We start from the raw sequence: 409744 nt of genomic DNA, 5'->3' as shown, positions 1-409744 counted from the left end.
TCTTCTTGGCCTTCATGATGTTCGGCAGCGACGCATAGCGTGGCTCGTTCAGGCGCAGGTCGGTGGTGACGATGGCTGGCAGGTTCAGCGATACGGTCTGCAGGCCGCCATCGATTTCACGGGTGACATTCAGGTTGTCGCCGGCGACTTCCACCTTGGAGGCGAAGGTGCCCTGGGCGTAGCCGGTCAGCGCAGCCAGCATCTGGCCGGTCTGGTTGTTGTCGCTGTCGATGGCCTGCTTGCCAAGGATGACCAGCTGAGGCTGCTCCTTGTCGACAACGGCTTTCAGCGCCTTGGCCACCGCCAGGGAGTTCAGCTCGTCAGCGGCTTCTACCAGGATGGCACGGTCGGCACCCAGGGCCAGGGCGGTACGCAGTTGCTCCTGGGCAAAGGTCGGGCCGACGGAAACGACAACGATCTCGGTCGCAACGCCTTTTTCCTTCAGGCGTACGGCCTCTTCCACGGCGATTTCGCAGAAGGGGTTCATGGACATCTTGACGTTAGTAAGGTCGACGCCGGAGTTGTCCGCCTTGACGCGAACCTTGACGTTGTAGTCGACCACTCGTTTGACGCTTACCAGTATCCTCATAAGCTCTCCAGTCATTGATATTGCGAACGCGGGGCAGCGGGTGTCTGACAATGACGGTAACGTAGGGAATGTGCGGGTGGATCGTCCGTTTCAACTAGTTGATCGGCGATTGTGCGCCAGTGCTCAGGTTTCAGGCATACGCAGAAAGGCGCGAAGGGGCGGCCAGGTGTTGATAGGTCCGCCAGAGCAGCACGATCGGTATGACGATGGTAAGGCTGACCAGCAGCAGGGCGTAGCGCAGCGACTCGTCCACCAGCACTGGCATCAGTACATCGCTCAGTAGCCCGGTTGCCAACGGGCCGATCCCGACTCCGCACAAGGTCGAGATAATGGTCTGCAGGGCGACGGCAGTCGCCCTGCGGTGGGCGGGCACCAACTGGGTCAACAACGAGAAGCAGGGGCCGACCCACCATACCGAGAAAAAGCTGCCCAGCGCACACCAGAGCATCGCGCTGGGTACCGGAACTGCACCCGCATGCAGCAGGATGTCACGTGGCCAAAGCAGGTAGATGATCAATGCGCAATTGCCGAGCACATGGCCGATGAGCGGAATGCCGATTTGCCAATGCTGGCTCCTGATCACCAGGCGGTCGGTCAGCCATCCACTGAACAACGCCCCTAGCCCGGCAAAGGTGCCGCCTACCAAGCCGGCCAGAAGGCCCGCGTAGTGCAAGGGCAGGTCATGCGATCGCACCAGGAAGCTGGCATTCCACATGGCAAAGGCATAGGCGCTGAAGGTGGTAATGCCGCAAGCCAGCACCAGGCAACGGTAGGCAGGCTGTGCCATGAGTGCCCGCGCACTGCCCAGCAGGCTTTGTATGGGCGGTGCGCCCTGGCTGGCGTGGCTATGGGGGAGGTCGAAGCGACCCCGTACCGGGTCGCGCATCACAAAGGCAAACACCGCGCTGATCAGCAGGGAAGGCAGGGCGACAGCAAAAAAAGCGCTGCGCCAGCCATATTGGTCGACCACCCAGGCGCCGGCACTAAGGGCAACGATGGTCGAAAACGTCGGCGCGGCGGTGTAGCAACTGATGGCAAAAGAACGCCGGTGCGGTGGGTAGATATCGGCAATGATCGACATCGAGGTCGAGGTGCTTGGTGACTCGAAGACTGCTACCGCCATGCGTGCGATCACCAGCATCGCAAAGCTGGTGGACAGGCCGCAGGCCACCGTTGCCAGCGCCCACAACGAGCAGGTAATGGCCAGCAGGCGTGTGCGTGACAGGCGATCGGCCAGGCGCCCGGCTGGCAGGCCCAGCAGCACATAGACGGCAGCGAAGGCCAGGCCCGAAACCAGGCCCATGGCGGTGTCGCTGGCACCGAACTCTTGTTTGAGCGGTTCGATCATCACGGCAATGATCTGCCGCCCGACAAAGTTGTCGGCGTACATCATCGCGAGCACAAACAGCAGACCATGGCTGCGCCAGCCGATGGGTTGAGGGTGCGTACTGCTCATGGATGACTCCCGGTCAAACCGCAGAGATGGGCAATGGCCCAAGCTGTGCCTGGGCCCCGTGAAGCGGTCAGGCGCTGGCTTGGCGTTGCTTGGCCAGGGTCATCGCGGTGTCTTCGATCATGTCTTCCTGGCCGCCGACCATGCCGCGCCGGCCCATTTCGACAAGAATTTCCCGCGCCGGGACGCCGTACTTTTTTTCAGCGCGCTTGGCAAACAGCAGGAACGAGCCGTAGACACCCGCATAGCCCATGGTCAGGGCATCGCGATCGCTGCGGATCGGGAAGTCCATGATCGGCACCACCAGGTCCTCGGCAACGTCCTGGATACCAAACACACTCACGCCAGTTTCAATGCCCATGCGGTCGCAGACGGCCACCAGCACTTCCATGGGGGTATTGCCAGCACCCGCGCCCAAGCCTGCGCACGCGGCATCGATACGGGTGGCGCCAGCGGCAATGGCCGCGATCGAGTTGGATACGCCCATCGACAGGTTGTGATGGCCATGGAAGCCGATTTCAGTCTCGGGCTTGAGCGCTGCACGCAGCGCCGCGACCCGCGCGCTGACGTCGTGGGGCAGCAGGTAGCCGGCCGAGTCGGTGATGTAGATGCAATTGGCCCCGTAGCTCTCCATCAGCTTGCCCTGGGTGGCCAGGCCTTGCGGGCTGTTCATATGGGCCATCATCAGGAACCCGACGCTGTCCATGCCCAGCTTGCGGGCCGCGCCAAGGTGCTGTTCGGACACGTCTGCTTCCGTGCAGTGAGTGGCGACGCGAATCGTGCTGACGCCCAGTTCGTAGGCCATCTGCAGGTGATCGACCGTGCCGATGCCCGGTAGCAGCAGTGCGGAGACCTTGGCGTTTTTCATCAGCGGGATGACCGCCGACAAATACGCCTCGTCGCTGTGCGCCGGAAAACCATAGTTCAACGAACTGCCACCCAGGCCATCGCCATGGGTCACCTCGATCAACGGCACACCGGCGGCGTCGAGGCCACAGGCAATGTCTTTCATTTGCTGCAGGGTGATCTGGTGGCGTTTGGGGTGCATGCCGTCACGCAGGCACATGTCGTGGACGGTGATGGATTTGCCGTGAAGGTCCATGGTGCGCTCCTTAGGCGATGGCAGGTTGTGGGCTGCTGGCACGCAGGGTCAGCTCGCCTTTGAGCATCGCTTCGGCAAACATCTCGGCGGTGCGCGCGGCGGCGGCGGTCATGATGTCGAGGTTGCCGGCATATTTGGGCAGATAGTCGCCCAGGCCTTCGACTTCCATGAAAATCGACACCCGGTTACCGTCGAACACCGGGCCGTTGACCAGCTTGTAGCCGGGCACATAGCGCTGGACTTGCTTGATCATGTCGGCAATCGCGGCGGTGATGGCTGCCTGGTCAGGCTCGGTTTCGGTCAGGCAGTGCACGGTGTCACGCATGATCAGCGGCGGCTCGGCGGGGTTGACGATAATGATTGCCTTGCCCTTTTTTGCGCCGCCAACCTGTTCCACGGCCGCAGCGGTGGTACGGGTGAATTCATCGATGTTCTTGCGTGTGCCTGGGCCGACCGATTTCGAGGCCGCCGTGGCAATGATCTCGGCATAGGCCACCGGCTGCACGCTGGACACCGCGGCCACCAGCGGGATGGTCGCCTGGCCGCCACAGGTCACCATGTTGACGTTCATCGCGCCCAGGCCTAGGTTGTGCTTGAGATTGACCGGTGGCACGCAGTAGGGGCCGATGGCTGCTGGCGTCAGGTCGATCATCAGCACACCCAAGGCATTGAGCTTGCGGCTGTTTTCGGCATGCACATACGCGGAGGTAGCATCGAAGGCGATCTGGATGCCGTCTTCCATTACATGCGGTAGCAGGCCGTCGACGCCCTCGCTGGTGGTCTTCAGGCCCAGCGCGGCGGCGCGGGCCAGGCCTTCGGAGGTGGCGTCGATACCCACCATCCAGACGGGCTCCAGTACTTCACTGCGCTTGAGCTTGTACAGCAGGTCGGTACCGATGTTGCCGGGCCCGATGAGGGCGCATTTTATCTTTTTACTCATGGCATTGTTCTCGATCAGAAGAAGGAACGGCCGCAGGCTCAGGGCACGAAGTTCAGGTGCATCTCGCCCATGCCGCTCAGCGACAGGCTGACGAAGTCACCCGGTGCGACCGGTACCAGTGGCGCAAGGGCACCGGACAGAATGATTTCGCCCTTGCGAAACGGGATGCCCAGTCGGCCCAGGGTGTTGGCCAGCCAGGCCACGGCGGCGCAGGGGTGGCCTTGCACCGCCGAGCCCAGGCCGCTGCCCACCGGCAGGCCGTTTTTGAACAGGTGCAACTGGACCTCGGCCAGGTCCAGTTCACGCGGATCGACGCGCTGCTGGCCCAGGGCGAAAACACCGCATGAAGCGTTGTCGGCAACGGTGTCCTGAATGCGGATCTGCCAGTTCTCGATACGCGAGTCGACAATTTCGAAGCACGGCATAACCCACTCGCTGGCCGCCAGCACATCGTTGGCGGTGATATCGGTACCTTGCAGGTCTTCGCCCAGTACAAAGGCAATCTCGCCTTCGGCCCGTGGCTGCACAAGATGGTGGGCAGCAAAGCTGATGTCGCTGCCATCGGCAACCTGCATACGGTCGGTTAGAAAACCAAAATCGGGCTGATGCACATCGAGCATTTCTTGCACGGCGCGGCTGGTCACCCCGATTTTCTTGCCGATCACTTGCTCGCCCACCGCTTCGCGACGCGCCAGAAATCGCCGGGAGATCTGGTAGGCGTCGTCAAGGCTGATGGCCGGGTAACGTTGGGTCAGCGGGGGCAGGCTCTGGCGTGCGTTCAGGGCATGGAACAGCTCGTCGCCCAGTGTTTCAATCAGTTGCGCATCCATAGGGAGGTCGCTCTGTGGCAAGTGGATAACAGGCCGGGCCAGCTGCAGGCACGCCCGGCAAAAAGGCCTCAACCCGGCCAGACACTGGAATCGGCGCCGCCATCGACATCGATGATCTTGCCGGTGACCCAGGCCGAGGCGGGGCTTGCCAGGTAAAGGGCCGCGGCGGCGATGTCCTCTGGTTGCCCCAGGCATTTGAGCGGGGTGTTGCTTTCCATCGTTTTGCGCATGGCATCGGGCATGACCCCGGCCAGGGCGTCGGTCAGGATTGGCCCTGGCGCCACCGCATTGACCCGGATCTGCGGCGCAAACTCTTGTGCCAGCAGGCGCGTCAGGTGAGTCAGGGCAGCCTTGGCGGTGCCATAGGCGCTGAAATGGCGCTGGGCATAACGGGCGGCGACCGAGGTAATGTTGATGATGTTGCCGCCCCCGGCGTCGCGCATCAGGGGTACGCAGAGCTGTGAAAGGGCATAGGCGGCGCTGACGTTGAAGCTCAACACCTGCTCGAAGTCTTGCGGGCTCATCTTCAGCGGGTCATTGGGGCCGCCGCCCCCGGCATTGTTGACCAGATGGGTGATGCGCCCCAGCTGTTCGGCGGCGTTGGCGACCAAGGCGCAGCGCTGTTCGCTGTCGGTGACATCGCAGCTCAGGGCCAGGGCGCGCCGCCCTCGGCTGCGTACCTCTTCGGCGACGGCCTCGACATCTGCCAGCGAACGGGCGCTGCAGACTACATCAGCGCCAGCATCGGCGTAGGCCAAGGCAATGGCGCGACCGATGCCGCGGCCGCTGCCGGTGACAATGGCGACACTGCCAGTGAGGTTGAAGCGTTGCAGAATGCTCATGGCTGTCCTTATTGTTCTAATGGTTCAGGGAAGACACAGTGCTTAGCGCGGCGCCCACAGGTCCGGCAAGCCCGGGTCGGAGGTGGCGATCAGGCGCTTGAGCAACACCTTGAGTGCCTGGCTATCACCGGCGCCAAGACGGGCAGCGATATCCTCCTCGACGGCTTTGGCCAGGGCCACCTCCTGCAGCGAAGCCTCCCGCCCGTCGGCTGTGAGCACATAGCGGACCTGCTCATTATCAAGCTCACGGGCGACCAGGTTCTGGCGTTCCAGGAAGCGCATGCTGGTGGCGCTGACCACATGGCCGGTGTAGCCGACGAAGGCGTTGATCTCGTCCAGGGTCAGGTTGTCCCGAATGCACAGGGTGGAGAGAATGAAGAACGCGTGTTCATCGAGCTGCTGGTTCTTCAGCAGGCGGCGCAGTGCAAACAGCATCTGGTAGTGCGAGCGCCCGAGCAGGTAGCCGAGCAAGTCTTCGGTGTAACTGCACTCGGGCGGTGGCGGGGTAGTTGCCAGGCGCAGTTCGTTGCGCGGCTTGCGCATCGCCAGAGCGTACTGGCCACTCTGGAAGGCCAGGGGCGCGCGGTCGCTATGGTCGAAAGCGAGCACTTCGCCGACGAAGATGACATGGTCGCCGCCTTCATACTGGAAGGCTGTGCGGCATTGGAAGCGCGCCGTACAGTCTTGCAGCAGCGGTGCCTCGCTGATACCTGTGTCGAGCTGGATTTCGGAGAACTTGTCTTCACCCTGGCGGGCAAAGCGGCCGGACAGCGTTTCCTGCTCCGTCGACAAAACGTGCACGTTCCAGTGGCGACCACCGCTGAACACCGGCAGACTGCGGGCATTCTTGGACAGACTCCAGAGCACCAGAGGTGGGTTGAGCGAGACCGAGTTGAAGCTGTTGGCCGTGATGCCAACGGGCGAGCCGTCTTCGGCCTTGGTAGTGATGATGGTCACTCCCGTGGTAAAGGTGCCGAGCGCGGCGCGAAACGCTTGAGGGTCGAAACAGGCGGGCGTTGCCATGATGGGCCTCATGGAATGAGTGTGCGTGCTGGCAGTATTCCCAGCGTCACGGGGCTTTGCATCGTCTCAACGGACTAACGTTTTTGGCTCGATCGTCCACTTGGACGAGGCGGTCTCCGGGGTCTGGGGCTAGTTTGCGGGGCAGGGCGTCGTGCAACGACGGCCATGGTGGGCACAGAGGCGACATGCTGGCCCTTGTTCAGTTGAGGAGGCACCAATGAGTTGTGCAAATTCTTCCGTCGACATGCTGTCGGCCTTGCTGCGTGAACAAAAGGCTGCGTTCAACGCTCAAGGGGCTGTCACTGCCGTGGCCCGCCGCGCGCGGATCCAGCGGGTGATCGACATGCTGGTGGCGCACCACGAAGCGCTGGCCGAGGCGATGGATGCGGACTTTGGCGGCCGGCCCCAGGGTTTTTCGTTGATGAATGATGTGCTGGGTTCGCTCGGGTCCCTCAAGCACGCGCGCGACCACCTCGAAGGATGGATGCAGGATGAGCCGCGGCCCGTCTTCAGCCCTTACGATCAGCTGGGCGCCGAGGCCTGGGTGATGTATCAGCCCAAGGGTACGGTGGGCATTCTGGGCACCTGGAACGCCCCCCTGTATACCTTGCTCAGCCCCCTGGGTTCGGCGTTGGTGGCGGGTAACCGGGCGATCCTCAAGCCTTCGGAGGTGGTGCCACGCACTGCTGCGCTGGTGGCGAAGCTGTTTGCCGAGGCGTTCGATCCGCTCGAAGTGGCTGTGGTCACCGGTGGCGCGGACCTGGCCCAGGCCTTCACCGCACAGCCGTTCGACCACCTGGTGTTTACCGGCAGTACCGCGGTGGCCAGGTCCGTGATGCGTAACGCGGCCGAACACCTGGTGCCGTTGACGCTGGAACTGGGCGGAAAGTCGCCGGTCATCGTCGCCCGCAGCGCCGACCTGGGCACCGCAGCGTTTCGTATTGCGCTTTCCAAGACCACCAACAGTGGCCAGGTCTGCATCAACCCGGACCTGGTCTACGTGCCACGCGAGCAGCTGGAAACCTTTCTTGAGGCCTTTGCCAGCGCTTACCGCCAGTTCATCCCTGAGGTGAGCGACAACCCGGACGTGGTCGCGGTGGTCAATGCCCAACACCTGTCCCGTGTTGAAAACCTGGTTCAGCAGGCGCTTCAAGCCGGTGCCCGGGTAGTGAGCCTGCCCTACGCGCAAGCGGCTGATGAGCAAAACCGCCGCCGACCGCTGCAACTGGTGATCGACCCGCCGCAAGGCAGCCTGATTCTGCATGAAGAAATCTTCGGCCCGGCAATGGTGGTTCTGCCTTTTGATGAGGTTGATCAGGTCATCGCTCAGATCAACGCCCGCCCGCGGCCTTTGGCCCTTTACTACTTTGGCAGCGACGCCAAGGAGCAGCGCCAGGTGCTGGAGCACACATTGTCCGGCGGTGTCACCCTCAACGATGTGATGATGCATGCCGCCTTGCATGATGCCCCGTTCGGTGGGGTTGGCGGGTCAGGCATGGGCCACTACCACGGTCGCGAAGGCTTTATCGAGTTCAGCCACCTGCGCACAGTACTCAAGGCGCCCGAGCATGATCCGCGCGGTGAATGGGGCCTGCTACCGCCTTACAGCGAACACTTCCTGGCCGCGATGAAAGCGCAGATCACCCCGGACTGATCGGGGAAACCGGCGCGCTGAGCGAATCGAACAGACACAATAAAAAACGGAATTCTGCACATGGAAAAAAACGCATTGCCACTGGCCGACACGCTTGCCCCAGCGGGTGCCGACGCCGCTGACGGATGGCCGCGCCGGCAGGTGCTCAAGGCCGGCGCGGTGGCGCTGGGCGTCGGGCTACTGGGGCGCTTTGCCGATGCCCGGGCCGCAGGCGGCTTGTCGGCCAGCGATTACCTGGGCCTGGATGCCTGGGCCATGGCCAAGGGCTTGCAGGCCGGCCACTTCAGTGCCGAAGACTTGCTCGGCGCAGCATTCGCCCGTTGTGACCTGGTCAACCCGAAGATCAACGCAGTCAACATGCGCCATGACGATTATGCCCGCGCGTTGCTGGCGGCCAGGCAGAAGGCCGGCACCCTGACCCAGGGCTCGCTGGCGGGCGTGCCGATCCTGCTCAAGGACCTCAACACCTACTTGCAGGGCACGACCACCAGCAACGGCAGCCGGCTGTTCAAGGACGCGCCCCCTTCGAGCGTTACCAGCACCTTGATCCGCCGTTATGAAGCCGCCGGGGCAGTGCCTTTTGGTAAAGCCACCAGCCCGGAGTTCGGCCTGACCACCACCACCGAGTCGTTGGCATGGGGGCAGACCCGCAACCCCTGGAATCTGGCGTTGAGCTCGGGTGGTTCGTCCGGTGGTTCCGCCGCGGCGGTTGCCGCCGGTATCGTCCCGGTCGCCCATGCCACCGACGGTGGCGGCTCGATCCGGATCCCGGCGTCCTACTGCGGGCTGGTCGGCCTCAAGCCGACACGCTACCGCACGCCGAGCGGGCCGGCCCGCCTGGAAGGCTCGTTTGGCGCCAGTGTCGCCAACATGGTCTCGCACAGCGTGCGCGATACCGCGTTGTTTCTTGATGCCGGTCAGGGTCACGAACCAGGGAGCCCGTACTGGAGCTCACCGCTGGTACGTCCCTACGTCGAGGAGCTGGGCCGTGACCCGGGCCGTTTACGGGTTGCACTGGTGCGGGAATCGCTGACCGGGGCACCGCTGGACCCGGCGATTGCCAAGGTTCTGGAGGACACCATCAAGCAACTGCTGGGCCTTGGCCACGAAGTGGAAGAACTGCGCTTGCCGATTCAGGCCCAGCAGCTGTTCGGCGCCCACGGCGTTGCCATCGGCAACTCCTTGCTGGTCACGGTCAATGACCGGGAGAAAGCCCTGGGCCGCGCGTTGGGGCCGCAGGATCTGGAAAGCATCACCTTTGGTGTGCTGGAGCGTGCAGCGAAAGCCACGGGTGAGGGGGTAGTGCGTGCCCGGCATGCGTTCGAAGACATCAGCATGGCCATGGAACAGCAGTTCGAGCGCTTTGATGTGATCCTTTCGCCGGTCACCGCCAGCCTGACGCCGGCCCTGGGCGAGCTCTCGCTCAACCAGCCTTACGAAAGTTACGCCCGCAAGGCCATGGGCAGTGCCGCGTTTACCGTGCTGGCCAACGTCAGCGGCCAGCCGGCTATTTCCTTGCCGTTGGGCATGAGTGACAGCGGCCTGCCAGTGGGCATGATGTTCACCGCTCGCCTGGGCGGGGAAGACGTGCTGCTGCGCCTGGCCTCGCAGCTGGAGCAGGACCGCCCGTGGGCCGCCAGGCGCGCCGCGATCTGAGCCTGAAAGGCGCCAGGGACGGCGCCGTACCGTGTTTCCCTAGTCCGCTTTGACGATGAATATTCGCCTGCTGCATTCGATCATCAACCAAGACTCGCGCAACCGCGCAACGAGATTGGGAGAACGAACGGATGGACAGCATGCGAGTAAGAACGCCGGAAGAAATCGAACTGCTTGAACACGCCCGGCGCCTGGTGCCCGCCCTCAAAAGCCGCACCGCGCGCGCTGACCGCGAGTTCCGGGTACCGGACGAAACCATCTTCGAATTGCAACAGGCCGGCTTGTTGCGGGCCTTGCAACCACGTGCGTTTGGCGGCTACGAGGTCGATCCGCGGACGTTTTTCGAAATCCAGATGATCCTCGCCGAGGGCTGCATGTCCACAGCGTGGATTTATGGCGTGATGGGCGTACACCCCTGGCAGCTGGCGCGCTACCCGATCGAGGCCCAGCGCGATGTATGGGGCCAGGACCATACCACCCTGATCTCGTCCACCTACATGCCCGTGGCCAAGGTAACCGTGGTCGAAGGCGGTTATCGCATCAGTGGTCGCTGGGGCTTTTCCAGCGGCAGCGAACACTGCCAATGGTGCTTCCTTGGCGGGGTGCTGCCCGCCGATGGCGACCGTGCAGCGGAGCACGGCACCTTCCTGATCCCGCGCAGCGACTACCGTATCGAGCACAACTGGGACGTGCTGGGCCTGCGCGGCACCGGCAGCCACGACATTGTGGTCGAAGATGCCTTCGTGCCGGCACACCGCGTGCAACGCACCAATAACTGCACGCTGGACGCGACGCCAGGACGCCTGGTGAACACCAATCCGATTTATGCCATTCCTTTCGCCCAGGTGTTCACGCGCGCTGTGTCCTCATCGGCCATCGGTGCCTTGCAGGGGGCGATCAACGAATTTCGTGCCAATGCCGCTGCGCACATCGGCAAGCACGGCATGAAAACCGCCGATGACCCGGTGGCGCAAACCACCGTTGCCGAGGCGACGATCATCGTCGACAGCCTGCGGCTGGTACTGGAGCGGAACTACGCGCACCTGATGGCGCTGGCCGAAGCGGGTGAGTACCCGGATGTGGAAACCCGTCTGCTGTACCGCTACCAATCCTCCTATGTCACCAATATCTGCGCCGAGAAGGTCAACGAACTGCTGCGCTGCATGGCCGCTTCCGGGCTTTATAACACCAACCCCGTGGCGCGCCTGTTCCGCGACCTGCACCAGGCACGTGGGCATATCGCCAACAACTACATGGCCTTCAGCCGCAGCCTTGGCGCCGTGCAACTGGGCCTGCCCAACCCTGATCCTTACGTATGAGCCGTGCCCGGGCCTAGCTGCAGGCCCGGGTATGCGCACCCCTGGCCGGCACGCCGGGAAATTTCCGATCACAGCCAAGGCACAACAACAATGACAGCTAAAGCTCAGCCTGTTTCACACTACGACGTGATCGTCGTCGGCTCCGGTGCCGGTGCGATGACCTCGGCGCTGTTTGCTGCCGAGCAGGGTCTATCGGTACTGGTTGTCGAGAAAAGCGACAAGTTCGGCGGTACGTCGGCGATCTCCGGCGGCGGCATCTGGATTCCCAATAACCACTACTTTGCCGCCAAAGGCGGTGGCGACAGTGTGGAGCTGGCCCTGCAGTACCTCAAAGCTGCCACCGGTGAGCATGGCGATGACAAGCGCTTGCGTGCCTACGTCAAGCACGCGCCGCAGATGATCCGGGCCCTGGTGGACAACAGCCATGTGCGTTACGCCGTGGCGGCGAAGTACCCGGACTACTATCCGCAACTGCCAGGCTCGCTGGCCGGGGGGCGCACCCTCGACCCGGAACTGTTCGATACCAGCCTGCTCGGTGATGAACTGGCCAACCTGCGCACACCGTCACCCTCGACACTGCTGATGGGGCGCATCGCCTGGACCGCCCGGCACGCGCACAAGGCCATGTCGCGCTCCTTTGGCTGGCGCCTGCTGATTCTCGGCCTGATGCTGCGCTACAAGCTCGACTTCAAATGGCGCCGCAAAAGCCGGCGCGACCGCCGCGCGGCCTTGGGCAGTGCGCTGGTTGCGTCGCTACGCCGCTCGTTGATGGACCGCAACATCCCACTGTGGTTGAACACCGACTTTCAGAACCTGATCACCGATAACGGCCGGGTCATTGGCATGCAGGTTTGTCGTGACGGGCAGACGCTGCAGCTGCATGCCCGCCATGCGGTGATCTTCGGCTCCGGGGGGTTTGAACAGAACCAGGCTTTGCGCGAGCGCTACCTACCACAGCCCACCCTGCGTGACTGGAGCGCCACGCCACCGGGCAACAACACCGGTGCTGCGTTGCAAGCCGGTATCGAACTGGGTGCGGCGACCGCCCTGATGGATTGGGCCTGGTGGGCGCCGACCATTACCGTGCCCGGCGAAGAAAAACCCCGTGGGATATTTGCCGAGCGGGCGTTCCCTGGTGCCATCGTGGTCAACAGCCTGGGCCGGCGCTTTGTCAATGAGGCAGCGCCGTACCTGGAATTTGTCGACGCCATGTACCGCGACAACCAGCACACCGGCGGCAAGTCGATCCCATCCTGGGTGATCTTCGACGGCCATTTTCGCTTCAACTACGCCATGGGGCCGTTGATGCCGGCCCAGGTCATGCCCGACAGCCGACTGCGCAAGGAATGGCTCAATACCTTGTATTTCAAGGCTGACAGCCTGGCGGCGCTGGCGGCGCAGATCGGCGTCGACCGCGCAGGGCTCGAGCAGACCGTGCAGAAGATGAACGCCTACGCCCGCAGCGGCGTCGATGCCGACTTCGGCCGTGGCGGTAACGTGTTCGACCGTTATTACGGCGACAGCAACGTCAAACCCAACCCGTGCCTGGCGCCCCTGAGCAAGGGGCCGTACTACGCGATGCGCCTGGACGCTGGCGATATCGGCACCAAAGGTGGGCTATTGACCAACGAACACGCCCAGGTTGTGAGCCAGGACGGCGAGGTCATTCCTGGCCTATATGCCATTGGCAACTGCTCGGCGTCGGTCATGGGCACCAGCTATCCCGGTGCGGGCGGCACCCTGGGGCCGGCCATGACGTTCGGCTATATCGCGGCCTATCACATTGCTGCCAACCGTTGAGGAATTGCCATGCCAGCCGCTGTCAAATCGACATGTACCGATATCCAGCCGGCATTGCAGGTGGCCGATGCCGACGCCATGCTCTGGGATGACCACTGTGATGTGCTGGTGATCGGCTGGGGGGCGGCCGGTGCCTGCGCCGCCCTTGAGGCCCGCGCCCAGGGTGCTGACGTGCTGGTCGCCGACCGTTTTACCGGCGGCGGTGCCAGTGCCAAAAGCGGTGGCGTGGTTTACGCCGGCGGTGGCACCCGCCAGCAGCAGGCCGCTGGGTTCAGCGACACGCCCGAAGCGATGTTCGCCTATCTCAAGCACGAAACCCAGGGTGTGGTCGACGATGCTACCTTGCGGCGGTTTTGCCAGGACAGTGCCAGCAACCTGGCCTGGCTGGAGGGGCATGGCGTGCCCTATGCCCACAGCATGCCGCCCGGTGGCAAAACCTCGTATCCAGCCGATGGCCAGTTTCTGTATTACTCCGGCAATGAGCTGGTGCCGTCGCACCGAAGCGAGTTGCCGCCGGCCCCGCGTGGCCATCGCACGGTAGGCAGGGGCCAATGTGGCGCGGTGCTGTACGCGCAGCTGAAGGCGGCTTGCCTGCGCAACGGTGTGCGGCCGCAAGTTCAGTCCGCTGCCCGGCGTCTGGTGAGGGATCACACGGGCAGGGTCGTCGGCGTGGAACTGTGGTGCCTGCCGGCCGGCAGTGCCCAGGCTCGGTTGCATGCCAAATTGGCTGCGCGTGCCGAACGGCTGCAGAACTTTGCCCCGCGCTACTGCGATACCTTGCGCAAACGCGTGCACCAGCTGGAACTCGACTTTGCCCGGCCGCGGCTGGTACGCGCCCGGCGTGGCGTAGTGCTGAGCACCGGTGGCTTCATCTTCAACCGCGAGATGGTCAGCGAGCATGCCCCCAAGTTTCGCCGCAACTTCAAAGTCGGCGCGACCGGCTGCGATGGCAGTGGCGTACGCCTGGGCGTGAGTGTCGGTGGGGTCAGCGACCGACTGCAGCGGGTGTCGGCCTGGCGCTTTATCAACCCACCGTTGTGCTGGCCCAAGGGCATTGTGGTCAACACCCTCGGGCAGCGCTTCGTCAACGAAGAAGTCTACGGCGCCACCCTGGGCCAGCCCCTGTGTGAAGAGCAGGGCGGCAAGGCCTGGCTGGTGCTGGACGCACGCCTGCGCAAGCAGTCGATCAAGCAAGCGCTGTTCGACGGTTACTGGTGGTTCCAGAGCTTGCCGGCATTGCTGCTGATGCTGCGCGGTGTGCGCAAAGGCCAGAGCATCGAGCAGTTGGCCCAGGCCACGGGCATGCGCGCGGATGTATTGCGCAGCGCATTGCAAGCCTACAACACAGCTGCCCGGTGGGACGCCGAGGATGCCTTTGGCAAGTCGCAAAGCAGCCGTCAGGTACTCGACCAGGGCCCTTACTATGCCTGTGACATCTCTGTCAGCAACCCCTTGTTCCCCCTTGGGGCGTTGACCCTGGGCGGCCTCAAGGTCAATGAAGACAGCGGCGCGGTGCTGGGCCCTGAAGGCCTGCCAATACCCGGTTTGTACGCCGCCGGCCGTACCGCCATCGGCATTCCCTGCCATTTGTACGTCAGCGGCCTGTCGCTGGCCGATTGTGTGTTTTCCGGGCGACGTGCCGGACGGTCGTTGACGGCGGCCACGGCTGACATCGAAATCGAACCCAGCGAGCAATTGATATGAGCCTGGATTACCTGTCAGTACGTGTAACCCGCGTGATTGAAGAGACTGCCGACAGCCGCTCCCTGGAGTTCGAGGTGCCAGAAGCGCTTGCCGAGCGCTTGCGCTATCGACCAGGGCAATTCCTGACCTTGCGTGTGCCTCACCAGGGGGGGTGGTTGCCGCGTTGTTACTCTCTGTCGAGCACGCCACTGCTCGATGAGCCATTGCGGGTCACGATCAAGCGGGTGCGCGATGGGCGCGCCTCGAACTGGCTCTGTGACGCCGTGCAGGCGGGCGATACCTTGCAGGTGCTGGCGCCGGCCGGGGTGTTTGTGCCGCGCCAGCTGGACACCGACCTGCTGCTGTTCGGCGGCGGCAGTGGCATCACCCCGGTGCTGTCCATCCTGCGCTCGGCGCTGTTGGCGGGCACTGGGCGTATTCTGCTGATCTACGCCAACCGCGACGAAGCGTCGGTGATATTCCGTGACTCGCTCAAGGCCCTGGCCAGGGCGCACCCACAGCGCCTGCAAGTGATCCACTGGCTCGACTCGGTGCAGGGCATTGCGTCGGTGAGCCAGTTGGCCGAACTGGCGCGCCCGTTCGCGAGTGCCGAGGCGTTCATCTGCGGCCCCGGACCGTTCATGGATGCTGCCGTCGCTGCCCTGCAGACGTTAGGCATGCCGAGTGCGCAGGTCCATGTCGAGCGCTTTGTCTCGCTGCCCGAAGAGGGCGAAGTCGCAGTGCCGGCAGCTGTCGATACCCGCCGCCCGAGCAGCCAGCTTTCGGTGCGCCTGGACGGTGAAGAGTTCGAGGTGCCCTGCGCCGAAGGTGAAACCCTGCTTAACGCCATGCGCCGGGCCGGCCTGAGCCCGCCAAGTTCTTGTCTGGTGGGCTCCTGTGCAACCTGCATGTGCACGGTCGAACGGGGTGAGGTGCAGATGTTGCGCAACGATGCCCTTGACCAGCAGGAGATAGACCAGGGCTGGACGCTGGCTTGCCAGTCCCTGGCCCGCAGCGAGCACCTGCGGGTGCTCTTTCCCGAATAACCCGATGGCGAGTTTGTCACTATGACTGCATGTTCAGCATTACCGGGCAGCGTGCATGCCTGGAACCTGTTGCCTTTGTCGATTCCTGCTTTGTTGTTCGCCAGTGCTGAACGCTTTGCCGGTCGGGCAGCGATCGAGGAAGACGGCATTGCGACCGATTACCGGGATTTGCCCGGGTTGGCACTGGGTGTCTGCCGCAGCCTGATGGCACTGGGGATCAAGGCGGGCGACCGCGTGGCGATCTGGGCACCCAATTGCCGCGACTGGGTGATCGCCGCCTTGGGCGTGCATTGCGCGGGGGCTGTGCTGGTACCGATCAATACCCGCATGAAAGGCGCCGAGGCGGCCGATATTCTGGCGCGCAGCCAGGCGCGGGTGCTGTTGACGCAAGGGGTATTTCTGGGGCTGGACTACCCGGCCATGCTGGCGCCGCTACGTCCGGCCAGCCTGGAACAGCTGGTGGTGTTCGGTACACAGCCGCCTCAGGCGGCCAGCGACCTGGATTGGGCCAGTTTTCTCGCCAGGGGCGAGTCTGTCAGTGAGCTGCAAGCCCGCCAGCGTGCGGTGGCGGTGGGCCCGCGGGACTTGTCCGACTTGCTGTTTACCTCCGGCACCACCGGCAAACCCAAGGGTGTGATGAGTGCCCATGGGCAGAACCTGCGGGCATACAACGAATATGTGCGGGTCATTGGCCTGCAGCCGGGTGATCGTTACCTGATCATCAACCCGTTTTTTCATGCCTTTGGCTACAAGGCCGGTTGGCTAACCTGCATGCTGGCTGGCGCGACTATCCTGCCGCATGCGGTGTTCGATGCCGAAGCGGTGTTCCAGCGCATTGCCGCCGAGCGCATCAGCGTGCTGCCAGGGCCGCCCACGCTGTACTTGTCGATGCTGGCCCACCCGCGCCTGGCCCAGACTGATCTGTCCAGCTTGCGCATCGCTGTGACTGGTTCATCGACGATCCCGCCGGTGCTGATCGAGCGCATGCGGCGGGAGCTCGGAGTCGACGTGGTGACCACCGCCTATGGGCTGACTGAGTGTGGCGGCCTGGCGACCATCTGCAACCCGGATGACCCTGCCGACATCGTTGCCGGCACCAGCGGCCGGGCCATCGATGGCACTGAAGTGTGCATTCGTTCGGCAGATAATCAACCGGTGGCCACGGGCGTGTCAGGAGAAATCTGCCTGCGCGGTTTTCATGTGATGCAGGGGTATTTCAATGACCCGCAAGCGACGGCGCAGGCCATTGATGCCGAGGGCTGGCTACACACGGGCGACATCGGCAATCTGGATGTGCATGGCAACCTGCAAATTACCGACCGCCTCAAGGATATGTTCATTGTCGGCGGCTTCAACTGCTATCCAGCAGAGATCGAGGCGGGTTTGATCGAGCATCCGGCCATCGCGCAGGTGGCGGTGATCGGCGTTGCGGATGAGCGCATGGGGGAGGTGGGGTGTGCCTGCGTGGTATTGCGTGCAGGCCAGCACCTGGATGAGCCGTCTCTGATCGCCTGGGCCAGAGAGCGGATGGCCAACTACAAAGTGCCGCGACAGGTTCGGTTCTTTGAAGCGTTGCCGGTGAATGCCTCGAACAAGGTGGTCAAACCTGAGCTGCGTGCGGCGGTTCTGCAGGGCGAGGGCGGGCTGGCCTGGCGATGAGGCCCCCATTGATCAACCCCGCAGGCCGTAGGAATATCGCGTAGCGACGTAGCAGAGAGGGGGCCCGGAGTGCAGCGTAGGGCCCCTGGAGCGTTCCGTGGTGCTGGGCCGGCCCCATCAGTGCCCTTCAAACCGGGCAGGCCGCTTATCAATGAATGCCTGCATGCCTTCCTTCTGGTCACGTGAGGCAAACAACAACGCATTGGCCTTGCGCTCCAGCGCCAAACCCGCTTCCAGCGGTGCATCCATCCCCGCAAGAATCACCTCTTTGATCTGCTCGGCAGCCAACGGCGGCATTGCCGCAACCATCTGCGCCAATTTCAAGCCGTGGGCGAGCACCTGATCATCGGCCACCACCTCACTGACCAGCCCCGCAATCCAGGCCTCTTCAGCCGTGATCGGCTGGCCGGTCAGCGCCATCCGCATTGCCTTGGCCTTGCCGACCGCCCGCACCAACCGCTGGGTGCCGCCAATCCCGGGCATGATCCCGATCTTGATTTCCGGCTGGCAGAAGCGTGCACTCTGCCCGGCAACAATGATATCGGCGAGCATCGCCAGCTCGCAGCCACCGCCATAGGCGTAACCGCATACCGCCGCGATCACAGGTTTGGGGCAGTGCTGGATCGGCGCCCAGACCCGCTCGGTGTGGCGCTGATAGATATCAATGGGACCCACCCCGGCCAGGCTGTTGATATCGCCCCCGGCGGCGAACACCTTGTCGCCGCCGGTCAGCAGAATGCAGCGCACATCAGCATTGCTCCCCAGCTCAATGAAGTAGTGCGACAGCAGCGCCTGTAGCTCCAGGCTCAGGGCATTGGTGGCGTGCGGGCGGTTGAGCCGCACCAGGGCGACACCTGGGGCCGGGTACTCCAGCAGCACCGACGCGGTAACTGAATCGGACATGATCAACCTCTGGCAGTAGGCACCGCAGAGCGGGCGCCATTGCGCGGATTGTTGCCAGCGCGGCGCCACGCTTCATCGTCCGTTCAGACGACGTGGTCGAGCAGTTTTGTCCCTAGAGTGGCCCTCAACACAAGCATGAGGAGCGTGCCATGAGTGGTCACTCGGGACTGGATTACAACGGCAAGGTGGTACTGGTCACCGGCGGTACCAAAGGCATTGGCGCTGGCATTGCCCGCAGCTATCTGGCCGCCGGGGCCAAAGTGATCGTGTGTGGGCGCAACCTGCCTGAGCAATTGCCGAGCGTGGCTCAGGGCCAGGCGGACTTCATCGCCGCCGACGTGCGCGACCAGGCCTCCTTGCAAGGCCTGTTTGAGAGCATCCGCAGCAAATACGGCCGCCTCGATGTGCTGGTCAACAACGCGGGCGGCAGCCCCTCGGCCGACGCCGCTAGCGCCTCGCCGCGTTTTCATGAGGGGATTATCCGCCTCAACCTGATTGCACCGCTCAATGTCGCCCAGCAAGCCAACCTGCTGATGCAGGCCCAGGCCGACGGCGGTTGCATCGTGTTTATTGGCAGCATCAGCGGCCTGCGTGCCTCGCCCGGCACAGCGGCGTACGGCGCGGCCAAGGCCGGCGTGCTGGCCCTGGTGCAGTCGCTGGCGGCGGAGTGGGCGCCAAAGGTGCGGGTGGTGGCGGTAAGCCCAGGCCTGGTGCGCACCGAGCTTGCCCATCTGCACTATGGCGACGCGCAAGGCATCGCTGCGGTCAGCGCCGGTATCCCGGCCGGGCGCATGGCGGTGCCCGAGGACATCGGCAACGCCTGCCTCTATATCGCTTCACCGCTGGCCACTTACGCCAGCGGTTGCAACCTGTTGCTGCATGGCGGTGGTGAACGCCCGGCTTATCTCGGTGCGGCGCAGGCTACCCCGCACTGATCGACCCACGTCGGCGTTGCGTTGCGGGCGCCGCTTTGAACACGCAGGAGACGAACTTGGCTGATCCAGAATTGCTATCCAAAGTGCGCGCCCTGGTTGGGCGCCAATACGGCCGTGTAAACGCCTGGGACGAGGTCAACGCGCCAATGATTCGCCAGTGGTGCGAAGTCATCGGCCTTGAAAACCCGCTCTACACCGACCCTGTGGCAGCTGCCAACAGCAGCAATGACGGCATCATCGCGCCGCCACCCATGCTGCAGATCTGGTGCATGGAAGGCTTTCACATCAATAACTACGCACCAGGCTCGACCACCGAAAACCCCTATGAAGTGCTCGGTGTGATTGAAAGCTATGGCTACCCGTCGGTGGTGGCGGTGAACTCTGAGCTGACCTTCGAGCGCAACCTGCGCCTGGGCGAAAAGCTCTACTACACCACCCGCCTGGACTCGGTCGGCGAGGAAAAGACCACCGGCCTTGGCACTGGCTTTTTTGTCACCCTGGTCATGAGCTACTTCTCGCAGCAGGCCACGGGCGACGAAAAAGTCGGCGAGCTGTTGTTCCGGGTGTTCAAGTTCCGCCCGGCCAACGCGCACAAGGTCCAGGGGCAGCCCCAGGCCGTGGCCGAGCCGGCGCAGGCGAAGCGTCCGGCGCCCGGCGTCAGCGACGACACGCGGTTTTTCTGGGACGGCTGCAAGGAAGGCAAGCTGTTGATCCAGCGCTGTACGCAGTGCCGCACCTTGCGCCATCCGCCGGCACCGGTGTGCATCGAGTGCCATGACTTCGACTGGGATACCCAGCAGGCCAGCGGCAAGGGCCGGTTGTACTCCTTCGTAGTGATGCACTACCCGCAGGTGGCACCGTTCGATCATCCCAACCCGATCGGTCTGATCGAACTGGACGAGGGCGTACGCCTGATCGCCGGCCTGGTTGGCGTCAAACGTGAAGACATCAGCATTGACCAGCGTGTGGAGGTCGAGTTTCAGACCTTCGACGACGACCTGGCGCTGCCGATGTTCCGTCCATCGGCACAGTAGGGGGCACCATGGATTTTGAACTCAGCGAAGAGCAGCGTGCCATCGCCGAAATGGCGGGCAGCCTGATGAGCGACTACTGCACCGACGAGCGCCTGCGTGACTGGGACCTCTGCGGGCAAGCCTATATGCAAGACCTGTGGCACAGCTGCGTACAAACCGGCCTGCATGCCCTGGCTATCCCCGAAGCTGCTGGTGGCAGCGGGCTGGGCATGACCGAGCTGGTGCAGATCCTCGATGCCCAGGGCGGTGCCCTGGCGCAAGTGCCGTTGTGGCGTCACCAATTGGCCGCGACCACCCTCGCCGAGTTCGGCGACAAGGCCCTGGCACCATGGGTGGAACAGGCTGTGGCGGGCTCAGGCTTGCTGACCCTGAGCCTCGATGGCCTGAACACGGTGCGCGGCATCGAGCTCGAGGCCAGCGCCGAAGAGGGCGGGTGGCGCCTCGATGGCCGGGTTGCGGCACTCGCGTTGGCCGAGCAGTCGGTGGCAGCGCTGGTACTGGCCCGGGTGATGGGGCAGCCACGGCTGGTTCTGGTAGACCTTGGACAGTCGGGCATCAGCCGGGTAGCGGGGGTCATGACCCACGGCGAAGCCATTGCTGACCTCAGCTTCAGCGGCGTCACCCTGAACAATCTGCAGGTGCTGCCCGCCGCGGCCCTGGATTGGCTGGCACCGCGTGCAATTGCCTCCCTGGCGGCCTTGCAGTTGGGCGTCAGCGCCGAGCAGGTGCACCGCACCGTCGCCTATGTCAGCGAGCGTCAGCAATTCGGCCGCTGTATCGGGAGCTTCCAGGCCGTGCAAATGAGCATGGCCGACACCCATGTGCACCTGGAGGTGTTGCGCAGTGCCCTGTGGCAATTGTGCTACCGCCTCGACGCCGGTCTGCCGGCCCCTTCGCAGGCCTTGGCCACCGCGTACCTGGCGTGCGAAGCCGGGCACCGCATCGGCCACACCGCACAGCATGTGCATGGCGGCATCGGCGTCGACCTGACGTACCCGATCCATCGCTTTCTCTACTGGAGCCGCGCCCTGAGCAGCGCATTGGGAGGGTCGTCGATGATCCTGGAGCGTCTGGGCGACTGGTTGAGCGATAACACTACCTTGGGATGGAAATATGACCTCGATGAACACCAAGCGCTTTGAAGACGTGCGCCCTGGCGAGCAACTGCCCGAGCTGACGATCCCGATCACGGTTGGCCTGATTGCCGGTGGGGCGATAGCCACACGCGACTACTTTCCCGGTCACCATGACCTGGACGCGGCGCGCGAGCTGGGTTCGCCCCATATCTTCATGAACATCCTGACCACCAACGGCCTGGTGCAACGCTTCATCGAGCAGTGGAGCGGCCCGCAGGTTCAGTTCCGTACGCTGAAAATAAAACTGGGCGCGCCAAACTACCCCGGCGACAGCATGACCCTCAGCGGCGAAGTGACCCATCAGGATGCGGCTACGCGCAGCCTGGAAGTGACCCTCAAGGGCAAAAACTCCATGGGCAATCACGTGACCGGCACGGTCGCGCTGGTTCTGCCTTGATCCGCGGGAGACAACACAGATGACGAATTCGTCGATTTCCGGGCGCGCTGCCATTGCAGGGCTGGGCGCGACCGAGTTTTCCAAGAATTCCGGGCGCACCGAACTGCGCCTGGCCATGGAAGCGACCCTGGCAGCGCTCGAGGACGCCGGAATTGACCCTGGCGAAGTGGAGGGTTTCAGTTCCTATTCGGTCGATAAGGTACCGGAGTACGAAATTGCCCGCCTGCTGGGCTGCAAAGACGTCAAGTTCTTCTCCCAGGTGCCCCACGGTGGCGGCGCCGCCTGCGGGCCGGTGATGCATGCGGCGATGGCGGTGGCCACCGGGGTGGCCAAGGTGGTGGTGGTCTATCGGGCGATGAACGAACGCTCCTGGTACCGCTTCGGTACCGGCAGCTATGGCTTTGCCTCGACGCCGACCTTCGAGAACGTGAACTACGGCTGGTACATGCCGCACGGCTTTCACACCCCGGCGGCCTGGGTCGGCATGTTTGCCCAGCGCTACATGCACACCTACGGTGCTACCTCCGAGGACTTTGGCCGGGTGGCGGTGGCAGTGCGCGATTTTGCCGCCACCAACCCCCAGGCATTTTTCTACGGCAAGCCCATCACCCTTGAAGAACACCAGGCCTCGCGCTGGATCTGCGAGCCGTTGCACCTGCTGGACTGTTGCCAGGAGTCCGATGGCGCGGTGGCCATGGTAATCACCTCGGCCGAGCGGGCCAGAGACCTCAAGCAAAAGCCCGTGATCATCAAGGCCGGCTCCCAGGGCATCAGCGCGGGGCAACAAGTGATGACCTCCTACTACCGCGACAACATCACCGGGCTGCCGGAAATGGGTGTGGTCGCCAAAGAGCTCTACAGCCAGTCGGGCCTGGGCCCGGAGGCGTTGCAGACTGCCGTGATCTACGACCACTTCACGCCATTCGTACTGCCGCAACTGGAAGAATTCGGCTTTGCAAGGCGCGGTGAAGCCAAGGAATTCATCCGTGCCGGGCACCACGCCCGTGGCGGCAAACTGCCAATCAACACCCACGGCGGGCAGTTGGGCGAAGCCTACATCCACGGCATGAATGGCATCGCCGAAGCCGTGCGCCAGGTTCGGGGTACGGCGGCCAACCAGGTGGACAGTGTCGAAAACGTGTTGGTGACCGCCGGAACCGGCGTGCCTACCAGCGGCCTGATTCTCGGCGCGGTATAAGGAGCGTCCCATGTTCGTCGATCTCACCCCCGAACAGCATGCCCTGAGGCTAAAGGTCCGGGACTATTTCCAGAACCTGATGACCCCCGAGCTTCGCCAGCAGATGCGCGGCACCGAAGGCGGCGAGCTGTTTCGCCGCACCATCGCCCAGATTGGCCGTGACGGCTGGCTGGCGGTTGGCTGGCCGAAGGCCTATGGCGGCCAGGGTTACGCGGCCACCGAGCAATTGATCTTCTTCGAAGAAGCCAACATCGCTGGCGCACCGCTGCCGTTCGTGACCATCAGCACCGTTGGCCCGGCCCTCATGGCCCACGGCTCGGCGCTGCAAAAAGAAAAATTCCTGCCCGGTATCGCCGCCGGCGAGATCAACTTTGCCATCGGCTACTCCGAAGCCAGTGCCGGCAGCGACCTGGCCGTGCTGAAAACCACCGCGCGCGAAGACGCCGACGGCTTTTTGGTCAACGGCAGCAAACTGTGGACCTCGGGCGCCGACTCGGCCGACTACATCTGGTTGGCGGCACGTACCGACCCGGAGCAGGCGCGGCACAAGGGCATCTCGATCCTGATTCTCGATACCCAGGCCGAAGGCTTCTCCAGTACGCTGATTCCAACCTCCGGCAACCCCACGGCCGCCACGTATTACGATAACGTGCGGGTGCCGAGGGATATGCTGGTGGGCGAACTGCACGGTGGCTGGAAACTCATCACCGCACAGCTCAACCACGAGCGCCTGGGCCTGGGTGCCTGGTCGGACAAGGTCGTCAGCCTGTTCAGCCGGGTGTACCTGTGGGCACGTTGTGCCGATGAGCAAGGCCAGCGTGCTACCGACCACGCCTGGGTGCGCCGCGATCTGGCCGAGTGTTATGCCCGGCTCGAAGCCATGCGCCTGATCAACTTCCGTATTGCCGCCGACCTTGAGCGGGACCGCGTCGATGTCGCGCTGGCCTCGACCACCAAGGTCTACGGCTCGGAATCGGCGATCGAGATCCTGCGCAAGCTGTCGGCCATCGTCGGTGCCAGCGGCTTGACGCGGGCGGGCTCTGCGGCGGCTTATCTGCTCGGCGAGCTGGAGTATGAAGTGCGCGCCTCGGTGAACCTGACCTTCGGCGGTGGTACCAATGAAATCCAGCGCGAGTTGATTGCCCAGTTCGGCCTGGGCATGCCGCGCACGCAACGCTGAGTCACCGTTGTACCCTTGAAGCGAATAACAATAACGTCCCTTTCAGGTGAACGAATGAGCGCAATCGAGCAGTTCAGGCAAGCGACGCGCCAATGGCTGGAGGCCAATTGCCCGCCATCGCTGCGCACGCCCACCCCCGACGGCGAAATCGTCTGGGGTGGCCGTCAAGTAGACTTTCCCAGCGAAGACGCCCGGCTCTGGTTCGAGCGTATGCGTGACAAAGGCTGGTTCTGCCCGCAATGGCCCAGCGAATACGGCGGGGGCGGGTTGAGCGCCGAGTACAACGCGGTGCTGGAAAGCGAGCTGCGCCGGCTAAAGTGTCGGCCCGCGCAGATCAACCTGGGTATCTGGATGCTTGGCCCGGTGCTGTTGGAGTTCGGTAGCGAAGCGCAGAAACAGGCGCTGCTGCCACCGATGTGTCGTGGTGAGGTGCGCTGGTGCCAAGGCTTCTCCGAACCCAATGCTGGTTCCGACCTCGCCAGCCTGAAAACCTCGGCGGTGGCCGATGGCGATGACTTCGTGATCAACGGCACCAAGATCTGGACTTCCTATGGCGACAAGTCCGACTGGATGTACGCCTTGGTGCGCACTGATCCGAAAGCGCCCAAGCACCAGGGGATCAGCCTGATCGTGCTGGACATGAAAAGCCCTGGGGTGAGTGTTTCACCGATTGACCTGATCAGCGGCAAATCGGCTTTCTGCCAGGTATTCTTCGATAACGTGCGCGTTCCGCAAAGCCAGTTGATCGGGCCGCTCAACGGTGGCTGGAACCTGGGCAAGAGCCTGCTGCAGCACGAGCGCAAGGCCATGTCCAAGTTCGGCGAGTTCAGCCTGCCCACGCACTTTCACCTGCTGCCGTTGATCGAACGCTACCTGCCCGACAGCCAGGCGCCTGACGACCAGGCCCTGCGTGCTCGGGCCCAGGCCTGCGCGATGAATGAACAGGCCTACAACCTCACCGTGCAGCGCATGGGCGAGGAGGCCCGGGCTGGCCTGGATATCAGCGCGATCATGGCCATCATGAAACTGGTGCATACCGAGCAGGAACGCGACAAGTTCGAGATTCTCCTCGATGCCCTTGGCTACCGCGCGCTGGGCGTTGAAGGCGAGCCGTTCAGCGGCCAGGAACTGGCGATTACCCGAGGCTGGCTCAACAGCTATGCCCTGACCATTTCCGGCGGTTCGTCGGAGGTGCAGTTGAATGTCATCGCCAAGCGGGTCTTGAACCTGCCCAGTGCTTGAGGGGAGTGTGAACATGAGTCTGGTGTATAGCGAAGAGCAACGCCTGTTGGCCGACAGCGCCCGCGAATTTCTCGCGGCGCGCAGCCCGGTGGCGGCGCAGCGGCGCCTGCGCGACGAGGCAAGCGTGCCAGGGTATGACCCGCAGCTGTGGCAAGAAGCCGTGGGTCTGGGCTGGAGTGGCATTCCATTTCCCGAGGCGTTGGGCGGGCTTGAATTCGGCTGCATGGGCCTGGGGCCGATTTTCGAGGCCATGGGCAGAAACCTCTCGGCTTCACCCTTGTTGTCCAGTGTGGTACTCGGTGGCTCGCTGATCCATCTGGCTGGCGGCGCGGCGCAACACGACCAGTGGCTGACGGCGGTGATCAGTGGCGAGCGGCGCCTGGCCCTGGCACTGGATGAAAAACCGCGCCATGCCCCTGAGCACACGGCACTGACGGCGACGGCCGAGGCTGGTGGTTATCGTCTGGATGGCGAGAAATTCTTCGTCATCGATGGCCTGGGCGCCGATGCCTACCTGGTAGCGGCGCGCACCAGTGGCCGCGCGGGTGAGAAGCAGGGCATCAGTGCATTCCTGATCCCGGCGAACACCCCGGGCTTGCAGGTCAGCGCATTGACGCTGATCGACTCGCGCAATTGCGCGCGGCTGCGTCTGAGTGCCGTGCAAGTGGGCAGCGAAGCTTTGCTCGGTACGCTCGGTGGGGCTTGGTCGGTGCTGGACGAGGCGCTGGACCGGGGACGTGCTTGCCTGGCCGCCGAGTTGCTCGGCGCTGCCGAGCAACTGTTTGCCATGACCCTGGAATACCTCAAGACCCGCGTGCAGTTCGATGTCCCCATCGGTTCGTTCCAGGCCCTGCAACATCGGGCCGCGCGCTTGCATGTGGAGTTGCAGCTGGCCCGCAGCGCGGTGATGGCGGCGTTGGCCGCACTCGATGACAACGCGTTGAGCGCGGCCGAGCGCGGGCGGCTGGTGAGCCTGGGCAAATGGAAGGCCGGCGAGGTGGCCGCCCAGGTCAGCAATGAGGCGGTACAGATGCACGGTGGCATCGGTGTCACCGATGAGCTGGACGTCGGCCTTTACCTCAAGCGGATTCGCGTGGCCCAGGCGTGCCTGGGTGACAGTGACTTCCAGTGCGCGCGCTACGCCGCTTTCGCGTCTTTGGAGAGCTAAGAACATGAAGCTGGAACAGTGGCGCAACGCCTGGCAGCAATTGATTGGCCCTGGTTCGCCGTTCGAGGTGGTGTCTTCGCCCAACGACGGCCTGCGGTATTTTCGCCATGCACCTGCGAACTTGCTCGAAGCCATCGATGCGGGCCGTGCGCACGGTGACCGTGAGTTTCTGGTGTGGGAGCAGCAACGGCTGACGTTCGCCGGCTTTTTCGATCAGGTCGACCGCCTGGCTGCGCAACTGGCGCAGCGCTTCGGGGTAAAGCAGGGTGATCGAGTGGCCATTGCCATGCGCAATCAGCCTGCCTGGCTGGTGGCCTTTGTCGCGGTGCAGCGTTGTGGCGCGGTGTGCGTGCCGTTGAACAGCTGGGGCCTGCGTGACGAATTGTTCCATGGCCTGCAAGACAGCGGTGCGCAGGTGCTGGTCTGTGACGAACAACGCCTGCAATTGCTGACCAGCGATCTGCTCGCACAGCGACTGGTCAGCATTGTGGTTGGCATGCCGGCGGGGCAAGCATTATCGGCCAACTGCCAGCGTTTCGAAGATCTGATCCAGGGGCCGCTGCTGGCGCTGCCGGCCATCGAGATCAATCCGGCTGACCCGGCGCTTATCCTCTATACCTCTGGCACCACCAGCCGGGCCAAGGGCGTGCTGTCCAGCCATCGGGCCATTTGCCAGGCACTGGCCGCGCTGGAGTTCCAGTCGGCGTTCTGCGCCGTGAGTTCGCCCGAGCGTATCCAGGCGGTAATCGCCAGCGGCTTGGCGCCGACCAACCTGATGGCGGTGCCGCTGTTCCATGTCAGTGGCCTGCACGCCCAGTTTTTGCTGGGGCTGCGCAGCGGCCGGCGCTTGTTGCTGATGTACAAATGGGACGTGGACAAAGCCTTCGACCTGATTCGCGACGAGCGCTGCACCCAGTTCAACGGCGCACCGGTAATGATGCAGCAATTGCTTGGCTCGCCGCGGTTTGCCAGCACCGACAGCGACAGCCTGTACGGCCTCGGCCTGGGCGGGGCGGTGGCTTCCAGCCGGCTGCTGGCGCACATCAGCAAGCGCAAGCCCCATGCGATTGGCGGCAGTGGCTATGGCTTGACCGAAAGCAACGGCATCGGTGCCGCGGTGGGCGGCGATCAGTTCGTCTACAAGCCCGACTCGGTGGGCTGGCCGCTGCCGATCGTAGATGTATGCATCGGCCCGGACCCGTACTCACCGCTACCCGCGGGGCGCAGCGGTTTGATCTGGCTACGTTCGCCGACCCTGATGAGCGCCTACTGGCTGTTGCCCGAAGCCAGTGCCGAGACCTTGCGCGACGGTTGGCTCGACACCGGTGATATTGGCCATCTGGACGACGAGGGCTTTCTGTACATCACCGACCGTGCCAAGGACCTGATCAACCGGGCGGGCGAGAAGATATCCGCCAGTGAAGTGGAGTCGTGTATCTGCGAAATGCCTGGCGTGACCGAGGCGGCCGCCTTTGCCCTGGACGATGAGGAACTGGGCGAGCGCCTGGCCCTGGTATTGCGCAGCGAACTGCAGCCAGCGCCTACCCCGGAGCAAGTGTGCGCCTTTATCGGCCAGCGCCTGGCGGCCTACAAGGTGCCAGCCGAGGTACACCTGCGCCGCGATCCGCTGCCGCGTAATGCGTCGGGCAAGGTGATCAAGGCGCAACTGAAGGAATCATTGGTCGGCGCCTGACTGATTAGTCTTTCCGGACGATGTACTCCCCCGCAGATCAGGAACAATGGAGGTACCCCAGTAGTCCTGGTCTGCGAAGGAGCCAACCGATGAAAATAACAACAAAAGGCGTGATGTTCGTAGCTGCAGTGGCCGCCAATGTCGGCCTGCAAGGCAACGCACTTGCGCAAGTGTCGCCTGAAGAGGCTGCCAAACTCGGCAAGGAACTGACCTGTGTCGGTGCCGAGAAAGCCGGTAATGCCGAGGGTACCATTCCGCCCTACACCGGCAAGTACCTTGGCGAAGTGCCGGGCTGGAACCATGTGAAGTTCTCTGGCGATCAACCGGTCGACCCTTACGCCAACGAAAAGCCCATCCTGGTGATCACCGCGCAGAACATGGGCCAGTACGAGAGCCATTTGACCGAAGGCCAGAAGGCCCTGCTCAAGCGCTATCCCACCACCTACAAAATGAACATCTACCCGGGCCATCGGGACTTTCGTTACCCGGACTACGTCTGCGAGCGGGCGATGAAGAACGCCTTGAGCGCCAAGCTGGTCGACGACGGCATGGGCATCGAGGGGATTGGCCAAGTCCCGTTCCCGATTCCGAAAAACGGCATGGAACTGCTGTGGAATCACCAGTTGCCGGCACGGGCCTACACCGAAGAAAAGGTCAGCGACCTGGCTTCGGTGTTGCCAAACGGCAGCATCGGCTGGGGCCGCGCCTATGCGCGCAACCTCTCGCAAGCCAACTCACCGACCGTCGAGCCAAAAACCGAAGGCCAGATACAAGCCATGAGCTGGAACACCACCTTGAAGCCGGTGCGCGACAACGGTGTGGTGAGTATTTCGCAAGAGCCCTATAACTTCCTCGCCAACCCTCGCCAGGCCTGGAGCTACAGCCCGTCTACCCGGCGTGTGCGGCAACTGCCTGGCTACGGGTACGATCAGCCGATGATCGGCACCAACGGGACCATGACGGTTGACGAAGACCGTCTTTACAACGGTTCGCCCGAGCGCTTCAACTGGACGCTGATCGGCAAGCGCGAAGTCTACGTGCCGGCCAACGCCTTCAAACCCAATACCGGTGACATCAAGTACGCCGACATGCTTACCCCCAACCACCCCAACCCCGACTACATGCGCTACGAGCTGCGCCGTGTGTGGGTGCTTGAGGCCAAGCTGAAAGAAGGCTACCGCCATGTATACGGCAAGCGTGTGCTGTTTATTGACGAAGACACCTGGAACGCGGTGGTTTCGAACAACTATGACAGCCGTGGTGCGTTGTGGAAGCACGCGATGATCAACTACTACTACCACCCGGACATGAGCGCCTGGCAGGCCGGTTCGCAGTTCTTCATGGACCTGAACTCGGGCCAGTACACCGGCTACGCCATGACCAACGAATCGAAGAAAGGACCGATTCTCAACGAAGCCAAATTCACCCCGGACATGTACACCGCCGATGCGGCGAGGGCGATGGGGCGGTAACGACAAAGCCAAAAAAACCCCAGGTAGAACCTGGGGTTTTTTTGGCTTCAGGCTTCTCGCCCAGCGCGATTGCCGGCGGCGATGGCGCCTTCGATGTAACCCAGGCTCTGACAGTCACCAATGCTGACGACCTTCAACCCGGCACTGCTCAGTGCATCGCTCAGGCGGGTATCAGGCGTCGCACCACTGGCCAGCACCATCGAATCACCGCGCACCTCGGCAGCTTCACCTTCGGCTGTCTGATAGCGCACGCGGTTACCGTCGATGGCGGTAACGCTCACCCCGGTCAGCAGCTGCCCACCGTGCACACGGATGCCATGCAGCACCCGCCAACGCCGCACAATCGCCAGTTCCCGGCCCAGGTGGCCGCTGTTTTCCAGCACACACACCTGACGCCCACGTGCAATCAGGAACTCCGCCAGTTCCAGCCCCACCAGCCCACCGCCGACAATGATCACGCGTTTGCCCAGGGGCATCCACACGCGTGACAGCTTTTGCATGGCGTCGGTGCTGTCGGTGACGCCGATCAGGTTGCCGGCCTTCATCAGGGTGCGTTGCGTCAGCGACAGCTTGCGCCGGGCGATCTCTTCGGCACGGTCGCCGGTCATCAGCCGGCGCAGTTCATCACCACTCCAGACATGATCCTGCTCGGCGCCTGGGATGCCCGGTGCGGCGCGCTGTGCGCCGGTGGCCACAATCACTTGATCGACGCCCAGGTCGCGCAGCAAGGCTGCATCCACCGTACTGCCCATGCGTACATCGATGGGCAGTTGCCGCACCTGGTACAGCAGGTTGTCGAGCAGGCGTCCGTTTTCGGGGTAGGCGAGGGCAGCAAAGAACAGGGTGCCGCCCAGGCGGTCACTGCGCTCGAGCAGCGTCACGCGATGGCCGCGCAAGGCCGCCACGCGCGCGGCTTCCAGGCCCGCCGGGCCACCGCCGATCACCGCCACATGTTGCGGGGCTGCAACCGGAGTGATGACGCGCTCGCTTTCATGCCCGGTTTGCGGGTTGACCGCGCATTTGACCCGCTCGTTGATAAAGATCTGGCTGACACACACGTAGCAGTAAATGCACGGTCGAATGGCCTGCAGCTCACCGGCCTGCAGTTTGTTGGGCAATTGTGGGTCGGCCAGCAACTTGCGGCCCATGGCGATGAAATCACACTGGCCGGCGGCAATCGCGGCGTCGCCGGTTTCTGGTTCGATACGCCCGACGGCAATCACCGGAATGCTTACGCATTGCTTGATGGCCGCTGTCCATTGGAGAAAAGCCCCGGGCTTTTGCACCAGCGGCGCTTCGGTAAAGGCCACGCCGCTACTGGTCATGGCGTAGGCCGAGACACTGACTGCATCGGCGCCGGCGCCCTCAGCCAGGCGAGCAACCGCCTTGGCATCGTCGAGGGTGATGCCACCGGGGGTCAGCAGTTCTTCGGCATCCAGCCGCAGCCAGACGCCAAAGCCGGTGCCAACCCGCGCCCGTATGGCGGCCAGGACCTCAAGCAGCAAGCGCGCACGGTTTTCCACTGTGCCACCGTATGCGTCTTCACGGCGGTTGTAATACGGCGATAAAAAGCCGGCGATGATGTAGTTGTGCGCGGCATGGATTTCCACACCGTCGAACCCGGCGCGATGTGCACGCTCGGCAGCGGCTGCGAACCATTCGACCATCTGTGCGATGTCGTCCTGGTCCATCACCCGCATCTCGATCCTGCCTTTGCGACCGCGTACGGCGCTGACAAAGGAGGCGAGTTCTTCCGGGGTCAAGGCCTGCATCATGTCGGAGGTACTGGCCGGGGGCAACGACGGCACCCACAGTGGCCGGCCCGCAGCCATGTCCCGTATGGCGTTCTTGCCGGCGTGCTGCAGCTGCATGGCGATCTTTGTACCGTGCCTGTGCACGCGTTCAGCCAGTTGGGCAAGGCCCGGGATGAATTCATCAGAAGAGACACCGACCTGGTACGGCTCGGCGGTACCGGCCGGGAAGGCGACGGCGCACACCCCCATGATCAATAGCCCGGCACCGCCTTCGGCACGTGCTTCGTAGTAGGCCTGGATACGTTCGCCACAGTGCCCGTCGGATTCGGCGAAGTTGGAGCCCATGGGCGCCATGATGATGCGATTATGCAGTTGAAGGGGGCCGATGCGGCCAGGCGCAAGCAAGTGGGAGAGTTTTGTCATTGTTATGTCAGCCCTTGGTAGAAGCCAGTCGATACGACAGCGGCCAGGTTGCTGCTGTCGCAAGGTACGTTGCGTACGACGACTAGGCTTGGCGCAGGAACTCGAGGCAGGAACGGTTGAACAACTCACGGTGCTCCACCTGAACCCAATGTCCACAGCGATTGAGCAGAATAAAGCGGGCGTCAGGGGCGTTGTCGAGCACTTTCATCGCGCCACCGACCGGGTTGAAGTTGTCGTTGGTGCCCCAGAACCCCAGAATCGGTACCCGCAGCTCCTCGAGGCGCTCGGTCATGTTCGGCACCATCATGGTCGAGAACAGGCAGTGCGGCTGGTATTTGGCCACGGCAACGCGTTCGGCCAGCAGGCTGTCGGGCAGTTGCGAGGCATCGAACAGCTGCAGGCTCATGATCTGGCGCATTTTGTCGATGTCGAGCGGGCCGGCATTGAACAGCTCGACCATGCGCTGAATACCGATCTTCTTGAAGTAGGTTTCGCGCTCTTCGACACCGCCCGGGGCCATCAGGATCAGCTTGTCGAGCAATTGCGGTTCGGCCAGCCCCAGGCCAATGGCGATGGCGCCACCCAGGGAATTGCCGAGCAGGGTACAACGTTGCACTTCAAGGGCCTTGAGCAAGCCGGACACGGCGTTGACGAAGAAATCCAGGTTGTACTGGACGTTGTCGGGCTTGTCCGAACGGCCGAAGCCGGGCAGGTCGATCACCAGGTTACGAAAGCCGGCCGCAACGAAGTCGGGGTAGTTGCCCTTGAAGTTGCTGTAGCCACTGGCGCCCGGGCCACTGCCATGCAACCACACCACGACGGGGCCGCTCCCTTCGTCGAGGTAATGCAGGCGCAGGCCGTTGTCGAGGGTGACGAAGTGGCCGATAGGCAACGGTAGGTCTTGTTCTGACATCTTCGAATCTCCATTGATCAGGCAGTTACGGCATTTTCAGGGGTGGCAGTCGGTGCAGCCGATCGCTGCAGTTGGGCGCGGTAGCGGGGCAGGGCCATGCCCAGGAATACGGTCGAGAGCATCAGCATCGAAATGGAGGCGGCCAGGGCGTAGCGCAGCGCTTCGGTGCCGAGGGACGGGGCGAGCAGATCGCTGAGTACGCCGATCAACAGCGGGCCAACGCCGACACCCAGCAGGGTCATGGCCATGACGAAGATTGAAGTTGCCTGGGCCAGGCGCGCAGCCGGGAACAAATGTGTGACGGCGCCCAGGCACGGGGTCGCCCACCAGGTACCAAAGAAGGCAAAGCCTGCATAGAAGAGGAATGCCGTCGGCACCGGGGTGCTGCCCAGATGGAACAGAATGCCGGTTGGCCAAAGGAAGTACGCCAATGCGAACGGGATACTGACCAGGGTGGCTAGCAGCGGGACGCCGATCTGCCAGCCGGCATCACGGCGAGCCATGCGGTCGGAGATTATGCCGCAGGCCAGAGTGCCGAAGGTGGCACCGCTGCCGCCCACTACGCCGACCAGAAAACCTGCATCCTGCAGGTTCAAACCGTGGGAGCGGATCAGGAAACTCGGGCTCCAGGTGCCAATCGCATAGCCGGCGATGGCGCTGGACGCGCCGGTCAGCACCAGCCAAAGGAACGATGGGGTTTCCATCAGCTTGGCCACCGTCTTCGCCCAGCCTTCTTGAATGACTTCGACCTTGGTCTGCACTTCGCTGGCAATTTTCGGCGCACGGACCGTGAGCCACAGCAGCAGCCCCAGCAGGATGCCCGGTAGACCAATGATCACAAACGCCGAGCGCCAGCCATAATGCTGGGCGATCCAGCCACCAAAACCGAGGCCGAATATGGCGCCGAAGCTTGAGCCAAGCATCAGGATGGACAGCGCAGTGGAGCGATTTTTTGCTGGGTAAAGCTGCGAAATCATCGCCACCGAAGGCGCCGTGCCGCCCGCTTCACCAACGGCTACGCCGATCCGCGCCAACACCAGCAGCCAGAAGCTGGTGGCCAGGCCACAGGCCATGGTCATCACACTCCAGGCAATGCAGCAGGCGGCGATAACCGGTTTCGGCCCGATACGGTCGGAAAGCCGGCCCAGGGGGAAGCCGAACAGGGTATAGAACACCGCAAATGTCACCCCCGAGAGCAGGCCGATGCCCGTGTCGGAAATGCCGAACTCCGCCTTGACCGGCTCGATCAGGATCGCCATCAACTGCCGGTCGATGTAGTTGAAGATGTAAATCACGGCCAGCACGAACAGTGCGTAGTGGCTACGCCAGGTAACGCGGTTGGAAGAGTTCACGACGGGTGCTCCCGGTTTTGTTCTAGTGAGCAGGAGCGTGGCGCCGATCACGCTCGGGCACATCGTCCATTCAGACCACTTGCTTGCGGCACAGCGGGCAAGCGCGGCTGCGTAGTCTTATCGGACGATGTTGCGGTTTTGTACAGGGTTAATGATTTGTCCCGTGCTCGATCATCCAGCGCGTTGTGCCGGTGATCGGGGAAGCCAAGGCTTGCGGGAGATCAACGATGAAGTTAGCGAACAAAGTGGCCCTGATCACGGGCGCCGGGCAAGGCATGGGGCGGGCGATTGCCCAGCGCTTTGCCGAGGCCGGCGCGCGGGTGGTGGCGGTCGACATCAACCTGCAGGCTGCCGAGCAGACGATCGAAGGGCTCGGTGAGCACGCCCTGGCGCTGGCGTGCAACGTCGCCGACAGCGACTCGGTGGCGGCGGCGATGCACAGGCTGGAAGCCCGTTTCGGCGCCCTCGACATCCTGGTGAATAACGCCGGTGTCGGTTCAGTCGACAGCTTTGTCGACACCCCGGACGCGCATTGGCAGCGGGTCATTGGGGTCAACCTCACGGGCACCTTCCTGTGCAGCCGTGAAGCGGTGCGGCTGATGCAAAAGCACGCCATTCAGGGCGTGGTGATCAATATTTCCAGCACCGCCGCGATGACTGGCGAAGGCCCAAGCCATTACTGCGCGGCCAAAGCCGGCGTCATGGGGCTGACCCGCAGCATGGCGCGGGAGCTGGCCGCCAGCGGCATCCGCGTCAACACCTTGGTGCCCGGCCCGACCAACACACCGATGATGGCCGACATCCCCGATGAGTGGCTGCAGGGCATGCTCAAGGCAATCCCCTTAGGCCGTATGGGCGAGGTCGATGAGATCGCCCGCGCCGCCGTGTTTCTGGCCAGTTCCGACGCCAGCTTCATCACCGGTCAGAACCTCGCCGTCAACGGCGGCATGGCCTTCATTTGAACCGGGAGCAGGCAATGAGCACACGACTTCAAGGCAAGATCGCCTTCATTACCGGCGCCAGCTCCGGGATTGGTGCCGCCACCGCCCGACGCTTTGCCCAGGAGGGCGCCACCGTGGTGCTCTGCGGGCGTAATCAGGCGCCATTGGAAGCTGTGGCCAGCACCATTCGCGAAGCAGGTGGCAAGGCCCATTGGCAGGTCGTCGATGTCAGCGACGAGCAAGCCTTTGTCGGCGCAATCGAGGCCGCAGCGCAGCAGCATGGCCGCCTGGACATCCTGGTCAACAACGCCATGGCCTACACCTGGGGTGCCATCGACAGCACCAGCACGGGCGACTGGCACGCCAACTTCCGCACCACCGTGGACGGCACGTTCTGGGGCACGCGCACGGCCATGGCGCTGATGAAAGCCCAAGGCGGCGGCGCCATCGTCAACATCGCCTCGATCTGCGGGTTGTTTGGTACGCCCTGGATGGCCGGCTACTCGGCAGCCAAGGCCGCAGTGATCAACTTCAGCCGAGCTGCAGCCAGCGAAGGGGCGGCCAACAGGATTCGCTGCAACGTGGTGGTCCCGGGCGTCATCGAAACCCCGGCAACCGCGAGCATGCTGGCCGACGCCAAGGCCCGTGGCAACACCGAGAAACTGATCCCGCTGCGCCGTATCGGCCAGGCGCAGGAGGTAGCCAACGCGATTCTGTTCCTGGCAAGCGACGAAGCGTCCTATATCACCGGCGCGTGTGTGCCGGTGGATGGCGGGCGCAGCTCGGAACTCTACACGGTGCTGGAGTGATGAGCATGGAACCGAACACGTTGTTGGCACGCATCGACCGGCTTGAGTCGATTGAGGAAATTCGTCAATTGGCGGCCAAGTACTCGCTGTCGCTGGACATGCGCGACCTCGATGCCCATGTCAATCTGTTTGCCGAAGACATCCGCGTTGGCCGCGAAAAGACTGGCCGTGCGCATCTGAAAGCGTGGGTCGATGCCACCTTGCGCGATCAGTTCAGCGGTACCTCGCATCACCTGGGCCAGCACATCATCGAACTGCTTGACGCCGACAATGCTGTTGGCGTGGTGTATTCCAAGAACGAGCATGAGACCGGCCCCGAGTGGGTGACCATGCAAATGCTTTATTGGGATGACTACCAGCGCATCGATGGCCGCTGGTACTTCCGTCGCCGCCTGCCGTGCTACTGGTACGCCAGCGACCTCAACAAGCCGCCGATCGGCGAGCGAAAGATGCGCTGGCCAGGGCGTGAACCCTATGCCGGCAGCTTCCACGACCTGTTCCCGTCGTGGGCCGAGTTCTGGGCCCGGCGCCCGGACAAGGAGCAACTGCCTGATGTTGCCCCGGCCGCGCCCCTTGAGCACTTTCTAGCCACCCTGCGACGCGGTGCTGCGGCACCGAAGATTCGTGTGCGCTGAGGACTCGCGATGAGCATATTGTTTGAACCCCTGCGCCTGGGTGAGCTGGAGCTGAGCAACCGCATTGTCATGGCGCCGATGACCCGCAGCCGCGCCAGCGTACAGGCCGTGCCGACAGCTGAAATGGTCGACTATTACCGCCAGCGCGCCAGTGCCGGGCTGATCATTGCCGAAGGCACCGCACCGTCAGCCGAGGGGCTGGGCTATTGCCGCACACCGGCCATTTACGACAGCGCGCAGATCGAGGGTTGGCGCCAGATCACCCGCGCGGTGAGCAATGCCGGCGGGCGCATGGTGTTGCAGTTGATGCACGTGGGCCGCGCCGCCAGTTGGCAAAACAAACCGGCGGGGGCACGGACCGTCGCCCCATCGGCGATACGCGCCCGCACCCAGGTGTTCTGCGATGGGGCCGGCCTGGTCGATACCGATGAGCCTCAGGCGTTGAGCCTTGAGGACATTGACCGCGTGATCGAGCAATACCGGCGCGCAGCCCTGAACGCCCGCGAAGCCGGCTTCGAAGGGGTCGAGCTGCATTGCACCAGTGGTTACCTGCCGATGCAGTTCATGGCGTCCGGCAGCAACCAGCGCAGTGATGGCTATGGTGGCGCAGCAGCCAACCGTGTGCGTTTCCCGGCCCAGGTGTTGGCCGCGATGGCGGCGGCAATCGGCTCGGGGCGCGTAGGTTTTCGCTTGTGCCCGGGTAACCCTTACAACGACATCAGCGACGCTGACCCGGCCGGCACTGCACAAGCCTTGTGTGAGCAAGTCGAGCCGCTTGGCCTGGCTTACCTGCACATCATGCGCTCGCCGCTGGCCACACTGGATGCCTTTGCCTTGGCGCGCAGCCATAGCAGCAGCGGGTTGATCCTCAATGACGGTTTCGACGGGCCTTCGGCCGCTGCGGCAATAGAAGCTGGGCAGGGCGCCGCAGTGTCGTTCGCCCGCCACTTTATCGGCAACCCGGACCTGGTCGAACGCCTGCGTGCCGGCCTGCCCCTAGCCGGTTTCGACCGCAAGACACTCTATACGAAAGGATCGCCTGGCTATTCGGATTATCCGACCCACGCCCAGGCGACTGCATGAACAGCCGGTTTTATCGGAGGTAGGGATGAACAATTTCAATAACAACGCAAGCCTGCTGTCCAGTGTTGATCGCGGGGTTGTGCCCCGCGAACAAACCCAGGCCATCCTTGATCGCCGGGCCGAAGCTGCCGCGCGGATCAAACCTGCGGATCGCTATACCCTGGCGGATCGCCTCGAAGAACAGGCGCAACGCCACGGCGAGCGGCCTTTCGTCATTTATGGCGATCAGCGCTTGAGCTACGCCCAGGTCAACGCCCGGGCCGACCAACTGGCTCACGTATTTCATTCCCGTGGCCTGCGCCCCGGCGATGTCTGCGCGCTGGCCATGGAGAACCGCCCGGCGTTTTTCTGCTGCTGGTTTGGCCTGGTCAAGCTCGGTGTGGTGGTGGGCTTCGTCAATACCCAGGTCAGTGGCCGGCCGCTGGTGCACGCGCTGGAGGCAATCGACGCCAAAGCGATGCTCGTCGGCGAGGAAGTGCTGGGCAACGTTCTGGCAACCGAAGGCCTGCCGCCGCTGCCGCTGTTGCTGGTCGAAGAAGCCGAGCAAGCGTGGGCCGGGGCAATGCCTGCACAGGTTGACACCGGCCTGGCCGAAGCATTGGCCAATGCCCCGTGCACGCCATTCCCGCGTGACCTGCGTGCCGACCTGCGCGCCGAGTCGCCGAGCCTGCTGATCTTTACCTCGGGCACCACCGGTTTGCCGAAAGCCGCGCGTTACAGCCATATGCGCTGGATGTCGACGGGCGACATCATGGAAGTCACTCTGCAGACCACGCCCGGCGATGTGTTCTATTGCTGCCTGCCGCTGTACCACGGCGCAGCGGCCACTTCAGTGACGTCAACCGCGCTGAAAACAGGTGCGGCGATCGTGGTGCGGCGCAAGTTCAGCGTCCGCGAATTCTGGAAGGACGTGCGCGAGCACCGCATCAGCGTGTTCCAGTACATCGGCGAGATCTGCCGCTACCTGCTCAACCAGCCCAAGGCGGCCGGCGAACGCGACCATGGCCTGCGCTGCATGCTCGGCGCCGGGTTGACGCGCGAGACCTGGCAGAACTGGGTGCAGCGTTTCGGGCCGATCCAGGTGTTCGAGGGCTGGGGTTCTACCGAGTCCAATACCAACGTGGTCAACGTCGACAACTATGTGGGCGCCTGCGGGCGCATACCGTTCTGGGACAAGAGCAACCTGCGCCTGGTGCGCTATGACGTTGAAACCGACAGCCATCCACGCGACGAGCACGGTTTTTACCAGCTCTGCGAAGTGGGTGAAGTGGGTGAAGCCCTGGGCTTGATCATCGACCACCCGCAGATCGGCGGCGGCCGCTTCGAGGGTTACACCTCGGCCGAGGCAACCGACAGCAAGATCCGCCGCAATGTCTTGCGCCCAGGGGATGCCTATTGGAGTTCGGGCGACCTGCTGCGTTATGACGAAGACGGCTACCTGTACTTCATCGACCGCATCGGTGACACCTTTCGCTGGAAGAGCGAGAACGTCTCCACCCTGGAGGTGGCGGCTGCGCTGGGGGATTTTGCCGGGCTCGAGCTGATCAACATCTACGGTGTGCAGGTGCCCGGGCAAGAGGGGCGCGCCGGCATGGCGGCGGTGCTGATGCAGCCTGGCCAGCCATTTGACCCTGAAGCGTTCTATGCGCTGACCGAGGTGCGTTTGCCACGCTATGCGGCGCCGGTGTTCGTGCGGGTGTCAGCGGCGGCTGACCTGACCAGCACCTTCAAATTGCGCAAGGTCGACCTGCAGCGCCAGGGCTACGCGCCGACGGCGTTCAGCGACCCGCTGTTCATCCGTGACGAAAGCAGCCGCAGCTATGTGCCGTACAGCACCCACGTGCTAAGGCGCATTGGCCTGGCCGCTTTTGCGGGTGACGTCAGTGAGTAGCCTGGATGCCCAGGGGCACGAATGGCGCGCAGGCCTGCGCTTCCCCTGGCCGCAGCCACCAGCCAATGGCGAGGTTCAGCAGGTTGCCGAAGGGCTGTTGTGGCTGCGCATGCCGCTGCCGTTCGGGCTTGACCACATCAACCTGTACCTGCTGCGCCACGGCGAGGGCTGGATGGCGGTCGATACCGGGCTCAACAACACGCAGACCCGCGACATCTGGGAAGCGCTGTTTGTGACGGTGTTGGGTGGTTTGCCGCTGCTGGCGGTGATCTGCACGCACTTTCACTCGGACCATGTCGGGGTGCTCGGCTGGTTGACCGAGCGCTTCCGCTGCCCGGTGTTCATGAGCGCCAGTGAATATCAGGCGATGCACCAGCTGCGCGCGCCAGGTGACACCAGCACTAGCTGGGCGTTTTACCAGCATTACCAGCGCGCAGGCTTCAACCAGGAACAGACCGCAGCATTGTTCCCGTTGCTGGGCTCCGCGCACTTTCGGCCAGAGGTGCCCACCAGTTTCCGGCGCCTGAGTGAAGGCACACAACTGGTGATAGGCGGGCGCCGTTGGCAGGTCCTGATCGGCCGCGGCCATTCGCCCGAACATGCCTGCCTGTACTGCGCCGAGGACGGCCTGTTGATTTCCGGTGACCAGGTGCTGCCGCGCATCACCTCCAGTGTCTGCGTGCAGGTCACCGAGCCCGATGCCGACCCATTGCGCGACTGGCTGGATTCGGTCGAGCGCTTGCGGGAGGTGCCCGATAGCGTGCTGGTGCTACCGGCGCATGAACGGCCGTTTTACAACCTGCATCTGCGCCTTGATCAACTGCGCGCGCACCACCTGGGGCACTTGCAGCAACTGTTGGCCGCCTGCACCGCGCCGCGCAGTGCCGTGGAGCTGATGGCCGAGCTGTTTCCGAAGGTGAAGGGGCGCTTCGATGAATTGATGGCGATTGGCGAGACCCTGGCGCATGTCAATTACCTGATTGCGCAGGGGCAACTGGTGCGTGAAGAAACAGCCGGCGTGTTCCGCTACGGGCGCACGCCCGAGGGTGTCAACGTTCAGTCGGTGCTAGGGCAGCTGTGAGTGGGCTGAGGCTAACGAGTGGTGTTCTTGCACTTTTGCGCGACCGTCAGGTCGTTAATCGGAGAGGCAGTGTGACTAATAAAAACAACAAATATGGTGCTGGCCCAGCTGTATCGGGTTTCGAATTATCGGGTCTGGTGGTGGCAACCGCATTGGTTTGCACACCCGCATGGTCTGGTGAAACGATCGAGTTCGACAACGGCACGACAATCGACTGGACGGTGACCACCAGCTACGGCCTGGGGGTTCGCCTGTCGAACCCGTCAAGCAAACTGTTGACACCCAACGCCGATGATGGCGATCGCAACTTCGACAAGGGCAGCCTGGTGACCAACCGGATCGGCGCCCTGGCCGAGATGATCGTGCGCAAGGACAACTACGGCGGGGTGCTGCGCGCCAGTACCTTCTACGATGATGTTTACCATCGTTCCAACGACAACGACTCACCGGGCACGGTCAACAAGGCTGGCGACCATAACGAGTTCACCAGCGACACCAAATATTACAGCGGCGGGCGCAGCAAGTTCCTCGATGCTTATGTGTTCAGCGGCTGGCGCTTTGACAATGGTTCGATGCTCGATGTGAAGGCCGGGCGCCATATCGAGTCGTGGGGCGAAAGCTTGTTCTACCCCGGCGTCAGTGGTGTACAGAACCCGTCCGATGCGGTCAAGGCCGCGCAGCCCGGGGTCGAGGTCAAGGAAGTGCTGTTGCCGGTCGGCCAGGTGTCGGCGTCGTATCGCTTGAACCCGCAGTGGACCTTGGGCGCTTACGTGCAATACGAATGGATGGGCACGGAATTGCCGCCGGTGGGCAGCTACCTGTCCACCAGCGATGTGGTCGGGCCAGGACGAGAATTTCTCATCGGGGCCAATGGTACGCGCATCAACTACCAGGGCACCGATGAACCGCGTGACAGCGGTCAGTGGGGGGCTCAGATACGCTTTCGACCCGTGCCCGCCCTGGAACTGTCATTGTTTCATGTCAATTATCATGACAAGAACCCAGCCACTGCCCTGGTGGGTTACCGGGCCGTCCCGGCCGGGCCAGGCGTGTTCTTCGGCACGCCAGATGGCTACCGCATTACCTACTTTGAAGACATTAAGCTGACCGGGATCAGTGCCTCGACCAAAATCGGCGAGACCCAGATCGGTGGCGAGTGGTCGTATCGCGACGGTGCTCCAGTGATGGTCAACACCGGCCTTGGCCCCACGCCTGCGCGTGGCAAGGGCCAGCAAATGCAATTGTCGGCGATCCGTATTCTGGGTGACCGGCCTTGGGCGAGCCAGACCTCGCTTACCGCCGAGATCGTGCATGTGCGTGTCGACAGCGTGGACGAAGCCTCGGCCGCGCCGAACCTGCTGGGTTTAGGCAACAGCCTGATTCCGTCCATGCGGCCGCTGGTGCAACCGTCCGACGACTACACCTACAAGACCTCGACTGGCTGGCGCAGCAAGACTGCCAGTGCCTACACCCTGGGTGCGTCTTTCAGCTACCCGGGCGTGTTCGAAGGCTGGGACCTGGAAGTGCCGGTGAACTTCTCCAACGTGTTCAGTGGTGCCACGCCGATGGCCGGGACCATCTCCGGGTTGCAGGGTGATCGCCGGTTGAGCCTGGGCGCCACCTTCAAGTACCTGGGCAACCTGGAAGTCGCCCTGCGGGTTACCGGCTACCTGGGCGACGCTGACCCGGTCAAGCGCCTGCTGGCAGACCGCGACTACGGTACATTCTCGGTCAAATACAGCTTCTGATTAGCGCGCCGGCGTCAGGTGTGAGTCAACCCTGACGCTGGCCGCTGTTCTAGTCAAAATGGACGATCACTCGCCACGGCACCTGTGGCATGGTCGCAAGACAAAAACCTCAAGCACACAGCCTTCGAGTGGGGGATACATGGGTCTTAAAGGTCATGCGGCGATTGTCGGCGCCGCGCAATACAAACCCGAGAAGTACGCCACAGCGCCGCGAATGTTCCATCTTGAGCAAGTGGCCGACCTGGCAGCGCAGGCGCTGCACGACGCCGGCTTGCGTGCCGACGACCTCGATGGCCTGGTGATCAATGGCCCGCACTTCCACGAAGCTTCGGTGTTCGTGCCGGCCATGGCCGCTGAATACCTGGGTTTGTCTGTTAATTTCGCCGAAGTGGTCGACCTTGGTGGTTGTACCGCAGTGGGTATGGTCTGGCGCGCGGCCGCGGCGATCGAGCTGGGCCTGTGCCAGGCGGTGCTGTGTGTGATGCCGGCGCGCCTGGCGCCGATGGGCCCCGACGAAGATCCCGGGGCAATGGCCCGCGCCATGCGTTACGGCGGTCACAGTACCGCCTTTGGCGCGCCAGAGGCGGAGTTCGATCTGCCTTACGGCCACATGGGCCAGAACACCGGCTACGCCATGATCGCCCAGCGCTACGCCGCGCAGTACGGTTACGACCCGGTGGCCATGGCCAAGATTGCCGTTGATCAACGTACCAATGCCTTGGCCAACCCCCAGGCGATGTTCCATGGCCAGCCGTTGACGATCGAGCAGGTGCTGGCGAGCAAGCGTGTGGCTGATCCTTTGCACGTACTCGAGATTGTCATGCCGGTGGCCGGTGGCGCGGCATTGATCATTGCCTCCAAAGAAGTGGCCGCACGTGCACGCAAGCGCCCGGCATTCATCACAGGCTTCGGTGAGCACCTGGCGTTCAAGTCACCTTCGTATGCCCAGAACATGCTCAACACCCCGATTGGGCCTGCTTCGCGCCGCGCCTTCGAGATGGCCAGGCTCAAACCGGGCGATGTCGATGCGGCGCAGATCTATGACTGTTACACCATTACCGCGTTGCTGACCCTGGAGGACGCCGGCTTCTGTGCCAAGGGTGAGGGCATGCAGTTTGTTCGCGAGCATGACCTGACCTGGCGCGGCGATTTCCCCATGAACACCCACGGTGGCCAGTTGAGTTTCGGCCAGGCCGGCGCTGCCGGGGGCATGTCACAGGTGATCGAGGCTGTCACGCAGATCACCGGTGAGGCGGGGGAGCGCCAGCTTGAACGCTGCGACGCTGTCTACGTGTCCGGCACCGGTGGCGTGATGAGTGAGCAGGCCGCGTTGATACTTCAGGGAGCATGACCCGCATGTCGAACAATAAGCCAATGCCGGTGCCGACTGAAATTTCCGCGCCGTTCTGGGAAGGCCTGAAGGCACAGCGCCTGTTGATACAACAGTGTAATGCTTGTGAACACTGGGTCTTCTACCCGCGCAGGCACTGCCCGCAGTGCCTGGCCCATGACCTGAGCTGGCGCGAAGTCAGTGGTAGCGCCACCCTGTACAGCTTCACCGTGGCACGCATTGCCACGTTGCCGGATTTTGCCGATGAGATGCCACAAAAGCTGGCCGTCATCGAACTGGACGAAGGCGTGCGAATCAACACCACCCTGGTGGGGCTTGAAGAGGATCAGATCCGCATCGGCATGCGGCTCAAACCGGTGTTTGCCGAAGTCGACGCCAAGGGTACGCGTTTACTGCGCTTTACCGGTCCGGACCAGGACAGCACGGCGCTACAGCGCTACAACGGCGTGCCTCAGGCGCAACCGCCGGAGCAGGGTGAAGCAGCATCTGTGCGCTTGGTCGCCATGGATGATGAGGTGGCACTGCAGAGCCTGGTCAATGAAACCTTCAGCCCCTGGAGCAACCAGATTGTCATCGATCAGGCACTGATCGATGCCTTCGCCGCGCTGTCGGGTGATGACTACTGGATTCACACCGATCCGCAGCGTGCACGCAAGGACAGCCCGTTTGGCGGCACCATTGCCCACGGCGCGCTGGTACAGGTGTTGCAGTCGCGGCTCAAGCTGGCGCTGGGTTATGAGATCACCGGTTTCAGCACCATGGTCAACTACGGCTCCGACCGCCTGCGCTTCCCGGCGCCGGTGCCGGCGGGCTCGCGGGTTCATGCACGGGCCAGGGTCAAGCAGGTGGCGCGGGTCAAGCGCGGCACCCAGTTGACCCTGGAGGTGAATACCCACGTCGTCGGCAGTGATCGGCCCTCGGTCATCAACGACCTGGTAATCCTGTACATGTAACCCCTCCGAAGGCGCGAGATTGCCCTGCGATGCGATGCGTTGTGCCTGCGCATCACTGTCGCGGGGCAAGCCTGTTTCCACCGCCTGCATTTCAGTACTCCCGATAGATCAACTGCTTAGTCTCAACGGACGATGAGCACCAGGCCTGCCCTCAGCACAATGAAGACCAACAACGGTCCAGTCATTGAGGAGCAGGGCATGATGGATATCCGGGGGCTGAGCTACTTTGTCGCTCAAATCGAAAACCTCAGTCAGTGGCAACGTTATGCCGAAGACGTGCTGGGCATGATGGTGGTGCCCGCGCCCAGTGGCGGACTGTACGTGAAGATGGACGATCGGCCGTTTCGCATGCTCATCGTCGAAGGCGCCAAGGCAGGGTACCTGGCCTCAGGCTGGGAGCTGGCCAGCGAGCGGGCATTCAACGCCGCATTGCAGGCACTGGAGCAAAACGGTGTGCGCTGGCAAGCAGGTTCTGCCGCCGAGATCGAGCAGCGTGGCGTACAGGCACTGGTGAGTGTCCTGGACCCCTCCGGCAACCGCCACGAGTTGAGCTGGGGGCACCGTTCCGATTGCCTGCCGTTCATTTCGCCGCAAGGCGTACCGGGTTTTGTCACCGGCGACATGGGCCTGGGCCATACCGTGCTGCCGGCCCCGGACTTTGACGCGACCCTGGCCTTCGTCAAGGACGTGCTGGGCTTCGAGCTGTCGGACATCTTCAACTTTCGCCCCGACCCGGCAGCACCGCCAATCCGCATTCACTTCCTGCATTGCCGCAACAGCCGCCATCACTCGCTGGCGCTGGCGGAGTACGCGGTGCCTTCAGGCTGCGTGCACGTGATGGTGGAAGTGGGTTCGATGACTGAAGTGGGCCGCGCCCATGACCGGCGCCTGGCCCATCACGTGCCGCTGTCGGCGACCCTCGGTCAGCACCTCAATGACCGGATGACCTCGTTTTACATGAAGACCCCGTCCGGCTTCGACCTGGAGTACGGCTACGGCGGCCTGCAAGTGGACTGGGCTGAGCACTCGGCCTTCGAATTTACCCGGGTAAGCCTGTGGGGGCATGACTTTTCCGTCGGCCAACAGCAAGGAGATGTGCAATGAACAAGCAAATGACGGCGGCCGATGCCGTGGCGCACCTGCGCGATGGCATGACCATCGGCTTCGGCGGCTGGGGGCCACGGCGCAAGCCGATGGCGGTTGTGCGCGAGATTCTGCGGTCCCCCGTCAAGGACCTGACCGTGGTCGCCTACGGTGGCCCGGAAGTGGGCATGCTGTGTGCGGCGGGCAAGGTCAAGAAGCTGGTGTTCGGCTTTGCCACCCTCGATGCCATTCCGCTGGAACCCTATTACCGCAAAGCCCGCGAAGCCGGTGGGCTGGAGTTGCTAGAGGTGGATGAAGGCATGTTCCAGTGGGGCCTGCGTGCAGCGGCCATGCGTTTGCCGTTTCTACCGACCCGCTGCGGCCTGGCCACCGATGTCACACGGTTGAACCCTGAACTTAAAACCATCCAGTCGCCGTATGACGACGGTGAAGTGCTGCTGGCCATGCCCGCCCTGAACCTGGACGTGGCGTTTGTCCACGTCAACGTCGCCGACCGCCTGGGCAACACCCTGGTGACCGGCCCAGACCCGTATTTCGACCACCTGTTCGCTCGCGCGGCCCAGCAGTGCTTCGTGTCTTGCGAGCAATTGCACGAACGACTGGAACTGACCACCGAACAGGCACGCTGCAACACCTTTGAGCGGTACCTGGTCAGTGGCGTGATCCATGCACCGTTCGGCGCCCACCCGACCGCCTGCCAGCCCGAGTATGGCTGGGACCTGAGCCACCTCAAACGCTATGCCGCCAGTGCCGGTGAAGAGGGCGGCTGGCAGGCCTATGTTGCGCAGTATGTGGCGGCCGGTGAGCGGGCTTATCAAGAGCAGAACGGCGGTGCCGAACGCATGGGCTCCCTGGCCCTGCCAGTGTTCTGAGGAGGATGAAAATGTCGACTACCTGTGAATTCACCCTCGCGGAACTGATGATTGTCGCGGCCAGCGAAGCCTGGCGTGACAACGGCGAGCTGATCGCCTCGGGCCTGGGCGTGATCCCGCGCCTGGGCGCCAGCCTGGCCAAACTCAGCCACAGCCCGCAACTGCTGATGACCGACAGCGAGGCCTACCTGGTCGAAGAACCGATCCCGTTGGGGCCGCGTGGCGATCATGTGCCCAAATATTCGGGCTCGCTGACCTTCGAACGGGTGTTCGAGTGCGTCTGGGGTGGCCGCCGTCACGCCATGATCGGCCCGACGCAGATCGACCGCTGGGGCCAGAGCAACCTTTCTTGCGTGGGCGATTACCACAAGCCCAAGGCCGCAATGCTGGGTGTGCGCGGCTTGCCCGGCAACAGCATCAATCACATCAACTCGTTCTTTGTACCCAACCATAACACCCGCGTGTTCGTCAGCGGCGAAGTGGACATGGTCTCCGGTGTCGGTTTCAAGGCCGACCGCTGGCCAAAAGGCGTACGTCGCGACCTGATGGACATCCGCCTGATCATCACCGACTTGTGTGTGATGGATTTCGACGGCCCGGACCGCGCGGTGCAGGTGCGCAGCCTGCACCCGGGGGTGAGCTTTGAGCAGGTGCAGGAAAACACCGGTTTCCCGCTGCTCAAGTCAGCGTCGCTGAAAGAAACCGTACACCCGACGCCTGAGCAACTGGCGCTGATCCGTCGGCTCGACCCCCATGATCTGCGCAGTTCGGCGATCAAGGGCAACCCGGCTGGCATACGCCTGGCGTAAGGCGAGGGACATGAGCATGAACAGCCCTGACAGTGAATTCGTCGAGCGTGCAGACCACTCGGTGTACGAAACGCAGGAACCGGTGTTGTACAGCGTGGCAGAGGGTATCGCCACGCTGACCATGAACCGGCCAGGCTTCAACAATGCGCAGAACTCGCAGATGACGTATGCGCTGGATGCGGCGCTGCGCCAGGCTGTCAACGATGATGCGGTCAAGGTCATTGTACTGCGCGGGGCGGGCAAGCATTTTTCGGCCGGCCATGACATTGGCACGCCCGGGCGCGATATCAACAAACCGTTCGAGCGTGCACACCTCTGGTGGGATCACACCAACAAGCCCGGCGCCGAGCAGCTGTATGCCCGCGAGCAAGAGGTGTACCTGGGCATGTGCCGGCGCTGGCGTGAGCTGCCCAAGCCGACCATTGCCATGGTCCAGGGTGCGTGTGTGGCCGGTGGGCTGATGCTGGCCTGGGTGTGCGACCTGATCGTGGCCAGCGATGATGCGTTTTTCCAGGACCCCGTGGTACGTATGGGCATTCCGGGGGTGGAGTATTTTGCCCACCCGTATGAACTGAACCCACGCATCGCCAAGGAGTTTCTGTTCACCGGCGATCGCATGAGTGCCGAGCGTGCCTACCAGATGGGCATGGTCAACAGGGTAGTGCCCCGTGAGGAACTGGAGCAGGGCACCTATGCGCTGGCGGCCGGTATTGCCCGGCAGCCGCGAATGGGCCTTGCGCTGACCAAGCAGGCCATTAACCACGTCGAGGATCTGCAGGGTAAACGCACGGCGATGGACGCCGCCTTTGCCTGGCACCACTTCGCCCATGCCCACAACGAACTGCTGTCGGGTGACAAGCTGGGCGGCTTCGATGCCAAGGCCATGGCCCAGGCCAACAAGGCTGCCGCCAGTGGAGAGCAGGCATGAGCCGCTGGTTGTGTACGCCACTGACCGAAGCCTTGGGCTGCCGCTACCCGATCGTGCAGACCGCCATGGGATGGGTGGCAGACGCCAACCTGGTGATTGCCACAACCCGCGCCGGTGGTTTCGGTTTTCTGGCCGGGGCCACGATTGCGGCCGATGCCCTGGAAGGCGAGATCAACAAGGTAATTGCCGCCACCGGTGGCAGCAATTTCGGCCTGAACTTCCATATGTTCCAGGAAAACGCGACCCAATGCGTTGACCTGGCGATTCGCTACCGCTTGCGGGCGGTCAGTTACGGACGTGGCCCGGACAAACAGACCATCGCCCGCTTCAAGGCTGCCGGGGTGCTGTGCATCCCGACGGTGGGTGCACTCAAACACGCCCTGAAGGCGGTGGAGCTGGGCGCGGACATGATCACCATCCAGGGCGGCGAGGGCGGCGGGCATACCGGTGGTGTGCCCAGTTCGATCCTGTTGCCCCAGGTGCTCGCGGCGGTGTCGGTCCCGGTAATCGCCGCAGGTGGTTACTCCACCGGCAGAGGCCTTGCCGGCGCGCTGGCGACCGGCGCTGTGGGTATTGCCATGGGCACGCGCTTTTTGATGACCCGGGACTCGCCTACGCCGTCGAGCACCTTGGTGCATTACCTCGAGGTCAACGACCCGCAACGGGTGCGGGTGACCACGGCGGTAGATGGCATGCGCCACCGCATGATCGAGAACCCGTTTATCAACCGCCTGGAGCAGGCCGGGTCTTTCGGGCGCCTGTGCATCGCGTTGCGCAGCGCCTGGAAATGGAAGCAGCAAACCGGAATGAGCCTGAGCCATCTGTTCGGTGTGCTGCGCCAGGCACTCAAGGAAGACCCCGGCGCGCTGTCGCAAACGCTGATGGCCGCCAACCAGCCGGTACTGCTGCAGCGTTCGATGATCGACGGTGTTCCGGACGAAGGCATTCTGCCCAGCGGCCAGGTAGCCGCCGCCATTGGCGAACTCAAGAGTTGCCAGCAAGTGATCGAAGAAATTGCCCAGGAAGCCGAACGCTGCCTGGAAGCCCTGTTGGCCTGCCGTAGCGAGCATCAGCCTGCCGAACTTTGGAGAACACCCTCATGAGTCAAGCATTTACCACACAGATCGAGGCGGGCATTGCCGAGCTGGTGCTGGCCAAACCGCCGGTCAATGCCCTGGGCAGCCAGGAGTGGATGGACCTGGCCCATCAGGTCGAAGCCCTGGGCGCCAACCCCGACGTCCGGGTAATCGTCATCCGTGCCGAAGGCCGTGGTTTCTGCGCCGGTGTCGACATCAAGGAACTGGACGCCCACCCCGAACGCATCGTAGCGGTCAACGCCGGTAATTATGCGGCGTTCAAGGCGGTGCATCGCAACCCTGTGCCGGTCATCGTCGCCGTGCACGGCTTCGTCCTCGGTGGTGGCGTCGGCATTACCGGTGCTGCCGACATTGTCGTGGCCTCAGAGTGCGCCACCTTTGCCTTGCCCGAAGTTGACCGTGGGGCCATGGGCGGCGGCGCCCACCTGCAGCGTTTGTTCCCGGTGCAGAAGGTTCGTTATCTGTTCTTCACCGGCGACAAGATCGGCGCCGCCGAGGCTGCGCAGTATGGCTTCATCGAGCGCGTGGTGCCCAAAGAGCAGCTGCGCGAAACCGCGCTGGAGATTGCCGCCAGAATCGCTGCCAAGAGCCCGGTGATGATCGGTATCTCCAAGGAAGCCCTGAACGGTATCGAGGACGGCAACCTGGAAGACAAATACCGCTGGGAGCAGGGGCTGACCCTGCAGGCCTACACCAGTCCGGATTCTGCGCAAACCCGCCGCGCCTTCGTCGAAAAACGCGACGCCAAGTTCTGAGAGAGTGCCATGGAACTAGCTTATACCCCCAAACAGAAGGCCTTCCGTGAGGAAGTGCGTGAATGGCTGGCGGCCAATCAGCCGACTACGCCGCTGGCCAACTACGACACCCGGGAAGGATTCGAGCAGCATAGGGCCTGGGAGGCGAAGCTGTTCGAGCAGCGCCTGTCGATGGTCATGTGGCCCAAGGCCTACGGCGGGCGCGGTTGCGACCTGATCGAGTGGCTGATTTTCGAGGAAGAGTACTACGGCGCAGACGCACCGATGCGTATCAACCAGAACGGTCAGCTGCTGCTCGGCCCAACGTTGATGGAGTTCGGTACCGAGGCGCAGAAGCAGCGCTTCCTGCCGCGCATGGCGTCCAGTGTCGACATGTGGGCCCAGGGCTGGTCCGAGCCCAATGCCGGCTCCGACATGGCCGCGATCACCAGCAAGGCCATCCGTGATGGCGATCACTATGTGCTCAACGGGCAGAAAACCTGGTCCAGCCGCGCACTGTTTGCCGACTGGCTGTTTGGCCTGTTCCGCAGCGACCCGGCCTCGACCCGGCACAACGGCTTGTCGTTCGTGATGGTGCCGCTCGATGCCCCGGGCGTGACCATCCGGCCGATCAAGGCGCTGAACGGCAAGAACACCTTTGCCGAAGTGTTTTTCGACGACGTGCGCGTGCCGGTTGAAAACTGCATTGGTGCCGAAGGCCAGGGCTGGCATGTGGCGATGGCCACCGCCGGCTTTGAACGAGGTTTGCTGTTGCGTTCGCCGGCACGCTTCCAGGCCACGGCGCGCAAGTTGATACAGCTGTACAACGCCAACCGCCAGAGCGCCGACCGCGACCCGAGCATCCGCGAAGCGGTTGTCGAGGCCTGGCTGGGCGCTGAAGGCTACGCGCTGTCGTCCTATCACACCGTCGGGCGCTTGAGCCGTGGCGCGCAAATCGGCGCCGAGTCGAGCATCAACAAGATCATCTGGTCGGAGCTCGACTTGAAGATGCACGAAACCGCCATGCGCATCCTGGGTGCGCACGGGGAGTTGTTGAGCAGTGCTGCGCAAGCGGTCGAAGGCGGCTGGCTTGATGGCTTCCTGTTCGCCCAGGCCGGGCCGATCTACGCCGGCACCAACGAAATCCAGCGCAACATCATCGCCGAGCGCATGCTCGGCCTGCCGAAATAGGAGCCGGCCATGGACTTTACCTTTACCGATGATCAGCTCACGTTTCGCGAAGCCATCAGCCGTTTCCTGATGACCGAGGCGGCGCCCGAAATGCTGCGCGAGATCTGGGAAACCGATACAGGCCGCTCCGCTGACTTGCGCAACAAGATAGCCCAACAGGGCCTGACGGCATTGTCGGTGCCCGAACAGTTCGGTGGCCTGGGCATGGACGATGTGGCCTGGGCACTGATGACCCAGGAGCTGGGCTACTACGCCATCCCGGACTCGCTGGCCGACACGGCTTATGTGGTCACCGGGCTGCTCAACGGCCTGCCAGACGACAGCCCGGTCAAAGCCCGCCTGCTGCCGCGCATCGCCGATGGCAGCGTGCGCCTGGCTATCGGCCACCCGATCAACCCGTTGGTGCCTGATGCACCGCTGGCAGAGTGGCTGATCCTTGCCCAGGGCGATGAGGTGCATGCGGTGCCGCGCGCGCAGGTCGATGTGCAGGCCAACGCCAGTATCGATGCCTCCAGGCGCCTGGGCCTGGTGAGCTGGCAGCCAACACGCGACACCTTGCTGATCGGCGGCGAACAGGGGCGGGCCTTGTGGGCCGATACCTTGAACCGCGGCGCCTTGTCGGTTGCCGGGCAACTGCTCGGCCTGGCCCAGCGAATCCTCGACCTGTCGGTGGACTACGTGGCCCAGCGCAAGCAATTTGGTAAGCCGATCGGCAGCTTTCAGGCGGTCAAGCATCACCTGGCCGATATCGCCAGCAAGATCGAATTCGCCAAACCTGTGCTGTATCGCGCGGCCTATGCCTTGGCGCAGGGGGATCGCCGCGCCGATGTCTATGTATCGCAGGCCAGGCTGGCCTGTTGCGACGCCAGCTGGCTGGCGGCGCGCCACGGTATCCAGGTGCACGGTGCCATGGGTTACACCTGGGAGGTCGACCTGCAGATGTTCATGAAGCGCGTGTGGTCGCTGGACCCGTCCTGGGGCGACCGTGCCACCCATAAAACCCGCGTCGCCGCCTATGTGCTCAGCGATGAAGCCCGGCTTGGGCCGGGCGCCACCTTCGAGGACTGAGCCATGCCCCAAGCGTATATCGTCGATGCCCTGCGCAGCCCCACGGGCAAACGCAAAGGCAGTCTGGCCCACGTGCATGCCATTGACCTGGGCGCGCATGTGTTGAAAGCGCTGGTCGAACGCAACGCCATTCCTGCCCACGCGTATGACGACGTGATTTTCGGGTGTGTCGACGCCATCGGCTCGCAGGCGGGTGACATCGCTCGCACCAGCTGGCTGGCTGCCGGCTTGCCGCTGAACGTGCCGGGCACCACGGTCGACCGGCAGTGCGGTTCGTCGCAACAGGCGCTGCATTTTGCCGCGCAAGCGGTGATGAGTGGCATGCAGGAGGTGGTGGCGGTCGGTGGTGTGCAGACCATGACCCAGATCCCGATCTCGTCGGCGATGCTCGCTGGCCAACCGCTGGGCTTCAGTGACCCGTTTTCCGGCAGCAAAGGCTGGCAGGCGCGCTTTGGGCAGCAGCCGGTCAATCAGTTTTACGCCGCACAGCGCATCGCCGATCACTGGCAGATCAGCCGCGAAGACATGGAAGTGTTTGCCCTGGAAAGCCATCGTCGCGCCTTGGCGGCTGCAGAAGCCGGCTATTTCGCCCGCGAGATCGTTGCCTGTGAAGGCCTGGCCTTTGATGAAACGCCGCGGGTCAGCAGCCTGGAGAAAATGGCCAGCCTGGAGCCTGTGAGCGCTGAGTTCCCGTCGATCACAGCCGCCGTATCGAGCCAGACCTGCGATGCGTCCGCGGCCTTGCTAGTGGTATCGGAGGCGGCGCTCAAGCGCTACAACCTGACCCCCAGGGCGCGTATTCATCACCTGTCGGTGCTCGGCGACGACCCGATCTGGCACCTCACGGCACCGATTGCAGCCACCCGTGCGGCGCTCAAGAAGGCTGGCCTGCGCATGGCTGATATCGACCTTGTGGAAATCAACGAAGCGTTTGCCTCGGTGGTCATGGCCTGGGCCAAGGAGCTCGATTACGACCCGGCTCGCACCAACGTCAATGGCGGCGCCATCGCCCTTGGCCACCCGCTGGGCGCTACCGGTGCGCGCTTGATGACCACCTTGCTGCATTCGCTTGAACGCACCGGCGGGCGTTATGGCCTGCAGACCATGTGTGAAGGCGGCGGCCAGGCCAACGTTAGCATCATCGAACGGCTTTGAAGCTACCCACACTCAACAACAGGAAAATATCCTATGGGAATCTGTGCAGGTCGTACTGCGATCATCACCGGTGCCGGTGGCGGGCTGGGCCGCGCGTATGCGTTGGCATTTGCCGCCGAAGGCGCCAATGTGGTGGTCAATGACATTCGTCGCGAGGCCGCCGAGGCAGTGGTCGACGAGATTTGCTCCCAGGGTGGCCGAGCAATCGCCAACGATGGCGACATCACCACCCTGAGCAGCGCTCAAGGCATCGTCGATGCTGCATTGGCGGCGTTCGACGAAGTGCATGTTTTGGTCAACAACGCCGGGGTCTTGCGTGACCGCATGTTCATCAGCCTGTCGGAAGAGGACTGGGACATGGTGATGCGCGTGCACCTGAAGGGGCATTACTGCCTGGCCAACATCCTCGGCCGGCGCTGGCGCGATCAGGCGAAGGCCGGTATCCGGGTGGCGGCGCGTATTATCAATACCAGTTCCGGCGCCGGTTTGCAGGGCTCGATCGGGCAGTCAAACTATGCAGCGGCCAAAGGCGGTATCGCTTCCCTGACCCTGGTGCAGGCGGCGGAACTGGCCCGCTATGGCGTCACCGCCAACGCCCTGGCCCCGGCGGCGCGTACGGCGATGACCGAAAGCGCAATGCCGGACATGGTCAAGAAGCCCGAGGACGACAGCTTCGACGCCTGGGCGCCGGAGAACGTCGCACCTTTGGTGGTATGGCTGGGCAGTGAGGCGTCCGGACATGTCAGTGGCCAGCTGTTCGAGAGCCAGGGCGGCCGGATCTCCCTCGGTGATGGCTGGCGTACCGGCGTCACCCGCGACAAGGGGGCGCGATGGCAGGTCGCTGAACTAGGGGCGGCGGTCGATGCGATCCTCAGCGAAGCACCCAAGGCGCAAAAGGTCTGGGGTACGTGAGCGCAGCTTGATGCACAGGCGTCGGCATTACCGGCGCCTGCCTCTTTTTGCCTTGCCACAACCGACCCCGTCCGTTTTGACGATGTGCCTGCCCCCTGCGGCCTTTATACCTGTCGACAACCTGTTTTCTGTCAGAGGTATACCGCGTGAAACAAGCCCCTCCTTATGTGCCAGGCCACCAGTTGCTGGCTGGCAAATCCGTGCTCATCACTGCCGCCGCTGGCGCTGGCATCGGCTATGCCGTGGCCAAGCGCTGCGCCGAAGAAGGCTGCCGCGCCCTGATGATTTCCGATGTTCATCCCCGGCGCCTGGAGCAGGCGGTGGAACAGCTCAAGGCCGACACCGGCTTGCAGGCCGTGTACGGCCAGCTGTGCAACGTCACTGTCGAAACCGAGGTGCAAGCCCTGGTCGCCGCCGCCGAACAGGCCCTTGGCGGCGTCGACGTGCTGATCAACAACGCAGGCCTTGGTGGTTCCAGGCGGGTCACCGAGATGAGCGACGAGGAATGGCTGCGGGTAATTGATGTGACCCTCACCGGCACCTTCCGCATGACCCGCGCGATGCTGCCGCACATGGAGCGCCGAGGGAGCGGGGCGATCATCAACAACGCTTCGGTACTCGGCTGGCGTGCGCAGAAAGAGCAGGCGCACTACGCCGCCGCCAAGGCCGGGGTCATGGCGCTGACCCGCTGCAGTGCGCTGGAAGCCGCCGAAAGCGGGGTGCGCATCAACGCCGTGTCGCCGTCGATTGCCTTGCACGAATTTCTCAAGAAAGCCAGCAGCGAAGAACTGCTGGCCAAACTGGCCGATCGTGAAGCCTTTGGCCGCGCCGCTGAAGTGTGGGAAGTCGCCAACGTCATGATCCTCCTGGCCAGCGATTACGCCTCCTACATGGTCGGCGAAGTGCTGTCGGTCAGTTCACAACAGGCTTGAGGGCACCCCATGAGCACCCGATTCTGTAGCGCCGAGCAAATGCTCAAGGCCCAGGGCCTGGACCTGGGCGTCACCGACTGGCTGCAGCTGACCCAGGCGCGGGTCAATCTGTTCGCCGAAGCCACTGGCGATCAGCAGTGGATACATGTCGACCCTGAGCGCGCCGCCAATGGCCCGTTCGGGGCGTGCATCGCCCATGGCTACCTGACCCTGGCCCTGGCCAACCTGTTCATGCCGCAGTTGATGAGCATCGACAACATGGCCATGGGGGTGAACTACGGCACCGACCGCGTGCGTTTCCCCGCCGTGGTGAAAGTCGGTGCGCGGGTACGCGGCCGAGGGCAGGTCATCAGTGCCGAGCTGATCGGCAGCGCAGTTCAGCTGGTGGTGCGCATCAGCGTCGAGATCGAGGGCGCCGAACGCCCTGGCTGCGTGGTCGACACCATCAGCCGTTACACCTTCAATCCCGTCACCGAGTGAGGCTGTTCATGGACAAGCAAGACGTTGTAATCGTAGCGACTGCCCGTACTGCACTGAGCAAATCCTTTCGCGGCTCTTTCAACGACACCGAAGCCCCGGTGCTTGGCGGCCATGTGGTACGCGCGGTGGTCGAGCGTGCAGGTATCGAGCCTGGCGCGGTAGATGACGTGATCATGGGCGCTGCAGTACAGCAGGGCACCCAGGGCTACAACATTGGCAGGCTATGCGCCTACACCGGCGGTTTGCCCGACAGCGTGCCGGGCATGGCACTTGACCGGATGTGCGCTTCAGGGCTGATCAGTATCGGCATGGCGGCGAAGAACATTCTGCTCGGTGAAATGAGCATTGCCATCGGCGGCGGTGTCGAGTCGCTGTCGCTGACCCAGAACAAGCACAAGAACACCTACCGCAACCAGTCGGAGGCGGTGCTGGCGTGTATGCCAAGCGCCTACATCCCGATGATCGAAACCGCCGAGATCGTTGCCCGGCGCTACGGCATCAGCCGCGCGGCCCAGGACGACTACTCCCTGCAAAGTCAGCAGCGCACCGCGGTGGCCCAGCGCGATGGCCTGTTCGACGAAGAAATCGTACCGCTGCAAGTGCGCAAGCTGCGCTTTGACAAGGAAGGCCAGCCCGATGGCCATGAGCAGGTGGTTGCCGATCGCGACGAGTGCAACCGTCCTTCAACCCGCTTCGAAGACCTGGCGGCGTTGAAACCCGTGTGGAAGAACGGCCAATGGGTCGAGCAGGGCGAGTTCATCACCGCCGGCAACGCATCACAGTTCTCCGACGGAGCCTCGGCCGGCTTGCTGATGAGCCGCGCCGAGGCCGCCCGGCGTGGCCTGAAGCCGCTGGGGACGTATCGCGGCATCGCCGTGGCCGGCTGCGCGCCGGAAGAAATGGGCATCGGCCCGGTGCTGGCGGTGCCCAAACTGCTCAAACGCTTCGGTTTGAGCGTGGCCGAAATCGGGTTATGGGAAATCAACGAAGCCTTTGCCTGCCAGGTCCTGCATTGCCGCGACGCTCTGGGGATTTCTGCGGAGCGCCTGAACGTCAACGGTGGGGCTATTTCGATTGGTCACCCGTTCGGCATGTCGGGTGCGCGCATGGTCGGTCACGGCCTGCTGGAAGGGCGCCGTCGCGGCGTGCGCTACGTGGTCGTGGCCATGTGCATCGGGGGGGGCATGGGCGCGGCGGGCCTGTTCGAGCTGGACTGACCCGCGGTTCTGTCTATCGGCACCGGGTTAGGCCATTTGGACGATGTCCCGCAGGTCGAGCAGACGGACTATCTACACACCTCAGACACCGCGCCTGGGTGGCGCGGTGATTCACGACTACAAGAACAAGAGGGTGGACCGTATGTCTATTGTCGAGCGCCTGGATGTCGCTGCACGCAGTCGCCCATGCGCCAAGCTTATTGCCTATTTCGTGTGCATTACGGTCGCCGCAATCGTTGCGCTGGCATTTACCCCACGCGGCGCGCTGAACATCGCCCAGACAACGCTGAATACCGAGCGCATGCAGATAAACGGCCTGCTCAATCTGGGCAGCCGTCAGGTGGCGGTGGGTGAGCGCGGAACCATCCTGATCAGCGATGACCGCGGCCGCACCTGGCAGCAAGCCACGGTCGAGCCGCAACGCCAGATTTCCCTGACGGCTTTGACCGCGTTGAACCCCGAGCAATTGGTAGCCGTTGGCCAGGACAGCCTGATTCTGCGCTCCAATGACGCTGGCAGCAGCTGGCAAGAGGTCCAATTTGATGCCGCAGCAGGCGAGCCGTTGCTCGGTGCATGGGCGGCCGGTGGCGAGCAGGTCGTGGTATTCGGCAGCTACGGCAAGTTCTACCAGTCTGAGAATGCCGGACGCAGCTGGCGCGCGGTGGCGCTGGAGGTCGACCGTGCCCATCTCAATGCGCTGGATGGCGGTAGCGATGGCCGACGCATGTTGGTCGGCGAACAGGGCCTGGTCATGCGCAGCGCCGATAACGGGCAGCATTGGCAACAGTTGCCGGCATTCTATAACGGCTCACTGTTTGGCGTGGTTCGCCTGAGCGCCCAGCGTTGGGTGACCTACGGCATGCGCGGCCATGTGTTTGTGACCGACAACTTCGGTGAGCAGTGGCAGGCGATCAAGGTCGGCAATACCCAGCCGCTTTATGGCCATGTTGTGCTGCCAGACCACAGCGGCGTACTGATTGTCGGCGGCGGCAGCTCGATGGTGCGCCTGGACGCACAAGGCCGCTTGATCGGCACCACCCGGCAACCGGGGTTGGGCACCTTGACCTCAGCCATCGTGGTGGGCACCGATCAGTTGCTGGTAGCCGGTGAACGGGGCGTTTTCCAAGGGAACGGTAACAGCGTTGCCTCACTGGGCAAAGGAGAGCAAAGTCATGAAGTACGCTAAAGCGCGGTCCGGGCGCTTGGTCGAGCGTTGCGCCGACCTGCTGTTGGCACGACGCAAACTGCTGTTGACGGTATTCCTTTTGCTGACCCTGGGGCTGGGCTACAGCGCTACCCACACCCAGCTCGACCCCGGCTTCAACAAGCAGATCCCGGTGCGGCATGAGTACATGCTCAACTTCCTCGAATTCAGCCAGTACTTCACCGGCGCTAACCGCTTTCTGGTGAGCGTTAGATGGAAGGGCGAAGGCGACATCTACAACCCCGAGTTTCTCGACACGCTGCGCAAGGTGACTGACGATGTGTTCTTCATCAACGGCGTCAGCCGCGCCAGCGTAACCTCGCTGTTCACCGCCAACGTGCGTTACATCGAAATCACCGAAGAAGGCTTTTTTGGTGATGTGGTGGTACCGCCACGCTTCACCGCGAGCGCCGAAGACCTGGCTCAGGTGCGCAGCAACGCCGCGCGCTCCGGGCAGGTCGGGCGGCTGGTGGCCAATGACCTTAAGTCGGCGATGGTCCGTGCCGATTTACAGGACGTTGACCCACAAACAGGCAAATCGGTCAGTTATGTTGAAGTCGCCAAGCGTCTGGAGGACATTCGCGACAAGTACAGCAGCGATCAGATCGAGATCAACATTGTCGGTTTCGCCAAGCTGGTGGGTGATGTTGTCGAAGGGCTGATGACCGTGATCGGCTTTTTTGTCGTCGCCTTCCTGATCACCGGCCTGCTGCTGTGGCTCTATTCACGCTCGTTGCGCCTGACCGTAGTGGCGCTGTTGGTGGCTTTGCTGCCGGTGGTGTGGCTTTTGGGCTTGTTACCGCTGATGGGCCTGGGTATCGACCCGATGTCGATACTGGTGCCGTTCCTGATTTTTTCCATTGGCGTTTCGCACGCCGTGCAGATGACCAATGCCTGGAAACAGGAAGTGCTGGCCGGCAAGGATTCGCTGCAGGCGGCGCAACTGGCCTTTTGCAAGATCTTCATTCCTGGCTCCCTGGCGTTGCTGATGAATGCCTTGGGCTTTGGCGTGATCATGCTGATCGACATCCCTATCGTGCATGAACTGGGGGTCACGGCCTGTATCGGCGTGATGCTGATGATCATCACCAACAAGCTGATGTTGCCGATCATTATTTCCTACCTGCGCCTGGAGCGTAGTGTGCTGAGCAAGGAGTGCGTCCAGCAGCAGGGAAGGCACCCGCTGTGGTGGCGCTTGTCGGCGCTGGCCGAACCGCGCCCGGCCCTGGCGGTGCTGGCGCTCAGCCTGATGTTGCTGAGCGTGGCGGTGCTCAAGGCCCGGCAGCTGGAAGTCGGTGACATCGGTGCTGGCGCGCCAGAGTTGCGCGCCGAGTCACGTTACAACCAGGACAACACGAAAATTGTCAGCAGCTACTCCATCGGCCTGGATGTGCTGGCGGTGTTTGTCCGGGCTCAGGGGCTGGAAGAGGCGTGCCTGTCACCGTCGGTGATGCGTGCGGTGGAAGCCTTCGACTTCCAGATGCGCAGCGTCACCGGCGTGCAGTCGGTGCAGTCGGTGGCCGGCTTTGGCAAGACGGTGATTGCCGGCAACAACGAAGGCAACCCACGTTGGGCGGCCATTCCTGGGTCGGCCCGGGGCTTGAGTCAAGGTGCCCGTGCCTACATGCCCGAGGACGGCCTGGTGACCGATGGCTGCCAGCAGATGCAGATTCTGGTGTTTCTCACCGATCACGATGGCGCCACGGTCTCGCATGTGGTCCAGGAGGCCAAGCGGATCATTGCCCAGGTCCAGGTGCCGGAAATCAGGTTCTTTCTCGGCGGTGGCAATGTGGGGGTAATGGCGGCGTCCAATGATGCGGTCAAGCGCGCCGAAGTGCTGATGCTGGTGGCGTTGTTTGGCTCGGTGCTGTTGTTCTGCTGGTTGACCTTCAAATCGTTGCGCGCGGTGTTGTGCATCCTGGTGCCGCTGGCCATCGTGGCGGTACTGTGCAATGCACTGATGGCCATGCTTGGCATCGGGTTGAAGGTGGCGACCCTGCCGGTGATGGCGCTTGGGGTCGGCGTCGGGGTTGACTACGGCATTTACCTGTATGAGCGGATCCAGCACGAAATGGCCGAGGGCGCCAACCTGCGCCACGCGTTCTACCAGGCCATGTGCCAACGCGGAACAGCGGCCGTTTTCACTGCCCTGACCATGGCGATCGGGGTGTGCACCTGGGCCTTTGCACCGCTGAAATTTCAGGCCGATATGGGGGTCTTGCTATCGTTCATGTTTCTGGTCAATGTACTTGGGGCAATTTTCCTGCTGCCGGCCTTGGCCGCCTGGTTCAACCTCGGCAAACCCCTGGTTGCGGTCAAAGCGAACCGTGCAGCGCGCGCGCACGTGTTTGAATCATAACAATAAAAGCGGGCACGGCCTGGGCTGTGCCCCGCGAGGAGACGGGCGATGGGAAATTCCACCGTGGGGTTTGGAGCGCTGGCAGAAATGGGTATGGAGCTGGCTGAATATGACACGCTCATCGGCGAGTTCTATGACGGCTCGCTGAACCACAAGTTGATGGCCAAGACCTTGCGCCACGTACGCAGCCTGTATCAGGCCAATTACGTCACCTTGATCTTGCGAGTGCCAGAGCAACCTGACCTGGGCCTGATGATTGTCGTCGGTGACATCGAAGGCGAGGGGGAGGTGAGTTACTGGGCCTACCCACAAGCTGTTACCCCCTTCAGCAACCCGCCGATGGACCAGGTGTTCACCGTCGAAGACCTGATGACCGAAGCCGAGTGGGCCAATTCGGTCTACTACAAGACCTACGGTACCGTGCACGACACCTACCACATCATGGGTGCCGACGTTTCAACTCCCGATGGCGGCAAGCTGCGGTTTCGCATTACCCGGCCCAAAGCCGCGCCGAAATTCACCGCCTCCGAGCGCACCCTGTGTGAAATGATCCTGCCGCATTTGCGCCGTGCGATGCACCTGCACAACCTGCTCGATCGCAGCGAGTCGATCAGCGAGCTGTATGCCCAGGCCATCAGCCGCCTGTCAGTGGCCACCATCGTGCTTGACCAGAGTGGCAGCGTGCTGCGCCTCAACCCGGTGGCCAGCGAACTGCTGGAACAGGCGGACGGCCTGAAACTGGTGGGTGGGCGCCTTGAAGCCACCTATCCCAGCGACAACCGCGAACTGCAGCGCCTGGTACGCAATGCCTTCGCGCGTGACGTCAATAGCGAAAAGGTCAGCACTGCGGCCGAAGCGATGTCGGTGGCCAGGCCATCGGGCCAGGTCAACCTGGGGGTAGTGATCGAGGCCATTCCGACCCAGGACTGGGCCGAGGGTAAGAGCAAACCTGCGGTGGTGGTATACATCCGCGACGCGGTTGGCCGCTCTATGGCTAGCGAAACGGTAACCAAGCAACTGTTCAACCTGACCCGGGCCGAAACCGCACTGGCCATGGAGCTGGCTAACGGCCTGTCGCTTGAAGAGGCCGCCGAAGTATTGAATGTGCGCCGCAACACCGCACGGGCGCATTTGCGCTCGATCTTTTCAAAGACGGGTGTGCGCCGCCAGACGGAGTTGGTGCGCATCATTCTCAACAGTGTGGTTGCCTTGGGAAAGCCCAAACTGGCAGCACTGCCAAACGACAAGCCGGAAAAACCGGTGTTGAAGCTGGCCACCCCGGCGCGCAATAGCGCCTGACCTTCGCCCCGCTTACCCGAACGCCCCGGTCCTGTTTGCAAGGCCGGGGCGTTTTAGTCCGTGCGGACGATGTTGTGGGGTTTGCGCGGCACCAATACTAGCCAGCACCACCATTCAACAAGGAGCAACGTTATGCCAGTTACAGCGGTCAGCGGTTCTGCATCCGGTATCGGTGCGGCAGTCTGCCAGGCGCTACGCGCCGCCGGGCACCGCACCATCGGCATCGACCGGGCAAATGCCGAGGTGATTGCCGACCTGTCCAGCGCAAGCGGGCGCCAGGCCGCCATCAGTGAGGTGCTCGAGCACTGCGACGGGGTGCTCGACGGCCTGGTGTGCTGCGCCGGGGTCGGCTCCAGCGCGGAATCCAGTACTATCGTGTCGGTCAACTACTTTGGTGTCTGTGAGCTGCTTGACGGCCTGGCCGATGCACTGGCCAAAGGCGAAAGGCCAGCCGCTGTAGTGATCGGATCGATTGCCGCCACCCATGTGAACCCGGATCAGCAGCCGATGATTGCGGCCATGCTGGCCGGCAACGAAGCGCTGGCGCTGGAACACGCCAATACGTTGGGGCAGTCCCATGTGGCCTATGCCAGTTCCAAATACGCCGTGACCTGCAATGCCCGTAGCAAGGCGGTTGCCTGGGCAAAACAAGGCATACGCCTGAATGTGGTGGCGCCTGGGGCAGTCGAGACACCGTTGCACCAGGCGTCTCTGAACGATCCACGCTTTGCCAAGGCGGTCCGTGAGTTTGTCGCACCGCTGGGGCGCGCCGGCAACCCTGAGGAGATCGCCCAGGTCGTGGCATTCTTGCAGTCGACTCAAGCCAGTTTTGTCCACGGCACTGTGATGTTTGTAGATGGCGGTATGGATGCCATGGTTCGTCCGGCACGTTTCTAGCCTATGTACACGTGAGAACAACAATGACCAAAGTGGCATTCATTACCGGGGCAAGCCGCGGTATCGGGCGCGAGACGGCATTGGCCTTTGCCCGGGCCGGGTTCGATGTGGCGATCAGTGCCCGCACTGTTGAGGAGGGCGAAAGCACAGTGCATCGGCTGTGCGATGCCCAGGGCGTGCCCCTGGCGGGCAGCCTCAACAGTACGGCAGCCGCGATCCGCGCCTTGGGGCGCAAGGCGTTGGTGGTGCCTATGGATCTGCTCGACAGCGCCTCGGTACTGGCCGCCGGGCAGGCAGTACTGGCGGCGCTCGGGCGCATCGATGTGCTGATAAACAACGCCATCTACCAGGGTCACGACCTCAACAGCGCATTCATGTCGCTGCAGCCGCAGACCATGCAGCGGGTATTCCAGGGTTATGTGCTGGCGCCGCTGTTGCTGACCCAGACCGTGTTGCCCGGCATGCTCGAACGGGGCGCCGGGGTGGTGATCAACGTCACCTCCGGTGCCGGTGAAGGCGACCCGCCTGTGGCCGCCGTCGACGGTGGCTGGGGCTATGCGTACGGTGCCGGCAAGGCTGCGGTCTCCAGGGTCTCGGGGGTGCTTGCAGCCGAACTGGGCGAGCAGGGGATTCGCGCCTTCACGCTCAATCCGGGGGTGGTCACCACTGACGCGCTGAAGGCCACGATCGGTGAGAACGGCGTGCTGGCCATGCGCATCGGCACTGCGCCTCCCCAGGTGCCGGCAGAGGTGATGGTGTGGCTGGCCACCCACGATCAGGCCGCGCGCTTTCAACGGCGCACCATCGCCGCGCAGGCGTTTGCGCTGGAGCTCGGCATCGTCGCCAACTGGCGATGAACACTGGCTGAAGAAGTACTCGTGGTGCTCATCTAGTCCATGCGGAGGATGAGCACCGGCGGCTGCTCGGTGAAGATTGACCGGGCAAGTTACCGGGGATTTTCACACGAGGAACAATAACAATGACCAAGCTCGCAGCAATCAATGTCGAAACTGCTCTGGCCCCGCGCTTCGGCCGAGGCTGGCACTGCCTGGGTGAAGCGGCCGACTACCGTGATGGCCAGCTGCACACCCTGAATATCTTCGGCACGCGCTTGCTGGCATTTGCGACTTCCAGCGGCCAGATCAGCGTCATTGATGCCCATTGCCCGCATATGGGCGCTGACCTCTCGCGCGGCACCCTGGAAAATGACCGGGTGGTATGCCCCTTTCATCACTGGCAGTACGATGCCAGCGGCAAGTGCGTGGAGATCCCGTACTGCAAACGTATCCCGCCGAAAGCCAAGACCCACAGCTGGCTGACGTGTGAAGAAAACAACCTTCTGTTTGTCTGGAACAACCCGGAAGGCAAGGCGCCGGCAGACGGTGTTGTGATTCCTCATCTGCCGGAACAGGACAGTGACGAATGGCTGCACGACTGGCACATGGACAAGCTGATTATCGAGACCAACCCACGCGAACTGGTCGATAACCTGGCAGATGCCCAGCACTTCGGTCCGGTTCATGGCACGCCAACCAAGTATTTCGCCAACGTCTTCGAAGGCCACATTGCCCAGCAGATTTTCCATGGTGACTCCGAGCGCCTGGGCGGTGATCTGGTGGCCGAGTCGGCGTACTACGGACCAGCCACGCACTTTACCCGGATGCGGGCAGTTTTTGAGGGCATGGAGATCCACTCGATCCTGCTCAACTGCCATGTGCCGATCACCGCCAACAGTTTTGAGCTGCGTTTTGGCTGCATGGTGAAGAAAGTGCCGGGGTGGAGCGAAGAACAAAATCGGGAAATGGCCAAGGACTATGTGATGCGCAACCGCGAATCCTTCTACCAGGACGTGGATATCTGGGCGCACAAGATTCGGGTGAACAACCCGGTCCTGGCCGAAGGCGATGGCCCGGTCTATCAACTGCGTGAATGGTACGAGCAGTTTTTCATGGACGAAACCAGCGTGCCGGCCACCATGGCCGAGCGGCGCGAAATCATTACCGTCGGCCAGCGCTGAAAGCCGCCCGAGCAGGAGAGAGCAATGAACATGAGTGGCCGAAATACACTGGCGATCATGCTGGCCGCCAGCTTCGCTTCGACGATTGGCGGCTTGCCATTCAATACCTTGCCTATCCTGCTCGGGTCGATGGTCGATAGCCTGGGCTTTACTGTCGAACAGATCGGCCTGCTGGGCTCGGTGTGTTTTGCCGGCTACCTGCTCGGCACGCTGTTGGCAGTGGTGCTGATCGATCGCATGAACTGGCGCTGGTTGACCCTGGGGTGTGCGTTTGGCGCTGCGGCGGCATATGGTATGTCGTCCTGGCTGCCGCCTGCGGTCCAGTCGTGGCTGTGGGCGGTGATCGGCTTTTTTGCTGCGCTGATGACTTGCCTGGGTATGCGCATCATGGGTGAAATGGCCAACAAGGAACGCGCCCTGGGCATGCGCCTGGGTATTGAACTGGGCGTGGTAGCCGCAGTGCTGTTTGCCTTGCCGTCGCTGGTAATTGCGTATTTCCATTACACCGGCGCGGCCTTGATGCTGGCTGCGATCATTCTGCTGTTGAGCCTAAGCGCGCTGGCGTTGCCCAGGCGTCAGGAATTCATTCACGAAGCGCAGCAGGGGCAAGCCGATTCGTTGCTGGCACGCTTCAGGTTCCCGCCGGCGGCTTATGCTGCGTTGGCGTTTTTCTTCCTTTTCGGCGCCGGGCAGATAGGCCTATGGGCGTTTCTCGAACGCTTGGGCCATGGCCTGGCGCTGCAGCCAGCGGAACTGGGTATCGTCTTCGTCGTGCTGAAACTGCTGGGCGGCGCAGCGGCGCTTGCCTTGGCCGTGGTGGGTGACCGCCTGGGCGTACGCGTCCCCCATCTGATCGTTCTCGCGGTGCTGGGTACCGGGCTGCTGTTACTGGGCAATGCCGAAGGCTTTTTGATGTATGCCGCCGGCGCCTGGATCTGGGAAGTGGGCTTTACCTGGGGTTGTGTCTATCAGACCGCAGCGATTGCACGCCTGGACCGCAGCGGTCGTTCGATCATGCTGATTCCAGGCGCCTTTGCGCTGAGCTCCATGGCAGGTCCGGCCCTGGCCGGGCAACTGGTCAGTGAGGGCTTCGGCGTACTGTTATGGCTGGCGGCAGGCTGTGCGCTGATCCCGGTGCTGGCCTTTACCTGGCTGCTGGCGCAACGCTTGCAAAACGTGGGCACTGGCTGCGCGGTTGGTGTGCAGGCTTGATGGCGGACCGCTATAAACCCATGACGCTGGCCGATGCCTGCCGGTTCGCGAGGCACGGCGTTTCGGGAGCTCCTAAAATGAAAACAGATCCGGCGAAGGACTTTGCTCGCTATTGCCAGGCATCACGCTCTAGAATCGCATCCATTGGCCTGTCGTTCAGTGCATTAGAAAAGAGGCAATTATGGATCGCGAAGCCGCCGGCTCTTCAGGAGACCTGGATGCTCCCGCATTAACCAATCAGGAGTCTGCTTTTCCAACGACCGCGTTGGAGCGTCTACAGTTGGCGCTTGATGCTGGCGCCATCATTGGAACGTGGGTGTGGGATATTCGGCCCAACCAGGTGACTGCGGATGAGCGATTCTCGCGATCTTTCGGACTGCCTGCAGATAAATGCATGGCGGGTATTCCAATCGAGGAAGCTTTCGCCTCGATTCACCCGGACGATCGAGATCGTGTCTCTGCCGATATCCAGGAGGCGATGGGCCGCGGGGGGGGCTTCCGGTGTGAATACCGTGTCAGGCAGCATGATGGCAGCTACCGCTGGATCGAGGCCAATGGAAGAGCCGAGCTTGACGAGGAAGGTCAGGCTGTGCGGTTCCCCGGCATTCTCATGGACGTTGAGTCACGCCGTTCAGCCGAGGCTGAGCGTGACAGGATGTCAGCCTTGCTTCGGACATTCACGGCGGCCGTTCCCGGTGTTGTCTACGCAAAAGATCGCGAGGGGCGGCTAATCGTTGCGAATGATGGTGTCACCCAACTGGTTGGCAAACCACCAGAGCTTTACCTGGGCAAAACCGACCTGGAGTTTCTGGAAGACAAAGCTCAAGCACGGCAGATAATGGAAACCGATCGGCTCGTCATGCATGGCGGGAAAGCCGTTCAGATCGAAGAGCGCGTCGACATGCCGGACGGCACGGCTACTTACTGGCTTTCTGTCAAAGCGCCACTGTGCGACGAAGCAGGCGAGGTCATGGGGCTGATTGGCTCGTCCATCGATGTCACCGCGCGCAAAAATGCCGAGTCGGAGTTGCTGGAGCTTAACCGCACGCTGGAAGCGAAGATTGAACAAGCCGTGGCCGAGCGAGAGGCGGCGCACGCAGCGCTACGTCAATCGCAGAAAATGGAGGCGGTCGGCCAACTGACCGGGGGTATCGCTCACGACTTCAATAACCTGCTTGCGGGCATCACGGGAAGCCTTGATTTGATCAAGCTTCGCTTGAAGCAGGGCCGTATTGCTGACGTAGAACGTTACCTGACAGTGGCACATGGTGCGGCACAAAGGGCCGCGTCCCTGACCCACCGGCTCTTGGCCTTTTCACGCCGCCAGACGCTGATGCCTGTGCATACCGATGTCAACACCCTGATCAGCGACATGGAGGAGCTGATACGCAGGACGGTCGGGCCAGCGATCCAACTCAAGGTCGAGCTCCAGGCAAAATCAAGCACCTGTCTGGTCGATCCGGCTCAGGTCGAGAACGCACTGCTGAATTTATGCATCAACGCTCGCGACGCATTGGAAGGTGGAGGATCGATCTCCATCAAGACGTACAACGAGGAGCTGGTACAAGGGGACGCGCTCGATCCTGAACTGGCACCCGGCACGTACTTCACCGTCTGTGTAGCCGATGACGGGGTAGGGATGAGCACTGAGACGCTAGCGCGTGCATTCGAGCCATTCTTTACCACCAAACCTGTAGGGGCGGGTACAGGGCTCGGCCTGTCCATGATCTATGGTTTCGCCAAACAGTCAGGCGGGCAGGTTCGGATCGAATCCCAAGTGGGCCGAGGCGCCCGCGTGTATCTGCAGCTACCCAGCCTCAAGGTTGAGGTGGATGCGGCAGGTCGTACCGAGCCATTGCCTGAATCAGAGCTGACCTCCTCAGGCGAAACGGTCCTGGTCGTCGACGATGAACCCTCCGTGCGCATGTTTGTGAGCGAGTCGCTGGGTAGCTGCGGATACATTGTCATTGAGGCCACGGATAGTCTGGCTGGCCTGCAGTTGCTCCGCTCGGATACCCGCATCGATCTGCTTGTCACAGACATCGGCCTGCCAGGAGGCACTGACGGCAGGCAGATGGCCAATACTGGCCGCAGCATCAGGCCTGGCCTGCCAGTCCTGTTCATGACCGGGTATGCGCAGCCAAAGATACTGGACAATGCCCAGCTCGAGCCCAACACGGCTGTGCTGACAAAACCCTTCACACTCGAAACGCTGACGTTGACCGTAAATGCTTTACTCAAGAACTGCTGCTGACAAGTGCCGTATTTCAATGACGCATCAGAGCGTCAGGCGATCTTCAGCCACGACCTGATTACGTCCATTCTGCTTGGCCAGGTACAGGCGTTCGTCGGCACGCTTGAGGATGGCCGTAGCGTTGGGGGTGTGTGCACTGCGACTGGCCACACCGATGGAAATGGTCAACGTGCCGATCTCCGACACAGCGGCAGCGCTGAGCGTGGTGCGGATCCGCTCGGCGACCTCGCAGGCCGTGTTCAGCGCGGTGTTCGGCAGTAGCAGGCAGAACTCTTCGCCACCGGCACGGCACGGCAGGTCCCCGGCCCGGGTACAGTCGCGGATTACTTGGGCCACCCTCTGCAAGGCCAGGTCACCGACATCGTGACCAAAGTTGTCGTTCACCCGCTTGAAATGGTCGACGTCCAACGCCAGTGCCGAATACACCTGTTGGCTTGCGTCCAGCCCCTGAAGGGCCGCGTTCATCGCGCGCCTGTTGGCCAGGCCGGTGAGCGGGTCGGTGTCGGCCGCGGCGTTCAAGCTGCCGATTTTCTGTTGCAGCTGTTGCGACTGTAATACCAGCGCCTGGCGGATCGCCGCGGCCTCGGCATACCAGGCGTTGATGGCTGATAGTTCAGCCGTTGCATTCGGGGTCGAAAGGTCGGTGGCATGGCCGGCCAGCGCGCGCAATGGGCGAGTGATCAGCATCACGCCGAGCAGTATCAGGACCAGACCGATCACCCCAGCCGGGATGATCCTGATCAGCATGTCGCGCATCAGCTTGCCCAGTGGCGCCAGTGCCTGTTCCCGGGGTTGCTGGACAACCACGGCCCAGTTGGAGCCCTGCACGTGAGCGAACCCGGCGAGCATCGGCACCTTATGATAGTTGACCGTCTCCAGCGTGCCGCTGTCACCGACCAAGGCCTTGTCCACCGTTTCGCTCCAGCCGAGCACTTCACCGATTCGTTGCTGATCGGGGTGGTACAGCAACCGGCGGTTGCCATCGGCGACAAAGGCAAACGCGCCATCAAGGTGATGTTCACCAATCAAAGAATGCATCACGCCACGCTGTTGCAAGACCACGGAGCCGCCGACCAGACCGAGATACTCGCCTGTGGGGCTGAAGACAGGCTGGGAGACGAAGACGATCAGCTTGCCGTTGGTTGAGGTAAACGCCTGGCTGACCATGGGGCGACGCACGTTGAGCGCTTCGTGCAGTTCGTCGGAGCTGACCGTCGAACCGATCGGCACCGCAGGCGGGTAAGCCTGCAGCACCCGGCCCGCAGGGTCGGTGATCAGCACGGTGTTCAACTCTGAATCCTGGGCCTGCAGGCGGTGCGCTTCTTCCTCGAGCAACGCTCGATTGGCAAAGTCGCTGCCCAGGCGTTGTGTGCTGTACTTCAGGCGCTCATTGACCGAGTACAGAAACTGATCGATGCTCGAGGCGACCTTGAAGGCATAGGCACGGTTGGCCTCCAATGCCGAATGCACCAGCGCATCGCGTTGTACACTGTAGGCCGTGATCAGGCTGTTGCACAGGGTACTCAGCACGGCGAGCAGGACAAAGCCAAGAACCAGGCCACGCAGGCCGATACGCGATGACAGCACCTTGCCCATGAGTAAACCTCATCCCTCAATAGCTGAAAAGTTCGGCACAAGCGTAGACGGGTATTACCGCGCAGGTGGGCGTCGGAGAGCCGCTGCTCTGGCGTGAGCCATCAGGCCAGAAACTCCGAATCAGCAGGGCAAGCCGGCTGCTTGTCCTGCTGGATGTTGCTGTACACGGCAACCCCGCACACGCCTGCCAGGCCGACACTGGCAAGCAGGATATCGCCCAGCAACATGCCTGCGACCAATACCAGCACGCTGATGCGGAAGAGGGTTGTCATGACTGCCTCCGATGCAGTTCGATATCAGAACCCTGACCATACCGGCGCAGCCGAAATTGTGCAGCCCACTTGCGCGCCTGCGGCCGTGTTTACCTGTGAAATGGCAGAACGGACCTATTTGGCAGGATATGGAGTGCTGGTTAGCGGTATCCTGAAAGCCCCAGCCCCAGGTGCACCGATCATGCGCACAATGATGCTTTTATTGGCAATCACGGCAGTTACAGGTTGCCAGTCGCCGCTGCCAAGCGCCAATCCGCAGATGGCCTGGGTTGATTTCTCGGTGCCATTTCCCAATGACAGGTTACTGATGGCCGAACGGCTGGATAAGCAACGGTTGCGCGACGGCCGCTTCTTTCAAGTGAGCCCCGGGCGCCATGAGTTGATCGTCAGGTTTGACTATGAAGTGGGCGGTGGCGGCGGGCTGAGCCTGATGGGCGGCACGACTGTACGCGAATGTTACCTGACAGTCCCTTACGCGAACTTTCAGGCAGGCCAGCGCTATGTGCTGGAAGGAAGGTCGATGGCGCTGACACCTGAGGCGCGCTTGTATGATGCCAAGGGGGAGGTGGTTGCAGAGGTTAGCGAGTTCTATTGCCTCTAAGGGGCAGGAAGCCTCAGCCTCTGCGGCTGTCGTTCAGGGCAGCGCATTTGGTCTTTCTGGCTACCTGCGCATTGCTTATGCGCTGGATGACGAGTCGCTGCGTGCGGCGTGCCAAGCCATTCACGGCTTCTGTGAGGACGCACGGTAGCTAAAGGGAGCGCAGCTTTTTGCTTGGCAGAGCCTTCCGCTCGGCGAACGGCTCGGGGGCTCCATTCATGCAATAAGAAAAACAGATACCTGCAAAGGCTTTCATGGAGGCGGGAAGGGATGCCCGCCTTAGAGTCACCTTCGTCCATAAGTCAGGTGGCGCTTCGGGTATCCCACTGGAGAGTACACGGTTGAAGCAAACTCTTCAGAAGGGACAGCTTCTGGGTTGCGGGTTGGTACGTACTTCGAGGGTTTTGTTTGACGGGGTTGTTTGCATTGCGCAGTCCCTTTGGAAAGGACGATCGCCGTTCCCACAGCTAGCGCGTGAAACTGAGGCTTGTGGTTTACAGGTGGGAGCGGGATTGGTTGCAGGAACAACAGAGCCTAGGTGGAGGTATATCTGACATTAATGCCCGCTGCCCAGATACGTAACTGTCAGCTGTTGTTTTTTGCTCTAGAGTTCGAGCGAAAATCTACAAGTAGACAAAACAGAGCCTTAACCGGACCGAGCGCGGAAGCCTTGGAAAAGCGTATTTTTCCGACAGTATTCGAGCGAGTGATTGAACCGTGGATAGCACCGTGTTGGGGGGGGCGAGTAGCGGGCTGGCCGAACGTGCTCAACAGCTTGAGGTCCGCTCCGGGGAAAGGAGTACCCCGTAAAGGCGATGAACGTCTCGCGGGGGTACTGTCACTGGGGCCGGCAGGCTTGAACGCTGCATCTCAGCGTCAAGCAAACGGCTGATACCCAGCGGATTGGCGTTTTCATGCTGGCGCCATTGATGAAGGCTGGGGGATCAGGTGATGGCGCCGATCTGCCACGGCACGAACTCGTTCTGGCCGTAGCCATGCTGTTCGCTCTTGCTGCGCTCGCCCGAGGCGATGCTCAGCATCATCCGGTAGATGTGTTCGCCACGCTCTTCGATGGTCATGCTGCCGTCGGCAATGCCGCCGCAGTTGACGTCCATGTCCTCTTCCTGGGTTTCCCAAAGGCGGGTGTTGGTCGCCAGCTTGATCGACGGCGAGGGCGCGCAGCCGTAGGCCGAGCCGCGGCCAGTGGTAAAGGCGATCAGGTTGGCGCCACCGGCGACCTGGCCCGTGGCGGAGATCGGGTCGTAGCCGGGTGTGTCCATGAACACCAGGCCGTGGGCGCGCACCGGTTCGGCGTACTCGTAAACATCCATCAGGTCACTGGAACCGGCCTTGGCCACGGCACCCAGGGACTTTTCGAGGATGGTGGTGAGGCCGCCGGCCTTGTTGCCCGCCGAGGGGTTGTTGTTCAGCTCGGCGCCCATCCGCTGGCAGTAGGTTTCCCACCACTGGATGCGGGCGATCAGCTTCTCGCCCACCTGCTGGCTGACCGCGCGGCGCGTCAACAGGTGTTCGGCGCCATAGATTTCCGGGGTTTCCGAGAGAATTGCAGTGCCGCCGGCTGCCACCAGGCGGTCGACCGCATTGCCCAGCGCCGGGTTGGCGGTGATCCCCGAATAGCCGTCCGAGCCCCCGCACTGCAGGCCGACCGTGAGGTGGCGGACGCTCACCGGCTGGCGTTCGACCTGGTTGGCTTCGGCCAGCAGCGACTTGACCTGGGCGATGCCGCTGGCAATGGTCTTCGATGTGCCGCCGGTGCCCTGGATGGTGAACGTGCGCAGTGCGTGGCTGCTTTGCAGGCCCTGGGCCGCCAGCAGGTCGGGGATCTGGTTGGTCTCGCAGCCCAGGCCAATCAAAAGTACCGAGGCGAAGTTGGCATGTACCGCATAGCCGCCGAGGGTGCGGCGCAGCATTGCCAGCGCCTCGCCACCGGGGTCGACCGCGCAACCGACGCCGTGGGTCAGGGCAACCACGCCATCGACGTTGGGGTAGGGCGCCAACGCCTCGGGGTGGATATCGCGGCGAAAGTGGTCAGCGATCGCCCGTGCCACCGTGGCCGAGCAGTTCACCGAGGTGAGGATGCCGATGTAGTTGCGCGTGGCTACCCGGCCATCGGCGCGCACGATACCCATGAAGGTATCGTCGTTGGGCGCCTGCTGGCCTTTGGCATCGACGCCGAAGGCGTAGTCGCGGGCAAATTCGCCCATCGCCAGATTGTGCACGTGCACATGTTCGCCTGCGGCGATCGCCTGGCTCGCGAAACCGATGATCTGCCCATAGCGGCGCAGCGGCTGGCCCGCGCTCAGTGCGTGGGCAGCCACCTTGTGGCCCGCCGGGATCGGCTCGCGCACAACGATGCCCTCTTCCAGCAGCAGGCCTTCGGTCAGCGGCTGGCGTGCCACCAGCACATCGTCCAGTGGGTTGAGTCGAATCACGGCGTTGGCAGCGCTTGCACTGCCTGTTGTTGTAATGAGTTGCATGGTGTTCACCTCAATAGGGCGCGTGGCTCAGGCCAGCCCGCGCTCGCGGTAGTCGATCAGGCCAGAGAACAGCATCAGGCCGAAGGCCATGACCACGAAGAAGATCAGGGCCAGGAAATAGGAACCGGTGAACTGCACGATTAGGCCAATGAGGATCGGCACCAGTACGCCCACCATGTTGCCGCAGAAGTTCATGCTGCCGCCTAGTACGCCAGCTTTGGACTTGCCACCGAGGATCGCCGGCAGGCACCAGTACATGCCGCACCAGCGGATGAAGAACAGCGCCACGCAGAGCAGGGCGATGACCAGGCCGGCGTCCGGGGTATAGGCCACCAGCAGGATGCACAGCGCGGCGACCGCAGCAGAGCCGGCGAACATGCTGCGCATGACGGTATTCGGCTGGCCGCCTTTTGCTTTCCACTTGTCGGAGATCCAGCCGCCAATCAGTTCACCAATGAAACCACACATGAAGATCAGGAAAGTCGCACCGCCCATCGCCTTGATATCGAGGTTGTGGGCCTGGTGCAGGTAGCTGGGCATCCAGGTCAGCAGCCCGTAGAACACGCTGTTGTAGCAGGCATAGCCAGCAAACATGCACAGTACCGAACGGCTCTTGAGCAACGCCTTGAGCACCGCCTTGCGGTTGCCATTGGCCTTGCTCGCGGCGTCGTTGGCCTGGGTGATGTAAGCCAGTTCAGCGGCGTTGACTTGCGGGTGCTCGCTGGGGTGGTTGCGGATGTACCACCAGGCCCAGATACCGGCAGCCACCGTGCCGACCCCAGCGACGATAAAGGCGATGCGCCAAGAATCGAACCAGGTGATCAGACCCGCGATGATAATTGCGCCGAATGCGGTGCCCAACGGCGCGCCGCCGTCGACCAGCGTGGCACCGCGGCCACGCTCGTTCGGCGTCAGCCAGGCGCCATTGAGCTTTGCGCCGGCGGGCATGATCGGCGACTCTGCCACGCCAAGGCCAATGCGCGTGACCAGCAAGGTGATCCAGTTGTGAGCAAACCCGCCCAAGGCCTGGAAGGCACCCCAGCCGATCGTCGCGACGCCAATGATATTGCGCACCTGGAAGCGGTCGAGTAGCACCCCGGCAGGAATCTGCATCAAGGCGTATGACCAGAAGAACGCGCTCAGGATCAAGCCTTCGAGCGCTGGAGTGAGTTCAAACTCGGCGGAAATCAACGGCAGTGCCACGGACAGCGAAGCGCGGTCGATGTAGTTGATCGCTGCCAGTAGCAGCAGGATCAGGAAGATGCGCCAGCGCACGGTGGTTGGCTTGGCGCTGTCGGTGTTGGCAGTCGCCAGGGCCGGCGCGGGGGCCGGAGGGTAGGGGCTGTTGTTCATGCTCATCTCACTTTTGTGATTGTTATGAAATGCTGCGATGGCGCGGCCCTGTGCCACCGTCGGGTCAGAGCGCCTTCACCGCGCCGGGTGAGATGGCCGCAGGCGTCTCGCTGATGCCGTTTCGCAGTGGGGCGCCGAACTCCGCCAGGCTGATTTCGAACACATCGCCCTCAACGGCCTTGACCTGGTCGGCAAACGACAGCGTTGCAGTACCGAAGAAGTGGACGTGCACATCACCGGGGCGCAAAAACTGGCTGTACTTGAAATGGTGGTACTCGAGATTCTCCAACGAGTGGCACATGTTGTCCTCACCGCTGAGAAAATCCTTTTCCCAGATCACCTGGTCACCGCGCAGTATCCGGCTGGTGCCCTGCAGATGGCGTGGCAACTCGCCTACACGCAGTTCGGGGCCGAAGGAGCAATTACGCAGCTTGGAATGTGCCAGGTACAGGTAGCTGCGCCGCTCCATCACGTGGTCGGAAAACTCGTTGCCGATGGCAAAGCCCAGCCGGTAGGGCAGGCCATCATCACCGATCACATACAGGCCAGCCAGTTCCGGTTCTTCACCAGCATCCTCGGCAAAGGCGGGGGGCTGCAAGGCTTGCCCTGGGCGGACGACGATCGAGCCATCGCCCTTGTAGAACCACTCTGGCTGCGCACCGGCGCTACCTGCGGGGGGACGGCCACCTTCAATGCCCCACTGGAACATGCGCGCGGTGTCGGTGAGCGCCGCCCCGTCATCGATTTTTTGTTGGTGCATCTTGTCGCGGGTGGAGGCACTGCCCAGGTGCGTGAGCCCGGTTCCGCTGATCAGGCAGTGTGCCGGGTCTTCGTGGTCGAGCGGTGGAAGGACCCGGCATTCGTTCAAGGCATCGCTGTAGCGCTGGCCGGTGCTGTACAGGCCGCGTTCGAGCACTTCAGCGGCGAGACTGCGCTGGTTGCGGATGGCAGCGAGGGCCAGTTCTCGCAGATGCGTGGTGTGGCGTACAACCTGAATCAGGTCGCCTTCCACTACGCCGACATGGCGCTGGGCGGGTGCAGTTTCAAATTGGATCAGGCGCATGCTGGCTCCGGTTTGTTGTTGTGGGGAAGCACTTGCCAGCCACTTTAAATTTCCATGGCATTGCTGCCTAATGAGAGCTGCGGACTGCCCGATAACTTTTAGTGATCCCCTATGCTGCCATCATTAAGCTCCATGGCTTCGCGCCTTCGTTTACGCCAACTGCGCCTTTTGATCAGCCTTGACGAACTGGGCTCGATACACAAAGCCGCAGAGGCGATGTCGATCACCCAGCCTGGCGCCACCAAGGCGCTTAATGAAATTGAGTCTACCCTTGGCGCAGTACTGTTCGAGCGGACCAGCAAAGGGCTCGAAGCCAATGACCTGGGCCGCTGTGTGGTGCGTTATGCGCGCTTGATTGGCAATGACCTTGCGCATCTGCGTGAAGAGATGCTGGGCATTCTCCAAGGACATGGGGGACGTTTGTCGGTGGGCACCATCATGGGCGCGGTGCCGATCATGGTGGAAGGCCTGGCGCGTTTGCGCGAGAACCAACCGGACCTATCGGTATCGGTGGTAGAGGACACCAGTGACCGCTTGCTCAACCTGCTCGACCAAGGCCGTGTGGATGTGGTGATTTGCCGAACCAGCGTCAGCCCGAGACCTACAGCCTATGAAGGCCGCGTTAAACATCAGGAGCAGTTGGTGCTGGTGGCAAACCCGGCGCATCCGCTGGCAGCCTGCGCAGCGTTGACGCTTGAGCAATTGGCGCACTCGCGCTGGGTGGTGTTCCCGGTAAACATGCCCATGCGGCTTACCCTCGAGCGTGAGTTTCGCGAGGCCGGCTTGAGCTTTCCGCAGTACCCCATTGAAACCTCATCGACTTTCACGACGCTATCGATGCTTATGCAAGATCGCGATCTGCTCGCGGTGATGCCGTGGGATGTCGCCAGGATGGCCCTGGACCACGGCATGCTGGTGCGTTTGCCGCTGCAACTCAAGTCGCGCAGCGAGCCCTACGAGGTGGTTACACGGGTTGGTGTCGAGCTGAGCAAGCCTGCGCAGGTGCTCGTAGACATTTTGATGGACCAAACGCCTTCGAGTGCCCGCGAGGCCCAATGAGAGTCAGAGCTTCACTACACAGAGCGGACAGTTTGGTGCAAGTCGATGAGAAATCGCGGACAAAAGAAAGCCCGCTGCTAGGCGTAATGCTGTTCACTTAGGGCTGCTGCGCAGCCCATCGCGGCACAAGGCCGCTCCTACCACGACCGCGTAAGCCAATATTCACGGGGCTCACGCGGATACTGTAGGAGCGGCCTTGTGCCGCGAAAGGGCCGCAGAGCGGCCCCGGCGATCTTAAGTGAACAGCATTACGCTGCTAGGTGGGCAAGGTCTATCACATGTAGGGATAGCGATTCGGCTCACTGGCTGCAGCCGCTGTCATTTCAGCCAATTTCCCGCCTCTTCTAAAAAGTGCATGACAGCTCGCGAGCGCTCGTCCACGCGCGTAATGAGCGACAATTCGCTCTGCATGTCTGGCTGTTTCAGCTGAAGCGTACGGATGCCCGGCATGCTCAGCTGCGTAAGGGTTTCCGGGAGGATGCTAATCCCGATGCCGGCGGCTATCAGGCCGGGAATACTCATCAGCGACGGTACGTACATGATGTTGGCGGGATGCAGCTGGTACTGCCGGCATAATTGCAAGATGTGCGAGGTGAGGCCGATCCCCGCCGGGTCTTCCAGAAAGATGAACTTCTCTTGCCGAAGGGATGCCAGATCGCCGTTGAAATCCCGCGCCAGCGCATGGTTGTCCGGGGTTAGAAGGACTAACCTGGAGAGGCTGAAACAGTGGGTGCGTAGTCGGTCGGGCAAATGGTCTTTGAAGATACGGGCAAAGCCGATATCGATTTTCCCTTCAAGCAATAAATCGAATTGGGCCTGAATCCGCGCATCCAGCAACGTTACCTTAACCTCGGGATAGGCGCCGAAGTAATGCCGCATCAGTTGAGGGAGGTTAGCTTCGAGCAACGCCGAGTGGTAACCGATCGTGATCTCTCCAATTTCCCCCCGCCTAGCCCGCCGAGCAGCGGCTACCGCCAGGTCACTGGAATAGAGCGCATCCTTGGCGTGGGGTAGAATTCGATAATTATTTTGCAGGCAAAAGCTTCTAAAGTCGACTCAGTACCAGCCCACACCCAGATCGGGCGTATCCCATAACAATAACGACTGAGACCCTCATGAAAACTACAGAGCCCTCTGTTGCAGACAGTCAGATGTCAAAAAAGGCGGTGACAGCCGCCACCATTGGTACAGCGTTGGAGTGGTTCGATTTCACCCTGTACGGTGCTGTTTCCGCGACCGTGCTACCGAAACTGTTCTTTCCCGCAATGGAGCCGACTTCAGGGCTGCTCGCTTCCTTGGCGACCTTCGGCGTAGGTCTGGCAGCGCGGCCATTAGGGGCGATCACATGTGGTTACCTCGGTGACAAACTCGGGCGCCGCAACCTCATGCTCGCGACAGTGACGCTGATGGGCTTGGCTTCGGTGTTGATGGGGCTGCTGCCGACCTACGCACAGGTGGGCATCTGGGCGCCCATCATGTTGGTGATTTTGCGAATCCTTCAGGGTTTTGCTTTGGGTGGGGAGTCCACGGGCGCCCAGCTGATGGCGTTGGAGCATGCACGGCCAGACCGACGTGGACGTTATTCTGGGTTTCTGGGCCTTTGTTCACCAATGAGCCAAATCTTGGCAAACGGCGCGTTGTTAGGGCTGGCGGGATTCCTGAGCGCAGAACAATTTGAGTCTTTCGGTTGGCGGATTCCCTTCCTCTTGAGCTTCGTGCTCGTGGTGGTGGCGATCTTCATTCGGCTCAAGGTCAGCGAGACACCAGCCTTTGTCGCTTTGAAGCAGGACGAAACACCCCACGTTGGAAGCCCTTTGAAAGATGTGCTGAGGATCCATTCTCGTACCATCTTGCGGCTGATGTTCTTTTTCTGCTCACCCGCTGCTCTGTTTTACCTGATCGTGATTTTCACACTCAGCTACCTGGTCAAGCAACTCGGTATGCCGCAGTCCATGGGGTTCATGTCCCTGATGGTGGCTAACGTCTGCGCGATTTTTGGCGCGCTGGCTGGCGGGTACCTCAGTGACCGGTGGGGACGCAAGAAAGCGCTCGCCTTCGGCTCATGCATGACCCTCGGGATTCTGCTGGTGTACTTCCCAATGCTGAACACGCAGCAACCCGCCATGATCATGGCCGCCATGGGACTGTTCCTTGGATTCACCCAGTTCCAGAGCGGGATCCAACCCGTTGCATTCGCCGAAGCATTCCCCACCAACGTGCGCTACACCGGCTCGGCCCTGGCTTATACCGGCGCCAACCTGCTGATTGGCGGCCCGATGCCTATCCTCGCCGTGTGGCTGATGAGTCAGACCGGCAATTCGCCATGGTTGCTCGTCGCGATATGCGCTGCGATCAACCTGGTGTCGCTTGCGATGATCCTGATAGGGCCAGAAACCCGCGGAATCGATCTCAGCAAGTCCGAACCAGCAGAGAACGTAACCTTCAGCAACTCCCCTCAATACCTCAAGTGAAAGCGGAGCCATACCATGAGTCGCGCAGTTTTTGTCCTGAATGGCCCCAACCTGAACATGTTGGGTCGCCGCGAGCCGGAAATTTACGGCACAACGACCCTGCAGCAGGTTCAGCAAAGCTGTGAGCAGCTTGCAAACGAGCTGGATCTGGTTTGCGAGTTTCGTCAAACGAACAGCGAAGCGGTGATGGTTGACTGGATCCAGGAGGCATTCGACAAGAACGCCGCAGTGATCATCAATCCGGCTGGCCTTTCGTTTAATTCAATCCCGGTGCTCGATGCGCTGAAATTGATCAAGGCGCCACTGGTGGAAGTCCACATTTCGAACATTCATGCCCGCGATGAGCTCCATCGACACTCGATCATGTCCACCGTGGCTAATGGCGTGATTGCAGGATTGGGGGTGGAGGGATATCTGCTGGCGCTTAGAGCAGTGTGTACACGGCTATCCGAACGATGGCCAACAAGCCTTGCTGCCTCGGCCTCGCGCTGAAATCAAGCGTGTGACTGAAGCGCAAGACATCCATAGGAGCTCTTGAAATAACCGTTGTTAAATCAGAGCTCCTTTCGGTCATCAGCGGGACATCCAGCCTATCGTAGCCGCGAGGTCTTCGTCGCTACAGTCACTGCAGAGTCCACGTGGTGGCATGACACTCAATCCATTCACTACGTTTTTGAGCAGTACGTCTTGCCCTTGAGCCAGGCGTGGTTGCCATGCAGCGACATCACCTTTCTTAGGCGCGTTGGGGAGTTGACCGTTGTGGCACATGGCGCAGGTTTTCGCGAATACGGCCTCAGGCTCTTGGCCTGCCTGGGCAGAAGCAATCATGAAGGCTGTAGCGGCAATCAGCAGTGTTTTTCTCATGGATGATCTTCTTCTTGTTGTTCAAAAATTGTCTTTCCACTTGCGCATGGCAGCAAAGCATTCTTCGGCGGTTGTGATGGCCAGGCCCGCTTGGCGTTGGACAACCTCAACGATCTTCGCTTCCCGCACACGGAGGAACGGGTTAATTGCGCGTTCAACGCTAATGTAGGTAGGCAAAGTGCACTGCCCGCGATTGCGGATTTCGCTGACCTCAGCCAAGCGCTCGGCGATTTGCTGATTGCCTGGGTCGACAGCCAAAGCAAAGGGCAGGTTGGAGAGGGTGTACTCATGTGCGCAGTACACCCGCGTCTGCTCTGGGAGCACGGCAAGGCGTGCGAGCGACGTCAGCATCTGCAGCGGCGTACCCTCGAAGAGGCGCCCACAGCCGGCGCTGAACAGCGTGTCCCCGCTAAACAGCACATCCTCATCAACCAGGTGGTAGGCCAGGTGCCCGCAAGTATGGCCAGGCACCCCGATCACGCGAATGGTTCGCCCCAGTACCTGGATTGAATCACCGTCCTTCAGTGGCCGATCCCTGGCAGGGATCGGCTCGTTTGCAGGGCCATGCACGCGGAGATCGAACGCAGACTTCAGTTTCTCGACACCGCCCACATGGTCGCTATGATGGTGAGTGATCAGCACGTCGGTGAGCGCCCAGCCGGGATGCTCAGCCAACCAGGCTTGAACTGGCCCGGCATCACCTGGATCTACAACCGCACAGGCCTGGTTTGAGTGATCGAGCAGAAGCCAGATGTAGTTGTCGGTAAACGCCGTGATTGCGCAAATCTCCAGGCGGTTGTCGGCGATGGTAGTCATGCCGCATGCGTCCTCAGAGCATCGGCAATGTACTCCGCCTGACGAATCGCCAGGCTGACGATCGTCAGGGTAGGGTTCTCGGCTGCGCTGGTGGTGAACTGACTGCCATCTGAAATGAACAGATTTGGAACTTCATGGCTTTGCCCGTATTTGTTGCAAACACCATCGGCTTCCTTGTGGCTCATACGACAAGTGCCCATGTTATGAGTCGAGGGGTAGGGTGGTACGCGGTGGGTCTTCAGTGCACCGACGGCCTCATAGACCGCGCTACCTTGCTGATAGGCGTGCTCGCGCATTGCAATATCGTTGGGGTGGTCGTCGTAGTGCACGTTGGCCACAGGAATGCCAAAGCGGTCTTTGACGTTATCGCTCAGGGTAATGCGATTGGATTCCCGGGGCATGTCCTCACCGACCAGCCACATGCCAGCCAGATGCGTGTAGTTGTCCATGACGCGGGTGAAGTCGCGTCCCCAGGCGCCGGGGTTGAAGAACGCAGCCATGAAGGAAGGGCCAAGCGAGATGGTTTCCATTTCGTAGCCTCCGACAAAGCCCCTGTCGGGATTGAAGTGCACCTCGTCACCGATCAGGCCGGCCATGATGGTGCCGCGATAGAAATGCACAGGGTCCTTGAACTCTGCGAACACAGATCCGGTGGTATGGCGCATGTAGTGTTTACCGACCATCCCGGAGCCGTTGCCAATACCATGAGGGAACAATGTGCTGGTCGAATTAAGCAGTAGGCGAGGGGTTTCAATGGCATTGCCTGCGACCGCAACAAGTCGCGCTTTTTGGCGTTGCAGACGCCCTTGCGCATCTGCGTAGACCACACCGGTGGCTCGCCCTTTTGCATCGTGCTCGATCTTTACTGCGTGCGCCTGCGTACGGAGCTCGAGCTTGCCTGTGGCCTCCGCTGCCGGGATCTCGGTGTACAGCGTTGACCACTTTGCCCCCATCTTGCAGCCCTGGAAGCAAAAGCCAAGTTGCATGCACTGAGCGCGTCCTGCGCGGGCACGGCTGTTGATCGCCATGTGGCCGGTACTGCACTTTTTGTAGCCAAGCTTGCGAGCACCGTTGTACATCACCTGAAAATTGTTGTTCCCCGGTAGCCCAGGAATGTCGTTGGTGCGCGTCACGCCCATCTTGTCTTCGGCCCTTGCATAGAAGGGCTCCAGTTCAGCGAGCGTCAATGGCCAGTCGAGCAGGTTCGCATCCTTGATGTCGCCATAGGTCTGCCGCGCTCGGAATTCATGCTCCTGGAATCGAAGGCTGGCACCTGCCCAGTGAGTGGTAGTTCCACCCACCGTTTTGCAGATCCAGGCGGGGAGGTTCGGGAAGTCCTTGGCGATCTGCCAAGAGCCCGAGGTAGTACGGGTATCGCCCCAGGACAATTGCTCGAACGAGGGCCATTCGTCATTGATGAAAGTGGCAGAGGACTGGCGCTGGCCAGCCTCCAGCAGGACGACTGGAATACCCTTCTGGCACAGTTCATTGGCCAGTGTTCCACCACCCGCACCAGAGCCGATGATCACCACTACCGAGTCATCGTCAAAATTGAATGTGGTCATGTACGCATCCTCAGGAAAAGGCGGATGGGCTGGCTTCGGTAGGGGCGGCAGGTAGCCACTTCAAGTCGTTGAAGCCGCGCATCAGGTAACCGCCTTTGGGGAAAGAGGCACCTTCGTAGCCGAAGTGCTGGTAGGCGAGTTCGTTGCTGTACAGGGCATTGACCGAGACTGACCTGACCAAAGTGAAAAACGGGGTGGTCTGGATGGACTCGAGCACGGCCAATTGGCGCGGCTCATCCAGATTCAGCCAGGCGCCATCAGCTGACTTGTCCAGCTCGTTCAGACCTAGTTCAAGCAGGGGAAGAATTGATGGGTCTGTCACGGCGCGGTCGTCCAAGGCTTTGATCGCAAAGGCGTACACAGCGTCTTCCATCTGATCGTGAGGGTAGATCCGGCGCACTATAACCATCAGTCGTGCGGCTTGATCGTTGTTCAGCATTTTCATCTCAAGCGCCCAGGTTGTACTGGGGGCGAGCAGGGCGATGGGGCCGGAGGTGAAAAGCAACGTGCCCAAGAGAATTCCGCCGCTGCCTTTCAGAAAGCTACGGCGGCTGGCTTGTATATCCTGCATGCTGTTCTCCTTGTTGTTTTTATTAGGAGCCTGACATCACGGGTGCTGCTTTGTTGGGGATTGGCGTTTGCCGCGCAATATTGATAGACGACGCCCAGGCGTCTGATGCGTGTGGCTGCGTTACTGATAGTGGCCGGCGCGCTGCAACACCTCGATCTTGTAGCCATCCGGGTCCTGGATGAAGAAGAAGCGAGCGAGCAGCGCTTCACCACGCTTGAATTCCTTGATGGCGGCAGGAGAGAGCCCCATTTCGCTCAAGCGAGCGTGATGGTGATCGAGATCTTCTACTGCGAAGGCGACATGGCCATACCCACTGCCGTGGGTGTAGCCGTCTTGGCCCTTGTTCCAGGTCAGTTCGATTTCGGCGCCGCTTTGCCGGTCGCGTAGGTAGACGAGCGAGAAGTCGTCGAACTCAAGGCGGTGGGATTCCTGCAGGTCGAATGCTTGTCCGTAGAAACGCATGGAGGCATCCAGGTCACCTACACGGATCATGGTGTGAAGGAATTTCGGCATGATCAGGCTTTCCTGTGGTGTTGTTATGCACTCAGGATGGCAGTATGAGAAATTGATGGGTAATAAGTGGCTATTACGTGCGCCCCAAAAGCACAATGGACATGTGTAATAGCGGTGTATTACCCATATGCTGCTTTGGGGCGGTACCTTCAGGCGTGGGCGTATGCCCTCGACGTGACTTAGCCAGGTAAAGCCAGCGGAGGCACCATGTGTGAGCTGTATGTGAAGGCAGACCCGATCCTTTATGAATCGCGCTCGCGCTCCTTGCGCATCCGGGGCGTGGTCACCACCCTGCGTCTGGAAAACCAGTTCTGGGACATCCTGACCGAGATTGCTGCAGCGGACAGTGTCAGCACCAATCAGCTCATCGCCAAGCTGTACGAGGAGGTCATGGACTACCGCGGAGAAGTGGTGAATTTTGCCTCGTTCCTGAGGGTAAGCTGCACCCGCTACCTCAGCCAAAGGCAGGTGACCAATAGGGTGGTGCCACTTTCAATCGCAGCGGGGTAAGCCTGTTGCCCTGTGGAGCTGTGCTGCCATGTTTCCATCGCCGGTAACCGAATGGCCACAGCACATAAACTGATATTGAAATCGGTAGGCTGATCTACCTATCCGCAACGGCGTCTTCGGGCGCCGTTTTCTTCGCCCTCATTCTTGGTTCCTCAATTCAGGCCTAGCTCATAGGATCCATCCTTTCTGGTTGCATTTGCAACTAGCTTGGATTATCCCTATTGCACACCGCATGAGGAGTTTCATGGATGGACAACCTTCGCTTACAGCGTACCCCTGACACCATATCGGCCGCACAGGCCTGCATTCGCCACATCGAACGAGGCTACAAAGAAAGGGAAGGGGCGCCGGGCTCACCCCTGGGAACTGCTGTCGATATTCTCAAGCGACTTGAGACCGGCTCCAGCACCCGCGGGCAGTTTGGTTTGATCAATGATCGGATAAGCGAGCAGTTGAGCACCACGGCGATCAGCGCCTGGCCCCTTTGGTTTAGCGAGCAGTCACGTGCCGCCGAGCGCCCGCTGTTTTACATGACTCAGTCACCGACATCCGCCCAAATGTCGATGCTAACCGCCCAGGTTGCTGAGCGAGGCATCATCCTCAACGACATCGAGTCTTCGCAGTCCCGTTGGGCGAAAGGAGCGCATCCCTGGTTACCCTTGTGGTTGGCATCCAATCGCCGATGCATACCTTTCGACCCCGCGTGTGGAGATGAAGTCAAAGCTATTTGTATTGGGGCGTTGCAAGCGTTGTATGTGGAGGGAGCTCCTGGTTTTTGCTACATGACTTTGCATGACGAACCAGGGGAAGGGCGGGTATGTGATCGCTCGCAGGCTTACCTGGGAATGTATCGTTTGTCTGAGGGTGTCGACGAAGAAGTATCTGTTCGGCTGCTAGGTGCTGGGTCGATGCTTAGCGAGGTATGTGCAGCCGCCGAGCTGCTGCGAGCGGAGTGGGGGATCAAAGCCGAGGTATGGAGTTGCCCGAGCTATACCAAACTTGCCCGGGACGCAGAAAGGCGAGCTCGTCTTCAACGGTTGCGTAGAGAAGAGAACCTGCCCAACTGCCATCTTCAACTCTGTCTTGGCACGGCAGACACGCCTGTCATCGCGGTGACGGGGTACGATGAATTCGTGGCTGCGCAACTTGCTGCACATGTCACTGCGCCGTTCACGGCTTTGGGTGCGGATAGCCTGGAGCCTAGCCAACGCCTCAATCGTCATTGGGTAGTGTTGACCGCACTGCGCGCCTTGGTTCGCCGGGGCGTAGCCGACAGTTCTTGGGTAAGCGGGGCAGTCAGGCGTTACCGACTGGACTAATTAGCACGCCTGTTAGTGCGGGCGTTACGGCTCGCACTTTCCAGGGCTAGCGCAAACGACCTCTGTTGCTCATCACTGAACTCCGCCAGAAAAAGCTCCTCGACGGACTGTTTGTAAACCGTCCACATCCGCTTGCGAAGATCGCGACCGCTGTCGGTGATGCGAGCGATCGCACCTCGGCCGTCATCTGCCGCTTTTTTCCGCACTACCAGTCCATCCTTTTCCAGGCGATCAACCAGGCGGGTAAGGTTGTAACGCTCGATGGCCATCACGTCGGCCAGTTCATGCATGCGACGGGCACCATCCTCCCCACTTTCGATTCCCCACAGCGCGTCGTACCAGGCATAGGGCGGCAGGTTCTCTTCAGCCAGGCGACGTTCGATTTCCCGGATGAGGCAGCGATGCGCACGAATGAAGTTGTACCAGAGGTCTGGCGTGGGGGTGGTCATGACGTCTCCAGAACGAGGTTGTTATTGCAGTTGCAATCATAGCTCGATTGACGATAGATTCAATTGCAAATGCAACAAGGTGCTGGTTGAACAACGACCAGCCGAGCCACACAAGGAGAGTTATCGATGGCGCACAGCTACCCGCTTCGCGATGAAGATCCACAAGAGACCCGCGAATGGATTGACTCGATTGCTTCGGTCGTTGAAGTGGAGGGGCGGCCCCGGGCGCACTTCCTGATCGACCAGCTTCTCGACTTTGACGTTTCTGTACACGGAGATTTCCATGGTCGAGTGACCACGCCTTACGTGAATAGCATTGCACCGGAGCGCGAGTTGCCCTATCCAGGAGATCTCGACATTGAGAAGCGCCTCAATGCCTATATCCGCTGGAACGCACTCACCATGGTGCTCCGCGCAGGCAAGCATTCAGGCGTGGGTGGGCACATCGCGACCTATGCCTCGGCGGCGGTACTCTATGACGTTGGCTTTGACCATTTCTTCCGAGGGCGTACCGAGCGCTTCGCGGGCGATATAGTGTACATCCAGGGGCATTCGGCGCCCGGCATTTATGGCCGTGCTTACACCGAGGGCCGCCTGACCGAAGAACAGCTGGACAACTTCCGTCGTGAAACTGATCGTGACGGCGTCTCTTCTTACCCTCATCCGCGCCTGATGCCAGAGTTCTGGCAGTTCCCCACGGTCTCTATGGGCCTGGGGCCCATTACGGCCGCCTATCAGGCGCGCTTTATGCGATACCTTGAAAACCGTGGACTGAAGGAACATCAGGGCCGTAAAGTCTGGGCGTTCCTGGGCGATGGCGAGATGGATCAACCCGAATCGCTGGCGGCGATCTCCCTGGCCGGGCGGGAGAAGCTCGACAACATTATCTTCGTGGTCAACTGCAACCTGCAGCGTCTGGATGGGCCTGTTCGCGGTAACGGAAAGGTGATCCAGGAGTTTGAGAGCCTTTATCGCGCCGCTGGATGGAACGTCATCAAGGTGATCTGGGGAAGTGGCTGGGACGCCTTGCTGGCCAAGGACAAGACCGGGCTGCTTCGTCAGCGCATGATGGAGTGCGTCGACGGTGAGTATCAGACCTACAAGTCCCAGAACGGTGCTTATGTGCGTGAGCACTTTTTCGGCAAGTACACGGAGCTGCTGGACCTGGTCAGCGACATCAGCGACGAGCAGATCTGGAAGCTTGCACGTGGTGGCCATGATCCAGTCAAGGTCTATAACGCTTACGCAGCAGCAACCCGCCAAAAGGGTCGTCCCACTGTCATCCTGGCCAAAACGGTCAAAGGCTTCGGGATGGGTGAAGCGGGTGAAGGGCAGAACATCAATCACCAACTCAAGAAGATGGGCGCAGAGGCAGTGAAAGCCTTCAGTGATCGCTTCGGCCTGGCGTTGAGTGACGATCAGCTCGGCGAGTTGCCCTACTTGCGGCCCGACGAAGCAAGTGCGGAAGCGCGGTATCTGAAAGGGCGCCGCGAAAGTTTGGGTGGTTATGTTCCGGCTCGTTATGCACAGGTTGAGTCGTTGCAGATTCCGCCGCTGTCCGCATTAGAAGGACAGCTCAAAGGCACCGGCGACCGTTCCATTTCAACGACCATGGCGTTCGTGCGGATCCTCAGCACGCTGCTGAAAGATCCGAACATCGGCAAGCTGGTCGTCCCCATCGTGCCCGACGAATCACGCACCTTCGGTATGGAGAGTCTGTTCCGGCAGATTGGTATCCACTCTCATGTCGGTCAGCTCTACATACCTCAGGATGCCGGCACGTTGTCCTACTACAAGGAGAGTGCGGACGGGCAGATCATGCAGGAGGGCTTGAACGAATCCGGTGCCACTTCATCCTGGATAGCGGCTAGTACCTCGTACGCCAACCACGGTGTGATGACCCTACCGTTCTATATCTTCTACTCGATGTTCGGCTTCCAGCGCGTGGGCGACTTGCTGTGGGCGGCCGGCGATGCCCGTGCACGAGGTTTCTTGCTTGGTGCAACTTCAGGGCGCACCACGCTGATGGGCGAGGGCCTTCAACACGACGATGGCCACAGCCATGTGATGTCGGCTACTGTGCCGTGCTGTATTTCCTACGACCCGACATACGCCTACGAGCTGGCTGTGATCGTGCATGACGGCATGCGCCGCATGTATGTCGAGCAGGAAGACATCTATTACTACATCACCGTACTCAACGAGAACTACCCTCATCCCGACATGCCGGAAGGTGTGGAGGAGGGGATTCTCAAAGGGCTGTATCGACTGCCACTTGAGCGAGAGGTCAAGAAGGATCTGCATGTCCAGCTCATGGGCAGCGGTGCTCTCTTGCCGGAGGTCATCGCCGCTGCGCAGATCCTGGAGCGTGATTATGGCGTGAGCAGCGAAGTCTGGAGTGCCACCAGCCTGACCGAAGTGCGTCGTGAGGCACAGCAGGTTGAGCGTTGGAATCTTCTGCACCCCATGGAAGATCCGAAAGTTCCTTACCTGACCCAATTGCTGGACGGTCACGCTGGGCCGGTAGTGGTCTCCACCGACTATATGAAAATCCACGCCGACCAAATCCGCCCCTGGGTCGGAAATCGCCGCTTCGTCGCACTGGGCACCGATGGCTTCGGACAATCAGATACCCGCGAGGCGCTGCGTCGACATTTTGAAGTTGATCGGCAGTTCGTCGTGTTGGCTGCATTGAAGGCCCTGGCCGACGACGGTGTGCTTGGTCGTGATGTCGTGGCTAAAGCGCTAGCTGAGATGCAGATTGATGGTGAGAAGGTAGATCCAATCAGCGTCTGACCCGAGCGGACAAGGAGGTGATTGGCATCAGCTCCTTGTCTAGTTTTTTAACGAAGATGTGATAGCGAATTGAGTGGAAAGCCCCAAAGCCCCGTATTTCCTAGGCAAAACCGAAACGGTTAAATAGCCTGGGCTAATCCTACAGCCGCTTCTCCATTATGATGGTGCGCTCCGCCACATGAACCGCGTCGCGGATTTTCTGATAACCCAACGCGGTATAAAACTTTTCAGCTGTAATCGACGATGGCACACGTACAGCTTCAATTCCGGCGCTGGCAGCGGTTGTATGAATTACATCCATCAAGTGCCGCCCGATACCGCCTTTCTGGTGAGCTGGGTCAACAAAAACACTTCTGACGACATCACCGTCGAGACCAGCAGTGCCAATAATGTTTTCGCCCAATAAGGCAACGAAGACCCTACGCTTCGTAAGCTGCGTGGTGATGGCTTCAGGAGAAAAGCTCTGCTCAACCTGAGCGATCACGTCAGGTGGATAGTCCTTTGAATTTGACTCACGCAGGGCGGCTATAACTACGCGGCTTATTGCTGCGGCATCTCTGCTCGTAGCGGGACGAACGTGGCATTCCATGCTGAGGCCTCAATCCTGAAATGGATTACAGCTTAGCGCATCGCAATGTGCCTTTCCCGGACGCTTACTGATAAAGGCTTGCTGCACCGTTAGTGGAGCAATAAGGCACACGCATCAATGAGGTATGAGTGATTTAACATAATATGCATTATCCGAACATCCGTATTTCGTCACTGCGCCGTGAGTGCCCAGATGTTGAGCTGCACAAATCCCTGATTCATCGAAACCGGTCCTTCCGTTGATCCAGGTTAAGGTTGGTTCAAGTCGCCTTGGTTAAAATGCGGGCTCCGCACCCTCACGGGGAATCTGGCATGACCATCATCGTAACCGGTGCTGCAGGATTCATCGGCAGCAATCTCGTTCAAGCGCTCAACCAGCGCAACGAAACCGACATCATCGCCGTCGACGACCTGACCGATGGCGACAAATTCCGTAACCTGGCCGACAGTGAAATTGCCGATTACCTGGACAAAGACGATTTTCTCGATCGCTTTGCTCGCGGTGAGTTTGGCAAGGTGCGTGCTGTGCTGCACCAAGGCGCGTGTTCAAGCACCGTCGAGGCTGATGGTCGTTTCATGATGGACAACAACTACCGGTTCAGCCGTGAGTTGCTGGCGTCTGCTCAGCAGCAACAGGTCCCGCTTTTATATGCATCATCGGCAGCTGTCTATGGCGCCGGGCAGGATTTTCGCGAACAACGTGAGTGTGAGCGCCCGCTAAACGTCTATGGCTATTCCAAGTACCTGTTCGATCAACAGGTACGCCGGCATTTGATGACAGCGCGCAGCCAGGTCGTCGGGTTGCGTTATTTCAACGTGTACGGCCCACATGAACAGCACAAAGGTGCGATGGCGTCAGTCGCCCTGCATTGCTTCAATCAGTATCAGTCCCATGGAAAAGTCAGCCTGTTCGGCAGTTATGGGGACTATCCCAGCGGTGGCCATCTGCGTGATTTCGTTGCGGTGGATGATGTGGTCAAGGTCAACATGTTCTTCCTTGATCACCCACAGTTGAGCGGTATCTTCAATGTCGGTAGCGGGCGCGCCCAGTCGTTTAATGACGTCGCCCTGACGGTGATCAATCGGCTGCGCGGGTACCAGCATCAACCCCCATTGTCCTTGGAGATCGCCTTGCTGGAAGGCATTCTGGAATACGGCGAATTCCCTGAGCATTTGCGTGGCAAGTACCAGTGTTACACCTGTGCCGATCTGGAACGCTTGCGCGCTGCAGGCTACGAGGCGGCGACATTGACCGTCGAACAAGGTGTGGGCCTTTACTGTGACAGGTTGCAAGGCACTCAGGCCCCGGCACTTGACCTAGCCAGGCAGGCGACGGCTACTTGATGCGCCCTTTTATTCACCTCGCCACCTGCCTCTTTGGTTGCTTCTGAATATAACTACGCTAAATGTTCATTTAGTTTAGTTATATTCAGACCGTGCTGAACATGGCCTGCAAGATCACCATCGGTGGGTATAACTCGCTGTGATTACGGCACCGGGCGCTGGCAAGTGGCTGGTATTGTTGCTGTTCCGCATCAGCTGGCTATAGAGCGGATAATAGTACCGATTGAACAGGTTCTGTACGCCTACGCTGATCTGATCCCCTTCACTCAGTTGGTACTGGCTGATGACGTCCACCGTGGTGTAAACCTCCACCCTGCGTCTGCCAAAACTCTCTACGCCATTGAGGCGGTAGTCCTCTGCGCCAAAGTAAGTCGCCTGCACGCGGTGGGTCCAGTCTTCGTCAGGTTTGTATTGAAGATAAGCCGTCAGCTTCAGCGGTGGAATACGGTAGCCCGTCATGTCTTGCCAATCGCCTCCGTCCGGTTGCTCGCGCCCTTTCATCCAGGTGAAGCTCCCCCCTGCCCCCCAATGCTCGTGGCGGGTCAGCCAGTCGGCACTGCCCTCAACACCGTAGATCCGTTCCTGGGTGCGCGTGAGGATCAGGCCATTGTTGAAGCTTTGCACATCCCCCAATTTGGAAGTGGTATAGAAAATGGCCAGCGATGCCAGGGTCTGCTCGCCCAGGTCGCCGCGCCAGCCGAGTTCGTAGTTGTTGGTCTTGACCGGTTCCAGATTGGAAGATCCGACCTCGAAGTCCCGCCGCGCATTACGCAATTGCACGCCAATGTCGGGCAGTTGGAAGCCTTGGCTGAAGGCGGCATATATCGCCTGTCCGCTGACCGGCGAGTAAGTCAGGCTGATATTGGAAAGCAGCGCATCGTAATGCACCTTGCCGCCTTCCACCGTGGCTGGGCTCGCTGCAGTCGATTCGGACAGCGGCACGAAGTCCCCGTATTTAGCAGTGGCATATTCATAACGCACGCCGCCCTCCATTGACCACTGCTCGGTGAAGCGGTGCTGCAACTGTGCAAATGCGCCTACGCTGCGGGACGTCAGGTCTGGCATGTACGTCAACTTGCCGATCTTGTTGAACACCGCCCCACCGCTCGCATCGAATTCCTGCGGGTCGAAGATATCGATGGGCATGTCGCTGCGCTCCTGGTTGAAGTCGCCACCCCATAACACCTCGGTATCCGAGCCGCCTAACGGGGTTCGCAGCGTGATGCGGCTACCAAAGACTTCACTGTTTTGCATGACTTGATCGACATTGCGCCCGCGGGTGGCCACGCCTCGCGCATCGAATGGTGTGAAGCGGGTGAAATAGTCGCGATAGTAAAGCTGGGTGTCGAGTGTGCCTCCGAGCACCTCTGTGTGGGCATACTGAAGATTCACTAATGTGTTCTTGATCTGGTTTTGCTCGTCGAGTGACAACCCGGACAACGGTTGCGCAGGGACTGAACCCGGCGGCAACCGGCTGACCGAGGGGTCGGCGGTATAGTCACTGTCCTGCTCGGCGGTGTAGTGGCTAAGCGAAAGCTGAACGCGCTGTTGCTCATCAATGCGCCAGCCGAATTTGCCGCCAATGTTGTAAGTGTTGGAATCAAACAGGTCGCCTTGGCTCGGCTCGGGCGCAATACGATGCCCTTTGGCGTCGTAAGAGGCGCCGATATGGCGTGCACCGAAATCAAGCGCGTAATCCAAGGCCCCTTGTGAGCCGGCAACATGGTGCTGTAACTGCCCTCCCAGGCCATCGCTGTCCATCTGGCTCAAGGGCGACACGCCGGTCAACGTAGTTTCGGCCATTGCTTCACCGCCGGCTGGCCGCGTGGTGATAGAGATGATCCCGCCCGTTGCACCGGCGCCGTAGATAGCACTGCTGCCGCGAATCACCTCGATGCGCTCGATCAATGCCGGGTCGATGTTGGCCAGGTTACGCGAGGAGTCACGGTTGGTGTTCAGGGGCACGCCATCGACCAGGACCAGCATCGTACGTCCACGCAGGGTTTGCCCATAATCGGTGATGGTTCGGCTTGAATCGGCCATCCCCGGGATGCTCTTGGCCAGTAACGTCGCCAAACCATCAGAGCCTTGGCGCAGTTGCTTCAGTTGCTCTCGCTCGATGACATTTACCTGGCGAGCCTGCGCTACCACGTTGCTGGAAAGCCGAGAGGACGTGATCTCCACGTTGGCCAGCTCCACCGTACTGCTGGTTGAAGCCAGCCCCCTGCCCATCATGGCATCGTTTGGCGGCACAACAATGAAGGTACGCTCGTCACGCGCCTTGCCGACCAGCCCGCTGTGCTCAAGCACATGCTCCAGCGCCTGCTCCAGTGTGTAACGCCCTTGCAGCGCCGGCGCCTGCTTCCCCGCAGTCAGTTCACTGGAAAACAGCACCTGGGCGCCCGCCTGGCGAGCCACGGCATTCAATGAGCGCTCCAGTGTTGATGCGGGAACATTGAATTCAACCACCACCAACGCTTGTGCGTGCGACCATTGGCTGGCCATCAGGGTGCTGGTCAAGACCGATACGTGCCAAGGTGCACGCAGGAAGAGCTGACTCACTTTTATTCTCCAAGAGATGGGTACAAAGTGATAGCCGCCTCCCAGCGGTCGCAACCCTACCTCGTTGGCGAATTATTTTTTGCCCCTTTGGGGTGAATGCGCAGGTTTGCGCCTTCCCTGGTGACCTTTACCGGAAGAATTTCAGGCAGCAGCGCCAGCAAGGTTTCGGCTTGGTCGCTGTTGAAAACACCTGAAACCGGCAAGCGCCCTACTTCAGGCCCCACCAGCTCGACCGGCTGGGCGTAGTAACGTTGCAGTGCGGCAACGACCTCAACCAGTGGTGTGCCTTCGAACACCCATCGGCTTTGCTGCCATGCAATCGCGTCTTCGACACTGCTCTTGACCACGTCAGCGGGGATGCCGTTGTGGACGAGCAACTGCTGCCCGGCCAGCAGCTGCGAGGTACGGTCCAAGGCGCGCCCTTTGACTTCCACCTGGCCTTGGGCAACAGTCACCCGGACATCATCCGAGTATCTATTGACGTTGAATCGGGTGCCGACCACACGTATAGCGGCAGTGCCTGCATCGACCAGAAACGGCCGATACAGCATGGGCGAAACGGCGAACAGTGCCTGGCCCCGTACCAACTCAATGTTCCGACTACGCAAATGCCAGCTCACGCGCACCTCGCTGCCACCGTCCAGCTTGATCTGGCTGCCATCGGCCAACTGCACCGACTGGCGTTGCCCCACCTGGGTGACATAGTGCTCGTTGCGGTACGCAGGGTTCTGCCACACAGCACCTGCCACCAGGGCCAACACCAGCAACGAGACTGCCTTGGTGCTTTTGCGAGGCTTTCTGGCAGGTGGCGGGCTGGGTAGAGGGAAACGCAGCTTCAAGTCCTCGCGACACGTGGCCAGCGCATCATCGACTGCGGCATCGTTTTTATCGCGTAGACGGCTCACGGTGCCCCCTCGCTTTGCAGATATTCACGGCAAGCGATCATACCAAGGCGCAAATGCTTTTCTACCGTTTTCAGGGAAATGCCCAGGCGCTCTGCGACCTCGGCCTGCGGTATCTGGTGCAACTTGTGCATGATGAATACTGCCTGGCAGCGAGGAGGCAATCGGGAAATGGCGGCAACCAGTTTGTCCAGTGTCTTCGCGGCATCGACCTGGCGCTCCTGTGGTGGTGCACTGCAGGCGACTTCAGGCAGCTCGGCCAGTGTGATGATCACGTTGCCCCGCCGGCGCTCGCGACGACAATGCGAAACCGCATTGTCATGGGCGATCTTGCATAACAGCGCCAAGGGCTGCCGCACCCCTTCTCGCTCGTCATCCTCCAGCAACTGCACGCAAAGGTCATGAACGACTTCACGCGCGAAGACCCGTTCACCGAAGCGCCGGCGCACATGGTCGACCAAGTCGTCGTAATGACGGATCAAGGTGGCGAGCAATGATGGCTTTGGAGGATCTGCCTGCACGATAGCGTTGAACACAAAGGAAATGAGATGCAAGTATAAATGGGAATGCATGTCATTCAAAAGCGAAAGACGCTCGCTCAGCTGAGCATCCGCACCGCACTCGCCGCCTCACACGCCATGCGCAAATCTTCCCCCGCAAGCAACTGCTGGTAATGCGCCTTCAACGCCTGCTCCCACCCCGCCACTTCTTCCAGTAGCTGCTCGGCCTGCTCCCGCGTCAGGGCAAAGTGAGCGTGGTGACTGAGCAGGTTTGCGCGGCTGATCTGGCGGCCTTCACGGCCAACAGCCATGGCCAAGGTCTGGGCCGGCCCTTCCTCGAGCATCGGCAGTACGTCGTACATCGGTGACAGACGCCACCCGCCGGCCACCCAGATCACCGCATGGTTGCGTGGATGGTCGTCAGAGTTCCCCACCAGGGCGTTGTAGCACATGCGCTTGAACAGCTCCTGCAGATCAGCGTCGGGCACACCCCGCCGGCGCATTTCATCGGCTACTGCGGCGTAGCGCCAATCCCGGTGGTGTGCGCCGTTCCATTCCGAGTTCAGCAGGGTCAATGCGCTGAGCATGGGAATGCGCCGGGCGCCCTGTGCAATCGGCGTGCGGTCGAAGCGCTCGATCAGCAAGGTTGAAGGGTTTTCGGCATGCAACGCGGTTTTTGCGACGTTCAAGCCTTGCCCTGCTGCAAAGGTCATGCAGGCATATTCGATCGAGGGCAGGTCGTAGTGATCGAAGCGATCACGGGGCTTGGCCAGAATCAGCATACCGTTGTCCTGCAGCGTACGTTTTGGGCGCGCGCCGCCCAGGGCGGAACGCTGCTGGCGTACGTTGAGGGTTGCCACCGACTCGGCGTCGAGCTGGCCGTCGTACACCGCTTCGCACGCGGCGACGAATTTCGCCAGGCCTTTCAAGGTGGGTACCGCACCATCGCCCAGGCCAGGTGCGGGCGTGGTTGCGCCGCCGGCCATCAGGTTGCCGACGCGGTCGTTGTTCGGTGACTTAAGCAAGAAATCGAGCGTGCCCAGTTCCTGGCCGTACGCCCGATGCAGCAGCCGCTCACCCCAGCCATCAGGCATGGCGTCATTGATGAAGCCGGGTATGCCGCGGTTCTTGGCGATCCCCGTATAGGGCTCGGCACGCAGGGGGTAATTGATCGGGTCGGGTACCCAGCCACCTCGCGCCACATGGTCAGGCGCATAGAGGAACTCACCGACCTTGTCTTTTAGGGTCAGCCGGCCAAGGGTGATGACCTCAGCTGTGTCGGGGTGCTCCATATAGATGTAGGCACGGGACATCAGAATTCCTCAGGCTTGGGTTTTGCCAGCCGCACGCGGCGGGATGCGAGGCGCTGGTGGGCATCGTCGTCATCACTGAAACGGGTGATCTGGGAGGTTTTTTCAATGCCTTCCAGCGAGGCGAAGACCGTGTCGCTGATACCCAGGCGCCATAACACCAGCATGAACGAACGCAGGTCCACGCGCGCGGAGCCGCCTTCGATCTTGCGAAGGTTATGCGCGGAGACGCCGATTGCTACCGTGAGGTCTGTTTGGCGTAAACCGAGCGACAAACGCTTTGCCTTGACCAGAAGCCCTATTTTATTAAGGGTATCGGCGCAGGCGACGGGAAAAAAGTCATCCATAAAGTCAACCAGCACTAATATTAAGTTGTATAAGGTAAACCATAGCACGCTTTAAAGGTTTTCACGATAAAGATAACACGCACCACCATAAGCCTTAAGTGTCATAAAGATCGTTATGGTTAACCTTATATTTGGGTATTTACGGCCTGGTTACCCGTGTACGCGATGCTGGGCAGGCCAGAAACCCGACTATGCTGGAAGCAGCCCAACCTCGGGTCGCAGGGGAGCGAAGCATGAGGATCATGCGTGGATGCAGGCAAGCGTGTTGGCTGGCTCTGGCGCTACAGATGCTGTGCTCAACCCTCCTACATGCAGAGGGCCTGGAGCCTTCAGCGACGCCAGCCGGTGCTGCAACGCCTGAACCTGCAGCGCTGCAAATCATCAACCGCACGGTATTTGTCTTTCGTGCCACCTTGCTGGGTGAAACACCACAGGTTCGAGCCCTTCGGGCCAAGTCGGCCATTGAAGAGGCGTTGCAGGATGAAGATGACCAGGGCATTAGAATCGACTCTATCCTGAACAGTTACCTGGTACTGCTGGGCGATCGCCGCGCGTTCATCGTCACACCGCAGGACGCCGCCGCCAACGATATCACCGCGCGCGAAGCCGCCGAGCTGGCCGCAGAGAACCTGCGCCTGGTGGTCGAGGAAACACGCCAGGCGCGCAGCGTGCGCTTTCTGCTCAATGCTGTCGGCTATTCGGCGGCGGCCACCTTGCTGTTCATGCTTCTGGCCAAGGGCGCGCGAGGTGTGCGGCGCAAGCTTTTGGGGCTGTTGCCCAGACTGATGGGCAAGCACTCCGAGCGTTTCAGGGTGGGTCAAACACCCCTGTTCGACCTGCAGAACCTCTACTACCTGGCCGATCGTTCGCTGTGGCTGGTGTACTGGCTGGTGCTGCTATTGCTCTGCTACCAATGGCTGGGCTTCGTACTGTCGCAGTTCCCCTATACCCGGGCGTGGGGTGAAAGCCTGAATGTCTACCTGATGGCGCTGCTCGGCTACCTGGTCAGCGGTATCCTTCACGCCATCCCTGGGCTTGCCGTTGCCCTGTCGATTTTCTTCATTGCCCGCGGTATCAGCGCGTTTTCCAAACGGGTGCTGCGGCGCATGGCACGGCCGGGCACGTTGAAGTGGCTTACCGAAGAAACCCTGCAGCCCACCATGCGGCTGACGTCATTGGCGATCTGGCTGTTCGCCCTGGTGATGGCCTACCCGTACCTGCCTGGCTCAGGTACCGATGCGTTCAAGGGCCTGTCGGTACTGCTCGGGCTGATGATCTCGCTCGGGGCCACCAGTGTCGTCGGCCAGGCTGCGGCCGGGCTGATTCTCACCTATACAAGGACGCTGCGCGCCGGTGAGTTCGTGCGCGTGGGCGACTACGAAGGCACGGTGACCGAGGTGGGCATATTCACCACCACCATCCGCACCGGCCTTGGCGAGGTGCTCACGCTGCCCAATTCCATGATCACGGGCACCGTGACGAAAAACTACTCACGCATCGTCGAGGGGCCAGGCTATGTGGTCGATACGGTGGTGACCATCGGCTACGACACGCCGTGGCGGCAGGTCGAAGCCATGTTGCTGGAGGCGGCCCGGCGTACCGATGGCGTACTGGCAAAACCCGAACCCCAGGTGTTCCAGACGGCGCTGTCGGATTTTTATCCGGAGTACCGCCTGGTGGCCCAGGCCATTCCGTCGCTGCCCAGGCCACGCGCCCTCCTCCTCAGCCTGCTGCACGCCAATATCCAGGACGTTTTCAACGAGTACGGCGTGCAGATCATGTCGCCCCACTACCTCGGCGACCCGCTGCAGGCCAAGTGGGTGCCAAGGGAGCAGTGGTACGCCGACCCTGCCAAGCCAGAACATCCGCAACCACCCAGCAAGCCTTGAAAGGGAATATCGCCGGCTTCAGCCCAAACCACCAAACCGCTTGTAGAAGCTCTCGTTGACATCCGGCAGCGGCCCATCCGCCGTCTCCAGCGCGGTCCCCAGCCACGCTTCGGCCTTGTCCCACACCAGCCGATAGAGGTTACGGCACAACTGGCGAGCAGCCCTGCCTTCCCAGTCCCCAGGCAGCAGCTCATCCGGCAACTGCGGGTCACGCAGCAGCAGCCGGCGGTACTCGTGGATCAACAAGGTCCGTGCCAGGAAGCAGTCCTGGGCATCGAGCTCTTTCTGCTCCTTGAGCGCCTGCCACAGCGGCCGGAACAAGCGGATGAATTCGCTGTAGTGCTCGCCCAGTTCCTGGATCCGCCAGCTCTCCCGCACCTGGGCGCGCATGGCCTTGGAGGCCAGTACTTGCTGGGTGTGGGTTTCGAAGACGATGCTGTCGTCAGTGGCGTCCAGCTCGCGCAAGGTGGTCGCCAGGTCGGCACGATCAGCGCGCGGGCAGCCGAGTACGTTCGGGGCGATGGCGCCGTAGCCTTGCCACTCCAGTTCTTCGCGCACGGCCTTGCGCTTGCTGGCCTCCAGCTGCGACAGCAACACCAGCGTCCAGGCGCCGTCCCAGGCGGGCAGGCTCGCACTGTAAACGCGCTTGAAGGCTTTTTCGAAACGGCGCCGGCCCGTGCCGGTGAGGCTGTAATAGCTGCGCCGGCCGACTTTTTCGGCGGTCAGCCAGCCTTCCTTGGTCAGGCGAAAGATCGACGTGCGGATCAACCGCTCGTTGATACCTATCGGCTCCAGCAGGTTGATCAGGCTACCCAGCCAGACGGTCCCGCCGTGAGGCTCGATGGCATCGCCGTACAGCGTGATGATCAGCGAGCTGGCGCGGATTGGCGTCTGCTCCTGAAAGCGGGTGATCAAATGGTTCAGTGGTGCAAGATTGCTCATGGGCGAACTGTGCGCGGATAAAGCACCGACTATACCTGTGCGGCGGGCCGCCTGGCCAATGCGGGTGGCTGTCAGGCTCATGCGCTTGCCTGGCCTTTGGGCCTGAAGCCGGTGTCTTCCATACGCGGGCGCCCCACTTCTGCCTCGGCCAGCGGCGGGCATTCGACCATGCTGGTCATGCAGCGCTGCGTCAGTTCCTGGTACTGCGCAGTGCCGGCCTGCTTCCAGGCCAGCTCCTGATCGGTCAACGGGCGCTTTACCAGCGCTGGCGAACCCATCACCAGGCTCTGAGCCGCACATTCGAAGCCGGCCTTGACGAAAGCGGTGGCCGCAACGATGCAGCCTGGCGCTACGTGGGCGCCATCCATGACCACTGCGTTCATGCCGATCAAGGCGTCTTCGCCCACGCGGCATCCGTGCAGCACGGCGCCATGGCCGATGTGCCCGTTGCGCTCTACTACGGTGTCACCACCCGGGAAGCCATGCATCACGCAGGTGTCCTGAAGGTTGGCGCCCTCCTCTAGCACGATGCGGCCGAAGTCGCCCCTGAGCGATGCCAAGGGGCCTATGTAGCAACGAGGGCCGACGATGACATCGCCGATCAGTACTGCACTTGGGTGCACGTAGGCGGTCGGGTGAACCACGGGCGTCAGGCCGTCCAGTCGATAGCAAGGCATGCGAACTCCAGAAATGATTTGAAATGGCACCTGATCTTGTATCACAAGGAAATTTCTCGTCAAACGCCATCGCTGTGTATCACTTTATATCTGCTTGGATCGGCAGGCGAAAACACTCGATAATCAGTTAAAAATCGACATTATACGGTTTAAAAGTCCTTAATCGTAACGATTGAAATAGTTAAAGATCTCATTAAAGAGATACGATATGGCATTTTTGATGTTGATTTCGTGTATCGCATAATGCATATACTGGGCTCACCTGTTCGTGACCCAGCATCACGACCCTGCAAACAATTCCAAGAAATGCCGGCCCCACGATGTGCCGTGCGTGCAGCCAGAGGACCCCGACATGCCGCGATATCTCAATGTGCAGGCGCCGGAAAACGGCGTTCAGCTCATCACCTTGCAACGGCCAGAGACTCTCAACGCCCTGTGTACCGAGCTACTGGCAGAGCTGGCCACTGCACTGGATACAGCCGCCCAAGATGATCAGACCGCTGCGGTGGTGGTCACTGGCAACCGCAAGGCATTCGCCGCAGGCGCTGACATCCGCGAAATGGCCGAGCGCGACCTGGTCGGCATCCTCAACGATCCTCGGGTAGCCCACTGGCAGCGCATCGCCGGCTTTGCCAAGCCGCTGATTGCGGCAGTCAATGGCTATGCCTTGGGCGGTGGTTGCGAGCTGGTGATGTGCGCTGACATCGTCATCGCCGGTACCGACGCCCGTTTCGGCCAGCCGGAGATCAACCTCGGCATCATCCCCGGCGCTGGCGGCACCCAGCGCCTGTTGCGCGCCGTTGGCAAGCCATTGGCCATGCAGATGGTGCTGACCGGCGAAGCCATTAGCGCCCGTCACGCCCAGCAGGCAGGCCTGGTCAGTGAAGTGACCCAGCCCGAATTCACCGTAGAACGCGCCCTGCATGTGGCCCGCAGCATCGCCGCCAAGGCGCCGCTGGCCGTGCGCCTGGCAAAAGAGGCGCTGCTGAAGGCCGGCGATACAGACCTGGCCAGTGGCCTGCGCTTCGAACGCCATGCATTCACCCTGCTGGCCGGCACCGCCGACCGCGACGAAGGTATCCGGGCCTTCCAGGAAAAGCGCCAGGCCCGTTTCCAAGGCCGCTGATCACCTTTCCCTCGACTGACGGAGCGAGTCTGTCATGACTTTCCAGCACATCCTGTTTTCCATTGAGGACGGCGTCGCCCTCCTCTCCTTGAACCGCCCCGAGCAGCTGAACAGCTTCAACACCGCCATGCACCTGGAAGTACGCGAAGCACTCAAGCAAGTGCGCCAGAGCAGCGATGCGCGGGTGCTGTTGCTGACGGCTGAAGGCCGCGGCTTCTGCGCAGGCCAGGACCTGTCCGACCGTAACGTTGCCCCAGGCGCTGAAATGCCAGACCTGGGCGCTTCAATCGACACGTACTATAACCCGCTGGTACGCACCCTGCGCGACCTGCCACTGCCGGTAATCTGTGCGGTAAACGGTGTTGCCGCCGGGGCCGGCGCGAATATTCCGCTGGCCTGCGACCTGGTACTGGCCGCCCGCTCGGCAAGCTTCATCCAGGCATTTTGCAAAATTGGCCTGGTGCCAGACTCTGGCGGGACCTGGCTGCTGCCGCGCCTGGTCGGCATGGCACGGGCCAAAGCCTTGGCCATGCTGGGCGAACGCCTTGGCGCCGAACAGGCACAGCAATGGGGGCTGATCCATCGCGTGGTTGACGATGCTGCACTGCGTGACGAAGCCCTCACACTGGCCCGCCAGCTCGCCACCCAGCCTACCTACGGCCTGGCGTTGATCAAGCGCAGCCTCAATGCCAGTTTCGACAACGGCTTCGATGAACAACTGGAGCTTGAGCGCGACCTGCAACGCCTGGCCGGGCGCAGCGAGGACTACCGTGAAGGCGTCAGCGCCTTCATCAACAAGCGTACTCCCGCATTCAAGGGGCGCTGAACATGGGCGCACTCGCAAGCAATGTGCCCGTAGCGGTGATCGGTGCTGGTGCCATGGGGGCCGGCATCGCCCAGGTGGCGGCTCAGGCCGGCCACCCGGTAAAGCTTTACGACAACCGCCCAGGGGCCGCTGCCCAGGCAGTGGCCGGTATTGATCGCCAGCTCGCCCGGCTCGTGGAAAAAGGCAAATTGCAGGCTGTCGAGCGTGAAATGATCAGCATCCGCCTGTGCCCGGTCGACACGCTCGACGCGCTGGCCGATGCCGGCTTGGTGATCGAAGCCATCGTCGAGAACCTGCAGGTCAAGCAGGCGCTGTTCAATCAGTTAGAAGCCCTGTGCACAGCAGATTGCATTATTGCCAGCAACACTTCATCGCTGTCCATCACCAGCCTTGCTGCCGGCCTTGAACGCCCGCAGCAGGTGGTGGGGATGCACTTCTTCAACCCCGCACCGCTGATGGCGCTGGTCGAGGTGGTGTCGGGCCTGGCAACTGAGCCGGCCGTGGCCGCGTGCATCTACGACACCGCCCAAGCCTGGGGCAAACAGCCGGTGCACACGCGCTCGACACCGGGCTTTATCGTCAACCGTGTGGCGCGGCCTTTCTATGCCGAAAGCCTGCGCCTGTTACAGGAAGGAGCGGCCGATTGCGCCAGCCTTGATGCGCTGCTGCGTGATGCCGGTGGTTTCCGTATGGGTGCGTTCGAGCTTACCGACCTGATCGGCCACGACGTCAACTACGCCGTGACCTGCTCGGTGTTCGACGCATTTTATGGGGACTTCCGCTTCCAGCCTTCACTGGTGCAAAAAGAGCTGGTGGATGCCGGTCGCCTCGGCCGCAAGACAGGCCAAGGCTTCTATAGCTACGCTGAAGGCGCGCAGCGCCCAGTGCCGGCCGAACTGCACAGCCCCGCCAGTGTTGATGCCTGTGTTGTCGAGGGGCATCTGGGGGTGCTGCAGCCACTGGCAGAACGCCTGCGCGATAACGGCATTGCCATCACCCAGCGTGCTGGCAGCGGCGTGATCCAGGTCGGTGATGCCACCCTGGCACTGTCCGATGGCCGCCTCGCCAGCCAGCGCGCCCGTGAAGATGGCCTGCGCAACCTGGTGCTGCTTGATCTTGCGCTGGACTACAGCACCGCCTCACGTATTGCCATCAGCTGGTCGGCCGACACCATCGCAAGCGCTCGTGACCAGGCTGTGACCCTGCTGCAGCGGGCCGGCCTCAAGGTTACTGCTGTCGCCGACCTGCCCGGCCTGGTGGTGCTGCGCACAGTGGCAATGCTCGCCAACGAAGCTGCCGATGCCGTGTTGCAGGGCGTCGGCAGCGCCGCTGACATCGACCTGGCGATGCGCGCCGGTGTCAATTACCCCTGTGGCCCGCTGGCCTGGGCTGCGCACATCGGCATCGCCCACACCTTGCGCGTGCTCGACAACCTGCAGCGCAGCTACGGCGAGAGCCGCTACCGCCCTTCTCTGCTGTTACGCCGTTGCGAGGCCAAAGGAGGCACCCTGCATGACTGAACTCGAACTGGCACAAGCCTGTGCCGACGCCATGTATGCCCGAGATCTGGCCACCCAGGGCCTGGGCATCAGCCTGCTGGATGCCGGCCCGGGCCGGGCAAGCCTGGGCATGCCGGTACGCGCCGACATGATCCAGGGCCACGGCACCTGCCATGGCGGTTTCCTCTTCGCCCTGGCCGACTCGGCGTTTGCCTTCGCCTGTAACAGCTACGACCAGGCCACCGTGGCCCTGGGTTGCAGCATCGACTATCTGGCACCGGCGCTGCGCGATGACGTGCTCACCGCCGACGCCAGCGAGGTCAGCCGCAAAGGCCGCACCGGCCTGTACGACGTGCGCATCCACAACCAGCGCGGTGAGCTGGTGGCGATGTTCCATGGCAAATCCTACAAAGTGCGCGGCACCGTGCTGGCGCAGGAGACGCAAGATGACTGAACACACCCTCGCCGATGCCCTGATCATCGACGCCGTGCGCACCCCCATAGGGCGCTATGCCGGGGCTTTGAGCGGCGTACGTGCCGATGACCTCGCCGCCATTCCGCTGAAGGCCTTGATCCAGCGCCACCCCGAGCTGGACTGGAAAGCGGTCGACGACGTGATCTTCGGCTGTGCCAACCAGGCCGGCGAAGACAATCGCAACGTGGCCCACATGGCCACCCTGTTGGCCGGGCTGCCCCCCGAAATACCGGGGACCACGATCAACCGCCTGTGCGGCTCCGGCCTGGACGCCATCGGCAATGCTGCCCGCGCCCTGCGTTGCGGCGAAGCCGGGCTGATGCTGGCTGGCGGCGTTGAGTCGATGTCGCGCGCGCCCTTCGTCATGGGCAAGTCGGAGCAGGCCTTCGGCCGCGCAGCCGAGTTGTTCGACACCACCATCGGTTGGCGCTTCGTCAATCCGCTGATGAAGGCTGCCTACGGCACCGATTCGATGCCGGAAACCGCTGAAAACGTCGCTGAACAGTTTGCTATCTCCCGCGCCGACCAAGATGGCTTCGCGCTGCGCAGCCAGCACAAGGCGGCCGCTGCTCAGGCCCGCGGCCGCCTTGCGCAAGAAATCGTGCCGGTCGAAATCCCCCAGCGCAAAGGCCCGGCCAAAGTGGTCGAGCACGATGAGCATCCGCGCGGCGACACCACGCTGGAACAACTCGCCCGTCTCGGCACCCCGTTCCGTGAAGGGGGTAGCGTCACCGCCGGCAATGCCTCCGGTGTCAACGACGGCGCTTGCGCCCTGTTGCTGGCCAGCAGCACCGCTGCCCGCCGCCATGGCCTGAAGCCCCGCGGCCGTATCGTCGGCATGGCCGTGGCCGGGGTTGAGCCACGGCTGATGGGCATCGGCCCGGTGCCGGCAACCCGAAAGGTACTTGAGCTCACGGGATTGTCACTGGCCGACCTGGACGTCATCGAGCTTAACGAAGCCTTCGCCGCCCAAGGCTTGGCGGTGCTACGCGAGCTAGGCCTGGCCGACGACGACCCCCGGGTCAACCGCAACGGCGGAGCCATTGCGCTGGGCCATCCGCTCGGCATGAGCGGTGCACGCCTGGTAACCACCGCGCTGCACGAACTGGAGGAAACTGCCGGCCGCTATGCCCTGTGCACCATGTGCATTGGCGTTGGCCAGGGCATCGCCATGGTCATAGAACGCCTCTGAGCGGGTCACGCCTTCAGCCTGTTACCGAACCGAACGCAGCCGTATATGCTGCGCTCATGACACTCACCGCGCGGCCCGTAACCGGCCCCGCACGGCGTACAAGAACAATTCGAGTGAAGCCATGAACATGTACCATGATGCCGACCGTGCCTTGTTGGACCCGATGGAAACCGCCAGCGTCGATTCCCTGCGCCAGCACCAGCTGGAGCGCCTGCGCTGGAGCCTGAAGCACGCCTACGACAATGTACCGTTGTACCGCCAGCGCTTTGCCGAATGCGGCACCCACCCCGATGACCTCAAGTGCCTGGCAGACCTGGCGAAGTTCCCCTTCACCGGCAAGAACGATCTGCGCGACAACTACCCCTACGGCATGTTTGCCGTACCCCAGGAGGAAGTGGTACGCCTGCATGCTTCCAGCGGTACCACCGGCAAGCCTACGGTGGTCGGTTATACGCAGAACGACATTCATACCTGGGCCAATGTGGTCGCCCGCTCGATCCGCGCTGCGGGTGGGCGCAAAGGCGACAAGGTGCATGTTTCCTACGGCTACGGCCTGTTCACCGGCGGGCTGGGTGCGCATTACGGCGCCGAGCGCCTGGGCTGTACGGTAATCCCGATGTCGGGTGGTCAGACCGAGAAGCAGGTGCAGCTGATCCGCGACTTCCAGCCCGACATCATCATGGTGACGCCGTCCTATATGCTCAACCTGGCCGACGAGATCGAGCGCCAGGGCATCGACCCCCATGACCTCAAGCTGCGCCTGGGTATTTTCGGTGCCGAGCCGTGGACAGACGAGCTGCGCCGTTCGATCGAGCAGCGTTTGGGCATCAATGCCCTCGACATCTATGGCCTGTCGGAAATCATGGGGCCCGGGGTGGCGATGGAATGTATCGAGACCAAAGACGGCCCGACCATCTGGGAAGACCACTTCTATCCCGAGATCATCGACCCGGTCACCGGTGAGGTGTTGCCGGACGGCCAACTGGGCGAACTGGTGTTCACCTCGCTAAGCAAAGAGGCGCTGCCGATGATCCGTTACCGCACCCGCGACCTTACCCGCCTTTTGCCCGGCACAGCCAGGCCCATGCGGCGGATAGGCAAGATCACCGGGCGCAGCGACGACATGCTGATCATTCGCGGCGTCAACGTGTTCCCGACCCAGATCGAAGAATAGGTATTGAAAATAAAACAGCTTTCCGAGCTGTATGAGATTCACCTGTATCGCAATGGCAACCTGGACAGTGTCGAAGTGCATGTTGAATTGCGTGCGGAGTGCCAGCACCTCGATGAAGGCCAGCGCAAGCGGGTGACCGGGGAGTTGAGCAAACAGATCAAGACCTACATCGGCATCAGCACCCAGGTGCACCTGCAGCCTTGCGGCACGCTCAAACGCTCCGAGGGCAAGGCTTGCCACGTGTATGACAAACGGTTGGCCAGCTGAGTCATTCATCTGCCTGTGCAGCCCCGGCACTGTCCGGGGTTTTTTTTGCGTGTTATTCGCGCTCACAGGTACCGCGCGCCCCTGTGGGAGCGGGTTTACCCGCGATGGGACCCCAAAGCGATACACAAATCTTATTTGATACATATAAAACTGTTTGACGTTATGTTTTGTATCGCTTACAAATGACTCATGCCTTAGCAGGAGTCGCCGCACATGTACGCACAGCTAGTGGAAACCGGAGTCAAGCGCGTCAAATCGCTGGAAGAAATGTCCGCCGCGGAACGCAACTTCCAGGAAAAGATCGACGCCGAAATCAAGATCGAAGCCAAGAACTGGATGCCAGAGGCCTACCGCCAGACCCTGATCCGGCAGATCTCCCAACATGCCCATTCGGAAATCGTCGGCATGTTGCCCGAAGGCAACTGGGTCACCCGCGCGCCTAGCCTCAAGCGCAAGCTGCAACTGATGGCCAAGATCCAGGACGAAGCCGGCCACGGCCTGTACCTGTACAGCGCCATGGAGACCCTGGGCGCCGACCGCGACGAAGAAATCGCCAAGCTGCACAGCGGCAAGGCCAAGTACTCGAGCATCTTCAACTACCCCACCCTCAGCTGGGCCGACATGGGCGCAGTGGGCTGGCTGGTCGATGGCGCTGCAATCGTCAACCAGGTGGTACTGCAGCGCACCTCCTATGGCCCCTACTCCCGCGCGATGATCCGTATCTGCAAGGAAGAGAGCTTCCATCAGCGCCAGGGCTACGAAATGCTCCTGACCATGATGCGTCACGGCACCCAGGCACAGCGCGACATGGTCCAGGACGCAATCAATCGCCTGTGGTGGCCATCGCTGATGATGTTCGGCCCCAGCGACGAACATTCTCCAAACAGCGCTCAGTCCATGGCCTGGAAGATCAAGCGCCAGACCAACGATGAACTGCGCCAGCGTTTCATTGACCAGACCGTGCCGCAGCTCGAACTGCTCGGCTGCACGGCCCCCGACCCTGAACTGAAGTGGAACGCCGAGCGCGGTCACTACGACTTCGGCGAAATTCAGTGGGACGAATTTTACGAAGTGATCAAGGGCAACGGCCCGTGCAACCAGGAACGTGTCGCCACCCGCCGCCAGGCCATCGAGGGCGGCGCCTGGGTTCGCGAGGCCGCCGTGGCCTACGCGCGCAAGCAACAGAACAAGAACGCCGCCTGAGCGGCGATTGATGCGGAGATCGAAAATGTCTGTCTGGACCCTCTACGAAGTGTTCGTGCGCAGCAAGCACGGCCTTAACCACAAGCATGTCGGCAGCGTGCATGCCGCCGACGCCGCCATGGCCATCGAAAATGCCCGCGAGCTGTACACCCGACGCAGCGAGGGCGTCAGCCTGTGGGTGGTGCCTTCGGCGCTGATCACCGCCTCCTCCCCTGACGAGAAAGACCCGCTGTTCGCCCCTTCGGACGACAAGGTCTACCGCCATGCCAGCTTCTACGAGCTGCCCGATGAAGTCGGACACATGTGAGGTTGGCCATGCACAACGAATCCCTTATCCCCTACCTGCTGCTGCTTGGCGACAGCGCCCTGGTACAAGGCCAGCGCCTCTGTGAATGGTGTGGTCACGCCCCGGCCATCGAAGAAGAACTGGCCCTGATGAACGTTGGCCTGGACCTGGTCGGCCAGGCGCGCAACTGGCTGGAATACGCAGCCGAGCGGCTGGACGACGGCCGCGACGCCGATGCCCTGGCCTTCCGCCGAGACGAGCGGGCCTATCGCAACCTGCTGCTGGTCGAGCAACCCAACGGTGACTTTGCCGTAACCATGACCAAGCAATTCCTCTACGACGCCTGGCACTTTGCCGTGTTACAGGGCCTGGCCGGCTCAAGCGATGAGCGTATCGCCGGTATCGCCGCCAAGGCACTCAAGGAAGTCACCTACCACCTGCGCCGCTCCAGCGAGTGGGTACAGCGCCTGGGTGGCGGCACAGAAGAGAGCCGTCAGCGCATGCTTGCCGCCATTCCTGCACTGTGGCGCTTTACCGTCGAACTGACGGCCGCCAGCGATAACGAGGTGCAGTTGGCCCAGGCAGGTATCGCTGCCGACCCCGACACCGCTGGTGCTGCCTGGCTGAAACAGGTGAGCGAGACCTTCGCGTCGGTCGAGCTGCCGCTGCCCAAGGCTGCCAGTCACTTCTACCTGGACAGCCGCAAAGGCCTGCACACCGAGCACCTGGGCCTGCTACTGGCCGAAATGCAGTTCCTGCCAAGGGCTTACCCCGATGCAACCTGGTGAGCTGATTGCCGGCGACCGTGGCGCGCGGGCGCCACGCGGCGAGGACCTGGCCCGGGCCTGGGAGGTGCTGGGCCAGGTCATGGACCCGGAAGTGCCCGTGGTGAGTGTGGTCGACCTGGGCATCGTTCGCGACCTCGACTGGCGCGCCGGCCACCTGCACCTGGTGGTGACACCGACCTACTCCGGCTGCCCGGCGACCGAGGTGATCGAAGGCGATATCCGCCAGGCGCTGGAGCAGGCGGGTTTCCCCGCGCCGGACCTTGAGCGCCGGCTGACCCCGGCCTGGAGCACCGACTGGATCAGCGAGCTGGGCCGCGAGCGCCTGCGCACCTACGGCATCGCCCCGCCGCAGGGCAGCGCCAGCAAGCGCAGCCTGCTCGGTGAAGCCCCCCAGGTGTGCTGCCCGCAGTGCGGCAGTAACCGCACCGAAATGCTCAGCCAGTTCGGCTCCACCGCTTGCAAGGCGCTGTACCGCTGCCGCGAGTGCCTGGAGCCGTTCGATTACTTCAAATGCATTTGAGCCGTGGAGAACGCCATGAGCCAGTTTCACAGCCTGACCATCAAGCAAGTGCGCAACGAAACCCGTGATGCGGTTTCGATTGCCTTCGACGTGCCCGAGCACCTGCAGGCACAGTTCCGTTTCACCCAGGGCCAGTACCTGGTCATGCGTACTCAACTGGACAACGAAGAGGTCCGCCGCTCTTACTCTATTTGCAGCGCCGTGCAGGACGGCGAGCTGCGCGTGGCTGTCAAGCGCGTGCCAGGCGGGCGTTTCTCGGCGTTTGCCAATGAAGTGCTCAAGGCCGGCCAGCAACTGGACGTGATGCCGCCATCGGGCAGCTTCTTCGTGCCGCTGGACCCTGCCCGTCAGGGCAATTACCTGGCCGTCGCGGCCGGCAGTGGCATTACTCCGATCCTGTCGATCATCGGCACCACCCTCGACAGTGAGCCGCACAGCCGCTTCACCTTGCTGTACGGCAACCGTTCCAGCTCTGGCGCGCTGTTCCGCGACAAGCTCGAAGACCTGAAAAATCGGTACCTCGACCGCCTGAACCTGATTTTTGTGTTCAGCCGCGAGCAACAGGATGTTGACCTGTACAACGGCCGCATTGACGCCGACAAGTGCGGCCAACTGTTCTCCCGCTGGCTGGACGTTCCAGGCCTGGACGCGGCTTTCATCTGCGGGCCTCAGGCAATGACCGAAACCGTACGTGACAGCCTGCAGGCCAATGGCCTGGACAAAGAGCGCATTCATTTCGAGCTGTTCGCCGCCGCCGGTAACGAGACCCGTCGCGAGGCCCGTGAAGCAGCGCGCCAGGTGGATTCGGCGCTCAGCCACATCACCGTGATCAGCGACGGCCGCGCCCTTACCTTCGACTTGCCACGCAACACCCAGAACGTGCTGGACGCCGGCAATGCCATCGGCGCCGAGCTGCCCTACTCGTGCAAGGCCGGTGTGTGCTCGACCTGCAAATGCCGGGTGGTCGAGGGGGAAGTGGAAATGGACAGCAACCATGCCCTGGAAGACTACGAAGTGGCAGCCGGGTACGTGCTGTCGTGCCAGACCTACCCGGTGAGCGACAAGGTGGTGCTCGACTTCGACCAGCTTTAAGACCGCGCCGCCTGCTTCGCGGGCGCGCCCGCTCCCACAAGCACCGCACAAGGGCTGAGGGTAACACCCTCCCTGTGGGAGCGGGCATGCCCGCGAAGAGGCCCTTTTGCAATACCGCAACACCCGCGTGACCTCAACAAAACAATTACAAAACCAAGAGATCGCTTGCCATGACACCCGAACGCATAGAAAGCATCGCCAACCACCCCGACTTCCAGCACCTGGTGCAGCGCAAACGCCGCCTCAACGGCAGCCTGACCTTGGCCATGCTGGTGATCTACTACGGCTTCGTCCTGCTGGTGGCGTTTTCGCCCAGCACCCTTGGCCAGTCGCTCAGCGGCGGTGTGACCACCGTCGGCATGCTGGTGGGTGTGCTGATGGTGCTGCTGTCCTTTGCCCTGACCGGCATCTATGTGCACCGCGCCAACAATGTGCTCGACCCGCTCAATGAAAAGGTCAAGCAGGAGTGCGCACAATGAACTGGACAGCCATTTCGATGTTCATGGTGTTCGTCTGCTTCACCTTGCTGATCACCCGCTGGGCGGCTTTGCGCACCCGCTCGGCCAGCGACTTCTATACCGCCGGCGGGGGCCTGACTGGCATGCAGAACGGCCTGGCGATCGCAGGCGACATGATCAGCGCCGCCTCCTTCCTGGGCATCTCCGCGATGATGTTCCTGAACGGCTATGACGGCCTGTTGTACGCCCTGGGCGTGCTGGCCGGCTGGCCGATCATTCTGTTCCTGATCGCCGAACGGCTGCGCAACCTGGGCAAGTACACCTTTGCCGACGTGGTCAGCTACCGCCTGGCACAAACCCCGGTACGCCTGACCTCGGCGTTCGGCACCCTGGTCGTGGCACTGATGTACCTGGTGGCACAGATGGTCGGTGCCGGCAAGCTGATCGAGCTGCTGTTCGGCATCAGCTACCTGTATGCGGTGATGCTGGTCGGTGTGCTGATGGTCGCTTATGTAACGTTCGGCGGCATGCTCGCTACCACCTGGGTGCAGATTATCAAGGCAGTGATGCTGCTGTCGGGCACCAGCTTCATGGCGTTCATGGTGCTCAAGCACTTCGGCTTCAGCACCGAAGCCATGTTCGCCAGCGCGGTGGCCGTGCATGCCAAGGGCCAGGCGATCATGGCCCCGGGTGGCCTGCTGTCCAATCCGGTGGATGCCATTTCCCTGGGCTTGGGCATGATGTTCGGCACCGCCGGCCTGCCGCATATCCTGATGCGCTTCTTCACCGTCAGTGATGCCAAGGAAGCACGCAAGAGCGTGTTCTATGCCACCGGTTTCATCGGTTACTTCTACCTGCTGCTGATCGTCATCGGCTTTGGCGCCATCGTCATGGTCGGCACCGAGCCGTCCTACCGCGACGCCACCGGTGCAATCATTGGCGGCGGCAACATGATCGCCGTGCACCTGGCCCAGGCTGTCGGTGGCAATTTGTTCCTTGGCTTCATCTCTGCTGTGGCCTTCGCCACCATCCTTGCCGTGGTCGCCGGCCTTGCGCTGTCCGGCGCATCGGCGGTATCCCACGACCTGTATGCCTGCGTGATCCGCCAAGGCAAGGCCACCGAGCAGGAGGAAATGCGCGTATCGCGTGTCGCCACCCTGCTGATCGGCCTGCTGGCGGTCATGCTCGGCCTGATGTTCGAGTCGCAGAACATCGCCTTCCTCTCCGGCCTGGTGCTGGCGGTGGCTGCCTCCGTCAACTTCCCGGTGCTGCTGCTTTCGATGTTCTGGAAAGGCCTGACCACCCGCGGCGCAGTGTGCGGCAGCATGGCCGGCCTGGCCTCGGCGGTGCTGCTGGTGGTACTGGGCCCGGCAGTGTGGGTCAACGTGCTGCATCACGATAAAGCGCTGTTCCCTTACAGCAACCCGGCCTTGTTCTCCATGAGCCTGGCGTTCCTGAGTGCCTGGGCGTTCTCGGTCACCGACAGCTCCGAACGTGCCAGTGAGGAGCGTGGCCGCTACCTGGCCCAGTTCATCCGCTCCATGACCGGTATCGGCGCCGCTGGCGCCAGCAAGCACTGACTTCAAGGAAGAACCACCATGTCGGGTAAAACAACAACAATGAACCGCACGCACATCATGTCAGCTGCCTGGCTGGCCACGCTCGCCTTGCCATTGCCGGCGCTGGCAGACTTTATCGGCGACAGCCACGCACGCCTGGAGCTGCGCAACCATTACATCAACCGCGACTTCCGCCAAAGCAACGCACCACAGGCCAAGGCAGAAGAATGGGGCCAGGGCTTTACCGCCAAGCTGGAGTCCGGCTTCACCGAGGGCCCGGTCGGCTTTGGCGTTGACGCCATGGGCCAGCTGGGTATCAAGCTCGACTCCAGCCGCGACCGCCGCAATACCGGGCTGCTGCCCTTCGGCCCGAACAGCCACGAACCGGTTGATGATTACAGCGAACTGGGCCTGACCGGCAAAATCCGCGTGTCCAAAAGCACCCTGCGCCTGGGCACGCTGCAACCGATCCTGCCGGTGGTGGTATACAACGACACCCGCCTGCTGGCGTCCACCTTCCAGGGCGGCCTGCTGACCAGCCAGGATCTCGATGGCCTTACCGTCAACGCCGGCCGCCTGACCAAGGCCAACCTGCGTGACTCCTCGGGCCGCGACGACATCGGCTATGGCGCTGCCAGCAGTGACCACCTGGACTTTGGCGGTGGCAGCTACGCCATCACCCCGCAAACCAGCGTCAGCTACTACTACGCCAAGCTCGAGGACATCTACCGCCAGCAGTTCGTCGGCCTGATCGACACCCGCCCCTTGAGCGAAGGCGTGAGCCTGCGCAGCGACCTGCGCTACTTCGACAGCCGCAACGACGGCGCCGAACGTGCTGGCAACATCGACAACCGCAACTTCAACGCCATGTTCACCCTCGGCGTGCGGGCACACAAGTTCACGGCGACCTGGCAACAGATGTCCGGCGACAGTGCCTTCCCGTTCGTCAACGGCGGCGACCCGTTTACCGTCAACCTGGTGACCTACAACACCTTCACCCGCGCCGGGCTGGACTCCTGGCAAGTGCGCTATGACTACGACTTTGTAGCGATGGGCATCCCCGGCCTGAGTTTCATGACGCGCTACACCGACGGCCGCCACGCCGAAACCGCCACTGTCAGCAATGGCCGCGAGCGTGAACGCGACACCGACATCACCTACGTCATCCAGAGCGGCCCGTTCAAGGACGTCAGCCTGCGCTGGCGCAACGTCACCTTCCGGTCCGGCAATGGCCTGACCAACGCCGTGGACGAAAACCGCCTGATCATCGGCTACACCTTGGCGCTGTGGTAACAGCGCCCACTACATTCGAACAGTATGGAGAACAGCATGTCTGCCGCCCCTACCCTGCAAAGCTTCATCGCCGGCCGCTGGCTCGGCCAGCACGGCGCGCAAGCCCTGCGCAGCGCCCTTGATGGCCACGTACTTGCCTACAGCCACGAAGAGCGCCCGGACTTCGCCGAAGCCGTGGACTTCGCCCGTGCGCGTGGCCTGGCCAGCCTCATGGCCATGGACTTCCAGCAGCGTGCTGCACGCCTGAAAGCGCTGGCCCTGTACCTGGCCGAGCGCAAGGAACAGCTTTACGCCCTGTCGCACCATAGCGGCGCCACCCGCGCCGACAGCTGGATCGATATCGAAGGCGGCAACGCCACATTGTTCTCCTATGCCGGCATCGGCAGCCGCGAGCTGCCGTCGGGCAACCTGGTGCACGAGGGCCCGGCTATCGCGCTGGGCAAGCAAGGTCATTTCGCCGGCAGCCACATCCTGGTGCCGCGCGCAGGCGTGGCGGTGCACATCAACGCCTTCAACTTCCCTATCTGGGGCATGCTGGAGAAGTTCGCCCCGACGTTCCTGGCGGGCATGCCGTGCATCGTCAAACCGGCGACTTCCACCAGCTACCTGACCGAAGCCGTCGTCCGCCTGATGAACGCCTCCGGCCTGCTGCCGGAGGGCAGCTTGCAACTGGTGATTGGCAGCACCGGCGACCTGCTCGACCGCCTTCAAGGCCAGGACGTGGTGACCTTCACCGGGTCAGCCGATACCGCCGCAAAATTGCGCGTCACGCCGAACCTGGTGCGCAATTCGGTACCGTTCACCGCCGAAGCCGACTCGCTGAACTGCGCCATTCTTGGCCCGGATGTGACCCCGGACAGCGAAGAGTTTGACCTGTACATCAAGGAGGTGGTGCGTGAAATGACCACCAAGGCCGGGCAGAAGTGCACCGCCATCCGCCGCGCCATCGTGCCGGCCAAGCACATTGATGCGGTTGCCACGCGCTTGCGCGAGCGGCTGAGCAAGGTGGTTGTGGGTGACCCGTCGCTGGAGGGCGTACGCATGGGGGCTCTGGCTTCCCACGACCAGCAGCACGACGTGACCGAGCGGGTGCGCAGCCTGCTGCAAAGCTGTGACCAGCTGTTCGGCGCCAGCGACGGCTTCGCCCCGCGTGGCGATGGCGTGGCCGAGGGCGCATTCTTTGCCCCGACCCTGCTACAGGCCCGCGACCCGCACGCCGACGGCGGCGCCCACGATATCGAAGCGTTCGGCCCGGTCAACACACTGATGGCCTACCACGACCTTGACGAAGCCTTGATACTGGCCGCCCGAGGCAAAGGCAGCCTGGTGGCGACCTTGGTCACCGCCGACCGCAGTATTGCGGCCAAGGCCATACCGGTGGCGGCTGCCTGGCATGGCCGCCTGCTGGTGCTCGATAGCGAGGCCGCCAAGGAATCCACCGGCCACGGCTCGCCGTTGCCACAACTCAAGCACGGCGGGCCGGGCCGGGCCGGCGGCGGTGAAGAACTGGGTGGCTTGCGCGCGGTCAAGCACTACCTGCAACGCGCCGCAGTACAAGGTTCGCCGAGCATGCTCACGGCGGTCACCGGCGAATACGTGCGCGGTGGCGAAGTGATCGAGACCGAAGTGCACCCGTTCCGCCGATACTTCGAGCAGTTGCGCATCGGCGAGTCGTTGCTCACCCACCGCCGCACCGTGACCGAAGCCGACCTGGTCAACTTCGGCTGCCTGTCGGGGGACCATTTCTACATGCACTTCGACGAAATCGCGGCCAAAGAATCGCAGTTCGGTAAACGTATCGCCCACGGCTACTTCGTCCTCTCGGCGGCGGCCGGGCTGTTCGTGTCGCCCGGTGCCGGGCCGGTGTTGGCCAACTATGGCCTGGATACGCTGCGCTTCATCAACCCGGTGGGCATTGGCGATACCATCCAGGCACGGCTGACCTGCAAGCGCAAGATCGACCAGGGCAAAACCAGCCCGCTGGGCCAGCCGCAAGGGGTGGTGGCGTGGGATGTGGAGGTAACCAACCAGCTGGGTGAGCTGGTGGCCAGCTATGACATTCTGACCCTGGTGTTGAAACAGCCGGCGTGATGTGTTCACCTTGCGGGCCCCTTCGCGGGTAAACCTCGAAAGGGCCCGCACAAGTGTCCCGACACGGTGCCACCGTTGGTCAGCGACTGCCGCTATCCAGATGACTTTTAAGACAGGTCTTTCGCTCCTAACCATGAGGATCACAGACGAGGATTGCGCGATGGATTACTTACTGCGGATGGGTGGTGGCAATGTGCAGGATGACTGGCCGGAGCTTGAGCCGGATCGCCGCAATGACCAAGTGGATGACCCGGATGCCGACCCCAATGTGACTGACGACGAGGAAAATCGCCCCGGCGTACCGGCCAGTGACCCCGAGTCCGGCGCCTGACAAAGGGTTTATCCAGGCACCATGCTGCAGCCGGGGACCCCGTTGCAGCATGGTTATGTGTCAGGCTGAGGTGGTATTACACCATCGCCGCCGGGTCTCCCACCGACTGGCTCGGCTTGCTCCCCGAAATCCGCCAGCTTACGCCGGTAATCCCGTAACGCTCGGCCATCGGCCGGCTGATCTTCTTGATCTTCTCACGCCCGAACTTGGGAATAATGCCGATACCCGCATCGCAACTTGCCCAATGCCAGGCCTCGGCATTGTCCAGGCGTTCCAGGCGAATGATGAAACTGCGCGGTTGGCCATGCAGTTGGTAATCGATGATGTACAGCTGTGGGCTAGGCATCGCAGGGGCCTCCTCTTCTCCATGGATGACACCCTGATTGATCGGGCCATGGCCAGAAGATTCAAAATTTTGTCGAACATTCGGCACAAGCGGCCGTTTCAGCGCACTGCGGCACCCTGACCGCGTGGGTCCGGGGCCGCACCGGTCACCAGAATCACCTTGCGACACTGATCCTGCTGTCCATTGAACAGTTCGTAGGCACGCGGGGCATCTTCCAGCGCCATGCGGTGGGTGACGATGGCCTGCGGGTCCAGCCGGCCTGCTTCGATATGCGCCAGCAACTCAGGCAGGTAGCGTTGCACATGGGTCTGCCCCATGCGAAAGGTCAGGCCCTTGTCGAAGGCGTCGCCAAACAGAAAACCATGGATAAACCCCGCATACACCCCCGGCACACTGACCACCCCACCCCTGCGCACGGCCGCGATACTCTGGCGCAGGGCCTTGCCGCTACTGCCTTCGAGCTTAAGCGCGGTGAGCACCGTTTCCGTTGTGCTGCCCTTGGCTTCGAAACCCACCGCATCGATTACCGCATCCACACCACGCATGCCGGCGGTATGGCGCACGATGCTATCGGCTGGGTCATCATCATAGGCAAAATTGACAGGAATCACTCCGTAGGCCTGATGAGCATAATCCAGCCGGTAGGCACATTCATCGACCATGAAGATCTGCTCCACCCCCAGCATGCGTGCGCAAGCAGCAGACAGCAGCCCGACCGGGCCGGCGCCATAGATTGCCAGTGACGAACCCTGGCCAACTTCGGCATTGAGCACTGCCTGCCAGGCTGTAGGGAGAATGTCCGAGAGAAACAATACCTGATCGTCAGCCAGGTGCCCCGGTACCTTGAACGGCCCTACATTGCCCTTGGGCACCCGCACATAATCGGCCTGCCCGCCAGGTATGCCGCCATACAGGTGGCTGTAGCCGAACAGCGCTGCGCCAGACGGTATGGTCTTCTTGTTCAGCAGTGCGCCTCGCCCCGTGTTGGTCGTTTCGCAGGCGGCATACAAGTCGTGTTGGCAAAAAAAGCAGTCACCGCAGGCGATGACAAACGGGATCACTACCCGGTCACCCGGGCGCACAGCGGTTACCGCGCTGCCCACCTCTTCGACGATGCCCATGAATTCGTGGCCAAGAATATCGCCTTGCTCGACCATGGGGATCTTGCCCCGGTACAGGTGCAGGTCGGAGCCGCAAATGGCTGTGGCCGTTACCCGCAGCAGGATATCGTCGTCTTCCTGCAGACCGGGCTCTGCAACGGTGTCGACGCGGACATCCCCTGCGCCGTGATAGGTCAATGCGCGCATGCTCGTTTCTCCTGACGAAGTCATGGCGCGATTCCGGATTCGCAAACCCGAAATCGCTGCCGGGCACCACATGTGTTCCTGGGCATTCAGCGAGCGGTTCCCCTCACGGGTTGCGCCCCCCGCCGTGGCTGTTCTGGCCACCCTTGCGGCCAGCTTCCGATGCACGCTGTCGGTCGTTGGCGAAATTGCCGCCAGATGCCTGCCCCCCCTTGTGGCCCGCGCGCGAAGCACGCTCCCGGTCATTGGCGAAATTGCCCGGGTTGGTTTCCTTGGTGCCGCCGCGCTGGCTTGTCCGCTCTTGATCCTGCGCCATGTGGGTTCTCCTTGCGATGGATAGGCTGGTGACACGAATCTGTGCCATGCCTAGTTTCCGAGCCACTGTTGCCCGGCTCTGCTCAATGCTTTTGCTGGCAACTGACCAGTGGCACAAATCTTACGCCAGCAAAATGTTTGCGTGGCGGGCGAAAGCCCTGGTGGCACGTTACGTGCTTTGACCGTTCGTCGGGTTAAACGCAACGTTTATTGCCGCCAACGGCCATATCTTCATGCAATAAGCGCATCACCAAGGAGCATGAATGAAGCTGAACAAGGATCGCGCCACCATCATCTGCCGGCACGGCAAGCAAACACAAAAATGGTTATGGGTGCGAAAATCCAACGGTGCCTGGACCCTCCCCGGCGGCAAGATCGAGCCTGGCGAGACGCCAGCGCAAGCTGCAGAGCGTGAGTTGCTGGAAGAAACCGGGCTGCAGGCAGCGTCACTGACCTTGCTGATGCGTCACGAGGCCCCCGCGCGTATGCATTACGTGTTCGAAGCAGAGTTTGCCGACGCGCCGCAGCCCAAGGCGCAGCATGAAATTACCGACTGCCGCTTTGCCCATCTGGACCAGGCGCCTGGGCTCAAGGGTGAGATCAAGTTGCTGATCCGCTCGCTGCTGGCCTGTGACAGAGCCACCGCCGCGTCAGTTCGGTAAGCCCGGTTACTCGGTGCGTGCCTTCGCGCAACTGTGAAGAGGCACGCACAGCCACACCCTAGGCATGCACACTCCACTGAACCGACTGCGCCTCGATTGGCATTTCGTCGATGGCATGAATCATCCCGTTATCCAGCGCCTCACGTGGCCCCAGAATCCGCGGATAGGCCATCAGGTACCGCGGCACGTCCAGTACCTCCGTTGCCCCCTGGGTTCGTTCGGCGACAATCTGCGCATACAACTTCAAATCATAATCCAGGCTCATGGCGTACTCAGCCATGCGCGAATGATCCACCGAACCGTGCAAGGTCCAGTGAAACGGGTGGAACAGGAACTTGCTGAAACTGCACGCCGTGCGCCGTTCCCCTGCCAGGAACAGGATATTGCCCATGGACTCCACCGTGCCCAGGTTGTGGGTATGCACCTCGACCGGTAACGCCCGCAGGAAGTTGTACAGGGTGAAGCCATAACTGCACTCGCCGCCCATGGTAGCGATGTTCAGTTGCAGGATACCGGCGCCCTGTTGCAGCGCCCGCGAACAGGTGTTGATCAGGTTGCCACAGGTCGACGAGTTGATCGGCCCGGTGAAATGGATGATATGTCTGGCCATGCTTGCCTCGATTTTATCCTGACACCCTTCCACGAAGCGGGTATCCGGTGGAAACGCCAAGCGCCGCAAAGTTCAACCTGGTATGAGCCTTTCCCGTTGGTCAAACGTGCTGAACCCTGGCCTGTCTTTATCGGTCGCACTTTGGAGCGACCGAAATAGAACCGGCAATGAGGACGGCAGCGTGAGCGATATCCGCATCGGTATCTCCGGGTGGCGCTATGGCCCCTGGCGCAAGGACTTTTACCCCAAGGGGCTGAGGCAGGACGACGAACTGGCCTTCGCTTCGCGGGCGGTGAACAGCATCGAAATCAATGGCTCGTTCTACAGCCTGCAAACGCCTGAACGTTACCAGGGCTGGCGTGACGAGACGCCGGACGACTTCGTGTTCGCGGTGAAGGGGCCGCGGTATATCACGCACGTACGGCGGCTTAGGGACATCGAAGAACCGGTGGCGAACTTTTTCGCCTCAGGCCCACTGTTGCTGGGCAAGAAGCTTGGCCCGATCCTGTGGCAATTTCCACCGAACATGAAGTTCGATGAAGAGCGTTTTGCCCGGTTTCTCGAACTGCTGCCGCGTAACCATAAAGCGGCTCGTGAATGTGCCAAACACTGCGCGGCACGCTTGCAGGGCAACGGCAGCTTGGGCATACACGGCAATGCACGGTTGCGTCATGCCGTGGAGATCCGTAACGAGAGTTTCCTCTGTGAGACCTTCATCAAGCTGTTGCGCAAGCACCGGGTCGCTTTGGTAGTTGCCGACAGCGCCGGCAAATGGCCGTATGTGGAAGACGTTACCGCCGACTTTGTGTACATGCGCCTGCATGGCGATGTCGAGCTCTACAGCAGTGGGTATACGGCCAACGCACTGAGGCGCTGGAAGCAGCGCATCCAGCGCTGGAGCCAGGGTAGCCAGGCTGAGGATGCGCAATTGGTCGTCCAGGGCTCGCCGCCGCGTCGGGCGACCCGCGATGTCTACTGCTATTTCGACAACGACCAGAAGGTTCACGCCCCCTACGATGCGCGACGCCTGCTGCAGAAGCTGTCGCTGGACCATGAGCTCATGACCGAGCCTGGCGTCCTGCCGGAGGTGGCCTTGTGAACAAGACCCTGCCCGCCCCACGCAGCATCATCGACAAGGTCACTGCGGTACGCCGGCTCAATGTGCTGACACTGAACGTGCACAAGGGCTTCACCTTCTTCAATCGGCGCTTCATCCTGCCGGAATTGCGCGAGGCCGTGCGTGCCACGGGCGCCGACCTGGTGTTTCTCCAGGAGGTGCACGGCAGCCACCAGCAGCATGCCCTGCGCCATGCGGCCTGGCCAGAAATGCCGCAGTACGAGTTTCTTGCCGACAGCATGTGGCCGCAGTTCGCCTACGGGCGCAATGCCGTATACCCGCATGGCGATCACGGTAACGCGCTGCTGTCGAAATTCCCCATTACTCACTTCAACAACCTCGATGTGTCAGTACAGGGCAATGAGCAGCGCGGCCTGCTGCACTGCCAGCTGGACGTGCCAGGCCACGACCAGGTGCATGCGGTGTGCGTGCACCTGGGCCTGCGCGAAGCCCACCGGCAGCGCCAGGTGAAGCTGATGCTCGACCTGCTGGCCAGTCTGCCGCCTGAAGCGCCGGTCATTATCGCCGGCGATTTCAACGACTGGCGCCTGAAAGCAGATGCCGTGCTGTGCGAACACCTGATAGAGGCTTTCGGCGAGCACTTCGGCACCCCGGCGCGCAGTTTCCCCGCGCGCCTGCCGTTGTTGCGGCTGGACCGCATCTATTTGCGCAACGCCATGCCCGGCACTGCCCAAGTGCTCTCGACATACCCGTGGTCGCACCTGTCCGACCACGCCCCATTGGCTGCGGAGATCAACCTGTGAATCGACCTTGGGTGGACGGCAACAGCGTGCAGTTGCTGATCAATGGCGAGCAATACTATCCCCGCGTATTCGAGGCCATGGCCCAGGCGCGGGAAGAAATTCTGCTGGAAACCTTCATCATCTTCGACGACAAGGTCGGCCAGCAGTTACAACAGGTGCTGATCGACGCTGCCCAGCGCGGTGTGCGGGTGGAGGTAGCGGTGGATGGCTACGGCACTGCCGACCTGCCCACCGAATTCATTTCGGCCATGACCGATGCCGGCGTGAGCTTTCACGCTTTCGACCCACAGCCCCGGCTGGTGGGCATGCGCACCAACCTGTTCCGGCGCCTGCACCGCAAGATCGTGGTAGTCGACGGTGAGCGGGCATTTATCGGCGGTATCAACTACAGCGCCGATCATCTTGGCGACTTTGGTGCCATGGCCAAGCAGGATTATGCGGTGGAGGTCACCGGCCCGGTGGTAGCGCAGGTGCATGCTGCCAGCAAGCGCCTGATGTCGCCGGTGCTGCAGCCACCCAGCGCGGTACGCCCGGTAACCGAGCCGGCCGGGGCCAGCAGCGCCGTGCTGGTCGAACGCGACAACGGGCTGCGCAGTACCGATATCGAAACCCACTACCTGCAGGCTTTTCGTGGTGCAAAGCAGCGCATCGTGGTTGCCAACGCGTATTTCTTCCCGGGTTATCGATTGATGCGGGAGCTGCGCAACGCCGCCCGGCGTGGCGTGGATGTGCGCTTGATTCTGCAGGGCCAGCCTGACATGCGCTGGGTCCGTGCACTTTCGAGGCTGCTGTACAACTATCTGCTGCGCGACGGCGTGGCCATCCACGAATACTGCCAGCGGCCTCTGCACGGCAAGGTTGCACTGGTTGACGATGAGTGGTCCACCGTTGGCTCCAGCAACCTTGATCCGTTGAGCCTGTCATTCAACCTGGAGGCCAATCTTTTCATCCGTGATCGAGCCTTCAACCAGCAACTGAACCAGCATCTACAGGCCCTGGCCAGCGAGCAATGCAAGCCGGTCACCCTGGAGCGCATGATTCGCGGTTACTGGTGGCGGGCACCGCTGATCTTCGTGTGCTTCCACGTGATCCGCCATTTTCCGCGCATTGCTGGCTGGTTCCCGGCACACCGCCAGCGTTTGCGCTCGGTGCAGCCGGAAGTCGAGGCTCAGGGTAACCTGCACGAGGGCAATACCTGATGGCGCGCAAAGGCTGGCAAACCTGGGTGAAACGCCTGTTCACGCTGGCGTTCCTCATCCTCATACCTGTTCTGCTGTTTATGCTGGCACGCAATCTGGACTGGAACGAAGTGCGCCAGTCGTTGCTGGCCTACAAGCCCGGCACCCTGGCCATCGGCCTTGCGCTGGCGCTGTGCAGCTACCTGACATTTGCCAGTTACGACCTGCTGGCAAGGGCCTACACCGGCCACCAGTTGCCCGCCCGGCAGGTGCTGCCAGTCGCCTTCGTGTGCTACGCCTTCAATCTCAACTTCACTACCTGGGTAGGCGGCGTTGCATTGCGCTACCGGTTATATGGCCGCCTGGGCCTGGATACTCCGACCATTACGCGCATCCTCACCTTGGGCCTGTTGACCAACTGGATGGGCTACATGCTGCTGGCCGGTACCGTATTCGCCCTCGGCTTTGTGGAGCTGCCCAGCAGCTGGGCGGTGGGCGCTACAGGTCTGCGCCTGATCGGCTTGCTGCTGTTGGCGATCGCGGGTGGGTACCTGCTGGCCTGTGGTTTTGCAACCAAGCGCACGTGGTCCTGGCGCAACCACGAAGTGACGCTACCGTCGCTGCGTTTGGCACTGTGCCAGGTTGCGCTGGGTGCCAGCAACTGGGCGCTGATGGCGCTGCTGATCTTCTGGTTGCTGCCGGGCGAGGCTTTTTACCCGTCCATTCTCGGCATCCTGCTGATCAGTTGCGTGGCTGGCGTGGTTGCGCATATCCCTGCGGGGCTGGGCGTACTTGAGGCAGTGTTTCTGGCCTTGCTGCACGGGCAGATGGCCCAAGGCACGCTTGTGGCTGCCTTGCTCGGGTATCGCACACTGTACTACCTGATTCCACTGCTGCTGGCAGTGGTTACCTACCTGGTCCTGGAAAAACGCGCCAAGGCCATGCGCCAAGGCGACAAGCCCGCCCAGACCTGACGAGGGCCGCTGGCCCTGGAGGTGGCAAATGCGTGTATGGATCTTGACGCTGATGGTTGTCAGCCTGGTCTGCGGCCAGGCCGTGGCCGAGGGCTGCAACGTACTGACCCGCTCATCCAGCGATGCCGTAACACCCGTGGAGCGGCACACCTGCTACAGCTACAGCAACCTGCCCGCCGAAGCGATCAACTGGTCGTGTAGCAACGAGAGCAAGGACATGCTCAACAGCGAAAAGAGCAAGGTAGCGCGCTGTGCGGATGGCAGCGTGGGCAGCTGCATCGCGCCTTTGACTCAGGAAGCGCTGGCCAACCCCAAATCCGTAGGAGGGGACAAACCAGCGTTGCCCAAAGATGCGCGGGTGATCACCTATTATTACGACACCCCCAGCCTCGGCCAGGCCCGCACCGATTGCGAACGAAACAACGGCATCTGGCAAACCCACTAACCCGCCACGCCTACCGCCGCTTCCACAAAAAGGGGCTCTGTGGGAGCGGGCTCGTCCCGCGAACACCGGCACAGCCGGTGCCAGGCACCGCATGCCCCCAATTCGCGGGACAAGCCCGCTCCCACAGCCTAAGCCCGAAGGACTGAGCAATCGCCAGTTAGAACAGCTCACATACCGGCGTATCCAAGGTGCAGGCACAGTGCGCGCAGGTACAGCGGGGTTCGTTCACGGCTTGCCCTCCTCGTCTTCGATCACGTCATCAGTCCACGGTTTACCATCCAGCGGCGCTGATCGGGCCAGTTCGGCCTCATCCAGGCCTATGCCACCGCCGATCTCGTCGGCGTCCACGTGCCGCAGGCTCTGGTCTGCCGGGCCGCCACTACCACCCGGTTCGTGCGGGTCACGGGCACCGGTTTCATCCAGCAACGTGTCCGGGCTCAAGTCGTCATAGGTAACATTGTCCTCATGCAAGCTGTCGCTCAGGGCCTCGCCGCCGGTCATGCCGCTTTCGGCCACGCGCCGAGGCGGAAACTCCCGGGCGACTTCATCGGCCGGTCGCTCATCGCCCACACGCCCTTCACGTTCGTCAAGGCGGTCATCAAAGTCCAGCTCACGGACGCTGCCCATGCGGTCTTCGGTGTCGTCGATCTCTGGAGGGGTATACGGCTTTGGTTCATCTGTGCGTGCCATGTGCGTTCTCCGTCAGGTGGCTTCATTAAGTCGACTGCACCTGCGTGTGGAAGATTCAGAGTTTTTTGAACTACCACCCTACGCGGCGCCTCCCACCTTAGAGACTGCGAACTGCCCGGAAACCGCCATGGCCAAGCCCCTGCAGGAATATGCGCGCAAGCGCGACTTCAATGCCACGCCCGAGCCCAGCGGCAAGCGCAGCCGTGGCAAGCGGGTGCAGGCGCTGCAGTTCTGCATCCAGAAACATGACGCCAGCCACCTGCACTACGACTTCCGCCTGGAGCTGGATGGCACCCTGAAAAGCTGGGCGATCCCCAAAGGCCCGTCGCTCGACCCCAAAGTGCGCCGCCTGGCCGTGCACGTCGAGGACCACCCGCTGGATTACGCCGACTTCGAGGGGCATATCCCCGAAGGCCACTATGGTGCAGGTGATGTGATTGTCTGGGATCGCGGTGTATGGGAGCCCGAAGGCGATGCGCATGAAGCCTACGCCAAAGGCAAGCTGCGTTTCCGCCTGCAAGGCGAAAAGCTCAGCGGTGTGTGGAACCTGTTTCGCACCCGCCTGGATGGCAAGAAAGAGCAATGGATGCTGGTGAAATCACACGACGACCAGGCTCGCAGCGAGGCCGACTACAGCGTCGTGCAGGCTCAGCCCGATAGCGTGCTTAGCGACCGCACCCTGGTACCGCGCAAAGCCGCTGCGAAAAAAGCCGCCGCACCGCGCGCCAGCCGCAAGCGCACCGTCAAAGGCCCGAAGGTGCCCCTGCCTGCACAGCTGAGTCCGCAGCTGGCAACCTTGGTCGACTCGCCCCCCAGCGGGGACTGGCGCTACGAGGTCAAATTCGACGGTTACCGGATTCTGGCCCGTATCGAGGGTGATGACATCCGCCTGTTCACCCGCAACGGCCATGACTGGAGCAGCAAGATGCCCCGCCAGATCGCCGCACTGCGCGAGCTGGGCCTCGATGCAGCCTGGCTCGATGGTGAAATGGTGGTGGCTGACGAAAATGGCGCAGCCGATTTCCAGGCGTTGCAGAACGCCTTCGACACCGAGCACGATGAAGCCATTACCTACTACCTGTTCGACCTTCCGTTCCTCGGTGGCCAGGACCTGCGCCAGGTAGCGCTGCAGGGCCGGCGCGACACCTTGCGCCAACTGCTTGAGCGCGATGAGTCCGGTGTACTCAAGTTCTCTGCCGACTTCGACGAGCCCGTGCAATCTTTGCTCGACAGCGCCTGCCGGCTTGAGCTGGAGGGTTTGATCGGCAAGCGTGCCGACAGCCCGTACAGCGGCCGTCGCACCCCGGACTGGGTCAAGCTCAAGTGCAAGCAACGCCAGGAGTTCGTGGTCGTCGGTTATACCGACCCCAAAGGTAGCCGCAGCGGCTTCGGGGCCCTGTTGCTGGCCCTGCATGACGACGACAGCGGTCAGTTGCGCTACGCCGGCAAGGTTGGCACCGGCTTCAGCACGGCGACCCTGGCCAGCATCCATGCTCGGCTCAAACCCCTGCAAATCACCAAGCCAGCGTTGGCCAAACCGCCTACCGGTGCCGAAGCGCGCGGTGTGCACTGGCTGCAACCGCAATTGTTGGCCGAAGTCGCCTATGCCCAGATGACCCGAGACGGCATCGTGCGCCACTCGGTGTTCCATGGCCTGCGCGATGACAAGGCGGCCACCGCCATCGACCTGGAGCGCGCCATGCCCACCCAGACCGTGCCCAAACGCAACAAGCAGGCGAAGGCGCCTGAAAACCTGGGTGAACTGCGCCTGACCCACCCCGACCGGGTGATCGACGCCACCACCGGCGTGACCAAGCGCGAGGTCGCCGAGTATTACGCCAGCGTCAGCCAGTGGATCCTGCCCCAGCTCAAGCAACGCCCGGTCGCGCTGGTGCGCGCCCCGGACGGCCTGGCCGGGGAGCTGTTCTTCCAGAAAAACGCAGGCCAGCTGCACATACCTAACGTCATCAGCTATGAAAAGGCCGAGGCCGGCCAGGCGGCGATGGTCATCAACCGCCCGGACACCCTACTAGGTGCTGTGCAGATGAACATGCTCGAACTGCACACCTGGAACGCCACGGACAAGGACTTCGACAAACCGGACCGCTTCGTACTTGACCTGGACCCCGACCCCGCGCTGCCCTGGAAGGCCATGCTGGAGGCCACCCAGCTCACCCTCACCCTGCTCGACGAACTGGGCCTGAAGGTGTTCCTGAAAACCAGTGGCGGCAAGGGTATTCACCTGGTCGTGCCCTTGACCCGGCGGTCGGGCTGGGACGAGGTCAAGGACTTTAGCCACGCCATCGTCGATTACCTGGCCAAGCTGTTCCCGGATCGCCTCAGTGCAGTGTCGGGGCCGAAAAACCGCGTGGGGCGGATCTTCATCGACTATCTGCGCAACGGCAAGGGCGCCACCACAGCCTGTGCCTACTCCTTGCGTGCCCGTGAGGGGTTACCTGTGTCGGTACCGATCTGGCGCGAGGAACTGGCGCACATCAAGGCTGCCAACCAATGGAACATTGCCAACCTGCACGAGCGGCTGGCAGAAGTTGATGACCCATGGGCGGAGATGGGCAAGGTACGCCAGTCCATCACCGCACACATGCGCAAGCAACTGGGGCTGAAATGATGGGGCAACGGCGATTGGACATGAACCTGGAGACACAATGATGAGCATCGTTCAGGACTTCAACCTGACCACCCTCGACCGCCTGTTACGTACCTTTGGCGAGCGCCAGCAACCCCTTAACCTCGATACGCAACTGCCGCAGCTGATCCAGGCGCTGCACGCCGACCATCTCGACCTGTTGCCATTGCCGGGCCAAGGCAACACACTGCGCCGCTGGCAGACCCTGGCCCGTGTGGCCGGTTGCGACCTGGCGCTGGCCAAGCTCTATGAAGGCCACACCGATGCCCTGGCCATCCTTGCTGAATGCGGCGCCGCCCACCACGCCGTAGACGGCATCTGGGGCGTGTGGGCCGCTGAGCCGCCCGATGCACGTGCGCAGGTGACGGCGCGCGAAGGTGACCAGGTGCGCCTGCAAGGCCGCAAGGCCTGGTGTTCAGGGGCCTTGCAGATCGACCGGGCGCTGATCACTGCCTGGGATGAGGCGGACCAGCCGCAACTGGTGGCGATCGAGCTTTCACAGCCGAACCAGGGGCTGTGCATCGAACATTGGCAAGCAGTCGGCATGGCCACAACTGCCAGCGTCGAGGTGACATTCAACGACACCCCCGGCACGCTCATCGGCACGCCGGGCCAATACCTGGCACGCCCTGGCTTTTGGCATGGCGGTGCGGGCATCGCTGCCTGCTGGTACGGCGCGGCCGAGGCACTGGCAGACTACCTGCGCGAACATTGCCGCAAGCCCCGCCCCGACCCCCATGCCGATGCGCACCTGGGGGCAGTGGATGCTGCGTTGTACGGTGCCCGCGCGGCGCTGCGCGAATGTGCGGCCTGGATCGACCGGCAACCTGGCGCAGATGCCAGCTTCGAAGTGCGCCGCACGCGTGCCCAGGTGGAACACGCCGTGGAACGCGTGATCAGCCACGTTGGGCGAGCGCTGGGAGCCACGCCATTCTGCCGCAGCAGCCATTTTGCCCGGCTGTGCGCTGACCTACCGGTATTCATGCGCCAGAGCCATGCCGAGCGCGATCTGGCGGTGCTGGGCCATCAGCTCACCCAACTACCGGCCGGGGTGTGGCAGCTATGAGCCAGAACCTTATTCAGTCCGCCAACGGAACGCCTTGGGCAGCCTGGCAGCAAGGTGCGCATCTTGCCCGCGCTACATGGCTCGATCCAATGCAGCTGTGCCCACCTGGGCGCCGGCTGGTGTTGATCGCGCCGCATCCGGATGACGAAATCCTCATGGCAGGTGGTCTGCTGGCGGGTTTCAAGGGACGCGAGGATGAACTGGTGCTGATTTCCGCCACCGACGGTGAAGGCAGCCACCCCGGCTCCAGCCACTGGACCGAGCACCGTTTGCGTCGACAGCGGCCGCAAGAGAGCCGCCAGGCCCTGCTGCAGCTGGACCTGGACCTTACCCATCTGGACTGGCGCAGGCTGCACCTGAAGGACGGCCAGTTACCGCGCGAAGAGGCATTCCTGGTCAGTCACCTCACCCAGTTGCTGCGGCCAGATGACCTGTTGATGGCCACCTGGCGTAATGATGGGCACTGCGATCACGAGGCCGTAGGCCGAGCTGCGGCACACGCGGCGGCCGCCCGCGGGGTGCAATTGGCAGAGGTGCCGGTGTGGGCGTGGCACTGGGCCGAGCCCGATGACCCGCGCCTGCCATGGCCGCGTGCGCACCGCCTGCAGCTCGATGAAAGCCGCCTGGCCCGCAAGCGCAAGGCCTTGGCCGCCCACGTCAGCCAGCTGGAGCCGGACGCCGAGCAGCCGCCGGTGCTGCCAGCCTGCTTGATGGAATGTCTGCTGCAACCTTTCGAACTGGTGTTCCTGTGAATGGAGCTGTCATGAGCCTGGATCCGCAATATTTCGCCGAGCTGTACGCCACCAATGAAGACCCTTGGGCTTTTCGCACCCGCTGGTACGAGAAGCGCAAACGCGAGCTGGTAATGGCCAGCCTGCCCCGCCAGTGCTATCAGCGCGTATTCGAGCCAGCCTGTGCCAATGGTGAGCTCAGTGCGTTGCTGGCCGATCGCTGCGCCGACTTGCTGTGCCAGGACCTTGATCCAACGGCCGTAGGCCTGGCCCGCGAACGCCTCGTCGATGTGCCCAACGCCTCGGTGGAAATGGCCCGGCTACCAGCGGACTGGCCGGGCGGGCGCTTCGACCTGATCGTGCTCAGCGAAGTCGGTTACTACCTCGATCCTACAGACTGGCTGCAGGTCATCGAGCAATCGGTGGCCAGCCTGACCTACGACGGCGCCCTGCTCGCCTGTCACTGGAAACACCCCATCGTGGGTTGCCCACAGGATGGACGGGAAGTGCATCGCATGCTGGCCCAGCACCTGCCTCTGCATCACCAGTTCCGGCATGAAGAGGCAGACTTCGTACTGGAATACTGGTCCTGCCAGCCCAGCGTGGTTGACCTGGACGAGACCTGCCCATGATTGCCGTGGTCATTCCGGCGCACAACGAAGCCCGCCGCCTCGGGCGCTGCCTGCGGGCAGTGTTGGTCGCTGCCATGCAAGCGCAACAGGCGGGGCACCGGGTAGACGTGTTGGTGGTGCTGGACCGTTGCAGCGACGGTAGTGCCGCGGTGGCGCGGCGCTTCGGTGTGCGGGTTTTGGAGGTGGATGCCGGTAATGTCGGCATGGCGCGCCGGGTGGGCGCAGCGCACATGGTCGAGCGTGGTGCGCAGTGGCTGGCGTGCACCGATGCCGATAGCCAGGTGCCGTCGCACTGGCTGGTGTCGCAGCTGGCCTGCAGCGCCGAGGTGGTGTGCGGTACCGTGCATGTCGAGTATTGGCAGCCCTGGCAGAAAGCTGCCCTGCGCAAGCTGTACCAGAGCCGCTATGAAGCGCGCGAAGGCCATCGCCATGTGCACGGCGCGAACCTGGGTGTGTGCGCCGCTGCCTATCAACGCGTGGGTGGCTTCCAGCCCCTCGCGGCGCATGAAGATGTGCAGCTGGTCAGCGACCTTCAGGCCAGCGGCGCGCAGATTGTCTGGACCGCCAGGCACAGCGTGGCCACCAGCAGCCGCCTCGACAGCCGCGCCCGGGAAGGGTTTGGTGACTATCTGGCGGGTTTGCAGGCGCAGGTGTGATGAGGCTTGGTCACACCTGGCTGAACAGCACCCGCTTGAACGCCTCGGCCGCCAGGTGAACCTGCACCGCCCAATCCCCTGCTGCATCGCTGCCGGCATCATCGGAAATGTATTTCAGGCACACAAACGGAATGCCTTCACCGCGTGCGATCAACGCCAGCACATAGGCTTCCATGTCGACCACGTCATAAAGCGCGTCGCCATGGTTGATCTCGAAACTGTCACCGCTGCCACAGGTTTCCAACGGTAGCCCGGGGATTGCTGCGCCATGCTCCAGGACTACCGGGATATCCGACAAGGGTGTCTCGTATCGGGCAAAGCCCAGCGGTGTGACGTCCATGTCACGCTGTACGAAACGGTTGCAGCACACCACCTGGCCTTTGCCGTGGCGCTGGCTGCCAGCCGATCCAAGGTTGACGACAAGTCTGGGCCTGCGGGTTGCAATCGCCTTGGTCAGTGCAATCGCCGCATTGACTTTGCCAATGCCGGTGAACACGGTGTTCACCTCGGTGAAGACTTCTCCCGCCTCGGCCTCGAGGGCAAAGACGAACAGCGTGTCATCCAGGGAAATGTCGGGGAATTGCTTGATCAGCATCATGGAGCAGGTGTTTCCGCGTGGCTGCAAGGGGCGCGGCCATTGTCGGCCAACCTCGGCTAATTGCAAGTCCCGGCGGCCACCACCGCTTGCAGCGCCTGTGCCTTGCCGACCCCGCTCGCGATAGCCTGTGTCAGGCAGTGCAACTGCTGGTCGGCATGAGTGCCCTCGCGCAGCAGGTGCCGTGCATGATGGCAAGCACGCTCGGCATCCACGCTGTCGATCGGCACCAGCGCCTGCAACTGACCAAGCCAGCCCTCAGCCGTGACTGGCTGTTGTTCGTGCATACCAATGAACCGTGCATGACGCCCATAGCGCATGGCGCGCCAGTAGTTCTCCTGAGCGATCCAGCGAAGCTCACGGTTGCAGGGCAACAGGTCATGGCGACCGGTAACCTTGTGCTCTACCAAATGGCGAAACAGCGCGGCGATGCACAGGGTATCTTCCAGTCGCGGGCAACCATCGCAGATACGCAACTCCACCGTCGGGAAGCGCCGCGAAGGCCGAATGGCCCACCAGAAGTCGCCATCCACAGCCAATGCACCGGTCCGCTGCAACAAGGCGCGGTAGCGTTCATAGGCAGCCCAGTCCGGCAAGGCTTCGGGCAAACCCATGTGCGGCCATTCCCCGCAAATCACTCGGCGATAGCTCATGTAGCCGGTCTGCTGACCCGCCCACATAGGCGATGAGGTGCTCAGCACCAGTAATAACGGCAGCCAGACCAGCAAGCGGTTGATCAGTTGCATGCGGTCACAACCTGGCGGAACGCCAACGTGCACGTGCAGACCATTGAGCAGGCTTCGCTGGGCTACATGCCGGTAGTCATCGAACAGTTGCTGGTAATGTGCCGGGGCAGCGGCCTTCTGCCGCAGCCAGGCGGTGCTTGGGTGGCTCGCCGCGCCGTACAGCCCAATTCCCTCCTCTGCCAGCGCAAGACTCAGCCGCTGCCGCCGCAGTTGGAAGAACTCATGGGCTTCATGAAGGTGGGTGAACACCGGCGAGGCCAACTCAATCTGGCTGCGGAACATTTCCTGCACAAAATATTGGCCCAGCGCTTCGCGGCAACGCCCGATTACCGCAGACGATGGTGCTGCCGGGACCTGTCCCGAGCCCAGCCTTACCAGCAGGTATTCTTCCTCGATGCCGAATGTGCAGGCCCGGGCCATATTGCTTCAGCGATGACGGGTTACGGTGAGCGCCACGGCGGCGATCCGTTCGACTTGCTCATAGCCCGGCTCGGCCAGTTGCTCGCCAAACACGTCAGGGTCGATCTCCCGGTACACCCAGGCCCATTGTGGCCCTGCGAGGCGCAGGCGGATGGCTTCGAGCAACGCATCGCGGCCATCGACAATGGCTACGCCGGTGTAGAGCAGCAAGGTACCGTGGCGGCTCAGGCGTTCGCATCCTTGTTCAACGATGCGCAGCGACAGTTCGGCGCCCAGGGCGCCGCCGCCGTGGCGGTAGGTGCGGGCGCTACGGTCGAGCATGTACGGCGGGTTGGCGACAATCAGGTCGAACGTACCGGTAAGGGCGTCCAGCAGGTCGCTGGCCACTACGGACACATTGCTCACCCCCGCCAGCGCCGCGTTGATCGTAGCGTAGCGCAACGCCAAGGGGTTGATGTCGACGGCGCTGACCTGGGCATGCTGGGCCGCACGCGCGATCAGCAACGCGCCCACCCCGCTGCCACAGCCGATATCGACTGCGTGCTCCACCGGCATGGGGTTATGCTGCAGGTGCTCGTGAATGACCTGGGCAAAACGGTAGCTGTCCGGGCCGAAGAACACCGCATCGCTGCCATCGGTGGGGAACGCCGAATGCACCAGCAGCAGGTCGTCCAGGCTGGACCAGCGCACTGAGCTGCCGAGTAAGTCACCCTTCGGGACCAGCACCTGGGCGCGTTCGAGCAACTGCAATTCATCCGTTGATAGCAGGCCCGGGGCGAAGGGCCGACTCCAGCCGAACACGTCGCGCAGGTTGCTGGCCTGCCCGGAACCCTCACGGGCGTTGACGCGGGTGTGGGTCGCAGGTGTCACACTGGTAAATCGGTAGCCGTCGGCGCGTAGCCGCTGGCCCAGCTGCAGCAATGCCTGATCGGCTTCGAACTGTCTGGCGGTCAGCCTCATCAGCGGGGTTCCTCCTGAAGCAGCCCGGTGGTGCGAATGTATGCCCGGGTCGCCGCCAGGCCCTCGGGTGTGGCGTGGCGGTTGCCGGCCATGCGCTCGATCAACGTTGCGGGTCGGTCACCCGACATTTCGCTGTGTGCTTCGTCCGGGGATTCGGGCAGGCCCCAGCTACCGGGTGCTACACGGCGGATCGGGGGGCGCCAGGTGTCGGCAATCCAGTCGTGCCACAGTTGTTTCTCATAACTGTTGAATACGCCGAACATTGCCGCTGCAGGCCCTTCGATCAGCTTCCACCAGCGGCTCTGGGCCGGGTCCTGGCCTCGCTGAATCCAGCCTTGGGCCTGTAGCGCGGCAACGAACGCGGGCATGGCGCCAGGGGTGGCCAGCCATTGGTTGACGGTGCGCTGTTCAAGGCGGCAACGGTCGGCATGCATGAATTGGCCATAAACCCGTTTGCGCTCCAAGGCGGCGAACAATTCATCCTGCAGGTCGAACTGGCGGATAAGGTCAGCCGCAGCAGTACCTAGCTCGTTCAGGCGATAACCGTTGCGAACCCTCGCGTAGAACGACTTCTGGTCATGCTGAGGGCAGAGCTGGCGCAGCGCCTGCAGCGATAGTTGAGCGTGGCCACTGGCAGCATTGTCAATCGTCACATGCAACTGGAAGTAGTGGCCGTCGATGCCCAGTTCTGCCAGTTCGCTGGTGGTAATCAGCAAGTGCAGCGGCGGTTGTTCATAGCCGAGGTTGTAACCAATGACCTCAGGCAGGTGGGTGTCGCAACAGTGCCCCAAGGCCAGTTGCAGGCAACCCTGTAAGTAGCGTGCTTCGTCAAGCGGCATTGCCTCGACACACCCGAGGCGGCCCAGCAGGCGCTGATAGATCAACACATGGTTGCTACGCGGGTCGCCGTTGCCGAGCTCTTCCAGGTAAGTTCGGATCAACCCGTGAAAACGTGGGTCGCGCCAGTGGCACAGCGTGCCGTGCAGCCACGCACCGTCCACCGCTTTGGTCGGGGCGACCTGCTGCAGAAACCACAGCGCGTGAGCGCGATTGACAAAGAAACGGCGTGGAGCGCCTTGCCGGCGTTGTTCCAGGTAGTCGGCGTAGCCGGCGGCGACATCGGCAGCACACCTGGCGCTCCAGGCAGGCAAATCCGAAGGTGAGTCTGGCAGGTCATCCGGCAAGCGTTCAGCACGTGCAAGTTGCTCGTCGAGCCACAGGGCGCTGGCGTCATCTTCGCCGGCCAGCATTGCCTCATAGCGCTGTTGCAGGCTGGACCGCCCAGCGATCATTGACGAAGCTAAAGCGTTGTCGCGGTTCATCACCCTCATGCCGTGCTCCTTATTGCGCCTTACTGGCTCGGTTTCTGACCAGGCATCGGCTCAGGGTCGGGCGCGGGCTGCGGTGCCGGTTTACTGTCGGGTTGTTGCATCTGCAGCGATGGCTTGCTGAGGTCGCCATCCTTGCCAGGGTGATCGTTGTCGCGGTCGAAACAGCCGCCGAGCATCGTCAGCGAGCCCATCAGGATGATGAGTGGAGTCAGTCGCATGGGGCCTCCCCCTCTGGTTGATTGCAGTGCCAGGCAGTCCCGGCACTGCAAGTCGGTCATTTACGAACGGCCGCCCTTGCGGCCCGACTCGCGATCGCTGGGCGTGTGGCTGCCCGAGGACTGCCCGCCTTTGCGCCCGGCTTCAGACGCTTTTTCGCGGTCGTTGGCGAAGTTGCCTGGGTTTTTGTTACCGCCCTGGCTGCCTGTTTGATTGCCGGTACGGCTGTTGTCTTTAGTGGCCATGGTCTTCAAACCTCGTATGACTTCGAAATGCACGGCAGGCTGCCGTACACAAGTTCGGAGTTCGGCGATATGCGGGGATTCGTTTTATTGCGAAGGGTTCGGACCGGTGGCGTTAAATAAGCGGCAATGCCATATTTGGCGCCCCTGTCAGTCGTGCGGCGGGTTATCCATGCGGGCCTGCTGCCGACCCAGCCAGCCCCCCGTCACGGCCCAGCCCACGGCAATGATTGCGCCGATCAGCATCGCCAGCTGTGGGTGCTCGCCCATCACGTCCAGCGCGCGCTTGAGCCAGCCGCTCAGGGCATCGCCGCCACGGTAGATCACGGTATCGATAAAATTCTTGGCTTTGTACTTGTCCTCGGCGGACAGCACGGTGAACAGCATCTCCCGCCCTGGCCGCACCAACGCGTATTCGCCGGCGCGGCGCACTACCATTACCACCACGAATACCGCGAACACCGGTGCCAGTGCCAGCCACAGGAACCCTGCTGCCATCACCAGCGGTACAGCTACCAGCAACACCCCGACGCCCAAGCGCCGGGCCAGGCGCCCGGTCAGCAATACCTGGGTGAGGATTGCCAGGGCCTGCACCACGGTGTCGATCAGGCCGAATACCTGGGTTTGCCGGGTGCGGTCGGTGAAGGTTTCGCTGACGATGCGCGCCTGCTCGAAGTACAGGAAGGTGCTGACGCTGGCCAGCAACACCACGAACAGAGCAATGCCTAGCAGATAGGGCGAACGCAGCACGGCGGTAGCGCCGGTAAACGGGTTGCCACCCAAGGGGCGCGAGCCCGGGGACTCGGCCTGTTGCGGTAGTGGGTGGCGCACTCGCCAGCGTTGCAGGAACAGGGCCGCACCCATACTGCCTAGCAAAAGCGCTGCCGCCAGTATCAGCAGCCCGCAATGGCCCAACGGTGCGACAAGCAAGGTGCCGAGAATGGGGCCGCTTAGCCCGCCCAAGCTGGCCCCGGCTGCCAGCAGGCCGAACAGCCGCTTGCCTTGTGCGGTGGAAAACAGGTCAGCGAGCACGCTCCAGGCCAGCGAGATGGTCAGCAAATTGAACACCGATAACCAGACGTAAAAGGCCCTGGCTGTCCAAAGATTGTCCGAATTACCGGCAAACAGTGCCGCGAACATCAACAGGTTGCTGACAAAGAAACCGTAGGTCCAAGGCAGGATATGCCGGCGTTGCACCCTTGATGCCAGCCAGCCGAACAGCGGCAGGCACGCCAAGGTGGCGATGAAGGTGCCGGTGAACAGCCATTGCAGGTTGTCCACGCCGCCCGCAACACCCATAGTTTCGCGCACCGGCCGCAGCATGAAGTAACCGGTGAACAGCAGGTAGAACAGCAGCAAGCCGGCGATTACCGCCGGCCCCTCGCCGGGCTGCATGTTCAGCCCTTGGACAAGGCGCCGCCGCCAGGCTTGCATGATGTCAGGCAAACTGCTGGATCAGCGCCTGTTGCTGCGCCTGGGTGAGCATGGGTTCATGCCCGGCCTTGAGCTGGTCGAGCTGGCGATCAGGCCGGCCGGTGGCGGGGATGACCGTGGTCACTGCCGGGTGGCTGATGGCGAATTTGAGAAACAACTGCGCCCAACTGCCGATGCCCGCTTCGCTGGCCCAGCCCGGCAAGGCCTGGTCCTTGACCTTGGCAAACAGGCGGCCATCGTCGAAGGCACGGTTGATCAGCACCGCAACGCCCCTGTCCTGGCACAGCGGCAGCAGTTCGCGGGCGGCGTCGGGGGCATTGACGGAGTAGTTGATCTGGATGAAGTCCAGCGGCTCGCTGCGCACGATTCGGGCAACGTCGTCCTGGCCACTGTTCAGATAATGAGTGATGCCGACATAACGGGTCAGGCCTTGCTGCTTCAGTTCGCGCGCATAGGGCAGTTGGGTCTGCCAGTCACGCAGGTTGTGGATTTGCAGCAGATCGACTTTGTCGGTACGCAGGCTCCTCAGGCTGCCGGCCCATTGCGCTTCGGCGTCGGCCCGGCTGTCGGCGGCGATCTTGGTGGCAATAAAGCACTGCCGGTGCCAGCCGCCCTCTTCCAGCAACTGGCCAAGAATGCTGTCGGCACCGCCATAGTTGGGCGAGGTGTCGATTACCCGGCCGCCCCCTTCGAAAAACGCCTTGAGTACCGCTTTCAATTGCTGATACTGGGCCGAGCCGGTTTCTACTTCGAAACTGCCGGAGGTACCGGCACCAATCACCGGCAACGCTTCACCGGTGGACGGTATTTTGCGCGTCAGCAAGCCCGCCGGGGCGGCGGCGTGCAGCCAGGGGCTGGCGGCGGCCAGCAACCCCAGCGTGGCACCTGCGCGTAGGACGTCACGACGTGCGTACATGGAAAGCTCCCGTCATGAAGCGGAAACTTTCAAGGCTAGCCGCTCCATACCGGGCCGGCAGGTGTTTCTGTATCTGGATGTTAAGTGATCAGGCTCGTAGCAGCTGGCTCAGGTCCACACCCGTCTCGCCCATGGGCGGGCACCAGTAATAGCCGCCCGTCAGTGGCCGGCTGAAGCGGTACAGACCGTCGATGATACCGTCCTCCAGGCCGCTCATGCGCCGCAACTGCACTTCGAACGCATCGAAGCTGTGGCCCAGGGCAACGAAGGCCAAGCCGGCGCCACGCGGGTCAGCCCAGGCTACCGAGCGACGGACCATGAACGCCTCCGGCGCAAAGCTTTCCTGGGCGGTGCGCTTGACGTGTGCGGACTCGGGGGCATCGTCCAGCTCTTCGTTATCGCTCAGGCGGCGGCCCATGATGTTGTCCTGGTCAGCCTGGGGCAGCGACTTGAAGTACTCCAGGTCGTGTTTCCACAGCTGGAACGCGGCAAAGCTGGAACCATCGGCAGCAATGGCCGCCTGCACGGCGTCTTCGTCCACCGGGTTCTCGGTGCCGTCTTCGTAGCCTGTCAGGTCATGGCCGCCGCGGTGCAGGAAGCCATCGACACTGTCGGCCAGGCGCAGGGCCGGGGCCAATAGATGTTCCAGGGCCTGGGCCCGCAGCAGCAGGTCGCCGCGCTCGTTACCACGCAGCCACAGCCACAGGGCATGTTGGGTGCTCGGGTTCTCCACAGCAGCGTCCAGCACCGGAAAAGCACGCAGGCCTGGCACTGCACGGCCCAGGGCCTTGGCCAGCGGGGCGCCGACCCCCAGGATCAGTTGGTCGCCATCGACCTGTTGCAGCAAGGCATCCAGAGCGGCAGGCAACGCCTCGGGCGACTGCAGGGTGAAAAACAGGTGACGGGCATGGGCCGGCACCGGGGTGGCAAGCAGCCCTTTCTGGAACGGCATGACAGGCTAATCCTCGGACAAAAGCGGAATGCTACTGCGCCTGCAGGCCCGCTGCAATGCGGCATGGAGCCTCGCTGATCGCTGCGGTTGGTAACAAACGGTTACCAAGAGCTGGCCCTTTGCAATTAGCTATCAATCAACGCCAGCCTACACTCCTCGAGATCCTTCGCCCGAGAGACCGCTCATGACCGCCTCGCCCTTGTTAACCGCCTTTCTGCCGCTCGCGTTGGGCATCATCATGCTCGGCCTTGGGCTGTCGCTGACCCTGGCCGATTTCGCGCGCGTGGTGAAATACCCCAAACCGGTGGTGGTAGGCCTGGCCTGCCAGATCTTGCTGTTGCCACTGGTGTGCTTCCTGATCGCCAATGGCTTTGGCCTGGAGTCGGCCCTGGCGGTGGGGCTGATGCTGCTGGCAGCTTCGCCGGGCGGCACCACGGCCAACCTGTTCAGCCACCTGGCCCATGGCGATGTGGCGCTGAACATCACGCTCACGGCGGTGAACTCGCTGATCGCGATTCTGACCATGCCGTTGCTGGTGAACCTGTCGCTGAGCTGGTTCATGGCCTCGGACCAGGCCATTCCACTGCAATTTGCCAAGGTCTTGCAGGTATTTGCCATTGTCCTGTTGCCGGTCGCACTGGGTATGCTGATCCGCCGTTACGCCCCTGGTTTTGCCGCACGCATGCAGAAACCGATGAAACTGGTGGCGGCGCTGTTCCTGGCCTTTACCATTGTCCTGGCGCTGGCCAAGGATTGGCAGACCGTGGTCGAGTACGCGCCGGTGGTGGGCCTGGCTGCCCTGCTGTTCAACCTGCTTAGCCTGGCCGTGGGCTACTGGGTGCCGCGCCTGTTGAATATTCCCAAGCGGCAGGCAATTGCCATTGGCATGGAAATCGGCATTCACAACGGCACGCTGGCGATTGCCTTGGCGCTCAGCCCTTCATTGCTGAACAACGCAACCATGGCGGTGCCCGCGGCGCTGTACAGCCTGATCATGTTCTTCACGGCGGCAGGTTTTGGCTGGTGGGTCAGCCGCGGGCACGTGGCGGCAGCGCCCAAAGGGGAAACAGTGAATTGAAGCAGTGACTGGTATGGGAGCGGGCTTGTCCCGCGAAGCAGGCAACGCGGTGTATGGCACCGGCTTTGCCGGTGTTCGCGGGACAAGCCCGCCCCCACAAGAGGCAAAACCAGGTTGTCACTGCTGGCTGCGCTTGCTGCGCAATTGCTGCTTCAACACTTTCAAAGGCGGCGCATAAAAAAAACCGAACGACACACTCCCGGTGCGCCCTTTCACTGCATGGTGCAAACGGTGCGCACGATACAGTCGCTTGAGGTAGCGGTTGACCGGCCGTGGTTTGCGCGGCCAATGCCGGTGAAAGAACCCGTCATGGGCCAGGACATACAACATGCCGTACCCTGCCACGCCGCCGCCAACCCATTGCAAGGGTGCATAACCAGCCTTGCCCAAGGCGACCAACGCCGTGGCGATGAGCCCCAACGCCAGCAGGTACAGGTCGTTGGTCTCGAGCATGCCCAAGTGTGGCTCATGGTGCGAGCGGTGCAGCCACCAGCCCCAGCCATGCATGATGTACTTGTGAGCCAGCGTGCCAACGCCCTCCATGGCCACCAAGGTGCCGAACAATACGGCGAGATTGAACAGCATGAAACAGTCCGGGTGATGGCAACGGGAGGCGCAAGGGTACCGTCAACCCAGGTTTTTTTCCATGCAGGGATGACCGTTGCAAACCATTCACCCATGAAGCCATTGTCATGTTTTCGCCCTTGACCTGCTCTGCCACGCGGCGTATGGTCCGCAGCGCAATTTTGCTTTGCTCAACAGGAGACCTGCCTTGGACAGTAGCCCCAGTCGCTTGCGACAGGCCCACGTGGTGCGCTAGCCCGGCAGTGTCCTGCACTGTCTGGCCGCCCTGGCAAGACGGTGGTTTCCTTTAACCCCGCTTCTCCTCCTCTCCTCGTGGTCCTGCGCATTTTTCTGGTTTTTCAACCACGCCAACAGATGGCGTTCATGCGGGTGTTTGCCCGCGGAAGAGGTTTGCTATGGATTGGAAAGTTTTTTTGCTGCGCGTCAGCATTGCCCTGCTGCTGGGGGCACTGATCGGTGCCGAACGGCAATTGCGTCAACGCCTGACCGGGCTGCGCACCAATGCGCTGGTGAGTACGGGTGCCTGTCTGTTCGTGCTGATGACCCAGGCAGTGCCAGGCATGGCGCCTGCCGATGCCTCGCGCGTTGCCGCCTATGTAGTGTCGGGCATCGGCTTTCTCGGTGGTGGCGTGATCATGCGCGATGGCTTTAACGTGCGCGGCCTGAACACGGCGGCTACCTTGTGGTGCACGGCTGCGGTCGGTGTGCTGTGCAGCCTTGGGCTGGTGCTGGAGGCGGCACTGGGCAGCCTGGTGGTGCTGTGCGCCAATATCCTCTTGCGGGACATCGCCCAGCGCCTGGACCGTCAAGACGTAGTGCCTGCCAGCGAGGTGGAGCAACACTTCGAGGTGCGCATCGTCTGCCGCGCCGAGGACGAAATCCAGGTGCGCAGCCTGATGCTGCATAGCCTGGGTGATCCGCAGCTGCGGTTACAGTCGCTGCAAAGCGCAGACCTGGACAGCCCTGCACGCCTGGAAGTGCGCGCCGAGCTGCTGGGTACCGCACAGGCACCGGCTCAACTGGAGCGGCTGGTCAGCCGGGTCAGCCTGGAAAAAGGCGTCAGCTCGGTGCGCTGGCAATTACAGCCGCACGTGTTGGCGGCCGACTAGCACGACAGGAGTGCTTCATGCTTATCCGCCCTACCCTTGAGCACGATATCCAATACCTGCCGGACGTGGAGCGTTCGGCAGCCCAGGCTTTTGCTGGCTGGCCGGCGCTGGCCTGGCTGGCCCAAGCCGATGTGATGGACTGTGCTGCGCACAGGGCTTTCGCCGCGGGCGGTGGTAGCTGGGTTGCTGAAAACCCGATCGGGCAGATTGTAGGGTTTGCGTGCGTGCGGCGTGCGGGCCAGGCATTGCACCTTCATGAGATATCGGTGCGTCAGGATGCCCAAGGGCAAGGCGTCGGTAGCCGATTGCTGCAGCAGATCATCGATGTAGCGCGTTGCGCAGATGTCCGCGAGCTGACGTTGACCACCTTTGTCGATGTGCCCTGGAATGCGCCGTTTTATGCACGGTTCGGGTTTGAGGTGATCGATGAGGAGCGGCTGGGCGAACGACTCCTGCGTATGCTGGCCAGTGAGCACGCTCAGGGCCTGAAGGGGCGCTGTGCCATGCGTCTTTGCATGACCCATTGACCGTTGGGGTGCAGAGCGCACGGCCATACCGTGTTCGCCGGTTTTCCCTGCGTTGGCGCGTGGTGCGGTCGAAACCGGTGGCGAAAAAAATTAAACCTTTGCCTCACTCTCACCCTCAACCGTACGCGACACTGAGGTCGCCCCACGGTTTAAGGAGTGAAGCATGAGCAATCTCTTCATCAAGCGCGTTGGTTTCTCCATGGTGTTGGGCCTGGCATCGGCGCACGCACTGGCGGCGAGCTCCGATGACTTCGTCGATGCGGCCACCGAGGCCGGCATCGCCGAAGTGGTCACCGGCAACCTGGCTAAGGAAAAAAGCCAGAATGACGAGATAAAGACATTCGCCCAGCAAATGGTCACTGACCACACCCAGGCGAACCAGAAGCTCGGCGACATCGCCCGCAAGTTGGATATTTCCGTTCCGGATGACGCGGCCATGACCGACAAGGTCAAGAAGATGATCCTGGAATGGCGTGATGAATCATTCGACAAGTCGTACATCAACAACCAGGTTGATGCTCACGAAAAAGCGGTCGAACTGTTCAAGAAAGAGGCTGCATCGTCCGACAAGGCCGAGCTGAAGGCCTTCGCCAGCGAAACCCTGCCAAAACTCGAACAGCACCTGGAGCATGCCAAGGCGCTTCAGGCCAAGCACGCCAAGTGAGGCCCTCGATGAGCAACGATGCACTGAAAACAGAAGTCCTTACCCGCCTGCTGCATTCGCATCCGCAAGGGCTGGGCAAGGAAGTGCTGGACAACTACCGCGGTGAGAAGGCGGTGGCTGACGTACTGAAGACGCTGCAGGAGGCCGGCTTGATTCACGACGGCAGCGTGGTCGTGGGCAGTGACCAGCAGGTCAGCGTGCACTACCCGATCAAGCTGTCGGCAGCGGGTGTCGAAGCCGCGCGACAAGCCGAATCCTGAATACCGGCCGTCGGGCCAAAAGGCCGCTCTCATGGAGCCCCTGCTAGCTCATTGAGCTAGCAGGGGCTCTGTTTGAGTGGGCGGGCCAACACCCTCACGTGTTCTTTTCGATGTCTCCAGGCGCCTTGGCCGGCCCTTGCGGATCCACCTGCGGGTCGTCAAGATCCGGGGAATCAGGGTCGAAACCAAGATCGTCCGGTTTGTCGGCCTGCTCCGTCGAGTGAGGCCCTTCTTTGCGTTCTGGCTCAGATGGCTGCATGGCGTTTTCTCCCGTGAGTGTCAAAGGAAGAACGCGCCAGCCACAGAAAGTTTGATTAATCTGCGGCGGGAGCCAGTTGCGCGCGACAGTGCGCCAGCGCCTGATCACGCTCCTTCAGCTGCTCCTCATACCGCTGCAACTGCCGCGCCTGTTCAGCGCACACATCGCGCCTGTGCTCCAGGCTCTGCGCTTGCACATCCAGCTGCCGGCGCATTTCCTCACTGGCGCCCTGGGCCTGGGCCAGAATCGTGCGCAAGCCCTGAATCTGCGCATCGCGTTGTTCCAGCAACTCTTCCTGCGCCCGGCACTCACTGGCAGCCTGGCGGTGCTCACCCAGCAACCGCTCGTTGTCCCGGTGCAGGCGGGTGAGTTCGTCCTGTTTGACGATCATGCCCTGTTGCAGCTGCCGCACCTCCACCTGCATCTGCTGCAACTGCGCTTCGTGGCGGCGCTGTTCCTGCTCGCGCTGTTCACGGCTGGCATTGCGATAGTGTTCCAGCGCATCACGGGCATGGCGGTGCTTGTCTTCCAGCGACTTGACCTGTTCGTCCTTGTCAGCCAGGCGCACCTGCAATTCACCCAGCGACTGGTTGAGGCTGGCACTGCGTAGCTGTTCGGCCTGCAGCGTGCTTTGTGTGGACAGCAGTTTTTCTGTCTCGGCGGCCAAGGCCGCTGCATCGATCTTGTGTTGCTGATGCGCTGCAGCCAGGGCTTGCTGGGCAATTTCAAGCTGCGCCTCAAGTTTTTCCCGCTGTTGCGTGAACGTGCTCTCGGCCTGCTCGATCTTCAGGTCGGCCTCGTCCTGTAACTGCGTTGCCAATTGCCCGACCAGGCGGCTCAACACATCACTGAGCGCCACGCCACCTTCAGAAGCCACCGGCTGCTGGCCGTTCAACTCCTTCAGGTAACGGTGAATTGTGGTTTTGGAGCCGGTATTGCCCAGCTCGATACGTATGGCATCGATGCTGGGGTTCTCCCCCCGGGCAATCAGCGCCTGACGCGCCTGCTGCACTACCACCTTGTTGATACCGCCCCGGGCCATGCTTGCTCCTACGATTTTGTACTGTGTTATGTAACATGTAATTACGTACCAATTATGGCGATAACAGACCACGCCTGCAAACATTTCCTCAGGTGGAATAATCACGGCTTATCGCATGTGATAGGCAAAATATGGTGTTCGGGCGGTGTGGCGCCCTCAACCAAATGTTGCGTGCAGTCGCGGCGCGTCATCGACCGGCTGCTCGAGGCAGAACGCACAACCGACAATTGCGCCCGCTCGCAAGAACAAATGATGCACAACGCGCCGCAGTACGTTTGGCCCACAGCGGCTTGACTCTGCAGGTGCCAGCTGATCGCAGCGTCTCTGAAGTGCTGGAGGACGCCGGAGTGTGCGTGCCCCTTGCCTGTGAACAGGGTATCTGCGGCACCTGTTTTACCGGCGAGATAGATGGCGAGCTAGATGGCGAGCTAGATGGCGAGCCGGAACACCTGGAGAGTTTCCTGACTGCACAAGAGCGCGCACGCAACGATCAGTTCACGCCCTGCTGCTCTCGCTCGCGCAGCGCCTGCCTGGTGCTCGACCGTTGACCCATAGCGCCCTCTGCCATGAGCCTACACCGGCTTAGCAGAGGGCGCCTTTGTGAAGGCTTGTCAGGAAAACCGGTAGTGCGCTCCAAATGGGAAATACGTGATGGGTTTACACAGCTACCCGGCGATCTCCAGGTCTACCTGACCGAGGCGCTCACTGAACAGCCAATGGCCTTTGACCAGACGCAGTTTATCCCTGAAGGTGCCAATCAGATGGGGCGGGGATGCCATTGGGCCTCCGCTTGCGCTGCCGATGCATAAGCCAGGTTCTCGTAGTCCCCCGCATCGTTAAGTAATGCAAAACGTTTGATCAGGCGAGTGCAGGCATGCTCAATCCGCATCTCATTCATCAATTCGGCTTCGTTCATCCCAACTCTCTCAAGGGCGATATCGCCCTAAACAATATCGTTCGTTCGGACAGTAACCTGCCCCGAAGCACTTCGAAGCTAGTCTTGAAGCTAGTCTTGTAGCCAAACCCGCAAGGCCGCATTGACAGCCTCCGGTGCCTCAAAAGGGGCCATGTGGCCGCAGCGTTCAAAAATCACCAACCGCGCATGAGGTACTTGCTGGGCCATCACCTGATGCTGCGCAAGCGAACTCCAGGCATCCTCTCGACCCACCCCGATCAACACTGGACATTGAATCGTGCGCAAATGCTCGCCAGCATCCGGTCGCTCCAGCAACGCCTTGATCTGGCCTGACAGCGTATCGAAACTCATGCGTTCGACCATCGCCAGCAATGGGCTCATGATGCCCGGGTCATCGACATGCGCCGGGTGCAGCATCGGCGCGAGCCAGCGTTGCGCCACTGCCGCCATGCCATGCTCGCGAGCCAGGTCAATCAGCACCTGCCGTGACTTCGCTTCCCCCCTCGCGGGCCGGGTGAGTCCCCGTATCGAGCAACGCCAGGCGGTCGACCCGATGCGGCGCCAACCGATGGACCTCCAGCGCTACCCGCGCGCCCATGGAATGGCCAGCCAGCGCGAACCTGTCCGGCGCGTCATTCAGTACCCGCTGCGCCATCGCCGTAATACTGTGGTAACCCTTGAAGTCGAGGGCATGTACATCCGCCCGCTCTTGCAGCGCGTCGATCTGGGCACGCCAGACAACCTCGTCACACAACAGCCCGGATAACAAATACAGACTTTGCTTCATTTTCGGTTTCCCAATCAGAGGGCAATAAGCATCTCATTTGCCAGGCAGCGCCCATGGTGCGTCTTCGCCTTTCGAAGCCGCGGGCATCTCAATAATCAGCGGAGTGTTCGCTTTCCTGTTTCGCGGTCAGTCCGATACCGGGATCAGCGCATATCGGGAACGCGACGGGTGTTGAGAAAGTCCTCATAGGACTCGCCACGCATGATCGCGTAAACCTGCATATTGCTCATCTTGGCAACCCGGGCGAACTTTTCGACGACGAAAAAGTTTGCACCATACTGGACCAACCCCAGCCAGTCACGACGGCGTACCAAGTCTTTCTCACACGCGTCGAGACCGGCCTCAGTCATCAGGCTCTCGGCGTCCTGCAGATAACGCGCTCGCCACTCTGTGCCGATCATTTTCCAAAAGAAGCGATTCAACTTGAGCGCCTTGTTGCTGACCCGAAGATCAAACACATAGGTGCCACCAATCTCTTCCATGCCAACGACCTGTGGATTCATGTGATAGCTCCTAGTTGTCTTTAGCTGAAGGTTCCAGCGTTTCATAGAGCACCGCGGTCATGGCCGTGGTCGTTGCGAGATAGTAGTTCTGATGCACTTTACGAAGGGGCCCCTCAGCGGCACCTCGCATCGCCAGCCACATGATCTGTTCAACGCTTTCGGCCCCACCCAGTCGCACATATTCGGCATGCGTCATACGTGTCAGAACCTGCGGATCGTGCTCAAGCGTGGTGGACTGGCTGGAAACCCGCGCGGATGTCGATGCCAATCGTATCGGCATCTAAGGCGTTTCGTTGGGCGGGTACTACTGCCCGCGCGCCGTCGCTTTCGAGCCACGTTTCGCCTGTGGTGTGTCGTGGGGCGCCAACCACGACTGGCGCGACGTGCAGAAGCGTCGCCAGGAAAAAGAGGGCGACTTCCCTGTGCCGCATTATTGGGCGCATGTGCGTTGGGTCTGGGGCGCCAAGGACATGGACGAATTCATGATCATCGCCGAGAACGTCCATCTCGATGGCGTGCTGGACCGAATCAAGGTGCCTTTCCTGGTCACCCACGGCGAGAAGGACTCACAGATTCCGCTCAAGTGGGCGCACCGTACTTATGAGCAGCTGGTAAACAGTCCCAAGCGTGAGCTGAAAATCTTCACGGAGCGCGAAGGCGGCGTGCAGCACGCGAGCTTCGACAACAGCATGAATGCCGGCCAATACATTGCAGACTGGGTCGCTGAGACCCTCGGCGGCCGAGTAGCCTGAATGTCTCGGTAACGAGGTCGATCACGCCAACGGCAGGCACGTCAGCCTGCCGTTTTCAATACAGCATTCAGTTACTCCCGCTTGCCACCCAATCAAACGCAGCATCGTTGCTATGTCAGTCACTGCTCCAAGCTCCCTTCTCGCATTCCCAGTCGCAGAGAACATATGGAAAAATTGCATCACCGCTATGCACTATCAAGGCGCAACTTCAGAAATTTAGTGTCTGAGACCTTCCTGGCGGCCTACCCCCCTTCTGGATGAAAACTGAATCTGTGAAACGTTAAGCGCCAAAATTCCAAGCTCTTGTTTTTATTGAAAGTTTATGCCAACTGCTTTCAGGCTTTCAGTTTCGAGGGCTTTGTCAACGTACGCACGCTGCAATAGCGCCACCTTGTGCCGGTTACGCTTTGCCGCCACCATGGGCGTCCAGCACTGATCACCGACAAAAAATGACCCTGGAAAACTACAAAGCAATCGCCGACAGCATCGCCCTGCTGCTGTATCCGCACGCTGAAGTCATCGTCCATGAGCTGCGCAGCCAGACCGTCGTGCACATCGCCAACAACTTCTCCCAACGCAAGCTGGGCGATGATTCGGCGATTGATCACGAACTGGGCGATTTGCTCGAGGGCGCCAACCTGGGCCCCTACGAGAAGCTGAACTGGAACGGCCAGAAGGTCCGCTCCATCAGCACCGTGCTACGCAACGCACAAGGCGAAGCCGAGCACCTGATGTGCATCAATCTGAACGTGTCGGTATTGGAGCAAGCCCGGGTGGCGCTCGATGCGTTCTTCCAGATGAGCCGGCTGGTACCGCAACCTGACGCGTTGTTCCGCAACGACTGGCAGGAACGTATCAACACCTTTCTGCATGCGTGGCTACAAGCGCGCAACCTTTCGCTGCAGACACTGCAGATGAAAGACAAGCGCAGCCTGGTGCAGGCGCTGCATGCCGAAGGCGCATTCGAGGGGCGAAGTGGGGCTGACTATGTGGCCAACGTGCTGAGCATGGGCCGGGCCACCGTTTACAAGTACCTGAAAGAACTCAAGACCTAGCAGCACGCTCACACCGGCAAGAAGCTGCAAGTGGCTGCGCTCAGGGACTTGTCTACCGTGGATAATTATTCTACCGTGGACATATATTCCATAAGGAGCGCAGCATGCCAGCCTCTACTGCTTCACCGACTGCCGCCAATGCCGTTGACCTCGATGCACTGTACACGTCTATTGAGGAAGCCCACAGCGCACTGCGCCCCGCGGTCAGTATCACACCCCTCAGTCACAGCGCGCGGTTGTCGGCACTGACCGGCTGCGAAGTCCTGCTCAAATGCGAGCACCTGCAACACACCGGCTCGTTCAAGTTCCGCGGCGCCAGCAACAAGATCCGCCTGCTGCCGGTTGATGTGCGCAAGCATGGGGTTATCGCTGCCTCGTCCGGCAACCATGGGCAGGCGCTCGCACTAGCCGGCAAAACGGCAGGTGTGCCAGTGACTGTGTACACCGCCACTTCGGCTTCGCCATACAAAATCGAGGCGATGCGCACCCTAGGCGCCGAAGTGCTTTGCCTGCCTACGGACCCACTGGGTGCAGAGCTGGAAGCCGCCAGGCAAGCCAAGGCTCAGGGTGTACCGTTCGTGTCGCCCTACAACGACCTGCAAGTCATTGCCGGTCAAGGCACCATCGGCATGGAATTGTTCGAGCAGGCACCAGACCTGGACGCAGTGTTCGTCGCCGTAGGCGGTGGCGGGATGATTGCCGGCATAGGTGCCGCCCTGCGCAAGCTCAACCCGGGCACCGAGATCATTGGCTGCTGGCCGGCCAATGACCCTGCCCTGGCGCAGTCCATCAAGGCCGGTGAAATTGTCGAGGTCGACGCCCTGGAAACGCTGTCGGACGGCACGGCTGGCGGCGTCGAGCCGGGCGCCATCACCTTGCCGCTGTGCCAGGCGCTGGTCACCGATACCGTGCTGGTCAGCGAGGACGAAATCCGCGCCGCCATGCGCGATATCGCCAGCAGTGAACGCTGGATCATCGAAGGTGCTGCAGCCGTCGCGGTTGCCGGCATGCAAAAGCTCGCCAAGCGCTACCAGGGCAAGCGTGTCGCCGTGATCCTGTGCGGCCGTAACATCCTGCTGGAAAAGTTCCTGGAGGCCGTTCGATGAAGGTTTTCAGCAAGGCGCAGATCGTCGCCAGCTTCAACCCGGCGCTGGCGGTAAGCAGGCTGGAGGAAGGCTTTATCGCCTACTCCGAAGGCGCGGTACAGGTGCCGCCCGTGCAGGCCTTTGCATTTACAGGGGCGAACGGTGACTGCTGTGTGAAATCGGCCTATATCGAGGGCAGCCCGACCTTCACGGTCAAGCTTTCAACCGGTTTTTATGACAACCCTGCCAAAGGCCTGCCGAGCAACGATGGCCTGATGCTGGTGCTGTCTGCGCTCACTGGGCAACCGCTGGCGCTGCTGCAGGACCAAGGCTGGCTGACCGGCATGCGCACCGCCCTGGCCGGGCGTATTGCTGCCAGGCTGCTGGCGCCGGACCAGGTCAAGGCCATTGGCATCCTCGGTACCGGCATGCAGGCGCAGATGCAGCTTGAACAGCTGCGCGCCGTTACCGATTGCCGCCAGGTAGTTGTCTGGGGCCGTCATGAAAGCGGGCTTGCGGCCTATGCGACATTTGCCCGTGAACTGGGCTTCGAGGTTCGCAGCACGCAGGATGCGGCAGAAGTTGCGGGCGCTGCAAACCTGATTGTCTGCACCACCCCTTCCCGCCAGCCGCTGTTACACAGCGAGTGGGTCCAGCCGGGCACGCATATCACTGCCGTCGGCGCCGATGCACCTGGCAAGCAGGAACTGGACCCGGCACTGGTGGCCAGGGCGGACCGTATCATCGTCGACTCGGTCGCCCAGTGCAGCCAGTACGGCGAAGTGGCCCACGCGCTCGACAGTGGCCGGATAAAGGCGAACCAGCTGATCGAACTGGGGGCACTGCTGGCCGGGCGTGCCAAGGGGCGCGAGCACGACGGCCAGATCACCCTGGCAGACCTGACCGGCGTGGCAGTGCAGGACACGCAAGTCGCAAGCTGCGCCCTCGCTGCATTGGGCACCTGAAGCGACAGCGAAGTCAGAGCAGACGCTGCACCTGGGCCGGCGTACGCTGCATCAGCACCTTGCCATTGCGTACCGACACCAGGGCATGTCCCTGGGTGCGCACCATTTCGTAGTCGTCAGGCGCCGACAGCAGCAACAGGTTCGCCGGCCGCCCCACTTCGATGCCGTAGCGCTCGCCCAGGTTCAAGGTGCGGGCGCTGTTATCGGTGATCAGGTCAAGGCAACGCTGAAGGTCTTCGTAACCAAGCATGTGGCAGATGTGCAGGCCGGCCTCAAGAATGCGCAGGATGTTGCCGTTGCCCAGCGGGTACCACGGGTCGACGATGGAGTCCTGGCCAAAGCACACGTTCATGCCGGCACGGTCAAGTTCGGCAACACGGGTGACACCCCGGCGCTTGGGGTAGTTGTCAAAGCGTCCCTGCAGGTGAATGCTTTCGGTCGGGCACGACACGAAGTTGATACCCGACAACTTGAGCAGGCGGAACAGCTTGTAGCAGTAGGCATTGTCATACGAGCCCATGGCCACGGTATGGCTGGCCGTCACCCGGGCCCCCATGCCGCGCACCCGGGCCTCTTCGGCCAGCACTTCGAGGAAGCGTGACTGCGGGTCGTCGGTCTCATCGCAGTGCACGTCCACCAGGCAACCGGTGCGCTCGGCCAGGTCCATCAAAAACTTCACCGACGACACGCCCTGGTCGCGGGTGTTCTCGAAATGGGGAATGCCGCCGACCACATCGGCGCCAATCGCCACTGCTTCGGTCATCAGCGCCCGGCCGTTGGCGTAGGACTCGATGCCTTCCTGCGGGAAGGCGACAATCTGCAAGTCGACCAGCTCGCGTACTTCGTCACGCACCTCGACCATGGCCTTGAGTGCGGTAAGTTGCGGGTCGGTGACATCGACATGGGTGCGCACATGCTGGATACCGTGGTCCACCAGCATGCCGATGGTTTTTTTCGCACGGGTCTTGATGTCATCGTGGGTGGTGAGCTCCTTGCGCTCGGCCCAGCACTCGATGCCTTCGAACAGGGTGCCGCTCATGTTCCACCTGGGTTCGCCGGCCGTTAGGGTCGCGTCCAGGTGGATGTGCGGCTCGACAAAAGGCGCCACCACCAGATTTTGCCCAGCGTCCAGGTCATCGCCAGCGCCAGGTGCTTGCACCCCGCCCTGGGGCGTGATGGCGGCAATGCGCTCGCCGTTCAGTTCGATGCGGAACAGGCCAGGCTTGCCGCGCAGGCGTGCGTTGAGGATGTTCATGCTGTTACTCCTTGCCGTGGGCTTCGCTCATGCGCCATACCAGCATGGCGACCGAAGCATTCATGCGAAAAAGCGGGTCGTCGATGGACTGCCCGCTCAGTTGTTCGATGCGCTGGATGCGCTGATTAATGGTGTTGCGGTGCAGCCCCAGGCGCTGCGCGGCCTTGAGCCCGTTGCCGTTCTCCATGAGCAAGGCGTCGAGGGTGTGCACCAGGGCGTTGGCCTGCTTGCGCCCAGGGGCGATCAACGGGCCGAGCGTACGGCTGACGAAGTCGTCGATCAGCGAGCGGTCGACGATGCCTTGCAGCAGGCGCAGCACCCCCAGTTCGCTGAAGTTGCAATAGCCGTTGGCCGGGCGCAAGTGCTGCGCTACGTCCAAGGCCTGGCGCGCCTCATTGAGGGCCTGACGGTAGTGCGCACAGTCGTCGGCGAGGCTCGACAAGCCCATGTGCAGGCTCAGTTCACCCGTCACTGCCTGCAACTGCCGATAAAGCCCAGCCAAGGTCTCGGGCAAGTCGTGCGCATCGGCCAGCAGTACCACGAACAGATCACCCGGCAGCTGTGCCATCACGCTCCCTGCCCGTTGGCGGCACCAGGCTTGCAGCTGATCTTCCAATGCCTGGCGGGTAGCTTGCCAGGTCCGCTCGCCGTGGCTCAGCCCGTGGCGCTCGAACAAACCATCCACGCCCGCCAGGCGCAAAGCCAGCAAGCGCCGCGGCTCATCCAGTGCCAGTTGCAGATGCGTTGCCCGTTGCCGGGCAATGGCCAGGCTCGGGTAGTCGCCAGTCAGCAGCTGGCCGAGGATATCGTGACGCGAGCGACGTACTTGGCTCATCTGCACCAAGGCCGTGCCGATCAGGTGGGTGACCACGACCATCTTCAGCGCATAGGGCTGCTCGATCAGCGGCAGGCCAAGTTGTTCGGCACGCGCGATGACAGCCGCAGGGACGCACTGGATAAAGCTGCCGCCAGTGAGGATGACCATGCCGGCGATGCCCACTGCGGCACCATCTTCCACCAGGCTGAGGAGGTTGGCCTCGCCGCGCGGGTGGTTGATGCCAGTGACGAACACCAGCTCACCGCCCATTACCCATTCGGCGATACCTTCGTTTTCCGCCACATAGGGCCAGCGTACCCGCCGTTGCAGGTTGCGCGCCCCGGCCAGCACGCGCATATCGTGCAGGCCGGGCAAATGCAGAATCTCGTCCAGCGCCAGGCTCACGGCTCGACACCCGCCTGACCCGGAGCCCGGCGGCGTGCGCCAAGTTCGAGGATGACGATGTAGCACAGGGCCGAGGCGCCGATACCCACCAGTGGAGCGACCCACGGCGAGGCGTACGCCAGTACCGCGCCCACGGCATAGGCAAACAGCCCGGTGAGGTTGTAACGTGGCAGGCTTGCCATGCCCAGTGCCGGGTACTTGCCGCGGTGGCGATACCAGAAATCAGCCATGATCACCCCGCCCACCGGTGGAATGATCGAGCCCAGCAGCACCAGGAACGGGATCAGCATTTCGTACATGCCACCCATCGCCAGCACAATGCCAACCCCCGCCGCCACCAGCGTTGCCGTGCGCCGGCGCTCGCTGCGCAACAAATGGCAGGCGGCCGCGGACACGTTGTAGATGGTCGGCCCCTGGATGGTCCACAGGTTCAGGCATAGCATCACCACCGCTGCGAACGACAAACCCTGCAGCATCATTACCTCGACGATATCGGCCTGTTGGTAAACCATCGCGCACCAGGCACCGGCCACCACCATCAGGCCGTTGCCAAGGAGAAATGCCACCACGCTGGCGGTCACCGCCACCCGGCCGCTGCGCGACAGCCGTGTCCAGTTGGTGGCCTGGGTGGCACCACTGGCGAAGGTGCCGAAGACCATGGTCACCGCTGCCGAAAAGGTCATGGTTTCGTGCGGTACCACTGCGGCCAGGCCGGCAAAGCCGCCAACATCGCGGGTGGCAATGTACATCGACACCAGCAGCAGCACGAACATCAATGGCACCGATACTCGCGACAGCACGTCCAGCCCCTTGAAGCCGATGATGGCAGTAATGCTAAAGCCCAGGCCAAACAGCACCATCAACGGTACGCTGAAACCTTCCGCCAGCCCCAACAGTTTGACCAGCACGATGGCCACGGTGGCTGTGCCCCAGGCGTACCAGCCAAGTTCAGCGAAACCCAGCAGAAAGTCCGAAAGCCGACTGCCAGCTTCGCCAAAACAGAAACGCCCCATCAACACGGTGTTCAGCCCGCTGCGCGAGGCGATGAATGCCAACGCAGCGGCATACAAGGCCAGCAGGCTGTTGCCGAGGGCGGCTACCCACAACATGTCGACAAAATTGAAGGCCATGCCCAGCTTGCCGCCGGCGAACATCGTGCCGGTGAAAAAGGTAAAGCTGAACAGGACCATGGCAATCGGCAGCAGGCCTTTGCGGGCAGACTGCGGGGCTTCGCTGAGGGGGAATTCGCTGGGTGAGCTCATTGCACGGGGCTCCGGGTAGTAGTTGGGAGCTGGAAGAGCAATATGCGGGCCGCTTTTTCGAGCCCCGATACCCGTGATCAAATCGGGCAAGCAGCCCAGACATCAATGTGCACTGTGAACAGTAAAGTCGCTTTTATGCGCTGTGAAAGTGTGCCGGACGACTTATTTTGAGGCATTCATGCACCAAAGCGGGCTTGGGCTGGGTAGGATTCACCCAGTCGACCAAGCACTTTTGGGCTGCTGCGCAGCCCATCGCCGGCAAGCCAGGCTTCCACAGGTACGGTACAACCCTTCGAGCATTGCGCGGTCTCTGTGGGAGCCCGGCTTGCCGGCGATGGGGCGCAAAGCGGCCCCGGGGGGCTACGCCACCCCGTCCAGCCCCATCTGCCAGAAGTCCGCCTCCAGGCTGGACGCCTGGCCAAAAATTCCCACCAAATCGGCAAACCGCTGCTCGGTCATGCTCCGCGCCGCCAGCTCATCCAGGTGTTTGCGCGCTGCCGCCGCCACCCCCTGGTAGCCTTCCCCGGCATACTCGCCAATCCACTCGCGGTACGGGTGGTTGCTCAAATCACCAATCTGCTCGGCCAGGGTCCGGCCTATTTCGGCATAGCCAATCACGCAAGGTGCCAGTGCCACGTGCAGCTCCAGCAGGTCGCCGGCAGCGCCGCAGTCCAGCACGTAGCGGGTGTATGCCACCGTGGCCTGGTGTTCTGGCGCGGCCTCAATGTCGGCCTGGGTCAGCCCCCACCGGGCGCACAGACGCACGTGCAGTTCGGTTTCATCCAGAATTGCCGCCAACCCGGCCTGCGCGGCGCGGATGTCGTCCGGCCGGCGGCTCTTGTAGGCCGCCAGTGCCCAGGCGCGGGCGAACTGGATCAGGAACAGGTAATCCTGCACCAGGTACGTCCGGAACGCGGCCTCGCTCAGCGTGCCCTCTCCCATCTGCCGCACGAAATCATGGTCTACGTAACGGCGCCACTGTTGCGTGGCTGCGGCCTTGAGGCGATCGAAGATATCCATGCTCATTTGCTCTGCGGGTAGATGGCATCGAAGAAGGCCAGTTCCAACGCAACCGTGCGCTGGTAGAAGTCACTGGCCAGTGCGGCGTGCTGCGGGCCGACACGGTCCAGTTCGGCCTGCAGGAAGGCAACGAAGGCCTGGAATGCCGGGTTGTCGTGCAGGGTGATCCATTCGGCATGGACGAAGTTCTGCGGCATGGGTTTCGGCGCTTTCAGCGCCCAGTCCAGGTACAGGCCTTCGGCAACGTTGAGTACCGCCAGCGCTGCTGCATAGGAGCGGGTGGCTGCCGCTTCGCGCATGATGGCCTTGAACCCTGCGGTGGGCGCCGTATCGGCCGGCTCACTACGTTGCGCCGGGCTTACATCCAGCGCCTCGAAGGCCCGCAGGAAGTAGGTGTTTTCATCGCTGGAAATCATCCCGGCAAAGCGGCCGAAGCGCAGGCGCGCCTCGAATGTATCGGCGGTGGCGATGGCTGCGCCCAGCAGGGTCAGGAAGCTGTCGAGAAAGCGATGGTCCTGCACCAGATAGTCGACCATGATCGGGTCCGGCAGGCTGCCGTCGCACAATTGGGTCACGAAACGGTGGCCAACGGCCGCCGACCAGGTTGGTTCGCTCTGGCGGCGCAGTGACTGGCTGAAACGTTCGGTCATGATGCTGTCCTTGATGAAGGTGACAGCGAGACCTTGGCAGTTGACATGGACGGGCCTCGCAGTGAGGCCGGCAAAAAGGCAGGTTACAAGCCCCATCCCTTCGCCGGCATGATCCGGATCAGGTTCGAAGGGTCACCGCGCTGCAGCGTTCAGCGGTTTCTCAGCCCTTTGCCGGGCTCCCCTTGGTAGCCCACACATATACCGCAGCGCGCCGGGTGTGTCACGCCCCAATCCACCCATCCAGTGGGCATTGGGTCCCCGCCAGTGGGGACTTATACCCATTCTTGACGCCCCGTCATTTAGCGCACCTCAGGTGCCACAAGGATTTGTTTAACAAAGCATTACTGAAACAGTTGTTGGCACAGCCGTTGCTCAGGGCCTTTTATCGGGCAAAACGCCATTGATGGCTTAGAGCCATGCAGCCGCGAGCGAGGCACAAGGCAATGAAAACACATGCCGTGATCCACCCTGTTAGGTACGCATTCCAGCTTTCTTCAGTCACTGCGCTGATGGTCAGCCTCGGGCTGATCACGGTCATGGCCTCGCCCCTTGACGACAACAGTCAGCCGCCGCCGACCGATCCATCGGCCTACACCGAGCAACCGGCTGACCCGACTCCGGCCTTGCTCAACCTCAGTACCTTGCCCGAAGCCAACGAAGGCGCGCTGGAGCTGGTCGATGGCGCGCACGGCGACCGCGATACAGTGCGGATAGACAACGTGCTGCCGCCTGCACTGCAAACCTCGGACAGGTACCCCACCAACGGCAAACCCAGCCCACTGTTCGGAGCCCAACCCTTCACCCAGCAATTGTTGCTGTTCGAAGAATTCGGGCCAGAGAAGCTCGACCCGACCACGCCGGCGCCGGCGCCGGAGCTTACCTTTCCCGTCCCCACCCTCGGCGCGGCCCCGGCGCAGGACCCCAACGTCGTCGCGCGCAGCGGGCCAAGTGGTACGGCCCTGGAAGCGTTCCTCAAGCAGCCCGGCCTGTATCCGTACCCGAGCCAGTACGCCAATGTGCTGGACCGCAACCCCTGGAAGGCGCAGATCGAAATGTTCCTCAACCGCCAGCCGGTCGGCTCGCCTGCTGAAGGCCGGCCACCAGGAAAAGCCTGGTCGCACCAGCGTTGGAACGAGTTCTACCCGCAGGCGGCGTTCAAGACCGCCCAGGCCGGGGCGCGTATCAACCTCGGTCTGCGTGATCGCAAACAGCTGCATAACTATGCGTCTGGCGAGTTTGCACCCGGCGGCCTGTACTACCAGACCTCCGACATCCCCACTACGCTGGGCACCACCAAGGGCATTGACACGCGCTTTCACCCGAATATGCCCTTGCAGAACCACAAATCACTGTGGACATTCGACGGCACCTTCCCGCCCAAACTGCTGATGGTACGTTACGGCCAGCCGATCCTGATGCGCCATTACAACGCCTTGCCCATCGACCCCTCGGCCAACGGTGGCTTTGGCCTGCACACCATCTCGACGCACGAGCACAATGGCCACTCCCCGGCAGAGAGCGATGGCTTCGCCAACGCCTACTTCTTCCCGGGGCAGTACTACGACTACCGCTGGCCAGTGCAACTGGCCGGCTACGACACCATCAACACCCGTGCCCAGGATCCGCGGGCAGCCTTCCCCTGCTCACCGGGCGAAACCCTGTTCGTCAACGACGGCACGCCGGGCCTGAAAGCCTGCCAGAACGGCAGCATCAAGATTCGCGGCGACTGGCGTGAAACCATGAGCACCCACTGGTTCCACGACCACATGATGGATTTCACGGCACAGAACGTCTACAAGGGCAACGCCGTGATGATGAACTACTACAGCGCCCTGGACCGCGGTAACGAGGCGCTGCAGGATGGCGTCAACCTGCGCTTCCCCAGTGGCTCCGGCATGCCATGGGGTAACCGTGACTACGACGTCAACCTGGTGATTGCCGACAAGGCCTGGGATGCCAACGGCCAGCTGTGGTTCAACCCGTTCAACACCGATGGCTTCCTCGGTGACCAGATTCTGGTCAACTGGCAGTACCAGCCCAGGCTCAAGGTGCGGGCGCGCAGCTACCGCTTCCGCATCCTCAACGGCTCGGTGTCGCGCTATTTCAAGTTTGCCGTGGTGCGGGAAATTGCCGGTACCAGTGGGGAGTTCAAAGGCCCCTCCGGCTCCAACCTGTCGTATGCCCGGGTGCCGTTCCACATGATCGCCAACGACGGCAACATCATGGAACACGCCGTGCCCTTCGACGGGACCATGGACCTGAACGGCGACGGCAACCTGCAGGACAACCATGGCATCCTGCCGCTGCAAGGCATCGCCGAGCGCTACGACATCATCATCAACTTTGCCAAGAATGGCATCAAGGCAGGCGACAAGCTGTACTTCGTCAACCTGGAAGAGCATCGCACCGGCAAGGGCCCGGAAGGTACGATTTCGCTGGCCGACGTGCTGTCGGAAAAGTACAAAGCCGTGATCAAGCAGACCAACAAAGGCCCGCAGTGGGACAAAGGCGACCCAGCAGTCGGCAAGTTTCTGCAACTGCTGGTGCAGCCCTACACCGGCCAGGACCTGAGCATGGACCCGGTGGCCTACGAGCCCGCCAAGCCAGGTAAGGCCGCAGGCCTGAAAATGCTGCCACTGCCCATTGACCGCAACGCCGCGACCGACCAGGCCAGACTCAAGGATGCCCGCCACCGCGCGTTCATCTTTGGCCGCTCCGACGGTACCGACACCAGCCCGTGGACCATCAAGACCGATGGCGGCTTCGGTTACAGCATGGACCCACGACGCATCAGTGCGGCACCGCAACTGGCCAACCAGTCCACCGACGGTGGGTTCAGCGGCGACGGCACCCTGGAGGTGTGGAAAATCGTCAACGGCGGCAATGGCTGGAGCCACCCGGTGCACGTGCATTTCGAGGAAGGCGTGATTCTTAGCCGCGACGGCAAGGCGCCACCGGAATGGGAAAAATGGGCGCGCAAAGACGTGTACCGGATCGGGCCAGAAGCCGATTCTTCGGGAGAGGTGGAAATGGCCATCCGCTTCCGCGAGTTCGCCGGCACCTACATGGAGCACTGCCACAACACCCAGCATGAGGACTCGTCCATGCTACTGCGCTGGGACATTGAGCACCCGGGGCAGTTCCAGGTGATGCCAACCCCGCTGCCAGGCTGGGATGGCGTGCAATACATGGCTTCGGTCGGCCTGCCGACCTTCCGTACCAAAGGCCATGACGACACCGATGACCCGGCCAACAAGCCCCCCGTCGCAGCCAATGACAGTGCAGCGACTACCGCTGGCAAACCTATCACCCTGAACGTGCTCGCCAACGACTCCGACCCGGACGGCAACGTACCGCTGACCGTGACCGGTCTCACCCAGCCGGACTCCGGTCAGGGTACCGTCAGCACCGACGGCACCCTGGTGAATTACACCCCACCTGCCACGTTCGCCACACCGTTCACTGCCAGCTTCAACTACACGGCGCGCGATGCCAAGGGGGCCGAGTCGTTGACCCCGGCCACAGTCAGCATCGCTGTGACTGCGGCGGCGGCGGTCGACCAGATCCAGGTCAGCAGTGCCACGGTGCAGGTGCGCAGTGGCAACCGCTTCACCTGGGATGTGCAGGGGACGACCACGGTCGCCACGGGCAACAGCATCAGTGTGACTGCGGCAACCACCGGCGGCCCGGTAAGCCTGGGCAACGCCACGCTGACGGCCGCGACTACGGGCGCCCGCTGGCGGGTGTCTGTGACCACTACCGGCTTTGGCCCGGCCACACCCGCGACAGTTACCGTGAAATCGACGCTGGGGCAAACGGTGACAGCGCCAGTCAAATACCAGTGAGTGCAATGCAGGGGTCGCTGTGCGGCCCCTTTTACCCAACAACGAGGATCGCATCATGCCCGGCTCATGGCGTTTCCTGCTGGTGCTCGCGGTATTTGCCGCCAGCATTCCGTTATGGCCACTGCAGCCGCAACAACCGTTGGCCGAAGAAACCGCAAGCCCTTGGGGCGCCGGCTACTTACCGAATATCCCGCTGCTTACCCAGGACGGCGAGAAGGTGCATTTCTTCGACGACCTGATCAAGGACAAGGTAGTCGCCATCAACTTCATCTTCACCGGCTGCTCCGACTCCTGCCCGGTGGAAACTGCGCGCTTGCGCCAGGTGCAGAAGATTCTGGGGGACCGGGTCGGCAAGGACATTTACTTCTATTCCATCAGCATCGACCCCTACAACGACACCCCAGCTACCCTCAAGCGCTACGCCGAAAAATTCGGCATCGGCCCTGGCTGGACGCTGCTCACCGGCGAGCCCGACGACATCGAGCAATTGCGCCGTAGCCTGGGGCTGTGGATCGAAGGCCTGGAAAACGGCCGTTCCAGAGACCACAACCTGAGCCTTATCATCGGCAACCAGGCCACCGGCCGCTGGATGAAAGCCTCGCCCTTCGAAAGCCCGTACATTCTCGCGGACCGGCTGGGCAACAGCCTGCACAACTGGAAGCAGGCCAGCGCCATGAGCAATGACTACGCCCAGGCCCCCGAGATACGGCCACCCAGCAGTGGTGAGCAAATCTTCCGCACCCGCTGCTCCTCCTGCCATACCCTGGGCAACACCGAGCCAGGGCAGCCCGGTATTGGCCCGGACCTGCTGGGGGTGACCCGACAGCGTGACGCCAGCTGGCTGACCCGCTGGTTGAAGGCGCCCGACCAGATGCTCGCAGAGAAAGACCCCTTGGCCATGCTGCTGTACGAGCAGTACAACCGGCTGGCCATGCCCAACATGCGCCTGGGCGATGCCGAAATCAGCGCACTGATGAGCTACATCGAGGAAGAAACCGCACGCCTGCAGGCGCCCCTGGCACATACAGGAAACCCTTAAAGGCAATTAGCCATTAGTCATCAACCTGTCACCTCCTTGTCGTATTTTTGGAGCATCACCCAGGGTCGGGAACTATCAGCAGTGATACGCCGTTCGCTTTCCTCCGCCAGCCTCCTGCGACTGCTGATCTTGATGCTGTGTGCCGCCACCCTCGCCTTTCTGTGGGGGCTGCACATGACGCAGAAAGCCGCTGCCCGCCAGGACGCGTTGTCGGCCAAGGCCGCCGAGCACTTGAACCTGGCCAGTATCGTGGGCGAAAGCCTGCGCCAGTTGGTCGACCGCGCCCAGGCCGTTGGCCGGGTCACCCAGGACGACATGAAAGTGCTGCGCCAGGGCAATTTCAGCCTGGCGCGGATACTGGCCGAAGACCCGGTGTTCAAGCGCATGAGCCTTTACGACCGGCAAGGCCGGCTGTTGTCAGCCAGCCATACCGACGAAGCCACCGCGCTGCCCGAGGATTGGTTACGCCAGCTGCAAAGGCACGTAGCCCGTTATGGATTCAAGCCCTTTCTACCCAACGTGCAGCCGCCGGGCCAGCAGGCCGCCCTGCCCGACTGGCGGCTGCCCTTTCTGCTGCCGTTGACCGACCTGCCCGGCCGCGAAATCGAAAACATCCTGGTTGTCCAACTGGACATCGGCTACCTGGCGGTGCTGTTTCAGCATATCGATCTGGGTAGCAGCGGGCTGGTGCGCCTGCTGCAGGATGACGGCCTGGAGCGGCTGCGCATAGACACCAGCGGCGTGGTGGGCGCCGGCGATGTGTTGCTGCCAGAACTGCCAGATACCGGTAGCAACACTGGCCTGCTCACCCAATACGCGGCCGGCGGTGCGTACCAGAGCCTCTACCGACATGTGCCAGAGCGCGGGTTCAGCGTAGTGGTCAGCCAGCGCCAGGAGGACATCCTCGCACCTTCGGCCCTGGCCTATTTCCGACAATTCTGGTTGAACCTGAGCATGACGCTGATGATCATCGCCAGCCTGCTATGGACCTTGCGTCTTTTGCGCAAGCGCCAGGAGGCCTTCAGCGCACTGGAGCATGCCCAGCAGGTAAACCAGCAACTTATCGGCCGTCTTGAGGACGAACACCGGCGCAGCAGCCATGCCGCCGCCACCGACCACCTCAGCGGGCTGCACAACCGCCGCCAGTTCGTCGAGGTGGCCGGCCAGGCGCTGACCCGCCAGCGTGGCAAGCGCCAGTTGATGGCGATCCTGTTCATCGACATGGACCGCTTCAAGTCGATCAACGATTCGCTCGGGCACAAGATCGGCGACCTCCTGCTACAGGCCGTGGCCGGGCGCATCCAGCGTTTGCTGGAGCCCGGCGACGAGGCTTCGCGCTTTGGCGGCGACGAATTTGTGGTGTTGCTGGCGGGCGAACGCAGCGAAGACCAGATCAATGCCTGGGTCCGTGAGCTGGTCCAGCGGTTGTCGGCCACCTATGCCCTTGACGGCCAGGAGGTCAACACCAGCCCAAGCGTGGGCGTGAGCATCTGCCCGCGCGATGGCCAGGACATCGACAGCTTGATCCGCAGTGCCGACGCCGCGATGTATTCAGCCAAACAGGCCGGTCGGGCCCAGTACCGCTTCTTCGACGCCTCGCTGAACCTGGCCGACATCCAGGCCTTCACCCTCGAACAGGCGTTCGGCAGCGCCTTGGCCGAGCGCCGATTCGTGCTGCACTACCAGCCGCAAATCCGCCTCGACACCCAACAGGTACTGGGCTATGAAGCGCTGGTGCGTTGGGACCACCCCGAATTTGGCCTGCTGTACCCGGACCGCTTCATCGACCTGGCAGAGCGCAGCGGCTTTATTGTCGAGCTGGGCTGGGAGGTGTTGCGCCTGGCCTGTGAGGCTTTGGCGGGCTGGGACGCCCAAGGCCGGGGAACGCGACTGACCGTCAATGTATCCGCCCTGCAACTGCGCCAAGGCGATTTCGCTTCGCGGCTGCTGAGCGAACTGCAACGGTATGCCATTGCCCCGCAGCGGCTGGAGCTGGAAATTACCGAAACCACCATTCTCGACCCCGAAGGTACGGCCGTGGCGCACCTTCACAGACTGCGCGGCGCGGGCCTGGGCATCAGCCTGGATGACTTCGGCCGCGGCTACGCCGGCTTCGCCCATCTGCATTCGCTGCCATTGAGCAAGCTGAAGATCGATCGATCGCTGATCGCGCCACTGTCCAACAGCCCTGATGACAGCCCGATCGTGTCCTCCACCATCATCCTGGCCAAGCGCCTGGGCCTGGAAGTGGTCGCCGAAGGCGTAGAAACCCGCGAACAGGTGGTGTGCCTCAAGCTCGCCGGTTGTGATATCGCCCAGGGTTACCACTTCAGTCGGCCACTGTCGCCGGCGCAGTTGCACGAATATCCGCCTTTCAATGGCTTCGAGGAGAAAGCATGCGTGTAATGCGCACACCGGCGCTGACCCGCAGTGCTGGCCAGGCCGACTATGGTTGCCCCACTGACCCCAGCTGACGCGTTGCGCCTACAGAAACCGCGCTGGCATGCAATATCCCTTGATTCGGTTTATCGTGTACCCATCACCCACCGACACCCGCACCATGACCGATATCGAGCGCTACCTTCGCGCCGCCACCCGTGACAACACCCGGCGCAGCTACCAGGCTGCCATCGAACACTTTGAATCCCACTGGGGCGGTTTTCTGCCGGCCACCGCCGAGAGTATTGCCCGCTACCTGGTCGACCACGCCGACCAGCATGCTGTCAGCACCCTGCGCCAGCGCCTGGCTGCGCTCAGCCAATGGCACGTCGCCCAAGGCTTCCCCGACCCGACCAAGGCGCCGCTGGTGCGCCAGGTGCTCCGCGGTATCCGCACCCTGCACCCGACGCCGCCCAAGCAGGCAGCCCCGCTGTTGTTGCAGCACCTGCAAACTGCGGTGACCTGTTTCGAAGAGGAGGCCCGCCAGGCACGTGAACATCACGACCTGGCCGCCCTGCGCCGGGCCCGCCGTGACAGTGCGCTGCTGTTGCTGGGTTTCTGGCGTGGCTTTCGCGGTGATGAACTGGCGCGCCTGCGCATCGAGCATATCCAGGCTGAAGCCGGTGTCGGTATCACGTTGTTCCTGCCGCGCAGCAAGGGCGACCGAGAAGCCCTGGGCGTGCAACATCGCACCCCTGCCCTGAAAGCCTTGTGCCCGGTCACGGCCTACCTGCAATGGCTGGAGGTCGCCGGCATTGCCCATGGGCCGGTGTTCCGCAAGCTCGACCGCTGGGGCAACCTCGGTGACAGCGCGCTCAACAGCAACAGCCTGGTCGGCCTGCTGCGGCGCATGCTGGAGCGTGCCGGGGTTCCGGCGGCATTGTATACCGGCCACTCGTTACGGCGTGGCTTCGCCACCTGGGCAACCGCCAATGGCTGGGAACTGAAGTCGCTGATGAGCTATGTGGGTTGGAAAGACGCCAAGTCGGCCTTGCGCTATATCGACTCGGCCCAGCGCTTTGGCGAATTGGCCGTTTTACCGGCCAGCCAGACGCCACGGCTTATTCCTTGAAGCTGTGCCGGGCAACGCCGCCAGTTTCCGGGCGAATGGCATACAGGTCGCCCGCATCGGGATAATGGTGCAGTTCTTCGGGGTTCATGTCGAATCGCGCGGTACTGATGTACAAGGTGTTCAAACCGGGCCCGCCAAAGCAGCAACTGGTGGGGCATGGCACCGGCATCAACACCTGGTCGGTCAGGTGGCCGTGGCGGTCATAACGCAGCAGGCAGCTGCCATGGTACTGGCACACCCACAGCCCGCCTTCGCGGTCCAGGGCCAGACCATCCGGCCGCCCCAGTTCGGCCGGGGTTTCGGCAAACAGCGTGACCGCGCCAAGCCGGCCTTCGACGAGGTACTCGGCGCGGTAGATGGCACGCGCCGCCGAATCGACGAAGTACACCGTATGGCCGTCCTGCGACCAGGCCAGGCCAGTGGGCAACGCCATGTCGTCATGGATCACCTGGTCGCTCAACTGCCCGTCGAAGCGGAACAGTGCCCCGGTATTGCCGCTGGGTACTTCGTCCATCAGGCCAGTTACGAAGCGGCCTTGCGGGTCGCAAGCACCGTCGTTGAAACGGTAGGTCGAACGCGGATGGACTGATGCCGAATGCTGGCTCACCTTGCGCGCCGGCACGTCGAAGATAGCCACACTGGCGTCTTCGGTAAAAATCAGGTTACCCCGGTCGGTCAACGCCAGCGCGCCAATGCGCGCGGCTGACGCGTAAAGGGTGTGGACGTCGCCATCGGCTGTCAGGCAGTTGATGCGCCCGCCAGAAATATCGACGAAGTACAACGCGCCGGTGCGCTCATCCCAGACCAGGCTTTCGCCCAGGTCCGCGCACGTGTTGGCGACTTTGACCGGCACGTAGTTGCATTCCTTGATGCGGTTCCAGCGTTCGGCCACTTGCGCGAGGTCAGCGGCCTGCACACGGCCCAGGTCCCGGGGGTAGCTGACGCCGCTGTTTTCGTTAAAGCGGGTGGCGGTGAACTGGCCGTTGCTGGCGCGCAAGATGTAGCCGGTGTCATGGCACAGCGCACTGGCCAGGTACAGCACGCCGGGCGTGACCCACTCGGGTTTCAGTTCTTCTGGCGGTTGGCTGATGCCCCACATGCGGGTTTTCGCGACCGGTGAAATGGCATTGACCAGGATGCCGTGCTCCTGGCCCTCCATGCTCAGGGCGTTCATGATGCCGACCTGGGCCATCTTGCCGGCGGCATAGGCCACCAGGCCAGGCTGCGCATAGCGCTGGTACATGGCCCGGTCCGAGGTCGTCAGCACTACCCGCGGCGCTGCGGAGCGCTTGAGGTGCGGCCAGGCATGCTTGGCCAGCCACACGGGCGCCTGCACATTGATGCCCAGCGCTCGTTGCAGAAAGGCGGCTTCCTGATCCTCGATACGCTGGTAGTCGACCCAGCCGGCATTGTGAATGAGGATATCCAGCGCACCGAAATGCTCGATAGCCAGCTCGATCAGTTGCTTGCAGGTGCCCTCGTTCTCCAGTTGGCCGGCGTGTCCAACCACAGCAAAACCTTTGCCTCGCATGGCCGTCAGTGCATGTTCGAGCGCCGAGGCGTCCTGGCCTTGCCCGGATCTGTCGGTGCCCAAATCGCTGATGACTACACGCGCGCCGCGCTCGGCCAACGCCATGGCATAGGCAAGGCCAAGGCCTTGTGCGGCACCGGTGATGACCGCAACTTTGTTATGGAAAGGCTTTGTAACGGGCATTTCAGACCACCTTCAATTCTCCTTTTTACGATATCAACAATCAAATCTATGACTTAATATTAAAAGCATGCACGTTTGATATCTCCTGGATATCACCGCCAACTGGCCATGCTGCAGGAATGCTGAATGATCGAAACACGTTTGCTCAGGCAGTTCATCGCTGTGGCCGAAGAATTGCACTTTCACAAGGCCGCCGAGCGCCTGCACATGGCGCAGCCGCCGCTGAGCCAGGCCATCAACCGCCTTGAAGAAAAACTGGGTTTCAGCCTGCTGCTGCGTAACAAGCGCGGGGTGCGCCTGACCGCCGCGGGTGCAGCGTTTCTCGACGCGTCTTACCGCACGCTGGCTGAGCTGGAAAAGGGGATCGAGTACGCCCGTAATGTATCTGCAGGGGTCAGCGGCAAGCTGACCATCACGGCCATTTCCATCGCCTATTACGACTCGCTACTTGGCAGCTTGCGCCGTTTTCGCGAGACTTACCCGAACGTGCAGTTGACCATTCGCGAGATGCCATCCGCGTCGCAGGCCAAGGCTTTGCTGGCCGGTGAGGCGGATATCGGCTTCATGCGCAGGCTGCCGCTGCCGGCTGGCACCCTTGAAGCACGGTTGTTGCTTGATGAGCAGATCGTCATGGCCATGCCCGCCAGCCACGTCAAGGCGCAACAGCGGGAAGTCGACCTGCGCGAGTTTGCCGATGAGGATTTCGTATTCACCCCGCAAGCCTTGGGCGGTGGCTATCACGCGCAGTTGATCGCGCTGTGCGAGGCGGCGGGTTTTCATCCCAAGGTCGTGCAGGAGGCGGCGCAGATCCATACACTGCTGGGCCTGGTGGCATGCGGTTTTGGCGTGGCCCTTGTACCGGCCTCGTTCGTTGGCTCAACCCCGCGCGAACGCGTGCAGTTTTGCCCGATCCGCCCTATCGATGAGCAACCCGCCCCCGGGATCGGCCTGTACATGAAATGGAACGCCCAGAACGCTTCGCCAGCACTGGCCAACTTCATTGCCATGTTCGAGACGCAGGAGTGAAGCTTTTGCAGGAGCGGCCTAGTGTCGCTCCTACACGATGTTCATGTTCGCTTTGCAACGTGCCACAGCCGACCAATGTCACAAGCCCGCGCCTGCAGCAGCTGCGCAGCATCGGCACACGCCTGCTCCAGGCTCATCGGCCCGCTGGCCAACGCAAATGCAGCATCGACCCCATGGTCATACAACTGCTGATAACCCTCACCCAAAGTACCGGCCAGCACCACCACCGGCACGCCATGACGCTTGGCTACCCGGGCCACCCCCATCGGCGTCTTGCCTCGCAGTGTCTGGGCATCGAAACGGCCTTCACCAGTCACCACCAGATCTGCCCCCTGCACCAATGCATCGAGGCCGGCCAGCTCGGCCACTACCTCCACCCCAGGGCGGAACTGTGCGCCCATGAAGGCCCGCGCCGCGAAGCCCATGCCACCGGCGGCGCCACACCCTGGGTAATCGCGCACGTCCTCACCCAGTAGCTGTGCGCAATGGTCGGCAAAATGGCCCAGCGCCTGGTCCAGCGCCTGCACCTGCTGCGGGTTGGCCCCCTTCTGCGGGCCGAAGATCGCCGAAGCACCATTGGCGCCACACAGCGGGTTATCGACGTCGGCCGCCACTTCAAATTGCACTTCGGCGAGCCGTGGGTCGAGGTCGCTGGCGTCGATGCGGGCCAGCTTGGCCAGGGCCAGGCCGCCCTCGTCCAGCGCTTGCCCATCCGCGTCCAGCAGGCGCAGGCCGAGTGCACGCAACATACCGCTGCCGGCATCGTTGGTGGCACTGCCGCCGATGGCCAGCACTACCCGTTGCGCACCGGCGGCAAGGGCTGCGGCAATCAGCTCGCCGGTGCCCCAGGTGCTGCTGCGGCAAGCATCGCGCTGGCCGGTTGGTACCAGTTGCAGGCCACTGGCCTGGGCCATTTCAATGATTGCCGTGCGGCTTTCTGGCAACCATCCCCAGCCGGCCTCCACGGTTTGCCCCAGTGGCCCGCGCACGGCCTGGCGGCGCAGTTCGCCGTGGCTGGCGGCCAGGATTGCCTCCATGGTGCCCTCGCCGCCGTCAGCCATCGGGCACTCAACCAGTTCAGCGTCCGGCCATGCTGCACGCAGGCCTGCGGCGATGGCGCGGGCGACACCGGCAGCGTCGAGGCTGTCCTTGAACGAGTCGGGGGCGATGACGATCTTCATGGGGATTCTCCTGTCCTGATGAGCGGCATGCTGACAGCTGTTCGGCAAAGGGGCCTCGGTCAAATGCACAAAACGCCGGACGGGTTGTTTGGGCGGATGCCTTCGTAACTGCTTTCCCGCCTTGTAGGAGCAGCCTTGTGCTGCGAAGAGGCCCGCATGGTCGGAGCGGGTTTTTCGCCCTGAGCGGCCCTTTCGCAGCACAAGGCTGCGCCTACGGGAATCGCGTCAATCTGCTGGCAACAGCTGCAACCCCAGATACAAACTAAGCATCCCTTCCATGCGTAGCGGGTCGACCTCGCCCAGCTCGGCAATCCGCTCCAGGCGGTAGCGCAGGCTGTTGCGGTGGATACCCAGGGCATCGGCACAGGCCTGGCTCTGACCGTCGTGGGCACACCAGGCACGCAGGGTGGTGAGCAACTGCCCGCTGTTGTCCCTGGCGCGAATGCGCTGCAGCGGCTCCAGCAGCTCATCCAGCGCGTCATCATTGCGGTGGCGCCACAACAGCGCCGGCAGCCTGTAGCGCTGCAGGCTGAGCAAGCGCTCGGTGGGCAATACCTCGCGGCCATAGGCCAGCAAGTCACGTACCCGGCGGTAGCCCCGGCGCAGCTGCTCCAGGCTTTGCGCGGCACTGCCCAAGGCCAGCCGCTCCACGTCCCAGCCATGGCGTTGCAGGCGCTCCAGCAGGCGCGATTCATCCAGTGCCACACCGGCTGGCCGGCACCATAGCAATGACTGGCGGGCCGGGCTGACACACCAGCTGTCCGGGTACCGGCTCATCAACCACGCCGACAACGCCTCGGCAGGGGGACCCGAGGCCAGCTCGAACAGGCCCGGCACCCGTGGCAGTTGAGGCTTCAGGCCCAACTGCCGGGCTTCGTCGAGCAGCCGAGGTGAATCACCGCTACCACCCAGCAACAACGCCAGCAGATCATCGCAGCGCTGCCGTCGCCATTGCTGATCAGCCTGTAAGTGGCGCTGGGCCAACAGCATCTCGGCGGTCATGCGTACCAGCTCCCCATAGGTGCGCACCTGCTGCGGGTCACCGGTCAGGCCCAGTACGCCCATCAGCCGGCCATCGAGCATCAGTGGCAAGTTCACCCCGGGCTGCACGCCCTTCAGGCATTTGGCAGCGTCGGTATCCAGCTCGACAATTCGGCCGTTGGCCAAAACCAGTTGCGCCCCTTCGTGGCGGGTGTTGATGCGCTCCGGTTCGCCGCTGCCCAGGATCAAGCCCTGGCTGTCCATGACATTGACGTTGCACGGCAAGATGGCCATCGCCCGGTCAACGATATCCTGCGCCAGGTCATGGTCGAGTTCGAACATTGCGTGGTCCTTTAGGGGTTAGGCTTTTGGGCTCGGGCACAGCAGCCTGAACCAGGCACTGTGCAAAAGCACAAAGACAGGCTAGCCGCAGTCCCCGAGACTCGTCAGAGCGAGCGCCGGAACAGGCGACGCGGCAAAAACCATAACAACAGAGAACCCGATCATGGCACACAGCCCAGCCCCTGACCAAGGCACGGACATCACCCGCAACGCGCTGTACCGGCGCATCACCCTGCGGCTGATTCCGTTCATTTTCATCTGCTACCTGTTCAACTACCTGGACCGCGTCAACGTCGGCTTTGCCAAGCTGCAAATGCTCGACGCCCTGAAATTCAGCGAAACAGTGTACGGCCTTGGCGCCGGCATCTTCTTCATTGGTTATGTGCTCTGCGGCCTGCCAAGCAACCTGGCACTCAACCGCTTTGGCCCGCGGCGCTGGATTGCGCTGATGATGATTGCCTGGGGCAGCCTGTCTACCTGCCTGCTGTTCGTCACTACCCCGACCGAATTCTACGCCCTGCGGCTACTGACCGGCGCTGCCGAAGCAGGCTTCTTCCCGGGCGTGGTGCTGTACCTTTCGCGCTGGTTCCCGGCCGCCCGTCGCGGACGCATCATGGCCCTGTTCATGTCGGCGATCCCGGTGTCGGGCCTGCTCGGCGGGCCGTTTTCCGGCTGGATCCTCCAGCACTTCGCCGCCGGCCAGCATGGCTTGGCCGGCTGGCAATGGATGTTCCTGATCCAGGGCCTGCCCACTGTTGCCCTCGGGGTGCTGGCCGTGTTCCTGCTCAGCGATAGCTACCAGAAAGCTGCCTGGCTAAGCCCGGCCGAACGCCAGATGATCGCCACCGACCTGGAGGCCGACGCAGCAAGCAAGCCCGCCACCACCGGCGAGGGTGTGCTCGCGGTGCTGACCCACCCACTGATCTGGACCTTTGGTTTTATCTACTTCTGTATCCAGAGTGGTGTCTACGCGATCAACTTCTGGCTGCCGTCGATCATCAAGAGCATGGGCTTCGACAACCCGCTGCTGATCGGCTGGCTCAGCGCGATCCCGTACCTGTTGGCCGGTGTGTTCATGATCCTTTGCGGCCGCTCGGCGGACCTGCGCAACGAGCGCCGCTGGCACCTGGTGGTGCCGATGCTGATGGGTGCCGTTGGCCTGCTGATTGCGGTGAACTTCGCCGGCAACCCGGCCGTTGCCATTCTAGGCCTGTCCATCGCCACCATGGGCGCGCTGACCGGCCTGCCGATGTTCTGGCCCATGCCTACCACGCTGCTCAGCGCCGGCACAGCAGTCGCTGGCCTGGCGATCATCAACTCCGTGGGCCAGATGGCAGGCTTCCTCAGCCCGTACCTGGTGGGGTTTATCAAGGATCAGACCGGCTCCACCGACGCCGCACTGTACTCGCTGGCAGCGCTGATCGTGCTGGGTAGCCTGGTGGCCCTGCGTGTCACACGGGCAGGTGCGCTGAGTTCTGCACGGGCCAGTTGAACCTGCTCTCATAGAACAACGTAGTGATTTGGCGTCAACTTGTGGGAGCAACTGTCTTCTTGTGGAAGCTGGCCTTGCCGGCGATGGGGCGCGTAGCGCCCCAAGCCCGGCTCTGCCGGTCGTCAGATCAACGCATCCCCTCCCCAACCCAAGCGTCAAATGGTTCCAAAGGCCCCTTTGGAGAACTCCATGACCCAGCACGCCGTGGCCAGCCTGGCCCAACTCGACGAACACCGCCCCCTGCGCGTCCAGGCCGGCAATGAAGAGCTCATCCTCATCCGCCAGGGCAATCAGGTTCATGCCTACCAGGGCAACTGCCCCCACGCAGGTGCCCCGCTGGACGAAGGCGTGGTCTGCGGCGGCCTGCTGGTCTGCCCTTGGCACAAGGCTGCATTCGCCGTCGATGACGGGGTGGTCTGCGAACCCCCTGCGCTGGCTGACCTGCGCCGCTACAAGGCTTGGGTGAAGGACGATGCAGTCTGGGTCGATGACCAACCGCTGCCCATCATCGACCCACCCAGGCACAGCGACGCCCGCTGCTTCGTTGTGATAGGTGCCGGTGCCGCCGGCAGCGCCGCAGTTGCCACTCTGCTGGCCCATGGCTTCGCTGGCCGGTTGCTGTGGATCGATCAGGAACGCCAGCCGGCCTACGACCGTACCGCGCTGAGCAAATTCGTGATTGCCGGGCAGATGGCGCCCGATGAAGTGCCAGCGTTGCTCGAAGCTGACGCCCTGCGCAAGGGCCAGCTGGAGCGTAAGCACGGTAAGGTGCGCAGCTTGAACAGCCAGAAACGCCAACTGATGATGGCCGACGGCCAGCAAATCACTTACGACGCCTGCCTGCTGGCCAGCGGCGGCAAGGCACTGCGCCCCGACATCCCCGGCGTCGACTTGCCGGGCGTGTTTACCTTGCGCTCGCGGGAGGATGCCGCACAGGTGCTCGATGCAGCTGAGCCCGGCCAGCCGGCGGTGATCGTAGGGGATGGCTTCATCGGCCTGGAGGCGGCCTCGGCCCTGCACGAGTACGGCGTGCAGGTGCATGTAGTGACTCGCCACGAGGTCCCGCTTGCCAAGCAGCTAGGCGATCGCATCGGGCGCAGCATCCGCGAACTGCATGAGCGCAGAGGCGTCACCTTCCATGGCCCCACGCAGGTCCAGCGGTTCGAAGGCCGGGACAAAATCGAGGCGGTGCTGTTGGCCAACGGTGAACGCTTGCAAACGCCAGTGGTATTGCTTGGCACCGGCGTGCAACCGGCCACCGCCTTCCTTCAGGGCGTGCCGCTGAGCGAGGACAAGTCGTTGCGGGTCGATGCCGAACTGCGCGCCGCCGACGGTTTGTGGGCCGCCGGTGACATCGCCACGTTCCCGCTCTCGGGGCGCCCGGTGCGCATCGAACACTGGCGCCTGGCCCAGCAACACGGGGTGATCGCCGCCGCCAACATGCTCGGCGAGCAGCGCCGCTACGCCGATGTACCCTTCTTCTGGACCTACCAGCACGGTCGTACCTATGAAGTGCTCGGCCATGCGCGGGAGTGGAACCGGATCGAGTTCGTCGGTGGGCCGGAACAAGGCGATTTCATTGCCTTGCAGTGTGTGGATGACAGGGTCGAGGCGGTTATCGCCCAAGGGTATTCCGATGCCATGGCGACGCTTTCGCAGCGCCTGAAGCGCCCGTTGAGCCTGCAGGAGGCGTTAGCGCTGATCGGCTGAAGGCTGCCTTTCAATGCCCGGCGGATGTGTGTAAAACAGCGGGATCAGCCGACTGCAAAAGGACTCACGCGCATGATCTACCGCCCCCTCGGCCACAGTGGCCTGCAGGTTTCCGCCCTTACCCTGGGCAGCATGATGTTCGGCGAGCAGACCAGCACCGAAGACGCCCTGCGTATCATCGACAAGGCCTGGGGCCAGGGCATCAACTTCATCGACACCGCCGACGTGTACAACGCCGGGCGTTCGGAAGAGATCGTCGGTGAAGCAGTGGCGCGCCATCGCCATGACTGGATCGTCGCCAGCAAGGTCGGTTTCGGCCCGGCCGAGGGCCTGCCAAACCGCAGCGGCCTGTCACGCAAGCACATCTTCAACGCGCTGGAAGCCACGCTGACGCGCATGGGCATGGACTATCTGGACATCTACTACCTGCACCGCGAAGACCACAAGGTGCCACTGGAAGAGACCGTACAGGCGATGGGCGACCTGCTGCGCCAAGGCAAGATCCGCTACTGGGGAGTGTCCAACTTCCGTGGCTGGCGCATTGCCGAGGTCTGCCACATTGCCGAGCGACTGGGTGTGCCGAAGCCCGTGGTAAGCCAGCCGCTGTACAACATCGTCAACCGCCAGGCCGAGCCAGAGCAGCTGGCTGCAGCCGCCGCACACGGGCTGGGCGTGGTGCCATTCAGCCCCTTGGCCCGGGGCGTACTCAGTGGCAAGTATGCACCGGGTGCTGTGCCCGATGCCGGCAGCCGCGCCGGCCGCCAGGACAAACGTATCATGGAGGTGGAGTGGCGCCAGGAGTCGCTGGCCATCGCTCGGCAGCTTCAGGCCTATGTAGCGGCCAAGGGCGTGGGGATTGTCGAATTTGCCATCGCCTGGGTGCTGAACAACCAATCGGTGAGCTCGGCGATTGTCGGGCCGCGTACCGAGGAGCAGTGGGATACCTATGGTGGTGCGTTGGCGGTGAAGATCACGGCAGAGGACGAAGCGTTCATCGATTCGCTGGTGACGCCGGGGCATGCGTCCACGCCAGGGTTCAATGATGTGGCGCACTATGTAAGCGGGCGGCTGGCCCGTAGCTGATCGCCCGCTTGTACCCGCGAAGAGGCCGGTACTGACAACACCATTGGGGAGCCCTGCGCCGGGCTTCCGGTCCCCCCTTTCCCCAATCATCCCGGTATCGTGCGCACCATTGGTTTTCACCTCTGGAGCTGCAATGAGACTCTTCCAACCCCTGCAAGTCGGCCCGCTCACCTTGGCCAATCGTGTGTTCATGGCACCCCTCACCCGTTTGCGCAGCCTTGAGCCGGGTGATGTGCCAACCACCATGATGGCTGAGTATTATCGCCAGCGTGCCAGCGCCGGGCTGATCATCACCGAAGCCACCCAGATCTCTTTCCAGGCCAAAGGCTATTCCGGCTCGCCCGGCATTCACAGTGCCGAGCAGATCGCCGCCTGGAGGCACATCAACGCAGGCATTCACGCCGAAGGCGGGCACAGCGCCGTGCAGGTGTGGCACACCGGCCGGGTATCGCATACCTCGTTGCAACCCGGTGGCGAAGCGCCTGTCGCACCCTCGGCGCTACCGGCCGACGCCCGCACCACCCTGCGCGACGAGCAAGGCAACCTGGTACGCGTTGAAACCTCCGCACCGCGTGCACTGAGCGAGAACGAAATCGCTGGCATCGTGGCCGACTTCGGCCAGGCAGCGGTCAACGCCCGCGAAGCCGGCTTCGACTTCATCGAACTGCACGCTGCCCACGGCTACTTGCTACACCAGTTCCTTACCCCGAGCGCCAACCAGCGCGAGGACCGCTACGGCGGTAGCATCGAAAACAGGGCGCGCATCGTGCTTGAAGCGGTGGACGCGGCGATTGCCAACTGGAGCGCCGAGCGCGTGGGTATCCGCGTGTTCCCGCTGGGCGGGTTCAATGGCGTGGACAATGGCGAAGACCAAGAGGCCGCAGGGCTATACCTGATCCGGGAACTGGCCAAGCGCAACCTCGCCTACCTGCACCTCTCCGAGCCGGACTGGGCCGGTGGCAAGCCGCTGCGTGACGAGTTCCGCCAGGCGATCCGCGCTGCCTATCCGGGCGTTATCATTGCTGCGGGTGCCTACACCGCCGAGAAAGGCGAAGACTTGATTGGGCGTGGTTTGATCGATGCCGTAGCGTTCGGGCGCAGCTACATTGCCAACCCGGACCTGGTAGAGCGGCTGCGGGCGCAAGCGCCTCTGAACGAACATCGGGCACAGTTCGACTATGCCAATGGGCCCGAAGGCTATACAGATTATCCGTTTCTGCACCAGGCCATGGGCGCTGGCGAAGGTTGCGCTTACCGATAATACGAAAAACGGAGCCCTCCACGGGCTCCGTCTTCCTGCGGCCGGGCACGCCTGGGCGTACCGGACACTCGGGCAACTTACTCGGCGCGCACTTGCGCAGCCTGCATGCCCTTCTGTCCCTTCTCGGCAACAAAAGACACCTTCTGGCCCTCTTTCAGCGACTTGAAGCCCTCCGATTCAATGGCTTTGAAGTGGACGAAAAGGTCGTCGCCACCGCCCTCGGGAGTGATGAAGCCGAACCCCTTCTCATCGTTGAACCACTTGACCGTTCCGTTTTGTCTGTTGGACATACTCTAAACCCTCGAATGCTGGCTGGTGCGTTTACCGGGATGGTTGAGCCGCCAGTCGATCGACTGGCATCTTCACGCTCCATCTTGGGCGATCTGAAGCCAACTGGCCACTCACACTTTTATCAGTACGCAAAAATAGTCGCTGAAAACACACGCACACTACACCAGGTCAGTGCTCCCAGGGCCCGCCCGATTCCCAGCTGGCGACCAACAAGTCAATGAAACCGCGTACCCGAGGGGACAGGTGGCGCTTGCTCGGGTACACGATACGAATCGGGTCCGCCGGTGGCCGGTAGGCGTGCAGGACTTCGACCAGGGTGCCGGCGCGCAGGTCGTCACCGGTGATGTAGGTGGGCAGGTGAATCAGCCCGAAGCCGGCCCGGGCGCCGTCGAGCATCGCCTCCGAGCTGTCGATGTTCAACCGCCCAGGGTCTTCGCACAGGTGCAGGCCTGCTTCAGTGTCAAAGCGCCAAGGCATGGCTTTCTCGCCCGCGAGGAAGGCGATCTTGTCGTGGCCATAAAGGTCGGCAGGCACCAAGGGAACGCCTCGCGCTTCGAGGTACGCGGGCGAAGCGCAGGTGACGAACTGCTGCCAGGCCACCGTGCGGGTCAACAGCTGCGAGTCTTCCTTGGGTGCGCCAATGCGCACCGCAACGTCTACGCCCTCCTCGACCAGGTCGACGAAGCGGTCTGTGAAGCGGATGTCTGCGCGCAGTTCCGGCCATTGCTTGAGGTACTGGTCCAGCACCGGCAGCACATGGCGCTGGCCGAGCGACAGCGGCGCAGTCAGGCGCAAGGTGCCTGTAGGCTTACCGCGGCGCTGGGCCATGGCGCTTTCCACCTCGTCCAGGTCATCCAGTATCTGCCGCCAGCGTTCGAATGCCACCAGGCCCTCGTCGGTCAGGCTCAGCTTGCGCGTGGTGCGATTGAGCAAACGCACCGCCATGCGGGCCTCCAGGCGAGCAATGCTCTTGCCTACCGCCGACCGGGTCAGGCCCAGGCTGGCAGCGGCGGCAGTGAAGCTGCCGGCCTTCGCGGCGCTGACGAAGGCGGCAATATCGCCGAAGCGGTTGGGTTCCATGACAGGTTCCTGAGTGTGGTGCGGCCGGTTTAGATGGGTATGGATCTGGGAATTGCAAGCGGCGACGCTGCAGCGCTTGGCGAGCGGCCGCGCCCCAGGTACAGCGCAGGTGTTATCCGCCAGGAACGCTAAGCCTCAAGACAAGCTTTTGATCACCAGCAGGTGCACGGGATAGAACAGGTAGCCCCAACGCCCTACGGCAGGTATCCGCCAGGCATCATGACGCAACAACAGCCACCCGACAGGAACTGCCAGCGCAGCGGCAACCAGCGTCAGCAGGGTAATGGGCGCCAGAAGATGCTCGCGCAACCAGGTGTTGGTCAGGTTGCCGCCAATGGCCATCAGGCAAGGCAGCAACCAGGCTACCCCACCCTGCCTGCGTGCCATCAGCCAGGCGCCAGGTAGTAACACCCCCGGCAGCCCGTACATCAATTGCTCGCTGAACAACCACCCCGCCAGCAGGCCCGCAAGGCCAAGTACGCGCGCCGGCCACAGTGGGTACTGCACACCCCAGGCAACCAGCAACCCCAGTACCAGTGTCGGCATTACACTGAACGTCTGTGAACCACTGTCCAGCCAGCGATAGGCGGGCTCCGAGAGCACCGCGAACAGCAGCATCAGCGACAGGTAGCGTAGGTTGGCGCGGGTATGGAGCACCTTTGCCCTGGCACGCCCCACATTCACCGCAATGGCCAGGCAAAACAGCGGAAACGCCAGCCGGCCAATCACGAACAAGCCATCGGCCTCAGGCCATATGAAGCGCAGGTGGTCGGTGACCATGGTCAGCATCGCTGTCCATTTGACCAGGTCCAGCCCGGCCGAACGCATGCCTCAGCGCCCGCGTTCGACCGCACCTGCCCCCAGGTACCGGTCGGTCCAGGCCTCCAGCGGCAAAGGCGGCTGCTGGTCGACGATACGACGCCAGATCAGCGCCAGGTCGTGGCTGTTGAACATTGCCCCAGGCCCGGCACCCTCCCACACCGAAGGCACATCGGCAATCCAGTTGCCCTGGTTGTCGCGGTGGGCCATGTTGAAACGGAAGGTGTAGTTGCCCGGGATGCCCATGCGCAGGTCGGTGACCACCAACGCATTGCCTATCTGGTCGTACCGCAGCCAGTCGCCGGTGAACCAGCGCAAGCGTTGATGCAAAGGGTCGCCTGCCAGCGCTTTTGCCAGTTCCAGGTTGCGCGGCAAGCGCTGCATTTCTGGCGCTTGCCGGTCGAAGCTGCTGCTGATGCCTTCGTAGTAATCGCCATCCTGGGTCTTGGCCATTACGCGCCAGACCAGGCTGTTGAATGCGATGGGCACGGCGCGTACCTCGCTCACGACGATACCTTGCTGGTCCAGTGCCGCCTGGAAGCGTTGCTCGGCTGCCATGCGCCCGGCAAGGCCGAAGCCCAGGTAGGCGGTACTGAACACCAGTGACAGGGTCAGCAAGCGTGTAGCCCTGCCGGTAACGCCCTTGAAGCTTGCGTAGATGACCGCCGCCAGCAGCGGCAAGGTATAGACTGGATCGATGATGAACACAGCGGCCCAGCTTTGGGGGATAGGCTGCAGTGGCCAGAACAGTTGCGTGCCATATACCGTGAAGGCATCCAGCAACGGGTGGGTGACAAGTACCAGCCAGAAGGCGAGGAACAGCCTGGGTAACGTGTACCCCTTGCCGGGCCAGCATTTGTTGACTAACCAGGCCAGCAGCAGGGCCAGCCCGGTGAGCACGAACAACGAGTGCGAGAAGCCGCGATGGTAAGTCATCTGCGACACCGGATCGGCGTAGCGGATGATCACATCCAGGTCCGGCAGCGTACCCAGTGCTGCGCCATACAGCAGCGAGCGACGGCCCTGGATGCGCCCCAGGAGGGTACCTTGCAGCGCCGCGCCGAGTACAGCTTGGGTGATGGAGTCCAAGGGTAGCATCCCTGAAAAGTGGTTTCTGAAAGCTACCCTCAACCTATGCCGATACGCAATTCCCGTGTAGGAGCGGCCCTGTGTCGCGATGGGCTGCGCAGCAGCCGCGGCTGTCTCGAACCATAAGGGTTATGGGGCTGCTGTGCAGCCCATCGCGACACAAGGCCGCTCCTATAGCGATCTGCGAAATGCTCGACATTTTGTGTACGCCTGTCAGAACAGCTGCCAGGTGTACACCAGCGTCAAACGATTTTCATCGATATCACTGCGGTAGTTGGAGCGTGCCATGGCATTGCGCACCCGAATCCCCAGCCCCTTCAGCATCCCGCTCTGCACTGCATAACCGATATCCAGATCGCGCTCACGATCACGGCCTTCATAGCCCAGCCCGGTATCAACATTGTTACCGGTGATGTAGCGTACGGTCGCTGTCAGCCCCGGCACCCCCATGGCGGCGAAGTTGTAGTCGTAACGCACCTGGTACGAACGCTCGTCGGTGTAAGCGAATTCATAGGTCGGCACCTCGTTACCCAGCGGCGAAATGTTGGCGAACACCCGTGGGAACGCGCTGTCGCCATAGATGCCCTGGTAGCCTGCATGGAAACTGTGCCCACCATGTCGGGCGGTGAACATCGAGAAGAACGCCTGGTTGTCGATGTTGCCCAGCAAGGCATCGCCATCCTCACGCGCGGTGAAGTAGCCCAGATTGGCACTGAGCACCCAGTCGCCCACAGGCTTGCTGTGCTTGAGGCCGACAAAACCCTGTTCGTAGATGTCCTCCAATTGCCCGTACCACAGGCTGACGCTGCTCTGGTTGGCATTGAACGCATAATCCCCGCCCACATAGTTGAAGGCATCGCTCTGGGCCTGACGCATCGGCACATGGCCAAGCATCGCGTTCATCTTGCCGTCGCCACCTTCGTTGCGCAGGTGGGTGCTTTTCAGGTGCCCGGCCTGCACGGTCAGCCCGTCGATGTCCGACGAACTCAAGCTGGCGCCCTGATAGGTCGGCGGCAGCAGGCGGATGTCGCTGAAGGTCAGTACCGGAAGGTTGGGTTGCAGTTCGCCCACGCGCAGTTCGGTCTTCGACAGGCGGGCCTTGAAGGTGGGCGCCAGGCGGCTGTACTCGTCGGCAGCACGGCCGTCGCCATGCACCGGCAGCAGGCCGGTATTGGCGCGGTCCGGGCTGCTGTCCAGCTTGATGCCCAGCAGGCCCAGTGCATCGACGCCAAAGCCGACCGTACCCGGTGTGTAGCCACTTTTGAAGTCGAGGATGAAGCCCTGGGCCCACTCCTCGGCCTTGGACTGCTTGTTGGCCCCGACAATATCGGAGAAATCGCGGCTGAAGTAGTAGTTGCGGGCACTCAGGGTAGCCTTCGAATCTTCGAAGAAACCGCCGTCGGCGGCCAGCAATGGTTGGCTGAGCAAAGTCAGGCCCAAGGCAACGCAAGGGGTGTGTTTCATTCCGAAGCTCTCTTGATCTTGTTTTTATGGATAAAGCGTTGGGAACACGGCAGCTCATGGGGTGCGGCCCAGCACCTCCCGTGCACGTGGCTGGCGCAGCCTGAGCAGCGCGTGGGCCAGCAGGCCAAACAGCAGCCCCCAGAACGCCGCCGACAGGCCAAGGAATGCCACCCCCGAAGCCGTGACCAGGAAAGTGAACAATCCCGCATCCCGCTCGGCCGGCTCTGCCAGGCTGCGGGCCAGGGCTTCGCTGATGGCGCCATACAGGGCCAGCCCGGCCAGCGCAGCGATCAGCGCCGAGGGAAAGGCTGTGAACAGCGACATCAACGTGGCGCCGGCGATGCCCAGCAGCAGGTACAGGGTGCTGCCAGCAACAGCCGCCACATAGCGCCGCCGTGGGTTTTCATGGGCTTCATGGCCTGTGCACAGGCTGGCGGTAACCGCCGCCAGGTTCAGCCCGTGGCAGCCGAATGGCGCCAGCACGATACCGGCCAGGGCACTGGCACTGATCAACGGGCTGGCCGGTGTGGGGTAACCCGCATTGCGCAGCACCGCCATGCCCGGCATGAACTGCCCGGTCAGCGCCACCAGCACCATCGGCAACGCCAGGCTGAACACCGCCGGAAGGCTGAACTGCGGTGTGATCCACTGCGGTGAAGCCAACTCCAGCACCAGCGCCTCGCTGCGAAACGCACCGCTGGCCACCGTCACCAGGGTGCCCACGCACAGCACCGCAGCCACCGCATAACGGGGCTGTAGCCGGCGCATCAGCACATAAGTGACGAACATCGCCATTACCAGCAACGGCTGCACGGGCAAGGCGCGGAACACTTCGATACCGAAACTGAACAGGATGCCGGCCTGCATACCCGCCGCGATTGACCCCGGCAGGCGCGCGATGATGCGATCGAAGGTACCGCTGAGGCCGATCAGCAGCAGCACCAGGTTGGCCACCAGGTAGGCACCTACGGCCTGTTTCAGGCCGAGTTGCGGCAACGCGGTGACCAGCAGCGCTGAGCCCGGGATCGACCAGGCGATCACTACCGGCACGCGGTAGCGCAGGCTGAGCAGCGCACCGAGCACAGCACTGCCCATGGACACGGCCCAGACCCAGGATGACAACTGCTTGTGGGACAGCCCGGCAGCTTCGGCGGCGTGGAAAATGATCACCAGCGGGCCGGCGTAAGAGATCATCGTGGCGATGCAGCCCGCGACGATGGCGGACAGCGAACTGTCCTTGATCAGGGTTTTCATGAAGCATCTCGCAAGGCGTCGGCCGGCCTTTGTGGCTGGCTCTTGTTCTGGTGTTGGCTTCTTCGCGGGCTTGCCCGCTCCCACAGGTCCAGTGCACTGCCCCGGGTTCCCGCGCCCCCTGTGGGAGCGGGCAAGCCCGCGAAGAAGCCAACTCGGTGTATCAGGCCTCTTGCAAAGCCCGCGGCCGGCTGCTGCGCTGCTCATTCGCACTGCCCTGGGCCTGCTGCAACTGGAAGTCGAACTTCAGCTGCGCATGCCGCCCCGCCGGGCCATCGACGAACACCACCTCCCCCACCAGCCCATCCCGCGTGGCATAGGCAAAGTCATCCCACAGGTATTTGTCCCCGGAGAGGTTGATCTGCGTGGTCAGGTGGCGATGCCCAGCTGCCGAGATAAAGAAATGCACGTGCGCCGGGCGCTGGCCATGGCGGCCCAGCAGGTCCAGGCATTCCTGGGTTGGCCCCTGCGGGTCGCATCCGTACCCCGACGGCACGATGGAGCGAGCGCGGTAACGCCCTTCTGCGTCGGTGACAATGCGACGGCGCAGGTTGTAGGCGGACTGGCTCTGGTCGAAGAACGAATAGGTGCCACGGGTATTGGCATGCCACAGGTCGACGGTGGCACCCGCCAGCGGTTGCCCTTGGGGGTCGAATACCTGGCCTTGCAGATACATCACCGTGGCCACGCCGTCTTCACTGCCGTCGTCCATGCGCACTTCACCGTGAGCGATGGGCGCGCCTGCAACATACAGCGGACCTTCAATGGTGCGGGGTGTACCGCCGGTAAACCCTGCCTGTTCGTCCTTGGCATCCTGCAACAAGTCGAGAAAGTGCTCGATGCCCAGGCCCGCCACCAGCAGCCCGGCCTCGCCGCGCCCGCCCAGGCGGTTGAGGTAGTCGACGGCATGCCAGAACTCGTCTTCGCTGACTTCCAGGTCTTCGATCAACCGTGCGGTGTCTTGCAGCACGCGTTGCACGATACGTTTCAGGCGTGGGCTGCCTTCATCATTGCCAATGCCCGCGGCCTCCTCGAAGAACCGCTGCACTTCGGCAGTGTGGGCAATTTTCACGGTCATTTTGGGTTACCTCATCTTGTTATTTTCGGGTCATGCCTGCGCCACCACGGCCTGGGCTTGCCGACGGCCGCTGGCCAGGTGCACGGCCATGGCCAGCGCGGCAATGGCGCCAGGGATGGCGAAGGCGATGAAGTTGAGTTGCAGGGGCAGGTTGATGCCCATCAGTGCACCGCCCAGCAAGGGGCCGACGATGGCGCCATTGCGGCCGATACCCGAGGCCCAGCCAAGCCCCGTGGAACGCACCGACAGCCCATACATTTGCGCGGCACCGGCATACAGCAGGATCTGCGTTCCAATGGTGGTGGCGCCGGCAATGAAGATCAGCAGGTACAACACCGGCATCGGGCTGTTGACACCCAGCAGGCTGATCGACAGTGCGGCGGCAATGAAGAACGCCACCTTGACCTTGACCAGGTTGTAGCGGTCGCCCAGCCAGCCGCCGAGAATTGCCCCGGCCATGCCGCCGAAGTTCAACGCCAGCAGGAACGACAGGCTGGAACCCAGGCTGTAGCCAGCGTTGGCCATCAGTTTCGGCAACCAGGAGCTGAGTGCGTAAACCATCAACAGGCAGCAGAAGAACGCCAGCCACAACGCCAGGGTGCGCACGGCCAGGCCGTTGCGGAACAGCGCCAGTACCGAGGCCCCACTGCCTTTGCGGTCAGCCGCCTCCAACACGTCATCAGCCTGCACATCGCACCCTGGGTCCAACCGCTTGAGCAGCTTGCGCGCTTCATCGTTGCGGCCTTGGCGCACCAGGAAGCCGATGGATTCCGGCAGGTAGTAGAGGATCACCGGCAACAGCAACAGGGGTACTGCAGCCGCGAAGAACATCGACTCCCAACCGAAGCGCGGCAACATGAAGATGCCCACGCCCGCCGAAAGCATGCCGCCCAGCGAATAGCCACTGAACATGATTGCCACCAGCGTGCTGCGCAGCCGTTTGGGTGCGTACTCGTTCATCAATGCCACGGCGTTGGGCATCAGGCCGCCACAGCCCAAGCCGGCAATGAAGCGGTAGATGCCAAACTCGCTCGGGCTGCTGGCGAAGCCATTGAGGATGGTTGCCCCCGAGAACAAGGCGAAACAGATGGCAATGCCCTTCTTGCGCCCGATGCGGTCGGCCAGGCTGCCGAAAGCCAGGGCGCCGAACATCATGCCGAACAGCGCGTAGCTGCCCAGCGCACCAGCCTGCAACGGGGTCAGGCCCCACTCTTTCATGATCACCGGCAGTACCACGCCGTAGATGAACAAGTCATAGCCGTCGAAAATCAGCAGCAGGCCGCACCAGGCCATGACCATCCAGTGAAACGGGGTGAAACGCGCGTTGTCGATGATCGGGTGTACGTCAAGGGTTCGCATGGCATCTGTCGCTCTTGTTTTTGTTGTGGAGGAAAGCTGTTGCCTTGAGGTTGCTGCTTAGCCGAGGTCGCCGCCCCCTACCGGCAGGGTCACGCCGGTGATGTACGAGGCTTCGTCCGACGCCAGAAACAGGATCGCGCCCACTTGCTCGTCGATGCTGCCGTAACGGTGCATCAGGCTGCTGTCGAGGGTCTGGTCGACGATCTGCTGGTACCAGTGTTTTTCCTGCTCGCTCTGCTCTGCACTGTTGCGCGGTACCCGCCGCGGCGGTGCTTCGGTGCCGCCGGGTGCGGTGGCGTTGACACGAATGCCACGGCCAGCAGTTTCAAAGGCCAGGCACGCGGTCAGTGCATTGACGCCGCCTTTGGCCGCGCCATAGGGCACACGGTTGACACCACGGGTAGCGATGGACGAAACGTTGACGATGGCGCCGCTGCCGCGTTCAAGCATGTAGGGCAGCGCGGCATGGCAGCACCACAAGGTGGGGAACAGCGAACGGCGCACTTCGGCCTCGATCTGCTCGACCTCGTAGTGCTCGAAAGGCTTGGCCCAGATGGTGCCGCCGACGTTGTTGACCAGGATGTCGATGCGGCCAAAGGTTTCCACCGCGCTGGCCATGACCCGGGCGCAGTCGGTGTGTTGTTCCAGGTCGGCAGTGAGGGTGAGCACGCCCTCGCCAGCCAGCTCGTGGACCAGTTCGGAACGGTCTACCGCCACCACTTGCGCGCCTTCGGCCTTGAGCCGCCAGCACACGCCCCGGCCGATGCCTTGGGCGGCACCGGTGACCAGGGCGACCTTGCCTTGGAATCTGTTGTTCATATGTTTTTCCTGCATGACCCGGTTAATGGCAATTGGGAGGGCCGCAGCGCGGCCCCGGCGATCTGTCAGGCCGCCGCCGCGAACTTCTCGTAGTAGAAGTTGGCCGGGGTAATGCCCTGCTCGCGCACGTACTGGCTGACCGCCTCGACCATCGGCGGCGGCCCGCACAGGTACACATCCACGTCGCCGTCGTTGAGGTGGCGGGGCTCGATGTGCTGGGTCACGTAGCCCTTTTGCGGGTACTGGCTGTCCGGATTGGCCACGCAGGCGCTGTAGGTGAAGTTGGGGATGCGTGCCGCCAGCGCTTGCAGGCGGTCGAGTTCGACCAGGTCAAAGTCGTTGGTTACGCCATAGATCAGGTGCAGCAGGTGTTCACTGCCCTGCTCGGCGATCTTCTCCAGCATGGCGGTGAACGGTGCCAGGCCGGTACCGCCGGCCAACAGCAACAGCGGGCGCAGGATCGGGCGCAGGTAGAAGCTGCCCAGCGGCCCGGTCAGGCTCATGCTGTCGCCGGTTTTGGCCAGGCTGGTCAGGAAGCTGCTCATCAACCCGCCCGGTACATTGCGGATCAGGAAGCTGACTTCGCCGCCCTTTTGCAATGAACTGAACGAATAGGCGCGGCTCTGCTCGCTGCCCGGCACCTTGAGGTTGACGTACTGCCCCGGCAGGAAGGCCAGGCGGCTTAGCGCGTCACCCTTGATCGACAGGGCAATCGTGCTGGCCGACAGCTGGCGCACGTCGCTGATGGCAGCCTCGAAGCTGGCCTGCTCGGTCTTGCACAGCTGCGACGAGGCCGGGATGCGGATAACGCAGTCACTTTCGGCGCGCATCTGGCACGTCAGTACGTAGCCTTCGGCAATTTCGTCTTCGCTCAGGGCATCTTCGATGAAGTTGTCGCCCAGGTCGTAGCGGCCGGATTCGGCCTTGCACTTGCAGGTACCGCAGGCGCCGTCGCGGCAATCCAGCGGGATGTTGATGCCCTGGCGGTAGGCAGCGTCAGCCACGGTTTCATGGCCAGTAGCCTCGATAAAACGGGTTACGCCGTCTTCGAAATTCAATGCGATCTGGTAGCTCATGTTGCACCTCGCAGGCGAGCCAGCCCACGGCGCGTCGCATGACGCACCGGGCAGTGCTCGCAAAACCCTGTATCAGATGTGGTAGATGTCGAGGACCTGGCGCACGTAATCGTTCTTCAGCACCACCTTCTTGGCCTTGATCAACGGCTGTTCGCCGCGCAGGTCGAGGGTGTAGAAACTGGTGCCGAAGTAGCTGTCCGTGGTCTTGTAGCGGAAGCTCAGGGTGTGCCAGTTGAAACGCACCTGGCAGCTGCCCTCGCCCTGCTCGACGATCTCGATGTTGCTGATGTTGTGCGAAGTGCGGGTGTCGGGCACGGTCGCACTGGAGCGCTCGGTCTTGATGCGGAACACACGGTCTTCCAGGCCGCCACGGTTGCCGTACCAGATCAGCGAGATTTCGCTTTGTGGGTCTTCGGTGAGGGTGTCGTCATCGTCCCAACTCGGCATCCAGAAGCTGGCGTCGCTGGCGTACAGCTCCAGCCACTGGTCCCACTGGGCGTCGTCCAGGTAGCGCGCTTCGCGGTAGAGGAAGTCGCGCACAGTCTCATAAAGGCTCATTGCACGGCCTCCACGGGGATCAGCTGCTGGTCGTCCTTCAGGGCCTGGATCATGGTGTCCTGCCAGTACTTGTGCTGCAGCACGAACAGGCCTTCGTCTTCGGTGCGCACGCCGGACAACAGCGGCTTGAGGTCGATTTCCCTGGCCGCTTCATCGGCGCCGTCCACCCAGTGGGCTGCACCACGGGACATGTCGTTCCAGCCGGTACCACCGCCGTAGCCGGTCTGGCAGGAGCGGAACTCTTCCAGGTCGTCGGGGGTGGCCATGCCGCTGACGTTGAAGAAGTCTTCGTACTGGCGGATGCGCTTGGCGCGGGCATCGGCGCTCTCGCCTTTGGGCGCGATGCAGTAGATGGTGATTTCGGTCTTGTTCACCGAAATCGGCCGGGCAACGCGGATCTGCGAGCTGAACTGGTCCATCAGGTACACGTTCGGGTACAGGCACAGGTTGCGCGAGTTCTCGATCATCCAGTCGGCACGCGCCTGGCCGAAGTCAGCGGCCAGTTGGTCACGGCGCTCATAGGCTGGGCGGTCTTCCGGGTTGGCCCAGCGGGTCCACAGCAGCAGGTGGCCGTGGTCGAAGGAGTAGAAGCCGCCGCCCTGCTTGGCCCAGGCACCGGCGCTCATGGTCTTGATCTCGTCGCCCGCCTCGCGCTGCTTGCGCTGGTTCTGGGTAGCGGCGTAGTTCCAGTGCACGGAGCTGACGTGGTAGCCGTCGGCGCCGTTCTCGGCAGTGAGTTTCCAGTTGCCTTCGTAGATGTACGAGCTGGCACCGCGCAGCACTTCCAGGCCTTCCGGCGACTGGTCAACGATCATGTCGATGATCTTGGCCGATTCGCCCAGGTGCTCCACCAGCGGTTTCACATCGGCATTCAGGCTGCCGAACAAAAAGCCCCGGTATGACTCGAAGCGCGCCACCTTGGTCAGGTCGTGGGAGCCGTCGCAGTTGAAGCTGTCGGGGTAGCCGGCGTTGCTCGGGTCTTTCACCTTCAGCAGTTTGCCGCTGTTGTTGAACGTCCAGCCGTGGAACGGGCAGGTGTAGCTGGAGCGGTTACCGCGCTTGTGCCGGCACAGCATGGCGCCGCGGTGGCTGCAGGCGTTGAGGAAGGCATTGAGCTCACCGTCCTTGTTGCGCGCGATGAAAATCGGCTGGCGCCCCATGGTCAGGGTGAGGAAGTCGTTCTTCTCGGGGATCTGGCTTTCGTGGGCCAGATAAATCCAGTTGCCCTCGAAGATGTGTTTCATTTCCAGGTCGAACAGGCGTGGGTCAGTGAACATCTCGCGCTTGCAGCGGTAGATGCCCTTTTCACGGTCGTCCTCGAGCATGGCATTGAGGTAGTCGAATCCCAGGGACATGGCCAGGGTCTCCATTGTTATTGTTAAGACCTGGTCAGGTTAGGGAGACGACTGGCGGGGGACTATCCGGATTGTGCAGAGTGCTATCCAGCTTTGTCGGGATCTCTTACTTTTTGAGCCCACCCTTTGGGGCTATGGAGCCAACTGTCTAATCGAGGGACGTCCTTAGCGCCTTTCATACTACGAAGGAGCGGTTCAAGAACCATAAGTGCTTCCAGCCTCTGGCGCTGCTGCGCTTCAAGCCATCTGCGCACGAAGCTCCAGGCTCTTGGCAGTTCATCAATCCGCATCGCGTTTTTCCCGATACGATCAGACAGCGTTACGGCGCTGCCCTCCACCAGCAATTTCTGCCCATCAGACCATAGCGCTGAGTTCATGATGGGTTCTATTTGATTGCCATAACCATAACCCAAGGCATCAACCGCGTCTATAACGCGCTGGTTTACTACATCTGGGGCAGACGGGAGTCCTTTGAAATCAGGATTGATGCTATACCCACTTTTGATACTCGCCGCCTTAGGGCGGATGCTTGAGAGTTTTACTCTTGGAAGTTTCAAATGACCGCTGGGGTCAGTATTGTTCACGGGATCCCCACTGCAGTAGGCGTAACAATTTAATCCTCCAGCACCCATAGGGCTCATGCTGTCAGGGCTATGGAATCTCATCAAAACCGGATTGAACGCACGGTATCCATTCCCCAGCAAGTAGTGCCCTGTGGCCGACTCTTTTCTCTGACCGCTGTAGCGCAGCAGGGATGCGCTTTGCTCGCCCCCATCACGCCCATAAACGGTGTACTGGAGTGCACAAGATGAAATCTGCGATGTCGACATGGTTCCCACCCTTTACCCGAAATAAGGCAAATGGTGGGCTGTGCATGAAATGCCAACAACTGGCAGAACTATCAGGTGGCCTTGCTAGCGCGCCTCACCCCGGCACTTGAACGTCTGCGAAGGCAGCTCGCCAAATTGCTGCCGATACACTTCGGAAAACCGGCCTAGGTGAAGGAAGCCGTAATCCAGGGCAAGCTCGGTCACACTGCGCACACCGCAAGTCGGGTCGCTCAGGCACGCATGCACCCGTTCCAGTTTGCGCTGGCGCACGTAATGCTTGGGTGTGGTGCCCAGGTGCTGGTCGAACAACGCATACAGCGAACGCACACTCATGCAGGCCTGCTCTGCCAGCACTTCAGCCGACAGCTCCAGTTTCAGGTTGCGCTCGATGTAATCAAGAATGCGCTCAAGGCCCGCCTGCGGTGCGCTCAGGCATTCGCGGCGGATATTGGTGCTCATCAGGGTCAACAACTTGCTGGCGACAATCTGGCTGTAGTGCCCCTGCACCCTGGGCAGCGAATCGCTCACTTCTGCTTCATGGCAAACCATGGCCAGCAGGTTGACGAAGCCGTCCAGTTCATCCAGCCGATAATGGTTGCGCAAGAACCGCACGCCGCCATCGGGCCGCTGCCAACGCTGTTCGTCGCAGATTGAATCCAGCAGCCGGGTTGGCACTTTAAGGATGAACTTCTCGCAGTCTTCCGAGTAGGTCAGGTCAACCGGGTCATCCGGGTTGATCAGCAGCAGCTCGCCCGGCACCAGATGCTGCTCGCGCTTGTGCCCACGCCACAGGCAGTTGCCGTTGAGCAACACTTGCAGGTGATAAATGGTTTCCAGCGCTGGCGAAGTCACGCGAACGCTGCCCCCGTAGCTGATGCGGCACAGGTCGAGTTCGGCGAACTTGCGATGGCTGAGGCTGGCCTGGGGATGGGTGGTACGGGACAGACCGATGCAATGCTGGCCTACATGCTGGTTCACATAATCGGACACAGCATAAGGGTCGGCGTGGTGAAACACGCTACTGCGCTCGCTCAGCAGGCGGCTTTCCATAGGCAAGGCACTCGGTATCGTTATTCTTCTGGTCGCCGCTTCCTACGGCCTTGTGGGCGGTGGTTGCGGTCGTCACGGTCATTCTATCGGGCCGATTGCGGGTTGCGGGGGCAGGCGACAACCGGTGGATGGGCACACTACAGCAAAAAGGCGGGGGTTGGGCAATGCGGCGATGGGATTGGATGGGCGGATAGCGGACAAGCCAGATGCAGCTGGCGTTCGTTTACCGAACAGAGTGTTCCTGTCACGGCCGCTTCGGGAGTAAACCCGCGCGAGGCCGGTCATATTTCATTTCATCCAGAAACAGCTTGCAACCAAACCACCCTGCCATTCGGTCACTTTTTCAACATCCGGCGCAGTGCTTCTGCTAGAAATCGCACATGCCTACCCTCTTCCTTACCCACCTGCGCCGCCGCTGGCTCACCTGGCTGTGCGCCACCTTGCTGGTCATAGGCCTACCCTCTGGCTGCGCCATGCTGCAGCACAAGGAGCGTGAACTGGTGTTTCGCATAGAGCCTGGCCAGGCCAGCTGGTTTCGCGGTTTACCCAGCGACGTGCAGGAACTCGACCTACGCCCGCGCAGCTTCAGGGATAACCAGAGCCTGCATGCCTGGTGGTGGCCGGCCAAACGCGCCAATGCCCCGGCGGTTCTGTACCTGCACGGCGTGCGCTGGAACCTGACCGGCCAATTGTTCCGCATCGAGCAACTGCATGCCATGGGCTACTCGGTGCTGGCCGTGGATTATCGTGGCTTTGGCCAAAGCCGGGGCGATCTGCCATCCGAGGCCACGGTGTACGAAGATGCCCGGGTTGCCTGGGAGCGCTTTGTCCAGTTACAGCCCGATGCTGGCAAGCGCCTGATCTTCGGTCACTCGCTGGGCGGTGCGGTAGCGGTGGAACTGGCCAGTGAATTGGCACGTGAGGCGCAAAAAGACGGTGTCGGGGCGCCGGCACGCGGATTGATCCTTGAGTCGACCTTCACCTCCTTGGGCGATGTCGCGGCAGCGGTGGCCGATACCTCCCTGCCGGTACGCTGGTTGATGTCGCAGAAGTTCGACTCGCTGGACAAGATCGGCAACATCGGCCTGCCAGTGCTGCTGGTGCATGGCACGGATGACCGTTTTGTACCCCCGCGCTTCAGCCAGCAGCTGTTCGACGCAGCCCGGCAGCCCAAAACATTGCTGCTGGTGCCGGGCGCCACCCATAACAACAGCATGAGCCTGGCCGGGCAGCGTTACAGGCAGGCGATACAGGCGCTGCTCTGAACCGTCCAATGGCCTTTGGTAGCCGAAATCCTGGGGCCGTTGCGCGCCCCTTTCGCGACACAAGGCCGCTCCTGCAAGGGCCTGCGCAACGGCTGCGATTCACTGCACCGGCAAAAAGTTCATCAGCAGCAGGCTTTGGGCGTAATTCAAACCAATCCGGCGATAGCGCTCATCCAGCAACTCGGCTAACAGGTCCAGCCGCGCAACGATCTTGCCGAACTCCACGGCAAAACTCAGGTTACTGCCCTCTTCCGAAATCTCGTTGGAAAACAGCAGCAACACACCATTGGCGTCCTGCCGTTGGCTAAGCATCCAGGTGGCCTTTTCGATGTTGCGCGCCGCGTTGTTGATGAACAGCGGATCGAGTGTATCGGTCATGTAGAACTCGGTGCGCCCGCCGTGCGCGGTGATCAACATGCTGCCGATGGCGTAGATGAAAGCACCCACCCGATCTCCGCGAAACTCCGGGCTCAGGGCGTAGCTCAACGCAGCCAGGTCACGGCGGTTGCCCAGTTGCGGCAGTGGCTGGCGTTGTTCGATGGCCATACGGATCTGCCGCTCAGCGGTGGCGGCATCCACGTAGCCCGACATCTTCCACTGGTTGGGGTTGCGCAGGTACAGCTTGTTCATCAGCAGGTACAGGCTTTGCAGGTTGTCGCGCATCGACAGCGAGGCCAGGCGGTCGACGCTGGTCTGGAACAGTTCACTGGGCTTGCCGTTGCCGAACTGGCTGACAATATCGCGGCCTTGCTCCTGGGTGCAGGCGCACAGGCATGTGAGGGCGCCTGCCAGCAGCAGGCGTGGGAGGAAATTCGGGTAGCTTGCAACCATCGGCACCGGGTCGATATTCGGCGGCCGCACCGGGGGTCAGTGCAGCCTGGCCAAGCATAGAACCCGGAAATCGTAAAAAGTGCAGTGATCGGGGATAGGTGGCTCACATGGCGTGGCGCAACATCTCTACCATCTGCGCATGCAGCGCCGGGTCACCACAGGCCACTACGCACCCGCCATTCTGTGCGCTGCTGCCATCCCAGGCCGTGATCACCCCGCCCGCCCCTTCGATGATCGGCATCAGCGCCTGTACGTCATACGGCTGCAGGCTCGCCTCGACAATCACATCTACAAACCCCGATGCCAGCATGCAGTAGGCATAGCAATCGCCGCCGTAGCGCATCAAGCGCGCCTTGCCAGCAGCGGCCTCGAACGCAGCTTTACGCTCGGCGGTATCGAACATGTCCGGTGTGGTGCACATCAGCGTGGCTGAAGCCAGGTCGGCACAGGCACGGGTTTTCAGTGGCGTACCGCTGCACCACGCACCCTCCGGGGTGCCGACAAAACGTTCGCCAGTGAATGGCTGATTCATCACGCCTACCACCGGGCGCGTGCCATCGTTCAGGGCAATCAACGTGCCCCACAACGGCAGGCCGGTGATGAAGGCACGGGTACCGTCGATCGGGTCGAGCACCCAGGTCAACGGGCTGCTGCCAATGGCCACGCCTGCCTCTTCACCCAGAATACCGTGGTCAGGATAGCGTGCCTGAATCCGCTCGCGCATGGCGTCCTCGGCCGCCTTGTCAGCCACCGTGACAGGGTCGTAAAGGCGCCCGCCCTTGTCCTCGACATCCAGGCTGGCGCGGAAGTACGGCTTGATCGCCACTGCGGCAGCATCGGCCAACTGCTCGGCGAAGGCGCGATATTCGCCGATCTGTTCAGCACTCAGGGACATGGGACAGGCCTCGTGACAATGATGGGGCGCGCATCATACCCGACACGCGGCGCCAGCCACACCCGGCCATGCGCCTGGTGAAAAACGGGCATGGTTCTATCAGGTGCACACGGGTCTAGACTCAACAGAACCAGCTAACCGGGGGGGCTGCCACACGTGGAGGTGTGAGATGAGCCAATTCAAGCGCTTGTTTGTCATGCTCGGCCCGCAGATGCGCCATACGCCAGCGCTGCAACGCGCAGCGGCGCTGGCGGAGTCCAGCGGTGCACTGCTGGATATCAACGTATTCGTCGACGATGTCGACACCTTTGGCTTGATGGGCGATGGCCGCGAGCGTGAGCGGCTGCTCAGTGACAACCGCCAGTGGCTGGCAGATGAGGCCGATCAGTTGGGCAATGCGGGCCTGGACGTTTCAACCGAACTGTTGTTGACCCGCGACCCCCTGGGCAGTGTGCTGGAGCGGGTCGAACGGCAAGGCTGTGACCTGCTGGTCAAGGATGTGCAGCACGAACCGGTGCTCAAACGCCTGCTGGTCACGCCACTGGATTGGCAGTTGCTCAAGGACAGCCCGGTTGCCGTGCACCTGGTCAGCGACATCCGCCTGCCCCTGCCCCGGCAAATTGCCGCGGCCGTGGACCTCAACAGCCACGGTGCTGGCGAGCACCTGGATGAGCAGGTGATTCACTGCGCACGCGCCTTGGCCCTGCAGTGCAACGCCGAGCTGCACCTGCTGCATGTGTGCGATGCAGCCAAAACCCATATCGCCGACTTCGGTGCCGGCACCGTGACCATGCCCGGCTTCGATGGCAGCGTGCGGACTGCGCAGCGGGCTGCGTTCAACCGCCTGGGCGACCATCACCAGATCCCGCTGGAACGGCGGCACTTCCTGGAAGGCGCAGCGATCAGGGCCATTGCCCAGTTTGTCAGCCACAGCCGGGCGGATGTGATCGTGATGGGCAGCCACCGGCATGACGCCATGCAGACCTACCTGGGCGGAACCACGGCCCATGTGCTGGAACACCCGCTGTGCAACGTGTTGGCGATCAAGGCCGTTCGCTGAGTGCTGATATGCCCTGACCGGTCTCTTCGCGCTTTGACCCGCGAAGAGACCGGCACAGATTTCACGTGTTGGTATCTGGCACACCAGTGCCACTTAAAAAGAATGCATTTGATAATGATTCGTAGTAGTTTCTCGGCGCTTGCCCACCCTCCCTTCAGCGCCCTATTCCAGGATCGTATCGTCGATGCGTCGCACATTCGTTTCGCTTTGTGTGCTCCATGCTGTCTCCCCACTGGCGTTTGCCGAGCCTGAAACGCTCGGCGCCCCCGCCCAGATCGAACTCCAGGCCCTCAGCATCACCGGCACCGCCGACAGCGAACGCGCCGATGGTCCGGTCCAAGGCTACAAAGCCAGCCGCTCAGCCAGTGCCACCCGCACCGACACGGCGCTGCACGAAACGCCGCAATCGGTCAGCGTGGTGCCCAAGGATGTGCTGCAAGACACCGGCGCCACGCGCCTGCAGGACGGCCTGGACTACGCCGGCGGTGTCGGCCGCGCCAACAACTTCGGCGGCCAGGGCCTGACTACCTTTACCGTGCGTGGCTTCACTACCGGCGAGTTCTATCGCAATGGCTTCCCGATCAACCGCGGCTACCCCAACGCCCCGGACGCCAATACCGTCGAGCGGCTGGAAGTGATCCGTGGCCCGGCCACCAGCCTGTATGGCCGCGGCGACCCCGGCGGCACGTTCAACGTGGTCAGCAAACAGCCACTGCCGGAATCCAGGGTCACTCTGGGCAGTCAGTTCGATGACCAGGGCATGCACCGGGCAACCCTGGATGCGACCGGGCCTTTGAACCAGGACGGCTCGCTGGCTTACCGCCTGAACATGCTGGGTGAAGGAGGCGACAGCTTCCGCGATGATGTAGAAAGCGAACGGTATGATGTCGCACCGGTCATCAGCTGGCAGGTCAATGACGCCACGAAGCTCATCTTCGAAGGCGACTTCATGCGTAACAACCACCCGCTGGACCGCGGCCTGACACGGCTGCCCGGCCAGCTCGGCACAGCCTCGCGCGACACCAACATCTGGGAAAAAGGCAGCGACAACCTGCTGCACAACGACAACAACATGGCCCAGCTACGCTTCGAGCACCTGCTCAACGACAACTGGACCCTGGGCGGCGGCATGCAGTGGCTGGACGGCTCGCTCAAAGGCAATGCCGTGGAGGCTAATGGCTTGCAGCCCGACGGCCGCACCCTTGGGCGCAACTTCAACTACCGTAAGCTGGAGTGGACCGACCGCGATTACCAGCTCAACCTTACCGGCCACTTCGACACCGGCGGCTTCGCCCACACGCTGCTGACCGGTATCGAGTACGAAGACTACGACTACAACTCGATTATCCAGCGCTCCGCTGCAGGCGCCACCGCCTACCCGATCGATATCTTCGACCCGGTGCTGGGCCAGGCACGTCCGGCCCTGACCCGTACCACCACCCACGACAAGGAAAACCTCAAGACCTGGGCACTCTTCGTTCAGGACCAGGTAGCCCTTACAGAGCGGCTCAAGGCCTTGGCAGGTGTGCGTTTCGAGCGCTTTGAGCACGACTACGTCAACAAACTCAGCGCAGCGGGTGACTTCAACAAGGGCGAGAACGGCGTCACTCCACGTTTCGGCCTGCTCTATGAGCTGACCGACACCGTGGCGGTCTATGCCAACACCGCACGTTCGTTCAAACCCAACAGCGGTGCGCCTGCAGGTGCGACGGGGCGCGGTTTCGACCCCGAGAAAGGCAAATCCTACGAACTGGGCGTGAAATGGGAAGCGCTCGATCGCCAGCTGAGCGTCGACGCGGCGATTTACCACATCGTCAAGGAAAACGTGCTGACGCGCGACCCGGCAGACCCCAACTACAGCGTGGCCGCCGGCCAGGTGCGCAGCCGCGGCCTGGACATCAACATCGCGGGCAACATCACGCCGCAGTGGCGGGTGATCGGCGGCTACGCCTATGTCGACGCCGAAGTTACCAAGGACAACCGCTTGCCCACCGGCACCCGCCTGGCAAACATTCCACGTAACAGCTTCAGCCTGCTCAACACCTATGAATTCCAGGACGGCTTGGCCAAAGGTCTGGGCCTGGGGATCGGCGTGAAGTACGTGGATGACCGTAATGGTCAGACCGAGGCGGTCACCTACAATATGGGCCAGTACACCGTGGTTGACCTGCTGGGCTTCTACCAGCTCAATGAGCACGTACGCCTGAACCTGGACGTGAAAAACGTGTTCAACAAGGAATATGACGAAGGTGCATTCAACACCTACGCCTACCCGGGAGCACCTCGGACGGTGCAGGCTGGGGTCTCCTACACATTCTGAATGGCTGGGGCTGCGTTGCAGCCCCCTGCTTCAGAAACCTTTGCTGTAGAACAGCGAGTAGGACTCAATCCCGTCGTTAGGCTGCTTGATCCCCGCATTGGAATAATGCATCGCGCGGATCCCGACCTTCTGCTCCCCAGGCAGCTTCAGGCCGAAACCGATGCGGTCTTCGAAGTTGAACGCCGACCCCATGCGCTGGTCACCCACATCGGTCTTGGAAAATGCCGCCAGGCCAATACCGGCCTCGATGTACGGCGTGTAGGTAAAACCGCTGAATTCATAGGTGAACACCGGGCTGAAGGACAGCGAGTGCGCACCGCTGGCGTCACCACCCTCCCAGTAGGTGTAGGCGGCATCCCAGTAACCACTCACATAGCCGGTACTGCTTTCCAGCCATTTCTTGTCCCAGTCGAATGACAGGCCGATACGGTAGGTCATGTCACCTTGGCTAGTGGCGCCCACGGCACCGGACACCTGTGCGGCCTGGGCCAGGTTGGCCCCTGCAAAGGCCAGCACTGCAGCAGCCAGCGAAGCTGCAAGACGGGTTTTCATCAACGACTCTCCTGATGGTCTACACGGCAAGCGGGGGCTTTTGCCCCTCGATCTTTATGAGGTGACCGGCACATCCAGACGGTCACACGAAGTAATAGTTTTGTGATTATTGTCCAAATAATCAGAAAGTTGAAAGTGAATTGCCACTAATGGCGTAATGACTTCGTCAAGATGTGCCTTGCCGAGCAGCGTGTTTCTTCATGTATTCAGGCTCTGCGCTATGGCGGGAGCACATCTGTACTCCCGCCCCTTCTCCCATCAGCGCCAGTTCAGGTTCACGGTGGTGGGGGCCTTGCCGTTCACCGTCACCCATTGCTGCGTCGTCGCACCCTGGGCGGTGCCAGTGACCTTGTATTTGCCGGCTGGCAACTGCACATACAGCAACGGCCCGGCATCCATGACGCTGAGTACGGGCTGGCCCTGTGCATTCTGGATGTCGACTGTGGCACCGCTCTGGAACTTGCCTTGCGGCCCAGTCGAAAGCTCTACATGCAGGTCATAACCGGTGGTCTTGCGCAGCGCATTGGCTTCGTCCTGGCCAATTCCGCCTTGCACGTAGCGCACGCCGTTCTGTTCCTGCGGTTGCAACTGCACGGCCTGCATGTCGATGGGTGCATTGAGGTCGGCGGCGGCAGCCAAGGTCCATGGCATGGCCAGGGTAATCAGCAACGCTGCGCCGAGCGCATAGTGGTGGTTTCGCATGGTACGACCCTCCTTCAGAGGATGGCTTACCTAGTATCTGATCCTCGTGGGGTACGGGTGTTCTGGCTGATGCGTAGCCGTCACAGCAACAGGTGGCAATCAATCATCAATTCTTGTTATTTATTATTTATCTATCAATTAGTTGAGCGACCTTCTTCAAGTAGCTTCACGAACATGCTCAGGCTGCGCGATACGGTGCCACGTCGCCACACCAGCCAGGTTTTCAGGTAGCGGAAATCCTCCGACATCGGCCAGGCGCTGACCGTGCTGCAGCCGGGCATATTGTCCAGCATGCTGCGCGGCATCATGGCCAGGCCGGCGCCAGCGCTCACGCAGGCCAACATGCCGTGATAAGACTCCATCTCGTGGATCTTTCCTGGCACTGCCTGGTCCTTGACGAACCAGTTTTCAAAGTGATGGCGATACGAACAGTTGGCGCGGAAGGCGTAGATGCTTTCACCGTTCACATCCTGGGCGCGGGTGACGGGCGCGTGGTTGAGCGGTGCAATGACCATCATCTCTTCCTCGAACACCGGTATGCCTTCCAGTGTCGGGTGCAGCACCGGGCCGTCGACGAAAGCCGCCACCAGGCGGCCAGACAGCACGCCTTCGAGCATGGTCCCCGAAGGCCCGGTGGACAGGTCCAGGTCGACCTTGGGGTAGCGCTGGTTGTATGCCGCCAGCAAAGCCGGAATGCGCACCGCTGCCGTGCTTTCCAGCGAACCAAGCGCGAAGGTGCCCTGCGGGTCTTCGCCGGCCACGGTCAGCCGCGCCTCGTGCACCAGGTCGAGGATGCGCCGGGTGTATTCGAGAAAATTCCAGCCCGCAGGCGAGAGGCGCAGGCGGCTCTTCTCGCGAATGAACAGTTCCACGCCCAAGTCTTCTTCCAGTTGCTTGATGCGCGTGGTCAGGTTGGACGGCACCCGATGAATGTGCTGCGCGGCGGCACTGATGCTGCCCTGTTCTGCCACGGCCTTGAAGATCTCCAGTTGCACCAGGTCCACAGCCTTTCTCCAAACGTGAATGTTTCGCTCATTATTATTCAGTTTTCATTAAAGCCATAGCCCACTAGTCTGGCGTCACTGATTAACAACAACGAGAGTGTCCGCCATGAGCGCGATCAGCAGCCTGACCCACGCCATCTCCCTCGATCCGTACACCGGCGAGCAGATCGGCGCCTACCCGTTCGACACCGACGCCGCACTGGAAGCGGCGCTGCAACGTGCCAAGGTTGGTTACCGCCAGTGGCGCCACGTGTCGCTGGGTCAGCGCAGCGAGTACCTGTTGGCGCTGGCCAGCACCCTCGAAGCCAAGGCCGAAGCCTTTGCCCAGATGATCAGCCGCGAAATCGGCAAGCCGATTGCCCAGGCCCGTGGCGAGGTCAGCAAGTGCGTGGGCCTGTGCCGCTGGTACGCCGAACACGGCCCGGCCATGCTTGCGCCGGAACCGACCCAGGTTGAAAAAGCCCGAATCGAATACCGCCCACTCGGCCCGATCCTGGCTGTGATGCCGTGGAACTTCCCTGTCTGGCAGGTGCTGCGCGGCGCCGTGCCGGCGATCCTTGCAGGTAACACCTACGTGCTCAAGCATGCGCCGAACGTGATGGGCAGCGCGTACCTGCTGGGCGAGCTGTTCAAGGATGCCGGCCTGCCGGCGGGCGTGTTCGAAGTGCTGAACGTGACCCCGGACGGCGTCACCCGCGCCATCAATGATGCGCGTATCGCCGCCGTGACCCTGACCGGCAGCGTGCGTGCCGGCATGGCGATTGGTGCCCAGGCCGGTGCCGCGCTGAAGAAGTGTGTACTGGAGCTCGGTGGCTCCGACCCGTTCATCGTGCTGGCCGACGCCGACCTGGATGCCGCCGTCAAGGCTGCGGTCATTGGCCGTTACCAGAACACCGGCCAGGTTTGCGCTGCGGCCAAGCGCCTGATCGTGGAAGACAGCATCGCCGAGGCGTTTACCCGCAAGTTCGTTGAGGCTACTCGCGAGCTGAAAGTCGGCCACCCACTGGATGACAGTACCTATATCGGCCCGATGGCCCGTTACGACCTGCGCGACGAGCTGGATGGCCAGGTTCAGGCGACCCTCGCCGAAGGCGCTACCCTGCTGCTGGGCGGTCACAAGGTCGAAGGTGCAGCCAACTTCTACGCGCCGACCGTGTTCGCCAACGTCACCCCGCAAATGACCGCATTCAAGCAAGAGCTGTTCGGGCCGGTAGCCGCCATCATCACTGCACGTGATGCCGACCATGCCGTAGCGTTGGCCAACGACAGCGAGTTTGGCCTGGCCGCGACCATCTATACCGCCGACTATGCACTGGCCGAGCGCATGACTGCGGCACTGGATACCGGTGGCGTGTTCATCAACGGCTACTGCGCTTCCGACCCCCGTGTGGCGTTTGGCGGCGTGAAGAAAAGCGGGTTCGGGCGTGAGCTGTCGCACTTCGGTGTGCGCGAGTTCACCAATGCCCAGACAGTGTGGCTAGACCGTAACTGATCGGCAACGCTGGGGCTGCGTTGCAGCCCTTTCGCCACACAAGGCCGCTCCTACAGGAAATTGCGTGTTCCTGCGGGAACGGCTTCAATCGCGGACCTGGTCCTTGACCCAGTCCAGCATCCCCCCCGGCACGATCAGTTCATGCCGCGCCCGCGAACAGGCGGTATACAGCCCCGCCAGCATCCGCGCCCGCTCATTGCGGTTGCCCGCCACCTGCGGCGCCACCATCAGCTCCGGCGACACCATTACCCGGGCGAACTCCATGTTTTTCACATCCCGTACCCGCGCCAGGAACAACTTGGGCGCCTTGTCCCAGCGGTAACGGCTCTTGGCTTTGGCAAAGTGCTCGGGTGTATAGCCTTTGCGCAGCATGTTGGCCACGGCAATGAACGCCTTGTCATCGCCCTTGTCCTGCTCCAGGGCCTGCCAGCTGGCATAGCGGAACAACATCGGGTGACGCGGCCGAGTGTCGTAGCGGTACAGCTCGATGCAGTCCTCGACGAACAGTTCGAAGTCCTTGCGCGCGCTTTTCAGCAATACGAACGGCACCCCCTGGTGCGTCAGGCGCTGAAACCAGCCAAACAGGCCCCATTCGTCATCGACGATCAGCGCCGTAGGCTGCTCCGGCACCGTCACCTGATCGAAGAAACTGACCCGGGTGTAATGCTCGGCGCTGCCACTGAAGGCCCCCTGGATGGCCGCCGGGTGCGCCTGGATCAGCGGGTTGAGCACATTGTCCATCGCCGGCCCGGCACGTAACGAATGGTCGATGCAGCGTTGACGGATGAAGCTGCCATGGTGCGGGCTGAGGCCGTTGAGGTTCTGCAACTCGTCGCCCAGGGTAATGATCGACTGCGGGCTGCGATCGAGCACGGCAAGCATCGGTGCCGACAGCTCGTGGGCCTCATCGACGATCACGTGGGTGTAGCGGCTATCGATCACATAACCGGTCAACGACAGCAGCTTGACCCGGTGGTAGTCGCGCACCGGCAACTGGACGTCCCGCGCGGACGGGCGAATCAGCTCTTGCCAGTACAGGCGGGCTTTTTCCAACAGCACCTCCTGATCCAGCGGTGAAGTGCCAGGCCCGGCCCAGGGCAAGTGGTGCAGCTGAAGCTGGGTGTCGGCACTGTGGCAGAAGGTGCGCACGGCCCGGACGCACAAGGCAACCACATCGCGCGCGGTGAGCGGACCGATGTCAGGGATGGCCAACCAGCGCACCACCTGCGCGTCCTGCGGGCGCCATGACAGTTTGGTGCGATAAGGGTCACGCAGGCGCCAGCCGTTGCTGGTGAGGTCGCTGTTGAGGAGCTCGTCTGCCAGCTGGCCGAAGGTCAGCGCGGTGTAGGCGGCGGCGTCCTTTACCCGCGCCTGCAGGGCGCGCAACTGGCCTTCGGTCAAGGCCAGCAGCAACGTGCGCTGTGGTTCCAGCAGGCGGGCAAACTGTTGAATCAGGAAGGTCTTGCCGGTGCCAGCGAAGCCCTGCACCGCCACTGACTCATCGATACCACCAAGAAACTCGCGCAACAGGCGGTTCTGCTGGTCGCTGAGCATCAGGTCGCTGGCCAGGGACGGCAGGTACACCGGATGCAGCGGTGTGGCCCGCTGGCGGTAGGTGTCGGCAAACTGGAAATTCCACTGGCCTTCGGTATCCAGCAGTTCATCTGCGGTGTACTTCACCTCGGCGGACAGCAGCGCGATGCCATTTTCGCCCAGCATGCCCAGGCCCATCGCAAAGGCTTCGCGATCAAAATGTTGCGCTACCTGGCTTTGGAAGCGCCCCGGTGCGGCGCTTTCGACCTGGTTGGCGATGCGCACGATTTCGGCGAAGCGGCGTTCTTGCGCATCGGCCGAGGCGGTAGCCGGCTGGCGAGGCAGGTTTTGCACGAACAGCACAGCGGCAGCGTCCAGGACGCTGGCAGTAGTGAAGAAGTCGGTGTTGGGCTCGCTGGCGAGGCGGTCGGCCTGGTCGCTGGGCAAAGGCAGGTAGAACATCGGCACCTCGGGTTGGATCAGGGCGGCACGATAGCAACTTTCGGCGTGGGATGCTGAGTTCAGTGTCGCCTGCTGCACCAGAATCCAGATCAGGAAGTTACTTGATGAGGTTTCGGTAACTAAATGAAATTAAACAAAAAAACAGTGTGGATTCGAAGGTCACACCTTAACCCCTGCCCCGCCGCAAGGTCTCGCTCGGAAACTCCTTGAACAATTGACGGTAACTCTCTGAAAACCTTCCCAAATGCCAGAATGACCAGCGCATCGCGACCTCGGCCACGGTCGCCCTGCCATCGCGTAACAAATCGCGCCGTGCGCCGTTCAGCCGGCGCAAGCGCAGCCACTGCGCTGGCGGCATGCCGGTAAATGCCTTGAACGCTTGCTGCAGCTGGCGCAGCGATACCCCTGCAACATCCGCCAGCTCCACCAGGTTCAACGTCTCCTCGGGGCAATCAGCCGCCCACTCGCTGACCCGCCGCATGATCGCCCGCTCTTCGTCGCGGCGCCCCAAGGCTACGCCCTGAAGTCGCTGGCTGGCGTTATCAAGGATGAACAGGCAATCCTCCAGCAGTTGTTCCGCCAGTGCCTGCCCCTGCACTGGGCAGTCAGCCTGCCCGAGGCGGGTCAGCGTGGCGCTTAGCCAACTGCCAAACAACGCGTTCTGCCCACTGCCCAACGGCACCATGAACAACCCTTCGAGGCGTTGCGGGTCCAGCCCATGGCGGGCGAGGAAGGCCTGGTCGAACACCACTGCCACTTCCTGATAGTTCTCCGGGGTTATCCAGATATTGCGGCTTTGTTCGTTCAGCAAGTACAGGCTGTTTTCGCTGCGGTCAAAGCAAAACGCCAGTGAACCGCTCGGTGCGCGGAAAAACTGCTCCACCCGGGTATTCAGACGCTCCTCGTATACCTCCACGCCATCCATCCCCAGCCAGCGCAACTCTCCGCTGAAATTGCCCGGCGACATCTGCCGGTATTGCTGCTGCCAGCCGGGGGTCGTGCGCACTTGCTCAGAGACATCGGTGGTATGAAAGGCCTGAACTTGCAGCGCATTGGGCGTTGTCACGCGAGATCCTAGTTGCACTCTTTTGGTGCATTGCTTGCCGAAGAAAATGGATAGATCGGCCCCGGGGGCTGCGACCAAGATAGTCTCCAGTGCGTCACCTGGGAAGTGCACACCTTGCAAAGCCATACTGCGGCTTTCGTCAAAAGCGTCGCTCCCACACTAAAACCCAACCAAGAGGTCTGTATGAACGCCCCCTTCGATCAGCTGTACACCTGGCTGAAAGAACACCGCATCACCGAAGTCGAATGCGTGATCAGCGACCTGACCGGCATCGCCCGCGGTAAGATCGCGCCCACCGCCAAGTTCCTCCACGAGCGTGGCATGCGCCTGCCCGAAAGCGTGCTGCTGCAGACGGTCACCGGCGACTACGTTGACGATGACATCTACTACAACCTGCTCGATGCCGCCGACATCGACATGGTCTGCCGGCCCGACCCCTGCGCCGTGTACCAGATCCCGTGGGCGATCGAGCCAACTGCGATCGTGATCCACGACACCTTCGACAAGCAAGGCAACCCCATCGAACTGTCGCCGCGCAACGTGCTGAAGAAAGTGCTCAAGCTCTACGCCGACAAGGGCTGGCAGCCGATCGTCGCGCCCGAGATGGAGTTCTACCTCACCAAGCGCTGTGAAGACCCGGACTTGCCACTGCAGGTGCCGCTGGGGCGTTCTGGTCGTGCCGAAAGCGGTCGCCAGTCGTTCTCGATCGATGCCGCCAACGAATTCGACCCGCTGTTCGAGGACGTCTACGACTGGTGCGAGATCCAGGGCCTGGACCTGGATACGCTGATCCACGAAGACGGCCCGGCGCAGATGGAAATCAACTTCCGCCACGGCGACGCGCTGGACCTGGCCGACCAGATCACCGTGTTCAAGCGCACCATGCGCGAAGCGGCGCTCAAGCACAACGTGGCCGCCACTTTCATGGCCAAACCGATCACGGACGAGCCTGGCAGTGCCATGCACTTGCACCAGAGCGTGGTCGACATCGCCACCGGCAAGCCAATCTTTGCCAATGATGACGGCAGCATGAGCCAGCTGTTCCTGCACCACATCGGCGGTTTGCAAAAGTACATCCCCAAGCTGTTGCCGATGTTCGCGCCCAACGTCAACTCGTTCCGTCGCTTTTTGCCGGACACCTCGGCGCCGGTCAACGTCGAATGGGGTGAAGAAAACCGTACCGCCGGGCTGCGCGTACCCACCTCCAGCCCAGAGGCAATGCGCGTGGAAAACCGCCTGCCGGGCGCCGATGCCAACCCTTACCTGGCCATCGCTGCAAGCCTGCTGTGCGGCTATCTGGGCATGGTCGAACAGCTCGATCCAAGCGCACCTGTGCAGGGCCGCGCCTACGAACGGCGCAACCTGCGCCTGCCGATCACCATCGAAGACGCCCTGCAGCACATGGAAGACTGCGAAACCGTGCAGCAGTACCTGGGCAAGCAGTTTGTCCAGGGCTATGTGGCGGTCAAACGTGCCGAGCATGAGAACTACAAACGGGTCATCAGCTCCTGGGAGCGTGAGTTCCTGATGATGAGCGTCTGACCCACCCGGGGCGCTGTGCGCCCCCAGTACACCAAACTCAAAGAACAAGACCAACGAGGTGTCCCCATGCGTCATTTGCAAGCCCTGATCCCCGCTGCGTTCGCCCTGCTGTTCGCCACCACCACCCAGGCCACCCCCTCGGTCAGTGTGTACAACTGGACCGACTACATCGGTGACACCACCCTGGCTGACTTCCAGGCCAGCAGCGGGATCAAGGTGGTTTATGACGTGTTTGACTCCAACGAAACCCTCGAAGGCAAGCTGCTGGCCGGGCGCACCGGTTACGACGTGGTGGTGCCGTCCAACCACTTCCTCGCCCGCCAGGCCCAGGCCGGCGCCTTCCTGCCGCTGGACCGCAGCAAGCTGCCGAACTGGCAACACCTGGACCCCAAGCTGCTCAAGCAGCTTGAACAGAACGACCCCGGCAACCAGTACGCTGTGCCCTACCTGTGGGGCACCAACGGCATCGGCTACAACGTCGACAAGGTCAAGGCAGCCTTGGGCATCGACCATATCGACTCGTGGGCGGTGCTGTTCGAGCCCGAAAACCTGAAAAAGCTCAAGCAATGCGGCGTGGCCTTCATGGATTCGCCCGACGAACTGTTCCCGGCGATGCTCAACTACCTGGGCCTTGACCCACGCAGCGAAAAACCGGCCGACTACGCCAAGGCTGAAGCACGCTTGCTCGAACTGCGGCCCTACATCACTTACTTCCATTCATCCAAATACGTGTCCGACCTGGCCAATGGCGATGTCTGCGTGGCCTTCGGCTATTCCGGTGACGTGTTCCAGGCCGCCAACCGCGCCGTGGAGGCGAAGAACGGCGTAAAAGTCGCCTACAGCATCCCCAAGGAAGGCAGCAACCTGTGGTTCGACCTGCTGGCCATTCCCAAGGACGCCAGCAACCCCGAGCAGGCGCTGGCCTTCATCAATTACCTGCTCGACCCGAAAGTGATCGCCAACGTCAGTGCCACGGTCGGTTATGCCAACGCCAACCCCGACGCCAAGGCCTACATGGATGCATCGCTGGTGCACAACCCTGAGATCTATCCTCCCCAGGACGTGCTGGACAAGCTCTACATCTCCAGCACCCCGAGCCCGAAGATCATGCGCGTCATGACCCGCTCCTGGAGCAAGATCAAGTCCAACCGCTGAGCCGAGAACGCCCATGTCTTTCGATTCCCAACACACTGCTTCGTACTACGCTGCCACGGCACGCAACGCGGCGCCCTACCCAACCCTGGACGGCGAACTGACGGCTGATGTGTGCGTGGTCGGCGGCGGGCTGACCGGCGTCAACACCGCCCTGGAACTGGCTGAACGTGGCTTGTCGGTGGTGCTGCTGGAAGGCCGGCGCATTGGCTGGGGCGCCAGCGGGCGCAATGGCGGCCAGCTGATTCGCGGCATCGGCCATGACGTCAGCGGTTTCACCCGGCATGTCGGTCAGGATGGGGTGCGCTACCTCAAGCAGGCCGGCATCGATTCGGTGGCGCTGGTGGCCAGCCGCATCGCCCAGTACGGCATTGCCTGCGACCTGCGCTGGGGTTTCTGCGAACTGGCCAACACGCCTGAGCAGTTCGCTGCCTTCAAGGACGAGCAGGATGACCTGGCAGCGCTTGGCTATCGCCCTGAAACCCGCCTTGTAAGCCCTGGGCAGTTGCATGAAATTGTCGCCAGCGACCAGTACGCCGGCGGCCTGGTCGACATGGGTTCTGGCCACCTGCACCCGCTCGACCTGGTCCAGGGCGAAGCCCGTGCCGCCCATAGCCTGGGCGTGCGCATTTTCGAGCAAAGCCCCGTGCTGCGTATCGAGCACGGCCCGCGCGTGACCTTGCACACGGCCCGTGGCAAGGTGCGGGCAAGCAGCCTGGTGCTGGGCTGCAACGCTCACCTCGATGAACTGGAGCCGCGGCTGAGCGGCAAGGTGCTGCCAGCCGGCAGTTACGTGGTGGCCACCGAACCGTTGCCCGAACCGCTGGCGACCACACTGATCCCGCAGAACATGGCGCTGTGCGACCAGAAGGTCGGCCTGGACTACTACCGCCTCACGGCAGACCGCCGCCTGCTGTTCGGCGGGGCCTGCCACTACTCCGGCCGCGACCCCAAAGACATCGCCGCCTACATGCGGCCCAAAGTGCTGAAGGTGTTCCCGCAACTGGCCAACGTGCGCATTGACTACCAGTGGGGCGGCATGATCGGCATCACCGCCAACCGCTTCCCCCAGGTCGGGCGCCTGAGCCAGCACCCTAACGTGTATTACGCCCAGGGTTATTCCGGGCACGGGCTGAACGTGACGCACTGGACGGCAAAACTGCTGGCCGAAAGCATAGCCCTCGGCCACAGCCAGGGCCTGGATGTGTTCAGCGCCGTGCCCCACCTGACGTTCCCTGGCGGCAAGGCGCTGCGCTCGCCGCTACTGGCACTGGGCATGCTGTGGTACCGGTTGCGCGAAGCGCTGGGTTGAGTGCGCTGCAAAGGACGCGGTGCCCGAGAGAAGGGGCGCCGCCACTTTTTCCGCTTTCCACAGGGGATTGAACTCGCCCACTGGCCAACTGTCGCGCACCTGCTAGCGTTGTTCTGGCCGACCTCTCATGGATGCGCCTTCATCATGAAATCACTGCCTCGCATTACCCTGTTGTGCGCCGCACTGCTTGCCGTGGCCGCCTGCTCCAGCAATCGCGTGGACCCCAAGGATTATTCCGGCTTCCTCAAGGACTACAGCCGGTTGCAAGAAGCCAAGAGCCCGTCGGGTGACCCGGTGATGCGCTGGATCGACCCCAAGGTCAATATCAACCAGTACAGCCAGGTGTTCATCGAGCCCAGCCAGTTCTACCCCAAGCCGCAGCCGACAGCGGTTATCTCGCAGCAGACGCTGCAGGAAATCACCCGCTACTTCAATGAAGCGCTGCGCCGTGAACTCGGTAGCGTGATGCCCTTGGCCAAGGGGCCCGGCCCGGGTGTGATCGTGGTGCGCCCGGCAATCACGGCGGTGTCCACCAGCAATGAAGGCCTCAAGCCCTATGAAGTGATCCCCATTGCGCTCATTTCGGCAGGTGTGAACACCGCCATGGGTGGACGTGACCAGGACGTGGATGTCGGCGTGGAGGCGGCGTTCCTGGACGGTGCCAGCCAGAAAGTGCTGGCCCAGGTGGTACGCAAAGGCGCGGGTCAGGAACTGGAAAACGATACCCAGAAGCTGACCTTGAATGACGTCAAGCCGGTACTCGATGGCTGGGCCAAGGACATGCGGGCGAGCTTCATTGAAGCCAGGCAGAAAGCCCGCTAAGGGCCGCCCGCACACAATACTTGTGGGAGCGGCCTCGCGTCGCGAAAGGGCTGCGAGGCAGCCACAGGATTCAAGCCCTGATATACAAAGTGCTGGGGCCGCTTTGCGGCCCTTTCGCGACGCAAGGCCGCTCCCACAAAAGACTGCATCGGCCGGTGAGTTTTCCTAGCACTCGACAAAGGCGACTGCCAGGCCGCCGCGCGAGGTCTCCTTGTAGTTGGCATGCATGTCCGCCCCGGTATCACGCATGGTGCGGATGACCCGGTCGAGCGAAATAAAGTGCTCGCCATCGCCGCGCAACGCCATCTGCACCGCGTTGATCGCCTTCACCGCAGCAATCGCATTGCGCTCGATGCACGGCACCTGCACCAGGCCGCCAACCGGGTCGCACGTGAGCCCCAGGTTGTGTTCCAGGGCAATCTCGGCCGCGTTTTCCAGCTGCGGCGGCGTGGCACTCAACACCTGTGCAAGGCCGGCAGCGGCCATCGAACACGCCGAGCCCACCTCACCCTGGCAGCCGACCTCGGCACCGGAAATCGACGCGTTTTTCTTGCACAGTATGCCCACGGCCGCTGCCGCCAGCAGGAAGTCCACTACATCCGCATTGCAGGCGACCGGGTTGAATTTCATGTAATAGTGCAACACCGCCGGTATGATACCGGCCGCGCCGTTGGTGGGCGCGGTGACCATGCGACCGCCGGCGGCATTCTCTTCATTCACCGCCAGGGCGAACAGGTTCACCCACTCCATGGCGCTGAGCGTCGAACCAATCACGTTGGGCTTGCCCAGTTCCTGCAGGCTGCGGTGCAGCCGCGCGGCGCGGCGCTTGACGTGCAGCCCGCCAGGCAGGATGCCTTCGTTGCGCAGCCCGTTGTCAACGCACTCTTGCATCGCCGCCCAGATGCGCAGCAGGCCTTCACGTACTTGCGCCTCCGGGCGCCAGGCACATTCGTTGGCCATCATCAGCTGCGCCACGCTCAAGCCGTGGGCTTTGCACAAGGCCAGCAACTGGGCAGCACTGTCGAACTCATAAGGCAGCACAACAGTATGGGTTTCGCCTGCCGGGGCATCCAGTTCGCCCTGTTCAACAATGAAGCCGCCACCTACCGAATAGTAGGTCTGCAGCAGCAGGCTGCTCTCCCCGTCCAGTGCTTCCAGGCTCATGGCATTGGGGTGGTAAGGCAGGCTCTCGTCGAGCAGCAGCAGGTCGCGGCCATACTCGAAAGCCACCGGGTGGCTGCCATCCAACATCAGGCAATGCTCCTGCAACACCTGACCAACGCGCGACTCGATGGTGGCCGGGTCTATGCGGTCCGGCCACTGGCCCATCAGGCCAAGCAGGCAGGCGCGATCGGTAGCGTGGCCAACCCCGGTGGCCGACAGCGAGCCATACAACCGCACTTCGACGCGCGACACCTGTGCCAGCAGCCCCTGCTCACGCAGGGCCTGGGCAAACGTCGCCGCTGCCCGCATCGGGCCGACGGTGTGGGAACTGGACGGCCCGATGCCGATTTTGAAAAGGTCGAAAACACTGATAGCCATGCTAATGCCTGACCGTACCCTGATTTGAATCCACAGCACGGTTTAGTGAATGAAATTGAGCGGTATTGCGATTTTGCGCGATACTGACGCGCTGGCTCACGGATGACCAACGAATCTTTCTAAGCAAGCCTTTAGTGGTGCTAAACGATGCGACGACAACTCAATGGCCAGGTGTTTGTCTGGCTGCATGTATTCGCCTGTGCAGCCCGGCACCTGTCCTTTACCCGCTGCGCCGAAGAGCTGCACATCACCCCTGGCGCGGTCAGCCAGCAGATGCGCCAGCTGGAAGAACGCCTGGGTTACCGGCTGTTTCTGCGCCGCGCGCGCGGCGTGGAACTGAGTGCCGAAGGGCAACGCCTGGCCCAGACGGTGGCCGAGGCTTACGGCAGTATCGAAGCTGAACTGCTGCGCCTGGACGCCGGTGAAATACGCGGCACCTTGCGCGTGCGCTCGATTCCGTCATTTCTGGCCAAATGGCTTACCCCGCGCCTGCCACGCTTTCAGCAGCGGTATCCGGACATCGAGCTGCGCCTGGTGGCCGAAGACAGCGCCCAGGCATTGACACCAGGCGATTTCGACCTGGCTATCGACCTGAATGATGGCAGCTACCCGGGGATGCTCTCGACACCGCTGCTGGACGAACAGATTTTCCCGGTGTGCTCACCCACCCTGCTGCGCGGGCGCCCCCCCCTGCATGGGCCGGCGGACCTGGTGCACTACCCGCTGCTGCACGACATTACCGCCTGGCGGGGCAGCTCGGAGTATGCGGAGTGGGAGTTCTACCTGGACGGGATTGGCGCCGCCGGCCTGGATGTGCGGCGTGGACATACCTTCAACCGCAACCACCTCACCATCGAGGCGGCAATTGCCGGTATTGGTGTAGCGATCGCCCGGCGCACACTGCTCAATGACGAACTGGAGCGCGGCGCGCTGATCGTGCCGTTTGGCGTGCCGATCGCCAACCACAAACGCTACGTGGTGCATTACCCGCCAGGCGGGTTGAACCAGCCGGGCGCGCGGGCGGTGCATGACTGGCTGGTGGAGGAGGCGCGAGGGTTCAGGGAGTTGCATCCGCTGAACAAGGAATAGAGGCTCTGTGGGAGCGGGCTTGCCCCGCGAACACCGGCCAAGCCCGTGCCATGCACCGCGTGCCTGCTATTGCCGGGACAAGCCCGCGCCCACAACACTGCTGCCGGGATTGCACTTTAATTAATATGCCTGCTTACCGGTAAACGCATTCAACGTGCGTACCAGAATCACAAAATCCAGCCACAGCGACCAGTTGTTGATGTACTCGATGTCCGAGTCCACCCGCTGGATCATCTGCTCAATGTCCTTGGTCTCCCCCCTGAAACCGCGCACTTGCGCCAGGCCGGTCATGCCCGGCTTGATGTTGTGGCGGGCAAAGTAATCGACGATGTCCTGGGAATACAACGTGTCATGTTGCAACGCATGTGGCCGTGGCCCAACCAGCGACATTTCCCCGGTCAGCACGTTGAACAACTGTGGCAGTTCATCAAGGCTGGTACGGCGGATGAAGGCGCCAATTTTAGTCAGCCGCGGGTCATTCTTCTGCGCCTGTTTAACCACGCCATTGTCCGGCTGGTGAACGTGCATGCTTCTGAACTTCCAGATACGGAACGACTCGCCCGTCCAGCCCGTGCGTTCCTGGCGGAAGAACACCGGCCCGCGACTGGTGAGTTTGATGGCCAGCGCAACGCCCAGCAATACAGGCGATGCACACAACAGTATCAATGCCGCCAACACGCGGTCCTCGATATTTTTCAGGAACAGGCTCATGCCCGTCAACGGCGTTTCAGAAAGGGTCAGCACAGGAATGCCGGCAATTTCCCGCACGCTATGATTGATAAGGCGCAACGAAAAGATATCCGGTACCCAGTTCACAGCGATGCATTTGTCGAGCAACTTGAAGTACACATCGTTGATGACCTCTGAGCCCCCCAGCGGGGTCACCAGGTAGACGGTGCGAATGCCATGCCGGGCAACGATTTCATCCAGCTCTGCAATGTGCCCAAGCACGGGCAGGCGTTGCTTGCCCTCGGCACTTTCCTGCCCCTGTTCGCCGGCTTTGTCAGTCAGCACACACCCCAGCACCCGTTCGCCAAACCAGGGGTTGTTGCTGATCTTCTGGTAAAGAAAATTGGCCAGATCGCCGTTGCCGATAATCAGGGCGTTGTCCAGGCGCGCATGCGCGGTAAAGCGTTTTTGCAGTTCACGAACCGCAAAATGCAAGAACAACTGGGCAATATAACCAATGATAAACAACTGCACGACCAACAACCGGGAGTAGGTTTCACTCTGTTTGGTCAAAAACGCCATGACCACAAGAAAACAGAACGTCGCCGACCACGCCTTGAACAGGCGGAACGCCTTGATCGAAAGGCCAACGTTGGTACGGTAGATTGCATAATGGTCGTAGATGACCGCCAGTGCGCCAATCAGCAACAGCAGCATGATTACATAATCGGAGGTAATGTAACCAAACTGGTCATAGATGAGGTACCAGGCAATACCGGTGACTGCAATACCATCAAGCCCCGCCTGAATGGCGTTACTGACGCTGCTTCTTCTCTGGAGTAAGGAACGACTGCTTCTGGGTTCGAAAACCATTTCAGACCTCATCTATTTGAGCGTAGCAAGTGCCGTCCATCAAACATCAAGCCTTGAAAACAGCTTATTCAACGCCAGTGAAGCAGGATCGTGCAGCCCCCAAACCACTGATCTCACTGTAGCAGCCACCCGCCATCAGCGCGGATTTTGGCCGATTCATAGGGTTCCACTGGCCGAATCGGCTGTCTTGCGGCACAGCAGGGTGCGCAGCAAGAACAATGGGTTACCCACCACATAACGCATGAACAGGCGCTTCGGCTCGCGTAACAGCCGGTAGGCCCACTCGCCCCCCAAATGCCGCAGCCACTGCGGTGCCCGGCTGACCTTGCCACCCAGGAAATCCAGAATCGCCCCGCCGCACACAATCAGGCATGGCCCGCCGACAGCTGCCAACCTGGCCGCCACCGCTTCCTGTTTGGGCATGCCCATCCCCAGCACGATGAGCTCCGGTTGGCGTTCACGGGCCAGTTGCAGGTAGGTGTCGATGCTGGCAAAGCCATCGTGGACCGATACCGGCACCACGCCAAACAAAGCTTCGCTGCGTTGCACAGCCTGGTTCAGGTACGGTTGCTGCGTGCCCCAGAATGCTACCCGTCGTCCGCGGTATGCCTCCATGAGGCTGGGAATGAAGTCGGTGCCATTCATGTTGAGCCCAGGCTCCAGGCCCAACCGGCGATAAAGGATCGCCATGCCAGAGCCGTCGCGCAACAGCACATCGGCCGCCGACAACGCCTGGCAATACGCGCCGTCGCGCACCACCAGGTTCATTGCGTGGGCATTGACGAAGCCCAGTACGGTTGCAGAGTCCGGGGTGGCAAGCCTGTCGAGCAGGCGTTGCGCTGCGGCGCTGTCAGGCACCACCTCCAGCGTGTCGATAATACCCCGCCAGCGTTTCTGCCATTGCCACTGAGCCATCAGTCATCATCCCGTTTGGAGCGCACCCATTCGACCTGGCGCTTGATCAGGAACCCCAGGTACAGGGGGATTTTCCTTGCGGCGTAAAAAGGCGCGTACAGCAGCACGGAAAACGGGATCAGCTCACGGCAGAAGCGTGCCCACGCCAGCACAACGGCAAGGCCGAGCATGACCAGCGCAGCCAGTGCGATCCACGCAGGCGCCGCATGGCCTGACAGCAGGTAGGCCAGCCAGGTCACCAGGTTGAGCCCCAGCAACGCCAGCACCAGTAGCGCCAGCGGTGGCACCAGCAGGTCCAGGGTCATGGCCAGCAGGCTACCGTTGCGCTGGCGGATGGCGGCCAGCGCACGCTTGGGCGCATCCGCCAGCATCAAGCCCAGGTGGCCATGCTCCCAGCGGGTGCGCTGGCTGTTCATGCCTTGCTGGCTTGCAGGGAACTGGCTGGTGACCAACGCCTCGGGGCAGAACACCGGCGGCTTGCCCTGCTGGCACAGGTCCAGGCCCAGCTTTACATCCTCCACCAAGTGCCCATTGGCCAGGTTGATGAGGGCCAGGTCGTGCCAACCGAATGCCATGCCTGCCCCCATCAATTGGCACGGTAGCCCCAGCCGGGCCCAGCCACGCGGCCGTACCAGGTTCTTGACCCGCCAGGCAAACTCGGCCACCTGTACCTTCAGCCCGCTACCGGCGGGTGCGCGCATCAGGTAAAGCGCCTGCACCGGGCGTTGGGCCTGGTGATAACGACGCGCCAGGCAGTCAATCGCCCCCTCGCCTACCTGGCAGTCGGCGTCCACCACAATTACCACCTCGGGCGGCTGTTCGGCCAGGTGGCGTACGCCGAAGTCCAGCGCGTAGCCTTTGCCACGTAGCAACGTATCAAAGCGCTCGACCACCTCGGCGCCGGCCTCACGGGCCAGCCGCGCCGTGTCGTCCGTGCAGTTGTCGGCCACCACCAGCAAGCGGTCGCCTGGCAGCAACTGCGGGGTTACGCTCGCCAGCGTTGCACGAATGATCGCAGCCTCATCATGGGCCGGTACCAACACTGCCACCCGCGGACGCACGCTGACGCCCAAGGGCCGCGTGCGCGGCGGCAGGCAAGCCAGCAGCATCTGCAAGAAAAACACAGACACAGGCACAAAGGCGATCACCGCCAGCAGGCCCAGTAACCAACTCAATACACTCATCATGCGGATGCCTTGAAATAGCCGGCCAGCTTGGCCGCCTCGGTGTCGATATCATGCCGTTGCAGCACGCGCTGGTAAGCCGCCTCGCCCATGCGCTGCAGCGCTTCGGCGGGTTGCGCAAGGCACTCGGCCATGGCCTGGGCCAGTTCCTCCACGGCCCCAGCGGGGAACAGCCAGCCGTTTTCGCCGGGGCGCACCAGCTCCGGGATACCCGCTACATAGGTGGTCAATACGGGTCGGCGCAAGGCCATGGCCTCCATGATCACCACCGGCAGGCCCTCGGCGAAGCTGGGTAATACCAGCGCACGTGCGGCAAGAATTTCCTCGCGCACCTGTGCGCTGCTGATCCAGCCGGTGATGCGCACGTGCTGCTGCAAGCCATGACGGGTAATCAGAGCCTCGATTTGCTCGCGCATCTCGCCGTCACCCGCCAGGACCAGTTCGAAGGCAATCGACTGCTGCGCAAGCTGACGCGCCGCCTCAAGCAGCAACAGCTGGCCTTTCTGTTCACAGAGCCGGCCGACGCACACCAGCTGCGGCACCGCCGGCACGTTGACCGGCGCCACCTCATGGAAACCTCGCTCCAGGCCACAATGCACCACTTTCACTTTGGCCCAGTGCTCGTGCGCCACCCAGCGAAACAGCTGGCTGCGCCCGTAGGAACTTACCGCTGCCACAAAAGCAGCACGCCGCACCTTCTCGCCCATGTGCAAGAACTGCGGCTTGTCGAACTCCTCCGGCCCGTGCACGGTAAAGCTGTAGGCGGGACCGCCCAGCAGGTGGGCCAGCATGACCACCTCGGTAGAGTTGGTGCCAAAATGGGCATGCACGTGCCTGGCCTCATCGGCCTGCAGCCACTGCAACAGCTGGCAGGCCTCAGCCAGGTACACCAGGTGGTACGGCCACGGACGGTCAGCACGCCGGCCAAGGCGCATGGCCAGCCTCAAGGCCTGGAAAAAGCGCCGCGGTTGCGCGCGCAGCACCTGCAACGCAGGCGTCAGCAACCCTTTTATGCCGCCTTGCAACACATAACGGGTCCTGGCCCGCTCGGCCGTGTCCTCGGCATCGTGCAACTCGGCATCCCACCCCCGCAAGGCAAAGCGTCGTACCTCTACGCCCTGGCGCTCCAGCGCCAGTATCTCGCGGCGGATGAAACTGTGGCTGACCTTCGGGTACTGATTGATGAAGTAAGCGATGCGCATACGAATCCAGATCCAAACCCGCTTGATGACCTACCTTCCCTGCCAACCCTCACTTCAGGCTGTCGACTACGGGCGGTTTGTCCACTGCCGATGCACTCACAGCAAATGCATCCCCCTGTTTTCCTTGTAGTCCAAGGTTGTGACTGCTGCTCGGCAATGCTGCCTGCAAGCGTGAGAAAACATCGTCGAGCATCGCCTGACGGCGGCGGTACATCGCCCGCTTCTTTGCTGGAATGTCGCTTTCTGCCCGCTGCGCCGGGGCCAGCGGTACGGTGAAGAAGTCCGCCTGGTTCGAGGCGCTGGCGCCGTGTTCCTGCCAGATGACGTCATAGTTGGCCGCAAGGTCCTGGCCTTTGTCGCTGCCAAAATAAGCGTGCCGGTGGTGCCGGCAGGCATCGCTGACGGCATACAGGTGCGCGACACCCAACGCCCGGGCCAGGCACTTCAGCGCTTCGAGCACCAGGCTGCGCGGGCGCAGGCCCTCGAAGTCCTTGGTCAGGTCACGATAGATGGTCAGCGAGGTTTCACTGTCGATGCCCTTGTGGATGCCCTGCACGGCCCCGATGAACAGGTACAGCTCACCGTGGCTGCGGCTCAGGGTGAACGCCAGTGAAGCCACCCGCAGGTCGCCCTGAAACAGGTTCAGCACCAACTCGCCTTCTCGCTTGAACCAGATCGGCCGGTCCAGCACCAGGCTGCAGCCTGGCGAATGGCTGGACAGCTCGCACAGCGTCAGGCTTTCGTCCCGCCCCAGCAGTAACAGCGTCGGAAACTGACCGGCCATTACTTCAAAGTGCGAAGCGATCACCGCCAGGCGCTGCGGGGCTTCCCAGGATTTGCTGAGGTAAGGCCACTGCACCACACCGATGCAGTCCACGCCCAAGCGCTGTACACCTTGCTCACCCAACGCCGCCGTCATGCGCTGCATGAAGCCATGCAGCTCAGGCCATTGCCTGGCAATCTGCAGCATCAACTTGTACTTGTTGTTCAACGCCCGCAACGAGTAGCCCGGTTGCAAGGTAAACACGCTTTTCACGAGGGTGCCGAGCATCATGGTCATCTCTCACTTGTACTCGATCAAAGCCGATTTGCCGGCCGCGAAGCGGTGGCGCAAGAACTTCACCTGGCCGAGCATTTCCGGGAACTTGCCCAGCACCAGGAACACTGCCTGAAGCCAGTTTTCGCGCGCCGACTTACTACCACGGCGCGCCAGGCGCACGGCCTGCAGCGGGTAGATCAACAGCAAAAGCAGGCCCCAGCCACCCAGCAGCAGGCAGGCCAGCACGATTACCAAGGGTACGCCCAGGCCCCATAACCAGGCCCGCCGCGACTCGCGCAACCAGTGTTGCTCGGGCGGCTGACCATGCAGGTAGGCCCCTTCGGCATAGGCATGGCCAGCACGCAGGCTGCGCCGCCACCACTGGCTGAAACGGGTCATGGCGGCGTCGTGCAGGGTCATCTCGGCGGCCAGGCGCCAGACTTTCCAGCCCTTGGCCCGCAAACGCACGCACAGCTCAGGCTCCTCACCGGCGATCAGCTCGGCGCGAAAGCCCCCGACAGCAGCAAACGCGTCTGCCCGCATCAGCGCATCACCACCGCACGCCTTGGCCTCACCGATGGGGGTGTCCCACTCGAGGTCGCACAGCAGGTTGTACACCGAGCGTTCCGGGAAGCGCTCCCGCCGGCGACCACACACCACCGCCACCTCGGGATGCTGGTCGAGAAACAGCTGCGCCGTGGCCAGCCAGTGGGCATCCACCTCGCAATCGCCATCAACAAACTGCACCAGTTGCATCGACGGCAGCAGCCGCTGCAAGGCGCTGAAACCTTCATTGCGCGCGCGGGCGGCGGTGAACGGGATGGCCATGTCCAGCGCCAATACCTCCACACCCAGGCTGCGGGCCAGCTGCAGCGAACTGTCGGTGGAGCCCGAGTCGACATACATGACCTTCCCAGCACCGTTTACCAGCGAGCGCAGGCAGCGCTCCAGGCGCGGGCCCTCGTTGCGGCCGATGACCACCACACCCATTTCAGCCGCCATGGGCGTCACTCGACGGGCGCCGTGGCAACTGGCTGCCTGGCCTTGATGGTGGCCGGCACCCCTACCGCCAGGCAATTGTCCGGCACATCGGCCAGCACCACGGCATTGGCGCCGATGATCACGTTGTTGCCAATACGAATGCTGCCCAGCACCTTGGCCCCGGTACCAATATCGACGTTGTTGCCAAACACCGGGGCAATCGGTTCATCGACATTCTTCAAGCCCACTACCACGCCGTTGCGGATACGGCAGTCATCGCCAAACCGGGCATAACCACTGATGACGATGCCGCCAAAATGGTCGATGACGAAGTTGCGGCCAATCACCACTTCGCAGGGCAGTTCGATACCGGTGATGATCTGCACGAACTTGAACAGCACCTTGTAGATCAGCGAGAAGAGTTTGCGCAGCAGTGCCGGGCGCACGGTGTAGCGCCAGCGGCCGAAGCGATACACCAGCAGTACCCAGAAGCCCTGCGCCCCCCAATCCCCGCCATGGGCGCGCAGGTCGGCACGAATATTCTCGAACATGGCTTTACCTACCTTGTCGGTTGGCTGGCGTACCGGGTCTTGAACAACAGTGACCAGGTCGCCCGGCAATGACGCCAGCAGGCCTGAATCGCGCCCCAGCCGCGTCGCTTCAACAGCGCCTTGAGTGCCAGCACCAGGTCACCCAGGGTGACCAGCGCCATGTGCAGGGCAAGGCCCGCCACCCCGTGATGCTTGCGGAAATACAACAGCTCGCTTTCGATCTGGTAGGACGAGATCTGCCGGCTGGCCGCCTCCAGCTCTGCCACCGACTTGGAGCTTTCACCCCCGATGTGCACCACGGTGGTATGCGGGTAGAACACGACTTTCCAGCCGGCTGCCTTCACCCGCTTGCAGTGGTCCACCTCTTCGTAATAAAGAAAATAACGCGGGTCGAACAGGCCCACCTTGTCCAGCACTTCGCGGCGCACCAGATAGAAGCAACCCGGTAACCAGTCACACTCGCGCACCGAGGCGTGGTCCCAGGTCATTTCATCGACCATCTTCAGCCCCGGGAAGAACCGCCCCAGCCCGGTACGCCCGACAAACACGTTGAGCGGCGTAGGGAAGTAGCGGCAGCTGGGCTGCAGATCGCCGTCACGGCCTTCCAGGCGCACCCCTAGCACGCCGCACTCCGGGTGGGCGTCCATGTAGTCGAGGGTTTTTTGCAGGGAGTCGGCGGCAACGAAGGCATCGGTATTGAGCAGCAAGGCGTACTTGCCCTTCAGGTGCGCCAGCAACTGGTTATTGGCCCGGCCGAAGCCCACGTTCTGCTTGTTGCTCAGCAGCAGTGCCTCGGGGCACACCTGGGCCATGCGCTGCACCGAGTCATCGCGCGATGCGTTGTCTACTACCAGGTAACTGGCCAGCCGCTCGCTGTCGGCCCGGCGCAGCGCATCGAACATCGGCTGCAGCAGCCCGGCGGTATTGAAGTTGACCACCATGACATCCACTGGTTTGCTAGCCATTGTTGCCGTCCCCAAAGAAGTATTGCCGCCTTTGCGCCATCAACAGCGGTTCAACTTCCGGGTCGTAAGCGCCGTTGCGCTGTTTTACCAGTTCTATCCACGGGTAGCTTTCGCAACGCGCCTCGACCCGTTTGATCAGCTGCTCGGTGGTGCAGATGAACTGGGCCGGGTTGCCACCAAATACGGTGCCTGGCGGCACGTCCTTGGTCACCACCGCGCCGGCAGCCACGATCGATTCCGGGCCGATGGTCACGCGGGGCATGATGATCGCACCATGGCCGATGAAACAGTTGTCCTTGATATCAATGAAACCGACCGAATCCAGGTGCTTGCCAAAGCGATGTTCGATCAGCAAAACCACCCCGTCATGACCGATCAACGTACAGTCGGACAGGCCAACGCTGTTACCGATACGTACCAGCGAAGGGTCAAGGAATTTACAGCCTGTATTGACGAAGAAATTGCTGCCAACTGAGTGAAAGTTACCCCATCGGGCGAGATAGGCCCCCCATTCAAGACCAGAAGGGTTGCAGAACCTCCTGTAGAACTTGCCCCCGCGCCCGGTTGCATGGGCATAGTGCGCCACTGCCTTGCGTATCCATCCCTTCATACTGCCTGGCCTCGCGATCTGAACAATCTGGAGTGTCCTGAGGCGTTCCGGTCTCGTTCTTCTAGGTGCTGACCGCAGCGCACTCAACCCGTGTACAACCTGCTTCACGCAGCGGCGCCGCTGGCCGCTCTCATCTTGGTATCGAGGTGGTCGGCCAGCCGCACGGCAAACTGCAACAGGGGCATGGTCGGGTTTGAGGCGCCACCTTTAGCAAAGATACTGCTGCCGGCGACATAAAGATTCTCGGTACCGAACACCTTGCAATTGGCATCCACAACGCCGAACTGCGGCGAGGCAGCCATGCGTGTGGTGCCCATGTGGTGGGCGTGCGGTGCCATCTTCAGTGGTATCGAAGTGTCGTAGACAAAGTCGTTAAGCTTGACGAAGCCCAGGTCCATGTCGGCGAACTGCTTGGCCAGTTCGCTGCCAATGCACTTGATGGTGTGTCGGTCATCGGCGCTCAGCGCCCAGTTGACATTGACCTTGGCCACCCCCAGTGCGTCCTGCTCGTCAAGCAGCGAGATGCGACTGTGCAGGTTGGGGAACTGCTCGATCATGGTGCTGATCACGCCGTCGCCGGGGCAGCTGAACTTGGCGACGAAGGCGATCTTGCCGGCAACCCCCATGTCACAGGCCAGGTTCTCCAGAAAATGCTTGACCTCGGCAGTGCGGCCATACGTCTGCACATCGGCCAGCAACGCGGCAGTGACATTGCCTTTACCGGCCTTGTACTCGTCGACAAAGGCATCGGTGGTGTAGTACTGGCGCGGCTCCGGGTCCTGCCCGGACTTCAGGATGAACGTGCCCAGGTCGATGTTGAGGTGCTCCATGAAACACCCGCCAACCAGCCCTTCCTTGTTCACCACGCCTGCCGCCACCAGCGTGTGGCTGTTGAGCAACTGCCGGGCATTTTCGATGGCACCGGTGGCCAGAATGAAGTTTCTGGCCACCAGGCGCTGACGATTGCGCTCGTAGTCGGATAGCACCACCGCAGTCAGATGGCCAGAGCCTTTGTCGAATTCCAGGTCCACGCAGTTGCAGTTGATGAAAACGTCCAGACCTTTGGTCTGCTCCAGTGCCGTGGCGTACTTTTGCGCAAAGCGTGTGGGCGTGCTGAGCAGAAAGCGGTCCGCCTCGAAGTCACCGCCATCCAGGCCGGTGTTCATCGCACGAAAATCCGCGCCGGGTGGCAGGTCGACGATGTCCATGGCTGCCGGCAGGTAGCCCTCGATCTCCGAATAAGGAATAGGCCAACCCGGCAAGTCACCTGGCGGGCCGACGGTAAAGTCCGACGGGGTGAATGGCCGGCAACGGCCAGCCCAGTGGTTGGAGGTGCCCCCCAGATAACGCAGGCGGGTCTCCTCGGCATACAGCTCCAGGCCCGTGGACGCGCACGCGTACAACCCTTGCGAGTGCGGCGCATACTCGCGCCCCCCGCCTTCGGCGAGCAATACGTTCCAGCCGGCGACGGCCAGGCGCAAGCCCAACGTGATACCCGCCGGGCCGGCACCGATGATGCAAAAATCGTAGTCGTCGCGCAGCGCCTTCTGCTGCTGAAAGTCCTTGATCATGCTGGCTCGTTCCGGAAATAACGGGAAGGCAATACCCAACCGTTGATCACCACGAACCCAGGCTGCTCGACAGGTTTGCCTGCAACGGACGCCGAGACGCCAAACACCGCGCCACCCACACCGAGCAAGACACAACTCTGGAGAAAGCCTCTACGGCCCAACTGCGCAGTACAAAAAGTGAGCTTCCCCATGATCCCGTGACCTGTACCCATGAAAGTTCCACCCAGCACGCTGCTTCAAAGCCAGTTGAAAAAGGCCGTCAACAACGCTCCGCACAGCGCCCCGACCAGCAGCATCGGCAGCACCACCAGCTCACGCTTGAGGCTGAACATACCCAGTTTGCAGTTCACATACACGACCAGCACCAGTGTCGGCACGGCATGCAGGGCAACCCCCCAGATCGCCCACTCCACACCACCAATCGCCAGCAATAGCGGTAGCAGCCCCCACAGCGAGACCAGGCGGATGATGTTGTCCATGGCCTGGTACTTGGTCAGGCCAAGGGCAATCCACACCTGATGAGCCAATGTATAGCGCATTACGATGAACGACAGCGAAAGAATTGCCAGCATAGGGCCAGCTTCACGGTAGCGATCGTCGTACATCCAGCCAATCAGCAGCGGGCTGGCGGTCAGGAAACCACCACAGATGAACAGCACCAGCAGGTCGACCAGCAGGCGAAAGCGGTGATAAAGCGCTGTCAGGCGTTCCTTGTCGTCGGCCCGGGCTGCTTCACTGAAAGCGGGCAGCGCCACCGCCCCGACAATTTTCATCAGCGCGGTCTGCACCGCGCCAAGGATCAGCACGGCAATCGAATACACCCCCAGTTGCGCCGCCGACATGCTGGCGCCAAACCAGATGCGGTCGCCGTACATGGCCAGCACGCCGACCATCGACGACAACAGGATCCAGCGGCCAAACACGATCAACTCAGTCAGCGCCGTACGGTCCCAGCGCAGGTGATTGTTCGGCCCCTCCAGGGCGGTATGCCCCAGCACGGTCCAGGCTACGGCCGACACCAGGCCGGAGATCACCAGTGCCCAGATCGAATGGGTCAGCAAGCCCAGCACCAGCATCACCACCAGGCCGGCCACCTGCGAGGCCAGGTCGACCAGCACCACGCGCTTCTGTTGGAAAGTTCTTACAGCCACATCTATCTTGGTGGACTGGAAACCCCAGATGGCCGCCGACAGCCCGGTTACCGCCAGCACCATCGGCAGTACCGGGGCGGCGTAGGTAGAGTCCGCCGGCCACAGTTCCGCCAGTTGGGCCAACCAGGCGCCCAGGGCCAGCAGCAGGGTCAGGGCAAACAACAGGAAGCCGCGAATGATCTGCACGGTCCAGGCGGTGTTGAGAAAATCCGGATCGTCACCACGGTGACTCTGGATGATGTTCTGGCGCAGGCCGACATCGGAAAGCAGATGCAGGAGTACCGAAACGGTGGTGGCGATGACCATCACCCCGAACATTTCCGGCAGCAGCAAGCGGGCCATGATCAGATTGCCGCCCAGGCGCATCACCTGAGAAGCCACCTGCGAGACCAGGTTCCACGACCCGGCCCTCAGGGCCCGGTTGCGCAGGCTCGCAGCGGCTGACACATCAATCGACGGCATGACTTCAATCTCTGACTGATTGGCTAAAAGTCACTATAGTTTCAATTAGCCACGATGCTAGCCGTTGCCCACCAAGGGAAAGGTGTACATAGCCGATGCCTGAACATTTTCGTGCGTTGATCGTCATCCTGTTTTTGGCGAGCGTGGTCTTCCTGATGGCGCGGCGGCCTGCCACCGACCTCATTGCGCTCAGCGATTACAAGCGCAGGCGCAATCTTTGGTTTGTGCTGACGGTGCTGGCCTTTGTCTCGCACAGCTTCTGGCTGTATCTGGGGGCGGGCGCGGTCATCCTGTTGCTCGCCGGGCGCCGTGAGCACAACCCCATGGCGCTGTTCTACATGCTGCTGTTCCTGATTCCGCCGGCATCGGTGCAGGTGCCCGGGTTCGGCGTGGTCAACTATCTGGTTGACCTGAACCATATCCGCCTGCTCACCCTCTGCGTGCTGCTGCCGGCCGCGCTGCAACTGCGGCGGCAAGCTGACACGTTGCGGTTCGGCCGCACCTGGGCCGACAGGCTGCTGGCCGCCGGCCTGGTGTTGATGAGCGTGCTGTACCTTCGCGAAACCACCCTCACCGACACCCTGCGCCAGGCGCTGTACCTGTACGTCGACGTATTCCTGCCGTATTACGTGGCCAGCCGTGGGCTGCGCCAGATCAGCGACTTCAAGGACACCCTGTTGGCCTTCGTGCTAACCGCTTTCGTCATGGCGCTGATCGCCGTGGCCGAATATGTGCGCCACTGGCTGCTGTACAGCGCCCTGATCGACGCCATGGGCGTGCCATGGAGCATGTCCGGTTACCTCAGCCGCGGCGGCGCGCTGCGGGCCAGCGTCACCACCGGCCAGGCGATTGCCCTGGGTTATGTGATGAGCGTGGCCATCGGCCTGTTCCTGTTCGTGCAGGGTTATGTGCAACGCCCGCTGCACAAGGCCATGGGCGCCCTGCTGCTGGCCGCCGGGCTGTTCGCGCCGTTGTCACGTGGGCCGTGGATCGGGGTCGTGGTCATCGTGGTGGTGTTCATTGCCATGGGCAAAGGCGCGGTCAGGCGCCTGGCGCTGCTCGGCGCGGCTGGCATGCTGGCGCTGCCCTTGCTGACCGTCGTGCCGGGCGGCGACAAGGTGCTGGACCTGCTGCCTTACATCGGCAACATCGAAAAAGAGAACATCACTTACCGCGAGCGGCTGATGGACAACTCCTGGATCGTCATCCAGCGCAACCCGCTGTTCGGCTCGTTCGACTTCCGCAACACCCCGGAAATGCAGTCGATGATCCAGGGCGAAGGCATCATCGACATCGTCAACACCTACATCAACCTGGCGCTGCGGGTCGGGCTGGTCGGGCTCGGTCTGTTCGTCGCCTTCTTTGCCGTGGTGTTGAGGGGCATCCGCAGGGCCATGCTCAGTTTTCCCGACAAGGATGACGAACGACGACAGCTGGGGCGGGTGCTGCTGGCAACGCTGATCGGCATTCTGGTGATCATCTTCACCGTCAGCAGCATCACCTTCATCCCGGTGGTGTACTGGTCAATCGCAGGGCTGGGCGTGGCCTACATCCAGATGGTCCGCCGGCTGAACAGCAGCCCGGTCATGGAACTGGCCGAACCCGACCTACAACCCAGGTAATGTCAATGAACGTGCTCACCCTGCGTCATTTCGTGCGCCTTACGGCCATTTCCGGCCTGGCCCTGCTGCCGTTGACCGGCTGGGGGTCAGACTGGCAGGTCAGTGTCGATGAGCAAAATGGCTTGCCTACCGTGACACGCGGCGGCGGCCCGGTGATGAAAGCCAAGTTCGACTTCTGGGCGGCCAACTGGAGCTGGACCGGCTTTTACACCGACTTCAAGGTCAATGGCCCCTACCAGTACACACTGTTGGGCAAGAACAAGGAGCTGGACTTTGACCTGAAGGCGGATATCCGCAAGGAACAGGCACAAACCCTGAGCTGGGCATTCGACCTCAACGCCCACAGCCGCCAGGCCGGGGTGATGGGCGGCGGCATGGTGTTCCAGTTCGACCCGGCGCAGATTGCGGGCGACATGGGCGCCCCGCAACTGCTGCCCGACAACCGCGGCTGGTCGTGGGGCAAGGCCGACCAGGGCCGGCGTGTCGAGATGCGCTTCGATCCGCCACTGGCCAAGGTCTTTTTCGAGCGCGGCAACCCGTCCGAGCTGCGTGCGTTTCTCTACAAAGACCCGATAAGCGCCGGCCGCCAGCAGCTCAAGGCGGTGCTCAACGTTACCGGCGACATCGAACTGGGTCCTACGCCCACCGAGCGTTTCGGCCTGGCCGACCCCGCCACCTGGCCCGATGACCAGCTGGACTGGCGCACCTCGCCAGTGGACCTGTCGTTCCTCAATGCGGCAGAAAAGCCCGCCGGCAAGCGCGGCTTCGTCAAGGCAGTCGGCGAACAGTTGATGTTTGAAGACAACACCCCGGTGCGCTTCTGGGGTACCAACCTGTCTGCCTACTCGCTGTTCAAGAGCCCCGACGACGAAATTCGCCAACAGGCCAAGCGCCTGTCGGCATTGGGCTTCAACCTGGTGCGCCTGCACCACCACGATTCGCCGTGGGTGAGCCCGAACGTATTTGGCGACGGCACCCTGGTGCGCGATACCCAGCAACTTAGCGCCGAGTCGCTGCGCAAGCTCGACCTGTGGATCAAGGCACTCAAGGACGAAGGCATCTACATCTGGCTGGACATGCACGTGCAACGTGCGTTTACCGCCAACGACAACATTGATGACTTCGGTGAGCTGCCCGAGAAGGAAGGTCGCGTCGACCTGAAGGGTTACGCCTACGTGAACGACAGTATCCAGAAAGCGATGAAGCGGTTCGCCGAGCAGTACCTGACCCATGTGAATGAATACACCGGCCTGGCTTACAAAGACGACCCCGCCATCGCCGCCGTGCTGATCACCAACGAAAACGATCTCACCCAGCACTACGGTAACGCACTGATGCCGAACAAGGATGTACCGCGCCACAGCGAACGCTACATGGCCGCAGCCAAAGCGTTCGCCAGGCAGCATGACCTTCCCGCCGACCTTACCTGGCGCGCCTGGGAGCACGGCCCGTCGAAGCTGTTCCTGAACGACCTGGAGCAGCGCTTCAACGCCGACATGATCGCCCACCTGCGCGGCCTGGGCGTGAAAGTGCCGATCGCCACCACCAGCACCTGGGGCGGCAATGGCCTGAGTGCACTGCCGGCGCTGACCGCAGGCGATGTCGTCGATGCCCACAGCTACGGCGCCATTGGCCAGCTGGAGAAGAACCCGTTGACCAGCGACGGCATGATCGACTGGATCGCCGCCGCCCAGGTGGTCGGCAAACCGCTAACGGTCACCGAGTGGAACGCCGAACCGTTCCCGCTGCCCGACCGCCATTCTTTGCCGCTGTATGTAGCCGGCACCGCCAGCCATCAAGGCTGGGACGCCATGATGCAGTACGCGTACAGCCAGCAAGGGTTCAACCCGGGCTGGCGCACGGCGGACAACTGGCACGCGTACAACGACCCGGCGATGATCGCCACCCTGCCCGCTGCCGCCCTGCTCTACCGCCGTGCGGACGTCAAGCCGGCAACTACCCGCTACGTATTCGCACCAACGCCCGCCACCCTCTACAACCAGGAGATCACCCCGCGCAGTTCGGTACTGTTGCGCACAGCCATGGAAAAGGGCCAACTGCAGATTGCCCTGCCGCCAACACCAGAACTGCCGTGGCTGAAACCTGCCGCCATCCCCTCTGGCGCGCAAGTGCTTCAGGACCCGGGGCAATCGCTACTGGCCGCCGATGCCACTGAATCGGTCACCGACACCGGCGAGCTCAAGCGCAACTGGCAACAAGGCATCTACACCATCGATACGCCACTGACCCAGGCCGCCACCGGCTGGCTGGGTGGCCGCTCGATCAGCCTGGGGGCCGTTCAGCTACAGACAAAAACGCCTTACGCCAGCGTCGCGGTACAGAGCCTGGACGGCAAGCCCTTGGGCCAGTCGCGTGAGCTGCTGCTGTCACTGGGGACACGTGCCATGCCCAAGGCCGATGACAAGACGCCGTTCAACGTCGAACCGCTTGAAGGCAGCGTGATCATCAAGGCACCTGCCGGCCTCAAACTGTTCGCCCGCGATGCACAGGCGCAGCTGAAGACACTGCCGGTGGCGTACAAGGATGGGCATTACAGCATTACCTTCGACAGCAACTACATGTCCAACTGGCTGTTCTTGAAATAGGGCATAGGGCCATCTACGCTCAGGTCACCTGTAGCTGATCATCCCACCTGCACGTTTCAGGGACGGTTCACTGCGTCTGTAAACAGCAGATTCCAGGAGGTGCGGATGAAATTTCTGGTAGTGGGTGGCGCGGGCTACATTGGCTCGCACATGGTCAAGCACCTGCTCGGTGCCGGCCATGAGGTAGTGGTGGCGGACCTGGTTTGGCCTGGCCCCGGCATCCAGTGGGCCAAGCTCGATATCGCCGACGAAGCGGCCCTGGACGTGCTGTTCGGCGTTTGTCATTTCGACGCCGTGTTCCACTTCGCCTCGTTCATCCAGGTGGGCGAGTCGGTCAGCGCACCCGGCAAGTACTACCAGAACAACGTTGCAGCCACCCTGGCCTTGCTGCAGGCCATGGTGAATGCGGGTATCAGGCATCTGGTGTTTTCTTCCAGTGCCGCCGTTTACGGCAACCCGCAGTACGTGCCGATTGATGAAGCGCACGTCAAAGGGCCGATCAACCCCTACGGGCTGAGCAAATGGATGGTCGAGCAGATTCTCGAGGACTTCGACCGGGCGTATGGCTTGAAGTCGGTATGCCTGCGTTACTTCAATGCCGCCGGTGCCGACCCGGATGGCCAGCTGGGTGAACGCCACGAGCCGGAAACCCACCTGATCCCGCTGATCCTGCAGGCCGCCTCTGGCCGGCGTGAGGCGGTAACGGTATTTGGCCGGGATTACGATACCCCGGATGGCACCTGTATCCGCGACTACGTGCATGTGGCCGATCTGGCATCGGCGCATGCGTTGGCGGTGGACTATTTACTGGCGGGTGGCGAGCGCACTGCTTTCAACCTGGGCAATGGCCTGGGCTTTTCGGTGCAGCAGGTGATCGATACAGCCCGGGCGGTGACCGGGCGGCACATCAATGCCCTTGACGCGCCGCGCCGTGCCGGCGACCCGCCACGGCTGGTGGCGGATGCAAGCAAGGCGCTGCAAGTGCTGGGCTGGCGGCCGGAGTTTGCTTCGCTGGAGCAGATTGTGCGGCATGCGTGGCAGTGGGAGTTGCAGTATCCCTGGAGCCTGCATCAGGGCTGAGATCTATGGGGGCTGCAAAGCAGCCCCAAAATTTCGAACCTTAATAATAGGTTCGCGGCTGCTCGTCAGCCTTGTTCAGTACCGTCCCGATCAGGTTCACCGTGGCCAGGTGATGCAGGCAGTCCTCGATTTCCTTCTTGTTGTTCATCCCGTTGGCCACCACCAGCAGCACACAATCAAACTTGGGTATCACGGTGATCGCATCGTCAGAGCTGAGCAACGGCGGCAAATCGAAAATGCAGATGCGCGACTCGTAGCGGTTGCGCAAATCGCTGATCAGGTTGTTCACCTTGGGCGACGACAGCATCTCGGTCGACATCGGCACCGGCACCCGCGTCGGCAGCACCACGAAGCGTGGCAAAGTCGGGTTGACCAGGCACTCCTGCAGCTCGGCCTTGTCCGTCAGGAACTCGTTCAGCGCCTGCTCCATGGGCAGGCCCAGACAGCTGCCGACCTTGGGCCGGCGCAGGTCGAAATCCACCAGCAAGGCAGTTTTGGTGGTGTGGTGAGCGATACTCATGGCCAGGTTGATCGCCAGCACGGTCTTGCCGGCCTCAGGCGTTGGCGAGGTGATGGCCAGGGTCCGCCAGCCATTCTCCTCCATGGCCCTGAGCACCTGCGTGCGCAGCAGGTCGATGGGCCCGTTCATGTTGGAGTTCTTGTTGTACGCCACGATGCGGTGGCGCTCAAGGTGGTCAGCCCGCAGCGGCACGACTTTGGTATTCACATAGTCGAACTGCCCAGGCACCTCCGCCAGAGCCGTGCCGGGGGGAGGTGATAAAGCCTGAGGGGTACCCGGGGTAACCTGGTGAATATTGTTGCCAACAGCCGGCTTGGTCCTGTCCATCACTGCTTTCCCTATGCAAACCGAGATATGACCTTGAACAACAGCACATCCAGTGGCATGTAGAAGACGTGCACCAGCACTACCATGATAGCTACCAACGCCAGTGCCGCCAGGATCAGCCAGTTCCGCCAGCGTTTGCGCCTGGCCACGTCCGCTCTGGTATCGATGTAGGGCACTGCCACCAGTACCCGTTTGCCCAGCAAGTTTTCCAGCGCACCGACGCCGCGCACGCGCTGGTTGAGCATTTCCAGCAGCATCACCAAGGCACCACCGCCTGCCGGTGCCAGCACCAGGCCCAGCGCCGCGATCTTCTTGCGGTTAGGCTTGATCGGTTTTTCAGGCATCAGCGGTGGCTCCAGCAGTACAAAGCGCTCGGCCTTGTTCTCCTGCTCCAGGCTTTCGGTAATTTTAGCGCCCATTTCCTTGGCGCGGATTTCTTCGTATTTCTTGCGCGCGTTATCGTGGTCACGCATCAACGTCACCAAGCCACGCTCGACTTGCGGCGCCTCGAGGATCTCGGCCTCGTAGCCTTCCATCTTTCGAGTCAGCTCGCGCTTCTGATCGGCCAGCGAGCTGATACGTTCCTGGGCCGCGCTCATCTTGGCCCGGACGCGCGCCACGTCGAGGCTGACCGTGGACGTCGTGGCCGTACGCCCACCACTGGCTTCCAACGCCTGGATCTTGCGCTTGATCGCCACCACATCCGGGTGGGCATCCTTGTAGCGGGTCAGCAACCGGGCGTACTCGGCTTTAAGGCTCGGCAGGTCCTGAGCCTGGTCAGCACTGGCTGGCTTGCTGCCCTCGGTAACCTTGGTAGCAAGGCCAGCATTGGCCGCAGACAGTTCCAGCTCCAGGTAGCGCAGTTCTTCCTGGGCAGCCTTGTAGTCACGGTCAACTTCGCGGAACTCCAGCTCCGAACGCGAGAGCATGTTCATGCGCAGGGTCTGGTGCTCTGGCAAGGCATTGGCGTGGGCCTGCTTGAAGTCGGCCAGCTGGTTTTCCAGGCTGGCCAGTTCCGCGCCCAGCTTGTTAGCCTCCTGGGTAAGAAACTCGGTGGTTTCGTTGGCCCGCTCGGTGCGCTGCTTGAGGTTTTCGTTGAGGAACAGCGTGACCAGTTCGTCGGCCACTTCCTTGGCGACTTGCGCCTGCTTGTGTTCGAAGGACACATTGAACGCAACCGTCGCCTCGCCCCGCCCGCGCACGAACGTGGTGAGGGTTTCGACCACGATGGCATTGCGCATCTGGTCGATCTTGTCGGACTCGCTCAAGCGCTTGTCGGCGAACAGGTTGTACTTGTCGATGATGCGCAGCAGGTTCTCGCGCGTCATCACCCGCTGGCGAATCACCTCGATGCGCTCATCGGCAAAGCTGGTGGTGTTGGTCGATACCAGCTCAGGGGAAATCTGTTGCGATTCCACGAGAATGGTGCCGGTCGACTGGTAAATCGGCGGCACCATTAACGCGACAGCCACGGTCGCGGCAAGTATGACTACGGCACTCACCCCTAACACCAGGGCCCTGTCCTTGATAATGACGATGTAATCTCTGATGGAGAGTTCGTAGTCAGACTTCATTGGGCCACCTGCCTGAAGTTCAGATGTCGGGGTACCTGTACGTCAACGTCAAACCAACGATCGTCGCGGTTGCATCGGGCGCTCGGTCCTGTTGCCGTTCCTTGTACATGAGCGACAGGCGCAAGTCCCAGTACGGTGAAAACTGGCGGCTGGCCCAAACGCTGTAAGTCTGCAGTGTGTTAGGGCTCTGCCCTTTGCTGTCTTGCCAGGCCGCGTCAGCGCCCACCCGCGCCAGTTCGGTAACGGCATAACTCCACACGCCACGCACCTGGTCCAGCTCGGCGAAACCGCCTTCGGCACTGGCCACCGTGCTGCGCTCGGCGGTCAGGCTGGCGTCGGCGCGCGTGCCGGTGTACAGCAATGCCACCCCACCCTCCCCGCGTCGGCCGCCGCCGTCGCCAGACACCTGGTTGACGCCAATGTGGGCATCGGCACTCAGGCCTTCGGCAAGCTGGTACTTGATACCGACTGCCGGGGTGTAGCTGTTGGAGGCGGTCGCGGTAAGGTCCTGCTCGGGCTCATAGCGGCGGGCACCGAAACGGGAATACACATCGGCCCGTTCGCTCCAGGCGTAGGTCCAGGTGAATACGTTTGCCAGTTCGTCGTAGCCCGTCAGCGAGCTGATGTCATAACGGGCACGGTTGTACGTGGTTTCGTTGCTCAGGGTGCTACGCTCGGTCACCGCCTGGCTCCAGTTGCCGGTCAGGGTGTAGAGCTTTTGCGTACCGTCAGTGGTGATGACCCCGGTATCCAGCACCGTCCCCGACAGCGTCGAGCTTTCGTTGTAACGTGCCACCAGCCCGAAACGCCCACGCTCGGTGGTGCGCTGCCAGCCCAGGCTGATATCGGGGTCCTCACGGTCATCTACCACATCCGTGTCGGACGAGCGCAATACATGCATGCCCAGCCCCAACCTCAGTTCATCCTGATCGAAGGTACCGATCAGGGTGTAATCCGGCGCGATGATCGTGCGCGTTACACCCTTTTCCCCCGATGTCAGCAACAAAGGGTTGCTGTCATATTCAACGGATGTCGGTACCACCACCGTAGACTGCCAATTTGCCGCCAGTACCACGTCCGTAAACGGCAAGACAATGATTGCCGTTGCAATGCTTGTTGTTCTGAGAAGAGGCATTAAGTGTTCTTATTAAAGGCAAGATCAAGGAACGACCAGCGTGTCGCCAGCCTGAAGTTGGATGTTGGTGGACATGTCCCGCCCAGACACCAGGTCCTTATATCGCACGGGCAGGATCTTTTGGGAAGCGCCAGTACCGCGGACCACCTTGATATCGCTTTCGTCAGCAAACTTGTCCAGCCCGCCCGACATGCTCAGCGCCTGAAGCACTGCGGTAGGGCCCGCCATTTGCACGGGGCCCGGCTTGATCACTTTGCCTTGTACATAGACCAGGTTGCCGGCGATGCTCTTGACGACAACGCTGACGTTTGGGTCGGGGAGGAATTTGTCGAGTTTGGCAGCCACTTGCTTTTCAACTGCCGTTACATCCAGGCCGGCAACATTGATGCGCCCGGCCAAGGGGAAGGTGATGCTGCCATCGGGGAGTACGGTGGCTTCTTGACGCAGGCTGTCTTCCTGCCACACCGAAACCATTACCACATCACCAGGGCTGAGCAGGTAAGCCGTACCACTCTGATCGGCGTTGCCAGCACTGGACCACACGGCCAGCACGCAGAATGCGGCAATCAATGAACGCATCATGAGGGTCCCTCCGGCCAAATGGCCCGAAAAAGAGCACTGAATGAGAACAGCACACCAACTCTCGCTCCGCTTCGCGGCTTGAACCCACCGCGATGGCCTCGACCTTCCTGGAGGCCCCAACCTTGACGCCGTACATGTGGGCTGCAGTGCCCTGCAACCAAGGCCTTTGAAGGGCTACTGGGAATATAGCAACGGTTGGGAAATTCACAAGCCAGCCCCCGGCTTGCAACAACCTGCGCTCGCTTTGACAGGGAGCGGGTCAGGCTCAGATTTTTCTTCTGTTGGCGACCAGTACAAAGCCGACAACAGCGAAGGCCAACAACCAGCCGGCGGTTGAAACAGGAATGATACTGTTTTGGTTTACATACGAATCTGCCGCACGCGCAGCGCCACTCAGCAACACCAGCAAGAACATCGATTTGATAATCAGAGTCGTGCGCATACGCCCCTCCTGAAATGAGGAAAATCAATTAGTTATTTGCACAGTATGGCGGGAGTTGTTTCGCTGTTGACTTGAGCTTATGGGCACAATGACACTACGTCAATGATCCGACACCATAATAAAATTCAATGGGCGATGGCGGTATTCGTCAAAATACCGACATGCAAAAGATGCAAAGGCGGGCTGATGCGATGGCGGCTGCGTTTCACGGATGAGAACACAGGTAGGGCGTGCCCTGCCCCGTGGTTTTATTCGTCTGCGTGGTGAACCACGACCAGCAATTGCGCCGGCTGGGCACCTACCGAGCGCAGTCGATGCGGTGTCTGGGCGTTGAAATGCAAGGCATCACCCTGCTCCAGCAGCACCCGTTCGTTCATGAAATCCACCTCCACCTGGCCGGCGTGCACGAACAGGAATTCCTCGCCTTGGTGTTCCTTGAACGTGGGGTCGCTGAACTCGGACGGCGGCTGGATCAGGAACGGCAACAGGCTGCGCTGCCCGACCTGGCTGGTCAGGGCTGCATAGCCAGGCCCTTGCCCGTCGCCTACCAGGGCCTGGCGTTCGCCGTGGCGCACCAGGCTGTAGCGGCTCGGGCCAGCCTGCTCTTCGGCGAACAACTCTTCGACATTCACGTTCAACGCCCGGGCCAGCTTTAGCGCGGCAGCAATCGAGGGTGTATTCAGGCCGCGCTCGACCTTGGACAGATAGCTTTTGGTCATGCCGGTCTTTTCGGCCAGCATTTCCAGGGTCATTCCCAGTTTCTTACGCAGCAGTTTCAATCGGATAGACATGTGACGCGGATTTCCCAGGCTGAGTCAGCCTGACCATGATACGTGGACTGCCGGCGAAATGCTGGGGCTGCTTTGCAGCCCATCGCGGGCAAGCCAGGTTCCACACATACAGCGTCAGCCGGGCCTGTGGGAGCTGGCTTGCCGGCGATGGGCCGCACAGCGGCCCTGCCTTCATGGCATCACAGGCGGTACGTATTGCAGCGTCGTACCCAGCGCCCACAGCAACACCAGCACCAACGGCACATGCACCAGCAACTGCACGAACGAGAAGCCGATCAGGTCACGCGCCTTGAGCCCCAGTACGCCCAGCAGCGGCAGCATGTAGAACGGGTTGATCAGGTTCGGCAAGGCTTCGGCAGCGTTATAGATCTGCACCGCCCAGCCCAGGTGGTACTGCAGGTCGTTGGCCACCAGCATCACGTACGGTGCTTCGATGATCCACTTGCCACCGCCCGAAGGGATGAAGAAGCCCAAAACGGCCGAGTACACTCCCATCAGCACGGCATAGGTGTCGTGGGTGGCAATCTGGGTGAAAAACAGCGAAATATGGTGGGCCAGCGTCTGTTCATCGACGCCCTTCACCTGGGTGAGAATGGCAGCGATGGACCCGTACAACGGGAACTGGATCAGCACACCCGTGGTGGTCGGTACGGCGCGCGCCACAGCGTCCAGAAAGCTGCGTGGGCGCCAGTGCAGCAAGGCGCCGAGCATGATGAACAACAGGTTGTAGGTGTTCAGCCCGGAGATCGCGGTAATCGCCGGCTTGGTGGCGAACTCCTGGTAGAGCCAACCAGCGGCCAGGGCCACCAGCAGCAAGATCAGGATCGGGCTGTGCTCCAGCCACTCACCCGGGCGCGTGCGCTGCGGTGCAGGTGGCGCTGTGAAGCTGGGGTCGACGCCGCAGTCTTCGGCACTGCGCGCGCTGTTCGGGCCAGGGGCCGTGGCATAGGCGATTACCAGCGAGACCAGCACCAACGCCAACAGCATCACGCCGGACTGCCAGAGGAAGATGGTTTCAGTGAACGGGATTACCCCGGTAATCGACAGGATGGACGGTGGCAGGCTGGCCGGGTTGGCCTGCAGTTGCGCCGCCGACGATGACAAGCCCAGCGCCCACACTGCACCCAGGCCCAGGTAGGCGGCCGCGCCAGCGGCGCGGTAGTCCATCTTGAGTTCGGTGCGCCGCGCCAGGGCGCGTACCAGCAGGCCCCCGAACACCAGCGACAGGCCCCAGTTGAGCAAGGAGGCCAGCATCGAAATCAGGGCTACCCAGCACACTGCCGAGCGACCATTGCCGGGGATACGCGCCAGGCGATCAATCAGCCGCGCGGCCGGAGGCGAGCTGGCCACGACATAACCGCCAATGACCACGAAGGCCATCTGCATGGTAAACGGGATCAGGCTCCAGAAACCGTCACCAAAGGCCTTGGCAGTGTCGGTCGGTTTGGCGCCCATGGCCAGAGCACCGATACACACCAGCAGCACCGCCAGGGCGGCGAACACCCAGGAATCGGGGAACCAGCGTTCGGCCCAGTTGGAGCAGCGCAAGGCAAAGCGCGCAGAACGGCTGTCTTGGATTTCAGCGGCCACAGTTGAATTCCTTTTATTGGTTTTATCGGATAAATCAGCCAAAACACAAAACCCCTGTAGGAGCAGCCTTGTGCTGCGAAGCGGCCAGTACAGACAAACATTATATGAATGCCTGCACTGGCCCCTTCGCAGCCCAAGGCTGCTCCTACAGGGGAATGTATGAAGCCCGTTGAATCAGAAGGTCATTTCCTTCACGTCATCCGGCACGATCAACTTGCCGGCGGTTTTCGCGATGATCTCTTCAACGCTTACCCCCGGCGCGGTTTCGCGCAGGATGAAGGCGCCGTCTTCGATTTCCAGGTAGGCCAGGTCGGTCAGCACCTTGCGGATGCAGCCGGCGCCGGTCAGCGGCAGGCTGCAGTGTGGCAGCAGTTTGGACTCACCGTCCTTGGAGGCATGGGTCATGGTGACGATGATGTTCTCGGCGCCAGCCACCAGGTCCATTGCACCGCCCATGCCCTTCACCAGCTTGCCGGGGATCATCCACGAGGCGATGTTGCCTTGCACGTCGACCTCGAAGGCACCCAGCACGGTGAGGTCGACGTGGCCACCCCGGATCATGGCGAACGACTGTGCCGAATCGAAGATCGAGGCGCCGCGGCGGGCGGTGACGGTTTGCTTGCCGGCGTTGATCATGTCGGCATCGAGGGTGCTTTCGGTCGGGAATTCGCCCATGCCGAGCAGGCCGTTTTCTGATTGCAGCATCACATCCATATCGGCGGGTACGTAGTTCGCTACCAGGGTAGGAATGCCAATGCCCAGGTTGACGTAGTAGCCGTCCTTCAGTTCACGTGCGACGCGTTGCGCCATCTGTTCGCGGGTCAGTGCCATGGTCAGGGTCTCTTTGTTGTTCTGGTGGATGGCGCTCAGGCCTTGACGGTGCGCTTTTCGATGCGTTTTTCGAAGGTGCCGACGATGACACGGTCCACATAGATGCCCGGGGTGTGAATTTCGCTGGGCAACAGCACGCCGGGTTCGACGATCTCTTCCACTTCGACCACAGTGATCTTGCCGGCGGTGGCCGCCAGCGGATTGAAGTTTTGCGCAGTATTGCGGTACACCACATTGCCGTAGTGGTCAGCCTTCCAGCCCTTGACGATGGCGAAGTCACCGGTAATGGCTTCTTCGAGGATGTACTTGCGGCCCTTGAACTCGCGCACTTCCTTGCCCTCTGCAACCGGGGTGCCGTAGCCGGTGGCGGTGTAGAACGCCGGGATCCCGGCGCCGCCGGCACGCATCTTCTCAGCCAGGGTGCCCTGCGGGGTCAGCTCCACGTCCAGCTCACCACTGAGCAGCTGGCGTTCGAATTCGGCGTTCTCGCCCACATAGGAGGCAATCATCTTGCGAATCTGACGATCTTCCAGCAACACGCCCAGGCCAAAGCCGTCAACGCCGCAGTTGTTCGACACCACGGTCAAGCCTTTGACGCCGCGTCGCTTGATTTCGCTGATGAGGTTTTCCGGGATGCCGCACAGGCCAAAACCACCGGCCAGTACTGTCATGTTGTCGGTCAGGCCTTCAAGGGCCTGTTCATAGGTTGCAACGCGCTTGTCCAGTCCGGCCATGCTGATCCGCCTTTTGTAGTTGTAGAACCGACGAGGCTGTCGGTGAGCGTGTGCAGACATCTTCACCGCACGCGACTGATTTGTTAATTTTGTTTTCGTCATCGATTGATAACTTTTACAAAACAGACAATAGGCCTGTCATGAACGTCAAGCAACTGCGTGCCTTTGTCGCCGTGGCCAAGTACCAGAGCTTTGCCCAGGCCGGGGAACACCTGCATATCTCGCAACCCGCCCTGAGCCTGACCATCAAGGCCCTGGAAGAAAACCTCGGCGGCGCCCTGCTCAGCCGCACCACGCGCAGCGTCAGCCTGACCGCCGAGGGCGAAGTGTTGCTGCCGCTGGCACGGCGCCTGCTGGCAGACTGGGACGACACGGAAGAGATGCTGCGCCAACGCTTCACCTTGCAACTGGGCCGTGTGTCGGTGGCGGCCATGCCGGCCTTTGCCGGCAACCTGCTGCCCCACTCGCTCAAGGTATTTCGCCAGTGCTACCCCAAGGTCAATGTCACGGTGCATGACGTGATCAACGAACAGGTGCTGGAACTGGTACGCCATCGCCGCGTCGAATTGGGCATCGGCTTCGAGCCGGACAACATCGACGGGCTGGACTTCCACCCGTTGTACCTGGACCGCTTTGTCGCGGTGGTACCCGCAGACTCGCCTTTGGCGCTGCTGCCACAGGTCAGTTGGGCACAGCTGATGGCCGAGGACTTCGTGGCGCTGCAACGCCCTTCGGCGGTACGCCTGCTGATGGAGCAGAATGTGGCCGCCCACCACGGCAAACTGGCCGTGGCTTTCGAGAGCCACCAACTGGCAACCATCGGCCGAATGGTCGCCAGCGGCCTGGGGGTCAGTGCCGTACCGGCGCTGTGCATCAACCAGATGCAGGAACTCGGCGCCCGCTGCGTCACCCTGGTGGAGCCCACGGTCGAGCGGCGCATCGGCGTGATTGCCCTCAGCGAACACAAGCTTTCCACTGCAGCGCAAGCGCTGCTTGAGGTTGTGCTTTCCAATACCCGCATCCGGGAGGTGACATGCGTTACGTGAAACTGGCAGGTTCGAGCGTTCCGGCCATCGGCCAGGGCACTTGGTACATGGGCGAGGACCCTGGCCGCAAAGCCGCCGAGGTGGCGGCGTTGCAACAGGGCATTGAGTTGGGCCTGAGCCTGATCGACACCGCTGAGATGTACGCCGAAGGTGGGGCGGAAGACGTGGTTGGCCAAGCCATTGCCGGGCGCCGCGACCAAGTGTTTCTGGTCAGCAAGGTGTACCCGCACAATGCCGGCCGACGCAGTATGGCGGCCGCCTGCGAGCGCAGCCTCACACGCCTGGGTACCGACTGCATCGACCTGTACCTGCTGCACTGGCGTGGCCAGCACCCGCTGGAAGAAACCGTCGAAGCTTTCGAGCATTTGCGCGAACAAGGCAAGATCAAGCGCTGGGGCGTGTCCAACTTCGACCTCGACGACCTGCGCGAACTGCACAACCCTGACTGTGCCACCAACCAGGTGCTGTACAACCCGGCTCAGCGTGGCATCGAGTTCGACTTGCTGCCGTGGTGCGAAAAGCGCGCGTTGCCGACCATGGCCTACTGCCCGCTGGCCCAGGCCGGGCGCTTGCTGCAGCACCCGGTGCTGGCAGAAATCGCCGAGCGCCATGGCGCCACGCCAGCCCAGGTCAGCCTGGCCTGGGTGACCCGTAATGACGGAGTGATCGCCATCCCCAAGGCCGTGGCGCCCGAGCATGTGCGGCTGAATGCAGCCGCAGGTGCGCTGACCTTGAACAGCGAAGACCTTCGGGCAATCGACCGGGCGTTCCCGGCACCGACGCGCAAGCAGCGGTTGGCGATGGTGTAACTGGCGAGCCGTGAATCGTCTTTATCTTGCCAATCTGAAATCGTGAGCGGCCCCTGTGGGAGCGGGTTTACCCGCGAAGAAGGCAACACGGTGGATGGCACGGGCTTCGCCCGTGTTCGCGGGTGAACCCGCTCCCACAAGGAATACGCGAGCATCACGGCTTTTGGTAGGGCCGGGGGTTAGTGGAAATCCCGGCTGCGCACATCCAGCCCTTGCAGCAACGGGGTCACATCCTCCAGCCGCCGTGCTATCAGGTGCCGCACGCCGTTCTCCTGCTCCAGCCGCCCACTCACCTTGAGCAGCTGCGCCCCCACCAGCGCCCGCCGCTGCCGTTCGGCAATGTCCCGCCACACCACCACGTTGACCATCCCGTGCTCGTCTTCCAGGGTGACGAAGGTCACTCCGCTGGCTGTCTGGGGCCGTTGCCGCCCCACCACCAACCCGGCCACGGCAATGTTGTCGCCATGCTCGACACCCTGCAGCTCGCTGGAGCTGCGACACCCCAGCGCCCTCAGGCGTGAGCGCAACAGTGCCAGCGGATGCGGCCCCAGCGTTGTGCCCAGCGCCTGGTAATCGGCCATCAGGTCTTCGCCTACGGTGGGCACAGGCAAGTCCACTGGCGTTTCAGGCACCGCTTGCACATCAGTGAACAGCGGCAGCTGCGGCTGCACCGCCGCCACCTGCCAGCGTGCCTGGTGACGATCGCTGGCCAAGGCTCGCAGCGCCCCGCCATCGGCCAGCCGGGCTCGGGCCCGTGCGTCGAGCCCGGCACGCAGGCACAGGTCCTCGACATCGCGCCATGGCCGTTGAGCCCTCGCCTGCTCCAGCCGCCTGGCATCAGCCTCAGCCAACCCGCGCACCAGGCGCAAACCCATGCGAATGGCCAATGTGCCTTGAGCATCAGGCTCGAGGGTACAGTCCCATTCGCTGTGGCAGACATCTACCGGCCGCACCTCGATACCCTGGCGCCGGGCCTCTTGCAGCAACTGGTCAGGGCTATAGAAGCCCATGGGCCAGCTGTTGACCAGCGCGCAGGTGAAGATCGCCGGTTCATGGCACTTCAGCCAACTGCTGGCATAACACAGCAAGGCAAAGCTGGCCGCGTGCGACTCCGGGAAGCCATAGCTGCCAAAACCCTTGATCTGCTCGAAAATGCGTTCGGCAAACGCCAGTTCGTATCCATTGCGCAGCATGCCTCGCACCAGCCGCTCGCGGTGCGGGTCCAGGCCCCCGTGGCGTTTCCAGGCCGCCATGCTGCGCCGAAGCTGGTCGGCCTCGCCCGGTGTGTAGTCGGCGGCAACCATGGCCAGCTCCATTACCTGCTCCTGGAACAGCGGCACGCCCAAGGTCCGCTCAAAGACTTCCTTGAGCTGCGGTGAGGGATAAGTGACGGGCTCCTGCTTCAGCCGCCGGCGCAGGTACGGGTGCACCATGTCACCCTGGATCGGCCCAGGGCGCACAATCGCCACTTCGATGACCAGGTCATAGAAGGTCTTGGGCTGCAGCCGAGGCAGCATGGCCATTTGCGCACGCGACTCGATCTGGAACACCCCCATGGTCTCGGCACGGCTGATCATCGCGTAGGTGGCCGGGTCTTCGCTGGGGATGGTGGCAAGGGTCAGGTGCTGGCCCCGATGGCGCTGCAGCAAGTCGAAGCAGCGGCGCAAGGCACTGAGCATGCCCAGCGCCAGCACATCGACCTTGAGCAGGCCGACCATGTCCAGGTCGTCCTTGTCCCACTGGATGACCGTGCGCTCCGCCATCGCGGCATTCTCCACCGGCACCAGCTGGTCGAGCGGTTGCTGGGAGATGACAAAGCCGCCCGGGTGCTGCGACAGGTGCCGGGGGAAGCCGATCAGCTCGCCCGCCAGCACCAGTACCCGCCGCAGTGAAGGGCTGCTGGCCTCAAAGCCGGCTTCGGCCAAGCGCTGGTCATCGGGAATACGGTCGCTCCAGCGACCACAGCATTTTGCCAAGGCATCCACCTGGTCCACCGGCAAACCCAATACCCGCGCCACATCGCGCACAGCCCCGGCGGCGTGGTAGGTGTTGACCACCGCCGTCAGCGCCGCACGATGCCGGCCATAGCGTCGAAACACATACTGGATCACTTCTTCGCGCCGATCGTGCTCGAAGTCCACGTCAATATCCGGCGGCTCGTTGCGTTCACGCGACAGGAAGCGCTCGAACAGCAGGCGATGCTGCAGGGGGTCGAGCTCGGTAATGCCCAGCACGAAACACACCACCGAATTGGCCGCCGAGCCGCGGCCCTGACACAGAATGCCTTGGCTGCGGGCGAAGGCGACAATGTCATGCACGGTCAGAAAGTAGCTTTCGTAACCGAGTTCCTCGATCAGCGCCAACTCCGTGGCGAGCACTTCGCGCACCTTGTCACCCGGCCCGTCTGGCCAGCGTAACGGCAACCCCTGTTCGCACAGTTCACGCAACCAGCCTGCCGGGGTATGGCCCTGGGGCACCAGTTCGCGCGGGTACTGGTATTGCAGCTGGCTCAGGTCAAACTGGCAGCGCCCGGCAATGGCCAGGGTCTCGGCCAGCAGGTCGGCAGGATAGAGTTCGCCCAGCTGTGCCTGGCTGCGCAGGTGCCGCTCGCCATTGGCAAACAGAAAACGCCCGGCCTCGGCTACCTGGCAATGCTGGCGGATGGCAGTCATGCAATCCTGCAAGGCACGCCGACCGCGCACATGCATGTGCACATCGCCACAGGCCACGGCGCGGATACCCAGTTCAGCGGCCAGGCCACGCAAGTGCTGCAGACGCTGGGTATCGTCACTGCCTCGATGCAGGTGCACCGCCAGCCACAAGCGCTCGCTGAACACACTGCGTAACCACTCCCCGGTGGCCATATCGGCGCAGTCATCGGCCACCCATAGCGCCAGCAAGCCTTGATGGTGCTGCTGCAGGTCGTCGCGAAACAGCTGGTACTCGCCCTTTTGCGCCCGCCGCCGGGCCCGGGTGATCAACGCGCACAAGCTCTGGTAACCGGCCAGGTTCTCGACCAGCAGCACCAGCTTGGGGCCTTCTTGCAGCCGCACCTCACTGCCTACGATCAGCCGCAGCTGATGGGCCTTGGCGGCCTGCCAGGCCCTGACGATGCCGGCCAGGGTGCACTCGTCAGTGACCGCCAGGGCCTGGTAGCCTTGTTCGCGTGCACGCCTGAACAGCTCGTCAGCGCTCGACGCCCCGCGCTGGAAGCTGAAGTTGGACAAGCAATGCAACTCGGCATAACCCGGCGTGCTCATGCGAACCAGCCCTGCAGCCACAGCGGGCCGGCCTGGCCGAGGTCGCGGTAGGCCCAGCCGCGCAGGCCGTCACGGGTTTCGATGCGGTAGTAGTCCCGGCGCACGTCGCCGCCATCCCACCAGCCCGACTCGATGCGTTCGGCCTGGCCCTGTACCTGGTAGCTGCTGGCGTCCAGCGCCATCGGGGCTGGCAGCAGCCAGCCCGGGCGACTGCCCGGAGCCACCGTCATACTGCCTTGGGCGCCTTCCTCGGTCAGCTGCCAGGCGCACTCGGGGCGGTGATCGGCTGCCGCGCTCAGCCCCTTGACGGCCTCATCCCCCAGGCGAGCGCGCAGCCGCTCGCGCAATTGTTCCCAGGGTTGTGCCTGCTGCGCGCGTGGGTCGAACAACGCCTGATGCTGCGGTACAAAGGGCGGCAGGTCTTCGGCAACCAGCCGCAGGTTGCGTACAGGGGCGGGAATGCGCAGCGGCTCCAGGCGCCCACGGGCCAGTTCGAACAGCATGGCGGCATCGCGTTCGGCCGCCAGCAGGCCTACCTGCAGCAGGGTATCAGGCCCTTCGGCATGTTCCAGGTGCAGGCAAAAACGCTGCACGCCACAGTCGCGCCCGGCGAGGAAAGCGGCAAGGTCGTTGAGCATACGCCGCAGCGGAAACAACAACACCTGGTGCGACTCAACGTCGAAGTTCAGCTCCAGCCGGGTTTCGAAGCGGTCCGGTGGCTGGTAGAAGTCCAGCCCCGCATTGCGCAGGCCAAGCAACTGGTCGAGGTGCAACTGCACCTGGGCCGAAAAGCGCCGGGCCACTGTATCGCGCGGCAAGGCCAGTACTTGGCCCAACTGCCGCAGGCCCATGCGGGCAAACGCCTCGGCGGCATCTGCCGGCAGGCCGATACGGGTGATGGGCATGCCCAGCAGTGCCGCACGGGTGGCGTCGGCGTCGCTCAAGGCCAAGCCATCATGACCATTGGCAAGCATGCGCGCCGCTACCGGGTTACTGGCCAGGACGATGCGTTGACGCAGCCCCAAATCTGCCAGCTCCTGGCGCAGGCGTGCCTCGAACAACGGCCAGGGGCCGAACAGTTGCAGGCTGGACCCCACTTCCAGGAGCAAAGCCCGCGGGTAATGCAGGCTGACCTGGGCACTGAAGCGATAGGCCCAGGCTGCCAGCAATTGCTGAACCTGCTCGATGCGCCTGGGGTCGGCTTCGACGCAAGTAAAACCCTCTGCCAGGGCACGTGCCGCCGTAAGGGTCTGCCCTGCCCGCAACCCGAGTGCAGCCGCTGCGGGGCTGACCGCTTGCAATACCCGACGTTGGCTAGGCCCGCCAACCAGCACCAAGGGTGTGTCGGGGTCGTCACGCTCCCGCAGGACGGTGTCCAGCGCCAGCTGCGGGAGCAGGATGCAGGCCCAAAGCATGGGGCATCAGCCCCGCCCAGGGCAGGCGATGGGCAGCGCCGGTGGCATGCCGCCCCGGCTTTTCAGCACACGCCACTGTGCCGGACGGGTGTCGACGGCAACGCGCAGTGCTGCTGGCGAGGGGTTGTGTGCTGCCTGATGCGGCCGGCAGGCGAATGCCAGCGCCTGGCCGGTTTCTGCGGCCACCTGCAAACGCCGCAAGGCACGGTCATCGGCACGTTCAGGCCAGCACAGCACCGCCGCGCAACTGCCCGAGCGCAGGCACTGTTCGGCGGCCCACAGGGCATCGGCGGGGGCGGCGTCCACCTGCACCAGCCAGCGCAGGTCCACCCCCGCTGCCTGCCAGGCCGGTGCGTAAGGAATGAAGGGCGGCGCCACCAGCACCACCCGGCTGCCTTCGGCGCTAAGCCGCGCCAGTGTGGGCCATAGCAGTTGCAACTCGCCGCAACCGGGGTTGGCCAGCAGCAACTCGCTGAGTGCCGCCGCCGGCCAGCCACCTTCAGGCAGGCGCGCGTCGAGGGCAGCATGACCGGTCGGCTGCAACCCCAGTGGCCGTGCCTGGGCCTGCCGCCCGCGCCAGACACGGCGCTGGTCGAGCAGCCTGTCGAGGTCGACCACCGCGCCCATCAGTCACGCCTCAGCAAGCCGCAGAACACGCCTTCGATGAAAAACGCCTGGTCGGGTTTCACATCGATGGGTGCATAGGCCGGGTTGCGTGGCAACAGCCGGTACCCGCTGCCCAGGCGTTGCAGGCGCTTGATGGTGACTTCGCCGTCCAGGCGCGCCACCACGATCTGGCCATCGCGGGCGTCGGCCTGTTGAAGGATGCCGACCAGATCACCGTCGAAGATGCCGTCGTCGATCATCGAATCGCCACGCACTTTAAGCAGGTAGTCAGGGGTGCGACGGAACAGGCTGGGGTCGAGCAGGAGCTGTTCGTGGATATCCAGGTCCGGACCAATGGGGGCACCTGCCGCCACTTGGCCCAGTACCGGCACTTCCAGGATTTCCGGCCGGCGCAGCGGTTCGGCCAGGCGAATGCCCCGCGCCTGGTTGGGCGTGACATCAATGTAACCGGCCTGGCACAGGGCGGTAATGTGCTTGCGCGCGACGCTGCGCGAGGCAAAACCGAAGCGCGTGGCGATATCGGCCAGGCTCGGTGGCTGGCTGTGCTCGGCAATGCGCTCGCGGATGAATTCGAAAATGGCGCGGCGTTTGGGGGTAAGAGTGTCCATGGAGCACATTTGTACTCTTTTCGGAGCACGCTGAACAGCCCCCTTTGTCGCCAGCATTGGTTATGATCCCAAGGCTTGTGTTTTCTTGATCTGGATACCCCATGCTCACCGCCCTGTTGTTCGACCTCGACGGAACCCTCACCGACACCGATACCCTGCACCTGCAGGCCTTTCGCCAACTGCTGCGTGAGCATGACGGCCGCGAACTGAGCCAGGCGCAGTTCGATGCCCAGGTCAGTGGCCGCGCCAACGGCGAGTTGTTCGCCGAGCTGTTCAGCGGCGCGAGCGTCGAACAGTGCCGGGCACTGGCCGATCGCAAGGAGGCGCTGTTTCGCGACTTGTCGCCATGTCTTGACCCGATGCCAGGCCTTTTGCGCCTGCTTGCGCATGCCAAGGCCTATGACATCGGCATGTGCGTGGTGACCAACGCACCGCGGCTGAACGCCGAACACATGCTGAATGCCATGGGCCTTGGGCAGCATTTCGAGCATGTGCTGGTAGCCGAGGAGCTGGCGCGGCCCAAGCCAGACCCGCTGCCCTACCTCACCGGCCTGCAGCAACTGGGCGCCAAGGCCGGCCAGGCGCTGGCCTTCGAGGATTCATTGCCGGGGGTTGCGGCCGCCAGTGGCGCGGGGATATTTACCGTGGGCGTGGCGACGACACAGACGCCGCAGCGGTTGCTGGAGGCGGGTGCCAGGCTGGTCGTGAATGATTTCAATGACCCGGCATTGTGGGCGTTGATCGAGCGTATGGCTTGAGGTGTGGGGTGTGTTTGAGATCGAGCGCCGCCCGCGCGGCGCATCGCGAACTGCGCCCGCGCCTACGTTTGTTTCGGGCCAGTAACACCTGCGCCAACGCGCGCGACCGCCCTGTTCGTACGACACGATATCGAGCCATGCACCAACGCGTTCGCGCGCAAATCCCACAGGATTAATTGGCCCGGAACAAACGTAGGAGCGAGCGCAGCTCGCGATGCGCCGGGCGGGCGGCGCTCGATCTCAAACACCCCATAACTCTATCGCCATACTCACCCAGGCCCCCATGCTCATCGACGAAGAACTGACCCTCAAAAAGCTGGAAACCTTTCTTGCCTTCATGCGCACGGGCAACCTCGGCCGCGCGGCGGTTGAGTTGTCCACCAGCGCCGTGAGCGTGCACCGGGCCATCCACTCACTGGAAAGCGCCTTGCGCTGCCCGTTGTTCAAGCACGAAGGCCGCCAGCTGATCCCGCTGGAAAGCGCCTACGTGCTGGAAAAGAAAGCCCGGCAATTGATCCTGGACGCCGAGCAGATGGTCCGCCAGACCCGTGAAGCCGCCGGCTTCTACGCCGAGCGTTTCCGCCTGGGCGCACTCTACTCGCTGACGGTGAAGACCGTGCCCAAACTGGTCATGGGGCTGAAACTGCGCCGCAGCGAGCTGAACATCGACCTTACCCTGGGCTCCAACGTCGACCTGCTGCAGCGCCTGAAAAACCACGAGCTGGAAGCTATCCTTGTGTCGCTCGACGACAGCATCAGCGACCCGGCATGCGAGCAACTGCCGCTGTTCTCCGATGATATCTTCCTTGCTGTGCCAACCGACTCGCCTTTCGCCGGGCAGGCCGAGGTGGACCTGGCCGACCTCGCCGACTCCACCTTCATCACCCTGACCCAGGGCTTCGCCACCCACCGCGATGGCGCGCGGGTGTTCCAGCAGGCCGGCTTCGAGCCCAAGGTGGCCATGCAGGTGAACGACATCTTCACCCTGCTGAGCATGGTCAGCTCGGGCGTGGGCTTTGCCCTGCTGCCCGGGCGCATTGCGGCGGTGTACGAAAACCGCGTCAGGCTGATTGCCTTGAAGCCGCAATACCGCTTGCAGCAACATATAGGCGTGGTGTTCCTGAAGGCTAGGGAGCGGGAGCCGAACCTGCTGGCGCTGCTGGCGGAGTGCCGGATGTACAGCCTTGAGCGTTAAACCGTAGCGCAGCATTGCGCCCCTGCAGCCATACCGCCAATGCCGCCAGCCCGGCAGGGATCAGCAATGATGCAAACACTTGCGCAAAGCTCCAGCCCAATGCCAGCATCTGAGCCCCGGCGAAGGCGCTGAGCACGGCACCAATGCGCCCAATGCCGCTCATCCAGCTGGCCCCGGTTGCCCGTGCCTCAGTGGGGTAAAAAGCTGCGGCCAATGCATTCATGCCAACGCTTGCGCCATTCAGCCCAAAGCCCACGGCGCAGGCAATGGCGCACAGCCAGGCGAAATCCCCCACCACTTGGCCAATCGTGAAAATCACCGCACCACTGAACAGAAAAGTCAGCATCAATACGCGCTGAGGGTTACAGCGGTCCATGGCCCAGCCTACTGAAATCGCCCCTGCCGGGCCGCCAATCTGGAAGCAGGCCGTGACAATGGCTGCTTCGGACACCGAAAAACCACCGCCCTCCTTCACCAGCGTCGGCAGCCAGCCGCTGAACAGGTAGACCAGGAACAGCGCCAGCACATAGCCAGCCCAGAGCATGCAGGTACCAAAACGATAGCGCTGCGAGAGGATGGTGCCAATCGCACCGTCAGTGCCCTGGCGCTTGGCGGGCATGACGAACGTACTGTCGGCGTTGACATGGTCGGGGGCCAGGCGGCGGACAATGGCCAGAATGCGCTGGCGATCTGCGCCCTTGCTGACCAGGAAGGTGACCGACTCTGGCAGGCGCCAGTACAGCAGCGGCAAGACCAGCAGCGGCAACACCCCGCCCAGCACCAGCACACTGCGCCAACCCAGGTTGGGTATCATCCAGGCGCTGACGAAACCACCCATCGCTGCCCCCAGGGAGAACCCGCAGAACGCCAGTGTGATCAGCAGCGAGCGGCTGCGCGCCGGGGCGTACTCGCTGACCAGGGTGCTGGCATTGGGCATTGCAGCCCCCAGGCCCAGGCCAGTAAGAAAGCGCAGCACGACCAAGGTTTCCAGGTTCGGGGAAAAAGCCGAGGCCAGGGTCCAGATGCCGAACAGCAGCACGCTGTACAGCAATACTGCCTTGCGTCCGTAGCGGTCAGCCAAGGGGCCGGCGATCAAAGCGCCAAGGGCCAGGCCGATCAGCGCTGCGCTCAAAACCGGGCCCAGGCTTTGCGCGCCCAGGCCCCAGTCGCTTTTCAGTTGGGGGGCAATGAAGCCGATGATGGCCACATCCAGGCCGTCCAGGGCGATGATCAGAAAGCCGAGGAACACCACCCATTTCTGGTAACGGCCGATGGGTTGCTGGTCGATCAGTTGGCGCACGTCGAGTGTGTTGTTCATGGGTATCACCTGTTGTTGTTTTTATGACGGTGTTTCGGGGCCGCGTTGCGGCCCAATCGCCGGCACAGCCAACATCACTGCCTGTCGAGACTATGTAGAGAGACAGGCCTTAGGATCCGGGTTTCCTGCGCCACTACCAGGTCACGGGTGGCATGCAGATAAGCGGCAAAATCCGGGTCGGCATCCCGCGCCGCGCTGCGCTTTTCAAAGTCATCCAGGCTGTCATAACCCCACAGGTGCACCACCTGGTTCAGCGGCCCGATGCTGCTGGTGTAGAACGCCAGCGGTGCGCCGAGGTGGCGCAGCAAGATCGGCATCGCCAACTGGTCGAAGGCTTCGATAAAGGCCGCCATGCAGCGCGGGCGAATGGTGTAGATGCGGTGATCGACCACAGCCTTGTCCATCACGCTACCTCCCGCGCTTTGCTCGCTGCCGCCAGCCCCTGCTCGACACCTGCCAGGTGGCGCCCGGTGATGTAGCCAAAGGTCATGATCGGCCCCAAGGTAATGCCGGCACCGGGGTAGTTGCCGCCCATGATGCTGGCGCGGTCATTACCCACCGCATACAGCCCTTCGATGGCTTGCCCGTCGGCGGCCAGCACTTCGCCGACCACGCTGGTGCGCAGCCCGTCGAAGGTGCCCAGATCGCCCATGATGACCTTCACGGCAAAGTAAGGCCCCTCGCCCACCGGCGCCACGCACGGATTGGGCTGTTGCTGAGGGTCGGCCAGGTAGCGGTTGAAGCTGTTACTGCCGCGGCCGTATTGGCGGTCCTCGCCCTGCACTGCGCCTAGGTTGTAATCGCGCACGGTCCGCTCCAGCCCTTGCGCATCGATGCCGGCCTTGCCTGCCAGCTCGGCCAAGGTCTTGCCCTTGAGCAGGTAACCGTTACGCAGCAATGGCCCCAGTGGCATTGGTGCAGGTTTGGCAAAGCCCAGGCCGTACTTGGCCAGCGTACGGCGGTCGCACACCAGCCACATGGCGGTTTCTGCCTGGCCGGCGCAGGCTTCGATCAGCGCTGCGCCCACGTCGTGGTAGGAGTTGGACTCGTTGGTGAAACGCCGGCCAGAGCGCAATACACCGATCACGCCCGGCTTGTAGCGGTCCAGCAGATGCGGAAAGGCGATGTATCGCCCGCCACCCACCGGCACCTTCGACACCGGCATCCAGGCAGCTGGCGCTTGCAGGCGTATATCGACCTTGGCACCCAACGCCTCCGCCATGCGGGCACCATCGCCGGTATTACCCGCTGGCACCGGGGAAAAATGCTCACCGCCACGGCGCACATGCGGGTAGGCCTGGCGCAACCGCTGCAAGTCATGGGAGAACCCGCCACAGGCCAGCACCACCCCGCGGCGTGCCTGAATACGCTGTTCGCTGTCGCCTTGCCCGGCCAGTACCCCCACCACCCGCCCACCGTCGCGCAGCAGCTGCCGCGCCGGGGTGCCGGTGAGAATCGGGATGCCAAGGTCCAGCGCCGAGCGCACCAGGCGCGCCGCCAAGGCATTGCCGCTGGTCACCTGGGTACCGCGGCGATACAGGGCCAGCTCCTTCAGGTGGGTGAGCAGGCGCCTGGCCACGTACACGAACGAGGTCAACGAGCGGGTGACGTTGAAGAAGTGCTTGAGGTCGGCATTCGACGAGTTGAACATCATGCCGATGAAGGTGATGGTCTTCAGCGGCGGGCGCAGGCGTGCCATGTCCGGCCCCAGGCCACGGATGTCGTAAGGTGCGGCCAGTATCGAACGGCCCACATCGACGCCCCCTTCGACTTGTGGGTGATAGTCGGGGTACAGCGTGGGCACGAACTTCACGGCGGTTTCCCGCTCGAAAAAGTCCACCATCTGCGGCCCGTAGCGCAAGAACGCCTCGACCCCGGCCGCGTCAAAGCAGGCCCCGGTTTCGTTGCGCAGGTAGGTCATGGCCGCCTCGGGGCTGTCGTTGCCAGCGTGCCGGTTGCCAGGCACCCACAACACACCGCCGGAAAACGCCGTAGTACCGCCAAAGCAGTCGTCCTTTTCGATGACGATCACGTCAAGGCCCTGCTTCTTTGCAGTAATGGCGGTCGCCAGGCCACCCGCACCCGCCCCGACCACCAGCACATCGCAGTTACGTGTGGTCATGCGCGTACCCCCTCAAAGCCTGGCCGCGGGATCAGCGCCATGGGCATGCTCTCGAGCCCCCCATCCACGGTCAGCTCTGCACCATTGATGTAGTCGGCGCGCTGGCTGGCCAGGAACAGCACAGCGTCAGCGATATCCTGTGGTTCACCAATACGCTGGTTGGCCGTCATGGCGCTGCGCTGGCGTTCGATTTGCGGGTCGGCATAAAACGCGGCAGACAAGGGAGTGCGGATCAACCCTGGGCAGACTGCGTTGCTGCGCACACCTCGTGGCCCCCATTCCACGGCAATCTGGCGCGACAGCATGCTGACCCCGGCCTTGGCCGCACTGTAGGCACCGCTATTGGGTTGCGGGTAATGCGCGGCGATCGAGGCCACGTGCACCATACGGCCTCGGCCACGGGCCAGCATCGAACGGCCGAAGGCCTGGGCACACACCAGGTAGCCCGTGAGGTTGACCGCCAGCACCTGGTTCCATTGCTCCAGGCTCAGCACGTCCAGCGCGCCGGGGCGCAGCACGCTGGCATTGTTGACCAGTACATCGCAGCGCCCGTGCAGCGCCTGAACCTGGGCTGCGGCCTGCTCCACGCTGGCCGGGTCGGCGATGTCGCAGCCCAAGGCGCTGACCTCTCCGACACTGTGTTCGCCCAAGGTGGCGGCCAGTTCACGGCATTTGTCCAGGTCACGGTCCAGCAGCACCACATGGGCCTGCTGTGCGACCAGGGCGCCGGCCAGCGCCGCGCCAATACCACCGGCGGCACCGGTTACCACGCATACGGCCGAATCCAGGCCCAGCCATTGAGAGGGGATCTTGTTGTTGTGCATGCTGCTCTCCAGAGTGTCGCTTCATCTGGGCCACAGCCTAGGGCCGGCAGGCACACCGGCAGAATGGACAAAACCTGCAACCAGCCCCACATTCCCGACAAAATTCGTCCTGCCGCCTGAAGCCTGCAGGCAGCTGTGGCACAGTAACCAGGTACCGAACAGAACAATTACAACAACATGAACAAGATCCCCAACTACGCCCTGTATGGTGAAACCGCCCGACCGGTGTGGCACGAAGCCCTGCATGTGGAACAGATCTCCCAACGTTCTGGCGCACATAACTGGGAAATTGCCGCGCACCGTCATGAAGGCTTGCTGCAACTGCTGTACCTGCAGAGCGGCGGCGGTGAGGTGCTGTTCGACAGTGACCGGCTCCAGGTGCAGGCACCCTGCGTGGTGTATGTACCGGCGCAAGTGGTGCATGGTTTTCATTGGGCCGGCCAGGTCGAGGGCCTGGTGATCACCGCCGCCCAGCACCCACTGGAAAGCATTGCCCAGGTGCTGGCACCCAACCTGCTGGCGCAGGTGCGCAAACCCCAGGTGATCGCACTGCCTTCGTGGGCAGCCGACGAAGACCCGTTGCTGCCGCTGTGCATGGCCTTGCGCGAGGAGTACCACAACCGCGCCCGTGAGCATGTGGCCAGCAGCATGGCCCTGCTGTTGACGCTGCTGATCCAGGTGCTGCGCCATGAACCGCACATGCCCGAGGGTGGGCAGCGCCCAGTGTCAAGGCGCAGCCAGCAGCTGACCGCTTTGCGTGAATTGGTGGACATGCACTACCGCGCACACTGGCCACTGGCGGACTACGCTGCCGAGCTCGGCATGACCCTGGCGACACTGGGGCGGTTGTGTCAGGAGCACCTGGGCATGACGCCCATGAACGTGATCAATGCTCGGCTGGTACTGGAAGCCAAGCGCATGCTGGGGCATTCAAGCCTGAGCGTGAAAGAGATCGCCCATGAGCTGGGGTTTGCCGATGTGGGGTATTTCAGCCGGTTCTTTCGCAAGCATGCGGGGGTGAGCCCTAGCGGGTTTCGGGAGGGCCAGTGACATCTGCCGGCTTTTGCTGTGGCCTGCACTGGCCTCTTCGCAGCACAGGTCAGCACTAGCCCGCCAAGGCCCGCTGCACATCGTCTACCGTGGTCGCCAGGCTGCTCAGGTGCAAATTCATTACTCGTTCCACCGGTGCCTGATCCAGCGGCCAGTGCAAGGCAATGCTCCCGGCCAGGCGCCCTTCGGCGTGCACCGGCAGCGCAATGGCGCGGATCAGGAACGGCAAACGCACCGGGTACTCCCAGTACCCTTCGGTGCGCTGGCCAAAGCCCTTGTGCGCGTCTTCTTCGATGTTGCGCAGCACCGTGTCATCGCGCAGCCGCTCATGGGCCGCCAGGCGTTGCACTTCATCGACCGCCAGCTCACCCAGGCACGCCCGCCCCATCGCCGAGTGAAACAGGCTGGCATGGTGCCCGACGATCTGGCAGGTATGCGGGTACCGCTTGCGCAATACCTGAGGGATGGCGCTTTCCATCACCTCCAGCCGCTCGCCGTCGAAACACGACAGGTCCACCACCAGCCCGGTGCGCTCGCTCAGGTCCAGCAGCAGCGGTGCAGCACTTTCCACCAGCCGCCGCTTGAAGCGCATCTGCCGGTCACCGAACAGCCGCCGTGCGCACAGGCGATAACGCCGGTCGCTGAGGCCACGGTAGACCCAGCCCTGCTCCTGCAAGGTGGCGAGCATGCGCGAGGCCGTGGCCTTGGGCAGGCCGGTGAGGTAATGCAATTCTTCCAGGCCCAGTGCCTGATGCTCGCCCAGCAGGTCGACAATGGCCAGTGCGCGCTCCACCGAACGCACACCGCCACTGTCTGCCGTAATGCCCATGGGTATGACCTCCCTGTAGCTGGATGGTCAGCATAGCCAGCAAGAACCGCGCCTGCCCAGTGCTTTCATCAGGCCAGCAGGCACGGTGGCGGGCGCCGCTCAACCCACCGGGTCAGCTGTTCATGGGCGTACGCCAGTTGCAACACCGCATGGTCGGCCTGGGCCGGGCCTATGATTTGCAGGCCCATGGGCAAACCGTCGCTGTTGAAACCGACCGGTACGCTGATGCTGGGTAAACCGGCCAGGGTCGGCCCGATCACCACCTCCATCCAGCGATGGTAGGTGTCCATCGCCCGGCCCCCAACGGCCGTCGGCCACGCCAGTTTTGCATCGAAAGGGAACACCTGGGCGGACGGCAACAGCAGGTAGTCGTAACGTTCGAACAGGTGTGCCAAGGCGCGGTACCAGTCACTGCGGTCCAGCGACGCCTGGTACAGCGAGGCCGCGCTCAGTTGCAAGGCGCCCTCTACCTCCCACTGTGCTTCGGGTTTGAGCAAGGCGCGCCTGGCTGGGTCGGCATAGGCCGCGCCAAGGTTGCCGTGCACCAGGAAGTGGCGGTGGGTGAGCCAGCATTGCCACAAGCGCGCCGGGTCGAATGCCGGTTGGCAAGCCTCCACCCGGCAACCCAGTTCGGCGAAATCGGCCAACGCTGCTTCACACAGGCCCATCACCCCGTCATCCATCGGCAGGTAGCCGTTGTAGTCACCCAGCCAGCCAACCCGCACACCCCGAAAATCGCGCTGCAGCCCTGCAGCGAAATCGCGGCGGCCCTCGCTCAGCGACAGCGGCACCCGTGCATCAACGCCTGCCTGGGTCGACAACAGCCGCGCCACATCCACCACGCTGCGCCCCATCGGCCCTTCGGTAGCCAGCTGCTGCACGAACAGTTCGGGTGCCGGACCATGGGGCACACGGCCCTGCGAAGGGCGCAGGCCGAACACATTGTTGAACGCCGCCGGGTTGCGCAGCGAGCCCATCATGTCGCTGCCGTCAGCCACCGGCAGCAGGCGCATGGCCAGCGCCGCTGCCGCCCCGCCACTGCTGCCGCCGGCCACCCGCTGCGGGTCGTAGGCATTGGTGGTGGTACCGAACAGGGTGTTATAGGTTTGCGAACCGAGACCGAACTCTGGCACGTTGCTTTTGCCAACGATCAGCGCCCCGCTCGCCCGCACCCGCGCCACACTGATGGCGTCATGCTCAGGTATCTGTTCGGCGAATAAGGGCGAGCCCAGGGTGGTGCGCAGCCCGGCAGTGGCAGCCAGGTCCTTGATCGCTTGTGGCATGCCGTGCATCCAGCCGCGGGAATGGCCCCGCTTCAGCTCGCAGTCACGTTCATCGGCCTCAGCCAACACTGCCTCGGCCGGGCGCAGCGACACCAGTGCATTAACCTGCGGGTTGCAGCGCTCGATGTGCGCGAGATAAGCCTGCATCACCTCCCGGCACGATACCTGGCGGGCATGGATGGCCTGGGACAAGGCTTCGGCATCGAGGGCAACGATGGGGTCGATGGCTAACGGCTTCACGGTTTTACTCCAAGGTTGAAAGTGGCGGGCTTGCCTGCCCGGGGTGCTTCTTTCAGGCAATAGGTACTCAACAGCGTCAGCAGGCAGGCGAACAGCACGTAGAACGACGGTGCGACCGGGGTACCGAGTACCTTGGTAAGCCAGGTGACGATCAACGGGGCAAAGCCACCGAACACCATCACCGCCACGTTATAGGCCACCGATACCCCGGTGGAGCGCACCTCGACCGGGAACTGCTCGGCCAGGGCGGTCGGCGCCGGGCCAAAGAAGCCGCCGATGGCGGTGCACAACAGCAGCTGCATCACCAGCAGCCGCTCCACGGATGGCGCGGCAGCCACCCACACATACAGCGGGTAGACCATTATGAAGAACGCCAGGGTAAAGGCCATCAGCACGGGGCGGCGCCCCAGGCGGTCAGACAACGCGCCGGACAGCGGAATGACCACGGTCATCAGCCCCACGGCCAGCATCTGCACCAAAAGCACCTGGTCCAGTGGCAGCCCGAGGTTCTTGTGGGCGAAGGTCGGCATGTTCACCAGCACCACGTAGAACGACACCGTAGCGCCACAGGCCAGGCCCATCGATACCAACAGGCTGCGCCGATGCTCACGCAGTACTTGCCACAGGCTGGGGGACTGGCCCTTGGCCTGGCGGCGCGCCTCGACGAACTCCTCGGGCTCTTCCATATGCTTGCGAATCCACAGCCCCACCGGGCCGATCAGCAGGCCGAGCACGAACGGGATCCGCCAGCCCCAGCTGTCCAGCGCCTCAGGCGAACACCAGTGCGTCACCAGGGCCACCATCGCCGCCCCGGAAAACACCGCCAGGCACTGCCCCACCAGTTGCCACGACCCATACAGGCCCTTGCGGTGGGCCGGCGCGCTCTCCACCAGAAACGCCGTGGCGCTGGCGTACTCGCCACCGGTGGCAAACCCTTGCAGCATGCGCGCCACCACGATCAGCAGCGGCGCGGCCATGCCGATGGCCAGGTAGTCGGGGGCAAAGGCGATCATGGCAATCGACACGGTCATCAGGCGGATGATCATCTGCATTGCCGCCTTGCGGCCCTTGCGATCGGAATACATGCCCAGCAACACGCCGCCCACCGGGCGCATGAAAAAGCCCACGCCAAAGGTGGCCAGGGCCATCAGCAGCGAGGCGTACTCGTCGTCGGACGGGAAAAACTGCCGGGCAATGATGCTGGCCAGAAAGCCGTACACGATAAAGTCGTACCACTCCAGGGCGTTGCCGATAACGGCGGCCACCACTTGCCGGGTACGCGACACGCCAGTGCTCGAAGTCTGCATAGGAAACACTCCACACAATGATTGGGTGATCGCCCAGGCGCGATCGCACCCGGGTTCCAGCGGCAGTCGTCAAAAGGCAGTCAGGCGGGCGCGAGCCATCGCTCTGCCAGCGCGCCCCAGTAGGCGGCACCGGTCAGCAGGATCTCGTCGTTGAAGTCGTAGGCCGGGTTGTGCACCATCGGCCGCGATACACCATTGCCGATGAACAGGTAGGCACCTGGGCAGCGCTGCAGCATCCAGGCGAAGTCCTCGCTGCCCATGAGCTTGCGGGTGTTGCCATCCACCGCCTCGGCACCGAGCAACTCCACCCCCACCTGCGTGGCAAAGGCATTTTCTGCGGCATGGTTGACCAGCACCGGGTAGGCCGGGCGGTGTTCGATGCTGGCACGGCAGCCAAAGCTTTCGGCCTGACTGACGATGATCGCCCGCACCCGCTCCAGGGTCTGCGCCCGCACCTCGGCGTTCAGCGCACGCAGGCTAAGGCGTAGCAGCGCCTGTTGGGGAATCACGTTGGCCGCTTCGCCGGCCTGCAAGGCACCGACGGTGACCACCGCAGCCTCCTGCGCATCGATGTTGCGCGCCACCACGGTTTGCAGCGCCATTACCACACTGGCCGCTGCCACCAGCGGGTCTACGGTCAGGTGCGGCATCGAGCCATGGCCGCCCACCCCGTCGAGGGTCACCGTGAGCAGGTCTTGCGAGGCCATCATCGGCCCCTCGCGAAAACCAAGATGCCCGGCCGGCAGCCCGGGCATGTTGTGCATGCCGAACAGCGCATCGCAGGGGAAGCGTTCCAGCAGGCCGTCCGCCAGCATCGCCTCGGCACCGCCCTGGCCCTCCTCGGCCGGCTGGAAGATCAGCGTCAGCGTGCCGTCGAACTGCCGGGTTGCCGCCAGGTAGCGCGCCGCCCCCAGCAGCATGGTGGTGTGCCCGTCATGGCCACAGGCGTGCATGCAACCTTGGTGCTGGCTGCTGTAGGCCGCGCCCGTTGCTTCGTGTATGGGCAGCGCGTCCATGTCGGCGCGCAAGCCCAGCCGGCGTGGGCTGCTGCCATTGCGCAGCACACCGACCACACCGGTCTTGCCGATGCCGGTGTGCACTTCATAGCCCCACTGCGCCAGCAGACGGGCGACCAGCGCCGAGGTGCGGCTCTCTTCAAAACCCAGTTCCGGGTGGGCGTGGATATCGTGACGGATCGTGTGCAGGTCGCTGGCCACGTCGTCAAGCCAGGCCAGGATGTGCTGATGTCGGGACATGTAGAGTCTCCTCGCGCGGGTGGTTTCCCGTTCTTGTTGTTTGCCTTGAGGTCACGACGGCTAAGGCAGGTCGTGCTTGGCTGACAGATAAGCGCGAGGCGGGATGAAGCACAATCGAATCTGGTTTCACACCGTGGAACCGAAAGGGTCGAAATTGCTGTTACCTTGGGGCTCACTGCTCAGCCACAGCCAAGGACTGCGTCATGCCTTCACGCCCAACCTCCCCCAGCGGCTTCGTCCGCGTACGCGGTGCCCGCGAGCACAACCTGAAGAACATCGATGTGGATGTTCCACGCGATGCCTTGGTGGTATTCACTGGCGTCTCCGGCTCGGGCAAGTCCTCGCTGGCCTTTTCCACGCTTTATGCCGAAGCCCAGCGCCGCTACTTCGAGTCGGTGGCGCCCTATGCCCGGCGCCTTATCGATCAGGTTGGCGTGCCCGACGTCGATGCCATCGACGGCCTGCCGCCGGCGGTAGCCCTGCAGCAGCAACGCGGCACGCCAAGTGCACGTTCCTCGGTGGGCAGCGTAACCACCTTGTCCAGCTCGATCCGTATGCTGTACTCGCGCGCCGGCCACTACCCGGACGGGCAAGCGATGCTGTACGCCGAGGACTTTTCGCCGAATACGCCCCAGGGCGCCTGCCCAGAGTGCCATGGCTTGGGCCGGGTCTACGAGGTGACCGAAGCAACCATGGTCCCCGACCCGTCGCTGACCATCCGCGAGCGTGCGGTGGCGGCGTGGCCCATGGCCTGGCAAGGCCAGAACCAGCGCGACATCCTGGTGACGTTGGGTTATGACGTTGACATTCCCTGGCGCGACCTGCCGCAGGCGCAGCGCGACTGGATCCTGTTCACCGAGGACACGCCCACCGCCCCCGTTTATGCCGGCCTGACCCCGGCGCAAACCCGTGAAGCGCTAAAGCGCAAACAGGAGCCCAGCTACCAGGGCACGTTCATGGGCGCCCGACGGTACGTGCTGCATACCTTCATGCACTCGCAAAGCGCACAGATGCGCAAGCGCGTGGCTCAATACATGCGCCCCAGCCCCTGCCCGCTGTGCCAGGGCAAACGCCTGAAGCGCGAAGCGCTGGGCGTGACCTTTGCCGGGCTGGATATCGCCGAGCTGTCGCACCTGTCATTGCAAGCGCTGGCCGAGGTATTTCGCAAGGTGGCAGCAGCGGGCTACCTGACACACCAGCAAGACGAGCTGACCCTGGAAAAGCGCCTGGCAGCCCAACGCATCGCAAACGAGTTGCTCGAACGCATCGATACCCTGCTCGACCTTGGCCTCGGCTACCTGGCCCTGGAGCGCAGCACCCCGACCCTGTCTTCTGGTGAACTGCAACGCCTGCGCCTGGCCACCCAGCTGAATTCGCAGCTGTTCGGCGTGATCTACGTACTCGACGAGCCGTCGGCCGGCTTGCACCCTGCCGACAGCGAAGCGCTGTTCGAAGCCCTGCAGCGCCTGAAGCACGCGGGCAACTCGGTGTATGTGGTGGAGCACGACCTGGACACCATGCGCCGCGCCGACTGGCTGGTGGATGTAGGGCCAGCTGCCGGCGAGCATGGCGGCACCATCCTCTACAGCGGGCCACCCGCAGGCCTGGCCGAGGTCGAGCCGTCACGCACGCGCGCCTACCTGTTCAGTGCCCCGACCCACACCATGCGTGAACCCCGACCGGCCCGCGACTGGCTGCAGCTTGAAGGCATCACCCGCAACAACCTGAATGACCTCAGCGCGGCATTTCCGCTTGGCTGCTTTACCGCCGTCACCGGTATTTCCGGCTCGGGCAAGTCCAGCCTGGTCAGCCAGGCCCTGCTGGAACTGGTGGGCGCGCACCTGGGCCATGCCGAGCAGCGTAGCAAACCCGAAGAACAAAACCTGGAAGACGAACCTGAACAGGCCAGCAGCGGCCATGTAAGTGCGGGGCTTGGCAGTATCAAGCGCCTGGTGCAGGTCGACCAGAAGCCGATTGGCCGCACGCCGCGCTCCAACCTGGCTACCTACACGGGCCTGTTCGACCATGTGCGCAAGCTGTTCGCTGCCACAGACCAGGCCAAGGCCAAGGGCTTCGACGCCGGGCGCTTTTCCTTCAATGTTGCCAAGGGCCGTTGCGCCAACTGCGAGGGCGAAGGTTTCGTCAGCGTCGAGCTGCTGTTCATGCCCAGTGTCTACGCACCTTGCCCCACCTGTCATGGCGCCCGCTACAACCCCGAAACCCTGGCGGTGAGCTGGCAAGGCATGAACATCGCCCAAGTGCTGCAACTGACGGTCGACCAGGCCCTGCAGGTATTTGCCGAACAGCCCCCGGCGCGCCGGTGCTTGCAAGTGCTTCAGGATATCGGCTTGGGCTACCTGCGCCTGGGCCAACCGGCCACCGAACTGTCCGGTGGCGAAGCGCAGCGCATCAAGCTGGCCACCGAACTGCAGCGCACGGCCCGTGGGGCAACCCTGTACGTGCTGGATGAGCCCACCAATGGCTTGCACCCGCAAGACATCGACCGGCTGCTGGTGCAGTTGAACCGCCTGGTCGAAGCCGGGCACAGCGTGGTGGTGGTCGAACATGACATGCGCGTGGTGGCGCAGAGCGACTGGGTGATCGACATCGGGCCAGGGGCCGGAGACGCCGGGGGCAAAGTAGTGGTCAGCGGGCCGCCCAAGGTTGTGGCCGCGTGTGCCGACAGCCGCACAGCGGCGTTCTTGGCCAAAGCCTTGTAGCACCTGCGCATCGCCATCACAAAAACCAAAGGATGCACCTAGCAGCACCAACCGCCGCTCAAGTACAGTCTGTCCCATGGACAAATACGCCCCTCGCCAGTGGCTCCCCCACGAAAAACCCAGCCTGCCGGGCTCGCCCTCCACGCCTCTGCATTCGCCAGCCAAGCGCCTGGCCTACGGCGTGGTTGGCCTGCTGGTGGCAATTACCGGTGGCCTGGGCAACGCGCTGGTCACCGCCAACCTGGTGTTCCTGCAGGGCGCCCTGGGTGCGACCACGGCAGAAATGGCCTGGCTACCGGCCGCCTACGTCATGACCAACGTGTCCATGAACCTGCTGTTGGTGAAATTCCGCCAGCAGTTCGGCCTGCGCGCGTTCACCGAAGTGTTCCTGGTGCTGTATGCCTTGGTCACTTTCGCCCACCTGCTGGTCAACGATCTCAACTCGGCCATTGCCGTGCGTGCGGCCCACGGCATGGTCGGCGCAGCGCTCAGCTCGCTGGGGCTGTACTACATGATTCAGGCGTTCCCCGCCAAATGGCGGCTGAAGGCCATGGTACTGGGCCTGGGCGCCTCGCAGCTGGCGCTGCCGCTGGCGCGGATCTTTTCCGAAGACTTGCTGCAGATCGCCGAATGGCGTGGCCTGTACCTGTTCGAACTGGGCCTGGCGCTGACTGCGCTGGGGTGCGTACTGATGCTCAAGCTGCCGCCCGGTGACCGCTTCAAGACGTTCGAACCACTGGATTTTCTCACCTTTACACTGATGGCCAGCGGCACCGCCCTGCTCTGCGCGGCGCTGTCGCTGGGGCGCATAGACTGGTGGCTGGAGGCGCCGTGGATCGGCGTGGCACTGGCGGCATCGATCGCGCTGATCTTCACAGGCCTGGCCATCGAGCACAACCGCCGCAACCCGTTGCTGATGACCCACTGGCTGGGCAGCGGTGCAATCATTCGCCTGGCCCTGTGTGTGGTACTGATCCGCATGGTCACGTCCGAACAGTCCACCGGTGCGGTCGGTTTCCTGCAGGTACTCAACATGGGCAGCGAGCAGATGCGCACGCTGTACTGGATCATGCTGCTGGGTGCGGTGGCTGGCCTGGCCAGCAGTGCCCTGACCATCAACCCCAACCACTTGGTGATCCCGCTGTTCGTCTCGCTACTGGCCATGGCCACAGGCGCGTTCATGGACAGCAGCTCCAGCAACCTCACCCGCCCGGCACAAATGTACTTCAGCCAGTTCCTGCTGGCGTTCGGCAGCACCTTTTTCCTCGGCCCTTCGATGGCACTGGGCATCAGCCATGTGCGCGCCAACCCGCGCAATCTGGTGAGCTTTTCGGTGCTGTTTGGCATCTGCAACAACCTCGGCGGCCTGATTGGCGCGGCACTGCTGGGCACCTTCCAGACCTGGCGCGAAAAGTTTCATTCAAGCCACCTGATGGACCGCCTCAGCTACCTTGAACCGTTGGTGACCAGCCGCGTTCAAAGCGGTGGCGCCGGCTACGGCGGCTTGCTCGCCGACCCGGCCATGCGCAACGAAGCTGGCATGCGTGTGCTGGCCAATGCCGCCACCCGCGAGGCGAATGTCATGGCCTATAACGATGTGTTCGTGCTGATCGGCAGCATCGCTATCCTGACCATGGTCTGGATCTGCATCCGCAGCACCTGGCTCTGGTACGCAAGGCGCCAGACCACTTCCACCGACTCCACCCCCGGCACGCCCACCCGATGACCGACGACACCCGCACCACGACCACCAACGCCATCGCCGAAACCCCGGAAGGCACCACACCGCCCAGCGAGCCCACCAGCCCGACGCGTTCGCGGCGGGTGCGCATCCTGTCGACGATCAGCTTCGCCTGCGTGGCCTTGGCCGGCATCCTGCTGGTGCTGTATGCCTGGCGCCTGCCGCCGTTCGGCAGCGCCATCGAAAGTACCGAAAATGCCTTGGTGCGCGGCCAGGTGACCATCATTGGCCCGCAGCTCAGTGGTTACATCGTCGACGTGCCGGTGCACGACTTCCAGTTCGTCAAGACCGGTGACTTGCTGGTGCAACTGGACGACCGCATCTACACGCAGCGCCTGGCCCAGGCCATCGCCCAACTGCAGCAACAGCAGGCGGCCCTGGCCAACAACCTGCAGCAGCGTAACAGCGCCGAAGCCACCATCGCCCAGCGTCAGGCGGCCATCGGCGATGCGGCGGCCCAGGCAGCCAAGGCCAAAGCCGACCTTGGCCGCAACCAGGCGCTGGTCAATGACGGCTCTGTGTCGCGCCGTGACCTGGACCTGGCCCGTGCCAGCGAAGCCGCTGCCGTCGCCAGCCTGGCCCAGGCCAAGGCGGCGCTGGAAATCGCTCGCCAAGACCGGGAAACGGTGGTGGTCAACCGGGCCGCGTTACAAGCTTCGGTAGAGAATGCCAAGGCGGCGGTGGAGCTCGCGCGCATCGACCTCGACAACACCCGGGTCACCGCCCCGCGCGACGGCCAGCTGGGGCAGATCGGCACGCGCCTGGGGGCTTATGTGAATTCCGGCGCGCAGTTGATGGCCCTGGTACCCGACACCCTGTGGGTGATTGCCAACATGAAGGAAACCCAGATGGCCAATGTACGCATCGGCCAACCGGTGAGCTTCACCGTGGATGCGCTCAACCACCTGAAGCTACAGGGGCATGTACAGCAGATCTCGCCAGCAACCGGCTCGGAGTTCGCCTTGCTGCAAGCGGACAATGCCACCGGCAACTTCGTCAAGATTGCCCAGCGTATTCCGGTGCGCATTACCGTGGATGCCGACCAGCCGGAAGCCAGGCACCTGCGGCCGGGGATGTCAGTAGTGGTCAGTATCGATACCCGTAGCCAGGATTGATGTGTTCGCTGCCGGCCTCTTCGCGGGGCGAGCCCGCTCCCACAGAGACTGCACAGCTTTCAAAGGCTGCGCTGGACCTGTGGGAGCGGGCTTGCCCCGCGAAGAGGCCAGAACAGGCTTACATCCACCAGGCCAGCACCACCGGCAACCAGACAAACGAAAGCACCGTCGAACACATCACCAGGTTCGCCACCTGCTCCGGCTCACGATTGGCCCGCACCGCCATCAGGTAGTTGAACACAGCAACCGGCATCGCCGACTGTACCACCAGTACCGCGCGCTCAAGGTTGTCCATGCCTAGCGCCGCCCCCACTGCCCAGCCCATCGCAGCCCCCAGGCCAATGCGCAAGCCACCCAGCAACAGGCCGCTGCCCACGTGACGCAGGCGAATGCTGGCCAGCGACACCCCCAGGGTCAGCAACATCAGCGGAATGGTCATGCCGCCGAGCAAATCTGCAGTGTTTGCCAGCCAGCGCGGTAGCTCGAAATCGAGAAAGATGATGGGCATGGCGCCGGCCAGGCTGATGACAATAGGGTTGCGCAGCAGCGCCTTGAGCGAAGCCGCTGTGCCAGAGATGGCCATGCCGATGGTGAACTGCACGATCGACAAGGTCAGGAAAAACGCCACGGCCAGTGCCAGGCCGTGCTCACCGAAGGCATACAAGCTGATCGGCAGGCCCATATTGCCCGTATTAGGAAACATGAACGCCGGCAGCAGTACCCGCCAATGCATGCCCGAAGCACGACGCACCAGCAAGGCGACCAAGGCCATGCCCAGGGTGCACAGCAGGCAAGCCAAGGCCATGCTGGTGAAGGCGTCAGGGTTCAGCTCGGTGCGACTGAGGGTGGACAGCACCAGCGACGGGGTACCGACAGTCATCACGACCCGGGCGATGAAATCGGTGGGGTAGTCCAGGCCCTTGCGGGCCCAGGCAAAGCCGATGCCGGCGACGATGAAGACCGGGGCCAGGACTGCGAACAGCGACGCGAACATGATGGGCCTTCCTTGGGGTGGGTTCAGCATTATGCAGCAGTCCGTGAGATGGCCGGGGCTGCACAGCGGCGCCAAGATGTCTGCCCAAGACACGTTCATGTCGCCCTTGGACTGCGGCGTCTCGTCGCATACCCGTGCCCCTTGGGCAAAAGCTTCCAAGCCCGTAGAATCCCGCTTCCTTTTCGCCCGTCGCCTTGAACGGTGGCAACCCGCAGCAATGACAGAGTCCGTGCCTGAACACATGAACGCACATGTGAAATAGGCTCAACCCTCCCCGCCCGGCCCATTCCCAAAGGGTCCAGCGGTTGAGTCTTGCCCAGGTCGCATCCGTGTCGCCACTCGCCCCTTATCGGGTCGAGCCGGTGTGCGCGTCCGAGAAGGCGCTCATTCCGCTCATCCAACTAGAGGTTTGTATGTCTCCGCGTTTGCTGGCCATGGCGCTGGCGCCCCTGCTCGGGCTGTTCATCATTGCCTTGGGCAACGGCTTCATGTCTTCCCTGACTACCCTGCGCCTGGGCGCTGCCGGTGAGTCGGCCACCACCATCGGCGTCGTCTCGTCCACCTACTTCCTAGGCCTGACCCTGGGCGCCATCTTCAACGACCGGCTGATCTTGCGCATCGGCCATATCCGCGCCTACACAAGCTTCGCTTCGCTGATCGGCGCGACCATCCTGCTGCAGGGGCTGTTCTACGACGTCACCTGGTGGTCGGTGCTGCGCCTGATCAACGGGTGGGCGGCAGTCGGCGTGTTCCTGGTGATCGAAAGCTGGCTGCTGCTGGCCGGCGATGCAAAAATCCGCGGCCGCCTGCTGGCGCTGTACATGATCGCCTTCTACGGCGCCGGGGTGATTGCCCAGGCAGGCCTTGGCGAAATCACCCAGCTTGGCGACACCGCACCCTTCATGCTGGCTGGGGTACTGGCTGCCCTGTCGGTACTGCCCATCGTGATCCTCCCGCGGGTATCGCCACTGCTGGACCAGGTCGAACCCCTCAAACCCCGCCAATTGTTGGGTGTGGCACCGTCTGGCCTGGTTGGCTGCTTTGGTTCGGGGGTGGCGATTGCCGGCATTTATGCCCTGCTGCCGCTGTACCTGCAGCGCATCGGCCTGGCCGTGGGCGAGGTCGGCAACATGATGGCCTGGGTGATCCTCGGCGCCATGCTGCTGCAATACCCGGTGGGCCGCTGGTCCGACCGCAAGGATCGCCAGGATGTGCTGATTGCCCTGGCTGCACTGTGCGTGGTGTTGTCGCTGGTCACAGTATTCCTGCCGTCGGACTCGTTCCTGCTGCCGGCCATGCTGTTCCTGCTGGGTGGTGGCGTGTTCACGCTGTACCCGGTGGCGGTCAGCCATGCGGCCGACCGCGCGCCTTCCGACGCGCTGGTACCGATGATTCAAGGCTTGTTGTTGATCAACTCACTGGGTTCGGCCATGGCGCCGGTGGCCATTTCGCCCATGATGACCGAGTTTGGCGAGGCCGGGTTGTTCTGGGCCTTTGCCGTGGTCAACCTGGCCATGGTGTGCTTTTTCATGTGGCGACGCGGCAAGCGCCCGGCCGCAGAGCACCCGGCACCGTTCACCGCTTCGACCACCTTCTCGCCAACCGGCGCCGAGCTGCGGGTAACCGAAGACCTGATGCATGCGGCGCAGGAGCATCCGCCGCTGGATCCCGTGGAAAGCCCGGCGCAACGCTCAGAGCCTGTCTGAATCCGTTGCCGACTCCTTGTGGGAGGCCACTCATCCCTTATAGGTTGTGCTGTCACGCAGAGAACAGTGGCTGGTGTGGGGGCGGGCTTGTCCCGCGAAGCAGGCAACGCTGTGTATGGCACCGGCTTTGCCGGTGTTCCCGGGGCAAGCCCGCTCCCACAGAGTGACCACTCGTCGCCCGAAAGGCACACCTGCCCTGACGCGCAGCCAAACGAATGACAGATCATCCGCCAAGGAGACCCTCCATGATCCGCATTCGCTCTCTCTCCCTGTGCCTGGCGCTCGCGCTGGCCAGCCTCACCGGCACCACCTTTGCTGCCACCGACACCAACACCGACAGCCGTCCGCAAACCGACCAGTCTGGCGGCAAGACCGCCGGTGACGACAGCAGCGTCAACAGCCCCGGCAGTGGCCAGGACAACGACAGCAGCGACACCGGCAGCAACAGCGATGCCGCCGACGGGGCCAGCGGCGGTTCGAACAGCACGGGCGAGGCGACAGGCTCTGGCGCCGGGCACACCGGCGGCACCGCCGAGGACCAGGACAGCCACTGAGGCACGCCTCGGCTACACTGCGCCCAAAGCCCTGCCAAGGATTCGCCATGAACGTCAAACCCTGGCTGCTCGCCGCCCTGCTGCCCTTCACAGCCTTGGCAAGCAGTAGCAACCAAGGGGCGCTGTCGATCAGTTCCTCGTCATTCACTGATGGGGGCGTGATCGCCCTGCAGCAGGTCGGGCAGGACCCGGCCTGCGGCGCAGGCGAGGAGCGCACCCCGCAACTGAGTTGGAACAACCTGCCCGCAGGTACCCAGTCGCTCGCGCTGATCATGTTCGACCCGGACGGCGGCAAGGGTATCGGCGTGGTGCACTGGGTCGCGTACAACATTGACCCGGAGCACGATGGGCTCAAGGAAGGCATGGCCGGGCTCAGTGGGCAATACGTGACTGTGGGGCGCAACTCGCGGGGCACCCTCAGCTACCGAGGCCCCTGCCCACCCGCTGGCGACAACCCGCACCATTACGCACTGACGCTCATTGCCACAGACCTGCCCTTGGGCACGCTTCCCGAGGGACTGGACCGCAGCGGTCTGTTGCAGTTGCTGCAAGGCCACGCAGTAGGGGCGCAGAGCCTGATCGGGCGCTACGGCCATTGAACCATCCAGTACAAAAACAAATGATCGAGCTCATAGCATTTATCCATTGAATGGCCCGGTGAAACTGAAGTAAGCTCGGGCTCATTCACTGGAGAGCAACATGCCAAATCACACCCGCAACCACGCCAACCCAACCGGTCGCAAACTGCGCCCTGTTCTGGCCGTTGCCGGCTGCGTGGCACCTGCCAGCTATTACTTCGGGTATTGGTTTAGCCACTAGGCGCCGATACCCACACGGCGCCCACCTTCGAGGGGCCGCCGAACATGAGAATACTCAAACCCCCGGTCGGCTCCCCGACCGGGGGTTTTGCTTTTCAGGCCTTTGAACAACACCGATTCACATTGAGGACAGATTCATGAACTACGCCACTTATTACGACGCAAACACCTATGCCTGGCGATTTAGCCAATCCCGTTCGGGCCAGCCTGCCGCCTCCGATCGGTCCTCAACAGGTGGCAATGCAGCAGCCAATACGAATTCAACGATCTGTCGAACACCTCGATAGGGCCGACCGCGCGGGCCTGAACCCGCCGTCCGCCCAGGGAAAAACGCCATGCAAGCTTCCAACCTCGCCCTGCCCCTGACTCAGCCGCAAGCAGCCAACACCACGGTCAGCAAGCGCCTGCCCAGCCCGCACCTGCTCAAGCAACAGATGCCGCTGTCCAGTGAACTGGCCCAGCAAGTCCAGGCCCACCGCCAGGCCATCCGCAACATCCTCGAAGGCCGCGACGAGCGCCTGCTGGTAATCGTCGGCCCGTGCTCGATCCACGACCCACGCTCGGCGCTGGAATACGCCGACCGCCTGGCCGCCCTCAGCCGCGAAGTCGGTGACAAGCTGCTGCTGGTGATGCGCGCCTACGTCGAAAAACCGCGTACTACCGTCGGCTGGAAAGGCCTGGCCTACGACCCGCACCTGGATGGCAGCGACGACATGCACTCGGGTATTGCCTTGTCCCGCGGGCTGATGCTGAGCATGATCGAACGTGGCCTGCCGGTGGCCACCGAGCTGCTGCAACCGATGGCCGCCGGCTACTTCGACGACCTGCTGGCCTGGGCCGCAATTGGCGCACGCACTACCGAATCGCAAATTCACCGCGAAATGGTCAGTGGCCTGGAACTGCCGGTCGGGTTCAAGAACGGCACCGACGGCGGCATTTCCATCGCCACCGACGCCATGCGCAGCGCAGCCCACCCGCACCGCCACTTCGGCATGGATGCGCAGGGCCACCCGGCAATCATCGAAACCCTGGGCAACCCGGACACGCACTTGGTACTGCGCGGTGGCCACAAAGGGCCCAACTACGATGCCAACAGCATCGCCATGGCCCGTCAGGCATTGGCCAAGGTTGGCGTTCAGGCGCGCATCATGGTCGATTGCAGCCACGCCAACAGCGGCAAGGACCCGGCTCGTCAGCCGGCGGTGTTCAACGATGTGCTGGAGCAACGCCTGGCAGGCGATCGCTCGATCGTTGGCGTGATGATCGAGGGGCACCTGTTCGACGGCTGCCAGGCGCTGGGCAAGGGTGCACTGAAGTACGGCGTTTCGATCACCGACGGCTGCCTGGGCTGGGCCTCGACCGAAACCTTGTTGCGTGAGGCTGCACTAAAACTGTGAGCCGAAGGTTGCGAGCCTGGCGAGACATACCCCAAGCAAGTGCGCTAGGCTTGCGTTTTTACCCCAAGGAGCAGTACCCATGGCCCGTGCAACCGCCCGCCACATCCTGGTCAGCAGCGAAGAGAAATGCAACGAACTGAAAACCCAGATCGAAGCAGGCGCCGACTTCGCTGAAATCGCCAAAGCCAACTCGACCTGCCCGTCCAGCCGTCAGGGCGGTGACCTGGGCTCGTTCGGCCCAGGCCAGATGGTCAAGGAGTTCGACACCGTGGTGTTCAGCGCCCCGGTCAACACCGTGCAAGGCCCGGTGAAGACCCAGTTCGGCTACCACCTGCTGGAAGTGACCAGCCGCCAGGACTGATTCTCCCTCCCGGTGATCAGACCCCCTGTGGGAGCGGGTTTACCCGCGAAGAGGCCAGACCAGACAACCTCGTTGCCTGCTCCGACGCATTCGCGGGTAAACCCGCTCCCACAAGTATTGTGGGGGCTTGTGTTTTCGTGCATGGGCTTTACCGTCCATGCCGCTCCCAGCCACGCCCTCACCGTCTACGACGAAGCCCCCCGCTACGCCCCCAACTTCCAGCATTTCGACTACGTAAACCCCGACGCCCCCAAGGGCGGCATCCTGCGCCGCTCGGCCATCGAGATCGGCCAGTTCGACCATATTTTGCCGTACATCGACAAAGGCATCGGCGTCAGCGAGGTCGACGGCCTGCTGTACGCGCCACTGGCCGTACGCTCGTTCGATGAACCCTATACCGTCTATGGCCTGATTGCCCGCAGCATGGAGCGTGGCCCGGCGGATGCCTGGCTGCGTTTCGAGATAGACCCGCTTGCCACCTTCGCCGATGGCAAGCCGGTGCGCGCCGAGGACGTACGTTTCACCTTCGAGCTGTTGATGAGCAAGGGCAGCCTCAAGTACCGCACGCAGTTCGCCGATGTCACCGGCGTAACCGTGGAAGGCCCGCAGCACGTGCGCTTCGACTTCAAGCCCGACCACGGCCGGACCCTGGCGCTGGACCTCGCCAGCTTGCCGGTGCTACCCGAACATGACTGGCAGCAGCGCGATTTCGCCAATGGTGCGGGTTTCGACAAGCCAATTGGCAGCGGGCCATACCGCATCGGGCGCATCGACAACGGCCGCAGCATCACCTTCGAACGAGACCCGACCTGGTGGGCACGCAACCGGCCGGCCAGCCGGGGCCGCTACAATTTTGACCAGCTGCGCATCGAGTACTTCGGTGACACCGAGGTGGCGCGGCAGGTGCTCAAAGGCGGTGGCTACGACTATAACCGCGAGTTTTCCGCCACCGCCTACACCCTAGGCTACAACGGCGCACAACTGGACGATGGCCGCTTGCAACGCGCGCACCTGGGCCCGGCCAAACCGCAGGTTGCCCAGGGTTTCGTATTCAACCTCGACCAGCCGCAGTTCAAGGACCGCCGCGTGCGCCAGGCGCTGGGCATGCTGTGGGACTACGAGTGGAGCAACCGGCAGATGATGCGCAACCTGTACATCCGCCAGCAAAGCGTGTTCTCCAACACACCGCTGGCGGCTCGCAAGCTGCCGGATGCCGACGAACTGAAGCTGCTCGATCCGTTGCGCGGCAAAATACCGGACGAAGTCTTCACCACTGTGTTCACCGCTCCGGTAACCGATGGTTCGGGGATTGTCCGCAAGCAGCAGTTGCAGGCCCTGGACCTGCTTGAACAAGCCGGCTGGCACCCCGAAGGTGACCACCTGGTGAACAGCCAGGGCACACCGCTGGCATTCACCTTCCTCAACGGCCAGTCAGGCATGGAGCGCCTGCTGCTGCCATGGAAGCGTAACCTGGCACAGATCGGCGTCACCCTGAACATCCGCAATGTCGATTCGGCCCAGTACGTCAACCGCCTGATGGCACGGGACTACGACATGATCGTCACCGGCTACCCGGTCAGCCTGTCGCCCGGTGCCGAGCTGTACAACTACTTTGGCTCGGCAGCCGCGCACGACCCCGGCTCGAACAACCTGATGGTGCTGCAGGACCCGGCCGTGGACCACCTGATCGACGGTCTGGTGCGCGCCGGCACACAGGCCGACATGCTGCACCACGCCCATGCCCTGGACCGTGTGCTGCAATGGAACTACTACTGGATCCCCAACTACTACCCGCCGGGCAGCTCCACCGCCTGGTGGAACCGCTTTGGCCTGCCCAAGGTCCAGGCCACCTATGACGAAGGCCTGGACACCTGGTGGGAGGTAAGCCCCACCCCGTTGACCAACGCCCAAATGGCCGAACGCCGGAAGCTATCACCATGACCGCCTACATTCTGCGCCGTCTGCTGCTGATCCTCCCGACGCTACTGGCAATCCTGCTGGTCAACTTCGCCATCGTCCAGGCCGCGCCGGGTGGCCCGGTGGAGCAGGCCGTGGCGCGTCTGCAAGGCCTGGGCGGCGGTGCACCCGGCGCACGCGCCGAGGTGGTACATGGCGAGTCGCGTGCCACCCGCGGTCTGGACCCGAAACTGATCGAAGAAATCAAGCGCCAGTACGGCTTTGACAAGTCGGCCCCCGAACGGCTGTGGTTGATGCTCGGCCAGTATGCCCGGCTGGACTTTGGCAGCAGCTTCTTCCGCGGGGCCAAAGTCACTGAGCTGATCCTGGACAAGTTACCGGTGACCCTGTCGCTGGGCTTGTGGGCCACGCTGATCACCTACCTGGTGTCGATCCCGCTGGGCATCCGCAAGGCGGTACGCCACGGCAGCCGCTTCGATGCCTGGAGCAGCGCGCTGATTGTGGTCGGCTACGCACTGCCCTCGTTCCTGTTCGCGCTGCTGCTGATCGTGCTGTTCGCCGGTGGCACCTCGCTCAACTGGTTCCCGGTACGCGGGCTGGTCTCGGAAAACTTCGCCGAGCTCAGCCTGCTGGGCAAGGTCGCCGACTACTTCTGGCACCTGGTGCTGCCGGTCGGGGCCTTGGTGATCGGCGGTTTCGCAACCCTTACGTTGCTGACCAAGAACGCCTTCCTCGACGAGATTTCCCGCCAGTACGTGGTCACCGCCCGGGCCAAGGGCCTGAGTGAGCGCCGGGTGCTGTACGGCCATGTGCTGCGCAATGCCATGCTGCTGGTGGTGGCCGGGTTGCCGCAGGCACTGATCACGGTGTTTTTCGCCGGTTCGTTGCTGATCGAGGTGATCTTCTCCCTCGATGGCCTCGGCCGCCTGAGCTACGAGGCCGCCGTGTCGCGAGATTACCCGGTGGTGTTCGGCACCCTGTTCATCTTCACCCTGGCAGGCCTGTTGATCCGCCTGATCGGTGACCTGTCGTACACCCTGCTCGATCCGCGTATCGACTTCGACACGAGGGCGCACTGATGCTGTCCCCCGTCTCGCGCCGCCGCCTGCAACGCTTTCGCCGCAACCGCCTGGGCTGGGTCTCGCTGTGGCTGTTCGCCGGCCTGCTGCTGCTGTGCCTTGGCGCTGAGCTGGTGGCCAACGACAAGCCGCTGCTTCTAAGTTACAAGGGCGAGCTGTATGTGCCGGCGCTCAAGCGCTACAGCGAGCAGGAATTCGGCGGCCAGCTGCCATTTCAGCCCGACTATCGCAGTGCCTATGTACGGCAATTGATCGCAGACCAGGGCGGCTGGATGCTGTTCGCGCCCATCCCGTTCAGCGCCGATACGCCCAACTACGACCTGCTGGTACCCACCCCCAGCCCGCCCAGCACCAGCAACTGGCTAGGCACCGACGACCAGGGCCGCGACGTGCTGGCTCGGGTGCTGTATGGCACGCGGGTATCGCTGCTGTTCGCCTTCGCCCTGACTGTGGTCAGCGTGTTAATCGGCGTAGTGGCCGGCGCGCTGCAGGGCTACCATGGCGGTTGGGTCGACCTGATTGGCCAACGCCTGCTGGAGGTGTGGTCGGGGTTGCCTGTGCTCTACCTGCTGATCATCCTCAGCGGCTTTGTCGAGCCGGATTTCTGGTGGCTGCTGGGGATCATGGCGCTGTTTTCCTGGCTGACCCTGGTCGATGTGGTGCGCGCCGAGTTCCTGCGTGGGCGCAACCTGGAGTACGTGAAAGCCGCTCGCGCGCTGGGGTTGGCGGACAGCCAGGTGATGCTGCGGCATATCTTGCCCAATGCCATGAACGCCACGCTGACCTATGTACCGTTCATGCTGACCGGGGCAATCACCACCCTGACTGCGCTGGACTTTCTCGGCTTCGGCATGCCGGCCGGGAGTGCCTCGCTGGGTGAGCTGGTGACCCAGGGCAAGCAACATCTGGAAGCGCCGTGGCTGGGCTTTACGGCGTTTTTTGCGCTGGCGGTGATCTTGTCGCTGCTGGTGTTCATCGGCGATGCCTTGCGTGAAGCGTTCGACCCCAGAAAATGAGTCTTCACGCCCGGCCTTTACTTGATAAGGAGCTTTGCATGACCCTGACAGGCAAGACTGCACTCATTACCGGTTCCACCAGCGGCATCGGCTTGGGTATCGCCCAGGTGCTGGCACGCGCTGGCGCCAATATCGTGCTCAACGGCTTTGGCGACGCGGCACCGGCCATAGCCGAAATCGCCCGCCATGGAGTGAAGGTGGTTCACCATCCGGCCGATCTGTCGGACGTGGCCCAGATTGAAGCGTTGTTCGCCCTGGCCGAGCGCGAATTCAGCGGCGTCGACATCCTGGTCAACAACGCCGGCATCCAGCATGTCGCGCCGGTGGAGCAGTTTCCGCTGGAAAGCTGGGACAAGATCATTGCCCTGAACCTGTCAGCTGTGTTCCATGGCACGCGCCTGGCCCTGCCGGGCATGCGCACGCGCAACTGGGGGCGCATCATCAACATTGCCTCGGTGCATGGCCTGGTCGGCTCGACCGGCAAGGCGGCCTATGTGGCAGCCAAGCATGGTGTGGTCGGCTTGACCAAGGTGGTGGGCCTGGAAACCGCCACCAGCAATGTCACCTGCAACGCCATCTGCCCAGGCTGGGTACTGACCCCGCTTGTGCAAAAGCAGATCGACGATCGTGCTGCCAACGGTGGCGATCCGCTGCAAGCACAGCATGATCTGCTGGCCGAAAAGCAACCGTCGCTGGCGTTTGTCACCCCCGAGCACCTGGGTGAACTGGTACTATTCCTGTGCAGCGAGGCCGCAAGCCAGGTTCGCGGCGCCGCCTGGAACGTCGACGGTGGCTGGTTGGCCCAGTGACGGGCGGCCTGGGCCTGGCGGCGGGTTCGCATCCGTTTACCTGCAAGGAGGCCCTATGCGCCCTACCCCGATGACCGCAATTCTGGCCCTCACCCTGGCTGCCGCCACGCCTGCGATGGCGGCCAGCCTGAAGGACGTCGCGCCTTACCCCGAGGCGGAAAAAGGCTTTACCCGGCAGGTCATCCACCTGCCGGCACAGGCCGATGAATCGGCCTACAAACTGGAGATCCTCGCCGGCAAAACGTTGCAAGTCGACTGCAATCGCCAGCACTTGGGGGGTAGCCTTGAAGAACGCACCCTGGAAGGCTGGGGCTACAACTACTACCGCCTGGACAAAGTCAGCGGCCCGGCCAGCACCCTGATGGCCTGCCCGGATGGCAAGAAGACCAAGGCCTTCGTGCCAGTGATCGGTGACGGCTTCCTGCTGCGCTACAACAGCAAGCTGCCGGTGGTGGTGTATGTGCCCAAGGATGTCGAGGTGCGCTACCGCATCTGGTCGGCGTCGCAGGACGTGCAAAAGGCTAAAGTCGAATAACTACCGCGGCCCCTGCAGGAGCGGCCTTGTGCCGCTCCTGCAAGGCGAGTCTATCAGGCATAATGCGCCCCTTTTTTCGCCCCGAAGCACAGGTACCCCATGAAAGCCCAAGCCCGCCACATCCTGGTCAAAACCGCTGACGAAGCCGAGAAGCTTAAACAGCGCATCGCCAACGGCGAGGCTTTCGACGTGCTGGCCAAAAAGTTTTCGGTCTGCCCTTCTGGCAAGCGCGGCGGCGACCTGGGCGAAGTCCGCCCGGGCCAGATGGTCGGCGCCATCGACCAGGTGATTTTCAAGAAGCCTTTGCGTGTAGTGCACGGGCCGATCAAGAGCAAGTTCGGCTACCACCTGGTGCAAACGTTCTATCGCGATTGATGGCAGCGGGCCACCTGACATTTTTGCCAGTTGTCCCCTCGCCAAACATTACATACAACTCCGGCAGGGCCGAAGCCACCCCGTTGGCGTCGCTTCAGGTAGTGGACCCTTCAATGGACCCGGAGACCTGCCTATGCGATGCCCCCGCTTGCTGCTGCCCTTACCCCTGCTGGCACTGCCATTGCTGGCTCATTCCCAATCCCTGACGGTTACACCCGGTGAGACCCTCGGCGCCGTCGTGCAAACCGATGCCGCTGATGAGTTCACCCTCAGCGGCGGGACGGTGCAGTCATTGCAACAAGGCAATGGCGAGGACACCTTCACGATGTCTGGCGGCACGCTAGGGTCGTTGAACCAGGGCGGTGACATGGACACGTTCACCATGACCGGCGGCATCATCACGGGCGCTTTTGAAGACGGTGACACCGCATGGTTCAAAGGCGGCAGCATTGGCCGAATCGATCTCAAGCTCGCTGACAACTTCCTCGAAATTTCCCAGGGGCTCGGGGTCGAAACCGTTGTTGTTGGCAACGTTGTCAGTGGGCTTGGCAACGACACGATCATCATGGCAGGCGGCACCGTCGGCGGTGATATCAGTACCAGTAGCGGCGTTGACAAGATAACCATCAGCGGCGGCACGCTCAAAGGCGAAATACGCACTGGCAACGGCGCGGATGAATTTACCTGGACGGGCGGCCAGATCGGTAAGCGGGTCATTATGGAGAATGACGATGACACCGCCATCGTCCGCGCCCTCGACCTCGGTAACTCTGCCGTTATTCTGGACGGCGGTACCGGCACGGACACACTGACGTTCGAGCAGAGTCAGGTCGGCCAAGGGGCGTCGTACATCAACTGGGAGTCCATCAACCTCCAGCAAGGCAGCCAGCTCACCCTCAACGACACCCTCACGCTGGGAGACCTCGGCAGCGATCAGCCACGCGTGATCCCCGCCACTGGGACAGGCACCCTTCTGATCGATGCAAGCAGCTCGCTGATCAGCCGCCAGGGCAGCATCGTCAGCATCCAGAGTGACAGCAAGGTATCGTTAGTCAACGCCGGCACCCTCGACCTGAGTCGTGGCAACGACGCTCAGGGCCGCCTGACTGTTCAGGGCGATTACACCGGTAACAACGGCACACTGCGCCTGAATAGCGTACTGGCAGGCGATGGCGCTGCCTCCGACCGCCTGGTGGTCAGCCGCGGCGCCATCAGCGGCTCTACGCGATTGTTCGTCAACAACCTCAATGGCGCGGGTGCAACAACCGCACAAAACGGCATCCAGCTCGTCGAAGCCCGTGACGGCGCCACCAGCTCTGCCACTGCATTCGTGCAGACGCAAACGCTATCGGTAGGTGCCTATGACTACCGGTTGTTCAAGGGCGGTGTAACCGCTGGCAGCGAAAACAGCTGGTACCTGCGCTCGACGCTAGTCGCGCCACCCGCTCCAGCACCGGGCCCCGAGCCCGAACAAGCCACACAACCTTCACAGCCGGGCAGGCCGCCGGTAATAGCACCGGCCCAGACGCCACCTGTTGCCGCTCCGGCACCTGGCCAGGTCGACCTGCCCGCCCCCGTGCAAGGCGAAAGCCTGCCGCTGTATCGCCCGGAAGTCCCGGTTTACGCTGCCGCCCCAAGAGGCGCTGCGATCATCGCGCGCCAGGCCTTGGGTACCTTCCATCAACGCCAGGGCGACCAACAGTTGCTCAAAGGCGAAGGCGCCCTGCCTGCCAGTTGGGGACAGGCCTACGGCGGCACGCTTCGCCAGCAATGGAGCGGTACGGTCAGCCCGAGCCTGGAGGGCGACCTGTACGGTTTCAAGGTGGGCCAGGACTTGTATGCCAAGACGGGCGATGGCGGTTATCGCCACCATGTCGGCTTTTACGTCAGCCACAGCCGCCTGGATGCCGACGTCAAAGGTTTCGCCCTGGCCGCGCAAGACCGCAGCGTTGGCGACCTGAAACTTGATGGCGACAGCGTTGGCACTTACTGGGCGTTGGTCGGGCCGCACGGCGCGTACCTGGATGCCGTGTTGCAGTACACCCGTCTCGATGGGCGGGCCCGCTCGCAGCGCGGCGACAAGCTGGACATCGACGGCCATGCCTGGGCGGCGTCGCTCGAATCCGGCTACCCCATCGCCCTGTCCGAACGCTGGACGCTGGAGCCACAAGCCCAGCTGATTGCACAAAAAGTTTCGCTCGACAGCGCAAGCGATAGTGTCTCGCGCATCAGCCATGACGCCCAGGTAGAGCTGACCGGCCGCTTGGGTGTGCGCCTGGAAGGTGCGTTCACGGGGAGCAGCGGACGCCTGTTGCAACCCTATGCGCAGGTCAACCTGTGGCACGGCGACGGTGGCCGCGACACCCTGACCTTCGATGATGTCGACAAGATCAAGACCGACTACCGCTATACCTCGGTGCAACTGGAAAGCGGCGTGGTGGCGCAGGTCAGCGAAGCGCTGAGCCTGCATGGCGGCGTGCAGTACACCGCCAACCTGGACAGCCGCCAGCAGGAAGCCAGCGGCATCAACCTGGGGGTGCGCTGGCAGTTCTAGCGGCGCGCCGCCAACAAGCCGAGGCCGGCGCAGCCCAGCAGGGAGGCGCTGACCCGGTTGAACAAACGGCGCGGGCCGGGCTGGCTGAACCAGCGCTGCATGTAGGCGCCAAGGCCTGCGTAGAGGGCTATGGCCGCCCATTCCAGCAGCAGGAACAACAGCCCCAACCACAGGAACTGCTCGCTTACCGGGGTGGTGCTGCCGACCGAGACGAATTGCGGCAGGAAGGCGGTGAAGATCAGGATGGCCTTGGGGTTGCCAGCTGCCACCCAAAACTCCTGCCGCGTCAGGCGCCAGGTGCCACGCGGGTGATCGGCTGCCACCACGGCCTCGCCTACCGGTGCGCGCCACAGTTGCCAGGCGATGTAGAACAGGTACGCCGCCCCCACTACCTTGATGGCCAGGAACAGGTATTCACTGGTGTGCAGCACCACGGCCAGGCCCATGGCCGCCAAGGCGATCATGCCGCTGAAGGCGACGATGCGACCACCACCGGCCACGCAGGCCGTGCGCAGGCCGTAGCGGCTGGCGTTGTGCAGCGACAGCAGGTTGTTCGGCCCTGGCGCCATGTTCAGGGCGAAGCAGGCGGGGATGAAAAGCAGCAGGCTTGAAAGGTCCATTGTTGTTTTCCTTGGGCAACAGGCGTCTATTTCGGCGTGTGCCGGGCCTTGCGGTCAAGTTACAGCCAGCGATAAAAACTGTATGGGTACGCGGCACCTGTTACGCTGCGGGCGAAATAGAGGACCTTGTGATGCCCCGCTCCCACGCCGAGCTGTGGCGCGACCCGGCACTCCCGCATGTGGAAAGCCGACGCGCCTGTCATAGCCGCGCCTGTTACAAGGCCCACAGCCACCCGACGTTCTCCATCGGTGCGGTGGATGCTGGCCACAGCCATTTCAGCGGCGCCGCACATGGGCAGGAACGGCTGACACCCGGCACGCTGGTATTGGTGCCAGCCCACCGCGTACATGCCTGCAACCCCCAACCCGGGCAAGCCTGGAGCTACCAGATGCTGCATGTGGATGCCGACTGGCTGACCCAGGTGCGGCTGGAGTCGGGGCTGGGCGGCGCCGGGCCCGGTGAGCCGGCGCGTATCTGCCGGGTGGCAGCGGTGTATGGGCAGTTCTGCGAGCTGAACAGGTTGCTGTTCTCCAGCGCCAGCAACAGTGAGAAGGATGCGGCGCTGATTGCCTTTGTGGGTGACCTGGACTTTTCCGCCCAAGCCCCGCTGGCAGCAGCCCCCGCCTTGGGGGCAACTGCGTTGAGCGGTTTGATCGCACGCCTCGAAGGCCAGGACCCCGCGCAACTGAGCCTGGAGGTGCTGGCCCGCGAGGCCGGCCTTGGGCGCTACCAGTTGATCCGCGCATTCCGCACGGCCACAGGGTTGACGCCGCATGCCTATCTGCTCAATGCCCGGGTCAATCGCGGGCGGCAGTTGCTGGGCGAAGGGCTGGCGTTGGCGGAGGTGGCCTACCGCCTCGGGTTTGCCGATCAAAGCCATTTCCAACGGGTATTCAAAGCCCATGTGGGTGTGACGCCGGGGCAGTATCGGGGCGATTAGAGGCCTGTGCGCTCCTGCACAGGGACAGTGCCCCGCTTTGTTTGCAATATTGTTCAATACGCTGGGGCAGGCCCGGCAGCAGACTGCGGTTTTTCCCGCAGAGCCGCGCCGCCCATGCAACCGTTCCTGATCATTGCCCTCGCCCACTTCCTCGCCCTGCTCTCACCCGGCCCGGACTTCTTCCTGGTCGCACGCAGTTCGATCAACAGCGGCTGGCGCATCGCCAGCGGCGCCTGCCTGGGCATTGCCCTGGCCAATGGCGCGTTCATCGCCATGGCCTTCACCGGCCTGTCTGTGCTGCAGGAAGGCAGCCTGCTGTTCACTGCACTGCAACTGGCCGGCGCCAGCTACCTGCTTTACATCGGCATTCTGTTCCTGCGCCACGCCGGGCAAACCCGCCTGGGCGCAGTCGCAGGCAACCCGAGGGTTCAAGGCTGGTGGCGCAATCTGGGCATGGGCTTGTTGTCCGGTATCCTCAACCCCAAGAACGCGCTGTTCTATGCCAGCCTCGCCAGCATGGTCGCCAGCGCCAGCGCCGGCTGGAAATCGGCCTACGCGCTGTGGATGTTCAGCATCGTCCTGCTCTGGGACCTGCTGGTCGCCGTGGCCATCGGCAACCAACGAGTACTGCGGCATTTCGCTCGCAGCCTGCCGTGGCTTGAGCGGGCCTCAGGGATCATGCTGGTGATCCTGGCCGCCGCGCTGTTGATGCATCTGGCGCAGGGCTGACCAGTTGCAGGGTACGCATGTCCATCAAGGTGAAATGGCCGCTAGCCCACCCCCCTGTATCCAGGTGCCAGACATTGCCCAGCAGCTTTGCCTCCAGCACCGGTGTGTGGCCGACCAGCAATGCACGCAGGCCCTGCACCTGCTGCGTATCACCTTGTTTCAGGCGCCGCCGCGACCACTGGCATACCTGGCGTACTTCAGGGTCGTCATCCAGCTGCAGACAGGAACGTAGCGCTGCCCAATCTGCAAACGGGCTGTCTGCATGCAGCAGCCCGACCAGGCCGGCCGCGCTTTCCACTTCGATGGCAATCGGCAATTGCTCGAAGCGTTCCACGAAACGCAATTGCGCCTTGCGCGGCAGGTCCAGGAACCAGCTTCCACCCGCTGCGCGGTACATCTCCAGGTCAAGCCGCCCCCCTCGCACGCGGGTAATTGCCAGCGCCTCATGGTTACCTTGCACCGCATGGAACCAGGGCCGCGCGAGCCACTCCAGCGCGGCCTCGCTGTGCGGCCCACGGTCGACCAGGTCACCCACACTGAACAGGCGGTCTATGGCCGGATCAAAACCCACCGCATCCAGGCACTGCTCCAGGCGCTGGAAGTGGCCATGGATATCACCCACTGCCAAGTCACGTCCCCGGATATTGGCGAGTAACCGCCGAAACCGTCCCATTGCAATCTCCCTCTGCAGGCGCTGCCATGGCGGGCGTAAAATGCAGGCTGCCCCCGGTGTGTGCCGGGCCCATGGCGCTTCACTGGATAGCATGGCACACGGCGCGCCAGCCGCGCACGCCGACGTGCTCGGCAACCTGAATAACCCTTCACTGGCACTGCCATTGATGCCAATAGTATGCTCGACCCTTCAACCTGAACCAGGGAAGGGTTTTTCATGAAACTGTGCGCCGTGCAACTGGCGTCGCTCAAGGGCGATTTGCCAGGCAACCTCCAGCGTCATCTGGCCTGCATCGAGCAAGCTGCGGCCTTTGGCGCCGAGCTGGTGGTTTTCCCCGAACTGTCGCTGACCGGCTATGAGCCAAGCCTTGCGCGCCAGGCCGCCTTGCCGGTCAGCTCTGAACGGCTGGGCCCGCTGCAGGCAGCCAGTGACCGCTTGGGTCTCACCGTTGCCGTAGGCCTGCCGTTGCCGACACCCGACGGCATTCGCATCGGCATGCCGATCTTCAGCCCCGGGGCACCGCGCCAGGCCTATGCCAAACGGCGCCTGCATGATGACGAGCTGCCCTACTTCACCCCAGGCGATCAGGCACTGCTGCTGCAGGCTGGCAACCATCGGGTGGCACCGGCGATCTGCTACGAATCGATGTTCATGGCGCATGCGGCCGCCGCCCGCGAGCACGGCGCCGACCTGTATCTGGTCAGTGTGGCGAAAACCGCCAAGGGCATCCGCGAGGGCTACGCGCATTACCCCGAGGTGGCACGTGAACTGTCAATGCCGGTGTTGATGGCCAACTGCGTGGGGCCGGCCGATACCTTCATCGGTGCCGGCGGGTCGGCAGCGTGGGACAGCCAGGGGCGCTTGCTGGCCAGCCTGGATGATCACAGTGAGGGGCTGATCATGCTGGACACTGGCAATGCCAGCGCAATGGCCCTGCCTTTGCACCTGCACGCGCCATGATTTACCTGTTTCTGGCGTTGCTGAGTTACGCCTGCACCTACTATCTGGTCGGTTTGCTGATCCGGGGCCAGCTTGCCGACGTGGCCGAGGGTTTGCGCCATCGGCCCGATGCACCCACTCCCGGCGAGTACCTGCGTACGGTAAAAGCCCATGCCCGCCGGGCCCATCGGCAGTACACCCTGATGGCAGGCTCGGTGCTTGCGATATTGGTTTGCCTGCTCGCCAGTTGGTTCAGGTGACGCCTACAAGTCCAATGCCAGGCTTTGCCGACCTTCCAGCGCCAGCAGATACTGCTTGGCCGCCAGGCCACCGGCAAAGCCTGTCAGGCTGCCCGAGGCACCGATCACACGGTGGCACGGGGCGATGATCGAGATCGGGTTGCGGCCGTTGGCAGCGCCTACCGCTCGCACCGCGCTGGGGTTGCCGATCTGCCGGGCGATGTCGCCGTAGCTGCGGGTTTCACCAAAGGGTATTGCCAGCAGCGCGGCCCACACCTGGCGCTGAAACTCGGTACCGGCAAAATCCAGCGCCAGCTCGAAGCGCTGGCGCTTGCCGGCAAAATACTCGCCAAGCTGCCGCGCGGTGTCCAGTAGCACCGGGCACTGGTCGTCACGGTGCAAAGCACCGAGCCGCACGCGGTTTTCCCGTTCCTCTTCCCACAGTACGGCTGCCAGGCACTCGCCGCGGGCCACCAGGGTCAGGGTGCCGACGGGCGATTGCATGAACGTGAAAGCGCTGGACATAGCGGGCTCCGCAGATGGCGATCAACCTACTGTACGCATCCACAGTTCCTCATGCACCCGCTTTCTTGCTCAGGTAATTGCACAGCCGGCAATGTGCCGCGCCTGGCTGAGGTTGACCTTGGGGATCAGTTCGGCAGGAATGCGCGACCTCGCCGACAGGTTGTAGACATGGAAATGCTCGTTGAGCACTTCCCTTGCCATCAGCGCCAACGACGGCAGGATACGGCTCTCCCAATGCTGGTCGAGCCCGCACGGCGAACACTGCCCCTGGCCGTTCTCGTAGAAGCGCCCAACGCGCTGATCGAGATCTACCCCGACCAGCAACACTTCTTCAAAGCCAAGGTGATAAGCCAGCTGCAACGCCACATACGCCACTGTGCGGGCATCGAAAAAACCATGGCCCAGGTCTTTGCTGAAGGCAATCGAGCGGCTGCGTTTGCTCCACAGTGCGCGGTTGCAAACGCAGCTGTCACCATGGCCACGCAAACCGTCCAGCAGGCCCGGCGTGTCGGCTTTGCGCAAGGCGTAACACTCGGTGTCGGCGGGCACATCGGCCCCGGCATACTGCTCGGGCCAGAGCGCCAGGCGCTCGCTGTCGCGCAACGCCGTGGCGAACAAGCCCGGCTGTTGCTTGGGGAAGCTTTTGTCGGTACATACATAGAAAAAAGGCCGGATACCGTGCTCGGCGGTCATCGAAACTGAACCGTTCATGGCAATGATGGGCAGATGTGCGAATTCGCCCAGCGGAAAATGCTTGGCAGAAGCGCCGGAGGCAAGGATCACCACGGGGCCCTGCCGGGAGTTGCGACACGCCTCAAAACTGGAGAACGCCCCGCGTTCAGCACTTGGCTGCGACGGAAGTGTGTTCATCAATGTCATCTTTAACTGGACAGTACAAACCACAATACTGGTCCGTGTATAGGCCGTGGCCGCATTTACCCAACTTTACCTAACTGAACCTAATCGGCCGCCACGTCCCTGTGTCGCGGTTGCGAGCGGCTACACAGTGCCCGGACAGTAACGGCTTAATGGCGCCGGGTCCCGCTGCAGCCTTCACAGCAGACCACCTTGGCCCGGTGATTGTTCCCCCACGGTGAATCAGCAAACCCGATGGGGCCGCCCAGCGGCCCCCGATAGTGGTGTGGGTCAGCCGTCAGCCCAGGAACAGCTTGTACGCCGGGTTGTCAGTCTCATCCCAATACCGATACCCCATCTCATTCAGCGCCAACGGCAAGCCCGCCAACTCATCGCCCGGCACCTCCAGCGCAGCAAATACCCGGGCCTCCGCCGCCCCGTGGTTGCGGTAATGGAACAGGCTGATGTTCCAGCGCTTGCCCAACCGTTCCAGAAAGCCCAGCAGCGCCCCTGGCCGCTCGGGAAACTCGAAGCGCAGCACCCGCTCATCAGCACCTGGCGCTGCGTGGCCACCCACGGTATGACGCACATGCAGTTTGGCCAGCTCGTTGTCGGTCAGGTCCAGCACGCTGTAACCCTGCTCGCGCAGGTTGGCCAGCAGCTGGTCACGCGGGTCGTGCACAGGGTGGGTCTGTACCCCGACGAACAGCCGCGCTTCCTTGCCGGGGTAATAGCGGTAGTTGAATTCGGTGATTTGCCGCTTGCCCAGTGCCTGGCAGAAGGCGCGGAAGCTGCCTGGCTGCTCAGGGATGGTGACCGCAATGATCGCCTCGCGCTGCTCGCCCAATTCAGCCCGCTCGGCCACGTGGCGCAGGCGGTCGAAATTCACATTCGCCCCGGAGTCAATGGCCACCAGTGTCTGCCCCTGCACTCCATCACGTGCCACGTACTTCTTGATCCCGGCCACGGCCAGGGCACCGGACGGCTCAGTGATAGAGCGGGTATCGTCGTAGATGTCCTTGATTGCCGCGCACAGCTCGTCACTGCTGACGGTCACCACTTCGTCGACAAAATGCCGGCACAGCTCGAAGCAGTGGGCGCCGATCTGCGCCACCGCTACACCGTCGGCAAAGGTGCCGACCTGCGGCAGGATCACCCGTTCCCCGGCGGCCAGGGCGGCCTGCAGGCAGTTGGAGTCCTCCGGCTCGACGCCGATCACCTTCACCTCTGGGCGCAGGTACTTCACGTAGGCGGCGATACCAGCGATCAGCCCACCACCGCCCACCGGTACAAAAATGGCGTCCAGCGCGCCCGGGTGCTGACGCAGGATTTCCATGGCCACGGTGCCTTGCCCGGCGATCACGTCCGGGTCATCGAAGGGCGGCACAAAAGTAGCGCCTTCGCTATCGGCCAGCTTCAGCGCGTGGGCCAAAGCGTGTGGGAAGCTCTCACCGTGCAGCACCACATGCCCGCCGCGCGAACGCACCCCCTCCACCTTCAGTGACGGCGTGGTGGTCGGCATGACGATGGTCGCCTTCATGCCAAGGTGCGACGCTGCCAGGGCCACGCCCTGGGCATGGTTGCCCGCCGAGGCGGTGATTACCCCACGCTCACGCTGCACAGCACTGAGGCGCGACAGGCGGGTATAGGCGCCGCGGATCTTGAACGAGAAGGTAGGCTGCAGGTCTTCGCGCTTGAGCAACACTTGGTTACCCAGGCTGGCAGATAGCGCAGGCGCCGCTTGCAGGGGCGTTTCGATGGCCAGGTCGTACACCGGCGCGGCCAGAATGCGCCGCACCTGCTCCGACAGCAGTTGCTGGGGGGTGACGGTAGTACGAGGGACGCTGAAACTGGTCATCAATGACTCCTTGGCTGTTTTCACGTTGCCCAGGAGTCAGAGAGAAAAAACCCGCCTCCAGGGCGGGTCAGGTGCACGTACGCGCTAGCCCGCCAAGCTGATAATGGCGGTAATAATAATGGCGTTCACATGCGGGAAGGTATTCATGGGGTAGGAACTTAGCCGGTAGTGCGGCACAAAGTCAACACTTGGCCTGCTGCGCCGAAAGCGGCACATCGAACACCTTGTCGAAGCCCCACTGGAAGGCAAAGGCATAAACGAAGAAGAACACGAACAGCGCCAGGTTGGTCAGCAGTGCCGCCCACAGGCTCACATCCAGCCAGTACGCCACCAGTGGCAGCAGGATCACCACCAACCCGCCCTCGAAGCCCAAGGCGTGCAGCAAGCGCCGCATGAAGGTGCGCTCACGCTGGCGCTGGCGCGCTTCCCAGCGTTCGAATACCCAGTTGTAGCCCATGTTCCAGCTCATCGCGATGCCTGACATCAGCACCGACAGTACCGCCGACTGCGCCATGCCGGCGCCAAACGCCAGCTCCAGCGCAGGCGCCACGCAGGCGACGGCGATGGCTTCGTAAAGAATGGCCTGGACGATCTTGCGGGCCTTGCCTTGCATGTTCAGCTCCCTGGGTAAACGACCTGTAAAACTACAAGATGTGGCCCACAAGAAAAAGCCCGAAATTTGGACAACAGCGCGTTCGGCTGCTTGTATTTACCCCGTACAAATAGCGTCATTTTGTACAACTTCGTCGAGGGAACCGAGCGAGGATAAGGACGATGGCCCACTCTGCCGTGCCGGTGACTGCCCCATGAGCCTGGCATTCATCGATTTTCTCACCTATGTGCTATTCGGTCTGAAGATCCTGGCGATCATGCTTGCCTCGTTGATGTTCCTGCTCGGCCTGGACGACCTGTTCATCGACCTGTGCTACTGGGGGCGCAAGTTGATACGGCGTTTTCGCATCTACGACAAGCATCAAAGGGCCGACGAGAAGCGCTTGTTCGAAGTCCCGGAAAAACCTTTGGCCATCATGGTCCCGGCCTGGAACGAAGTCGGCGTAGTGGGTGAAATGGCTCGCCTGGCAGCCTCGACCATCGACTACGAGAACTACCAGATCTTCGTCGGCACCTACCCCAACGACCCACAAACCCAGGCCGATGTGGACGCGGTGTGCCTGCATTACCCCAACGTGCACAAAGTGGTGTGCGCACGCCCTGGCCCCACCAGCAAGGCTGACTGCCTGAACAACATCATCGACGCCTTGCTGCGCTTCCAGCAGGACGCTGGCATCGAGTTTGCCGGTTTCATCCTGCATGACGCCGAAGACGTGATCTCGCCCATGGAGCTGCGGCTGTTCAACTACCTGCTGCCGAACAAAGACATGATCCAGATCCCGGTCTATCCCTACGCACCGGAATGGAAAGGCTTTACCGCCGGCCACTATGTCGACGAATTTGCCGAAAACCACGGCAAGGACGTCATCGTCCGCGAAGCACTGACCGGTCAGGTGCCCAGCGCCGGCGTCGGCACCTGCTTCAGCCGCCGGGCCATCGGCGCGCTGCTGGAGGACGGCGACGGCATTGCCTTCGACGTCCAGAGCCTTACTGAAGACTACGACATTGGCTTTCGGCTGAAGCAAAAGGGCATGAAGTGCATTTTTGCCCGCTATTCCATCACCGACCCGGCACTGACCCTAAAGCAGGCATGGCGTCCGGGCATGAGCCGGGCGTTTTCGCAGGTGATCTGCGTGCGCGAGCACTTCCCGCGTGACTGGCAGCATGCCATCCGGCAGAAGTCGCGCTGGATCGTGGGTATCGTGTTCCAAGGCACCAGCAACCTCGGCTGGAGCCGCACAGGGGCGCTCAACTACTTCCTCTGGCGCGACCGCCGTGGGCTGTTCGCCTATCTGCTGAGCTTTTTGGTCAACTTGTTGTTGCTGGTGTTGCTGGCCATGTGGCTGGTGACGGTGATTGCGCCGGATGCATGGCGCTTCATGTCAATCCTCAGCGACAGCTGGCTGCTGTCCACCTTGCTGTGGCTGAACGGGCTGCTGCTGTTGAACCGCCTGTTCCAGCGGGGCTGGTTCGTCACCCGTTTCTACGGCATCGGCGAAGGTTTGCTGTCGGCACCGCGGATGATGTGGAGCAACTTCGTCAACTTCTTCGCCAACCTGCGGGCCCTGCGCCAGGTGATGGAAATGGGTGACTCGCGCCGCGTGGCCTGGGACAAGACCACCCATGAATTTCCCGCCATCGCCGCCCCTGCGCGCACGCCGCTGGGCCAGCGTCTGGTGGCCAAGGGGCTGATCAATGACGAACAGCTGCAACAGGCACTCACCAGCCCGGTACGCCGGCGCCTGGGACGCGAACTGCTGCTGCGTGGCTGGGTAACCAGCGAGCAACTGGTGGCCACCCTGGCCGAGCAGCTGGACTTGCCCTGGGCGCCCTTGAACCCGTTCAAGCTCGACCCGCAATTGATCGCCAAACTGCCGCGCAAGCTGGCCACCCACTATGCGGTGCTGCCGGTAGACGAAGACGGTGACACGCTGATCCTGGCCAGCGAGAGCCCTGTCAGCCAAGTCTCGCTGGGGGTGATCAGCCGCCACCTTAAACGCCCGGTCACAGCACGCCTGGCGCCTCAGGGCCGTGTGACACTGGGCCTGCGCTATCACTACCCCAGTCCCTGGCAGAAGCCAGAAACCCGCGCCATGCTGGCCGTGCTTGAACGCCACCAGGACAATGAGGCGCTGCTGGAACGGGTTAGCCATCACCAGGTCATGCTCGGCGCGCTGCTGCAGGTGCGCGGCATGGTCCCTGTGACCCTGTTCAACCAGGCTTTGATCGACTTTGACCCCGAACACCAAAGCCTCGGCGAGCACCTGATTGCCCGCGGCATCATCACCGAGCAGGTGCTGGAACAGGCCCTGATCGAACAGGCCAGTGAACAGCAGGCCGCCATTGATCTGACCCGGGAGGTGGCATGAAGCCGCGCGTTTCCCTCACCTTTACTGGCCTGTTGCTGTGCGCCGCCGCCCTGCCTGTTGCGGCTTCGACGCCGATGACCGACTTCCAGCGGTTCACCAGTTTCCCGTTCATGGACCGCAGCTATCGCGAAGCCAGGAAAGACAACTGGGCCGAGGTGGAGCGCCTGACCCGCCACGTGCTGGGGCGAGTGCCCAACAACGACGAGGCCCGCGCACTGCTGGTAGAGGCCCTGGCCCATCAACGCCGCTACAAGGAAGCCCAAGCGCAGGCCGAACAGCTGGGCGGCAGCCCCGAATACGCGGACGCCCTGCTGGAACTGCGCCTGACCTGGATCGAACAGGACCCACCGCCCGCCAGCCAGGTGGAACAATGGCTGGCGGCCAGTGAGGGTAATCAGCGCGTGCGCCTGTGGCAGGCCTACAGCCTGAGCCTGGCCAAATTCGGCGGTGCGGGTAAGGCGCTGGACTGGCTCAGCCAGTTGCCCCCCAGGGGTGACGGCCAGGTATTGCGCCTGGCTCGGGCCAACTTCGCCGAACAACTACGCAACTGGCAGGAAACCATCGAGCAACTGCAGCCGCTCGCCGACAAGGGCCAGTTGCCCGCCGAAGACTGGCAACGCCTGGCCAATGCCTATGTCCAGCAGGTGAACGAAAAAGGGCTGAACAAGCTGCTGGCCAGCGCGCCCTCCCCTCAAGCGGCGGATCAGGCGCGCCTGGCCATGGCCAACCGCGCTATCGCCGTGGGTCACAACCAGCAAGCCCAGCGCTGGTTGCAGTCGCTGTCGCCCGATCAGCTGAATCAGCCCGACCAGCGTCAACAGCTGTGGGAGCTGGCCCGCGAAGGTGATGATGCGGCACTGGTGCGCCGCCTGAGCAACGACCTGCAGCGCCCCTGCCTGGACACCGTCGACTGGCTGTCACGCCATGACCCGAACCTGGCCCGCGAACAGTTCAAAGGCTGCACACCCACTACCGACACACGCGCCTACGCCGTGCTCAAGCAACGCCTGTATGGCGACCCGCCGCAACCCCCACAACCGCGCACAGCCAGCGAATGGGAAAACCGCTACCGGCAAAGTGGCGACCTGGCCGCACTGGAGCAAGCTACGTTTCTGCTGGTGGAACAGGGCCAGGCCGGACACGCCCGGCAACTGCTGGAACAGGCCTACGATCGCCGTCAGGGCCGCCTCAGCCCATCGCTGTTGCAGCGTTTGGGCAACCTGTTTGCCCGCAACGATGGGCCGCTGGACAGCCACCGCATGCTCGGCCTGATCCCCCGGGTCGATGCCAGTACCCGTGCCCAGTTGCTCGGCCGTCTGGCCGAGGCCGGCCAGTGCGACGCCGTTCGCCAGGCGGTGCCGGCCACCCCCCGCGAGCCCGGCCAGTACCGCGCCCTGGGCCGCTGCGCCATGCCCGACCAACCCGGTGAAGCGGTGGTCTACTACCAGGCCGCCGAACGCCTGGGCGACGCCGGCAACCGCCTGGCGTTGGCCTATGCACTTGAAGCGGCCGGCGATTCCGAAGCCGCGCTGCCTATCTGGCGCAGCCTGCCGGACAGCGCCTGGACCGACAACGCCCGCCTCACGGCCGCCGGTGGCGCGCTAGACACAGGCGACGCTGACGCGGCCCGCCGCTATTGGGACGCTGCCGCACACCACAGCGCCGATGACTGGGCACTGGGCGCAGCCATTGCCCAGCGCCAAGGCGATTACCAGGCTGCCTTGGGGTTTCAGCGCCAGGCACTGGCAAGCAGCCCACGAGCCGACCACTACTACGCCGCGGCCAGCACCGCGCAGCTGGCCGGCGACAGCGCCCAGAGCATGGCCTGGCTCGCCGAAGCCGTGCGCCTGGCCCCCGATCAGCCGCGTTACCGCGCCGACTACGGCATGCGCCTGGCCGGCTCGACAGACAAGGCCCAGCGCCGCCAGTCGATCCCCTACCTGACGCGTGCCACCCACGACTTCCCCGAGGATTATCGCCTCGGCGAAACCCTGGCCTTGCGCTACGACGAAGCTGAAGACAGCGCCTCAGCCCGCAGCGAACTGCGCCGCATCCTCGATGTGGAGCAGAACCTGGTCGCCGGTGACGATGAATACGGCAGCCTGGAAGCCCGCAAATACCGCCAGCGCCGTGCCCACGAAAGCCTGTCACGGCGTGACACCATCACCCTGGCCAGCACCTGGTCACCCGCCGGCACCTCGACCAACGACAAGTTTCTCGACAACGGCCAGCGCAGCGGCAGCTCACGCCGTGCCCAATCGCAGAACGTGCAGTTAGCCATGTGGGACCATGCCCTGGGCGAAGAACCCAGCCGCAACGGCAGCACGCTGTCGGTGTATGGCCGGGTACTGTTCGGTGGCCAGAGCCGCACCGACTATGCGCAAAGCATGGGTACCGGGGTCGGCCTGCGTTACAAGCCGCTCGGCCAGGCCAACCTCAACCTATACGCCGAGCTGTACCACCAGCGGCAGATCGACGAAGCGCACTACCGCGGCCTGAGCCTTGGCCAGTTGCTGAGCCCGGCCAAGGTCGGCGGCAACTGGGGCGATCTGCGCCACAATGCCGAATCGAGCAACGACCTGCTGCTACGCGCCACCGCCTCGTTCCTCGACCAGGGCAACTGGCGCAATGACTGGCGTGTGGATGAAGACGACTGGAACGAGCGCTTCCTCTACCTCGACGCGGCCTGGTGGACCCGCGCCGGGGACCACGCCTGGCTGTCACGCTACCAGCAAGGCCACGCCTGGAAGCTGCCCGGCAGCTCCCCGCAAACCCTCATGCCCTATGGCTTTGTCGAGTTTTCCAGCCAGGACCCGAGCAACGACTGGCGTCAGGACGCCCGGGCCGGGGTTGGCGTGCGCTGGCAATGGTGGTTTGATGACGATCGCTATAACGCCTACCGTGGCTCACTGAAAGTGCGTGCCGAGTACCAGCAGTCGCTGGGCGGCAACCTTTACCAGCGCGCCAACGGCGTGCTGGTCGGTGCGGAGATGACCTTCTGATGCGTACGCTCCTCGCCATCTGCCTGTTTGCCGTGTGCCTGCCTGCCACCGCCGATCAGCGCCTGTTCTACCAACCGCTCAACCGCGATGCCACTGTCACCCCCGCCCAGTGGCAACAACTGTGGCATGCCACCGTGGCCCAGGGCGGCAACACCCTGATCGTGCAATGGAGCGCCTATGGCGACAGCGACTTCGGCGGCGCCCAAGGCTGGCTGGCCAGCAGCCTGCGCAGCGCCCGTGTACAAGGCTTGCGGTTGGTGCTGGGCCTCTACATGGACCCCGCCTACTACAAACGCCTGGACGAGCTGGACGGCGAGGGCCTGAACAGCTATTGGAAAGCGCAGCTGGGGCGCTCACTCAGCCAGTACCAGCAACTGCGTCAGGCCTGGCAATTGCCGGTGGAGGGCTGGTACCTGCCCATGGAACTGGACGACCAGCATTTTCGCGACCCCGCGCGTCGCGAAGCGCTGTACAGCCAGTTACAGGCCTTCAACCGCCAACTGGACAAGCCTCTGCACATCAGTGCCTTCAGCGCAGGCAAGCTGTCGCCCCGGGTCAATGGCGCCTGGCTGGATCAACTGGCAGGCCTGGGCTTGACTGTGTGGTGGCAGGATGGCGCCGGCACCGGGCGATTACCGCCGTTGGTGCGCCAGGGTTACGAACAGGCCTTGCCGTGCCGAATAGGTGTAGTGCGCGAGGCGTTTCGCCAGGTGAGTGTGCCAGGTCAGGCATTCAGGGCTGAGCCTGCCGAGCCGACGCTGGTTGGCGGGTGCCATCTCGAGGCGGTGTTTGACTTGCGCTACCGGCCCTGGGCCCGGGGTGTTTTGCCACAGAATTGAGTCGCCAGGGCCAGCCCTGGCAAAGCAGTACCCCCAGGAGCTCCTCCATGCTCAAGACCATCGAGGAACACGTACGCAAACAGGTCGCCCCCGCCGCCCTGCGCGCCGAGTTCCGCCAGCACGAATTCGAGTCCATGCGCCCGTTCTGCCTGTTGGTGTTCTGCATCAGTCTCCTGATCTGGCTGGTCTTCGACCTTATCGTCAGCTTCCTCGGTGGCCAAGGTTTTACCTGGCTGTCATGCGTGTTCATTGCCTTGCTCGGCAGCCTGACCGTGGTGCTGCGTTTCACACACCGCAGCCACCACTTTGATGTACTTAACCTGCTGTTCATCACCGTCATCACCCTGGGCATGCGCCTGGTGATCGAAGGCCTCCCGGTGGCCCTGCGCCCGGTGTGGCTGATCCTCGGGGTCTCCACCGTGTTGTATGCCATGTCGGTGCTGCCGGTGCGGCGCTGGTCATTTTTCTGCGCCATGGCCATCACCTGGGTGATGCTCAGCCCGTTCTACCACACCCGCATGGAGCCGGACGCGGTCGAAGGCGCCATGTTGATCAGCTACGCAGTGTTTCTCAGCGGCCTGGTCAGCTACAGCTACCTGCAAATCCGCAAAGCCAAGCTGCACAACTTCTACCTGTCCAAGGTGCTGCTGGAGCAGGCCTACATAGACGCCCTGACCGACATTCCCAACCGCCGGTCGTTCATGGCCCAGGCCGACCGTCAGCTGCGCATGGCCTCGTCCGGGCAATACCTGGCGATGATCGATATCGACAACTTCAAGCGGGTCAATGACCTCTTCGGTCATGACGTCGGCGACGAGGTACTCAAGCGCGTGGCCCTGCATATCAAGGCGAGCATGGCCGGTCATGCATTTGCCCGACTGGGCGGTGAAGAGTTCGCGATCTTCCTGCAAGGGCTGGACCAGCAGGGTGCCGAGCAGCAGGTGGCGGCGCTGTGCCAACGGGTGCGCGAGGACAGGGGCGAGCATCCGGTAACCATCAGCATAGGCCTGGCTCGGGTGGACCGGAGCGACAGCCTGACCACAGCGCTGGTCCGCGCCGACCAGGCATTGTATGAAGCCAAGCACAGCGGCAAAGACCGAGTCGTGCTGTGGACTACACAGTTGGCGGAACAGGGCTAGCAGGCCCGGCCTCTTCGCGGGTGAACCCGCTCCCACAGGGACCGCACAGATTTTGAACGCTGTGGCGTACCTGTGGGAGCGGGTTTACCCGCGAAGAGGCCGGTACAGCCACCCATCACCCCGCAGGCAAGCGAATCCTGAACTGCGCCCCGCCCAGCGCCGACTGCGCTACCGTCAAGGTGCCGCCCTGGCCTTCGATCGCTCGCCGGCTGATCGCCAGCCCCAGGCCAAACCCGCCGGTGTTGCGGTCGCGGCTGCGGTCCAGCCGGTAGAACGGCTGGAAAATCCGCTCCCGCTCCTCTACCGGTATGCCGATCCCGTCATCTTCAACCGTGAGCAAACAGGCGCCATCGTCCTCCAGCCGCAAGCGCAACAAAAGGCTTTCGTCGCAATAGCGCATGGCATTGCGCACCAGGTTCTGCACCGCCCGCGCCGTCAGCCGTGGGTCCAGCACAAACCGGGGCAAATTGCCCTCGGCCCTTACTTCCCACTGGATACCTCGGCCATCAAGCTCTTCGGCAAAACCGCCGAGTACGCTGTCGACCAGTTCCAGCAACGACACTTCGACCCGCTCGCGGGCCTGGTCGGCGTTATACAGGCGGCTGTAGGACAGCAGCTCCAGCACCAGCTCATCCAGCTCACGCACATGCCCCACCAGTTCCAGCAGGCGCTTGCGGCTGGCCGGCGGCACTTCGTCGAACAGCAGCACCAGGCCGAAGTCCAGGCGGGTCAGCGGCGTGCGCAGCTCATGGGACACCGCATTGAGCAACTCGCGCTGCTGGTTGACATGGCGCTCCAGGTCACTGGCCATGGTGTCGAACACCCCGGCCAACTCACCAATGTTGGAATGCGGCGAAATGTGTGTGCGCTCGGCCATCTGCCCCTGGCCCAGGCGCCGGGCGGTTTCCTTCAGGCGCTCAAGGTCGCGCCAGTGCGGCCACACCCATAACAGCAGGCAGCCCAGCATGGCCGCACCGATCAGCACGGTCACGCCCCACGACAACACATTGATGTCCAGCGGGTCTGGCGGTGCATGCAGGCGCACCAGCCACTGCTTGTCCAGCGGTGCCAGCACCGTTTCGTAGTAGCCCCACTCGGCAATGCGCACGGCGTACTGGCCGTGTTCCAGGCGCGCCTGCTCATCCGCGCTCAGTTCGGCCTGGTCCATGCGCAGCAGCTTCACTTCCAGCGGGGCGAACGCACGGGCCAGGTCCTGCTCCACGGCCGGCCACTGCTCGCGCGGGGCCTGGTGGAACTGGCGCACGATCAACGATTGCACGCCTTTGGCCTGGTCCAGGTTGTAGGCCATGAAGCGCTCCTGGAACAGGCCGACGATGGTGTCAGGAATGAGCAGCAGCGCACCGGCGTAGGCGACAATGATCACCAGGTACAACCGCACCAGGATCTTGAGCATGGCCGGTCAGCACTCCCACTCGACGCGGCTGAACAGGTAGCCCTTGCCCCACACAGTCTTGATCTTGCGCGCTTCGCCGGCGTTATCGTCAAACTTGCGCCGCAGCTTGGAAATGGCCACGTCTACCGAACGGTCAGTGCCGTTGAACTCGATACCGCGCAGCTGCTGCAAGATGCGGTCGCGATTCAGCACTTCTCCGGCATTGCGCGCCAGTACCACCAGCAGGTTGTATTCGCCGCTGGACAACTCCACCTCTTCGCCCCGCCAGCTGACCGTGCGCTCGGCCAGGTCGATGCGCAGGCCTCCAATCAGGATCAGGTCGTTATCCAGCCGCGGCTCGTTGACGCTGCTGCGCCGCAGCAGCGTGCGCACGCGGGCCAGCAGCACGCGCGGCTCGCAGGGTTTGGTCACATAGTCGTCGGCGCCCATTTCCAGGCCCAGTACCTGATCATGGCTGTCGTCGCGGGCGGTGAGCATCAGGATCGGCAGGTTCTGCGACTCCTGGCGCAGCAGGCGGCACAGTTGCAAACCATCGATACCCGGCAGCATCAGGTCGAGGATGACCAGGTCGGGCTTTTGCCGACGATATTCGTCCAGCACATGGTCGCCCCGGGCGATCACCTGGACATGGAAGTCGTTGCGTTGCAGGTAGCTGGCGATCAGCTCGGACAGGGCGCTGTCGTCTTCGACCAGGAAAATATTCGGCATAGGTGCTTGGGATCTAGGTTGTGGTAGACCTCACTGGTCTCTTCGCGGGCTTGCCCGCTCCCACAGGGGCCGCACAGGGTCTGAAACCTGTGCAATACCTGTGGGAGCGGGCAAGCCCGCGAAGAGGCCAGTACAGGTATGCGCAGAATATAGAACCCAACCGCTCGAAAGGATTGTTCTTCACACTTTTTCACACTCGCCCTACAGGTATTAACAGCCGCACGGGCTACACCTGCCGTACCATTGGCCCGGTCATCATCGGAAGATCCGTATGCCTACTACCCTCCCCCCACGCCTGCGCCCTGTGGCGCTCATGGCGTTTCTGAGCCTGTCCCTGGCCGGCTGTGGCGACAGCGCCGAGCAAGACGAGCAAGCCCCCACCCCGCAAGTGCGGGTAGAAACCCTGCAACTGCAGCCACTGGCCATCAGCAGCGAACTCAGCGGCCGCATCCTGGCGCCGCGCACCGCCGAAGTGCGCGCGCGTGTCGCGGGTGTGGTACTCAAGCGGGTGTATCGTGAAGGCAGTGACGTCAAGCAGGGCGATGTACTGTTCCTGATCGACCCGGCGCCGTTCAAGGCCGACCATGACAGCGCCCGCGCCACCCTGGCCAAGGCCAAGGCCACCCTGTACCAGGCACGTCTGCAGGAGCAGCGCTACCGCGAGCTGGTCGACGACAAGGCCGTCAGCCGCCAGGAATACGACAACGCCCAGGCCAGCTTCCTGCAAGCCGACGCCGAAGTGGCCGCCGCCAAGGCGGCCCTGGAGCGAGCCCGCCTGAACCTTGGCTACGCCACCGTGACAGCGCCCATTTCTGGCCGCATCGGCCGTGCCCAGGTCACTGAAGGCGCACTGGTCGGCCAGAACGAGACCACCCCGCTGGCGACCATCCAGCAGTTGGACCCGATCCACGCCGACGTCACCCAGTCTACCCGCGAGCTCAATGCCCTGCGCCGCGCCTTGCGCGCAGGCGAATTGCAGCAGGTGGGCGACGGCCAGGCCCGCGCCACGCTGATCCAGGACGACGGCAGCGCCTATCCGCTGCCAGGCAAGCTGCTGTTCTCCGACATCAGCGTCGATCCCACGACCAACCAGATCACCCTGCGCAGCGAGTTCCCCAACCCGGACCTCGACCTGTTGCCCGGCAGCTACGTGCGTGTGCGCCTGGAACAGGCCGTGCAACCCAAGGGCCTGAGCGTGCCGCAGCGCGCCATCCTGCGCGACAGCGCCGGTGTCCCCAAAGTGCTGGTGGTCGACCAGCAGGCCCGCGTCAGCGACCGCCAGGTAGTGCTCGGCAGCGCCCAAGGCGACCGCTGGATTGTCAGCGAGGGCCTGGCCGCTGGCGAGCGGGTGGTGGTCGAGGGCCTGCAGCATGTCAAGGCCGGTGACCACGTGCAGGTTGAAACACCCCCCGGCGTAGCACCCATCGCTCAGCATACCGGCCAGTGAGGGCCTGATTCATGCCGCAATTCTTCATCGACCGCCCGGTATTCGCCTGGGTGGTCGCGCTGTTCATTCTGCTGGCCGGGGCGCTGGCCATTCCGCAGCTGCCCGTGGCCCAGTACCCCAACGTGGCGCCGCCGCAGGTGGAAATCTACGCCGTGTACCCGGGCGCTTCTGCGGCGACCATGGACGAAAGCGTGGTGAGCCTGATCGAGCAGGAACTCAACGGCGCCGACAACCTGCTGTACTTCGAATCGCAGAGCAGCCTGGGCAGCGCCACCATCACCGCCACCTTCGCCCCGGGTACCCACCCGGACCTGGCCCAGGTCGACGTGCAGAACCGCCTGAAGGTGGTCGAGTCGCGCCTGCCGCGGCCGGTCACCCAACAGGGCCTGCAGGTGGAAAAAGTGTCCACCGGTTTCCTGCTGCTGGGCACCCTCACCTCCGAAGACGGCAAGCTCGACGAGACTGCACTGTCGGATATTCTGGCGCGCAACGTGATGGACGAAATCCGCCGCCTCAAGGGCGTGGGCAAAGCCCAGCTGTACGGCTCGGAGCGCGCCATGCGCATCTGGATCGACCCCGGCAAGCTGATCGGCTTCAACCTCACGCCCAACGACGTGGCCGAGGCCATCGCGGCGCAGAACGCCCAGGTGGCGCCTGGCAGTATCGGCGACCTGCCCAGCCGCGACACCCAGGAAATCACCGCCAACGTGGTGGTCAAGGGCCAGCTGAGCACCCCCGAAGAATTTGCCGCCATTGTCCTGCGCGCCAACCTGGATGGCTCCACGGTCACCGTCGGTGATGTCGCCCGGGTCGAGATCGGCGCTCAGGAATACCAGTACGGCACACGGCTGAACGGCAAGCCGGCCACTGCGTTCAGCGTGCAGCTCTCGCCGGGTGCCAACGCCATGGAAACCGCCACCCTGGTGCGGGCGAAAATGCAGGACCTGGCGCGTTACTTCCCGGAAGGCGTCAAGTACGACATCCCTTATGACACCTCGCCGTTCGTCAAGGTGTCGATCGAGCAGGTCATTACCACCCTGTTCGAGGCCATGTTGCTGGTGTTCGCGGTGATGTTCCTGTTCCTGCAGAACCTGCGCTACACCCTGATCCCCACCCTGGTGGTGCCGGTGGCGCTGATGGGCACCTTCGCGGTCATGCTGGCCATGGGCTTCTCGGTCAACGTGCTGACCCTGTTCGGCATGGTGCTGGCCATCGGCATTCTGGTCGACGATGCCATCGTGGTGGTGGAAAACGTCGAGCGCATCATGGCCGAGGAAGGCCTGCCGCCCAAAGAAGCCACCCGCAAGGCCATGGGCCAGATCAGCGGAGCGATCGTCGGCATCACCCTGGTGCTGGTGGCGGTGTTCCTGCCAATGGCCTTCATGCAAGGCTCGGTGGGGGTGATCTACCAGCAGTTCTCGCTGTCGATGGCGGTGTCGATCCTGTTCTCGGCATTCCTGGCCCTCAGCCTCACCCCGGCATTGTGCGCCACGCTGCTTAAACCGGTGGCCAAGGGTGAGCACCATGAACGCAAGGGCTTCTTCGGCTGGTTCAACCGCCGTTTTGAAAACCTGAGCAACGGCTATCAGCGATGGGTGGTACAGGCGCTCAAGCGCAGCGGCCGCTACCTGCTGCTGTACGCGGTACTACTGGCGGTGCTGGGCTATGGCTTCAGCCAGTTGCCCACGGCGTTCTTGCCCACCGAAGACCAGGGCTACACCATCACCGACATCCAGCTGCCACCAGGGGCCAGCCGCATGCGCACTGAACAGGTGGCTGCGCAAATCGAGGCACACAACGCCGAAGAACCCGGCGTAGGCAACACCACCGTGATCCTCGGCTTCAGCTTCTCCGGTAGCGGGCAAAACGCGGCACTGACCTTCACAACCCTCAAAGACTGGTCCGAGCGCGGTGCCGACGACAGCGCCCAGTCGATTGCCGACCGTGCCAGCGCGGCCTTCTCCCAGCTCAAGGACGCCGTGGCGTTTTCGGTCCTGCCGCCGCCTATCGACGGCCTGGGCGAGTCGACCGGCTTCGAGTTCCGCCTGCAGGACCGTGGCGGTATGGGCCACGCTGCGCTGATGGCTGCCCGCGACACGCTGCTGGCCAATGCGGGCAACAGCAAGGTACTGACCAACGTGCGCGAAGCGTCGCTGGCCGAAAGCCCGCAAGTGCAGCTGGAAATCGACCGCCGCCAGGCCAATGCCCTGGGGGTGTCGTTTGCCGATATCGGCTCGGTGCTGGACGTGGCGGTGGGCTCCAGCTACGTCAACGACTTCCCCAACCAAGGCCGCATGCAGCGGGTGGTGGTGCAGGCCGAGGGCGACCAGCGCAGCCAGGTCGAAGACTTGCTGAAAATCCACGTGCGCAACAACAGCGGCAAGATGGTGCCACTGGGCGCATTCGTGCAGGCCAGGTGGGTCAGCGGCCCGGTGCAGTTGACCCGTTACAACGGCTACCCGGCGGTGTCGATCTCCGGTGAGCCGGCAGCCGGCCACAGTTCGGGCGAAGCCATGGCCGAAATCGAACGCCTGGTGGCTCAGCTGCCGCCCGGCGCCGGCCTGGAGTGGACCGGCCTGTCGCTGCAAGAGCGCTTGTCCGGCAGCCAGGCACCGATGCTGATGGCATTGTCGTTACTGATCGTGTTCCTGTGCCTGGCAGCGCTGTACGAAAGCTGGTCGATCCCGACTGCCGTGCTACTGGTGGTACCGCTCGGCATGCTCGGTGCAGTGCTGGCCGTGACCCTGCGCGGCATGCCCAACGACGTGTTCTTCAAGGTTGGCCTGATTACCCTGATCGGCCTGTCGGCAAAGAACGCCATCTTGATCATCGAGTTCGCCAAGCACCTGGTCGACCAGGGCATGGACGCCGCAGACGCCGCCGTGCAGGCCGCCCGCCTGCGCCTGCGGCCGATCGTGATGACCTCGCTGGCGTTCATCCTCGGGGTGGTACCCCTGGCCATCGCCAGCGGCGCCAGTTCGGCCAGCCAGCAAGCTATTGGTACCGGGGTGATTGGCGGCATGCTGAGCGCCACGTTGGCGGTGGTGTTCGTGCCGGTGTTCTTCGTGGTGGTGATGCGCCTTGCGGGACGGCGTCAGGCGCGTGACGCCAACGCACAAGGCGGGGTCAGCGAAAGCTGACTGGACAAGCCCCGTGTGAAATGGGAGGGTTCCCGGCAGTGACTGCCCGGAGCCCTTTTTCATGCCTGATGCACTGCCCCCCTGCTCCATCCTCATTCTCGCCGGCGGCCGTGGCCAACGCATGGGCGGCCGTGACAAAGGCCTGGTCGCGTGGCAGGGCGAACCGCTTGTTGCGCATGTACAGCGGGTGGTGCGACCGCTAAGCGATGACCTGGTGATTTCCTGCAACCGTAACCAGGAGGCTTACCGTATGTACGCTGACCAGCTAGTGGGCGATGCCGAAGCGGACTTCCCCGGGCCGTTGGCGGGGGTGATTGCCGGGCTCAAGGTGGCTCGGCATGAGTGGGTGGTGCTGCTGGCCTGCGATGCACCGCGGGTTGACCGCGAACTGATCGAGGACCTGCTAAGGCTGGCGGTGGCCAGTGACAGTGCGGCAATGGTGCGCCAGGGCGGGTATTGGCAGCCGATGTTCAGCGTGCTGCCACGGCGAATACTGCCAATGCTGGAGCAGGCCTGGGCGACGGGAGAGCGGAGTTTGCAGAAGGCCTTGCTGCGCGAGGCGGTGCAGGGGTTGGAGTGTGCCGATGATGATCGCCGGTTGAGCAACTTCAACAGCCCGGAACTATTGCAAGGCTAAGCACATGGCGCGGTCATTGAGCGGCCTTGTGCCGCGAAAGGGCTGCGAAGCGGCCCCGGGATTTCAGCTGTGATGCATAAATTGCTGGGGCCGCTGTGCGGCCCTTTCGCGGCACAAGGCCGCTCCTACAAAGGTCCGCGTAGCTGAGGGGTGATGGTTATCGGGAGGACAACTCCGCGACACTGATCTCGCGCATCCTGAACTTCTGCACCTTGCCGGTCACCGTCATCGGGAACTCGTCGACAAAGCGGAAGTACCGAGGCACCTTGAAGTGCGCAATCCGCGCCCTCGCCCACTCACGCAGCGCGTCTTCACTGGCGGTATGCCCCGGGTGCAGGCGCACCCAGGCCACGATCTCTTCGCCGTACTTGCTGCACGGCACGCCAATCACTTGCACATCCGCCACCGCCGGGTGGGTGAAGAAGAACTCCTCCAGCTCGCGCGGGTAGATGTTCTCACCGCCGCGAATGATCATGTCCTTGCTGCGCCCCACGATACGCACATAGCCCTGTTCATCCATTACCGCCAGGTCGCCGGTGTGCATCCAGCCGTCTTCATCGATGCTCTCGGCCGTGGCCTTGGGGTTGTTCCAGTAGCCAAGCATTACGCTGTAGCCGCGGGTGCACAGTTCGCCTATCTCCCCACGCGGTACGGTATTGCCGTCGGCGTCCAGCACTTTGTTCTCCAGCCGTGGCTGCGTACGGCCGACACTGGTCACCCGGCGTTCCAGGTCATCGTCGGGCCCGGTCTGCAGCGACACCGGGCTGGTCTCGGTCATGCCATAAGCAATCTGCACCTCGGCCATGTGCATTTCGCCGATCACCCGGCGCATCACCTCGATCGGGCAGGTGGCGCCGGCCATGATCCCGGTGCGCAGGCTCGACAGGTCGAACTCCCTGCGTTGCGGGTGGTCCAGCTCGGCAATGAACATGGTCGGCACGCCATACAACGCGGTAGCCTTTTCCTCGGCCACCGCACGCAGCGTGGCCAGCGGGTCGAAGGCATCGCTGGGGTAGATCAGGGTGCTGCCGTGGGTCATGCAGCCAAGGTTGGCCATGACCATGCCGAAACAGTGATACAGCGGCACCGGCACCACCAGCCTGTCGTGCTCGGTCAGGCCCAGGCTTTCACCAACCATGTAGCCGTTGTTGAGGATATTGCTGTGGCTGAGGGTGGCGCCCTTGGGAAAACCGGTTGTGCCGGAGGTGTACTGGATGTTGATCGGGTCGTCGCAGCGCAGCTGCGCCTGGCGTTCGACCAAGGCCTGGCAGCTGACGGACTCGGCACGCGCCTGCAAGGCGTGCCAAGCCAGAAAGCCCGGTGGTGGCGAGGCAGCCAGGCTGACCACGCCGCGTAACTCGGGGAAGCGCTCGCAGGTCAGCGCGCCCGGTTGGCTGCTGGCCAGGCCAGGGACCAGGCCCTGCAGCATCGCATGGTAATCGGAAGTCTTGAACGCGTCGGCACAGATCACCCAGCGGCAGCCGGCCTGGCCGAGGGCGTAGTCCAGTTCGCTGGAGCGATAGGCCGGGTTGATGTTGACCAGGATCGCGCCGACCTTGGCGCTGGCGAACTGGGTGATGCACCACTCGGCGCAGTTGGGTGCCCAGATACCCAGCCGGTCACCGGGTTGCACGCCCAGTGCCATCAGCGCGCGGGCGTGCTGGTCGACGGCCTCGGCCAGTTGCTGCCAGGTGTAGCGCAGGGCCTGGTGGCGCACCACCAGCGCCTCGCGGTCGGGAAAGCGGGCGACGGTGGCGTCGAAGGCATCGCCAATGCATTGGGTAAGCAGGGCTTTGTCTGGATTGCCCTGGGAGTAGCTTGGCTGGGGCATGGGCACTCTCTTGTTGTTTTTGTGGGGGCTGGGCCGGCCTCTTCACAGCACAAGGCTGCTCCTACACGGGAACACGGTGTCCTGTAGGAGCAGCCTTGTGCTGCGAAGCGGCCAGTAAATCCACCCTGGCTCTAGCGGATGAACACCTGTGGCGTAGTGGTGGACATGTCGCCACCCGGCAATTTGATGTTCTTCACCTTTTCCAGCGTATCCGGGTTGAACACCGCCAGGTCATTGAAGGTGCCGCCCAGGTACAGCTTCTCGCCCTTCTTGTCGAAGGTGACGCAGTAGTAAGTGTGCTCAAGGTTAGCCGCCTTGATCAGCTTGCGCTGCTTGATGTCGTACTTGGCCAGGCGGTTGAGCACGCCGTAGATCTGGTTCGGGTCCTTGGGCGAACGCAGGCCGGTGAAGTACAGCTCGGTCAGGTCGGCGAATTCCTGGGTGTGGCTCTTGCCGGTCTTCAGGTCGACACTCAGGTAGCCATACAGCGGCTCGGCCGTGGCCGGGTCCTGCTTGTCATCCTTGAACCTGGCAATGGTGTACAGCATGGTGAACTCGTGACGCGGGCTCTGGTGCGGCCAGAAGTACAGCACGTCCGGGGCGCTGTAGCCTTTGCGGTTCCAGTTGCGCAGCGGCAAGGCCACCGTGTACTTGCCGGTTTTCACATCCATCTTGTAGATGTCCGGCCCTGCGACAAACAGGCTGCCATCATCGGCGGCACGCATCAGGTACACCTGGCGCGGCATCGGGAAGGTGCGCACCGGCTTGGCCTGCAGCCCATCAGTGGTGCTGAACACCTCCAGCCGCGGCGGCTTGACCACGTAGTGGTCATTCAGCATCTGGGTCGGGTTGACCGTGGCGTACACCTCCTTGCCATCAGGGCTGATGGCAAACGAGTACATCGACCGGCCCACTTCTCCCGCCACGCTGGACAGGTTGGCCCGGAAGGTATTCTTGCAGGTGTCCAGGTCGATGCCGTAGATGTCGCCGTAATGGTTGTTGAGCACGTAGGCGGTTCGGTTGTCCGGCGCCATCATCGCGGTGCCAGGGCCGAACTTGTCGGGCATCTGGCAGCTTTTGTACACCGTGTCACTGGCCACATCGACCACATGCAGGTTGTTCGGGTAGTTGGTCACGATCATGTATTCGTGGCCAGCCTTCAGCGCAGGCCCGGTGTCGTCAGCCTGAGCCAGCCCGGCGCAGGCCGTGGCGGCGAGGGTGAGCGCGAGTTGCGCGCAGCGTCCAGCTTTCATGCGGTTTCCCCTTGTCATTCTTGTTGGGCCGGTCACTTGTCTTTCGGGAACACAGTGCCGAGGTTGCGCCAGTCTTCCGCCGAGTTGGTCGCCTGGGCGTTCCAGTCCTGGTAGGTGCTCATCATGTCCGGCACCTGGGCCGGCCACCAGCAAGGGTCGGAGCAACCATACAGGTCGGCCTCCATCGGTTGGCACAGCGAGCTCACGCCACCAAAGGCATCCACTTCCCAACCCGGGTCGGTGGTGGCCGTGCAGCCGGCCACCGCACTCATGGCCATGACTTCTTCGATGCGGTCTTCGGCAGCGGCCTGTTCAAGGATGCGCGCCTTGTTGTTCAGGGGCTTCAAGTGCTTCATGTCAGTGCGCCTTCCGCGGGGTGATGTAGCGGTCGATGAAGGCCGGGTTGGCGGCCATGATGCGGCTGTAGACTTCGATGCCGAAGTCGACCCAGTCGCGCATCAGTTCGCAGTAGTGGTAAGTCGGGTGCTGCGGGTCGCCGTAGCGGGCGTAGCTTTCGTGGTAGCAGCCGCCAGAGCACAGGTTGCGGATGCGGCAGCTTTCGCAGCCGGTGTTGCTGCGGTCCAGACGCTGCGACAGGAAGTCGTTCAGCTCCACTTGCTTGACGCCCTGGTGCACGTTGCCGAAGGTCGGCAGGCTGGAACCGGTGAAGCGGTGGCACAGGTTCAGCTCGCCTTCATGGTCCACTGCCAGCATTTTCAGCCCGGCACCGCATGGCAGGGCCTTCTTGTGGCCCTCGTGGATGTCGGTGATCAGCTGGTGCAGGTTGGAAAAACCGATATTGCGGTGTTCCAGCGCGGCGTCCAGGTAGCGGCGCCCCAGCGCCTTCATGTTGGCGAAGACCTCAACCAGTTCTTCGCCGGTAAGGTTGAAGTCCGCCATGTCGCCGGAAGTGACCGGGGCAAAGCCGACTTCGGCAAAGCCCATTTCGTTGAACAGATGGTTCCAGATCGTCTCGATATCGGTGATGCCGCGGGTCAAGGTCACCCGTGCCCCCACCGGCCGACTGTTGTAACGCGACAGCAGCATGTCGGCCTTGCGCCGCACGACGTCATAGGTGCCCTGCCCGCCCACAGTGATGCGGTTGCGGTCGTGCACGGTCTTGGGGCCGTCGATGCTGATCGACAGGCCGAACCGATGGGCGTTGAGCCAATCGACGATCTCTTCGGTCAGCAACGTGGCATTGGTGGTCATGATGAATTCCACCTGCTTGCCCGCCTCGGCGAAACGCCGCTCGCAGTAGCCCACCATGTGTTCGATCAGTGGCCGGTTGGACAAGGGCTCGCCACCGAAGAACACCACGCTGTAGCGCTCCTCGTCGGGCGATTCCTTGAGCAGCATTTCCACCGAAGCTTCGGCGGTGGCGGTGCTCATCTTCTTGCCGGCAGATGGCTTGTCCAGGTCTTCCTTGTAGCAATAAGTGCAGCTGAGGTTGCAGCCAGTGTTGACGTTGAGCACCACGGTATTCAGCGCGGTGCGCTCGACCCGCTTGACGCCGATTTCCGCGGTCAGCGGCGAGCCGTCGCTGACCAGCTCCAGGGCGATCAGCTCGCGCAGGGTGTCCTGGATATCGTTGCCGGCAAACTGCTGGCCCAGGCGCTGCATCAGCTCCTCGGCCGAACAGCCTTGCTGGCGCAAGGTGTCGATGATGCCCCCGGTCACCGCGTCGGCGGTGAACAGCGAACTGCTGGGGATGTGGAACAGCATGCGGTCGGCATCTACCTGCACTTCATGCAGGTTGCGTTCGACCAGGTTCAGTAGTGCGCCCATGGCGACCTCCCGGTAATCGATCCGTTGGAAAACCGTTGCACCCTGCCGTTACGGCAGCGGTGGGTTGTTCCAGCGCTGAACGGTGACGATCATGTGCCCTTCGCCCGTCTGGCCACCGTCGGCCAGCGTGGCGATGACCTTCAGGTTGCCCGCGTTGTTGGTCATCATCTTGCGTTCAGGGTTAGGGCCAGCGCCGCCTGGCACGAACACGCCATCGGCCTGCATCTGCCCGGCGAACTTGACGTCTTCGTCCTCGACCGCACGTTCATTGAATGGCTCGACCTTCCAGGTGGCCGGCAGATAGCCGATGCGCAGCGGCTGGCCACTGGCGTCCTTGCCCCAGGCTTCGGCCTCGAAGCGGCCCTGCACCTTGGGCACCGAAGCGCCGTTTTCACCGATGCGGGCAATGGAGAACGCCGGCACGACTTTCACTTCCTCGACCTTGTCGTACACCGCCAGGCTCACGCCCTTGAGCGCCCCCACCGCAACCTCGCGCTGGCCAGGCTTGGCGCCGGCTGCAGCGCGGGCCTTGACCCGTACCAGGGTCGGGGTCTGCTCCAGTACTTCGGTCACTTCCACCCCGGCACCCAGGTCAGGCTTGCCCTCCAGGCCGCTGCCCACCAGGGTGATCTCGCTTTCGCCACCCGCCTTGATGAAGGCCGGTTGCACCGCCAGCAGCCGCGCCTTGCCTTCCTTGGCAGCCGTGAAGTCCAGGCCACGCTCGTCGTGTTCGGCCTCGAACATGCGGCCTTTCATTTCGCCATCCAGCGCCGCGAATACCTGACGCAGGTGGGTGTCGCCAACCTTGACGTTGCCGCGCCATTCATAGCCGTTGTACAGGATCGCCGAGCCGCTACCGTTAAAAGGTGTACCGTCGGCATAGGCGCCCTTGACCTCGACCTTGAAGGTGTCGCCCTCCCCGGCCGAAACGCTCATCACACCGCGCACATCGCCCTTGGCCAGCATATGGCCGCTGAACGCCCACTGCCCCGGCAGCACGTCGGCCTTCGGTTTTGCCAGCTGCCATTCAGCCCAGGCCGGGTTGTCCAGCGGGTAGCGCTTGGCAAGTTCCGGCACCACCTGTTGCAGGGCAATCGGCAGCCAGTCGCGGTCCCGGGCCTGGGCCTGGTATTCGAGGGACGGCCACTGGCCAAGGTGGAAGTTGACCAAGTGCTCCCACTCCTTGGCCGGGCGGCGCTGCAAGGCGACGCGAGCCCCAGAGTGGCAACGGCCACAGGTTTCGCTGAGCTGGGTGTCGAAATGCTCGACCGTGTTCAGCCGGCGCTCCATGGCGTAGCGCACGCCATCGGTTTCGCTGGGCGCCAGGCCCTGCTTGTCGGCCAGGTACTTGACCAGCGTGCGACGGTCGTCGTCGCTGATCTGCAGGCCGTGCATCACCTGCATGCGGGCGATACTCATCAGCCAGCCTTCTGGCGTTTTACGCTGGTGGCTGATGCGGCTGTAGGTATCGTTGCCTTCGGGGATATGGCACCCCATGCACTTGTTCTGCAACAGGCTCGGGCCCTGCTCGGCCGCCATGGCCTGGGTGCTCAGCAGCGCGGCGGCGACCAGCGCCAGTTTGCCCGCATGCCGCCGGAGTCGAGTCGTCTTCAAGGTCAGACCTCCACGGTTGTTGTTCTTATCGTTTTTCGCACGCTTTGGTACAGCAGGTGTGCATGTGACAGAGGTGATACAGGAACTGTGCCAGTTGCAGTAAACGCGTGGCCTTTCAACCCCTTAGGCAGTTTGCTGGGGTTGGCCAGCAGCAAGGATGGCCAATTGCAGCGTGCCATTTCGCGACAGGGTGTTTCATCCTGAGACAGGGGCCTGCCATGCAGGCCTTCGCGGGCATGCCCGCTCCCACAGGTTAACCATTGCCTTGAAGACCTGCGCTGTACCTGCAGGCGCTGGCTTGCCGGCGATTGGCCCTTGAAACCACTGTTTCACCACGGTCTCACACCGTCTCAATGTGCAACAGCGCACGCCTGCAATCCGAACCTTGCATCACGGCAAAACCCAGTCAACTCAATGCCTTGCTGGCATCTGCCCACCTTGGCACGCCCATTGCGCCAGTGCCCTTCACACCCAATGACAAGAGGCACAGCCCCATGCTTTGTGAACTGCCCATCCTGCCCGCCACCCGCGCTTTTCTCGAACGCAAACTGAAGATGCGCATCGGCGCCGACTGGCAGGATGCCGCCAGCGGTCGCACCCTGTCGTTCCGCAACCCGGCCACCGGCGAAGTGCTGGGTGAAGTGCCCGCCGCCGACGCCGAGGATGTCGACCGCGCCGTGCGCGCGGCACGCCAGGCCTTCGACGATTCGCCGTGGAGCCGCCTGCGCCCACGCGAGCGTCAGAACCTGCTGTGGCGCCTGGCCGACCTGATGGAGCGCGACGCTCGCCAGCTGGCCGAACTGGAATGCCTGAACAACGGCAAGAGCGCCGCGGTAGCGCAGGTGATGGACGTGCAACTGGCCATCGACTTTCTGCGCTACATGGCCGGCTGGGCTACCAAGATCGAGGGTAGCACCGTCGAAGCCTCCATGCCGCTGATGCCTAACGACCAGTTCCACGGCTTCGTGCGCCGTGAGGCGGTCGGCGTGGTCGGTGCCATCGTCGCCTGGAACTTCCCGCTGCTGCTGGCCTGCTGGAAGCTTGGTCCGGCCCTGGCCACCGGCTGTACCCTCGTGCTAAAGCCCGCAGACGAAACCCCACTGAGTGTGCTGAAGCTGGCGGAACTGGTAGACGAAGCCGGCTACCCGGCAGGCGTATTCAACGTGGTCACCGGCACCGGCCTGAATGCCGGCGCAGCCCTCAGCCGCCATCCCGGCGTAGACAAGCTGACCTTCACCGGCTCTACCGAGGTCGGCAAGCTGATCGGCAAGGCGGCCATGGACAACATGACCCGCGTCACCCTGGAGCTGGGCGGCAAGTCGCCGACCATCGTGATGCCGGACGCCAACCTGCAGGAAGCCGCTGCCGGCGCTGCCACGGCGATCTTCTTCAACCAGGGCCAGGTGTGCTGCGCGGGTTCGCGGCTGTACGTGCACCGCAAGCACTTTGACAACGTGGTGGCCGACATCGCCGGCATCGCCAACGGCATGAAGCTGGGCAACGGGCTGGACCCGGCCGTGCAGATGGGGCCGTTGATTTCGGCCAAGCAACAGGACCGCGTCACCGGCTATATCGAACTTGGTCGCGAGCTGGGTGCGACCATTGCCTGTGGCGGCGAAGGCTTTGGGCCGGGCTACTTCGTCAAACCAACAGTGATCGTCGATGTCGACCAGCGCCACCGCCTGGTGCAGGAAGAAATCTTCGGGCCTGTGCTGGTAGCGATGCCATTCGACGATATCGACCAAGTGATCAGCATGGCCAACGACAACCCCTACGGCCTGGGTGCGAGCATCTGGTCCAACGACCTGGCTGCTGTGCACCGCATGATCCCGCGTATCAAGTCGGGGTCAGTGTGGGTCAACTGCCACAGCGCGCTGGACCCGGCGCTGCCGTTTGGTGGCTACAAGATGTCTGGCGTGGGTCGTGAGATGGGCGCAGCGGCCATCGAGCACTACACCGAGCTGAAGTCGGTGTTGATCAAGCTCTGATCTTCTGCCTGGGGTGGCCTCTTCGCAGCACAAGGCTGCGCCTACAAGCGCACCCGGTCCCTGTAGGCGCAGCCTTGTGCTGCGAAGAGGCCACCCCAGGCAACCCAAAACAACAACAAAAAACCATGGAGCACCCCATGAGGCACTCACTCGCCTGCACGTTGGCCCTGCTGCTCGCCGCACCCGCCAGCCAGGCCCACGCGCTGTACAACCAGAACGGCACCACCCTCAACGCCGACCTCGAAGCCCTGTTCGGCGCCTTCCACAGCGACGAAAGCTTCAATCAGGCCGGCAACCGCCAACCAGGCAGCACCGCCTGGCAAGAGGGTTACGTCAAGTACGGCCTCAGCGCCAGCCAGGCTTTGGCCGATAGCGGCACCCTCTACGGCGCCTTCAACCTGCTCAGTTCCGCCACCTGGGGCGATGGCGACGCCGCCGGCCTGACCTTGGGCGATGAGCGCCGCACCGCCATCGAAGACCTGTACCTGGGCTGGCGCTCGGCCAACCTGTTCCCGGCCCTGGGCGAAGACGGGGTAGACATCTCCGGTGGCCGCCAGGTGGTGACATTGGGTGACGGCTTCCTGATCCAGGGCGACCCGGTGAACCTGGGCAAGGCCGACCTGGGCGCCAACTTCGACCGCGGTGGTGCCTACTACCTGGCCGCACGCAAAGCCTTCGACCGCACCGCCGTGCTGCGCCTGGGCGGCAAACAGGGTTGGCGCGGTGACCTGATGTGGCTGAAGTCCGATAACCATTACCAGGCCGACACCTCCCTTGCGGTAGCCAACCTGGAACACGTCACCGATGCCGGCACGGTGGGTTTGAGCTGGATCCGCGGCCTGGACGTGGACCAGCGTTACGCACAGATCATGGGCCTGCAACACCGCGACGGCATGGACACCGCCAGCCTGCGCGGGCGGGGCAACCTAGGCGTGAAAGACCTGGAGCTGGCGGGCGAATACGTCACCCAGGACAAGACCGGCGGGCGCGAGAATGCCTGGTACCTGGAGGGCAACTGGACCTTCTCCGAGCTACCATGGACCCCCACCGCCACCTACCGCTACAGCCGCTTCTCGGAAGGCTTCGACCCACTGTTCTACGGCCTGAGCCGGGGCTATGGCACCTGGTTCCAGGGTGAGGTGGCAGCCAACTATGCCGGGCCGTTCAACAAGAACAGCCAGGTGCACCACGTGGCGCTGAAAGGCAAGCCACGGGACAACCTGACCGTCGGCGCGCTGTACTTCGACTTCGATACGCTGGACACCGACCAGGGCAACCTCGGCGGACGGGAGCTGGACCTGTATGTCGAATGGATGGTCAACGACCATCTGCTGATCAGCCCGCTGGTGGGGTTCTACAAGCCTGAGCGCAGTGCGGCCAATGGCGGTACGCAGCTGGGTGGGACGGACACCGGGACCTATATGCAACTGGTGGTCGGGACCTTCTTCTGATTCAAGATTCTGGGGCTGCTTTGCAGCCCCGGCAATCTCAAGCCAAGCCCTGCTCCATCAGCCACCGCCGCACCATCCTCTGCTGTGCACCCGCAAGCCCCGACAACACTGTCTCAACAGGCCGGCCACTACGTATTTCCCGCAGTACAGGCGCCAACTCCACGCCCTGCAAATGCCACACCCCCAACGGCTGATCCGGCGTTACCACCACCTCGGCCGCCTCCACCAGACCGTCCCGCAGCACCGGCCGCCGCTCAACCCGTACGGCCTGCCGGTCAGCCGCCTGATGCAGTGGCTGCGCATCCGGCCAGCTTTGGCGCCTGGCCCAGAACGAGTGCCCCGCCCGCTCCTGCTCCTGCCCGTAGAAATCCCGCCCGATACGGGCAAAGCGCAAGAACAGCTGCTCGACCCGCTGCTGGTGAAACTGGCACGCCAACTCGGCCCGTTCAGGCCTGCGCAGCAACGTATTGATTACCACCGGTGCTTGTAACGCCGAAGACAGCGACTGGAAGATCCCATTGCCCGACAGCGGGTCAACCGCCATCGCCGCATCACCCACCCGTATCCAGTCCTGCCCGACACATTCGCCCGCCAAAATCGCCGTACTGCTGCGCGCATGCACCTGTACTGGCACCCGCGCCCTCTCATCGAACAGCTCGGCCACCAGCGTGCTGCTGGCACGCCGCGCCGCGCAGTAATCTGCCAATCCGAGCTTGCCCGGCAGCCCACCGGCGTCCAGGGTGGCTTGCCAGTAGCAGCGGCCATCTTCCAGGCGGGCCATCCAGGCCCAGCCATCCTCCAGGCTTTCCACTGCCGACGCAGGCGCCCCAGGGCTACCCTGCCAGACGTTGAGCAGGCTGACCGTTTCCGGCCCGCGCAGGCGGTCCAGAGCCAGCGGTGCCTGACGCCCTCGAGCCTCGACGAGAAAATCAGCGATCAGGACTTGCCCATCATCCAGACGGACTTGATGATTGCCCTCATGCGTGACCTCGCGCACCCGCCCCTCAACCACGCTTACACCGGCACGCTGAAGGTCGTCGCGCAGCGCCCGGTCAAACCGTTGCCGATCCAGCAAAAATTCCTGGTTCATTTGCAGGTGCTGGCCGTTCCAGTGCACCTGCCGGGTGGCCGGCATGGCTGCCTGGCTCAAGGCGCCGCCCAGGCCTGCGTGGCGCAAGCCCTCCAATACCCGCACAGAAACACCTTCGACCGCGGCGAACCGGCGCCACTGCGACACCACAGTGACCGCATAGCCCAGGCGCCGCAAGCCGATGGCCGTGGCGGCCCCCGCAGGGCCGGCGCCCAGTACCACAATGCGCGATTCAGTCATGGCTGGCACCTCGTCGCTCCGGGCCGGTGAATGCGGCATTGCTGCGCAACCAGTCGTGCACCCGCTGACAGTTCATACCCGGCTCCTCACGCATCAGCGCCGCGATCCTGCCGCTCAAGGCTGCACAGCCCAAACTCGCGCCTGCCCTGCTACCAGCCCCGACGTAACCGCCAAAGTCCGCCTGCCGGGTGCCAAGCCAGGACCACTGGCCGGGCGCGCAACGGGCATCACCGGTAACCCGGAGCACCCCGGGGTAGCTGGCCGGGTACACCGGCCCACCCTGTGCCGGGCTGGATGCACACAACAGCACACCCGCAGCCAAGGCCTCAGCGCAAGCCTGGTGCAGTACAGGCCGGTCCTGCTGCAAGCCGAGGCTGAGGTTGACCAGCGTTGCCCCCGACTCCACCAGCCACAGCAGTGCGGCCGCCACCTGCAAGGCACTGGTGCTGGCCTGATCGCTGAACACCTGCGCCACCAGCAACGGCACGGGGCCAGCTTCGCGTCGCAGGCCTGCAAGTACTGCACTGCCATGCCCTAGCAGGTCGGGCAGCCTCTCGCCTTCACGCAGCTGGCCGTCTTCCAGCCAGAAACGCCGGGAGCCAAGCAAACCGCTGGCCTGCTCCGGCGAGCAGCCACTGTCGATGATGCCAACGCGCACGTCAGTGGCCATGTTTGACCGCCTCCTGCGCCAGCGCCTGTAGCTGGCCATCATGCAGTTGCAAGTGCAGGTCGGCATCGGCCAGTGTCGACGCACGGTGGCTGATCAGGATCCGGGTGCGGCCGGCGAACAATTGGTCAATGGCCGCGATCACCTCGCGCTCGGTGGCTTCGTCCACCGCCGAGGTGGCCTCGTCCAGCACCAGAATCGCCGGGGCCTGCAGCACTGCGCGGGCAATGGCAATGCGTTGCTTTTGCCCACCAGACAACTGCTGGCCACGCTCGCCCAACAGGCCGTCCAGGCCCAACGGCAGGCTTTCGACCAGGCTATCCAGTCGCGCCAGGCGCACTACGCGCTCCAGTTCTGCACGGCTGGCTTCGGGCACACCGTAGGCCAGGTTTTGCGCCAGGGTGCCACGGAACAGCACGATGTCCTGGCTGACCACCGCGATGCGTCGACGCAGCGCAGCCAGGTCCAGGTCGCGCAAGTCGATGCCATCCAGCAGGATACGCCCGGCGTCCGGGTCATAAAAACGTTGCAGCAGGTCGATCAGGGTCGACTTACCCACCCCCGAAGCCCCCCTGATGGCCACCTTGAGCCCGCCCGGCACGCACACCTGCACATTGCTCAGCACGGCGCCCTGGCGCCCTTCATGGGCAAAGCTCAGCGCCTCCAGGCGCAATTCGCCAGGCCCGTCGGGCATGGGCTGCGGGTGGGCGGCCGGGCGCACGGCCACGGCCTCGCGCTTGAGCTCCATCACCCGCCCCAGGCTCACCGCCATGCGCTGCACCGCCACGTACAGGCCAAGCAGGCTCTGCACCGGGCCGACTGCCATGCCCATGTAGGTGGAAAAGGCGATCAGCGCGCCCAATTGCCAGGTCCCCTGAATCACCCACCAGCCGCCAACCAGAAACGCGCAAGCGCGGCACCAGGAGGTAAGCGTGCCGGGGATGGCCTGGGTGAAGAACTCGGTCACCTGCACTTTCAGCAGCTGACGCATGTAGCCCTGGCCAAGCGCGTCCAGGCGCCCTGCCTCGCGGCTTTGCTGGCCGGCCGCCTGGATGAACTTCATCGCCGGCAAGGTCTCGACCAAAAACGACGACACATCCGCCGAACGCTCGCGCAGGCTGCGCACCTCGCGCTCAACCTTGCGCCGCATCCAGCGCAGCCACAGCACCTCGATCGGCACCAGCAGCGCCAGCAACAGCGACAGCTGCCATGACAGCATCAGCATCAACGCCACCGCGCCCACCAGGCCAATGACGGCGGATACAGCCGAGAACAGCGAATCCACGGCAAAGCGCTGGATCTCTGCCACATCGCCATCCAGCCGCGAAAGAATGTCGCCCATGCGCCGCCGCCCATAGAACGTCGGCGACAACTGCTGCAGGTGCCGGTACAGGTCATCACGCAGGGCAAACAGGATGCGCCCGGACAGCCGCGTGTGCAGGTAGCGGTTGACCCCGGCCAGCACCGTGCCCAACAGCCCCGCGCCGATCATGATCGCCGCCATGTGCCAGAGGGTCTGGTAATCCTTGGCCAGCAGCCCCTCGTCAATCAGCGTCTTGACCAGCCAGGGCTGCGCCAGCGCCAGCAGCGAGGCGCCCAGCGACAAGCCGAGCAACAGGCCGATGGCACGTTGATGCGGGCGCACGAAACCATACAGCCAGGCCAGCGCCTGGCGCATGAGTGCAGGGTCACTGGAGTCCACCAGCCTTGCGAACAAGGGGCCCATGGTCAGCCGCGCAACTGTTTGAGCTTGCGGTACAGCGTCGCCCGGCTGATCCCCAGTGCCTCGGCCGCGGCAGAAACGTTCCCCTGGTGGCGCGCCAAGGCGCCGCGAATCAATTCCAGTTCGTTGTCCTTCAGGCTACCGGAGGGCGCCGTGCCGCTGGCCAGTTCGTCCAGCAGGCAATCGGTGAGGTGGTCCAGGGTCAGCACCTGCTCGCCGTCCTCGCGCATGGCCAGCGCCGTGCGCACTACCATTTCCAGCTGGCGAATGTTACCCGGCCAGTCGAAGCCTTCGAGCAACGCGGCCAGTGCCGGGTCCAGGGTTACGCCACGGGCATCGGCCTTGTCCAGCAGGCCCTGGATGATCTGCGCCAGGTCATCACGCTCGCGCAGCGCCGGCAAGCGCAGTGATACGCCGTTGACCCGGTAGTACAGGTCTTCGCGGAAGTGCTGCTCCTGTACCAGGCGTTTGAGGTCGCGGTGGGTGGCGCAGATGAGCGCCACATCAATGTCCTGCTCGTCGCCGGCACCCAGCGGCGCCACCCGGCGTTCCTGCAATACCCGCAGCAGGCGCGCCTGCAAGGCCAGCGGCATGTCGCCGATTTCGTCAAGGAACAGCGTGCCACCATGAGCCTGCATCAACCGCCCGACCATGCCGCCCCGCCGGGAGCCTGTGAAGGCGCCCTCGCGGTAGCCGAACAGCTCGGACTCGATCAACCCTTCGGGGATGGCGGCGCAATTCACGGCCACAAACGGTTTGTCAGCGCGCGGGCTGGCCTGGTGCAGGGCCCGGGCGACCACTTCCTTGCCGGTACCGGTCTCGCCCAGCAGCAACACCGGCAGGCCATTGCCCAGCCCCTGGCGAGCCATGCGCAGGTTGCGCGCCAACCGTGGGTCACCACCGGCCAGGGCGTCGAGTGCCGGCGACTGCTTGCCCAGCGTCGGCTTGCTGGCCGGCGTGCTGCCATTGACCCGGCCATGGCGCGGCAACTGCAGGGCACGGAAGTAGAACTCGCCCTTGGCCGTTTGCACACTGCTCACCCCGCCCTGCCACAGGCGCGCAATAAACGCGGGTGAGCGTTCGCCGAGCAGGTCCGTACTGCGCCGGCCAATCAGCTCGGGGCGCGGCACCTGCAACAACTGGCAGGCACTGTCGTTGGCAGCCAGCACCTCGCCATCAAGGCTCAGTGCCAGCAGGCCATGCCAGGCACTGTTGAGGTATTGCGGGCGGCTGTGGAAGGCCAGCACCAGTTGCTCTGGGTAGCACAAACCGAACAGGCGGCTCTCGATATTGCCGGCGGCCAGCATCAGTGTCGACAGGCTGTCCTGCGGTTGCGCCATTACCCCTTCGCGCGTGATGTCGAGCACGCCGATCACCTCACCACGCGGGTCACGCAGGGGGACCGAGGTGCAGGAAAACGGGCTGAGGCGGTCAAGGTAGTGTTCGCCGCAGTTGATCAGCGTCGGGCGGCCTTCTACAACAGCCGTGCCGATGGCATTGGTGCCGCGCAGCGACTCGCTCCAGCAACTGCCCGGGTGCAAGTCGCGCAGGCCCTCGCGTTGCAGCACATGCTTCTGCCCTTCGATGGCCAGCACATTGGCCTGGGCGTCGCCGAGGATGACGATACCGGCCTTGCCCTGACGCGCGACCAGGTAGTCCAGTTCCGGGGTAACGGCGTCGACCAGCAAGCGGTTGCGCTCCAGCAGCATGCGCAGGTCGTGGCCCTGCGCCAAGCCCAGGCCGACCTGTTCACCCTGCAGGCAATCCAGGCCATGGCCCAGGCTGCGGCGCCACGACGCGTCGATCTCGTCGCGCAGCATGCCCAGCGGCAGCTCGCCTTCGCTGGCCAGCTTCAGCCGGGCCTGGCGGGATTCATGCAGCGGGTCGTGGGCGTTTGTTATTAGTTGTCGCGCCATTTTCTTCTCCGGCTGTGCCCTGCAAGGTGGCGGGGTACGGGCTTGGGAATTTTCCGCAGTGTGCGGGAGAAAAAGCTGGGCGTCATCTGGTTGATGGGTTGAGGGGGGGTGCCCTTGTGTCGCAATCGGGCTGCAAAGCAGCCCCGGAATGTCTGCCATGATGCACATATCGCCGGGGCTGCTCTGCAGCCCGTTCGCGACACGAGGCCGCTCAGAGACCGCGTGATCTTAAGATCGGCGCTTTACCGCTTAAAGTGGGCTTGCCCTCAACCCCTTCACGGTCAACTGTTGCCCCTCTACCCCATCCAGCAGCGCCTCCACCACCGCCTTGGCCGAATCCAGCCCATGGTCGTTGCTCAACAGCAGATCACGACAGGTCCCCTTGGCCAATTCCAACGCCTTGAGGTTTGTCGCAAACGCCCCTTTCAGCAGCGTGGACAGGTGCACTAGCGCATCTTCGTAGTCCACTCCAGAACGCACCGCAAACAGCGGCGGATGGCTGCATTCGCAAGTCGAGAAACTGGACGATGCCGTGGTGGCGCGGGCGGGAGGATCAGGTAAACCTTTTGTCATTGTGTCGCTCCTTGATTCACTGGAGCCGCCACACAACGTGACCAAACGAATGGGTGGCGACTGTACGCGGGTTGGTCAACCGGGAATCAAGGAAACCGGCGCGCACGGAGGCGCCCCACGCACAGCCGCCATAAAACGAAGCAGACGGACACAAAAAAGCGCCAACTGTATCGCAGAGCGGGCGCTTGTGCGCCTTGATGATTGCGGGTGACCAAACCCGGCTGCTGGATTGACAGCAGCGGGCAAAGACTACCGGGGTCAGGGAAGGGTTTCAAGCTTAGGGCATGTGTAGTAACACTTCTGTTGGCCGCACCGGCCGCTTCGCGGTCTTTCCCACGGTGCGACCAACATAAAGGCTGTTATCGCGCTTGCGCCTGCGTGACTTTCAGGTTGTCTATGACCATTCTCGGGTTCTCGCCATCTTCAACCATATAAAGGTGCAGGATTTCAGGGCCGTCGACCGTAAGTTCATCCGATCCATAATGCATACCTTCACGGTCATTCAGCAGCCTGTGGTTGTCGGTAAACGAGAGATCTCTTGTGCATACATCACTGCAGCCCCAGTCGTAACTGACGCGGCGACGCCCGTTACCAGGCAGTAAAATCTCGGTTGAACCTTCAAACTTGAGATGTTTTGCGCTTATCGAGCTTCCACCGCCCCCGTGCGAGTCATCGCTGACTTCCCCCGTGCCATGCAATATGAATGTCGATCCGTCAACTTTGAATTCTTTTCGCTCACCGATCTGCTCGGATTCAAAATCAACGTCAGAGGTGACGATGGGTCTTCCCACCGCCTGGTCTTCCTCATCGTAGGTAAACTGCATGACCTGGTCCTTTGCCGTAGGAAGCTTGATTCGGATGACAGGAACCGCCTGGCCATAAGCTGCGTGATAACGGACCTGGTCAAATTGCGCCAGCAATCCCGCTTGCGTTTGCCCCTCCACATAGAAAAATGCATACAAAGGCAAGTCTGCGCCCACGCCAACTTTCCATACGGGGAGCAAAATCTCGTTGTAGCCCATCCATGCGTCTGCGCTCAACCCCGCCCTGACTTTTATCGGCATCTCGAACCACTGCGCCTTCATGTTAGCGGGGGCTTCGCGCAGGTCCCATCCGCAGACTCTGGACTTCACAATGTCATCGTCGCTGTACGTTGCCAGCCACGCATCGGCATCCGTTACACCGACTTTCTGGCACGCATCGGTGGTGGCTTCAAACCCGTCTTGCGGTCCGCACCCGTTCGCCGTATCGCGGTTGTCCGTTCCGCCATCTATTGGGAACGTGCACAACACCTCAAGATCGCGAATCTTGTTGTGCGGGATGGCCTGCAGTGGCGGAAATAAAAAACCATTGAAGCGTTCCGCCGCCCTGCCAAAGTTGGTATCGCGGCGCGCCCAGGAAAACGCGATGGCGCCTTTGTCCAGGTGCTTCTGGCTCGGGTCCCAAGGTAGAAAGTCTGGGCTGAAGCCCGTGGCACGCATTTCGATACCGCTGCACAGGTAACTCGGTTTATCAGGGCCGCCGCAGTCTTCGGTAACGGAGTCATACCAAACCTTGAGTTGCGCGATTACCTGCTCCCCGCGCTTGTTCAGCGCGGTCAACTGCTGAGACTTGGCTGTTTCACTTATCAATAACTGGGTCTGTGCGACTGGGCGGGGAGCCTGCACAAAGGGCGTGTGCGCCCCGCAACCGACCAAACTACCAATGATTAAAAACAGCAGCCACATTCGAGTCAGCATCACCAAGCACCTTTTCCAAATAGTCTCAGCCTGCACATTCAGACAGGTCACAGGCGTTGGTGCTATTTGCTCACACGAAAAAAGTGATGCCTACTGGCACTTCTATCAGGTGCCGCAGGGGCTGTCAGGCCAGTCAAGGCTGCTGATTCTGGCTCAGAAACTTGTCCACCGTAGCGTTGCCCTGCCCCGCATCCCCCGCCACCTGCCACAGCCGCCGTTCAATCCCTTGCGCCAGCAAGTGCCCCACCGCCGATTCAATCGCCGACAGCACGCACAGCTGTGCCGGTTCGTTGGTGGTATAGCCCACCTCAGCTTCCAGCAGCTTCTTGAACTCGATGAACTTGAACACCCCGGCGCTGCGGCCGACCGAATAGATGGTCTTGCTGGTCATCACGTTGGCCAGCACCTGCCCGGTGCGCACATCCACCGCGCGCAGGTTCACGGTCACCTGGTCCACCCGGTACTCGCGGGAAATGTCTATCCCCAGGTAGCGGGCGCCTTCGCCGCCGCTGCGCACGTTGGTGTCGTAGGCGATGATGCCGCCCTCCAGCATCAGGTTGGCGGCCTGCAGCGGTGGCAGTTCGCCCATGATGTTTTCCGCTACATCCGGCTTTTTCTGCGAAGCACGGATGATCTTGCGCTCGGTCAGCAGGTTCTGCAGCCCTTCACGCTCCAGCACCACGAACCAGCCACTGGCACTCAAGGCATCCATCAGCATGCTGGCTGCACCCTGGGTGACACTGGTGGAGAACGAACTGGCCGGGGTGGGTTTGTACTGCCCGGTCTGGTCACGGAAGCCATACACCACTGCCATCAGCCGGCCTTTGGGCCGTGGCATGTTGATCAGGTCGTAGTAAGTCGAGGCGCGTGGGGTCAGGGTCGGGGTTTCCGAGTCCTGTTCGGCCGACATGGGTTCGCGCAGGCTGCAACCACTTTGCAGGCCCAGGGCGGTGAGGATCAGCAGCGTGCTCAGCAGACGTTTCATGGTGTTCTCTCCCCAACATAAAAGCCCTTCCCTCTCAGGGGTTCAGGCCGCTGACCTCAATGATCGAAATCTCGCCTGTGGCACGATCGGTGACCTTGATGCTCAAGGCCCCGGAATCGTCGATGACGTCGATGAGAAACGCGTCGGTCGCCATGCTGCCGGTGCTGCCGTTACTGATGTTGTCCAGCAACTGCGACAACATCCGCGACTCCAGCTGGTTGCTGAAGCGCTCCAGGGCCGTGGTGCCGGTAAAGGCCGAGGCACGGTCCTTGAGGTCGGGGTCGTCGTAGTCGTTCTGCGCCTGGGCGTTGTTCAGCAGCCAGGTGCCGTTCAACGGGTTGCCGCCAAAGGCCGGGTTGACCGGGGTGTACACCAGCTCGGTGGCCTGGGCAGCGCAAGCGCTGGCCAGCAGGCAGGCGGCAATGCAACGTGGAATGCGGTGGTTCATAGCTCGTCCCTCTCCAAGTCGGTGGTGTCCTGTAGCAGGCGTTGCAGCTTGCGTTGAATGATTTGCTGCTTGACCAGGTCGGCGGCTGCCACGGCCTCGTCTTTGAGCTCGGTGGTGTTCGGTGGCAGAAAGCGGCGGTACATCACCTCACGCTCGAACTCCACGGTGACCAGGCTGCCCCAGCGGGCATCCGGGCGTTCGCGTACCACCAGGTTGAAGTCCAGGCGGCTGGTGGCACGCAGGCGGTCGGCGAAGTAGTAGTAAAAGTCGTGGCCGATGTGCGAGATGGTGTTGTCGACGATAAAACCCTGCATCTCGTCTTCAACACCCGCCTTGGCCGAGGTGGCCAGCCCCGCCATCAGCAGCAGGCTCAGGCATAACGCAGCCAGGCGGCTCATGGCGTATCTCCCGGGCCTGCATGGGTCTGCACGCCGCCTGCACTGTCGGTAAACGCCTGCTCGGCAACGAACTGCCAGTCGCTGTAGTGCTCCAGCCCTTCAAAACCACTCCATTCGGCGCTGAAGCCACTGCGCTTGAACGGGGTAGCGTCCGAGCGGCTGTGCACCCCGGTGATGCGGCCGTCGATCGAGCGCAGCAGGCCCCACTCGTCGCTGTTGGTGATGGGGTCGGGGTACAGCCGACGAATGTGCCGCTGGGCCTGCGGAAAGCGGTTGTCCTGCAGCAGGTCGGCCAGCGCCTGCGGGTACTGGGCCAGGCCCGGCGAGGCACGGTAGTAGCTGCGCAAGGCCTGGGCGTACTGGCTGCCCACCCACAGCAGCTGGCGCTCGCGATCACGCTGGGCGGCGCTGGCCCAGATCGTGCCAGTGGCGGCCAGGGCCACGCTGCTGACCGCAATCAGCAGCAGCACACCCAGGTAGGTGAAGCCGCGATCGGCCTTACCATTCAGCGAAGAGGCTGCCATCACGCGCCCTCCCTGTGGCACCGCTCTTGATATCCGCCACGCCGCCGGCCACGCCTTCGGGCGGTGGCACCAGTTGCCAGGCATCGCTGCGCTCGGTGATCGGGTCGACCGGGGTGTTGCGCAGGTAACGTTGCTCCACCAACTGCTCCAGCGAGTCTGGGTAGTGGCCGGTGTCGCCGTAGTAGTGGTCAAGTGACTCGCGCAGCACCGCCAGGCTTTGTCGCAGGGTGGCTTCGCGGGAGCTTTCCAGGCTGTTGAAGTAGCGCGGCATGGCAATGGTCAGCAGCGTGGCGATGATCGCCATGACCACCAGCAGTTCGATCAGGGTGAAGCCTTTGCTGCGTTTCATGGCTGTCACCATTGCCCGTAGGGAATGTTGTTGAGGCCTTTGCCGCGGGCCCTGGAATACACGTCGAACACGTCTTCGCCTTCACGCGGGCTGTCGGGGCTGCTGTCGTAGGCGCGCAGGCCCCAGCCGCCTTGGTCTTCATCCTTGGCCGCCAGCAGCGGGTCATGCGGGATGCGCCGCAGGAAGTAGAACTTGGCGCCCTTGGCACTGCGCACATCGCGCACACCGTCCACCAGTACCTGCAGGTTCGGCGGATAGCCACTGGCGTCCAGGCGCTTTTCGATGTAGCCAGCATCGAACGCCCGCTTGTAGGCATCGATGGCATCGCGTATCTGGTACAGCGCCTCGCGCAGTTGCTGCTCCTTGCCACGGCGGACCACGGTTTCGGTCAACGGCGCGGCCATGCTGGCCAGCAGCCCGAGCAGTGCCAGGGTCAGCACTACTTCGATCAGGCTGAAACCCTGCAGGTGGCGGCGCGCTTTCATGGCCGTGGGCTGCCGTTGACCGGGGCGACCGCCATCTGGCTGTCGACCACGGGCGCGTCGGTGGCCGGCGCATTGCCGGGCACCTCCATCGGCGGTAGCGGTGCCATCTGGCGCACCTGCATGGCCGACTCGGTACCGGTGGAAAACTCCATGTCCGACGGGCTCTGGTACGGCAGGTTGCGCACGATGCGCGGGGTGATCGCCAGCACCAGCTCAGACTTGCTCATGTCGTCCTTGTTGCTGCCGAACAGCCGGCCCAGGCCGGGGATATCTCCCAGCCCCGGGATCTTGTTGCCGCTGGCGTTGTGGTCGTTGCGCACGAGGCCGGCCAATACCTGGGTTTCGCCATCGTGCAGGCGCAGGGTGGTCTGGGCGTTGCGGGTATCGACCTGGACCGGGATGGTGCCCTGGCGGGTAGCCTCCAGCGGGGTGGCGTTGCTGACTTCCAGGGCCACCTTGATCGCCACTTCGTTGTTCAGGTGCACGGTGGGCTGCACTTCAAGCTTCAGGCCCACGTCCAGGTAGGTGACACTTTCGGTAATCACCGGGCCCTGGGTGGACGGCACCGACGTGGCGCTGATGATCGGCACGCGCTGGCCGATGTGAATGCGTGCCTGCTCACGGTTGCTGACGCGGATCACCGGGCTGGCCAGGGTATTGATGTCCTTGTCCTGGGCGTTGATCTTGGCCTGTGGTGCCGGCGAGATGCTGATGCGGCTGGAATCGATGCCGCGCAGCTGGTCGAGCACGCTCACCGACTTGCCGTCGGACGTCAGCACGCCGAAGGTGTTGGGCCACTGCAGGCCAAGGTCGAGGATGCGCGAGGTAGCCACTTCCATCACCTCCACCTCCAGTACCACCTCGGGGTTGGACTGGTCCTGCGACTGCAGCAGCTTCTCGGCCATGCGCACGGCATCGGGGGTGTCGCGCATGGTCAGGGTGTTGAGGCGCTCGTCCACGAACACGTCGCGGGTCTTGAGCATGGTCTTGACCATGTTCAGCGCGGTGTTGGCGTCGATGCTGGTCAGGTAGAAGGTGCGCATGACCAGTTCCTGGTAGTCCTTGGTCTTCTGCGGCGAGTCGGGGTAGACCATCAGGGTGTTGTCATTGACGATCTTCTGGCGCAACTGGTTTTGCTCCAGCAGCAGCGCCACCGCGTCCTCGATACGCACTTCACGCACGAAGATGGTGGCCTTCATGTCCGGGCGCAGGTCTTTGTCGAAGATGAAATTGATGCCGGCAACCTGGGACAGCACTTCGAAAATGGTCTTCAGGTTGGCATCGCGAAATTCCAGGGTAACCGGCCGATCCAGCTTGCTGCGCAGCTGCGGAAAGGGCTGCGCGGTGCGCGCCTGGACGTTCTCGATGTCGCTGCGCAGGGCAATGCCCTTCTGGTTTTGCGGGTCCAGGCGCAGCACTTCGCGCATGTAGCGCTCGGCGCCGAACAGGTCGCCCTGGCGCAATGCTGCCTGGCCCAGGGCCACGCGCTCGTCCAGGGTTCGGATCAGCTCCAGCTGGCGCGTACCTTCCTGGGCACGGCGGTTGTTCGGCTCCAGGGTCAGCACCCGGCCATAGCCCATGCGGGCGTTGGCAAAGTCATGGCGGATGCGGTCGGCATCGGCCTGGGTCAGCAGTGCCTCCACGGCGGCCTGGCGGCTGTGGGCCAGGGCGATGTTCAGCTCGGTGTCACGCGGGTCATCGCGCAGGGCCTCTTCCAGCCGGGCAATGCCAGCTTCGTACTGGCCCTCCTTCATCAACTGGTCGCTGTCATTGCGTACCGCGCTGGAGCTGCAGCCGGCAATGGCCACGCACAACGCCAAAAGCAGGAACGGAGCAGGCTTGCACAGCTTTGACGACTTCATGGTGCGCTCCCGACAGACAAGGTCTGTGACTGGTGCAAAGGCAGGTAGACCAGGTTCAGCTCACTGGCCGATACCCGATCGAGGCGATAGGTGTCTTCGATGACGTCGCCCTGGCGCACGACGTAGAGTTTTTCGCCGCTCTGCAGAAAGATCTGCAGATCGTCGTTGTTACCCATGCGGCCGATGAACTGGAACGGTAGCGCCGGCGCGGTCGGCGCTGCGGCCACGATGGGCGCGACAGCCACGGGTTGTTCAGTGACGGTGGCCAGGGCTTGGGGTTTGCTCCATTGCTGGGTTGGGAACAGATCTCTGGAGGCCTGTTCCGGCCCTTTCGCGGCTAAAGCCGCTGCCACAGGTTCGGCGTTGCCCACAACGCCTGTGGGAGCGGCGGTGGGGCGATTCGACTTGCCCGCGAAGGCCGCAACGCTGTCTTCCTGGCCGAACCAGTGCCCGGGTGCCCAGGCGATGGCTGCGCTCACGCCAAGAAAGCTGGCCCAGATCACTGCACGTTGTGTGTTCATCATGACCTCGACAGGTAAAGGGTCATGCGCAGGCGGGCATTCAGCTCGCTGTCGCCGATGCGTTTGCGTTGCAGCTCAAGGTCTTCCAGCACCAGGGTCGGCAGCTGCTTCAGCAGGCCTTTGAGAAAGCCGCGAATCTGCGGGTAGCTGCCGCGCACCGGCAGCACGATCTGGTAGCGCGCCAGCTGGGTCTTGGGATCAATGCCCAGGGCGTACTCACCGCGCGCCAGGCTGATATGCTCGGCGCTGGCCAGGTGGTACAGGCGCTCGATCAGCTCGCTGGCCTGGGGCTGCCCCGGCAGTTGCTGGCGAAGGCTGTCGAGGGCTTGCTGCTCGGGCTTGACGGCGATCTTCACCTCGCCACGCTTGACCCGCTCGACCTGGACGCTGGCGTCCGCTTCGGTGGCGCGCAGTTCGCGCACGCTTTGCCACTGCGGCAGCACCCCGGCGCACACCACGCCCACCACCAGCAGGCCCACGGCGGCGGCAGCCAGGCCAACCGGGCCGATGCGGTGGAGGCGTTCCTGAAGGATAAGGCTGTTCAGTGATTCAAGGGCGGGCATGGCCGGTCTCCCAGGTCGCAGTGAGGGTGAAGCGCACCGGGTGCTCAGGCTGCGCGGCCAACACCTCGTGGTTCAGCAGCGATACATCGCTGAGCTCGTCGCTGGCTTCCAGCCGCTGGTGGTACTGCAGCATCGCCTCGAGGTTGCGTGCTTCAGCGGCGATGCGAACCTGGCCTTTACGCGCGTCCGGGGTCAGGCCAAGCAGCGCGACATCGTCTTGCGGCAAGGCTTCGAGCATGGCGAACAGCTGCTGCCATGGGCGTTGCAGTTGTTGCGACACACTGCGCATCTGTGCCAATCGCTCGGTCTGCTCACGGCTGGCAGCGGTACTTAGCGGGGCAGTGGTAGCCGGGCGGCGGCCCAGTTGCAGCTCCAGGCTGTGCACGCTGGCCTCAAGGTCTGCCTGCTCGGCCTGCAATTGCTGTTGCAGCAGCACCAGGCCGGCGACCATGGCGCCGCCCAGGGCCAGCAGCGACCAGGCCAGCGGGCCGCTGCGCCGGGGCTGGAAGTCCAGTTCAAGGCGGCGCATGTCAGGCCACCGCCCGCCACATGGCGCACAGGGGGTCGGCTTCGCTGGCCGGCTGGCACAGCTGCACCGCCGCCAGTTGCGGCACGTCGCCCCGGCCCGGGGCATGCAGGTACACCCGCGGCAGGTGCTCGCCATACAGCTCGCAGGTGCGCTCGATCAGTGCTTGCAGGGCCTGGTCGCTGTCGGCGCAACCTTGCGTCAGCACTTGCTGCCAGGCGCCGCCGGCAGCCAGCAACAGCACGCTGCGGCGCGGCTCGGCCAGCACGAACAGGAAGTCGCCCTGCTGCAGCTGTGGCGAGCAGCGGTTGTAGGCGGCCATCAGGTAAGGTTGCACCGAGCGCAGGCTCAGGCGGCTTTCCCGGCCCAGCGCCTGCAACCGTTGCAGCAGTGCGTCGGGCAGCGCTGTAGCGATGCGGGCGGCGCCGGCAGGCTCGGGCGACAGCACGATGCGCCAGTCGTCCAGCGGCTGGCCGTAGAGGTTTTCGAAGCAGGCCCGGGCGTAGGCGTCCAGCTCGCGCGGGTGGCCGATGGCATCACTCCATGGCACCAGGCAGAAGCGGCTGTAGCGGGCCGACAGCAGCACCCGCAACTGGGCGCCACGTACGGCGTGCTCGGCCAACAGACCGGCCAGCGCGTCGACGGCGGGTTCCCAGGCGGGCTGGGCGCCATCGCAACTGAACCCGCGGGTGCCCAGCCACTGGTGTTGGTGTTTGTGCCAGCAACCCAAGCCGACACCCTCGGCGCCCAAAACAGCGCAGAAACGATCAGATGAATGTGACACGGTTGATCTCCTCAAGGGTGGTGCGGCCGTCGCGGACCAGGTCCAGGGCCGAGGCCCGCAGCAGGCGCAGGCCGCGCTGGCAGGCGAGTGTCTTGATTTGCGACAGGGGACGGCGCTCGACAATCATTTGCCGCAGGTCGTCATCCAGGTGCAGCAGCTCCGCGATCGCGCTGCGGCCGCGAAAGCCACTGCCACGGCACTGGCCGCAACCCTGCACGCGAACGAACCTCCAGCCGGCCACGCCCTCACGGCTCAGGCCCGAGCCATACAGGGTGTCGTCATCCACTTCGCAGGGGCTGGAGCAATGCGGGCAAGCCAGGCGGATCAGGCGCTGGGCCAACACTGCGTTCAATGCGGAGACGAAGCTGTAGGGGTCGACCTGCATCTGGCTGAAGCGGCCAATCACGTCGAACACGTTGTTGGCGTGGATGGTGGTGAACACCAGGTGGCCGGTCAGCGCCGACTGCACAGCAATTTGCGCGGTGTCCGGGTCGCGGATCTCACCGACCAGGATCTTGTCCGGGTCGTGACGCAAGATCGAGCGCAGGCCGCGGGCGAAGGTCAGGCCCTTCTTCTCGTTGACCGGGATCTGCAACACGCCGGGCAGCTGGTACTCGACCGGGTCTTCGATGGTGATGATCTTGTCTACGCCATGGTTGATCTCGCTGATCATGGCGTACAGGGTGGTGGTCTTGCCGCTGCCGGTGGGGCCGGTCACCAGGATCATGCCGTAAGGTTCAGCGGCCAGCCGGCGCAGGGCGCGCAGGGTTTCGTCGGCAAAGCCCAGGGCTTGCAACTGCACGCCACTGACCCGGTCGGACAAGTCCTGCTTGTCGAGCACCCGCAGTACGGCATCTTCACCAAAGATGCTAGGCATGATCGATACACGGAAGTCGATCTGCCGGTCGCCCACGGCAACCTTGAAGCGGCCGTCCTGGGGCACGCGTTTTTCGCCGATGTCCAGTTCGGCCATGACCTTGATGCGCGAGATGACCTGGTCGGCAAAGGCACTGCCACTGGCTTTGCCAGCGCCGTTTAGCACACCGTCGATGCGGTACTTGATGGTCAGGCCCTGGCCGGTCATGCCCAGGTGGATATCGCTGGCGTGCAGCTTGAGGGCGTCGTACAGGGTGGCGTTGACCAGCTTGACCACGCGGCTCTGGTCTTCGCTGATGCTGGCCAGCGACAGGCGCTGCAGCGGGTCGCCTTCGCTGCTGGCCTCGGCGTCATGGTCAAGGGCGTCCACGGCGTGGAAGCTTTCTTCATGGCGGGCCAGGAACGTGGCCAGTTCGGCGGGGTGCGCCAGGTATAACGGCGCACCTTGCAGCACATCGTCGATCCAGGCCAGGCGGGCGGGGTCGAAGGGGTCGGCGAAAACGCCCAACAGCTGGCCGCCCTGCTCGATCAACACGAATTCGCGCTTCAGGCACGCGGCGAGGCTGACCTTGTCAAAGCGCGGGCTGCTGGCCAGCAGGGTGTGGCTGGCCAGTACCGGGTAGTGCAGGGTCAGGCCCAGGCGCTGGATGAAGGTGTCGGGGCTGTCGCAGGCAAGGCGCTCGAGGCAGCTGAGCAAGCGCTCGTCGCTGGCTTGCAGGCGGGCCTGGGCCAGCAGGTCGCGGGGGTAGGCTGAGACTGTTGCATCGAATGCTTCTGGCATGGCCTGCGACTCCGCTCAGGGGGCGCGTCGCAGGCTGGCTCAGCCAGGGATGCGGGCGCCGCTATTCCCCTGTGAGCAGTTGATCGTCGTCGGGCCTCGGGGGCTTGCCGCCATTACACCGGCGCTCAGCCAACACCCAGCTTCCATCGTACAACTGCAGGGGGAACGATTCGTTCCTGTTCTGGCGTCGTTCGACGAACCCGTCAGCCGGGTTGTCCGTGGCCCTGCGCCGGCGCTCGATGCCCGTCAGGTCGAAGATCGCACGGGCCAGTTCCACCAGTGGAAACGGCTTGAACAGGACATGGCTCACACCCAGCTCGGCGGCTCGCTCACGCACCTCGACGGTGGGGTGGGCGGTAATCAGCATGAAGTGGCACTGCCTGTTCTTGCGTACAGCCTCCAGAACCTGAAAACCTTCCATGTCGGGCAAGCGGTAATCCAGCACGATGACTTGTGGGACCAGGCGTTCAGCCTGCTCGATACCACTGGCACCGTCGTGGGCAACATGAACTTCCAGGCCTTGCGCCTGCAGGTACGCTTGCAGGTTCTGCGCAAGAGTCTGTTCGTCATCGACTACCAATACTCTGTTCACCAAGGTCGACTCCCAAGAACTGCCCGGTTACCCGGTCTGCGAAGTGCGCCCTTGTAAAGGCTTGAGCAGGCTTCGTGCCAGGCGTGAAAAGTCATGTTGCGCCGTTGTAACTCATTGATTCGCTGAGGGTGCTGGCCAGCATCTGATACGCAGCAGGTAGCCGCACCCGCCCAGTTCCCCACAAGCGGGGAAAATGATGGCACATTGCCAAACCGTAAATCCCCAGCATTGGGGGAAACGCTATAAGGGGCCTCAGTCCGCGATCTCAACTGTAGCCGAAGCACGCAAACGTTGGCGCACAGACTGGCGCGCTTGCGCCTGCCGCTGATCGACAAGCGCAGCCCTGGCCAAGGCCAGGCCCTGTTCACGTATGACTGAAGGCTTATCATTTTGGTTCTGCGCTCCTTGCAGTCTTTCCTGGTTGGCATCATAGAACGCCTGCACTTCAGCCTGGCTCGGTGCTTCGACTGCGCTGAGCTGGGCATACACCTGCTGGGCCGCCATGTCTCGCCGGGTGTATTCACTGTACTGTGCCCTATCGAAGCCCGCCTGCGCCAGACGCCGTTCGAAAATGGCCGGGCTGCCGAACGCGGCTTCTACCTCGCCGACATGCGCCGACACCTGCTCGTCGCTGATGACGATGCCTTGGCGCCGCGCCTCCTGCCACAGCAGCTCCTTGTCGATCAGTTCGTCCAGGGCCTGATCGCGCAGGCGCTTGTACAGGCCCGGGTTGCGGATGCTGGTCACCGCGCGGCCCTGGGCGTCCAGGTACTCACTGAAATAGCGTTCCAGGCGCGTCAACCCGATCTCCACGCCATTGACCCGAGCCGCCGGTACATCGGCCCAGCTCGGCCCGGCCATTACCAGCAACAGGCACAGCAGCACACTACGCATGGCAACCTCCGCTCAAGGGCTGTCCGGCACCGGCCGGTACGGGGTGACTGCGGTGAAGTGCGGCCCGGGCAGGGCCACCGCCACCACATGGGCACCGGCCATGCCCTGGCGGCGACCGGGGCCAAAGCCCAGCGCCGGGGTCAGGCCGGTAGACACATCGTGCAGGCCTTCCAGTGCGCCAATCAGTTGCTCGCGGCTGGCATCACGGCCGATCTGCTTGAGCGCTTCGCTCAGCAGGCGCAACGCGCACAGGGTATTGACCTGCAACGACGCCTGGCGTGGGTCCAGACCTTGGCGCTGCTGTAGCCCGGCGAGGGTAGCCAGGCCTTGCTCGGTCCAGTCTTCGGGTACATAGGGATAGGCCAGAAACACCCGTTGCGACCATTGTTCGGGCAAGCGCGCCACGGCGCTGGCCACTTGGCTGGACGCGGCGAACAGGTACGGCTTGCGGCCTGCTGCCTGCAATGCCGTCGCCAGTTCGGCAAATGCCTGGGCGCGGCCCAGGAATACAATTCCCTGCCCCTCCACGGCCTTGCCATCGAAGGCCTCAATGGTGGGGGGCGCCCAGCCTTGCTGCAACAGCCGCTCGCGTACCTGCTCGGCCGCGGCTGCCTGCTCGTTGCCGGCGTACACCACGCGCAAATCGCCCGGTGCCAGGCCCAAGGCTGCTCGGGCGTGGCCAGCCAGGCTCAGCAGTTGCGTAGGCAGGCCAGGCAGTGGGTCGAATATCTGTGCGCTGCCACCACTGCGCGGGGTGCTGCCGATCAGGGGCACATTCTGCGGTGCCAGCAAGGAGGCCAAACGCAGGTCGAGCATCGGTGCCAAGGGCGAAATCAGGGCGAACACGCGCTCGCGCTCCAGCAACTGCTGCAAGGCTTGCTCGGCGCTGGCCGGGTCTTCACCCGGGTCCAGCACGACCAGTTGCAGACGCCGCCCGTGAATGCCGCCTTGCTGATTGAGTTGCGCCAGCCCGTCTTCCAGCACCGCGCGTACCACCAGCCCGACCTCGGCCAGCGGCCCGGAGGCAGGCAGCAAGGTGCCCAGGCGCAGTACGCCCTCCTCTATGCCGGGGTCGCGCTCCTCGGCCAGGCGCTTGAGGTAGGCGGTAAGGTTGCGCTGGTCGGCCATGGTCAGTTCGAAGCGTGGCATGGCCGGGTCCAGGCGGTTGCCAGCCGGGTCTACACCCTGCTGGATGGCCCTGGCCAGGCTGCGGTCGGTATAAGCCGGGTAGCTGCGGCCGTTGGCTTCGCGTGCGCCCTGGCCTTGTGCCAGGCGTTGCCAGTCCAGGTTGGGTGGGCGCACGCCGCCTTCGGCGCGGCCACGGCCGTCGTTGCCGTGGCAGCTGGCGCAGGGCAGCACGCTGGCGGGCACACTGATGTCGCTGGCGCCGACCCGAGCCTGCAATTGTGCATCGCTGCTGGAGACCCCTTCGCGGTAGAGGCGTTTGCCGGCTTGTTCGTTGGCAGTGAGATCAAAGGCCAGGGCTGAACTGCAGAGGCTGACACTGACGAGCAACACCATAAATTTTGCAGTGTTCATGCCGGCCTCTTCGCGGGGCAAGCCCGCTCCCACAGGATCAGCACAAGCCTGAGGGCTATGAAAAAACTGTGGGCGCTAACTTTTGCAGTGTTCATGCCGGCCTCTTCGCGGGGCAAGCCCGCTCCCACAGGATCAGTACACGCCTGAGGTCTATGAAAAAACTGTGGGAGCGGGCTTGCCCCGCGAAGAGGCCGGCACGGCGAGCCCAGGCGCGCATGGCAATCACCGCCCTGCCAGAGGCTGGGTCAGTAACTGCATGCGCTGGGCAATCGCTGCCGGTGGTGCATCCGGGCGGATCTTGCTCCAGCGTTTGCCCGCCACATCACCGGCAATCAGCTGCGTGGAATGCTGCTCTGGGCTGGGCAGGAACTGGCCGATGCGGCCGAGCACCAGGTCGACATTGGCTTTGTCGCCGGTCAGGAACAACCAGTTCGGCCCATCCACCCCCTGTTTCTCGGCAAACGCCTTGAGTGCTTGCGGGGTATCGTTGAGCGGGTCGCTGCTGATCGACACGAAGGTCACCTGGCTGGCCAGTTGCGGCCCCATGGCCTGGCGCACTTCGCGCAGCTTGCGGGTGATCAACGGGCAGGCGTCGGTGCAGTGGGTGAAGATCACGTTGAGCATCACCACCTTGTCTTTGAGCACATCACTGTAGAAACGCAGCTCGCGGCCGTTCTGGTCCTTCAGTACGGTATCGGTGAACCAGGTCTGGGCATCGCGGGTGCCGCCGCCACTGGTCATCGCCTGGGGGGCTGGTTGCGGCTCGGGGGCCTGCTCCACGTGGCCTTCGTGGGCGAACGCCACCGAAGCGAGAATCCACAGGCAGCCGCCCAGCACCAGCCAGTCGAAACCGCGCATGCCGCCGCGGGAGGTTACAGAGCTCATGGTTGCACCTCATGGTGGTCGGCAATGGCCGTGCTTTTGGCGTGCGCCCGACGGGCGCTGAGACGGTTTATTTCTTCGATCAGTACCGTTGGGTCGGTGAAGCCGTAGTAGCGCGTCCAGTGCCCGCTTCGCCCGTCACCCACCAGGATCAGCGGCGGGTGCTGGCTGAGGTCGGCGCTGAAGCTGCCCAGGCCCTTGAGGGTTTCGGTGATGGCGTAGGGAGTGCCGGTCAGCCAGCTCCAGCCCGGCCCCTTCTGGAAAGCCTTGGCGTAATCCTGCAGGCGCTTGGCATCGTCACGCTGCGGGTCGACGCTGATCGAGACCATGCTGATCTCCTCACCTACCCGGCCACCCAGCTGTTGCTGGACCTTGCCCATGATCGACGACACCACCGGGCACACTGTGGTGCAGCTGGTATAGATAAAGCCCATGACCACCAGGTGGTCACTGACCAGGTCCTGCTCCAGGCGTACCGGCATGCCATCCTGGTTCAGCAGGGAAACGTCGGCAAAGCGCACACTGGTCTTTTCCTGGCGAGCCGCCGGTGGCGGCTCGGCGTGGCCTTTGTGATCGTGCCCGGCGTGGGCCATGGCCAGGTTGCTGGCAAGGGCCAGGCTCAGGGCCAGCAGTTGGAAAGAATGCTTGGCGTTCATCGCACACTCCTCATGTCAGTCCGGGAAGCGTTGGTCGCTGCGGCCGGCAGGACGCGCAGGCTGGTGTAATTCTCTTCGGCAAACTTGCGTCCCAACGATGGCGACTGCACATGCAGGTACCAGGCGCCGGCTTCGGGCAGTGTCAGGGCCGCCTGATAGACACCCTGCCCCACCTCCAGCAACGGCAGGTTGCGTGGCATGGACGACGGCGCCAGGAAGTAGCGCAGGCTCAGGTCAGTGAGGCCCAGCCGCGGTTGGCCGTCATCACCGACGATGCGTACCCGAGCGGTAATGGCGCTGTGCTGCGGCAGCGGTTGGTCCAGGCCGATGAACTCTGCGTGCGCGCCCTTGCGCTTGCCGGCATTGGGCGCTTCGGCGACATCGGCGCTGAAGCAGTGGATGATCTGCGGCTGGTTGAGCAGAAAAGCCACGTCAAATTTGCCGGCAGCGGGCAGTTTTACCGTTGAGCCGTACACCCCGGGTGCCACCTCGCGCAGGCTGCGGTCGATGACGATGGCGGCGCGGGCCTGATGACCACGGTTGTTGTAACCGGACATCGGCGCATTCATGCCCTCGGCGTAAAAGTAGGTGGTGTTGTCCACCGGGTTGACCACGAACACCGAGTTGTCATCACGTGACACCGACAACCCCTGGGCCAATGGCAGGTCACCCGCCTGGCGCGGCGCTGCAGGGCCGGCCTCGAAGCCCTGAACGATCGGCGAGCGCCCTTCGCCCAGGCTGGACAGGTTGATCATGGTCACTTTCGGGGACGCCAGGCCGCGCACATAGGCATAGGCCTTGGTGAAGGTCAGTTGGTAGGGTTCGGCCGCCACCGGAATCTGGTGGATCAGCTTGTCGGTACTGGCATCGATCACCAGGGCCTGGTTCTCAAGGGTGTTGAGCACCACGCCGTAGCGGCCATCGCTGCTGAAACGCATCGGCCCGAGGCCCTGCTCGGCCTTGACCGTGTGGCGCAGCTGGTGGCTGCGCGCATCGAACACCCGCACGCTGCCTTCCTCGCCATCGACCACGTAAACGGCCTGGGATAGCGCCGAGTAGCTGACCGACAGCGGGTGCGGGCCAACCTTGATGGTTTTGGCAAGGCGCATTTGCGGGATATCGATGACGCTGAGGGTACCGCTGTCGCGGTTGCTGACGTAGGCAAAGCGCGAGTCGGCGCTGAAGGCAATTTCGTGATGCCCGGTGCCGGTGTTGAAGCTTTTAAGAGGCGTGCGCCCCGGCACGTCGATGACCGTCACCCCACCTTTGGCCGGGTCACTGGTGTTGTTGCCGACCCACAGCCGGTGCTGATCGGGTTGCAAGGCCACGCGCAGCGGCTGCTCGCCGGCGTCCAGGTCGGCCACGCGGGTGAAGGTTTCGGTATCGATGACCGCCACCTTGCCGCGCTCGGGGATCGACACGAACACCTGCTTGTCGTCGGCAGTGGCCACCCAGTCCATTGGCCGCCCGGGCAGGTCGATGCGGGCCATGGTGCTGGTCACGCCGCCCACCGAAACGGTCGGATCGATCACCGTCAGGCTGGCGTCGTTGTTCAGCATCAACAGGAAGTAGCTGTTCAGGTCGAGCAGCGGTCGGGCGCCGATGCTGCTCTTGAGAAACAGCGCGACCCGCGCCTTGCAGCTTTGGCTGCGGTCGCCTGTCGGGGCCGACTGCGCCGGGTCGATCCACGCCCCCGGCGCCATGCCCGACAGCGGCTGGCCGCTGGTCTGGTCGCTGACCTTGAAGCGGATGTTGGCGAAGGCGCCTTCCTTCAACTCGCCCCCGGCCAGCGGCCGGGCCTCGAACTCCACGGTCACGCCGTCCCGGCTGAGCCGGTGCAGGGCCTGCGGGTCGGCAGGTTCCTGCAACAGCTCGCGCGGATCGCACCAGAGCTTTTCATACGCCACGCCCAGGCCGATCAGCGCCACTCCCAGCAATACCCCCAAGTAAGCAGGGCGAGTCTTTTTGTTCATGCTCGCGCTCCCCTTCTGTCACTGCGCCGGGGCCGTTGCCGGCGGCGCTTCGTTGGTCACCCGCAAAATCCCCCACAACCCGGACAGGTTGCCGTAGGCGGCGTAGTCGCGGAACAGGTAGTCACCCGCCACCGCGTTGGCACCGCCGGCACTGGGCAGCATGAAGCTGAAGTGCGCCGCCGGCAGTACGCTCTCCTGGGCGCCGATGTACATGGCCATCGGGTTGTAGCCGAAACGCACCGAACCAATGCCTGGCAGGCTCATCGGGTAGCCGTCCAGGTCACTTTTCTCGGCCTGGTAGTTGTGCAATGGCCACAGGTGCCCGTCCAGCTGGTAGACCATGCCGCGGCTGCCGCCACTGGGCATCACGATATGGTTGCGCACCGGTTGCCCAGGCTTGGCGTACAGCACCGGGGTCTGCGGGTCGCCACCCACCAGGGCGTTGGCGTAGGCCATATGGGCGTTGGGTACATCACCAAAACCCAGGCCATTGGCACGGCCGAACGGCGAATCGGGCGCCATGCCGAAGCGCAGCCACAAGGGTTCGGTCTTGTAGTTGACCGCCATGTTGCCGTTGTCTTGCGGGTCACCGGCAGCACCGTTGCCTTCGGTATTGATGCCTTCTACCGGACGACCATCGGCCCAGCGCATGTTCAGTGCGCGCTGCCACACGGTGACGAAGTCGCGGTAGTCCGGCTGGCCGCTGACCTTCACCGTGGCCTGGGCACGTGAAGCGGCGTCCTCGGTCCAGGTGGCGGTTTGCGGCAGAATGCTCATGGCACCCACCAGGCCTTTCTGCGGCTGTTTGATGAAGTCTGACGGGGTCAGGTTGAGGCCGCCGAACTCGATGGCAGTCGTGTTGATGTTGTCCACTGTGCGGCCTAGCTGCGACACCGGTTTGCCTTCACGCTCCAGGTGGCCGGCGTAGTACTGGTACACCTTGGTCGGGTAGGCGCCACTGGTGCCAGCACGTGGCGGTACGGTCTGCACCGGGTTCAGGCCTACGTTGGCGCCGTCGGACTTGGTGATGTCGTAAGCCAGCAACTGCGCATGCAGGCCCACGTGGCTCGACGGCCGCATCAGGTTGTTGGCAAAGGCTGTGGCACCTTCGCTGTCGAAGCGGTCACGCTTGACCACGTTGTGCATCACTGCCGTGCTCGGCAGGTCTGGCATCACCAGCGGCAGGCGGTTCTCCAGGGTGATGCTGATGCAGTCGCCGGCGTTGGCGCGCAGCACCAGAGGCTCTACCGGCACACCCGCCTTGAGCTTGCCGGTGGTGGCGTCGAGGTCAGCCTTGCGCACGTACAGGATCGCGGTCGGGTCATGCAGCGGTGCACTGTGACCACCGATGGTGAAGGGCTCCCCATCTTCGGGGTCTATACCACTCACCAGCGGGATGGCGGTTCTACGGCTATTGAACACCAAGGTGCCGCCGTTGGCCTTGAGCGCGCCACCGACATGTTGGCCGATACCCTCCACGTCATTGATGCTGACGCCATTACGGTTTTCGAGAATGTCATTGGCCAGCGCCGCAACGATCTCGTAGTTGCGCTTGACCGTGGTGCGAGTGCCGATGCCGTTGGGGTTGGCCGTGGTTTTCGGGCAGATGCCGTCAAAGTTCACGGTGTTGCGCATGGCCACCGGTTGCGGGTTGTTGGGCAGCGGGAACAGGTCGGGACGCTGCGCGGTGTAGTTGCGCATGATGCCCCAGATACCGTTCCAGTAGCCTTCCAGGGCGGCGTCCAGCGAGTACAGATAGTCGCCGTTGGTGGCGGCGGAACTGGAGATCATCGACACCGGTGCCATAAAGCCCATCTGCTCGGAGATACCAATCATCTGCGACGACTTCCAGCCCGAGTTTGAGCTATTACCGAAACCTGTGCCGTTCTGCAGCCACTTCACGCCATGCAGGGTGACGTTGTGCTCCTCCTCATGGCCACCGGCGTGCATCCGCAGGCGCACGTTGTCACCGGAGTAGGTGCGCAGCAGCGGGGTGAAAGGGTCGCCCGGCTCGGCGCCAGCCTTGTTGATGTGCGGCGGGAACAGCGTGGTGCCGCCGGTAGGACCCACGGCCGAAGTTATCGCCGAGGGTGACAGGTTCATCGCCGGGATGGCGCGGTCGGTGCGGGTTTGCATGGCATAGCTGAGGTCGCCGGCCAGGCCGTCGGCCTGCATGCCACGCTTGCCGTCCGGGCCAACCTTGTTCGGGTCGAACACGCGCAGGGCCAGCGGCTCGTTGCGATAGTTGACGACGAACATGCCAGGGTCATCCACCGAGATCGCCTGCGGACATGGCCGGCTTGGGCAGCCAGGGTTGATACCGCCACGTTCTTCGACAATGGCCTCCAGCAGGTTCGATGCCTTGCCGCGCACTGGCGGGTTGATTGCGTAGCGGAAGCTGTCGGCGGTGGCCGGGTACGACTGGGCACTGGGCACGCCGTCCGGCCCTGCGCCTACGTAAACCCCGGCTTCATAGGCATGCTGGAAGTCGCTGTATTCCAGGAAGAACTCTCGGTAGCTGTCGTTCTTGCCATCGCCATCGTGGTCGCCAGTCTGGATTACCGCCTGCCATGACGTCGGGCCTCCGTCCTGGCGGGTGGCAGGGTTGTACAGCTGCTCGCCGGTTTCGGCGTGATACCAGGTGGACCCGGCCGGTTCGGCCAGCACGGTGGCATACAGGCCCAGTTGCTGGTGGGTCGATGGGCCAAGGTGGTCGTGGGTGAAGATGGTGCCCAGGCCACGGTCGATGTTATGCACGTTCACCAGCGGGTCTGCGAACCAGCGCTGCATGGCCGTGCGTGCGCCCAGCCAGTCAGCCCGGCCGAAGCGGCCGAAGTACGGATGCTGTCTGGCTTTCGGACAGGCAGCGGTATCGTCGCGGCTATCGCCCTCGGTGCAGCCGTTGTATGCACGAATAGCCTGCACCCGCTCGACCACGCTGCCGGGCGAAAGAATGCCGTCTTCATAGTTCCAGCCATTGGCCGAGCCGTCGGCAGCGGTCAGGTCCCACTTCGGCAAGTGGATGTGCTGGCCGATCACATCGGTCGGGGTGCGCACCTGGTAGTCGTCCATCTCGTAGATGTTCGGGATCAGGTTGGTGTGCTGGTACATGGTGCAGTCGAAGGTGTTCATGCGCATCACCAGTGGCTCTGGCGGGCGCTGCTTGGTGATCACTGGCCAGGCGTCTTCCCACAAGGCGATGATGCGAGCCTGGGGGAAGTGGTAGCCGACCTTGTTGTACACCGCATCGAACTGGATGTTGGCACCTTTGTAGATACGTGGACGGTCGGCGGTAAAGGCGGAAGCGCCACGGAAGTTGACGCCGGTCAGGCTCTCGCCGCTAACGAACTCACCCGCACCGGAGGATTGAGTGAGGCGCTTGCCGCGGTCATCCATGCACGGTTCGTAGAACGGCGCGCCGGCAGTCGGCAAGGCGCCATTGGTGCGAAACGCCTTGGGCACCGGCTGGCTACCAGGGATCAGGGCATAGCTGGGGTGCTCGGCCATGGCGTGGAATTGCATGGCCGCCTGTTCGACATCGGTGCCCTCTTCTGGCAGATAGATGGCTTTGGCCTTGTGCACGACCTTGGTGAAGTCCAGCTTGGTGGTGGTGGTTTGCGCTTCGCCACCGGCGGATACACCGTCCAGTGCATGGCGGCCAAGGCCGCCGTTCCAGCCATCGACCTGGTTCGCATCCAGGTTGGCCCACAGGGCTTTGCCGCTGTCTTTCAACTGCCGGGCCAGGGCTGGGTCGAGCATGTCCAGCGGCGGGGTCGGCGGGCGGTTGCCGACGCTGCTTTCAATGCCGCCGATCCAGAACGGGTAGCCTGGGTTTTTCAGGGTGCCGTCGGCGTTGCGGTTGGCCTCGGTGCGGTCGACCAGCGCCAGCGAGCCCACGGCCTTGCGTACAGCCCCCTGGCTGGCGTGGTCGTCATCGCCCTCTTCTTCGGTGTCGTCATCCTCGGTGGCGGCAACCAGCGCTTCAGAGAGCTTCGGCACGACCACGACCTTGCCGGGCATCGGTGCCATGGCCTTGCCGGGCAACGGTACGATGGCCGGAATCGGCGTGCCGGCGATGATCTCGCCGTCTGGCAGCGCACGGGCCCCCACGGCCGGCTTGCCGCTGCGCAGGGCGAACGGCGTGCTGTGGAAGCCGTTCTCGCCCTGCCCGCTCACCTCAAGGCGGGTGCCTTCTTCGAACACGTCGTGTACGCGCCACATGGCCCACATGCCTTGGGCGAAGTGCGGGTAGAAGTGGCAATGGTAGATGGCATCACCGGCCACCCGGTTGCGGTTCCCCGATCCGCCATTGGCGATTTCGTAGGTGTAGCCGACGCCAGCGCCGATACCCTGGGCATCGATATAGTCGGAATTGTCGTCATTGGGGTTGAATAGCCACTGGTGGCCATGCAAGTGGAAGATGTGCTGTTCGTGGCCGTTGTGGGTGTTGCGGAACTTGGTGAAGTCACCGATATAGCTATGGTGCACGTTGGCCGGCTCTGAGGGATAAAGGGCCATGCTGGCCTTGACCCCGACAGCGCTGGCCGGGGGGACTTCACCCGGGCGGATGTGCTCCAGGCCGACGTTGGCCGGCACATCCACCAGGGTGCCGATGTCACCGACGGTGTGAGCGCTCAGGAAGAACTCTTCGTAAGCGCACGACAGGCAGTCGTGCATCGGGCCTACCCCCAGGCGGTTGGCAACCACTTCGGCACCCATGCCACCGGAACCGTAGTTGATCATGAATGAATCGCGTGTCGGCTCCAGCACATGGCCCATCACCGGGTCAGCCCAGTAGCCGGGGAACGCCTGGGTACCGGCGACCTCGTCGGCGAACTGCGAGGCGAAATCACGGAACGCCTCCAGCCGGTTGGGCAACGCCGGGTTGCGCTTGCCGATGCTTTCCAGTGGGTAGGTCGACTTGGGGAAGCTGCCGTCAGGGTTGGGGCCCATGACGATGGCATCGGTTTCGCTGTTGATGATCTCGTTGCCATTAACCATGGCAATGATCGGTTTGCCAGCCTTGCCCTCGGTGATCCAAGGCTCTGCCTGGGGGTAGCGGGCTTCATAGTCGATCACTGGCTGGCCGGTGGCAGTGCGGCCGGTCGTGGCCAGGCGCATTTCTTCTTCGGTGAGGGTGTTGCGGTAGGTGCGGCCCAACTTGGGTACCACCACCACCTGACCGAACAGGCCATTGGCAACATTGCCTGCCGTGCCTTCGCCGCCGAACGTGGCCGCCTTGCTGGTAGCGGCAAATGCCCCTTCGCGCTCGGCATACAAGGTATAGCTGCGGGTGCTGCCGGGGCTGGCGAAGAAATTGCCGTTGCGCCCGGTATAGGCGGAGATGTCGGCGATACTGTTGACCGCCTGCATGCCGTTGACCTGGAAGCCGACCATGCGCTCGGCGACCTGTTCGTCGGCTACAACGCCTTCACCGCCTTGGTTTTCAACCTCCGGCCCCTCCTCCTCACCCTCGGGCTCTTCGGCCTCGATGCCGTGCTTGTTGGGGTTGGCCTGGTAAGCCAGCAGGTTGGTCAGGTTGACTGTGAGGCAGTCACCGGCTGCTACCCGCAGCACAATCGGCCGCGGGCGCTTGTCGGGGCGCAGGGTGACCTTGCCCGGCACTGCGGCGCCACCCTTGCTGAGGGGGACCTGTTTGTCGTCCACCACATCTTCGCGCAGGGCGAACATCATGCCGTTGGCGTTTTGTGCGCCAAGGCGGTTGAACATCAGTGGCTGGTCCAGTGCCACCACGTTGGCGACCAAGGTGCGCTGGCACTGCACGGCCGCCTCGCTGGTCGCTTCCCAGCCTAACAGGGCCAGAACGAGTGATGACAGAAGGGGGCCTTTGCGTGGCGTCGACATGCTACACCTCCGGGGCACGGGAACTCTGTGGAGGGGTGGAGCAAGGTGTATGCCAGAAGGATATTTTTATTATTTATCAGGGGTTTGCACGATCAATCGAAACAAGTTGGGGAGGATCCCCCGGCGGTTTTCCCCGATTTGGGGGCAACGGGTTGCATGACTTGAAGGCGATGCAATCACTGTGGGAGCGGACGTGGCCACGAACACCGGCGAAGCCGGTGCCATGCACCGAGTCGCCTGCTTTGCGGGCACGCCCGCTCCCACAGAAAGGAGGGTACGACGTCAGCCGACCAGACCACGTACGCAGAAATACAGAATCGACGGCCCCATCAGGCACCCCAACCCGGTATGGAAGGTGGCGGTCAATGCGCCATACGGCACCAGCCGCCGGTCCGTCGCCGCCAGCCCGGCGGTCACCCCCGACACCGTTCCGGCCAACCCGCCGAACACCATCGCCGAGCGCGGGTTGTCGAGCGCCAGCAGGCGCGCCGACACCGGGGTGAACACCATCACCAGGATCGCCTTGATCAGCCCGGTGGCAATCGACAAAGCCATCACGTCCGAGCTGGCACCCAGCGCCGCCCCGGTCACCGGGCCGACGATATAGGTCACGGCACCTGCGCCGATGGTGGTCATGCTCACCGCATCGCGGTAGCCGAAGGCGTAGGCGACTGCCGCGCCAACAATGAATGGCAGCACCGTGCCCAGCAGCAGCGCCACCAAGCCAATCATCCCGGCTTTGCGCGCTTCGGTGGCCTGCACCTCGAAGGCCGTCGCAACAATGGCGAAGTCACGCAGCATGGCCCCGCCCATCAGGCCGATGCCGGAGAACAGCGCCATGTCGGCCAGGCCTTTTTGCCCGCCCGTCACGGTGCCACCGACCCAGGCCAGCACCAGGCCGATGACGATGGCGATAGCCGAGCCGTGCACCCGGCCGAAGGTGAGGTATTTCGACAGCACAACCGACAACCACATGATTGCGCCCACCGCAGCAAAGGCGGTGACCAGGCCGTTGTGCTCCAAGGCATTTTCAATAATCGGCCACATGTTCAACGACCTCCTGCAGGGGTAACCTGCGCGCGGGTTTCAGGGGCGGGTTCAAGCGCGGGCAAAGGCTCGCCGCGGTGGCTGCGGCTGATCAGGGCGATGGTCGCGCCGCACACCAGCACCGCGCCCACTGCCGCCAGCAGCGCCACCGGCCCGCCGTGCAGGGCGGTGACCACGTTCTGCTGGGCCGCCATGGCCACCACTACCGGGATGTACATGGCACCCCAGAAGCCGACACCGAACTCGCATTCCTTGCTCATGCCGCCATTGCGGTGCATGTACAGCCGTGCGCAGATCAGCAGGATCATGGCGATGCCAACCCCGCCCACATTGGATTTGACGCCCAGCAGCACGCCCAGGAAGTCGCCGACGATAACGCCAGCAAGCGTGCAGACCGCCAGCAGAGCCACACCATAGATGATCATTGTTGTTGTCCTCAGGTTGTGTCGAAGTTGCTTGTTGTTGTTCTTCGTAAACACACACTTATGCGGCGTTCGCGGTCTTTGTGGGAGCGGCCTTGTGTCGCGACAGGGGTGCGCAGCGCCCCCAGGGATCTTCGCTTCACTTCAGAATTGCCGGGGCCGCTCTGCGGCCCAATCGCGACGCAAGGCCGCTCCCACAGGGATTGCGTTAGCCAGCCATCATCGCCGGTCAGCCACCTCCTGGCGCAGCAGCGCATCCACCGTGTCCCAACGGGTGCCTTCCACGGCCACTACCCTGCCCTGTTCGAACACGGCCCGGGCCAGCCCGCTGAGCACGCTGCCGGGCGGTATTTCCAGGTGCAGTCGCACGCCACGCTCAAAGGCGTTGCGCAACGTGGCACGCCAGTCGACCACCCTTGCCATGTTGCCCGCCAGGTCGTCGCGCAGGCGCTGCGGGTCGAACACCGGGCGCGCGCTGCTGCCGCTGAGGTAGGTGATGCGTGGGCGGTGCAACTCGACCGAGGCGAAGGCACTGGCCAGTTCCGCTGCCGGGCCATCAAGCAGCGGGCAATGCGAAGGCACGCTGACCGCAAGGCGCCGGGCGACGCCTTGGCCAAGACGACGCGCACGGGCTGCGACCGCAGCCATCGCCGAATCGCTACCGGCGATGACAATCTGGTTTTCACTGTTGAGGTTTGCGACATGCACCTCACCGCCGGCATCCACCAGCAAACGCTCGACAGTGGCCAAGTCCATGCCATTGAGTGCAGTCATGCCGTAGCCTTGCGGATAGGCACACTGCATCAACCGGCCACGCAGGGCGACCAGGCGCACGGCATCGGCAAAACCCAGGGCGCCCGCCGTGACAGCTGCGGGATAAGCGCCAATCGACAAGCCCGCCACATAATCCGGCGCAGGGCTGCGCTGCATCAGCCAACGTGCCCAGGCCACGCCACTCAGCAGCAGGCACAGCTGAACCGCCCGGGTAGACTGCAGCGCTTGCGGGCTGTCCAGCGCCTGCGCAGCTTCGCCCAGGGTATCGCTGGCCTCCTCCAGCAGCTGCCCGGCGCCCTCTGGCAGATGCTGCAGCATCCCCACCTGCTGAGCCCCCTGGCCAGGGAAGGCGAACAGGCTGCTCATGCGGCACGCTCCATCACTGCCCAAGGCTCGCTGACCAAGCGCGGGCCATGCGGCGACTTGAGCAGCACGCGGCGGGCAAAACCGGCCCATTCGCGCAAGGCAATGGCGCCTGCCGGGGTTTCCAGTTGCACATCGATACGGCACGGCGCGCAGTCGAGGATATCCTGCAGCTCCCGCGCCTGAGCGCGGGCCAGTGGTTGCGGGGTACGCAGCAGCAGGTCCAGGTCACTGTCGGCGTGTACCACTTCAACGCCGGTCGCAATCTGATACCCCACCCCGCCCGTCGGCCCCCATTCCAGGCCGCTGGCCTGCAATACCGGGGCGACCGAGGCCAGTGCCTGTAGCGCAGGCCATGGGCTTTGTACGTTCACACGCAGCACTTCGGGGCCTTGCCGACGCTGGATATCGGCCAGGCGCATCAACACACCCAACCGCTGTGCCCGGCCCACACCACGCACCCCAACCGCCACCCAGCCATCCTCACAGGTGGCGCGGCGCACCACCACCGGCCGGCCGCTTGCCAGCACGTCCTGCGCCCACTGCGGCGCATCGGCGGGCAAGCCCGACACGGGCATCCCCCACAGCAGGTCGTGCGGCCTTGGCGCGCTCATCTCAAGCGCCCTGCCACTGGCGGCGCAGCTGTTCGCGTACCAGGCGCGAAGCGCTGCGGTTTTCCCCCGCCAGCCGTGACGACAGGTCGGTCGAGCTGCCAATATCGTGCACCGCTTCTGCCAGGCAGGCACGCACCTGGGCAATGTCGGCGCGGCTCGGTGCCTCGGCGTTGTCCACTGTCAGGCGGCGCCACAGCAGGCCCAGCGAGGCGTAGCTGGCCAGGTCGTAGGCCATGGGGGGCACTTCGGCGGCCAGAGCCTCAAGTTGCTCGACGCTTCGCAGGGTAATCCGCGCCGCAGCCGCCTTGCCCATGGCATGCACCATGACCCCGGCATCGTCCAGGGCGATCAGGCGCTGGGCCTGGTAACCGTGGGCAAGAAAGGCACCGGACATGGCCTTGCCGACCAGCAGACCGATTACCGGGTGCCCGGCCAACCGCGCCTGGGCGTAGGCCTGCACGGCACCGGCCAGTGCCTGGTGAATGCCCAACGCCTCCTCGCGGCGGCCGTAGGCCTGGCTGGGCACGTCGACCACCGCGACAATGGCCCGCTTCTGGCCATCGCGGTCAGCTTCCACCGCCTCGCTCACCGCCTTGGCCAGGCCCCAACCTTCCAGCAGGCCGACCTCGCCCGAGCGGGCACGGGGGAATGGGTTGTCGGCATCGGGTACCACGGCGATGAAGCGCGCCAGGCGGTTGTCCAGTTCGCCGTCGATCACCCGCAGCGACGCGGGGTAGCCCGGCAAGGCTTGCCCGCCGGCCAGGCCCGGCAGCCAGTTCAAGGCACGGTTCATTGGGCTTCTCCTTGATAAAGGGCGCGCACGGCGGCGGCATCCAGTTGTGGGCAGTTTTCGCCCAGCCGGGCCAGCCGGTCGAGGAACCAGGCGTGCTGGCTGGCGCGGTCTTTGGAGGGTGCATCGAGCAGTTGCAACAAGCGATCGCGCAGTGCATCGATATCATCGGCCACATAGCCGTCCACCAACCCGCTGGCGTAGCGTTGCTCGCCACCCGTCAGGCTCCAGATGAAGGGGCGGTCCTTGGCATCGTATTCGCCGATGCCGGCTTCCTGCTCGATCACCTGCGGGCCGTTGAGGCCCAGGCGCGCTTCGCGGGTCACCAGCAGGTGGCTGCACAGGCCTGCGGCGATGGACATGCCGCCAAAGCAACCTACCGAACCTGCAATCAGGCCGATCACCGGCTGCAAGGCCCGCAGCTCGACAATCGCCGCCTGGATCTCGGCAATCGCCGCCAGGCCCAGGTTGGCCTCTTGCAGGCGAACGCCACCGGTTTCCAGCAGCAACACAGCGCAGGTGGGAGTACCGTTGCGAGTGTCTTCGATGGCCAGCTCCAAGGCGCCGGCGATTTTTGCACCACCCACCTCGCCCATGCTGCCCCCCTGGAAGCCACCTTCAATGGCAGCGACTACGGCATGGCGCCCGTTCAGCCGGCCTTTGGCGATAACCACGCCATCATCGGCCTGAGGCACGATGCCCTGTCGCGGCAGCCACGGCGACATCAGCCGATCGAACGGGCCCAGCAGTTCGCGGAAGCTGCCCGGGTCGAGCACGGCGCGGGCGCGCTGTCGGGCGCCCAGTTCGACAAAGCTGCGGCTGCGCAGCAAGCGTTCGGTGTCAGTCATGGGCAATCTCCTCGAAGCCTTGCTCAAGGCGCAAGCGCACCACGCCTGGCGTGGCGCCGAAATCGTGGATGTCGATGTTCACGGCCGGCCAGGCACGGCCCTCGAACAGGCGCTGGAACAGTTGCGCCCAGCGGGCACCGCTGCCATTGACCGAGGTCATCACCTGGATGTGCAGGCTGCCGGCAGTGCCGGGCTCGATCAGCACCTCGAGGTCGCCGGAGCTGACGCAGCCCACCAGCGTGCGGCCACGGCCAGGTTCGGCGGCGGGGAATTGAAAATTCAGGGTTTCCATTTCACAGGCTCCCGGCTTTGTCGAGGAACAGGCAGGCGGCCAGCAAATCGGCGGCGCCGCCCGGTGAGGCGTTCAGGTGCAGCAGTTGCTGGTCCAGCCCGCGCAGGTGCCGGCGCCCTGCCAAGGTGGCGCTGCCGCCCTCGGCAAGTACGGCGCGGGCACCTTGCTGGACGGCAGCCAGCCCGGCCGGGCCGCTGCGCCAGAGCACACAGGTGTCGCTGAGCACGGCCATGATTGCCAGTAACGCATCAAGCCGGGCATGCGACTCGCTGGCCCCGGCAGCGCGGCTACGTTGCAGTTGTGGCAGGCCGTACCCGACCACGGCGGGGAAGCCTTGCTGTGCCTGTTCGCGGGCACCGCCGGTGCCGTAGCGGTGGCGTACCTGCGAGCCGTGGCTGTCCTGGTGCGGCATGGCCGGGTCGTCGAACAGCGCGATGCGCCCGGCACGGGCGGCCAGCGTGCAGGCGTCTGCCTGGGTATCGAGGGCCGTGGACGCCACCAGCAGGCCCAGTGCCCAGATGGCGCCGCGGTGGGTGTTTACCCCGTGGGTGGCGGCAAGCATCGCGGCCTCGCCTTCGCGGCCGAGCTGGCCCAGTGCGGCGCGCAGAGGTTGACCAACCTGGCCGATGGACTGGGCGGCTTCGGCCATGTTGCGCAGGCATGGCCACAAGGCCAGGGCCGAAGCGTGCATCAAGGTCAGGGTCATGTCTTTGTGGGCGCCGTTGCTGCGGCGGTCGACCAGCCCGGGTTTGGGGGACAGGTCGGCTTCGTCGATCAGGGCTTCAACGGCCAGGTCGGCGAGGTGGTCGGCCAGGGGAATTTCGGATGCCTGGGCTGGCCTCTTCGCCGGTGAACCCGCTCCCACAGGAACCTGGGGGAGTGCGAGAATGAGTGCTTTCATCACCAGCTCCTGAACCGTGCAGGCGGGTTGTAGAGGCCGCCGGACCACTCGACCAGCTCGGCAATGCTGCGGGCGGCCAGCAGCTCGCGGCTGGCGTCGGTGCGGCGAATGCCCAAGTCTTCGGGCAAGGCGATCAGGCCTTGCTGGCGCATGCGCAGGGTGTCTTTCGGATCGTGGCGCAGGCCGATGGCGGTAACCCCTGCCACCGCGGCGATCATCTGCTGGCGTTCTTCCAGGCTGCGGGCCTTGTACAGGTAGGCAATGCCCTCCTCGGTCAGCAGGTGGGTGACGTCATCGCCGTAGATCATCACCGGCGCCAACGGCATGCCGGCCTTCTTGGCGACTTCCACGGCATCGAGGGTTTCCACGAAGGTGGGCTTGCCGCCTTCCTGGTAGGTTTCGACCATTTGCACCACCAGCTTGCGGCCGCGCTCCAGCAGGGTTTCCGGCACGGTCATGTCGAGCCAGGCCGGGGTCGCGTGGCGCCGGCCACGCGGGTCGTGGCCCATATTCGGCGCACCGCCAAAACCGGCCAGGCGGCCGCGGGTCACGGTCGAGGAATGGCCATCGCCATCCACTTGCAAAGTGGCGCCGATGAACAGGTCGACAGCGTATTGCCCCGCCAGCTGGCACATCATGCGGTTGGAACGCAGCGAACCATCGCGGCCGGTGAAGAACACGTCCGGGCGCTGGGCGATGTAATCCTCCATGCCCAGCTCGGTGCCGAAGCAGTGCACGCTTTGCACCCAACCGGTCTCGATGGCCGGGATCAGGGTCGGGTGAGGGTTGAGCGTCCAGTTGCGGCAGATCTTGCCCTTCAGGCCCAGAGACTCGCCGTAGGTGGGCAAGATCAGCTCGATGGCGGCGGTATTGAAGCCGATGCCGTGGTTCAGCGACTGCACCTGGTGTTTTTCGTAGATGCCGCGTATGGCCATCATCGCCATGAGCACATGCACCGGCTTGATGTGGCGCGGGTCTCGGGTAAACAGCGGCTCGATGTAGAAAGGCTGGTCGGCCACCACCACAAAGTCGACCCAGGACGCCGGTATGTCGACCCGTGGCAAGTCATCGACGCGGTCCACCAGCTGGTTGACCTGGGCGATGACAATGCCGTCGCTGAAGGCAGCAGGCTCTACCAGTGCGGGGGTATCTTCGGTGCTGGGGCCGGTGTACAGGTTGCCGTCACGGTCGGCCATGAAACCGGCCACCAGGGTGACATTGGGGATCAGGTCGACCAGCAGCCGCGAGTACAGCTCGATATAGGTGTGGATGGCACCGACTTCGAGCAGGCCATCTTCCAGCAACTGGCCGATGCGCAGGCTCTGCGGGCCGGCGAAGGAAAAGTCGAGCTTGCGGGCAATGCCGCGTTCGAACAGGTCAAGGTGCTCGGCGCGGCTGACGCTGGGCATGATCATGTGCAGGTCGTGCAGGCGCCCGGGGTCGACTTTGGCCAGCGAGCGCGACAGGAAGTCGGCCTGCTTCTGATTGTTGCCTTCCAGCACCACCCGGTCGCCGGGGGCCAGCAACAGTTCGAGGGCTTCGACGATACGTTCGGTGGGCAGCACCACGCCGTCGGCAAGGTGGCGGACCCGATCGAGGCGGCGCTGCTTTTCGGCGCGCCGCCGCGACCATTGCGGCGGTGGATTCTGAGTTATTGTCATGGTGACTCCACAGGTTCGCTGTCGTGGACATCACCTTAGGGCTGTGCTGCCCGGCGGATCAATCAAGCTGCCGGCGTGTTCATTACGGTAAGGTTAATGAATTGCCCTGCTAGAGGACTCACCCACGGCAAAAATGCACGATACCCCTGCATAATTGTCGATTGTGCAGGGCAAATTCGCATGACAGGATCCTGCGATCCTCCAGCGAACTCCAGACTTCACTTGGAAAATCAATAACAAAGCAGGGAGAACGCAATGACTGCGCACGCTCAAACCTTGGCAACCGAGCCTGTACTGGCCGAAGTCCGCAACCAGGTTGGCCACCTGACCCTGAACCGCCCCGCCGGCTTGAATGCCCTCACCCTGAACATGGTTCGTAGCCTGCGCCAGCACCTGGACCAGTGGGCCGAAGACCCGCACGTGCGCGCCGTGGTGCTGCGCGGCGAGGGGCCCAAAGGCTTCTGTGCCGGTGGTGACATCCGCTCGCTGCACGACAGTTTCAAAGCGGGCGACACGCTGCATGAAACCTTCTTTGTCGAGGAATACGCCCTCGACCTGCTCATCCACCGCTACCGCAAGCCCGTGTTGGTACTGATGGACGGCTTCACCCTCGGCGGCGGCATGGGCCTGGCCCAGGGCTGCGACCTGCGCGTGGTCACCGAGCGCAGCCGGCTGGGCATGCCCGAAGTGGGCATCGGCTACTTCCCCGATGTCGGCGGCAGCTACTTCCTGTCGCGCATCCCCGGCGAGCTGGGGATTTACCTGGGCGTCAGCGGCACCCAGATCCAGGCGGCCGACGCCCTTTACTGCGGCCTGGCCGACTGGTACCTGGCCAGTGACCAGCTTGCCGCCCTCGACCAGGGCCTGGACCAACTGAGCTTTGGCGACAACCCGCTCAAGGACCTGCAGAACCTGCTGGCCAGGCTCGGCACCCAGGTTTTGAGTGATGCCCCCCTGGAAAAACTGCGTCCGGTCATCGATCACTTCTTCTCCCTGCCCACCCTGCAAGCCATCGTCGAGCAACTGCGTGCGGTCAGCATCGGCGACAGCCATGCCTGGGCAGTGGCCGCCGCCGACCAGCTGGAAAGCCGCTCACCGCTGGCCATGGCGGTTACTCTGGAGATGTTGCGCCGCGGTCGCCAGCTAGGGCTGGAAGACTGCTTTGCCATGGAGCTGCACCTGGACCGCCAGTGGTTCCAGCATGGCGACATCATCGAAGGCGTGCGCGCCCTGATCATCGACAAGGACAAACAGCCTCGCTGGAACCCGCCGACCCTGGCCGCGCTGCAGCAGCAGCGGGTGGACCAATTCTTCGAAGGCCTGTGAGCCCGGGAGTACACAGATGCAAGACCTTGAACTGAGCGAAGAACAGATCATGATCCGCGACATGGCCCGGGATTTTGCCCGCGGCGAGATCGCCCCACACGCCCAGGCCTGGGAAAAGGCCGGCTGGATCGATGACGGCGTGGTGCGCAAGATGGGCGACCTGGGCCTGCTGGGCATGGTGGTACCAGAGGACTTCGGCGGCAGCTACACCGACTACGTCGCCTACGCCCTGGCCGTGGAAGAAATCGCCGCAGGCTGCGGCGCCACCGGGGCGATGATGAGCATTCACAACTCGGTAGGCTGCGGCCCTCTGCTGGCCTACGGTACTGCCGAGCAACAACAGCAATGGCTGCCACGCCTGGCCAGCGGCGAGGTGATTGGCTGCTTCTGCCTGACAGAGCCCCAGGCCGGCTCCGAGGCGCACAACCTGCGCACCCGCGCCGAACGGGTCGATGGCGAGTGGGTAATCAATGGTGCCAAACAATTCGTCAGCAATGCACGCCGCGCCGGCTTGGCCATCGTCTTCGCGGTGACCGACCCGGAGCTGGGCAAGAAGGGCCTCTCGGCGTTCCTGGTGCCCACCGACAACCCGGGCTTCAAGGTCGACCGCAGCGAGCACAAGATGGGCATCCGCGCCTCCGACACCTGCGCGGTCACCTTCGACAATTGCCGCATCCCCGCAGCCAACATCCTTGGCGAGCGTGGCAAGGGCCTGGCCATCGCCCTGTCCAACCTTGAAGGCGGCCGTATCGGCATCGCCGCCCAGGCGTTAGGCATTGCCCGTGCAGCCTTCGAGGCGGCGCTGGTCTACTCGCGCGACCGGGTGCAATTTGGCAAACCGATCAACGAACACCAAAGCATCGCCAACCTGCTGGCCGACATGCAGGTACAGGTAAACGCCGCACGTTTGCTGATCCTGCATGCCGCCCGCCTGCGCAGCGCCGGCAAACCGTGCCTGTCGGAGGCATCACAGGCCAAGCTGTTCGCTTCGGAAATGGCCGAGCGGGTGTGTTCGATGGCGATCCAGGTGCATGGCGGGTATGGCTACCTGGAAGATTACCCGGTGGAACGCTATTACCGCGATGCGCGGATTACCCAGATCTATGAAGGGTCGAGCGAGATCCAGCGCATGCTGATTGCACGCGAGCTGAAGCACTACCCCCTGTAGTACGGCGGTCCCCATCTGTGGGAGCGGCCTTGCGGCCCAATCGCGGCACAAGGCCGCTCCCACAAGTAAGCGGATCTGCGTTTCAACGCCAGTACCGCGAATCATCCACCACCTGCGCATGCCCCTCGAACAACGCTGGCAACTGCTCCTTGAGGTAATCGATCCAGGTCCGCACCTTGGCATCCAGATAATGCCGTGACGGGTACATCGCATACAGCGCGCTCTCGCGCAGGCGGTACGGCGCCAGCAGCCTGCACAACCGCCCTTGCTCGATCGCCTGGCTGGCCGTATAGAACGGTAGCAGGCCAATGCCCATGCCCAACTCACTGGCCACCAGCATGGCATCGGCAACGTTGGTGGAGAAGTTGTCACTCGGTGTGATCACACACTGGTCCACACCCTGGGGGAATACCCAGTCACCTTCATACATGGGATACGCCATGCGCAGGCAGCGGTGCCCATGCAGGTCCTCGGGGCGCTCAGGCACCCCATGCCGCTCCAGATAGCTGGGTGCTGCACAGGGAATACTGAAAATATTGCCGAGCGGGACGGCAATCAGCTGTGAGTCCGGCAGCGCGCCGTCCACGGTGATGACCACGTCATGCCCTTCGGCCAGCGGGTCAGGGTTGCGCTGCGACAGCGTCAGCTCGATCACCACCTCCGGGCACAGTGCGTTGTAGCCGGCCACCAGCGGCATCAGCAGCAGCCCCAGGCCGTGCGGGCAATGCAAACGCAAATGGCCGCGAGGCGTGAGGTGCGCACCGCGGGCCTCACCCACCGCCTCTTCGGTCAGCAGCATGATTTGCCGCGCGCGCTCCAGAAACCGCTCGCCCGCCTCGCTCATGCGCAGCCGCCGGGTGGTGCGGTGCAACAGGCGGGTCTGCAGCTGGTTTTCCAGCTCGGCGACGATACGCGAAACCTGCGCTGCTGAAATATCCAACGCATTGGCGGCTGCAGCGAAGCTGCCACATTCCACCACCCTGGCGAAGGTACGCATGGCATGCAGCATGTCCATGAAAGTGTGCTCCTTGTTCAGTCTTATTCTTGCGTTACAGGCAGGAATCTATCACGGAACAGCCCATTTATTGTGAATGACCAATGAATACATCATTAGTCATACATTCAAGAAAAGGAACCTGTCATGAAACGTTCGATCGCTGTCCTTGCTGTTGCTGCTGCCTTCGCCTCGTTTGGTGCCCTTGCTGATGCAGGCAGTACAAAGGCAGCCAGCAGCACGTATGAGTACGGCATGCCGCTGGACGTGGCCAAGGTCATCTCCATCACCCCCGCCAGCAACGCCGCCGACTGCCAGGTCGGCACTGCGCACATGGTGTATGTCGACCACCAGGGCCAGAAGCGCGAAATCGACTACCGCGAAATGGGCAACTGCTCGCAGCAGTGAGTCAGGCCAGGACCTGGGTGATCCAGCCCACCTGCTGATTGAAGTCGTCGATTTTCGCCTGAGGCACCGCATCGCGAGCCCGCTGGAAATTGGCCAGGGTCTGCTGCTTTTGCCGCAGCATGCGCCGCCACTTGACCAGAAACGCCTCGCTTTTCTCCTGCATCAACACTGGGCCGAAGTACAGCTGTTCAGGGCTATATTCCACCCTGCCCGGCTCGGCGACGATGATCTCGTAATCGAAGCGGTTTTCCCGCAGCAGCTCTTCGTTGACGATGTGGTAACCGTTATCCGCCAGCCACTGGCGCAGCTCACGCTCACCGCCATTGGGCTGCAGTACCAGCCGCGTGATGCCACCAAGGCGCTGCTTGCCGGCCTCGAGGATCTCGCACATGGTGTCGCCGCCCATGCCGCAGATGCTGACCACCGAGATGTGGTCTTGCGGCTCGACCGCTGCCAGCCCATCCGCCAGGCGCACGGTGACCCGGTCTTGCAGGCCGTTTCTGCGCACGTTGCGTTGGGCCGAGGCGAACGGCGTCTGCGCCACCTCACCCGCTACAGCGGCCTCGAGTACGCCGCGCAGCATCAATGCCACCGGCAGGTAACCGTGGTCCGAGCCGATATCGGCCAGGCGCGCGCCCTGCGGCACATGTGCGGCCACGCGCTCCAGGCGCCTGGACAAAGTCTGTTCGTTCAAAGTGTGCCCCTGGCTTTGCAATGGGCGCGATTCTGACGGCGAACGTCGCGCATTTCAAACACCGGGGTGCCCTCGACCGGGTGCGCCTGCTCGCGTAGGCTTGCCGTTTTCCTTCCGTAGCAAGGCAAAACACACCATGGCACATGCAGACATCATCTACACCCCGGACCCGGACGCCGAGTCGATTTCGTCCGACGTCGCCGAATTCAACGGCGTACTGGTCACCACCCAGATCCCGACCCACGCCGACGGCAGCCTGGAACTGGGCGGCATCGTCGAGCAAAGCGAATGCACCCTGCAGGCGTTGAAAGTGGCGCTGGAAAAGGCTGGCAGCGGCATGGACCGCGTGCTGCACCTGACCATCTACCTGACCGACATGGCCGACCGTGCCGCGTTCAACGAGGTGTACCAGCGCTTCTTCAGCAAGCCATGGCCGGTACGTGCGGCCGTGGGTGTGGCGTCGCTGGCATTTGACGGCATGCGCGTAGAAGTCACGGCGATGGCTGCCAAGCGCTGAGCTACCTGCAAGGGCCCTATCGCCGGCAAGCCAGCGCCCACCTCGACCGCATTGGCCTCAAGCCCTATGCAACTCCTGTGGGCGCTGGCTTGCCGGCGATAGGGCCGGTAACAGCAATACACCTCTCGGCACCCCGATGATGCCGCCAGCCCGTTTCACCGCTACAATGCCCGCCTAAACCGTGGCAGCCCGAAAATATAACGATATGTCCCTTCCAAAGAATCACCTGGAACTGCTCAGCCCTGCCCGTGATGTGGCCATCGCCCGTGAAGCGATCCTGCACGGCGCTGACGCCATCTACATCGGCGGCCCAAGCTTTGGCGCGCGCCATAACGCCTGCAACGAGGTCAGCGAGATCGCCGAACTGGTCGAGTTCGCCCGTCGCTACCATGCGCGCGTGTTCACCACCATCAACACCATCCTCCACGACAATGAGCTGGAACCTGCGCGCAAGCTGATCCATCAGCTGTACGACGCCGGCGTCGACGCGCTGATCGTGCAGGACTTGGGTGTAATGGAGCTGGACATCCCGCCGATCGAGCTCCACGCCAGTACCCAGACCGACATCCGTACCCTGGAACGGGCCAAGTTCCTCGACCAGGCCGGTTTCTCCCAGCTGGTACTGGCCCGTGAGCTGAACCTGCAGCAAATCCGCGCCATCGCCGCCGAAACCGACGCTGCCATCGAGTTCTTCATCCACGGTGCGCTGTGCGTGGCATTCTCCGGCCAGTGCAACATCTCCCACGCGCAGACTGGCCGAAGCGCCAACCGTGGCGACTGTTCGCAAGCCTGCCGCCTCCCCTACACCCTGAAGGATGACCAGGGTCGCGTGGTTGCGTTCGAGAAGCACCTGCTGTCGATGAAGGACAACAACCAGACCGCCAACCTGGCCGACCTGGTAGATGCCGGCGTGCGCTCGTTCAAGATCGAGGGCCGCTACAAGGACATGGGCTATGTGAAGAACATCACCGCCCACTACCGCAAAGAGCTCGACGCCATTCTCGAAGGCCGCCCGGAATATGCCCGTGCGTCCAGCGGCCGGACCGAGCACTTCTTCGTGCCCGACCCGGACAAGACCTTCCACCGCGGCAGCACCGACTATTTCGTGACCGACCGCAAAGTGGATATCGGCGCCTTCGACTCCCCCACCTTCACCGGCCTGCCGGTGGGTGTGGTGGAAAAGGTCGGCAAGCGTGACATGCAAGTGGTCACCGAGGTGCCGCTGACCAACGGCGACGGCCTGAACGTGCTGGTCAAACGTGAAGTGGTGGGTTTCCGCGCCAACATCGCTGAACCACGTGGCGAATTCGAGGAAGACGGCCAGAAGCGCTACCGCTACCGCGTTGAGCCAAACGAAATGCCCGAAGGCCTGCACAAGCTGCGGCCCAACCACCCGCTGTCGCGCAACCTTGACCACAACTGGCAGCAGGCCCTGCAACGCACCTCTTCCGAGCGCCGGGTTAGCGTGCAATGGCATGCTGTGCTGCGCGAGCAGCGCTTGATACTCACCCTCAGCAGCGAGGAAGGCGTCCGCGTGCAGGTGGCCCTGGACGGGCCGTTCGGCACGGCCAACAAGCCGCAGCAGGCACTGGACCAGTTGCACGACCTGCTCGGCCAGCTGGGGACCACGATGTACCACGCCAGCAGCATCGAGCTGGACGCGCCGCAGGCCTACTTCATCCCCAACTCGCAGCTCAAGGCCCTGCGCCGTGAAGCCATCGAGGCGCTGACCGAAGCGCGTATCAAGGCGCACCCGCGTGGCGGGCGCAAGGCCGAGACCTCGCCGCCACCGGTGTACCCCGAGTCGCACCTGTCGTTCCTGGCCAACGTGTACAACCAGAAGGCGCGCGACTTCTACCACCGCCACGGCGTGCAGCTGATCGACGCTGCCTACGAGGCCCACGAAGAACACGGTGAAGTGCCGGTGATGATCACCAAGCACTGCCTGCGCTTCTCCTTCAACCTGTGCCCCAAGCAGGCCAAGGGCGTGACCGGTGTGCGCACCAAGGTAGCGCCGATGCAGCTGATTCAGGGTGACGAAGTGCTGACCCTGAAGTTCGACTGCAAACCGTGCGAAATGCATGTGGTCGGCAAGATGAAAAGCCACATCATCGACCTGCCAACCCCGGGCAGTGCGGTGGCTCAGGTAGTGGGGCACATCAGCCCGGAAGACCTGCTGAAGACCATCGTGCGCGCGCCACACTGATTTTCAGGCAGTGGTCAGTGTGGGAGCGGGCTTGTCCCGCGAAGCCAGCGACGCGGTTCATGGCACCGGCGTTGCCGGTGTTCGCGGGGCAAGTCCGCTCCCACAGCGGTGTGTCGCAGACCATTGTTTCGTGGCTCATTCAGCGTATCTGATGCTTGTGCAGCAGGCGGTAAAAGGTCGGCCGGGAGATTCCCAGCACCTTGGCCGCTACGCTCATGTTATCGCTGTGCCGGTTAAGCACATCGCACAAGGCCTGGCGCTCGGCGCGCTGCTTGTATTCCTCTAGCGTGCCCAGCGGCTGCTGCCCTTGGTCCAACGTCTGCAGGCCCAGGTCCTGCGCCTCGATCTGCCGGCCTTCGGCCAGGACCAGGCCGCGTCGCACCCGGTTGGCCAACTCGCGTACATTGCCCGGCCAGTCATGCCGGCCCATGGCCGCCAGGGCATGGTCGCTGAATGAACGCGGCCGGCGCCCGGTTTCCAGGCTGTAGAAATGGGCAAAATGGCTGGCTAGCATCGACAAGTCACCATGCCGGTCACGCAGCGGCGCCGTCACCACCTGTAGCACGTTCAAGCGGTAATACAGGTCTTCGCGAAAACGCCCCTGCTCGATGGCTCTTTCAAGGTCTACGTGGGTGGCGGCCAAGACCCGTGCATCCACCGGAATCGGCTGGCTGCCGCCCACACGCTCGATGTGCTTTTCTTGCAGAAAACGCAGCAGATTGGCCTGCAACTCCAGCGGCAAGTCACCAATCTCATCCAGGAACAACGTGCCACCGTGGGCTGCTTCAATGCGCCCGGTCTTGCGCTGATGGGCACCCGTGAAAGCGCCCTTCTCATGACCGAACAATTCTGACTGGATGAGGTGCTCGGGGATTGCCCCGCAGTTGATGGCGACGAACGGTTGGTCGCTGCGCTGCGACTGCCGATGCAGGGTGCGCGCCACCAGTTCCTTGCCCGTGCCGCTTTCACCACGGATAAGCACGGGCGACTCGGTGGGCGCCAGCTTGCCCAACAGCTTGCGCAACTCGCGGATCGGCCGGCTTTCGCCGAGCAGTTCGTGGGTCGCCTCGTCCACCCTGGCAGCCCCTTTGCCACGTAGCCGCGCCATGCCGAATGCCCTGCCCAGGGTGACCTGAACCCGGGACTCATCGAATGGCAAGGTATGAAAGTCGAAAAACCATTCGCAAACAAAATCGCCGACGGCCGGCATGCGTAATTGTTCGGCACTGAGCACCGCGATCCACTCGGTGTTACTGCGCTTGATCATGTCCTTGACCGCGTCCGGGTGCCGCAGGTGCGAAGCCTGCAATCGCAATAACCCTACATCACAAGGATGATCCAGCGCGGCAGCGAGCATGCAACTGTCCACATCCCAGCCTGCGTTACGCAGCCCTGGCAACAGCTGGTGGCAGTCGGCGCACGGGTCGACGATGAGCAAACGACGTTGAGCGGCAAGCTGTTGCATAACCGATCCTTGGCGCCAGTTTTTGGTTTTATGAAGTAAAACAGCAAGTTGTGGCGCTCGCTTAACAGTAGCAACGAAGTTGACGGTGCCCACTACCGTCTGTCTGTTGACGCATTTTTTTACAATGTCCCACGGGAATTTTCGCACTTTAACGACATCCCATGGCGGCGCAGGCAATAACGGATTCAAGCCTGACAAAAAATTTTACACCTAATGTGTGACTTGCCCCCAGAGGACGAGCATCAGTACACATAACCCCGCGCTGCAATTCGCAACCCTTGAGGCGACCTTGAAGCAACGCGGACTCACTTCGATGTTTGGGACCATAGAGAGACCGAACCATGAATGCCCCGCTCCGTGTCAACGAAGCACTGCTGATTGCCGACCACGCCTTCGAACCTTTCCAGTGCGTAGCCTGGGATGCACCCAATGGTACTGGTGAGCTGAGCCTGGCAGTGATCGACCGGACCAGCACCCGCATTGGCAGCAAGCAAGTGTCGTCGCGTATCTACTCCGACCCTGCCCAGTGGGCCAGCCTGATCGAAGAAGTGCGCGCCGAACTGTGCGAAAAAGGTTACGACCTGCAACCGTGGTCGATGCCAAAGTAACAGTGCCCGGCAAACCAAGTGCGTGCAGCGCCACGCACTTGGTCAAATACAAAGTTGCTGTTCTGGCAACTTTCACAGTTGCGACACAGTGTCGCAACCCTGCTGTTCAGTCCACGACTTTGAACTGTTGCAAGTGCTGATAATCGGCCTGCAGTTGTTCGGCCAGGCGTTGCGCGCGCCCAATACGCACCGGCGCCAACTCCATGTCCACCACCAACGTTGTACAGGGCATGGGTTGTACGGCGTTCCAGTGCTGAAGGCGACCATCGGTAAACACCAGGCAGCGTACTGCTTCATCCGGGTGGGCGCGCTGGCGCGCCTGTAGCCAATGCCGGGCCTGTTCCAGCGCAGCGATCAGCGGCGTGCCGCCACCGGCGCCCAAAGCCTGCAGCCATGGCTGCAAGGCTGCCGAGGCCTTCAGGCCGTGGCGCTGCCACTGCGGTGTGCGCCCGCTGGCGGTCAGCAAGGCCAGGCGGGCGCGCTGGCGGTAGGCCTGGTCGAACAGTGCCACCAGCAGCCCTTTGGTGTGTGCCAACGCCTGATGGCGGCGGGTCGAGGCCGACGCGTCGACGATCACCAGCCACAACTCTGCCGGTTTAGCCTGGCGTTGTTGCCAGCACAGGTCGTGGCGTAGCCGTGGCCGCCCTTTGAGCAAGGTCGGCAGCCAGGCCACCCGGCCGCTTGCTGCACTGCGCGGGCGGCCACGGCTGGCGCCGTTCTGCTTGCCTGCGCCCGCTTTGGCATCCGCCCCTTTTGCAGGTGACTGGGGGATGCTCAGGGCTTTTTTGCCCAGTTCGGCACCTCGCGACGTGCGCCGCTGGCCACAGGTTGCGCCGGCAATGCCCCCCAGTCGCCCTGCCCGCCCTGTTCACCCGCGTTGCCAGCGCTTTGCTGGCCTGGCTGCTGGTCAGGCGGCTGCGGCGCCGACGGCGGGTTGGCCTGGGGCGTAACGCGGCGGCGATGGCGCAAGGCGAACTCGGCCACCGCTTCGACATCCACTGCTTCGATGGCCGCACTGCCGCGCCAGGCGCAGTGGGCGCGTGCCGCACGCAACCACACCAGGTCGGCGCGCAACCCGTCGACGCCGGCGGCGTAGCAACGCTCGGTAATCCAGGCCAGCGCCTGGTCATCCAGGGCAATACCGGCCAGGGCATGGCGCGCCGCCTGGCAGCGCTCGCGTAACTGCGCCTGGGCCGCAGCCCATTGTGTGCAGAAAGCCTGCGGGTCACTGTCGAAGGCCAGGCGTCGGCGAATGATCTGCTGACGGGCCTCCGGCGCAGGCAGGCCCTCCAGTACCACGTTCAGGCCAAAACGGTCGAGCAACTGCGGGCGTAGCTCGCCCTCTTCCGGGTTCATGGTACCGATCAGCACGAAGCGGGCGCTGTGCCGGTGCGAGATACCGTCGCGCTCGATGCGGTTGGTGCCACTGGCAGCCACATCGAGCAACAGGTCGACCAGTGTGTCGGGCAGCAGGTTGACCTCATCGACATACAGCACGCCACCGTCGGCCTGAGCCAGCACGCCCGGGGAAAACTGCGCCCGGCCCTGCCCCAGCGCAGCATCCAGGTCGAGGGTCCCGACCAGACGTTCTTCACTGGCGCCCAGTGGCAGGGTGACAAACGGGCCCTCGCCGAGCAGGTCGGCCAGGCCACGGGCCAGCGTGCTCTTGGCCATGCCACGCGGCCCTTCGATCAGCACGCCGCCGATTTTCGGGTCGATGGCGGTCAGGCACAGCGCCAGCTTCAGGTCGTCGGCACCGACCACGGCGGCCAGCGGAAATTGCACGGGTTCACTCATTTCAAGCCTGTTCCTCGCCGTCGAGCAGTTGTTCCTCAAGGGCCTCGCGGTACTCGCCCGGCGCCTGCCACAGCCCGCGCTGCTGGGCCTCCAGCAGGCGCTCGGTAAGGTCGCGCAGGGCCTCGGGGTTGTGCTCGCGCATAAAATCACGGGTCGCCGGGTCGAGCACGTACGCATCGGCCAGCCCCTGGTAATGATGGTCGTCGATCAGGTGCGTTGTGGCATCGAAGGCGAACAGGTTGTCGACCGTCGCCGCCATCTCGAAAGCCCCCTTGTAGCCGTGGCGCTTGACCCCGTCGATCCACTTGGGGTTGAGCGCGCGGGCGCGTATTACCCGGTTCAGCTCTTCCTTCAGGGTACGGATGCGGGGACGGTCTGCCTGGCTGTGGTCGCCGTGGTAGCTGGCCACCGGCGCCCCGGACAAGGTTTCCGACGCTGCCAGCATGCCGCCCTGGAACTGGTAGTAGTCGTTTGAGTCGAGCAGGTCGTGCTCGTGGTTGTCCTGGTTCTGCAGCACCGCCTGCACCTTGGCCAGGCGCTGGGCGAACTGGGCGCGGGCCGGGGTGCCGTCGTCGCTGCCGCCGTAGGCGTAGCCGCCGTGGTTCAGGTAGACCTCGGCCAGGTCGTCGCGGCTGTGCCACAGGCGCCCGTCGATGGCGTTCTGCACCCCGGCGCCATACGCACCAGGTTTGGCGCCGAACACCCGCCAGCCCGCCTGCCGCACGGCCTGCTCGGCGTCCAGCCCTTGCGCCAGCAGCGCGGCACGCTCGCTGCGTACCCGGGCGGCCAAGGGGTTGAGGTCGTCAGGCTCGTCCAGCGCGGCCACCGCTTGCACGGCGGCATCGAACAGACGGATAAGGTTGCCGAAGGCGTCGCGGAAAAAGCCGGAAACGCGCAAGGTCACATCCACCCGCGGGCGGTCGAGCAGGCTCAGCGGCAGTATTTCAAAATCGTCAACGCGCTGGCTGCCGGTGGCCCATACCGGCCGCACGCCCATCAGCGCCATGGCCTGGGCGATGTCGTCGCCGCCAGTGCGCATGGTGGCCGTACCCCACACCGAGAGGCCAAGCTGGCGCAGGTGATCGCCGTGGTCCTGCAGGTGGCGTTCAAGGATCAGGCTGGCCGAGGCGAAACCCAGGCGCCAGGCCGTGGTGGTGGGCAGGTTGCGCACGTCCACGGTATAGAAGTTGCGGCCGGTGGGCAGCACGTCGAGGCGGCCACGGCTGGGCGCACCGCTGGGGCCGGCAGGCACGAATCGCCCGGCCAGCGCCGCCAGCAGGCCGTTCATTTCAGCGGCGCCGCAGGCATCCAGGCTGGGCGCCACCGCTTCGCACAAGGCGTGCACCACGTCACGCACCGGCTGCCATTCGCTCGGTTCAGGCAACTGCAGGGTGCCGCCCAGCGCTTGCTCGATCACCTGCTGCGCCAAAAGCTCCAGGCGCTCGCGGGTATCGCCACAGGTGCGCCAGGGTTCACTGCTCATGGCCAGAAGCTGCTCAGGGCGTTCGCCCTGCCAGGGCAGCCCAAGCTCACAATCGAGCGGGTCAAAGCCTGGCACCAAGGCCTTGGCCAAGGCGCGCAGCAGGCTGGCATTACCACCACGACCGTCGCCCCGCTCAACCCGCAGCAGGGCCAGCAGCGTATCCAGCCGCAGCCGCCCCTCTGGTGACTGGCCAAACACATGCAGGCCATCGCGAATCTGCGATTCCTTCAGATCGCACAGGTAAGTGTCCAGGCGCGGCAGCCAGACAGCGGCATCATCCAGCTGCCCTTCCAACTGCAGCTCGCGGTCGATGTGGTTGACCTTGACCAGTTCGAGGATGTCGCGCTGCAACTCGCGGGCACGCCGCGGATCGAGTAGCTGCGCTTCGTAGAACTCGTCGGCCAGCTGCTCCAGGTGGCGCAACGGGCCGTAGGTTTCGGCACGGGTCAGCGGCGGCATCAAGTGGTCGATGATCACCGCCTGGGTACGGCGCTTGGCCTGGGCGCCCTCGCCCGGGTCGTTGACAATGAACGGGTAGATGTTCGGCAGCGGGCCAAGCAGCGCGTCCGGCCAGCACTGCGCCGACAAGCCGACGCCTTTGCCGGGCAGCCATTCGAGGTTGCCGTGCTTGCCGACATGGATCACCGCGTCGGCGGCGAACGCGTGGCGCAGCCAGAAGTGGAACGCCAGGTAGCCGTGCGGCGGCACCAGGTCGGGGTCGTGATACACCGCGCTGGGGTCTACCTGGTAGCCCCGGGCGGGCTGGATGCCGACGAAGGTCAGCCCAAAGCGCAAGCCGGCCACCATCAGCCGGCCGCTGCGGTACATCGGGTCCTGCTCGGGCGGCCCCCAGCGCTCCAGCACTGCCTGGCGATTGGCCTCGGGCAAGCGCTCGAAGGCGGCCTGGTAGTCGGCCAGGCTCAGGCTCTGGGCGCAAGGGCGCTGGTCCAGGTGGTCAAGGTCGTTGGTCACGCCGCCGAGCAGCTGGTGGATCAGTTGCGTGCCGCTGCCCGGCAAATCGGCCAGCGGATAGCCTTCGGCCTGCAGCGCTTTGAGAATGTTGAGTGCAGCAGCGGGCGTATCCAGGCCGACGCCATTACCGATGCGGCCATCCCGGGTCGGGTAGTTGGCCATCACCAGGGCCACGCGCTTCTCGGCATTGGGCAGGCGCGCCAGCTCGACCCAGCGCCGGGCCAGCTCGGCGACAAAGTCCATACGCTCGGGGTGGGCGCGGTAGCACACCACGTCGGACTGGCTGCGCTCGCTGCGCCAGGCCATGTCCTTGAAACTGACCGGGCGGGTAATGATGCGCCCGTCCAGTTCGGGCAAGGCGATGTGCATGGCCAGGTCGCGTGCACCCAGCCCCTGTTCGCTGGCTTCCCAGCCGGGCTGGTTGTCCTGCGCGCAGATGGCCTGCAGCACCGGAATGTCACGGCGGAACGGGCGCAGGTTGGGCCGTTCGGGGCTGGACAGGGCAAAACCGGTGGTATTGACCAGCACTTCGGCACCGACTTCGTCCAGCCAGGCTTCGACCTGGTCCAGGCAGGCGCTTTCCTTTAGGCTGGCCACGGCAATCGGCAACGGGTTCAAGCCAGCGGCTTGCAGGCGCTGGCAGAACACGTCGATGAACGCGGTGTTGGCCGCCTGCAAATGGGAGCGGTAGAACAGCAGCGGCGCCACCGGGCAATCCGGGTGCCAGTGCGGGTACCAGTCTTCCAGTGCCACACTGCCCTTGGCCGGGTGATACACAGCGGTGCGCGGCAAGGGCTGCGGCTCGTCCCAGGCATAATCGCGGCCCAGCCACTGGTTGGCCAGGCAGTTGTAAAGGTTGATGGCATTGGCCTTGCCACCCTGGCGCAAGTAGTGCCAGAGGCGCTCGGCCTGGTCGCCCGTGACGGTGCCCAAGCGGGTCAGCTCCGGGTCAGGGCGATCATCGCCTGGTACCAGAATCAGTTGCACGCCCCGGGCAGCCAGCTCGACCAGTTGCTCGACGCCATAGCGCCAGTAACCGACGCCGCCGTGCAGCGACACCAGGATGACCTTGGCGTGGCGCAGCACCTGGTCGACATACAGGTCGACCGAAGCGTGGTTCTGCACCTGCATCGGGTTGGCCAGGCGCAGGCTGGGGAAATCCTCAGGCAGTTGCTCGGCCGTATCGGCGAGCAACGCCAGGTGCGAATCGCCGCTGCAGAGAATCACCAGTTCGGCGGGTGTCTGGCCAAGGTCGGCAATACTGTCGTCCGGCACGAAGCCGCCGGGCTGGGTCCGCAGCAGGTGCACGGGTCAGGCGCCCAAGGCCTGGCGCAGGCGCGCTTCCAGCTGGGCAGCGTCGAGTTCCTGGCCGATCAACACCAGGCGGGTGATGCGCGGCTCGTCGGCACGCCAGGCGCGGTCGAAGTGTTTGTCGAAACGGGTCCCCACGCCTTGCACCAGCAGGCGCATCGGTTTGCCCGGGATGGCAGCGAAGCCTTTGGCGCGCAGGATGCCGAACTCCACCACCAGCTGGGTCAAGGCGTCGAGCAACAGGCTTTCGTCAGCCTCCGGCAGGTCGATGGAAATGGAGTCGAAGGCGTCGTGGTCGTGGTCGTCATGATCGTCGCCATCGTGGTGCGAATCGTGGTGGGTACGGCGGCCATCGATGTGCGCCTCGGACTCGGCGCCCACACCCAGCAGCACCTCCAGCGGCAGCTTGCCACTGCTGGCCTCTACCACCTTGACTGCCGGCGGCAGTTCTTCGGCCACTTCGGCGCGCACCTTGGCCAGGCCTTCGGCGTCGATCAGGTCGGCCTTGTTCAATACCACCAGGTCGGCGCTAGCCAGCTGATCGGCGAACAGTTCGTGCAGCGGCGATTCGTGGTCCAGGTTAGGGTCGAGCTTGCGCTGGGCATCGACCTGGTCCGGGTAGGCGGCGAAAGTGCCGGCAGCCACGGCCGGGCTATCGACCACGGTGATGACCGCGTCGACGGTGCAGGCGTTGCGGATTTCCGGCCACTGGAAGGCTTGCACCAGCGGTTTGGGCAGGGCCAGGCCACTGGTTTCGATCAGGATGTGGTCCAGGTCGCCACGGCGTGCCACCAGCTCGCGCATGACCGGGAAGAACTCCTCCTGTACGGTGCAGCACAGGCAGCCGTTGGCCAGTTCATAGACGCGGCCGCTGGCTTCTTCTTCGGTGCAGCCGATGCTGCACTGCTTGAGGATTTCGCCGTCGATACCCAGTTCGCCGAATTCGTTGACGATGACCGCAATGCGACGGCCCTGGGCGTTGTCGAGCATGTGGCGCAGCAAGGTGGTCTTGCCCGAGCCGAGGAAGCCGGTGACGATGGTAACGGGGAGCTTGGCCAGTGTTTTCATGTCGCATTGCCCTTGGCAGAATGGCGCGGGCATGCAGGACGACAGCCGCGGACCAGGCCGGCCGGGCTTGTTCGCCACCGGATCACCCCGCCCGGTTGAAAGTCGAAAACGTTGCGAGGCAGGTCTCCTGGCTTGCACCGTTCCAGCTCCCCGTTCAGTTGAACGGCGGGCTGGCGGGATGACGCCTTCCCGCGCATTGGCGCAGTGGCTGTGTCGATCCGTTGTCAGTGCTTACAGTTGCGGGGGCAGCCGCGGCTTGTACCGCGTTCCCGTCTTAGCTTCGGCCTGGCCGAAGAACCTCGAAGTGGCAAGGCTACGCAGTGGCTGGCGGGTGGTCAACCATTGCTGCGGGGCTTGCCGACAACTCTTGGCGGCACTGCGGTACAGTGGCGACTTTGCCCACTGTCAAGGACGCCCCATGCTCCTCGCCCCCGCCATCCCGGTACTGCGCATCTTCTCGGTCGACAAGGCCAGGGAGTTCTACATGGATTTTCTCGGTTTCAGCCTGGACTGGGAGCACCGCTTCAGCCCGAACCTGCCGTTGTACATGCAGATTCACCGCGATGGCCTGATCCTGCACCTTACCGAGCACCATGGCGATGCCTGCCCCGGCTCTACAGTGTTTGCCCGCCTCGACGACCTGCGGGCGCTGGAGCATGAACTGCAAGGCAAACAGTACGGTTACGCCCGGCCCGAAGCCGAGCGCCTGGACTGGGGCCTGCAGATGCAGGTGTGCGACCCGTTCGGCAACCGCCTGCGCTTCTGCCAGCAGATCGATGACGAGGCCAACCTGTGAAGGCGCTGGGCAAACGCGAAATGGCCCGCCTGGAGCGGGAGCTGGTAGCGTGCCTGACGGACGCCTGTGAAACCGCCAAGGCAGAAATCGTCGGGTTCACCTGGCTCACCCATCGCCTGGACCCTGAGAACTTTCCGGCCAGCCTGCGTATTACTTGGGTGTTTGAACAAGAGGCCGAGAAAGTCGCTGCAGTGGCGGGTGAAGCAAAGGCACGCATGCTGGCGCTGACCCGTCAGGCGTTGGACCACGCCGGCATACAACTGGATCACCCGGCGTGGCATGTACGGTTTGACAGCGAAGAGGCCTGCAAACAGAGCCACGGAGGCGACTGGGCCAAGCGCTTGACGGGGCGCTGAGCCCAGGGCCAGACAAGATCGGGCGCCGCTCGCGCGGCGCATCGCCAGTGCAGGAAACCCATACACGGCGGGCGGTACTTTACCCGCCCCCAACGGGCCGTTAGGCTACGCACTCCCCCAGTACGAGGTATTCGTCCAATGCGCCATTAATGCCGCCGTCCATTCGACGGCCAGTCTTCAGCCTCCGGTTTGCTCCGGAGATGTCGCGGCATTTGTGGAGTTGTGCATGACGAACACGTCGATCCTGACGCTGGACAGCGTCTCTTTGGCCTTGCCTGATGGCCGGCTACTGTTTACCGACCTCAACGAAACCTTCGACCAACGGCGTACCGGCCTGGTCGGGCGCAATGGCGTGGGCAAGAGCCTGCTAGGGCAGGTTCTGGCCGGCCAGCGTGCACCGAGCAGCGGCCAGTGCCGGCGCCTTGGGCCTGTCCATCTGCTGAATCAGCAGGTAATCGAGCGCAGCACCACGCTTGCCGACCTGGCCCAGGTGGGGTCGGTGGTTGCGGCGCTGGAGCGCATCGAGCAAGGCAGCATCAACCCCCAGGATTTCGACACCGTCGGCGAGCGCTGGGATATCCGCGAGCAACTGCAGATGCACCTGCAACGCAACGGCCTGAGTCACCTTGACTGGCGCCAGCACGCACGCAGCCTGAGCGGCGGCCAGGCTATGCGCGTGGCGCTGGCAGGCGCATGGCTCAGCGGTGCCGACTACCTGATACTCGACGAACCGAGCAACCACCTGGACAGCGACGCCCGTGCCCAATTGCTGAGCATGATCGAGGCCTGGGACCGAGGTTTGCTGGTGATCAGCCACGACCGCAGCCTGCTGGCGCACATGGCGCGCATTGTCGAACTGTCGAGCCTGGGGTTACAGGCCTATGGCGGCAACTACGGCTTCTATGCAGCACAAAAAGCCAGCCAGGTGGCGCAGGCCCAGCAGCAACTTGCCCGGCTCAAGCAGCAGCAACAACGCCAAGCCCGTGAACTGCAGCGCCAGCGCGAAGACCTGGAACGCCATCAGGCCCGGGCCGGGCGTCAAGCCAGGCATGCCAACCAGGCCAAGATCCTGGTCGACCGCCAGCAGGAGCGCAGCCAGGCCACGGCGGGCAAGCAGCACCGCGACCATCGCGACGCGCGGCAAGCATTGCTGGGCAAAGTGCATGACGCCGCCCGCGAGGTCGAGCAAGCCACTGCGATTACCTTGCATGCTCCCACGCCCCCGCGTCATGCGGGCCGCGAAGTGTTGGCGTTGCAGGCACTTCGCTTGCCCCATGGCACCCGCAAACCGCTTGACCTGCGCTTGTGCCTGGGCCAGCGGATGGGCCTGGTCGGCGCCAACGGCAGTGGCAAGTCCACGCTGCTAAGGCTGCTGAACGGGCAATTACCGGCATCACCACACACTTTGCGCCGCCGTGGCGAAACCGCCCTGCTCGACCAGCACTGCAGTACCTTGGCAGGCCACAGCAGCGTGCTCGAACACCTGCGCAGGGCCAACCCGGTGCTGGCCCAGGGCGAGTTGCGCAGCCGCCTGGCACAACTGGGCCTGAATGCGGCCCGCGTCGAGTTGCCCAGCAGCCTGCTCAGCGGCGGCGAGCGGATGAAGGCAGCACTTGCTGCCGTGCTGTACCGCGAGCGGCCACTCGACCTGCTGTTGCTGGACGAGCCCGGCAACCACCTGGACTTGCCGTCACTGGCAGCCCTGGAGCGCATGCTCGGGCAGTTTCGCGGGGCGCTGATGGTGGCGTCCCATGATGCGGTTTTGCTGGAAAACCTGGCACTGGATGAGTACCTGCGGTTGTAGAAACCGAAAAAAAAGCATCGCAGGCTATCAATTCGTGACTGGCCGTTCCCGATCCGCGACGGATGTATTATGGTGACGTGGTGCGCATATAACAGCAGCCCGAGCGATCGGGCACTTGCAAGACAATGAGGGTGTCATGAGCAACGAAAGCATTAACTGGGACAAGCTGGGTTTCGACTACATCAAAACCGACAAACGCTACCTGTCCGTATGGCGCAATGGCGAGTGGGACAAAGGCACCCTGACCGACGACAACGTGCTGCACATCAGTGAAGGCTCCACGGCCCTGCACTACGGCCAGCAATGCTTCGAAGGCCTGAAGGCCTACCGTTGCAAGGACGGCTCGATCAACCTGTTCCGCCCGGACCAGAACGCCGCCCGCATGCAGCGCAGCTGCGCCCGCCTGCTGATGCCGCATGTGCCGACCGATGTGTTCATCGAAGCGTGCAAGCAAGTGGTCAAGGCCAACGAAAAGTTCGTACCACCGCACGGCAAAGGCGCCCTGTACCTGCGCCCGTTCGTGATCGGCACCGGTGACAACATTGGCGTGCGCACCGCCCCCGAGTTCATCTTCTCGGTCTTCGCCATTCCGGTTGGCTCGTACTTCAAGGGCGGCATGAAGCCGCACAACTTCCAGATTTCCAGCTTTGACCGCGCCGCCCCACAAGGCACCGGCGCCGCCAAGGTCGGTGGCAACTACGCTGCCAGCCTGCAGCCGGGCGCTGAGGCCAAGAAGGCCAACTTCGCCGACGCCATCTACCTCGATCCGTTGACCCATACCAAGATCGAGGAAGTGGGTTCGGCCAACTTCTTCGGCATTACCGCCAACAACGAGTTCGTTACCCCGAAATCGGCCTCGGTACTGCCAGGCATCACCCGCCTGTCGCTGATGGAACTGGCGCAATCGCGTCTGGGCCTGACCGTGATTGAAGGCGACGTCGAAATCAGCAAGCTGGACCGCTTCATCGAAGCCGGCGCTTGCGGTACCGCTGCGGTGATCACCCCGATCGGCGGTATCGAGTACAACGGCAAGCTGCACGTGTTCCACGACCTGGAAAAAGTCGGCCCGGTTACCCAGAAGCTCTACAACGAGCTGACCGGCATCCAGAGCGGCGATGTTGAAGCGCCGGCAGGCTGGATCGTCAAGGTGGCCTGAGCTGTATCAGCTGTATAAGAACGGGGCATGCCAGCAAAGGCATGCCCCGTTTTTGTTGGATGACTCACGGTCCCTGTGGGAGCGGGTTTACCCGCGAAGCAAGCACCGCGGTGGTTGGCACCGGCTATGCCGGTGTTCGCGGCTAAAAGCCGCTCCTACAGGGTCTACAGGGAACGCGCGAGGCGGCGCTGCATCAGCAGGTGCCGGGCTTTATCGAACGCCCAGTTGTACAACACGGTGTAGGGCAGAATAATCACCAAAAAGCCCAGCTCTACCATGAACGCCTGCAGCAGCGAGATATCCAGCATCCATGCCGCCACCGGCAGGCACCACACCACCAGCCCAGCCTCGAAGCCCAGGCCGTGCACGAAGCGCCCACTGGCCTTCCAGTTGATGCGTTCGGTCTGCACCCAGCGGTCGATCAGCGCGTTGTAGACCATGTTCCAGAGCATGGCGATAACCGACAGGGTTACCGCCAAGGCACCCGCAGTCGCCAGCGACTTGCCCATCACCCAGGACAACAGTGGTGCACACAGCAGCACCGCGAATGCTTCGTAGCCCACGGCGTGCACCAGGCGTTCGGTAAAGGAGACCGTTTTCATTGCAAATTCCATCCATTGCGTGATTCGTGGTTCCCATGTTCTTTGATATAACTGATACTCGCGACATAGCTACCATCGGTTTTATCAATACCATGCGCTACTCGCCCGAAGCTCTGGTCGCCTTTGTCCTTCATTTTCACGATAGTTTGAATTTTTTTCAGGTTATCTGAAATGGTTTGAGTCATGGCACCGTGGCCTCATGCGTGAAATCAAACCCATTCATCAAGTTTGATTGACACGCGTTTCACCTTCTTTAGCCTTATGCTCGAGGGCTGCAACTGCGCATTCGTCGGGACTGGGTACCAGCAAGATCCCCCCCGCAATTTTGGCAGCAGAGAAAGCTGGTTTCTCTGAAGTAATGACGGCGGGCATCGCCTGCCGGATTCTGAACCCAAGGTCGCAAGGCTGGGAGCTAAAGGATCGCTGCGACTACTCCTCAAATCATCCCAAAAGGCACCTTTGGGTGCCTTTTAACTTGATGCATAGCTGCGGCTGCATCGTCCAAAGGCTTCGTGGCTACGCTCAAGCGTGCTCAGTTGCAAAGCTTAGGCAGAGCATACCCCAGCTACGGGTGATCAGAGAGTCGAAGCGCGAGGCTTCAATGTGCGCTCAGCGCTGTAGGATTCAGCATATCGACGTGGCTGGAGGCCTTACACTTCTTGGCTTACAGCGCCGGATGAGCTGTGTGTTCCGATCTCCATGTAAACCACTTTTTTTCACTGTAAACCACAGTGGTTTACAGTGAAAAAAAGTGGTTTACAGCTGAGCTAGTAATCGGTGGAGAAAAATCTTTCCATCCCTAGATCGCGGCCGTCATGGACTGCTGGAAGTGCGAAGAGCTGATTACCGTCAAAAAGGCGGTTCGCAATGATCCTGAGCTATCGATTTCCGGGGGGCGGGTGGGTGTTTTCCGGAATCAGTTCCTTGAACATGGCGTCTGTCTTGTCGGTTTCTTCGGCGTCGCGGGACAACGCCGCCCCGTGGTACGGCACGATGCCGCGGCAAAAAATCGAGCGGATGGAGGCCGGAATAAAGCCTGGCAAGTCGAGCGGGGCAAGGTTATCTGCCGCCTGCCCGCGAAGGCGTACCCTTCCAGAGCGCACCTCGATCACTGCTGCCGGCGATCTCACTGCTGTGCGTGCCAATCACCAATATCGCCCAGTTCTGGCTGGGGGCCCGCACCAGCCAGCGGCGTTCGACAACACCCAGCGAAATTGTATGATGGCCATGTGACTGTGAGCCTGGCGATCTAAATGATTGCGCTGCAGGCCGTACAGATGTCATGCGATTATTAGCATTTCTCTCGAACTTGGCTGGCTGAGGTTAATATTTGATATGGATGCAGAAAAACTACAGAAAGATATCGATGCGCTGCTAACTTATGTAAATGACGACATGGAAGGTCTTGGTGAAACCATCAACACCGTCTGTTTTTCGTTCGCAGAAGGGGCATCTGATCGCAAAGCGGTGGACGAGCGATTCAATTGGTCGGAAGAATACCTTTTCCGGGTTATCAATATTTGTAACTCGCGCTCGCTGCTGAAGAAAGGCATCCAGGGTTTCAAGCATGTGGCCCTGACTGAAGAAGGACAGAGCCGAGCCATATCGGTAAAACACGGGAAAAACCGAGCGTATGAACTGGGAGCAAGTATGCAGATCGCAACCTTGAATGTTCACGGGCCGGCCCAGGTCGGTAATTACAACGTACAAAATATTCATAACGTCTTCAATCAACTTCTGCAGAAGATTGATGAGTCCGAGGCAACGGAAGAAGAAAAAGCTGAAGCCAAAGGCCGCTTGTCATCCTTCCTTGAGCATCCGCTCGTCGGCGCAATCGTGGGTGGTCTGGCGGGCTCTCTGCCCGGACTGATGTAGCGATGGAGACCTTCAAAAAGTCGATTGGATTGCGCTGTGCATTTTGCCGGTCCTACGAATTCGCCCTGCCTCATGCGGGCTATTCGCCCGCCCCTGGTGGATTTGTGGTTTGTGCGCGATGCGGGAGGGAAAACGACGTGACGTCGTTGTTGCTGGTAGCTAAGAGTGCTGGAGTAGTGCTTGTGAAGCAGCATGCTCAGCAACTGGTGGATGGGCTGGCAAAGGACTTGCGCAAATCATTTAGAAATCACAAGTTCATTAAATTCACATGAGGGTCTGAAGCAGCTGAGTCGTGCCCCAACCTGGCGTCGCTTTTCACTTTGCCCAAGATTCTTTTCATCCAGATTGGACTGACGCACCAAAACCGAGCGCAGAGAGCACAGCTATATAGAGGCAAACCCTAATAAGCACACCAGCCATAAAGCGTCTTAAGCTTACGGCGTAATGGAACATCAGAGATTGATCTGAGCATCAGCAGGTAAACCGCAGCCCTGATCGAATCTGGGCAGGGGAGACGTGGAGGGAATTGAAAGGAAAAACCCCGCTAGTGCGGGGTTTAGGGTCAGACACGCCGGTTGGCGGCCTCATACACTTCGTCATCGCGTCGAGCCCCTATGCGTCACAAATCCGCTCCCAATACTGCTATTTGCTCGATTCAAACTGCTAGCATCTCAGGGAGTACATCCACGCTCCTGAGGCAGGTTTACAATTCGAAGGCTGATAGTCTCGTCACTAGCCCGCAGCAACGCTTGTACTCAGCTGTGCAACTGGCTTTTCCCTCACCGCCCAGTTCACTGCAGCAGCGATCAGACTCAGGACAGCTGCACCCTTCCAGACCAGGTCATAGCTTCACGTGATGTCATAAGCCGCCCCACTGACCCAACCGCCCAGGAATGCGCCAACTTGATGGAACAGGTAGACGAGCCCGCCAAGCATTGAAAGGTTACGAACACCGAATACCGAGGCGACGACTCCATTTGTCAGTGGAACGGTTGAAAGCCAGAGGAAGCCCATTGCCATGCCAAACAGGTAAGCCGTGACGTTACTCACCGGGACAGAAACAAAGGCGACAATGACCGCCGCTCGAAGCAAGTAGAGAGCCGTAAGCAGCTTAGGTTTGGACAGGTGCCCGCCGAGCCAGCCAGCTGTGTAGGTGCCAAAAATATTGAATAGCCCAATGAGTGCCAGAACAGTGGTACCCGTTTGAGCAGTCAGTCCCTTGTCCATTAAATAGGCCGGCAAATGGACGCCAATAAAGACGACCTGGAACCCACAAACGAAGAAGCCAAACGTGAGGAGCCAGAAATCAGGGCTGGAGCTCGCAGCTCGAAGGGCCTGTGTCATGGTCTGGTCACCTGGCTGACGCTCGATTGGTTTGTCTTTCAACAGACCGACCAGCGGAATAATCAGAGAGGCGAACAGTGCCAGAACCAACAGAGCTTTCTCCCAGCAATCCCTTGGATCAGCCCCAGAGAGCCTGGGAGCATGGCGAACTGGCCAAAGGATCCTGCCGCACTTGCAAGGCCCATTCCCGTACTGCGCTTCTCAGGCGGCAGTGCCCGAGCCACCACACCCAAGATCACCGAAAATGACGTGCCTGATAGGCCAATACCGATCAGTACGCCTGCGCTCATCATCAACGTTGAGGGTGAGTCGGAAAAACTCATGCAGACTAGGCCCACAACATACAATACGCCGCCAGCCCCAACGACTTTGCCAGCACCATACCTGTCAGCAAGAGCACCTGCGAAAGGCTGTGCGAGCCCCCACACCAGGTTTTGGATAGCAATCGAGAACGAAAATACCTCACGCCCCCAACCGAACTGTGCGCTCATTGGCGACAAAAAAAGCCCAAACCCGTGTCGTATCCCTAGTGATAATGTGAGTATCACAGCACTACCTAGCAACACCCACCTGAAATCCCGCCAAACCTGAGCCATATAAAACCTTCCTTATCGCTTCTTATTTCTTAGCTCCATAACTTCCGACCACACCCGCCTGAGCGAGTAAGCCGACAGAACAATATCTCGCGAGCTCTAACTACCAGTTGGCTACCCGCGACACACCAGAAACTTTCGCGACATGAAATTTCAAGCTTCAATTCAAAAAAGCCAAAATTATAAACTCTTAAAACACAACCTAAAACCAATAAAAATCATACCTTAGGAGTGGTTTTTCTAATGGCTGCGCCAGGATGGCATTCAAATAAAAAGCGCCCTCAGATAGAGGGCGCTCTTCCTAATGATGATCAAGCAACTGCTTTGTCTGGCCTCTTCTCAGCCTTGAGCAACAACGATAGCTCTGAGCGCTCAGAGCACATCAATTCAATCTCATGGGCAGGAGAGTCTCCATAGTCGGCTTTCATCCAGCGTAGGAGGCCGTACATTTTGACTATGAGCACGGCTAGGAACGGGATCGCCGCTACCGTCACAACAGTCTTGAGTGCGTGCAGCGGAGCCCCGATGTAGAGCATTGCCAGGGGGATTGCTGCCAGCATTAGGCACCAGAAGAGCCTCAGCGTGGTCGAAGGCTCATCACCTTCTTTCAGGTTCCTGGTGCTGGTAGCCGCGACTGCAAACGAAACGGCGTCTAGGTGCGAGGCAAGGAAAACCAGCATCAATAAGTAATACCCAACCGCAAGGATCTTGCCGAAAGGCAAGCTGAAGAGCAGTAGCGAGACCACCTCCTCTCCTCCGACGCTGGTGATGAGGGAAGGCGCATCCACTACGCCAGAGATGAACTGATGTATCGCAAAGCTCTGCAGACTACCAAAGAAGAACCAGCAACCCCCGCAGCCACCCAGAATCATAGCGGCAACAACCTCTTTGATCTTGCGCCCACGCGACACGCGGGTCACGAAGAGCGCTACCCCTGGGGTGTAGGTGATCCAGTACAACCAGTAGAACACCGTCCAGCCTCGTGCGAACTCACCATTTCCGACAGGATCAGTGGAAAGGCTCATGCGCACGAAGTTCTGCAGCATGAGGCCAACGCCATTTGCAATATTGTTGAGCGTGAAACCTGTAGGCCCTAGTACCAGGACAATGACGGCGTAGATAACGGTCAAGCCGCAGGCTGCATGCGCAAGTTTTTGCATGCCTTTGCCAATGCCAATGTAAGAGCTAAGCGAGAATACCAAGGTAACAGCCAACACCAGAGCCGCTTTCAGCGCATACCCATCATCGATGCCGAACAGCATGGATATTCCCTTACCAACAGTTGATGCCGAAAGTGTTATGGTGAGCACAAGCCCACCAAATGTCGACATCAAGAACACCACATCTACAAAACGCCCAACAACACCTGTTGCCTTCAATCCGGTGATGGCCTCGACCGCAGAGGATAGACTAAGGCCTGTATTTTTCCGCACATGGAAGTGGTACGCCATTGCCAGCGACGCTATACCATAGATCGCCCAGGGCGTGATGCCCCAGTGAAAGAATGAATAAGCAATACTGTATTCGAGTGCTTCTTTACTGAGCGGCGCAATGCCTACGCCTGGTGCTGAATAATAATACACCCACTCCATGAATGCCCAGTACATGGTTGCAGACCCAAGCCCTGCACAGATAAACATAAAAACCCAGCTAGCATTTCCATATTTGGGCTTACCTTCACCCAACTTGATGCTCCCGTATTTGCTCAGCGCAATCCACAAAACGAAAACCACACATACAAACCCAATGATTTGCACGCCCGCGCCAAATAACTTCGTCGCCCCTTCAAATACGACATCCGAGAGCTTCAAAGACTGACTGGGGTAAAGTGTCAATCCTGTCACACTGAGACCAATGGCAACAAGACTTATAAAAATCAGGGGCAGATCAATCTTAGTCTTGAGATTTCTTGAGGAGGAATCATTGGAGTTCATCATCGCAGCCTTACATTTTTTGTTATCGGGCGATTTTTGACAGACAAGCAAAAGCCGAGGTGGGATGTCCCACCTCGGCTCTGTTACTTACTTCATCGTTGGCATGGAGAACTCAACGCCTTCTCGAATGCCTGAGGAAGGCCAGCGCTGGGTCACCGTTTTCCGGCGAGTGTAGAAACGAACGCCATCTGGCCCGTAGGCATGAAGGTCGCCGAACAAAGAGCGCTTCCAACCGCCGAAGCTGTGATAAGCGACAGGTACTGGCAAAGGAACGTTGATCCCCACCATGCCCACCTTGATGTTGTCGGAGAAGTAGCGTGCTGCTTCCCCATCACGGGTGAAGATGCAGGTGCCGTTACCGTACTCGTGCTTGTCAATCAGCGCCATGGCTTCCTTCATGCTGTTGACGCGAACGACCTGAAGAACGGGGCCGAAAATTTCTTCCTTGTAGCTCTGCATCTCCGGGGTGACATGATCAATCAGGGTGCCGCCGACGAAGAAACCTTCCTCGTAACCAGCAACGTTAGGCTGACGCCCGTCCACAACCACCGTAGCGCCCTGCTCCTCAGCGCTGTTGATATACCCAACGACCTTTTCCTGGTGCAGGCGAGTAATCACCGGGCCGAAGTCATTCTTGCTGTCGGTATAAGCACCCACCTTCAGGTTCTTCATGGCTTCTTTCATTTTGGCGATCAACGCATCGGCTGCCGCGTCACCCACCGCAACGGCTACCGACAGCGCCATGCAACGCTCACCAGAAGAGCCAAAGGCAGCGCCCAGGAGTTGGTTCACCGCATTGTCGATATCGGCGTCAGGCATGACGATGGCATGGTTCTTCGCTCCACCCAGTGCCTGGCAGCGTTTGCCGTGAGCAGTGGCAGTGGCGTAGATGTACTCGGCAACTGGCGTCGAGCCTACGAAGCTGACTGCCTGGACGCGCGCGTCACGCAGCAGGATATCGACCGCTTCCTTGTCGCCGTTCACCACGTTCAGCACACCGTTGGGCAGACCTGCTTCCTGCAGCAGTTGGGCAATGAACAGCGTGGAGCTTGGGTCGCGCTCAGACGGTTTGAGAATAAAGCAGTTGCCCGCCGCAATGGCCACTGGAATCATCCACAGCGGAACCATCACGGGGAAGTTAAACGGCGTGATGCCTGCCACCACACCCAGCGGCTGGAACTCGCTCCAGGCATCGATGTTCGGGCCAACATTCTTGCTGTGCTCACCTTTGAGAAGCTCGGCGATCCCACAGGCATACTCGACGTTCTCAATACCACGCTGCAGTTCGCCTGCCGCGTCATGGGAGATTTTCCCGTGCTCTTCGCCGATCAGTTTGCAGATCCCATCAGCGTTCTGCTCCAGGAGTTCTTTGAAGCGGAACATGACGCGGGCCCGCTTGATCGGCGGAGTATCACGCCAGGCCGGGAAAGCAGCCTCAGCAGCGGCAATGGCGTGCTCCACTGTCTGGCTCGACGCCAAGGCAACTTGGCGAGCCACCTGGCCAGTAGCTGGGTTGAAGACATCTTGGGTGCGCTCGGATTCGAGAACGACTTCGCCGTTAATCAGATGGCCGACAGGATTCATGTGAAACTCCACTTTTGTTATTCAAATATTGGTTGGGTGTTCGATTACCAAAGGCTGCGGTAAAGCTCGACCATCTCTGCCTCAGTAGGCACACGAGGGTTATTGCCAGGCGAGCCGGAAGCCAGCGCTTGAGCGGCCATGGTTGGCATCATCTCGAAGAATTTTTCACGGTCGATCCCGAACTGTGCTGGCGTGGGAACATTCAGCTCATCGTTGATTGCCACCAACTCTTCCAAGAGCTTTTCCACTGCTGACTGATCTGTGGCGCTTTCAGTAGCGACACCCATTGCACGTGCGCAATCTGCGTACCGATCACGTGCAGCCGGGATGGAAAACGCCGTCACTTCGGGCAGCAGCATTGCGTTAGAGAGCCCATGAGGCACGTGGAATGCGGCGCCAATCGGGCGGCTCATGCCATGCACTAGGGCAACCGATGATGCCGAGAACGCTAGGCCAGCCAGGGTCGATCCAAGCATGACGGCCTCCCGAGCAACGCGGTCAGAGCCATCGCGATAGACCTTGCGAAGGTTTGGGCCGATCAAGCGCATGGCAGCGAGCGCCTGGGCATCGCTGAAGAGGTTTGCTTTCTTGCTGACGTAAGCCTCGATGGCGTGAGTCAGCGCGTCGATACCGGTATCCGCCGTCACACGGGCCGGCAACGAGAGCGTCAGTTCATAATCGACCAGCGCGGCAACGGACATGAAGCCTGCACCGACGCAGAGCATTTTCTCGTCAGTCGACTCATCGGTGATGATGGTGAACCGGGTCACCTCGGAGCCAGTGCCAGCAGTTGTTGGAATGGCAATGATCGGCAAGCCCATCTCGGTGACGTTGCGCGGGAACTTGTAATCGCGCATTACGCCGCCGAACTTGGCAAGGATGCCAATCGCTTTAGCACTGTCGATTGGGCTTCCGCCGCCCAGGGCGATGATGCTGTCATAACCCCCTTCCCTAGCGGTCGACACGCCGGCTTGAATCGAAGCCACTGTGGGCTCCGGCACGGTATCGGAGAACACGTCAACTTCAATGCCGTGCTCAGCCAGTACGGTGCTGATACGACCTGCGTAACCCAGCTCGACCATCATTCGGTCGGTGATGATGAGTGGTTTATTGCAGCCGAGGCTGGCCAGAACTTGGTGAATTTGCTGGCTAGCACCGGCACCGGTTTGCAGGATGCGTGGGAGAATGCTGTTGTAAGTCATGGCTCTATCTCATTTCCTAGGCATGAACGCGCCCGCGAGCTGCCTTGGGCTCGTGTTCGCTTGATCGGTGAATCGAAGTGCAAGGGGTGACGCTGATAAGGTCTCCCCTTGACGTACCCTCAGCAGTTAGCTCGGCAGGTATTCCTCACTCCAGGACTCGCCGATTGCGCCGGCATCCAGGAGCGATTGAATTTGCACGTCGGTATACCCGTAGCGCCCCAGTACCTTGCGAGTCGAAGCGCCAAACTTCTCAGCGGGTGGCAACGCTCGAATTCGCGCTACACGTGGGCGAATTGCGTAGGGATCCAGCTGCGTCACACGATGGCCACTCGGATGGTCGCTGTAGATGCTGAAGGAGTAGCTTCCATTCTCAGTGCCTGGCAGGCCATCAGCGGATCGGCTGTATTGACTGCGCAGATGATCAATGTTGTCCGGCACCGCTGCCGCAATGTTGGCAGCTTGGCAACGCTCTTGAAGAACCGAGCTGCTCATGCGGCCAATGGCAGTGTTCAGATAAGCAGCGCGATCACTTGCAGACGCCAATTCGGATAGCTCAGAAATAGCCGCGAACTTGTGCAGCTCCGACTCGGAGGCATCCAGGTAGATCCAACCATCCGCCGTCTTGTAGAACCGAGAAAGGTCGCTGTAGCCAACGACGTCACGCCCGGACGGCTCGTTGAACGGCGCTCGGCCCGAGTAGTCGTAGCAGAACGGGATCTGTACCAAATTCCCTAGTGATGCGAGCGAGGTGCGGGCCCGGAGAGCCTCGCCGGAGTGATGCTTGCGATACAGGGCAGTAGCCACACCCAGAGCGGCAGCAAACCCGCACATCACATCAATAGTGCCGACGTGAGCATGTTCTTCTGGGGTATCCATCCCGCCGCCAAAGCGCAGCATGATCCCGGTGGTGGCCTGGATAAGATCGTCATACCCCAGATAGTCAGTACGAGGGCCGCGACGTGGCCCGCCGAAGCAGTCCAGCTGGCAGAAGATCACACCAGGATTCACAGCCTGGAGACTCGCCTCATCCAGGCCCAGCGGTGCCAGCTGGCGATCAGGTGCGTTCATGACGATCACGTCGACCTCACGCACCAGACGATTGAATACGTCTCGGCCTTCGGACTTGTTCAGATCAACCAGAACACTTTCCTTGCCGCGTGCCGACGACATGCCGAAGACCACGGTATTCCATGGATCATAATTGGGCATCACCGGGTCAAGCTTGATGACGTCAGCACCGAAGCGACCCAAGAACGATGTCGAGTGCGGCCCTGCGATAACGTTGGTCAGATCGAGGATCTTGACACCCTCCAGCCAACCGGCTGGCTTATCGAGTTTGGCAGAAGGCAATGCACGAGCAGGGCTCTCAGACAGCGTTGCCAACGCTTCTTCGAAGCTCACATCACGACGCGAAAGCGGCTTCAACATTGGCTCGGAACAGCCCTCCAACCATGCGATTGGGCCAGGCTGCTTCATGAGTCCAAACTCACGATCATTGACCTCAACGATCAACCCAGCAGTATTCGAGTGCTCATCATGGAGCCACTCTTGGGTAGACCTGTGTGGCGCGCCAGGAAAGCGCCCCTCACCAAAGATGACTTCCCACTCGGCGGCAGTTTTGGTCAGGAATACTTCTTTCATCCTGGCAGAGATACGCGCCGCCCAATCAGCAGGTAACGGGTAAACGCCCAGGGATGCATTTCCTTCCCACTGGCCAATCGGCAAGTAGGGGTCATCTACTTTCGGCAAGCCGGCTGCAACCATTTCTTCGTAGATGCCCATTGCCTGCAGGCAGCGCTTGGCATGCTCACGGTGCGAGGGGCACACGGCATAGAACTTACGGCCATCAGCACATTCATAGGTGCGGTAGAACGGATCGAGGAACTCCTGCAGATCCTGGTAGCTCAGGTTCATCGGCAGGTTTTCGGCCCGACGACGCTCGCTCTCCTTTTCACGCAGAGTTTTATAGCGCAGCGGATAGCTGTCGATCTTGATCGAGTTGTACGAGAGTCCTTCCATGACCGCTGATGCCAACGGGACTTCGATCTGATCACCAACGCCATTCTTTTCACGTGCCTGCAGCGCGAGCACCACGGAAGACACAGCCAGCATGGTTCCATACGCAGACGCCAAAGGAAGCGGCGAGAAGCTGGGGTTGATGCCCATCAAAACGCGATTCTGACCCATGTCGGTGAACACACCGGAGGCCGAAGCGATAACGGCTTCGGTAGCCCGCCATTGCGCACGCAGTTCGTCATCGCTGGCAAACCCTGGGATCGACACCGTGACTAGCTCAGGACGTGCACGCCGAAGCTCTCCTAGATCGAGGCCCAGCCTGGACATGACGCCAGGTCGGAAGTTCTCGATGACGATATCGGCACGGGTGATGAGCTGGCGAGCTTGCTGCAGCCCCTCAGGAGTTTTCAGATCCAGGCGCATGCACAGCTTGTTGCGGTTCAGTGTGGCATTCGCTGGGCTATCCCACAGAGGCCCACCCAGCGGGTCGATGTGAACAACCGTCGCGCCCAGATCGGCGAGAATCATCGCGACTGCAGGGCCTGCGATGTACTGTCCGAAATCGATGACATTGACGCCTTGCAAAGGCAATTGCTTGGAATGTCCCATGACGAAAATCCTACGTAGCCTGGGGCCAGCATGGTTTGCCGGCGCGGTTATTGTTGTTGTTTAGACTTTGCACAAACCGGTCTCCTGGATGACTGCACCATCCAAGGGCCTTGCGATCTGGCTGCTACTTTCAGAAATTTAAGGCTTCCGTAAAAGCAATAAAAAATGGCCCTAAGGGGTCATTTTTTTTATTGCTTAAATTGCCTTCTTATCACTGCATAGCCTTTCCCATACCTTCCCAGGACAGCCCCCTGAATGATTTCGTCCCGCGTATTGAGAGGCTGTCAAAAACGAACAAGAGCACTAGCGACAGGTGCCTTGATGGGATTGGCACATTCGCGATCAGCCTCCGGGTACTCCGCTGTACCACCTAATCTGCTTTCTGCGCACCAGGGTTAGCCTGGGGCAACCTTCAGCATCGTAGTCACCCACTCCACCTTGCCAAGGCGAGCACACCACCCCCTCCCACAGACAATTTTTGTGTAGGAGCCATAAAAAAAATCGCCTCAATGGGCTCTATTTTATTGCTTTAACCTTCGATTTTTTTTGCCGAGAGTAGGCCCTGATCGTCCCATGGCCGCTTAACGCTTTCGCTGTGCAACGACCTCGCGACGATTACCCACAAAAACAAAAATTAGGGGTATCAGGCATGAAAAGCGCAACACTGCTTCTACTCTCAAGCATCGTTTCCTGCAGCGCGTTCGCCCAAGAATCTCTTACCGTTGTGTCATATGGCGGTAACCTGACCAACGCCCAAATCCAATCCGCGCACAAGCCGTTCACCGCCGCCACTGGCACTCAGGTGATTTCCGAGGATTACTCTGGTGGTATCGCCCAAATCAAGACCCAAGTTGACAGTAAGAAGGTCACTTGGGATGTGGTCGACGCTGAGATACCGAATGTAATTCGGGCCTGCAACAATGGTTTACTTGAACGTATCGATCCCGCAACGCTAGCTCCTGCACCTGACGGGACACCCGCAGTGAAAGATTTTCTGCCGGGAGCCCTGACGGAGTGCGGTGTGGCCAGTTACATCTGGTCGACGGTCGTCGCCTACAACACCAAAGCATTCAAGGGTGACCAGCCCCGTACTCTCCAAGACTTCTTCGACACTCAGCGCTTCCCAGGCAAGCGGGCGCTGCGCAAGGCACCTCAAGTCAATCTTGAATGGGCATTGATGGCTGATGGTGTACCCCGCGAGGAAGTGTATGACCTGCTGGGGACTGAAGAAGGTCTGGAGCGCGCCTTTGCAAAGCTCGACACGATCAAGAAAGACACCATTTGGTGGGAAGCCGGGGCACAGGCTCCACAGCTGCTGGCGGACGGTGAGGTCAGCATGATCTCAGCTTACAGCGGGCGAATCGTGATCGCCCAACAGAAAGAACAACAGCCCTTCAAGATCCTCTGGGATGGCCAGATGTACGACATGGAGGCCTGGGTAGTTCCTGCCGGCAACCCAAAGAAAGAGCAAGCCCTGGCCTTCCTGAAGTTCGCCACTCAAAGCCCGGTTCTTGCCGATCAGAGCAATTACATCGCCTATGGGCCGACCCGCCGTTCGGCACAGGCACTGGTCGATCCAAAAGTCAGACCAGACCTACCCACCAGCCCGGAAAACTTTGCTACCGCGTTGCAAGTTGACTCTGAATGGTGGAGTGATCATTCCGATGAGTTGAATGAGCGCTTCAACGCCTGGCTCTCCAGGTAAAGCACACACGCCTTTCCGACGCTGCCAGCAACACACCTGATGTATCACTTGAAGGGCGCGGGCGACTTTTCGTGTCCGGCCCTGCTACGCCCCATAACAAGAGAGATCCCCCATGCGTACTGAATCTTTTGTAAGTTTTCGAAATGTGCAGAAGAGTTATGACGGCGAACATCTCGTCGTCAAGAACTTCAACCTCGAAATCGAACAGGGAGAGTTCGTCACCATGCTTGGCCCTTCGGGCTCAGGCAAAACCACCTGCCTGATGATGCTGGCAGGGTTCGAAACGGTGACGCATGGGCAGATCTGCATTGACGGACAGCCGGTCAACGATATCTCCCCACAAAAACGCGGTATTGGCATGGTGTTCCAGAACTACGCCCTGTTCCCCCACATGACCATTGAAGAAAATCTCGCCTTCCCACTCAGGGTACGCAAGATGTCACGGCAGGACATTGAAACCCGCGTGAGGAAATCGCTGGATTTGGTGGCCCTGGGGCCTTTTGCCAAGCGAATGCCTGCTCAGTTATCGGGTGGCCAGAAACAGCGAGTAGCGCTGGCCCGTGCGTTGATTTTCGAGCCGCGTCTGGTGCTGATGGACGAGCCATTGGGCGCTCTGGACAAACAACTGCGTGAACAAATGCAGTACGAGATCAAACGCCTGTCGAAGCAGCTCGGAATCACGGTGGTGTACGTCACTCACGATCAAACCGAGGCGCTGACAATGTCGGATCGCATCGCCGTGTTCAACGACGGGATTGTCCAACAACTGGCCAACCCTTCCGATCTTTACGAGAAACCCCAGACAGCTTTTGTCGCGAGCTTTATCGGTGAAAACAATCGTCTGAAGGGGCAGATTGTCGAGCGTCAACAAGACTACTGCCAGGTTCAGGTTGGTAAGCACATGATCAAGGCACTTGCCGTCAACGTCGCCTCAGCCAGCTCAGACACCACATTATCGATTCGCCCTGAGCGTGTGCAAATTGGCGCACGTGCAGGTGAGTATGACAACCATATGCCGGCCCGCATCGAGGAAATTATTTACCATGGTGATCATTTACGAGCGCGGCTAAAGCTGGCAGATAACGACGAGTTCATTGTCAAGGTAGTCAATACAGCGGGACACGCTGCCCCTCAAGCCGGTACTTGCATTGATGTGGGTTGGTCGGCTGATGACTGTCGAGCGCTGGATGCTTGAAGCCCTTAAACGACTTTACCGCTGTTCCGGAGTACGCCGATGAACTCATATACCGAAAGCCCACTGCTCGACAGTGCCCAGCCTCAAGATGACCTCAAGGGAAAACTTGATCGAGCGGAGCGCCTGAACAAGACCAAGTCACTGTCATTGGTCATGCCGTTACTGGCATTTATCACGGTATTTTTTTTAATGCCGATTGGCTCCATGTTGCTGCGGAGTGTGCAAACCCCAGCCCTTTCTACAGGAATGCCACTGACGGCTGCCGCCTTACTCAACTGGGAGGGGGTAGAGCTGCCAGACGAGCAAATTTTCGCTGTAGTTGGACACGAGCTTCTGACCCTACAGGAACATCGACAGCTGGACAGTTTCGGATCTGATCTCAATCGAGTCATGAGCGATGCAAAGAGCCTGGTCGCTCGTACAGCTCGCGGATTGGCTAGCGAAACTATCGAGCCGGGATCGTTCAAAGCCAGGATGATCAGTAGCGATAAACGATGGGGACAGGTTGGTATCTGGATGCAGCTAAAGAGGCTGGCACCCGCCCATTCCGTCTCAAACTACGTTGCGGCGCTTGACTTGCGCTACGACGATCAAGGCAACGTGGTCAAACAACCTGAAAGCCGGCGTATCTACGTCAGCATTCTCGTCAAGACGTTGCTAGTCGCATTGGGTATAACGGGGCTGTGCATGCTCTTGGGGTATCCGCTGGCATACATGCTGGCAACCCTTCCCGCGAAAACCAGCAACCTGCTGATGGTCATGGTGCTATTGCCGTTCTGGACATCATTATTGGTACGTACCAGCGCTTGGATGGTAATCCTACAGTCCAACGGCGTGCTCAACAGCACATTGACCAGCATGGGGCTGATTAACCAGCCGCTTGAGCTGATGTACAATATGTTCGGAACAGTGATTGCCATGACCCACATCCTGTTGCCATTCATGGTGTTGCCGATGTACAGCGTCATGAAAAGTATCGATGCCACCTACGCCCGCGCGGCACACTCCATGGGGGCCAGTTCGTTCCACACCTTCGTGCAGATCTATTTTCCACTGTCCCTACCAGGCTTGAGTGCGGGAGGCATTTTGGTCTTCATTCTGGCTACTGGTTATTACATCACTCCAGCACTGGTGGGAGGTCGCACAGGCCAAGTCATCAGCAACTTTATTGCCTATCACATGCAAACCTCCCTTAACTGGGGACTGGCTGCAGCCATCGCCTCTATCCTGCTGCTGATTGTCCTGGTGCTGTACTGGATATATGACCGAGTCGTTGGCATCAACAACATCAAACTGGGGTAATCGAGATGAGTCTTCCAAGCTATACAAGCCCACTGGGCAGAGTCTGGTTCTTCAGTGTTCGTGGCTTTGGTGTTTTGGTATTGTTGTTTTTAATCCTGCCAATATTGGTAGTTGTGCCGTTGTCGTTCAATGTGGAGCCCTACTTTAGCTTTACCAGCGGAATGCTCAGCCTTGACCCTGCGGCCTTCTCAATGCGCTGGTACCACATGCTTCTTGAAGACCCTCTGTGGCTGTTGTCGTTCAAGAACAGCATGGTGATTGCATTTTGCGCCACTGTCATCGCAACAACACTAGGAACTTTAGCAGCACTAGGTCTATGCCGTGCCAATCTTCCATGCAAAGGACTACTGACGGTTACGCTGATATCGCCAATGATTGTCCCAGTTATAATCTCCTCGGCGGGCATGTACTTTTTTTACAGCACGCTAGGAATAGCGCAAAACCATATAGGAATTATTTTGGGTCACGCCGTACTAGGCACCCCATTTGTCATTATTACCGTGACAGCGACACTGGTAGGTTTCGATCATTCATTGACACGAGCAGCGTCGAGCCTGGGGGCTTCATCAACGTATACCTTTTTCCGAGTAACCTTCCCTATCATTCGCCCTGGGATCATGTCTGGCGCACTCTTCGCGATGGTTACCTCATTTGACGAAGCTGTATTGGTACAGTTTCTTGGAGGTGTCGAACAACGCACCATACCGCGACAAATGTGGTCAGGCATGCGTGAACAGACAAGCCCAACAATCCTCGCTGCAGCCACACTACTCATACTCGGCTCGGTGGCATTGTTGGTTGCGGTTGAGCTTATGCGTCGACGTTCGCTTCGTTTACGCGGCATCAAAGAGTGACCACCTTTGAAGTCAACGACTCACGAGCCAAAATCAATTGGAGTAATCTGAGGCACCCCTAAAAACAATGAGATGGCCCTGACGGGCCATTTTCAATGTTTGAGTTATTAGCTCATCACTGCTAGCTCTCGCCGGCATGGTCACTGGACAGAACCCTGAATGATTTCGCCTCGTCACAGAGCCACTGCGCGAATGCGGCGGCAACAGGGTTAACCATGCTGTGGGCCGAGTAAGTCAGGTAGAACGCCTCTTTGGTTGGAACGCAGCCCCCGAAGGGGGCTATAAGCCTACCCGCATCCAACAAATGCTTGACCAGTGAAGACCTAGCCAACGCGATGCCCTGCCCCAACTCGGCAATCGCCAAGGCCGAAATGAGGGTGTCAAATTGCAGCCCCTGTGAGGAGTCGACGGCTTCAGCGTTATTTTTCTGTAGCCAATATCCCCACCCTTCTTCGTATCCCAGGACGTGGAGTAGCTGGTGTTTCGCAAGGTCTTGAGGGCTGTTCAGCGGACGCTCATCCGTGATCAGTGCAGGAGAGCAAACCGGTACCAATGTATCCCACGTCAAGCGCTCGGACTTCATACCAGGCCATCGCCCTTGCCCATACCTAATCTCCAGGTCGGCATCGAACTCTGAATCGTCTACCCAGATGTTGCTCGCGACCCGCAGATTGACGTCGGGGTAAAGGGCCTGAAAGCGAGGCAGCCGAGGCGCAATCCAGTGGGTGAAAAAGACCAGACTACTGCGGATGATCAATACGCTGCGGTGACCTTGCCCAAAAATTTCATCCGTGGAGGCTGCTAGGCGTTCGACCGACTCTCTAACCACAGGGAAGTATGATTTCCCTGCCTCGGTGAGCTCTAGCCCTCGTGCAAGGCGCTTGAAAAGAGCAACCCCCAACTGAGACTCCAGACCCTTCACCTGTTGACTGATCGCCGCCTGCGTGAGGTTGAGCTCTTCAGCGGCATGCGTGAAATTCAGCAGCCGTGCAGAAGCCTCGAAAGCCCGTAGCCAGTTCAAGGGAGGTAAACGCTTCTTCATACCGTATCCAGCGCTAGGCTCATTGGGGTCAAATCTCTCAGTGGTTGACATTAAAGACGATTGGTCTAAATTACAACGGATGAATGACTCTATATCTGTCCCTCGAAGAGGCCGGCCCCCAAAAGTCCCGCGTGAGCATGGCGAGACGCTGGAGCTGCTCCTGCGCTGCGGCATGGAAATCCTCACTGAACAAGGCTTTGCTGCCACCGGCATCGACACCGTTCTCAAGCGCGTCCAAGTACCCAAAGGCTCGTTCTATCACTATTTTGAAAGCAAAGAAGCTTTCGGCCAAGCCGTGCTGGAGCGCTATGCAGACTACTTTGCTCGAAAGCTGGATCGCTGTTTCAGCGACCTAAGCGTGCCGCCACTACGAAGGCTGTCCAACTTCGTTGAAGAGGCAAAACTCGGGATGGCCAGGTACCAATTCCGAAAGGGCTGCCTTGTGGGCAATCTTGGGCAGGAGGTACTGGTGCTGCCAGACAGCTTCCGTGAACAGCTGGAGCTGACTCTGCAGGATTGGGAGCAGCGCTTATCTATCTGCCTGGCGGAGGCGGTCAAGGTGGGAGAGCTATCTTCCGAGCATGACTGCAGAGACCTCGCAGCCTTCTTCTGGGTTGGGTGGGAAGGCGCCGTCCTTCGAGCGCGTCTTGTGCAAGACGTCCGTCCCCTCGACATTTTTTTTCAAGGATTTCTGGCGGGAATCACCAGGTGATTCGTTACGACGATTTAAAGACAGTCGGTCTAAATGAGGATTGGTAATGTTCAAAGGCATTCTGATTGAGAAGCAGGAAGACAAGTATTCGGCCCGGCTCACTGAGCTGAACGATGACCAGTTGCCAGACGGGAAAGTGACGGTGAAGGTCGCCTACAGCACCTTGAACTACAAGGACGCTCTGGCTATCACCGGCAGAGGGCCGGTTGTTCGCAGCTTCCCTATGGTGCCGGGCATCGACCTTGCTGGCACCGTCGAGTCAAGCGATGATCCGCGCTATAAGCCAGGCGACTGCGTACTTCTGAACGGATGGGGCGTAGGTGAAAGCCATTGGGGCGGGCTGGCACAGAAAGCCAGGTTGAACGGCGACTGGCTCATTCCCCACCCCGAGCGCCTGAGCGAACGTCAAACCATGGCCGTCGGCACTGCCGGGTACACCGCCATGCTTTGCTTGATGGCGTTGGAACGCCATGGACTGAAACCGGCCAATGGCCCCGTGCTGGTGACAGGCGCCACAGGTGGTGTCGGTAGCTTCGCAATCAGCCTTCTGGCAGGTGCTGGGTACACTGTCACTGCCGCTACAGGAAAATCCAGCGAAGAAGCGTATCTGAAGAGCCTGGGGGCGACGACGATCATTGATCGTGCCGAGCTGTCTGCTCCTGGGCGCCCTTTGACAAAAGAGAAATGGGCTGCAGTAATCGACTCAGTCGGTAGCCACACCTTGGCTAATGCCTGCGCAAGCACGATGTCTGAAGGCTTGGTGGCCGCATGTGGATTGGCTCAGGGAATGGATTTCCCTGCAACCGTTGCCCCCTTCATTCTGCGAGGGGTAAGCCTGCTTGGCATCAACAGCGTTACTCAGCCATTTGAGCGACGAGTCGAAGCTTGGGAACGGTTGGCGAACCAACTTAACCTAGATGCCTTATCTTTGATGACTCAGGACATTGGCCTTGAGTGCGTTCTTCCTGCCGCCGTCGACTTGATGGACGGAACTATCCGTGGCCGATTGATTGTCGACGTAAACCGCTAGATCGGTCGCCTCACACTCGCCAAGCTCACATGCTTTTAGTTGGTTGAGGGCAGCCTGGCGAAATCGCCTTCACATCATAGCCTGGAGTCCGACCTACCCAGAGGCTTCGATGGATGCCCACCAAGGACTCTTGGAGCAGATGATCACTTCCTTGCTCGCAAATGATGCAAGAGAGGGGCCACTGCATAGCTAAAAACGGCCGTACAAGAAACTAATCAGTCCGCTGGCGAATTAACACTTCGTAATGCGAAACACCATGAAGCGTGAATAATCAGCCACATGTCATGTGTCATGATAGACCGCTCAATTTGTTTAGGATTGCAATGGCTGCAGCCTCTGCGAACTCGTGAGTACCGCTGAAGGAGGAATGGATAATGGATTTACCCCAACACATATTGTCTTTTGCAAAGACCATTGTGGAAGCTGACAAGAGTCATACCCCAATCACAGAGGTGGATACCTCCCTAGTCCCTACTGACGTTACGGAAGCCTACCAAGTTCAACAAGAAATCCTGAGCATGCGCCAGGTTACAGCCGCAGGGTGGAAAGTAGGCGCACGATCCCCTACCGCAGTAATCCAGGGCTCTCCGTTACCTCACGATCGTATTTACCCCTCGGGAAGCAGTCTCGCAATAAGTGACTATCCGATTATTGGCATTGAACTGGAAATTGCGTTTCGCCTAAAAGATTCATTCTCACCCAGGGACGAGCCTTACAGCGATACCGAAGTACTTTCCGCCATTGGGGAAATGGGAGCAACGATCGAAATTATATCAAGCCGTTTCGCCACGTGGCCAGACACTCCCGCCCTAGCCAAACTAGCAGACCTGATGAATCATGGAGCATTAGTAATCGGCCAGTTCGTGCCGTACTCAAGTGAAATTGATTTCATCAATCCGCTGCTCAACTTCACATTTAACGGGGTCAACATCAGTTCGCCGACTGGCGGGAATCCCGCTGGCGACCCACGCCGATTACTGACTTGGCTGGTAAATCACCATACTTCCCGAGGCGTAACCTTACAGCAGGGCATTGTAATAACTACGGGCTCATACACAGATCTTCACATGGTGAACGAAGCTGGCAGCTTAGTGGGTGAAATCAAGGGCTTGCCCGCCCTCTGTGTTTCGTTCAAATAATGCGAGCCAAGAGTTCCACCCACAATCACTAAGGACCCGACATGAAAAAACTCACGTACTCCCTTGCTGTTTCCAGATATATCCTCAATATAGGGCTGTTTGCGGCCTGCCTTACTGCAAGTACGGCCTATGCCGAAAAGTTCACTATCCAAAGTGACTCGTTCAAAGACGGTCAGAAAATTCCAGTTCTCTATGCGGGAACCGAACAGCAATGTGGAAGTGGGTCAGGCGTATCGCCGCACGTCCGCTGGAGCCACCTTCCTACGGGAACTGCCTCGCTCGCCATCTTCCTGACTGACCCTGATGGCCAAAAGGGTACGGGTACTTCTCATTGGGTTGTCTACAACATCCCCGCTACCACCAATCAGGTTAACGAAGGCCTGAAAGGTCAGACGCAAGACTCTTTTACGGTGGGCGTCAATACCATGGGTCAAACAGCCTATCGCGGGCTGTGCGCACAGCCACAAGAGAATCCTCACCATTACACCCTGACCGTCGTCGCGACGACGATCCCGCCAGGGGATCTGCCACCTGGACTTAACCGAGAAGCCCTACTGGAAAAGCTCAAAGGACGAAGTCTGCTAGGTCAGTCAATCGTGGGGCTTTATCGTTAGCAGCCGTGATTCACCGAGAGTGCAGAGAGGGGTTTGGCTCACGCCTGCCGGAGGCGAGCCAAACCCACAATTCACTGTGAGGTGAGACCACTCCAGAAGGTTTCTGCAGATCGATTCATTGGTGCCGCGGTGCGCGTCAGATTTATATCCAACGGGATGTCCCAACTATCGTCCAGTGCTCTGACTAAGCGACCATCAACGACTTCTTGCTCCGTCAGACTGCGAGGAAGCCAAGCGATGCCTTTACCTTCCAATGCCATGGACATCAGCACAGCGGCCAGGTGACTGCTAAACAACGGATTAAGGTGCAAAAATTTTTCCTTCCCCTGCAAACGGTGCCTAATGATACGACCTAAACCTGATTCGTCTGTATTAGCCAAATAAGGGATGGAACCCTGTTCGCCGTCAAAAGCTAACGCAGGGCTGGCGAGAGGAATAAGAATATCATCGCCAATTTTTTTACTGACATACTGATTATGTGGGAGTTGCGGCGGAACTTCCGAGTGTCGATGGCAGAGCAAAAACTGAACATGCCCATGCACCAACATTTGTTCGCAGCTTGCCATGCTATCGGAATATAACCGCACTGCCTCAATTGGTGCGCCTCGTTCCGCACATCTTATCCACCGAGGGAAGAAAGTAAATGAAAGGGAGTGAGTCGCGGCAAACTGCAGCACTTTTGCGGCTTTACCAGCAAACTCTTGAACTTCCGAGCGTATTCGGTAAATTCTGCTGACCTCATCCAATACATTTGGCAGGATTAGTTTACCAGCATCCGTAAGGGACGCGCCTTGGGGTGTACGTGTGAAAAGTTCCACCCCTATCCAACTTTCAAAGGACCGTATTCGGCGACTAAATGCAGGTTGGGTAACATTGCGCGCTTCTGCTGCTCGAACAAAGCTGCCGTTCTCCGCCAATGCGACAAAATCTTCTAGCCAAACCAGTTCCATGGGCAATGCCGTTTCAGCATGGGGGGCTGCATTAATAGCATTGGGCGTCATTGAAGACCAGGCTTAATTTGGAGTCTCCAACAACAAGAGGAGCGCATCATGCGTATCGTCGACATCCGCGAAAAGACCGTTTCCATTGCCTCGCCAATCGCCAACGCCTACATCGATTTTTCCAAAATGACCTGCTCGGTTGTAGCAGTGATCACCGATGTGATGCGCGACGGTAAACCCGTGATCGGCTACGGCTTCAACTCCAACGGTCGCTACGGTCAAGGCGCGCTGATGCGTGATCGCTTCTTGGCTCGCATCACCGAAGCCGACCCAGAGTCGCTGATCGACAAGGAACACAACAACCTGGACCCTTTCGCCATCTGGAAAACCCTGATGACCAACGAAAAACCGGGGGGTCACGGCGAGCGTTCGGTTGCAGTGGGCACAATTGACATGGCCGTCTGGGACGCTGTGGCGAAAATCGAAGGTAAGCCTCTGTATCGTCTGTTGGCTGACCGCTACCGTGGAGGCAAGGCTGACGACAAAGTCTGGGTTTATGCCGCCGGTGGTTACTACTACCCTGGCAAAGACGACACCAAACTACAGGATGAGATGCGTGGTTACCTAGACCGCGGATATGACGTGGTCAAGATGAAGATCGGCGCAGCTCCGCTAGCTGACGACATCCGCCGCATCGAAGCTGTGATCAAAGTGGTAGGTGACGGTAGCCGCCTGGCAGTTGACGCTAACGGCCGCTTCGATCAGCAAACCGCTATCGCCTACGCTGAAGCCCTGAAACCTTACAACCTCTTCTGGTATGAAGAAGCAGGCGATCCACTGGACTATGCCCTGCAAGCAGAACTGGCCAATCACTACGAGCTGCCGATGGCCACGGGTGAAAACCTGTTCTCCCACCAAGACGCTCGCAACCTGCTGCGCCATGGCGGCATGCGCTCCGACCGTGACTATGTCCAGTTTGACTGCGCCCTGTCCTACGGCCTGGTCGAATACATGCGCACGTTGAAAGTAATGGAAGAAATGGGCTGGTCATCCCGCCGCGTGGTGCCACACGGCGGCCATCAGATGTCGCTAAACATCGCAGCCGGCCTACACCTCGGCGGTAACGAATCTTATCCGGATGTGTTCCAGCCGTTCGGTGGTTTCGCCGATGGCATTCGTGTTGAAAATGGTTACGTAGGGCTGCCAGATATCCCTGGTGTGGGCTTCGAGGCCAAGTCGGAGCTCTACAAAGTCATGCGCGAGCTGGGCGAAAGCTGATCACTGACAACGGCAGTCTTGCCCATGCAAGACTGCCGGATCACAAGCGCCCTCTTAGTGGCGCTTTACCACACAGCCGATCACAAAAATAAAATGAGGTGCGCTCGTGGAAACGTCCAAATCCCGCTGGTACAGCCAGCTATATGTCCAGGTACTGATTGGCATCGTGATCGGTGGTCTGATCGGGTATCTGGAACCCGACATCGGCGCGAAGCTGCAGCCCTTTGCCGATGGCTTCATCAAACTCATCAAAATGCTGCTCGCACCCATAATTTTCGGTACCGTCGTAGTCGGTATTGCAAAAATGGGCGACATCAAAGAAGTCGGACGCATTGGCGTCAAAGCGTTAATCTACTTTGAAATACTCTCCACGATTGCCTTGGTCATCGGCCTAGTGGTCGTCAACGTCGTCAAGCCAGGCGTCGGCATGAACATCAATGCCGGCACACTTGATGGAAGTGCCATTGGCAAATACAGCCAGGCGGCGACAGAGCAAGGCGGCACCGTCGACTTCTTGCTCAACATCATCCCCAGCACCTTCATCGATGCCTTTGCCAAGGGCTCCATGCTTCAAGTAATCCTGCTCTCGGTGTTGATGGGTGTAGCGCTTGTGCAAATGGGTCCAACCAGCAAGCCATTGATCAACATGATCGATCTCTTCCTGCATGGGTTATTCAAGATCGTCGCTCTGGTCATGCGCCTCGCGCCCCTGGGTGCCGGTGCAGGTATGGCGTTCACGATTGGCAAGTACGGCGTGGGCACCCTCCTCTCCCTCGGGCAACTACTCATCGCCCTGTACATCACTACCTTGGTTTTTATTGTCGTCATTCTGGGCGCGGTAGCGCGCTGGTCAGGTCTGCCGCTAATGCAGTTCCTGCGCTACTTCAAAGACGAAATCCTCGTTACCTTAGGCACCTGCTCCACTGAAACCGTGCTGCCGAGAATGATGGCCAAACTCGAGAAATTGGGTTGCAAGAAATCTGTGGTAGGTATGGTGTTGCCGACGGGCTACACCTTTAATGCCGACGGTACATGCATCTATCTGACGATGGCCGCCAGTTTCGTTGCACAAGCAACCAATACACCGCTGTCACTCATGGATCAGATGGTCCTGCTTGGCGTACTGCTACTTACGTCCAAGGGCTCGGCCGGTGTTGCGGGTGCTGGCTTCATCACTTTGGCAGCCACGCTCACCACTATTCACACTATTCCGCTGGTTGGACTGGTTCTGCTCCTGGGCATTGACCGCTTCCTTAACGAAGCTCGCGCGGTGACCAACCTGATTGGTAACGGCATAGGCACCATCGCCATTGCCAAATGGGACAACGCGTTCGACGTCGAGACAGCCAAGAGTGAAATCGCCGCACTGAAGAGTGACAAATCGGAGCAAAAGTCGGAATCCTACGCCATTCAAAAATAAGCAACATCGAATGCCAGCTTCGCGCTTACCACGCGAGCTGGCATTTTGCTTTGGGAGATACATCATGAACGAACGGTCTCATTCAGAACTTCGCATCGCCTTTCGCGCCCTTTTGCAGGGGACGTCGTGTAAGTTTGCTGCCTCAGTCTTCGACCCCCTCTCCGTGCGTATGGCCGCCGATATTGGTTTTGAAACAGCCATTCTGGGTGGCTCCGTCGCTTCCCTTCAGGTTCTAGGCGCACCGGACATCACTCTGATTACTCTGGATGAATTCACCGAACAAGCATCTAGACTGGGCCGAGCCAGCCAAATTCCGATTATTGCCGATGCGGATCATGGTTACGGGAATGCACTGAACGTAATGAGGACCGTCACCGAACTGCAAAAAGCCGGGGTAGCCGCTCTCACGCTTGAAGATACCCATCTGCCAGCGAGTTACAATCAGGCCCCCATGCGACTTATCAGTCTCGATGAAGCTTCATGCAAGATCTACGCGGCGAGAGTAGCCCGCTCCGATGAGACGCTGAGCATCATTGCCAGAACCCATGTCGGCGTCACGACACTCAGTGACTCAGTCGCCCGGACGACGGCCTATCAAACAGCCGGCGCGGACGCCATTTGCCTAGTGGGCGTGAATGATTTCAAACATCTCGCCCAACTAACTGCGCATCTAAGCGTGCCGATTATGCTCATTAATTATGCTAACCCTGAGCTGGCCGACACTGATAAATTAGCTGCGACAAATGTTCGAATAGTTGTCAACGGGCATAAGCCCTATTTCTCTGCAGTACAGGCGACCTACGAAGCGCTATGCGCCGAGCGCCAAGGCGAACATCCAAAATTGACAGCTTCGCAATTAGTTGCAAAATACTCTCAATCCGATACTTACCAACGATTGGCCGAAACCTATCTTCAGGCCGGCAGCAGCTTTAACTAACCTCAAGGTCATGTTTGATGAAAAAAATAATAGTCGCATTTAGCCGCATTCATCCGAGCCTGCTTACCCCCTACGCTGACCGTTACAATGTTGTAATACTTGATGCAAAAAACGGTGACCTTGACGCTCAATTCAGGGCTGCACTCCCGAGCGCGCACGGGTTGATTGGCGGCAACCGGAAGCTGGGCGAGCGTGAACTGGAAGCCGCAGATCATCTGGAGATAATTTCCAGCATTTCGGTGGGCTACGATAATTATGACGTGGGGTATCTTAACCGTCGCGGAATCATGCTCACCAATACTCCAGATGTCTTGAATGAGACTACGGCCGACCTCGCCTTCGCGTTGATTTTCGCAACGGCCCGGCGCATCCCCGAGCTCGACGCCTGGACCAAATCAGGAGCCTGGCAAAAAACTATCGATGAGCCGGCTTTTGGTTGTGATGTTCACGGCAAGACACTCGGCATCATCGGACTGGGCAAAATCGGCGCCGCGATCGCGCGCAGAGGGCATTTGGGTTTTGGCATGACCATTCTTTACTCCGGGGCAAGCCGCAAACCCGCTCTGGAAGCAGAACTCGGTGCACAGTGGGTTCCCCAGGATCAGTTATTAAGAGAAGCTGACTTCGTTTGCCCTGTTGTTCCATTGACCCCCGAAACGCGAAATCTCATAAGTCACCAAGAGCTTTATTTGATGAAACCTGAGGCCATTTTGATCAACGTATCACGCGGCCCTATCGTCGACGAAATCGCATTGGTCGATGCTCTGAAAAGTCGGCGCATACGCGCCGCAGGCCTGGATGTGTATGTAAAAGAGCCGCTTTCCGAGTCGCCACTTTTCAATCTCGACAATGCAGTGACAGTTCCTCATATCGGCTCTGCCACTGTTCAGACTCGATTGGCTATGGCGCAGCGCGCACTACAAAATTTGTTAGCTGGGCTTAACGGCCAGACGCCGAAGGACCTGGTTAACCCCGAAGCCTTGCAACAAAGATTTTGACCGGTATCAAAAATCCTCGGAAATACCCCATTTGCCATTGATCACTGACTGGCCTTCGCGCGTTTAATCCCACAAAGGGCTGAGTATTAACTCAGCCCTTTAGTTTTACATCATCCCATTGCTTTGCCTCTCGCCGCCTCTCTTTCGCTACCAACCAATGCAGTCCCCACCCTAAATTGACAATCAGTCTCAAGACCTACAGTTCAGTAGCGCTATCTACGGGCAACTGAAAGCTTCAAACCGGGTTTAACCGCAGATCAATCCGCCGTGATAACGTATAGCCGCAGCCCCTAGGCAACAAATCGCCTAGATTTTGAGGATAATGATAAGCGGTTCGAGGTGGTCACATTATTTTTGCGACCACTGAAGTTAACGCTGGATGAAAATGGCTTGGGACAAGACGTCAATTTCTTGCGAGCGGCGGTTAAGGCAAGTGGCATTCATAGCATCTGAAGTAAGCGCAATCTTCCAGCTCTGTATGCTAGGTCGCGCACTGGATACTCAGCGCCCTGGCACTGCAAATTAGAACAAAAAAACCCCCATTTTGCATTCCCCCAAGAGCGTGGCAAAAGGGAATACAACAGGGGGTCAAGGTACACCTAACCTATGCCGGCGACCAACCAGCTAGACTAATGCCAGATTCCCAGCAAAACGGTCGCGGCGATTACAGTCGCCGCCCCGCCGATCCGCGTAGAAATCTGCGCAAACGGCATCAATGCCATACGGTTGCAAGCAGAAAGAATCGCGACATCACCTGTACCGCCCAAGCCGCTGTGGCAGCATGTAACAATGGCGGATTCGATAGGGTACATTTTCAACATGTTACCAACCAGGAATCCAGCCAGCGCCATCGCCACCACTACTGCGACACATACCATTACATAACCAAGAGAGAACACACTTGCCACACTCTCCAGAGGAACATAAAGCATACCCAAACCGATCATGGTGGGCCAGATAAATACCGTCGAAACAAGCTTATAGAAACGCTTACTACCTTTTTCAAGCCGATCCGGCAGAACGCGCAGGTATTTGAAAAGCACGGCAACGACAATCATCATCACTGGACCTGGAATATGTACCAGCTTTTCCAGCAGACCACCCAGGACGAAGAACGTACAGATAAGAAGTACCCCTGCCCCCATGTAGCGGAAGTCGATTTCTTTGTCTTCCGTCTCTTCAACCTTGAATTTATCATTTTCTTCTTTAGCGCGAATCAGCATACCGTCGCCATTGAGGTGCGGCTTTCGAACCGCCAGCCGTGCCAGCACCCCAGCACAGATAATAGCGACTATATTCCCAACAACTGCAGCGGGAACCAGCTGCGCTACAAACTGTTCGGGCGAGCCCCCGAGAATATGTGCATAAGCTAAAGACAGCGGCAAAATACCTTCACCGATACCCCCACCAATAATGGGGACGATGATGTAAAAGAGGGTGTGGTGCACTGAGTAGCCAAAACTCACACCGACCAAAATCCCTGCCGCGATTGCAGCAACAGTTCCCGCCACCAAGGGCACGAACATCCGAATCATCCCCTGGACCAGGATAGTCCGATTCATTCCCAGAATGCTACCCACCACCAGACTTGCGATGACGAAGTACAGGAAATTTGCATCTTTCATCAGCATCTTGGTAGCGTCAATTGTCGCACTACCGAAGAAGCCATGAAATACTAGCACAGACGGTAGTAACAGGCATAAGATGGCGCCACCGCCTATATCTCTCAAGATCGGCAAGCGTTGACCAACTTGACCCAAAAACATGCCAAGCGTCATGATGACAGCCAAACCGCCAATCATGGTCTTGGGCAACAGGCCAAAATGCGCGGAACAGAAAACAATAAGGGATATACCAAGAAAGTATGGAAATGGGATCACTCCAATTTCATACTCCATGATCGCATTGAAGCGACTTTTTTTCGATGAGGCAAGGGCAAGCGAAGTCATAGTCTGGTCCTCAATTATTTTTGTGTGAGGAAAATTAAAATCTGCCTGAATCACGGAAGCTCGAGGCTAGGTACATGCTATCCTTTACCCACCTGTAGAAAAACACGTCATCTATGCACGCTATGAACACGAATCATGAAGAAGCGCCGCTTCCTGATGACCTCAGGGTATTCCTTACGGTCGTTCGCAAAATGAGCTTCGCTGCAGCGGCGGTGGAGCTTCAGCAATCGCCTGCCTACGTCAGCAAACGCATCAAAATTCTTGAGCAGACGCTGGGTACAAAGCTGATCCATCGTTCAACCCGGCGTATAGCCCTTACCGATACCGGTATCAGGGCTCAGCACTGGGCAGCGAGAATCCTCAACGACATTGATGATTTTATGGGCGACCTCAGCCAGGTGCGCAAAGCGCCACGTGGCCTCCTGCACATCTGCAGCAGCTTCGGATTTGGGCGGAATTATGTCGCGCCCGCGATTGCCGAACTGGCTGTTGAATATCCTGATCTTGAAGTACGAGTGGATGTTTTTGATCGAGTGGTAGATATAGTCGCAGAAGGTTTCGACTTGGAAATTCGCGTTGGAGACGATATTCCGGGCCAGCACATCAGCCGTCAGTTAGTGGCCAACCGAAGAGTTATCTGCGCAACGCCTGAATATTTGGAAAAACGCGGCACACCCAAGACACTAGAAGATCTTGCGCACCATGACTGCCTGGTTTTGAAAGAAAGGAATAATAGCTTTGGGGTTTGGCAGCTGCGAAATGGCAGCAAAGAAGTGACTGTCCGGGTCAACGGGCGGTTGTCTTCCAACAATGGTGAAATTGTGTTGCAGTGGGCTCTCAAGCATCGGGGATTGTTGCTGCGATCGATGTGGGACGTTAAACCGCTGTTAGAACAAGGCCGATTAGTGCAAGTGCTGCACGACTACAGCCAGAGCGCGAATGTGTGGGCGGTTTATCCGACGAGGCTGGGGGAGTCAGGAAAGCTTCGAGCTTGTGTCGAGTTCCTCGAGGACTGGTTCAGCCGTTTGCAAGCGGACTGAACCGGTCCTTTGCACCGAACTAAACGGGGCAACCTTTGCTTCTCAGGATTTCGTCGAATCGCGCAGGATCAAGCGCACCCGAAGCTACTGCACTGAGGATTCCCGCCTCACGATCCAGTAGCTCGGTGCAGCGCGCATAAACTTTAGATAGCTCATCCGTTCGCACTGCGACAACACCATCTGCATCGCCTACGATAAGGTCACCCTGATTTACCAGCATACCCGCAGAAGCGATAGGGACGTTGATCTCGCCCCCACCGTCAGTACTTGGGCCACGATGAACAAAACCCACAGCAAAAACAGGCAGCTCACCGTCTAGCCATTCTTCACGATCCCGGATGGCGCCATTGATCACTACACCGGCAATACCCGCCTTGATGGCCATGGCGCGCATGATGCCACCAATCACAGCCCGGCTCAGATCTGCACTACCATCGATTACTAGAACATCGCCCGGCCGCGCCATTTGGATAGCCTTTAGCACCAGCAGGTTATCACCAGGGCGCACCCGCACGGTGAGCGCTGTACCACATAGATGACGAAGACCATGATAGGGTTTCAGGCCAAGGCCACCGGTGTTGCGCCCCAGGCTGTCACTAACAATAGCTGAGGGCATCCCTTCGAACGCTTCATGCCACAGACCGGACAAGGACGGAGCACAAGGATTAATCAGGTAGCCTGCAGGCCAATCGCCATGGTTGGACACATTTAACATCGCAATACTCCTGGGCGAGAGGCGTGCACCCGCCCATCAATCCGCTATCGATCAAACCAGCCAGGGGTGGCTTGCAAGGTGGCGCGCTTCGAATGCGCGAATTTCATCACTGCGCTGAAGCGTTGTGCCAATGGCGTCGAGCCCCAACATCAGCGCCTGCTTACGCAGCGCGTCGATCTTGAACTCAATTGCCCTGCCGTCGACCAGAAGAATGTGCTGTGCCTCCAGGTCAATCGCGATGCAAGAGCTACCACATTCTCTCACTACCTGACCCAACTCCTTCAGCTCGGCGGGCGACAGTTGAATGGTGAGCACGCCATTGCGCTGGCAGTTGTCATAAAAAATCCCGGCAAATGTGGTGCCGATCAGCGCCCGGATACCCAGTTGCTTCAGCCCCCAGACCGCGTGCTCACGGCTGGAGCCACAGCCAAAATTGGGACCGACCACCAGGAAAGTCGACGTATTCCATGGATCCTGATTGAGTACAAATTCCGGATTTGGCGTACCGTCGAGAAGAAAGCGTAGGTCGAAAAATACTCCGCGATCCAGGCCGCTTCGATCGATCCCCTTGAGGAACTGCTTAGGCATTATCACATCGGTATCGACATTGGCTGCCAGCATTGGAGCTGCGTAGCCCTCTACATACTTGAAAGGTTCCATGCTTATGCCTCCAACGCCAAAGAACGTACATCGACCAAATGACCGGTAACCGCTGCAGCGGCAACCATTGCAGGGCTCATCAAGTGGGTGCGTGCCCCGGCCCCCTGGCGACCTTCGAAGTTGCGGTTAGTACTCGAAGCACATCGATCCCCTGGACTCAGGACATCATCGTTCATGGCCAGGCACATCGAGCAACCAGACTGACGCCATTCAAAGCCCGCATCGCGGAAAATCTGCGCGAGCCCTTCGGATTCGGCTTGATCCCGTACCATCGTTGAACCAGGAACAATCATTGCCCGTACACCAGCAGCGACTTTGCGGCCAGTAACCACACGCGCGGCGTCCCGTAGGTCTTCGATTCGAGCATTGGTGCACGAACCAATAAAGGCGTGGCTGATGCGAATACCTTCCAAAGCAGTGCCAGGCTGCAGATCCATGTAGCGCAAAGCGCGCTCCAGATCCTGGCGAAGGATGAGATCTTTCTCCTGAATCGGATCAGGCACAGTACCTGTAATGGAGGCTGCTTGATCAGGACTGGTGCCCCAGGTGACCATGGGCTGCAGATCCGCAACATGCATGAGCACCTCTTTATCAAAGCTCGCGCCCGGATCGGTGAACAAAGTTTTCCATTGTTCAACTGCCGCCTGCCATTGTGCTCCCTTCGGCGCGCGTGGCTTGTCCTGGAGGTAGGCGTATACCTTGTCATCGGGCGCCATGAAGGCACCACGCGCGCCAGCCTCAACAGCCATATTGCAGATGGTCATGCGTGCTTCGACACTCAAAGCACTGATTGCAGGACCTGTGAATTCGATCGCGTAACCAGTGGCGCCCGCCGCGCCGATCTGGCGGATCAGTTCCATGATAATGTCCTTCGACACCAATCCAGGACCCGGTTCGCCCTCTACAGTGACACGCATGGTTTTCAGTCGTTTGTAGACCAACGTTTGCGTGGCCAGCAGGTGCTCGATTTCTGAAGTACCAATACCGAAACCGAACGCACCCAACGCACCATAGGTAGTGGTGTGGCTATCACCCGCAGCCACCGCCATACCCGGCAGGATAAAACCCTGCTCAGGAGCAACAACGTGCTCAATCCCCTGACGCTTGTCCAACACATCGAATAGCTCGATGCCGAAGTCACGGCAGTTTTGCTCAAAGTAGTTGACCTGCAGCGCACCGCCGGCATCTGGCATGTCGGCGATACGCTCCGGAGCAGTCGGATTGACATGGTCCACCACGCAAAGAGTTGCTGACGGGCGCCAGACGTTGCGACCCGCTTCGCGCAAACCGCTGAAAGCTTGGGGGCTGGTGTATTCATTAGCTACTTGACGATCGATGTACAGCAGAACATGGCCTTGATCATCGAGCTCGCAGACACAGTGTGAATCGATATGCTTCTGATACAGCGTTCTTGGGGTGCTCATCGCAAGTTCTTACCCTTTGTTGTTGTCAGGCCCTACGGCATCACGGTCACTGCGTGACAGTGTTAACAACTACAGGATATCGATACGGCAAAGCACATCAACGCGCATTCAGTGGAGCATGGATTCACGGTTCGTGAATTAATTCAATGTCGGAAAAACAAGAGCACGGCACTTGCCGTCAAGAAGCAAGAGAACAGGCCGCACAGCAGCTTTTCCGGCGCGCGATAGGCCCAATTGACGCCCCAACTCACGCTGAGTAAACCGCCCAGCGCCATGGCAAACCCCATTTGCCAGTCCACATGGCCTTGTGTGCCATAGGTGATCAGAGTAATGAGCGAACTGGGCAGCGCCAGCGATAACGCCATGCCCTGAGCTGCAACTTGGCTGAGGCCAAAAACACTGGTCAGAATCGGCACTGCAACCACAGACGCACCGACCCCAAAAAATCCACCTAATGCTCCGCACCCACCTCCGAGCGCTGCAAGACGGCAGGACGTAGCATGGGCAATGGCCTTAGGGCTGGCAATGAGACGGGCTCGGATAATATTCATGGCCGCTAGCAAAAGCATCAAGAGAGCGAACCCTATCTGGATAGTGCGCGCGTCCATCGTGATAGCGGCCCTGGCGCCGATTCCGGCGCTTATGAGAGCCGCCAACCCAAGGGGTATCGTCAAACTCCAGTTCAAAGGGGTTCGCTGCTGATACCGCCAGAAAGCGAGAACGACATTTGGCACCATCATGATCAAGGCCGTGCCCTGGGCCAATGTTTGAGACTGATCAAACCATAAGGTCATCACAGGGATGGCTATGAGCCCTCCACCGATACCGAAGAAGCCGCCCAAAGCGCCCATGGCGATGCCGAAACAAAAATCCAATAAGAGGGCTAGCATACGGAGTTCCGGTGGCACTTCTAGTTAATCGCGGCGACGATACTCCTCCAACATCAACCTCTCAACGCTTTGCTGTGCAGGCTAAGTCCACGAATCGTGAACATTTATTCGTCATTTGTTCCATGCATCCGGAAGTGCGCGTGAAAATCAGTCGCTCGGGGCTCGCAGAAACGGTTGAACGAAAGCGCAACAAACCAAGCGTCAAAACTTGTCGTGATGAATTCGAATTTGCAGAACCAACCTACTTCTAAATTGTCCCCAACATTGGATCCGAAAATGATTTCCGGACCCCGGCTCGCTCGACATAGGCCCTGAACTGAAGCCCTCGCCAGCGATTCTAGGAGGAACGCAGCTGGAGGCTGTGTGCCATGACTTCGATCACCAGCTCTTACCACCCTATTGATGCCGCGATTTTGGGGTGTGACCTTGCTGCCTACCAAGACTATATCTTGCGGGTCGAGTTCGTAGATTTCCCGGCCATCAAGCTGCCGGTGAGGTCGTTCACTGATCCACAACAAATCGCCAGTGCAGGTATCGAGGAAGCAGCCGATGAATGTCGGGAGCTCTGGGGCCTAGGGCGCCGGGCAATTCCAGACCTTGCACTTGCAGTTGAAGGCGCCGGCGTCATCCTGGTTCGGGAGGAAACGGGAATTGCGCCGATTGAAGGGCTATCGGCATGGAGCCACGCACTTCAGCGCCCACTGATCTTGCTTTCAGCCGATAAGGCCAACGGCTTTCGAAGCCGTTTCGACCTCGCGCATGAGCTTGGTCATCTGATTCTCCATAAAGGCATTGATCGTTCTACTGACCCTGAGCGCTATAAGCTGATGGAATCACAAGCTCACCGGTTTGCTGGCGCGTTCCTACTGCCGGCAGAGACTTTTGCGGCCGACGTGAAAACACCGGTCACGCTCGATAGCTTACTGCTGCTTAAGCAACGTTGGGGCGTTTCGGTCGCGGCCATGATCATGCGACTTGAAGCGCTCAAGATCATCGACGCCGACGAAAAGCTTGTACTTTTTAAACGGCGCTCTGCCAGGTGGGGAGCCAAGTCGGAACCAGGTGACGACGCCCGTGTGCCTGAGCAACCTCGTTTGCTCAAACGCACATTTGAGCTCCTGTCATCCTCTGGCGTGATGCCGCTCGAATCCGTCAGCGGGTACATCGGATTAGCCGCAAACGATGTTGAAAAGCTAGCTGGATTACCCGAGCACTACCTTTCAGGCAAAGCGTCAGTGTTCCATCTGGCGAAGCTGAAAAGCATGGTTTCAGGTAATCCGTCGATCAAGACTGGTGAGGCAATCGTAATTCCCTTTAATCGACGCGGGTGAACTGCACCTGGCTTCATTCGTAGCGGGCCTCCCGGCCCGCTCAGTCACTTGAAGGATGCTCTTCGAAATCTTTCAAAAGCTCCAACGCTTCTTGATCCGAAACTCCTCGCATAAACAGCTCGTAGCTTTTCACCTCGTCTGCTGTCTGGACAGTGAGGTCAGGAATCGATCGAATTCCATCAGCAATATCTCTTCGCCTGATCTCCGCAGTACTGACCGTTCCGGCGTTCATATCATAGGAAAGTGAACCGCATTCCTGATTCATGTGCCCGACCAATCCTCCATCGATCATTGCTCCTCCCCGCTTTCTGACCTCATGTTTAGTGAGAGCAGCCCGAATGGTCTCGACCTGGATGAACAGTAGAGAAGTCTTCAGGATTAACGGATAGTCTAACAGGGCCTGAATCTCATTGGTTTCCTGCAACGCTGTGAAATTCGTGTAACCGGTTCCATACCAAGCTCCGCGAACGGCTATCGGCGCTGAGTGGCGTTCTACAGGACAGCGGCTTTGATACGCAGGCCAAATAGTCCGCAAATAAAAAGCAGCTCTCACGAGCTGCTTTTGTATTACTCCCCCTTTTTATGCTTGTGGGGTTTCAGGTCCGGGGGGTCTTTTTGCTTTTCAGGCGTGACTCTCTGCCTTTTGTCCGATGTGCCATCTTCGTTGGATTGTTTCGGGCCTGGCTTGATGCTCATGCGAAATTTCCTTTATCGCGTGCGGCTATTTACATAATACAGCTTCGTAAAGCTGTCAAAGCGAAGCATCACAGAAGCGTTGTCCGTAGGAGCTCGATGCAGGAGACAACCCCCCGATCAAGATTCTGATAGAAACTCAACGCGCCCACTCGCCGAACGGTGCGTTGGACTCAATGTAGCGGGCGGCCGATTGCACGTCACACCACCCGACATACGCCATCAATGCCTCTGTGCTCCACTGATTACGGCTGGCCCAGGTCGCGAAGCCACGACGCAGCGAATGCGCCGAATAGCCCTCGGCCTCGATCCCGCTGCGCAATAGCGCACGGCGCAACAGACGCGACACGCTGTTGGCATTAAGTGGCTGCGCGTTGAGATGCCCCCAGCGATCAATCCTGCGGAACAGCGGCCCCTGCTGAATACCACTGAGCAGCAGCCACTGTTCAGTGGCTTGGACCGGACACAGGCGCTTCAGCGCCGGCATGGTCAGATTGCGTCCACGGTTGTCCCGGTCGGTCTTGCTGCTGGGCAGGAACAGCTGCATCCCCTCACCCGCCTCGATCCGCACGTGTTCCGCCTGCAGCCGGCACAGTTCATCGCCACGAAAGGCCCGCCAGAAGCCGAGCAGGATCAGGGCCTGGTCACGGGCGGCACGCAGTCGAAGTGCGGGTAGTGCACTGTGCACGTCGGCGCTCAAGCCCTCGATGCTGGCCTCCAGCACCTTGAGCTGCAACGCCGGCGCCTGTTTCACCGGCTGCGGGTGCAGCGCCTGGATGCCGCGCAGGGTGTCGCGCACCTGCGCCGCCTTGGTCGGATCGACAAAGCCGCGCTGCTGGTGCCATTGGGCGAGTGCCGCCAGGTTCGTGCGCAACGTGCTGGCCGACAGCCGTGCACTGTAGGCCGCCAGGTAGTGCATCACGCTGACGCTCGACGCCGGCAGCAGCCCGCCCCACTCCCCTTCGAAATGTTCAATGGCCTGAGCATAACGGCGCGCGGTGCTGGCCCGGCGTGCCGCCTGCTGATAGCGCTCCGCGTCGCTCACCTGACCTCCCGTGTACCGCGTTCAAGCGCGAAATCCGCTCAAACCTCCTCTCACGTTCGAGAATTCAGCATTCTCGAACGTCAGTTCGTCAGTCGGCATCACCCCACCGATAGGCCAAACGTACCTGTACGCGCATACTGCTTGTACGGTATGAAATCGTCGGAGTCCGCAGATGGCGCGTGCCGGTATTAACAAGGCTTTGGTGCAACGGGCGCGGGATGCCCTGCTCGCCCGCGGTGAACACCCGAGCATCGAAGCAGTGCGGGTGGAACTGGGCAACACCGGCTCGAAAAGCACGATCGTCCGCTATCTGCAGGAGCTGCAGGCAGCCGAGCCACATCCACCGGTGGTCAGCGTGGATGACGAGCTACAAACCTTTATTAGCAGTCTAGCCCAGCGCCTTGCCGCCGATGCCCACGCATCTGTAGCAGCAGATCGCGCACGCCTACAGCGGCAGCAAGCCGGCTACGAGCAACAGCGGGCGATCGATCAAGCTCGCTTCGAGCAGCTGCAACTCGCCCATGGCGCACTCTCCACAGAGCGGCGGGAAGCTCAGCAACGGGAAAACGCATTGCAGCGACAGGTCCAGCAGCTTGAAGGTGAACGCCAACGCCTGCTTGCGGGTGAACAGCATGCCGCGCAACTGCTAAAAGAACGCGCGCAATAATATTCGCGTGTGGTCAATGACTGTTCGATACTTTTTCGATACTGGCAGAATCGTCCAAAGGGCAGAGATAATGTGTAGACAATCTCAGATCACAGGTCTTCTGGTCTGCGTTGTTACTCATACGCTGGCACAGATTTGGGCCTGCAGTCATAGCAGCCAGGCGTTTGTACGGCAGGTAAGGGCGCGTCTTGTCGAACGATATCCGTGGCTCGATTTCAGCGAAAAAAGCAGTGATTCATGGCGAAAGATGTGGGCTGGCCATCCTGTCAGAGCATGGCGAATGCAGAAGCTAGCGGAAATTGAGCCAGGGCTACTCCGCATCTTGAATGATCCTCTATGGCAAGTGCTGCATGTCCTCTGGGAGGAGCGTCGTCCTTGCAATGCTCTGGCGCACACTCTCTATCAAGCTTGCTTCGATGGCAGACCGTTACGCTGTGAGACGGCCATGCGGCGACTGTTCGACTGCCCTGCTTGGTGCCATCTCTGTATCGCACTTGCCCTGCTGGGCAGTGAATCGGACAGGATGATAGCGATGCGGAAATGGTTACAGCGGGATTTTCTCAGCTATCTGCTTTTGATATGCATGCTGGAGCCAGGCTGCTACGTAAGGGCGCGGTTATATGAATTGCTTGATGGGTTGATCCTGCGGCAGATGATTCCACCGATCGATGGTTGGCCTGCGGACGTGGCTGGCTTTCTTGAAGAGTGCCAAGCCCTGGAGGATTTCGGCTAGTGGCTTAAGGATCTGGCGGTCAGTGATGGCTGGAATCCACTGACATGCGCTTGGGTTCACCTCAAGTGGCCCGATAGGGCGCAGCGCGATCTTGCCCGGGGGAATGGCATCGATGATTTTCGGGCAACAATTACATGCCAGGATAAGCGGCGCGTCGCCGCCGCTTGGGCACGCCATCAGGCGTTGGCACCCTATTGGCTAGGCCGTGACTCGCCATCATTCACAGCGTTTAATCTGCTGTGAGGAAAGAAGCTGCGTCGGGGTGTCGACCATCAGAGGACGTATTGGAATTGCCCTTCAACCGAGGGGGATCGGGAGCGTTAAGTTCGTCACCCTGGGTTCCCATCAGGTTGAAGCGGGAGCTGAGCGGGCCGTAGCAGGTCACGCAGTTGGGCCACCAACTTGGCTTGGGCCCTCAAGGCGCGCGGAAGCAAGCCTTCAAACACACGCAGTTGAAGCGGCCCACCTCACTAACCTGGCTCCATCGATTCGAACCTGGCGAATCCCCTGCATCCCGGAGCTGCTCGATGACTACCTAGGCCCGCTTCTTCCTCGCTATCCTGGCCACAACCTGCATGGCTGTACTGGCTGGCTGTGCCAACCACCCTGAGCTGCGCGCGTACAGCGCCGAAGAAACCCGCCAACTGCAACTGGAAGCGTTGCAGCGCCGCGGTCTGTCCCTGGACGATTACGAGCAGCAACGGCGGGTGGTCCAGCGTGCCGGCAACCTGCCAGTGGTGACCGAAGTTGCCGATGCAGACCGTTCGACCAAAGGCTGAGTCGGCCACGCTACGGTTCCCTCCTTGAACCTGCGCAGGTATGCTCTACCGCTCAACCGCAAGCCTTCCAGGACGGAGACCATGACCAGGCCCTTTCTGTTGCTGAGTGCTGCATTGCTATTCAGCCCAGTGCTGCTGGCCCAGCAGATAAAACGCGAACTGGGCGACTTCGACTTCACCCTCGGCACCACACCCTCGCGCAGCATGGCCCAAGGCCTTATCTCACCCAGTGCCGTCGGTGCATTCCACGGTGGGCTCGACTTCAACCATGCCAGTGGCTGGTACCTGGGCCAGTACGCCCCCAGCATGGGTGTTACCCCCAACTCGACCCTGCGCCTGGACAGCTACCTGGGCTACAAGCACCATTTCGACAGCAGCCTGGGTTATGAAGTGGGGTTGATCCATTACAGCCAGCCGACAATCGCAGGCCCCGACAGTTATGCCCTGTACGGCGGCATCTCGGTGCTGGGCAACCGCTTCGGCGGCGCGTTGCGCGACAACCCCGGCAACCGCACCGGGACCTTGTTCGCCGACTTTGGCCAACTGCCGCTGTTCGATGTCGACCTCACCGTCAAGCTCGCCCATCATCGCCTGGGCACGCCGTTCACCATTGGCGACGGCAGCCAGGTAAATGGCTTTTCTGACTGGTCGCTTGAGCTGTCGCGGCCTTGGCTTGGTATCGACCTTAACCTTATCTACAGCAACTCCAGCCTCAGTGGCGGCAGTTGCGATGCGTATTCGGGCATCAATACCTATTGCGACAGCGTGGTCACGCTCAAGGCGCAGCGCAGTTTCTTCTAGCGCCTCAATGTCCTGACCACAGCATCCGGCGCTAAAGCGCTGCCACAGCTTCGATTTCCACCAACATGCCATCCAGCGCCAGGCGCGGTACCGGGATCAGTGTGCAGGTCGGTTTCATGTGTGGGCCCCACGCCCTGTCGGCTTCGGCCACCCATTGGCACAAACGCGCTTCGGAGTGCTCGACAATGAGCAGGGTCAGCTTGAATACCTGGGCCAGGCTGGCGCCTCTGGACGCCAGGGCCAGCTCAACGTTCGCCAGCGCCTGACGGGCCTGTTCGGCAAACAATGGCGATAACCGGCCGTTGCTGTCCTCCCCGCCCTGGCCGGCGATGAACAGCAGGCGGCTGCCAGCGCGCACTTCGGCGACATGGGAATAGGCATTGCCACTGGGGTCGTACAGGCCCTCAGGGTTGCCAAGCTGGAATGCGGTTGTTTGGGTCATGACAAGGCCTCACTCGGTTGAAAGAGCGGAGCAGTATCGGACCTTGAGTTAACTTGAGGTCAAGGGCGCAGAGCGCGCCCTGCGCCTGACGCTGGCGCGGTCATTTTTCCTGCAGCACTGCCCTGCCCTTCACCGCCCGCGGCCCACGCCAGGCCCAGAACAACAACCCAGGGAAGGGTGCGTAGACCACGAATACGACCCACAGCATCTTGCGCTCGGCGCGCCGATCACTGCCGATGATGTGCCAGATGGCCCAGATTTCCAGCAGGATGACCAAGGCTGCGATGATGATCCAGATCGTTCCTGTTTCCATAACCACTCTCCCGTTTGGCATGTAATGCGTTGGGTTGCTAGTCGCGCTGAGGGTTCAGATTGATTTGATCACGGGCTCTGTGGGCGCGAGCGCTTCCTGCGAAGCAGGCTGCACAGTGGATGGCACGGGCTTCGCCCGTTTTCGCGGTCCCACAATGACCACGATAGCCTATAGATTTACGAGGTGAATGCCCTCAATGCTGCGCAGCCTTCTCCAGCGCCGCCTTCAACGCTGCGGCATCGGCAAAAGACTGCTGGCTCACCAGCACGCCCTGCTGCAGTTGCAACCACTGCACCTGGCCATCCTGCCCGGAATAACGGCTGGCCACGCGCCCGTCCCGGTCGAGCAGCACCCGGTAGGTGTAATCGCGCATGGCGGGGATGGCGAACAGCTTGCTGATCAGCGCCGGCATGCGCTGGATATCGGCAACAAATACGGCATCGCGCGCCTCGAGGTAGCCCTTGGGCTGCTGGGCCAGCGCCGCCTTGACCAACTTGGCACCGTCCATGTCGCGGGCCACCAGCAGAATGTGCGTGCTGTTATCGAGGCTGTAGGCTTGATCATGCTGGTCGAGCAGCGTCCATGGGGCCAGCTTCTCGCCCGGCTCCAGGGCATTGGCCAGCAGTGGAAGCAGGCTGAACAACAGGGCAATGGCGTACTTCATCTAGGGCGTCCTCAGTGGCAGTGGGCAGCATGGCGGCAATGGGCCAAGGCAGACAGGTTGCCTGAACACGACCTGAAATACGACACGCCCACCCGGGACATTGTCTTTCCCCCGGCCACCGGCCACACTCTGGGACCAGCCAGGAAGCGGAGTCCAGAGTGCCCACGCCACGACAGTTCAGCAAGAAGACCAGCACCAGCAACATGCTGCGGCTCAAAACCAGCAGCGCCAATGCCCAGGCGCCTTACCGGGTCGACTTCGTCCTGCTCGAACACTTCTCGATGGCCAGCTTCACCGTTGCCATGGACGTGCTGGTCACGGCTAACCTGCTACGCGCCGACAGTTTTCAATTCACCCCACTGTCGATGGAGGGCGACCGGGTAACCAGCGACCTGGGGTTGGAGCTGGTCGCCACCGAGCTGTCCGCCGGGGCGCTGAAGGCGCTGGACCTGCTGGTGATCTGTGGCGGCTTGCGCACGCCTCTGAAGTACCCTGAACTCGACCGCCTGCTGGACGACTGCGCCGCCCACGGCATGGCCCTGGGCGGCCTGTGGAACGGTGCCTGGTTTCTTGGCCGCGCCGGGGTGCTGGACGACTATGGCTGCAGTATCCACCCCGAGCAGCGCGCCAGCCTGTCGGAGCGCAGCCCGCAAACACGCATCACGCCGGCCAGTTTCACCCTCGACCGCGACCGCCTCAGCGCCGCCAGCCCCAATGGCGCCATGGAGCTGATGCTGGGCCTGGTGCGCCGGCTGTATGGTGACGGGCTGGCCGAAGGCGTGGAGGAAATCCTGTCGTTCTCCGGGGCTCGCTACCGCCAGGTTGGCCCGGGGGCGAAGAAATCCATGAGCCTGCACCTGCGCACCATCGTCGAGCTGATGGAAAACAACCTGGAAGAAACCCTCAGCCTGGATCAGCTGGCCGCCTACAGCGGGCGCTCGCGCCGGCAGATCGACCGCCTGTTCCAGGCTCAGTTGGGCACCTCGCCACGGCGCTACTACATGGAGTTGCGCATCACCAAAAGCCGCCGGCTGCTGCAGTATTCGGACCTGTCGGTGATGGACGTTGCAGTGGCCTGCGGGTTTGTTTCCGTGTCGCACTTCAGCAAGTGCTATGCGGCATATTTCGGCTACCCGCCGTCGCGCGAGCAACGGCTGGGCGAGTAAACGGCGTTCAGGCGCGGATATAGCGCAATACTGCGTCACAAATCATGGCTTTGTGGCGCAGCTTGACCTGGTCATCAGACAGGTCAATCTGGAAGATCTCGCCAAAGGTGTGGCGGTTGGACACCCGGTAGAAACAGAACGAGCTCATCAGCATGTGCAGGTCGATAACCTCGATGCCGGTGCGGAACACACCTTCCTGCACGCCACGGTGCAGTGTGTTGCCCAGGGCCTCGAGCACCAGGCTGCTCATTTCACGGATCGCCGGCGACTGCTTGACGTACTCGCCGTAATGGATGTTTTCGGTGCAGATGATCCGCACGAAATCGACGTTGCGGTCATGGTGATCGAAGGTGAACTCCACCAGCCGGCGGATCGCCTGCTCAGCCGGCAACGACTCCAGGTCCAGGCTCTGCTCAGTCTTGCGGATATCGCCGTACAGCTTCACCAGGCACTCGCAGTACAGCTGCTCCTTGCTGCCGAAGTAGTAGTAGATCATGCGCTTGGAGGTAGCGGTACGCTCGGCGATGGCGTCGACACGTGCGCCGGCCAGCCCTTGCTGGACAAACTCGTTGATGGCCGCCTGGAGGATGTCCTCGCGCGTTTTCTCGGGGTTGTTCTTGCGCGTTTTGCGCGCCCCCCCGGTTTCAGGCTGGCCAAGGCTCACTACGGAATCACTCATACCCACTCACAGGCTACTTATTGGAATAGCGGGGATTATCCGTGAGCGCGGCCATGCAGGGAAGCACGCTGTTGGTCGAGTAGCCATAATGCATCGCGGCTGGCCGGCCTTGATATTGCGCCCTGCAACCCGCTAGCCTGCCTGCCCCTGCCATGGATGGACCCTGCCTCATGCAACCACGCGATCTCGCCGCCTACCTGTTCCTGGCCATAGCCTGGGGCTTTTCGTTCCTGGTGTTGCTCAAGGTGGTGCATGCCTTTGGCTGGGTGGGCGCGGTCAGCCTGCGGGCACTGATTGCCAGCGGCACCCTGGCGCTCCTGGCAGCCCTGCTAGGCCGCCCAATGCGCCTGCGCCCGCTGCTGGTACCCTTGCTGGTGGTGGGAGCGACCACGGTGGCCGGGCAACTGATCGGCATGTCGTACGCCACCCCACGCATCGGCACCGCGATGGCAGCTATTTTTGTCGCCACCATTCCGCTGTTCTCGATGCTGATCGGGCGGGTCTGGGGCCTGGAGAAAATCACCCTGCAAGGCCTGGCCGGGCTGCTGCTGGGCATTGCCGGCATCGCCATCCTGGTCGGTTTTCCGGCCCGGCCGATTGATGACGACTTCATCCACGGCTGCATAGCGTCGCTGCTGGGCGCCATCAGCGCCGCCTACGGCAGCAATTACGCCAGCCTGCACCTGCGCGGCCAGGACCCGTGGACGGTCACCGGCGGCGCGTTCCTGGCTGGCGGGTTGATGACCCTGCCGCTGTTGCTGGTAGTTCCCGTGCCCAGTGTGCCACAGGCAAGCGACTGGCTTTACCTGTTGATTAGCGGCGCAGTGATGAGCGCGACCACCTACGTACTGTACTTTGGCCTGGTGGCACGTATCGGTGCCACCCGCGCCATCAGCGTGGAGTTCGTGGTCACCCTCGTGGCAGTGCTGGTCGGCGCGGTGTTCCTCAATGAAGCCCTGAGCCTGTTGCAGGCAGTGGGAGGCCTGGTAATTCTGCTTGGTTGCATGCTGGTGCTGGGCCTGCTGCCAGGGCGCGTGCGGCGCCTGCCCAGCTAGCGCCGGCTCAGTCGCGCTGGGCGGTGTCGTGCGTCGGTGGCGGCGTCAGGTGCAGCACGCGGTTACGCCCGCCTTCGGCCAACAGGTAGCCGCCCTTGCCGTCCGCCACGATCGACTGCGGCGCCTTGAGGAAGGTCAGCATGGTGTGCTGGACGCCGTCAGCGTCGATGAGCAACAAGCGTGCGCGGTGGGTGTTGTCTTCGCTGACCCACAGGCCACGCGGGTCACAGAACAGAAAGGTAGGGTTGCGCAACCCCTCGGCCACAACCGGGTCCTGGCCATCGTCGGACAGGGCGCGAACCTTGCCATTGGCTTTTTCGGTGTACAGCAAGCGGCCGTCGTTACAGCGGGCAAGGCCTTCGGTTTCGGTCAGGCCGGAACGCAACACCTCAAGCTGGCCGCTGGCCCAGTCATAACGCATCAAGCGGCCATTGCCCTTGCGGTCTTCGATGGCATACAGGTGGTCGCCGTCGTTCCACAGCCCCTGCACGCTTTCACCGTCGAACAGGTGGGTAACCTGACCATCGCGGGCCAGGCTCACCGGCGCCTGACCGCCTTCCTGGCTGAACACCCAACCGCCTTGTGCCGCGACCATGCCGTCGGGCTTCGACAGGCTGTCGATAACCACTACGCGGTCGCCTGTCGCGGTGATCTTGAGGATGCTGCCTCGGCCATCATCCAGTTCGCGGCTGACCAGCAGGCTGCCATCCGCTTGCGGCAACAACGATGCGGCCTTGGCCACATCACGATGCAGCACCTGGACATCCCAACCAGCGGCAGCCTGGACCGGGTAGAAACTCTGCCAGGCGAAAAAACCCAAGGTGGCGGCGAGCAAACCGGTAGTGGCAGTCAGGGCGATGCGGGCGCTGCGTTGGCGCAGGAATTGCGGCATGTAGGGCTCCTCGGAATGCCGGGGATGCTAGCAAGCGAATGTGAAAAAAATGTCGAAAGCATGCAAATCGTTACAAAACAAAAGGATATAAAAATAACAAAAAAATCTAACGAAACGGAATATAAAAATTGAAAGCCAAACGCCATCTCCTTAGGCTGGGCCCATCGTTTACCACCCGGTCTGAAGGAGCATCCCCATGCCAATCCGTGCCTTTTCCCCCCTGCGCCGCCTGTTGATTGGCGGCCTGCTGGCCAGTGTC

At 62.1% G+C, this 409744-nt stretch carries 368 protein-coding genes, 5 pseudogenes and 2 riboswitches (1 of these 375 cut by a window edge); of the genes and pseudogenes, 179 read left to right on the top strand and 194 right to left on the bottom strand.

Annotated elements, in window-relative coordinates:
- The 7 genes from CKW35_RS06090 to CKW35_RS06060 form a co-directional block, all read right to left on the bottom strand.
- Positions 1–589 (bottom strand): electron transfer flavoprotein subunit beta/FixA family protein (locus tag CKW35_RS06090; RefSeq protein WP_095115420.1); only part of this gene is annotated, 589 nt, incomplete at its 3' end.
- Between the two features lie 130 nt (positions 590–719).
- Positions 720–2045, bottom strand: a complete 1326-nt coding sequence (locus CKW35_RS06085; protein ID WP_023049028.1) for an MFS transporter — start codon at positions 2043–2045, stop codon at positions 720–722.
- A gap of 67 nt (positions 2046–2112) precedes the next feature.
- Complete coding sequence (dmpG, locus tag CKW35_RS06080) at positions 2113–3144, bottom strand: 4-hydroxy-2-oxovalerate aldolase (RefSeq protein ID WP_016486811.1); 1032 nt, start codon at positions 3142–3144, stop codon at positions 2113–2115.
- 10 nt (positions 3145–3154) lie between these two features.
- Positions 3155–4084 carry an acetaldehyde dehydrogenase (acetylating) gene (locus tag CKW35_RS06075; RefSeq protein ID WP_016486812.1) on the bottom strand — a complete coding sequence of 310 codons (930 nt, stop codon included), beginning with the start codon at positions 4082–4084 and terminating at the stop codon, positions 3155–3157.
- Positions 4085–4122: 38 nt separating this feature from the next.
- On the bottom strand, positions 4123–4914 hold the full coding sequence (locus tag CKW35_RS06070) for a fumarylacetoacetate hydrolase family protein (RefSeq protein ID WP_016486813.1): 792 nt from the start codon (positions 4912–4914) through the stop codon (positions 4123–4125).
- Positions 4915–4982: 68 nt separating this feature from the next.
- On the bottom strand, positions 4983–5756 hold the full coding sequence (locus CKW35_RS06065; RefSeq protein ID WP_016486814.1) for a glucose 1-dehydrogenase: 774 nt from the start codon (positions 5754–5756) through the stop codon (positions 4983–4985).
- A 42-nt stretch (positions 5757–5798) separates the two neighbouring features.
- Positions 5799–6779 carry a flavin reductase gene (locus tag CKW35_RS06060; RefSeq protein ID WP_016486815.1) on the bottom strand — a complete coding sequence of 327 codons (981 nt, stop codon included), beginning with the start codon at positions 6777–6779 and terminating at the stop codon, positions 5799–5801.
- A 217-nt stretch (positions 6780–6996) separates the two neighbouring features.
- Between CKW35_RS06060 and CKW35_RS06055 the strand changes: the two genes are divergently transcribed.
- The 7 genes from CKW35_RS06055 (at position 6997) to CKW35_RS06025 (ending at position 17596) form a co-directional block, all read left to right on the top strand.
- The gene (locus tag CKW35_RS06055) at positions 6997–8433 is read left to right on the top strand and encodes an aldehyde dehydrogenase family protein (protein ID WP_095115418.1); all 1437 of its coding nucleotides are present in this window, start codon (positions 6997–6999) and stop codon (positions 8431–8433) included.
- Between the two features lie 60 nt (positions 8434–8493).
- Complete coding sequence (locus tag CKW35_RS06050) at positions 8494–10089, top strand: amidase (protein WP_070086825.1); 1596 nt, start codon at positions 8494–8496, stop codon at positions 10087–10089.
- 131 nt (positions 10090–10220) lie between these two features.
- Positions 10221–11408: an acyl-CoA dehydrogenase family protein gene (locus CKW35_RS06045; RefSeq protein WP_016486818.1), complete on the top strand. Its 1188-nt coding sequence runs from the start codon at positions 10221–10223 to the stop codon at positions 11406–11408.
- A 90-nt stretch (positions 11409–11498) separates the two neighbouring features.
- Entirely contained in the window at positions 11499–13208 is a 1710-nt protein-coding gene (locus CKW35_RS06040) for an FAD-dependent oxidoreductase (RefSeq protein ID WP_016486819.1), read from the top strand.
- 9 nt (positions 13209–13217) lie between these two features.
- Positions 13218–14912, top strand: coding sequence for an FAD-binding protein (locus tag CKW35_RS06035; RefSeq protein ID WP_095115416.1), 1695 nt, complete (start codon positions 13218–13220; stop codon positions 14910–14912).
- Positions 14909–15937, top strand: coding sequence for a ferredoxin--NADP reductase (locus CKW35_RS06030; RefSeq protein WP_016486821.1), 1029 nt, complete (start codon positions 14909–14911; stop codon positions 15935–15937). The genes CKW35_RS06035 and CKW35_RS06030 overlap by 4 nt, the downstream gene beginning before the upstream one ends.
- 21 nt (positions 15938–15958) lie before the next feature.
- Positions 15959–17596 (top strand): FadD3 family acyl-CoA ligase, encoded by a 1638-nt coding sequence (locus tag CKW35_RS06025; RefSeq protein ID WP_031312600.1) that lies wholly within the window; start codon positions 15959–15961, stop codon positions 17594–17596.
- 117 nt (positions 17597–17713) lie between these two features.
- On the opposite strand, the gene CKW35_RS06020 is transcribed toward CKW35_RS06025, so the two are convergent.
- Complete coding sequence (locus CKW35_RS06020) at positions 17714–18499, bottom strand: enoyl-CoA hydratase (RefSeq protein ID WP_016486823.1); 786 nt, start codon at positions 18497–18499, stop codon at positions 17714–17716.
- Positions 18500–18648: 149 nt separating this feature from the next.
- On the opposite strand from CKW35_RS06020, the gene CKW35_RS06015 reads away from it, so the two are divergent.
- The 10 genes from CKW35_RS06015 to CKW35_RS05970 all read left to right on the top strand — a co-directional run bounded on the left by CKW35_RS06015 (position 18649) and on the right by CKW35_RS05970 (position 29954).
- A complete protein-coding gene (locus CKW35_RS06015; protein WP_016486824.1) occupies positions 18649–19434 on the top strand; it encodes an SDR family oxidoreductase in 786 nt (261 codons plus the stop codon).
- 56 nt (positions 19435–19490) lie between these two features.
- Positions 19491–20468 (top strand): bifunctional MaoC family dehydratase N-terminal/OB-fold nucleic acid binding domain-containing protein, encoded by a 978-nt coding sequence (locus tag CKW35_RS06010; protein WP_095115414.1) that lies wholly within the window; start codon positions 19491–19493, stop codon positions 20466–20468.
- Between the two features lie 8 nt (positions 20469–20476).
- The gene (locus CKW35_RS06005; protein WP_016486826.1) at positions 20477–21610 is read left to right on the top strand and encodes an acyl-CoA dehydrogenase family protein; all 1134 of its coding nucleotides are present in this window, start codon (positions 20477–20479) and stop codon (positions 21608–21610) included.
- Positions 21582–22001 carry a MaoC family dehydratase gene (locus tag CKW35_RS06000; RefSeq protein WP_024717895.1) on the top strand — a complete coding sequence of 140 codons (420 nt, stop codon included), beginning with the start codon at positions 21582–21584 and terminating at the stop codon, positions 21999–22001. The genes CKW35_RS06005 and CKW35_RS06000 overlap by 29 nt, the downstream gene beginning before the upstream one ends.
- A 19-nt stretch (positions 22002–22020) precedes the next feature.
- Positions 22021–23199 (top strand): lipid-transfer protein, encoded by a 1179-nt coding sequence (locus tag CKW35_RS05995; RefSeq protein WP_016486828.1) that lies wholly within the window; start codon positions 22021–22023, stop codon positions 23197–23199.
- Between the two features lie 10 nt (positions 23200–23209).
- Entirely contained in the window at positions 23210–24379 is a 1170-nt protein-coding gene (locus tag CKW35_RS05990) for an acyl-CoA dehydrogenase family protein (RefSeq protein WP_016486829.1), read from the top strand.
- Between the two features lie 54 nt (positions 24380–24433).
- Entirely contained in the window at positions 24434–25621 is a 1188-nt protein-coding gene (locus CKW35_RS05985; RefSeq protein WP_016486830.1) for an acyl-CoA dehydrogenase family protein, read from the top strand.
- Positions 25622–25634: 13 nt separating this feature from the next.
- A complete protein-coding gene (locus CKW35_RS05980; protein ID WP_016486831.1) occupies positions 25635–26789 on the top strand; it encodes an acyl-CoA dehydrogenase family protein in 1155 nt (384 codons plus the stop codon).
- Positions 26790–26793: 4 nt separating this feature from the next.
- Positions 26794–28482, top strand: coding sequence for a class I adenylate-forming enzyme family protein (locus CKW35_RS05975; RefSeq protein ID WP_016486832.1), 1689 nt, complete (start codon positions 26794–26796; stop codon positions 28480–28482).
- Between the two features lie 89 nt (positions 28483–28571).
- Positions 28572–29954, top strand: a complete 1383-nt coding sequence (locus tag CKW35_RS05970; RefSeq protein WP_256583367.1) for a DUF1329 domain-containing protein — start codon at positions 28572–28574, stop codon at positions 29952–29954.
- Between the two features lie 47 nt (positions 29955–30001).
- On the opposite strand, the gene CKW35_RS05965 is transcribed toward CKW35_RS05970, so the two are convergent.
- From CKW35_RS05965 to CKW35_RS05955, 3 genes are all read right to left on the bottom strand, one after another.
- Positions 30002–32131, bottom strand: coding sequence for an FAD-dependent oxidoreductase (locus CKW35_RS05965; protein ID WP_095115410.1), 2130 nt, complete (start codon positions 32129–32131; stop codon positions 30002–30004).
- An 82-nt stretch (positions 32132–32213) separates the two neighbouring features.
- Positions 32214–33044 (bottom strand): alpha/beta fold hydrolase, encoded by an 831-nt coding sequence (locus CKW35_RS05960; protein WP_016486835.1) that lies wholly within the window; start codon positions 33042–33044, stop codon positions 32214–32216.
- Between the two features lie 17 nt (positions 33045–33061).
- Positions 33062–34396: an MFS transporter gene (locus tag CKW35_RS05955; RefSeq protein WP_016486836.1), complete on the bottom strand. Its 1335-nt coding sequence runs from the start codon at positions 34394–34396 to the stop codon at positions 33062–33064.
- 227 nt (positions 34397–34623) lie between these two features.
- Between CKW35_RS05955 and CKW35_RS05950 the strand changes: the two genes are divergently transcribed.
- The 30 genes from CKW35_RS05950 to CKW35_RS05805 all read left to right on the top strand — a co-directional run bounded on the left by CKW35_RS05950 (position 34624) and on the right by CKW35_RS05805 (position 68629).
- The gene (locus tag CKW35_RS05950; protein WP_016486837.1) at positions 34624–35358 is read left to right on the top strand and encodes an SDR family NAD(P)-dependent oxidoreductase; all 735 of its coding nucleotides are present in this window, start codon (positions 34624–34626) and stop codon (positions 35356–35358) included.
- A 14-nt stretch (positions 35359–35372) separates the two neighbouring features.
- The gene (locus CKW35_RS05945) at positions 35373–36146 is read left to right on the top strand and encodes an SDR family NAD(P)-dependent oxidoreductase (protein ID WP_023049051.1); all 774 of its coding nucleotides are present in this window, start codon (positions 35373–35375) and stop codon (positions 36144–36146) included.
- Positions 36147–36151: 5 nt separating this feature from the next.
- Positions 36152–36781, top strand: coding sequence for a nuclear transport factor 2 family protein (locus CKW35_RS05940; protein WP_016486839.1), 630 nt, complete (start codon positions 36152–36154; stop codon positions 36779–36781).
- Positions 36782–36790: 9 nt separating this feature from the next.
- A complete protein-coding gene (locus CKW35_RS05935) occupies positions 36791–37864 on the top strand; it encodes an alkene reductase (protein ID WP_016486840.1) in 1074 nt (357 codons plus the stop codon).
- 25 nt (positions 37865–37889) lie between these two features.
- On the top strand, positions 37890–39755 hold the full coding sequence (locus CKW35_RS05930; RefSeq protein WP_016486841.1) for a long-chain-acyl-CoA synthetase: 1866 nt from the start codon (positions 37890–37892) through the stop codon (positions 39753–39755).
- Positions 39748–40836, top strand: coding sequence for an MBL fold metallo-hydrolase (locus CKW35_RS05925; protein WP_095115408.1), 1089 nt, complete (start codon positions 39748–39750; stop codon positions 40834–40836). Before CKW35_RS05930 ends, CKW35_RS05925 begins: the two co-directional genes overlap by 8 nt.
- A gap of 71 nt (positions 40837–40907) precedes the next feature.
- Positions 40908–42584 carry a DUF1302 domain-containing protein gene (locus tag CKW35_RS05920; protein WP_016486843.1) on the top strand — a complete coding sequence of 559 codons (1677 nt, stop codon included), beginning with the start codon at positions 40908–40910 and terminating at the stop codon, positions 42582–42584.
- A gap of 139 nt (positions 42585–42723) precedes the next feature.
- Positions 42724–43935: a thiolase family protein gene (locus tag CKW35_RS05915; protein WP_024717891.1), complete on the top strand. Its 1212-nt coding sequence runs from the start codon at positions 42724–42726 to the stop codon at positions 43933–43935.
- Positions 43936–43940: 5 nt separating this feature from the next.
- Positions 43941–44888: an OB-fold domain-containing protein gene (locus tag CKW35_RS05910; protein ID WP_095115429.1), complete on the top strand. Its 948-nt coding sequence runs from the start codon at positions 43941–43943 to the stop codon at positions 44886–44888.
- A 198-nt stretch (positions 44889–45086) separates the two neighbouring features.
- Positions 45087–45992, top strand: a complete 906-nt coding sequence (locus tag CKW35_RS05905) for a VOC family protein (RefSeq protein ID WP_060517742.1) — start codon at positions 45087–45089, stop codon at positions 45990–45992.
- Positions 45989–46864, top strand: a complete 876-nt coding sequence (locus CKW35_RS05900; protein WP_023049054.1) for a CoA transferase subunit A — start codon at positions 45989–45991, stop codon at positions 46862–46864. Before CKW35_RS05905 ends, CKW35_RS05900 begins: the two co-directional genes overlap by 4 nt.
- Before the next feature lie 11 nt (positions 46865–46875).
- On the top strand, positions 46876–47673 hold the full coding sequence (locus tag CKW35_RS05895) for an acyl CoA--acetate/3-ketoacid CoA transferase subunit beta (RefSeq protein ID WP_016486848.1): 798 nt from the start codon (positions 46876–46878) through the stop codon (positions 47671–47673).
- 16 nt (positions 47674–47689) lie between these two features.
- A complete protein-coding gene (locus tag CKW35_RS05890) occupies positions 47690–48601 on the top strand; it encodes an enoyl-CoA hydratase (protein ID WP_024717888.1) in 912 nt (303 codons plus the stop codon).
- Positions 48598–49704, top strand: a complete 1107-nt coding sequence (locus tag CKW35_RS05885; RefSeq protein WP_016486850.1) for a nitronate monooxygenase family protein — start codon at positions 48598–48600, stop codon at positions 49702–49704. Before CKW35_RS05890 ends, CKW35_RS05885 begins: the two co-directional genes overlap by 4 nt.
- Positions 49701–50453, top strand: coding sequence for an enoyl-CoA hydratase family protein (locus tag CKW35_RS05880; protein WP_095115406.1), 753 nt, complete (start codon positions 49701–49703; stop codon positions 50451–50453). The genes CKW35_RS05885 and CKW35_RS05880 overlap by 4 nt, the downstream gene beginning before the upstream one ends.
- A 9-nt stretch (positions 50454–50462) precedes the next feature.
- Positions 50463–51623: an acyl-CoA dehydrogenase family protein gene (locus tag CKW35_RS05875; protein ID WP_016486852.1), complete on the top strand. Its 1161-nt coding sequence runs from the start codon at positions 50463–50465 to the stop codon at positions 51621–51623.
- A 9-nt stretch (positions 51624–51632) separates the two neighbouring features.
- Entirely contained in the window at positions 51633–52691 is a 1059-nt protein-coding gene (locus CKW35_RS05870; RefSeq protein ID WP_016486853.1) for an acyl-CoA dehydrogenase family protein, read from the top strand.
- A 3-nt stretch (positions 52692–52694) separates the two neighbouring features.
- On the top strand, positions 52695–53846 hold the full coding sequence (locus CKW35_RS05865; RefSeq protein ID WP_023049055.1) for an acetyl-CoA C-acetyltransferase: 1152 nt from the start codon (positions 52695–52697) through the stop codon (positions 53844–53846).
- 33 nt (positions 53847–53879) lie between these two features.
- Positions 53880–54758 (top strand): SDR family oxidoreductase, encoded by an 879-nt coding sequence (locus tag CKW35_RS05860; protein WP_016486855.1) that lies wholly within the window; start codon positions 53880–53882, stop codon positions 54756–54758.
- A gap of 146 nt (positions 54759–54904) precedes the next feature.
- Positions 54905–55690, top strand: coding sequence for an SDR family oxidoreductase (locus CKW35_RS05855; RefSeq protein WP_016486856.1), 786 nt, complete (start codon positions 54905–54907; stop codon positions 55688–55690).
- 9 nt (positions 55691–55699) lie between these two features.
- Positions 55700–56170, top strand: coding sequence for a MaoC family dehydratase (locus CKW35_RS05850; RefSeq protein WP_031312466.1), 471 nt, complete (start codon positions 55700–55702; stop codon positions 56168–56170).
- 8 nt (positions 56171–56178) lie between these two features.
- Positions 56179–57387: an acetyl-CoA C-acyltransferase gene (locus CKW35_RS05845; RefSeq protein ID WP_095115404.1), complete on the top strand. Its 1209-nt coding sequence runs from the start codon at positions 56179–56181 to the stop codon at positions 57385–57387.
- A 142-nt stretch (positions 57388–57529) separates the two neighbouring features.
- On the top strand, positions 57530–58573 hold the full coding sequence (locus tag CKW35_RS05840) for a YCF48-related protein (protein WP_016486859.1): 1044 nt from the start codon (positions 57530–57532) through the stop codon (positions 58571–58573).
- Positions 58560–60950: an RND family transporter gene (locus CKW35_RS05835; protein ID WP_023049060.1), complete on the top strand. Its 2391-nt coding sequence runs from the start codon at positions 58560–58562 to the stop codon at positions 60948–60950. The genes CKW35_RS05840 and CKW35_RS05835 overlap by 14 nt, the downstream gene beginning before the upstream one ends.
- 48 nt (positions 60951–60998) lie before the next feature.
- Positions 60999–62249, top strand: a complete 1251-nt coding sequence (locus CKW35_RS05830) for a helix-turn-helix transcriptional regulator (protein WP_095115403.1) — start codon at positions 60999–61001, stop codon at positions 62247–62249.
- Between the two features lie 132 nt (positions 62250–62381).
- A complete protein-coding gene (locus CKW35_RS05825) occupies positions 62382–63146 on the top strand; it encodes an SDR family oxidoreductase (protein WP_016486862.1) in 765 nt (254 codons plus the stop codon).
- 23 nt (positions 63147–63169) lie between these two features.
- Entirely contained in the window at positions 63170–64003 is an 834-nt protein-coding gene (locus tag CKW35_RS05820) for an SDR family NAD(P)-dependent oxidoreductase (RefSeq protein ID WP_095115401.1), read from the top strand.
- Positions 64004–64125: 122 nt separating this feature from the next.
- Positions 64126–65163, top strand: a complete 1038-nt coding sequence (locus CKW35_RS05815; protein WP_016486864.1) for a Rieske 2Fe-2S domain-containing protein — start codon at positions 64126–64128, stop codon at positions 65161–65163.
- Between the two features lie 24 nt (positions 65164–65187).
- The gene (locus CKW35_RS05810; RefSeq protein WP_095115400.1) at positions 65188–66375 is read left to right on the top strand and encodes an MFS transporter; all 1188 of its coding nucleotides are present in this window, start codon (positions 65188–65190) and stop codon (positions 66373–66375) included.
- Between the two features lie 181 nt (positions 66376–66556).
- Positions 66557–68629, top strand: coding sequence for a PAS domain-containing sensor histidine kinase (locus CKW35_RS05805; protein WP_023048115.1), 2073 nt, complete (start codon positions 66557–66559; stop codon positions 68627–68629).
- Between the two features lie 24 nt (positions 68630–68653).
- On the opposite strand, the gene CKW35_RS05800 is transcribed toward CKW35_RS05805, so the two are convergent.
- Both CKW35_RS05800 and CKW35_RS28335 read right to left on the bottom strand, forming a co-directional pair.
- A complete protein-coding gene (locus CKW35_RS05800) occupies positions 68654–70225 on the bottom strand; it encodes a sensor domain-containing diguanylate cyclase (protein WP_023048116.1) in 1572 nt (523 codons plus the stop codon).
- Positions 70226–70326: 101 nt separating this feature from the next.
- Positions 70327–70497, bottom strand: coding sequence for a hypothetical protein (locus tag CKW35_RS28335; RefSeq protein ID WP_016486868.1), 171 nt, complete (start codon positions 70495–70497; stop codon positions 70327–70329).
- Between the two features lie 181 nt (positions 70498–70678).
- Here CKW35_RS28335 and CKW35_RS05795 point away from each other — a divergent pair, with 181 nt between their 5' ends.
- A complete protein-coding gene (locus CKW35_RS05795) occupies positions 70679–71098 on the top strand; it encodes a hypothetical protein (protein WP_024717887.1) in 420 nt (139 codons plus the stop codon).
- Positions 71099–72039: 941 nt separating this feature from the next.
- On the opposite strand, the gene CKW35_RS05780 is transcribed toward CKW35_RS05795, so the two are convergent.
- The 3 genes from CKW35_RS05780 to araD1 form a co-directional block, all read right to left on the bottom strand.
- A complete protein-coding gene (locus CKW35_RS05780; protein WP_060517734.1) occupies positions 72040–73593 on the bottom strand; it encodes a UxaA family hydrolase in 1554 nt (517 codons plus the stop codon).
- 27 nt (positions 73594–73620) lie between these two features.
- Positions 73621–74946 (bottom strand): MFS transporter, encoded by a 1326-nt coding sequence (locus CKW35_RS05775; RefSeq protein ID WP_016486871.1) that lies wholly within the window; start codon positions 74944–74946, stop codon positions 73621–73623.
- A gap of 64 nt (positions 74947–75010) precedes the next feature.
- Positions 75011–76009 carry an AraD1 family protein gene (gene araD1 / locus CKW35_RS05770; RefSeq protein WP_016486872.1) on the bottom strand — a complete coding sequence of 333 codons (999 nt, stop codon included), beginning with the start codon at positions 76007–76009 and terminating at the stop codon, positions 75011–75013.
- A 111-nt stretch (positions 76010–76120) separates the two neighbouring features.
- On the opposite strand from araD1, the gene CKW35_RS05765 reads away from it, so the two are divergent.
- Complete coding sequence (locus CKW35_RS05765; protein WP_095115398.1) at positions 76121–77068, top strand: LysR family transcriptional regulator; 948 nt, start codon at positions 76121–76123, stop codon at positions 77066–77068.
- 318 nt (positions 77069–77386) lie between these two features.
- On the opposite strand, the gene CKW35_RS05760 is transcribed toward CKW35_RS05765, so the two are convergent.
- Positions 77387–78007 carry a LysR family substrate-binding domain-containing protein gene (locus CKW35_RS05760; protein WP_256583369.1) on the bottom strand — a complete coding sequence of 207 codons (621 nt, stop codon included), beginning with the start codon at positions 78005–78007 and terminating at the stop codon, positions 77387–77389.
- 176 nt (positions 78008–78183) lie between these two features.
- Here CKW35_RS05760 and CKW35_RS05755 point away from each other — a divergent pair, with 176 nt between their 5' ends.
- Positions 78184–79539: an MFS transporter gene (locus CKW35_RS05755; protein WP_016486875.1), complete on the top strand. Its 1356-nt coding sequence runs from the start codon at positions 78184–78186 to the stop codon at positions 79537–79539.
- 15 nt (positions 79540–79554) lie between these two features.
- On the top strand, positions 79555–80031 hold the full coding sequence (aroQ, locus tag CKW35_RS05750) for a type II 3-dehydroquinate dehydratase (protein WP_016486876.1): 477 nt from the start codon (positions 79555–79557) through the stop codon (positions 80029–80031).
- A gap of 81 nt (positions 80032–80112) precedes the next feature.
- On the opposite strand, the gene CKW35_RS05745 is transcribed toward aroQ, so the two are convergent.
- From CKW35_RS05745 to CKW35_RS05725, 5 genes are all read right to left on the bottom strand, one after another.
- Positions 80113–80403 (bottom strand): cytochrome c5 family protein, encoded by a 291-nt coding sequence (locus tag CKW35_RS05745; RefSeq protein ID WP_080641040.1) that lies wholly within the window; start codon positions 80401–80403, stop codon positions 80113–80115.
- Between the two features lie 21 nt (positions 80404–80424).
- The gene (gene gloB, locus CKW35_RS05740; RefSeq protein WP_095115396.1) at positions 80425–81219 is read right to left on the bottom strand and encodes a hydroxyacylglutathione hydrolase; all 795 of its coding nucleotides are present in this window, start codon (positions 81217–81219) and stop codon (positions 80425–80427) included.
- The gene (locus CKW35_RS05735) at positions 81216–82784 is read right to left on the bottom strand and encodes a GMC family oxidoreductase (RefSeq protein ID WP_060517748.1); all 1569 of its coding nucleotides are present in this window, start codon (positions 82782–82784) and stop codon (positions 81216–81218) included. The genes gloB and CKW35_RS05735 overlap by 4 nt, the downstream gene beginning before the upstream one ends.
- Positions 82785–82794: 10 nt before the next feature.
- The gene (locus tag CKW35_RS05730) at positions 82795–83355 is read right to left on the bottom strand and encodes a tat (twin-arginine translocation) pathway signal sequence (RefSeq protein WP_095115394.1); all 561 of its coding nucleotides are present in this window, start codon (positions 83353–83355) and stop codon (positions 82795–82797) included.
- 120 nt (positions 83356–83475) lie between these two features.
- Positions 83476–83868, bottom strand: a complete 393-nt coding sequence (locus tag CKW35_RS05725; RefSeq protein WP_016486880.1) for a VOC family protein — start codon at positions 83866–83868, stop codon at positions 83476–83478.
- Positions 83869–84075: 207 nt separating this feature from the next.
- On the opposite strand from CKW35_RS05725, the gene CKW35_RS05720 reads away from it, so the two are divergent.
- Both CKW35_RS05720 and CKW35_RS05715 read left to right on the top strand, forming a co-directional pair.
- Entirely contained in the window at positions 84076–84378 is a 303-nt protein-coding gene (locus CKW35_RS05720) for a ribbon-helix-helix domain-containing protein (RefSeq protein ID WP_016486881.1), read from the top strand.
- A 248-nt stretch (positions 84379–84626) separates the two neighbouring features.
- Complete coding sequence (locus tag CKW35_RS05715) at positions 84627–85697, top strand: hypothetical protein (RefSeq protein WP_016486882.1); 1071 nt, start codon at positions 84627–84629, stop codon at positions 85695–85697.
- Here the strand turns inward: CKW35_RS05715 and CKW35_RS05710 are convergent.
- A complete protein-coding gene (locus tag CKW35_RS05710; RefSeq protein ID WP_016486883.1) occupies positions 85694–86146 on the bottom strand; it encodes a MarR family winged helix-turn-helix transcriptional regulator in 453 nt (150 codons plus the stop codon). The genes CKW35_RS05715 and CKW35_RS05710 overlap by 4 nt on opposite strands.
- A 126-nt stretch (positions 86147–86272) precedes the next feature.
- On the opposite strand from CKW35_RS05710, the gene aceE reads away from it, so the two are divergent.
- Positions 86273–88942 (top strand): pyruvate dehydrogenase (acetyl-transferring), homodimeric type, encoded by a 2670-nt coding sequence (gene aceE / locus CKW35_RS05705; RefSeq protein WP_095115392.1) that lies wholly within the window; start codon positions 86273–86275, stop codon positions 88940–88942.
- Between the two features lie 139 nt (positions 88943–89081).
- On the opposite strand, the gene CKW35_RS05700 is transcribed toward aceE, so the two are convergent.
- Entirely contained in the window at positions 89082–89531 is a 450-nt protein-coding gene (locus CKW35_RS05700; protein ID WP_095115390.1) for a GNAT family N-acetyltransferase, read from the bottom strand.
- Positions 89532–89842: 311 nt separating this feature from the next.
- Here CKW35_RS05700 and rfaD point away from each other — a divergent pair, with 311 nt between their 5' ends.
- Positions 89843–90874: an ADP-glyceromanno-heptose 6-epimerase gene (gene rfaD, locus CKW35_RS05695; RefSeq protein WP_023048127.1), complete on the top strand. Its 1032-nt coding sequence runs from the start codon at positions 89843–89845 to the stop codon at positions 90872–90874.
- A gap of 114 nt (positions 90875–90988) precedes the next feature.
- On the opposite strand, the gene CKW35_RS05690 is transcribed toward rfaD, so the two are convergent.
- From CKW35_RS05690 to CKW35_RS05670, 5 genes are all read right to left on the bottom strand, one after another.
- On the bottom strand, positions 90989–93379 hold the full coding sequence (locus CKW35_RS05690; protein WP_070086407.1) for a TonB-dependent receptor: 2391 nt from the start codon (positions 93377–93379) through the stop codon (positions 90989–90991).
- Positions 93380–93492: 113 nt separating this feature from the next.
- Positions 93493–94341: a FecR family protein gene (locus CKW35_RS05685; protein WP_033731860.1), complete on the bottom strand. Its 849-nt coding sequence runs from the start codon at positions 94339–94341 to the stop codon at positions 93493–93495.
- On the bottom strand, positions 94338–94859 hold the full coding sequence (locus CKW35_RS05680; protein WP_031312017.1) for an RNA polymerase sigma factor: 522 nt from the start codon (positions 94857–94859) through the stop codon (positions 94338–94340). The genes CKW35_RS05685 and CKW35_RS05680 overlap by 4 nt, the downstream gene beginning before the upstream one ends.
- Positions 94860–94936: 77 nt before the next feature.
- On the bottom strand, positions 94937–96151 hold the full coding sequence (locus tag CKW35_RS05675) for a type II toxin-antitoxin system HipA family toxin (protein ID WP_023048131.1): 1215 nt from the start codon (positions 96149–96151) through the stop codon (positions 94937–94939).
- Positions 96151–96495 (bottom strand): helix-turn-helix domain-containing protein, encoded by a 345-nt coding sequence (locus tag CKW35_RS05670; RefSeq protein ID WP_016487142.1) that lies wholly within the window; start codon positions 96493–96495, stop codon positions 96151–96153. The genes CKW35_RS05675 and CKW35_RS05670 overlap by 1 nt, the downstream gene beginning before the upstream one ends.
- A gap of 287 nt (positions 96496–96782) precedes the next feature.
- Between CKW35_RS05670 and CKW35_RS05665 the strand changes: the two genes are divergently transcribed.
- Positions 96783–98384 (top strand): mechanosensitive ion channel family protein, encoded by a 1602-nt coding sequence (locus CKW35_RS05665; protein ID WP_016487143.1) that lies wholly within the window; start codon positions 96783–96785, stop codon positions 98382–98384.
- An 18-nt stretch (positions 98385–98402) separates the two neighbouring features.
- On the opposite strand, the gene paaX is transcribed toward CKW35_RS05665, so the two are convergent.
- Both paaX and paaY read right to left on the bottom strand, forming a co-directional pair.
- Positions 98403–99326 carry a phenylacetic acid degradation operon negative regulatory protein PaaX gene (gene paaX, locus CKW35_RS05660; RefSeq protein ID WP_175444007.1) on the bottom strand — a complete coding sequence of 308 codons (924 nt, stop codon included), beginning with the start codon at positions 99324–99326 and terminating at the stop codon, positions 98403–98405.
- A gap of 77 nt (positions 99327–99403) precedes the next feature.
- Positions 99404–100003, bottom strand: coding sequence for a phenylacetic acid degradation protein PaaY (gene paaY / locus CKW35_RS05655; protein WP_016487145.1), 600 nt, complete (start codon positions 100001–100003; stop codon positions 99404–99406).
- Positions 100004–100355: 352 nt separating this feature from the next.
- Between paaY and paaF the strand changes: the two genes are divergently transcribed.
- The 16 genes and pseudogenes from paaF (at position 100356) to CKW35_RS28250 (ending at position 116183) form a co-directional block, all read left to right on the top strand.
- A complete protein-coding gene (gene paaF, locus CKW35_RS05650; protein ID WP_095115388.1) occupies positions 100356–101129 on the top strand; it encodes a 2,3-dehydroadipyl-CoA hydratase PaaF in 774 nt (257 codons plus the stop codon).
- 34 nt (positions 101130–101163) lie between these two features.
- Complete coding sequence (paaG, locus tag CKW35_RS05645) at positions 101164–101955, top strand: 2-(1,2-epoxy-1,2-dihydrophenyl)acetyl-CoA isomerase PaaG (RefSeq protein ID WP_016487148.1); 792 nt, start codon at positions 101164–101166, stop codon at positions 101953–101955.
- A gap of 2 nt (positions 101956–101957) precedes the next feature.
- A complete protein-coding gene (gene paaH, locus CKW35_RS05640; protein ID WP_023048134.1) occupies positions 101958–103475 on the top strand; it encodes a 3-hydroxyacyl-CoA dehydrogenase PaaH in 1518 nt (505 codons plus the stop codon).
- Positions 103468–103908, top strand: a complete 441-nt coding sequence (gene paaI, locus CKW35_RS05635; RefSeq protein WP_023048135.1) for a hydroxyphenylacetyl-CoA thioesterase PaaI — start codon at positions 103468–103470, stop codon at positions 103906–103908. Before paaH ends, paaI begins: the two co-directional genes overlap by 8 nt.
- Complete coding sequence (pcaF, locus tag CKW35_RS05630) at positions 103901–105121, top strand: 3-oxoadipyl-CoA thiolase (RefSeq protein ID WP_023048136.1); 1221 nt, start codon at positions 103901–103903, stop codon at positions 105119–105121. Before paaI ends, pcaF begins: the two co-directional genes overlap by 8 nt.
- 121 nt (positions 105122–105242) lie before the next feature.
- Positions 105243–106562: pseudogene (gene paaK / locus CKW35_RS05625) on the top strand (phenylacetate--CoA ligase PaaK).
- A gap of 213 nt (positions 106563–106775) precedes the next feature.
- Positions 106776–107765, top strand: coding sequence for a 1,2-phenylacetyl-CoA epoxidase subunit PaaA (gene paaA, locus CKW35_RS05620; protein WP_023048138.1), 990 nt, complete (start codon positions 106776–106778; stop codon positions 107763–107765).
- A gap of 25 nt (positions 107766–107790) precedes the next feature.
- Positions 107791–108072 carry a 1,2-phenylacetyl-CoA epoxidase subunit PaaB gene (gene paaB / locus CKW35_RS05615; RefSeq protein ID WP_004374528.1) on the top strand — a complete coding sequence of 94 codons (282 nt, stop codon included), beginning with the start codon at positions 107791–107793 and terminating at the stop codon, positions 108070–108072.
- Between the two features lie 8 nt (positions 108073–108080).
- Positions 108081–108839: a 1,2-phenylacetyl-CoA epoxidase subunit PaaC gene (gene paaC / locus CKW35_RS05610; RefSeq protein ID WP_016487154.1), complete on the top strand. Its 759-nt coding sequence runs from the start codon at positions 108081–108083 to the stop codon at positions 108837–108839.
- The gene (gene paaD, locus CKW35_RS05605) at positions 108826–109359 is read left to right on the top strand and encodes a 1,2-phenylacetyl-CoA epoxidase subunit PaaD (RefSeq protein WP_016487155.1); all 534 of its coding nucleotides are present in this window, start codon (positions 108826–108828) and stop codon (positions 109357–109359) included. Before paaC ends, paaD begins: the two co-directional genes overlap by 14 nt.
- A 15-nt stretch (positions 109360–109374) precedes the next feature.
- Positions 109375–110451, top strand: coding sequence for a 1,2-phenylacetyl-CoA epoxidase subunit PaaE (gene paaE / locus CKW35_RS05600; protein ID WP_060517776.1), 1077 nt, complete (start codon positions 109375–109377; stop codon positions 110449–110451).
- Between the two features lie 170 nt (positions 110452–110621).
- Complete coding sequence (locus tag CKW35_RS05595; RefSeq protein ID WP_016487157.1) at positions 110622–110930, top strand: DUF485 domain-containing protein; 309 nt, start codon at positions 110622–110624, stop codon at positions 110928–110930.
- Positions 110921–112489, top strand: a pseudogene (locus CKW35_RS05590) (cation acetate symporter); the annotation flags it as partial. The gene CKW35_RS05595 and the pseudogene CKW35_RS05590, both read left to right, overlap by 10 nt.
- A 39-nt stretch (positions 112490–112528) precedes the next feature.
- Entirely contained in the window at positions 112529–113761 is a 1233-nt protein-coding gene (locus CKW35_RS05585) for an OprD family porin (protein WP_016487159.1), read from the top strand.
- A 36-nt stretch (positions 113762–113797) separates the two neighbouring features.
- On the top strand, positions 113798–115852 hold the full coding sequence (paaZ, locus tag CKW35_RS05580) for a phenylacetic acid degradation bifunctional protein PaaZ (protein ID WP_095115386.1): 2055 nt from the start codon (positions 113798–113800) through the stop codon (positions 115850–115852).
- A gap of 160 nt (positions 115853–116012) precedes the next feature.
- Positions 116013–116183, top strand: coding sequence for a hypothetical protein (locus tag CKW35_RS28250; RefSeq protein WP_016487161.1), 171 nt, complete (start codon positions 116013–116015; stop codon positions 116181–116183).
- 76 nt (positions 116184–116259) lie between these two features.
- On the opposite strand, the gene CKW35_RS05575 is transcribed toward CKW35_RS28250, so the two are convergent.
- The 3 genes from CKW35_RS05575 to CKW35_RS05565 form a co-directional block, all read right to left on the bottom strand.
- A complete protein-coding gene (locus tag CKW35_RS05575) occupies positions 116260–116529 on the bottom strand; it encodes a DUF6555 family protein (protein WP_016487162.1) in 270 nt (89 codons plus the stop codon).
- Between the two features lie 98 nt (positions 116530–116627).
- Entirely contained in the window at positions 116628–117836 is a 1209-nt protein-coding gene (locus CKW35_RS05570; protein ID WP_095115384.1) for a zinc-dependent alcohol dehydrogenase, read from the bottom strand.
- A gap of 103 nt (positions 117837–117939) precedes the next feature.
- Positions 117940–118149, bottom strand: coding sequence for a general stress protein (locus CKW35_RS05565; protein WP_016487164.1), 210 nt, complete (start codon positions 118147–118149; stop codon positions 117940–117942).
- A 262-nt stretch (positions 118150–118411) separates the two neighbouring features.
- Here CKW35_RS05565 and CKW35_RS05555 point away from each other — a divergent pair, with 262 nt between their 5' ends.
- Complete coding sequence (locus tag CKW35_RS05555) at positions 118412–118810, top strand: NUDIX hydrolase (RefSeq protein ID WP_016487165.1); 399 nt, start codon at positions 118412–118414, stop codon at positions 118808–118810.
- 58 nt (positions 118811–118868) lie between these two features.
- Here CKW35_RS05555 and CKW35_RS05550 read toward each other — a convergent pair whose 3' ends face one another.
- Positions 118869–119432: an ATP-dependent Clp protease proteolytic subunit gene (locus tag CKW35_RS05550; RefSeq protein WP_256219675.1), complete on the bottom strand. Its 564-nt coding sequence runs from the start codon at positions 119430–119432 to the stop codon at positions 118869–118871.
- Positions 119433–119601: 169 nt separating this feature from the next.
- On the opposite strand from CKW35_RS05550, the gene CKW35_RS05545 reads away from it, so the two are divergent.
- The 5 genes from CKW35_RS05545 to CKW35_RS05525 are packed head-to-tail and all read left to right on the top strand — an operon-like array spanning position 119602 to position 123898.
- Positions 119602–120519 (top strand): DUF72 domain-containing protein, encoded by a 918-nt coding sequence (locus tag CKW35_RS05545; RefSeq protein ID WP_016487167.1) that lies wholly within the window; start codon positions 119602–119604, stop codon positions 120517–120519.
- A complete protein-coding gene (locus CKW35_RS05540; RefSeq protein ID WP_016487168.1) occupies positions 120516–121301 on the top strand; it encodes an endonuclease/exonuclease/phosphatase family protein in 786 nt (261 codons plus the stop codon). Before CKW35_RS05545 ends, CKW35_RS05540 begins: the two co-directional genes overlap by 4 nt.
- Positions 121298–122500, top strand: coding sequence for a cardiolipin synthase ClsB (gene clsB / locus CKW35_RS05535; RefSeq protein WP_016487169.1), 1203 nt, complete (start codon positions 121298–121300; stop codon positions 122498–122500). The genes CKW35_RS05540 and clsB overlap by 4 nt, the downstream gene beginning before the upstream one ends.
- Positions 122500–123453, top strand: coding sequence for a lysylphosphatidylglycerol synthase domain-containing protein (locus tag CKW35_RS05530; protein WP_023048028.1), 954 nt, complete (start codon positions 122500–122502; stop codon positions 123451–123453). Before clsB ends, CKW35_RS05530 begins: the two co-directional genes overlap by 1 nt.
- Positions 123454–123481: 28 nt before the next feature.
- Positions 123482–123898, top strand: a complete 417-nt coding sequence (locus CKW35_RS05525) for a hypothetical protein (RefSeq protein ID WP_095115382.1) — start codon at positions 123482–123484, stop codon at positions 123896–123898.
- A 225-nt stretch (positions 123899–124123) separates the two neighbouring features.
- Here the strand turns inward: CKW35_RS05525 and CKW35_RS05520 are convergent, their stop codons facing one another.
- A complete protein-coding gene (locus CKW35_RS05520; protein ID WP_016487172.1) occupies positions 124124–124588 on the bottom strand; it encodes a hypothetical protein in 465 nt (154 codons plus the stop codon).
- Between the two features lie 127 nt (positions 124589–124715).
- Here CKW35_RS05520 and ligD point away from each other — a divergent pair, with 127 nt between their 5' ends.
- Genes ligD through CKW35_RS05495 form a run of 5 tightly spaced genes read left to right on the top strand, consistent with a single transcriptional unit; the run spans position 124716 to position 130320 of the window.
- On the top strand, positions 124716–127217 hold the full coding sequence (gene ligD, locus CKW35_RS05515) for a DNA ligase D (protein ID WP_095115380.1): 2502 nt from the start codon (positions 124716–124718) through the stop codon (positions 127215–127217).
- 40 nt (positions 127218–127257) lie between these two features.
- Entirely contained in the window at positions 127258–128301 is a 1044-nt protein-coding gene (locus tag CKW35_RS05510; RefSeq protein ID WP_060517792.1) for an acyl-CoA dehydrogenase family protein, read from the top strand.
- Positions 128298–129053 (top strand): PIG-L deacetylase family protein, encoded by a 756-nt coding sequence (locus tag CKW35_RS05505; RefSeq protein ID WP_095115378.1) that lies wholly within the window; start codon positions 128298–128300, stop codon positions 129051–129053. The genes CKW35_RS05510 and CKW35_RS05505 overlap by 4 nt, the downstream gene beginning before the upstream one ends.
- An 11-nt stretch (positions 129054–129064) precedes the next feature.
- Positions 129065–129664: a bifunctional 2-polyprenyl-6-hydroxyphenol methylase/3-demethylubiquinol 3-O-methyltransferase UbiG gene (locus CKW35_RS05500; protein ID WP_016487176.1), complete on the top strand. Its 600-nt coding sequence runs from the start codon at positions 129065–129067 to the stop codon at positions 129662–129664.
- Complete coding sequence (locus tag CKW35_RS05495; RefSeq protein ID WP_060517794.1) at positions 129661–130320, top strand: glycosyltransferase family 2 protein; 660 nt, start codon at positions 129661–129663, stop codon at positions 130318–130320. The genes CKW35_RS05500 and CKW35_RS05495 overlap by 4 nt, the downstream gene beginning before the upstream one ends.
- A gap of 10 nt (positions 130321–130330) precedes the next feature.
- Here CKW35_RS05495 and CKW35_RS05490 read toward each other — a convergent pair whose 3' ends face one another.
- From CKW35_RS05490 to CKW35_RS05450, 9 genes are all read right to left on the bottom strand, one after another.
- The gene (locus CKW35_RS05490; protein WP_095115376.1) at positions 130331–130918 is read right to left on the bottom strand and encodes a nucleosidase; all 588 of its coding nucleotides are present in this window, start codon (positions 130916–130918) and stop codon (positions 130331–130333) included.
- Positions 130919–130974: 56 nt separating this feature from the next.
- Complete coding sequence (locus tag CKW35_RS05485; RefSeq protein ID WP_095115374.1) at positions 130975–132081, bottom strand: carboxylate-amine ligase; 1107 nt, start codon at positions 132079–132081, stop codon at positions 130975–130977.
- 6 nt (positions 132082–132087) lie between these two features.
- The gene (locus tag CKW35_RS05480; protein ID WP_060517798.1) at positions 132088–133041 is read right to left on the bottom strand and encodes a class I SAM-dependent methyltransferase; all 954 of its coding nucleotides are present in this window, start codon (positions 133039–133041) and stop codon (positions 132088–132090) included.
- The gene (locus CKW35_RS05475; RefSeq protein WP_070086403.1) at positions 133041–134372 is read right to left on the bottom strand and encodes an iron-containing redox enzyme family protein; all 1332 of its coding nucleotides are present in this window, start codon (positions 134370–134372) and stop codon (positions 133041–133043) included. Before CKW35_RS05475 ends, CKW35_RS05480 begins: the two co-directional genes overlap by 1 nt.
- A 20-nt stretch (positions 134373–134392) precedes the next feature.
- On the bottom strand, positions 134393–134590 hold the full coding sequence (locus CKW35_RS05470; RefSeq protein ID WP_016487182.1) for a hypothetical protein: 198 nt from the start codon (positions 134588–134590) through the stop codon (positions 134393–134395).
- A gap of 60 nt (positions 134591–134650) precedes the next feature.
- Positions 134651–134833: a general stress protein gene (locus CKW35_RS05465; protein ID WP_016487183.1), complete on the bottom strand. Its 183-nt coding sequence runs from the start codon at positions 134831–134833 to the stop codon at positions 134651–134653.
- Between the two features lie 147 nt (positions 134834–134980).
- Positions 134981–136264, bottom strand: a complete 1284-nt coding sequence (locus tag CKW35_RS05460) for an NTP/NDP exchange transporter (protein WP_070086404.1) — start codon at positions 136262–136264, stop codon at positions 134981–134983.
- A gap of 4 nt (positions 136265–136268) precedes the next feature.
- Positions 136269–137180 (bottom strand): aldo/keto reductase, encoded by a 912-nt coding sequence (locus CKW35_RS05455; protein WP_070086405.1) that lies wholly within the window; start codon positions 137178–137180, stop codon positions 136269–136271.
- Positions 137181–137268: 88 nt separating this feature from the next.
- Positions 137269–138132, bottom strand: coding sequence for a Dyp-type peroxidase (locus CKW35_RS05450; RefSeq protein ID WP_016487186.1), 864 nt, complete (start codon positions 138130–138132; stop codon positions 137269–137271).
- 184 nt (positions 138133–138316) lie between these two features.
- Here CKW35_RS05450 and CKW35_RS05445 point away from each other — a divergent pair, with 184 nt between their 5' ends.
- Positions 138317–139210: a bile acid:sodium symporter family protein gene (locus CKW35_RS05445; RefSeq protein WP_016487187.1), complete on the top strand. Its 894-nt coding sequence runs from the start codon at positions 138317–138319 to the stop codon at positions 139208–139210.
- Positions 139211–139327: 117 nt separating this feature from the next.
- On the opposite strand, the gene CKW35_RS05440 is transcribed toward CKW35_RS05445, so the two are convergent.
- Complete coding sequence (locus CKW35_RS05440; RefSeq protein WP_016487188.1) at positions 139328–139795, bottom strand: sterol desaturase family protein; 468 nt, start codon at positions 139793–139795, stop codon at positions 139328–139330.
- Between the two features lie 395 nt (positions 139796–140190).
- Here CKW35_RS05440 and CKW35_RS05435 point away from each other — a divergent pair, with 395 nt between their 5' ends.
- From CKW35_RS05435 to CKW35_RS05420, 4 genes are all read left to right on the top strand, one after another.
- Entirely contained in the window at positions 140191–140904 is a 714-nt protein-coding gene (locus tag CKW35_RS05435) for an MgtC/SapB family protein (protein WP_023047391.1), read from the top strand.
- Between the two features lie 17 nt (positions 140905–140921).
- Positions 140922–141431: a GNAT family N-acetyltransferase gene (locus CKW35_RS05430; RefSeq protein ID WP_023047392.1), complete on the top strand. Its 510-nt coding sequence runs from the start codon at positions 140922–140924 to the stop codon at positions 141429–141431.
- Positions 141432–141594: 163 nt separating this feature from the next.
- Positions 141595–142095, top strand: a complete 501-nt coding sequence (locus tag CKW35_RS05425) for a DUF4142 domain-containing protein (protein ID WP_023047393.1) — start codon at positions 141595–141597, stop codon at positions 142093–142095.
- A gap of 8 nt (positions 142096–142103) precedes the next feature.
- Positions 142104–142355: a hypothetical protein gene (locus CKW35_RS05420; protein WP_023047394.1), complete on the top strand. Its 252-nt coding sequence runs from the start codon at positions 142104–142106 to the stop codon at positions 142353–142355.
- 94 nt (positions 142356–142449) lie between these two features.
- On the opposite strand, the gene CKW35_RS28330 is transcribed toward CKW35_RS05420, so the two are convergent.
- Together CKW35_RS28330 and CKW35_RS05415 are read right to left on the bottom strand one after the other, a co-directional pair.
- Entirely contained in the window at positions 142450–142614 is a 165-nt protein-coding gene (locus tag CKW35_RS28330) for a DUF6021 family protein (protein WP_016487193.1), read from the bottom strand.
- Between the two features lie 55 nt (positions 142615–142669).
- Positions 142670–143656 (bottom strand): DNA-binding protein, encoded by a 987-nt coding sequence (locus CKW35_RS05415; protein ID WP_016487194.1) that lies wholly within the window; start codon positions 143654–143656, stop codon positions 142670–142672.
- 131 nt (positions 143657–143787) lie between these two features.
- On the opposite strand from CKW35_RS05415, the gene CKW35_RS05410 reads away from it, so the two are divergent.
- Positions 143788–144204: a 2Fe-2S iron-sulfur cluster-binding protein gene (locus CKW35_RS05410; protein WP_371855219.1), complete on the top strand. Its 417-nt coding sequence runs from the start codon at positions 143788–143790 to the stop codon at positions 144202–144204.
- A 209-nt stretch (positions 144205–144413) separates the two neighbouring features.
- Here CKW35_RS05410 and CKW35_RS28245 read toward each other — a convergent pair whose 3' ends face one another.
- The 5 genes from CKW35_RS28245 to CKW35_RS05395 form a co-directional block, all read right to left on the bottom strand.
- Positions 144414–144572 carry a hypothetical protein gene (locus CKW35_RS28245; RefSeq protein WP_159971666.1) on the bottom strand — a complete coding sequence of 53 codons (159 nt, stop codon included), beginning with the start codon at positions 144570–144572 and terminating at the stop codon, positions 144414–144416.
- A 90-nt stretch (positions 144573–144662) separates the two neighbouring features.
- Complete coding sequence (locus CKW35_RS28445) at positions 144663–145052, bottom strand: alpha/beta fold hydrolase (RefSeq protein ID WP_218192383.1); 390 nt, start codon at positions 145050–145052, stop codon at positions 144663–144665.
- Positions 145042–145359, bottom strand: coding sequence for an alpha/beta fold hydrolase (locus CKW35_RS28440; RefSeq protein WP_197708363.1), 318 nt, complete (start codon positions 145357–145359; stop codon positions 145042–145044). The genes CKW35_RS28445 and CKW35_RS28440 overlap by 11 nt, the downstream gene beginning before the upstream one ends.
- Before the next feature lie 143 nt (positions 145360–145502).
- A complete protein-coding gene (locus tag CKW35_RS05400) occupies positions 145503–145862 on the bottom strand; it encodes a protocatechuate 3,4-dioxygenase subunit alpha (RefSeq protein ID WP_023047397.1) in 360 nt (119 codons plus the stop codon).
- Positions 145863–145872: 10 nt separating this feature from the next.
- The gene (locus CKW35_RS05395; RefSeq protein ID WP_016487198.1) at positions 145873–146058 is read right to left on the bottom strand and encodes a hypothetical protein; all 186 of its coding nucleotides are present in this window, start codon (positions 146056–146058) and stop codon (positions 145873–145875) included.
- A gap of 25 nt (positions 146059–146083) precedes the next feature.
- Here CKW35_RS05395 and CKW35_RS05390 point away from each other — a divergent pair.
- From CKW35_RS05390 to CKW35_RS05375, 4 genes and pseudogenes are all read left to right on the top strand, one after another.
- A pseudogene (locus tag CKW35_RS05390) lies at positions 146084–146614 on the top strand (alpha/beta hydrolase family protein); the annotation flags it as partial.
- Positions 146615–147063: 449 nt separating this feature from the next.
- Positions 147064–147669 (top strand): transcriptional regulator, encoded by a 606-nt coding sequence (locus CKW35_RS05385; protein ID WP_016487200.1) that lies wholly within the window; start codon positions 147064–147066, stop codon positions 147667–147669.
- A 104-nt stretch (positions 147670–147773) separates the two neighbouring features.
- A complete protein-coding gene (locus CKW35_RS05380) occupies positions 147774–148775 on the top strand; it encodes a threonine/serine dehydratase (protein WP_095115370.1) in 1002 nt (333 codons plus the stop codon).
- On the top strand, positions 148772–149719 hold the full coding sequence (locus CKW35_RS05375; protein ID WP_060517810.1) for an ornithine cyclodeaminase family protein: 948 nt from the start codon (positions 148772–148774) through the stop codon (positions 149717–149719). The genes CKW35_RS05380 and CKW35_RS05375 overlap by 4 nt, the downstream gene beginning before the upstream one ends.
- A gap of 13 nt (positions 149720–149732) precedes the next feature.
- Here CKW35_RS05375 and codA read toward each other — a convergent pair whose 3' ends face one another.
- From codA to CKW35_RS05350, 5 genes are all read right to left on the bottom strand, one after another.
- A complete protein-coding gene (gene codA / locus CKW35_RS05370) occupies positions 149733–150974 on the bottom strand; it encodes a cytosine deaminase (RefSeq protein WP_016487203.1) in 1242 nt (413 codons plus the stop codon).
- Positions 150975–150978: 4 nt separating this feature from the next.
- Positions 150979–152196 carry a PucR family transcriptional regulator gene (locus CKW35_RS05365; RefSeq protein WP_016487204.1) on the bottom strand — a complete coding sequence of 406 codons (1218 nt, stop codon included), beginning with the start codon at positions 152194–152196 and terminating at the stop codon, positions 150979–150981.
- Positions 152193–153458, bottom strand: coding sequence for a cytosine permease (gene codB, locus CKW35_RS05360; RefSeq protein ID WP_023047406.1), 1266 nt, complete (start codon positions 153456–153458; stop codon positions 152193–152195). The genes CKW35_RS05365 and codB overlap by 4 nt, the downstream gene beginning before the upstream one ends.
- A gap of 360 nt (positions 153459–153818) precedes the next feature.
- Positions 153819–154484, bottom strand: a complete 666-nt coding sequence (gene tenA / locus CKW35_RS05355; protein WP_095115368.1) for a thiaminase II — start codon at positions 154482–154484, stop codon at positions 153819–153821.
- Positions 154481–155128 carry a TenA family protein gene (locus CKW35_RS05350; protein WP_016487207.1) on the bottom strand — a complete coding sequence of 216 codons (648 nt, stop codon included), beginning with the start codon at positions 155126–155128 and terminating at the stop codon, positions 154481–154483. The genes tenA and CKW35_RS05350 overlap by 4 nt, the downstream gene beginning before the upstream one ends.
- Before the next feature lie 78 nt (positions 155129–155206).
- Positions 155207–155321, bottom strand: a riboswitch (TPP riboswitch).
- Between the two features lie 250 nt (positions 155322–155571).
- Between CKW35_RS05350 and CKW35_RS05345 the strand changes: the two genes are divergently transcribed.
- The 4 genes from CKW35_RS05345 to CKW35_RS05330 all read left to right on the top strand — a co-directional run bounded on the left by CKW35_RS05345 (position 155572) and on the right by CKW35_RS05330 (position 163523).
- On the top strand, positions 155572–158973 hold the full coding sequence (locus CKW35_RS05345) for an Ig-like domain-containing protein (RefSeq protein ID WP_095115366.1): 3402 nt from the start codon (positions 155572–155574) through the stop codon (positions 158971–158973).
- 55 nt (positions 158974–159028) lie between these two features.
- On the top strand, positions 159029–160012 hold the full coding sequence (locus tag CKW35_RS05340; RefSeq protein WP_095115364.1) for an SCO family protein: 984 nt from the start codon (positions 159029–159031) through the stop codon (positions 160010–160012).
- 81 nt (positions 160013–160093) lie between these two features.
- Positions 160094–162418, top strand: coding sequence for a bifunctional diguanylate cyclase/phosphodiesterase (locus CKW35_RS05335; protein ID WP_095115362.1), 2325 nt, complete (start codon positions 160094–160096; stop codon positions 162416–162418).
- A gap of 97 nt (positions 162419–162515) precedes the next feature.
- Positions 162516–163523 carry a site-specific integrase gene (locus CKW35_RS05330; RefSeq protein ID WP_080683618.1) on the top strand — a complete coding sequence of 336 codons (1008 nt, stop codon included), beginning with the start codon at positions 162516–162518 and terminating at the stop codon, positions 163521–163523.
- Here CKW35_RS05330 and CKW35_RS28515 read toward each other — a convergent pair.
- Both CKW35_RS28515 and CKW35_RS28510 read right to left on the bottom strand, forming a co-directional pair.
- Entirely contained in the window at positions 163513–164622 is a 1110-nt protein-coding gene (locus tag CKW35_RS28515; RefSeq protein WP_224372564.1) for an SMP-30/gluconolactonase/LRE family protein, read from the bottom strand. The genes CKW35_RS05330 and CKW35_RS28515 overlap by 11 nt on opposite strands.
- Before the next feature lie 6 nt (positions 164623–164628).
- A pseudogene (locus tag CKW35_RS28510) lies at positions 164629–165237 on the bottom strand (SDR family NAD(P)-dependent oxidoreductase); the annotation flags it as partial.
- 126 nt (positions 165238–165363) lie between these two features.
- Between CKW35_RS28510 and CKW35_RS05320 the strand changes: the two are divergent.
- Positions 165364–166263: a LysR family transcriptional regulator gene (locus tag CKW35_RS05320; RefSeq protein ID WP_060517824.1), complete on the top strand. Its 900-nt coding sequence runs from the start codon at positions 165364–165366 to the stop codon at positions 166261–166263.
- A 41-nt stretch (positions 166264–166304) separates the two neighbouring features.
- Here CKW35_RS05320 and CKW35_RS05315 read toward each other — a convergent pair whose 3' ends face one another.
- A complete protein-coding gene (locus tag CKW35_RS05315) occupies positions 166305–167444 on the bottom strand; it encodes a glycerate kinase (protein ID WP_095115360.1) in 1140 nt (379 codons plus the stop codon).
- 225 nt (positions 167445–167669) lie between these two features.
- The gene (locus CKW35_RS05310) at positions 167670–168767 is read right to left on the bottom strand and encodes a sugar diacid recognition domain-containing protein (protein WP_016487215.1); all 1098 of its coding nucleotides are present in this window, start codon (positions 168765–168767) and stop codon (positions 167670–167672) included.
- Between the two features lie 163 nt (positions 168768–168930).
- Between CKW35_RS05310 and CKW35_RS05305 the strand changes: the two genes are divergently transcribed.
- From CKW35_RS05305 to CKW35_RS05290, 4 genes are all read left to right on the top strand, one after another.
- Entirely contained in the window at positions 168931–170259 is a 1329-nt protein-coding gene (locus CKW35_RS05305) for an MFS transporter (protein ID WP_060517828.1), read from the top strand.
- Between the two features lie 189 nt (positions 170260–170448).
- Entirely contained in the window at positions 170449–171969 is a 1521-nt protein-coding gene (locus CKW35_RS05300; RefSeq protein WP_095115358.1) for an FAD-dependent oxidoreductase, read from the top strand.
- A 72-nt stretch (positions 171970–172041) separates the two neighbouring features.
- Positions 172042–173052: an aldo/keto reductase gene (locus CKW35_RS05295; RefSeq protein ID WP_016487217.1), complete on the top strand. Its 1011-nt coding sequence runs from the start codon at positions 172042–172044 to the stop codon at positions 173050–173052.
- A 133-nt stretch (positions 173053–173185) separates the two neighbouring features.
- Entirely contained in the window at positions 173186–174313 is a 1128-nt protein-coding gene (locus tag CKW35_RS05290) for an alkene reductase (RefSeq protein ID WP_060517837.1), read from the top strand.
- 77 nt (positions 174314–174390) lie between these two features.
- Here CKW35_RS05290 and CKW35_RS05285 read toward each other — a convergent pair whose 3' ends face one another.
- The 14 genes from CKW35_RS05285 to benR all read right to left on the bottom strand — a co-directional run bounded on the left by CKW35_RS05285 (position 174391) and on the right by benR (position 188432).
- A complete protein-coding gene (locus CKW35_RS05285) occupies positions 174391–174603 on the bottom strand; it encodes a cold-shock protein (RefSeq protein ID WP_023047412.1) in 213 nt (70 codons plus the stop codon).
- Between the two features lie 169 nt (positions 174604–174772).
- Entirely contained in the window at positions 174773–175684 is a 912-nt protein-coding gene (locus CKW35_RS05280; RefSeq protein ID WP_023047413.1) for a LysR family transcriptional regulator, read from the bottom strand.
- A 135-nt stretch (positions 175685–175819) separates the two neighbouring features.
- Positions 175820–176512: a TraX family protein gene (locus CKW35_RS05275; protein WP_060517839.1), complete on the bottom strand. Its 693-nt coding sequence runs from the start codon at positions 176510–176512 to the stop codon at positions 175820–175822.
- A gap of 3 nt (positions 176513–176515) precedes the next feature.
- Positions 176516–177592 (bottom strand): metal-dependent hydrolase, encoded by a 1077-nt coding sequence (locus CKW35_RS05270; protein ID WP_095115356.1) that lies wholly within the window; start codon positions 177590–177592, stop codon positions 176516–176518.
- A gap of 213 nt (positions 177593–177805) precedes the next feature.
- Positions 177806–179056 (bottom strand): OprD family porin, encoded by a 1251-nt coding sequence (locus CKW35_RS05265; protein WP_095115354.1) that lies wholly within the window; start codon positions 179054–179056, stop codon positions 177806–177808.
- A 54-nt stretch (positions 179057–179110) separates the two neighbouring features.
- Positions 179111–180310, bottom strand: coding sequence for a benzoate/H(+) symporter BenE family transporter (locus tag CKW35_RS05260; protein WP_095115353.1), 1200 nt, complete (start codon positions 180308–180310; stop codon positions 179111–179113).
- Positions 180311–180470: 160 nt separating this feature from the next.
- Positions 180471–181385, bottom strand: coding sequence for a catechol 1,2-dioxygenase (gene catA, locus CKW35_RS05255; protein ID WP_023048139.1), 915 nt, complete (start codon positions 181383–181385; stop codon positions 180471–180473).
- Positions 181386–181415: 30 nt separating this feature from the next.
- Positions 181416–182744, bottom strand: a complete 1329-nt coding sequence (locus CKW35_RS05250; RefSeq protein WP_016487225.1) for an aromatic acid/H+ symport family MFS transporter — start codon at positions 182742–182744, stop codon at positions 181416–181418.
- Positions 182745–182801: 57 nt separating this feature from the next.
- Positions 182802–183563: a 1,6-dihydroxycyclohexa-2,4-diene-1-carboxylate dehydrogenase gene (locus tag CKW35_RS05245; RefSeq protein WP_016487226.1), complete on the bottom strand. Its 762-nt coding sequence runs from the start codon at positions 183561–183563 to the stop codon at positions 182802–182804.
- Between the two features lie 65 nt (positions 183564–183628).
- Positions 183629–184639 (bottom strand): benzoate 1,2-dioxygenase electron transfer component BenC, encoded by a 1011-nt coding sequence (benC, locus tag CKW35_RS05240; protein ID WP_095115351.1) that lies wholly within the window; start codon positions 184637–184639, stop codon positions 183629–183631.
- Positions 184640–184711: 72 nt separating this feature from the next.
- The gene (benB, locus tag CKW35_RS05235; RefSeq protein ID WP_016487228.1) at positions 184712–185197 is read right to left on the bottom strand and encodes a benzoate 1,2-dioxygenase small subunit; all 486 of its coding nucleotides are present in this window, start codon (positions 185195–185197) and stop codon (positions 184712–184714) included.
- Positions 185194–186552, bottom strand: coding sequence for a benzoate 1,2-dioxygenase large subunit (gene benA / locus CKW35_RS05230; RefSeq protein ID WP_016487229.1), 1359 nt, complete (start codon positions 186550–186552; stop codon positions 185194–185196). The genes benB and benA overlap by 4 nt, the downstream gene beginning before the upstream one ends.
- Positions 186553–186635: 83 nt before the next feature.
- Positions 186636–187382 carry an RHS repeat-associated core domain-containing protein gene (locus CKW35_RS28825; protein WP_095115350.1) on the bottom strand — a complete coding sequence of 249 codons (747 nt, stop codon included), beginning with the start codon at positions 187380–187382 and terminating at the stop codon, positions 186636–186638.
- Between the two features lie 84 nt (positions 187383–187466).
- Positions 187467–188432 carry a benABC operon transcriptional activator BenR gene (gene benR / locus CKW35_RS05220; RefSeq protein WP_023048142.1) on the bottom strand — a complete coding sequence of 322 codons (966 nt, stop codon included), beginning with the start codon at positions 188430–188432 and terminating at the stop codon, positions 187467–187469.
- A gap of 380 nt (positions 188433–188812) precedes the next feature.
- Between benR and CKW35_RS05215 the strand changes: the two genes are divergently transcribed.
- Positions 188813–189697 (top strand): alpha/beta hydrolase, encoded by an 885-nt coding sequence (locus CKW35_RS05215; protein WP_016487231.1) that lies wholly within the window; start codon positions 188813–188815, stop codon positions 189695–189697.
- A 99-nt stretch (positions 189698–189796) separates the two neighbouring features.
- Here CKW35_RS05215 and CKW35_RS05210 read toward each other — a convergent pair whose 3' ends face one another.
- Positions 189797–190528: a hypothetical protein gene (locus CKW35_RS05210; protein WP_024717498.1), complete on the bottom strand. Its 732-nt coding sequence runs from the start codon at positions 190526–190528 to the stop codon at positions 189797–189799.
- 103 nt (positions 190529–190631) lie between these two features.
- Positions 190632–191423 carry a histidinol-phosphatase gene (gene hisN / locus CKW35_RS05205; protein ID WP_060517852.1) on the bottom strand — a complete coding sequence of 264 codons (792 nt, stop codon included), beginning with the start codon at positions 191421–191423 and terminating at the stop codon, positions 190632–190634.
- 169 nt (positions 191424–191592) lie between these two features.
- Between hisN and CKW35_RS05200 the strand changes: the two genes are divergently transcribed.
- Together CKW35_RS05200 and CKW35_RS05195 are read left to right on the top strand one after the other, a co-directional pair.
- A complete protein-coding gene (locus tag CKW35_RS05200) occupies positions 191593–192483 on the top strand; it encodes a universal stress protein (RefSeq protein ID WP_095115349.1) in 891 nt (296 codons plus the stop codon).
- A gap of 184 nt (positions 192484–192667) precedes the next feature.
- Positions 192668–194803, top strand: coding sequence for a TonB-dependent siderophore receptor (locus CKW35_RS05195; protein WP_016487235.1), 2136 nt, complete (start codon positions 192668–192670; stop codon positions 194801–194803).
- Positions 194804–194833: 30 nt separating this feature from the next.
- Here CKW35_RS05195 and CKW35_RS05190 read toward each other — a convergent pair whose 3' ends face one another.
- From CKW35_RS05190 to CKW35_RS05180, 3 genes are all read right to left on the bottom strand, one after another.
- Positions 194834–195355, bottom strand: coding sequence for an acyloxyacyl hydrolase (locus tag CKW35_RS05190; RefSeq protein WP_016487236.1), 522 nt, complete (start codon positions 195353–195355; stop codon positions 194834–194836).
- Positions 195356–195613: 258 nt separating this feature from the next.
- Complete coding sequence (locus CKW35_RS05185) at positions 195614–196057, bottom strand: hypothetical protein (protein WP_016487237.1); 444 nt, start codon at positions 196055–196057, stop codon at positions 195614–195616.
- Between the two features lie 134 nt (positions 196058–196191).
- The gene (locus CKW35_RS05180) at positions 196192–197061 is read right to left on the bottom strand and encodes a LysR family transcriptional regulator (protein WP_016487238.1); all 870 of its coding nucleotides are present in this window, start codon (positions 197059–197061) and stop codon (positions 196192–196194) included.
- Positions 197062–197167: 106 nt separating this feature from the next.
- On the opposite strand from CKW35_RS05180, the gene CKW35_RS05175 reads away from it, so the two are divergent.
- Positions 197168–198553: an aldehyde dehydrogenase family protein gene (locus tag CKW35_RS05175; protein ID WP_095115348.1), complete on the top strand. Its 1386-nt coding sequence runs from the start codon at positions 197168–197170 to the stop codon at positions 198551–198553.
- A gap of 84 nt (positions 198554–198637) precedes the next feature.
- On the opposite strand, the gene CKW35_RS05170 is transcribed toward CKW35_RS05175, so the two are convergent.
- Entirely contained in the window at positions 198638–200548 is a 1911-nt protein-coding gene (locus tag CKW35_RS05170; protein WP_095115425.1) for an AAA family ATPase, read from the bottom strand.
- 166 nt (positions 200549–200714) lie between these two features.
- Positions 200715–201614, bottom strand: a complete 900-nt coding sequence (locus CKW35_RS05165) for a helix-turn-helix domain-containing protein (protein ID WP_016487241.1) — start codon at positions 201612–201614, stop codon at positions 200715–200717.
- 183 nt (positions 201615–201797) lie between these two features.
- On the opposite strand from CKW35_RS05165, the gene CKW35_RS05160 reads away from it, so the two are divergent.
- The 4 genes from CKW35_RS05160 (at position 201798) to CKW35_RS05145 (ending at position 206442) form a co-directional block, all read left to right on the top strand.
- Positions 201798–203156, top strand: a complete 1359-nt coding sequence (locus tag CKW35_RS05160) for a glutamine synthetase family protein (RefSeq protein WP_023048145.1) — start codon at positions 201798–201800, stop codon at positions 203154–203156.
- Between the two features lie 66 nt (positions 203157–203222).
- A complete protein-coding gene (locus CKW35_RS05155) occupies positions 203223–204311 on the top strand; it encodes a polyamine ABC transporter substrate-binding protein (RefSeq protein ID WP_016487243.1) in 1089 nt (362 codons plus the stop codon).
- A gap of 13 nt (positions 204312–204324) precedes the next feature.
- On the top strand, positions 204325–205620 hold the full coding sequence (locus CKW35_RS05150; RefSeq protein WP_016487244.1) for an FAD-binding oxidoreductase: 1296 nt from the start codon (positions 204325–204327) through the stop codon (positions 205618–205620).
- Between the two features lie 144 nt (positions 205621–205764).
- Positions 205765–206442 carry a DUF3313 domain-containing protein gene (locus tag CKW35_RS05145; RefSeq protein ID WP_016487245.1) on the top strand — a complete coding sequence of 226 codons (678 nt, stop codon included), beginning with the start codon at positions 205765–205767 and terminating at the stop codon, positions 206440–206442.
- Positions 206443–206607: 165 nt separating this feature from the next.
- Here CKW35_RS05145 and CKW35_RS05140 read toward each other — a convergent pair whose 3' ends face one another.
- Positions 206608–207984: an L-serine ammonia-lyase gene (locus CKW35_RS05140; protein WP_095115347.1), complete on the bottom strand. Its 1377-nt coding sequence runs from the start codon at positions 207982–207984 to the stop codon at positions 206608–206610.
- Between the two features lie 147 nt (positions 207985–208131).
- Here CKW35_RS05140 and CKW35_RS05135 point away from each other — a divergent pair, with 147 nt between their 5' ends.
- A complete protein-coding gene (locus tag CKW35_RS05135) occupies positions 208132–209073 on the top strand; it encodes a LysR substrate-binding domain-containing protein (RefSeq protein ID WP_016487247.1) in 942 nt (313 codons plus the stop codon).
- Positions 209074–209193: 120 nt separating this feature from the next.
- On the opposite strand, the gene CKW35_RS05130 is transcribed toward CKW35_RS05135, so the two are convergent.
- The 11 genes from CKW35_RS05130 to CKW35_RS05075 form a co-directional block, all read right to left on the bottom strand.
- Complete coding sequence (locus tag CKW35_RS05130; RefSeq protein ID WP_016487248.1) at positions 209194–210615, bottom strand: undecaprenyl-phosphate glucose phosphotransferase; 1422 nt, start codon at positions 210613–210615, stop codon at positions 209194–209196.
- 156 nt (positions 210616–210771) lie between these two features.
- Complete coding sequence (locus CKW35_RS05125) at positions 210772–211530, bottom strand: WecB/TagA/CpsF family glycosyltransferase (protein ID WP_095115345.1); 759 nt, start codon at positions 211528–211530, stop codon at positions 210772–210774.
- On the bottom strand, positions 211530–212717 hold the full coding sequence (locus tag CKW35_RS05120) for a glycosyltransferase family 2 protein (RefSeq protein ID WP_016487250.1): 1188 nt from the start codon (positions 212715–212717) through the stop codon (positions 211530–211532). Before CKW35_RS05120 ends, CKW35_RS05125 begins: the two co-directional genes overlap by 1 nt.
- Positions 212714–213916 (bottom strand): glycosyltransferase, encoded by a 1203-nt coding sequence (locus CKW35_RS05115; protein ID WP_095115343.1) that lies wholly within the window; start codon positions 213914–213916, stop codon positions 212714–212716. Before CKW35_RS05115 ends, CKW35_RS05120 begins: the two co-directional genes overlap by 4 nt.
- A gap of 49 nt (positions 213917–213965) precedes the next feature.
- The gene (locus CKW35_RS05110) at positions 213966–214970 is read right to left on the bottom strand and encodes a VirK/YbjX family protein (protein WP_031312020.1); all 1005 of its coding nucleotides are present in this window, start codon (positions 214968–214970) and stop codon (positions 213966–213968) included.
- 9 nt (positions 214971–214979) lie between these two features.
- Positions 214980–215957: a glycosyltransferase family 2 protein gene (locus CKW35_RS05105; protein ID WP_095115341.1), complete on the bottom strand. Its 978-nt coding sequence runs from the start codon at positions 215955–215957 to the stop codon at positions 214980–214982.
- A 5-nt stretch (positions 215958–215962) separates the two neighbouring features.
- Entirely contained in the window at positions 215963–216487 is a 525-nt protein-coding gene (locus CKW35_RS05100; protein ID WP_023048151.1) for a serine O-acetyltransferase, read from the bottom strand.
- An 8-nt stretch (positions 216488–216495) separates the two neighbouring features.
- Positions 216496–217452: a glycosyltransferase family 2 protein gene (locus tag CKW35_RS05095; RefSeq protein WP_016487255.1), complete on the bottom strand. Its 957-nt coding sequence runs from the start codon at positions 217450–217452 to the stop codon at positions 216496–216498.
- On the bottom strand, positions 217445–218062 hold the full coding sequence (locus CKW35_RS05090) for an acyltransferase (protein ID WP_016487256.1): 618 nt from the start codon (positions 218060–218062) through the stop codon (positions 217445–217447). The genes CKW35_RS05095 and CKW35_RS05090 overlap by 8 nt, the downstream gene beginning before the upstream one ends.
- A gap of 104 nt (positions 218063–218166) precedes the next feature.
- Positions 218167–219633 (bottom strand): GMC oxidoreductase, encoded by a 1467-nt coding sequence (locus CKW35_RS05085; RefSeq protein ID WP_095115339.1) that lies wholly within the window; start codon positions 219631–219633, stop codon positions 218167–218169.
- 236 nt (positions 219634–219869) lie between these two features.
- Positions 219870–221246: an oligosaccharide flippase family protein gene (locus CKW35_RS05075; protein WP_016487258.1), complete on the bottom strand. Its 1377-nt coding sequence runs from the start codon at positions 221244–221246 to the stop codon at positions 219870–219872.
- 95 nt (positions 221247–221341) lie between these two features.
- Between CKW35_RS05075 and CKW35_RS05070 the strand changes: the two genes are divergently transcribed.
- The 3 genes from CKW35_RS05070 to galE all read left to right on the top strand — a co-directional run bounded on the left by CKW35_RS05070 (position 221342) and on the right by galE (position 226554).
- Entirely contained in the window at positions 221342–222868 is a 1527-nt protein-coding gene (locus CKW35_RS05070; RefSeq protein ID WP_016487259.1) for an O-antigen ligase, read from the top strand.
- 5 nt (positions 222869–222873) lie between these two features.
- Positions 222874–225474 carry a cellulase family glycosylhydrolase gene (locus tag CKW35_RS05065; protein ID WP_095115337.1) on the top strand — a complete coding sequence of 867 codons (2601 nt, stop codon included), beginning with the start codon at positions 222874–222876 and terminating at the stop codon, positions 225472–225474.
- 105 nt (positions 225475–225579) lie between these two features.
- The gene (gene galE / locus CKW35_RS05060) at positions 225580–226554 is read left to right on the top strand and encodes a UDP-glucose 4-epimerase GalE (protein WP_016487261.1); all 975 of its coding nucleotides are present in this window, start codon (positions 225580–225582) and stop codon (positions 226552–226554) included.
- A gap of 40 nt (positions 226555–226594) precedes the next feature.
- On the opposite strand, the gene CKW35_RS05055 is transcribed toward galE, so the two are convergent.
- The 9 genes from CKW35_RS05055 to CKW35_RS05020 all read right to left on the bottom strand — a co-directional run bounded on the left by CKW35_RS05055 (position 226595) and on the right by CKW35_RS05020 (position 235080).
- Positions 226595–227401, bottom strand: coding sequence for a CpsD/CapB family tyrosine-protein kinase (locus CKW35_RS05055; RefSeq protein ID WP_016487262.1), 807 nt, complete (start codon positions 227399–227401; stop codon positions 226595–226597).
- A gap of 11 nt (positions 227402–227412) precedes the next feature.
- On the bottom strand, positions 227413–228975 hold the full coding sequence (locus tag CKW35_RS05050; RefSeq protein WP_095115335.1) for a Wzz/FepE/Etk N-terminal domain-containing protein: 1563 nt from the start codon (positions 228973–228975) through the stop codon (positions 227413–227415).
- A 19-nt stretch (positions 228976–228994) separates the two neighbouring features.
- Positions 228995–230110, bottom strand: coding sequence for a hypothetical protein (locus CKW35_RS05045; RefSeq protein WP_016487264.1), 1116 nt, complete (start codon positions 230108–230110; stop codon positions 228995–228997).
- 24 nt (positions 230111–230134) lie between these two features.
- A complete protein-coding gene (locus CKW35_RS05040; protein ID WP_016487265.1) occupies positions 230135–230692 on the bottom strand; it encodes a polysaccharide biosynthesis/export family protein in 558 nt (185 codons plus the stop codon).
- Between the two features lie 265 nt (positions 230693–230957).
- Positions 230958–231134 carry an EPS-associated small membrane protein EppA gene (eppA, locus tag CKW35_RS28325; RefSeq protein ID WP_016487266.1) on the bottom strand — a complete coding sequence of 59 codons (177 nt, stop codon included), beginning with the start codon at positions 231132–231134 and terminating at the stop codon, positions 230958–230960.
- A 248-nt stretch (positions 231135–231382) separates the two neighbouring features.
- Positions 231383–231925 (bottom strand): helix-turn-helix domain-containing protein, encoded by a 543-nt coding sequence (locus tag CKW35_RS05035; RefSeq protein ID WP_016487267.1) that lies wholly within the window; start codon positions 231923–231925, stop codon positions 231383–231385.
- Positions 231926–232096: 171 nt separating this feature from the next.
- On the bottom strand, positions 232097–233515 hold the full coding sequence (locus CKW35_RS05030) for a short-chain fatty acid transporter (protein WP_016487268.1): 1419 nt from the start codon (positions 233513–233515) through the stop codon (positions 232097–232099).
- A gap of 174 nt (positions 233516–233689) precedes the next feature.
- Positions 233690–234346: a CoA transferase subunit B gene (locus tag CKW35_RS05025; protein ID WP_016487269.1), complete on the bottom strand. Its 657-nt coding sequence runs from the start codon at positions 234344–234346 to the stop codon at positions 233690–233692.
- 35 nt (positions 234347–234381) lie between these two features.
- Positions 234382–235080 carry a CoA transferase subunit A gene (locus tag CKW35_RS05020; protein ID WP_016487270.1) on the bottom strand — a complete coding sequence of 233 codons (699 nt, stop codon included), beginning with the start codon at positions 235078–235080 and terminating at the stop codon, positions 234382–234384.
- A gap of 140 nt (positions 235081–235220) precedes the next feature.
- On the opposite strand from CKW35_RS05020, the gene CKW35_RS05015 reads away from it, so the two are divergent.
- Together CKW35_RS05015 and CKW35_RS05010 are read left to right on the top strand one after the other, a co-directional pair.
- Positions 235221–236126 carry a LysR family transcriptional regulator gene (locus CKW35_RS05015; protein ID WP_016487271.1) on the top strand — a complete coding sequence of 302 codons (906 nt, stop codon included), beginning with the start codon at positions 235221–235223 and terminating at the stop codon, positions 236124–236126.
- Positions 236114–236935, top strand: coding sequence for an aldo/keto reductase (locus tag CKW35_RS05010; RefSeq protein WP_016487272.1), 822 nt, complete (start codon positions 236114–236116; stop codon positions 236933–236935). Before CKW35_RS05015 ends, CKW35_RS05010 begins: the two co-directional genes overlap by 13 nt.
- Before the next feature lie 179 nt (positions 236936–237114).
- Here CKW35_RS05010 and CKW35_RS05000 read toward each other — a convergent pair whose 3' ends face one another.
- From CKW35_RS05000 to lexA, 4 genes are read right to left on the bottom strand one after another with little or no spacing between them, the layout of a single operon-like run.
- On the bottom strand, positions 237115–240195 hold the full coding sequence (locus CKW35_RS05000) for an error-prone DNA polymerase (protein WP_070086427.1): 3081 nt from the start codon (positions 240193–240195) through the stop codon (positions 237115–237117).
- Complete coding sequence (locus tag CKW35_RS04995; RefSeq protein ID WP_095115329.1) at positions 240192–241610, bottom strand: DNA polymerase Y family protein; 1419 nt, start codon at positions 241608–241610, stop codon at positions 240192–240194. The genes CKW35_RS05000 and CKW35_RS04995 overlap by 4 nt, the downstream gene beginning before the upstream one ends.
- A gap of 6 nt (positions 241611–241616) precedes the next feature.
- Positions 241617–242237, bottom strand: a complete 621-nt coding sequence (gene imuA / locus CKW35_RS04990; RefSeq protein ID WP_016487275.1) for a translesion DNA synthesis-associated protein ImuA — start codon at positions 242235–242237, stop codon at positions 241617–241619.
- A complete protein-coding gene (gene lexA, locus CKW35_RS04985; RefSeq protein WP_016487276.1) occupies positions 242237–242854 on the bottom strand; it encodes a transcriptional repressor LexA in 618 nt (205 codons plus the stop codon). Before lexA ends, imuA begins: the two co-directional genes overlap by 1 nt.
- Before the next feature lie 92 nt (positions 242855–242946).
- On the opposite strand from lexA, the gene CKW35_RS04980 reads away from it, so the two are divergent.
- Together CKW35_RS04980 and CKW35_RS04975 are read left to right on the top strand one after the other, a co-directional pair.
- Positions 242947–243603 (top strand): HAD family phosphatase, encoded by a 657-nt coding sequence (locus CKW35_RS04980; protein WP_095115326.1) that lies wholly within the window; start codon positions 242947–242949, stop codon positions 243601–243603.
- A gap of 283 nt (positions 243604–243886) precedes the next feature.
- Positions 243887–244798, top strand: coding sequence for a LysR family transcriptional regulator (locus tag CKW35_RS04975; protein WP_016487278.1), 912 nt, complete (start codon positions 243887–243889; stop codon positions 244796–244798).
- Here the strand turns inward: CKW35_RS04975 and CKW35_RS04970 are convergent.
- The 4 genes from CKW35_RS04970 to CKW35_RS04955 form a co-directional block, all read right to left on the bottom strand.
- Positions 244731–246116, bottom strand: coding sequence for an aromatic acid/H+ symport family MFS transporter (locus tag CKW35_RS04970; RefSeq protein ID WP_016487279.1), 1386 nt, complete (start codon positions 246114–246116; stop codon positions 244731–244733). The genes CKW35_RS04975 and CKW35_RS04970 overlap by 68 nt on opposite strands.
- Positions 246117–246190: 74 nt before the next feature.
- Positions 246191–246520, bottom strand: a complete 330-nt coding sequence (locus tag CKW35_RS04965; protein ID WP_095115324.1) for an NIPSNAP family protein — start codon at positions 246518–246520, stop codon at positions 246191–246193.
- Positions 246520–248238, bottom strand: a complete 1719-nt coding sequence (locus CKW35_RS04960) for an FAD-dependent oxidoreductase (protein WP_095115322.1) — start codon at positions 248236–248238, stop codon at positions 246520–246522. Before CKW35_RS04960 ends, CKW35_RS04965 begins: the two co-directional genes overlap by 1 nt.
- Entirely contained in the window at positions 248235–249062 is an 828-nt protein-coding gene (locus CKW35_RS04955) for an SDR family NAD(P)-dependent oxidoreductase (protein ID WP_016487282.1), read from the bottom strand. The genes CKW35_RS04960 and CKW35_RS04955 overlap by 4 nt, the downstream gene beginning before the upstream one ends.
- A 177-nt stretch (positions 249063–249239) precedes the next feature.
- Between CKW35_RS04955 and CKW35_RS04950 the strand changes: the two genes are divergently transcribed.
- On the top strand, positions 249240–250112 hold the full coding sequence (locus CKW35_RS04950; RefSeq protein ID WP_016487283.1) for a helix-turn-helix domain-containing protein: 873 nt from the start codon (positions 249240–249242) through the stop codon (positions 250110–250112).
- 55 nt (positions 250113–250167) lie between these two features.
- On the opposite strand, the gene CKW35_RS04945 is transcribed toward CKW35_RS04950, so the two are convergent.
- The 4 genes from CKW35_RS04945 to CKW35_RS04930 form a co-directional block, all read right to left on the bottom strand.
- Positions 250168–250941: an IclR family transcriptional regulator gene (locus CKW35_RS04945; protein ID WP_016487284.1), complete on the bottom strand. Its 774-nt coding sequence runs from the start codon at positions 250939–250941 to the stop codon at positions 250168–250170.
- Positions 250942–251009: 68 nt separating this feature from the next.
- Positions 251010–252464, bottom strand: coding sequence for an amidase (locus CKW35_RS04940; protein WP_095115320.1), 1455 nt, complete (start codon positions 252462–252464; stop codon positions 251010–251012).
- On the bottom strand, positions 252461–253771 hold the full coding sequence (locus CKW35_RS04935; RefSeq protein WP_095115318.1) for a citrate-proton symporter: 1311 nt from the start codon (positions 253769–253771) through the stop codon (positions 252461–252463). The genes CKW35_RS04940 and CKW35_RS04935 overlap by 4 nt, the downstream gene beginning before the upstream one ends.
- Before the next feature lie 80 nt (positions 253772–253851).
- Positions 253852–255027, bottom strand: a complete 1176-nt coding sequence (locus tag CKW35_RS04930; protein ID WP_016487287.1) for a M20 aminoacylase family protein — start codon at positions 255025–255027, stop codon at positions 253852–253854.
- A 203-nt stretch (positions 255028–255230) separates the two neighbouring features.
- Between CKW35_RS04930 and CKW35_RS04925 the strand changes: the two genes are divergently transcribed.
- The 3 genes from CKW35_RS04925 to CKW35_RS04915 all read left to right on the top strand — a co-directional run bounded on the left by CKW35_RS04925 (position 255231) and on the right by CKW35_RS04915 (position 260603).
- Positions 255231–257747 (top strand): excinuclease ABC subunit UvrA, encoded by a 2517-nt coding sequence (locus CKW35_RS04925; RefSeq protein ID WP_095115316.1) that lies wholly within the window; start codon positions 255231–255233, stop codon positions 257745–257747.
- Between the two features lie 76 nt (positions 257748–257823).
- Complete coding sequence (locus CKW35_RS04920; protein ID WP_095115314.1) at positions 257824–259473, top strand: MFS transporter; 1650 nt, start codon at positions 257824–257826, stop codon at positions 259471–259473.
- Positions 259470–260603 carry an HlyD family secretion protein gene (locus tag CKW35_RS04915; protein WP_016487290.1) on the top strand — a complete coding sequence of 378 codons (1134 nt, stop codon included), beginning with the start codon at positions 259470–259472 and terminating at the stop codon, positions 260601–260603. Before CKW35_RS04920 ends, CKW35_RS04915 begins: the two co-directional genes overlap by 4 nt.
- A gap of 118 nt (positions 260604–260721) precedes the next feature.
- Here the strand turns inward: CKW35_RS04915 and CKW35_RS04910 are convergent, their stop codons facing one another.
- The gene (locus CKW35_RS04910) at positions 260722–261597 is read right to left on the bottom strand and encodes an AEC family transporter (protein ID WP_095115312.1); all 876 of its coding nucleotides are present in this window, start codon (positions 261595–261597) and stop codon (positions 260722–260724) included.
- Between the two features lie 413 nt (positions 261598–262010).
- Here CKW35_RS04910 and CKW35_RS04900 point away from each other — a divergent pair, with 413 nt between their 5' ends.
- The 12 genes from CKW35_RS04900 (at position 262011) to CKW35_RS04845 (ending at position 274718) form a co-directional block, all read left to right on the top strand.
- On the top strand, positions 262011–263303 hold the full coding sequence (locus tag CKW35_RS04900) for an MFS transporter (protein WP_016487293.1): 1293 nt from the start codon (positions 262011–262013) through the stop codon (positions 263301–263303).
- 245 nt (positions 263304–263548) lie between these two features.
- Positions 263549–263857, top strand: a complete 309-nt coding sequence (locus CKW35_RS04895) for a hypothetical protein (RefSeq protein WP_016487294.1) — start codon at positions 263549–263551, stop codon at positions 263855–263857.
- A 47-nt stretch (positions 263858–263904) separates the two neighbouring features.
- Positions 263905–264456: a YbhB/YbcL family Raf kinase inhibitor-like protein gene (locus CKW35_RS04890; protein ID WP_095115310.1), complete on the top strand. Its 552-nt coding sequence runs from the start codon at positions 263905–263907 to the stop codon at positions 264454–264456.
- A 554-nt stretch (positions 264457–265010) separates the two neighbouring features.
- Complete coding sequence (locus tag CKW35_RS04885; protein ID WP_016487297.1) at positions 265011–266072, top strand: 3-deoxy-7-phosphoheptulonate synthase; 1062 nt, start codon at positions 265011–265013, stop codon at positions 266070–266072.
- A 79-nt stretch (positions 266073–266151) separates the two neighbouring features.
- Positions 266152–266433 (top strand): peptidylprolyl isomerase, encoded by a 282-nt coding sequence (locus CKW35_RS04880; RefSeq protein ID WP_023048866.1) that lies wholly within the window; start codon positions 266152–266154, stop codon positions 266431–266433.
- A 141-nt stretch (positions 266434–266574) separates the two neighbouring features.
- Positions 266575–268374, top strand: coding sequence for an extracellular solute-binding protein (locus CKW35_RS04875; protein ID WP_095115308.1), 1800 nt, complete (start codon positions 266575–266577; stop codon positions 268372–268374).
- Positions 268371–269429, top strand: a complete 1059-nt coding sequence (locus CKW35_RS04870) for a microcin C ABC transporter permease YejB (RefSeq protein ID WP_095115306.1) — start codon at positions 268371–268373, stop codon at positions 269427–269429. Before CKW35_RS04875 ends, CKW35_RS04870 begins: the two co-directional genes overlap by 4 nt.
- Positions 269429–270445 carry an ABC transporter permease gene (locus CKW35_RS04865; protein WP_095115304.1) on the top strand — a complete coding sequence of 339 codons (1017 nt, stop codon included), beginning with the start codon at positions 269429–269431 and terminating at the stop codon, positions 270443–270445. The genes CKW35_RS04870 and CKW35_RS04865 overlap by 1 nt, the downstream gene beginning before the upstream one ends.
- Positions 270446–270483: 38 nt before the next feature.
- Positions 270484–271254 carry a 3-hydroxybutyrate dehydrogenase gene (hbdH, locus tag CKW35_RS04860; protein WP_095115302.1) on the top strand — a complete coding sequence of 257 codons (771 nt, stop codon included), beginning with the start codon at positions 270484–270486 and terminating at the stop codon, positions 271252–271254.
- A 55-nt stretch (positions 271255–271309) separates the two neighbouring features.
- Positions 271310–271789 (top strand): serine protease inhibitor ecotin, encoded by a 480-nt coding sequence (gene eco, locus CKW35_RS04855; protein WP_016487303.1) that lies wholly within the window; start codon positions 271310–271312, stop codon positions 271787–271789.
- 99 nt (positions 271790–271888) lie between these two features.
- Positions 271889–272164: a peptidylprolyl isomerase gene (locus CKW35_RS04850; RefSeq protein WP_016487304.1), complete on the top strand. Its 276-nt coding sequence runs from the start codon at positions 271889–271891 to the stop codon at positions 272162–272164.
- Positions 272165–272297: 133 nt separating this feature from the next.
- The gene (locus CKW35_RS04845) at positions 272298–274718 is read left to right on the top strand and encodes an autotransporter outer membrane beta-barrel domain-containing protein (RefSeq protein WP_095115299.1); all 2421 of its coding nucleotides are present in this window, start codon (positions 272298–272300) and stop codon (positions 274716–274718) included.
- On the opposite strand, the gene CKW35_RS04840 is transcribed toward CKW35_RS04845, so the two are convergent.
- Positions 274715–275338, bottom strand: coding sequence for a LysE family translocator (locus CKW35_RS04840; protein WP_016487306.1), 624 nt, complete (start codon positions 275336–275338; stop codon positions 274715–274717). The two genes, CKW35_RS04845 and CKW35_RS04840, sit on opposite strands and share 4 nt — an antisense overlap.
- A gap of 131 nt (positions 275339–275469) precedes the next feature.
- On the opposite strand from CKW35_RS04840, the gene CKW35_RS04835 reads away from it, so the two are divergent.
- Both CKW35_RS04835 and CKW35_RS04830 read left to right on the top strand, forming a co-directional pair.
- Positions 275470–276279 carry an AraC family transcriptional regulator gene (locus CKW35_RS04835; protein WP_095115297.1) on the top strand — a complete coding sequence of 270 codons (810 nt, stop codon included), beginning with the start codon at positions 275470–275472 and terminating at the stop codon, positions 276277–276279.
- Positions 276280–276393: 114 nt separating this feature from the next.
- On the top strand, positions 276394–277008 hold the full coding sequence (locus CKW35_RS04830) for a LysE family translocator (protein WP_023049002.1): 615 nt from the start codon (positions 276394–276396) through the stop codon (positions 277006–277008).
- Here the strand turns inward: CKW35_RS04830 and CKW35_RS04825 are convergent.
- Complete coding sequence (locus CKW35_RS04825; RefSeq protein WP_024717549.1) at positions 276956–277681, bottom strand: metallophosphoesterase; 726 nt, start codon at positions 277679–277681, stop codon at positions 276956–276958. The two genes, CKW35_RS04830 and CKW35_RS04825, sit on opposite strands and share 53 nt — an antisense overlap.
- A 216-nt stretch (positions 277682–277897) precedes the next feature.
- On the opposite strand from CKW35_RS04825, the gene CKW35_RS04820 reads away from it, so the two are divergent.
- Together CKW35_RS04820 and CKW35_RS04815 are read left to right on the top strand one after the other, a co-directional pair.
- The gene (locus CKW35_RS04820; RefSeq protein WP_016487310.1) at positions 277898–278641 is read left to right on the top strand and encodes a carbon-nitrogen hydrolase family protein; all 744 of its coding nucleotides are present in this window, start codon (positions 277898–277900) and stop codon (positions 278639–278641) included.
- A complete protein-coding gene (locus CKW35_RS04815; protein WP_016487311.1) occupies positions 278638–278880 on the top strand; it encodes a hypothetical protein in 243 nt (80 codons plus the stop codon). Before CKW35_RS04820 ends, CKW35_RS04815 begins: the two co-directional genes overlap by 4 nt.
- Positions 278881–278883: 3 nt before the next feature.
- On the opposite strand, the gene CKW35_RS04810 is transcribed toward CKW35_RS04815, so the two are convergent.
- The 4 genes from CKW35_RS04810 to CKW35_RS04795 form a co-directional block, all read right to left on the bottom strand.
- The gene (locus tag CKW35_RS04810; protein ID WP_016487312.1) at positions 278884–279384 is read right to left on the bottom strand and encodes a methylated-DNA--[protein]-cysteine S-methyltransferase; all 501 of its coding nucleotides are present in this window, start codon (positions 279382–279384) and stop codon (positions 278884–278886) included.
- A 69-nt stretch (positions 279385–279453) separates the two neighbouring features.
- Positions 279454–280254 carry a lipopolysaccharide biosynthesis protein gene (locus CKW35_RS04805; RefSeq protein WP_095115295.1) on the bottom strand — a complete coding sequence of 267 codons (801 nt, stop codon included), beginning with the start codon at positions 280252–280254 and terminating at the stop codon, positions 279454–279456.
- 283 nt (positions 280255–280537) lie between these two features.
- The gene (gene ilvA, locus CKW35_RS04800; RefSeq protein ID WP_023049006.1) at positions 280538–282097 is read right to left on the bottom strand and encodes a threonine ammonia-lyase, biosynthetic; all 1560 of its coding nucleotides are present in this window, start codon (positions 282095–282097) and stop codon (positions 280538–280540) included.
- Between the two features lie 181 nt (positions 282098–282278).
- Positions 282279–282710: a PACE efflux transporter gene (locus CKW35_RS04795; RefSeq protein WP_016487315.1), complete on the bottom strand. Its 432-nt coding sequence runs from the start codon at positions 282708–282710 to the stop codon at positions 282279–282281.
- A 193-nt stretch (positions 282711–282903) separates the two neighbouring features.
- Between CKW35_RS04795 and nrfB the strand changes: the two genes are divergently transcribed.
- From nrfB to CKW35_RS04775, 4 genes are read left to right on the top strand one after another with little or no spacing between them, the layout of a single operon-like run.
- Positions 282904–285078: a cyclic di-3',5'-guanylate-activated glycosyltransferase NrfB gene (nrfB, locus tag CKW35_RS04790; RefSeq protein ID WP_060517907.1), complete on the top strand. Its 2175-nt coding sequence runs from the start codon at positions 282904–282906 to the stop codon at positions 285076–285078.
- On the top strand, positions 285075–288080 hold the full coding sequence (locus CKW35_RS04785) for a phage receptor (RefSeq protein ID WP_095115293.1): 3006 nt from the start codon (positions 285075–285077) through the stop codon (positions 288078–288080). Before nrfB ends, CKW35_RS04785 begins: the two co-directional genes overlap by 4 nt.
- Positions 288080–288919 (top strand): DUF4434 family protein, encoded by an 840-nt coding sequence (locus CKW35_RS04780; RefSeq protein WP_095115291.1) that lies wholly within the window; start codon positions 288080–288082, stop codon positions 288917–288919. Before CKW35_RS04785 ends, CKW35_RS04780 begins: the two co-directional genes overlap by 1 nt.
- Before the next feature lie 47 nt (positions 288920–288966).
- Entirely contained in the window at positions 288967–290058 is a 1092-nt protein-coding gene (locus CKW35_RS04775) for a diguanylate cyclase (protein ID WP_095115289.1), read from the top strand.
- A gap of 115 nt (positions 290059–290173) precedes the next feature.
- Here the strand turns inward: CKW35_RS04775 and CKW35_RS04770 are convergent, their stop codons facing one another.
- Positions 290174–291472, bottom strand: coding sequence for an ATP-binding protein (locus CKW35_RS04770; RefSeq protein ID WP_023047176.1), 1299 nt, complete (start codon positions 291470–291472; stop codon positions 290174–290176).
- 6 nt (positions 291473–291478) lie between these two features.
- A complete protein-coding gene (locus CKW35_RS04765; RefSeq protein ID WP_016487321.1) occupies positions 291479–292180 on the bottom strand; it encodes a response regulator transcription factor in 702 nt (233 codons plus the stop codon).
- A 271-nt stretch (positions 292181–292451) separates the two neighbouring features.
- Here CKW35_RS04765 and CKW35_RS04760 point away from each other — a divergent pair, with 271 nt between their 5' ends.
- The 3 genes from CKW35_RS04760 to mobA all read left to right on the top strand — a co-directional run bounded on the left by CKW35_RS04760 (position 292452) and on the right by mobA (position 297404).
- Positions 292452–293627: an efflux RND transporter periplasmic adaptor subunit gene (locus CKW35_RS04760; RefSeq protein WP_060517917.1), complete on the top strand. Its 1176-nt coding sequence runs from the start codon at positions 292452–292454 to the stop codon at positions 293625–293627.
- An 11-nt stretch (positions 293628–293638) separates the two neighbouring features.
- Positions 293639–296767 (top strand): efflux RND transporter permease subunit, encoded by a 3129-nt coding sequence (locus CKW35_RS04755; protein WP_095115287.1) that lies wholly within the window; start codon positions 293639–293641, stop codon positions 296765–296767.
- A 61-nt stretch (positions 296768–296828) separates the two neighbouring features.
- Entirely contained in the window at positions 296829–297404 is a 576-nt protein-coding gene (mobA, locus tag CKW35_RS04750; RefSeq protein WP_095115285.1) for a molybdenum cofactor guanylyltransferase MobA, read from the top strand.
- Between the two features lie 157 nt (positions 297405–297561).
- Here the strand turns inward: mobA and CKW35_RS04745 are convergent, their stop codons facing one another.
- The 5 genes from CKW35_RS04745 to peaA all read right to left on the bottom strand — a co-directional run bounded on the left by CKW35_RS04745 (position 297562) and on the right by peaA (position 303890).
- Positions 297562–299235, bottom strand: a complete 1674-nt coding sequence (locus CKW35_RS04745; protein ID WP_095115283.1) for a fatty acid CoA ligase family protein — start codon at positions 299233–299235, stop codon at positions 297562–297564.
- 131 nt (positions 299236–299366) lie between these two features.
- Positions 299367–300488 (bottom strand): quinohemoprotein amine dehydrogenase subunit beta, encoded by a 1122-nt coding sequence (gene peaD, locus CKW35_RS04740; protein WP_095115281.1) that lies wholly within the window; start codon positions 300486–300488, stop codon positions 299367–299369.
- A gap of 32 nt (positions 300489–300520) precedes the next feature.
- Positions 300521–300844 carry a quinohemoprotein amine dehydrogenase subunit gamma gene (gene qhpC, locus CKW35_RS04735; protein WP_016487327.1) on the bottom strand — a complete coding sequence of 108 codons (324 nt, stop codon included), beginning with the start codon at positions 300842–300844 and terminating at the stop codon, positions 300521–300523.
- 1 nt (position 300845) lies between these two features.
- The gene (peaB, locus tag CKW35_RS04730; RefSeq protein ID WP_016487328.1) at positions 300846–302276 is read right to left on the bottom strand and encodes a quinohemoprotein amine dehydrogenase maturation protein; all 1431 of its coding nucleotides are present in this window, start codon (positions 302274–302276) and stop codon (positions 300846–300848) included.
- A gap of 48 nt (positions 302277–302324) precedes the next feature.
- On the bottom strand, positions 302325–303890 hold the full coding sequence (peaA, locus tag CKW35_RS04725) for a quinohemoprotein amine dehydrogenase subunit alpha (RefSeq protein ID WP_095115279.1): 1566 nt from the start codon (positions 303888–303890) through the stop codon (positions 302325–302327).
- Between the two features lie 494 nt (positions 303891–304384).
- Between peaA and CKW35_RS04720 the strand changes: the two genes are divergently transcribed.
- Together CKW35_RS04720 and CKW35_RS04715 are read left to right on the top strand one after the other, a co-directional pair.
- Entirely contained in the window at positions 304385–305878 is a 1494-nt protein-coding gene (locus tag CKW35_RS04720) for an aldehyde dehydrogenase (protein ID WP_095115277.1), read from the top strand.
- A 137-nt stretch (positions 305879–306015) separates the two neighbouring features.
- On the top strand, positions 306016–307329 hold the full coding sequence (locus tag CKW35_RS04715; protein WP_016487331.1) for a hypothetical protein: 1314 nt from the start codon (positions 306016–306018) through the stop codon (positions 307327–307329).
- 37 nt (positions 307330–307366) lie between these two features.
- Here CKW35_RS04715 and CKW35_RS04710 read toward each other — a convergent pair whose 3' ends face one another.
- From CKW35_RS04710 to mdcA, 34 genes are all read right to left on the bottom strand, one after another.
- The gene (locus CKW35_RS04710; RefSeq protein ID WP_095115275.1) at positions 307367–308659 is read right to left on the bottom strand and encodes an NAD(P)/FAD-dependent oxidoreductase; all 1293 of its coding nucleotides are present in this window, start codon (positions 308657–308659) and stop codon (positions 307367–307369) included.
- Positions 308652–309329 carry a peptidase S8 gene (locus tag CKW35_RS04705; protein WP_023047185.1) on the bottom strand — a complete coding sequence of 226 codons (678 nt, stop codon included), beginning with the start codon at positions 309327–309329 and terminating at the stop codon, positions 308652–308654. Before CKW35_RS04705 ends, CKW35_RS04710 begins: the two co-directional genes overlap by 8 nt.
- The gene (locus CKW35_RS04700) at positions 309319–311052 is read right to left on the bottom strand and encodes an ABC transporter ATP-binding protein (protein WP_095115273.1); all 1734 of its coding nucleotides are present in this window, start codon (positions 311050–311052) and stop codon (positions 309319–309321) included. Before CKW35_RS04700 ends, CKW35_RS04705 begins: the two co-directional genes overlap by 11 nt.
- Positions 311053–311054: 2 nt before the next feature.
- Positions 311055–312965 carry a sigma-54-dependent Fis family transcriptional regulator gene (locus tag CKW35_RS04695; protein ID WP_095115271.1) on the bottom strand — a complete coding sequence of 637 codons (1911 nt, stop codon included), beginning with the start codon at positions 312963–312965 and terminating at the stop codon, positions 311055–311057.
- Between the two features lie 249 nt (positions 312966–313214).
- Complete coding sequence (locus CKW35_RS04690) at positions 313215–313454, bottom strand: hypothetical protein (RefSeq protein ID WP_024717550.1); 240 nt, start codon at positions 313452–313454, stop codon at positions 313215–313217.
- A 443-nt stretch (positions 313455–313897) separates the two neighbouring features.
- The gene (locus tag CKW35_RS04685; RefSeq protein ID WP_095115269.1) at positions 313898–315277 is read right to left on the bottom strand and encodes a hypothetical protein; all 1380 of its coding nucleotides are present in this window, start codon (positions 315275–315277) and stop codon (positions 313898–313900) included.
- Between the two features lie 133 nt (positions 315278–315410).
- On the bottom strand, positions 315411–316262 hold the full coding sequence (locus tag CKW35_RS04680; protein ID WP_016487338.1) for a CsgG/HfaB family protein: 852 nt from the start codon (positions 316260–316262) through the stop codon (positions 315411–315413).
- Between the two features lie 34 nt (positions 316263–316296).
- Positions 316297–316710 carry a curli assembly protein CsgF gene (locus tag CKW35_RS04675; protein WP_016487339.1) on the bottom strand — a complete coding sequence of 138 codons (414 nt, stop codon included), beginning with the start codon at positions 316708–316710 and terminating at the stop codon, positions 316297–316299.
- Positions 316707–317108, bottom strand: coding sequence for a curli production assembly/transport protein CsgE (gene csgE, locus CKW35_RS04670; RefSeq protein WP_016487340.1), 402 nt, complete (start codon positions 317106–317108; stop codon positions 316707–316709). The genes CKW35_RS04675 and csgE overlap by 4 nt, the downstream gene beginning before the upstream one ends.
- Positions 317105–317632 carry a type II secretion system protein gene (locus tag CKW35_RS04665; RefSeq protein WP_060517942.1) on the bottom strand — a complete coding sequence of 176 codons (528 nt, stop codon included), beginning with the start codon at positions 317630–317632 and terminating at the stop codon, positions 317105–317107. The genes csgE and CKW35_RS04665 overlap by 4 nt, the downstream gene beginning before the upstream one ends.
- Positions 317607–317981 (bottom strand): type II secretion system protein, encoded by a 375-nt coding sequence (locus tag CKW35_RS04660; RefSeq protein ID WP_043197484.1) that lies wholly within the window; start codon positions 317979–317981, stop codon positions 317607–317609. The genes CKW35_RS04665 and CKW35_RS04660 overlap by 26 nt, the downstream gene beginning before the upstream one ends.
- Before the next feature lie 5 nt (positions 317982–317986).
- Positions 317987–318466 carry a type II secretion system protein gene (locus CKW35_RS04655; protein WP_016487343.1) on the bottom strand — a complete coding sequence of 160 codons (480 nt, stop codon included), beginning with the start codon at positions 318464–318466 and terminating at the stop codon, positions 317987–317989.
- Positions 318463–320328, bottom strand: a complete 1866-nt coding sequence (locus tag CKW35_RS04650) for a secretin N-terminal domain-containing protein (protein ID WP_095115268.1) — start codon at positions 320326–320328, stop codon at positions 318463–318465. The genes CKW35_RS04655 and CKW35_RS04650 overlap by 4 nt, the downstream gene beginning before the upstream one ends.
- On the bottom strand, positions 320325–320849 hold the full coding sequence (locus tag CKW35_RS04645; protein WP_095115266.1) for a hypothetical protein: 525 nt from the start codon (positions 320847–320849) through the stop codon (positions 320325–320327). The genes CKW35_RS04650 and CKW35_RS04645 overlap by 4 nt, the downstream gene beginning before the upstream one ends.
- Positions 320849–321412, bottom strand: a complete 564-nt coding sequence (gene pilO / locus CKW35_RS04640) for a type 4a pilus biogenesis protein PilO (protein ID WP_060517946.1) — start codon at positions 321410–321412, stop codon at positions 320849–320851. Before pilO ends, CKW35_RS04645 begins: the two co-directional genes overlap by 1 nt.
- A complete protein-coding gene (locus tag CKW35_RS04635) occupies positions 321399–321941 on the bottom strand; it encodes a pilus assembly protein (protein WP_095115264.1) in 543 nt (180 codons plus the stop codon). The genes pilO and CKW35_RS04635 overlap by 14 nt, the downstream gene beginning before the upstream one ends.
- A 1-nt stretch (position 321942) precedes the next feature.
- On the bottom strand, positions 321943–322722 hold the full coding sequence (locus tag CKW35_RS04630) for a hypothetical protein (protein WP_070086652.1): 780 nt from the start codon (positions 322720–322722) through the stop codon (positions 321943–321945).
- Entirely contained in the window at positions 322706–324379 is a 1674-nt protein-coding gene (locus CKW35_RS04625) for a GspE/PulE family protein (RefSeq protein WP_060517950.1), read from the bottom strand. The genes CKW35_RS04630 and CKW35_RS04625 overlap by 17 nt, the downstream gene beginning before the upstream one ends.
- A gap of 61 nt (positions 324380–324440) precedes the next feature.
- On the bottom strand, positions 324441–324974 hold the full coding sequence (locus tag CKW35_RS04620; RefSeq protein WP_177434958.1) for a response regulator: 534 nt from the start codon (positions 324972–324974) through the stop codon (positions 324441–324443).
- 249 nt (positions 324975–325223) lie between these two features.
- Positions 325224–325865: a SurA N-terminal domain-containing protein gene (locus CKW35_RS04615; protein WP_095115261.1), complete on the bottom strand. Its 642-nt coding sequence runs from the start codon at positions 325863–325865 to the stop codon at positions 325224–325226.
- A gap of 12 nt (positions 325866–325877) precedes the next feature.
- Entirely contained in the window at positions 325878–327404 is a 1527-nt protein-coding gene (locus CKW35_RS04610; protein ID WP_095115259.1) for an ABC transporter substrate-binding protein, read from the bottom strand.
- 222 nt (positions 327405–327626) lie between these two features.
- Entirely contained in the window at positions 327627–328289 is a 663-nt protein-coding gene (locus CKW35_RS04605; RefSeq protein ID WP_060518133.1) for an SCO family protein, read from the bottom strand.
- Entirely contained in the window at positions 328286–328942 is a 657-nt protein-coding gene (locus CKW35_RS04600) for an SCO family protein (protein ID WP_095115257.1), read from the bottom strand. Before CKW35_RS04600 ends, CKW35_RS04605 begins: the two co-directional genes overlap by 4 nt.
- Entirely contained in the window at positions 328939–330915 is a 1977-nt protein-coding gene (locus CKW35_RS04595) for a cytochrome D1 domain-containing protein (protein ID WP_095115254.1), read from the bottom strand. The genes CKW35_RS04600 and CKW35_RS04595 overlap by 4 nt, the downstream gene beginning before the upstream one ends.
- Positions 330916–330933: 18 nt before the next feature.
- On the bottom strand, positions 330934–336780 hold the full coding sequence (gene mnxG / locus CKW35_RS04590; RefSeq protein WP_095115249.1) for a manganese-oxidizing multicopper oxidase MnxG: 5847 nt from the start codon (positions 336778–336780) through the stop codon (positions 330934–330936).
- Between the two features lie 282 nt (positions 336781–337062).
- The gene (gene madM, locus CKW35_RS04585) at positions 337063–337827 is read right to left on the bottom strand and encodes a malonate transporter subunit MadM (protein WP_016487356.1); all 765 of its coding nucleotides are present in this window, start codon (positions 337825–337827) and stop codon (positions 337063–337065) included.
- Positions 337828–337829: 2 nt separating this feature from the next.
- A complete protein-coding gene (gene madL, locus CKW35_RS04580) occupies positions 337830–338252 on the bottom strand; it encodes a malonate transporter subunit MadL (RefSeq protein WP_016487357.1) in 423 nt (140 codons plus the stop codon).
- Positions 338253–338468: 216 nt separating this feature from the next.
- Positions 338469–339389 carry a malonate decarboxylase subunit epsilon gene (gene mdcH / locus CKW35_RS04575; protein WP_095115245.1) on the bottom strand — a complete coding sequence of 307 codons (921 nt, stop codon included), beginning with the start codon at positions 339387–339389 and terminating at the stop codon, positions 338469–338471.
- Positions 339386–340000 carry a malonate decarboxylase holo-ACP synthase gene (locus CKW35_RS04570; RefSeq protein ID WP_024717553.1) on the bottom strand — a complete coding sequence of 205 codons (615 nt, stop codon included), beginning with the start codon at positions 339998–340000 and terminating at the stop codon, positions 339386–339388. Before CKW35_RS04570 ends, mdcH begins: the two co-directional genes overlap by 4 nt.
- A 1-nt stretch (position 340001) precedes the next feature.
- The gene (mdcE, locus tag CKW35_RS04565) at positions 340002–340793 is read right to left on the bottom strand and encodes a biotin-independent malonate decarboxylase subunit gamma (protein ID WP_060518141.1); all 792 of its coding nucleotides are present in this window, start codon (positions 340791–340793) and stop codon (positions 340002–340004) included.
- Positions 340790–341638, bottom strand: coding sequence for a biotin-independent malonate decarboxylase subunit beta (locus tag CKW35_RS04560; protein WP_070086971.1), 849 nt, complete (start codon positions 341636–341638; stop codon positions 340790–340792). Before CKW35_RS04560 ends, mdcE begins: the two co-directional genes overlap by 4 nt.
- Positions 341631–341930: a malonate decarboxylase subunit delta gene (locus CKW35_RS04555; RefSeq protein WP_095115243.1), complete on the bottom strand. Its 300-nt coding sequence runs from the start codon at positions 341928–341930 to the stop codon at positions 341631–341633. Before CKW35_RS04555 ends, CKW35_RS04560 begins: the two co-directional genes overlap by 8 nt.
- 1 nt (position 341931) lies before the next feature.
- Positions 341932–342831 carry a triphosphoribosyl-dephospho-CoA synthase gene (locus CKW35_RS04550; protein WP_095115240.1) on the bottom strand — a complete coding sequence of 300 codons (900 nt, stop codon included), beginning with the start codon at positions 342829–342831 and terminating at the stop codon, positions 341932–341934.
- Positions 342831–344492: a malonate decarboxylase subunit alpha gene (gene mdcA, locus CKW35_RS04545; RefSeq protein ID WP_016487364.1), complete on the bottom strand. Its 1662-nt coding sequence runs from the start codon at positions 344490–344492 to the stop codon at positions 342831–342833. The genes CKW35_RS04550 and mdcA overlap by 1 nt, the downstream gene beginning before the upstream one ends.
- A 255-nt stretch (positions 344493–344747) precedes the next feature.
- Here mdcA and CKW35_RS04540 point away from each other — a divergent pair, with 255 nt between their 5' ends.
- The gene (locus CKW35_RS04540) at positions 344748–345818 is read left to right on the top strand and encodes an enoyl-CoA hydratase/isomerase family protein (protein ID WP_095115237.1); all 1071 of its coding nucleotides are present in this window, start codon (positions 344748–344750) and stop codon (positions 345816–345818) included.
- A gap of 16 nt (positions 345819–345834) precedes the next feature.
- Complete coding sequence (locus CKW35_RS04535; RefSeq protein ID WP_016487366.1) at positions 345835–346986, top strand: acyl-CoA dehydrogenase family protein; 1152 nt, start codon at positions 345835–345837, stop codon at positions 346984–346986.
- A gap of 82 nt (positions 346987–347068) precedes the next feature.
- On the opposite strand, the gene CKW35_RS04530 is transcribed toward CKW35_RS04535, so the two are convergent.
- On the bottom strand, positions 347069–348001 hold the full coding sequence (locus CKW35_RS04530; RefSeq protein ID WP_023048678.1) for a LysR family transcriptional regulator: 933 nt from the start codon (positions 347999–348001) through the stop codon (positions 347069–347071).
- Between the two features lie 126 nt (positions 348002–348127).
- Between CKW35_RS04530 and CKW35_RS04525 the strand changes: the two genes are divergently transcribed.
- Positions 348128–348388, top strand: coding sequence for a DUF2790 domain-containing protein (locus CKW35_RS04525; RefSeq protein WP_016487368.1), 261 nt, complete (start codon positions 348128–348130; stop codon positions 348386–348388).
- A 1-nt stretch (position 348389) separates the two neighbouring features.
- Here CKW35_RS04525 and CKW35_RS04520 read toward each other — a convergent pair whose 3' ends face one another.
- Complete coding sequence (locus CKW35_RS04520) at positions 348390–349082, bottom strand: tRNA (adenine(22)-N(1))-methyltransferase TrmK (RefSeq protein ID WP_060518150.1); 693 nt, start codon at positions 349080–349082, stop codon at positions 348390–348392.
- A 136-nt stretch (positions 349083–349218) separates the two neighbouring features.
- Here CKW35_RS04520 and CKW35_RS04515 point away from each other — a divergent pair, with 136 nt between their 5' ends.
- Both CKW35_RS04515 and CKW35_RS04510 read left to right on the top strand, forming a co-directional pair.
- Positions 349219–349599, top strand: a complete 381-nt coding sequence (locus CKW35_RS04515; RefSeq protein WP_016487370.1) for a RidA family protein — start codon at positions 349219–349221, stop codon at positions 349597–349599.
- Between the two features lie 205 nt (positions 349600–349804).
- The gene (locus tag CKW35_RS04510) at positions 349805–351805 is read left to right on the top strand and encodes a U32 family peptidase (RefSeq protein WP_095115231.1); all 2001 of its coding nucleotides are present in this window, start codon (positions 349805–349807) and stop codon (positions 351803–351805) included.
- A 139-nt stretch (positions 351806–351944) separates the two neighbouring features.
- On the opposite strand, the gene CKW35_RS04505 is transcribed toward CKW35_RS04510, so the two are convergent.
- Entirely contained in the window at positions 351945–353270 is a 1326-nt protein-coding gene (locus CKW35_RS04505) for a sigma-54 dependent transcriptional regulator (protein ID WP_095115228.1), read from the bottom strand.
- Positions 353271–353611: 341 nt separating this feature from the next.
- Here CKW35_RS04505 and CKW35_RS04500 point away from each other — a divergent pair, with 341 nt between their 5' ends.
- A complete protein-coding gene (locus tag CKW35_RS04500; RefSeq protein WP_013972506.1) occupies positions 353612–353878 on the top strand; it encodes a hypothetical protein in 267 nt (88 codons plus the stop codon).
- A 106-nt stretch (positions 353879–353984) separates the two neighbouring features.
- Here CKW35_RS04500 and CKW35_RS04495 read toward each other — a convergent pair whose 3' ends face one another.
- The 4 genes from CKW35_RS04495 to cobW form a co-directional block, all read right to left on the bottom strand.
- Complete coding sequence (locus CKW35_RS04495) at positions 353985–354551, bottom strand: VWA domain-containing protein (RefSeq protein ID WP_095115226.1); 567 nt, start codon at positions 354549–354551, stop codon at positions 353985–353987.
- A 101-nt stretch (positions 354552–354652) separates the two neighbouring features.
- A complete protein-coding gene (locus CKW35_RS04490) occupies positions 354653–355675 on the bottom strand; it encodes an ATP-binding protein (RefSeq protein WP_095115224.1) in 1023 nt (340 codons plus the stop codon).
- Position 355676: 1 nt separating this feature from the next.
- Entirely contained in the window at positions 355677–359438 is a 3762-nt protein-coding gene (cobN, locus tag CKW35_RS04485) for a cobaltochelatase subunit CobN (RefSeq protein WP_095115222.1), read from the bottom strand.
- 3 nt (positions 359439–359441) lie between these two features.
- Entirely contained in the window at positions 359442–360509 is a 1068-nt protein-coding gene (cobW, locus tag CKW35_RS04480; protein WP_016487376.1) for a cobalamin biosynthesis protein CobW, read from the bottom strand.
- Positions 360510–360608: 99 nt separating this feature from the next.
- Positions 360609–360826: riboswitch (cobalamin riboswitch) on the bottom strand.
- 101 nt (positions 360827–360927) lie between these two features.
- On the opposite strand from cobW, the gene CKW35_RS04475 reads away from it, so the two are divergent.
- From CKW35_RS04475 to CKW35_RS04460, 4 genes are all read left to right on the top strand, one after another.
- Complete coding sequence (locus CKW35_RS04475) at positions 360928–361305, top strand: glyoxalase superfamily protein (RefSeq protein ID WP_016487377.1); 378 nt, start codon at positions 360928–360930, stop codon at positions 361303–361305.
- Positions 361302–361661 (top strand): hypothetical protein, encoded by a 360-nt coding sequence (locus CKW35_RS04470; RefSeq protein ID WP_023048339.1) that lies wholly within the window; start codon positions 361302–361304, stop codon positions 361659–361661. The genes CKW35_RS04475 and CKW35_RS04470 overlap by 4 nt, the downstream gene beginning before the upstream one ends.
- 226 nt (positions 361662–361887) lie before the next feature.
- Complete coding sequence (locus tag CKW35_RS04465; RefSeq protein WP_095115220.1) at positions 361888–363465, top strand: ATP-binding cassette domain-containing protein; 1578 nt, start codon at positions 361888–361890, stop codon at positions 363463–363465.
- 136 nt (positions 363466–363601) lie between these two features.
- Positions 363602–364621 (top strand): branched-chain amino acid aminotransferase, encoded by a 1020-nt coding sequence (locus CKW35_RS04460; protein ID WP_016487380.1) that lies wholly within the window; start codon positions 363602–363604, stop codon positions 364619–364621.
- Positions 364622–364785: 164 nt separating this feature from the next.
- Here CKW35_RS04460 and CKW35_RS04455 read toward each other — a convergent pair whose 3' ends face one another.
- From CKW35_RS04455 to CKW35_RS27745, 3 genes are all read right to left on the bottom strand, one after another.
- Positions 364786–365223 (bottom strand): multidrug/biocide efflux PACE transporter, encoded by a 438-nt coding sequence (locus tag CKW35_RS04455; protein WP_095115218.1) that lies wholly within the window; start codon positions 365221–365223, stop codon positions 364786–364788.
- Positions 365220–365408: a hypothetical protein gene (locus tag CKW35_RS28240; protein WP_159971663.1), complete on the bottom strand. Its 189-nt coding sequence runs from the start codon at positions 365406–365408 to the stop codon at positions 365220–365222. Before CKW35_RS28240 ends, CKW35_RS04455 begins: the two co-directional genes overlap by 4 nt.
- A 693-nt stretch (positions 365409–366101) precedes the next feature.
- A complete protein-coding gene (locus CKW35_RS27745; protein ID WP_159971661.1) occupies positions 366102–366335 on the bottom strand; it encodes a hypothetical protein in 234 nt (77 codons plus the stop codon).
- A 223-nt stretch (positions 366336–366558) separates the two neighbouring features.
- Here CKW35_RS27745 and CKW35_RS04440 point away from each other — a divergent pair, with 223 nt between their 5' ends.
- On the top strand, positions 366559–367098 hold the full coding sequence (locus CKW35_RS04440; protein ID WP_060518164.1) for a hypothetical protein: 540 nt from the start codon (positions 366559–366561) through the stop codon (positions 367096–367098).
- 732 nt (positions 367099–367830) lie between these two features.
- On the opposite strand, the pseudogene CKW35_RS04430 reads toward CKW35_RS04440, so the two are convergent.
- The 5 genes and pseudogenes from CKW35_RS04430 to CKW35_RS04410 all read right to left on the bottom strand — a co-directional run bounded on the left by CKW35_RS04430 (position 367831) and on the right by CKW35_RS04410 (position 376380).
- Positions 367831–369038: pseudogene (locus tag CKW35_RS04430) on the bottom strand (MFS transporter).
- A 308-nt stretch (positions 369039–369346) separates the two neighbouring features.
- A complete protein-coding gene (locus tag CKW35_RS04425) occupies positions 369347–370972 on the bottom strand; it encodes a BCCT family transporter (RefSeq protein WP_218192382.1) in 1626 nt (541 codons plus the stop codon).
- A gap of 84 nt (positions 370973–371056) precedes the next feature.
- Positions 371057–372553 carry a CoA-acylating methylmalonate-semialdehyde dehydrogenase gene (locus CKW35_RS04420; protein ID WP_095115214.1) on the bottom strand — a complete coding sequence of 499 codons (1497 nt, stop codon included), beginning with the start codon at positions 372551–372553 and terminating at the stop codon, positions 371057–371059.
- A gap of 44 nt (positions 372554–372597) precedes the next feature.
- On the bottom strand, positions 372598–373755 hold the full coding sequence (locus CKW35_RS04415) for an iron-containing alcohol dehydrogenase (protein WP_060518167.1): 1158 nt from the start codon (positions 373753–373755) through the stop codon (positions 372598–372600).
- A 126-nt stretch (positions 373756–373881) separates the two neighbouring features.
- Positions 373882–376380, bottom strand: a complete 2499-nt coding sequence (locus tag CKW35_RS04410; RefSeq protein ID WP_095115212.1) for a CoA transferase — start codon at positions 376378–376380, stop codon at positions 373882–373884.
- A gap of 649 nt (positions 376381–377029) precedes the next feature.
- On the opposite strand from CKW35_RS04410, the gene CKW35_RS04405 reads away from it, so the two are divergent.
- The 4 genes from CKW35_RS04405 to CKW35_RS04390 all read left to right on the top strand — a co-directional run bounded on the left by CKW35_RS04405 (position 377030) and on the right by CKW35_RS04390 (position 381436).
- The gene (locus tag CKW35_RS04405) at positions 377030–378085 is read left to right on the top strand and encodes an ABC transporter substrate-binding protein (RefSeq protein ID WP_060518172.1); all 1056 of its coding nucleotides are present in this window, start codon (positions 377030–377032) and stop codon (positions 378083–378085) included.
- Positions 378086–378197: 112 nt separating this feature from the next.
- Positions 378198–379280 (top strand): ABC transporter ATP-binding protein, encoded by a 1083-nt coding sequence (locus tag CKW35_RS04400; RefSeq protein WP_060518174.1) that lies wholly within the window; start codon positions 378198–378200, stop codon positions 379278–379280.
- 39 nt (positions 379281–379319) lie between these two features.
- Positions 379320–380582: an ABC transporter permease gene (locus CKW35_RS04395; RefSeq protein ID WP_060518176.1), complete on the top strand. Its 1263-nt coding sequence runs from the start codon at positions 379320–379322 to the stop codon at positions 380580–380582.
- A 5-nt stretch (positions 380583–380587) separates the two neighbouring features.
- Complete coding sequence (locus tag CKW35_RS04390; RefSeq protein WP_082422014.1) at positions 380588–381436, top strand: ABC transporter permease; 849 nt, start codon at positions 380588–380590, stop codon at positions 381434–381436.
- 121 nt (positions 381437–381557) lie between these two features.
- Here the strand turns inward: CKW35_RS04390 and gcvA are convergent, their stop codons facing one another.
- Positions 381558–382478 carry a transcriptional regulator GcvA gene (gene gcvA, locus CKW35_RS04385; RefSeq protein ID WP_060518178.1) on the bottom strand — a complete coding sequence of 307 codons (921 nt, stop codon included), beginning with the start codon at positions 382476–382478 and terminating at the stop codon, positions 381558–381560.
- A 91-nt stretch (positions 382479–382569) separates the two neighbouring features.
- Between gcvA and CKW35_RS04380 the strand changes: the two genes are divergently transcribed.
- From CKW35_RS04380 to CKW35_RS04365, 4 genes are all read left to right on the top strand, one after another.
- A complete protein-coding gene (locus CKW35_RS04380) occupies positions 382570–383190 on the top strand; it encodes a TetR/AcrR family transcriptional regulator (protein ID WP_256219686.1) in 621 nt (206 codons plus the stop codon).
- 46 nt (positions 383191–383236) lie between these two features.
- A complete protein-coding gene (locus CKW35_RS04375) occupies positions 383237–384220 on the top strand; it encodes an MDR family oxidoreductase (RefSeq protein WP_060518182.1) in 984 nt (327 codons plus the stop codon).
- 374 nt (positions 384221–384594) lie between these two features.
- Entirely contained in the window at positions 384595–385359 is a 765-nt protein-coding gene (locus CKW35_RS04370; RefSeq protein ID WP_095115210.1) for a 2-keto-4-pentenoate hydratase, read from the top strand.
- A gap of 41 nt (positions 385360–385400) precedes the next feature.
- The gene (locus CKW35_RS04365) at positions 385401–385973 is read left to right on the top strand and encodes a YbhB/YbcL family Raf kinase inhibitor-like protein (RefSeq protein WP_095115208.1); all 573 of its coding nucleotides are present in this window, start codon (positions 385401–385403) and stop codon (positions 385971–385973) included.
- A gap of 71 nt (positions 385974–386044) precedes the next feature.
- Here CKW35_RS04365 and CKW35_RS04360 read toward each other — a convergent pair whose 3' ends face one another.
- On the bottom strand, positions 386045–386923 hold the full coding sequence (locus CKW35_RS04360) for a LysR family transcriptional regulator (RefSeq protein WP_095115206.1): 879 nt from the start codon (positions 386921–386923) through the stop codon (positions 386045–386047).
- 99 nt (positions 386924–387022) lie between these two features.
- On the opposite strand from CKW35_RS04360, the gene CKW35_RS04355 reads away from it, so the two are divergent.
- From CKW35_RS04355 to CKW35_RS04340, 4 genes are all read left to right on the top strand, one after another.
- Positions 387023–388192, top strand: coding sequence for a mandelate racemase/muconate lactonizing enzyme family protein (locus tag CKW35_RS04355; RefSeq protein ID WP_095115204.1), 1170 nt, complete (start codon positions 387023–387025; stop codon positions 388190–388192).
- A gap of 106 nt (positions 388193–388298) precedes the next feature.
- Positions 388299–389612 carry a C4-dicarboxylate transporter DctA gene (gene dctA / locus CKW35_RS04350; RefSeq protein WP_095115202.1) on the top strand — a complete coding sequence of 438 codons (1314 nt, stop codon included), beginning with the start codon at positions 388299–388301 and terminating at the stop codon, positions 389610–389612.
- Positions 389613–389676: 64 nt separating this feature from the next.
- Complete coding sequence (locus CKW35_RS04345; protein WP_095115201.1) at positions 389677–390549, top strand: oxaloacetate decarboxylase; 873 nt, start codon at positions 389677–389679, stop codon at positions 390547–390549.
- A gap of 17 nt (positions 390550–390566) precedes the next feature.
- On the top strand, positions 390567–391547 hold the full coding sequence (locus CKW35_RS04340; protein ID WP_095115199.1) for a D-glycerate dehydrogenase: 981 nt from the start codon (positions 390567–390569) through the stop codon (positions 391545–391547).
- Positions 391548–392176: 629 nt separating this feature from the next.
- On the opposite strand, the gene CKW35_RS04335 is transcribed toward CKW35_RS04340, so the two are convergent.
- Positions 392177–393496, bottom strand: coding sequence for a 2-hydroxycarboxylate transporter family protein (locus CKW35_RS04335; RefSeq protein ID WP_060518196.1), 1320 nt, complete (start codon positions 393494–393496; stop codon positions 392177–392179).
- A gap of 122 nt (positions 393497–393618) precedes the next feature.
- Here CKW35_RS04335 and CKW35_RS04330 point away from each other — a divergent pair, with 122 nt between their 5' ends.
- Positions 393619–394536, top strand: coding sequence for a LysR substrate-binding domain-containing protein (locus tag CKW35_RS04330; RefSeq protein WP_060518300.1), 918 nt, complete (start codon positions 393619–393621; stop codon positions 394534–394536).
- A gap of 19 nt (positions 394537–394555) precedes the next feature.
- On the opposite strand, the gene CKW35_RS04325 is transcribed toward CKW35_RS04330, so the two are convergent.
- From CKW35_RS04325 to CKW35_RS04310, 4 genes are all read right to left on the bottom strand, one after another.
- Positions 394556–395251 (bottom strand): RraA family protein, encoded by a 696-nt coding sequence (locus tag CKW35_RS04325; RefSeq protein ID WP_095115197.1) that lies wholly within the window; start codon positions 395249–395251, stop codon positions 394556–394558.
- 51 nt (positions 395252–395302) lie between these two features.
- Complete coding sequence (leuD, locus tag CKW35_RS04320; protein WP_177336041.1) at positions 395303–395917, bottom strand: 3-isopropylmalate dehydratase small subunit; 615 nt, start codon at positions 395915–395917, stop codon at positions 395303–395305.
- A complete protein-coding gene (leuC, locus tag CKW35_RS04315; RefSeq protein ID WP_095115195.1) occupies positions 395914–397335 on the bottom strand; it encodes a 3-isopropylmalate dehydratase large subunit in 1422 nt (473 codons plus the stop codon). Before leuC ends, leuD begins: the two co-directional genes overlap by 4 nt.
- Before the next feature lie 143 nt (positions 397336–397478).
- Positions 397479–398225 (bottom strand): sulfite exporter TauE/SafE family protein, encoded by a 747-nt coding sequence (locus tag CKW35_RS04310; RefSeq protein ID WP_095115193.1) that lies wholly within the window; start codon positions 398223–398225, stop codon positions 397479–397481.
- Between the two features lie 368 nt (positions 398226–398593).
- Between CKW35_RS04310 and CKW35_RS04305 the strand changes: the two genes are divergently transcribed.
- Positions 398594–399556 carry an ImmA/IrrE family metallo-endopeptidase gene (locus CKW35_RS04305; RefSeq protein WP_095115191.1) on the top strand — a complete coding sequence of 321 codons (963 nt, stop codon included), beginning with the start codon at positions 398594–398596 and terminating at the stop codon, positions 399554–399556.
- A 40-nt stretch (positions 399557–399596) separates the two neighbouring features.
- On the opposite strand, the gene CKW35_RS04300 is transcribed toward CKW35_RS04305, so the two are convergent.
- From CKW35_RS04300 to CKW35_RS04295, 3 genes are all read right to left on the bottom strand, one after another.
- Entirely contained in the window at positions 399597–400109 is a 513-nt protein-coding gene (locus CKW35_RS04300) for a hypothetical protein (RefSeq protein WP_143499749.1), read from the bottom strand.
- 14 nt (positions 400110–400123) lie between these two features.
- Positions 400124–400252, bottom strand: a complete 129-nt coding sequence (locus tag CKW35_RS28500; protein ID WP_256583351.1) for a hypothetical protein — start codon at positions 400250–400252, stop codon at positions 400124–400126.
- Positions 400253–400388: 136 nt separating this feature from the next.
- Positions 400389–401294 carry a site-specific integrase gene (locus tag CKW35_RS04295; protein WP_095115187.1) on the bottom strand — a complete coding sequence of 302 codons (906 nt, stop codon included), beginning with the start codon at positions 401292–401294 and terminating at the stop codon, positions 400389–400391.
- A gap of 172 nt (positions 401295–401466) precedes the next feature.
- Here CKW35_RS04295 and CKW35_RS04290 point away from each other — a divergent pair, with 172 nt between their 5' ends.
- The 4 genes from CKW35_RS04290 (at position 401467) to CKW35_RS04275 (ending at position 404274) form a co-directional block, all read left to right on the top strand.
- Entirely contained in the window at positions 401467–401961 is a 495-nt protein-coding gene (locus tag CKW35_RS04290; protein WP_060518214.1) for a DNA-binding protein, read from the top strand.
- A 445-nt stretch (positions 401962–402406) separates the two neighbouring features.
- Entirely contained in the window at positions 402407–402694 is a 288-nt protein-coding gene (locus CKW35_RS27740; protein WP_143499747.1) for a hypothetical protein, read from the top strand.
- Positions 402695–403269: 575 nt separating this feature from the next.
- Positions 403270–403473, top strand: a complete 204-nt coding sequence (locus CKW35_RS04280) for a hypothetical protein (protein ID WP_095115183.1) — start codon at positions 403270–403272, stop codon at positions 403471–403473.
- Between the two features lie 81 nt (positions 403474–403554).
- Positions 403555–404274 carry a TorF family putative porin gene (locus CKW35_RS04275; RefSeq protein WP_016487384.1) on the top strand — a complete coding sequence of 240 codons (720 nt, stop codon included), beginning with the start codon at positions 403555–403557 and terminating at the stop codon, positions 404272–404274.
- 31 nt (positions 404275–404305) lie between these two features.
- Here CKW35_RS04275 and CKW35_RS04270 read toward each other — a convergent pair whose 3' ends face one another.
- From CKW35_RS04270 to CKW35_RS04260, 3 genes are all read right to left on the bottom strand, one after another.
- Entirely contained in the window at positions 404306–404716 is a 411-nt protein-coding gene (locus tag CKW35_RS04270) for a RidA family protein (RefSeq protein WP_095115181.1), read from the bottom strand.
- A 100-nt stretch (positions 404717–404816) separates the two neighbouring features.
- Positions 404817–405029 (bottom strand): PLDc N-terminal domain-containing protein, encoded by a 213-nt coding sequence (locus CKW35_RS04265; protein ID WP_016487386.1) that lies wholly within the window; start codon positions 405027–405029, stop codon positions 404817–404819.
- Positions 405030–405222: 193 nt separating this feature from the next.
- The gene (locus tag CKW35_RS04260; protein WP_016487387.1) at positions 405223–405693 is read right to left on the bottom strand and encodes a hypothetical protein; all 471 of its coding nucleotides are present in this window, start codon (positions 405691–405693) and stop codon (positions 405223–405225) included.
- A gap of 158 nt (positions 405694–405851) precedes the next feature.
- On the opposite strand from CKW35_RS04260, the gene CKW35_RS04255 reads away from it, so the two are divergent.
- Complete coding sequence (locus CKW35_RS04255) at positions 405852–406859, top strand: GlxA family transcriptional regulator (protein WP_016487388.1); 1008 nt, start codon at positions 405852–405854, stop codon at positions 406857–406859.
- A gap of 7 nt (positions 406860–406866) precedes the next feature.
- Here CKW35_RS04255 and CKW35_RS04250 read toward each other — a convergent pair whose 3' ends face one another.
- Positions 406867–407538, bottom strand: a complete 672-nt coding sequence (locus tag CKW35_RS04250) for a TetR/AcrR family transcriptional regulator (RefSeq protein WP_016487389.1) — start codon at positions 407536–407538, stop codon at positions 406867–406869.
- A gap of 170 nt (positions 407539–407708) precedes the next feature.
- Between CKW35_RS04250 and CKW35_RS04245 the strand changes: the two genes are divergently transcribed.
- Positions 407709–408593: a DMT family transporter gene (locus CKW35_RS04245; protein ID WP_060518218.1), complete on the top strand. Its 885-nt coding sequence runs from the start codon at positions 407709–407711 to the stop codon at positions 408591–408593.
- Positions 408594–408600: 7 nt separating this feature from the next.
- On the opposite strand, the gene CKW35_RS04240 is transcribed toward CKW35_RS04245, so the two are convergent.
- Positions 408601–409485: a hypothetical protein gene (locus CKW35_RS04240; protein ID WP_016487391.1), complete on the bottom strand. Its 885-nt coding sequence runs from the start codon at positions 409483–409485 to the stop codon at positions 408601–408603.
- Between the two features lie 196 nt (positions 409486–409681).
- Here CKW35_RS04240 and CKW35_RS04235 point away from each other — a divergent pair, with 196 nt between their 5' ends.
- Positions 409682–409744, top strand: the beginning of a protein-coding gene (locus CKW35_RS04235; protein ID WP_016487392.1) for an aliphatic sulfonate ABC transporter substrate-binding protein. The gene runs 918 nt beyond the window's last position; only the first 63 of its 981 coding nucleotides appear in the window; the start codon lies at positions 409682–409684; its stop codon lies off the right edge, out of view.

Source organism: Pseudomonas sp. Irchel 3F3, assembly GCF_900187545.1.
GTDB classification, from domain to species: Bacteria; Pseudomonadota; Gammaproteobacteria; order Pseudomonadales; family Pseudomonadaceae; genus Aquipseudomonas; species Aquipseudomonas fortuita.
This window is presented reverse-complemented; position numbering and strand designations above follow the sequence as displayed.

Coding starts and splice junctions, on each gene's coding strand:
- CKW35_RS06085 (WP_023049028.1), bottom strand. CDS start 2,045: ATGAGCAGTACGCACCCTCAACCCATCGGCTGGCGCAGCCATGGTCTG.
- dmpG (WP_016486811.1), bottom strand. CDS start 3,144: ATGGACCTTCACGGCAAATCCATCACCGTCCACGACATGTGCCTGCGT.
- CKW35_RS06075 (WP_016486812.1), bottom strand. CDS start 4,084: ATGAGTAAAAAGATAAAATGCGCCCTCATCGGGCCCGGCAACATCGGT.
- CKW35_RS06070 (WP_016486813.1), bottom strand. CDS start 4,914: ATGGATGCGCAACTGATTGAAACACTGGGCGACGAGCTGTTCCATGCC.
- CKW35_RS06065 (WP_016486814.1), bottom strand. CDS start 5,756: ATGAGCATTCTGCAACGCTTCAACCTCACTGGCAGTGTCGCCATTGTC.
- CKW35_RS06060 (WP_016486815.1), bottom strand. CDS start 6,779: ATGGCAACGCCCGCCTGTTTCGACCCTCAAGCGTTTCGCGCCGCGCTC.
- CKW35_RS06055 (WP_095115418.1), top strand. CDS start 6,997: ATGAGTTGTGCAAATTCTTCCGTCGACATGCTGTCGGCCTTGCTGCGT.
- CKW35_RS06050 (WP_070086825.1), top strand. CDS start 8,494: ATGGAAAAAAACGCATTGCCACTGGCCGACACGCTTGCCCCAGCGGGT.
- CKW35_RS06045 (WP_016486818.1), top strand. CDS start 10,221: ATGGACAGCATGCGAGTAAGAACGCCGGAAGAAATCGAACTGCTTGAA.
- CKW35_RS06040 (WP_016486819.1), top strand. CDS start 11,499: ATGACAGCTAAAGCTCAGCCTGTTTCACACTACGACGTGATCGTCGTC.
- CKW35_RS06035 (WP_095115416.1), top strand. CDS start 13,218: ATGCCAGCCGCTGTCAAATCGACATGTACCGATATCCAGCCGGCATTG.
- CKW35_RS06030 (WP_016486821.1), top strand. CDS start 14,909: ATGAGCCTGGATTACCTGTCAGTACGTGTAACCCGCGTGATTGAAGAG.
- CKW35_RS06025 (WP_031312600.1), top strand. CDS start 15,959: ATGACTGCATGTTCAGCATTACCGGGCAGCGTGCATGCCTGGAACCTG.
- CKW35_RS06020 (WP_016486823.1), bottom strand. CDS start 18,499: ATGTCCGATTCAGTTACCGCGTCGGTGCTGCTGGAGTACCCGGCCCCA.
- CKW35_RS06015 (WP_016486824.1), top strand. CDS start 18,649: ATGAGTGGTCACTCGGGACTGGATTACAACGGCAAGGTGGTACTGGTC.
- CKW35_RS06005 (WP_016486826.1), top strand. CDS start 20,477: ATGGATTTTGAACTCAGCGAAGAGCAGCGTGCCATCGCCGAAATGGCG.
- CKW35_RS06000 (WP_024717895.1), top strand. CDS start 21,582: ATGACCTCGATGAACACCAAGCGCTTTGAAGACGTGCGCCCTGGCGAG.
- CKW35_RS05995 (WP_016486828.1), top strand. CDS start 22,021: ATGACGAATTCGTCGATTTCCGGGCGCGCTGCCATTGCAGGGCTGGGC.
- CKW35_RS05990 (WP_016486829.1), top strand. CDS start 23,210: ATGTTCGTCGATCTCACCCCCGAACAGCATGCCCTGAGGCTAAAGGTC.
- CKW35_RS05985 (WP_016486830.1), top strand. CDS start 24,434: ATGAGCGCAATCGAGCAGTTCAGGCAAGCGACGCGCCAATGGCTGGAG.
- CKW35_RS05980 (WP_016486831.1), top strand. CDS start 25,635: ATGAGTCTGGTGTATAGCGAAGAGCAACGCCTGTTGGCCGACAGCGCC.
- CKW35_RS05975 (WP_016486832.1), top strand. CDS start 26,794: ATGAAGCTGGAACAGTGGCGCAACGCCTGGCAGCAATTGATTGGCCCT.
- CKW35_RS05970 (WP_256583367.1), top strand. CDS start 28,572: ATGAAAATAACAACAAAAGGCGTGATGTTCGTAGCTGCAGTGGCCGCC.
- CKW35_RS05965 (WP_095115410.1), bottom strand. CDS start 32,131: ATGACAAAACTCTCCCACTTGCTTGCGCCTGGCCGCATCGGCCCCCTT.
- CKW35_RS05960 (WP_016486835.1), bottom strand. CDS start 33,044: ATGTCAGAACAAGACCTACCGTTGCCTATCGGCCACTTCGTCACCCTC.
- CKW35_RS05950 (WP_016486837.1), top strand. CDS start 34,624: ATGAAGTTAGCGAACAAAGTGGCCCTGATCACGGGCGCCGGGCAAGGC.
- CKW35_RS05945 (WP_023049051.1), top strand. CDS start 35,373: ATGAGCACACGACTTCAAGGCAAGATCGCCTTCATTACCGGCGCCAGC.
- CKW35_RS05940 (WP_016486839.1), top strand. CDS start 36,152: ATGGAACCGAACACGTTGTTGGCACGCATCGACCGGCTTGAGTCGATT.
- CKW35_RS05935 (WP_016486840.1), top strand. CDS start 36,791: ATGAGCATATTGTTTGAACCCCTGCGCCTGGGTGAGCTGGAGCTGAGC.
- CKW35_RS05930 (WP_016486841.1), top strand. CDS start 37,890: ATGAACAATTTCAATAACAACGCAAGCCTGCTGTCCAGTGTTGATCGC.
- CKW35_RS05915 (WP_024717891.1), top strand. CDS start 42,724: ATGGGTCTTAAAGGTCATGCGGCGATTGTCGGCGCCGCGCAATACAAA.
- CKW35_RS05910 (WP_095115429.1), top strand. CDS start 43,941: ATGTCGAACAATAAGCCAATGCCGGTGCCGACTGAAATTTCCGCGCCG.
- CKW35_RS05905 (WP_060517742.1), top strand. CDS start 45,087: ATGATGGATATCCGGGGGCTGAGCTACTTTGTCGCTCAAATCGAAAAC.
- CKW35_RS05900 (WP_023049054.1), top strand. CDS start 45,989: ATGAACAAGCAAATGACGGCGGCCGATGCCGTGGCGCACCTGCGCGAT.
- CKW35_RS05895 (WP_016486848.1), top strand. CDS start 46,876: ATGTCGACTACCTGTGAATTCACCCTCGCGGAACTGATGATTGTCGCG.
- CKW35_RS05890 (WP_024717888.1), top strand. CDS start 47,690: ATGAACAGCCCTGACAGTGAATTCGTCGAGCGTGCAGACCACTCGGTG.
- CKW35_RS05885 (WP_016486850.1), top strand. CDS start 48,598: ATGAGCCGCTGGTTGTGTACGCCACTGACCGAAGCCTTGGGCTGCCGC.
- CKW35_RS05880 (WP_095115406.1), top strand. CDS start 49,701: ATGAGTCAAGCATTTACCACACAGATCGAGGCGGGCATTGCCGAGCTG.
- CKW35_RS05875 (WP_016486852.1), top strand. CDS start 50,463: ATGGAACTAGCTTATACCCCCAAACAGAAGGCCTTCCGTGAGGAAGTG.
- CKW35_RS05870 (WP_016486853.1), top strand. CDS start 51,633: ATGGACTTTACCTTTACCGATGATCAGCTCACGTTTCGCGAAGCCATC.
- CKW35_RS05865 (WP_023049055.1), top strand. CDS start 52,695: ATGCCCCAAGCGTATATCGTCGATGCCCTGCGCAGCCCCACGGGCAAA.
- CKW35_RS05860 (WP_016486855.1), top strand. CDS start 53,880: ATGGGAATCTGTGCAGGTCGTACTGCGATCATCACCGGTGCCGGTGGC.
- CKW35_RS05850 (WP_031312466.1), top strand. CDS start 55,700: ATGAGCACCCGATTCTGTAGCGCCGAGCAAATGCTCAAGGCCCAGGGC.
- CKW35_RS05845 (WP_095115404.1), top strand. CDS start 56,179: ATGGACAAGCAAGACGTTGTAATCGTAGCGACTGCCCGTACTGCACTG.
- CKW35_RS05840 (WP_016486859.1), top strand. CDS start 57,530: ATGTCTATTGTCGAGCGCCTGGATGTCGCTGCACGCAGTCGCCCATGC.
- CKW35_RS05835 (WP_023049060.1), top strand. CDS start 58,560: ATGAAGTACGCTAAAGCGCGGTCCGGGCGCTTGGTCGAGCGTTGCGCC.
- CKW35_RS05830 (WP_095115403.1), top strand. CDS start 60,999: ATGGGAAATTCCACCGTGGGGTTTGGAGCGCTGGCAGAAATGGGTATG.
- CKW35_RS05825 (WP_016486862.1), top strand. CDS start 62,382: ATGCCAGTTACAGCGGTCAGCGGTTCTGCATCCGGTATCGGTGCGGCA.
- CKW35_RS05820 (WP_095115401.1), top strand. CDS start 63,170: ATGACCAAAGTGGCATTCATTACCGGGGCAAGCCGCGGTATCGGGCGC.
- CKW35_RS05815 (WP_016486864.1), top strand. CDS start 64,126: ATGACCAAGCTCGCAGCAATCAATGTCGAAACTGCTCTGGCCCCGCGC.
- CKW35_RS05810 (WP_095115400.1), top strand. CDS start 65,188: ATGAACATGAGTGGCCGAAATACACTGGCGATCATGCTGGCCGCCAGC.
- CKW35_RS05805 (WP_023048115.1), top strand. CDS start 66,557: ATGGATCGCGAAGCCGCCGGCTCTTCAGGAGACCTGGATGCTCCCGCA.
- CKW35_RS05800 (WP_023048116.1), bottom strand. CDS start 70,225: ATGGGCAAGGTGCTGTCATCGCGTATCGGCCTGCGTGGCCTGGTTCTT.
- CKW35_RS28335 (WP_016486868.1), bottom strand. CDS start 70,497: ATGACAACCCTCTTCCGCATCAGCGTGCTGGTATTGGTCGCAGGCATG.
- CKW35_RS05795 (WP_024717887.1), top strand. CDS start 70,679: ATGCGCACAATGATGCTTTTATTGGCAATCACGGCAGTTACAGGTTGC.
- CKW35_RS05780 (WP_060517734.1), bottom strand. CDS start 73,593: ATGCAACTCATTACAACAACAGGCAGTGCAAGCGCTGCCAACGCCGTG.
- CKW35_RS05775 (WP_016486871.1), bottom strand. CDS start 74,946: ATGAACAACAGCCCCTACCCTCCGGCCCCCGCGCCGGCCCTGGCGACT.
- araD1 (WP_016486872.1), bottom strand. CDS start 76,009: ATGCGCCTGATCCAATTTGAAACTGCACCCGCCCAGCGCCATGTCGGC.
- CKW35_RS05765 (WP_095115398.1), top strand. CDS start 76,121: ATGCTGCCATCATTAAGCTCCATGGCTTCGCGCCTTCGTTTACGCCAA.
- CKW35_RS05755 (WP_016486875.1), top strand. CDS start 78,184: ATGAAAACTACAGAGCCCTCTGTTGCAGACAGTCAGATGTCAAAAAAG.
- aroQ (WP_016486876.1), top strand. CDS start 79,555: ATGAGTCGCGCAGTTTTTGTCCTGAATGGCCCCAACCTGAACATGTTG.
- CKW35_RS05745 (WP_080641040.1), bottom strand. CDS start 80,403: ATGAGAAAAACACTGCTGATTGCCGCTACAGCCTTCATGATTGCTTCT.
- gloB (WP_095115396.1), bottom strand. CDS start 81,219: ATGACTACCATCGCCGACAACCGCCTGGAGATTTGCGCAATCACGGCG.
- CKW35_RS05735 (WP_060517748.1), bottom strand. CDS start 82,784: ATGACCACATTCAATTTTGACGATGACTCGGTAGTGGTGATCATCGGC.
- CKW35_RS05730 (WP_095115394.1), bottom strand. CDS start 83,355: ATGCAGGATATACAAGCCAGCCGCCGTAGCTTTCTGAAAGGCAGCGGC.
- CKW35_RS05725 (WP_016486880.1), bottom strand. CDS start 83,868: ATGCCGAAATTCCTTCACACCATGATCCGTGTAGGTGACCTGGATGCC.
- CKW35_RS05720 (WP_016486881.1), top strand. CDS start 84,076: ATGTGTGAGCTGTATGTGAAGGCAGACCCGATCCTTTATGAATCGCGC.
- CKW35_RS05715 (WP_016486882.1), top strand. CDS start 84,627: ATGGACAACCTTCGCTTACAGCGTACCCCTGACACCATATCGGCCGCA.
- CKW35_RS05710 (WP_016486883.1), bottom strand. CDS start 86,146: ATGACCACCCCCACGCCAGACCTCTGGTACAACTTCATTCGTGCGCAT.
- aceE (WP_095115392.1), top strand. CDS start 86,273: ATGGCGCACAGCTACCCGCTTCGCGATGAAGATCCACAAGAGACCCGC.
- CKW35_RS05700 (WP_095115390.1), bottom strand. CDS start 89,531: ATGGAATGCCACGTTCGTCCCGCTACGAGCAGAGATGCCGCAGCAATA.
- rfaD (WP_023048127.1), top strand. CDS start 89,843: ATGACCATCATCGTAACCGGTGCTGCAGGATTCATCGGCAGCAATCTC.
- CKW35_RS05690 (WP_070086407.1), bottom strand. CDS start 93,379: ATGGCCAGCCAATGGTCGCACGCACAAGCGTTGGTGGTGGTTGAATTC.
- CKW35_RS05675 (WP_023048131.1), bottom strand. CDS start 96,151: ATGTCCCGTGCCTACATCTATATGGAGCACCCCGACACAGCTGAGGTC.
- CKW35_RS05670 (WP_016487142.1), bottom strand. CDS start 96,495: ATGGATGACTTTTTTCCCGTCGCCTGCGCCGATACCCTTAATAAAATA.
- CKW35_RS05665 (WP_016487143.1), top strand. CDS start 96,783: ATGCTGTGCTCAACCCTCCTACATGCAGAGGGCCTGGAGCCTTCAGCG.
- paaX (WP_175444007.1), bottom strand. CDS start 99,326: ATGAGCAATCTTGCACCACTGAACCATTTGATCACCCGCTTTCAGGAG.
- paaY (WP_016487145.1), bottom strand. CDS start 100,003: ATGCCTTGCTATCGACTGGACGGCCTGACGCCCGTGGTTCACCCGACC.
- paaF (WP_095115388.1), top strand. CDS start 100,356: ATGCCGCGATATCTCAATGTGCAGGCGCCGGAAAACGGCGTTCAGCTC.
- paaG (WP_016487148.1), top strand. CDS start 101,164: ATGACTTTCCAGCACATCCTGTTTTCCATTGAGGACGGCGTCGCCCTC.
- paaH (WP_023048134.1), top strand. CDS start 101,958: ATGGGCGCACTCGCAAGCAATGTGCCCGTAGCGGTGATCGGTGCTGGT.
- paaI (WP_023048135.1), top strand. CDS start 103,468: ATGACTGAACTCGAACTGGCACAAGCCTGTGCCGACGCCATGTATGCC.
- pcaF (WP_023048136.1), top strand. CDS start 103,901: ATGACTGAACACACCCTCGCCGATGCCCTGATCATCGACGCCGTGCGC.
- paaA (WP_023048138.1), top strand. CDS start 106,776: ATGTACGCACAGCTAGTGGAAACCGGAGTCAAGCGCGTCAAATCGCTG.
- paaB (WP_004374528.1), top strand. CDS start 107,791: ATGTCTGTCTGGACCCTCTACGAAGTGTTCGTGCGCAGCAAGCACGGC.
- paaC (WP_016487154.1), top strand. CDS start 108,081: ATGCACAACGAATCCCTTATCCCCTACCTGCTGCTGCTTGGCGACAGC.
- paaD (WP_016487155.1), top strand. CDS start 108,826: ATGCAACCTGGTGAGCTGATTGCCGGCGACCGTGGCGCGCGGGCGCCA.
- paaE (WP_060517776.1), top strand. CDS start 109,375: ATGAGCCAGTTTCACAGCCTGACCATCAAGCAAGTGCGCAACGAAACC.
- CKW35_RS05595 (WP_016487157.1), top strand. CDS start 110,622: ATGACACCCGAACGCATAGAAAGCATCGCCAACCACCCCGACTTCCAG.
- CKW35_RS05585 (WP_016487159.1), top strand. CDS start 112,529: ATGAACCGCACGCACATCATGTCAGCTGCCTGGCTGGCCACGCTCGCC.
- paaZ (WP_095115386.1), top strand. CDS start 113,798: ATGTCTGCCGCCCCTACCCTGCAAAGCTTCATCGCCGGCCGCTGGCTC.
- CKW35_RS28250 (WP_016487161.1), top strand. CDS start 116,013: ATGGATTACTTACTGCGGATGGGTGGTGGCAATGTGCAGGATGACTGG.
- CKW35_RS05575 (WP_016487162.1), bottom strand. CDS start 116,529: ATGCCTAGCCCACAGCTGTACATCATCGATTACCAACTGCATGGCCAA.
- CKW35_RS05570 (WP_095115384.1), bottom strand. CDS start 117,836: ATGCGCGCATTGACCTATCACGGCGCAGGGGATGTCCGCGTCGACACC.
- CKW35_RS05565 (WP_016487164.1), bottom strand. CDS start 118,149: ATGGCGCAGGATCAAGAGCGGACAAGCCAGCGCGGCGGCACCAAGGAA.
- CKW35_RS05555 (WP_016487165.1), top strand. CDS start 118,412: ATGAAGCTGAACAAGGATCGCGCCACCATCATCTGCCGGCACGGCAAG.
- CKW35_RS05530 (WP_023048028.1), top strand. CDS start 122,500: ATGGCGCGCAAAGGCTGGCAAACCTGGGTGAAACGCCTGTTCACGCTG.
- CKW35_RS05525 (WP_095115382.1), top strand. CDS start 123,482: ATGCGTGTATGGATCTTGACGCTGATGGTTGTCAGCCTGGTCTGCGGC.
- CKW35_RS05520 (WP_016487172.1), bottom strand. CDS start 124,588: ATGGCACGCACAGATGAACCAAAGCCGTATACCCCTCCAGAGATCGAC.
- ligD (WP_095115380.1), top strand. CDS start 124,716: ATGGCCAAGCCCCTGCAGGAATATGCGCGCAAGCGCGACTTCAATGCC.
- CKW35_RS05510 (WP_060517792.1), top strand. CDS start 127,258: ATGAGCATCGTTCAGGACTTCAACCTGACCACCCTCGACCGCCTGTTA.
- CKW35_RS05505 (WP_095115378.1), top strand. CDS start 128,298: ATGAGCCAGAACCTTATTCAGTCCGCCAACGGAACGCCTTGGGCAGCC.
- CKW35_RS05500 (WP_016487176.1), top strand. CDS start 129,065: ATGAGCCTGGATCCGCAATATTTCGCCGAGCTGTACGCCACCAATGAA.
- CKW35_RS05495 (WP_060517794.1), top strand. CDS start 129,661: ATGATTGCCGTGGTCATTCCGGCGCACAACGAAGCCCGCCGCCTCGGG.
- CKW35_RS05490 (WP_095115376.1), bottom strand. CDS start 130,918: ATGATGCTGATCAAGCAATTCCCCGACATTTCCCTGGATGACACGCTG.
- CKW35_RS05485 (WP_095115374.1), bottom strand. CDS start 132,081: ATGGCCCGGGCCTGCACATTCGGCATCGAGGAAGAATACCTGCTGGTA.
- CKW35_RS05480 (WP_060517798.1), bottom strand. CDS start 133,041: ATGAGGCTGACCGCCAGACAGTTCGAAGCCGATCAGGCATTGCTGCAG.
- CKW35_RS05475 (WP_070086403.1), bottom strand. CDS start 134,372: ATGAGGGTGATGAACCGCGACAACGCTTTAGCTTCGTCAATGATCGCT.
- CKW35_RS05470 (WP_016487182.1), bottom strand. CDS start 134,590: ATGCGACTGACTCCACTCATCATCCTGATGGGCTCGCTGACGATGCTC.
- CKW35_RS05465 (WP_016487183.1), bottom strand. CDS start 134,833: ATGGCCACTAAAGACAACAGCCGTACCGGCAATCAAACAGGCAGCCAG.
- CKW35_RS05460 (WP_070086404.1), bottom strand. CDS start 136,264: ATGCAAGCCTGGCGGCGGCGCCTTGTCCAAGGGCTGAACATGCAGCCC.
- CKW35_RS05455 (WP_070086405.1), bottom strand. CDS start 137,180: ATGTACGCACGTCGTGACGTCCTACGCGCAGGTGCCACGCTGGGGTTG.
- CKW35_RS05450 (WP_016487186.1), bottom strand. CDS start 138,132: ATGCCGTTCCAGAAAGGGCTGCTTGCCACCCCGGTGCCGGCCCATGCC.
- CKW35_RS05445 (WP_016487187.1), top strand. CDS start 138,317: ATGACCGCCTCGCCCTTGTTAACCGCCTTTCTGCCGCTCGCGTTGGGC.
- CKW35_RS05440 (WP_016487188.1), bottom strand. CDS start 139,795: ATGCTGTTCAATCTCGCCGTATTGTTCGGCACCTTGGTGGCCATGGAG.
- CKW35_RS05435 (WP_023047391.1), top strand. CDS start 140,191: ATGGATTGGAAAGTTTTTTTGCTGCGCGTCAGCATTGCCCTGCTGCTG.
- CKW35_RS05430 (WP_023047392.1), top strand. CDS start 140,922: ATGCTTATCCGCCCTACCCTTGAGCACGATATCCAATACCTGCCGGAC.
- CKW35_RS05425 (WP_023047393.1), top strand. CDS start 141,595: ATGAGCAATCTCTTCATCAAGCGCGTTGGTTTCTCCATGGTGTTGGGC.
- CKW35_RS05420 (WP_023047394.1), top strand. CDS start 142,104: ATGAGCAACGATGCACTGAAAACAGAAGTCCTTACCCGCCTGCTGCAT.
- CKW35_RS28330 (WP_016487193.1), bottom strand. CDS start 142,614: ATGCAGCCATCTGAGCCAGAACGCAAAGAAGGGCCTCACTCGACGGAG.
- CKW35_RS05415 (WP_016487194.1), bottom strand. CDS start 143,656: ATGGCCCGGGGCGGTATCAACAAGGTGGTAGTGCAGCAGGCGCGTCAG.
- CKW35_RS05410 (WP_371855219.1), top strand. CDS start 143,788: ATGGTGTTCGGGCGGTGTGGCGCCCTCAACCAAATGTTGCGTGCAGTC.
- CKW35_RS28245 (WP_159971666.1), bottom strand. CDS start 144,572: ATGAACGAAGCCGAATTGATGAATGAGATGCGGATTGAGCATGCCTGC.
- CKW35_RS28440 (WP_197708363.1), bottom strand. CDS start 145,359: ATGAAGCAAAGTCTGTATTTGTTATCCGGGCTGTTGTGTGACGAGGTT.
- CKW35_RS05400 (WP_023047397.1), bottom strand. CDS start 145,862: ATGAATCCACAGGTCGTTGGCATGGAAGAGATTGGTGGCACCTATGTG.
- CKW35_RS05395 (WP_016487198.1), bottom strand. CDS start 146,058: ATGACGCATGCCGAATATGTGCGACTGGGTGGGGCCGAAAGCGTTGAA.
- CKW35_RS05385 (WP_016487200.1), top strand. CDS start 147,064: ATGACCCTGGAAAACTACAAAGCAATCGCCGACAGCATCGCCCTGCTG.
- CKW35_RS05380 (WP_095115370.1), top strand. CDS start 147,774: ATGCCAGCCTCTACTGCTTCACCGACTGCCGCCAATGCCGTTGACCTC.
- CKW35_RS05375 (WP_060517810.1), top strand. CDS start 148,772: ATGAAGGTTTTCAGCAAGGCGCAGATCGTCGCCAGCTTCAACCCGGCG.
- codA (WP_016487203.1), bottom strand. CDS start 150,974: ATGAACATCCTCAACGCACGCCTGCGCGGCAAGCCTGGCCTGTTCCGC.
- codB (WP_023047406.1), bottom strand. CDS start 153,458: ATGAGCTCACCCAGCGAATTCCCCCTCAGCGAAGCCCCGCAGTCTGCC.
- tenA (WP_095115368.1), bottom strand. CDS start 154,484: ATGAGCATGGATATCTTCGATCGCCTCAAGGCCGCAGCCACGCAACAG.
- CKW35_RS05350 (WP_016487207.1), bottom strand. CDS start 155,128: ATGACCGAACGTTTCAGCCAGTCACTGCGCCGCCAGAGCGAACCAACC.
- CKW35_RS05345 (WP_095115366.1), top strand. CDS start 155,572: ATGAAAACACATGCCGTGATCCACCCTGTTAGGTACGCATTCCAGCTT.
- CKW35_RS05340 (WP_095115364.1), top strand. CDS start 159,029: ATGCCCGGCTCATGGCGTTTCCTGCTGGTGCTCGCGGTATTTGCCGCC.
- CKW35_RS05330 (WP_080683618.1), top strand. CDS start 162,516: ATGCAATATCCCTTGATTCGGTTTATCGTGTACCCATCACCCACCGAC.
- CKW35_RS28515 (WP_224372564.1), bottom strand. CDS start 164,622: ATGTGGGGCATCAGCCAACCGCCAGAAGAACTGAAACCCGAGTGGGTC.
- CKW35_RS05320 (WP_060517824.1), top strand. CDS start 165,364: ATGATCGAAACACGTTTGCTCAGGCAGTTCATCGCTGTGGCCGAAGAA.
- CKW35_RS05315 (WP_095115360.1), bottom strand. CDS start 167,444: ATGAAGATCGTCATCGCCCCCGACTCGTTCAAGGACAGCCTCGACGCT.
- CKW35_RS05310 (WP_016487215.1), bottom strand. CDS start 168,767: ATGTTCGAACTCGACCATGACCTGGCGCAGGATATCGTTGACCGGGCG.
- CKW35_RS05305 (WP_060517828.1), top strand. CDS start 168,931: ATGGCACACAGCCCAGCCCCTGACCAAGGCACGGACATCACCCGCAAC.
- CKW35_RS05300 (WP_095115358.1), top strand. CDS start 170,449: ATGACCCAGCACGCCGTGGCCAGCCTGGCCCAACTCGACGAACACCGC.
- CKW35_RS05295 (WP_016487217.1), top strand. CDS start 172,042: ATGATCTACCGCCCCCTCGGCCACAGTGGCCTGCAGGTTTCCGCCCTT.
- CKW35_RS05290 (WP_060517837.1), top strand. CDS start 173,186: ATGAGACTCTTCCAACCCCTGCAAGTCGGCCCGCTCACCTTGGCCAAT.
- CKW35_RS05285 (WP_023047412.1), bottom strand. CDS start 174,603: ATGTCCAACAGACAAAACGGAACGGTCAAGTGGTTCAACGATGAGAAG.
- CKW35_RS05280 (WP_023047413.1), bottom strand. CDS start 175,684: ATGGAACCCAACCGCTTCGGCGATATTGCCGCCTTCGTCAGCGCCGCG.
- CKW35_RS05275 (WP_060517839.1), bottom strand. CDS start 176,512: ATGCGTTCGGCCGGGCTGGACCTGGTCAAATGGACAGCGATGCTGACC.
- CKW35_RS05265 (WP_095115354.1), bottom strand. CDS start 179,056: ATGAAACACACCCCTTGCGTTGCCTTGGGCCTGACTTTGCTCAGCCAA.
- CKW35_RS05260 (WP_095115353.1), bottom strand. CDS start 180,310: ATGAAAACCCTGATCAAGGACAGTTCGCTGTCCGCCATCGTCGCGGGC.
- catA (WP_023048139.1), bottom strand. CDS start 181,385: ATGACCGTGAAAATTGCCCACACTGCCGAAGTGCAGCGGTTCTTCGAG.
- CKW35_RS05250 (WP_016487225.1), bottom strand. CDS start 182,744: ATGCGAACCCTTGACGTACACCCGATCATCGACAACGCGCGTTTCACC.
- CKW35_RS05245 (WP_016487226.1), bottom strand. CDS start 183,563: ATGAACAACAGATTCCAAGGCAAGGTCGCCCTGGTCACCGGTGCCGCC.
- benC (WP_095115351.1), bottom strand. CDS start 184,639: ATGAGCTACCAGATCGCATTGAATTTCGAAGACGGCGTAACCCGTTTT.
- benB (WP_016487228.1), bottom strand. CDS start 185,197: ATGAGCCTTTATGAGACTGTGCGCGACTTCCTCTACCGCGAAGCGCGC.
- benA (WP_016487229.1), bottom strand. CDS start 186,552: ATGTCCCTGGGATTCGACTACCTCAATGCCATGCTCGAGGACGACCGT.
- CKW35_RS28825 (WP_095115350.1), bottom strand. CDS start 187,382: ATGTCGACATCGCAGATTTCATCTTGTGCACTCCAGTACACCGTTTAT.
- benR (WP_023048142.1), bottom strand. CDS start 188,432: ATGGAAAGCCGCCTGCTGAGCGAGCGCAGTAGCGTGTTTCACCACGCC.
- CKW35_RS05215 (WP_016487231.1), top strand. CDS start 188,813: ATGCCTACCCTCTTCCTTACCCACCTGCGCCGCCGCTGGCTCACCTGG.
- CKW35_RS05210 (WP_024717498.1), bottom strand. CDS start 190,528: ATGGTTGCAAGCTACCCGAATTTCCTCCCACGCCTGCTGCTGGCAGGC.
- hisN (WP_060517852.1), bottom strand. CDS start 191,423: ATGTCCCTGAGTGCTGAACAGATCGGCGAATATCGCGCCTTCGCCGAG.
- CKW35_RS05200 (WP_095115349.1), top strand. CDS start 191,593: ATGAGCCAATTCAAGCGCTTGTTTGTCATGCTCGGCCCGCAGATGCGC.
- CKW35_RS05195 (WP_016487235.1), top strand. CDS start 192,668: ATGCGTCGCACATTCGTTTCGCTTTGTGTGCTCCATGCTGTCTCCCCA.
- CKW35_RS05190 (WP_016487236.1), bottom strand. CDS start 195,355: ATGAAAACCCGTCTTGCAGCTTCGCTGGCTGCTGCAGTGCTGGCCTTT.
- CKW35_RS05185 (WP_016487237.1), bottom strand. CDS start 196,057: ATGCGAAACCACCACTATGCGCTCGGCGCAGCGTTGCTGATTACCCTG.
- CKW35_RS05175 (WP_095115348.1), top strand. CDS start 197,168: ATGAGCGCGATCAGCAGCCTGACCCACGCCATCTCCCTCGATCCGTAC.
- CKW35_RS05170 (WP_095115425.1), bottom strand. CDS start 200,548: ATGTTCTACCTGCCTTTGCCCAGCGACCAGGCCGACCGCCTCGCCAGC.
- CKW35_RS05160 (WP_023048145.1), top strand. CDS start 201,798: ATGAACGCCCCCTTCGATCAGCTGTACACCTGGCTGAAAGAACACCGC.
- CKW35_RS05155 (WP_016487243.1), top strand. CDS start 203,223: ATGCGTCATTTGCAAGCCCTGATCCCCGCTGCGTTCGCCCTGCTGTTC.
- CKW35_RS05150 (WP_016487244.1), top strand. CDS start 204,325: ATGTCTTTCGATTCCCAACACACTGCTTCGTACTACGCTGCCACGGCA.
- CKW35_RS05145 (WP_016487245.1), top strand. CDS start 205,765: ATGAAATCACTGCCTCGCATTACCCTGTTGTGCGCCGCACTGCTTGCC.
- CKW35_RS05140 (WP_095115347.1), bottom strand. CDS start 207,984: ATGGCTATCAGTGTTTTCGACCTTTTCAAAATCGGCATCGGGCCGTCC.
- CKW35_RS05135 (WP_016487247.1), top strand. CDS start 208,132: ATGCGACGACAACTCAATGGCCAGGTGTTTGTCTGGCTGCATGTATTC.
- CKW35_RS05130 (WP_016487248.1), bottom strand. CDS start 210,615: ATGGTTTTCGAACCCAGAAGCAGTCGTTCCTTACTCCAGAGAAGAAGC.
- CKW35_RS05125 (WP_095115345.1), bottom strand. CDS start 211,530: ATGGCTCAGTGGCAATGGCAGAAACGCTGGCGGGGTATTATCGACACG.
- CKW35_RS05120 (WP_016487250.1), bottom strand. CDS start 212,717: ATGATGAGTGTATTGAGTTGGTTACTGGGCCTGCTGGCGGTGATCGCC.
- CKW35_RS05115 (WP_095115343.1), bottom strand. CDS start 213,916: ATGCGCATCGCTTACTTCATCAATCAGTACCCGAAGGTCAGCCACAGT.
- CKW35_RS05110 (WP_031312020.1), bottom strand. CDS start 214,970: ATGATGCTCGGCACCCTCGTGAAAAGCGTGTTTACCTTGCAACCGGGC.
- CKW35_RS05105 (WP_095115341.1), bottom strand. CDS start 215,957: ATGGCGGCTGAAATGGGTGTGGTGGTCATCGGCCGCAACGAGGGCCCG.
- CKW35_RS05100 (WP_023048151.1), bottom strand. CDS start 216,487: ATGTTCGAGAATATTCGTGCCGACCTGCGCGCCCATGGCGGGGATTGG.
- CKW35_RS05095 (WP_016487255.1), bottom strand. CDS start 217,452: ATGGCTAGCAAACCAGTGGATGTCATGGTGGTCAACTTCAATACCGCC.
- CKW35_RS05090 (WP_016487256.1), bottom strand. CDS start 218,062: ATGAAGGGATGGATACGCAAGGCAGTGGCGCACTATGCCCATGCAACC.
- CKW35_RS05085 (WP_095115339.1), bottom strand. CDS start 219,633: ATGATCAAGGACTTTCAGCAGCAGAAGGCGCTGCGCGACGACTACGAT.
- CKW35_RS05075 (WP_016487258.1), bottom strand. CDS start 221,246: ATGCCGTCGATTGATGTGTCAGCCGCTGCGAGCCTGCGCAACCGGGCC.
- CKW35_RS05070 (WP_016487259.1), top strand. CDS start 221,342: ATGCCTGAACATTTTCGTGCGTTGATCGTCATCCTGTTTTTGGCGAGC.
- CKW35_RS05065 (WP_095115337.1), top strand. CDS start 222,874: ATGAACGTGCTCACCCTGCGTCATTTCGTGCGCCTTACGGCCATTTCC.
- galE (WP_016487261.1), top strand. CDS start 225,580: ATGAAATTTCTGGTAGTGGGTGGCGCGGGCTACATTGGCTCGCACATG.
- CKW35_RS05055 (WP_016487262.1), bottom strand. CDS start 227,401: ATGGACAGGACCAAGCCGGCTGTTGGCAACAATATTCACCAGGTTACC.
- CKW35_RS05050 (WP_095115335.1), bottom strand. CDS start 228,975: ATGAAGTCTGACTACGAACTCTCCATCAGAGATTACATCGTCATTATC.
- CKW35_RS05045 (WP_016487264.1), bottom strand. CDS start 230,110: ATGCCTCTTCTCAGAACAACAAGCATTGCAACGGCAATCATTGTCTTG.
- CKW35_RS05040 (WP_016487265.1), bottom strand. CDS start 230,692: ATGATGCGTTCATTGATTGCCGCATTCTGCGTGCTGGCCGTGTGGTCC.
- eppA (WP_016487266.1), bottom strand. CDS start 231,134: ATGCGCACGACTCTGATTATCAAATCGATGTTCTTGCTGGTGTTGCTG.
- CKW35_RS05035 (WP_016487267.1), bottom strand. CDS start 231,925: ATGTCTATCCGATTGAAACTGCTGCGTAAGAAACTGGGAATGACCCTG.
- CKW35_RS05025 (WP_016487269.1), bottom strand. CDS start 234,346: ATGGCACTGACCCGCGAACAGATGGCGCAACGCGTCGCACGTGAACTG.
- CKW35_RS05020 (WP_016487270.1), bottom strand. CDS start 235,080: ATGGCCGGACTGGACAAGCGCGTTGCAACCTATGAACAGGCCCTTGAA.
- CKW35_RS05015 (WP_016487271.1), top strand. CDS start 235,221: ATGAACGTCAAGCAACTGCGTGCCTTTGTCGCCGTGGCCAAGTACCAG.
- CKW35_RS05010 (WP_016487272.1), top strand. CDS start 236,114: ATGCGTTACGTGAAACTGGCAGGTTCGAGCGTTCCGGCCATCGGCCAG.
- CKW35_RS05000 (WP_070086427.1), bottom strand. CDS start 240,195: ATGAGCACGCCGGGTTATGCCGAGTTGCATTGCTTGTCCAACTTCAGC.
- CKW35_RS04995 (WP_095115329.1), bottom strand. CDS start 241,610: ATGCTTTGGGCCTGCATCCTGCTCCCGCAGCTGGCGCTGGACACCGTC.
- imuA (WP_016487275.1), bottom strand. CDS start 242,237: ATGGGCGCGGTGGTCGACCTCGACAGGCTGCTCGACCAGCGCCGTGTC.
- lexA (WP_016487276.1), bottom strand. CDS start 242,854: ATGTGCTCCATGGACACTCTTACCCCCAAACGCCGCGCCATTTTCGAA.
- CKW35_RS04980 (WP_095115326.1), top strand. CDS start 242,947: ATGCTCACCGCCCTGTTGTTCGACCTCGACGGAACCCTCACCGACACC.
- CKW35_RS04975 (WP_016487278.1), top strand. CDS start 243,887: ATGCTCATCGACGAAGAACTGACCCTCAAAAAGCTGGAAACCTTTCTT.
- CKW35_RS04970 (WP_016487279.1), bottom strand. CDS start 246,116: ATGAACAACACACTCGACGTGCGCCAACTGATCGACCAGCAACCCATC.
- CKW35_RS04965 (WP_095115324.1), bottom strand. CDS start 246,520: ATGGACAAGGCTGTGGTCGATCACCGCATCTACACCATTCGCCCGCGC.
- CKW35_RS04960 (WP_095115322.1), bottom strand. CDS start 248,238: ATGACCACACGTAACTGCGATGTGCTGGTGGTCGGGGCGGGTGCGGGT.
- CKW35_RS04955 (WP_016487282.1), bottom strand. CDS start 249,062: ATGCACAACAACAAGATCCCCTCTCAATGGCTGGGCCTGGATTCGGCC.
- CKW35_RS04950 (WP_016487283.1), top strand. CDS start 249,240: ATGAACAAGATCCCCAACTACGCCCTGTATGGTGAAACCGCCCGACCG.
- CKW35_RS04945 (WP_016487284.1), bottom strand. CDS start 250,941: ATGGGCATTACGGCAGACAGTGGCGGTGTGCGTTCGGTGGAGCGCGCA.
- CKW35_RS04935 (WP_095115318.1), bottom strand. CDS start 253,771: ATGCAGACTTCGAGCACTGGCGTGTCGCGTACCCGGCAAGTGGTGGCC.
- CKW35_RS04930 (WP_016487287.1), bottom strand. CDS start 255,027: ATGTCCCGACATCAGCACATCCTGGCCTGGCTTGACGACGTGGCCAGC.
- CKW35_RS04925 (WP_095115316.1), top strand. CDS start 255,231: ATGCCTTCACGCCCAACCTCCCCCAGCGGCTTCGTCCGCGTACGCGGT.
- CKW35_RS04920 (WP_095115314.1), top strand. CDS start 257,824: ATGGACAAATACGCCCCTCGCCAGTGGCTCCCCCACGAAAAACCCAGC.
- CKW35_RS04915 (WP_016487290.1), top strand. CDS start 259,470: ATGACCGACGACACCCGCACCACGACCACCAACGCCATCGCCGAAACC.
- CKW35_RS04910 (WP_095115312.1), bottom strand. CDS start 261,597: ATGTTCGCGTCGCTGTTCGCAGTCCTGGCCCCGGTCTTCATCGTCGCC.
- CKW35_RS04900 (WP_016487293.1), top strand. CDS start 262,011: ATGTCTCCGCGTTTGCTGGCCATGGCGCTGGCGCCCCTGCTCGGGCTG.
- CKW35_RS04895 (WP_016487294.1), top strand. CDS start 263,549: ATGATCCGCATTCGCTCTCTCTCCCTGTGCCTGGCGCTCGCGCTGGCC.
- CKW35_RS04890 (WP_095115310.1), top strand. CDS start 263,905: ATGAACGTCAAACCCTGGCTGCTCGCCGCCCTGCTGCCCTTCACAGCC.
- CKW35_RS04885 (WP_016487297.1), top strand. CDS start 265,011: ATGCAAGCTTCCAACCTCGCCCTGCCCCTGACTCAGCCGCAAGCAGCC.
- CKW35_RS04880 (WP_023048866.1), top strand. CDS start 266,152: ATGGCCCGTGCAACCGCCCGCCACATCCTGGTCAGCAGCGAAGAGAAA.
- CKW35_RS04875 (WP_095115308.1), top strand. CDS start 266,575: ATGGGCTTTACCGTCCATGCCGCTCCCAGCCACGCCCTCACCGTCTAC.
- CKW35_RS04870 (WP_095115306.1), top strand. CDS start 268,371: ATGACCGCCTACATTCTGCGCCGTCTGCTGCTGATCCTCCCGACGCTA.
- CKW35_RS04865 (WP_095115304.1), top strand. CDS start 269,429: ATGCTGTCCCCCGTCTCGCGCCGCCGCCTGCAACGCTTTCGCCGCAAC.
- hbdH (WP_095115302.1), top strand. CDS start 270,484: ATGACCCTGACAGGCAAGACTGCACTCATTACCGGTTCCACCAGCGGC.
- eco (WP_016487303.1), top strand. CDS start 271,310: ATGCGCCCTACCCCGATGACCGCAATTCTGGCCCTCACCCTGGCTGCC.
- CKW35_RS04850 (WP_016487304.1), top strand. CDS start 271,889: ATGAAAGCCCAAGCCCGCCACATCCTGGTCAAAACCGCTGACGAAGCC.
- CKW35_RS04845 (WP_095115299.1), top strand. CDS start 272,298: ATGCGATGCCCCCGCTTGCTGCTGCCCTTACCCCTGCTGGCACTGCCA.
- CKW35_RS04840 (WP_016487306.1), bottom strand. CDS start 275,338: ATGGACCTTTCAAGCCTGCTGCTTTTCATCCCCGCCTGCTTCGCCCTG.
- CKW35_RS04835 (WP_095115297.1), top strand. CDS start 275,470: ATGCCCCGCTCCCACGCCGAGCTGTGGCGCGACCCGGCACTCCCGCAT.
- CKW35_RS04830 (WP_023049002.1), top strand. CDS start 276,394: ATGCAACCGTTCCTGATCATTGCCCTCGCCCACTTCCTCGCCCTGCTC.
- CKW35_RS04825 (WP_024717549.1), bottom strand. CDS start 277,681: ATGGGACGGTTTCGGCGGTTACTCGCCAATATCCGGGGACGTGACTTG.
- CKW35_RS04820 (WP_016487310.1), top strand. CDS start 277,898: ATGAAACTGTGCGCCGTGCAACTGGCGTCGCTCAAGGGCGATTTGCCA.
- CKW35_RS04815 (WP_016487311.1), top strand. CDS start 278,638: ATGATTTACCTGTTTCTGGCGTTGCTGAGTTACGCCTGCACCTACTAT.
- CKW35_RS04810 (WP_016487312.1), bottom strand. CDS start 279,384: ATGTCCAGCGCTTTCACGTTCATGCAATCGCCCGTCGGCACCCTGACC.
- CKW35_RS04805 (WP_095115295.1), bottom strand. CDS start 280,254: ATGAACACACTTCCGTCGCAGCCAAGTGCTGAACGCGGGGCGTTCTCC.
- ilvA (WP_023049006.1), bottom strand. CDS start 282,097: ATGACCAGTTTCAGCGTCCCTCGTACTACCGTCACCCCCCAGCAACTG.
- CKW35_RS04795 (WP_016487315.1), bottom strand. CDS start 282,710: ATGCAAGGCAAGGCCCGCAAGATCGTCCAGGCCATTCTTTACGAAGCC.
- nrfB (WP_060517907.1), top strand. CDS start 282,904: ATGAGCCTGGCATTCATCGATTTTCTCACCTATGTGCTATTCGGTCTG.
- CKW35_RS04785 (WP_095115293.1), top strand. CDS start 285,075: ATGAAGCCGCGCGTTTCCCTCACCTTTACTGGCCTGTTGCTGTGCGCC.
- CKW35_RS04780 (WP_095115291.1), top strand. CDS start 288,080: ATGCGTACGCTCCTCGCCATCTGCCTGTTTGCCGTGTGCCTGCCTGCC.
- CKW35_RS04775 (WP_095115289.1), top strand. CDS start 288,967: ATGCTCAAGACCATCGAGGAACACGTACGCAAACAGGTCGCCCCCGCC.
- CKW35_RS04770 (WP_023047176.1), bottom strand. CDS start 291,472: ATGCTCAAGATCCTGGTGCGGTTGTACCTGGTGATCATTGTCGCCTAC.
- CKW35_RS04765 (WP_016487321.1), bottom strand. CDS start 292,180: ATGCCGAATATTTTCCTGGTCGAAGACGACAGCGCCCTGTCCGAGCTG.
- CKW35_RS04760 (WP_060517917.1), top strand. CDS start 292,452: ATGCCTACTACCCTCCCCCCACGCCTGCGCCCTGTGGCGCTCATGGCG.
- CKW35_RS04755 (WP_095115287.1), top strand. CDS start 293,639: ATGCCGCAATTCTTCATCGACCGCCCGGTATTCGCCTGGGTGGTCGCG.
- mobA (WP_095115285.1), top strand. CDS start 296,829: ATGCCTGATGCACTGCCCCCCTGCTCCATCCTCATTCTCGCCGGCGGC.
- CKW35_RS04745 (WP_095115283.1), bottom strand. CDS start 299,235: ATGCCCCAGCCAAGCTACTCCCAGGGCAATCCAGACAAAGCCCTGCTT.
- peaD (WP_095115281.1), bottom strand. CDS start 300,488: ATGAAAGCTGGACGCTGCGCGCAACTCGCGCTCACCCTCGCCGCCACG.
- qhpC (WP_016487327.1), bottom strand. CDS start 300,844: ATGAAGCACTTGAAGCCCCTGAACAACAAGGCGCGCATCCTTGAACAG.
- peaB (WP_016487328.1), bottom strand. CDS start 302,276: ATGGGCGCACTACTGAACCTGGTCGAACGCAACCTGCATGAAGTGCAG.
- CKW35_RS04720 (WP_095115277.1), top strand. CDS start 304,385: ATGCTTTGTGAACTGCCCATCCTGCCCGCCACCCGCGCTTTTCTCGAA.
- CKW35_RS04715 (WP_016487331.1), top strand. CDS start 306,016: ATGAGGCACTCACTCGCCTGCACGTTGGCCCTGCTGCTCGCCGCACCC.
- CKW35_RS04710 (WP_095115275.1), bottom strand. CDS start 308,659: ATGACTGAATCGCGCATTGTGGTACTGGGCGCCGGCCCTGCGGGGGCC.
- CKW35_RS04705 (WP_023047185.1), bottom strand. CDS start 309,329: ATGGCCACTGACGTGCGCGTTGGCATCATCGACAGTGGCTGCTCGCCG.
- CKW35_RS04700 (WP_095115273.1), bottom strand. CDS start 311,052: ATGGGCCCCTTGTTCGCAAGGCTGGTGGACTCCAGTGACCCTGCACTC.
- CKW35_RS04695 (WP_095115271.1), bottom strand. CDS start 312,965: ATGGCGCGACAACTAATAACAAACGCCCACGACCCGCTGCATGAATCC.
- CKW35_RS04685 (WP_095115269.1), bottom strand. CDS start 315,277: ATGCTGACTCGAATGTGGCTGCTGTTTTTAATCATTGGTAGTTTGGTC.
- CKW35_RS04680 (WP_016487338.1), bottom strand. CDS start 316,262: ATGAAACGTCTGCTGAGCACGCTGCTGATCCTCACCGCCCTGGGCCTG.
- CKW35_RS04675 (WP_016487339.1), bottom strand. CDS start 316,710: ATGAACCACCGCATTCCACGTTGCATTGCCGCCTGCCTGCTGGCCAGC.
- csgE (WP_016487340.1), bottom strand. CDS start 317,108: ATGAGCCGCCTGGCTGCGTTATGCCTGAGCCTGCTGCTGATGGCGGGG.
- CKW35_RS04665 (WP_060517942.1), bottom strand. CDS start 317,632: ATGGCAGCCTCTTCGCTGAATGGTAAGGCCGATCGCGGCTTCACCTAC.
- CKW35_RS04660 (WP_043197484.1), bottom strand. CDS start 317,981: ATGAAACGCAGCAAAGGCTTCACCCTGATCGAACTGCTGGTGGTCATG.
- CKW35_RS04655 (WP_016487343.1), bottom strand. CDS start 318,466: ATGAAAGCGCGCCGCCACCTGCAGGGTTTCAGCCTGATCGAAGTAGTG.
- CKW35_RS04650 (WP_095115268.1), bottom strand. CDS start 320,328: ATGAAGTCGTCAAAGCTGTGCAAGCCTGCTCCGTTCCTGCTTTTGGCG.
- CKW35_RS04645 (WP_095115266.1), bottom strand. CDS start 320,849: ATGAACACACAACGTGCAGTGATCTGGGCCAGCTTTCTTGGCGTGAGC.
- pilO (WP_060517946.1), bottom strand. CDS start 321,412: ATGCCCGCCCTTGAATCACTGAACAGCCTTATCCTTCAGGAACGCCTC.
- CKW35_RS04635 (WP_095115264.1), bottom strand. CDS start 321,941: ATGCGCCGCCTTGAACTGGACTTCCAGCCCCGGCGCAGCGGCCCGCTG.
- CKW35_RS04625 (WP_060517950.1), bottom strand. CDS start 324,379: ATGCCAGAAGCATTCGATGCAACAGTCTCAGCCTACCCCCGCGACCTG.
- CKW35_RS04615 (WP_095115261.1), bottom strand. CDS start 325,865: ATGCGTAGTGTGCTGCTGTGCCTGTTGCTGGTAATGGCCGGGCCGAGC.
- CKW35_RS04610 (WP_095115259.1), bottom strand. CDS start 327,404: ATGAACACTGCAAAATTTATGGTGTTGCTCGTCAGTGTCAGCCTCTGC.
- CKW35_RS04605 (WP_060518133.1), bottom strand. CDS start 328,289: ATGAGCTCTGTAACCTCCCGCGGCGGCATGCGCGGTTTCGACTGGCTG.
- CKW35_RS04600 (WP_095115257.1), bottom strand. CDS start 328,942: ATGAACGCCAAGCATTCTTTCCAACTGCTGGCCCTGAGCCTGGCCCTT.
- CKW35_RS04595 (WP_095115254.1), bottom strand. CDS start 330,915: ATGAACAAAAAGACTCGCCCTGCTTACTTGGGGGTATTGCTGGGAGTG.
- mnxG (WP_095115249.1), bottom strand. CDS start 336,780: ATGTCGACGCCACGCAAAGGCCCCCTTCTGTCATCACTCGTTCTGGCC.
- madM (WP_016487356.1), bottom strand. CDS start 337,827: ATGTGGCCGATTATTGAAAATGCCTTGGAGCACAACGGCCTGGTCACC.
- madL (WP_016487357.1), bottom strand. CDS start 338,252: ATGATCATCTATGGTGTGGCTCTGCTGGCGGTCTGCACGCTTGCTGGC.
- mdcH (WP_095115245.1), bottom strand. CDS start 339,389: ATGAGCAGCCTGTTCGCCTTCCCTGGCCAGGGGGCTCAGCAGGTGGGG.
- CKW35_RS04570 (WP_024717553.1), bottom strand. CDS start 340,000: ATGAGCGCGCCAAGGCCGCACGACCTGCTGTGGGGGATGCCCGTGTCG.
- mdcE (WP_060518141.1), bottom strand. CDS start 340,793: ATGAACCGTGCCTTGAACTGGCTGCCGGGCCTGGCCGGCGGGCAAGCC.
- CKW35_RS04560 (WP_070086971.1), bottom strand. CDS start 341,638: ATGACTGACACCGAACGCTTGCTGCGCAGCCGCAGCTTTGTCGAACTG.
- CKW35_RS04555 (WP_095115243.1), bottom strand. CDS start 341,930: ATGGAAACCCTGAATTTTCAATTCCCCGCCGCCGAACCTGGCCGTGGC.
- CKW35_RS04550 (WP_095115240.1), bottom strand. CDS start 342,831: ATGAAAGCACTCATTCTCGCACTCCCCCAGGTTCCTGTGGGAGCGGGT.
- mdcA (WP_016487364.1), bottom strand. CDS start 344,492: ATGACAATAACTCAGAATCCACCGCCGCAATGGTCGCGGCGGCGCGCC.
- CKW35_RS04540 (WP_095115237.1), top strand. CDS start 344,748: ATGACTGCGCACGCTCAAACCTTGGCAACCGAGCCTGTACTGGCCGAA.
- CKW35_RS04535 (WP_016487366.1), top strand. CDS start 345,835: ATGCAAGACCTTGAACTGAGCGAAGAACAGATCATGATCCGCGACATG.
- CKW35_RS04530 (WP_023048678.1), bottom strand. CDS start 348,001: ATGGACATGCTGCATGCCATGCGTACCTTCGCCAGGGTGGTGGAATGT.
- CKW35_RS04525 (WP_016487368.1), top strand. CDS start 348,128: ATGAAACGTTCGATCGCTGTCCTTGCTGTTGCTGCTGCCTTCGCCTCG.
- CKW35_RS04515 (WP_016487370.1), top strand. CDS start 349,219: ATGGCACATGCAGACATCATCTACACCCCGGACCCGGACGCCGAGTCG.
- CKW35_RS04510 (WP_095115231.1), top strand. CDS start 349,805: ATGTCCCTTCCAAAGAATCACCTGGAACTGCTCAGCCCTGCCCGTGAT.
- CKW35_RS04505 (WP_095115228.1), bottom strand. CDS start 353,270: ATGCAACAGCTTGCCGCTCAACGTCGTTTGCTCATCGTCGACCCGTGC.
- CKW35_RS04500 (WP_013972506.1), top strand. CDS start 353,612: ATGAATGCCCCGCTCCGTGTCAACGAAGCACTGCTGATTGCCGACCAC.
- CKW35_RS04490 (WP_095115224.1), bottom strand. CDS start 355,675: ATGAGTGAACCCGTGCAATTTCCGCTGGCCGCCGTGGTCGGTGCCGAC.
- cobW (WP_016487376.1), bottom strand. CDS start 360,509: ATGAAAACACTGGCCAAGCTCCCCGTTACCATCGTCACCGGCTTCCTC.
- CKW35_RS04475 (WP_016487377.1), top strand. CDS start 360,928: ATGCTCCTCGCCCCCGCCATCCCGGTACTGCGCATCTTCTCGGTCGAC.
- CKW35_RS04465 (WP_095115220.1), top strand. CDS start 361,888: ATGACGAACACGTCGATCCTGACGCTGGACAGCGTCTCTTTGGCCTTG.
- CKW35_RS04460 (WP_016487380.1), top strand. CDS start 363,602: ATGAGCAACGAAAGCATTAACTGGGACAAGCTGGGTTTCGACTACATC.
- CKW35_RS04455 (WP_095115218.1), bottom strand. CDS start 365,223: ATGAAAACGGTCTCCTTTACCGAACGCCTGGTGCACGCCGTGGGCTAC.
- CKW35_RS28240 (WP_159971663.1), bottom strand. CDS start 365,408: ATGACTCAAACCATTTCAGATAACCTGAAAAAAATTCAAACTATCGTG.
- CKW35_RS04440 (WP_060518164.1), top strand. CDS start 366,559: ATGGATGCAGAAAAACTACAGAAAGATATCGATGCGCTGCTAACTTAT.
- CKW35_RS04425 (WP_218192382.1), bottom strand. CDS start 370,972: ATGATGAACTCCAATGATTCCTCCTCAAGAAATCTCAAGACTAAGATT.
- CKW35_RS04420 (WP_095115214.1), bottom strand. CDS start 372,553: ATGAATCCTGTCGGCCATCTGATTAACGGCGAAGTCGTTCTCGAATCC.
- CKW35_RS04415 (WP_060518167.1), bottom strand. CDS start 373,755: ATGACTTACAACAGCATTCTCCCACGCATCCTGCAAACCGGTGCCGGT.
- CKW35_RS04410 (WP_095115212.1), bottom strand. CDS start 376,380: ATGGGACATTCCAAGCAATTGCCTTTGCAAGGCGTCAATGTCATCGAT.
- CKW35_RS04405 (WP_060518172.1), top strand. CDS start 377,030: ATGAAAAGCGCAACACTGCTTCTACTCTCAAGCATCGTTTCCTGCAGC.
- CKW35_RS04400 (WP_060518174.1), top strand. CDS start 378,198: ATGCGTACTGAATCTTTTGTAAGTTTTCGAAATGTGCAGAAGAGTTAT.
- CKW35_RS04395 (WP_060518176.1), top strand. CDS start 379,320: ATGAACTCATATACCGAAAGCCCACTGCTCGACAGTGCCCAGCCTCAA.
- CKW35_RS04390 (WP_082422014.1), top strand. CDS start 380,588: ATGAGTCTTCCAAGCTATACAAGCCCACTGGGCAGAGTCTGGTTCTTC.
- gcvA (WP_060518178.1), bottom strand. CDS start 382,478: ATGAAGAAGCGTTTACCTCCCTTGAACTGGCTACGGGCTTTCGAGGCT.
- CKW35_RS04375 (WP_060518182.1), top strand. CDS start 383,237: ATGTTCAAAGGCATTCTGATTGAGAAGCAGGAAGACAAGTATTCGGCC.
- CKW35_RS04370 (WP_095115210.1), top strand. CDS start 384,595: ATGGATTTACCCCAACACATATTGTCTTTTGCAAAGACCATTGTGGAA.
- CKW35_RS04365 (WP_095115208.1), top strand. CDS start 385,401: ATGAAAAAACTCACGTACTCCCTTGCTGTTTCCAGATATATCCTCAAT.
- CKW35_RS04360 (WP_095115206.1), bottom strand. CDS start 386,923: ATGGAACTGGTTTGGCTAGAAGATTTTGTCGCATTGGCGGAGAACGGC.
- CKW35_RS04355 (WP_095115204.1), top strand. CDS start 387,023: ATGCGTATCGTCGACATCCGCGAAAAGACCGTTTCCATTGCCTCGCCA.
- CKW35_RS04345 (WP_095115201.1), top strand. CDS start 389,677: ATGAACGAACGGTCTCATTCAGAACTTCGCATCGCCTTTCGCGCCCTT.
- CKW35_RS04340 (WP_095115199.1), top strand. CDS start 390,567: ATGAAAAAAATAATAGTCGCATTTAGCCGCATTCATCCGAGCCTGCTT.
- CKW35_RS04335 (WP_060518196.1), bottom strand. CDS start 393,496: ATGACTTCGCTTGCCCTTGCCTCATCGAAAAAAAGTCGCTTCAATGCG.
- CKW35_RS04330 (WP_060518300.1), top strand. CDS start 393,619: ATGAACACGAATCATGAAGAAGCGCCGCTTCCTGATGACCTCAGGGTA.
- CKW35_RS04325 (WP_095115197.1), bottom strand. CDS start 395,251: ATGTTAAATGTGTCCAACCATGGCGATTGGCCTGCAGGCTACCTGATT.
- leuC (WP_095115195.1), bottom strand. CDS start 397,335: ATGAGCACCCCAAGAACGCTGTATCAGAAGCATATCGATTCACACTGT.
- CKW35_RS04310 (WP_095115193.1), bottom strand. CDS start 398,225: ATGCTAGCCCTCTTATTGGATTTTTGTTTCGGCATCGCCATGGGCGCT.
- CKW35_RS04305 (WP_095115191.1), top strand. CDS start 398,594: ATGACTTCGATCACCAGCTCTTACCACCCTATTGATGCCGCGATTTTG.
- CKW35_RS28500 (WP_256583351.1), bottom strand. CDS start 400,252: ATGAGCATCAAGCCAGGCCCGAAACAATCCAACGAAGATGGCACATCG.
- CKW35_RS04290 (WP_060518214.1), top strand. CDS start 401,467: ATGGCGCGTGCCGGTATTAACAAGGCTTTGGTGCAACGGGCGCGGGAT.
- CKW35_RS27740 (WP_143499747.1), top strand. CDS start 402,407: ATGCGGCGACTGTTCGACTGCCCTGCTTGGTGCCATCTCTGTATCGCA.
- CKW35_RS04280 (WP_095115183.1), top strand. CDS start 403,270: ATGGCTGTACTGGCTGGCTGTGCCAACCACCCTGAGCTGCGCGCGTAC.
- CKW35_RS04275 (WP_016487384.1), top strand. CDS start 403,555: ATGACCAGGCCCTTTCTGTTGCTGAGTGCTGCATTGCTATTCAGCCCA.
- CKW35_RS04270 (WP_095115181.1), bottom strand. CDS start 404,716: ATGACCCAAACAACCGCATTCCAGCTTGGCAACCCTGAGGGCCTGTAC.
- CKW35_RS04265 (WP_016487386.1), bottom strand. CDS start 405,029: ATGGAAACAGGAACGATCTGGATCATCATCGCAGCCTTGGTCATCCTG.
- CKW35_RS04260 (WP_016487387.1), bottom strand. CDS start 405,693: ATGAAGTACGCCATTGCCCTGTTGTTCAGCCTGCTTCCACTGCTGGCC.
- CKW35_RS04250 (WP_016487389.1), bottom strand. CDS start 407,538: ATGAGTGATTCCGTAGTGAGCCTTGGCCAGCCTGAAACCGGGGGGGCG.
- CKW35_RS04245 (WP_060518218.1), top strand. CDS start 407,709: ATGCAACCACGCGATCTCGCCGCCTACCTGTTCCTGGCCATAGCCTGG.
- CKW35_RS04240 (WP_016487391.1), bottom strand. CDS start 409,485: ATGCCGCAATTCCTGCGCCAACGCAGCGCCCGCATCGCCCTGACTGCC.